This is a genomic window from Dehalobacter sp. DCM (assembly GCF_024972775.1).
Lineage (GTDB): Bacteria > Bacillota > Desulfitobacteriia > Desulfitobacteriales > Syntrophobotulaceae > Dehalobacter.
In genome coordinates, this window is the sequence record NZ_CP092282.1 from 3,911,862 (window position 1) to 4,373,234 (window position 461,373).

Below are 461,373 nucleotides of genomic sequence, written 5' to 3' on the forward strand. Positions count from 1 at the left end.
GTTGCTTTTTTATAATCCTGGTGAGAACATCTTCATAAGCCTCAGCTTTCAGCGATTCCTCCTCAATGGATACAGCCCGTCCGGTGGGGACAAGGAAGAAAATGTGATGGGCGACCGCTCCTTCCTCTACGGCAAAATCGGTGAGTGTTTCTAATTCCGCTGAATTCCAATCCATGACAGTTGTGTGGATCTGAAAAGGCAGACCAACCCGGCGGCAATTCCTCATTCCCTGAACCGCTTGCTCCCAAGCACCTTGATAACGGCGAAAGTGATCATGCTTTTCGCTGTCCAGGGAATCAAGGGAAATTCCCATGCCCAGGGCACCGGCTTCTTTAAGTTTTTGGGCCAGTTCAACCGTAATTAAAGTTCCATTGGTTCCAAAAACAGGCCGCAGTCCCAGATTGCTCGCATAAGCAACTAAATCGATTATATCCGGTCGCATTAATGGTTCGCCGCCGCTGAAAATCATGATTTTAAATCCGGCTTTGACGATCTGATCCAGCATCGTCTTGGCTTCATCTGTGCTTAATTCTTCTTCCAGCTTCGCGCCGGCATCCCGATAACAGTGCTCACAGTACATGTTACAGGCATTGGTTGTATTCCACGATACGATCATTGGCTTGTCCTACTTTCACTTTGGCTGGCTATACCGATCTCGTCGTCGGTCAGATAACAGGCAGGGTCGGATGCCCAGAAATCTCCGGCCACCGCGCCAGCCCGCGTACGGAAATTTCCGTTGCAGAAGCTTAAAAACCGACACTGGGCACAACGTCCCTTTAAATGAGTCTTCCGATCCTTCAACGCAGCCAGGAGCGGATGGTTCATATCCGTCCAGATCTCCCCAAACTTTCTTTCACGGACGTTTCCAAAAGAAATATACTGGGTGAATTGATCGGGATGAACATCACCGTAAGGATCAATTTCCCCGAACGCAATCCCTGAACGGTTTCCGCCATTGATTTCGAGGAGGGTTTTGATCTTTTCCGCCCGCTCAGGGTTTTCTTGAAGGGCTAAAAGATACAGGTAAACGCCGTCACAGTGATTATCTACAGTCAGGATTTCTTTATTCAGACCTTTTTCCTGAAAGTCTTTCGTTCTGCGGATGATGGTATCCATCGCTTGCCGGGACTCCTCCGGGGATATGTCTTCGGATACCATTTTTTGTCCACGGCCGGAATAAACTAAATGATAAAAACAGACGCGGTCAATATTTTCCGCTTCAATAAAATCAAAGATGTGATCCAATTCTTCGAAATTATGACGGTTGATTGTAAACCGCAGCCCCACACGCTGCCCTGCCGCGACACAATTCCGGATTCCTGACATCGCTGCCTGAAAAGCACCTTGTTTCCCTCGGAACAGATCGTTGACTTCCCGCAGACCGTCTAAGGAAATCCCCACATAACCAACACCGATCTTTTTTATCCGTAAGGCAAGTTCCGGAGTAATCAACGTACCATTTGTCGACAAGGTGGGCCTTATGCCTTTGCCGGCAGCATACTCGGCCAACTCAAAAAAATCGGGCCTTATTAACGGCTCTCCGCCGGAAAAAAGGAGTACCGGCACTTTAAAATCCGCTAAATCATCAATCAGTTTTTTGGCCTCTTCCGTCGATAGCTCGCCTTCATATTGTCTGGCGTTGGAGTCCATGTAGCAATGCACGCAATGAAGATTACACGTCTTAGTCGAATTCCAAACCACTACCGGACCGGACCCACTTGTGGTTCCATGTTTGTTGCCTTGACTGTCTTTGCTGTACCGCAAGGAATCCCCAAAGTTCTCCGTATCGAATAAAAGTTTCGTTATACTGATCAATGCTAACTCCTTTCATCCTACAACGATATAGCATCAATGTATGACAATTGTTACTTAATTCTTGAGTCATTTTAAATCATCGATAATTTTCTTTTTATTTCATTTTAAGACCTATATTCCCTCTTGCTTAATTGAACCAGCAAATCCGATGAGGATACTATCTCCTGCAGGGACGCCGTAATTTCTTCTGTGGCGGCAGCCTGAGTATGGCCCGCTATGGATAAATTCTGAATGTGCTTGGCTAAATCTTCTTCAGCTATTCGCATTTCCGATAAGATTTTTGATACTTTTTGGGTGGATTCACTACTTATTTGAGCCAGTTTTCGCATTTCCTCCGCAACAACAGAGAAACCTCTGCCTGAAGCTCCTGCTCTAGCAGCCTCAATTGCTGCATTTAATGCTAACAAATTGGATTGTGTAGAAATACTCTGTATCAATGAAACAATATTATCCGTTTCCTTAATTTTTTGATTATTGATCTCAGTGATTTTAATAATTTCTTCAATGGTATTAGCCAATTTTTGTGAACCAGCGGCAATCTCCTCTATGCTTGCACTGGTTTGCTGCAAAGAGGATGCCATATTTTCTGACGCTTGCTCTAAGTTTAGCTGCCTATCTAGATTTTTAGCTATGGTGACTGCCCCAATGACTCTATTCATTTCATCACGGAGGGGAAAACCCCCTCCAAGTATATGAACCCCAAAGACCTCCTTTGGAATTACCGCCATAAAGGCTTTGCCGGAATCAAATAGTTGATACAGTGGATCTCCGGATGGTATTTCATCACCTATAGAGATATTCATATGAAAACTATTTGCTTGAACAAAACCAACAAATTTATTTCTGTCGGTCAGTCCGAAAGCGGCATCTTCATGAATGATCTCCTTCATGATAGGGAGTACTTCCATCAACGAATTCAATATCGTCATTATACCCTCCAAATGATTAATACTGTTTATGCATAACTATGCATTCCGGACATTAGAAAGTTCACACCAAAAAAAGTGAAGAGCACCAAAATAAAACCGGCTAACACGATGATATTTGCTCTCTTTCCTTGCCAATTCCGGTTCCGGTGCAAGTGCAAATACAACGCATAGATAATCCACGTTATCAAAGCCCAGGTTTCTTTGGGATCCCAGCTCCAATAGCTGCCCCAGATTTGTTCTGCCCAGATCGCCCCAAGGACGATTGATAAAGAAAGCATGGCAAATCCCCAGGCAACAATATGATAGATTTTTTCTCCATTAGTCGTATCGTTCTTTTTGATGATATTTCTAGCTGAAAATCCTGCAGCCAGAGCGAATGCCGCATAGGCCAAAACAGCTGTCATAACATGTACTGTTAGCCAGGGACTCTTAAGGGCAGGCATAACCGGCCCTGCATTATTCAATTGATTGGCCATTAGCACGAAGATACTTAGGATAAAGAGGAAGGCAAAAACCATAATCACTCCGCCTGCCTTTTTATCCTTACTTTTCAATTCATATACCATGTACATCACGATGGTAACGAATGAAAAACACAGCAGAAAATCACTCCCGCTTGACAGCGGTGGTCTACCGGTAAGATTCCAGCGATAAAGCAATAGCAACAGATTGAACACTCCGCCGATTGCCACTGCAATTGACGCAAATTTCAGAACCTGTGTATTCTCGGTCTTATTTCCCACAAAGTATAGTATTGCTCCTGCAACGTAAGCAATGAGGATACCGAATAATAATTGCTGCATCATATGTTTTCACCTGATTCCTTAAAAATTTTAAAATTGGGATTGATCTGCAACAACTCTGGGGCGCCGGTTAAAAGGCAAAGCCATGAATGAGCCAAGCATAAGTAAAATTCCGCCAGCTGCAGTGACAGGCAATGCGGGATCAGATTTTATTTTTAATACTGTATAAGTCTCAACTCCGGTAAAAACTATATTAATCCCGTTATTGAGGTTGATGCTCTCACCCAGTTTTGCAACGCCTATGCCAAGTAACTTATCCTTTTTATAAACGGAAAACATGACGCGGGGATTGTCCGGCCTTAGGGTTTTCGATTCCATGCCATAATTCTCATCGAAATTGGGAACATAACGATAGAGCTTGACGGTTTTATCTGTTTCCGGAATAGAAAGAGAGTCCCCTTCGTTCAAAAAACCCTGAATATCCGTCTTACTGAGACCGTTAATTTTGTAGCTTATTTTGTTTCCGAAACTCTCCTGATACACTTTTACTTTTTCGTAGACAAAAGGATGATTGACACTGATCCAAATGTTTTCCTGTTTCTTGTCCCCTTCTACGATTCGGACTTTGGAATCAAATTGAGAGGCTGATCCATCATTGTTGTATTCAATTCGGAATTGTTCCAATTGAATGGAAAAAGGCTTATTCACCTTAATAAGTTTAGAAACATCCGTTGTTTCACCTTCTGAAAGCTTCGATAGTACGCTTTGTCCATAATGCAGGTATACTCCTCCGCCAACAACAATAAGAATAATTCCGATGTGAAGCAGCAGAGTTCCTATTTGTCTGACCCTCTCTAAAAAATTAAGTTTATTTTTGAATAGGTTCTTAAGCCGAATGATTCTGTTAATTGTGCAAAAGAACAGATTTAAGGTGATAAGGGCTAGTAAAATCTTAAACAATGGGCTGTGATAGAACACTTCCGGCATAATCAAACTGCCCAACATCGATACCAGCCCGATTAAGGCCAGCAGGGCAAGTCCGGTCTTCATGCCGGTAACTTTGTGATAAATCTTTTTAAATTGATTCATTCGATTTCACATCCAAGAAAGTATTCGATTCATATCTTAATTTGTTATTTCTTTTCAAAATAGGAAGGTAAGTTATTAAACCATTCAAAATCGTGGCACTGATAACAGAATACTGTTGATTTTTGATGCATACTATGGCACTCATAGCAATTTAAATCTCCGTTGTGCGAATCATGTGGATTTGACTCTGCGAAATTTGTTTTTGCTTTGACACTTGTCATGTCATGACATTCCGTACAAAATTCGGTTGTCGCAAATTGCCTCTTCTCCAAGGGTGTTTGATAATCACCGGTAATATACTTTAATCCTTCCTCAGCCTGAATGGAGAGGGAACTTTCATGGCAATCGTGACATCTTACGCCAGCTGCGGCATGCTTATTGGCTAAAAGATCGCTATTATTCCACGAATCGTAATACGACTGCATATTATGGCAGAGCGTGCAAAAGGCTGGATTGTCGCTTGCTTTATGAACTCCCGCGAATCCTCCGCATACAAGTACGACCAAAGTAATAACGACGATGATTAATAACTTTGTCTTTTTCGACAATTTCAGTATGCTTTCTTTACTTTTATTTTTTATCTTTTGCTGTGCTTTCTCCATTTTTTCGCCTCCATTTTTTTAATTGCATTTCTATTGGTGATATTTTTTAAAATTATATTACGCAATATAATTTTTGTCTTTGTTCACCAATACAATATTCTTCAGTGATTGGCACAGTCCAAAATTCTACACGGAGACGCTTCTGTCTAAAGTCTTGCCATAAATAGACGAAGCGTTCACTTTTTAGATTATCTGTTTTTAGGAAGGTCTTCATAAGTCAATACTTTGAAGAATCTACAATGTGGCACATTATTTGCAATATAAATACATTGTAAGGGAAATAATGAAAGCGGTGTATGATGAAATGTCGATCTCATTAGAAGGTTCTTTTGATTTATTGGACGGCATATATAAAGAAGGTTTGCCGTTTGTAGCCTCTTATCTGGAAAAACATATTCACTCCCCCATTATCATCACGAATGATACAGGCAATATACATTATTCAACCTTGCCTGAGATAACTAATGGAAAGTGTATTCCACTAAAATTATCTTCCAATCAAAATTATAGTTATCTCCAATCAGAACGGTCTTTGTATTATCCTATTGTTCATAACAGGATTCTCGGTTTTATCATCGTAAAAGGGCTCCATCCCAATCATGTCGCAGAAACGATATCGATACTGTCCGATGCCCAGACACCTTTAACTTGGTATTTTTTAAGAATTACACAAGTGAATGAAAGCACAAAAGCTCTCGACAAGAGTATGTCGAAATATTTCTTTCAAAAAGCAGACACCGATTTTAAAAATAACTTCCAAGAATCCTATAGAACAATCGATTTGAAAATCCCTTATTTTGTCTCAGTAGTCAAGATTGACAACACAGGCCTTACTGATGATATTAAAAAATTCTTAAATCCTTTTACAAAGCAGTACTTTCAAACAAAACAACCGGAAATCATTATTATGACCTGCTCAGATTGTTATGTGCTTTTTATCCCCGCAAATATGGAAGGCCAAGCTTCACGTGTGGGCTCAAGTGATATAAAACTACTAAATATAAAAAAATACAAAGAAATAGTTGAAAATAACTATAACGTAACTTTATCTATTGGCGTTGGCCAAACCTATCCATTGCCATTATTGCGTCAAAGTTTTCAGGAAGCTCAAATTGTGCTGACACTAAACCGACTTATGGAGAAAAAAGGTTTAGTTCAGGAGTTTGAAAAGCTTGGGATTTACTATTTTATTTTTTCCAGCGGCGTCCAATCGATTAAGGATTATTGTCTTAAAAATCTAGGACCGCTAATCCAATATGATAATGTAACGGGCAGTGATCTTCTTTCTACGCTAAGAACGGTCTTGGATTGCAATTATAATTTGAAGTCAGCGTCTGATCATCTTTTTATTCATATCAATACAGTCCATTATCGCTTGAAAAAAATCGAACAACTATTAAATATTGATCTTTCAGCATTCAATAACAGACTCGAGTTATATACCGTAATAAAGGTATGGGATACATTAAAAATTCATTCGTATGCTGATGTCGATCCTGAAAGTTATGATACCCTCTATTTTAACGAAAATTCGTTTGTATGAAACAACAATCTATTTCGTTATCCGCGCCAATGTGCTTGGTTTATACCCAGTGATATAATAGGTTCTGCTTAAATTAGGTAAAAGCTGCTTGTACAATATGCCAATATAAAATGCAGCCCAAACTAAGAACAGGAGGAAACCATATGGAGGTGAAATAAGGGGTTAAATAAGGAGTAAAATACCGGGTTATGAACAAATTCAAATTATCTTTGTCAAAGAAAAGGAGGAAAAGTGAATTGAAAGTGGTAAAAAGATTTACGGTATTAATCTTAGCATTACTAATGGTATTCAGTTTAGCTGGTTGCGGCTCAAACGGTAATGAGAAAAAATCCGGGTCTACCGGCGCTGCCGAGACCAAACAAGCCGACGTCGTAGTTGTCGGCAGTGGTATGTCCGGTATGTCTGCGGCCATCGAAGCAGCAAGTCAAGGAGCAAAAGTCATTTTATTAGAAAAACAAAGTATTTTGGGTGGGAGCACAAATTTTGCTGAAGGTATGTTTGCCAGCGAAAGTTCCATTCAGAAGCAAATGGGCATTAAGGTCAATACACAAGAGTTGCTTAGTGAAGAGTTTGCTTTTTCCAATTATCGCGTTGACGGCAATCTATGGAAAGACGTGATGAAGAATTCGGGCGATAATATCAACTGGCTGCTGGGCATGGGGGTCAAGTTTGAAACGGTTACCAGCACTGGCGCCGGTGCCAAAACATGGCATGTTTACGAGGGATTCGGAAAAACAGTTATTGATAAGCATATGAAACCCCAAGCTGAAAAGTTGGGCGTGGAAATCATGACCAGTACTCCGGCCAAAGAACTAATTATGACCAACGGACAGGTTACTGGTGTAAAAGCAACCACAGCAGATGGAAAAGAACTGGACATTACTGCTAAAGCCGTTATCTTAGCAACTGGCGGTTTTGGTAACAATCCGGAAATGATCAAACAGCTTACCCATCTTGACAGTTCGAAATATGCGATGAGAGGCGCTGCAGGACATGATGGTGATGGTATTAACATGGCGAAAGCGGCAGGTGCTCTGACCGGCGAACGTGCTATTGTTATGACTCTGGGCAATACAGTAGACGGTACCAGCCTTCAATCACAGCTTAGTGTAGCAGCCGGTCAGGAACCAGATCTCTGGGTTAATCAAGACGGAAAACGTTTCTGTAATGAAGATGTAATCTGGTATTATACCCGCGGTTGCAATGCGGTGACAACGCAATACAAAGCGTTTAGTGTTTTTGACAGCGATTATGTAAAGAAGCTAGCCACTGAAGGTGCAACGGTTGGCTGGGGCATGTATTGTATGCCCGGCACAAAATTAGACAAACTCAGTGCTGAGCTTCAGAGAGCAATAGATAACAAAAACGCTTCTGTATTTAAAGCAGATACGCTGGAAGAACTTGCTGCCAAAATGGGGATCGATCCGGCCACATTTAAAGAAACAGTCAATAGTTACAACACTATGTGTGCCGGTGGTAAAGACACCGATTACGGCAAGGATTCCAAATATCTTCAGCCAGTGAAAACCGGTCCGTTCTATGCTTTCAACATGAAAGCCATTAACCTCACAACCTGCGGCGGTATTAGAGTAAATGAGAAAATGGAAGCGGTTAATAATGACTATCAGCCGGTCAAAGGACTCTATGCTGCCGGATTGGATTGTGACGGTTTTACCGGGGACACTTACGGTTTAACTCTTCCTGGTTCAGCCCAAGGACTTGCTTGTTATACAGGCAGAAACGCAGCAGAAAGTGCTGTTGCGTATGCGAAGTCACTTTAAGACAAGTTCGTTCATTGTACTTCGGGTTATAAGTTGAAATAAGCATAATGTATCGCTAAAGCAAAAACATGCAGGAAACCTTTTATTTACGGTTTCCTGCATGTTATATCCGGCAATCATTCTGTTGGTCTTAAAGGATAGAATTATCTGGAGGAAATTATTACAATGAAAAAAAAAGGCAATATCATCCTGATCGGGATTATATGCACAACAGCTATCATAGGTTTTACCGGTCTTTATATTTGGAAAAACGCACATTCAGATGGTCACCTGGTTGCAGTCATCACCCATAATGAGAAGGTTATCGAACGTATTGACCTCAATAAGGTAGAACAGCCAAGAAACATCACGATTTCAGGCGATTATCACAATACTATTCGTGTGGAAAAAGGCAGAATAAGATTTGAGGAATCCGATTGCCCTAACAAAATCTGTGTTCTCACAGGTTGGCTCAAAAAATACGGGGATATCGCGGTCTGTCTTCCTAATAAAACAATAATAGAAATTGAAAATCAGTAAATAATCGAATATTAAATGCTTCTAATCTCCTTTAATAAATCAGTTTTCTTTATTTTCTTATACAATGATGATTTGCTCATTCCCAGTAAACGCGCTGCTTCGGCGATATTATTGTTGGTTTTTACGATTGCCTGAATGATCATCATTTTCTCTACATCTTTAATCGAGTTACGACTCTTCGTATCGTTCATAGTCGGATCAGATACAGACGGATGTTGGGTAGAATAAGGAGATTTATTGATTGTTGGTGGAAGATCCTCCGGTCTGATCATATTGTTATTTGAAGCGTTAACGGCATAAACCATCGCATTTTGTAGCTGTCTGACATTACCAGGCCAACTATATTGCATTAATCGATAGATTGTTGCCTCACTTAAGGACGGTCTAGCTATCTGTTGTTTTTCGGCAATATTGGCGATAAAATATTCTGCCAGTTCAAGGATATCCTGCTCTCTCTCCCGCAAAGGAGGAATGGCTACCTGTAATGCTTCTAAGCGGTAGTATAAGTCCTCGCGAAATACTTTCTTATCGACCAGATCAGAAAGTACTTGGTTCGTGGCGGCAATAAGTCTAAAATTGACAGGCTTGTAACTTGAACCGCCTATGCGCATGACTTGCTTTTCTTCCAATACTCTAAGCAGCGCCGGTTGCAGTTCGAGAGACATATCACCGATTTCATCAAGAAATAACGTTCCGCCATCAGCCAGTTCAATCTTTCCTTTACGGCCCTGGCGATCTGCCCCGGTAAATGCGCCAGCTTCATAGCCGAAAAGCTCACTTTCGATTAAGTTTTTGGGTATCGCGGCACAATTGATAGCAACAAAAGGACCATTCGGGCAATGCTCATTGTGAATCGCTTGGGCAAATAATTCTTTGCCGGTTCCACTTTCACCTTGAATTAATATGTTGTAATCCAGTTTAGCGAATTTTTTTGCTAAGCTGATAGCTTGTAAAAACTGTGATGAGTTTCCCACAATCTTATCAAAGCGATATTTGGTTTCTAAGGTAGACCCCGCGAGAACCTTTTTAGTAAATGTTGCGGCATTTTTGAATACTAATGAATATCCAATCCGATTGCCATAATGGTCATCCAGTGGCTTTGCCGAACTTAAATATGTGTTTTGATTTATTTCTTTGAGTTTAATTTCGAAATCATTGACTTCGTTCCCTGTCTCCAATAGCGATTTAATTCTTGGCTGATCACCAATAATATCATAAATTGTCATCCCAGCTATTTCCGGTATTTTGCGATTAAGTATTTTACAGACTTGGGGATTGGCGTGAGTAATTCTTCCGTCTCGGTTTAAGAGCACAATGCCTTGATCGGTCGTTTCAATAAAACGACCAAACAATTCTTGATTCGAGATAAGGTGTAATTCCTTTTCAATCCCTTTGGCTATAGAAACGATTAATGGCAAGGTATGCGTATTTTGAAAAATCAAATCGTTTGTTACAAGAGTAATTGTTCCGGCTAAATTGTTATTGATATCCATTATCGGCGCTGCCGATGCTGTGTATTGGTAATAGGTTTCGTGATATTGCTCAGGACCGGATAATTGTATCGGAATTTGATAAATTAGACTGATTGAGTGTGAAAGAGTTCCAACCGTTTCTTCAGACCAAACAACTCCGGGAAATAAATGCAAGTCCTCGATCGTTTTATAGAAGACACCATTTTTATCTACTTCTACATGAAGCATGACTCCCTGCTCATCAGATAGTAAAATCATAGACTTTTTGCACATATCGGCAAGTTTGCGGATATAGGGAATAGATGCTTTGACTAAGAGGCTTTTCTTATGCAGCAAGTTTTCAAATTCAGGTTTATCGACGATCGGGCCATAATTAAAATCATAGAGTTTTAGACCACGATGATAAGACCTGAGCCAAGACTCTCTAATAATCGGACGTATATGACCGACTTCTGAGTTGTTTTCATTTCTAACGATACTCTCTTTTGCTTTCGCGATTTGGTTTGCGATTTTCAACGTTAGATTTGAATTCTTTGTTATGGTATTTCTTTCGGCGCTGATAATAATAGGGCTTACCTTTTCTTCAATTAACGTGTTATCAGAAGAATTCGCATCATACATAATAATCCTCCTATTAGTTGGTTAGAAGGGAATTGTAACTTGTTTCTATGCTTGCAAGTAAATTCATATATATTATAAACCTGCCTGTAATAATGGACAAGGCTCCGAACAGTTATACAATAATTTCCAGGATGCTGCTTATTTATATTATATCAGTGCAAAATTGCGCACACACTAGCTTGTATTACAAAATATCTTGTAGCATAATACAAATGCTATTCAATCACGTTTGGCAAGGAGAATCATTTCAATTAAAAAAACACCCTTCTAAATAAAAGGGTGTTATTTTTAGATATTACCGTTTAATGAAGATAACCAACATGATGTTATCAATTACCTGAATACTTTGGTGGGCCCACTTGGGATCGAACCAAGGACAATACGAAAATAAGTATTTCCCATTATGATAAGAATACTTATCATTCAAGGGTCCGGCGGCATTTTATATAGTTGTTACAGAACATAAATTTGCTTTAGTATTCGCACAATAGAGGGTCAATAGAGGGTCAATTTAACTCACTTGCATGTCTGTTGTACCGTATGCAGTCCATCTCTTCTCCTGGATATATTAACTCTAAAGGAATGTTATTGTAAAGTTTTTTTATTTTAACCATTATATCCGCGGTTAATAAGCTTGCGTCGTTTTCAATTAATTCATATTCATCTGCACTTAAGTCGCAATGCAGTGCAGCTTCAATAATGCTATACCCGCATGATTCCCTTACGCATCTCAACATAATCTGAAACATGATTTATGTCCTCCAATTTAATCGAACGTATGTTCGTATTGTTATAGTACCCCTTTTCCTTTCTCCTTTCAAGGTGAAATTTGTCGAGATAAAAATTTACTTATTTATTAAATTTTCTGAAATTGTATCTTAAATATACTAATAAGTCCTAGTCGAAGTAAGAGAAAAAAAGTCGAATCTACAAATATTACACCTATTTAAGTGTAAATTAAATGATAAAATATGATTTACCAAAATTTAGCTATGGCTTATAATAAATAAAAAACATATTGCAAGGTGTAAAATGACGGTAAAAAATCGTCTGCGCAAGATCAGGCTCACGATGGATATTACCCAGACCGAAATGGCGCAATTACTTGAAGTTACTCAACAACAGTACAACAGGTATGAAAGGCAAAAAACTCAACCATCGTTAGAAATAGCACTGCGCATTGAGAAAAAACTAAATCAACGAGATATTTTTTATCTAGCAGATTAAAAAAAGATAAAACCCGACAAGGGTTATTTTTATTTCTTTTTACATATGTACAGGCATAATTATTGCTTACTTAAGCGTATAAATTACTGAACAAATCAACGAACAGGAGGGATATTATGGACTATCTAGGTTTTTGCGTCCATCAAGGCATTAAAATCTACGAATGGTTACGACCTGACACAATGCGCACCAGGATACAATCTGTTATCAATGCCACTAAACTACAGAACAAACAGGAACAAACACCGGATTTCCGCAAAGAGACTAAAACAGAAAAAGGATGGTCGTTGCTTTACGTTTTACCGCCTGGAATTGTCCAGAAAGACTTTGAGGATCGGCGCCAATATTTTGAGTCATACGTCAACGGGAATGTCGATTTTGAACAGTCCGGACGCAGGTTAATCATGAATATTTATCAAGCCAAATTCCCAGCCAAGGTTCCGTATCAATTCGACTCCGGGGAATACTCTGAAATGCTCGCTCCATTGCCTCTTGGTGTCGCTATGGACTCCACACCGCTTGTGGTTGACCTCTCCACTCTGCCGCATATGTTAGTCGGAGGAATGACCGGATACGGCAAAACAACGGCTTTAATCGGCTTTACCGTTGCTTTGCTTATGTCCGGTGTCGAGGTATCAATTATTGACCGCAAGCGGTTAGACTTTCCTCAGTTTTCTAAGTGGGTTGATGTTGCCATGACTGAAAAAGAGACAGAGAACCTACTTAAAAAGTCATGCGAACAAATGGACGAACGGATTGACGAACTACAGTTGGCCGGTGTCCAGAAGTTCCAGCAGTACAAAGGTGATATGAAATATAAAGTCATTATTATTGACGAACTCACGGCTATAGAAAGCAAAAAGAGCCAAGAATATATTGATTCCCTTGTTCACCTGGGCCGGGCAGCAGGAATCAGTTTAATCTTAGCCACTCAGAAACCGTCACATAAGGTATGGGATGGATTTACGGAAGCAAGGGCCATGTTAGGAGGGCGTTTATGTTATTACGTGGCAGACAGCACAGAAAGTCAAGTTGTGCTAGGAAGGGGCAATACACGCGGTGCAGAGCTTCCAATGAAACCAGGCAGGGCAATATTTAATAATGACCGGGATCAGATGATACAAGGCTATTATATTGATGCTGAAAAGGCTATCGCTATTCTTGATAAACTGCCAAGAAGGGAGAATAAGAATGAACAACAGGTTATACGCAAAGCAACGAGATAAAAAAGCATTAGAATATATTGAAATGCTAGGAGCATTGACAACACCGCAGATAAAAGAATTATGTTTTCCAAAAAGCATGAGGAAAGCACAACAACGTCTAAAAGTGCTCTCCCCAAAACTCAATAGGGTTAGGCCATCCATAGATTCACCCTATATTTACTTTTATGATAAACCTGTCCATAGTATAAGCGAATATAAATCTAGCATATATGAGGATTTGGACAAGGTAATCAATTCGTAATAGCGAACGAATTACTGCTTAATCAAAGTACGAATTAACGAATGGAGGTGTGGGCATGGCTGGGTTAATTATATTGATTATAATTGCGACTTTGTTAATGTAAAGGAAACCTGAATATTGTGGATAAGTTAGAAGGAAATTCCACGTTTGAAAAGAAATATAATATAAAATTAGTTGGAGGAATAAATTATGTACGATCCTATATATCTTCTAAAAGACATGAACGATTCCCAAAGAATGATGTTTCAATCAGAGTATAGCCGAGTGGTTAAGAACCGGAATACGGCGCTTATCTTGACCCTGTTCCTTGGCGGGCTTGGTGCTCAAAGATATTACTTAGGGCAAATTGCGCTCGGCGTTGTTTCAACTTTATTTTGCTGGACGTTTATACCTTTAATCATCTCCATAATTGATCTATTCTTAATAAGAGGACGCGTTGATCATTATAACGAGAAAAAAGCGCATGAAATTGCCGGTAAATTAAGATCATTTACCGCCGCATAAAAACGCCATAAATAAGCGAAAAAAACGCCTTCGAGAATGCCCTACAATCGCTTAAAAACTTGTCCTAGGGGTATTAGTACCCTTGGAAAATAAGAAAAACCCCCGCGTTAAGCAGGGGTAATTTTTTATTCACTTATCTCTGGTTTTACTTCTTCATCAGACAGCAGATTCTTTAATTTTTCCAAGAATGAATCAATATCAATTTGAGTAACGGCGGAAGCATCAATTTTCCCCTCTGTAAAGATATATACGATACCCGGAACAAGAATTAATAGAATACTCGACACCATCTCAATTGTATTATCAGCGACACCAAACACACCGAGGATCCCGGTTATTATCGTAATAATGGCGATCCAGAATTTCCGTGATGTTAATTTCTCTTTCATGCTATTTCATTCCTTTCAAAATTCCCTGTGCTATGGCATTGGCAAACATCGTGTCACCTTCGCCGCTCATCATTAGCCTTTCCTCTGTTGGATTTGTGACAAAGGCCATTTCAACGAGCACAGCCGGTGCATCGGTTTTCCTAAGCACAAAAAAGTTAGCGTATTTTACGCCTCTATCTGTCAGACCGGTTGCTTTAACTAATTCAGATTGGATTGACTGAGCAAGTTTTTCGCCTTTGCCACCTTTGCAGTAAGCGTATGTTTCTACACCATGAGCCGAGGGATCCGCTGCAGCGTTGCAATGAATCGATACAAAGAAATCGGCATCAAAGAAATTTGCGGCCTTGATAATGTCAACCAAATCGCCATCTTGAATCAAGAGAACGGTGTGCCCTGACTTTTCCAGAATTACCTTAACCTTATTAGCGACTTCTTTGTTCTGCCATGCTTCTTTAACCTGGACTTTCTTTCCGTCGATAGTTAACACCGGCCCGACAGCACCCGGATCATAACTGCCATCTGACTTCGCCCCATGCCCGGCATTTAATACGATTCGCATTTATTTACACCCTCTCTCGACAACTTGATTTTAGTAACATTTTCAGCTTTTGCTTTCCAAGAATAAAAACCGATAGCAACGGCTACCGGAGTACCAATATAGGCGAGATATTCAGGTAGTATGATGTGATCTTGATAGACAATGTACGCCCCAAATATCACGCCCCAATAATAAGTAGCCATGACTAATGCCATGACCACCTTAGAAAATGTCCATTTTTTATCCATACATGCCCCCTTTACTCTTTTACACCGGAACCGGCTAGAGATACGGGATCACCTCCTATCACTTATAAGCGGCAATAAGTACACCAATCACACCGGCAATAATAGTACCGGCCACTGTCCTCCATAACCATTTATTATTATCCTCGATCGAATCAATACGTTTTGTATTTGACTTTGATCTAGCCTCTGTCTCTTTTAAACACACCCCTAAATCGCTGACGTTTTCCTGCAGCGTGTTATAAGTATTAAGCTGGCCCTTTATCTCTGCTACATCAGATTTGACCTCTAAGAGTATGTCATAGACTTTATCGTTTTCCACCCTGCCGCCTCCCTTATGTAAAAATAACGCCATCGGCTGGCGTTTCATTTCCCTGTGACTAATTCTTGATATATTTCCGTTAAGCTGTAATGCTCTCCTTCCCGATAAAGTTTTAACCGCAGCCAATCGTCCAGCCAAATATTAAATGGCATCAGGCAAAACCATATTAAAGCAAATTTAGGACATATCTGGCCATAGATATTCCCCCACTGACTTGAGTAGTCCCAAATACCAAGTCCAAGCCACGCGTTAAGAACCATTCCGGAGATAAACTCTATGACCAGGACGATTCCAGTTCCGATTAAGCACTGTTGCCAGATTTTTAGGCTATAATACTTAGGATATTGGTTAAGCTGGCCGACCAACGCCGCAGCGGTACCACCAACAAAAAGCATAGAGATATTTGCCCATCCCCTGAAAAATCCCTCCAAGGTAAAATACATCATCCCCATGATAAAAAATAAAGATAACCACTTTACCATGTTATCCCTTCTAACTCTTGTATTGTTGTTGCTGTCATTACTCTGCCTGCTAGTGTTCGAATTTTTCCGATTAAGCCCCACTCAAAAGCATTTGCATCTGAACAAAGTTGTTTATACTGTGATTCGTTCAGCGATACAATTTGACTGTTCTTAGTACCCCACATAATTGGATAAAATGCTATTCCTGCGTTTACGGCATTAAGTTGCTTTGTAAAATTAAATTGGTCTGATTGGTTATATCCGTAAAGCAAAGATTCACCACTTGCATTTGATACAAAACCGCTTGTGAGTTCTGTTTGATATGCTAATTGCATTTCTTGTACTTTCATTTGTTTTAGTTCATCAAATGTCAGTGGGGGAGGTTCTGGAGTGATAAATGTACCATCAGACTGCATTACTTGACCTAGCTCTCCAATGTCTGATTGTATTTCTCCCTCGGCTATTGAAGGCCCTTCCCTCGTTGCAATTACCTTATTTGCGCTGTCCAAAATGATATATCTCATATTACCTCCTTATTTTAACTCGATAATATAATACGTTATTGTGCAGTTTGAATAATCCCTTCGTTTTAGTTTTAAGGTTGTGCTATCTGACATATAGCCATATACCCAATAATCCAAATAATAATAACCTGAATCATACGTTTTTTCAGATATAAATACTAACGTTTTATTAATATCAACAGGAGACACGGTAACTGCTTTTTCCGTAGCATATGCCGCCGTATTTGTTGTCCAGGAATAATCGCCATATTGTAGTGACTTCACGTTATTAAATTCAATTACTACCCAGTGGATTGACTGTACAACTGCCGTAGCGGCAGACGATTCTAAACGTAAATTTGTACCACTTGTCAACTTTCCCTTAATATTTCCAAATTCATCCGTAAGGGTTGAACCTGAAAATGGTTTAACAGCAAATACTACCGCTTTAGTCAAATCAACGGGAGAAATAGGTATATCTAAGGATGTTTTATTCGTGTATGTCGCTAAACCGGATTGAATGTTTTTTATTGTCTTTCCACCACTATCCGGAATAGGCCTAGGAAAACTATTAAACATATTGGGCATTAATAATCACCACCAACTACAGCCACATGCCAACCTATAGCCATTGTTGTTCCAACACACGCATATAATTTATATCCGGCTGGTAAAGTAATAGGCTTGTTATCATCCGGCTTCAATACTTGTACCGATGATTGACCAGTATTCTCGGCTATTGTAATAGCTGGTAATGCAGCGTCTGAATATAGAGCGTTATTTGCAGCCGTAGTATTTGCAGACCCATTATTAATAAAGATACGAAGGGCGCTTGCTACGTTTGTACCCAATGGAGTTGCCTTAATCTCGTTTACAATAGACCCATTAGCTCCAGCAGTAAATAATAACACTGCGCCTGCGGCTGTTCCATCATGATTTTTTGTTGCTGTCCCATCTGCTGTCAGTACTGTTCCCCATGATATTTTTGGAGTTAAAGGGAAAATTGGTGTTGTATTTGCTGGCATTATAAACTACCTCCTATATTTTTGTATAAGTAGATATCCCGGGCCGCGTTTGCTTTTACAATACCTTGCTCAATATTGTTCATTCTGGCAGCCGTTACGTTAACACCGGCGTCCGTCACTGTCCCCGGGGATGGCATGAGTGTTTTTACATTTGACAGTTCGTCTGTGTAACGGTTTGGATATTGGACGTTCCGATCAGTCCAAGTTGTTGGTGTATAACTCAAAGCTCAGTTCCCTCCCCGCATATAAAATTACCGCACTGGAGATAGGCGTCCACAATGTTTTCGGCCATCGCCTTAATCCTTGCGAGATTGTTTTCAAGCCGGTTTGCATCGATATGGTCAAACTTATCAAGGCTTTTCCATGACGTTTTCGGCGTTTCCCACCCGAGCGGATCACCAGCAAAAATGTTCCGACAGGCTTGAATATTGCCTTCGATTTTGTTCAGGTCGTTATAAAATGAAATATCAGTATTAACCCATGAAGTTTTTATCCCGGTTATTGTGGGGTTAAAACCAATGTTACCAAGGATATAACCGACGAGATAATCCGTATTATTCTCGACCCTGTTCAAGTCGCCGTAATTGTAATAATCTTGATCGTCCCAGTCTGTTTTTGGAGTAATCCAGGCCATTACGTTCCAGCCCCCCTTGCATTGGTCTTTCCCGCGAGATATCCTTCATAGGTAAATTCCTGCTTTGTCAGTCTGGCGGTCTTATCTTCCGAAAAATCATCCTCAATTGTCAGAATGTCGCCTACTTCATAGGCCGGATTCATTCGCCAGTTTATCTCATACAGGAACCGTTTTTTAAGCTCTGCCAGAACCCATATAGATACGTTCTGTGCCATTGTAGCGTCAGAGATAACCGTATTTTCTATCTCAATTGTTACAACTTGATCGTCGGAATCTTTAAGCGGATCCGTATAAGTATAGGTTGATTCTCCTGAAGTTATTTTTATCGTATTGACCAGTTTATCCAGGCTTATTTTTGGCGAACTGTACATATTGTCAAAATCTATAGTTTCAGTTAGTGACAAACTTCCAAGCTGCTTAATAATGATCTTACCCTGCCGATTGCAGTACAAAGCGGCCATTCCTGCGATAGCAATATTTTGAAGGGCTTCCCGGTAATTCATTTTTGCGAGTGAGCCAGAAGTCGTGATACTTTGAAGGGCCGTGTCAACTTCGTAATAATCCGCAGCCAAACCGGCAGCTGTTAGAATTTCGACGGCGATATTATAAAGCGTTTCAGTGACGTAAGTATCACCGGCATATTCGCTTTGCGCAAGGACATAAAGAAGGTCGTGGGCCGTGAATGTTGCCGTTAATGCCCCTTCGTCTGATTGCCATTCATCAAGGTAATACACGCCCATTTGAGCGTATTCTGAGGATGTTCCGCCAGTTATGACTCCAAGGTAAGGAAAGACTTTCTGAAGCTTCTGGAGGGCAGGATAAACGCCTGTAGGGTTGAGTAGGTTGAAACGCTTATCCGCATTCTCAATCGTGAACTTGATTTCATTTCCAGTAACTTCAGTATTTACTGGATCAAGTTCTTCAAGGATGTTAGCCTTGATCAGAGTGTCGCCATCGTACTCATAGATGACGCCAAGACCGACCTCTGCAACCCGAGCCCTTCGGTTTGCTGACTTCCATTTTGTTATTGTGATAACCACTTTGCGGAAGTTTGAAATAGTATGCTCGATTATATATTTTGCCGTCGTATTTCCGGTTATTGTTTGGGTGTCTATAACCGCATTTAGGCTGTCATAGGCTACAATCGTAAAGTCAGAGGCATATTCATCCGCTAGTACATCAAAATATATTGAAAAGCCAATAACACTGTGATCCTTGGAAAACTGCAGCGTTAGAACTTGTGGCGTTGAAAATGCCCCACCAACACCACTTAACTCTGAACTCCACCACCCAACCTCATAGCCTGTCTCCGTTGATTCCGGCGGCAATACAAAGGATCCGTCTAGGGACCAGTAATCATTCTCTAATGTTGCCAGTTTCGCGGTCATGTCTGTCAATGAATTCGTGAGCTGCTCCTTTTTACTGATGCTAGCCTCGCCAGTTACCGTGATTGTGGCATCTGGTGCAGCATCGACATCGACCAAGTGAAACAAGACTTTTGCGGTAGTCTGCCGGGAGGCGGCAGCGATTGCGGTCATAAATTGAGTTGATACGGTCTGCATTTAACCGCCTCCTAACATTCAATTAAGCTAAATTTCACATCTTTATAGCGGGGTATTCCGCCCCTGTAATCAATCATGCCAGCCGACCTGTCCCCACAGTAAAACGTTCCGGATCTATTCGCCCCCGTTTGCGCATCGGGGTAAACTACTGTAAAAGTAACCGGCGACACAGCAGTAAGCAATGCCGCCAAATCTGTTTTTGAGAGATATGACCATCCGAGTTCAAGTTTCCGTTTTGTCGTGATCCGCTCGATGATCATTGTCCCTCTGGCATTACGTTCAGCCTTGCTGATGTCCTGTATCCCGATACCGAATGATGAGGGTATAGGAATTGCGTTGCCGTTAATTGTGATCATTCCCTACACCCCCTGTATGGCCATATTGCCGCGCCGTGCATTTTCCTTATCAAGCAGCGGAGCAATTGCCCTGGCAAACTGCGATCCCTCAAGGTTAAATACGGCCTGGACTTGTTGTGGTGTATTGCTGCCCTGACTAAACTGCATAGCGTTTAATACCGCGGTGCCGATTGCGCTCGCCAAGGTATCAACAAATGATGTGTTTTCTAATGGCACGACAGCCTCTTTGCCTGATTCCCCAATCATAGCGAGTGTCGGGCTGTTTACGATACCGCCATTAGCTAACAATGGTATTTTATTTATTTGCGGGAACCCAAGCGAAGCCCCTTCAAAGAGCGTTTTTCCCGCTACCTTCAGCGGAGGAATACTTATCTTTATGCTATTTATTGTGTCGATCAGGTAATTTATTTTATCAATTACCCAATTTATGCCTCCCTTGATAGTGTTCTTAATTCCTTCCCAAACATTTGTCACGACATTCCCTGCGGCTATCATGGCGTTGGAAATACCGGCTTTGATCCCATTGAAAATCTCCGACGCTTTTGTGCTTAGCCAACCCCATACGCCGCTTGCTGTTGTTTTTACTCCGCCCCACAATGCATCCCAAGTTGTTTTAATTGCGTATGCTAATTCCAAGACTATCTGTCGCATAAAAGTAGCTATAAGTTTCATGCCGCCGTATATCGCTTCCCAAGCGCCTTTTAGGATGTCTTTTATACCATCCCATATCATTGACCAATCGCCTTTTATAATCCCGCCAAAGACTTTAATTATGCCCTGAATAATATCAATGGAACCTTTTATTACATCTTTGATAAATTCAAATACGGCAACAATAACAAATTTGATTGTTTCCCATATTGGAATAAACATTTGTTTTAGAAATGCAATGATAGGTTGAAGCGCTGGCTGAATGTTCGTCCAGAACTGTTTAAAATACCCGCCAATCTCGCGGAAATATTCGCCGACCGGGGCGAGCGCCGATTTCGCCTTATTTGCAAAATCAAGTATGCCTTGCGATATTTTTGTCTCCGATCCCTCGGCCCCTGTTGTGCTTCCGGCAGATGCTCCGCTACTCAATGCGCCCGATGCACTATCAGCGCTGTTGGCAGTAGCTTCTTGTAATTGGTTGATTTCATCAAATCCCGCGACGCCGCGCTTTGCCGCTGCACTTGCCGCCTTTGTGGCTTTTGCTAAATTATTCTGCGCTGTCGCTGCTTTAGTGGCTACCTGAACATTTTTTGCTTGTTCAGTATTCGTCCCGAACAGAGCTTGCATGAATTGAGAGAAAACACCAGTAACATATTTCAGGTTATTAGCAAATGAAACCAATATCGGTATTACCGAATTCACAATAGGCAGAAACGCTTGTCCAAGGTTCAATTGAGCGTCTTTCAGTAACGCGGTGAACTGCATCAATCCGGATGCCGTATTGTTATATACCGAAGTGCCAAATTTTGAAGATGATTGTTCAAAAATGGCGAATAACCTTATTTGCTGCTGTGTTTGAAAATCTAATTGATCCCATGATTTACCGTTTGCGAACCGTTGAAATGCTTGTGTGCTTTCCAACATGGCCACGTTGACATTGATACCAAGATCCTCGATAGCTTCTGTGTTACCTAGTAAACCTGACCGAATTCTTTCCATGACATCATCCATCGTTCTTCCAGTCGCTGAAGCTACGACAGCAGATGATTTCAAAAGGTCAGTAGTATATTGCATGGCCTGTGCTTGATCTGATGTTATACTGCTCATCAGATTGCCGTATACTGCCCCATATTGCATAGCATCTGCCCGAGACATATTGAAGGATGCTGCTTGCGTATTAGCCCAATTCTCGAAAGCCTGTGCGCTATTGCCCATAATCCGATTAACTTGCTGCAGGGAAGATTCATATGTCATGGCCATCTTTACGCCGCCGACAGATACTGCGGCAAATGCCGCTGTCGCTGCAGCGCCTAAAGCAACAAATCCAACAGCGCCCATTGATAAAGCGCCGGCTACACCAGCCATACTCATAGTAGTTGAACGGCTTGCCAATTGCATTGTTTTTTGAAACCCATTCATGGAGGTGTTAGCTTTATTGGAGAATCGGCCAATTGTACTCTGAGCACTTGACATTTTCTTTTGTAACGGGTTGATGTCAGCCCCGACACGAACAAGGATATTTTTTACTATCGCCAAATCTAATCACCTCCACCGAAGTTAGCCGCAAACCTTTTGGCAGCGTTAAACATCTCTTCATCTGTCATTTCATCTTTTGGCGGATTGTCTATTGCGTCATATATCTTTTGCAAATCAGAACCAGACAGCTTTTTAAGTCCTGAAAAATAGGCAGAATAAAAAGCGGCCATTATATCCGCTTTGCGTTCTTCTTTTGCTTTTTCGTTGTATCCATTGATCATTAGATTTAATTCATGAATGGTCAATAGATCCACTTCATACGGTTTTATTCCGATACGGATAGCGGTCTTTAAAGACTCTTCCCAGTCATACTCAAAGTCGCTATCCGTTTCTAGTTTTTTGTTTCTTCACCGGAAATCCTGGGGCCGCCCATTGAAATACTGAACGCATCCATGACGGCTTTGGTTAATTCGCCGAATGACATATCGGATGAATCAATAAGTTCCTCGGCTTTTTCAAGAGTTAGACTCTCATCTTCATGCAATAATCCAGCGTGAATCATCTTTGTAATTCCATCAATATCAATGTCCTCAAAGTTAATTTGAGATATCTTTTTACCGAAAATATTTTCAAGACGCTTTAGTTCTTTACGGCGGAATTTGAGCGTTCTTTCTTTGTCTAATTTGATTGCGACTATATCGTTATTCATAAAAATCCCCATTCTGTTTTAAAAATTAAGGGCCACCGCTAGGCAGCCCTATTCATTAAGAGGCTTTGTTCACAATGATGTCGTAGACAATGGGTGTCTTTGCGGCTTCGTAACAAATGAGAGTAAGTTTCTTTGGTGCGTTCAGCGTCAAAGAGATTGCCGTTGATGCCTGTCCGGATGTGATATCCTGAGAATATACACCATCCACAAACAGTTTGATCGTATGGCTTGCCGCTGTCGGTGTGACTGTGACGCTGGTCGCAGAAACCCCACCGAAATAGTAGGAACGAAGCGCCGCGCCAAATGTCGGGGTCAATGTGCCGCCGGTGCCTGTTAGCACCAATGCTGTTAATCCGCCGGATGCTGTTGTTCCGAGAACTGGTTTACCAAGCACCTTGATTGTTGCGTTGAATCCTAGCGGATCGTTAATATTTGCTTCCCCGGGGCCCGCTAATTTAGTGACAATACCCGAAAAAGTAAACGTCCCCATGCTGTTCGGGAACGTGATGATGTAAGTGTCCGTCGTGCCGCTTTCATAGGCTGTATCAATATTACTTTGACCGGTATAGGTTGTGTCATAATATCCGGTCAGTTCCACCTCTCCGCCATCCTTAAACCCCTGTATAAAGTCCCTGTAACCGGAAGATGAATCCAGGGTTGTGCATTCGATTGTGTCAGCGGATTTTTCTGGCGGCTTGATGTTTGTGAGCCCGCCAATCATTACCGAGTTTATACTAATTGTTGTCCCGAGTCCTCTTTTTGCCAAGACTATCCCTCCTTATTCTTCGTAATCTGCGCTTAGACTGATTGTTCCTTTATAGAAATTAACTTGATCTTCAAAGACTTTGCCATCGTCGGTTATTTCCGACTGCTGAATGTATGGGCCAGAACCGCCGATCTGTCTAAAATCCAAAGTTTCCAGCTTGTCTGTAACGGCCTTTTTTAAGGTTCTAAGGCTTGATACCTCGGTGTGAAATACGTCAACTTGATACTGCGCGTGCACTAGCCCGGCATAGCCGTCTAGGGTCTTAACTCGTTCTATGGCTCCGAGTGTGTAAATTAAATAAGGAACCGAAGTCCCTTTAGGTGCTGCTATTTCAAAGACTTTGTTATCAAGCCCAGTGATTGATGATAATTCAGTTTTTAATCCCTGTTCAAAGTCCATAGCATCACCTCAGTTTCTCTAATTCTTCGGCCATGACACGAATCATTAAACCTTTTGCTCTTTCGCTGTTACTGTCTGCAGCTTTTTTCATGTATCTGTATCCAGGATGGTAATGTCCGTATTGGTCTGTCCATCCGTATTCCTGGGATGCTGGATAAAAAGCTCTCTTTCCTGTTTTGCTTATTTTTACAAACCGAGGATCGCTTTTCATAAATATCTGATAAACTTTTTTGCCCTTGCGGTATTTCTCAGCCTTTATGGTTATGCCTGATTTTAAGGCTCCTGTTTCGCCAACCGGCGCATTATTCTTCGCTGTGGTTTTAATAAGGTTTGCTCCTGCTTTTGTAGCTTTTGTCATAACCTTTGCTGGAGCTTTCCCAACCCGTTCAAACAGCACCCGGACTTCTTTTACGCCTATCACATTGTTCATAGCAGTTCCTTACACATCAGGTTTAGTTCGATATGGCGCTCCCCTGGATCAATCAGATACAAAATTTCATAAGCGCGTTCTCCGTAAAGAATCCGCATATTCGCTTTAATTGAACCGTTATACCTGATATTTACCTTGTGAGATACTTCGGAATTGGCTTGCTGTGCAGCAAAATATTCTCTACCGGATAATGGGTTGATTGAAGCCCATAATTCAGATACCGTCGGCCATGTGTTGATTGGTTTATCTGAATCATCTTGGCTTACCGGCTGTTGTTTTATGATGATTTTTTTATTTAATGTTCCAGGGTTCATAGCATCACCTACAATAAATTAACAGAGTGCATTCCGAGAATCGAATCAACAACTCTGTTAATATTGTTTTTATCCACATAGAAAGATCGGTTATCGTACATGTCCTGACACAGAACGTACACAGCAATAACAAAATCCTCATAGGCATCAAGCCCAGTAGTATAATCTCCCGTGAGTTCTGCGCTATCCGCAAGCACTTCAACAAGGTTTATTCTTCCGGTTGCATCATCAAGCAAGTAGTCGGTTGTTTCTGTTATTTCAACACCATCGATATATACTGACTCTGTGCCTGGAATTACCGGATAATCCGTGTAGTACTCCTTAGTTTCGCCATCACCTATGGCTATTTCTTCGCCGGTTATCGTTCTTTCTGATATGCCGGTATAACCTCTGATAAAAGACTTTGCAACTCCGGTTAAGGTTGTTAATTCCGTCTTTTCGGCGGTTGTCATGCTTGCAAAGTCAAGCCGTAGGTAACTGGCAAGTAATTCGTTTGTTATTTCACTGACTTTCAAGGGTTATCCCCTCCTTATGATGCGGCAAGCACAACCCCACCAATGTTCAAGGCTACTTCCCAAGTGTTAGTTGCTTTGTAAACAAGCACTAGGGCCTCTCCTACTGCATCGAATGTTGCCTTGATATTTAGTCCTGATAGCTTTACGTTAGTGCCACCGGTCACAACGACACTGCCGCTTGTGAGCGTATCAATGCGTATGATAGCAACCTCTCCAGGAGAAGGAGCCGCCAAAGACATATCTGCAATGCCTGTGCCTCCAGTGATGACGCTTAACCCATTTGTGAGGCATGCTTTTTTCCCGGTTGTTCCATCGAGCGCGGCAACTGTAAGGCCAGTTAGCTTTGCCAGAATTGCCGCTTTATCCACGCCTGCAAGTGAAAATTTGCCACCGGACGCAATATCAATTTCACCGCCGATGACGGTTTTTGCACCGCCTTGCTCGGTGTAGTTTGGTACATTACTCATGATCTTCCCTCACTTTCATAAAATAAGGGCGGCTTTTACACCGCCCTATCGTTTATTTATACGGACATTACTAAAGTGGCTAGTTTTTGATTGTCGATTACATCGGAATCAAATTCAAACCAGGAAACAATACCTACCGCGTGCATCGTAGCATACTTTTCATTCAGTATCTGCATTTCGATGTTTTGACGCATGTTCACAGCAAGGCCTGAATAATCACCGTAAAGAACTGCTTTTGCCGCGCTTCCAATCGCCGGCATATTGTCGGAAAGATAAACAGGTTTTCCCAACAAAGTAAAAGGAGTTTGCCCAGTAAAGCTGTCCTGGATAAGATATTTTCCATCTCCATATTTTAGCTTACGGATTGCGGTAAATGTAGCCGGAGCCATTGTCCAACACGCGTTAGCCTGATGAACCGTGGGAATTTTTGCCTGTAAATCAATGAGGTTATCGGCGGTAATTGCTGAAATAGAACCAGCGTTCATAGTATTTGTGGTCGATAAAGCACCTTCTGCTTTGTCTGTAGTTCCATTGAGCAATTCATCTTCAAGGAATAAGGCAATTTTGGTTCCCATTTCCTTGATAATGAAGCTTACAACATCAATATCAGAGTTGTTGATAACAGATTTTCCGATAAGTGTCAGCGCCCCGGCAAGGAATCCAGAAAGATCAACCGACGTGAACGCACCGGCATCGGCTGTAATATCCGTGAATTCATCCTGATAGCCTACTGTAATGTCATGCGTGGTGTTTGCAAGTCCGTAAACAGGGACTTTCAGTGTTCCTTTCACGCTGAACATAGTAGCCCTGGCAAATATCGGGGACATTTCTTTTACAGTAGAAATGACGCGGTTTACAATGCTTGTCGGGATTACCGCTCCGTTGTTTGCAATCGTGAAATTCTGCTCACCAGAACGAACTTCAACCGGCATTCCGCATTCTTTACGGATGAAATTAGCAAAAGCTCTTTCTTCCAGAACTTCTGCCCTTTCTTCGGTTTTTTCTTCTTTGAATTCTTTCTTTTCTGTTGCACGCGCTCTTTCTTCCCTGGCGATAGTCGCGTCAATGTCCTTGATGGCCTGTTCTGCGGCATCAAATTTGGTGATTTCTTCCGCTGTCATTGCTCTTTGTTCGGTGTCGGCTTTGGTTACATAGCTGTCCATTTCAGTCTGCAGCTCTGCTCTTTTCTCGATAAGTGCTTTAAGATTTTTCATATCTTTTTGATCCTCCTATTTTTTAATTTCATTGATTCTGGCTTTATAAGCCGAATTATCAAAAAGTGGAGTTGCGCTTTTTGTTTCGCACTCCACAATTTTCACGGGATCTTCAAATGCCCGGCTCTCTATTTCATCTGTTTGATCATCAGCTCGCATCTCAATCGATGTGGCTGCATAGAACGGCGTTTTGTTTACGACCAGAGTTATATGATCTAGGTCTAAGCCGCTTATTCGTCTTAACGGAATAGAATCAGCTCGTTCTTCGATGTTGTCAACGATGTTTTTCATACCGAAAGACCAGCCTTTTAATTTACCCGCTCTGGCTTCTTCAATTGTTTGCTCATCCGTTACCATTGCATCAGCATGTAAGCCAATTGCGTCCTCATATAGCGTTAGACTTCCTGATCTCGTTTCTGCCAAGATAAAACTCTCATGATCCTTTGTCATCGTCACGTTATCAACGCGCTCTAAAGCTTTTTCAAATGCTCTAGGCTCAATGACTTCGATAACTTTTTTGCCCTTGCCGGTGATTACCGGTCTGCTCATTTTTTCGGTAACGTTGACGTACCCGGAAATATGAAGCCCATCAGCTCTGATTTCAACTTTCATCCTTATTCACCACCTCCCCTCCGCCTGATGTATCAGTTATTTGCTTAGTATTTGGCGTAAAATATGTCTTTGCCTTAATGTCATAGATTACATCAGCTAGATTCATTGAGATGACATCCATGCCCTCAATCTTTTCGTCATCCTCCTGGAATCTGATCTCATTACGGGTTTTCCAGCCGTTTTTTACGGCAATTTCATAGGCCTGATAACGCTCTAGTAGGCCGCCTTTAAGCAATTCTTTAGTATCAAACGCCCAATAAAAAACGCCCTTCTCTTTTTCGAGCAGGAAGTCTTTATTTAATGCGCATTGGATTGTGATCATCAAAGGTATCGCGGCCAACTTAGCAAGACTTGACATGTCTAATTCTGTTGCTGTGCCGCTTATTAGCGCGGGCGAAACATGGAATATTTTGCTCAATTCGCTTGAATTTGTCGTTTTGTTCTCGTTAAGCTGCATCTCTACCGATGTATTAGATGATTCCTGAAAGTCAATGCCGTCATTGAGAACCACGACATTTTCTTCATTGTTGCCATAAAGTTTCTTATATGCTGCTTTTAAAGCGTCCATTGCCGGATCGGTTAATTTCTTAGCAGACTTCAAGAACCCCTTTTTATTGCCGCCTTTTTTGACTAAGTTGCTTTCAAAAACCAATGATTCATAAGCAACCTCAATAATTTTACTGTGATCTGCGGTTATTGGTGTGCCACTTGCTCCATCCTTTGTATTGCGGAGTATCTTGATAAAATCAAATGGCTTGTACGACTTACCATTAACCATAATGTCATAGTCTTTGAATATTGGATCTGTGTTTTTCTGGATTGTCACATATGTTTCATCAACATAATGCAGGCTTTTATATTTGCCTTTCGCTTTGTTAATATAGGCATATCCGCCTTTACCAAGAAAATAATCTCTGACTATGGCTTTCCAGAACTCGTTTGCATTGAGCGTATCGCCGGTATCGTCATTAAGCAGTACGGTTCTGACATCGCCTTTTACTTCTTCCGCTTGTCCATCGCCCTCTTTATAGAGTTTTAATGGCGTACTAGCGATTGTTTCGGCTATTAAGCTAATGGCCCCGGCCACTGTAGGTATCTGCATCGCAGTCGATTTTGTCACGCTTGTTGTGCCTAACAATGCTTGCAATAATGGATCTTCAAATGATACTTCCTCGGCTCGTTCCTCTTTCTTTTTTCTGCTGAATAACCCCACGTTTTCACCTCCTTTACGTTTGCGCCACAAATACATCTGAACCAAACAGCATATCTTGTTGCAATAAATAAGTCGCGTTAATTAACGCGACCACCATATCAACCTTACCGGCTGATTTTTTCTTATTTACGTATTTGTTCAGGTTCGTGTCCTCGGTACATCGTGCATTTTGAAAGTTTATTTCAAGCATTAGGTTTTCGTCATACCTAAACATTTTTTTAAGAATATATTCTTTCAAAAGCTTTGTCGGCATGTGTAAAACACTTGAATGTTGCTTAATTTCAACGCACTCTAATGTCTGTTCTTCGAGTTTTTGAACGGTGCTTATAGCGTTGTACCGGTCATATCCAACCTGAATAATTTCCACACCGTAAACAGCTTCTAACGATAAAATAAAGTTCTCTACAAAGCTATAATCAATAACCTCATCCCCGCATTCAAAGCACGCGCCCTGCCTAATTAACCGGTTATAATCGACATTTTCTTTTTTGCTTTTGAGATCCTTTTTGTCTTTTGGGATGAATCCCCATACTTTACCAAAGATTTTCCCTTTATGCTCTGTTACCATAGCTACAGAGGTATTATCATCCGTCTGTGATAAATCAAGGCCAAGATAAACGCGTTTCCCTTTCCAAAACGCCAAATCTTCTTTAATTTTGCACTCTCTTACTTTTGTTATTTCAATGTATCCCTCAACACCAAGCCCTTTATACTTGATGTTGTTGTGCTTACAAAGGTAATTCTCGCGCTTATTTTCATACAAAATAGCCATAGTTCGCATGTCTTTGATGGCATCAAAAATGTAGTCATGCGCCGCGGCTACTGGGTTTGACTGATAAATAACCAGGTCATCAGTCTGCCATTTGTCATCTTTTAAAAACTCATCGTCCGGTTCATACAAAAGGGAGAATCGGCGCTTGTTGTCTGCAAGTCCATCAAGAATTTTTTTAGATATATCAATCTCATCAATCATCCCGTTATCGTCGTTAGGGTATTGGGTGCTGATGATGATACCAAGTTTATTAAATAGGGTGATCTGAGATGACCTCATGGCTTCTATGGGGTAACTGTCCATCGCCCCGGCTTCATCAGCTAAGAAAGCATTGGCTAACTTACCGTCCATCTTATCCTCAGAGTAAGCAAGTGGCGTGTACTCACTGTCTGTAAGCAAGCACCGGATTTCACTTCTTAACAGCTTGAATACTCCGTCATCAGCCAGCGCAGGGCTTACTTTGATGATCTTTTTAATGGCGATTTGTAATTCCTTTGATAACTTTAAGTCTGGAGCTACAGAAAAGAACCGCGAGAACTGCGGATCGGTCAGCATGAGCAATATGAAAATAACCGCTGCATTGAAGGTCTTGAAGTTCTTTCGGCTGATCTCCAACAAAGCAGTTATATAATACCGGATATCTATGTTCTTATCGTTGCGTAGCTTTGTGCAAAGTGTTGCGGTAATCAATAGCCATGCATAATCTTCTAGCCCGTCATACATCGAGCATTTTAAGTCCGGGTGAACCATTAGCTTGAGTATCTTACAGATACGTTTGAATGTATTTTCATCAACGTATGCTTCTTGATCGTTACCGTCAACTATATCGAGCCATGATTGCGCCTGCAGTTTAACATATCTGCCGACCTTGCGATTATCCGTTGGTAAGCACCATTGAGCATAAGTATAAGCACGGGATTCTCTTATGGAATCAACCATCTTTTAACGCTTCCAGTAAGGCGTTTGATGACTTTTCTTCTTTCTTTGGTATGCTCCGGAGTGCTGCAGCGATTGTCATCACGTTTTCTTTTTCGATATCTAATAGCATTTTGCGCTTGGCCTGGACTTGCCTATCCAAGTTGATGATAGTTGTCTGCATATTGTGTTTCATTTTATAGTAAGCACTCAGCGACATCTCTTCGTTTTCAATTAGCCGCTCTTTATCTCTGGTCAATTCTTCGATGTCTCTATAAAACGATTCCCTCTTTTCCTCAAAGTCAACGCATTCAGCACACATCAGGCAATATCTATTTATGACGTTTTCGTGAATCGCATCGTTCTTACCAATAGTGGCAAGCAATTCATTCAGCCGCTTAAATTCTTTATAGGCTACCGGATTATTTTTTATTTCAGGGCGGGCCTTTATTGTTGTGCCGGTTGAGAGTGCCTCTTCGCCTTTTTTGCGCTGCTTCAGTTCCTTTTTTGTGCGGTGCGACTTTTTCTCTGATGTCAAAACCGTAAAAGGCTTTGGCGGTGTTGGCATTATTCTCAACTCCTTTCAAAATCTGATGTGGGAACATTTTATCTTCAAGCCTGCACAGTCGGTGTACAGCGTTTCAAATTATTCAATTCATAGGGTAGGGGGGTATATTATTCTTTCTTGTTCAGCAATAATTTTCAATATCTCATCCTTTGGTATCTCTCCGCGCTCTGCCATCTCATGATGTCTTTCGCATATCGTTATTAGATTGTCGTTGTCTAAACGCTTATCAAAGTCCTGCTCTAATGGTATAGCATGATGTACTTCGAGATCGTCATATGTGTATTGTGTATGAGTGTCATATAACTTACGGATGCATACCTGACATAAATACTTATCCCTTTGTCTTATCTCTTCTCTTTTGTTCTGCCATACTTTTGTTGATCTGAATTTATCTTTGTCGTTCCCTTGTTTCTTACGTTGTGGTTTCTTACCGCAATCATGTTTGGTATCATGGATACGGTTACAATATTTGCAGGATTTCAGCATTACCTCACCTGCCTCCACCGTCTCCCTACGCGCCTGTATGCTGAGTGCGTCATCATCTTAGCTATCTCTCTTGTACTTATCTTTTCACCGCACATCGCCATTAACTTAGCGTATACGATTGGTTGATGCTCTTTTATATATTGGCCTATTGTCATATGGCAATGTACTCCTTTGCAAATTTATTTTAAAATTATCTATTTACCCTATTGACATGTACTGTATATTGCAGTACAATATAATCAAGAATTAAAACATTGGAGGTATAATTCAATGACTAAAAAAGAAGCTGTTCAAATCGCTGCACAACATCTTTTTAACTTCGTAGATTCTGCCGATGTATGGGAAGATGACGTTTACCAAGATTATGTTGAGGCATTAAATAAACTTGGATATACAAAGGATGGTGATTAAATGCCATCATCTAAGCCCGGTAAAGCCTCTATAACTGTCCGCTGCTCCCAATCCGAATATCTAGCCATCAAACATAAAGCTCAATCCCTCGGTATGGAACTATCCGAATACGTCCGCTTTGTCTGTCTTAATGCTCAAATAGAAGTTAAAGTTAAGGAGGAAAAATAGAATGTTGGTTGTATGCGAAAATAAGGATTGCGAGTATAATAATTTAGGCTATTGCAACACAGATAAAATAAAGATTGATAAAAACGGTAATTGCCGCACTGCCGAAGATGGAAAAATCATACGATAAATCATTCCAACCGCCTAGCGCGGTTTTTCTTTTGCAAAAGATAAAGCCGATAGATTAACTACCGGCTTTTATGGAGAGGAGAATGTCAAACCTTCACACCTAAACTATATCACAGGTCAAGTATGACATAATATGACCTATTTGCTTAACATAACCAATGCTTTACTATGGATTCTGTTTGTGTGCCGCCAAGTATAGTTCATTTCAACACATATTTGCTCTATTGTTTTACCTTCGATATATCGGGCTCTTATTAAATATTTCTCACGCTCGGGCAATGTCTTAATTGCTTTTTCAATGGCTGCCTGCAACCGATATGCTTCTTCTAGTTGTTCTTGTAGTTCCGTCTTTAAATCAGCAATTGCCGCTAATATATCCCCAGTTCTATCCTGATAGCCTGTACCATGAATCGAGTCGGCATCGTTCTTGAGTATAGATGTCTGTTTCGTTGCTACTGCATATAATTCCGTTATTCTGTTTTCGAGTTTTTCTATATTTTTGTGCGCCCAGAAATATTTCCAAAGCTCATCTTTTGTCATCTTAACCCTCCCCTATTCTTTAGGCTGCCAGTAAGGTTTATCTTTTAACGAGTAACATTCACTTGAATTAGGGCAATCCATTGTATGCTGTTTTTTACAAGTTTCACAATCTTCCCCTCCAATCCCCTCAAGTACTGCTTCTGCTTCCGGATCGTAACAATCAATCAATCCCATCCAACTATTTCTAACACAACATATCGCATCACAGGGTTTTCCGTCTTTGGAGTATTTGCACCCTTCGCATGTCAACCGTTTATACTCACTCATCCCCTGCATCCCCCTCTCTTGATAACTTCTTCTCTTAATTTCAATAATTCATCCATTGTCATTTTTTGCAACTGGGAATTTGTTGGAGCGTAACCGAGATAATCTTTGATATAAGAGAATTTATGACCTTGGATAGACTTAATTATCGATATTTTTGATTCACTCATCCCCTGCACCATCCTCTTGATCTTCTAATCCAACCTGCCCAGATTCTTCAAGCCACGCCTCGATGCACGGTAGACATGTGTAACAACTTACAGGCTTCCCATCCGAAAAACCAGTTTCTAAAAGAGCATAATCCCCGGTTTTTATCTCGTTTCCACATCCACCCATGCATTCATGCGGTTTGCGGCATTTTACGATCTTTTCCTTGTGATTTTCAATTTCTTCGTCACCGCTATAAAATCCGCTGTCGATATAATCTTCCGGCTTATATTTCATCCCCATTACCCCCTATTCCTCGCCATTGCCAACAATCAAGATGTCCTTCGCATTTCGGATAACCTTCGACGCATACATCCTCGCCGTAATATCTGTTTCAAAGTTAACACATCCTAGACAACTGCCGTTTTCTTTCGCAAGTTCTTTCATGGCTTTAAGTGCCGCATCCCTTTCGGCTGTCAGACGGTCTATTTCGCCTTTCATAGTCGAAACCCGTTTAGATAATCCTTCGTTTCTTAAAATCTGCTTATCAAGTAGTTCTTTAGCATAATCATTTCCTTGTTGCAATTTGTCTATTCCGGCAAGGAGTAAAGGTATATCGGTTCGGGCATGGGCGATAAATTCGGCATTTCTCGTTTTTGGACTTATTGAAGCACATATTTTCTCCTGTATGCCACATTCTCCCGTATCTGTAGTTATCGCATGAGATTGTACAGTATTACCGTTAATTATCCATTTCCACGGCCCAGGAGTTGCCTTCTCGCATCTATCCCGTATCGCATCCAGTTCTTCTTTATTCATGGTTGTTACCTCCCAACGCTTCTATAGCGGTTAAGGCTTCTAATAACCCAGAATACGGGCCGTAAACCTTAATATGCTTTAATATCGCTTCTCTCGCCTGTTTCAACACCTTTTTGAGTTCGGCGATTTCGGATTGTTGAGATTCGACAACCTCAAATATTTCTTTAATTGCATCCATTATGTCACCAAGAAATTCCTCTTCAAAACCTTCCAAAAGATCTTGTTTCATTTTGCCTGACTCAAGTCTTTCTTTTGCCTTTTGAATATCTTCATTTGTAATCACAATCTATCCCTCCATTCTTGCCAGTAATTGTCCAATCTGCTCTGACATTCCTCTTGCGAGTGTCATTACCCCTTTTGCTGTTGTCCTTGTCTGTTGACGGTCAAACACTATCTTGGCATCTTGTAGCATCTCATACAGGGTTAGGGCGGTTTTGGCTGCTTGTTGTCGCTCTCCGCACGTGTCAGTATCATAAACCATTGCCATTCCTTTCAACTGCCGTATCGTTAATACCTCACGCATCTATATCACCTTCCCAATTCCACAATCTTTGACCACCTTTTGCCGGTATTGGTTCAAGCAACACTTGCATGTTTGTAAATTCCCAGGCATAGCGCCCAGGCGTCCAGTTACCGAACATTATTTCCTGTTCAGTCGGTACAATGTATTTATCAAAATCCGGATGATGTTTCGGGACATCGAGTTCTGCACCTATTGGAATATGCCTTGCCACATCTATGTTTGTTCCTGGATGGGAAACGATGTGCCAACAGTTTACAAGTTCTGCTGTGGCAATAATGGCCCCCCGTGGAAACTCATATAGTGGTTCAAGTGTCGCAAATCCGCAAGCATTTAAAAATTTTGCTCTTGCCGCATGGCTTGGATGATACTCATAGTCTGCGCACGGAAAACACTCTTTCAAAATACTTTGTATACTTCTCGCTGCCGCATGGATCGCTATCGGCCCACGGTATGACGTATCCCATGACCTGGTTTCGTATTTTTTTGCACCGCAAGCCAGCAATGAGGCCCACGGTTGCCATAATGTGATTGCCTTCATACTAAAAATCCCCCTTCAATCCCCAAACATACTCATTTCCCCTTACATTCCGGGCAGAAGTGCTGCCACTCGTCGTTATCCTCGTCCAGTTCGGATTGCCAGCCGTTGTTCCTCATGTACTGAGTCACTTCATCAAATTTGGAAAACTTATCTTCTGCTTGTTCTCCGCAGCAACTGCAGGATAAAACGAACTTCCCGTAAAATCTTTCAAGCATTGGTGCTCACCCCTTCACTCAATAAAAGGCTTCCGTTCTCGCAAAATACCTCATATAATCGTCTGCCCTTATCATCTAATAAATAAGGCATGAACATTTCAGGAACCTCGGCTTGATCCGTTTCTAACATTGCCATTTGAGCAATGATCAAGCTTCTTATATTCCGCCAAGCAACACGACAAGCTTGTTGAAAATCATCATTGATGCCTTTCTTGACTCTATTCTGTTTGGCTTTCTGAAGAATTCTCTGCACGTTTTTAGGCTTAGCAGGAATATCAAGATTCAAGACATTTCCTTTCATATTTAGGCTGAACTTTAAGGAAACAGGGCACTTATTTTCGTATTCGATCATTATTCTCTCTGCCCCATTTTTAACAAGAACCTCTTGAATCTCTCCAATGGATTTAAAATAGTCAATCTCAGTTGTATAGTTGACAATAACTTCGCTGGCTGCACTCAAAATTTCTCCTCCTTCATCAGCTTAAAATAGGCTTCAACAATCTTTTTCTCAGCTTTCTTTGATAGAAAGGATTCCGGTTGGCACCCATATGGGCATTTCATCTTTCTGACCGCTCCGTATAATCTGCATATCAGCGGCCGCTTTTCGTATATATTGCAACGTCCCTTTATTGCATACGGGCAATTCAACTCTGTGGCCTTGCGTTTATCCTCAATTCGTTCCCATTCCCACTTGGTAAAAGGGATCGGTCCGCAGCAACCAACACATCCTTCTTTGCATTCAAACTTAGGAATCTTTTCATAAAGTTCAAGATGCCTTTGTTCAATAGTTTTCATCGTGCAAACTCCCATCTGCAAACGCCGGATTAAAGTTAGTCCTCGGTTCGCTGGCATAATGCATTTCTTCACCCACATACTTAAGCCCGGCATCCGTCGGGATTGCTCCAAGCTTATGTGCCTCAATGTCTGCATTTACCGCATCTATATCGGTTATTTTGTAGTTCTTCACGATTGACGGCTGCCGCTCAAAGAGTTTCTTCTCCGGTTTATTGGTCTGCTCTGGCTCTGGTTTTATCTTTGGTTTCGACACTGGAGTCTTTGTGGGTGTTTTATGCATGTGAAATATTTGTGCTTTTTCTTTTTTGCTCAATCCAGCGACTAATTCATCATTGAGCTTTTTTACATCGACAAGCTGAACGTTATATTTGTCTGCAATGAGCCTCATTCTTTCTGCAAATACCCCGTATTCTGCCAATTTTTCCGGAGTATCGATTTCTTTCTTCATCTGATCGATTCGGGCTTGTCTGGCTTCGGAGATTTCAAGATTGGTCTGCCCTTTGCGATATTCATTTTGGTATAACTGTTTTGCCTTCTTCCGGCAGTCCTTTGCCCAACATGTCGGGTATTTTGCATTTTCTGTTCTTTTTGTGACTTTCGTGATCGGCTTATTACATATACAGCAGCGCATTATCTCTTCTGCCTCCTGTCCGTGAGGTTCTTCGTCAGGGTCCGAATCGTCTGATTCTTCGGATTCTCCTGACTGCTTGTCCTCGATTTCCTCAATGAGGTTTACGTTATCGAAATTAAGGATTACTGCACTTCCATTCCCCTTTTGAACGCTCATCATATTTCCTTTGGATTCGATACTTACAACATCATTTATGTTTCGCGATGTCATGCTCTGGCTGAACCAGATTTTCAGGTTGGCGTGATCGAGTTTTGTTTTCATATCGATACCTCACTCTTTCTGATCACCGATAATCTTTTTGAGCACTATTTCCCGCAACTTGGTATGGCATATACCATCCCAACAACCGTCACTAGCCCGGCCGACTTGTGCTAGCCAGAACGCGTCGCATTCGTCGCTGCATTCAAACTCAATCCCGGATTCTTTGTATGCCTGTAAGATCATGGCTGATTTTTCGACGTTTCCTTTCCCGGTTGCGAACTGTTTTAGGGATGCAGGAGGGACGATGATCAATCCATAATCTGGTCCGTAGTGATATCTAAACAACTCGTATTTTATGATTCCTGCCAACTCTGCCAGGTTCAAGAATCCTTTTCCCCGGGATCCAAATGACAAACCTTCGATTATTATTTTTTTAGGCTTTTCATCGGTCATGATGTATCCAGTGATTATTTCGTTCAAGATTTCTGTTATCCGGTAAGGCCCCTTTTCCTTCGTTTTAATATTCTTTGACCGGATATACGGCCTTTGTTCATCGGCCAAACAGAATCCGGGTGATGTTAAGGAAGCGTCGATACCAAGGTAATAACTCATATTGAACACCTCTTTATTCTTTGATCATCTTTGTCTTCAATTGGAGTAACCCATATAGTTTCATTTGTTAGTTCGAATTCGATCTTTGCGTCTGCTTTTGCCAGCGCCATCAGTGTACATTCACAAGTAGCTTCTGCCGCATCCGGCGGATATGCGTTCCCGATATATTCCCGCGCTTTGGAATCACTGCACCCATCCAACTGGAACGGACGGCCATCTGGAAGGAACATCGGGAATGATTGCAACATGCCCAATTCAAATGTTGTTAGTGGCCGGTGCCAAGTACCATCCTCAGAAATGATCATCCAGACTCCGTTTTCTGTTTCGTTAGGGATCCTTGGATCAGCGATAGCCGCGCTGCCTGAATGTAGGTCTGCACTGGTTACGGTGCTGGCCGATTCTTCCCAATGTTGGACTTTATATGAACCTGCCCGGGGTGAACAGTTTAACCGCGGATCTGCTATAGCTGCTACTCCGTTTGAACTACTTACACTTGATGATCCTGTTACGGTCTTTGCTGGCTCATTCCAATCTGCTACACCGAACAGATTGGGTCTTGAGTTATGGTTTATTCTCATATCAGAGATCAAAACAGCTCCACTACCGATCCTGCTGCCGGTTACAACAGGTGCCGACTCATCCCACCCGACAATATGATATTTATTCCCGTAACCTTGAACGTTTTCGAGTCTTGGATCCGCAACCCCGGATATTCCATTACTCCGTCCTGCCCCGGTGCTTCCGGTTATCGTCGGCCCGGGCTCGTCCCATTTCTGTATCCTAAAAGCTCCGCCTCTTGGTTCATATCCTAACCGGGGATCTGCCAGCGATATTGCCCCGTTATTTGGCCGGTGTGATCCGGTGACTGTCGGCGCGGGATTATCAAAAGGTACTACCTGATAAATATTTGCATAACAATCTCTTTGAAGATCCCGCCAGTCCCCGCCAGCGGGGATAAGTGCCAATCTCACCCATGTTTTCCACTGCAGTTTCGGCACCCGGTGCATCCATCCGCAGGCTTTTACATCCCCAGGTAATGGTAGGTGGCCAATAACTTCTCCTATTGATTTCAGTCTCTTCTTCTGTGGCAGATAAATCGGATTTGGGATCTTTTTCTCTTGTCTGGCCATAATTAAGAACCTTACTCTGTTTTGGCCAAGGCCGCCGATCTCACCGAGATTATGCTTTGGGTTCATATCAATCGCGTAACCGTATTTAATGAGCAGATTCCTAATTTGCTTCAAAAGATGTTTACCCCGGCTAGTGATACGCGGGACATTTTCAAAGTGGATAATATCCGGAACGCTGCCGCCGTACAGATCGCAGGCCCGCAATGTCAATTCGATTCCCCGCACTGTCAACTCGTTAAGTGCCTGGTACTTTTCGGATTTTGCAGACTGCTCCGGCAGTAGTCCGGAAAGGCCCTTACATGGTGGGCTTAAGAATACGGTGTTTGGTACCTGATATCCGAAGGCCACCCATAAATCCCAGGGAGTAACTTCCTCCCAGTCTGCCGGTGGTTCTTGTCCGTGAAAGGCGATATACTGTTTCCGGCTAAACAGATCCATTACAACTGCTTTTTTCTCGCCGATAATATTGTCATGATTTAGACAGGCGACTGGATCACAGTCGATAGAAGCCAATAACCTGTATTTATATACTTGGCCGCTATATTCAACCGTTGCACTTAATGCGCCGTAGTCATAGCCACCCAATCCACAGAAAAGGGAAACCAATGTTTTCTCTTTCAATTCGCTACCTCCCATTTTGGAAACTTGCACGTGCAGCATTGTCCCGATCCGTTTCCATCATTCCATCCCGGGCACCCTTCAAAGAATTGATCCGGCTTTCTTGGGCAGCTGACGAATTTCTCTTTGACTTCTGTTCGGCTAATCTCTGTATCATCCGAAAGAATTATGGTTATTTTTGTTCGTATCATTTCACTACCTCCGTATCAAATAAACTCGGTTCTATCTGCTTAATTCTCTGCTCTGCCATTTCAATAAATTCGTTCCTTAGCTCAATTCCGATATATTTTCTCGAAAGTTTTCGAGCTACAACCGCTGTTGTTCCACTACCAAGGAAAGGATCTAGAACAACCCCCCGTTCTGGTGATCCGGCCAATATGCATGGTTCAATAAGTTCAGGAGGAAATACCGCAAAATGCGCTCCTTTAAATGGTTTTGTTGATATCGTCCAGACATCCCTTTTGTTTCTCTTTTCGCGAAATTCATAGGCATTTCCGGATTTAGTTCTATGAAATTCTTTTGGGTGCTCTGAATACTTTTTACCTCCATATCTCGGCGGTACCGCTTTCATTGACCCATTCGACTTCCCAGGCACCCGGTAACTTCCGTCCTGATTTTCAATATCTTGAGACAATCTTTTTATTGTGCTACTTGCCACAGGCTCGGCAATCGCTTCGGCATCATAGTAATAACTTGAGCTTTTACTCATTAGGAAAATGTATTCGTGGCTCTTTGTCGGACGATCTGTTACGCTTTCTGGCATAGGATTCGGTTTTGACCAAATTATGTCACTGCGTAAGTACCATCCGTCTGCCTGAAGAGCAAGGGCCACCCGCCAGGGAATTCCAAGAAGATTTTTAGGCGGAAGTTCCGATAGTAATTTGCACTGTTTATTTGACCAATTTAATGAACCTTGTGTGTCGATCTAATTATCTTGGTTTGGTTTTGATTTTGTAAAAGAATAACTGTCCCCGAGATTAAGCCATAAAGTTCCATCATCCCTTAACACTCTCCTAACTTCCCGAAATACCTCTACCATCTTCGCGATATATTCTTCAGGGGTTGCCTCTAATCCAATCTGGCCTTGTACGCCGTAATCCCGCAACCAAAAGTAAGGAGGCGATGTCACGCAACAATTTACGATACCCGATGGAAGCTTTCGTAATTCAGTTAAGGCGTCACCTTTAAAAATCTCGTTCATTTACACCTCCATATTTGTCTGTTAGATATCCTTTATCGATTCTTTAACCAGCCCTTCAATTACCGGAGCAACAGGCTCTAACATGTTGGCAATTCCTCTTAGAGTATCAATAACTTTTCTTAATTCAGGTTGTTTACGCTCAAGAGTGTAAAGTTGCCGGTACATATTGCTGATATTTATTTCATCCCCTGGATTTACTTTTGCTTTTTGATCATATTTGCTGTAGTAACCTATAAGATTTGCTAATTCATCCTTACTAGCTTCCAAGATAAAGCTATTTTCCGATTGTCCAATTATTTTCATTTCACACCTCCATATTTGCCCTTAAACTTCTTTTTCCCATCTGAGTTTGTTTTGTGTCGGGTGCATATCAACTCTTGGTCTACTCGGACAATTCCATGAATGACCTTTTGTTTCACCTATACAAGTCCATCCGACAGCTCGCATTGTGGCCCCGCTTTCTGATGGCAAAGTATAGGTTATGAGTTTACGGTATCCAAGCGCTTTCGCAACCTTCCAACATGCCCCATAAAGAATTGAATTAGCATTTTTTGTTCCATCTGTGCAAGTCCTTCTAACTTCCAGTGTCCAACCATCCATAAGGTGCCTAGCGATTGGAAGTCCTACGATTGCAACCCCGATTATTTCATCATCTTTTGCAGCACCAACACAGAATTTATATCCTGCTTTTATCGGTTGATGGTGTCTGTGATATCTGCGCACAAATTCATTTGCTTCTTGAAAATCTATTGGAACAATTTTTAACATATCCACCTCGCTCATATTTGCCCTAGAATTTTATTTATACCCTCTCACGTGTATTTCTTCACTTTCGCTATTTACTCTTAACCTGTGACCAATTAGAGGCCCTAGCTGTCAAAATTCTTTAATGGTTTAAAGTGTTAAAGCGTTGTGGGTATGATGGGGTTGGGAATAAGGTTAGGGCTAGTTATTGAATCATCTTTTGCCCTATCTGCCCGATCATGTCTTTTAACCCCTGCGGCAATCTCGCGACCTCTGCGTCTCTTGTTGCCATCGTCTCAAATGCCATCCGGAACTGTCCGCGCAAAACTCCTTCATCCTCATTCGTACAGAATGACTTCCACCCGATACTTTGTACTGCTTTTCTCGTTGCCGGGCTTAAAGAGTCTAATCCTTCTTGCTCCTTGTAGTATCCGTATTTTCTGATCGCCCGTGTCGCTTCTTCCCATGCTTCCGGCGCGCTTAATCTGTTCGGCTGTGAATTACTGACTGCTGCTTCCCGGATTTCAGCGACCGTCGGAAAGAACTTGGCAGTTGCTAAGACTCTCATTAAGGCGGCTTTTGCTACGTCATACGGCATGTCGGATAACATCTGCTGCCAAAGTGCCATTGTCGGCCCCATGTCCTTTTCCTGCATGTTCGGAAAATTAGCAAGGGCCATAGCAACCAATTTACCTATTTCCTCTTTGTTCATGGCTGACCTCCGTTAACATATCGTTTAATACTTTCAAATCCTTTTGGTATGTGTTTTGTCTGTGATCTTGAATTCATCTGCATAAAGAGTGTGTCATATTTTTCTCTTAGCTTACTTGGTGATAAGATATTCGATTTCCAGAAGTTATCTTGTTTCGCCCAGGTCATAACCCCGATTACTTCATCCGGATCCCGTTTATCAATTCTGATTATTTTATCAAAGTCACTCGCCCATTTTTGGACATTTGGCTTTTTGAAGTTTGGATTATTGGCTGTGATAAGAAAGATAAGCTGATTCGTCAAGTTTATTTCAAGGGAGTCATCGGCGAAGATTTTCGACGATGTATTAATAACATTCTTTTCTTTCTTTACATTCTTTACATTCTTATTATTGTTCTCACTCTGTTCTCGCTCCGTTCTCACTCTGTTCTTATGTCGTTCTTGGTTATCTTTTTCAAATCGCTCAAAGCCTTGGTATTCCTCGTAATTTAGTACAGTAAAGAGTGTTCCCAGTCGGGTACTTTCGATTTCGATTCGTTTTTCTTTCGTTAATTCATCAATTAGCTTTTTTACATACGAAATTGAGTACCTTTTTACTGAACGATTTTTCAGATATTCAAGATCATCAATAAGGTTACGGTATGATCGTAAGAACTGACCTCTGCCAACGTGTATTTCCTCAATGTCAATTCCATCCTTAGCAAATACAGCGTTTCCGTAGATGTAAAAAAACAGCCGGAACTTTGCGGGGTGCTTCCATATTTGGTTGTGAAAGATCAATCTATCCGTTTGAAATACCCCTTCTGCCATTTAGGAGATCACTCCTTCAAACCCTCAATACTGATAATGTCATCGTATCTTATTGTTAATTCGCCATCGATATAATCATTGAAGGTAAGAGTTATCTCTTTGTGGCCTATTTCTGCTATTTCAGCATTAATAATGCTCCCGTTGGTTGTTGTAACCTTTACATTGTTGCCCTCATGAAACTCATCGCCACTATCTACAAGGTGAAGTTCAGAAATTAAATAAAAGCTATCCACTCTCTCATCACTCCTTTGATTCAAAAACATTACCAACAACTTCAAACGTCGTATTACTAAAGTCACATAGCCCGGTAAATTCCTGCGCATTACCAAACTTAACGCCGAATCTGTCACCTTTGAACATAACTTCACATGTCTCTGACGCTATGATTTTGCCGGTGTTAAAGTCGTGGATTTCGATGAGTAGGAGATCGCCTTCGTAGATTTCTTTGGCGTATTCGTCTTTTTTGTTGGTGTATTGACCTATAGACTCGGGATATACCTTATGTTGGTGCGCACCGCCTACATTAGTTTGAGTCGTGATATAGCAGTTTCCGCTCTTATCGCAGCGAGTAAAAAATCCATATACCCATTGGTTGATATACAACTCATTTGGTTCCAATCTTTTGCCGCGAAATATAATATCTCTCATACTCTTACTCCTTTTATTCTAATAGCTCTGAATTAGAGTGGATATTGTTATCTTATAGAAAACCGTTTACTACAATAAGGGCATACAACCCCACCTAAATGTACTTTTTGAGTCACTAATTCAAGGTTTTCAAGCCTATTGTCGGACTTAATACCGTTTCTATGATGGACATATTCGTAAGATTCAAGCGGCCTACCTAAATGTTCCGACATTACAAGGCGGTGTTCATGGATATATCCACCGATTTTTGCATTTGCGTGTTCCGGCTTCCAAATTAAAACATACCCTGATCGATCTTTGATTCTACCACCCTTCCACGCCATACTTCTTTTACCCTTATGGGCTTTAATGCTATTCAACCTAGCTTGAATTGAAATTTCGCTTTTTAAAGGCTCAAATCCGCAAGATTTAACAAAGTTTGTCCAATTGCCAAAATTCATACGTATTGGCATATCGCTGGGTGTTTTTGTATCATCTAGCCACTGTCTTTTAGTCGGCTGTTTTCCAATTCTTATTGCTAAATCTTTATATAAACAAATCAGCATTTCTTTAGTAAATATCATTGATGCTCCTTTTTATGAGTACCGGAGCCGTAGCCCCGATACTCCGAATATATCCCCTGTACAGTCAAACTGCTTTTTCGTGTTAGGCAGGGAGGAAAGCCGGGGTGAAAACTAATTAACAGCAACCTACATTTATTCCCATATCGATTAGTAAGGCGTGAATAAAGTAATTACCAAAAGTACTAAACGTATATACGCATTCCTGGTCTTCCTCGGCTAAATCTACCCATACACAATCATTATCTATAACAACTTTATATTTTTCTGGAGTTTCTTGAATTCTTTTCCACCAGTCGTGATCTTCTTGGGTGAAATTATCCATCTCTTATTCCATCCTTTCATTTACCCCATTCTTGGAGTAGTAAATTCTTTTCTTCCTCGGTCATAACGTCAATCCCGAGTGACTTGGCTTCGGATATTACACCGTCCAGCAGTACAGAAAATTCCTTGCTGTCGTATGTCGATGATCCGAAAAAACACATTAGCTGGATTCCTGTCTGACCGTTTACCGTGACTTCGCCCAATTCCCGAACGGTACGCCATTCCTGCTTTACCTTTTCTACGACATGCGGCTTAACAATGATGTGAGTAAACACGCCGTACAGTTCAAGCATTTGTAGATATACTTCGTCTTTTGTGCTGTGTATGACTTCTGCTATTTGTTGCAAAATCGACCACAGGCAGGCATTCGCGTCCAGGCTTCTCTTATGCCGATATTGTTTGATCTCTACCGCAAGGATTTTTCCTTTGGCTATTATCTGTTTTAGTTCTGATATGTCGCATTTTTCTGTTGATAAGACTATTTCCTGTTGGCCTGATTCGGTATATTGGGATCGTATGTTATTGGCTTTGAGGTTCATTCAACCCATCCGTCCAAATCAACATAATTATCGTTTTCTTCAGCTTGTTTTACGATAAATGTTACATCCCTTGCTTCACCATCAATATCTGGTAACTCACTTAATTCCTTAACCATTTTTATTCTTACTTCTGCACCAGCAGACATGATAGATAATTTGTTCATTAACTCATAAACCTTCATCTATTCCCCTTCTTCCTCAATTCGTTTTAAGGCTAAAGCCCTGAGATAATCCTTGTCTAACTTCCCGGCGTGGGCCATGGGGTGATATACCCATTTTGAAAGTCTGACTAAGTTTTCGGATATATCATCCCCGCCGGCCCCTTTTGAATCAATGTGATGAACCTCGCTTGGTATTTCTCCGCATATTTGGCAGCGGTTATATCCGTTATGTCTTATACGGTCTAAAAGTTTGGGGTTTTTGATGCGTTTACGTTTAGAAAGGGACATTGTCATCTAAACTTACCTCGCTTGCATATCCCTCAAATGCGCCGTTATCTCCCTTATCCTTTGGCGATAAAAAGCGTACATTCTCGGCCAATACTTCCGTTACCCATCTTTTTTGTCCGTCCTGCCCGTCAAATGACCGCACCTGAATACGTCCGTCAACTGCTGCCAGTTTGCCTTTAGTGAGATAGTTTGCACATAACTCGGCAAGCTGCCGAAATACTACGCAAGGGATGAAGTCAACTTCTTTTTCGCCCTGGCTGTTCTTATAGTTTCGGTCAACAGCCAGCGTAAACGAAGCAACTGCTACGCCGTTTGGTGTATATCTGAGTTCTGGATCCTTGGTTAAGCGTCCGATTAAAACTACTCTATTTAGCATTTATTTCCCCTCCGCTTGAATTTCGTCGCAGATATCGTTGTAATGCTCGGTTGTTATGTCCTTAGAGTTCTTATATCCGTACCGTGTGAGGATTTCTTTTGCCCTGTCCTCTTTGCCCTTAGAAAGAGCAAATAGGCGTTTCTGTTGTGCATCCGTGATTGTCTTAGGCGTTGCCTTTTTGTCATTGCCGGTTGTATGGTTTCCATCATCGTCATCCTCGGACGCTATTCCAAGTACAGCCGATATTGCATAGCGTCTGGCGTAAGTGATTGCCGATCCTGCTCCCTGCGCTGTGGTTTTATCTGCTTTCAAGACAAGCGGTTCAGTCTCAATCCACTCGCCGCTAGAATGAAGCAACATGGTTGTGACGATGATGTTCGCTCCATCCCCTGACGGGCTTTGTAAGACGCTTAATCCGTTCTTTGTAAGGATTGGTCTAACAAGGTTTAGAACATCGTTTAAAGGGGCATATTTACTCTTAAAGAAAGGATTGTCGGCGGAGTTGGGTGGATTTTTTATTTCCTCCTGAAATTTCGAGAGTGCAGCTGCTAGGTTTTTAATAGATTCTGATTTGTTCATATTTTCACCTTACCCTTAATGATTGGCTTTGCACCAACTCAGCCCCAGGAATGGTTTGTCCGGACTTTAAAAGGTCATAAAGCATGTTCTTGTCCGGTTCCCATTTATCAATATGCTTTTGATAATCCTTCGGCAACACATCAATGTCGATAATGTTTACTGATGCCTTGTTGTTCTGGATAGATATGGTATGCGTAGCAGTTTTTATCTTGTCTATGCCGCATTTTTTGAAGTTATCAAACAGATATTGTTTCAACCTATCTTTGTTGCCTTCCATAGCTTTTTTACGGGCCTGTAATCGCTTAATTTCATATTCGACACCGGATATATCCGTATCCATATCGGCAAGGATATAGGCAATATTTTGTGCCTTTTCCTCAATGGAATCCTTTAAGGTTTCAAGTGCTTTTAATAAGACTTCATCCTGGACTTCATCACTTACAAGATCAGATAAATTCTTGTAACCATCGGTTAATTCATAAAGGTGTATCAAAATTCTTCCTCCTTCAAAAAGTTTTGGCATATCAATCCTTCATTTATTGCTGATAGCTTTTTATCCTCAATAAAATCGTCAATGAAGGTTATCAGATAATCGAAATTATCATGGTCTTTACAAACTTTCCGGTGGATACAACTATTGCACATCATCAGCACCCCACTCATCCGCTAAATCCTTAAACTGCCTTTTCAAATTACGCTTAACTGAATTTCTTGTATCCTTATCCTCTAATTCTTCTATTAGCGTCCCTATTGTGGATAATTTGCCGTAAGTGGTTGGCTCTTCATCGATGATTAAATTCATAGCATCTTGTAACATTCTTTTCCCTCCGTTATAATGAATTTGAATATTTTTCTTTGAGCAGTCTCTATTTAAGAGCTGTTCTTTTTGTTTTATGATTAAGATACTGATCGCCGCAATCGTAACAGGGTTGATTATTCAAGCGCCGAAGCTTCATGACATTTTCATACTCAGATAGGTTTTGCGCTGAATATATGCATGTGTCGCATGGCGTAAGTCTCTTGTGTAATAACCTAGCGTCACATTGCGTCATAATCTTGTCACGCTCCCGTCTCGGTTATAAATTTCGATATACTTCCTTTGGCATCTGATCCGGTCAGCTTCCCTTTTGCCATACCTTTCTTCATCCTTGCCCCATTGATAGAGTCGGCCTACACCGAAAACGAACAGATATGATGCTGTAATTGTTAGAATTAGCATGGCTTGTCCTCCTTTGAGTTAAGAACGATTCCTATTTTCTCCCTGTCCGGAAGAAGTATTTCCATTACTGGGACGCCGCCAATGGTTAAAAAGGCTATCTGCGTATATTCAATATCAGCTGTGAGTTTAGTGTTATAACCCTCTCTGTGAAGTTCGTCAAATAAAGCCTTGGATAATTCGATAATTCTTTCCAAGCCATTCCCTCCTCTGTGTACTTTTTCGCAAACAAAACCTTTCAGTTCGCTTTTCGATGAATTTGACCTGGATTGCGGATAGTTCGACTTTGCCTAGCAGTTCGTCAAGGCTTTTTAGTTTGTGTTTGGACATTGGGGATCACCGCCTTACAATAATGAGGTATACCGCGAGGATAATAACCGCCAATATGGTTGGAATCCATACAGGGCTAAGTACCCATAACCAAGACCAAGTAATTACCTTTGTTAGTTTCAAAACGATAAACACAATAGCCAATAACCCGCAGAATCCTATACCCCCTGAACTTGCTGTTGAATTTGAATTACTCATTCTTCTATCCATCCTTTCTTAACTAAAAAATCCGCCCCATATTAAAATTCCGGTTGTAATTGCTGCGCTAATCACCGCATACCAAGCGTTATTATTTGATCTTGGCTTCCCGTGTTCGGCTATGTTAATGCCGAGGCTCAATGCAATTAAAACAATGTAAATGATTTGTGGCGTTCCCATTTGATTCATCCTTTCTTAACTCGCTTTTTGAAGTAACAGCCTGAACGTTTCCCGGCCTTTTGGCGTGATTAGAGTCTATCTTGTCTCCAACACTCTTCACAACGGCCGCCATCTTCTTGACAAAACGTTTGTCTGAATTCATCTTCCGGGAAATGCTCTAATACACAATGGTCATCCAGGATATCCGTTTCCGATAGGCCGGTTTCTTTTGAAATAATCTCAAGCAATGTCATGATTTCACCTCGCTTTCTTTATTTAAGCCGACTTCCGCTTATCAATAATCTTCCTGATGTAGTCCAATCCGCGCTGATAGACTAAAGTCTTAATGCTAATTTCCGTTTCGCCGCTTGGCTTTTTAAATTTCTGCTCGACTACTCGGAAATATCCCCGGTCGATGTACTCCTGATATGGCTCGTTATTATCTCGAAGTATCCCTTCTTCCCGAAGAATCTTGAATAAGGTGTTCCGGCCTTTGCCGAAGCTGAGAACCTTGGCTGCTTGGCTCATTTCGATTGCGCTTTTGCTGTCGGCTACTGCATCAAAGAAGTCTACCTTTGGTTTCTGCTGCTCAATGACTAATTGGAGATTGTGGATTCGCTTATCTGCTATTTGCAGCGCCCGGGCCATTACTTGTTCAGGTGAATTCCAAGCCCTTTCTACCTGGATGAAGTATTCCCTGAACGCATGGGCCTTTTCGCCACCGGATACCATGCAAAGATGTTTTGCTATGTCTATCGGTACGATAAAATCAACGCTTGGCCGGCCGCCGGTACTTTCCATGAAAATTGAGGTAAAGTCCTTTCCTTCTTCAAGGCTTAATTTCTGAGATTGATACTTAAACCAACTTGTATAATCGCCATTGATTCCCAACTTTTCATGAAGCTCTCTGGTGCTTACTGCTTGTCCTCCTTCATCAGTAATTTCGATTTTGATAAGATCGTTTGACATTTAACCCCTCCTTTGTAGGAATTTCCATTCCCCTGTCGAAAGTCTTTAGGTTACTTTTGACGAGGGGAGGTGTAATAATGACTATATGTCCTTTTTCTTATGCTAGTGATTCTTTAAAGCAGTGCCATCAGGGTTGTGCTTTAAGAATTGGCAATGATTGCTCGTTTAAAATAATCGCCGTGAAACTTAATCAATCTGATAATTCAAAGAAGTAAGTTGTATCATAATTTGCAGGGCCGTCAACGTATCAGGGTTGATGGCTCCTTTTTCATCTAAGCTTTCGTTTGCTTCGTCCAGAAGCTTGCCGATGATCGCTTGCATTTTTTCTTTGTTCATTTCCCTTTTCACCTCCCCCCGTTAGGTTTGACATGCTCGTCCCTCCTTTTTTTTGAATACTTGTCCACTATTTATACGGCTTTCTTTTCGGGAGCCATGGGATCTTCTTCACAATAAAACAAGTAATCCAACGTAAGCCCAGGGAAACAATCATCTCTAATCTTTTTCATTTCACTAATTATCCATGGGTATTTGTCATTGAGCTTGTCCCTAGTGGTTTTAGGTGTCGAATTGATTACTGAAGCAATATCGGCAGGGCTTAATCCTGTTCTGGCCATTTCTGCCGCTAAATTCGGATACCTAATATTTTTCATTCTCACCATCAATCACCCCCTTTTTACTATGTATCGTAATTTAGTTCCATAATATACCGATATATAGTAATAGTCAAGCATATAAAGTGCATATTTTTACGACAATAAGTAAAAAATTTATTGTATTATTTCAAATATCGGTTATAATATTTTTAGTGATAATATGTAAATTTTTGGCATGGAGTGTTAAAAAATGAATATGTTGGAAAAGATCCAGTTAATAATGGATGAAAAAGGTCTATCAAAGGCCGATGTTTCAAAAGGCGCTGACGTACCATACACTACTTTTGATAGCATGTTTAAAAAAGGATTTGAAAAAACAAAACTTCCTACAATGAAGAAGTTGGCTAATTTTTTTGATGTATCTATGGAGTATTTAATCAATGATGATATTACTGATAAAAACTATGGGAAAATGTTTAATAACTTTACTGTTTCAGCTATTGAAATACAACTAATTACTTTATGGCGAAAGCTACCAAGAGATGAGCAAATGAAGATATTAGGAAGAATAGAATCAAAGGCAGAAGATTATATGAATGGGAATTTAATGTCAGGAGATGAGTAATTTTTCATGGGAAAACAACGTAACCCAAAAGGTGCAGGGAGCTACAAAAAACGAAAAGACGGACGATATTCATGGACACAAAAAAAGGATGGAAAAGCGCGTCCGCCTATTTATGCAAAGTCTTTAGGTGCGCTAAAAAAGAAGGTTGACAAAGTTGCTGATCTTCCTATTACCAATTCAAACAAATTAACCGTAGATGCATGGTTCGCTAATTGGATTGAAGTCTATGTTAAGCCATTAAAAAGAGGTGGAACTCCAAGCTGGACTGAAGATATGTATAAAAATGCAAGCCCGATTATTGGGTATATGAAATTGCCTAATGTAATTCCAGCGGACATTCAAAGAGTTGTCGCAAAAATGAACACTAAGATACTTAAGCCGGCAGTATTAGATGATAATGGTAAAATTATTAAGCCAGCTAAGACGGGATATTCATCAAAGACAATGGAAGAGACGGTCGGAGTTTTGCGTCGAGGTTTTGAGCAAGCCAAGGAAAACGGTTTGATTGCTACAAACCCAGTAACTAAAAAAATAGAAATTCCTCAAAAACAAAAAAAGACAAGAAAGGTCTTGTCAGCTAAAGAGTTGCATGATTTATTCGAAGAAATGAAAAATAGTCGTTGGATATGGGCTATGAAACTTTTACTTGTCACCGGTATTAGGCGTGGTGAGTTACTTGCGCTGCGTAGCTCGGATATAGAAATTGAACATCACAGAATTGTTATCGATGAATCTAATGGATTAACTGGTGTTGGAGACACGAAAAATGCTAAAGTTCATTATGTTCCTTTGTCTAAGAAGGCAATGGAATACTTAGTAGAACAAAGAAAGATGCTGGAAAGAGAATTTAACCCAATTCTCTTTGATGAAGAATTAAAAAAGACTGATCTTCTATTTCCTGGGCAAGACGGAACAGTAATATTACCTAATTCATTTACAAAAATAGTCAAACGCGCTGCGTTAAAAGCTGGTATAAATGCGACTCCTCATTGTTTCCGTCATACATTTGTTTACCTTAACCGGAAAGCACTGTCATTAAAGGATCTACAATATATTTTAGGCCACGATGAAAGCACCACAACTTTGGATATATATGGAGACATAATCGATGATTCATCTGAAGATACTGCAAATGTGATTGATAATATTTTTGATAAGATGGAAGAAAAATTACAAACCATTGCCGAAGAAAAAAATAAAACTAATGGCAAGAGTAATGTAATACAATTCAGGAAAAGAGCTTAATTATTAAATAGAGGGTCAATAGAGGGTCAAAATGAAAAATAAAAAGGACTTCCAATTGCGGAAGTCCTTTATTTTCCTAGGTTGTATTTAGCTTATACTTTGGTGGGCCCACTTGGGATCGAACCAAGGACCAACCGGTTATGAGCCGGCCGCTCTACCGCTGAGCTATAGGCCCAATATAAATGGCTCCCCGAGCTGGACTCGAACCAGCAACCTACCGGTTAACAGCCGGTTGCTCCACCATTGAGCTATCGAGGAAAGCCTGCGACGTTTATTATAATGAAAATTTAAGTCACGGTCAAGCACTTAGGGCCATTTTTTTATTTTTTTTCTTAAACCAGATCCAAGGATGAACTATGCTTACGTCTAATCCAGATAATCCTTCAGCTTTTTACTGCGGCTGGGATGGCGGAGTTTGCGTAATGCTTTGGCTTCGATCTGCCGGATCCTCTCTCTGGTAACACCGAATTCCTGTCCGACCTCTTCCAAGGTTCGGGTACGGCCGTCGTCTAATCCGAAGCGCAGCCGAAGGACTTTTTCTTCTCTCGGCGTCAGTGTTTCCAGGACCTCTTCCAGTTGCTCTTTGAGCAGGATAAAGGAAGCGGCCTCTGACGGTGCCGGTGCATCATCGTCCGGAATAAAGTCCCCAAGATGTGAATCTTCTTCTTCACCAATGGGGGTTTCCAGCGATACCGGTTCCTGGGCGATCTTTAAAATCTCCCGGACACGTTCTTCCGGTATATCCATCACTTTTGCTGTCTCTTCCGGGGTTGGGTCCCGGCCGAGCTCCTGCAGCAGCTGTCGGTTGACGCGGACGAGTTTATTAATGGTTTCTACCATATGAACCGGTATACGAATCGTTCTGGCCTGATCGGCAATCGCGCGCGTAATCGCCTGACGGATCCACCAGGTGGCATAGGTACTGAATTTAAATCCTTTGCGGTAATCAAATTTTTCAACGGCTTTGATCAAACCCAGGTTGCCTTCCTGGATCAGATCAAGGAAGAGCATACCGCGGCCAACATAACGCTTGGCAATACTGACAACAAGGCGCAGGTTCGCTTCAGCGAGACGCCGTTTGGCCATTTCATCCCCGGCCTCCATTTTGAGAGCCAGCTCGATTTCGTCATCCGCAGTCAAGAGCGGTACGCGGCCGATTTCTTTCAAATACATCCTGACTGGGTCATCAATACCGACCCCCTCAGGGATCGATAGATCAATATCTGTCTCATTAGCGATCTCATCGGCCAAGTCCTTCGTCTCTTTATCGATGACCACCTCAACATTGTCGTCGACAACATCAATACCGAGGCCGTTTAACTGATCATAGATTTCCTCGATCTGGTCTTCGGATAAATCAACTTTTTGCAAAGCGTTGGCGATCTCATCATAAGTTAGGTTTCCTTTGCTTTTCCCTAACTCGATCAGACCTGAGACATTTTCTTTTTTCATTTCATCAACCGTCACGGAATTCTCCCCTTCCAGCGGATAATTCGCAACAAAATTCAGTGAATCATTTTTCGCCACGTTTCAACCGCTCTCCTATCTCCTGGAGCAAGGCAAGCGCCCCAGTCATATCCCCTGATTTCTCCAATAAAATCATGCGGGCCTGCAAATCTTCGATCGTTTCTTTCGTCTTGGTCTCCTTAATCAAAGCAATGCAGTCCTTAAGGAGCGTATCGGTCTTATCAAAATCAATGATTAATTCGTATAGTTCGGCAAGACGTTTCTGAACCTTCTCATACCAGCTGTCATTATCAATGACGTTTAAACTGTTCTCCGGAAAATTCTCGAAGATATATTTATGTTCCGGCAACCGCCAAAAGTCTTCTCCCAGCTGTTCAGCTGCCGGCTTTTTATAAGTCGGGTCCTCAAGGATAATCCTGAGGATAATTTGTTCTGCCCGGAAAACTCCTAAAGGGACATAGGATTCCAAGGCATTGTCAATATCTTTCCCTTCTATAGTATTTCTTTTTTTTACAGTATTATCCTTTTGATGCGAAAAATTTTCAGGATAACCGTGATTTTCTCTGTAATTCTTATCTAAGCTTCCGATTTCTCGTTGTACTGCCTCAAGCGTCAGCCCAAGTTCCAAGCTTAAATACCTCTCATAGCCTTCCCTTTCAGCTATGCTGGGTATTTTTATAATATCGGGAGCGAGTTTCCGGATAAGCTCTGCTTTATCCGGTATGGTCCGCGGCGGGTCGTCTCGGACCAGTAATTTATATTTAAACTCGATAAATGTGATGGTTTTTTCGAGTTTATTGCGAAATTGATTAATGGTATACTTTTTTAAATATTCATCCGGGTCTTTGGCATCATCATAGTCAAGGACTTCAATCTTAAAATGCTCATCCAGAAGGATCTCTCCGGCTCGGAGTGCCGCTTGAATACCGGCTTCGTCGGAATCATACCCGATGACGACTTTACTGGTATATCGTTTTAATAATTTGGCCTGATCTTTGGTGAGTGCCGTACCCAGTGAGGCAACAGCGTTGGTAAATCCTGCTTTTTGGACAGCAATAGTATCCATATAGCCTTCAACAAGCAACGCATACCCTGCCTCCCTGATACCTCGAGACGCTGTTTGGATCCCGTAGAGATTGCGTCCTTTATGAAAAAACTTTGTTTCCGGCGAATTGAGATATTTTGGAGTAGAATCATCCAGTACCCTGCCGCCAAAAGCAATGGGTGAACTTTTAATATCCAGAATGGTATAAATGACGCGATTACGGAACCTGTCATAGAAACTAAGGGCATCATCGCTGCCCGTTCGTTGGACCGCCAATCCGAGCTCAGCCATTTCTTCGGGTGTGACACCCTTAGCAATGAGCTCTTTAAGTAAGCCGTCCCACCTGTCCGGAGCATAACCGAGACGAAAGTCTTTGATGGTCTCCGGATCAATGCCTCTGCTTTGAAAGTAGGTAAGTCCCGGGCGCCCTTCGGGCCTGTTCAATAAGACGTCCTGAAAATAACACGCGGCCCATTCATGAATTTCCCGCCAGCGGCTGCGCTGGGCTTCATTCATTTTTTCCTGGGGTGTCAGCTCGCGCTCCGGTAATTCCATCCCGACGCGATGAGCCACCTTGCGTAAGGCTTCCACGAAGGTAAGGCTTTCTTTTTTCATCAGGAAGGAAAAAACATTCCCGCCGGCGTGACATCCGAAACAGTAGTACATCTGCCGTTCGGGATTGACATTGAAACTTGGCGTCTTTTCAGAATGAAACGGACAAATCCCTTGATAGTTTTTGCCCGAACGTTTTAATATGACATGTTCTGAAATGACTTCAACAATATCCGCTTGTCGGCGTACTTCTTCAATGAAATCCTCGGATATCTTGTGATCCACAATCGCACGCCCTTTGGTTATTATTATGACAAGTCTTTATCTTTTTCGATAAACTTTTTATTTTTCCTTCTTATTATGAAGACAATTTTTTGAAAAGGATGCTATTCTCGCGGGACAAAAAAATGTTTGAAATTGTTGATGGCATAGTTATCGGTAAGCCCTGAGACATAATCGGTGACAGCTTTGGTCAGGTCGCCGCCCGTCCAGATTAAATATTCCGGTGGCATAACTTCCGGATGCTTCAGGTAGTAGTCAAACAAGATTTCGATGATCACCCGGCCTTTACTGCGTTCATCCTTGAGATTAGCGCTTAAGTAAACCCGTTCAAACATAAAATCGCGAAATTCTTTCATCGCCGCAGCCACTTCGGCGGACTGACTGATTACGGACTTACCCTCGGAGGTGCTGATCATATCAATCACCATGGTTGTGATCATTTTACTCGGTGTTTCCCCCAACCGTTGTCTGACCCCGTTAGGGAGGTCATTCGCAGTAAGAAGTTCCGCTCGCAGAGCGTCGTCATAATCGTGGCAAAGGTAGGCAATCCGGTCTCCTATTTTTACAATTTGGCCTTCCAGCGTTTTGGGAACGCCGCTGCCCGTATGATGAAGAATGCCATCCAGCACCTCTTCGGTCAGATTAATGCCTTCGCCGTCACCCGTCAGCGCGGTATAAACACGCACAGATTGCTCGTTGTGTTCAAAATGGCCGATGATAGAGGCAATTGCTTCTTCACCGACATGGCCGAACGGTGTGTGGCCAACGTCGTGTCCCAAGGCAATCGCTTCAATCAAATCTTCATTGAGCTTCAACCCGCGACCAATGGTACGGCAGATTTGGGCGACCTCGAGACTATGTGTCATCCGTGTCCGGTAATGATCACCGAGAGGCGCAATATATACCTGTGTCTTATGTTTTAAACGACGAAAGGGCTTGCTGTGAAGAATCCGATCCCGATCTCTTTGGAACTTGGTCCGGATGGTGCATTCCACCTCATCCTGGGCCCTCTTGGCTTCAGCGCTTTTGGCCGCAAAAGGGGAAAGCCGCTGAAATTCTTCTTGTTCCGTCCGCAACCGAATCTCCAAAGTCATTAACACCACCTTTTTAGCGATACAGCTGGGATAAACTGGCTTGAGGCCACAATTCCGCCACATGGCGGAATATTAAAAATCTGTACTTAGTGATTACCTGATTCTCAAAATCTATCCTCATAACGTTAATCTTAATATGTTAATTCAACGTTGAAAGCCAAATTCCTCCTTAAAGCATTAAATTGTAACACAAAACAGAGGCATATACAAAATACATTATATGCCTCATTTTAACCGATATTACTGGATTAACCGTTTCTTGGTCTTTTAAACGGCTGTTTCTCCAGTTTTTAAGTTTTTTGCTAGTTCTTCTTCCTCTTTCAATTTAGCCATTTTCTCTTTTTGGATCCGCTTGCTTTCTTCCCGTCGCAGGCGCCAAAGCGCACGTGCCTCTTCCTTTGCTTCCGCTGTCAGCTCTGTTCCGCAAGCCCGACATTTTGAGAATTCCATGTAGGCTCTATTTCCACAACCCGGGCACGTCATCCATTTAGCTTTGCAGCGTTCACAGTTCATATTCACGCAACCGGCATAGGTACACATCTTTCACACCTCTTTATTGCTCGTTTTATTCTCCATCTTTTCTTTCATTTCAGCCGAAGCTTTCTCCAGGTGTTTTCTTTCTTCTCGCTCCGCTTTTTTCTGCCGCCACAGGACGGACGCGGTATCCCTGGCTTCTTTGGTCAGCTCCGTTTTACAGATACTGCATTGTCGTAACATGATTCCCGTCTTTTCTCCACAGACAGGGCACTTCATCCATTTCGGTCTGCATTTTTCACAGTGTGCACTGACACAGCTACCATGTGAACACACGTCATGCTCGCTCCTCTTCTCAATGGTTGGCCATACGTGAATGGATAGGATTATACAAAAATATTATAGTCTTTTTTCTTACAAAATGCGAATAATCATCATGCAGGTTTTCTTCAGTCGATTATATAAGAAAATCTTGGCTACTAAAAAACTGTGTCGCCTTACTACTTTCTCGTAGTCTTGCGACACAGCTTATAAATCCAGTATCGGTTGATCACCCAATTATTGATTTATCTTTGTCTACTTGCTTTTCACTTTGAGCGCGGCTTGGGCAGCTGCCAGACGGGCAATCGGCACCCGGAACGGCGAGCAGGAGACATAATCCAGGTTGATTTCCTGACAGAACGCAATGGAGGCCGGATCGCCACCGTGTTCGCCGCAGATTCCGATCTTAATATCGGGGTTGGCTTTTCTTCCGGCACCAACGCAGGTTTTCATGATGCGGCCGACACCGTCTCTGTCAAGAACTGCGAAAGGATTAACCTCAAGAACCTTCGCATTGATATAATCCGGCAGGAATTTGCCTTCAGCGTCGTCACGGGAGAATCCGAGAACGGTCTGAGTCAGGTCGTTGGTACCGAAGGAGAAGAAATCGGCATAGGGCGCAATTTCATCCGCGGTTAGCGCCGCACGCGGGGTTTCGATCATCGTTCCGACTTTATAATTAATGGTGACACCTTGTTCTTTCATTACTTCCTGAGCAATCTCGTCCGCTTGTTGACGCAGGATTTCCAGTTCTTTGTGATGGATAACAAGCGGTATCTTCACATACGGATAGACGTCGACACCTTCTTTGACCAATCGGGCAGCAGCCTGGAAGATAGCCCGATTCTGCATCGCGTAGATTTCCGGGAAAGTAATGGCCAACCGGCAGCCGCGATGACCCAGCATCGGGTTCATTTCCTGCAGGGCGCGTACCTTTTTCAGCAGACTTTCTTTGCTCTTTATCGCTTCTTGGACCTTGGAATCGTTCAAGTCCGCAGTCAGTTTCAGCTTCTGGATCTCCATGGCCAGTTCTTCGCCGTCCGGCAAGAATTCATGCAGCGGGGGATCGAGCAGGCGGATGGTGACTTTCAGTCCCTGCATGGCTTTGAGGATACCGTAGAAATCGCTTTCCTGCATGGGCAGCAGTTCGGCAAGAGCCGCTTCCCGTTCCGGAAGGGTCTGCGCCAGGATCATTTTTTGGACGATGGGCAGACGGGCCGGATCCATAAACATATGCTCCGTTCGGCAAAGTCCGATACCCTGTGCACCGAATTCCCGTGATTTAGCGGCATCCGGTGGGTTATCGGCATTGGCCATAACCTGCATTGTCCGAATCTCATCCGCCCATTTCAGGATGGTCTGGAATTCGTCACTCAGTTCGGGATCTTTCATCGGAACAGAACCGCGGATAACTTGGCCTGTGGCGCCGTCGATGGTGATTTCCGAACTCTCGGTGTAGACGATATCGTTAACGGTCATGGTTTTTTCAGCTAAATTAATTTTCAGGGCATCACAGCCGCAGACAGCCGGTTTTCCCATGTGTCTGGCCACAACAGCAGCATGGCTGGTCATACCGCCGCGGCTGGTCAGAATCCCTTGGGCCGCAAGCATGCCGTGAATATCGTCGGGTGTTGTTTCGGTACCGACCAAAATCACTTTTTGACCGTCTTCACCCAGTCTCTGGGCGTCATCAGCATCAAAGACAATCTTGCCGGAGGCTGCTCCGGGTGAAGCAGGCAGACCGGTGGCGATAACATCCAGCTTCGCCTGGTCATCGATCCTGCGATGCAGCAGCTTATCCAGTTGCTGCGGATCGATACGTTCCACCGCTTCTTCCTTGGTAATCAGTCCCTCTTGGCATAATTCCACAGCGATGCGGATCGCAGCGGAAGCGGTGCATTTTCCGTTACGTGTCTGGAGTATGTAAAGTCTGCCTTTTTCGATGGTAAACTCAATATCCTGCATATTACGGTAATGATTTTCCAGGAGAGCGGCAATATCACAGAACTGTTGATAGATTGCCGGATTTTCACTCTGCAGACTGTCAATGGGCTGCGGTGTACGGATACCGGCCACAACGTCTTCACCCTGAGCGTTCATCAAATATTCGCCATAGAGATGTCTTTCGCCGGTGGATGGATTTCGGGTAAAGGCAACGCCTGTTCCGGAATCATTGCCCATATTGCCGAAGACCATGGACTGGACGTTAACGGCTGTGCCGTAGCTGTCTGGGATACCGTTGGCTTTACGGTAAACGATCGCCCGGTGATTATTCCAGGATTTAAATACAGCGGTAATCGCCTGTCGGAGCTGCTCATACGGATCATCCGGGAAAGGAACGCCCGTTTCCTGTTTGACCAGTTTCTTAAATTCAAGGACCAATTCCTGAAGGCTTTCCGGTGATAGCTCAGAATCATAACGGACACCTTGTTTATCTTTCACATCTTCCAAGATATTTTCAAATTTATGGCTGGAGATACCAAGAACGACATCGCCGAACATCTGGATGAAACGACGGTAGCAGTCATGAGCAAACCGGGGATTACCAGTTGCTTCGCTGACACCGTTTGCGGTATCCGGATTTAAGCCGAGGTTAAGAATGGTGTCCATCATCCCGGGCATGGAGATCCTGGCACCGGAACGAACAGAGACTAAGAGCGGATTTTGTGGATCACCGAATTTCTTGCCGCTTTGGTCTTCAACATCGCGAATCGCAGGCAAGATTTGTTCCCATAAACCCTCCGGCAGCTGTTCACCCTCTTCATAATATTCAAGGCAAGCTTCTGTCGTTATGGTAAAACCCTGGGGGACGCTCAGACCGATATTGGTCATTTCAGCCAGGTTTGCGCCCTTGCCTCCCAAGAGGTTTTTCATACCGGCACTGCCCTCACGAAATAAATACACATACTTCTTATCAACCATTACTCTTCAACTCCCCATTAATTGTTACTTTTTGCAGAATCAGGCTGGCGGTTTCCTCAACCGCCTTATTGGTGGTGTCTATGATAGTGCAGCCAATCTTTTTCATGATCTGTTTGGCGTAATCCAGTTCTTCCATAATTCTGTCAAGATTGGCGTAGTCCGCGGAGGGGCCAAGTCCGAGTGTTTTTAAGCGTTCACTGCGGATCTGGTTTAATTTGTCCGGACTGATGATGAGTCCGAACACTTTGTTTTTTTGGACCTGATATAACTCTCTTGGCGGGGATACTTCCGGTACCAGCGGGATATTGGCTGTCTTTATCCCCCGGTGGGCTAAATACATGCTGAGCGGTGTTTTGGAAGTCCGTGAAACGCCAATAAGCACAACATCAGCAAATAACATGCCCCGCGGGTCTTTGCCGTCATCATATTTGACTGCAAATTCTACCGCCTCTACTTTGCGGAAATATTGTTCGTCCAGACGGTGGGTAATATTCGGGATGTTCTTGGGTTGAAGTCCTGTTTTATGACCCAGTGCGGATATGAGAGGACTTAGGATATCGATCGTTGTCAGGTTCTTTTCCTTGGCCCGCTTTTCAATGTAGTTTCTCAAGTTGGTCAGTACGAGAGTATAAACAAGGATCGCCTGTTCCTCCACAGCCTCTTCCAGAATCTCGTCAATATGTGTTTCATCCTGGACATAAGGCACCCGGCGGATTTTTGTTTTAATACCGTTAAACTGGGCCGCAGCTGCCCGGCTGACAAATTCAGCCGTCTCTCCAATCGCATCGGAAATCACGTAGATTACCGGGATTTGTTCTGTCACCCATCCATCCTCCTCACTGATTGTATGGTTTCCTTCAGCATTTCATACCTAGTTCCACAAACAGGTTCGTGACATTGGTTTTTGTAAATCGGCCAATGACTTCATAGCTTTCCTGTCCATTCTCGTTGATATAGTTTTCGACGACGGGCAGCGAGTCTACCTGATGGTGAACAAGCTTCTTGGCGGCCTCGAGAACGGATTCATCAGCCGTTGCCATGATGATATTCGGCATCCGCGTCATGATGACGCTGATAGGAACCTGATGCAGATCCGTATGCCCTAACGAAGCCTTAAGAATATCTTTGCGTGAAACCATACCTTTTAGTTCATGCCTGTCATTAATGACGATCAAGCTTCCCACATTATTGGTGAACATCGAAACGACAGCATCGTAAATAGAGATCGATTCTTTAACCGATGCCGCAATCGATTTGAAATCGCCGACCCGGAGCTGCTGCATTCTTAACGCGATGGGTGAAGGTCCGGTGTCTTCGTTGTAGAAATAGCCAACACGCGGCCGGGCTTCCAACACGCCGGCCATTGTTAGGATTGTCAGATCAGGGCGCAATGTGGCCCTATTGGTTCTCAGCTGGCTGGCAATCTGTTCTCCCGTCATCGGACTGGTTTTTTTCACGAGTTCGACTATTTTTTCTTGGCGTTCCGAAAGCTGCATATCTTCTCACCTTCTGATCATCGGTAATTACAGTGTACCTTGGCTGACGCCAAGTCTGGCGGCAGCTCTAGCTGAACTTAGATATACCATCTCTCAATTGTGATTACATAATTATATCGATACACCTTAATAATATATCACATTTAAATATTATAGACCATTTCTGCTAAATGTACAGCCTAAAATTTACGTTTTTTGGTCGGAATGTGTTATATTATTTGTTGCTGTTGTGATATGCATTCAATAGCATCATCCCAAGGTGTCTATAGTAAATTGGACGGACATGTTAACAGAATGGAAAAATAATTTGTTTTTCATGAAATATTTCTTGAAGTTACTGCATTGGAAATGCTACAATTATTTTACAATTTTCACTAAATTACAATTAAATTAGAGCAACGACAATAGCAAACCTGGCGAAAGCCAGGGACGCAAAGCCATGGGTCTTCCGGATATTCCGATGACTGCCAGGCCGCCGAATCCGCTCAGGTTTGTTATTTATGTCGCCATACCCTTTTGTTGGCGATTTTTTGTTAACTCCATTTCAGAAAGGAAGAATACCGTTGCGCCAGATAAGTGTTAACCGGCTTCAACAAGGTGCTGTGCTTGGACGGACGATTTTCTCACACAGTGGGCGTGTCCTTCTCGGAAAAGGTGTCATGCTGACCCATTCTTATATCGACCGTTTAAAAGAGCTGGGTATCAGTATTGTCTATGTGGACGATGAGGAATCGAAAGATGTCGTCATCGAAGACGTTATTTCCGATGAAAGCCGACGGGAGGCCATTAACACCTTGGAGCATTTTGCGGAAGCAGTTAGGATCGGCAAAGAGCTTAGTGGCTTTCAGGTGAAGAAAGCGGTCAATAACATAATAGGAGATATTCTGTTTCAAAAAGATATCTTTATCAGCCTGACGGATATGCGCAGTTATGACAATCAGATCTATACGCATTCTGTGAGTGTTTGTGTCCTTTCCATCATCATCGGTAAGGCACTGGGACTGGATAAAGAAACTTTGGAAGCGCTGGCAACCGGTGCTTTGCTCCATGATATCGGAACCGTCAAGCTACCCAAGGATTTACTTGCTAAACGGGATGTCTTTACTGCCAAAGAAACTGAGCTGTACCAAACCCACACCATCCATGGCTATGATATCCTTCGTACCAAAAACGATTTGAATTTACTCAGTGCCCATATCGCGCTGCAGCATCATGAGTGGCTGAACGGCAGCGGCTATCCCCGTAAATTATCCGGTAACCGTCTCCATACCCTGGCCCAAATCGTCGGGCTGGCAGACTTCTATGATAACCTGGTTAATGACGGTCCAGGGCATAATCGGATCGTGCCCCACGAAGCCTGTGAAATCGTAATGGGGTGTGCCAATAAGCTGTATTCGCAGCAGCTGATTGTTACATTTTTAAAGCATATTGCTGTTTATCCCACAGGCTGCACAGTCAAACTGAGTACCGGCGAAGTCGGAATTGTTGTCGACCAAAACAAAAGTCTGCCGATGCGGCCAATCATCCGGGTTCTCATGTCCGATAAGGAGATGTCGCATGTTCAAGCCAAAGAATATAACCTGATCGAGGATCTGACGACCTTCATTGTGACTATGGTTGAGTAGACTGTTTTCAGGGGACAAATAATAAGTAAAAGTAATACTTTCTGACATACGAAGAAAGGCCGCTGTCTACGAGTAATTCGTTTGGCAGCGACCTGTATTAATATTAATTTGGTGTTCAGTATATTAACTGGAATAGAAATCGATACTGAGATTAAAAAACAACCTGAACCAATGGGGAAAATCCTGACACTTAGGCCAGCAGACTGAGATCACCCAAACAGCCCAGTGTATTGACACATTCCTTAAGCAGCCCTAAACGGGCATTTCTGACCGTAACGTCATCGTCCATGATCATGACATCCTCGAATAACTTTTCGATCAATGGAACGGCTTGCGCCGCAATGTGATAAGCTTGAGTGAATTCGGCAGCACGTAGGGCATCACTGACAAGGGGTGCTTTTTCCTTTAGGAGTGCGGCTAATTCGATTTCCGAGTTTTCCTTAAGATCAGCACTGTTCCATCCATCGGTGGTGGATTTTTTACTGAGGTTCATACAGCGGGTATAGGCATTGAGATAGGGAACAAAGTCATTTTGTTCTCTGTTCTTGGCCAGCGCTTGTGCTTTTTTCATCGTTCGGTATGGGATATCGGCGCCACCGGCAATCACCGCATCGATGATATCATAGCGCAGTCCGGATTCCTGCATAAGGTAACGGATTCGCTGCCCAAAGAAATCGATCAGGGCTGGTTCGATATCCGCTAAGGGTTCTAATGGAATACCTTGTTCCACAAAAATTCGATAAGAAGCTTCGATCAACTGCCGCAATGACAGATCAAGTTCATCTTGGATCAGCAGTCCAACGATACCCAGTGCTTGGCGTCTCAGCGCATATGGGTCTTGGGAGCCTGTCGGCTGAATTCCGATACCAAAAGATCCGACAATCGCATCCAGCTTATCGGCAATACTCACGACTTTTCCGGTATACGACACCGGCAGGACATCGCCGGCAAAACGCGGGCGGTAATGTTCCAGAATCCCAGCGCATACTTCTTTCGGTTCACCGTTTCCTGCGGCATAATAAGCGCCCATGATCCCCTGCAGTTCAGGAAAATCATAGACCATATGCGATACGAGGTCCGCTTTGGCTAATAGCGCCGCACGGTCGACCAGTTCTGTTTGCTTCGGATCGAGATTCATCGCGCTGGCAACTGCTGCTGCCAGTTGACGTAACCGTTCCACACGTTTCCCGACTGTACCGAGCTTTTCCTGATAGGTCACCCGGTTCAGTTTGTCGATATTGGTATGAAGCGGCTTTTTTAAATCTTCACGGAAATAGAAGGCAGCATCCTCTAAGCGGGCCTTCAGTACCTTCTTATTACCTTCCTTAACTAGATCAAGTGATGTGCTGTCCCCGTTACGAACCGTAATGAAATAAGGAAGAAGCCTCCCATCTTCGCCTCTTACTGGGAAGTAGCGCTGATGTTCTTTCATGGGTGTTGTGATGACTTCTTCCGGAAGTACCATATAGCTGACATCCACTTCACCAAGAAGTGCTGTCGGATATTCAACCAAATGGCTGATTTCCGTAAGCAAATCATCATCCTGATCCACTTTTCCCCCGACCTTCGCCGACAGAGTCTGAATTTGGCCCCAGATATTCTGCTTCCGTTTTTCATGATCAGCAAGGACATAGACGGTTTCTAACGCATCCACGTAATCACCCGGACAGACGAGCCGGGCGAAAGTTCCCAACGTCCGATGGCCGCGGGTTGTCCTTCCGGACTGCAGCCCTGCATACGTCACCGGTACGACCTCATCCCCGAACAAAGCGACGAGCCAGCGAATCGGACGGGCAAAACGAATTTCCTGATCTCCCCAGCGCATGGGTTTAGGGAAGTTCAAGCCGGTGATCAGATTAAGAGAGACTTCCGGCAGAAGTTTCTCTGTGACGTCGCCTTTTTGCGACTTTAAAGCATAAACGTAGGGAACACCATTTAATTCTTTAATGTAAAGCGCATCCGTACCAACGCCCTGGCCGCGGGCAAATCCTTCGGCCGCTTTGGTGGGTTTACCATCTGCGTCATAGGCAGCCTTTTGCGCCGGTCCTTTGACTTCCTCACTGATATCTGCCTGCATTTCATCCAGACTGTTTATCAAGAGCGCCAAACGTCTTGGCGTGACATAGCATTTTAAGTCTTTATAACCGATCCGCAGTTCAGTAAACAGCTTACGGGCGTTATTCTCCAATTGGGCAACAGCCCCTGGTGCAAATTTTGCGGGCATTTCTTCCATCCCGATTTCCAGTAAAAAGTCCTTACTCATTTCCTTATTCCCCTTTCTGCTTCAGCAATGGGAAGCCAAGTTCTTCCCGCTGAGCAACATATGCTTGGGCACAAAGACGGGCCAGATGCCTGACCCGGGCGATATAACCGGTGCGTTCAGTCACGCTGATTGCGCCTCTGGCCTCCAGGAGATTAAAGGTATGCGAGCATTTTAATACGTAATCGTAGGCAGGTACGACTAAACCGGCTTCAACGGTTCGCCCGGCTTCTTTCTCGTACATATCGAACCACTGTCTCAGTGCATCGACATCTGCTACTTCAAAATTATAACGCGAATAGTCTTTTTCATTTTGCAGGTAAATATCTCCGTAGGTAATATCACCGACCCATTCAATATCGAATACGCTGTCCTTGCTCTGAATAAAGGTGGCCAGCCGTTCGATGCCGTAAGTGATTTCAGCACAAACCGGTCTGCAGTCGATACCGCCGCACTGCTGGAAATACGTAAACTGAGTCACTTCCATACCATCAAGCCATACTTCCCAGCCCAGTCCCCAAGCACCTAATGTAGGGGACTCCCAGTTGTCTTCGACAAACCGGATATCATGGTCAGCCGGGTTGATTCCCAAGCGTTCAAGGCTTTCCAAATACAGCTCCTGCACGTTATCCGGCGAAGGTTTCAAAATGACCTGGTATTGGAAGTAATGCTGAAGACGGTTGGGGTTTTCCCCATAACGCCCGTCGGTGGGACGCCGGGATGGTTCGACATAAGCCACATTCCATGGCTCCGGGCCCAGAGCGCGCAAAAATGTCGCCGGGTTCATGGTTCCTGCACCTTTTTCCATATCATAGGGCTGTGCAATAATGCATCCTTGTTCACCCCAAAACTGATTCAGGGCAAGAATAAGATCTTGAAATTTCATGCGGTTTCCTCCTATTTAGGGGACAAAAGGGACGTAGCACTTGTCCCCTTTTAGTCACCATTAAATATAATGATTGGTGTTAATCCATTTCCAGTCACACCAAAAAATAAAACCCCCATCCATACAGCAATAATTGCTGCAGGGACGAGAGCATCTCCCGCGGTTCCACCCTGCTTGATCCGCAAGTAATATAGTGTCTTTACCCGGGATCCTCTTCGTGAATGTTACTGTCCGCTCCGGACTGCCTAACCCGTGTTTCCCCGCCCGGTTCCCAGCATCCCGGACTCTCTTTACGGCAAATCACGCGTATCCTTCCCTTCACAGCGGTATACTTTATCAAATATTATATGCTGTCAATACCTCACTGTCAATTATCGCGAAGCGCAAGGAAAAAATAAATCACCTCGAGTAAGGTAAATACCGTTATCTTATGATTAAGCAGGAAAGGTCATGATATATTCAGTAATGACATATTTTAATACATAATAATGCTTTTGCCGGGTATCAACAGGCCTATCCGGATATCTTAACACTGAGCAGCCAAACGAATACAGCCCCTCAGATTCGCACAACCCCAGCAGTAGGGGATTCTGATGCTACACAAGACCGTCTACCAACATCTATTCCCCAAAGGCATGGGTGTCTATATTGCTCTTAGTGCCCCTTTCCGGTGTTCCCAATAGTATCGGTACGCGGTTTTCGGCGTTTTATGCTTTTGAAGTTCTTCGAATCATCAATCTGCCGAAAATATTTATTCCCGTGGTTACCATTCTTGTATATTACCTGTTTAATTGGAAGAATCAATAATTTGCCATAAAGAAAGTTAGGTAACACCACTAATAGCAACAAGCCAAAAAAGGAGACAAAATCCTACGTCCCTTTTGTCCCCTTTACCAGAATTCGCTGCCCTGACGCCAGGCAAGGAGTTTTCGCTCAAATTTTTGTTGGCAAAAAAAGCATAGACTGCTCAGAATCTCACCACGGGTTTTTTTATTCCACCGCAGACGATCCAGCTTGCCGAGGTCAACTTGGTATAGTTGCCGCATAAGCGCCACACTTCCGGGATTCAGCGTTTTGACGACACGGTTGTTCTGGCACGATGCGCACAGAAAGCCGCCCGCGTCTGCGCTCAAAAAGGCCTGCTCGCTGTTTAAGGATTTGCCGCATTCGATGCAGTTATTAATCGCCGGAAGATAACCCTGCAGCTGCAGGAGTCTCAGGGCGTACGCCGCTTGAGCCAAATAGGGGTCGAGATGTTTGATTAAGAATAGAAAGCTTAGGGTCAGAACAAACAATTGCGGATCGGGATGCTCTCGTGTTGTTGAAATATCCAGCAGTTCAACCATACCAGAAGCCGCGATCGTCCGGTCAAAATCATCCCATAGATGAATGAAGCTTTCTTTAGGATGGGCTTGATTGACAATATCCAGCGTTTTACCGCGGTACAACAGAAAATCCGCATACGTAAAGAGCTGTGTCCCACCTCTCTGGGTGCTCTTTGGTTTGCGGACACCTTTGGCAATAGCCTCTAATTTCCCTTTTTCCCTGGAAAAAAGTGTGATAAGCCTATCCGACTCACCATATTCCCTGCTGCGGATCACTATGGCATCTGCCGAATAGACCGCCATCTTCCACCAACCCCGGTTCCTTTTCAATAATCCTTTTAACAAAATATCCTTAACAAAACGTGTCAATCACTTGATTGCTTATGCCTAAAATATGCTAATTATAGGTTAAAGGCACAATATTACGTGATAATCGCTATCCCCGAGCTGGTTCCCAATCTGTCGGCACCGGCTTCAATAAGCGCCATAGCCTGCTCTTTTGTTTTTATGCCGCCGGAGGCTTTCACTTTGACACTCGGGCCAACCCACCGTTTAAGGTCTCTGACATCGTCAACGGTAGCTCCCCCATAAAAACCTGTCGATGTTTTAATATAATCCGCATCGGCATCCCGGACGATCTCCGCCGCCATTTGCTTTTCTGACTGGTTCAATAATCCTGTCTCAATAATGATTTTGATTTTCAAGCCGGCACTCTGCGCCGTGTACACCATCCATTCGATATCCCGTTTGACCGCTTTCCAGTCGCCAGATTTTGCCCTGCCGACACACATCACCGCATCGACCTCACGGGCACCGTATGCTTTAGCTGCCATGATCTCCTGGATTTTCACCTCTGTCAGCGCAGCCCCCAGCGGAAAACCGATGACAGTCGATGGGATGACTGATGTCCCGTGTAACAAGCGCGCCGCGGTACAGATGTAAAGTGGATTAATGCAGACAGAGGCAAAACCGAATTTTACTGCCTCGTGACATAAGGCGACGATATCCTTTTCAGTTGCGTCCGGTTTAAGAAGGGTATGATCGATTCTTCCGGCAATATCCATGGTGACCTCTCCTTCATGTTGCATGAGATTACGCAGTTCCTGCTATTATTCATTCAAGTCTTTTAAATTATATCCCAGATCTCTGAGCTGGGTATTCTGATTACGCCAGTCTTTTTTCACCTTGACCCAAAGCTGTAAAAAAACCTTGCTGTCTAAAAGAGTTTCGATTTCCTCTCTGGCCAGTTTACCCACTTCCTTAAGGATACAGCCGTCCTTGCCGATAACGATTCCTTTTTGGGAGTCACGCTCTACCAGGATAACGGCCTCGATTTTAATCAGTGTCTTTTTCTCCTCCATGTTTTCCACGACAACGGCAACGGCATGCGGAACTTCTTCCCGGGTAAGGTTCATCAATTTTTCACGGATGAGTTCGGCAACAACAAATTTCTCCGGCTGGTCGATGACCACATCATCAGGGAAAAACATCGGCCCCGGCTGCAGCGCCTCAAAAATAAGGTCCATCAACTTGGCTGTGTTATTGGAATGCAGCGCCGATATGGGGATAACTTCCCTAAAGTCAGCCAATTTTGAGAGTGTGGCGATTTTAACCATCAGCTCTTCCTTGGTAATGAGATCGATTTTATTTAAAGCTAAAATACACGGGATTCCGCTTTCTTTGACGATCTGAAAGACATATTCATCCCCTGTGCCAAACGGAACAGACACATCAACCACACAGACAGCCATGTCGACGCCTTGTAAAGCGCTTTTTGCTGCAGCAACCATATATTCACCCAGCCGGTGCTTCGGCTTATGGATGCCGGGTGTATCGAAGAAAATGACTTGCCCCCGTTCTTCGGTCAGGATACAGCGTATCCTGTTCCGGGTAGCCTGGGGTTTATCCGATATGATCAGCACTTTTTGGCCCAGTAACGTATTTAATAGTGTTGACTTTCCGGCGTTTGGTCGACCGATGACCGCTACAAACCCGGAGCGAAATCCTTTTTTCCCTTGCTTATCCAAATCAAATACCTTCCCTTATTCAGAAACTTTATATAAAAACTCCGGGCCGAAGGCCTCGGGCAGCAACACCTGCAATCGGGTTTGGGCCATATCGCCTTGTCCATTAAGCAGTATAACAATACAATCTGAGGCAAATTCCCGGATCACCTGTCGGCAAGCGCCGCATGGTGATGGCATGTCCAACGCCGGAACAGCGATCGCTATGGCAAAGATTTGTTTCTCCCCGGTCAAAACTCCTTGATAAACGGCGTTCCGTTCCGCGCAAACGGTTAAGCCATAAGAAGCATTTTCAATATTTGCTCCGGATGTGATACGCCCAGAGTGCCAAAGTACGGCAGCCCCAACCTTATATCCAGAGTAAGGCGCATAGGCATTTTCATACGCTTTTTTAGCTTGATTCGCTAATAACACAGCCTGCTCTTGCTCTAACAGCATGGCGTTGTGCACTTCCATCCCAGCACTCCCCCTGCGCTCACTTAAAATAACCTGATCATATTGGGCCCGAAAATAATGATTCCGATAATAACGGCTTGTAATGCGGTTACCAGCACGGCCCCCGAAGCGATATCCTTACCAATTCCCGCCAGCGAATTGTAGTTAGGCTCAGCTAAATCAATCGCCCTCTCAATGGCGGTGTTAAATAATTCGGCAACGACAACACTGCCGATGGCGTATACGAGAAAGAGCCAATGCACCGTCGACAAATGAAAAAATAATCCGGCCAGAACAACAGCAGCTGCAGCGAACACATGAAACTTCATGTGTTTTTCTGTTTTAAGCGTGTAGATGATCCCATTTCCAGCCGCTTTGAAGCTCATGGAAAAATCCGTATTTTTACGGGTATCCGCCATCGCTTTTTACCTCACTGTCACCGGGTGAGACCCAAGTTTTCCATAACCTCTTCCTCGAGTCGCCGCATTATGCTGGTGTCTTCAACATTATTATGATCAAATCCAAGCAAATGCAAGGTCCCATGCACGGCCAGATATACAATCTCTCTGTCCAGGGAATGCCTATATTCTTCGGCTTGGGCTCGTGCCCGTTCGACGGAAATAACGATATCACCTAACGTCATGTCCTTGTAAAAGACATCTTCTTCGTCATCGGAAAACAAACCTTCCCCATCATCTGCCTCTTCACCATCGCTTAGGTATTCCTTATCGATCAGGTCCTCTACCGAAAAATCTTCCGATCCATCATCCGCGACGCCGGAAAGAGAATCATAGAACACATCCGGTTCGCCTTCACCTTTTTCCTGCATGGCAAAAGACAGGACATCCGTTGGCGCATCGACCCCGCGATAGGTGCGATTCATTTCATGGATTGCTGCGTCGTCGGTTAAAAGAAGCCCCATTTCAGCATCTTCCGGCCCATTAGCACATTTCAGCGCTTGTTCGATTCCTGTCCAGAGCAGTTCTGTTAGCTTCTTCTGTTCTTCTGCACTGACCGTTCTTTCTTCCCAATTGATATCCAGTTCCATCTTTCTGGAAAGGCCCGTCTCTTACAAGCCTTTCGTTCCCTCCTCACCTAATAACACGTGATTTACCCTAATCTACTATTGCATAATACTTTAAATGTTTTTTTGCATTCGTCTTTTCCATTAGTTCTGAGCAGATTTTACTCATCTTTCAACGGCTGAGCTACAACTTCTGCCTCCGAGTCGATTTCCTGATGCACAGCTTCAAGTTCTTTAAGGAGCTTCACAGACGGGAATTCGGGATACTCGATCCTGGAATGGAAGATCCCGCTCAATACCTTAGTAAACGCTACTGCTATCTTGTCCAGATCTTTGAAGGTTAAGTCACACTGATCGAGTTGGCCTTCGTCAAACTTTTCCTTGATGATCTTTCGTACTAACCCTTCGATTTTTCCCGGATTGTTTAGTTTCTGAGAACGAACAGCCGCTTCAACATTATCGGCCAGAAGAACGAGTGCCGCCTCTTTGGTTTGCGGACGCGGTCCGTCATAACGGAATGCTTCTTCTGGCATCTCCGCATTTTCTTCCAGCGCTTTGTGATAAAAGAACGACACCGTGCTGTCGCCATGGTGCTGGGCAATGATATCCTGGATGTTCTGTGGAAGTTTATGTTCCTTAGCCATTTCTAACCCGTCTTTGACATGGGAAATAATGATCAGTGAACTGAGTGTTGGCGCAAGCTTATCATGGGGATTATCCTTGGAAAATTGATTCTCAATAAAGAAATACGGCCTCTTCAGCTTTCCGATATCATGGTAAAGGGCGCCGACACGGACTAACACAGGATCAGCTGCAACTTCTTCAGCCGCTGTTTCCGCAAGGTTGCCGACGACAACACTGTGATGGTAGGTGCCCGGAGCTTCAATCAACAAATTTTTTAGCAAAGGGGCATTTGGATTAGAGAGTTCGAGGAGCCTGACCGCAGAGGTAATATTAAAGCTTGACTCCAGCCAGGGAAGGATGCCCATGGTAAGGACAGAACACAAAAAGCCGCTGCCGATACTCAATACCATGCCAATCAGCCAAAAGGTTATACTGTACTGGAGAATCAAAACAACACCGCTTACCATAACCGCATTGATCAACGCAATGAATAATCCCGCTCTGGCCAAATCTGAGCGGTGATCCAGCTTGGCTACACTCAGGATTCCAATGATCCCGCTAAACAAGGCAAAAAAACCGGCTATGGTTCCCGTAGCTCCCATACTGTTTGGATCCGCCATGGTTGAGATCAATACAGCCAATACGGTACCGACAATGATGGCGATCCGTACACCAAGCAAAATAGTGACGGACATCGTTACCCAAGCCGCAGGAATGAGGACTGCCGTCAGCGCGTTTATTTCCGAATCGCCCAAATTAATGGCTATAAAGATCTTTCCAAGCGCCAGGGAGGCAACCATCAACATTCCGATCAATACAAGTCTTTTCCAGTTGCGATAAGTCTCCTGGCTTAATTGATGAGAAAACAAAATAACGATGGCCATGGATAAAAGGACAAGCAAAGCGACTCCGGCTGTCGGTATCCACGGCGATTTGAGTTCTACTAACCCATAGACCTGTAAGGCCCGATAGATTTCCGAATCGACGATTTCGCCCGGGCCGACGATTTTTTCGTTTTGCCGATAGATACGATAGGTGGGGGTAACCTGAGAACTCGCAATATTTTTTAGTTTGTCGGTTGCTTCTTCATCAATAGTCAGTGTGGGTTTAATGACACCTAAGTCGATATAGGCATTCATCAATGATTTCATCGAATCCGTAATACTTGATTTGCTGATTTGTACCGCCATTCTGTCTTGCAACAGGGGAACTTCCGACTGAGACCTTGCCCCGCTGTTGGTATCCCTGGCTAAACCCAGGATGATTCGGGTCGCTACTTCCTCGGCCGTATCAACCTGATTACTTGAAAGCTGCAGTAACGATGACAAGGTTCGGTCTGTTAACGCAGAATAAGGAACCAGTTTTCTCAAATTGTCCAATTTTTCTGTTGTATCGGCCTTCGAATCGATCGCGTCATTCAGCACATCAAAGGTCCGCTCCAAATCCTCCGATAAAAATGTAATTTGAGACTGATCTGCCTTGTAGACCGGCTCGATCTTATTCGCTGCGGCTTCCTGATCCTCCCGGTATTTTGTCAGATCCTCAATCTTTTTTTCATAGGGTGCCGTAATCAACTCCGTACTCGGCTCCCCCAGCTCCACATTCAATTTTGATTGAAAAAGATCAGACGCCAAAAGGGCTGTAAACAGCAGGAAAAACAGCACAAATGCCGCAACCTTCCATCTGCCGATAACACGCCCGGTTTGCATTGGTAAAAACATATTTCTTATTTTTTTGCTCAAATCCACCAATCCTACCCTAGTACCTTCGTTACCTTAAATTGATTTGTGTTTTTCTTAGTATATCAGAAAGTATCATTCCTTTCTGATATATCTAAGTGCAACTATGGCTTTCGCCAGCGCCATAAGGCTTGGGTAAGCCAAGTTTTCTAGTCTTCTTTGTCTGCTGTTTCATACGCGTGGATAATGCTTTGCACTAGCGGGTTTCGTACAATATCATCTAAAGTAAAGTAGTGGAAAGAAATATCGTCAATCCTTTTCAGGATATGCTGAACTTCAATTAATCCTGAATAATTGCCCCGGGGCAGGTCAACCTGCGTAATATCGCCGGTAACAACTGCCTTTGACCCAAAACCCAGCCGAGTCAGGAACATTTTCATCTGTTCCGGCGTGGTGTTCTGAGCCTCGTCCAGGATAATAAACGAGTCATCCAGTGTTCGTCCCCGCATATACGCCAGCGGTGCTATTTCAATGGTTCCTTTTTCCACATAACGAGCCGTCGTCTCTGAGCCAAGAAGATCATACAACGCGTCATACAGCGGTCGAAGATAGGGATTCACTTTTTCCTGAAGATCGCCGGGCAGGAAGCCAAGCTTCTCTCCTGCTTCGACGGCAGGTCGGGTCAGCACGATCCGGTTGACTTCTTTGGCCCGAAGGGCTTTGACAGCCATGACCACGGCCAAATAGGTCTTTCCGGTACCGGCCGGACCAATGCCGAATACCAGCGACTGTTTTTCAATTGCTTTAACATATTTTGCCTGACCCAGAGTCTTTGGCTTGATAGGACGTCCTCTTTGGGTTGTAGCGATGATATGCGTCAGGTTTTGGGCCATTTCCTGACCCGTTCCTTCTTCGACTTTTGAGGCGACATAGGTCACATCAGCCAGTGTCAGCGTATTGCCCTTACGGATCAAGTCAAGCAGCTGCTTGACAACCTCCTGTGCCAATCCGATTTGGTGTTCCTCGCCCACAATGGTCAATTCTTCACCGCGAAAAACCAGCTGGCATCCCAGGCGTTCTTCTAAAAACCGCAAGTTTGCGTCTTCAAGACCAAATAAATTCAGTGCCTCTTCTTTGTCCTTCAGGTAGAGTTTTGTCTCGCTGCGCAATAGAGAGTTCCTCCGAACGATTAGTATCGTGTGTTATCACTATATTATTTGCTGCTACTGTTTATAAACAGCCAGTTCTTCGAAAGTTTCAATCTCAACGCGGATTCGTGCAGCACCGCTATCAGACGGCAGGATCCGAATCGCATCATTAAGTATCTTGGCATCAGAGGGCAGCTTTAATTTCAATTCTTCCCGAGCCAGCGTTTCTGCAAGTTTTTTTGCTTCAGATTCTGTACGTACGATGTGGACTTTCTTCGTCTCATCATAATGTACCTTAATCAATTCGACAGGGAAACGCCAATTCCTCCAAATGTGCCAAGTATAAGTATACGTTTCTGCAACAGCTTCCGCATAGGGACTGCTTTCGTTCGTTATCATTATAACTCGGTTGTTCAATTTTATTCCCCATCCATCGGCATCTTTGTCTGTTTTGACGACCTGGTCCTCTTCTAACGGAACCTTCTTTTCGGCACTATACCATACTCTGCCGCGGACAAACCCCTTTGCCGCCGGTGCGTCGACGTTGCTTTTTTTAACCGTGCTGTCCCCGGAGACATCAAAGCTATATTCCGTCATACCGCCTGCCGCTTTGATCAAGACCTGCCCGGCCTTGACTGTATCACCTTCCTTGACGAGGGCATTCCCCTGGATGACGATAACGTCTTCAACGTACGCCGTCTTGGCTGCGATAAGATCACCTTGAAAAATCACCTTCTTGGGCAGTGTTTTCTCGACCACCCGGATCCGGATATTCGTTCCGCGTTTCTCCATAGTGACCCAGGCCAAGTCGGTCATGTTATCCTGGATTTGTTTACTCATACTGTCCATATCCAGTTTGCTTTTAAGAACCCACGTTTTCAATCCGGCTTTTTCAGCTTCGGCCAGAATTTGCTCGTCGGTTATTCTGCTGTTACCTTCCAGGCTAATGGAAAGGACAAACTGGGATAAGATAATTAAACCGGCCGCAATGATAAAAAAACCGGCGATCAATCCTTTTCGTCTTTGCCAACGCAAAGCCACAAAGGGAAACCCGTATTTAGCCCGGGCCGAAAATCTGACTCCTGCAGCTTTAGCTGCTTTACGTAAATTTTTGAAATCCTTTGTTTCAATTTCTGCCGTAAATCCATCCGACAGTTTTTTCCCGTTATAGAATTTTATATTCTCTTTAATAGCCTCATTGATAAAGCGGGTGGTTTCATTCCCCTGCACCTTAATATAGACGCGTCCATGAAGATAACGCGCAAACTTTCCAAACATCGTCAGCCCTCCTCGAAAAACAGTCCCGAGATCCTGCCTTTTATATGGATCTCCATATCTGCTACGGAGGAAAGAACCAGTGTTTCTCCTTGCATGGTCAGCTTGCCTAAGGAGGTTCGGACAGTAATCTCGCTGTCGGAAAATCCTGTTACTTCGAGATAATCTTCAATAATGATTTCACTTCGGCCCAATACGGTTACTTTCGGCCCGTTGTCCAGGACATCTGGCGGAAATTCCAAAATCTTACCGGCTTGCTCTTGTATTTTTTTGAACATCGGTCCCACTCCCTTCATAGCATGTCTATGCGTGGGAGCAGCAAATAAGTACAAGCATTTTCAGCCGGGAGTTATTCACTCGGTACCCAAAATTCTAAATCGCCGGACCAATTACAAAACAACAGGAAGAAATGATCATAATACCACATGCCGCCATTATATTCATACATCCCGTACCGGGTGTCGATGTCCGCTATCATACTGATAAACCACGACATATATGCCGAAGGACTATTCATGATTACCTCATCTTCAGCGTCTGAGGTATCTGTCGTGGCTGTAAAGACGATAAATATACTTCCGGCGTGGGATCCATCCAGGTCTCCTTCGTAAGGCGACACCGTCACATTATATTTGATGGTCTTTCCGTCAATAATGTTTGTGCCATATGTTGTTTGTATATATCTCCATACATCGAGATAGGTCACATCATCGCCTGGATTGGATGGGACGTTTGTAGAGCCAAACATCTCGTTTAACGTCTTATTGATGTCCAAGGACAACAACGGTTTTAACGAATTAATCGGGACTGCAAAATTTAAGTTCTGGCCGTTGTCAATGACAGCCGAAGTTATCCCGATGACATTCCCTTGTTCATTCAGCAAAACACCGCCGCTTGATCCACGCGATATTGGCGCCGAGATCTGAATATATGTTGTCCCATCCAAAACCCTCGATTTTGTACTGATCAGACCATCTGAAATTGTATTTTCCAATCCCTGAGGATTACCAATCGCATATATCTTGTCACCAGTTTCTATTGTTGATGAATCTCCCAGAGTGACCGCTTTGAGTCCAGATCCGTTAATCTTAAGCAAAGCAACATCATTCGCCACATTGTAAGCAAAAACCTTTTCTACAGTATAAACTGTTCCGGACAACGTTTTAACTCTGGCACTATAGGCGCCATCGATAATATGGTAATTAGTAGCAACCTTTCCTTTGGCAGCATCAACAATAAATCCGCTGCCATAGGCCAGGGCATTGCCGGATGAATCAAATGTTTCGATATAGACAACCGAAGGGCTTACCAACGTAAATATTTCTTTGGCAGTCAGTGTCGCCACAGCACCTAGATAATTATTTACCAGTGACGTTGATATGGCAGCCTCTCCGCCGAGAATAGTCAACTGTTCCATAGCTGATGTTTTCCCGTCAATATAGCTTATTATCCGACTATCCATCGTTTTACCTGTGAGGATTATTGGTGCGCCCAGTTTAGCCGCATAGGAGGATCCTGCCAACGCATCAGCGAAGCTTGTACCAGTCGCTAAAAATGCCGTACTGAAATTATAATCGCTGTCAAATGCCTTTAGTACAGCCAAATTTGTGCCGTATTTATCGGAACCTTGAATGCGGGTTGTGTTAGGAAATGAATTCTTGACCGCCTCGCTGATTTCGTTTGTTGTCCCGATGATATATGTCTGAGATAGCGTTAAACCGGATACAAATTGTTTAAGGTTCGTGCTAACTGTGTTCTGATTGACTAATATAATCGGTATTTGGTTTTCGCCGGCATAGGATGATACAGAGAGTGCGTTTGAAAAATCACTTCCTGGGGCAATGATCAACTTACCTGAATCGCTGCCAACTCGTTTTGCGATTTCAATAGACGTGTTGTATCGGTCACTGCCGCTAATACGGCTCACAGTAAGCCCCATCGATTTAAGCTGGGACTCAACCGTTCCGGATACCGCGCCGGTTCCGCCGATAATTATGACATTCTTTGTACCCAGTGAAATTAATGTGCTCTTGGTAACCGGAGTCAGACTAAGTTTGTCTGTAAGTAAGATCGGCGCATTATATTTTGATGCTAAAGGGGTCGATGCCAAGGCATCCGGAAAGTTTCCGCCATAGGCCAAGATGGCATAGTCTGAACCATCTGGCCACCCCTCCTTTGCAATGTTAGAGGCTGTATGGTATCTGGTTTCTCCGGAAATGCGATGTGTTGATTCAGCATAAACCACATTGGCTGACATAAAAAAGATAATAGTAACAAGCAAGGGCATGATCACCTTTTTTAAACATCTCTTCATTTTTCGAATCCCCTTTCTGACACACCAATGGTTGATTAAGCGACAATGATGCAGCGTATACTCATTGTTCTATATATGTTTATATTTGATAAATATAATATTTTACGTCGTTCCGCTCATTCTATTTCTATGTTTGCTAAAGACAATACCATATAATATTACCATCTATTTCTTATATTTACAATTATTAGCTTCTAGATAGAAGTGCTGCCTTCAAACACTATTTGTCAACTGAATCACACTGACACTGAGTTATGCCCCATTCGTGGCGCAACATCAAAAAAATATCCCAAATTCGCCACCAGTGGCGAATTTGGGATACCGTCTCCTTTCAGAGGCACAATGTAAAAAGACTGCCGCACGTTCATGCAGCAGTCTTTTAATTCTCAGTTTTTAGGAACCCAAGAGTTCTCTCACGATTTGATTCACAAGTTTCCCTTCGGCTCTGCCCTTTGTTCTCGGGGTGATGATTCCCATGACTTTTCCCAAATCCTTAGCGCCTTGAGCACCGGTTTCAGCGACGATTTCCTTAGCTATTTCGCGGATTTCCCCTTCAGTGAGCTGCTGAGGTAAGTATTCCATCAGGATGGCGACTTCCTCATTAAGCTCCTGGACTTTGTCGGGTCTGTTCGCGTTCGTAAACTGTTCTATTGCATCTCGCCGCATCTTGACTTCGCGAGCAAGAACTTCTACTACTGGCGCGTCATCGTTGAACTCTGTCTTTTTATCGATCTCAGCATATTTGATAGCAGCCCGAGCCATTCGGATAACAGAAAGTCTGACCTTCCCCTCCTCTTTGGCCTTCATAGCTGTCTTCATGTCCTCAACCAGACGATCCTTCAGGGACAATTGGAGCCAACTCCCTTATTTGAATTTACGTTTCCGCGCAGCCTCAGATTTCTTTTTTCTCTTGACGCTGGGTTTCTCGTAATGCTCATGCTTGCGAGCTTCCGAAAGTACCCCCGAACGTTGACAATTGCGCTTGAACCGGCGGAGTGCGGAATCCAGGGATTCATTTTTACCGACTCTGACTTCACTCATTTTTTTATCCCTCCCTCCACTGTTCAACTGATACGAAATAATTATAATGGATGTAAATGGACACGTCAAGCCGGATGAAGTATACCAGTACCGTGTTAATCCTAAAACAGGTTTAAGGTTGACTTGATACTAACCTGCCTAAAGTCCTGCCGCCAATAAGGTGAAAATGCAGATGAGCGACTTCCTGGCCGCTGTCAGGACCGCAGTTGGTAATTACACGATACCCTGTTTCAGAGATGCCCTTTTCCGCCGCAAGTGTTTTAATTACGGTAAACATCCTGCCGATCAGGTCAACGTCGTCCGGTGTGATGTCATTGGTGCTGACCATATGTTTCTTGGGAATAATCAGGATATGTATCGGTGCTACGGGATTAATATCGTTAAAAGCGATGATATCCTCATCCTCGTAGACGATCGTTGAAGGGATCTCATGGCGGGCGATTTTGCAAAACAGGCAGTTTTCCATGTTACTTTATTAACCTCCAGTGAGTTATTTTATATTTCATACCGTTATTCATAACCTATTATGTCTTTTCTTCGCATTAATAACACGTTTAGCTCCTATAAAAAAAGAAGTTAAGATTTTTTCGATATGACTGTCTTACTGAGAATGTCCTTATCGCATTTTTCCAACGTATCCGCATACGGCGTAAAGACATAAAGCATAATTGTACTGTTAAACTCATCGAAATATCGGGCATACACCCTGGCACGGGACGCAATCAGCGGAAAGTTCTCCAGATTGGTCTTCTTGAGGGGATTGCCATACTGGATATAGGCCCGTCGGCCGCCGTCAAATTTATGAGCAGGTCCATTGATCAGCAGAATCGTATCAATTTGCGTCCAGCCCGTGTAGCCTGCATAGTCCACATTCTGTTTCATTTCAGACGAAAGAATATCCATGCGCTGTTTATCCGCAGGGCTGCCGAAGCTTTTAAGTACCAGTTCCTTATAGTCGTACTCAGCCGGCTGAAAGAGTTCCTTGATATCCGGCTCTCCATCTTCTGTAAAGCCAAACTGATTGGTGCCGCTTTTGTCTTGGATCACATAGCCGCCGTAAAAACTGGCATAGTAAGGCGAATCATCCTGAAAGAAGAAGGATGAGCCTGTATTCCAGCTAAACGCACCAAAATTATAAAGAATCGACAATGACAGATCTTTACCCGTATACTTCGAAAACCCTTCATCGTCATTGAATATCATCATAAAGGGATACCAGTCTTTTTCTTCGGTGCTTTTACCACCCGGGATCGTAATAGCTATATTTTGTTTCGCCATCAGACTTTTGCTGTCTTCATATTTCGTGTAGATCTTCATTACGACGTAACTTCTGGCTCGGGCATACAGCGGATCCTTTAAAACAAGTACGCCGCAGGCTATGACAACGATCAACGTGATGATAAGTGCTGTTTTCCATCGTTTGGCGTTTTTCATTTCTACTCCTCAATTGCATGCTCCAGCTTGACTGGATACTGGGGTATTTGATTAATTATAATATAAAAAAAACCAAGATTAAACAGCGAACGACAAAAAAACTATTCATGGTCAAGCAGATACGTTTCCTGAAAAGGACACACGATAAGGTCTCCGGCCTGCCACTGTGACTTATCCCTAGGCTTATCCTGAGGCTTATCCTGAGGCTTATCCTGAGGCTCATCTGCCAACTGATCTGTAGGCTTATGATAAGTTATATCTACTTTTTCTTTCGCGTCCGTTTGCAGACGTACACCGAGGACTGCCGGCAGCAGCAGTTCAAGGTAATTCCGACTGTGTCCATGGGCAGATCCGTCTTCTCTGACATTTTCGATAAGGACCTCCAACGGCTGGCCATTGAATTGGGCGGCATACCGTTTGCTGCTTTGGCGGCCTAAATGGATCAGCTGTCTGACTCTTTCAGCTTTTACCGCCTTGGGAATCTGATCCGGCATATCTGCCGCCGGTGTTCCCGGACGACGGGAGTAGGGAAACACATGAATCCGGGCAAAACAACAGCTTTCAATGAACGTGAGGGCATGCTGAAATTCCTGATTCGTCTCTCCCGGGAAACCAGTCATGACATCCGCGGCGATAGCCGCATCAGGCACGACATACCGGATACGGTCGAGAAGTTCTTTGTATTCTTCGGTCGTATACGGTCTGTTCATTCGGTTTAGTATGCGATCCGAGCCGCTTTGTAAAGGAATATGAAAGTGCGGGCAGACAATCGTCGGATTGGCACCAATAACTTCTAACAGTTCGGAGGTAAATTCCATTGGCTCGATCGAACCAAGCCGCAGCCTTTTCATCCCCGGTAATCGGCACAGCTCAGAAATCAAAGCAGCCAGCGTCATCGGATTACCCGATAGATCTTTGCCATACATGCCAATATGAACACCGGTAAGTATGATTTCTTTATACCCCGCTTGAAGCAGTTCTTGGGCCTCGGTAATCACATTCCGTGGATCCCGGCTGCGGGATGGCCCACGCGCATAGGGAACAATGCAGTAAGTGCAGAACTGGCTGCAGCCGTCCTGAATTTTGAGCATGGCCCGGGTTCGGCTTTCGCTTTGAATAATCGGTAATTCTTCATATATTGGGGACCGGTCATATCGTTTGACAGCAGTATGAGCCTTTTTCGATACCTTTTTTATTTCCCCTTCAGCTTCTCTTATTGGTTGAATGCTATTTACACGTTCCGAACTAAGCATCATCGGTTTTATATTATCCGGATCGCGATTATCAGCATCATTATCATCCGATGTTTTGTGTATCGTTGTATGATTTTCCTCAGCCGCGCGATCAGCCTTCGAGCTCACCATAATCTCTTTCAGTCGGGCTGGCAGAGAACGTCGGTCTTGGGTTCCCATTACCAAGACAACGCCTTCAATCTCAGCAGCCTCTTCCGGCTTGAGTTGAGAATAACAGCCCATCACAGCCACCATGCTGTCCGGATGATCTTTGACCATTTTTCGGATCAGCTTGCGGGATTTCACACTGCCGGTGCCGGTCACCGTACACGTATTAATAATAATCACCTCGGGCGATTCCGTCTCATTGACGATCACAAAGCCCTTTTCTTTCAATAATTGAGAGAGCGCTTCACTTTCAGCCTGATTCACTTTACAGCCCAGTGTAAGTAAGCATACTTTCGCCATAGACAATCCATTCTTTATCATTTATTCTCAACGTCCATATACGCAATTACGGTCGCTATCCGTCAAACAGTTTATCCAATAAAATCGTGACCTTATGTTAACCAACTTATTTCAAACACATGTCATAATACCGTAATAATTAACCCAAATCGCCGTAATGGGCCAGCACCATGGTCAGCGCAGCCAATGCCGCCGTTTCTGTCCGCAGGATACGGTTACCTAACGAGACACTTATTGCCTGTAATTCTTGTTGAGCCCAGGTCACTTCTTCCGGCGAAAAACCGCCCTCCGCACCGATGAGGATCGCAACCGGAAAACGGGGGTTTAACTGTCCCAAACAAGAATGCAAAGAACGTGTTTTTTCATCCTCATAAGGTATGATCCACTGAGTGTCCGGCGGCAACACCTTCCCCAGATCGTTCCAGTTAGTTATTGCTGCGACTTCAGGTTCGATGACCCGCCGGGATTGTTTGACCGCCTCAGCGGCAATTTTTTGCCAGCGAACCACCCTGTCCTTTGCCTTTCCGCCTTCAAGCTGAACGACGGAACGTTTGGTCCGCAGCGGCACGAAACCAGCCATCCCCAACTCCGTTCCCTTTTGAATGACCCACTCCATTTTCTCACCCTTGGCCAGTCCCATCACGAGGTACACACGGGTCTTGGCCTCGACTACCGGGAATTCCTCTTCAATAATTCGGCAGGAAGCCGCCTCTTTGGTCAGCGTTTCGATAATGCCCAGCCATTGACCACCGGAGTTGTCAAAACCGACGACATTGGAATCGATAGTCAAACGCATAACATGGACCAGGTGATGCAATTCTTCACCGGCTATTTCAAAATGACTGTTATCTCTAGTCTGAATCTTGAAACGGTGCATAAGTATCCTTCATTTCTATTTTATCCAATAATATATCTTCAATGAATTATATACGCGTTTAATTAAACTCGGCTTTGATCAAAACCCAGCCGGCATCTTCCAGACGCCCGATGCAGCGCAGATTGTTCCTGCTCATCGCATCACGTACATCGGCTTCGCGGGTATCAATGATCCCGGAGGCCAGAAATACACCGTTCGGCTTCATCAGTTCCGGAAGGCTTGGCAGCAGTTCAATGATGACGTCCGCAATGATATTGGCGATAACAACATCCGCTTTGCCTGTGAATACCTCGCCGAGATTCCCGGCATCCACTTTGATTTTGTCTTCAATTTTGTTGAGAGCAGCATTTTGACGGGCAATACGAACCGCTAAGGGATCGATATCACCGGCTTGTACGTTGCCGCCCAGTTTCGCGGCCGCTACAGCCAGAATACCGGAACCGGTGCCGATGTCAAATACGTCTGTCCCTTCCTGGATAAGATCCTCCAGTGCTTCCAGACATAATACCGTCGTTGGATGGGTGCCGGTACCAAACGCCATTCCCGGATCGATTTCGATGATAACATCGTCGTCAAGGGGATCTGCTTCCTCCCATGTCGGCTTAATTAAAATATGCTGACCGATCCGCACCGGTTTAAAATAGCGTTTCCACTCGTTAGCCCAGTCTTCTTCCTTGACCATGACAGAATCCGCTGCAACGGTCCATTCCGGAAAAAGATCTTTTAAAATCATCAGTTCTTCTCGTAATGAAACGAGTTTGGGACTTAAATATTCATCCTCGTGGAAATATCCTTTAATGATACATTTTCCGGTCAGTTCTAAACTGTCGAAGACATGGTAGTCCCAAATGCCGGACTCTACATATTCCTGTATCAGCGCCGGTGCTTCGACAACGACGCCTTTGCTGCCGATTCGATAAAAAAGATCGGTAACAGCTTCCTCTCCTTCCGATGAAACAGTTACCGCGATTTCCATCCAATTCATAACGGGCTCCTTAAAAGCATTTTTATTAACCTCTTAGCCAATAGCATCCCGAACATTGTCTTTGACTTTATCCCAAAGGGATTTCTTTCCCATCTGCTGGTTTTCGCTCGTAATGGTCCCGAATTCTCTTAAGAGTTCTTTCTGACGCTCCGTAAGTTTCGTCGGGGTGGTCACGATCACCCTCACATGCTGGTCACCGTTGCCGCCGCCTCTACGATAAGGCACACCCATACCCTTTAAACGAATTACTTTGGATGTTTGGGTCCCTTCGGGGATCTTCATTTTTATATCACCATGAAGTGTCGGGACGTCGATCTCGTCACCGAGCGCAGCCTGCACAAAGGTAATGGGTATTTCACAGTAGATATCATTCCCCTGTCTTTTAAAGAAATCATCTTTTTCGACATTGAGTACCACATACAGGTCTCCGGAAGGACCGCCCCGCTCCCCTGCTTCACCATAACCGCCGTAACGCAGACTTAAGCCATCTTCGGTACCGGCCGGGACATTAACCTGTACATGCTTGATCTCTTTGACTTTTCCTCGGCCGCTGCATTTGCTGCACGGAGAACTGATAATCGTCCCCTGTCCACCGCAGACCGAACATGTCCGCGTCGTAGCAATTTGTCCAAACGGTGTTCGTTGGGTGGCCCGTACTTGCCCAGTGCCACCGCACTCCGAACATGTCGTCGGTTTGGTTCCGGGTGCTGCACCGCCGCCGCCGCATTCCTTACAAATGACGGAAACAGGGATTTCGATCTCCTTTTGAATGCCAAACGCAGCCTCGTGCAAGGTCAGGCTGAGATCATAACGCAGGTCTGCACCCTTAACAGGTCCTTGTCGTCGGGAGCTGCCGCCCATGCCCCCCCCACCAAAAAACATTTCAAATATATCGCCAAGACCAAAGTCGGCAAAATCTGAGAAATCACCGAATCCGCCGCCAAAGCCGCCCTGGCCGTTGAAGTCAACGCCGGCATGGCCATATTGGTCATATTTTGCCTTTTTATCCGGGTCACTTAAGACCGCATAGGCTTCCGTTGCTTCTTTAAAGCGTTCTTCTGCTTGCTTATCACCGGGTTTGACATCCGGATGGTTTTCTTTCGCAATCTTTCGGTAAGCTTTCTTGATATCATCCGCGCTGGCGGACTTGCTTACCCCAAGAACTTCATAATAATCGCGTTTCATAATTTAAGCTGAAACTCCTCCCTAAATGCAATCCGGGTATTATCCATATACCGAAGCAGGTCCAAAGATACCCCTGCACCCTCAGACCTCTCTCCAATGTTTCATTATACTCTATTCCCATGGCAATTGTTAAGTATAATCGCTTATGACTTTGAAAAACGTTATGTACCGGTATTTGACCTGTCAGCGGTGAAGGCCAAATACCGGTTGGATACACGTATGGTAAAAGTATATTCAGTTACGATTAATTTATCCTTTATTTATCCTTATCCACTTCAGTGAATTCCGCATCCACAACATTGTCATCCGCAGGACCGGATTCAGATCCCTGTTGTCCCGGATTCGGTCCGGGCTGTCCGGCACCCGGTGCACCCTGCTGCTGATACATTTTTTCAACATACGGATAGAGAATCTTCGTCAACGCTTCGGATTTCGCTTTGATGTCCTGAACATTTTCACTGGCCGCCATATCTTTAAGTTCCTGCGCCGCTTTCTGAATCTGTTCTCTTTCCGAGGGGTCGCCTTTGCCTTCAAAATCTTTCAGGGTCTTTTCTGCCTGGTAAGCAAGTGAATCGGCTTCATTTCTGGCATCGACCAGGTCTTTAGCCTGTTTGTCTTTTTCGGCATTGGCTTCAGCATCTTGACGCATCTTTTCAATTTCATCTTTGCTTAAACCGGTTGAGGCTGTAATGGTCACTTTCTGTTCATTGCCGGTGGCCATATCTTTCGCCGATACGTGAACAATACCATTGACGTCGATATCAAATTTCACTTCGATCTGAGGGATACCTCTCGGAGCAGGCGGAATTCCGGAGAGCTGGAAGCGGCCCAAGGTCTTATTATAGGCAGCCATTTCGCGTTCACCCTGAAGGACATGGATGTCTACCGATGTTTGACTATCTGCTGCTGTCGAGAAGATCTGAGATTTGGTGGTCGGAATCGTGGTATTGCGGTCAATGATCCGAGTGAATACGCCGCCCAGGGTTTCAATGCCCAAGGAAAGCGGAGCAACGTCAACGAGAACGATATCTTTCATTTCGCCGGCCAGAACACCGCCCTGGATCGCGGCGCCCATGGCTACGACTTCGTCGGGGTTTACCCCTTTGTGAGGTTCTTTGCCGCTGATACGACGGATTGCTTCCTGTACCGCCGGGATACGGGTCGAACCGCCGACCAGGATTACCTGATCGATGTCGTTAAAGGTCAGCTTTGCATCCTCCATCGCCTGGCGGGTGGGTCCCATGGTCTTCTCAACCAGATCGGAAACCAGTTCCTCGAATTTGGCGCGGGTGACGTTCATATCGAGATGGAGCGGTCCTTCCGCAGACATGGTGATAAACGGTAGGTTGATGTTGGTCTGGGTGACGCCGGATAACTCAATTTTTGCTTTTTCAGCCGCTTCTTTCAAACGCTGCAAGGCCATGCGGTCTTTAGCCAGATCGACTCCCTGGCTCTTTTTAAATTCCGAGACGATATGGTCCATTAACCGTTGGTCAAAGTCATCGCCGCCCAGGAGGTTATTTCCGTTAGTCGCTTTCACTTCGACCATCCCCTGGCTCAGTTCCAGGATCGAAACGTCAAATGTTCCGCCGCCCAGGTCATAGACCAGGACTGTCTGATCATGCTCTTTATCCAATCCATAGGCCAGCGCGGCCGCAGTCGGTTCGTTGATGATTCGAAGAACTTCGAGACCGGCAATGGTACCCGCATCTTTTGTAGCCTGCCGCTGGGCATCCGTAAAATAAGCCGGGACGGTGATAACCGCCTGCGTAACGGAAGAACCTAAATAGGCTTCAGCATCTGATTTTAATTTTTGCAGGATCATCGCCGAGACTTCCTGTGGTGTATACGCTTTATCCAAAAGAGTCACTTTATAGTCCGACCCCATATGTCTCTTAATTGAACTGACGGTATTGTCGGGATTGGAGACAGCCTGGCGTTTCGCTACTTGACCGACTAATTTTTCTCCGGTTTTTGAAAATCCGACGACGGACGGTGTAATGCGCGCGCCTTCAGGATTTGGAATAACTACTGGTTCGCCGCCCTCGAGAACAGCTACGCATGAATTAGTGGTTCCTAAGTCGATACCGATTACTTTTCCCATGATATATTTCCTCCTTAACACGTTAACATTCGTTTTATTTCCTGGTTTGTGTAAAACTCTTGTTCAGAAGTTATTGTATCCTTTAACCGGATACCTTCACTCTGCTGGGCCGGATGACCTTCTCCTTGAGGTAATATCCCCTTTGGAGCTCTTCGAGAATCATGTTTTCAGGCTGGTCCGAATCTTCCCGAAGCAGTGCTTCATGAAGGTAAGGATCAAATTCCTTGCCTACGGACGGGATGGCTTTCAGTCCTTCATCCTCCAGAACTTTCAGGAACATCCTTTCAATCATTTCCACACCCTGGGACAGGGCTTCAAAATCACTGTTTTTTCTGCTCGAGACAATCGCTCGCTCAAAATTATCCAGTACCGGAAGTAACGCTAAAATCAAGCGTTCCGACGCATACTTGGCTGTTTCTTCCTTTTCCTTCTGCGTCCGTTTGCGGAAATTGTCAAATTCCGCCATCAGTCTCTGCAGCTGGGAATAATAATCCTCCGCTTTGGCCTTCTGCTCCTCTATTTCTTCCCGCAGATGCTGCAGATGATCCGCCGGATCCTCCGCCGGGCATTCGGTACATGGTTGATCCATTTCGTTGACGTTATTCTCTTTTTGTGTGCTAACAGCCTCTTTTTTTTCTTTACCCACGCTGTCGCCTCCCTTCATTGTTATCTCCGGGGCTTTCGGTGTCTTTCAGTCAGAAGCTCCGTCAAACTTTTCGTCATATAATCGACGATAGTAATCGCTTTGCCGTAATCCATACGCGTTGGCCCAAGAACCCCGACGGAACCAATCTGTTTCCCATTAATCTGGTACGTTGCGGAAATGACGCTGCAATTTTTGAAAACCTGATCAGCGTTTTCAGCTCCAATCATCACATTAACACCTTGATGATCCGGCTTAATCAGTTCCTTCAATTTATTATTCTCATTAAATACGGCAAATAGGTTTCTTACTTTATCGATATCCCTGAATTCGGGCTGATCAAGCATATTCAAAGTTCCACCGAGATAAATGCGTTCTTCACCCGCACCCTCATTATCGTCAAACATCCTTTCCAGAATTCCCATCATACCATCGATGATTCGGCGTTTACGTGACAATTCACCGTAAATTTCTTCGATAAGGCCCTTTTTCATGTCCTGAACACGCGTCCCGCTCATCTTCTGGTTAAAGATGTTGGCCAAAAGTTGTAGTTCCTCGGGCGTAGTATCCGTCCCGATATCCACAATATTGTTTTCCACTGTTCCATTTTCTTTGACGGTAACCATAATGGCCTTGCCCTGCTCGTAAGGTAGAAAATACATGTTCTTCAGAACACTGCTCCTGCTTTTCGGGCCAAGCACGATGCTGGTTAAATTGGTAATCTGAGAAATCAGTTTCCCTGTATAGGTGATCACTTCCTGAACTTCACTCAGACGGCTTGTCATTTCCTGATTAATCGATTTTTGCTCTTCCTTATTGAGGATGAGCGGATCCATTAGGTAATCGACGTAATAGCGATACCCGGAGTCGGATGGCACCCTTCCCGCAGAGGTGTGTGGCTGCTCGATTAGCCCCATCTCTTCCAGATCGGCCATTTCATTGCGAATTGTTGCCGGGGAAACCCCTAATTCAAACTTTTTGGAAATGGTTCTGGAACCAACCGGTTCCGCGGTGGCAATATAGTCTTGCACGATCGCTTTTAATATTTTGTGTTTGCGTTCATCCATTTCCATTGGTGTGCCACCCCCGTCTTGTTTGTTAGCACTCTATCGAGGTGAGTGCTAATCATCTGAACATAATTTAGCATGACGGTAAAATATTGTCAAGAGGAATCCATGCTTTATATGAATGAATAATATTAAAAGTCGTTTAGAATACATCAATAATAAGATGTCCCATCCAAAATGCTCTCATTCAATTCGGGCTGATTAGCGAATAAAATCTACCAGAATGCCATTCAGCACAAAGAAATAAGCCGGGTCGATCATTAATCTGCCGTCGTTTATTAATAGAATTTTCTTATTCAGATAGTCTTGAAGTTTTTGACCATATACGTCGTTAACTTCCGCCCCAAACTTATCAGCAAATCCGCGGAGATCAATGCCCGCTGTTGTTCGCAGGCCCAGCATCATATATTCTGAAATACGCTGATCTTTGGTCAGAATTTCCGTCGCTGAATCATCCCACGGACGATTTCCAGCAGAGAGATGTTTTCTATAGTCAGTAATGTCCTCCATATTCTTACTGCGGACATCATTGACACACGATACAGCCCCGGGGCCGAGTCCAGTATAATCCTCGCTTCGCCAATACGTCAAATTGTGGCGACACTCAAAACCCGGCTTTGCAAAATTTGAGACTTCATAATGGATATACCCGTTGCTCTGAAGATAGCCGACCGCCCATTGATACATATCAGCGTCACTATCGTCGTCCGGAATGGTAATTTTGCCGGATGTATAATCATGATCCAAAGGGGTCCCTTCCTCGACGGTGAGCGCGTAGAGCGAAAGATGCTCTGGATTAAGGGCGACAGCCTGCTTTAGGCTATCCTGCCAGTTACGCATCCGCTGGCCGGGAAGGCCAAACATCAGATCCATGTTCAAATTATCAAATCCCGCTTTTCGGATCAGTTCAACACTGTTATATATATCCTTAACAGAGTGTATCCTACCAATGGTTTTAAGGATGTGATCATCAAAACTTTGCACCCCGACAGAAATGCGGTTGATGTCATAACCGCGCAATACAGAGAGCTTCTCCGGATCAATGGTACCGGGATTACTCTCTATGGTCTTTTCAGTGTCTTTGTCTGGGGCATAGCCATTTTCTTGCGAGCACGAACTCGAAAAACGATAACCCGTGTGCAGAAGGTTAAGGAGGCGTTCCAGATCGTGTATAGCCAGCGCAGTTGGTGTTCCTCCCCCGATAAAAAGAGAAGAAACCCCTTGCGCAGGGGCTTCATTTTCGCATAAAGCAATTTCCCGTTCCAGTCCATCCAGGTAGGAAGAGATGATTCCCGATCCGCTGTTTGCTCCTTGCAATTCCATTTTATTAAGAGGCACCGAAAAAAAAGCGCAGTAATCACATTTATTTATACAGAATGGGACATGAACATATAGAGAAGTTCTCATTTATCGTCACCCGATATAATTAATCAAAAAACCTTAATCATCCATCTTAAGAACGGCCATAAACGCATCCTGAGGAATCTCCACATTGCCAACCTGTTTCATCCGTTTTTTGCCTTCTTTTTGCTTTTCCAGAAGTTTTCGTTTACGGGAAATATCTCCGCCATAGCATTTTGCCAGAACATCTTTGCGCATAGCACGAATGTTTTCTCTGGCAATGACTTTAGCGCCAATCACAGCCTGGACAGGAATTTCAAACATTTGCCTCGGGATTAGTCCCCGCAGTTTTTCCACCAGTTTGCGGCCGCGGGTGTAGGCTTTATCCCGATGCACGATGAAGGAGAGAGCATCGACGATTTCTCCGTTCAACATAATATCCAGCTTAACAAGGTTTGCTTCCTTATAGTCAATCAGTTCGTAGTCTAACGAAGCATACCCTTTCGTCCGGGATTTAAGCTGATCAAAATAGTCGTAAACAATCTCGCTCAAGGGCAGTTCATAATAAAGGCTGACTCTGGAAGCCGTGATATAGTCCATATTGAGGAATGTACCCCTTTTTTCCTGATTAAGCTCCATGATCGTACCAACATATTCCGAAGGGACCATAATCGTCGCCTTGACCATCGGTTCCTCGATGGATACAATTTTCCCCTCCGGCGGAAGCAATGCGGGATTGTCAATCATGATCTGTTCCTGAGCTGTTGTATTCACCTTATAGACAACACTGGGTGCAGTCGTAATAATACTTAAGCCAAATTCCCTTTCCAGCCTCTCCTGGATGATTTCCATATGGAGCAAACCCAGGAAGCCGCAACGGAAACCAAAGCCCAGCGCGGCGGATGTTTCATTTTCATACATCAGGCTCGCGTCGTTGAGCTGAAGCTTTTCCAACGCATCTTTAAGCCGGTCATAATCCGAGGTTTCCACCGGATAGAGACCACAGAATACCATGGATACCGCTTTACGGTACCCCGGAAGCGGTTCGGCTGCGGGGTGGTCATTATCTGTGACGGTATCGCCAACACGGGTATCTCCAACGTTTTTAATGCTGCCGGCAATATAACCGACCTGGCCGGCCCGGAGTTCATCGACGATAGTCATTCCCGGTGTAAATACACCGACTTCGGTGATCTCAAACGTTTTGCCGGTGGACATCATTTTAATATTAGTCCCTTTGCTTACAATGCCGTCAAACAAACGGATATACGGAATAGCCCCTTTATAGGAATCAAATTTCGAATCAAAAATAAGCGCCTTCATGGGCTTCTCGTCATCCCCCTGGGGCGGTGGGATCCGGTTGACAATTGCCTCCAGGATCTCTTCCACGCCGATGCCGCTTTTTGCCGATGCCAGAATGGCGTCGCTGGCGTCTAACCCAATAACATCCTCGATTTCCTGCTTCACTCTCTCGGGCTCAGCACTGGGCAGATCGATTTTATTGATGACCGGAATGATTTCCAAGTCATTTTCTAAAGCCAGGTACACATTGGCCAAGGTTTGTGCTTCGATTCCTTGGGCAGCATCCACCACAAGCAGAGCGCCTTCACACGCTGCCAAGCTGCGGGATACCTCATAGGAAAAGTCAACATGCCCGGGAGTATCAATCAGATTGAGTTCATAGACCTCACCATCTTTAGCTTTGTAACGCAAGCGGACGGCCTGCAGTTTGATGGTAATTCCGCGTTCGCGTTCCAGATCCATCGAATCCAGAACCTGTTCTTTCAGCTCCCGGGTCGACAAGGTCCCGGTATATTCAATTAAACGATCAGCCAAGGTCGACTTGCCGTGGTCGATATGCGCGATTATAGAAAAATTGCGTATTCTGGATGAAGCTGTTGCCATCGGATATTCTCTCCCCCAAATAATGAGTACCAGCAAATAATTATAACAAATTACCATAGATGAACGCAAGGCAGGGGACAAAAGGGACGCAGGGGACAAAAGGGACGTAGGCTTTTGTCCCCTGCTATGTCCGCCTGGAGTCCATTCCAGTACCGTGTGTTAAACATAGCATGAAAAAAGGCAACCGAGACGCGGTTACCTAACAAATTCGAACCATATTTTTGTCTAACTTTTTGGGGTCATTCTTTTTTCCTATCTGTCTGCGTTTCTTAATCGAATTCTGTTTATCTAGTTACCGACTATACTATGTAGTTTTTTTTCATACCGATGCGCGTCTGTTTGCCTAACCGCCTTTTCGATGATTTTTTTACCGATTCCCAAAACTCTCCCTAACTGGCGGATACTTACTTGCGTGTCATTATATATTTCATTTATTTGCGTATTTCTTTCTTCTTTAGTCAATAACTTTGTTGAATCCATGATCGAATACTTTTCTCTAATTATTTTTCTGATTTCATCGTCTGAAAAGCGCGACGAGAAATCGTAGTCAAGATATCTATCATCTTGGCGTTGGTTCATATATGCCGTATAATCTTTGGGCGTTAGAAAGTAATCCATAATCAATTTTGAAGCAATGGCATAATTCGTGTTACTGAATGCCGTTAAATAATCCTGATAACTGCTCCATTTATATTCACCTGCATGACTAACAATTCCAGCTTTAACCGGATTTTGGATGATATACCGTGCGACACTTAAAAGATAACTCTCCGATTCAACAATTTCACTGCAGTACCTGTTATAAAACAGGTGACCCCTTCTGTCGTACTTTTCGTTATGCCAAATAGCATAACCTGAGGCCAACCGTTGGATACTTTTCCCTACATCTTCATTTTCTTTTATTAATAAATGGACATGGTTATCCATCAGGCAGTAAACAAGGATTTCAAAATTATCTTTATCCTTTGCCCGCCAAAGCTGTTCAAGGAATTTTTGGCGATCTTGATCGTCTAAAAAAATATCGCGGTCATCGATACCTTTTAGAACGACATGATATATTCCCGTACTGCTTCTTTCTCTGGCTTGTCGCGGCATATTAATGGCACCCCCAGATATCTTACCATTAATTTACATATATCAGCAATATTTTTTTATGATCAATTGATTTCTTTATAGCAGAATCAGAAAAGGAGACAAAAGCCTACGTCCCTTTTGTCCCCCTTTGTCCCCTTACATGAGCAGCTGTGGCAGAAAAGTGGCGATACTTGGAAAAGCTAGCAGTATGATTAAGCACACGGCAATGGCAAATAGAAACGGCCATATTCCTTTAAAGATGGTTTCCAACGGTACGTCGGTAACGATCCCTTTAATAACATACACATTCATACCAACCGGAGGGGTTATCACCCCCATAGCGACGACCAAAACGACTACAACACCGAACCAGATAGGATCGTATCCCAAAGTCCCAACCACCACCGGAAAAAAGATCGGTATTGTCAGCATGACCAAGGCCAGGGCATCAATAAAGCAGCCGAGTATCAAATAGATAATAAGGATCATACCCATAACAATAAAGGGTGGCATTGCCATACCGCCAACCCAATTGGCCAGCTCAAATGGCACCCTGCTAATTGCCATAAAGCGTCCAAAGATGATTGCTCCGGCGATAACCAGCATAATCATCGCGGTTGTCCGTGTCGTATCCATCAGCGATTTCTTAAAGTTTTCCCAGCTGATCCTTCTTTCTAACAAGCTGATGAGAAGTACCCCGCCTGCACCAACCGCACCGGCCTCCGTCGGTGTGAACCATCCCGCAAAAAGGCCGCCGACAGAAAGGAGAAAAATAGCCAGAGCTTCTGCCAATCCGCCTTTAAGCGCCCCTATTCTTTCTTTCCAACCCGATTTAGGACCCGCCGGCCCTAATCCGGGATTACGCTTCGTAATGACATAAATTACGCCCATATAAAGAAACATCAGCAAAATACCCGGTAGTATCCCTGCCATAAACAACGCGCCGACAGACTGTTCGGTTGACGTACCATATAGGATAAAGATAACACTCGGCGGAATCATGACTCCCAAAACGCCCCCGGCGGCTATACTGGCCGTAGACAGCGATCGGTCATAATGATACTTATCCATCTCCGGCATGGCGATGGCGGCCATTGTGGCGGCGGTCGCCGTATTGGAACCGCAAATCGCCCCAAAAATGGCGCAGGCTGCTTGGGTTGCTATTGCCAGACCACCAGGCAGATGCCCCATCAGCCTGTAGGCAAAAATATAAAGACTGGTGCCGATCCCCGAATAATAGGCTAGAAATCCCATCCAGACGAACATAGCGATTACACTTAATGAATAAGACGTAAAGGTATTATATATCTCCTTTGCTGCCATCCCAAATGCAGCCGGTACCGAAGTCAGCGCACCGAAGCCGACAAAACCGACAAGGGCCATCGCGAAGGCAATGGGCATGCGCAGAATCAACAATCCAAAGAAGGCGCCTATTCCGATTAATCCAATTAGAAATTCATTCATTACTTGCTCCCCTGCTGACTGATTGGCTGTTTTACTTGCTTACGCGCTTCTTTACTGACCTGTTCTCTGCCAACAACCTGGAGCAAAGATACTAAAAACTTATACAACAATACGATACATAGTCCAACCATGCCGGCTGCGACTAAATAGATGAAAGGATAGACGGGAATTTCAACAGATGGTGAAACTAGTCCTTTTATCTTCATAGCGTACGCAAATTTTCCAAGATACCAGGCGACAGCAGCCCAAAATACAATAGAAACGCCATTTATAACCATATTGATAGTGGATTGGACACGTTGCGGAAAGCGCCTGACAAAATAATCGACAGCAATATGACTATCCTGCAAGGCACAATACCCTAAGGCGAAACATATGCCTAAGGCTGTAAAAAAGCCGACCAGTTCATACGTGCCTAATATCGGGTGGTTAAAAACCACCCGCATGATAATATTTCCGACAATTAATAGCATAACGAACATAATACATAGTCCCGCTATTTTGTCTAAGAAAGCACTAGCGTTTGTTACAAGGCCAGTAAGTTTCTTCACCGAAATTACCTCCCTGAGCATCACTTGTATTCTTCATTATATTGATCTGCCAGTCTTTTTACCATATCCAGAATCTCCTGACCGGATTGTCCTTGTTCGTTCATTTTCGCGACATATTGATCCTGAATCGGTTGGACAAGACCAATCCACTTTTCTTGCTCAGCCTGGGTTAGCTTGATTACTTCCATACCGTTTTCTTCAACAGCGAACTTTAAAGCCGATTCATTTTGTTTATCCCATAAGCTCATGGCGACTTCTTCAAAGAATTTATTACTGACGTCTTCAATCGCCTGCTGGTCCTTTGCACTCAGTGAATTCCATTTATCCAGATTCATGGTGATGAAGAACAACGTATTATAAAGGAAGGGTGTCTCGGTCAAATAGTCGGTAACTTCAGCCTGCCTCCAGCCCTCAAGGACCTCAATCGGGCCCATATTGGCCTTAACAACACCCTTGGATAACGCTTCATAGGCTTCGGACTGAGCCATCGCCACCGGGGTAGCACCCAGAGCTTCCAAGGTAGCAGCACTCAATCCTGTTGCTCTTATCTCTAATCCTTTCAAATCAGCCAGACTGCGAACCGGGACTTTGGAATAAATGTCGCCAGGGCCTGTGGTGAATACCATTAAGAGCTTAGTATCCTGTACTTCCTCGGGGTTTAACTGCTTGATTCCTTCCCAGGCTACTTTACTTGCAGCTTTGGAATTCAAGTACGTAATACCGGGTAATTCAAATACTTCCAATACGGGAAAGCTTCCGCGGGTATAAGAAAAACAAGAGGTTCCCAGGTCGGCAACACCGCTGACAACACCTTCATAAACCCCATCCGCCTGTAAGAGTGTCTGACCGGGATAACTGGTTATTTTCACTCTGCCTTCAGTTGCCTCTTCAACTGCCTTTGCCCAAGGTTTGATCAAATCATTTTCCACCGGATGCGTCGCGGGGAAGAAGTGGGCAAGCTTTAATTCCACCGGTTCATTCGATACCTTACTTGCAGTCTGTCCGCACCCTGAGAACATGCTCAAAGCCAACGCCACAATCATGATAATAACGATGTTTCTTTTTTTCACTTTTCTCTCTCCTCTTCTTATTTGATTTAAATTTCTGGTAATATCCCAATTTTTTATCCCATAAAAAATTGGGGGAAATAAAAAAACTCCCAAATAGGAGTTAGAAATCAATACAAATCCAAAATCAGTGGCTAAATTCACTTAACCACAAAAAATAGATTTTCCGTTCTTATCCTACCTTGCTACAATCCTACTATTTTAAACGAACGAGACCTACTGTTTACTACTGTCCTGCATGACTGATATTCAACCAATGCTTAGAACATAACTACACTATAATAATACGTGAAACCACAGATAATTACCACAATTTTTTTTATTTTTTTTGTCGTTTTAAAAGCATAGCAAAAGCCGTACGGTATTCCTCCATCTTGAGGAATCGCGCGATGCCAAAAAATATAAGCATGCCAATAAGTGCTCCGCTGATAAGAACAATCGTGGATCCGATTTTACCGATTCCCACCCAAGGGGTTATTCTATTCGCCCATAGTGCAACAACACCCGCCATAACCAATGCCGCTGTAATAGATTTAACAGCCGTTGCCATGATCCTGCGCCCATCGATTCTCCCTAACTTGCGGCGGAGAACGATGAACAAGAGGGCCATCTGAATAATGGCACCCAGAGTAAACGCCAAGGCCAAGCCGCCAGACGCCAACGGTCCGACTAACACCAGCATCCACAAGACACTGGCGGCCATGGCTATTAGTCCAAGGATTACGGGTATCCACGTGTTTTGCAGGGCGTAAAATGCCCGGGGCAAGATCTGAATAATCGCTTGAGCGGTAATACCGAGTGAAAAATAGAGCAACGGCACCGCAGTAATTGCCGTATCTTTGGCACTAAATTCGCCATGTTCGAAAAGGAGCCGGATCAGCGGGTAGCGCAGGACCATCATCCCAATAGAAATGGGGATTGTGATAAATATAATCAAGCGGATCGCTTCCGACACCGTCTCTAAAAAATCATGTTTTCTTTTCAATGCTGCTTGTTCCGTGAGTGTCGGAAAAACGGCAACGCCGATAGCCAGGGCAAATATACCGACCGGCACCTGGAACAAACGGTACGAATACCAGACTGCCGTTAAACTGCCCGGCACGAGAGCAGAACCCAGGTTGGAATTGACAATGACCTGAAATTGGTTCAAGGTGTACATAATAATCATCGGGACGGATAACGCCATGATCTTCCGGACACCGGGGTGTTTCAGGTCGATGATCGGGTAATACCGATAGCCTACCTTCTTCAGAGACGGAATCTGAACGATGAAATTAGCTGCAGCGCCGATTACGACTCCAAAGGCAAAGCCGGAAATGCTCCGGGCATCGCCCGAATTAGCGAAAATCGCGCCAAACAGAATAACACACGCATTATAAAGTACCGTTCCGACCGCCGACGGCCAAAATATCTTATATGAATTAAGGATCCCCATTGTGATCCCGCTTAAAGCAAGGATAACCGGCTGCATCAGCAGGACCCGGGTCAGATAAACTGCCAGTTCCTTATTTTCCGGTGTAAACCCCGGAACCTGTAGTTCAATAAATTTGGGAGCAAGCACCATCCCGGAAATTACGAGAAGGCAAAGCATGAGAAATATGGCATTGGTTACCGAGCTGACAACTTTCCATCCCTCGTCTTCTCTCTTTTTGGCGATATATTCTGAAATAACAGGGATAAAAGCAGCACTTAAAATGCCTCCGACTAATAGCCAGTAGAGAAGATCCGGAAGGATAAAGGCCGTATTATAGGCATCCGTAGCCGCCGTTTTGCCAAATAAACCGGCCATAAGAGACTCCCGAACGAAGCCGAGAAGACGGGAGATCAGGTTGGCTGCCATCATAAAGCCTGCTGCTTTGAATAGTTTTTGGTTCGTTGTCATAAAACCGCTGCGCCTTTCGAAAATTCCTGCTCACAGCGCATTATATCACTTTCCAAGTACCTTGTAACTCCTAAAGTTATAATATAATGGGGAGCAGATTTCTTCATTTTTCTAAATACGCCTTCAGGACTTCGGCCAGCGGTGCTGCCGCCGCTTGAGCTTCTTCCGGTGTATTCAGCTGGCTTCCGATTTCCAGCAGGATGGCCCCGTCAGTCAAATACTGATTATAACGGGCGTCGGATGCGTAACGGATTTTAGAATAGAACAGACCGGGATATTTTTTTTCGCCAATAGCAATTAGACCATTCGCAATTGCCTCGTTCTTTTTCCAGTTTGGATTCTTTTGACCAATAACAATCATCACCCTGGCACTATCCTTACCGGATACCACCGCAGTGTCTTTTCCGACCTGGGTCGGCAAACCATCCCGGTGAAGGTCGATGAGCAAGCGAATCGTCGGGTTATCCTCGAGCATCTTTTTCGCTGTTTTATACGAATGATCATACGACTGAATATAAACAGCGTCGTTGACCTCCGTCGAATGGACCGTTTTTATCCCCTTTCTCTCCAACGCTTCCGCCAAAAGCTGTCCGATTTCAGCGATATCCCCGTTTTCACCCCCGGGGACACGATCCGGTCCGCCATCACCGGAATAACACTCGGCACTGTGGGTATGATAAATACCTACAAGAACATCTTCTTCGCTTGTAATGGGAGCCGGTGCATTGTAAAAAGGATCATCCAACGGTTCAAGGTTGGGTCCTTCCATCTCAGGGTCATTGGGGTAATAAGCCCAGCCGAGCCACGAGGGTCCTTCCGAAGGCGGCGCATAAAAGCTCAAAAAATAGGTGCGCGCATCCGATATATTGGCGCCTGTTACCAGATACATACCGGTGGCCATGATCGAATTCCGGATCTCATCGATGTAATCCCGCTCAGGCTGGGATAAACCCGGTACACCTTCTAATAGGACATATTTAAATGGAAAACTTTTTTCGGATAGCATTTTAACCATGTATTGTGAGCTTCCGGTCGTTATGCAGAAATAGGTAAAAATAACGAATCCCGCTATGATAACGATATTTCCGGCTATTTTCAGCCAGTCACTTTTTGTTGAACCATGATCTGAAACCAGGCTGATCACATCCTTCCTATGATTCACATTATGATGGACAACCTGATAATATGATTTTAAACTTTTTTTATTAAGAAACTTGGCATTTTGCTGCGTTATGTCATATAATAAATAATATTATTGACCCATATAAATTGAAGACATAATGGCGATGAACAGGACAGTAGCTTGATCATAATGTCCACAGAGAAGTAATCACATGCTGAGAGATTACGATCGTATATCAAGCGAAGATCACCCCGGAGCTGATCTCCTGAACACAGTACCTTAAGGTAAATATTATTGTTTCGTATTATTGCCACGTACTGATTAAGGAGTTCCGTAAGCCAGCGTTATTGGCACATTGAGAGACAGGAATCATGAATCGGTAAATGATCAAGGCTAAACAACCGACTTTCAATCCTGTAAGCAGGGTGGTACCGCGGTTCAATCGTCCCTAAGTAGTGTTACTTAGGGATTTTAATTTGGCCATGATTGGCATGAAGCGTCCCCAATTCTAAAAAAGGAGAATGATTATGGAAAAGTTCAAACCACTGGCAGAATCCCCCGTTGCTGAACGGGAAAGGCAGATAACCCAGTACTGGGATGACATTGACATCCTGCAAAAAACGATTGAGAACCGGGAGGGCGCGGAACCCTTCGTGTTTTATGAAGGTCCGCCAACGGCCAACGGGAAACCGGGGATCCATCATGTTATGGCCCGCACCCTGAAAGACTCCGTCTGCCGGTACCAGAACATGAAAGGCTTTCAGGTGAAACGCAAAGCGGGTTGGGACACGCATGGTCTGCCGGTGGAAATCGAAGTGGAAAAACAATTGAACTTATCTGACAAGCAAGGAATCGAAGCTTACGGAATTGCCCCGTTTAATGAAAAATGCCGCGAATCTGTCTTTACGTATGAAAAGCAGTGGCGGGAAATGACGATCCGTATGGGTTATTCCATCGATCTGGATCATCCGTATATCACCCTGGATAATAACTACATTGAAAGTGTCTGGTGGATCCTGGATAAATTCTTTAAAGAAGGCTTTATGTATGAAGGCCATAAGATCCTGCCCTATTGCTCACGTTGCGGGACGGGACTTGCTTCCCATGAAGTGGCTCTCGGCTATAAAGAAATTAAGACAAACACCGTTGTTGCCAAATTCAAACGCAAAGGATATGATGAATATTTTCTGGCCTGGACGACGACTCCCTGGACACTGCCCTCCAATGTCGCTCTCACTGTCAGTCCAACCGAGACGTATGTCAAAGCCCGCAGCAATGATGAAGTCTATTATTTGTCCAAAACACTGGCTCCGACCATCCTGGGTGAAGGGTATGAGGTCCTTCAGGAACTAAAAGGCACCGAGCTGGAATTCATGGAATACGAACAGCTTATGCCCTTTGTTAGCACAGATAAAAAAGCGTTCTTTATCACCACCGCGGATTATGTCACGACGGAAGACGGTACCGGTATTGTTCATACCGCCCCGGCCTTCGGTGAAGATGACTATAATACCGGAAAACGCTACAATTTACCCGTCTTCCAACCGGTAGACGAGACCGGAAAATTTATTGCGACCCCATGGGAAGGCCAGTTTGTGATGGACGCTGACCTCGACATTATCAAATGGCTGTACGCAGAAGGCAAATTGTTCAAAAAGGAAAAGATGGAACACAATTATCCTCACTGCTGGCGCTGTCAGACTCCCCTTCTTTACTATGCCAAACCCAGCTGGTATATTGCGATGACCAAACTGAAAGACCAATTGGTTGCCAATAATAAAACCGTCGAATGGTATCCCGACTTTGTCGGCGAAAAACGGTTCGGCAATTGGCTGGAAAACGTCAACGACTGGGCTCTATCCCGAAATCGATACTGGGGCACGCCGCTTAATATCTGGCGCTGCGGCTGCGGCCATACCACCTCCATCGGGTCCCGAAAAGAACTCGTGGAAAAAGCCATTGAACCCATCGACGAGACCATCGAATTGCACCGTCCGTATGTCGATGATGTGCATATCCCCTGCGAAAAATGCGGTAAACCGATGACCAGGGTCACCGAAGTCATCGACTGCTGGTTTGACAGCGGCGCCATGCCTTATGCGCAGCATCACTATCCGTTTGAAAATAAGGAAAACTTCCACGAACTTTTCCCCGCTGACTTTATCTGCGAAGGCATCGACCAGACCCGGGGCTGGTTTTATTCCTTGCTGGCCATCTCTACCTTTGTGATGGGACGCTCCCCTTACAAGCGGGTGCTCGTCAATGACCTCGTTCTGGATAAACAGGGGCAAAAGATGTCCAAATCCAAGGGAAATACAGTTGACCCATTTCAGCTGTTTGACCAATACGGTGCGGATACTCTCCGTTGGTATTTGCTCTACGTATCTCCGGCATGGACTCCCAAGCGTTTCGATGTGGAAGGATTGAAAGAGGTTCACAGCAAATTCTTCGGAACACTCCGGAATGTTTATACTTTCTTTGCGCTCTACGCCAATACCGATGATGTTGATCCCCGGGATTTCTTTATCGATTATAAAGATCGCCCTGAGCTTGACCGTTGGATCCTGTCCAAATACAACGGATTGCTCAATGATGTGGAAGCTAATCTGGCAGTCTATGATCTGACAAAAGCCGTTCGTAAAATCCAGGATTTTGTCAGTGAAGACCTATCCAACTGGTATATTCGCCGTTCCCGCCGCCGTTTCTGGGATTCCGGCCTGTCCGAGGATAAGAAAGCTGTTTACAACACCACCTATGAGATTCTGGTGGGTATCGCTAAAATTGCCGCTCCGTTCGCACCGTTCCTTGCGGAGGAAATTTACCGCAACCTAACCGGAGAAACGTCAGTCCACTTGAAAAATTATCCGGAATATGTCTCAACGCTCATCGACGACACTGTTGAAAAAAGGATGGATCTGGTCCGGAATTTGGTCACCTTGGGACGTTCCGCACGGGAACAGGTCCGGATCAAAGTCCGCCAGCCTATCCAAAAGATCCTCGTTGACGGAAAATATGAAGCGCTGATTGCCGATCTCATCCCATTGATCCAGGAGGAACTGAACGTCAAGGACGTTGTTTTTGCCAATAACCTGAGCGACTTTATGCATTTTAGTCTGAAACCGAACTTCAAAACGGCCGGTCCGGTATTCGGCTCGAAAATTAAACTTCTGGGCAAAGCGCTGGAAAGTTTAGACGCAGCGGCTGCAGCGCCTAAATTGGAAGCCGGCGACGTGTTGACGGTTACAGTGGATGGTGAACAACTGACGTTCAATAAAGAATATGTTCTTGTCACCATTTCCGCCAAGGAAGGGTTCACCGTGACCATGGAAAACAATCTCTTTGTCATCCTGGATACGACACTTACCCGGGAACTTTTGGACGAAGGTCTGGCCAGAGAGCTTGTATCGAAGGTCCAGCAAATGCGTAAGAATTATAACTTTGAAATGATGGACCGTATCCGGATTTATTTTGACGGCGATGACGAAGTCACCCAGGCGATTACAAGCTACCAGGATTATATCAAGGTAGAAACCCTGGCTGAAAGTATCCAAAAGGCACCGAACAGCGAAGGCTTAACGAAAGTTAATCTGAATGACCACGATACAGGTCTCAGGGTCGAGAAGCTTTAAGTATCTGTGGGCGTTTAGTGCTTTTCTCGGTTGCAGACAAAAGGCAGTGCCGCAACACTTCAAAAAGTGTTGGCGACGCTGCCTTTTTTATCGGTGATGATTGTCGATAATGATCGATGAAAACCTGTCCATTATTACTGCGCCTCAATTGCCACATTATGCCAATTGTGTTATAATTGTGCATATGCGTGCCTGAAGCGATTTATCGCGGTAACGTAAAGAAATGAAATTAAAATCATAAGGAGGAATAGAATTGAAGTTTCAAAAGAAATTGACTGCATTTCTGATTGTTTTTGTTCTTTTTTTAGCAAGCGCCATGCCGGTTTACGCTGCTGAAACCAACGTGGTTCCTGCTCCGGTTATCAAAATCCAATATAATGGCAAAACCCTTGTTCTTAATCCGTCGCCCAAATTAATCAATGGCGGCAGCGATTTCCTCGTGCCATTAAAACCTTTCTGCACTGCACTCAAAGCGAAACCGCAATGGGCCAATAAACAATTGATCATTGAACAAAATGGGGTAAAGACGAAAATTACCATTGGCAACAAATACAAAATTATCAATGGAACAACCTATGTTCAGTTAAGTGCCCTGTCAGATTTTCTACATTCTCAGATATACTACGACCGTGGACATAAGACCATCGTGCTCATTAATTACCAGTATTTTATGGATCAAATCAAAATAAAAGCCCCTGTCTTTTATGACTATGTCATGCATGAATACAGTCCGGTAAATACCGGCGAATTTAGGGAAACTATCAATTTTGCATTCAAATTTACCCCGCATGACAGCGCTTCTGCGTCATCCGAAACGCTTTCCAAAGCATACGATATCAAAGGAGATATCACCATAACCGGAAAAATGAGCGAGAACAGCGCCATCTGCAACGCTGTCATCAATTTGTACGGTATCGAAAATACACCTCTTTATGCCGAGTTAGGGAATAGAAATCAAATCACTTTTGATATGATTGCCAGCGATAAAAACTTTTATCTGAAATCGAACCTGTTGGAAACGGAAATTGGCACGAAATGGCTTCAAGGTGACTTCGCCATGTTGGAACAAGACGGTGTTACCACTTTCAAGGATCTTAAAAATCAACAAAACTCAGATCTGCTGAATTCGGATGTCTACTCGGATCTGAACACAATCAGTGCTGTTGATATCAACACCTTTAAAGAAATAAACTCGGCCCTCTCAGCGATGCTCTTCCTAGTTGACAATGAGCATTTTACCTGCAGCACGACAGGTGCGGAAACCATTTATACATGGAAACTCAATAAAGCTGATTTGCTTAAGTTGGTCGCCAATCTCAACCAAATCAGCGGCAGCAGCGACGACATGTCACTCACTGAAATGCTTGAAATGAAAGAATTAGTGGATGCCCTCGTCTTCGATACGACAATGACGATCACCATCAAAGATAATATCCCTAATTCAGAGACTTTTTCCTTCAATTTCCAAATGAATATCCCCGAGGCTTTCCTGGTGCAGTTGACGATCAACGGACAGGCGAGCCTATTCAATATTAACACCCCTATCCCCGATATCACCCCGCCTTCGGCTGCCGAGGTTATTAATATTAATGATGAACAAGCGTTACAAGCGCTGGATTCATTGTTAAATTAGCTTCTTACCCGCCCGAGGTATGCTTCCTGAAGCAAGGTATCAGAAACAGCATCTTTCGAGCTCGCAGCATGAACAATCTCGCCCCGTTCCATAACAAGCACACTGTCCGCCACCTTTATGGCGGACTTTGTGTTTTGTTCCACCAAAACAACCGTCACGCCGGACTCTTTCAAGCGGACGAGAATACCCATGATTTCACGTACGACCAGTGGCGCAAGACCGATGGATGGCTCGTCGAGCAAGAGGAGTGACGGTCTTGCCATTAGGGCTCTGCCTATCGCCAGCATCTGCTGAAGACCGCCGCTTAGACTTCCCGCCAGATCCTTTTCTCTGCCCTGCAATAGCGGGAATAGTTCCAGGATTTCTTGAGCATCGTGTTTGATATCTGCTTTATCCTGACGATAACGATGAAATGCCCCCAGCAACAGATTATCCTGAACACTTAAACCACTGAAAATCTCTCTCTTTTCTGGAATAAGACTGATGCCGGCCCTGACGATTTTATCAGGTGCCTGGCCGGTTATTTTTTTATTCTGAAAAATAATTTCTCCGGCTTTCGGTTTATATAACCCGGCGAGTGTCCCCAGCAGGGTGCTCTTGCCCGCACCATTCGCTCCCAGGACTGCCAATATTTCTCCTTGTTTAACATGCAAAGAAACATTTTTCAGTGCATGAACATAACCATGATAAACATCAATATGGTTCACTTTAAGCAATCTGCTCATCCTCCCCCAGATAGGCTTTGATGACTTCCGGGTGAGTCTGGATCTCGACCGGACTTCCCTCGGTGATGATTTCTCCAAAATTCAAGACAACAATTTTATCGGCTGCTTGCATGACTGTTTGCATGTCATGCTCGATCAATACCATCGTCATCCCCTGACGGCGAAGCTTTTTCAAGTAGTCTGTCAAGACCTCTGATTCGGCTGCATTAAGTCCCGCTGCCGGCTCATCGAGTAGGATAAGCTTTGGATGTGACGCCAGTGATCGGGCAATTTCCAATAGACGCTGCTGGCCAAAGGGTAGCACAGAGGCTAACATATTAGCCGATTCCGCTAATCCGACGTCCTCGAGCAGCTTCATCGCTTCTTGACGTACTCTCTTTTCTTCACGGGAGCGGTCAGGATAGGTGAAAAAGGATTGAACGAAGCCCTTTTTACCCTGCAGGTAAGCACCGGTCATCACGTTTTCCAAAACGGTCATACCAGCGAATAGCTGCAGATTCTGAAATGTTCTCGTCACCCCGGCCCGGGCGGCCAGATAAGGCTTCATCCCGGTTATCGCCTTTCCGTCGAATAGGATCTCGCCTTCATCCGGACAATAGGTTCCGGTGATCAGATTAAACAGGGTGGTTTTGCCTGCCCCATTCGGTCCGATTAACGCAGTGATTTTCCCTGCCTCGACCCCAAAACCGACATTTTTAACCGCCATGATGCCGCCGAAATGTTTTGTAATTGCACGTAACTCCAGGAGCATATGAAATCCCTTCCTCCGTTTTTCTTGGACTGATCCTTGTTTATAATCGTTCGTAATCGTTCTTAGACAAAATAGCTAAATGCATGGCATTATCGTGAAAAACCTCTCGTACTTTCTATAATACATATGCCGGTTAATGATGCTTAACGGCAGTTGCGCTTAATTTGCGCAGAATTTGACCGATGCTGCTTAATCCCTGTGGCCGGTAGATCATCAGCGTCACCAGGATGATTCCATAGATAATAATTTGATATTCCCCTCCGGCCCCCGGGATAATCAGCGGTACCAGTTCCTTGAGAATCTCACTTAAGGCGACAACAACCGCAGCGCCAAGCAAAGGACCCCAAAAGGTCCCGAGACCGCCGATCACCGCCATAAGCACGAATTGAACGGATGCGTGAAACGTAAATGGCGAAGGACTGATGAACGTCACATAGAAGGCATAGAGACCGCCTGCCAGACCCGCCAGCAACGCACTGAAGATAAAGGCTTGCCATTTCAGATGAACACAGTCGATGCCGGCGTTTTCGGCCGCATACTCACTCTCCCGGATGGCACACAACGCTCTGCCTGATCGTGACCGCACAAGATTCCGTATACCGATTAACACCAGTACCAAAATGAGCCATACCAGGATATAAAACTCCCTGTCGCCGGATAATACAAAACGCCCGATCCCCAAATGCGGGATCCCGCTGATTCCTGAAGGGCCACCGGTGATTTCGCCGCCCTCCGTAAATACAATGTGAATGAATATTCCGAAGCCAAGGGTAGCAAGGGCCAAATAGAGCTCACGCAGCTTCAGGGTTTGTCGGCCTATGATGGCCGCTACGATTCCGGGAAGAACGATAGCCACGATGAGTGCCGCTAGCGACGGCCAATGAAAACGGGTGGTCAGTATAGCGGCCGTGTAGGCACCCAAACCAAAAAATGCGGCATGCCCAAACGAGACCTGCCCGGCATACCCCATCAGGATTCCCAGCCCCTGGACAATAATGGTATATAAACCAATCACGATCATCGTACCAAAAATATAATTGCTGTTCAGCAGGAGCGGTATAATGAGCAATGCCAGCATCATAAAGGCTCCGCTGTATTTAAAGTTTAACTTACCTATTTTCAAAGCAAATCCGCTCCTTACGAAATGACGTATCCAGATTACAGGGCCTAGTGTACTGTCTCGTTGATATTTGGAATTACTGCGCCGAATAAATTTTCAGCCTGCTAGGCGAAGGATGGAGGCATAGCCGTAGCTACGGCGACTGACGACAACGACGCAGATGGAAATTTAGGCAAGCAGTAAACCGAATTGTCAGCGAGACAGTACACTAATTGTTATTGGATCAATAGTTTGCTTATCGGGTTATACCCTGCGTGTACGAATAGCACCGAGAATCCCCTCAGGGCGGATCATAAGGACTGCCAGTAGGATGATAATAGATATGGCATCATTTAAACCTGAAGAAATCAATCCGGAGCTATACGCTTCCAGCAGTCCCAAAATTAATCCGCCTATGACTGCACCGGATACGCTCCCTAACCCCCCAATCGTCGCTGCGATAAATCCCTTAACTCCCAGCATAAAACCCATGTCATACGTGATCATGGTCACCGGCCCGATACAAATGCCTGCGGCCGTGGCCAGTGCGCCGGAAAAGATAAACGCCGCCAGTGAGATCGTGCTGAGATTGATTCCCTGAAGCCGCGCTCCGGTTGGGCTAAGGACTGACGCGGTAACCGCTTTTCCCCAGTAAGTTCGCCCAAAGAAGAGATTGACGCCGATCAGAGTAATCCCAGCCAGCAATAAGACCCAAATGCTTTGCGGGTTTAAGGCAGCTCCACCGGCAATAATCGACTTGCTCGAAGTAAAGGCGGGCAGGGAATAGGTGTCTGTGCCCCAAATGAGTAATGCCAGCCCTCGAAGCGCTATGGCAATACCGATGGTTATAATCAGCATCGTTAACCCGCTGGCTCCACGCACTTTATTCACCGTCAGCCGTTCGAGAGCACCGGCGATCAGGGCGACTGCAAGCATAGCGAGAAGGGAAGCCGCAATCAGCGGCATCCCCATTGTTTTAAAGGTTACAGTTAGCAGTGCGCCAAGAACAAGAAATTCTCCAAGCGCCAGATTCAGTATGCCGGTGATTTTATAAGTGATCACCAAGACAAGGGCAATAACGGAATATATGCCTCCCAGTGTCAGCCCGCTGAATAACAGCTGCAGTAATTGTTCTCCCATACGATCACTCCGTTGTCAATAAAATAGTGCCCCGTTACTGAAGGAGTTTCCACTTGTCGTTTTCGATCTGCACCATGACAGTCGAGTCTTCGCTTAACCCATTGTGATCCTGTTCCGTCATCGTGAATATACCGGATACACCGACTAAGCCCTGGGTTTTTTCCAATTGATCCCGTAACGCCGCAGGATCAGTACCTGCCTTTTCGATGGCTGCGACTAATATGCTTAACGCGTCTGCTGCATAGCCGCCGAAGGAATTCGGCATACTCTGATATTTATTTTGATAATCGGTGATATATTGGGTGAGCACTGCTTTTTGCGGATCTGAATCGGCGATCTGGTCAGCAACAATCATTTTACCAATTGGCAGGATTACACCGTCTGCAGCACCTTGGGCCAGCTCTATGAATTTTTGATTACCTACGCCGTGACTGTGAATCAGGGGGATCGTCAATCCAAGTTCCTTGAAGTTTTTGGTCAGGATAGATGCTGACGGGGGAATCGCCCATACAACCACAGCCTGAGCGCCGCTGCTTTTTACTTTGGTCAGCTGCGGGGTCATATCATTATCGGTTGCGTCAAATTTTTCTTCCACCACAATGGAAACCCCAGATTGTGTTGCGGCCGCTTCGATCGCTTTTTTCCCGTTATCGCCATAAGCGTTATTCATATACATGAACGCGATCTTCGTCATACTATTTTTCTGCAGATACTCCATGATCTTCTTGATCATAATGATATCGCTTTGTGCCGTTTTAAATACCCACTGCCTTTCGGCAACCGGCTCAACAATACTACTGGCGGCTGCCATGGATATCAACGGGATTTTAGCATTTTGCACAGGCTTAACAATGGCCATCGTCGTACCGCTGGCACTGCAGCCTAAAATAGCCACAACGTCTTTTTCAATCAGCTTATTTGCGGCAAGAACCGCTTCAGTCTCATCACTCTTATTGTCTTCGATGAGCAACTCGATCGGGTGCCCTTGAATGCCCCCTTGGGCATTGATCTTATCGACCATCATCAGCAGCGTATCCCGTTCGGGAACGCCCAATGACGACGATGTTCCGCTGATATCAAGAATCGCTCCAATTTTGTACGATTCCGCTTGACCGCCGGTGCCGTTGCTCGGTTTATCACTGGAACTGCATCCACCCAATACCAAACTGACTACTAATAAGAGGATAACAGCCATCCCGGTGAGACCTTTGATTTTTCTTTTCATCATCTTCACTCCTGTAATTAAAATTTAAAAATAAACAAGCCACAGCCTTCGCCGGGACGAAAGCTGTGGCCTTCCGCGGTACCACCCCAGTTGGTTAGATAACCCTAACCCTCTCTTTAAGAGTACGAGAAGATATGTCCAACAAGTACATTACTGAAAAATGCGGCGGCAGCAGCTTCTACGCCTTCCATGGCATCCGCGCCATTCGGCCATCCCAGGCCGGCAATAAAAAAACACCCTTAATCCCGTGTAAGGGACGAAAAGTGTTCGCGGTACCACCCTAATTGGATCTTTAAAGATCCCTCTTTTTCAGCAGGTACGGGAAATGTCTTCCTTATACCCCCTTCCTTTTAACGGTAGAAGTCTCCGTCCCGACCTACTTTCCTCTAGGGTTCAGCCAGGAAGTTCAGAGGCGAACCTTCAACAACCGATACTTTAGAAACGCTTTCAGTCCAAGACGTTTCCTCCCTGAAAAGATCCCATTTGTTTACTTTGCCTCGTCATCACTTTTAATAAGCACTATATGATTGTTTTTTATATTATCAATTTTCCCCTGAGAGGTCAATAGTTTTTTTAAGAATTAATCATTTTTAAGATGTGATTTTTAAAATGTGTTGCATTTAATATTGTAATTCAAGTTTTTAAAATGATGTTTTAATCATGTTTTTCCCATTCTATCGTAAATTTAAGTTGCATAGTCTTGATGATATATGGTAAAATAACATTTGTCTAAAAAACGTGCGGTAGTTCTATGTTTCGAAGGGGGTGACTGTAATGCCAAATATTAAATCGCAGATCAAAAGAGTACAACTAAGCAAGTTACAGAATGCTAAGAATGCTGCTGCCAGATCTTCCTTACGAACCGCTATTCGTCGTTTTGAAGAAGCTGTAAACAATAACGCTGAAAACGCTGCCGAGGTGATGCAAAAAGCATCCCGCGCGCTTGATAAAGCGGCTGCCAAGGGTTTGATCCATCAAAACAAAGCTGCCCGCAAAAAATCCAGAATGGCTAAAAAATTTCAGGCAAATAAAGCCAGCTAAGATTACTGAATAACATCATATACTAGAAAACTTGGCTTTCCCCATGCCTTATGGCGCGGGCGAAAGCCTTAGTTATACTTAGAAATATGTTTTTCATTTTGCTTCCTGGAAAGATACAGTATCCTAAATTCGCCATCGATGGCGAATTTGGGATGTTTTTTAATTCGGATATGCGTCTATTTACTGCATAACCGAATGACCATCATCTCCAACAGAAGCTGGGGGTCGCCCCCGCTGCTTTTTAAGGCAAGTTCTGTTTGCAGGCAGTTCTCCATGGCCTTAGCCAGAATTGACGGGGAAAAAGAAGCCGCTTGCTGAAAGATCTTATTGCCCTCAAAGGGTGTCCTTATTCCGGCGGTCTCCATGAAGTCATTGACCGTTCCACGCCGGGACCGCCAGATGCTTGCCGCAAGGAGCAAGCGAATTTGCCTGACGATCATCGTATGCACTTTGAGGTAATGTTCCTGACCAAGTACCTCCTGCATTTTCCGTAATGCCTCTTTTTTATTGCCCGACGCAATCGCATCCAGCATAGCAAACACGGTGGTTTCAATCATCGGCAAACAGATCTTTTGAATATCGTCGACCCCGATCGTTTGTTTTTCCCCTGTGTATAACGCCAGCTTGGCTATTTCCTGACTGAGAATGCCGGTCTGATGCCCTGCCCAATCCAGGAGAAAAGAAGCTGTCGTTGTATTTAAACTCTTTCCGTTTTGACGAGCTTCCTTTTGCACCCAGGCAATCCATTCAGTCTGACCTTTAGGAAATGGGAATTCAATGATTTTCCCGCACTTGTTGATTTCCTTATACAATTTCCTGCCTTTGTTAACTTTTTCTGTAATCACGATGAGACACGAGGATGGATTCGGATTCTGGCAGTACGCGAGCAGCGCCTCAGAATCGCTGCCCTTATCTGACCCAGCCGACTCCAACTCCTCGTTTTCACTATCCGTGTCAATATTACCTTTGCTTCTACCGGAGTTAAAGTACTGAAAATCGTCGACAATGATTAGCTTCCCGGAAAAAAAGGCAGTCGTATTTGCGACCTGAACAATATCTTCCTGAGAGTGTTCTTTTCCGTTCAGGATCTCAATATTGCTTCCTGAAGGGTCCTCCTGCAAATAATGCCTTTTTATCGTTGTAACCGCTTCCATAAGGGAATAGCGATCTTCACCATACCACAGATAGATCATGGGAATTTTGTTATTTGCAATATCGATTTTAACTGCATCCAATGTCATCTTTCTCCCCATCCAATCAACAGCGCCCGGTAATTTTTCAACTCGCGATCACATTTGATATTTCTTTTTTTTCTACATCGTAATAAATATAGCGCATAAAAATAGCCATTTCAATAAAAAAAGTCCCCCTCACTGATGAAGGGGAAAGAAAGAGGAGGAGAAAAGAGATGTTCATTTGGTATTATTTCCATGCACTTCCTCTTTTTATTCATTTTTTTATATTTTTTATCTTTTTATTTTTAAGGACCCTAAAATTATTCGCAGTGTTATCGCAGTGATATTCAGCTGTATACGCATGCTATTACAGCCGTTAATGCCATGGGATAATGATATTAACGGAATCCTTATAGGGTTTCAGGTTCCGCGTAATCAACGCCTTTGGTATCCACTGTTATACTTTTAATAACTTGCGGCTCATTGGGCCGATCCTGGAAATTTCTATTGACGGACACAATTTTATCCACATTCTCCATGCCTTCAAACACCTTACCAAACGATGCATACTGACCATCGAGATGCGGTGCGTCATCAACCATGATAAAGAATTGTGAACCGGCAGAGTTCGGCATTCTGGAACGCGCCATGGAAAGTACGCCCCGAGAATGTTCCAGGTCATTCTTAAATCCGTTTTCGGAGAACTCCCCTTTGATACTGTACCCCGGATTACCCGTTCCTGTACCCTGTGGACATCCGCCTTGGATCATAAAGCCCGGAATGACTCTATGGAAAATCAGACCGTTATAGTAGCCTTTTTGGATCAGCGAAATAAAATTATTGACTGTGTTCGGGGCGATTTCCGGATAGAGTTCTGCTTTGATTATGTCGCCATTTTCCATTTCGATGGTAATAATAGGTTTCTCCATTAGTCAATGCTCCTTTGTTTATTCTTTGTGCTTGTGTTTTTTCTTGTTTGTTAACTAGTCAATGTTTATGTTCAGATGTTGATTATAACATAAATATACTAAAATTAAAAATTCGGGATGGCTCCACTATTGCCTGCCGCAAATAATTTGTGTGCCTTTTTTAGTAATAATTAGTTTGATTGTCCCGTTATTATCTGTTCGGTATACGGGTATACCTCTATCCTGCCAATAGGCAAGTACCTCATCGGAAGGATGTCCAAAACTATTGCGTCCAACCATGATAAAAACCGCTTGTGGACTCGTCTGATCAAACCAGGCTGTGTCAAATGAACTCTTGCCTCCGTGATGGGGGATTTTGATATAATCAGCATCCCACTCCACGCCCCGATCGCTTATTGTTTTCATTTCTTCTATCTCCATATCCCCCGTTAACAAAATCCTTTCACCAAGATGTTCCAAACATAACACCAGCGAATTGTTATTCGGATCCGCATCGGTATTTTGGATGACGGATACCGGTGCCAGGACATCGATAAGGAGTCCCGTCGAAAACCGCAGGCGGTCACCGGCATTAAGAACGTCATGTTTATTCTCATCATGCAGATACTCAGACGGCAACCCTGCTTGCCAGGCATTATTTTCTAATCTTTCTCCGACATTCGGCAGCAATACTTTTCCAACAGGTATATTAGCCAGCAGATAGTCTGCACCACCAATATGATCACCATCTTCATGTGTAATAAAAACCATGTCCAGATAATTGATCCTTTTTTCCATCAAATACGGAACAATGATTTTTTTTGCAGCATCTGAATAGGCTGTTTTCGGCCCGGTATCAATCAGCAGCGTCTCCCGCGATGTGCGGACCAAAATACAATCGCCCTGCCCCACATCAAGGAACGTGACCTCGAGCCTGTTATCGCCTGAAGGTAGGTATAGACAGGCTACTATGATGAGGAGGAATAAAATTGTTCCTGTCTTGGTCCAGAATTCCCGACCTGGGGCACAGCCTATTTTCCGTATGCTGATAAGAGCACGATGATTAATTATGACTCGAGAAATAGGCCCGTATTTCTTTAACCATGTCATACTCCCGAACTTGGCAATGAAAATATCAATCCCGTTACAGGCTAAACGGAACGCTTTTTTGATAAGTACAATGACAATGAACGCTATCTTCTTCTTTCCCACGATGACGACCGCCACTGCGCCGTACCACAGCAGATAAAAAGCGGCTCCCGGATTCAGCACCCAAAAATACGCCCCGGGAGAACCAGCACATAGGCTTAATAACTGATCGGCAAACAGCAGCAGCCAAATTGCTGCCTGATAAAATACCCCGGAGCCAAAATCGGAGATATAAGGTACAAATGAAAGAACCGTTCCGATTAGCCCGAACTGTAATACAGCGCCTAGCAAGAAAAGAATGAAGATATTTGTAATGAGCCCTATCAAAGACAACTGATGAAAACAAGCGATCAAAATGGGCAGTGTGGCAATCTGAGCACTTAAGGTAACAGCCGTAACGGGACGTAGGATCAGGGGAAGGAACGTTAACTTTGGAGATCTTTCAAGCAATGGCGCCAGTGTTAATATTCCCCAAGCAGCTGCAAAAGACAATTGAAAGCCCGTATCCCGAAGGTATAGTGGGTTCCATAAGAATAAAATGACCGCCGCTAAAAGAAGCCAGCGCAAAGCAGCGACTTTTCCTTTTCCCAGACGACCGCTTAATACAATGATGCCCAGAATCGTCGCTCTTAAAATCGGTGGACTGTAATCACATAAGGCAGCATAGAAAATGATGACACCAATCGTGCCAATTATTCTTATTCGCTTAGGGAGCCCCGCAAAAAGCCGCCACCCCAAAACGATAATAAAGGCTACATTTGAGCCGGACGCGGCAAAGACATGCATAACACCGGATGCTTTATACATTTCCAGTTTTTCTGAAGAAATACGGCTGGCATCGCCAAACAAAATCCCTTCAAGAACGCCGGCTTGGTCTGGCCATTTCTGGGCTAAAAGACGCCGCACATGCTGTTTGACCCTTCATGTGAATCCAGGGACACCGGCTTCAACAATAGCAACATCGCCTTTGGCTGTCAATGTTCCGCTTATACCTCTGACTGCATTATACAGCGGAAGGTTAAATTCTCCGTCTGTCCCGGGTGTTTTTGGCTGTTCGAGACGACAGGTGAACGTAACATGATCACCAGCCCTTACACCATCCCATCCCGCCAAATAGTTACCATGATCATCAGGATAGACCCTTAGATTATAGGTACAGCCCATGCGCGAACTGACTCTTTGCTCGCCATCTTCAACGAGGAGCATGCCGCGGCCTGCTGTCCCATCCATCGACCAATTCATAAGCCTTCCTTGGATCGCCACATTGTCAATTATTAATGGCGGAGCCACCTTTTTTTCGGCAGGTATACCGCATATAAATCCTACAAGAAGGCTGAACGCGACCAGTATGACCTCCGGTTTAACCATGCGGCCGACAAAATCGCGAGGTTTCCAAACAAAGACGATTCCTAAAAACAGCAGCATGCAAAACAAAAACAAGTAAACCCATACTTCTTTAACAGTAATGACCGAGATAAACCCGCCAACTAAAACGGCAGCCGCCAGTCGGACAAAAATATCCTTCATGCCCGGACCTCAACCCTTTATCATAAATTAATACATGATGAGTTACGGCCCAATGGTGATATAAGCCTGCATTTGCTCATACTTCTTTGGACCGATACCCGAAACACTTTGAATATCTTCCGGATCCGTAAATAGACCGTTTTGGGTTCGGTAGTCGATGATCCGCTGGGCTATAGCCGGTCCGATGCCGGGTATCGTGTCTAATTCACTGAGCCCTGCGGTATTGACATTGACCTTTCCCGATGAGGCGCTCGAACTGTTTGTGCCGCCTCCGACTGTTCCGCCGGAGACATTACCCGCTGCAGGATCAGACGCATCCTCGCTATCGGTTTTCGTCGGAATAACAATTTTCTGTCCGTCTTTAAGCTTTTGTGCCGGATTTAAACTGTCGAGATCAGCGTCTGCTGTCAGTTCAGCTTCTTTCAGTGCATCATTCAATCTGGCGTCTATAGGCAGATGCTGCAATCCGGGATGTTCGACGGCACCGGTAATATACACAACGATTTGTCTATTTTCCTCGGACTGATCGATGGTTACCGGCGATTTGACAGGCAATAGCATTCTGACTGCTGCGCTTATCAGCAAGGTACCAAGGACACACCACCAAATTATTTTGATTCTTTGATTCACCGAATCGACCCCTTACACTCCCAATATATACCATATTTCTCCACAAGCGGACAAATTCCTTTTTTTACCACAAATAATTTTTATTAGTTCCTCTTTCTGGCTTAAATTCGTATGTTCCCCTTTACGCTTCGGTACATAAACTATAATAGCCATAATATGGTAATTATGATATAAGGAGGTACTGACGTTTTATGACATTGTTTAAAGGAAATTCGGTTAATTATTCGATGCTGGCACCGTATGTTGGATCCCGCGCTACAATCAGCCTTTTTGATGGACACACGTATCACGGGGAAATTGCTGAAATCCGCAGAGACGGTATTCTTTTTCATTCCGATAACCCGGGATTCTTATTTCTCCCATTTTTGGCGATAGCCTCATTGGCTCTGGCAGTTCCCTTTGCCTACGGCGCGGGATTCGCCTCTGGTGCGCGTTATGCTTATGGCCCATACCCTTATTTGTATTAGTGCTTATCCATTTCGTTTCTCTGTCTTCTGCTCATAAATCTGGACATTGTTTAAAGCGATACCGCTGCCACTGAATAATCAGTTCGGCGGTATCGCCTTTCTATCCCCTGCAATATTCTCTGACATAGCCTTTCCGTCTATTTCACAACGATATTGACTAATTTCCCGGGAACCGTCACTACCTTCATCACGTCTTTGCCTTCCAGGTGCTGCTTCACTTTATCAGAGGACAGGATACGTTTTTCCAGCTCTTCTTTGGATATCTCTGCCGGGACTTGTACCTTATCTCGGACTTTGCCATTAACCTGCAGGACGATCGTCACTTCGTCTTCAACCAAAGCGGCGTCGTCTGCTACCGGCCAGGCTTGCTGATGAATACTGCCTGATTGGCCGATTTCCTGCCACAGTTCCTCGGCGATATGAGGCGCAAACGGTGCCAGCAGTTTAATGACCGTTTCGACGCCTTCCTTCGTTACGGCCAAATCGACTACTTTTTCTTCTTTATAGAGATACAGCGCGTTGACTAATTCCATGATCGCACTAATTGCCGTATTGAAATTGAACCGCGCGCCAATGTCATTGGTCACTTTCTTGATGGTCATGTTCGTGTTGAAACGCATCTGTTTTGCTTTCGCATCCTGTGCGTCGGAGCTGATACCGTGATTACCGGCACAACTTTGGATTCCCTCCTGCAGCTGACCAACCAAACGCCAGATACGGTTTAAAAAGCGGAAACACCCTTCAACGCCTTGATCGCTCCACTCCAAGTCGCGCTCCGGTGGGGCCGCAAAGAGAATAAACATACGGGCTGTATCCGCTCCGTACTTAGAGATGATCTCTTCCGGGCTGACGACGTTTCCTTTGGACTTGGACATTTTGGAGCCATCCATACAGACCATGCCCTGTGTAAGCAGATTTTCAAATGGTTCATCCACATGCAGATAGCCAAAATCCCTAAGCGCTTTAGTAAAAAACCGAGAGTAAAGCAGATGCAAAATAGCATGTTCAACACCGCCGACGTATTGGTTCACATTCATCCATCGGTCTGCGGCCTTTTCATCAAAGGCCTTCTCCGTGTTGCGCGGATCACAATATCGGAGATAATACCAGGAGGAACACATAAAGGTATCCATAGTGTCAGTTTCTCTGCGGGCGGGCGCACCGCATTTCGGACAAACCGTATGCACAAAGCTATCCGACGTGGTGAGCGGGTTTTCTCCGGATTTAAACACGACATCATCCGGTAGGAGCACCGGTAGCTGATTATCCGGCACCGGTACGACGCCGCATGTATCGCAATAGATCATAGGTATTGGCGCACCCCAATAACGCTGACGAGAAATGAGCCAATCTCTTAAACGATAATTCACCTTGCGCACGCCAAGCTGGAGCTTGACTAATTTCTCCGCCATGCGTTCCAACGCCGTATGATTATCGAGTCCGTCAAATTCCTGGGAGTTTACCATGATCCCATCTTCAATGAAGGCCGCCGGCATCGGTATGTCTTTATCGGAAGCAGCCATCTGAGGGTCTAAAATGACCCGTGTGATCGGCAGCTTATACTTCTGGGCGAACTCAAAGTCACGCTCGTCGTGAGCTGGAACACCCATGACAGCGCCTGTTCCATATTCAAATAAAACATAATTAGCGATCCATATCGGCACGCGTTCACCGCTTAACGGATTAATGCAGTAATGACCAATAAATAGTCCTTCTTTTTCAGCTTCAGAGGATGTCCGGGCTATTTCGGTCAAGCCTTTCATTTTTTCAATGAAGGTCAGCACGTCTCCCTCGTAAGTGGTTCCTGTAACCAATTGAGAGACTAATGGATGTTCTGGGGCTAAAACGACATAACTAACGCCATAGATCGTATCCAGTCGGGTCGTAAAGACCGTTATTTTATCATCGCTGCCCTCGACCTTGAACTGGGCTTCAGCTCCTTCGGAACGGCCAATCCAGTTGCGCTGCATTGTTTTAACCTTTTCCGGCCATCCGGCGAGCTTATCAAGATCGTTTAATAGCTGCTCCGAATAATCCGTGATTTTAAAGAACCACTGCTCCAGGTCCTTTTTGGTAACCACCGTATCACACCGTTCACAGGCACCATCAACGACCTGTTCATTTGCCAGTACAGTGGCACAGGACGGGCACCAGTTTACTGCTGCCTTCTTCTTATACACAAGGTCATGTTTGTAAAATTGATTGAATATCCATTGTGTCCAGCGATAGTACTCCGGGTGACACGTGGCCACTTCTCTATCCCAATCATAGGATATCCCCATCTCACGAAGTTGGCGCTTCATGTTGGCGATATTCTTCCAGGTCCATTCGGCTGGAGGTGTCTGGTTCTTAATGGCAGCGTTTTCTGCAGGCAAGCCAAATGCATCCCAACCAATGGGATGAAGTACATTATAACCCTGCATCCGTTTGAACCGGGCTATAACATCAACGATCGAATAATTCCGGACATGTCCCATATGTAAGTTCCCCGAAGGATACGGGAACATCGCCAGTGCATAGAATTTTTCTTTGCCTGTATCTTCGTCAGTTTTCCCCGCTTTTTCCTCCAGCCATTTTTTTTGCCATTTGGCTTCAATTTCATCAAATTGGTATCTTTCCCGCATGATACTACGCCTCCATGTTATAAATAGGCCAAGTGCAATAACGTGCTCTCTTTATCAAAGCAAAACTCTCATCCTCAAGGGACGAGAGTGACTCCCTTCATGTTGCCAATGCTTACACAGATAAATCTCAAATCAGCTTAATCGCCAAGAGACAGGTACACGTTATTAGAAAGTAACTGTACGCGCGTCGCCCCATAGCCTTTCCAAACTGTAAAATTCTCTGGTATCCGGCGTCATTATATGTATAACCAGATCGCCACAGTCAATGAGTACCCACTGGGCCTCAGGGAGGCCTTCAGTCCTTATGACTTTGATACCTGCCTCAGGCAATTTCTCAACTAAATGTTCGGTAATTGCTTTCGTCTGGGTCGTACTGTTTCCGGTGGCTATCATAAAATAATCGGCAATAATGGAAATCCCCTTTAAATCCAATATAGATATATTTTGACCTTTTTTATCCTCGATAAAACCAACGACTTTCTGCAACTGGTCCGGACTAATTTCCAAATTCATACCTCCTTAGAATCACACTCGCTTTTTAATGACGCATATGTCAACGCTGTCAGCGGATGAACCCTTTTCTTATTCATGTTAAGGTAATTCAACGTATGTTCGACACAAGCCAACGTACCTTCTCTAAGGTCATGATACAACTTCTGGCGGAGCTTGTCTACTCCGGGAAAGTCTCTCCCCGGTTCCGTCAAGTCCGCGCTGTAAATCAGCATCTCCAGGGGCGACATATTGGGTCTGCCCAACGTATGGTTAGCCACTGCCTGCAATATATCCTGGTTTCCTACCCCATAATCATGCTCCAGCATGTAGGCTGCCAATCTGCCATGCAGAACCTGAGGGTTTTCTATATCCTGAGGATACACAATCAGTTTCAATTCCTTTGCTCTGCGTATCTGTTCTTCAAGGGAATAACCCTTAGCTAAATCATGGACCAGCGCGGCAAGACGCGCATCATCCGGTACAATATTGTATTTTGGCGCAAGCTCTGCGGCTAAAGCCTCCACACCCAGTGAATGTTGGAGTCTTTCCGGTGTCAGCATTTCTTCAGCAAGCAATCTGAAATAAGCAAGTCGACTATCCACACTATCCATACTATTCACACTATATCAACCTTCCTGAGTGCTAGAAGACCATTCTCGAATTAGTTACTCAAATTGCTAACATATTTAAAGAACCGTGTACCAGGATATATGAACAAAGATACGGTACATAAGCTGTACCGTATCCCTTCGGGTCCAGGGTCTGGAGATTTAAGATAAACCAGTATTTTCAAACCGGATATGATAGATTCCAACGAATCCTCAAAATCTATTTATCTTAACATAAACCCCTAACCAAAAAATGTTAGACAGTTTGGCGAGGTCTTGCTTCGTTTACTGTCAGTGAACGGCCATTGAACTCGCTGCCATTAAGTTCTTCAGCTAAGCGCTCAGCATCATCTGCAGCCACTTCGACAAAACCGAAACCTCTTGAGCGTCCGGTTTCTCTGTCAGTAATGATTCTGCTGCCGATGACATTGCCGTATTGGGAAAAGAAATCAGTCAGATCCTCCGAAGACGTACTCCAGGGGAGATTACCCACGTACAGGGTTTTTGTCATGGAATTCACCTCTAAAATAATTTTGATAATAGTATTGAACAACTATTAATATACTATTCAATCCTGTTCGAAGTCAAATGTTATTTATCCCGGTAAATATTATTATTCATGATGAAAGAGCGTACTTCTTCCGGCAGCAGGTACCGGATTGACTTATTATTTTCAAGGCGGAAATGGATATCTGTGGATGAAATTGCCAATGCGGGAATTTCCATTTGAAATATTTTACTCTGGGCAAATGGAAATCGAACATACAGTTCCTCTAAAAAGCCACTGGCATCGTAACCCGGTCGTGTAGCCCCGATGATATTCGTCGTCCGGATAATTTCGTCGGCATCCCGCCAGGTGAGTATATCTTTTAAGGCATCCGCACCCGTAATAAAAAAAAGCTCCTGCTCCGGAAAGATATGATGCAGCTCTCTTAATGTGACGGACGTATAGGAAGGTCCCTGCCTTTTTATTTCAATGCGTGATACTTTGAAATTGGCATTATCCTTAATCGCTAATTCGACCATCGTATAACGAAGTTCTGCATCGGCAATGTGTCGGCTTACTTTATGCGGAGGTATCCCTGTTGGGATGAACAAGACATTATCCAGTCTAAATTCCGTCCGTGCTGTTTCTGCCGCAACCAAATGGCCATAATGAATTGGATCAAATGTTCCTCCCATGATCCCGAGACGACTACCGTCTGAGATCGCTGCGTGAACGCGGTCTTCCATTTCTATCCCCTCTGCAGTCCCAATTTCTATAATTTATTTTTCTTTTATGGCAGCTCAATGACCGGCTTTTCGCTTGATGGACGATACAATAGAAAATTCCGCCCAATAACTTGGACTAAGTCCGCGTGAGCAGCTTCAGCTAATGCTTCGGCAATATTCTTGGGATCATCGGCACAATTTTGCAGAACTCTTCCTTTAATTAGTTCTCTTGCTTCCAAAGCATCATGCGCCTGTTTAATGACATTATCCGTTATTTCATCCTTACCGACCATAAGGATTGGTTCCATTTCATTCCCCATCCCGCGTAAATATCTTTTTTGTTTCCCGGTCAGCATCCTATCGTCCTCCTTCAGACCATTGCAGTTCGAGGTTTCCGATCTGCACTTTGTCGCCTTCTTTAACACCGCGTTCCCTTAAAGCGTCATCAACGCCCATTACCTTCATGATATTCTGGAAGCGCATCACGCCGTCATCTGTATCCAAATAAGCCATCGCTGCATGTCGTTCGATTTCCTTGCCTGTGATGACATAAACGTTATCCTGGCGGGAGATCACAAACCGCGCATCGCTTTCTGCTTTGACAAGGCGATGTTCATCCGGACTGGCAGAAAATTCAAGAGGCGGTGTTTCCGGCAGCATTTGAATGATCCGATGCAGAAGTTTTTCGATACCTTCGCCGGTCACTGCGGAAATCGCATAGATTTCATAGGTACCGCCTAATTCCTGCTTGAGCCGTTCAAGATTTTCTTCGGAACCGGTGACATCGACCTTGTTAGGAACGACAAGCATCGGCCTTTTCGCTAAGGCCGGACTATACAGGGCCAATTCCTGGTTTATAATCCGAAAGTCTTCCAGCGGATCCCGGCCTTCTGAGCCGGAAATGTCCAGAATATGCAGTAAGAGCCGCGTTCGTTCGACATGACGCAGAAACTCATGACCAAGACCGGCGCCGGTATGCGCACCTTCAATAATGCCCGGAATATCAGCCATGACAAAATTCGTATCTTCAACTTCAACAACCCCCAGATTGGGCACTAAGGTTGTGAAGTGGTAATCTGCGATTTTGGGACGGGCTGCTGAAACACGTGAAATCAGCGTCGACTTACCGACATTTGGGAATCCTAACAGGCCAACATCGGCCAGTAGTTTAAGTTCAAACAAAAGCCAAAGCTCTTCTCCCGGTTCACCGCGTTCAGCTACTGTCGGCGCTTTATTGGTATTACTCATAAAACGGGCGTTTCCGCGGCCGCCCCTTCCGCCTTTCGCGATGATCACACTTTGACCATGCTTCGTTAAATCTGCCAGGATCTCGCCCGTTGCCTCATTTTTTATGATCGTACCGGCTGGCACGCGCAAAATCAAATTATCGGCTCCTTTGCCGTGCATGTCTTTTCCCTGGCCGTGCTCTCCGCGTTCAGCCTTATAGTGTCGGCGATAACGAAAATCGACAAGGGTCCTTAACCCTTCGTCTGCTACGAGGATAACATCCCCTCCGCGGCCGCCATCCCCGCCATTGGGACCTCCCAGCGGGACATACTTTTCCCTGCGGAAGGAAACCGCACCGGCTCCGCCGTCACCTGCTTTTACAAAAATCTTTGCACGATCGTAAAACATTGATACCCCTCAGTTTCATCTTGCATTCTTCATCTTCTATGTCATGGTTTATTTCATCAAACATATCCGTATATTAATTCAGCAGGTCATACTTTAAGCAATTGCAGCACACCCTTATGATTTACTGACCTGTGGTGTATGATTTCTGCTTGACACAAGTATCTCCCTTAAATAAACCATAGTCACAGGTAAACCCGCCCTCGAGACTCCCCAGTAGAATAACCCCTTGATATCCTTCGGGATCGAGCATTACAGACATGTCTGAACATTCTTTAGTGTATCCAAAAAAACTTTGTGCATATTCTTCACGCCAATGTTTTTCCCAAAATTCCTCATTTTTCATCTCCGGCGGAAATTCCAATCTATATTTTATGCCCTTCAAACGCAACATAAAATACCATCCCAGAAGGAGTCCAAGGAGCGTTTTATTGCCGATACGATAAATATCCTGCTGCGGACGAATGTCCTCTAATACATCATCGATATAGTTTAAGGCCTTATCCGGCATTTTTAACTGCAAATATCCTTTGATTACCTGAAAGAAATTCAGGAAATCATGCCGCTGAATCTGAAAGTTATTTAGCTGCTCGTAAAGCATCTCTTTATCAAAATCGGCCATCTTTCTTCTCCTTGGTATAGATTATTCCACATAATAACATACCCCCGGGCTAACCCAGGGGTATGACTGAAATCGGTTATTGAGCTTGATTGACCCCGTTTTCCGCATAAATACTGACTTGCTTGCGGTATTTGTCTTTACGTTCAAACTTCACATAGCCATCGGTAAGCGCGAAAAGCGTATCATCACTGCCTATGCCGCAGTTTTTGCCAGGATGGAGTTTCGTACCGCGTTGCCGTACGAGGATATTTCCAGCCAAAACGAACTGTCCATCAGAACGCTTGACGCCAAGTCGCTGCGCATTACTGTCTCTATCGTTACGGGTGCTTCCCATACCTTTTTTATGAGCCATGAAGTTCACCTCCTAAACAAAACATATCTGTGTTAATATCAATTACGCATTGATTTTTTCGATTGCAATTTTTGTGTACGGCTGACGATGACCTTTTTTTACGCGAACGTGCTTCTTTGGTTTATAGCGAAAAGCAATAACTTTGTCGCCTTTGCCATGTTCAACAACTTTGACAGCCACCGTTACACCATCGATCATAGGGGAACCTACCGTAATCGTTCCATCTTTCTCTACAAGCAGTACTTTGTTAATGTCCAGAACCTGTCCGGCAGCGACGTCAAGTTTTTCTACATTGAGGACTTCGCCTTCTTGAACTCTGTATTGTTTACCACCTGTTTCAATGATTGCATACATATTCTTACACCTCCCAATCCCAGACTCGCCTGCGTAGGTCGGTCTGCAGCCAACGGCCGAAACCAGTTAATTACCTGAAAAGCGCGGTTGTGGTGGAAGACACCACGTCTAGCTATTTTAGCATTTTACCAGCTATTTTGTCAACTGGGTGCTCTCCGCCGTAACGAGCAGCCAGCGTCTGTCCTTCCTTTTTGCGTGTCACTTCAACAAGTCCCAGTTTCGTTCGTCCCATCACCTGGCAGCGCACTTTATCCTTTAAGAACAATTGATTCAATAAACTGAGAAGCTGATCCCAGTCGGAATCGGTCTCCATGTCAACAAAGTCAATAATAATTATGCCGCTCACGTTGCGCAGCCGTATTTGTCGTGCTATTTCTGATGCCGCTTCTAGATTTAAATTCAGGAGTGTTTGCCGGAGTGTACGTTCACCCTGATATTTACCGGAATTGATATCGATGACTGTCATCGCTTCGGTTTTTTCAATGACCAAATAGCCTCCACTCTTAAGCTGAACCCGTGGTTTCATCGCCCTTTTGATTTCGTCATCAATGGTGTGGCGTTCAAACAAACCGCCTTTTGCATCGGTCCGAATCTTGCCGGCAGCCGTACAACCAACTTCACGAAGCCGCATCCTTAGTATTTCCGCAAATTCCGCATTGTCAATAATGATTTGGGTTACATCCTCATCGATCGTCTCCCGTATGAGACGAGAAAAAGGATCACTGCTGCTGTAAAGCAATCTGTCCTTGCTCCGCTTACCCATTCTCGCTTTTAAGTCCCTGTAGAGATCAAGAAGTTTTTCCGTATCCTCGATCAGATCCTTCTCGGATATACCTTCAGCCAATGTGCGGAAAATGAGGCCGGCATCTTTTAAATCAATGTTTTTTCCGACACCCAATAAACGCTCTCTTTCTTCATCCGAGAAAATTTTTTGGGATATCGCTAAATATCCGGCATTATCCGGCAGCAGGACCAGAAAACGCCCGGGCAGCGATAACTGTGTCGTGACTCTTGCGCCCTTGCTTCCAATTGGTTCCCGGGTCACTTGGACGATGACCTCCTGCCCTTCCTTTAAAACATTTTCAATTGGTTCGGGCAGAGCATTGGGCGGTATGATATCACCGACATAAAGAAATGCGTTTTTATCCAATCCGATATCGATGAAGGCCGCTTGAATACCCGAGACCACATTCTTAACGGTTCCTCGGTAAATATTCCCGGCCAGCCGCAATTCGCGCACGGGGTCATCCAGGATTTCGACCAGTTTGCCTTCTTCCAAAACAGCCGCTCTGATTTGGTTGTTTTCGGTGGTGATCAGAATTTCTTTCATGGATCATTTCCTGCCTTCCGAATCAGTGAGGCCACAGTGCCTTATCCACCTGAAACTTATATGATAATGGGACCTGACGTTACTGGCATCTGTCAATTACAATCTCAAGCGGTGTAAGCAGCTTTCCATCGGCTTGTTCAATAAACAAGCCGGTCCGGGATGTTTTGACTCCCGGGATATCTATGGGCAGCATTTCGAGTTCTCTCAGACTTTCAAGGACCTCAACCGGTCTTACCGACCCGGAATTACCGGTAACTATATCAAGACAGATCGACGTCTCCGTTAGCGGAATAATTGCTTTAACATATGGCCGAATGTCTTTTTCAATTCTTTTTCCTTGCTGGATGCGACCATAGATAACTTGTTCCCGCGAAAGCCAACGGTTGCAGATCATCTCAACCATATCCAGATTGAGACTTCCTATATATGAGACCGCTGTCTGATATCGGGCAAGATTAATCACCGCCATCAACGCCTTGGTGCCAGCAGCGCAAAATCCATAGCCGGCAATATCTATCCCCGGAGGCAGTTCCCTTTGCAGGCGATGAACAATATCCTGAATATAGCCGTCCTCGTCATTCTTGTCCCGAAATCCGTTTGCGGGTTCTTTCAGACTGATATCGACATACTCCTGTTCCCCTTCGACACCGACCGGCAAAGGAGGGCCAAACGCTATTTTGGGATGGGGATTAAACCCTTCCGAAAAAGCCACAGGGATCTCGGCTCGTCGAAGTGCCCTGTCCAATACCCGTGTCAGATCCAAATGGGCAATATACCGGGCTTCGCCCTTTTTGGTATATGCAAGTCTAATTTTCATTGTATCCGCCTCTCTGATCGTTATCCGTAGTTTATTATCATATACTCGCGCCATCATGACATGTTTCACGCGAAGGTGAATACACTTCTTATTATGATAAAGGAGGTGTATCGCGTGCAATTTTCGTATGGTGATGCTTTGCCGCTTCGATTACTCGATGAGGCTAATTTCTGGAAGCACCAGGAATATGAACATACCATTGTGATCCGTGAAATGGTCTCCAACTTAGAACGAAAATATATTGAGGAATTAAAAGACTGGGAACATGCCTTGACCGAAACACATGGCCAAGTCATCAAGCTAACCGAGACCGTCGTTCGCTACGGTAATATCCAGCCGGTGGAAGACCATGTTTTGCGTCTCATCAGTTTTTGTGTAGAACAAAGCGGCCGTTTCATCCAATTCTTATTTGAACTCTTAAGTCTCAGCCCCGCCGTCAAATCAAATCCGATTTATGTGTCCGTCATCAAACATCAGATCCGCGAATCCGAGTATTTTGTCGGTATCGCTCAAACCATCTGCGGTCAGGTCTGACTTAGCGATTAACCATGACCTTCTTGGCCAAATCTGGACATACCCCGCACTGACTGCATTTACCCCGGCAATCGGGTGTCGCCACCTCTGCCAGGGCTTTTTCGTATTCCTCCGTTAAAAATGCTTTGCTGACACCGGCACTAAGGTGATCCCATGGGAGTACTTCGTCCAAATCATACTTCCGGTCAACATAGAAATGGGGATCCAGCCCAATTTCCTCCATCCCCTGCTTCCATCGCGCATAATGGAAGTGTTCGCTCCAGCCGTCGAATTTACACCCGGCATGAACCGCCCATTCCAGAAGATCCGCTGTTTTCCGGTCTCCTCGGGCAAATACTGCTTCCAGGAAACTAGTCTCAACATCATGATAAAGGAATTTGATCCGATGATCACGCAGCCGTTGCCGAAGGTATTCCTGTTTTTCCCTTAAAACATCCATGCTATCCTGACCAACCCATTGAAAGGGTGTATGCGGTTTGGGAACAAATGAACTCGCGGAAACGGTGATCTTCGCGCCACGTCTGCCTGCCTTCCTGGACAATTCCAAGACCTTTCGGGCTTGATCCACGATCCCGTCAAGGTCTTCATAAGTTTCGGTAGGCAGTCCAATCATATAATAAAGCTTAATACTGCTCCACCCGCCACGGAAAGCGGCCTCCGTTGTTCTAAGCAGATCCTCCTGGGTCACACCCTTGTTAATGACATCTCTCAGCCGCTGGGTCCCTGCTTCCGGAGCAAAGGTCAATCCCGATTTACGCACTTTCTGGACCTGTTCGGCAATACGAACATCAAAGGAGTCCAAGCGGAGTGATGGCAGTGATACGCTGACCCCTTTGGCTTCCATTTCTGCCATTAGTTTCATCAGGAGATCCCCCACACAGGAATAATCGCTGGTGGAGAGAGATACAAGAGATATTTCTTCATAACCGGTTGCTTTGATGGCATCTCTCGCCTGCTGCAGCAAAACCTCCAGAGACCGTTCCCTAAGCGGTCTGTAGATCATGCCGGCCTGACAAAACCGACAGCCTCGGGTACATCCGCGCATAACTTCCAGCATAACCCGGTCATGGATCGCCTCGGTATAAGGAACGATCACTTTATCCGGAAAATAAGCCGTGCTGAAATCCTTAAGTACTGCTTTTTTTACACTATCCGGTACACTGTCGGGAGTCCCCTCCCTCCGACTAATTGCATGGATCGTCCCGTCCGGGTTATACTGCGGTTCGTAAAACGATGGGATATAGACCCCGGGCACAGGTGCGAGCAATGCCAATATTTGATCTTTGCCTGCGCCTTTTTCCTTAGCCTGGCGGATGATTTCCAATATCTTCGGGAACTGTTCTTCACTTTCTCCAAGAAAGAACACGTCAATAAACGGTGCCAGCGGTTCCGGATTATAGGCACAAGGACCACCGGCAAAAACCAAAGGGTCCCCTGCTTTTCTATCCGCTGCTCTTAGCGGGATATCACCCAGTTTCATCGCATTTAAGATATTGGAATAACTCAGTTCGTACTGCAGCGTAAACGCAACAATATCAAAATCTTTAATCGGATGAAACGATTCAAGGGCATAGAGCGGAATGCCTTCTTCTTTCAGTTTCTCCTCCATATCCGGCCAGGGAGAAAAAGCCCGCTCACAAAGAAAGTGCTCATATGAATTAACAAGTCCATAAATGATACGCAATGCCAGATTGGACATGCCAACTTCATATACATCAGGGAAAACAAAGACGACCCGAGTATCCGTCTTATCCCAGTCTTTTTTGATCATATTCCACTCGCCGCCAACATAACGGCCTGGCTTTATTACTTGCGGGAGAACGCGGTCCAGCCGTTCTCGTACCCATTCCTTTGTTTTTTCAGTCATTTTAATATATACCTCCTAAGCACCGATGCTTATGCTGCTATCGGGTTACTATAACATGGGTGTATCGAAAGTATATTATAGCACAGCGACTGATAAGGCACAAAAATCACGGTGTAAGATAATCTATTCATCAACAAAATTATACCTTTTGGGTGAATATTAAGCACTGATTATTTTTTCAGGTCATAAACAGGATAATCCAATCCATGATCCATCATACCCTGAACTACTTCACTCTCGCTGAATGTGCGATTGATGACATCATCCTTACCTAAGACATAGATAAGGCTATAATGATCGGTGGTTAATCCATCGATGACGCGTCTGATCTTCGTATCCCGATGGACTGTAAGTGTATTGCCGGCCAATAAGCCCTGGTTAAAGAGCCGCTCCTTCTTGCGGCACAGCTGCTTCAAAAAAACAATTCTGGCATTGGCCATTTCTTTGCTGCTGCCGATCCAGAAAAAAATTCCCAGGATGATGAAGACGGTTGGTTCATAGATATAAAGACCAAATGCCTGGAGCAATAACCCAATAAAAACAAAAAATCCCCCTGTCCATTTTCCTGCAGCTGCAAGAAAACGCGTAACGGGAATAAAGCCAAACGCGCCTGCAAATAGCCCCCGAGCAATACGTCCTCCGTCCAAAGGAAGGACAGGCAGCAAATTAAAGGACGCCAGCCAGAAATTGATCTTCGCCAATTCCAAAGCCCACTCGCCAATGAGAATGCCCTGACCGCGAAGCACCTGAATAACAATGAATAAACTGATATTGAACGCCGGCCCCGCTAACGCGATAATGGTTTCTTCCTTCTTATTTCCTTGATACCTATCATCGAGGATAGCCGTTCCGCCATAGGGATATAACTCGACACGTAAGACGTTGATCCCAAAACCTCTGGCCGTGAGTATATGACAGCATTCGTGCAGGATAACCAGTCCAAATACCAGGAGCGCCCTCGTAAACTGTCCTGCCAGAAAACATACGATCAAAAGGGCAATAAATGTCGGATGAACCTTAACCTGCATGATAACCACCTCGTCGCCCTTAGTTCTGAATCAGATAATTCAGGGGGTTTACCGGTTCTCCGTCCTTAAGCAATTCCAAATAAAACCAAGGCTTTTCCCGTGCTGAGCTGATCCCAACTGTACCTAATGTCATCCCCTTGGACACCGGCTGTCCTTGTACGACCTTGATCTCACCAAAGTTCCCCAAGAAACCCTCCCAGCCATTGCCAAAATTAATGTGTACCGCTTGTCCATATGTGCTGCTTTCCGTTACTTCCAGAACAACCCCTTCCTGAGGGCATAGTACGGCAGTCCCGATGCTACTTTCGACCTCGATGCCCCGACTGGACTTACCATCAAGACCTGTTCCCGCAAAAGCAACTTTGACTGCTCCGGCAACCGGCGGATAGAAGATCTCCTGTTTTGTCGCGTTGACCGGCAAACTTTCCGTATCTTGGATGCCAATAGCTTCTTTCGCCATAGAATTTAAAGCGGTATATAAATTTCCGCTTTCCATACCACTCTTATAAACCGAATAGACCCCTTTGGAAACACTATCGCTTCCTTGAGAACTGAACACAATTGCTAAAAATAGAAAGGCAGAAAGCAGTACTCTTTTTTGGCTACCATTAATTTTTTCTATAAAAGTCCCGTAGGGCTTTCTTTCATAGGCATACCGGTTCATATTTTTATTCCGGACATAGTCTCTGTCATGGCCATTTTGTCCAATCTCCCGGGCAGCCTTTTCGAATTCCCAATCATCCCAACGCTCAAACGGATCCATCCAGCCCACCGCCTTTAATAGGTTTATTAAAATAAGACAACCCTTATAGAAAATATGCGATACATAAAAAAAAAGAACCTCACGGCTCTTTAAGGTCAAAGTTTTCTAGGGTAAACGTTATGCATGGTCAACGTTCTTTAAGGTCAAAACATTCGTCGGTCCCCGCGTAAATTCACGCTAATCACCAAGCCCACAGCCATCATATTGGCCCACATAGAACTTCCGCCGGACGTTATGAAGGGAAGCGGGATCCCTGTCACCGGCATGATACCCGTCGTCATCCCGATATTAATAAAGACATGAAAAACGATCATGGAAACGATGCCTGCCGTAATCAAGGTGCCATAGCGGTCCCGGGATTTCATAGCAATGGTTATCATCCGCAGCAATAACATGCAAAATATAAATAACAAAATCAATGTTCCAAAAAAACCAAACTCTTCACCAACCACCGAAAAAACAAAATCGGTATGGTGTTCCGGAAGAATATTATATTGTCCCTGAGTACCCTGCTGATAACCTTTCCCCCAGAAGCCGCCTGAACCGATAGCCCAGATGGATTGGAGGACCTGGTGACCATTCCCCGACGTATCTCTGGCTGGATCGATGAAAGAGATAAACCGGTTGATCTGATAGTCCTGCAGCGGAAGAGGCAAACCCTCGAGATATTTCAGCGGTCCCGGCAGGTCTGTTGCTAAATGAAAATATACAGCCAGAATCACAATGGCGATAACCCCAAAGATAATCGCCGCAAACTTTATCGGGTGGGCGCCCGCGACAAACATCATACCAATAAAGATAGCACCGAATACCATTGCTGTTCCCAAATCCGGCTGAAGGAAAATAAGAAAGGTCGGAGGTAGAACAAACAAGAGGGGGAGGATAAAATCCTTGACATTATTCAGTTTTCCTTCCCGGGTATTGAGAAAGGATGCAAACGTCACTATTAATAATACTTTGGCAAACTCCGACGGCTGAATACTTTGTGTCGACGTAATCGGTATCCAGCGTTGTGCCCCTTTGGCCTCGGTTCCAAAGAAAAATACAGCAACCAACAAGATGATCATGAATCCATAAATCCACGGGGACAGTTTCTTATACATATCGTAGTCAAATACCGCCAAGACCACAACAATCACAATCCCAGTCACGATCCATACAATTTGCGTTTTAACATAATGAAACGGGTCATCTGCAATAACGTTGATTGAAGCTGTACTTAGGATTAAGAGGCTCAATCCTAAAAGCAATACAACAGCTGCTATCAGTCCATAATCGAGTCCTCTGAATAATTGTCTATCTGACTTTTTATACTTCGACATCAAATCAATCTCCAAGCCAAGACATGTAATAGTATAGAAAAAGCGCAATCCGTGCTATTCCAAAAATTATTATATCACAATAACTCAAGGAATACCGAATATGCGCATTTTTTCTCATTTTCTCCGGTCAGCTCAATAATTACGAAATCGATTGTGCCCGCTCCATATAATCGCGCCTGATTTTTCTAACTGGGATTTTCGCAACAAGCCAAACATCGTGATCGTCTTGATTAAGAAGAATCTCTGCCTTTGTATCATCAATGACCATATAATTCGTTATTGTTTTGAGAAGATCTTCTTTAACGCGATTCATCAAATAAGGAGATACGGTCGCACGGTCATGAACCAGGACTAAACGCAGCCGTTCTTTGGCATGAATTCGGCTGCTTGAATTATTTTTGCCCCAAATACGATTTAACAATTCCCACAAATTCATTACCCCCCCGGTCCTAGCTTATGCCGACTATTTTTTTTAGTTTTTCCATAAATGTCATCGGTACGTCGAGATTCATCAAAGGTACCTCTTCTCCCTTTATCCGCTGGGCAATTCTGCGATAAGCCTCTCCGGCAAGAGAAACGCCATCCATCACTGCCGGTTCACCTCGGTTCGTGGAAATAATGATCTTTTCGTCCTCAGGTACAACGCCTAGCAGATCGATAGCAAGAATATCAACAATATCCTCAATATCCATCATATCGCCCTGTTTCACCATTCGCTGTCTAATCCGATTGACGATTAAACTTGGATTTCTAAGCCCGGCACTTTCCAATAATCCGATGATCCGATCAGCATCACGGACTGCACTGACTTCCGGTGTTGTCACAACAATTGCTTTGTCCGCACCGGCAATAGCATTTTTAAAGCCTTGCTCTATTCCCGCTGGACAGTCGATCAGCGTAAAATCAAACTCTTCCCTAAGCTCTTCGCAGAGTTCCTCCATCTCAGCAGGACTAACGGCTGTTTTATCCTTGGTCTGTGCTGCCGGAAGGAGATAAAGGCTGCTGAAACGCTTATCTTTAATAAGCGCTTGCATCAATCGGCAGCTGCCACTGGTGACGTCAACAAGATCATATACGATTCTATTTTCCAACCCCATAACCACATCTAGGTTACGAAGCCCGATATCCGTGTCGACCAAAACGACCCTATATCCGGCAAAAGCGAGAGCTGTGCCAATATTTGCCGTCGTTGTCGTTTTTCCCACGCCACCTTTCCCTGAAGTAACAACAATCGTTTCACCCATAATTGTTCCTGCCTTTCATGTGTAATCGTATGAATTTTACAATAATAGCAATAATTTACATCAGACGAGTATACATTTTCCTTGCCCTCATTTACCACACCTATCTGCACCGCTACGATAATTCGAAACATCATTGTGGTGCTCTTTTCAAATGTAATTTATGTAAAGAATTTATGGTAAATATGATTCTACAATCCACTAACTATTTCCTTTAGCGAAAAAAGAAAACCGAGGTTCAAATTCCTCGGTTATTCTTATATATATTCCTATTTCCAGCCAAAATATTGTTTAAACGCAGCTTTGGCGACATAACCTGCTGTTTCACTGCCGTGTCCGCCGTATTCGACGACCCCGGCAAAAGCAATTTCCGGATTATCGTAAGGAGCAAACGCAACAAACATTCCGTTATAATTATCGCCGCCGGACGTTCCTTTTGAGCCGATCTGCGCCGTACCGGTCTTGCCTCCGCCTGTAAATTCGGGGACATCCCTGAATAACCAGGCTGCAGTGCCTTCTCCACTCGTGACGGCCGCCATGGCCTTCTTGATTTCATTCAAGTTTTGCTGAGATACGGAAACTTTGTTCAGCAGCTGCGGTTTATTTTGCTGCAATATCTCACCGCTAACCGGGTCGATAATTTTATCTACGACATAGGGTCTGTAATGGTTTCCGCCGTTAACAATCGTAGCGACATAATTTGCCAACTGAATCAGGGAATACGAATTATAACCCTGCCCGATAGAGTTGTTGAAACTGTCGAATAACCGCCAGTTAACATAGAAATCGATCTTACCCTGGTAGTCTTGGTCCTCTAAGGTGATTTCATTGTCTTTCTGCAGTAATAATGCGTCCTTTTCATCCTGATCCTTCGCCTTGGCCAGGAGTTCAGTATACTTGTCTTCGATTTCTTGAAGATTCTCCGTGTGCTTCCGATCATAGTATGGTTTGAAATACTCCTTTTTCCAGGAAGGTGATGGGGCTATTCCCGTACCTTCGCTAGGAATATCAATACCGGAAGCAACGCCGAGGCCAAATTCATTGGCAATTTTCTTAATCAATTCGGGATCCTTATCAAATACTCTTCTGCCGATGATTTGAAAGTAGATGTTGGAGGAGTGTGCCAGTCCGCTATAAAGGTTGACCCTGCCGAAGTTATTGCCGCCCCATTCCGCAATCCCCTGTTTTTGTACCTCAAGAGGACCCAATGAGGACATGGAATCGGCAAAATAGTCGTTGGGCGAAACAACGCCTGCTTCCAATGCCGCCATCGCTGTAATCATTTTAAAGGTCGACCCCGGCGGATATAATCCCATGATCGCGCGGTTGAACGACGCGGCATCCTCACTGCTGAAATACCGTGTTGCAGTCTCTTCGGAAATAATCCCCGTTAAATCATTAGGATCCATATAGGGGTGGGATGCCATTGCCAGCACTTGCCCGGTCTTGACATTGAGGATCACCGCTGCCCCGGCTTGGGCGTCAGGGTGTTTCTTTTGGATCGATTTGATAACTTTGTCCAGTTCGTCTTCCATAACCCGCTGCAGCTTGCTGTCAATTGTCAGCTGCAGGGTTTTACCCGGCTCAGCTTCCTTGACAATCTCTTTGTCAACAGGGCGCGCTTTGCTGTCGACATTGACGAGTTCCACACCGTGATTCCCGCGCAGCCACGTATCGTAACTTTTCTCCACGCCCATTTTCCCTACAAGATCGCCTTGGGTATATTCATAGGTATCCCCATTCGCCTCAGCCTGCTCATTAAACTGGATGATTTCATCTTCACTGATTTCCCGGACATAACCAAGAACTTGGCCGAGCAAGGTTTTTTGGGGATATACTCTCTCCGCTATCGCCTCAATACTGACACCCGGGAGCTCATTGCTGTGCTCCGCAATGACAGCCTGCAGCTGGCTTGGCGCATCTTCCAAAATAACGACGGTTTGGTAACTTTCCCATTGCTGATTTCGGATCATGACCAAAATATCTTCCGTTATCAAATCGGCCGACTGGTTGGGATACGGCCAATAAGGCTTGATATAGCCCGCAAGTGTCTTCACGACATTCTTCCAGTCCCCGTTTGTTTTTTGCAGATCCGTCCAGTCCAAGGTCAGCGCAAATTTTGGGATACTACGCGCTAAAACGACACCGTTTTTATCGACAATCTCCCCACGGACAGCAGAGGTCGTTACCGTCTTCATGACGTTACCTGCAGCGAGTTCGGAGTAATAATCTCCTTTTGCAATCTGCAAATACCATAACCGAAAACCCAATATTAAAAAAAGAAGGACGACGACAGCACTGAATCCGGCGAGTCTCTTCCGGTACGGTTGGCGCTTCCTTTCTTCCATCGATTTCAACTCCTGTTTTTGTTATTGCTGTTCTATCTTCCTTTTAGGTTGCAGGATACCTTCACTAAAGGACTTGTGGATAAACGGATAGGTCACCGGCACAAGCAACGCATTATAGAAAGAAATACCGAAAATTTCTTTAACAGCATCACCAAAGAACCAATTTAATCCTGCCGTGGTAGCAATAAGAACCATCATAGCCTGCCCCAGCAAAGTAACGATAAATACAAGAACCATTGTCAAGGGGATATTTTCTTTATACCAACGCTGCTGCAGCAGGCTGATCAAGAAAGCCACCACAGCTAAAATAATCGCGTAGAGCCCGATATACCGGCCCAAATAAAAATCAACGATTAAGCCGATGAAGAAGCCATAGACGACACCCTGGGCCGGACGATGGTGCAACGCAATATAGATGACCCAGAGCATGGTAATATCGGGTTTGATGCCGCCCCAGGAGAAATACTGAAACGTTGTTCCCGGCAGGACCAGACAGGCTATAGAGATCATCATCATGACTATATAGCGTCTCATTGACTGCCCTCCTGGTTTCTTACAATCAACACTTCTTCGAGGGAATCAAAATCAACGATGGGTACGATCGCGGCAACTTTTAGCAACCCCTTCGTGTCGATCTTAATCGCAGTAACGATGCCGATGGGTATCCCTTTCGGATATATTTCACCGTAACCGGATGTATAGACCATATCACCCGGATTGACCTCATCATCCGGGCGGAAGTTCATCTGCAGCTCACCGGAGGCGTTTAAGCGGGTTGTGTTTTTATAAGTACCTCTGACGATACCAAATATCGCTTTGCCTTCACTGGTTCGGACAAATGCACCGACTTGTCCTTCTCCATCCAGAATCAATAAGATGTCCGAGGTTTTGGCTGTGACAGAAATCACTTTTCCGACCAGACCCAAATTGGCGACCACCGGATCATCAACTTTAATGCCCTGATCACTGCCCTTATTAACTGTGACCGTTTGATACCAGGCCGAAGGGTTACGATTGACAACTGACGCGCCAACTTTGCTATAATTCGAAATGACGGGGCTTTTAAAAATACCGGCATAAAGCTCCTGATAGCGAAGCGAAGCCAAAACCTGCTGTTTCAGTTGGAGATTATCTGCCGTTAAAGCATCTACTTGTTTCCGCAGCGCTTCATTTTCAGCTTTAACTGTCCTAAAGCTGAAAATAGCGCGGAAGTTACCTCTGATCCCATCCCCGATATTCCAGACAGCGCTCTCAATTGGCGCTAGAACCCTTTGCAGGGCATTCCCAACCGGATTTGGCAGCTGACTGCCCAGGCCACTAAAATGAATCGATGTCAAGGTAATCAGCAGGATAGCAAAAACGATAACGGCAATACCCATGGGATTTAATTTTTTCCCCACCGATTTATCCTCCAGCTGTTAGTTCTTTTGCAAAGAGGCTATCTGTTTCAAAATTTCCTCATTCTCGAGCACCATTCCGGTTCCCAAGGCAACACAGGAAAGCGGATCTTCGGCTAAATTGACAGGGATTCCTGTCTGATCGGCGATCAGTCGGTCCAGATTTCTTAAGAGTGAACCGCCGCCAGCCATCATAATTCCTCTGTCCATAATATCCGCAGCCAGCTCCGGCGGCGTTTTTTCCAGACAATTCTTTACGGCATCCACAATCGCGCTGACAGGCTCGCTTAACGCGTCAACTATCTCTTCGGATGTGATTTCCACATTTTTCGGTAAGCCAGTTAAAAGGTCGCGTCCTTTAATCATGTAAGTTAAACCTTTTTCAGGCATATACGCAGCGCCTATTTCCATTTTAATATTTTCAGCAGACTGATAGCCCACTGAAAGATTGTATGTTTTCTTAATATAGGCAATGATGGCATCATCCATTTCATCGCCAGCCACACGGATCGAACCCGCCGTAACGATTCCTCCCATGGAGATAACAGCCACTTCCGTGGTTCCTCCGCCAATATCGACGATCATATTGCCGGTAGGATCGCTTACCGGCAATCCTGCACCAATAGCTGCTGCCATCGGTTCCTCCATAATGATTGGATCTTTTGCCCCTGCCGCAAGGGCAGCTTCTTTGACTGCTCTTTTTTCAACCGCTGTTACTCCTGAAGGAACACAAATGACAACGCGTGGGCGGGCAAACAAAAATTTCTGTCCTAATGCCCGATTAATAAAATATTTAAGCATTTTCTGCGTGACATTAAAATCAGAGATAACACCATCTTTTAAGGGCCGGATAGCCACAATATTCCCCGGTGTTCTGCCAATCATCTCTTTAGCCCGGTCTCCGACAGCCAAAGGTTCATTCTTCTCTATATCCATAGCAACCACGGATGGTTCTCTAACAATAATCCCTTTCCCTCTCATAAAAACAAGTGTATTCGCTGTTCCCAAGTCAATTCCTAAGTCTTTGGAAAATAACATGCTTAATAAGTCTCCCTTCTAGATTCATCTTTTAGAAATTTGCCGCTGATTTTAAAACAATGTTCAATTATTCCATTATTTTCTTAGTTTCTCACTCATACGGATTTTCATCCACAAAAATGACTTTATGGAAAATATTTGTGCTATATCATGTTATTATATCATTTTTTCGTGTCAAATCGATGACTTTTTGGTTTTTCTCGGATTATTTTTATATATTTTGATTTCATTAAATGCCCTATCCCGTCGATCGTTTAAAGAACACCTTGTTCCTTCAAGCTGACATACTTTCTATCGCCAATGACGATATGATCCAGCACGTCTATCCCCAAAATCTTTCCCCCTTCTGCCAATCGTTTAGTGATTTCCACATCTTCATAACTCGGGGTAGGATCTCCGCTGGGATGATTGTGTAAAAGGATAATCGTATTCGCATTTCGGCGAATCGCATCTTTAAAGCACTCCCTGGGATGAACGATTGATGAATTGAGTGAACCGACAGATACTGGGCAAATCCCAAGAACATGATTCCGTGTATTTAAATGCATTATCCTAAAATGTTCACGGTCAAGTTTTCGCATCTCTTCCATAACTAAATCGGCGGCGTCGGAAGGCGTATTAACCGTGGGCCGGGATACGGGGTCCGCACAGACACAGCGTTTACCTATTTCCAATGCCGCTTTGACTTGAGCCGCTTTCGCCGGCCCGATACCATGGACCTGCTTTAATTCATGGACTGTCAATCTGGATATTCCAGCCAACCCACCGGCATCCGTCAATATCCTTTCCGCCAGTTCCAGTACATTTTCCCCTTTTGAACCAGTACGCAGAAGAATTGCCAATATCTCTTTATTGGACAAACTCTCAGAACCGAGCTGATAAAGCCGCTCCCGGGGCAATAAATCTTCGGGCAAATCCTTAAGACGTCGGTAATTCATGGATTCATACCTCACACGGTACCACATCAACCTTGTATCTTCGGCTAGAGCTGAGACTGAGCATATCTCATACTGGGATCATATGATACGTACCAAAATTTATTTTTGAGGAAAAATTCCTCTCTTCGCCAGTTGGTTAGCTAATATTTCTTTAGGCAAGCCGATAACATTCGTCAATGAGCCGCTGACTTGAATGACGAATTTGCCTGCACCGCCCTGAATACCATAAGCCGCTGCTTTATCCATAGATTCCCCGGTAGCGATATACGCATTAATTTCATTATCGGTAAGAGCTCTGAATGTCACCTCTGTCATGGCAACATCCGTTTCAACCTCGGTTTGTCTTGCATCGTCCTTTGCCCTGGCTAAAGCAATAGCCGTCATTACCCGATGCGTCTTCCCGCCTAATGCCTGCAGCATTCTAAATGCCTCGGTTTCATCCACCGGCTTGCCGAGTATATTATCTTCTAATACAACGATAGTATCCGCACCTAAAACGGTATCTTCTGCCGTCCCGCCTTGTGCCTGCCAAGCTATCAAACCGGATAAAGCCTTACGCCTGGCCAGATCCTGCACACCGGTTTCCGGATTTATTCCTTCAGGCATATATTCATCAACCGGCGCAGCAATAATTTTGAAATCATATCCCCATTCGCTCAGTAACTCCCGCCTCCGCGGTGAGGCCGACGCTAAAACTAACATACTTGTCACATCCTCTATATTTCCTTGGCCAGCCCGCTTACCCTACAGCTTGCTGAGGCATTGTCACTTACTTCGTTCTTTTTCTCCGTATGACACACGCTGAATTTCCATCTTCCCACTTATTCTGTCTTTCCATCATTCCGTCTTCCTATCGTTCCGTCTCTGTCTTTCCATCTTTGCTCTTCGGACTCTTGCCTCTCTGCTCCCCTGCCCCTTAGACCATCAACGACAGCATGAATAACTCATCATTTTATGGAGCTGCTGAAAGGTCTCCTGTGTCCGTATGAGAGTCAGAAAAAGCGCAATATCTGCTAATATTTACAGACCGAATCAAGATTATCCATGAAGACAATAAGCAAATTCATGCTAATTCGAAATATTTCCTCTAACCCCAGATACCGTTGATTTTTTCATAATACGCAGCGAGGTGATGTGCCAGTGGTGTTAAGCGAGCGAAAAACGCAGCGTCAAGAAATACCAAGGTTTCTGTCCACGGATGCATAAAGGCGTAAGTAAAGCCTTTATGCTGTCGCGGAGCCATGGACGGCTAGGAGCGACGGCTAGCAGAAAGCAGCTGGGTTTTGGCATTTTAGCGAGGCTTAGAGAGAGTAGCCACGAAAACATGCGAGTGGCGTATTATGAAAGCCGGGTCATATAATGCCCCGGCTAACTTGCTGCCCTTTTATCTTATCATTTTCGCCAATTATTGGCAAGTAAATACCATATTATACCTAATGTGCTTTAAAACGCCTTTCCCTGGGAGCTGAGAATGATCAAATACAATGCATCCAAGAGTGCCATTGCACTCGCGCGAAGGATATTGGATGAGACACCCACCGTCCCCCACGTTTTTGAACCATGCTTTGTTTCGACAACCACTCTGACAATAGAACCCGTTCCCTGTGATCCGTCCAGCACCCGCACTTTATAGTCTGTCAGTAAACTCTCTTCAATGACCGGGAAGAACGTACTCAGCGTACTTCTTAAGGCTTGGTCCAGAGCATGAACCGGGCCGTCGCCCTCAGCGGCGATGTGCACTGATTTATCTCCGACACGCACTTTGACAACAGCCACGGAGTCAAGTTCTCCCCGCAGCGGATCACTCCATACATGATAGTCTTCTAAATTAAACGGTGCTTCATATTGGCCGAGGATCTCCATCAAAAGCAGATCCAGACTGCCTTCTGCCGTCTCATATTGGAACCCTTCGTTTTCAGCTTTTTTTATCCTCTCCATCGCCAATTCAACTAATGGATCGTCTTTTTCAATTTGGGGGCGGAACCGACGCATTTTCAAACAAAGATTGGCTTTTCCCGACTGATCGGAAATCAGTATGCGCCGCTCATTACCGACTAAGGCCGGGTCGATATGTTCAAACGTTTTATTATCCTTCATGACGGCATCGACGTGCATACCCGCTTTATGGGCAAAAGCACTCCTGCCGACATACGGTTGTTTTTCATCAAATGGATAGTTGGCAAGCTCTGCCACATAACGGCTTAAATGCGTAATATTATGCAGTGCTTCCGGTTCGATCAACTGATAATTAAGTTTCAGCTGCAGCCATGGGATAAGTGTACTGAGATTAGCATTCCCGCAGCGCTCTCCAAATCCATTCCAGGTGCCCTGGATTTGATTTGCACCAGCTCTGACTGCTGCAAGTGTATTTGCTATAGCTAGCCCGCCGTCGTTATGGACATGAATACCCAAGACTCCCGGTGAACAATGTTGTCTGACTGCATCTACCCCGCCAACAATCTCTTCGGTATATGTCCCGCCATTGGTATCACAGAGCACAACTCCCTTGGCGCCTCCAAGCAGAGCCGCTTCGACGCACTGAAGAGCAAAATCAGCGTCGTCCAGCCAGCCGTCAAAAAAATGCTCCGCATCGAAAAAAACATCTTTTCCCGCACTGACCAAATAAGCAACCGAATCCCGAATGAGTCTCAGATTCTCTTGGGCATTTGTCCTAAGAACAGATTCCACATGCAACTTCCATGTTTTCCCAAATATAGTCAATGTATCTGCACCCGACGCGAGGAGTCCTGCCAGGGAATCACTCTTTTCCGGCGATTCGCCGACCCGGCATGTACTACCAAACGCGACCAATTTCGTACGGCTGCGCCAGCCGGGATCACCATTGGGCCCAGCCCATTCGGATACCGCACGATAAAATTCATCATCTTTGGGATTAGCACCCGGCCAGCCTGCTTCAACATAATCAATCCCGGCCTCAACCATCTTTTGCAGATAATACAACTTATCCTTCGCAGAGAAATGCACCCCTTCACCTTGGGCTCCATCCCGCAGCGTCGTATCATATACTGTAATCTTTTTACCGGACATGCTCTTCCCCTCCTCAATCAGCCGGTATATTATAATACAGGCTTATTTTTTTATATCTATACTAGTATATTGTACCGATAAACTCGGAAGAAATAAAGTATAAATATCCTGTTAAAATGAAAATACTGTACCCTACACGGCCAAAATATTGAAACTGGCATGGCCTTCCGGGTACAGTATATACGAACACATCATTCTATGCGGGGTACCTTAAGCCATTCTGCCGCCAAGGTTAAATGTCAGTACTTCTAAATTCACGGACAAGTCAACATTTCTGAGTTCAACTGTCGGTGGCACATTCAAAACAACGGGGGCAAAGTTAAGTATGGCTTTAATGCCGCCTTGAACCAATTTATCTGCTACATCTTGCGCTACTGAAGCCGGTACCGTAATCGCGCCGATTTGGATCTGATTCTGCGCGATGACTTCTTCGATCCGGTCAATCGGTAATACTTCAATATCATTGATCTTCATGCCGATTTTTTTCGGATCATTTTCAAATATAGCAACAATCGAAAATCCGCGATCTTTAAACCCTTTATACGTACTTAAGGCCAGCCCAAGATTCCCCAAACCAACGAGGCAAACGCTCCATTCGGAACTGAGTCCCATAATTCTTAGGATATGCCGGTGAAGATCCTTGACGTTATAACCAACCCCGCGAATCCCGAATTCGCCGAAATAAGCTAAATCCTTACGTACTTGAGCCGGACTGACACCAACTCCTTCGGCAATGTCACCGGAAGAAATAGTAATGATCCCTTTTCGGTCTATCTCCGACAAGAATCGGGAGTATACAGAAAGTCGTATTATCGTTGCTTCAGGAATTTTTAATGTTTTCAATGTGATCCCCCATTTCGCAATAGCTAAAGTTAATTATATCACTACTAAGAGTAAATACAAGTAAATCGGTCCAAGTGCAAGATATTACCGATTAAGTTGTAAAAATAAGACGCCAACGGCTTTTATTCAAATGCATCAGATAGTCCTCGTTAATATTATAGCAAATAGTTTGAATAGTTTAACTATATTTCGCTGTGACAATCATGTAATCTGCGTATACTTGCAACAGCTGTTGTGACTGTGTATCTGTTCCGGCACTGAAAAGCATTTCCACGCTCTTTTTTAGATCTTGAAAGTCGGTGGGACATTTATCGTCGGACACTGACTGGATTTCTTTCTGCATTTGTGGAATATCCCAGTCTTCCTCAGGTTGTGTTAATACGGTATTGGCCGTTTCTAAAATTAACGAAGCCGTTGTTATGTCTTTTCCGGTGATTTTGTAATGCCGCTGCGGGTACTCAGCTGCTTTAACCCAATTCTGCACCGTCTGTGTGATTGTTCCGCTGTACTGCAAGGCGTTCTCTCTCGATAAGAAGGCACCTATGGCCGTCGTATACGAATCATTTGCAGTAAAAATGACAGCCATTAAACCCTGACTTTTTAATAACTGCTGTATTTTCTCAGCATTGGTCTTTTCCTTATACACGCCTATTTGGCAAATCCAAAGTTTTACTTCGGGAAGGTGAAGAACATTGCTTTCAATGACCTCTTGGTCTTTAACTGAAGCCGACGGCTCCGCAGCAACCAAGCTGACAAATAACCTGCCGATATTCCATGTAAAGCAACTGATCCCGCCTGCTATTAGTATGACCAATATCAGGGAAATCAAAACGCCTTGTCTTATATTTTTTTTCATCGGAATACCCCTTCATGCTTATCCTATCCCAATACTATGAAAAAGTTTAAAATAATATACGCAGATAACAAGCGCTATGGTATAATATCCGTGTCATTTACTGTCAATTATAGATATATCAGGTAGAATGGAAGGGAAAGTGTCTATGTTTACGATTTTGGCAATAGACGACCAGGAATTCAATCTTGCTTTTATGAAAGAAATTTTAAGTGATTACATTTTTTTAAAAGCCAAGAGCGGCAAAGAAGCCTTACATGTTCTTAGTGAATCTAAACCTGATCTTATTCTATTAGACGTCTTGATGCCAGACATGGATGGTTACGATCTTATCCGTATTTTAAAAGCCGATAATTCAACCCGTGATATTCCCGTTATTTTTATTACCGGATGCGACTCGGAAGCAGAAGAAGAAAAAGGACTTACCCTCGGCGCGGTGGATTATATTACAAAGCCGTTTCGACCGTCAATCATCCAAGCCAGGGTAAAAAATACGTTAAAGCTGATTCACCAGCAACGATTATTAGAAAAAATGGCCCGCATTGACGGTCTTACTGAAATTCCCAATCGGCGGTACTTTCAGGAAAAGCTCGATTACGAGTTCCATTCGGCGGTACAAAATAATCATTTCCTGTCTCTGATCATGATCGATGTCGACAAATTCAAGAAGTTCAACGATTATTGCGGTCATGCCAAAGGTGATGAGGCTTTAGCCATTATCGCCAAGACGATGCAATCCTGCTTATCTCAACCTCATGAATTCCTGGCCCGTTACGGTGGGGAGGAGTTCGTTGTGCTTTTGCCGCAGACAAACAAGACCGAAGGCCTTCATATTGCAGAGTGCCTCCGGGTTCAAGTTTATAATACACAGCTCACCTATGGGCCGTTAGACGCCAAAGCCTTTTTAACAGTCAGTTTAGGCGGCTATAGTCTATTGCCGAAAAAAGACCAACAACCGCACTTTCTTTTGGAAAAAGCCGATGCGTGTTTGTATCAGGCGAAAAACACAGGCCGCAATCGCGTCATTTGGGACTCTCAACCATCCCTTAAGCAAGTATGATGGTTAGCAAATATTCGTATATGGGGCTGGGCCGCCTGCACAATACCACTTTCGGCTCTTGTGCCCTCCATGAATTTGCATTAAGGAAGTTAAAATTCTTATGCCCTCCTTGGCGAATTTTAACTTAGGTCCATCCATGGACCGTTGCGCTACGCAATCCATGCTCCGCTTGTCGCCGGAACTGTGGCACGCAGACCTGATTTGAGGTATAAAATAAATTCAAAAAGTGATGTACTAGGTTATATTCGTATATCAGAAAAACTCTAAGTAACTTTCTGTTCCAGAAAGTTTGATTCACGTTCTGAATTACATAAGTGCAGCTATAGCTGCCACCTTCGTCTAAGGACTTGGCGCCAGCCAAGTTTTACTTAATTTACGCGTGATTTGCATTATAGGCGTTGATCAGGTACTGCCGTACTCCTGAGATCATATACAGGGACCCGGTTACGCACAGAAGGTCATCCTCACCGGTAAGCCTTAGTCCTTCCTGGACTGCCGCTGTAGTATCTTCGATCACCCGGACTTTCTCAGCAGGAAGATATTTTTCCGCAAGCCGGGCGACATTTTTCCAGTCGCCGGCCCTCGGGGAATCCGGCTTCGTGACGATGATTTCATCGGCCATCGGTCCAATGATTGCCACAGCCTTTTCCACCTCTTTATCCGCTAACATTCCCATACAAAGTATCAGTCTGTTCCGTTTTAAAGGCCCATCGGCATAACCTTTTAAGGCCTTTGCCAAGGACATCATCCCGTCGACATTATGGGCACCGTCAATCAGCACCCTTGGATCCCGAAGGATCAATTCCAAGCGGCCCGGCCATGTGACTGTTTTCAGTCCTTCGCGAACAGCGCTCTCAGGAATGTCATAGGTGTAAGTGTCTGTCAATACATCACAGACAGCCAGCGCTGCTGCCGCATTGATAAATTGGTGCTCTCCAAGCAGTGCGATCTCCAGTTCATGATAGGATCGATGGATACCCTGATAGCTGAAACGTCTGCCTCCTGCTTCGGGCTGCCAGTTCACTGTTTCTCCGATAACCGTCAATCGTGCATTCTTGCGGGCAGCACGTTTCTTAATAACGTCAAGCACCTCCGGCCGATCCGAAGAAGTCACCACAGGGACGCATTCTTTAATGATGCCGGCCTTTACTTCCGTGATTTTTTCCAGTGTATCGCCAAGGTAATCCATATGATCCATACCGATACTCGTAAGGACCGAGATAATCGGGTGAACGACATTCGTCGAGTCAATTTCGCCGCCCAAGCCCACTTCAAGCAGAACCAGATCCGGCTGTTTGAGAGCAAAATAGTAAAAGGCTAACGCCGTACAGACCTCAAATTCTGTCGGATGCTCGATTCCGGCCTGAACCATATCCTCCAGATAAGGTTTTATCGTAGCGATTCCTGTGACGACATCTTCCGGCGAAATCATCTCTCCGTTAATCGTAATTCTTTCACGGAAATCATGCAGATGCGGCGAGGTAAACATCCCAACCGTGTAACCGGCTTGTTTCAAAATTGACTGAAGCATAGCCGTTGTGGATCCTTTTCCGTTTGTTCCGCCGATATGAATGACGTTGATTTTTTTCTCCGGGTGATCCAGTCTTTTCAGCAATGCTTGGATACGTTCCAACCCCAGATTGATCCCGAATTTTGTTAATTTCTTGATATATTCCAGCGTCTGTTCGTACTCATTCATTTCACTCACACTATCCATCACCCTATTCAAGCTCTTCGCTCAAATCGGAGAGTCTCAGCTTAAGAGAACGCAGCCGGACCATAACGTCATCCAGTTTCTCTTTTTCCTTATTAACAACATCTTGCGGCGCTTTGCCCACAAAGCCGGGATTTGCCAGTTTATCTTCCAGCCGTTTTTGTTCTTTTAACGTATTTTCAATTTCTTTACGTATTTTAGAGATCTCCTTGTCGAGATCCAAGAGTCCTTTTAATGGAACATAAACGGAAATACCGGTCAGGACTGCGCTCGCGGACTGCGCCGGCTTTTTGTCCATCTGTTGAACAATCGTTATTTTTTCTGCACCGGCCAGCTGCTTGATATCTTCAATGCCGCTTGTCAGGATATCCATTGTTTCTTGCTCAGGTGCTACCAGCAGGATATCCGCTTTGCGTCCGGGCGCGACACCCATATCCGCTCGGATGTTTCGAACAGCGCGAATAACATCCATCAATAGGATCATCTCGTTTTCAATCCGGACATTTTTATAGCCTTTGGCTTCCGGCCACGCACTGAGCATAATAGTCGTCCCGTGTCCGGGCAAATGCTGCCAGATCTCCTCCGTGAGGAACGGGATAAGCGGATGCGCAAGCCGCATCGTCCCCTCCAGGACCTCCAGCAGGATACGCTGCGCAGTCCGACGATCATCTTCATTTTCTTTTGCATACAGCCGTTTCTTTGTCAGTTCGATATACCAATCGCAGTAATCGCTCCAAATAAATTCATAAAGCAATCTACCGGCCTCACCAAGATCATAGCGATCCAATGCGGCTGTTACATTGAGTACGGTATCTTCATAGCGCGAGAGAATCCATCGGTCAGCTAAAGTGAGGGCAGTGGGCAGATCCAAGTAGTTACCGGAGTCGTAATCTTCCAAGTTCATCAGAACAAAACGAGAGGCGTTCCAAATCTTATTCAGGAAGTTACGTGTGGATTCCAATTTCTCGAAGTGAAAGCGCAGATCATTTCCCGGTGTGTTCCCTGTAATCAGCATAAAGCGCAGCGTATCGGCTCCGTACTCGTTGATGACCTCGATCGGGTCAATCCCATTGCCCAGCGATTTACTCATCTTGCGCCCCTGCGCATCGAGAATCAGACCATGGATCATCACCTTGTGAAAAGGTACATCCTTTTGGAATTCCAGTCCCATAAATATCATCCGAGCAACCCAGAAGAAAATAATATCCCTTCCGGTCACCAGTACACTGGTCGGATAATACGTTTGCAGCTCGGCTGTCTTTTCCGGCCAGCCCATAGTTGAAAATGGCCAAAGAGCTGAAGAGAACCAGGTGTCCAATACATCCGGATCCTGTTCAAGATGATGGCTGCCGCATTGGGGACAAACCTCAGGATCCTCTTTGACACAGATTTCTGCCCCGCAATTCTGGCAATACCAAACCGGGATGCGGTGGCCCCACCAGAGTTGTCTGGAGATACACCAATCTCGGATGTTTTCCAGCCAGCCAGTATAGATCCGGGCAAACCGTTCCGGCACAAATTGCAGATCGCCATCGTGAACGACCTGAATGGCAGGTTCAGCCAAGGGTTTCATTTTGACAAACCACTGCTGACTGACGCGGGGTTCAACAACCGTCGAACAACGATAGCATTCGCCGACAGCGTGGGTATGAGGCTCAATTTTCTCAAGCAGCCCGAGCGCTTCCAAGTCTTTGACAATTTCCCGGCGGGCTTCGTACCGGTCCATGCCCTGATATTTGCCGCCGTTCTCATTGATTTTGGCATCACTGCTTAAAACAGTGATTTGTTCGAGATGATGGCGGAGCCCCATTTCAAAATCATTCGGGTCATGCGCCGGGGTTATTTTTACCGCTCCTGTCCCGAATTCTTTCTCGACGTACTCATCGGTTATAACAGGAATTTCTCGGTTCATCAGCGGCAGGATCACGGTCTTTCCGGCTAAATGACGGTAGCGCTCATCCTCAGGATGAACAGCAACGGCCACGTCACCGAGCATCGTTTCCGGACGGGTTGTAGCTACAACAACACCGTCACCGCCATCGGCAGCCGGATAACGGATATGCCACAAATGACCTTCCCGTTCATTATGTTCAACTTCAATATCGGATATGGTCGTATGGCACTTGGAGCACCAATTGACAATATAGTTGCCGCGGTAAATCAATCCTTTTTGATATAAGTTGACAAACACTTCGCGAACAGCCTTGGAACAGCCTGCATTCATTGTAAACCTTTCACGTGACCAGTCGCAGGAAGCCCCGAGCTTACGCAGCTGACGGGTAATCGTTCCGCCATACTGCTCTTTCCATGCCCAGACTCTTTCCAAAAATTTTTCACGTCCAAGTTCGTGTCGGTTTGTCCCTTCCTTAGCTAACTGCTCTTCGACCTTCGCCTGGGTGGCGATGCCGGCATGGTCCGTGCCGGGGATCCACAGCGTATTAAATCCCTGCATCCGTTTAAACCGTGTCAGGATATCCTGCAGGGTGTTATCCATCGCATGACCCAAATGCAGCGATCCTGTTACATTTGGCGGCGGCATAACAATACTGAAAGGTTCCTGTTCTCCACTGACCTCGGGTGTAAAGAAACCATTCTTTTCCCAGTATTCATACCACTTGTCTTCTACCTGGCCAGGATCGTATATTTTGGCCATTTGCTGTTCCTCATTCATAAAAAGGCTCCTTTCGAACCAAACTCAAAAAAATCTTTCAGCCCAAAGGACGAAAGATTAATGCACTAGTGCCTTGTCAGCCAATTCTAATTTTTTATTATAATGAGGACAGAAGAAAAAGTCAAAATAATTATCGGTTACAGAACATTTAGGACCACAACACCGCTGACAATAAGTCCGGTACCAATAAGCTTTTGGATATCGATCTGCTCTTGGAGAAAAAAGAATGATAATAGCATAACAAAAATATAACCCATGCTGACCATCGGATAAGCGATACTCAATTCCAACTTTCTTAAGACAAAAATCCAGAGGACCATACTGATAACAAAGCAGGAAATCGATAAGACCATTTTGGTATTGATCGCCGTTAAGATCAGATTCCAAATGCCGCTGCCTGTTTCCAGCTCTTCCGAAGCTAATTTCAGACCAAATTGTCCGACGGATCCCAACGCAATTGAAATAAGGGCTAATAGATAGATCATTTTCTTGTATGCTCCTATTCATCTAGCTTTTGCTCATGGAATGATTATCGCTACCGTTATCTTACCCTTCCCAGCAGGGAAAAATACCCTTTAACGGTCTTTGAAACGTTCATTTTACTGCTGCCTTCTTTTTGTTGATAATTGAGGACCAGCGGGACCTCAGCTGCTTTTATCTCCATCCTGCTAAATTTGGCAGCGATTTCAGCCATACAGTCGAAACCATTGGTTGTAATCAAATCGCGCCAGCGCGTCTGCGCTTGTTTGATTGTTTTTACCCGATAGGCGCGATAACCGGAAGAATAATCGTTCATGTTCCGGATAGGAAAAAATACCTTAAAGAAAATCATCGCACCGCGACTGAATAATTTTCGGAGGGTTTTTAATCCGAGTTCGTATCCACCGGGGGTAAAACGGGAAGCAACAACAAGATCGAGATCACGCTTATCCAATGTGGTAACCATGCTTTCGATCAAGAGCGGATTATGCGTATTATCCGCGTCCATGGTAACAAGAACGTCATTATCTTTTAAGTGCGTTATGGCATAGTGCATGATCGTTTTGACTGCTTCTCCAAGTCCTTTGTTTCCAGAATGTCGGACAAGCGTCACATGGTCATGCTCCCGAGAATAGGTCTCAACGATTTGTGCCGTAGAATCCTTGCTGCCGTCATCGACAACAACGACCTGGATCTCGTATTGGCTGATACTCCGAAAGGCTGTAATGCTTTTCAGAAGATTTAAAATGCCGCCGGCTTCATTATAGGCCGGTAATCCGATCATCACTTTAAACTCATTTGAATTGGAATTATTGTCCATTCTTTTTCCTCCTTGCTTTGAGGCATTGAATCATTGATTATGGCAACATACAAACACCCTCATTGGAGGATATACATGGGGTACCCTGGGACGTTTTCTATTTTGGGATATTTCTTTTGAATAAACGTCAGTAATTGGTTATTCTCATCACCATATATTTTCCCCAAAACCGGTACAAAATATTTTGCACCGCGCTGGATATAATAATTCAATTCATTAATTGGATCTTGAGGTACCTCGGAATAGATTCGGATATGATAACGCCAGCCTCTGCGATCAGCCAGGCTTAAAAGACAAGGATCAATAGACCCTACAACCAGAAGGTCATTGGGTTGGGTTATTTGCCTGACGACAGCAACCTGCTCCGCCATGGCGGTATTCACTGTATACATTGGTTTGACCGCATGATAACTCTCAGCCATTAGGATGAAGAGAAGTGTACACGCGATAAGCATACTCCCCTTAGCCTTACCCCTTCCGACTCCCGGACTATGTCTAGTACAACGTTCTCTAAATACCATGACAGATGGATGTAATAATCTGGGCTGGTCTGCATGCCACATTCCGCTTTCGGCTCTTGCGCCATCCTTGGCGCAAAGAGCCGCGCTGCGCAATCCATGCTCCGCTTGTCGCCGGAACTGTGGCACGCAGACCTGATTTGAGGTGTAAAGAGAATTTAAGAATGATGTACTAGTACAATGGCCGTCACAGCAGCCGCGCTTCGCTTTCCTTGCTTCGCTTGACGCCGGAACGTGTGGCACCCAGACTGATTTGGGGTGTAAAAAATGTGTCAGGGAATTGGACAAAGATTTTAAGAACGTTGTACTCGTTTTTGGGTTTGCAGAGCTGATCTGAGCAATAAAATTTCCGATGAGGAGCGAACAGGGAACGGTTAGAAAAATAAGATAATAGCTCAACCTGATGGGACTGACGATTAGCACAACTTCGAGAACCATCGCCAAAAACCAAACCATAAAAATTTTCTGATTGGACGATAGCGTGAAAAGACCGGCCAATGTCAGGATTATTCCGGTAAACCCCAGCGTCACCGGGAGTGTTCCTGCGAAAAACTTCAAAGCTTCCGTACTGTAAAAAGCAGTCAAGGCATGCTTGAAAACCAGATCTCTGCTAATACCAACAGTGAATAGATAATCAGCCACTCCGGCACTGTGGTAATAGTATCCTGCCGCAATTCCCAACGTAACAAAGGCATAGAGCCATAGTATCCCGTTCTTCAGCCATTGCCTGCCATCGTAGTGAAAACAAAGGTACATCATAGGCAGTGCTGCAAATATAACGGGGGGTTTGGTCATGATGGCCAGAGCCATGAGTATAGCACTCAAGGCAAGAACCTTCTTTTTTGACTGGCGTAATCCCAGATCGAACAAGTAAATACCGCCAATCCAAAACATAAGCGCGGCAGATTCCGGCATGACGGCGCGTGAATAATACACATTGACCGGCAAGATCCCATAAATCAGCGCGGAAAAAGCCGCTCCTCGTTTATCCATATGAAGGCGCGCAAATAAATAAAGGAAGGCGGCGGATACCAGAAAGAAAATGATTGGAACTAAACGTGCCAAAAAGTAATGCTGCCCGAAGATACGATAAAGGATAGCAATAAGATAGGGCGTTATTTGTATTTCCAAGGCAGGGATGTTGGGAAACGGGCCATCATAATTTAAATTAGGATGAAAAAGATGAGGATCATATTGCAGGAAATTACGGGCCATGGATTCTGTGTCAGCTTGCCGCCAACTATCTGCCATTTCCAACGGAGGGGTATTAATATGGTAGAGACGGATAACAAAAAGGAAAACAAGCAAAAAAAACAGGATGGCCATTTCTCTTTTTCTCACGTCAGTGCCCTCCTGTTATTCTTCCCTTTGCCGGTCTTTTTCTTTGTCCGGAACTGCGATGGTCTTAAAATGACGAACAAGCCGATCGAGATGAGCCGTTAGTTCTTTCCCTTTCAAAGGTAGTCCGTGACTGGGTATTGCCAGCTCAGGCTCCAGTGCCCTAAGCTTAGCCACAGATTTTTCAGCAGTCTCCCAGTCTGAAGTGAAATATGCCGGTGGTCCTTTGACTTGCTCTGCTTGCGTCAGAACAGACAGCGCGGATTCCTGTTTGGTCGTCGTAAAGGCATCGCCCACAAGAAGCGTTTTATCCTTTTTTCTGAAAAAAGATACATGACCTTCCGTATGACCGGGCGTATGGATCCAACGCCACTCAGGAAAACCGGGAATTCGCCCGTCACGCGGCAGGGCTACAGCCCGATAATCCAGGTTAATACTGCGGTGGGGAAAGGACGGTGACAATTTGGCAATAAGTCCCTCATCTGCAGAAGGATCAGGTAGGGGATAATCCTTTTTCCCAGTGAGGTACGGAATTTCCCGTTCATGAGCAAATACGGGAACATCCCAGGTCTCCGCCAAATCAAGAACAGAACCAATATGATCAAAGTGTCCATGGGTTAATAAAATCAATTGCGGCGGATTATCCTTTCCAAAATATTCCGCAGCAGTGTTAATGATAAAATCAGCAGAATGATGGAGTGCGGTATCAACAAGCATCCAGGAGTCTGAAGAACCAACAAGACAGACGTTGACCACGGTAAATTGCAGCAGGCAGATATCCGGTGCGACCTCTACGGAAGACTCCGTTAATTTGGAAATACTGCCAAGCAGCTTGTTGATCATATAACCAAACCTCCCGTTGAGTATCATAACGGTACTGATGTGCCATCGTTACGGTTCAGAACCACCTTGATGCAGCTATCCTGTTTCTGATCGAAAATTATAATTGATTACCAGGATTAGCTTCTCCAACAATCGGATTGCTATACCAAAAAAAGCCCGGAATAACCGGGCTTTGGATAAGTGGAGCAGGATAACCTGCTATTTTAGTTTTTGTACCATTTCTTCGGCGGAAGGAACCGTCAAAAATCTTCTTTTTATCGGTCCGAGATTAAGGATAACCTTGATTTCTAAATTTTTACTTTCCTCTTAATTGGGATTTGCGATTAATCTCCCACCAATCGAATGCCTCTTCTTCTTCCGTTAGTTCTGATTTCTTATTACATAGATCATAGATCTTTGCCCGAACTAACTCGGAATCAGCATGATTGGGTTGCACCGATTCTCTTTTGGAATAGATATGACTCTCTGGACGACTTGCGGGATAAACCCCCGGCCGTTCATAGTCCTGGGGTTTCGGATTCAGCACACCGGCTCCCAATATACCCGCCAGGAGTCCCAAGCCGATTCCTTCGGAAATCGTCTTCAGGGCCCCAAGGCTATCGATTGGAAAGTATAGCGCCAACAACCCGATTCCGACAATGGCATATCCTCCGGATGCTAAACCAGCTGCAAGGATCCTTTCTGACACTTGACTGGCTCTAAAGCCTGCTGCCAGACAACTCAGTAAGAGTCCAAAGTCCACAACATATGCAATGATACTATTCTCAACACCGATCAGATTGCAAACAAGAACGGTCACCAGCGTCAGAACAGTGACCAACAATCCAATGGTTACTCCCTTAAGGATGCTTGTTCCCATAAAATCACCCCGGTTTCGCAATATCTTTATAAAATATATTAGAACCGAAGGTCAGTTTATTCATAGAATCAGGAAATATTTACAAAATATTCTAAAGCGTGGTTTTATAACCGGCAAAATTCTCTCAATCTATGGTGTTATCCCTTTAATAGCAAAGAACAGGAATATTGTGTAGAATACCCCGCCCAGGAGAAGGATCCCGGGATACAATGTTTTGGTCCTGCGAATAACCACATACTGAAGGCCGGCTGATAACAGAGCAAGTATCGCGCTGGCCAATGCCAGGGGTTCCAGCACCCAAGAAGTCAGTGAAATACCAATGGCGGGTATCACTGAGCTTTGAAACACCATCGCACCGGTGATATTTCCCATAGCCAATGTATCTTTACCACGACGGACCCAAAGCACACTGTTGAATTTTTCCGGCAGCTCCGTAGCAATCGGCGTGATGATAATAGCCAGGATAAATACAGGGATACCCAGCGCCGCCGAGACTGCCTGAACTGAGCGAATAAATAATTCAGCTCCGCCGACAATGATAAGGAGTGCGGCGACAACCTGAACCAGCACAATGAATAACCCCGGTTCACCTCTCTTATGAAAATAACAGCAGGGTATTTCTTCTTCCAGGTTAGCTTCACCATGACTGCTTTTAATTGTCTGGTAAACATAGATGGCGTACGCGGCTAGAAGAATGATCACAACAATCATTTTTAACGAATGTGTCGGTAAAAATGAGGCGACAATGGCAAGAGCATATACAGCCAAAAAGAATTTCAAATCCCGTTCAATGACCTCCGGGTGGATATACATCGGACGATTATTTCGTCTGAATATAAACGCGGCAATCCCAGTAATACAAAAAGCCAGGGTTCCTAACATAAACGGCGCGCCCAGAATGGCACCAATACCAATCTCATGGCCTCCCGCGCCTGTGGCAGTAAGGATAGCAATTATCGGAATCAGCGTCTCCGGCAAAGCCGTTCCAACCGCGGCAAAAATGCTTCCGACAGCACCTTCGCCCAAATTGAGCTTTCTGCCAAGCCATTCAATACCGTTAGTAAATACTTCCGCGCCAAGCAGTATGATACCTAAACTAATAATCAATAAAATAATATCCACCATGTCTTTGTCTTACTCCCCTGCTTCTTTTTCATAAATAATGTCATCAATCGCTTGGTTCAACTCTTCACTACCGGTTCCATCCTCTGTCGAAAAAGGGATGATTGCCCGCCAATCCGGAATATTTAAGGCATCGGCAATAACCTTTAAATGTTTTGGTCGCTGTCCCCTGGAGATTTTATCCGCTTTTGTGGCTATTACCAATACGGGTATCGCATTAACCCGAAGCATTTCCATCATTGTCTTATCATCCTCCGTCGGCTGATGACGAATATCAACCAGTTGGATGACTCCGCGCAGACTTTCACGTGTTCGAAAGTAGGTCTGCATCATCTTTCCCCATTGTGCCCGTGTCTCCATCGATACTTTTGCATAGCCGTATCCCGGCAAATCGACCAGATACCATTCGTCGTTGATGTTAAAAAAGTTGATCGTTTGTGTTTTGCCGGGTTTCCCGCCTACCTTCGCCAATGCTTTGCGGTTAACCAGCTTATTAATGAGTGAAGATTTCCCCACATTGGACCGTCCGGCAACCGCAAGTTCTGGTCGGGTACCCTCCGGATATTGCAGCGGCTTCACTGCGGATATAACAAATTCAGTTTTTCGAAAAATCAAAACGTTCTCACCTACCGATACGTTCTTGGCACAGGTACTATTTTACTCTATAATGACGGGGATTCCAAACCAAGAAACCAAATATATTTTAGGACAACTAACTGAAAATAGACTTAAGATACCATATTAGTATATGCTGAGATAGTTGGATAATACTACCACTTCCTTCCCATACGTATAGAAAGAGGCAGTGCCGCAAAACGACTTTTTCGTCTATTTGCAGCACCGCCGCTCATCTGTATAACATCACCAGTCGATCGACTGTTCCTAAACTTTGTCGTTAAATTACACCGGCCGGCTTGGCTGAGAAAAATCCGCATTGTAGAGGGGAAGCTGGGGCAGGACACGTTCTGACCCGCTAACCGGCAACAAAGCAATTTCCAGAACTTCTTCCATGCGTTTTACAAATCGAAACTCCATATCCTTACGGATTTCTTCGGGAATCTCCTCCACGTCCTTCTGATTCTTCTCGGGGAGGATAACTGTCCTGACTCCGGCACGGTGCGCGGCCAAAACCTTCTCCTTCACACCGCCGATCGGAAGAACATTCCCACGCAAGGTAATTTCACCTGTCATTGCAACATCCTGGCGAACCGCCCGTATCGAAAGGGCTGACGCCATCGCTGTCGCCATAGTAATCCCTGCTGAGGGGCCGTCCTTCGGCACAGCACCCTCGGGCACATGGATATGCAAATCGATTTGATCGTAAAAATCTTTATCAATACCCAAGGCCTCAGCTTGGGAGCGAACAAAGGTCAACCCAGCCTGAGCAGACTCCTTCATCACATCGCCTAATTTACCGGTAAGCGTCAGCCGTCCCTTTCCAGGTAGCGGTGTCGCTTCGATGGTCAGCACATCCCCGCCGACTTCCGTATAGGCCAAACCAACCGCGGCTCCGACTTCCGGATCAAATGTCAGCGTATGATAAGAATAGCGCGGATTCCCTAGAAGAGCTTCAATATCTTCGGGAGTCAGCGTCTGCGACTGCCATTCCTTTTTGACAACCTTAACGGCTACTTTGCGTAAAACATTAGCAATCTCACGCTCCAGGTTCCGCACCCCGGATTCCCGAGTATATCCGCGAATGATTTTCAGAACACTTTCACGGTCAAGTTTAACGACCGTTTCTTTTAGTCCATGGGCTTTCATCTGCTTGGGAACAAGGTGCCTCATGGCGATATTCGCTTTCTCGTCCTCAGTATATCCGCTTAAATGAATGATTTCCATACGGTCAAGGAGCGGCCTCGGAATATTCTCAATGTAATTGGCTGTCATAATGAAAAGGACTTTGGTGAGATCAAACGGAATCTCCATGTAATGGTCCATATAGGTATGGTTCTGTTCGGGATCCAGAACTTCCAGCATTGCCGACGCGGGGTCTCCCCGAAAATCCGATGACATCTTGTCGATTTCGTCAAACAGGAAAACAGGGTTCCTCGTTTCTGCTTTGCGTATACTCTGAATAACCCGACCGGGCAATGCCCCAATATACGTCCGGCGATGTCCTCTGATCTCCGCTTCATCACGGACACCACCGAGTGACATCCTGACGAACTTTCGATCCATCGATCGGGCAATGGATTTAGCCAGCGATGTTTTGCCTACTCCCGGAGGTCCGATAAAGCAGAGGATGGGGCTGCGCATATTCGGCGTCAGTTTACGGATGGAAAGAAATTCGAGAATCCGTTCCTTGACTTTTTCCAATCCATAATGATCTTCTTCCAATACCTTTTGTGCCCGATGCATATCGGTTTTATCCTTGCTCATCTTATTCCAAGGAAGTGCCAATACCCAATCGAGGTAAGTCCTAACAACCGTTCCCTCGGCTGAAGATGCGGGCATTTTATCCAAGCGGTCCAATTCTTTTAAGGCTTTTTCTTTTGCTTCTTCGCTTAAGTCTGCCTTATTGATTTTTTCCTTGTATTCTTCTATTTCAGCTTGTTTTTCATCCTTTTCGCCCAGCTCTTTTTGAATCGCTTTAATCTGTTCACGCAGATAATACTCCTTCTGGGCTTTCTCCATCTGTTTGCGTACTCGGAGACCGATCCTTCTTTCAAGTTCGAGGATCTCGATTTCGCGCATGATCAGTTCGGTTATTTTCTCCATGCGCTCATTTAAGTCGATCGTCCCAAGAATGGTCTGCTTATCCTCTATTTTTAAATCAAGGTGAGAAGCAACCAGGTCGGTCATGCGATCAGGCTCTTTTACGGACAGTACGGTTCCGATGGCCTCTGGCGATACCTTTTTGCTTAAGCGTGCATACTCTTCGAATTGGTGAATCAGGCTTCTTGTCATATTCTCCAATTCCAACGTCATCCGTTGATTAGGCTGAATCCTTTCTACCCGGGCTTTAAAGTAAGGTTCCTCAGCTAGAAATTCGATAAGCCGTGCACGGCAAATGCCCTCGACTAACACTCTGAGTGTGCCGCCGGGCAGTCTTAACAGTTGTTTAATATCAACGATTGTTCCAATCGTATATAAATCATCGGTCGTCGGGCTGTCTATATCCATTTCCTTTTGTGATAGCAGAAGGATCTGACGATCCTGGAGCATCGCTTCCTCTACGGCAGCCATCGATCTTTCCCTGCCAACATCGAGATGTATGACCATGTAGGGAAAGACAAGGATTCCTCTTAAAGGAAGGATCGGTATTTCGTGTTCATGCATAGTATTATCTCCCCTATAAAAAAGTCAGTGTCATATTTTAACACGTTTTACCTTGTTCATGCAAATTGCCCTCAGGCATCTTAATTCTTTTTAATACCCTATGCAGTGACACCTCCTTTTCAGATACATTGACTTCAACTGTATTGGGATATTGGTGCATCACCATAACAGCGCTTAATACTTCATCCAATGTTTCCACTGATACGATTTGGATATCCTTTTCCCAATGAGTAAATCGCTCCTGCCAGTTTTCCTTAGGAATGTATATTCTTTTGCATCCGGATTGTATCGCAGCCTCAATCTTGGCGGCAATACCACCCACCGGTTTTACTCTCCCTCTAATCGATAATTCGCCTGTCATCGCCACCGTATGATCCACAGGGCATTTTCTGATTGCCGAATAAATTGCCGTCGCCATGGCAATACCTGCTGAAGGGCCGTCCATGGGAATACCCCCCGGAAAATTGACATGAATATCAAATTGCCGCGGTTCGATCATATGCTCCCTTCGGAGTACCGTCAGCACATTTTCCAGGGATGAACGGGCCATGCTCTTACGCCGTGTTTTCTTGCCACCCGAGCCCGATTCTTCTTCTTCAACAATCCCAGTAACGTAGAGTTCGCCTTTTCTATTTTTGACGGGATAAGCCGTGACTTCAATTTCCAAGAGCAGCCCCATATTGGCTCCATATACGGCAAGACCATTGACCAACCCGATCTGGGAACAGGGCGGTATCTTTTTCTCAGGTCTTGGCGCGTATTGGCCGGTGGTTACGACCCATTCAATGACTTCGCCGCTGATATTGGCCTGTCCCTCATTCTGAACCACACCCGCGGCTAACTGTACCATATTGACCGCTTCCCTGCCGTTAGTTGCATATTTTTTGATTACCTCAATGGCACCGTCGGTAATTTCCAAATCGATCTTTTCTGCCGCATTTCTCGCGATAACAGCTATTTCGTCAGGCTGCAGCGCCCGAAAAAATATTTCCATACAGCGCGATCTTACCGCCGGCGGAATATCCTCCGGTCTGCGGGTCGTCGCCCCGATTAGCCTGAAATCTGCCGGCAGGCCATTTTGAAAAATATCGTGGATATGCTCGGGTATATTGGTATCCTCGGAACTATAATAGGAGCTTTCCAAGATGACTTTGCGGTCCTCCATCACTTTGAGAAGTTTATTGATCTGAATGGAATGCAGTTCGCCGATTTCATCAATAAATAAAATACCGCCATGGGCTTTGGTCACTGCACCCATCTTGGGCTGAGGAATACCGGCCATTCCCATAGCCCCGGCTCCCTGATAAATCGGATCATGCACTGAGCCTATGAGGGGGTCGGCAATACCTCGCTCATCAAAGCGGGCTGTGGTTCCATCCAGTTCGATAAATTTTGCATCGTTTTTAAACGGAGAATGAGGATTATTCAATGCCTCGTTTAACACAAGCCGTGCAGCGGCAGTTTTTCCCACTCCCGGCGGCCCGTATAATAAAACATGCTGGGGATTTGGCCCGCATATAGCGGCTCTTAATGCTTTCACTCCTTCTTTTTGGCCGATAATCTCCGCAAAAATTTCCGGCCGGGTCTTTTCAGAAAGCGGGACGGTCAGAGATATCTGTCTCATCGCTTGAAGCTTTTCCTTTTGCTTTTCGGATTCCTTTTCTACGGATACGCGGGACGAAAACTGCTGTTTGAGCAACATAAAGAAATACATGCCGATAACAACGCTGAACATCAGCTGGACGATTATCAGCATTGGCGTAAGTCCATCCATTCTGGTACCCCCTGATTAATCATAATTCGTGAGAGCGCGTCTATCAGATCAAGAATATTTAAGTAGTATTTGCCAGAAGTAGTATTTACCAGCGGTACTAATTCTAAACAGCGATTATCACAATTACCTTTGCTTTTCTTGACAGAATATATATCAACGTGATATCATATCAATATCAAAATTGTATCCTGTAATAACTAACTATTTCTTTTTAAGGAAGGAAGATCACAATGAAGGAAAAGAATGCTTGGAAATTTAACGGGTTTATCGCATTAATTATTTCATTCGCCATCCTTGCAGCCACTGTCTATAATATTGTTAACACTGTAAAAACCGGTAATGTATCGTCCCTTGTATTGGCAATCATCGGTGTCATTTTGTGGGTCATTATCCAGAGCAGTATGACAGTTGTCCAGCCCAACCAGGCCAAAGTTCTGACCTTTTTCGGCAGTTATATCGGAAGTATTCGTCAACCGGGGATTTGGATGACCGTCCCATTTGTAGCCAGTAAGAAAATTTCACTTAAAGTCCGCAACTTTAACAGTGAGCGTCTGAAGGTCAATGATGTCGAAGGAAATCCAATCGAGATCGCCGCCGTTGTGGTTATCAAAGTCATTGACTCTGCCAAAGCTGTTTTTGACGTCGATAATTACGAACAATTTGTAGAAATTCAAAGCGAAACGGCGCTGCGTCATGTGGCCACCAAGTATCCCTATGATAACTACGCCGAAGATGATGTCTCACTTCGGGGCAATACCGAAGAAGTCGCTGCTGAGATCACCAAAGAGCTTCAAGAACGTTTGACCATTGCCGGGGTGGAAGTCATCGAAGCACGCTTGACCCATCTGGCTTATGCCACAGAAATCGCCAGTGCCATGCTGCAACGGCAACAAGCTAACGCGATTCTGGCTGCGCGTCAGAAGATTGTCGAAGGCGCTGTCGGTATGGCTCAGATGGCAATTCAACAACTTGAAAGTAGCGGAACCATTGAGTTGGACGATGAGCGCAAAATGGCGATGATCAACAATCTGCTTGTCGCCATCGTATCGGACCGATCCGCCCAGCCCGTACTGAATACCGGAACTCTGTATTAAGAGATACTGCACAGGAGTACGACATGGCAGTCAAAAAAAATTACCCACTGCGTATCGATCCCAAATTATTTGAAATTCTTGAAGAATGGGCCGCTGATGAATTCAGGAGCGTCAACGCCCACATCGAGTATCTCCTGCGTGAAAGCATACGCAAGGCAGGTCGGCTGCCGAAAGACAGAACACCGGAATCCGAGCAATAATTGAGCTTATAGTTAGACGTCACACACAGTGTATTGACAAAAAACGCTCTGTGTGGTAATTGTAAACGGTAGGGTTGTAAAATTTAATCACAGATCTTAGGTGCCTCATTGAGGAGAATAGGGAAGACCGTAAATCGGCGCGGCCCCACCACTGTACACGGCGACGAATCCCAACTGCCACTGGATATTATCTGGGAAGGCTGGGAGGAGAGCGACCCGTTAGCCAGGAGACCTGCCTTGGATTAAAGAAGCTGTTAGGGATAAACACTTCATTCAGTTAATAAGCCGACTTAAGATGGGAAAGTCTCTTAGCTCTAACTAAGAGACTTTTTTATATCAGAAATACAAATCTTTCTTGTATCTAAGATAATTATTCTTAATAGCTCATGGTTTGATCCGATCTGCTTTGACTAAACCCTATCTATATATTTAAAAGGAGAAATGATTATGAAAAAGAAGTCTCTTTCACTGCTGCTCATTGTTACCCTTATTTTGACTTTTTCGTTATCCTTGCTGGCCGGTTGCTCCGCTCAAAGCAAGGGACCTGAAGGGAAAACATTTACAGACACCCTCGGCAGGGAAATCAAATTTGACGCTTACCCGCAAAAAATTGTATCGGTTGCCCCTGCTATTACGGAAATTCTTTTTGCCATTGGCCTTGACAGCCAAATCGTAGGCGTTTCCGATTATTGTGATTACCCGGAACAAGCACAGACCAAGGAGAAAATGGGCGGTTTTTCTACACCGAATGTTGAGAAGATCGCTTCTCTCGAGCCAAATATGGTCTTTATTTCAGCCGGCGTTCAGGAAGACACGATTAAAAAGCTGGAGGACCTCGGTATAACAGTCGTCGTTTTGGATGCGGATACTGTCGAGCAAGTGATGAGCAACATTGATCTTGCCGGTGAGCTTACCGGTAAACAAAAAGAAGCCGCAGCTATCGTCAAGGATATGCAAACCCGACTGGACAAGGTTGAAGAAGCAATCAAAGATCAGCCCAAACCCACCGTATTTATTGAGATTTGGGATGATCCGCTCATGTCGGCCGGTTCCACCAGTTTCGTTAACAATATCATCGAAGTCGCCGGCGGCGTTAATATTGCAGCCGATAACACAGAGAGATATTACAATTTTAGTTCGGAGAAACTGTTTGAAGCAGACCCCGATTACTACATCATCAATACCCACAGCCACGCTCCTGCCGATGTTAAAAAGAGAACCGGCTATGATGCTTTAAGCGCTGTTCAGAACGATAAAGTCATTGCTGTTGATGACAATCTGATCAGCCGTGCCGGCCCGAGGGTCATATCTGGAGTAGAAGAGATGGCTAAAGTGCTTCATCCGGATGCTTTCAGTAAATAAAATATAATGGCAATTCGTGCTCCGCTTGTCGCCGGAACTGTGGCACGCAGACCTGATTTGAGGTGTAATGTTAATTCAAGAATGATGTATTAGCATTTACGTGAAGTGTAACAATAACTTGTGGAGGGTTGTCCCAAATTCGTCACTGGTGACGAATTTGGGACAACCCTCCACTCGCTGTTTTTCTTTACACATGAAACGTTTAGTCTTAAAATAAACCAGTGATCATCTGTGATTCGAGAAGATTTACTGTAAGATTTACATAAAGATGTTCTGCTCAAAAATACCATAGGTTACTCGATTAATGATACGATGCGGGTTAATTATACAAGTGGATTACAAATACTATTCGGAGTTAAGTTAATGGAAAATTTAAGAAACAGGAAAAACTGGAAATATCTTATAATTGGCTTTACACTCTTATTAATTATCGTTGGTATCTTTGCCACTACCTTGGGTGCGGCCAATATTGCTTTCAAAGAAAGCGCTGGGATTATCATGAGCCGTTTACCGCTGTTTAATCATTGGTTTCAGGCTGAAGATTATTCCCGCATCCATATCAACATCATCTGGTCTCTGCGTTTCCCCCGGATCGTATTAGCTATCCTGGTTGGAGGGGCGCTCAGCGTCGTCGGGGCGACGTTACAGGGTTTCTTTCGGAATCCAATGGCTGACCCCTATGTGATGGGGGTATCCTCCGGCGCCGCTTTGGGTGCAACCGTAGCTATTGTTACCGGAGCCAGCGGAATCATTGGTACTTTCAAAATTCCGGCCTTTAGTTTTCTTGGTGCTTTTCTGACTACATGGATCGTTTATTCCCTGGCGCGGGCAGGTAAGAAAGTCGTTGTCTCCACTTTATTGCTAGCGGGCGTTGCCATGAGCTCTTTCCTGCTGTCTGTCATATCGTTCCTCATGGTCTTAAATGCTGAAGATATTGATAAGATCTATATGTGGCTCATGGGAAATTTTGCGAATAAAGACTGGGAGAATATCCTGCTGGCAGCGCCATTTATATTTATTGGTGTGATCATTCTGTTCGCTCTGGCTAAAGAAATGAATGCCATGGTTTTTGGAGACAGCACCGCACAGCACCTGGGTATTAATTTGGGGAAAATGCAGCTTATTCTGCTGATTGCAACCTCTCTGGCTACCGCCGGTGCTGTGGCTGTGTGTGGGGCTATCGGATTTGTTGGATTAATTATCCCGCATGTTGTCCGGATTTTTGTTGGTCCGGATCACCGCATTCTGCTTCCGCTTTCCTTTTTGACCGGCGGCATTTTTATGATTGTCACTGATACAATCGCCCGAACATTGATGGGATCACAGGAAATTCCCGTCGGCGTCATTACCGCTTTGTTTGGCGGTCCTTTCTTCCTATATCTGCTGAAGAAAAAGAAAGAAGGCATATAATGGATTCATCGATTAAAGCAAGCAATCTGACATTTTCTTATGGTGATAAAAATATCCTGGATACACTCAGCTTGGAAATCAGCAAGGGGAGCTTTGTTACCATTATTGGCCCTAACGGCTCCGGTAAATCGACCCTGCTGAAGAATATTACCGCTGAGTATTCCCCCCAACAAGGGGTTATCCTGCTGGAAAACCAGGACATTTTTAAGATCAGCAAGAAAAATTTAGCGCGGACTATCGCCGTTGTTCCTCAGGATACCGGCGGGGATTTTGCTTTCTCCGTTATGGAAACCGTTCTCATGGGCAGGATGCCGCACCAAAAACGGTTCGAGTCTGATTCACCAAAAGATCTGGAAATTGCCCGCTGGGCGATGGAATTAACCAATGTCTGGCATTTGCGGGATCGCTCGGTTAACGAACTCAGCGGGGGTGAACGTCAACGGGTCATTGTGGCTCGGGCACTGACCCAGGAACCCCGGGTGTTGCTTCTGGATGAACCCACATCGCACCTGGATATCCAACATCAGTATGAGTTACTGGAGCTATTGGATAGTTTGAATAAAACAAAAGGCCTGACCATTATCGCTGTACTGCACGACCTTAATTTAGCGGCGCAATTCAGTCATAAAATCATCTTATTGGATAAAGGGTCGATTGTTGCTTACGGCGACCCGGCCGAGGTCCTGACGGTCCAGAATATTCGGGACAGCTACCACATTGAGGTGGCCCTGACGACCAATGAAATTACCGGCCGCTTTAATATCATTCCCTTAAGCAAAAAAAAGCAGCGGAACCAAGACGCAAAAAACACACATGTTCACCTGGTCTGCGGTGGAGGCAGCGGTGTCTTTCTGATGGAGCAGTTATTTCAGGCCGGATACCCTACGAGCTGCGGCGTCTTAAACATCGGAGATTCCGACTGGAAGAAAGCCAAAGACCTTGGCTTGGACGTTTCGGAAGAAGCGCCTTTTGCACCCATATCTGACGAAGCCCTGGCCTTGAATTACGACTTTATTCATCGCGCCGACGTGATTATTGTACTGCCGGTTGCTTTTGGTTACGGTAATCTGGCTAATTTGCGACAGGTATCCGATGCTCTTCTCCAAGAGAACAAGACGGTCTTAATTGTGGAACAATCCGAGGCGGAAAAACGCGAACACAACCGGGACTTCACCGGAGGGCAAGCCGACGAGCTTATCGCTTACATGGTCCACCACGGAGCGGTAAAAATTGGAAGTATTCGAATGCTTCTTGATATGATCGGAGGGGATAATTTTGCGTCTCTGGACTTTTGAGACAGGGGATACCGCCGAACGGTATAGAGACAGTATTGTTATTTTCTTTAATGATGAGCGTAAAGCACTCAGTACCTCCCATCTCAACGGCGGATATCGTGACGATTTGAAATATGTCTTCAACCATAACATCAATTCCGGAATGGGAATGAAACAAGACATAACCTGCGATAACTATGAAGAACACATGAGACTTCTGGCCAACGAATTGGGGCTGGACCCCAATGCCTCAGCGGGGCTTCTGACGGCAGCCTCAATGGAAAACGCAGCCATCCGCAGTGAAACATATGAGGATCTAACCGTGACCGCCATCGTCACCGGCGGTGTCGTCATGAACGGCGGCCGGGTGGGTGATCCTGCGTTCTTTCATGAACGACAGGGGGAAACCGTTGAAATTAAACACGGGACAATCAATATTCTCTTGTATATTGACGCCAATTTACCAGCAGAAACCATGACCCGAGCCTTAATGACCTGTACGGAAGCAAAAACCGCCGCGCTGCAGGAACTCCTTGCCGGGAGCTGTTACTCCCGTGGACTGGCCACCGGGTCCGGTACGGATGGCGCCGTTATTATCTGTAACAGCAAATCACCTTCACGACTGATTTACGCCGGTAAGCACAGCAAGCTAGGCGAACTGATCGGACGGACGGTCAAGGAGGCTGTGAAAGAAGCACTTCGTCTCGAAACTAACCTGTGTCCCGAAAGCCAGTTCAGCATGCTGAAACGTCTTTGTCGTTTCGGAGTGACCGCAGAAACCATTTGGCAAAAATACGCAGCATCCCCGGGAAGCGAAATTTCCCAGGGATGTCGATCTTTGAGCGATAACAATACTCTCGATAAACCGATATTTCTTAAGACATTAAGTCATCTGGACCGCCAAGAAGAACTGGTCTTGCTGACCAGTTTCTACGTCCACCTGATTGATCAGATGGACTGGCAACTACTGCCGCCGCATTTGGCAGTAACTGAAGGGAAAAACATAATTCGCCGCATAGAAGACCGCTATGCATTAGCACATGACTCCCTCGATCAATTAAGCGGCTCCAGCCTCGCTGGCTCGATTGCTAATACTGTGACAGCGATGATTGCCTGCTTTGTATTAACAATAGCCAAGCTCATTCGCACAGTTGAAACATCAGATTAATGATACACCCACTGGCCGTTCACTCTCAAGGCTTTCATTCCTCTACATCCTGATAGGCGATCCGGCTGTACTCGTATACGTAATTGACGAATTTCTGGAACGCCAGGTGGCCATAATTGGGGTCAAAGCCAAACATCGAACCGACGCGGCAATCCTTGTAGCGTTCCACCCAATCCTTGGCAATCCTTTGAAGTTCGTTATCCGTAGCGTCGAGAGGAATTGGAGGATTCCCTACGCCGATAACAATTGGCTGATCTTTATACTTTTGAGCCAGCATATCCTGGTTATTAATCGCCGGTTGACCGCACCAGATATCAACACCCGCTTCAATAAAGACGGGAACAAGCAACTCCGCTTTGCCGCAACTATGATGTTCATAATACAGGCCGCGCTTATGTGCAGACTCCACGAGACGCTTCAAATATGGCAACAGCATTTCCCTCGCAGTATCTGCCGAAAAGAAGGGCCCGTTCTGATGCGCCCAATCATCATGCACATATACACAGTCAAAATCGAAACGGTCAGCCATTCTTCCAATATAGTCATCATAAAAATTGCAGAGCTTATCAAAGAATCGATGAACGCCTTCTTTCTGGTCGTCATCAATAAGGGCCATGGCCGCGTTATCGACATCCATCAGACACATCAGCCGTTCCCAAAGGCTCATCTGAATCCCCAATTCAGTTAATTTATCTATTTTAAGATAACTTTGGTTTTCTTCTTTATAGAGCTCCCAATCTAAGTCGTCTAGGTTTGGCAGAGAAACGTAATCCTCCCATCGGTTGATATCTTTAATTTTTGGATTTCCCGGTCTTACGGTCGCACCGGAAATATCATATTCCCACTCCCAGTCCAGATCGAACCAGCTGCTATGCATGACTTTGGGGAAGGTGTCATAATCAACACTCGGACCGCCGTCAAAAATTTGGTGATTGGCCACATTATCCGGATTAATTCTCGGTCTGAACTGACACTGATCGCAGAAAACCCACCCTGTTGAGGGAATCCAATAGGGTTTCTTCCCCTCAAACAATAGCCTCCAGTTCTCCTTTACTGATATGGGGCGGTTGAATTTCGGGCTTTCCGGTATGGTGATTTGCTTTCCAACAACCGCAAATCTTTCTATACCTGGATACATCCCAACAACTTCAAACTCCGTTGGACTAAACGCCAGTCTTGCCATAATCATATCCTCCTCGAAATATAATTTTATAGTTTTGTTATTTTCTACAAAGATTTAACCAGCTCAACCGCTTTGACAGCAGCACTGCCGGCATCGGGAGCAAATCCATCGGCACCGATTTCAACGGCGTATTCCTGGGTCACCGGCGCGCCACCGACGATCACTTTGAAACCGGTCAGGCTGCTGCCTTTGATGGTCTGGACCGCTTCTTTCAGGGCTGGCATCGTCGTGGTCAGAAGACCGGAACAGGCGACTAAGGTCACATTCTGGTTTTCTTTGATCGCTTCGATCCATCTTTTTGCCGGAACGTCAACACCCAGATCGACCATGGTGAAGCCGGCGCTTTCGATCATCATGGAAACCAGGTTCTTGCCGATATCATGCAGGTCGCCTGCAACGGTTCCGATAATGCAGGTGCCTAAAGAGTTGGAACTGTCCCCAGCCATTAACGGTTTTAAAACGTCAACGCCTTTAGCCATGGCTTTAGCAGCCATCAGCATTTCCGGAACAAAGATTTCGCCGGTGGAGAATTTGTCGCCGACAACGCTCATGGAATCAACCATGCCTTGGAGAATGTCTTTCGCCGCGCTGCCTTCATCCAAAGCTTCCTGTACCAGTCCTGGTACCAGTTTCGTTTTTCCTGCTTTTACCATTGACTTGACTTCATTGATTTTTGCCATTTTCTTTAAGTCCTCCTCTTTCAATAAATTAATATATTAAATTTCTATTGGAATCCGTGATATATACTTTTATATTGGCACTTAAGTTCGGGATCGTGTATTCGCGTTTATATTTTCTGACCGAATTTGCCTTCTCTGAAAACGTCATTGAGCAGCATAAACACCGCCAAGCTTTTTAATCAAAGACTTTCATGTATTGCTTTTGCTCTTTTTGCTGTCACCAGCTTCAAGACAATAGACGCAGCGACGCCAACCAGTGCAATTACCAGCATAAACAAACTGAGTTTGCTCCAATCGCCGCCGAAAGATTGCACCATCGGGCCGGTAAACGTATTACCGACGATACCCCCGAGATTTGCTCCCAAGTTAATGATTCCCATTGTCGCCGCGACCGTTTCCGGCCGGGTCGCTGTTCCAGGAGCCATTGTGAATAGGGCCGGCGGCACAAATTGATTGACGATACCGAAGATCAGGATGAAAGGCACAATTGCGGACACGGATGAGAACCGAAACAGGAAGAAGAAGAAAACGGTGGAAAGAGCCATGATCGTGATCAGGAAGGTGCTATGGTTTTTGTTTTTAATCCGATTCAAGACCAAACCAACAAGAACACCACCGACGATCATCCCCCATGTGCCAAAGCTTGTGACCTTATTGGCTGTCACCAAATCCAAACCCAGAAATGTTGTCAGATAAGTCGGGTAAAAACCGGAATATCCGACGGAAGGCCATGAATAGGCAAAGAAGATAAGCCCCAGCAGCCAGGCCCCAGGCGATTTAAAGCCTTCCCAGACAGAAAACTTTTCCAAAGGCTGCAACGATTTCGGTTCATTCGCGCCCTCGCCTTCTTTCGGAACCCGAATAACCAGCGCAAAGATAATCCCCATAAGCACAAGCAAAGCAGTGATCAGCCAGAAGGAGCCACGCCAGCCATAGCCCGGAACAATAATATTGGTTAAATTTAGGATGATTAACATCCCAATGGAGACCCAAAGGGTAAAAATTCCCATCGGGAACCCACGCTTCTCAGCTGGAAACCACATCGCGATTATGGCGGGTATGACAATACTAATCAACCCGTAACCGAGACCTTCAATCAAACGGCTGATGACCAGCATGGTGAAGCTACCGGAGATCACCCCGAGAATATTTCCAACCAGAGCAAAAGCTACGGAAAGCAAACCGGCATTCTTCACCCCCACTTTTTGAATAATTGCACCGCCAGGAAGGGCAATAATTGTACTAGAAAGCGCGAACGCCGTCATAACCAAACCGATGACTGCAATGCCCACTTTATAATCCTGCATGAGCAGAACCATAATTGGCGGGATTTTAAATAATCCCATCGTGAAAACAAGTCCGGTTAAAATCGCAATGACCACCATTAACCATGCCTTTTTCATTCTTTCACTCCTATTTTTAAATTTTCTTTCATTATAGAAATAAAATAATTTTCTGATAATCCGTTAGAATGCTTGTTTTTTAAGCTTAAATCACTACAATATGTATTGTATGACTCAATGTATAGGAGGCCTTTGTTTTGTTATTGGACGGCGCATTGCTGAAATACCAATTATCCAAGGAATTCGACTTTGTTTATCATGAACATACGCCGGATATAAAGGTTGATCGTCCTATCTTTTTTGAAAATGCCAAAACGATTTCCGGCCATATTGTGCTGATCAGCGAAAGCGATGATATACAAATTGTACAAACATTTCCAGATGTGGTTTTCATCTGCCTTCATTCCATTGATTCTGTGATCTGCAATAAAAAAAACAATTATATTGTTATCAATAACGCAACGACTAACGCCAAAGTCTTTAACGCCTTATTGGACATCTTTGAGAAGTTCAATACCTGGGAAAAGAAAATGAACCATGCCATTAATCAATTTGCAGGGTTCACTGTGCTGATCGATTCCTGCGACGATATCCTGGATGATCCGCTCGCTCTGATCGATAATCATTTCAATTATGTGGGCTATTCGAGAAAATTAGCTCGGGAAAATGGCTTTGAAACAAAATATGTCGATCAAAATTTCTGTCTGCCTTTGGATAGTGTCAATCAATTTAATGCCATGTCGGACTTCAAAGAACTAGAAAAGATAAAAAATGTCTTTCAGTATACGTGTATTGAGCACATGCTCCACAAAAATATTTACTTCAACAATACTTATGTGGGAAGGCTAGCTCTTCCCTGCACATCCAACGAGGAGAAAAACGCGTATTACCGCTCTATCCTCAATCATATTTCCGAATATATTGAACTTCTTTATTCCCGATACGGTTCATTTAAAAAGGACCGGCTATCCCAGAATCTGATCAATGAGCTGTTAGCCCAAATTATTGAAGGAAAAAATATCGACCTGAATAGATTAATCAAGCTATTCACAATGAGCAGTCACCAAGTCGGTGATGAGTATTATTTGATTCAATTAAAGACAAATTTCACCAAAGACGCTCAAATCCAAAGCGAGTATATGGCTCAACAATTCGAGCTTCATTGGCCAGGAATCTGCTGTATCATCAAGGATTCTTATCTCTTACTCTTAGTTAATATCACGCTTTACAATAAACTCATGCGTAAAGAATTTTTTCAGGAACTTGCCTGCTTTTTGAGGGAAAGCTTGCTGATCGCCGGAATTAGCAGAAAGTTTACTAATTTTGAACATCTCAAATCCGCCCTTGCCCAGACTGCAATTGCGATCAAGTTGGGCGGGATCAAGGATCCGACTTACTGGTATTTTAAATTTGATGATTATTCTTTTGACTACCTGCTGCGCTACGGCCAAGGGGACTTTATCCCTGATCAAATCTGTTGCAGGCCACTGGTGACCCTCAAGAACTATGATGAGAAAGAAAATACACCCTATTTTAACACCCTGTATGTGTTTGTTAAGAACAGGTATAATGCCGTAGCAGCGGCGAAAAAACTCTATATTGCCCGAAGTTCCTTTTTGAACAGGCTGGAAAGAATTATAGCTCTGACCCATTTTGATCTGGATAACTGGGAAGAACGTCTCTATCTTGAACTTTCCTATTTGATCTATTTTAAATATGAGAAAGAAACCCAAATCACAGTGAGTGAAAAATAGTTAAGGCGCCAAATTGGCGCCTTTCATTTTGGGATTCAATATCCTGATAGCTTATGCTGATTCTTCTTTTTTGTTATTAACGGTCACCAATTCCGGCTCGATTCGTTGGAGAATCGTATCCTTAGTGACAATACATTTGCTGACATCGGAGCGCGTGGGAATGTCATACATCACATTGAGCATGACTTCCTCCATGATTGCCCGAAGTCCCCTGGCACCCGTATTTCGACGAATGGCTTCTTCCGCTATGGCTCTGAGCGCATCGTCCTTGAACTCCAAAGCAACGCCATCCATCTCCAGAAGCTTTTCATACTGTTTCACCAACGCATTTTTCGGCTGGGTGAGGATGTTGACCAAGGCATCCTGATCCAGCGCATCCAGCGTGACGATGACTGGGAGTCTTCCAACAAATTCTGGAATAAGCCCAAATTTCAGAAGGTCAACAGGCAGAATCTGCCTGAGGGTTTCCCCAACGTTTTTCTCCGTTTTCTTCTGAACGTCCGCTCCAAAACCCATCACTTTCTTACCGATGCGATTCTGAATGATTTTGTCGATGCCATCAAATGCGCCGCCGACAATAAACAAAATATTGGTGGTATCAAGCTGTATAAATTCTTGATGTGGATGTTTGCGTCCCCCCTGAGGCGGCACACTGGCAACTGTTCCCTCCAATATTTTCAAGAGAGCTTGCTGCACCCCTTCACCGGAAACATCTCTGGTGATTGAGGGGTTCTCCGATTTTCGAGCAATCTTATCGATCTCGTCAATATAGATAATCCCTCTCTCCGCCCGCTCGATATCATAATCTGCTGCTTGAATCAGCTTTAAGAGGATATTTTCTACATCTTCGCCGACATAACCGGCTTCAGTGAGTGAGGTCGCATCCGCGATGGCGAAAGGTACATTGAGCACCTTGGCTAAGGTCGACGCTAAGAGCGTTTTTCCCGAACCGGTAGGTCCCAGCATAACGATGTTTGACTTTTGAAGTTCAACATCATCGACTTTCATGCCAATGCTAATCCGTTTATAATGATTGTAAACGGCTACCGACAATGCTTTCTTTGCTTCATCCTGACCAACAACATATTGATCAAGGATACTTCTGATTTCTTTCGGTTTGGGGATTTCTCCAATTTCTGATCCCGAATCATCCTGGAGTTCCTCTTCGATGATTTCATTACAGAGTTCGATGCATTCGTCACAGATGTAGACACCCGGACCTGCAACCAATTTTTTGACCTGCTCCTGAGTTTTACCGCAAAATGAACACTTCAGCTGGTTCTTCTCATCATTAAATTTAGCCATTCATGCTCACCCCTTTACCTGAGAATTCCTCTGCGTTTTAAATTAAGTTCTTTCATTTTCCTCCATGTCGGTATTCTCTGTATCGGTGTTAGTAATACCGTCTCCGGGTATAATGTTTTCCTCTAATATTCTACGCTTACTCGGCAGTCTCCTGCCCATCGCCGTTGTTTTTAATTAAGAAATCGACAGTCTTTTCGGAGATCAATCCGGCTTTGAAATAATTCAGTTCACCGCGTGCCTCCAGCGCCGCTTTCAGTTCTTCCGGCGTGCGTCCGTACTGCTCGGCAAGTTTTACAATTTCAGCTTCTACCTCTTCATCACTGACGTCAATACCTTCTTTTTTGCTGATTGCTTCAATAACAAGCTCTGTTTTCAAGCCATCTCTAGCCTGTAGATCAAAGTTTGCTCTCATTGCTTCCTTGTTGCTGTTGAGATATTGCATATACTGTTCTAATGATATCCCTTGATAAGAAAGGTTTTGTTGAAGGTCTTGTAAAAGCCCGTCAATACGTTCCTGAACCATGCCTTCCGGAAGTTCACACACCGCTTTTTCAACAACCGCTTTAATGATTTCTGCCTTGTATTCATTATCGCGTTTACCTTGAGCCGCCAGTGCCATTTTTTCCTTAATATCCTGCTTTAATTCATCAAGAGTTTCAAATTCACTGATATCCTTGGCAAACTCATCGTCAAGGGTCGCAATCAATTTACGCTTGATCCCGTTGATTTTGACTTTAAACATGGCATCTTTTCCGGCCAGTTCTTGACTGTGATATTCCTCCGGAAACTTAACGTTGATTTCTAGTTCCTGGCCATTCTTCGCACCAATTAATTGTTCTTCAAAACCGGGGATAAATGTACCGGAACCAATGGTTAATTCATGATTCTCGCCTTTACCGCCTTCAAAAGGTACATCGCCTAAAAATCCTTCGAAATCAATAATGGCAATATCCTTGTCGATAACTTCACCGTCTTCGACCGGCATCAGTGTCGCATGTCTATTCTGACGGCGTTCCAGTTCTTCGGCCACTTGCTCTTCGGTAATTTCAACCGGTTGTTTTTTGACTTCAAGACCGGTATATTGTCCCAACTCAACGTCGGGCTTCGTTTCAACAGTAACCTTAAAGATCAAGTCCTTATCTTCCTCAAACTGAACGATCTGCAAAGACGGACGAGAGACCGGTGTGATCGAATTTTCCTGATAGGCTTCAAACATAGCAGGATAGGATAATTTCTCAAGAACATCGTTTTTGATTTGTTCCTTATCAACATACCTTTCTATTATATGCTTGGGGGCTTTTCCTTTGCGAAAACCAGGTATGTTCATTCCCTGCCCGGCCCTTCTTATTGTCCGGTCGAAGGCGGCTGAAACTTCTTCAACGCCAATCGTGATTTCCAATTCATACGCATTTTTACTCTTCTTTTCAACTGTAACTGACATGTCGCTCCTCCTTGGAATTTACGTAAACTCTTATATTATATTTATTATTATCAGCATTTGCGTTCCAAGATATTCTAACCTATTTTGCTGAATGCCAAACTTGACCTAATCAATAATTTGCAAATAAATCCAACCCATGATTCTGATTAATACGGCTAGAAAGGGGAAACATCTGTCTCCCCTTTTTCAGTAAACCCGATATTTGACTTAATAATATTATCAGAACTTGGATAAAGAATCAAGAAAAACAAATGTTTTTAGCTAATCGCTTCTGCATGGATACCCTTTGCTTTTTGCGTCTTCCTTTGCTGCAGAATAAAATTAACCGCATTTTCCGTCGGATTTGCCGGCAAGACCCTTCGCGCCGCCAGACTCATTTGTACCAGCTGCTCCGGATGGTTAACCCATTCTACTACAGAAGCAATCAATTCATCAGTGGTTTCAACCATTTTCCCAGCTCCCCCGGCTTCAATGAATAATGCATTGCCTTTTTCATGACCGGGTATGGGCTTATACATCAGCATCGGCAAGCCCATGGCGATCGCCTCTGAAATCGTTAATGCGCCGCCTTTAGTAATCAATAGATCCGACGCCGCCATTAACTCCTGGACGTTTTCCACATGGCCGAAAAGCTTGACTCCCAATTTATCTTCGACGATATTTTTCTTTAATTCACTGTATAACTCTTTATTCGATCCACACACCACTAAGAACTGGGCGGATATTTCCGCAGATAGGGTATAGAGGATGTCCCTGATTTCTTCAACACTGCTGACAGGTTTGCCATTAAGTCCCATGACCAGTATTGTTTTGCCATCGGCTTTGAGCGCCAGTTTCTGTCTTGCCGCCGTTTTGGATACCGATTGGCTGAAGCTAGGTCGGATAGGAATCCCTGTGGGCATGATTTTTTCCGTTGCAACACCGGCATCCATCAAACGTTTACCGACATTTTTGTCACCCACGATATATTTATCCGTTCCGGAGTGGATCCATAAGCCGTGAACAAGATAATCCGTAACGACGGTGACCAGCGGTACATTGATCAAGCCCTTTAATTTCAGTTCACCCATGATCGCTGCAGGAATGAAATGCGTACTGACAATGACTTCCGGCTCATATCGCCAAATTTGATCCAATACTTTCTTCTTTTCCATTCCCTTGGCTATTTTACGGCAATCTTCCGCGGTGATACTGGATGTCTTTTCGAAAATCACACGCCATAGCTTTGGTGTTTTTTTAATCATTGTCGAATAGGCTTTTCTAAGAACATAATCTTTAATGAAGAAGAAGGAACCAAAATCAAGATGTTTAGCTTCGATAGAAGCAGAATTCATGCGCAGTGTTTCCGTAAGCGCTTCCCCGGCTTGAAAATGTCCCTCGCCGTATTGCGATGAAAAAATCAGGATACCTGACACTTCATTTCCCCTCCGTTATGTAACGGTATGTATGTCTCTTTTTGTCTATCTTATTATAAACAAGATTTCTTTATTCTATATTAAAGAATCATAAGTTCTTATTTAAATCACAGTGAAAGAACTGTTAATCTTAAAAACAAAAACGTTATCCTCATTATAATAGGCACCTACGGTCCCGTAAAGAGAAGAAATTTTATATTCATAAAAACATCCCAAATTCGCCACCGATGGCGAATTTGGGATACCGTCTCTTTCCATTGGTAAAAATAAGTAAAACTTGGCTGGCGCCAAGTCCTTAGACGAAGGCGGCAGCCATAGCTGCACTTATGTAATTCAGAACGTAAATCGAACTTCCTGGAACAGAAAGTCACTTATACTTTCTGATATACGAAAAAAGCAAACCCGCATAGACAGCGGATTTTCAGTCAAATGTGGTGCGGAAGACAGGACTTGAACCTGCACGGAATTACCCGCTGGAACCTAAATCCAGTGCGTCTGCCAGTTCCGCCACTTCCGCAATAAAGCAAAAAACTTATTAATTTGATGGCTGGGGTAGATGGATTCGAACCACCGATGTCGGAGTCAGAGTCCGATGCCTTACCGCTTGGCGATACCCCATCGTCGGAACAGTCATGCTTCACTTTATATATTCTAACGAGAAATTCTGTTTTGTCAATGCTTTCACAACATAAAATAGTATCTCTGCGTTTTCCAGAATCAATACCCGGGAAATAATAGAAATTAAAAAATGACCGTTGCATCTATTTCATGAAACGGCCATCTTATTTCTCAATAGAATATAACATTGCATCGCCTGCCTTACTCGTTGCAGCTATTTCATCGGGCATTGGAAGTTTTTACAGAAGGAATTGAACCCAAAAAGATAGAGGGCCGCTTTTTCGATGCGCATATTTTGCCATTGCGTCGTATCAATTTTTTCTCCAAAACGATTCTCTGCAATTCCATTAAGTTTGATCCATCCCGCCGTGCCTTCACTTAGTCGCAGCACCCATTCACCTTCGGTACTGCCTATTTCGATCCGCAAATTACAGCGAGCATGGAATATTTCAATCAGCTTAACAAAAAGACTGAATAAGTAGTCATTCGCATGCACAGCTTCCTCAGAACGGATCATTAAGTCATTGCAAATATCTTCGACCAATACAGATATACCTTTGGCTGGATTATACCGATGGTAAAAGGTCGTCGAGAGCGATCCATAATTGATAATGCCTGCGCTATAATCAATGGAGAGAGGGTTTTCTAATTCCTCGCAGGTTAAAACAAGATGATCCCGGGAAATCTGCCAATTGCCCTTAAGCCTCTTTAATAACAAATCAGCGATTTGAAATGACAATATATAGGTAGAAATCTGCTTTTCGTCCCTGAATGTACATCCTGTGCAATCACAGTCCTTATCCTGATTATACGCTATAGATGATATCCTCATCATAAAAACCACTCCTTAGTTTCATTATTTAGAACGCAATTTTATTATTACTGTATTTTTGCAGGTTTTGTTTTATTCTTTAAAACTTTGTTCCATTATTATTTTAAAAAAATTTAATTTGTATCATTATATGAAACATCGTTTTATTTATTGACTAAAAAATGTATTCTGAATTTTTAAATTATATCTGTTTCTCCTGGTTGCAAACCCGCAGATCGAAAATTCAGAATATTTCATGTTCGGGGTATATTATATTATGTACTTATTTCTTTTTCGAGTCAAGTACCTTTACGCGACGAATTCAAATACTTTATTTCACAACTTTATTCACCGACTTCGGATATTCATCGGCATTAAACACTAACGATTTACGCATAAGGACTGGCTGGTTTGTTATACCCTAAACGGGAAGATATACTTTGCCCCGCGCGTTTAATTTCCAATCCGATCCGTTCCAACCCTTTCTCTTTCATCCGGTTGATTGGACCGGAAACACTGATTGCGCCTATCGGTCTGCCAGTATAATCAAAAATGGCTGTTCCAATATTAATAACCCCAAAATCATTCTCTTCAGCAGCTATGGCAATGCCGGTCTTTCTAATTTCGCCAAGCTGGGCGATCAATAAATCGGGGTCGGTCAGCGTAGCCTGGGTAAATCGTGGCATCCCTTTGAGTTTTAGAAGGTAACGTACTTCTTCCTCCGGCAATGCCGAAAGAATGGCCTTGCCAACGGCTGTACTGTGCATATACCCTCTGCTCCCCTCTTTGGAATGCATTCCAATAAGTTGGGAACTTTCCTTATGGTCAATAAACACAACCTCGCCATTATCGTGAAGAACTAAGTGCACCACTTCATCAAAGGATTTCGCTAGGCTAAGCAAATAGCTTTCGGCCACACGACGTATTTCCAGCTTTTGAATATAGACGATACCCAAATCTACTACCTTTATTCCGAGATGATAGTGTTCTGTGTCCTTCTCCTTTTCAACATACCCCCGAAGGCAGAGTGTCTGAAGGATACGATGAACGGTACTTTTATGAAGACCAACCCGGTTACCAATCTCTGTAACCCCAAGGGATTTTTCGGAGCTTGCCAATACCTCCAGTATATCCAGAGCTCTATCCACGGTCTGAACATGTCCTTCGATCAAGCCGTTATACCTCCATTTCCATCGTTCTTCATTAATACCAATATTATTATCCGTTAAAACTTAGGCTAATACAATAAGTATATGTTTAAAGATAAATTTCACAAAAAAACTTTTCATTTTTAGGAAAATTGTGCCAGTTTATCCATTTATACGTTATAATACTTTTAGAGAATAAAATAGACGTATCTATTAGGAGGTTGCACTCATGACGACGTCAACAATCAAATTAAAATCACTGCTGGTCAGCTTATGTTTACTTATGTATACCTTTGTAGCTCCCCTCGCTTCTGAGGCTGCGGTATCACTCTCGGCTCCTGCAAACGTAACCGCTTCAGTCCTGAGCCCGACTGAGATCATTCTGACCTGGAATACCGTAACCGGAGCGGATACCTACTCCATCTATCGGGCCACATCATATTCCGGCAGTTATTCCGCGGTAGTGTCCACGTCTTCGCTGTACTATAAAGACACAGGATTAACACCAAGTCAGACCTATTACTATAAAATCATCGCGTCAAATACATCCGACTCCAGTAATTACTCATCGGCTGTCTATGCAACGACATTTGCCGGTTTTACCAACGTCTCCGCAGTTTCAGCCAGTCTGGGACAAATTTACCTGTCATGGTATGCTGTCAGCGATGCCTCTTCCTATGCGATTTACCGTTCGAGTACATATTCAGGGAATTATACGGAAATAGGTACTACTGCGTATAGCAACTTTACCGACAGTGGTTTGTCTTCCGGGAGTACCTATTATTATAAAATCTATACTGTGGGAGGTGCTTCTTCGGGTGTATCTTCCTCTATTGTCTATGCAACAGCAGGCAGCAGCACGGTGTCAGGACCAACACCGACACGTCTGTCCGGAGGCGACCGTTATGATACCTCCGCGCTCATTTCTCAACATGGCTGGACTTCCTCCACCTACGCTGTCGTTACCAGCGGTGAAAATTATCCTGATGCGTTGTGCAGTTCACCGTTAGCCGCCAAATACAACGCGCCGATTTTGCTTACGAACCGAAATTATTTAAACTCAAAGACACGCTCCGAGCTCTCCCGTCTGCGCGTCTCTTATGTTTTTCTTATCGGCGGGACCTCTGCAATAACTACGGGTGTCGAGCAGGAAATCCGAAATATGGGGATATCGGTATCTCGGATAGCAGGAGTCAACCGCTATGATACTTCCGCCAAAATTGCCCTGAATCTGGGGGGCTATAATCAGGCCGTTATCGCCACAGGCGAGAATTTCCCGGATGCGTTATCGATAGCCCCTATCGCCGCCAAGAAAGCTATCCCGATCCTTCTCGTTTCCAGATATGATTTGCCGGATGCAATTAAATCGGCTTTAAACAGCACTTACAGCACGTATGTCATCGGGGACACGACGGTCATCGGTACCAATGTCTTTAGCCAATTACCTTCAGCCAAGCGCCTTAGCGGAACAAATCGCTATGAGACCAACCTGAAGGTTGTCAAAGAGTTTTCCGGCGAACTAAATTTTTCTTCCACGTATGTGGCGACGGGGCAGACTTTCCCGGATGCCCTGGCCGGTTCTGCTCTGGCTGCCAAGACCCAATCCCCGATCCTCCTTGTGGGCAGTCAGCTCAGCACATCGACCGCCTCTTACTTAAGTGATAACAAGAGCAAAATCAGCAAGATCGTGACCCTAGGCAGTACTGGTGCTGTATCCGCTTCCGTCCAAAATGCAATCATGAGCTCATTTATTTCAGCACCTTCAAGCCCAGCCAACCTTACTGCCAAAGCGATCAGTACCAATCAAATTGCTTTATCCTGGCCTTCTTCCAGCGGTGCTTCATCTTATGCGGTCTATCGCTCGACATCGTATAACGGGGCTTACACGCAGATTGCTACCGCCGCGTCTACGGCGTATGTAAACAGCGGTCTATCTGCAAATACGACGTATTACTATCGCGTGAAAGCTGTCAACAGCACCGGCGCCAGTATATATTCATCCACTGCCAGTGCCAAGACCACAATCACGGTACCGAACGCTCCCACCAATCTTAAAGCTGTTCCGGTCAGCTCCAGCCAGATAACCTTATTCTGGTCTCCGTCAAGCAACACGACTTCGTATTTAATATACCGCGCAACATCCAGCACCGGTTCCTATACGCTGGTGGCGTCAGAAACACTGACCACATATACCAATAGCAGCCTTTCAGCGAATACGCCCTATTATTATAAGATTCAGGCTGTCAACAGCGCCGGGTATAGCAGCTATTCCACTGTTGCCAGCGCCACCACGTTAGCGGCTACCCCTTCCGCCCCGTCTAACCTGACAGCCACAGCCTCATCCACCGTTTCCACCCAGATCGGATTATCGTGGTCCGCCGTCAGTGGTGCAACGTCTTATTCCGTTTATCGCGCCACGTCAATCAATGGCACGTATAACCTGGTTACCACAACGACAGCAACCGCCTACACCGATACAGGACTTACCGCCAATACTACGTATTACTATAAATTGAAAGCGACGAACAGTGCCGGCAGCAGCGGCTATTCCAATACCGCCAGCGCGACGACCATCGCATCCACCAAGCCAAATGCGCCAACGGATCTCACCGCCTCAGCAATCAGTACAACTCAAATCCAGCTCGACTGGACTGCCTCAACGGGTGCCGCGACGTATACCGTCTATCGTTCAGATTCGTTAAATGGAACGTACACCGCGATAACAACCGTTGCTGCAACGACCTACACCAATACCGGACTGACTCCCACCACAAAATACTACTATAAATTGATTGCCACAAACACTGCCGGCAGCAGCGGCTACTCCGCTGCAGCTGACGCAACGACACTTACAACGAATACAGCTCCGACAGCCCCCACGAATCTAGAGGCTTCAGCCTCGAGCGCTACACAGATCAGCTTATCCTGGTCCGCTGCGACCGGCGCAAGCACCTATACCGTATACAGATCAAGTTCTGAGCCGGGCAGCTATACAGCGGTTACGACCCTCTCCGGTACAGTGTATACCGACAGTTCACTGACCCCAAGCACAACCTATTATTACAAGGTACTGGCGACAAATGCCTTTGGTAACGGGCCATTCACGAATCCCGTTTCCGCCACCACATTGCCTTCGGCCCCTGCTGCTCCCACTGATTTACAAGCGACAGCCGATAGTTCGAGTCAAATCAGTCTGACCTGGACACCGGTTGCCGGCGCAACTTCCTACACCATTTACCGTTCATCCTCTTCCGAAGGGACATATACGCCCATTGCTCCGCCAGTCCCTGCCGGACCTTACGCGGATACCGGTTTAACGGCAAATACCACCTACTATTATAAAGTCAGTGCCAATAACGCGGGTGGATCCAGCAATTTATCTGCCACGGCTAATGCTACGACCGCTCCCTGAGCCATATGGTCTGATCTGGTCTCATATCGAACAGTTAGTGCGGTAATATTTTAGGTATAACAAAAGCCGTTACACATGGATTCTATAACTCATGATATGCTCCCTTCTAGGTAGACAAGTGAAATAATAAAAACTTGTTGCTTAGAGGGGAGTATATTTTATGTCAAAGAGAAAGATATCTGGCAACGAGAAGTTAACTGCTGTATTACGGTATCTAGATGGAAAAACTAGCCAAAATCAGATTGCCCGTGATCTTAATGTAAGTTTAGCATCTGTTCAACAATGGATTTTTAATTATGAGTCCATGGGAGCCGATGTTTTCTTAATGAAAGGAACTAAAAAATACACAAAAGTACTTAAGATACAAGCTGTTGAAGATTATTTAGCTGGTTTGGGCTCTCAAACTGATATTTGTAAAAAGTATGGAATTCGATCAAAAGGTAAGTTACAACGCTGGATAAAACAGTATAATGGTCATGAAGAACTAAGGTCTTCTGGAACAGGAGGAAGTACCATCATGACCAAAGGAAGAAAAACCACTTTCGATGAACGCGTTGAAATCGTGCGGTATTGCATTGCACATGATCATAATTACGCAGAAACATCTGAAAAACATCAAGTATCCTATCAGCAGGTGCGTAACTATACTGTTAAATATGAAGTCTATGGGGTTGAAGCATTAAGAGACAATCGGGGGAAGCGAAAGTCTCAGGATAAGATGAGTGAATTAGAAAAGCTGAGAGCTGAAAATAAGATTTTAAGAGCAGAAAAAGAACAGGCCGAAATGGAGGCATCTTTCTTAAAAAAACTCGAGGGGATAGAGAGGAGGCGGGACTAAGCCTGGTTCGCCATGAATTTATATATCAGGCTATAAAAGAAGAAAACCAAGAACATAATTATCCGATCAGCACCCTATGTAAGTTTGGAAAGGTATCACGAGCAGCATATTATAAGTGGCTGCATAGAGAAATACCTGAAAGCGAAGCAGAAAATCTTCGTATCGCTGATGAGATTGAAAGAATTCATGAGGAAAGCCCAGATAAAGGGTATAGAAGAATCAAGGATGATCTTGAGCGGTATCATAATATAAAAGCGAATGACAAGCGAGTTTTACGCATTTGTCGTAAGTTAGATATAAAATCCACCATTAAGTATTCAAACAATGGGTGTACACGACAGGCAGCCAATCCACAGTATATAGCAGAAAACATACTAAATAGAGAATTCACCTCTGGAGCTCCAAATGAAAAATGGCTTACAGATGTAACAGAATTCAAGTATTACGTTGGAATAATAAAGCACAAACTATATCTTAGTGCAATATTAGATTTATACGATAGACGAATAGTTTCATATATTATACGTGATTCTAATAATAACGCGCTGGTATTCGATACATTTGATGCTGCCATTGAAGCTAATCCGGACGCACATCCAATCTTTCATAGTGACAGGGGATTCCAATATACGAACAGAGCATTTCATGCGAAGCTTGAAGCAGCTGGAATGACCCAAAGTATGTCAAGAATAGCCAAATGTATTGATAATGGCCCAATGGAAGGCTTTTGGGGGATTATTAAACGAGAACGCTATTACGGAAAAAGATTTACCAGCAGAGACTCTGTAGTAGAAATGATTGAGGAATATATCGATTACTATAACAACAAACGATTACAGAGGAATCTTGGTGTATTAACACCTTTGGAGAAACACGAAAGTTATTTACAAGCAGCATAAAACTGCCAGCAGGTTATACCTACTGGCAGCAGAGTTTTATTTTTTTAATTGTCTACTTGACGGGGAGCGGTTCATCATGTGTAACGGCTTTATCTTTTGCCAATAATTAAGCTGTCACTTCAATCATAATGGAACGATTAAATGTCTCGAGGGCATCATAGAAAGCTTGAATATTGTCTTGCGGGCTGCCTAAGGGCACGTCACAGCCTGTTGACAGGACAAAATTCTTATAGATAGCTGCTTTCCACAGTAGCTCTTCTGTCGCTTTTTTAACATCATCCGTACTGCCGAATCGCATCACCTTCACTGGATCGATATTTCCCATGGCAAGTCTCCCCCAGGGTACTTGCGGCATTATTTTCATCATGTCGACGGCATTGCCGAAATGCAATCCCATGGCTCCGGTCGATACCATTGACGCTACCAATTTTTCTGCATTACCGCAGTTATGGAGAATAACCATGAAATAATCATCCTGGATCGCGTCGACGATCTCTTTGACATAGTTGGACGAAAACTCTTGGCACAGTCCGGGCGAAAGCAAACCGGCGGCCGGCTCAGCAATAATAATCCCGTTAGCACCTGCGACTTTGAAAGCCAGCGCGTATTCGATCAGGAACTTGGTGCATTTCTGCAGCAACTCATGAATTTCATCCGGATCTTCCATGATTGCCGTCATAATCTCCGTCATGTCATATAAGCGTCCGGCTAAGGAATATGGTCCAATCATCCCGGCAAAGGTCGGCCGATCTTTTATCTGAGCGGCTGCAAGTTCAGCTGCTTTGATGTATTCTCCTGTCCGGCCATCGCCAACTTTAGGAATACTTAGTTTGGCAACATCTTGAACGTTATCGATAACTCCGTTTATAACAGTAGGTACTTCAATCTCCGTAAAACGGATTTCCGCCCCAAAGGCCTCGGCTTCTACCGACAGATCCATGCAAGTCACATTGGCGATAGACGGATATTTCTCGGACAGCACTTTAATGCTTTCATATTGATTCTTCCCATTGCTGGCAACATCCAATACGTTCATCGACTTGAGCTCGGCACCCGGGAAAGAAATGATCGGCATTGCTTTGGTATCCTGCGAACGAAGTAAGTTGTACATCCAATTCTTCATATTTCTTTTCATTTTTAATTCCCTCCAGTCTGTAATAGACGCCTGATATGTAAATGCAAATTCATCATGTATCTACTTGTATAACCTTGTATATACTAGATGTTATTGATAGTATATCCTATATTTATCATCAGGTCAATAACTTTTTGTGAAAATATTCTTTTTCACTTATTATAAATTTACCCTTTGAAACAATTTATCTATCCGAATATATTGCTTCATAATCTGATCCGCCCAGGGTGATGGCTTCCGGAATGGACAACAATTCACGCATACCACGGATACGGTCAATTAAGCGTTGTTTCACTTCCTGATCTGTCGCTTTTCAACCGGAATATGTAATTGTTCCGCTATTTTTCGATAGCGCTGGGGATGAAAAACAATCATAGCTGGCGAAAAACGATTTCCTTAATGAACGCATCGATGATTCTGACGGCCTCACTCTGCTGCTCATCCGCAGTTATTTGGGCTATGCCATCGCCCTTTTGCAGACCGTAATTTCCAAACTGCGCATGATTTCCGCCTTTGATCTCGTACACATTTTCTTTATAAGTTATCTTTGAATGATCGAGCACTGTATCATTACTTCCATATAGGGTGAGCGACCTGTCATATGGATATTCGCCGTAGACATAGGCAGCGCACACTTAATCTACATATGGGGTGAATGATGGGATTTGCTCCGCTTCGCCTTCGGCTCCGCTATCACGCCGCGGCGGGAAAATGCTCCCATGGGTCGCATTTTCTTTTTCCGCCGGTTCAAATCCCATCATTCTTAATTATAAAAGCTTCATCTTACGATGAAGCTTCTTGTTTACATATGGGGTGAATGATGGGATTTGAACCCACGCGTGCCGGAGCCACAATCCGGTGTGTTAACCGCTTCACCACATCCACCATGTTTAATTACTTTGTTTCAGATTTAATATTTTAGCAAATTCGATGGATAAAATCAATTGTTTTTTTATGGCGCGCCTGGAGAGATTCGAACTCCCGACAACCTGCTTAGAAGGCAGATGCTCTATCCGGCTGAGCTACAGGCGCATCGCTGCAAAAACGTCATTTAATCACGCAGAGGGTTCTGTTTAAATCCCTCTGCTCAGTAATAACTTTTTTGGTCGGGGCAGAGGGATTTGCTCCGCCGCTTCGCGGCTATCACGCCAGGTCGGGGAAATGCTTCCATAGGGCGCATTTCTTATTCCCTCCCGTTCAAATCCCTCTGCTCAGTAATAACTTTTTTGGTCGGGGCAGAGGGATTTGAACCCCCGGCCTCCTGCTCCCAAGGCAGGCGCGCTACCAAACTGCGCTATACCCCGTCGCTTTTTGTGACATTGTCTAGTATATCCCATGAAAAAAAACTAGTCAAGAAGCATTATAATAAAATCTAAATGATTATTTCATAAAAATCACTTACTGAAACACTGTCAAACAAATTCAAGATTCAAAATTCAAGATTCACGCTTACAGCCTTAAACCTTCCAAAATGGGAACAGCTTTAGCGAACGCTTGCGCTCGGTGGCTCAGCGCATTTTTTTGATCCAGGCTGAGCTCTGCCATCGTTTTGCCCAAATCCGGAAGATAAAATATCGGATCATAGCCAAAGCCATCGTTACCCTTTTCCTCAAATAGAATCCTTCCGTCAACCGATCCTTCGGTCAAATATTCCCGACCGTCAGGGCAAACAATCGCCAGGCAGCAGCGAAAACGTGCCGTCCGTTTTTCTTCGGGGACTCCTTCCAAATCGTTCAGCAGCTTATCGATATTGCGCTGATCGTTCTTGGGTTCTCCGGCATAGCGGGCAGAATAGACACCCGGCGCTCCGTTAAGCGCATCAACTTCCAGACCGGAATCATCCGCTAAAGTGACCGTTCGCGACAGTGCACAGACGGCTCTTGCCTTGATAAACGCGTTTTCTGCAAAGGTGCTGCCGGTCTCCTCAACCTCTGTATATTCCGGCAAATCACTCAAGGACAAGATTTTCATATCTGTGTTTTTTAGTAGATCTCCGAGTTCTCTGATCTTACCTTTATTCGTTGTTGCCAGCAGGATATCCATGCCTTCTTGCCTCCGTACAGCTCTTTAAATTGCATAAAGCGAATTGCATATTTAAACCCATGTTTAATCTAGTAGACCATTCTCGAATAAGTTATTCAAATTACTCCTGAGTAAAGTCGCCTACACAATGCCGGCGTCAAGCGGAGCATGGATTGCGTAGCGCAACGGTCCATGGCTGGACCTAAGTTAAAATTCGCCAAGGAGGGCAAAAGAATTTTAACTTCCTTAATGCAAATTCATGGAGGGCACAAGAGCCGAAAGCGGTATTGTGCAGGCGACCAGCCCCAAATATGAATAATTGCTAACGTATTAAAAAACGGTATACTAGTGCCCGTTAAATCAGCGCATGGGATCAATAATATCTTCTGCCAGTGCCTGTTTCTGCAATTCCAACAACTTCGTTATTCCTAATTCACCTAGTTTTAAAAACTCGTTAAGATCATTTCGGTCAAATGGCTGTCCTTCTGCTGTCCCCTGAAGTTCCACGAACTTTCCGGATCCTGTCATGACAATATTCATGTCGACTTCCGCCTTGGAATCCTCTTCATATGCCAGATCCACCACCGCCTCGCCATTGACTTTCCCGACAGAGATGGCCGCGATGCTGTCGATCAGCGGATTTTGTCTCACGAATTGATTTTTTATCAGGTAGTTTACTGCATCCGCAAGCGCCACATACGCCCCGGTGATCGATGCGGTCCGCGTTCCGCCATCGGCCTGAAGTACATCGCAGTCCAGCCAGATCGTTCTTTCTCCCAGCTTATTCATATCCACGATCGAGCGCAGTGCCCTGCCAATCAACCGTTGGATTTCCATCGTCCGGCCGCCGAGTTTTCCTTTGGCGGCTTCACGCGGATTACGGATGGACGTTGCTCTGGGAAGCATAGAATATTCAGCCGTAACCCACCCGCTGTTAGTGCCCTTCTTAAACGGGGGAACTTTCTCCTCCACAGTCGCCGTGCAAAGCACCCTGGTTTTTCCCACCTCGATCAGCACAGAACCCTCCGGAACTTCTGTATAGCCTCTCGTTATTTTTACGCTGCGGATTTCATCCGCCTGTCTTCCGTCAAATCGCGTCATAATATCAAACTTCCTTTCTACTCCATGAAGATTGTAGATAAAATTCTTTAGTGTCTATACCTCATTATTTCACACTACGCCGGGTCATTATTCCTGCCGCCGGGATAATGAACGCGATAATCGCGCCGGCAAACAGGGTCAGGATACGTACAACGAGATCATAAAAAAACTGCTCCGGAACCATTTGGATCAGAATATCGGTGGCGGGATCCAATAGCCATAGATCATTCGTGAAAATCACGGCATGAAATTGATTCCAAAATGCCAAAAAGTCACGGGAAATCACAAAGCCGATGATTCCGAATACACAAATAAACAGTGCTGCCCCCAGCAGATATCCGCGTGCCCAAAAACGCCAGTATTCTTTCCTCGTCAGCAGGCGCAATAGGATCAGCAAAAGCAGCAAGCCGGCCATACCCAGATTACGAACAGTCTGGCTCACGGTATACAACCGCTGTACATCCACCATATGGGTCATTTCCTTTTGGTTAAAAACCGGTCGTTCCTGACCGTTAATAACTGCCCGGATATTTAAATCGGCACGTTCTCCCTGAATATAGGCCAGCAATTCTACCGTCGTCTGCTGCAGTTCCTGTTCGGACATGCCAATTTCCTTGGCCGTGTCTAGTTTCGCGTATTCGGACTGATAGAAATCCAAATCCATGGCAGATTGCTCGATAACAGTAAGCAATAACACCACCATTAACACAGCGGCACTTATTATGGAAATAAACCACGCAGCTAACTTTGATACGGTCATTTTCTCCCCTTTATGCTTCCTTATGCTCGGATGTTTTACGCGCCAGCGCAATGCCATCGCCGAAGGGAAGGATACTGATTTCAAAATCAGGCAACCCGCTAAGCTTCTTTAGAAAATCACGCATTTTCCCGACCATCCGATCGTATTTCCGGTGGAAAACGGAATCCGGCACCACCCAGCCTCTGAATAGGACATTATCCACCACAAGAAGTCCGCCCGACACAAGGTGCGGCGTGATCAGATCAAGATATTCCGGATATTCCCCCTTGGCGGCGTCCAGAAAGACGAAATCCATGGGATCCGTTAGTTTGGGAAGGAATGTCAGCGCATTTTCGCAACTGAATGTCACGACAGAATCAAGCCCCGCCGCATGGATATATTCCTTGGCTCTCTCCAGACGATGCTTATTCATATCCAGAGTATGTACTTTTCCGCCGGTTTCCATAGCTCCTCTGGCCAGATAGATCGTTGAGTAGCCAATGGCTGTGCCGATCTCCAGTATGGTCTTGGCGCCGGCTGTTTTGACCAAAAGCTGCAGAAAATGCCCCACTGCCGGAGTTACCACCGGGATCGTTTCCGCTAAAGCTGTCTGCTCCATTTGGCTTAAGAGTTCATCTCGCTGCGGAAGCAGCTCTTCTAAGTATTTTTCCAATTCAAAGGGATAGAACAAAATATCATCTCCGGTATTCTTTCTTGCCGATCTCATAGAGATCCTGACCATGACTATCGATCAGCACAACAGCAGGTAAATCTTCAACGACAAGCCGGCGTACAGCCTCCGTGCCCAATTCCGGATAGGCGATGACTTCCGCTTCTTTGATACAGGAAGCTAACAAGGCTCCCGCTCCGCCGATCGCGCCAAAATAGACAGCGCCGTTAGCTTTGATCGCTGTTTTGACTTCTTCCGAACGCAGACCTTTGCCGATCATCCCTTTAAGGCCTCTAGCCAGAAGCCGGGGTGAATAGGCGTCCATTCGCCCGCTGGTGGTCGGACCGGCTGAGCCGATCACCTTGCCGGGCTTCGCCGGTGCAGGTCCGACAAAATACAAGACCTGTCCCGTGGGGTCAAACGGCAAATCTTCCCCTTTTTCCAGCGCTTCAATCATGCGTTTATGTGCTGCGTCTCTTCCCGTATAAACAACGCCGCTGATCAGAACGTTATCGCCGCAGCGCAGGCTTGCTGCCGCCGTGGCCTCGAGAGGGGCGGTTATTCTGATAACATTACGCATTGGAGGGCTCCCTCCCTTCCAAAATGACTTGACTGTGCCGGGTCACGTGGCAGTTGATATTCACCGCAGCCGGCAATCCGGCGATGTGGGTCGGAAAGACCTCCATGTTCACGGCGAGTGCCGTTGTCCGTCCCCCGAATCCTTGGGGCCCAATCCCCAGATCATTGATGCGGGTAAGCAGTTCATTCTCCAGCTGGGCATATGTGTGATCCGGATTCGCTTCCCCGATTGGCCGAAGAAGCGCCTTTTTGGCTAAATAGGCCGCTTTCTCCATGGTGCCGCCGATCCCTACCCCAACAACGATGGGCGGGCAGGGATTAGGGCCTGCTTTGTCCACCGTGTCTACAATAAAATCCAGCACGGCCGGCAGTCCATCGGAGGGTTTAAACATCTTCAGGGCACCCATATTTTCGCTGCCAAAGCCTTTCGGAGCTATGGTTATACTCAGGTTTGACCCCGGTACGATGTCATAATGGATCACAGCAGGGGTGTTATCGCCGGTATTCACTCTGTCGAACGGATCCTTGACTACGGACTTGCGTAAATAGCCTTTTTCGTAACCTCTGCGCACCCCTTCATTCAGGGCTTCTGTCAAATCACCGCCAACAACGCGGACATCCTGACCGACCTCAACAAAGAGCACCGCCATTCCGGTATCCTGGCAAATCGGCACCCTGTCTGACGCAGCAATTTCAGCGTTTTCCAGCAGCAGCCGAAGCACTTCTCTGCCTTGAGGCGATTCTTCTGTCCTAAGTCCGGCCCGTATGGCATCAATCACATCCTGATTAAGAATGCAATTTGCTTCAATACATAGTTTTTCCACTGCAGCATGGATTTCTTCAATATTAATGACTTTCATTTTGCCCTCCGGTTGATTGCGAAGTAAGTTTTAGGTCTTACAAATACGCGTTGGATTATGTTGCTAAAAATCTATGATTAAGTATAACGCAAATTAAATAAACACGAAAGGGTTCCGGAAAGTCTTAGCTAACGCCAAGCCCAACCAACAAGAAAAAGATGCCAATTAAATTGACATCTTCGCTGTAATACATTCTGTCATAATCAAACTTCCTGTAGGAATCAAACTTCGACACATTCCTCTTTGATGCATTCTTCTTTGACGCTTTCCTCTTTTTTTGAAAGCCGATCCAGTTTATCTGTGAGCGTTTCCATGATACTGATCAACCGCACCCGATCTTCGTGATCATAGGAAGACAATATACTGACGATATGATTCGTCCGCGCATCGATGACTGAACGGATCAACTTCTCCCCTGCCGGCAGAATATTCAGCCTGACGATCCGGCGATCCCGCTTTTCGCGGATTCGTTCCACATATCCCGCCTTTTCCAGTTTATCCGCTAAATCGGTTGCCGTACTGCATGCGGACGAAATCTCTCGGCAAAGTTCACCCATGGTGATCTGCCCTTTTTCATAGATAATCGATAATACGTCAAATTGTTGTCGGGAAATCCCCAGCTTTTCTGCAAAGTCATTCTTTTGCTTGTGGGTCGAAACGCACAGCCTTTGCATTAAAGTATCAAAATGACCCGCTAACTCTTTACTTTCCAACATCAAACACCCCACCTCAAAATCGATACACATTTGCTGGTTAAAACATCATTTGTTATTAATACCAGTTCCCATCTATATTACCATAATCCGGAAATAGTTACTAGCAAATTTAGCATTTTTATGACTAATTTTAAGTAAATTTCCGTTATTTTTATCTTTTTCTGGATGTGAACCTGTAATATAATTAACCATAGGTGAAATATCAATTATAATAGTCGTAATTAACCGTTACTTTATGATGCGGTTTGGCAAAAAAATCAGCTGCCAAAGAGATTAATCGCGCTTGGCGATGCTGTCGCACTATCGGCCGTGCTGCTGTCATTATGTGAATCCGCGTTATCAACTGAACTCTCATCCGCTGCCTCGATCGGTTTATTGGTCTTGTCCACGGAGGAACCAGCGGAATACCCAACGATGTCAGCACGGTAACGCAAATTATCCGTACTCAAGCTGCGATACGTTTTAATTTCCTGGCCCTCGACACGAATGGTGACGATTTCAACCGTGGCGAACTGAGTCAGTGTGTTGACTAGACCATAGAGAGCCGTTTCGGCAGCAACATTACTGTATGGCTGTAAGAATTCCTTACTGAGATCAACGATGGCAATACCGTTCTTGATCGCGATATCTTTTAGTGTTGTCTGCGGATTGACTACCGGATAGGAATCCGTCGCCCCACTGGGACCTAACAGCCATTGATTGACGGTTTCCCTGGCCAAGCTCAACGTCTTAGGGATCGTCCTGCTTTCCTCTATCAATAATTCGCCATTTTTATCGGCAAAATACAACTTCACTGTCTGTTCTCCCTGCTCAGGATTGGTGATAACAGCGACCGTATCATCCGATGATGTATTCCGGTTCAAAATTTGACTTAACGGCGTTTCACCTCCGTTATCTTTGACAAGGCCATCAAGAATATTACAGCCAACCAAGAAAAAAATGGACACGATTGCCAGGGTAAAAGTAAGCAACAGCTTTACTTTCCGCATAGTTATATCTCCTTTCAAATATTTTACGATCTGATAACAATCACCCGAAGCAATTTCGGGAAAAGAAAATATTCTTAAAATAGAATATGCTTTGTCCAATTCAATTAGAATAATGGGGGGCGAATAATATGAAAATCAAAGCGTTGATCGTTGACGACGAATCCCCGGCGCGTAAAGAATTACGTTATCTTCTGAAGCCTATCGAGGATGTACTGATCGTTGGTGAAGCCGAGAATGCACTGGAAGCGATGGAACTGATTGAGAATGTTGATTATTCCGTCATCTTCCTCGATATCAACATGCCCGGATTAAATGGTATAGAGCTTGCCCGGAAGCTATCCAACAGCCCCGACCCACCGGCAGTTATATTCACAACAGCGCATGAAGAATTTGCCTTTGACGCTTTCAGTGTGCATGCCTACGACTATCTGCTTAAACCTGTGCACCCCAAACGATTGGATGAAGCCCTCAATACCGTCCGAAAACGGCTGAAGCCTGTTTCCCAAGCTCCTAAAGTTTCTAAACCTCCTCTCCCTCCGATCCCTTCCCCATCTCCGACCGTAATACCGGATTCAAAAGTGGAATCCGATAAAGACGATGCCACCGAGGTAAGACCGCTTGAGGTGATCGCTGCGGAAAATAACGGTAAAACCATCTTGATCAGACCCGAAGAAATCATCTATATCTCGACGGATAAAGATAATGTCTATGTAAAAACAGAAGGGGAATTCCTGCTTACGCGGTATACACTGCGTGAATTGGAATCCCGCCTTGACCAGAAAACGTTTTTTCGAACGCATCGCTGCTATCTCGTCAATATCAAAAAAATGCGCGAACTTATCCCTTACTTTAACGGAACGTATACGGTGGTTGTCCAGGACAAAGAAAAAAGCGAAGTGCCTGTCAGCCGGACTCAAGCCCGTAAGCTGAAGGATATACTTGGGATCTAGTCGAATAAACGCCCCAGCAGGAAGCCGACTTTTTTAGTCGGTTTTTTATTTTTGGACGTCGAATCTAACGGCACGGCCGCTTTCCCGTCCACCGGAACTTCCGTCGATTCCTCAACATTTACAAAGCACAGCGGCGGATAAAGAACACACCACCAATTGGCCCCCTCCGCCTTTCCGATTTTGATTTCAACGGCTTCATACTCACCGCCGGGCAGAACAATATTGCCATACGACTTGGTCGGGAACGTAAAAACGCCATAGTCAAAGGAAACGGTATTTGTTTTGCCCCACTCCCAAATTACCTGTTGCGAAATCCGGAGCAATTCATCTTCCATGTCTAAGATCATTTCTCTGGATTCCGCCAGAGAGCCGGACTTCGCAAGCCGGGGGGCGACTTCTTTCAGAATGGCATCCCGGACGGCGTATTTTAAACGTTGATCGTCCTCACTGTCAGAATTGGCAATGACGTGGAAACGGATAAGTTCCTGTTTATTCATGTCGGGATTAATGGCTGATGTGGCTGCCGGATTTAAAAATAGAATCCCTGCGCACAGGCTAATGCATAGGATAAGACGATAAATGCTTTTATTCACAATGCCTTTGTTCATAATGTCTTTCTTTACAATTCTCTGCTCGTTGTATTTTTGGTTTTTTCTATAGATATTGAACATAATTCTCTCCTTATGTTATAGCGATAATCCATGGCCCCATGGCAATACAGCCATAGATAAAAATACTCCTCTTGTGGTAATTATTACCACAAGAGGAGTGCCTTATTCATCGCGTTATATTTTATTCAATAGAACAATATGATTCAAGTGGTATAGTTGATCTGCCATTACAGCAGGAAAAGAGTTGATCCAATGCTGCTTGATTTTCAGTCACCGCTTTATCTCGTCTATATCAGTACCATTGCCGGTTTGGCCACAACCGCAGGGTGTCTGCTCGTATTATTGTTAGGAAAACCGCCGGAATTCCTTCTGTCTGTTCTTTTAGCCGGCGCAGGAGGCGTGATGCTGGCGGTGGTCGTTTTTGACCTGTTACCCCTCGCACTGAGCTTCAAACAGCCGCAGATGGTGCTCTATGGCTTTCTGTCCGGTAATGTTCTTATGTTGATAGCCGACAAGATGTTGAAACGCCGCCATGATGGGAATATACTCAGTCGGCAAAGCCGTTTGCAGCGAACGGGTATCCTGATCGCCTCAGGAATCGCTCTTCATGATATTCCCGAGGGCATGGCGATAGCAGCCGGACATGAATCCACCGGCCAGTTAGGTATGCTGATCGCGATTGGCATTGCCCTGCACAATCTTCCGGAAGGAATGGCCACGGCGACGCCCCTGCTGATGGGAGGAACCCCGCGTTTCAAAATCCTGGCCCTCACGTTTGCGATTGCCTTTTTTACCCCATTCGGTGCGATCATCGGTCGTTTGGCAATGGAAGCGGTACAGACATCCTTGTGTTTCTTTATTGCGCTGGCCGCCGGTGCGATGATTTTTCTCGTCTTTGCCGAGTTACTGCCGCTCTCCCGGGAAAACCATCCGGTTTGGGCCTTTCTCGGCGGTACAGTGGGGTTTATAGCTTTTGGGTTAATCTCATCCCTATTACCGCATTGACAGCTATTTCAGTACGGTAGCCGCATAATCCCCCATCGCCTGGTAACCGGCTTTATTCGGATAGGTGCCATTATCCGTGTACTGACTAAGCATATGGTCTTCACTGTCAAAAAGTACGTTTTTAAAGTCCAGAACCGTGATCTTATTTTCCTGGGCATAGGCAACTTCCCATTCTCTGTATTGCTTATACAGCACGTCCGTATCTTTATAGGGTATAGGCAATGCCAATACCGGTACCATATCATTCGCTTTGGCTTTTTCAACCAGAGCCTTGATGCTATTCTGGTAATCCGCTAAGGATGTCCCTCTGATCGCATCCCCGACGCCGGCAAAAATGACGACTTTTCCAGGCTTTTGGGCGGTGACATCCTGATCGAAACGGTTCAACAGATCGGATGCATTCTGGTACGTTTTACCGGCATTGATGACCTCAATTTTAAGCACATCGCCTACGCGCTGGGGCCATGAAGCACTGGGTTCACCCGGATAGCCATAGGTGAAGGAATCTCCGAGGCAGACAATTTTGGTATTGGTTCCATCATTATTGGCAGCCGTGCCATCATCGGGATTAGTCGATGGTTTTTCTGCCGTATTATCCGAATCGGTTCCCGGATTGGTTATATTGCCGTCATTGTTCTGCACGTGCAAATAATTTTCGAACGAAAAGCTGAGTTGTCCAACATGCAAAATATCAAAATACCCCATGACGATGACAATGGCGGTCATCACAATGGAGAGTTGAATAATCCGGATCATCAAACGATATGTACGCAAAGTCAATACCTCCTTACCAATAATTTTCTACATATTTCGTCCAAATCCTCCCAAAGAAAAACATTTTTGGCGCCTCGGATGCGGTGCACTTCATTATTTGCCGCTGCATAACCTGATACATAAGGAGGTGCCTAAAACATGGACTACATTCTTAAAGCGCGCGAGCTCGGTGAAGCCCTGCTCAGTACACCCGAAGTGATCAAACTGAAAGAAGCTGAAGCACAAATCCAAAGTGATCCCGAGTGCGCCAAAGCATTTGCCACGTATCAGGAAAAAGAGCAGCAGATCCTGACAGCCCAAATGTTCGGCAAGGTTGTATCGGAAAAGGACAGTATTGCCCTGATCGATTTGAAAATGCGCTTGGCCAAGCAATATCCCGCCATCCGCAGTTTTTTCAGTGTTCAGCAGGAATTGGAAAAAATAATGGCTTCTGTCAATCTCACCATAACGACTACGATCTATGGGATGCCAAGCGCCGATCAGCTGCCAATACCCGAAGGATTAAAAGGGCTGGCCCAACAGCTCTTAAGCAGTATCGGCGGTGACAGCAATTCACCGACCATGAACATTCCCGAGGGGTTTAAGCTTCCGGACGGATTGAACATGGGAGATATTCTGAATCGTATCAATTCGAAAAGTTAGTACTACTAATCGGAACATGTTTTATTGGAAATTAACCGGCATCTATGAAAAGAGCCTGAAGCAATTCACTTCAGGCTCTTTTCAGTATTTAAATGATATCAGCGACTTATTCAGCGGTATTGACTTCCATTGACGGCGGCTTCATTACATTTTGCTCTTGTTCAGGGTGTCCCATGGTATCATGTGCTGCTGCCGGCGTGTCAGCCTGGGCCGCTATCGGCTGAGTTTGGGGTGTCGTTGGCTGCTGATAATTTCCGGGCATGTAATTAGGCTGTGCTTGCGGGGTATAACCGCCTTGCCTTTGACGCAGTCCCTGCGGCTGTTGTGCATAGCCGCCTTGTGGATATCCGCCCTGGGGATACCCGCCGGGATTCACGCCGCCGGCCGGTCGGGGGTACGGCTGCTGAACATAACCTCCCTGATATACTCCCGGCTGAAAGCCTCTTCGCGAAAAGCCCTGACCCCCATAAGCAGGCTGCTGATATGCTCCGCCCGGATAAGGTCCAGCGGCCGGCCGCGCATAGGGTTGCGCATAAGGCTGTACCGGTGGCGAAGGCGGGATCTGCGTCTGCGGGATGGCCGCTTGTTCGCCGCTTTCAGCTTTTCCCCCGAAACGACTGCCGACAAATCCTTTTACTCTGCCCCACATATCACCGCCTACTTTTTTAACAGGGCCTAAACCGCCAAAGAAGCCTTCTTTGACCTTCATGACGATTGGACCCTGCGGTGCCTGCATGATTCCCTGGGGTCTTTCCAATGAAATAACGACTTTGTCGTAATGCGCTAACGGAACAGTACTCCTGAAATTTGCCTGATACATTCCGTTTCCTGCAGGTTTTAAAGCGCCTGCATAAAATCCATTCTTGCCTTTGTTGTCCACTAAGTAGGCCGCGTACAGTGCCGGCGCATAAGGGCTTACCGTATGCGTAGGCGGCAGGTGGGCTATGACTGAAAAAGTGTTATCACCGCCGATGGTTGCCATTCCACTCCCTGAAAACCCCTCTGACGCAACCAGATTCAGCTGTCGGGATGGCATTAATCCCGGATCTTCAGGAATTCCTCCTCCCATCCCTTGAGAGAACAATCCCAATCCTCTGTTATGTCCGAACATCGCTTTCCCTCCTATGTTTGATATGCATTAATACGCTCATGTATCCATGCTATGACATAATATGTAGGCAATGAGGCAGCGGTTACTTAATTAAAGAAGTGAGCAGCCAAGAATTTACAAAAAAATTGTGTGAAGGCGCAATAAAATGGACTGTTACCAACGTACGATTACGTTGGCAACAGCCCTGTCATAGTTTACGCGTCAGCAATTATACGCAAAATGTGTGATTGCCAATATGCTTGACCACATCCCGTGTTTTGATCCAATTGTCGGTGGCGGTCATTGGATTATAGTAAAATACAGCGCCGTTCGTTGGATCCTGACCCTCTAAGGCTGCCAATGCCGCCTCATACGCTTGATCATCCGGTGTGAGCTCGATTTGTTTGTCATTCACAGCCGAAAACTGTCCCGGTTGATATATGACATCCTTGATCGTGTCCGGAAAATGAGAACTTTCTACGCGGTTTAAGACGACCGCTCCGACAGCAACCTGACCTTCAAAGCTTTCTCCCCGGGCTTCTGCATAGATGATTTTAGCTAAGAGCCGGATATCTTCCTCATCGCACACAATTCCTTGTCCGCGGGAAGGCTCGGATTGACGTTCCTGATCGCAAGCTTCATTATTTAAAGGTTCAGCGTTCAAAGCTATTTGCGAGTCGGCGGAGTCGGCTTCAGTATTGTTTAACTGGGGCATAGTGATAACCGAAAAGGATATGCTGTCATCATCGTTAGATATCATATCTTCAATTCTGGATGTCAGCCGATCGAATATACGTAAGAAATCTGTTTCCCTGGCTTTTTCGATAATGGTTTCGTTTATTTCCCATACCTTCGAAAAGACACTTTCTGATGGTTTTTCCGTAAGAGCATAGGCATGTTGAGTGGAAGCGCTGAGGAATAGCACGGTAGTCAGGACTATCGCTAAACCTCTGCGACATCGTCGGTCTACCAAAAAAAATCACCTCTTAGCAATTTACTATTTCTAGTGTTTCCCATAAAAGGTGATTTTTATACATTACTTGTACTAACGGACACAAGCCCTTGCTTTTGGTAGTCAGTGCAGGCACACGTGTGTTATTTTATCACGTGTTATGTTGTGACGTTATTATGCGATTAAAAAACTGACATTATACGCATGACTTTACATCATGCATTATTTTACTTTGTTGTCGTAGCCAGTGCGACTCCGCCTGTACTGGCGTTACCTGCACTGTCTTTGAGCGAATGGATGACCAGCCAGTAACGAGTGTTAGCCTTCAGCGGTGTTGCCGGAGTCACGGACATCCGGGTGCTGTCCAGGAATTTCGGAGTACAGACCGTTCTTTCTCCGGTTGCCACATTGATCAGCTCAATCCTGTCTGAAGTAACGGACTGCCAATCCATCGACTGGTTAAACGTGACCGTAAAAACTTTGTTCAGCGGAATATTGCTCATATCACCGGCTTTGACATAGCCGGGATAATAAATAGCATACCGGTCAGTTAAATCGTCTTCATGGAAGGGCTCCCACCCGTTAATACCTCCCGACTTGAATGTGGTGGTAACATAAGCTGAGTCAAGAATTTTCTTGCCAATCAGCCAGTTCTCTTGCTTACGGATATCTTGCAGGGAAAGCGGATAACTGTAGGGTCCGGCTTCAAGCAGAAGATAATCCGATTTATCCGTCGCGCTGTTCAGCTGAGCGGCATTATAATCCTTGAGCATCAAAACAGCTGTTTTCATGGCATTGACCCCAGTCAGATCCAGGTGGGGTTTGACCCCAATGAAGTCAATGGGCAAATAGTTCGGAGAGAAGAACCGGTATACGGACATTTTTAAATAGTCGCCATTGGATAACGGCATGAGCGCTTTCACCCGACCGGAACCATACGTCGTTTCCCCGATCAGTGTCGCCTTTTCGTGATCCCTGACGGCTGCGCTGACTATTTCCGATGCGCTGCCGGTATATTTGTTTGTCAGGAACACGATGGGCCCCTCCAGAAGATAATCTTGTTTTTCGGCGTTGGTCACAACGCCCAAACCGCGGCTTCCCGTAACAACCGCCGTCTTATCGCCGATAAAATAACCAAGAAGTTCGATAGCGGACTGGGTATAACCGCCGCCGTTATTCCGAAGATCGATGATCCAGCAATCCGCTCCTTTTCCCATCATGGTGCGGGCCGTTTGATTAAATTGAGAAACAGTGTCCTCACCAAAAGAATAGATGGCGATATAGCCGATGTGGTTCTCCAAAAGTGAACCTTCCACCAACGGCATTTCAATCGTCATACGCATGAGGGTAAAGCTGAGTGTTTGGGTCCCTCTGAGCACGTTGACTTTGACCGTAGTTCCTGCAGCACCTCGGAGCTTTCCGGCACAATATTCCAATGTCTTGCCGGCTAAAGCATAACCGCCGGCTTCGATAAAAATATCTCCCGGCCGGACCCCGGCCTTATCCGCGCCGTAGTCTTTCAAGACCCGGGTGACTTTGACTCCCTTAGTTACCCGCTCCATCTCCACACCGACACCCGAGAAACTCATATTAAGGGTATCCATGAATTGATCATATTCGGATGCCGTCATATATTCGGTGTTCCTTTCCCCCAAGCGTTTCAGGATTTCTTCCACCGTCGGGGCACTCAGGACGTCATCGGAAACGACGTCGACATACTTATATTTAAGCAGGTCCCGGACCTCGTCAATCATATCGTTTTCTGCGCCCAGCACGGCAAGCGGTGCTCCCAGCGTCAGACAAACTGCGATTAACAACGCCAAAACGTAACGAAGGTGCTTTTTCGTATTCATCCTTTTCCTCCTGGTGTAAGTGCTTAGTCTACTTGTTGATTTATTCAAGATTTAATTCGACAAAATCAATGATAACCCTTTCTAAGATGTTTGCATAATCAAAGCTTTTCCGATAATATATTCTAGTAGGTCGTTTTAGAAGCCCATTTTTTCGAACCACAGGGTGTGTCGGACATAACCCGTCATCAGGCGGTTGAATTGACACATTGGTTATTTTTTTCATATGGAAGGTTAAATAATGGCTAATATGCTTGATTATTCCAAAAAAGTATTTCTTGCTCTCGTCATCATTGCAGCAACAATCTTCATCCCCTATGGCCTTTATAAGATATTTCCGCACTTTGTTCCGTTTATTCTGGCCTATTTTACCGCCCTTCTGCTTGAGCCGGTTATTAATTGGCTGGACAAAATACTGCGACGCAAACGGAAAACAGCAGCGATCACCATTACCTATATCGGCTTTATGATTGTCGTTGCCCTCTTGAGTTTTTTAATCGTCTATAAATTGTACGGGCAGTTCTTAAGTGTTCTTGATACGATACAGTCCAACGGCCCCGGTATCCAGGTATGGGTCTTGAATGTCGTCGATCAGATTCAGATCTATGTCGGGCAACTGCCTCCGCAGCTCTACGAAATGGTCATGAATTGGGTCAATGACCTTTCTCAGATCAATTTTGTTTCGCTGATAGGGTCATGGACGATCAGTATCTCGACGGCGATTCCCAATATGTTCTTTTTGTCTATCATCTACTTCGTGTCCGTTGCACTCTTCTGTTCTCAATTAGGCAATATCCACCGCTTTTTCTATTCTTTCTTTAAGGACTCATCCAAGCTTAAAGTTGTCTATATATTAGGTGACTTGCGTAACGCAACTTTCGGTTTTCTCAAAGCACAAATTATCTTAAGCTTTATTACTTACTTTATCAGCTTCTTTGGTATGCTGATCCTCGGGGTAAAATATGCTGCCATCATGGCCTTTATCATCATCATCGTCGATATCCTTCCGATCCTCGGAACCGGGTCTGTTTTGGTTCCCTGGGCACTAATCGCATTATTTATGGATAATTACTTCCTGGCAGCCGGCCTGATCGTGCTTTACATTATCATCATTGTGGTTCGGCGATCAATCGAACCGAAGATCCTTGGTGAACGTATCGGTCTGGGCGCACTGGCTACCTTGATCAGTATATGGATTGGTTTCAAGGTCATGGGACTTTTGGGTGTATTCCTTTTCCCGCTAGCGTGTATCTTTTACAAAGCGCTGGTTAAAGTCGGCGTGATCAAGATGAACTTTAAGATATAGCTATTTGCCCTTGATTTTATTCGCCAGGTCATCCGCCAGGGAGTACATCACCGGGATCAGAACGAGGGTCACCAGTGTGGAAAATATCAGTCCAAAGACAACAACAATGGCCATCGGTGTCTGAAATTCGGAACCTTCACCGATACCTAAGGAAAGCGGCAGCATGGCCAAAACCGTGGTTAAGGTCGTCATGACAATCGGTCTTAACCGGATCGGTCCCGCTTTAATAATCGCCGTATGGACATCTTCATGGTAAATCTTGCGCCGGGTATTGACATAGTCCACTAGAACGATGGCATTGGAGACGACGATCCCCGAGAGCATGATGATACCGATAATCGACATGACGCTTAGGGGCTTGCCGGTAATGAAAAGACCCAAGAAGGCCCCGGCGAAACCTAACGGCATGGAGAACATAATCACAAACGGATAAATGAGGGACTCAAACTGGGAGGCCATGACCATATAGACCAATACCACCGCTAATCCCAGTGCCAAGAAGAGGTTGCTGAAGGCGTCGGTCATTTCTTTTTGCTGCCCGCCTAACTCGAAGGAATAATTATTGGGCAGATGATAATCTCGCAAGGCGTTTTGGATATCCTGGGATACGCTTCCCACATCCCTGCCGCTGATCTGCCCGGAAATCGTCAGTGTGCGCACCTGGTTATCTCTGTTGATACGTACGGGGCCGCGGGTCACCGTAATATCAGCGACCTCTCCCAACGTGACCGTATATCCCAGATTGGTGCTGATGGGAATCTGCTCAAGGGCCTGTAAATTCCGGCTGAAGGTTTCATCCCCTTTGATTTTGACATCGATCTGCGTCCCCTGATATTTATACTGTGTCGCGGTAACACCTGAAATGGTGGATTTTACAGCGGCAGCAATCGTTCCCGCATTCAGCCCATATTGGCTGGCTGCCTGCCGGTCCACTTGAATTGCCACTTCGGGGATGCCGTCTTCATAACTGGATTTCACTTCCCGCGTACCGGGAATTTTTTTGATTGCCGTTAAAAAATCATCGCTGATTCGTTTCAGTTCGTCCAGGTCATCTCCTTTGATGGTAATGCTGATCGGGTCACCGGCGCTCATCATGGACTGAGCCGCGGTGACACTGATCTTGGCTCCCGGCACATCGACGAGCCGATTCCTTATCTCGTCAGATATCTCGGTTACGCCGCGCTTCCTCTCGGCAAGGGGCAGCAGTTTGACGGTAAAGGAGCCGACATTGCCGTTCCCGCCGGAGAAGCTCATCTGGCCGCCGGACCCCGCATCCATAAAGATCGTATCAATTTCGGGGATATCCGCAATTTTGTCTTCGATCTGGGTCATGATCGCGACGGTATCCTGAACTTTCGCCCCATCCGGCAGTTTCACACTAACCGAAACCATCCCCTCATCCGTGGTCGGAAAAAACTCCGCCCCGACAGCCGCCACAGAGGCCAGCGATACCACGAAAATCAAACTGGTAATGACCAGAACCCGTTTACGATGCGTCAAAGACCATTCCAGCAGCCGCTTGTAAGAACGCAGCAAGGCCTCATACCCCGCATCAAATTGATCATGTGCTTTATTCAGGAAAGCCGGTGTCCGGAATAAACCTTTGTTTATCCTTTCATCCGAAGGCATTTTTTCAGATAATGTGCTTTCCGATGTATCTCGGGTTTCTTCATACATTAAACTATTGCCCTGCGGGCCCTTCTTCCTGTCCACTTTTAACAGCTTGGAAGCCAGCATCGGAACCACAGTCATGGACACGATCAGGGAAGCCCCCAACGAAAAAGCGATGGTCATGGCAAACTGCCTGAATATCGTCGAGACCAACCCTTGGACAAAAACGATGGGCAAAAATACCGCGACGGTGGTCAGCGTCGACGCCATAACCGCGACAATGACTTCGGAAGATCCCTTCACTGCGGCATCGACGCGGGAATAGCCATTCTGCCTGAACCGGTATATATTTTCGAGAACAACGACAGAATCATCCACCAGACGCCCGATACCGAGCATCAGTCCACCTAGGGTCATCAAGTTCAAGGTAATATTGGAGAAATAGAGCAGACAGAACGTGGCGATAATCGAAATCGGGATGGACGATGCAATAATGAGTGTCGAACGCACATTCCGCAAAAAGATATACAGGACAAGGACCGCCAGCAATGCCCCGACGACGCCATGCTCAGCCACCGAATACAGCGAAGCCTTGATATACGCGGCATTATCCTGAACAACGGTGATGGTGACCCCTTTCAGTTCGTCCTGAATCCCAGCGATTTCGGCCTGAGCCGCTTCAGATACCTGTACCGTATTGGCATCCGAACGTTTCTGGATGGAAATATTGATGCCCGGATTGCCGTTGGCTTTGGCTATCGTTGTTTGTTGATCCTGTTTCAGTTCAATATCGGCAATATCCCGGAGCTGTATGGTTGAACCGGTGGGCAACGGGATTAGCAGCTGTTCAATTTCCGCCACAGACTTAAATTCCCCGCTTGTTTTTATGGTCAGTTGCTGACTGCCCTTCTTAACCGTTCCTCCCGGCAGATTGATATTTTCCGCAGCCAGGATTCCCTGAAGGTAGGATAAACTGATGCCATAACCCGACAGTTTTTCATGATTGGTACGAATCTCAATAATATCCTTTGCCCCGCCGCTCACGGAAACAGACGCAACCCCTTCTGCTCTTTCCAGCCTGGGCTGAACCGTATCCTCAGCTAAGGTCTGCAGTTCGGACATGGACATGGTGGCTGACGAAAGCGAAAGCGTAAGTACCGGTGTGGAATTCATATTGAGTTTCAGGACCATGGGGTTGCTGACCCCATCCGGGAAGTAATCTTTAATCAAATCGGTTTTTTCACGGATATCCAAGGCGACCTGGTCCATATCGACACCGTAATTGAACTCCAGGATAACCAGGGAGCTTCCCTCCGAGGAAATCGAGCTCATGTTCTTCAGATTCTGTGTCGTCGATACGGCCTGCTCGATGGGCTTGGTAACAATGTTCTCAATTTCCTGCGGTCCGGCCCCATTATAGGAGGTACTGACAATGGCATACGGTAATTCCATTTCTGGCAGCAGATCCAGCGGGATGCGTGTAAACGAAACAAAGCCAAGGATAATCACGATAAAAACAAGCATCAGAACGGTAACGGGACGTTTTACCGATGTTTCAGATAATTTCACTTTTGGGAGCCCTCCTCTGTTGAGGTAACATCCTTCCCGTCCATGGTGACAACCTTAATTTCCGAGCCATCCTGGACAAAGCTTTGCCCGGTGACAATAATAACGTCTCCCTCGGATAAGCCGCTGATGATCTCCGTTTCGGTGCCGCTCTCCAGTCCGGTTGTCACTGCTTTCTCCGCTGCGGTTTGTCCGTTGACGATATAGACAACATTTTTGCCGCCGTGGAAAATGACGGCATCGGTGGGTACGGCCAAGACATTATCTTTACTGGCAATACTTAACGACACATTGGCGAACATCCCCGGTTTAATCACACCCGACGCATTATCGATATAGGTCTTCAATGTGTATTTCCCCTGGGCATTGGCGGCAGGGCTCAAGCTGTCGATGATACCAGTCACTTTCAGTGAAGCGGATGGAACATCGATCGCGACCTTCTGGCCCCGGGTGACCTGATTGATCTCATTTTGCGTTATGCTGACGGTAACAATAGCCCGTGCATAATCCACTATCTTTGCCGGGGGCATGGCACTGGTGACGGTTGCCCCGATTTTCACATCAAGCGCACTGAGAATTCCGTCCATGGGTGCTTTAACATCCATATCCGCCAGCGCTTTCTGCGCCGATTCGTAGGACGCCGTAGCTTGGGCAAACTGTCCCTTATACGTCTGCAGTGTAGCGTCGGATGCCATTAGTGCAGCCTGGTCCAGCTCGGCTTGACTCACTGCGCCCAGTTCAAACAACGCTTGCATATGCTCATAATTTTTCTTGGCTGTTTCATAGTTCTTTAAATTGGTTTCATATCCGGCTTTGGCGATCTGGTAGACCGCCGCCGCCTGGTTATAGCTTGTCATCAAATCGGTTTTATCCAGGCTGAACAGGACCTGTCCTTTCTTGACGGTATCCCCGGCCTTGACATAAATGGCAGTGACTTTCGCCGGTGTTGTGACGACCACAGCGGCTTCCTTATCCGCCTCGATCTTTCCGCTGAGAGTGATGGAAGCCGAAATATTATGTTTTTCCAAGGTCATTGTTTCTACCGGAACATAGCTTTGTCGGTTTGCCTCAGCGGCCTGTTTCTCCGCCGCGCTTTTTACCGATCCGTAAATCCTGAGACCAACAAACAACACGATGATAACCGCAATGATTGTCAGAATAAATTTCCTGGATTTCAATTTGTCTTTAAACGCCACTTTCAGAACCATTTTTCTCCCCCGATTGCCTGCATATTTCTGCCGACATAAAAAATTTATCTCTACTATAGGCACTTTATTACCTATGTTACCTTTATTTTTTCATCGGGTCAATCATTAACATTTTAAATCAAACCGGCAAGAAATGACAAGCAGCCGGCTTACCTGTGGTAAGCCGGCTGCCCATGTTATAGGAGCTTAGAAGCTGGTGTGTCAATGATTCCGTATTTTAATATATTACTTATTGTTGCCCTTGCCGTTACCCGCTCCGTGTTTAGGGGTGTCTGGCGCCGGCCTCTTCTGCGGTTGTATCTTTATTAGGAACAAGAACCGAAGTATCCCCTGTGGGCTCGGTTGTCTCGGATTGCGTCACCGCGGGATCCCCGGAAATGGTCTCTGCAAAAATAGAACCCGGCGCCACAAACAACATTAACAGGACACATAGGATCGGAACGAGAATCATTTTGGCTTGCATTTCTTTCTCTCCCCTTTCGCATAATCGCCGCTTCAGCCAATCAGGCTTGCGGCAGTGAGCCGTCAGGGTAGCCGCTCTGTCCCATGCAGGGACAGCGACCAATAAAAAATACCTGTTTCCCGATTACAGAAACAGGTATTTGATCATCACAAAATTAATCATGATAACTACCCAGTTCGGCAACCCGGCTGTCATAATCTTTCGATCTTAGACCCGTGGCTTTGCGTCTCCGCCTTTCGACGAATTTGCCTTTTTCGTTGTGATGCCATTATTATAATACAGCTATGGACAATAATCAACCATTGATATGACTTAAACCATTTTTCAGCTATTTTAGGAGAAATAGGACTTTGGTCACAATGACAGAGTATCGGCGCTCGTCGGTTCTGAATAGGCGCTGAAGCTGCTGCCATTATAGGCTCGGATCTTATAGAAGTACGTCTTTCCTGCTTCCAGACCCGTATTCGTATATTCCAAACCGACCGATGCCGCAATCACGCTATACGGTCCGTCAGCCTGATCGGCACGGTATATCGAGTAGGAATCCGCGTCCCTGACCGTATTCCATGTCAGCTTGATCTCATTGCTGCTCAAGGCCGACGCGGTTAAATTTGACGGGATCCCCACCGATGCCGTTTGGGCAAAAACACTATCCGACAAGTCACTCATTCCGGCACTACCTGATGCCTGAATCTTGTAATAATAGGTTTTTTCCGCAAAAAGTCCGGTATCAAGATAACTCGTGGTAAGAACCACCTTGATTCGGGCATAGGTTCCTGTCTCGGAAACCGCCCGGTAAATCGCATAGGATTCGGCATCGGGGACGGGGGCCCAGCTCAGATTGATATCTTTGGAATTGATGGCAACCGCCATTGGATTCGCCGGCTTAGTCAAAGCATAGCTTTGGGCCGACAAGCTGTTTAATACATCGGACGGTATGACCTCGATACCGCCAAAAGCCGTGATCGATGTCACTTCCCGGTCCTGAATGAAAGTCAAAAGCGGGGCTGGAGCCGGATTACCGGTCAAAAAGACCGGTGCCGACGTCATTGCCGCTAAAGCAGAGCCGCTGAGCGCATCCGGGTAATTCTCCCCGGTCGCGGTATAACAGTGAGTAAAATTCAGACTGTCGGCATAATGCTGAATGACAGCTAAGTTGGTATCGTAGCGATTATCCCCATCCAGGCGCGTTGGTGCAGGCAGCGTGTCAAGAACTGTGTCGCTGATCACGCCTGTCCCTCCGACAACCATCACAGAAGCCGCCTTGTCTTTCAGATAAGCCAGGATATTGGGATCAATGCTATCTTTGCCTGTCAGCAGAATCGGATAACCCTTCAATGCGGCTATAGGAGCAATGGACAACGCGTCCGGAAAATTACTTCCGGTGGCCACCACAGCCTTGTCGAAAGTCCCCAGCTGCATCGCTACAAACAGAGAGGTTTCAAAACGGTTGCTGCCCGCAATTCGCGTCACGGTGATCCCACTGTCTTCGATGGTCTGTTCCACGGCAGTGGAGATAACATCCGGCCCCCCGACGATAAATACTTCCTTCACACCGAGGGCAGCAAAAACAGCGCGGGTGCTGTCATTCAGCTTATCCTTGGAGGTCAGCAGGATCGGCGCGTCATATTTGCCGGCCAAGGGTGAACCGCAGAGCGCATCCGGAAAGTTATCTCCGCTGGCCAGTACCGCATAATCCGATACCTTCCAGCCATGCAGCGCTATTTCCGCAGCGGTTGCATAGCGGTCCGTTCCGGCCAAACGATATGTATTCTCTGCATCCCCGGGGACGCTGACCGGATTCGGTGTGATTTCTCCCCAAGCATCAGCAGGTAATCCCCCCAGCAACAACAAACAAAAAATGGTGATGCCGGCTGATAAACGAACCATCCATTTCTTCATCGCTATCTCTTCCTCTTTCATTCTGCCGTTCTGATTACTTTTTTTTTAAATAAAAATGCAATCCATGCTCCGCTTGTCGCCGGAACTGTGGCACGCAGACCTAATTTGAAGTAAATGTTGGAGATAATCTTTTGTGTAGTTATTTCAAATACGTTGTACTAGTAAACTAGGCTTACGCCATGCCTTATAGCGCCGGCGATATGTATCCCTATACCCCGATAAATATCTCCACGTAGATATACCCGTACTTCGGACTGGACACGATGCCGATCCCGATCTCATCATAGGTTGTGTTCAGGATATTGGCGCGGTGTCCTTCGGAATGCATAAACGCGGTATGGGCGCTGTCCACCGAACTGTTTCCGGCCAGATTCTCTCCGGCAGAGCGATACGTAACACCATACTTTTTGAGCATATCAAAGGGCGTCCCATAGGTCGGTGACGTATGGGAAAAGTAATTATTACTCACCATATCGTTGGCTTTAAGTAAGGCCAGTTCCACCAGCTTGGCATTGATCTTCAACGGCGCGAGGCCCAGTTTTTCCCGTTCCCCATTAACCAGCGCCAACATGCGCTGTTGGGCCGAACTGAGAGAGACTTTCGTACTTGCCGGTGGTGGTGTTGCTGGGGTTGGGGTCGTCGATCCTGAAGTTGCTGGCGGTTCCTCATTTCCCGAAGTCACATCCGCCGTGGGTGTCTTGGGTTGGGTCGTTGTCGGCTGTTTGGCGGGTGTCGATTCTGGTGCTGTTGCTGAGGGCTGCGAAGCCGTCTGATTGGATGGTTTCACCGTGGTTTTCTTTGTTATTGAATCAGAAGATTTACTTTGAGTTTGGGACGGTGCCTGAGAGTCTGCAGACGGCTGACTTTGAGACGGCGCCGAAGGAACGTTTTCAGGTGTATTGGCTGACGCCTGCTCCGTCTGGGTATCGGTTGAGCCGAATAAGCCCGCGATGTGCTTAACTACCCCATCAGAAGACGGAATAAACGTGAAAAAGACGAAGGCAAACAGGACAATGGTAATCGTTAATGTGCCAATTAATTTCTTCATCGTTTCTTATATCCTCCTTCGTACATACCATCTTGAGAAATAAATAATTTAATGCCAAAAATCTAATCTCAACTTTAATCCAGAATAAATCTAATCAAATAGATAAGGATTTTACTTATATTCGCAAAATTTTTCTTATTAAATTTATAAACAAACAAGAATTATGTATTTGAATTAATATCATTTTCAAAATGACTTCTGATAATGACCTTTTATAACAACTTTAATAATGAATTCAAATATTAAACTTGAAATAAAGTCTTCAAGCAATGAACTTAAAATAATTATCATAATTGTACAGACCTATTCTATTATACAACGAATATAGTTAATTTTAAATGCCATTTTTGCCCATTACGTTGTACATTCCTGCATTACGCTTTCCATTCTATATTTGTTGTACGATAAAAATAGGGCCATTGCCTACGAATTTTTCAGTTGGCAACGGCCCTTTGTCTTATTGACAGCGGAAACCCCTTATAACGTCATCAAATTCTTGATTTGCTTCTCCAGACTGGTGCTGACAGCTGAGCTGTTGCCAACAATGCTGGCACTGGCAATATAGCCACGATTGTACGTCAGGAAATACTGCAGGGATGTGGGCAGGTAATTTTGCGGGACAGCAACGATGATCGCTCCTTTTTTGGCGGCAAGCGCCGCGGCCAGAAGAGCATCACCCCGTGGTTTGCTGGAAGTAATGTCTTTGCTCGAAGTTAGTGCCGAGCAGAAGTAGATGTGTGATTCATCCGTAAAAAGGTTCCTCAGAATGGCCCATTCGGTGGCGTAACGGTCAGATCCGCCCAGGCGCTCCACCACATAACTCGTGGTGAGAGTTGTTCCCACAGCGGTTCCGATTACACTCTCCCCGCCCAGAAGGATAACTTTGGCAGGATCAAGCCGGGATAGCTGTGCTTGGGTTACCGCCGGAATCTTGTCCTTGTCTGTCAATAAGATCGGGCAGCCGCTCGCGGCGGCAAAGGAACTGGCGGCCAAAGCATCCGGTTCACCCTGTCCATAGGCGAGATAGACCGTATCGGCACTACTGAAATAAGCCGCGATCTTGGCGGAGGTGGCGTAACGGTTTTCTCCGCTGATTCGCTCCACCGTATAGCCCGCGCCTTGCAGGGCTGTTTCAATTCTCTGTGAGATAGCGCCATATCCGCCGATAATAAGCACTTTTGTTGCTCCCAATGCGGATATTTCAGCCGAAATACGGCTGTCCAGCTGAGATGACGGATTCATTAAAATCGGGGCGTCATAGAGTCTCGACAAGGGAACTGCCGTCAGGGCATCAGCCATGCTGTCATCCCGGGTGAGGATAACGGTGGAGGCGGACGTCCAGCCCTCTTCGGCAACGCTAATGGCGAGCTCCAGATTACTGCCAGCCGATCCCCCGATCCGCGCATCCTGGGTATAGGATGCCCCCACCGCCAGTGTCCCTATCTCATAGTCAGCATAGAGAAAGCGAATGGTACCTTCCTTCGTCGGTGTGATGGAAAACGAATAGTAGCCTGTATAGGATGTGGTACAGCTCAGGGTACTGTCAATACCGGCATCACTGGCGTCAATCGTAATTGTTTTGCGGGAAAGGGCAATCCCGCTTGTATTATATAAATAACCGCTGATCACGGATTTTTTAAATTTGGCTGCTTCACCGCTGATCGTCAGTGATGGCTTATAAACAGTAATTCCGCCTGAGGCAGTGTTATTGCTGCTGTCATGAAGATAGAGATAATAGGTTCCGGGGGTATCCACCACAACATTGTTAACAGAATAACTTCCGTTGCTGCCGGTAACAGAATAATATTTGACACGGCTATAGGCATCCACCGTGTAAGCGGACACACTGCCGGTAAATGCCGCACCGCTTTGATCGTATAACAGGAGCTCGATGTTGGTCGTTTCTCCAACTAAGACAAGTACGTCCTCGGTTGATTGAAAAACCATTGAGCCCAGACCTGTCGTGGCAGCACTTGCTTTTCCGTTGATTGCCAAGACCATGGTGACGACCATCAGCAGTACCACTGCGTTGCGTACAATCGCATAGTCGAATATGCTTTGTTTCTTATTAGGCGTTTTCCATTGTTTCATATTTATTTACCTGCTCCTCTCCGGTTTACAATTGGACCATTTCTCATCGTGCTTATTCATATCTGAGAGCCTCGATCGGATTCAGTGAGGCGGCCTTTTTCGCCGGAAAGACACCAAATACGATCCCAATCAAGGCGGAGAAGGTAAACGCCATGATCACGGAAGAAAGAGAGACCTTGGTGGTCATACTGGCAATCTTTGCAATGATCAGCGAACCTCCCCACCCCATGATGATTCCGATGATGCCGCCCATGACGCTTAAGATTACCGCTTCAATCAGAAATTGAATCAGGATATCCGATTCCTGTGCTCCGATTGCTTTCCGTATCCCTATTTCCCGGGTGCGCTCCGTAACGGAAACAAGCATGATGTTCATGATTCCTATCCCGCCAACCACCAGAGAAATTGCCGCGATGCCGCCGAGGAGCATGGATAAGGTTTTAGTGACCGATTCCATCGTTTCCAGCACTTCTTCCTGATTGGCTACGGAGAAATCATCCTCATCGTCTGCACTCAAATTATGGGCTGACCGCAGCAGTGTCGTGATTTCATTTTGGGCATCCGTCATTTTCTCCGCAGAAACCGCCTGAACAAAGATCTGTCTGACAGAGTTACTGCCGGTCAGCCGAAGCTGCGCTGTGGTGATGGGCATCAATATCATGTCGTCGTTATTGGAAAACCCGGAAGATCCTTCACTCTCGGTAATGCCAATCACCTGGAATGGAATGTTATTAATTTTGATACTCTTGCCGATCATGCTGTAGTCTAATGTCCCCAACAGATTCTCTACCACCGAAGGGCCGAGGACGACGACCCGTTTATACGCCGACATTTCTTGTTCAGTAAAAAACCTTCCGGCACTTAAAGACGTGCTGCGGACATCGAGATAGGCGTCCGTCGTGCCATAAATCGTTGTTTGTGTATTTCCGCTGCCATAAACAACCTGGGAATTGGTCGAGGCTACAGGCGCAACTGCTTTGATACACGTCCCCTCTGCCAGCAGTTCAGCGTCACTTATGGTCAAGGTGTTGGCACTGCCCATCCCGCCGCGCACTCCCCCGGAATTCGACTGCCCGGCGGTAATGGTCAGCAGGTTGGAGCCTAGTCCCTGGATCTGAGAGGTCACGGAGGCGGAAGCCCCGTTTCCGATCGCCACCATGGCGATAACGGCACCAACCCCGATAATGATCCCCAGCATCGTCAGCATCGACCGCACTTTATTTACTCGTATCGCTCTTAGCGCTATTCGGATACTTTCAAACAAGTTCATCTGAGGTCCTCCTTCGCCATTTCCTTCCGGTTGGCTGAAGCCAGCTTCGGATTGATAACGGCTTCATCCCTTTCGATCCGGCCATCCTTGAAGCGAACGATTCTGCGGGTATATTCGGCAATATCCGGTTCATGGGTGACGATGATAATCGTATTTCCTTTCTTATGCAGCTCCTGAAAGATAGCCATGACTTCCTCACTGGAGCGGCTGTCCAAATTACCCGTCGGTTCGTCAGCTAGAATGACCGATGGGTTTGTTACCAGGGCCCTGGCTATAGCCACCCGCTGCTGCTGCCCGCCGGAAAGCTCCTGGGGTTTGTGATGAATCCTGTCCCCTAATCCCACTGACTTTAACGCCTCAATCGATCGAAGCTGGCGCTCATCTTTGCCCACCCCCGCATAAATCAAAGGCAGTTCGACATTCTCCAAAGCAGAGGTTCGGGCCAGAAGGTTAAAACCCTGAAAAATAAACCCCAGCTTTTTATTGCGTATCGTGGCCAGTTCCCGCGTCGATGCATGGGAGACATCGATGCCATCGAGGAAATATTCTCCTGCGGTGGGCATATCCAAACACCCCAATACATTCATGGTGGTGGACTTACCGGAACCGGACGGGCCCATGATGGAGACGAACTCACCTTGGGATACATGCAGGTCAATGCCCCCGAGAGCAATAACCCGGACTTCCCCCGTTTGATAGATTTTTTTAATCCCTTTAAGTGTAATCACTGTCTGTGACCCTGCCTCTCCGTTTCATCTTATTGTCCCGGACCTCCGGAAGGCATGCCGCCAGACGGCGGGCCGCCTGTTCCGCCTCCCGTCAGGCTGCGCAGGCTGTTATTATTGGAATTGGTATTTCTCGAAGACGAACCGCTCGTGGAGGACGCGATCACTGTTTGGATGATAACGCTCTGACCTTCGGTCAACCCGCTGATAACCTCAACATTCGTTCCGTCATCCAAGCCGATCTCTATCTCAACAAATTGGTAATTTTCTCTAGTCCCTTCGGATTGATTTCCGGTGTTGCTCCCCGTCGTATTGGAAGGCCTTGTTGGTCGTGTACCACTGGTACTGTTATCGGTTCCTGATCCTGACGGCAATGGGCTGCTGCCCTGACCAGTGCTCGCGTTTCCCTTAGAAGCGCTATCCTGTGTCCCTGTTGACGCGGGCTGCGACGCATCCGTTGACTGGGCCTGGCCGGACGTTACTAATACGCCGGTTACCCCGCCCCGGGTAATCACCGCTGCACTGGGTATCGTTAATACATCCTTGGCTTCATTCGTGACAATAGATACATTGACACTCATCTGATCCCGCAAAAGATCCGTTGGTTCATCCACTTTTATCGTGATGGCATAGGTCACCACGTTCTGATTATTAGTCCCGGCAAGAGAGACGGTTTCGACTGTCCCCATCAGTACGGTGTCTGCAACGGTATCCATGGTCAGGTTCGCCTTTTGCCCTGCCTTCAGCTCGGTTATCTCCGTCTGGTCCACCGACGCTGTTACCGAAAAATCTTTCGGATTGGCCACCAGCGTCATGACGGTACTTTGACCGGCGACATTCTGGTACAGTTCTGCCGAGCAGGATACGATGGTCCCGTCCTGGGGCGCCTTTAAAATAGCGTCAGCCAGATCCTGCTGCGCCGTCATCAGTTCAGTCTCGCTTTTCGTCAGTGCCTCTTTGGCTGAAAGATAGTCGCTCCCGGCACCTTGTTCAAAATCACTTAAAGCCGCTTTGGCCGCATCATACTGATCCTGCGCCACTTCTAAATCCTTGGCTGCTCCGCCGTTTTTCGCATTCTGAGCGTCCTTCAGATTAAGCTGGGCCTGACTTAATGCCGCCTGCAGCTGATATGTATCCGTTTCACCGGAGCCTTGGGCTTCGGCTAATTTCTGACTGGCTGCTTTTAAATTCATTTCCGCCAGGTAAACCTGGTTTTCCAGATAATCAGGATCCGCTTTCTGCTGAGCCGTAAGCAGGCTCTTCTCGGCTGAAACCAAACTTGATTTCAGTTTGCGTCCCAAATCACCCAGGGTCTGGTTATAATTGGCTTGGGCCGAAGCATAATTTTGCTGCGCTTCTTTGAGCTGCTGTTCTAAGGTGGTCGTATCCAGGCTGGCTAAGGGATCTCCTTTTTTCACTACATCACCGGTCGTGACATAGATTTCCTGTAGCGTACCGCTGACTTCAAATGAGAGCGGCATCGTTTGGGAAAATTTCGTTGTCCCGGTAGCGGTGATGTTTTTTTGCACGGTCCCTTTCGTTACTTGCGCTGTTGTTGTCTGAACGTTGGCTGCTGTCTGGGTATCCGATTTGAAAACGAATACTTTCAACGCAATCAAGGTAATCACGATAATGCCGATGATAAGCCACGTCTTCTTTTTCATCTTTTTCAGATTTCCCAGACTCAGTGGACTTTTCTTTTTGTTGAATTGACTTTCCGGCATGGGATTATTTGGGTCTTTTTTAAATGGTCGAATATTGAATTGCATTTTCCGGTCTCCTTCTTTGCCGATTCATCACCCTGTCATACCTCTAATGACAGTGCCATTATAGCAATCCCGCGAGCCGGAGATTTTAAGAAGTTGTCAAGAATTCATGTTATTTTTGAGACAAAGCCAGACGGTAAAACAGCTGCCTTCGCCGACGCGGCTGGTAACCGTCAGTTCCCCGCCATGCGCCCGGATAAATTCCCGGGCTATTGCCAGACCGAGTCCGGTGCCGCCGGAAATTCGGCCCCTTGAAGGATCTACCCGGTAAAATCGGTCAAAAACCTTCGGCAGGTCTTCCGTCGGTATGCCTTCCCCGTCATCGGCGATAGTGATAAATAAGCCCTTTTCACCGGGATGGTTATTCCGAGAATCGGAAGTATGGGATATATTCCTCTCCCCTGTATAGAAATTGATATGCAGCGAACCGCCTGCTTGGCAGTGCCGGATCGCATTATCGATCAGATTAACGAAAACCTGAGTTAACCGGTCGGGATCGCCGTCTATCGGAAGCGATTCCCCGGCGATCTCCACGGTAAGCTTCTTTTCTTCGATGGCGATGGTGAAGTGATCCACGATCCGCCAGACCATCTTGTCCAGATCTACCTCATGCAGACACAGCGGCAATTTTCCGGCTTCAGCCAAGGTCAGTTGCTGCAAATCCCGAACCAGCCGGGTCAGACGGATAACCTCATCCTGAATGGGCAAAATTGTTTCCGGCGACGCCGGAATCACGCCTTCCTGAATCGACTCCAATTTACCGGAAATCACAGTCAGCGGTGTGCGCAGTTCATGAGCAATATCCGCCACCATGGTGCTCCGTATTTCCTCATATTGCGCCAGTCGCGCTGTCATCTCATTGAAGGCCTCACTCAATGCCTTGATATCCGCCCCGCCCTTGTTATCAGGTTCGATCCGCGTGGTTAAACAGCCTTGCCCCACATCGGTGACGGCCTGGGTCAGCTGCTTTAAGGGCTCGGTCATGCGGCGGGTCAGAACAATCCCCAGCAGAAGGGCCACCAGCAGCGTCAACGCCATGCTGATCAGCATCGCCCGGGAAATCGAATTGACCAGTGTCCTGGACAGAAAATCACTGCGCGTGGTTAGATTATCCTCCAAGTGAAAATACCCGACAATCTGATTATTGAATTGCAGAGGCACTAAATCTGCTTTCATTTGCAGACCGTTGGGGATGTCGGTGATGGTTTTGCCGATATCCTGTTCCGCACCGGCTACGGCACGATAATCGGCAGCAAAGACCCAAATCCGCATATTATCCCGGGGAGGCCCGTCATTCAAGCGGGGGGGATCGTGCAGCCTGGCTTGGACCTCCGACTGAATCCCTTCCCAGGAACCGTTTTCTTCATAATAAGTGACCAACGCGCTCTCCCACTGGGTTTCTAATCCCTGTTGAATATAACTCACCGAGCGGTTCAGCATCTGATTAAAAGAGAATAACGAAATCGCCCCTGCGATGACCGCCATAAATACGACCATTCCCGCCAAGGCGAAAATAAATTGACGACGCAGTGTCATTTTCCGTCCCCCATCCGGTAACCGATTCCAAAGACCGTCTGTATGTAACTGGGCTCACTGACCACGTCCTCGATTTTCTTGCGCAAATTAAAAATATGGGTGTCCACCGAACGCTCATAGTAGAGATATTCTTCACCCATGGCCTGGTTCAGCAGCTGTAAGCGGCTGTAAGGAACGCCGGGGTGCGAAGCCAGAAGGCACAGGATCTTATATTCCGTGGGTGTCAAAACGACTTCCGTATCGCGCTTCCAGACTCGGTGCGCTTTCATATCGATTTTAAGGTCGCGGTGATCAATGGTCCCCGCCGTCTGCTGCTGGGGAGACACGCGCCGAAGTACCGTTTTTATGCGCGCTACCAGTTCCCTCAGTCCAAACGGCTTGACAATATAATCGTCCGCGCCGTATTCCAATCCAAGAACGCGATTCGTCTCTTCGGATTTTGCTGTCAGCATGATAACCGGAAGCGAACCCCCTCGCCGGATCTCCCGGCACAGCTCCAATCCGCTCATTCCCGGCAGCATCCAGTCCAGGATAATCAAGTCGGGTTTTTCCGTCTCGATCATCTTCCGGGCCGTATAACCTTCAAACGCGATGCTGGTGCGAAAACCTTCACTTTGGAGATAGTTCTCAATAACACTGACGATCGCCGCCTCATCATCGACGATAAGGATCTTGGGTTCCATGCGTTTAATCACCGTCCTATTGACCATAACTCCTTTAACTATAGCGTAAATTTTGGTGCATGCCTATCCGCGTATGTCAAGATTTTATCAAGATTGCCGCCCATCCCAAATTCGCCATCGATGGCGAATTTGGATACCGTCTCTCTCCAGGAGGCAAAATGAATAATAGAAAACGGGCAGCATCCGAGCTGTCCGTTTTAAACATTCTAATCAAGTGAATATTAGGCCTTATATCCTTTTTTCAGCCAGTTATAGGTCGTAACCGACTGGAGCACGTCCCGCTCCGCTGCTTTGACTTCGTCCTGTTGAGCGAGATAGGCATAACGTTCCGAATCCAAAGTCATTTTTGACACCATGCCCAATTTATATTTTAACGTCATCACATCATAACTCTTTTTGGCCACAACGAGTTTATCCTGCTGCAAAGACAGCGCCTCCCGTTTCGTCTGAATATCCTTAAACGCATTTTGGAAAGCCAGGGTGAAGCTGCGTTTCGCATCTTCATACTGTATATAATCTCCTGAGGCCAATCGCACATCAAAGCTCTGAGCGACCGCGCTCGTCAAATCCGATTCGTAATTGATGCCGTTCAGTACGGATGCCTCAACCGGGGTAATCTCCGTGAGTGTGATCGCTGTATTCATATCCTGCCCCAGCAGGATATTGATTTGTTGTTTACACGCTGTCAGCTGACTGCTTAAACCGGTTACTGTCGCGGTTAATTCCTTGACCTGGACCTCCAAGGGGGCAACTTTTGACTTGGCGACCATCCCATAGGATTCTTGGAGCCGCATCACTTTCAGATTCGCCTGGAGCATGGCCAGGTTATTTTCATATTTATTCTTATTTTTCAGGATAGTGAAATAGCCAAGGTAGGCGCTTTCGGCCATAGTGATCACGCGGTCCGTGTTCTGTTCCAACTGGATCGCTGTTTTCCACAAATCATTTTTCTGGGTCGTCAGCGAGGATATGCTGGACGAAATCGTCGCCAGTTGGGATTGATAATTCATCGCCAGTAAATAATTCTGGTAGTCCATATTCCGGCTGGCATCATCCGCCGCGATCCCCGTCAGCTGAGGGGCTGTGATAACAGTTGTCGGGTTAATGACTGTCCAGCCGGCGCCGGATTGGTAAAGGTAGCACTTATTTGCTGCGTCGTATACAACATAACGGCTGCGTACAGCAGTTACCGTATACGGTGTTGCGGTATAATCGATGGTTGCATCATCGAGGGTATCATTCACCTGGGCGATCTGACCGCCCAACACCGTCTGCATATTCTTAAGCTGGGTATCATCCATGGCATTACTGGCTTTACTATAGCTTGAGCTCAACGCTATGACGGTAGGGTTATACGACCGCATGGCCGATTCGATTTTGCTGAATTCAAGTGTTGTGATGTTCGGCGTTGTTTCTGCCAAAACACCAAAGGGAAATACCAGCAAAATGGCCAACAGTGCGGAGAGAATTCTATATTTCATAACGCGTTACGCTCCTGTCTTTCGTTATATTCTATAACCACTATATTCTATAACCACTATATCCCATATCATTAATTTGTCAATGGATAATTGGTGACATAGACATCCAAATTGGGCGATGAAAAGTCGCTTATCTCAATGATGTTTCACATGTTATCCCCTTATGTTTTCTCTCAGTATAGTATAGTCAACCTTGTCGAGGTAATCGCACTAAGATGCTTTAGTTATATTTTTTAGTTTCTTCGATTAAATCACTAATAAATTGTTCATTTTCTTTTATGCCCAGAATTATTGAATTAATCAACTTATCGGAGGATTTAGAAATATCCATATTTTCTATTTTAAATGGAGGTCTAAAATTTATTATTACCCTATTTTTCTTCACCTCTTTTGGCATCCATACAATTGAAATGGGCTGAATCCATGCGTTATTTTTTTTAGCAAAGTGCAGTATTTCTAATTTAAACGGCAATATATCTCGTTCTCGGGGGTTTTTATTAGTGGTTCCCTCGGGAAAAATTCCAATGGAGCTACCCATTTTTAGATAGGTATTTAATTTTTTAACTGAACTAATATTACATCTGTCTCGATCAATAGAAACAGCACCTATACTCTTAAGAATTAAAGTTGTAAATTTACATAAGAAGTAATTCTTATTATTATTAAATATGCTATCTTCTCCTGTGAAAAATCTCTTTAGCGCAGCCCAATGAATTGGTTTTTCGGTTGCGGAAATAATTATAATTGGATCTAAAGTTTCTCTATGATTAGGAGTAAAAATGATTGGACCTCCAGGTGGTATTAGATTAGCATTTAAAATTATAGGATTAAATTTAGCGAATACAAATGGCTTTCCAATTAATCTTATAAATTTATAAACCATTTCTGTGATAATAATATTCCAATAAGTACTATCCTTCATTTGCAAATCCTCTCTATATTTGAGTTTAATATAAAACATTTATTTATTAAGTGTTTTATTTATTATTTGCAAGATATTACCATCTATAAAATCATTAATTCTATGAACCTCTGGCCGAATACTACAGTTTTGATTATAATTAGTGTTTATACAAAATACATTAGTAAATTTACTAACTTCTTCTATTAACTTAGGTTTGTCGTCTATCATTAAGTTTATATTGTTATTCCTTATTGCAGCAATTTTTTCTTCGTCATTTGGGAATAAAAATAGCTTATGAAATATAATCCCATTTATAAGTAATTGTAATTTTGTAGTATTTCTAACAAACTTGCCCAATAGACTATTATCGCAAGTATTTTTTCTTGAAGAAAAAATATATATCTCATGACCTTCGTTATATAATTTTTTTATTGTTTCTTTAGCTCCATTTCTAAATGGCGTAAATATACAATATTTTAAATAGTATTTCTTCCAGAAATCAGATAAAATTTCTTTATTTTTCCTAGAGGCTAATTCATTGTAACAACCTCTTTTAATTAACTCATTTTCTATATCAAAAACTTCATCAACGTCATATCCATTAATATTTATTATATCTAAATCATGTTTATTTTTCATATATTTAGAAGAATTATCTAATATAAACTTCTCAAAATCTGTAAGAGTGCCATCAATATCTAACCCTATCCTCATAAAAATCTCCCCTGTTATAAAAATCGTTCCCGCAGCGTCCTAACATGCATCAATGTTAAGTTGTCCTTCGAACAAAAATAAGTAATTCTGTAGGTAAAGAGATCCCCAAGAATTTATGGGATAGAATCTTGCCCAAGCAACTTCAGATAAACGATAGCGACTTCTGGAAAGGCCTTTGAAAAAAGGTCTTTTTCTTTTTCATAGCCTGTAAAATCATCTCCGATAGCGACATTTCACTAACGTCTCGCAGATTCCCGCCGCGTCATACTACTTTCATATACTAACTCGAAGGCAAGCTTACTCAAAAACTTATCAAGTAAATGGCTTTTCTCTTTAAATTTCCTCTTAAAAATCTCATGAAGTTCTTCAATGATATATGAAGGAGTTTTTCAAAGCTCCTTTTTTATTTTACTCTTTATTGCTTGAAATGGAAACATAATACAAAACATCTGCCATGGATGGAAGATACGGCCACATGAATTTTTGCGATATCCTTTTTACTGACGTGTATATCTATTTATGTTGTCTTGGAGCTTTATGTCCCTTAAAGCTCCTGTATGTATCTTAAATCAGTGCCGCCTTCCAGTAAATGAATTGCAAAAGAATTGATGTACTAGAAAAATAGCGTGTGTTTCATACGAATTAATAAAAAACCCGTCTATAATAAATTGCATTATACTATAGACGGGCATTTGTTCACATTTTACTTATACTGTCTGTTAAGGGTGTAAATGATGGCTCATATAACTCCCTCACCGCCAAAGAGGGTGAGTTTCATAAGATTCATCGCGTTCAGATAGGCTTGGGTTTCTGCGCTCATGCCTTGTTTCTTGGCCAGCAAGAGCGGCATGTTCTGCTTGGCTGCCAGCGCTGCGCCGGCGAGGGCATCGGGGAAATTCTCCCCTGTCGCCAGACTGGCTTCATCATACCGCGCTGTTCCTGTACTGGCTGTGTCCTGACCGTATTGCTCAAAGTAGCGCGTGACCGCCAGACTCGTCAGATACCTGTCCGTACCGGATAACCGGGTTACCGTCAGGTTCATTTCCTCTTTGAGGATGTCTTCCACTTTTACCGAGATCACGCGTTGACCGCCGATGAGGATAACTTGTTTCGTCTGCCATTCTTTTAATGCACTCACTGTTTCGTCACTAAGTGCTTGACCATCGGTAAACAGTATGGGAATGTGGTGATATCCGGCGTAAGCCGCAACGGACAAAGCATCCGGATAATTCATCCCGGCAGCGAGTACAACCGTATCCGCCGTCGTCGTTCCTGCTTCTTGGAGTATGCGATTGCCAAGATGAACTGCGGTCTCATAGCGGTTTACTCCGGAAATCCTTATCACCGCATAGTCCTTGGCCAGCTTGTCTTCAATTTGCTGCGATATGACCGAGGTTCCGCCCAGAATAACAATCTGTTTAGCTTGCAGACGGGTGATTTCCGCTTGGGTTTCTTTATTAAGAAAGTCACGTGAGGTCAGAAGAACCGGTGCGCTTTTAACGGATGCTAATACTGTACCGGCCAGCGCATCCGGGAAATTCTCCCCACTGGTCAGAATCACACAGTCGGATGTGCGCCATCCTTTTTGACTGATGGCCACTGCCGTAGCATAGCGGTTGGCTCCGGCCAGCCGCTCTGTGGGCGTGCCTTCTTTGCCCATGATAAAGAATTGACAGAGATGCGAGGTCCGGGCACTTAACGTTCCGGTTTGCCAGTCATAAACCCCATCCAATTTGGTAACGCTGCCATCGTCCCCCCGTTTGTAAACCGCGAGGGTACTGGGGTTAATGCCATTAATATCTTCCGCAGAAAGCTTAAAGCGCAAGGTAATCTCGTCGTTCAGCTGACTAATGGGCTTGGTTTGATCATTTTCCTCTCCGGTGATCACGAGCTGATAGGCCCGCATCACGCCCTTTTGTTGGGGGTAAGACAGAAAGAATGTATTGATCGCAGTCACATCAGTTATCGCATTCATCTGAATAGCAATGGTCTGTCCGTTTGTCTGCGGGATATCTCCAGGTGTCATGCTCGCTATGAACGATCCACATTCGATCTGAATAGTCTGACCGGTGCGGGTCATTTCGGCCATCTGAGCGGGAGTATATTGCTGTGATGAACTTTGTGCAGCCGATGGATAGGTTCCTGTACCCTTTATCGCAAAGTCATAAGCGGCTTCGTCAGGATCATCACTTTCAATATGGACTGTTGCGTTTCGGATTCCACCGCCGCTCGGATCAAAGAGGATCTTAAAGGTTGTACTGCCGCCGGCTGGAATGGAATTGGCCGGTAAGGCAATCACGCTGAAGTCAGCCGCATCGTCTCCGCTGAGGGTGACCACAGGCAATCCGCTCAGGGTTAATTCCCCGTCTCCGGTATTTTTTAGTGTAAAGGTTCTTTCGACCGTACCATTGGCCACATCGCTGCTGCCGAAATCCGTGTGGTCACTGCTGGATGGGCTTGTGTCCCCATCGGTGATACTGATTCCATTACCTTGGATATCGATCTCCGGTTTGACTGTGCCTGTTCCCTGTATGTCAAAGATATACGGATTTTCATTACTGTCATCATTGGCTATACTGATCGTTGCGGTTCTCAGTCCTTCCGCACCGGGATCAAAGGTTACCTCAAAGGTGGTGGTACCCGACGGATCGACCAAGTTTGCGGGTTGTGCCGTCACAGAAAAATCTCCCGCATGAGCTCCCGACACCGTCACCGCAGGTATCCCTGTCAGTGTCAACGATCCTGATCCGCTGTTTTCAATGGTAAAAGTCCTGGTGACGCTGCCGCTGGTCAGGTTGGCACTGCCAAATTCCGTATGATCCAAAGCATTCGGGACACTATCCCCATCTGCGATGCTGATGCTGTTTCCCTTAATGTTTATTTCCGGTGCTGTCGTTCCGGTGCCCTGAATAGTGAAGGTATAGGGATTCTCATCACTGTCATCGTTGGCAATCCGGATACTGGCTGTTCGCAAACCGGCTGCACTCGGATCAAAGGTTACCTGGAACGTGGTACTATCCGCCGGGGTTATGGTTGCTGACGATGGTTGTACGGTTACAACAAAGTCTGAGGCATGGGTTCCCTCGACAATAACTTTAGGAATCCCGTTCAGCGTCAAGTCAGCAGAACCGCTGTTGATGACGGTAAAAGTCCGTGTTACCACGCTGCCTTGAATATCGCTGCTGCCAAAGTCGGTGTGGTCTTCGATGGACGGGCTTGTGTCGCCATCGGCTATGCTGATCCCATTCCCTGTGATATCCATCTCCGGTGAAACCGTACCTGTCCCCTGAATCGTAAAATCAAACGGGTTCTCATCACTGTCGTCGTTGGCGATACGAATAGTAGCCGTTCTCACCCCGACTGCGCTGGGGTCAAAGGTTATCTGAAATGTTGTACTTCCCGCTACCTCCACGGTGGCTGACGGTTCTGCAGTCACTATAAAGTCTGCCGCATTAAATCCCTCAACACTGACCTTCGGTATACCGGTCAGTGCCAGTGTCGCGGAGCCGGTGTTCTTAATGGTAAATGTCCGGGTTACTGTACCGATGATCAGGTCTGTACTGCCAAAGTCGGTGTGATCGCTGCTTGACGGTATGACGTCCCCATCCGCAATAGTTGTACTATTGCCTTCGAGAGCGATCTCCGGCGCTGCCGTACCCGTTCCCTGTATCGTGAAATTATACGGATTACTGAAGGGATCATCATTGGCAATGGTAATATCTGCTGTCCTCAAACCGGTAGTATTCGGGTCGAAGGTAATCTTAAACGTCGTGCTGCTATTAACCGCTACGGTATCAGCCGGCAGTGCGGTGACCGTGAATTCCGAGGCATTTGCTCCCGTCACAGCGACCTTCGGTGTCCCGCTAAGTGTCAAAGGCGCCGAACCGAAGTTTCTAATAGTAAACGTTTTGGTCACGGAACCAATCAAAATATCTGCACTGCCAAAGTCCGTATCATCCGTGCTGGAAGGGGTTACGTCATCATCGTAAATGGTGGACCCGTTCCCGTAGATATACATTCGTGGAGCTATGATTGTTATTTGATAAGTGGTAAACTTGTTTTCCACTTGAACCTTCAGCGTCTGAGTTCCCGGGAAGCTACTGTCAAACCAATACACATTAGCCGTCGTAATAGGGACTACCTGAGTTGATCCGTCGGTATACGTTCCCGTGACCACCAATCCGGTAATATCCAGGCTTTCACCTACTCTATATGTCAGCTTCGTTGCCGGTGTGGTAATCGCTAGACTGCTCAATGCCGGAATAATCGTAATCGTGTACGTGGTTGTTCGGCCTTCAAGAGTCACTGTGAGCGTCTGACTATCCACTTCAGTGCTGCTGTTAAATCCCGTGACATTGGCTGCAGACACCGGTATGCTTTGCTGATAGCCGTTATATGAGCCGGTTACTACCATCCCTGTAACGCTCAGACTCTCCCCTACTTTGTAGGTCAGCTTGTTGGCAGGGGCAGTAATCGCAATGCTGTCCGCTAAAGGCGCTGTCCTTAGCGCCGCAGCATTATTGCTGCCGCTTTGGGCTGCCGGTAAAACATAGGCATACGCCGCCCCGTTGGCCTGAAAATGAATATTCGTATCCGCATTGTTTTGCGGAAGATACATATAAAGCTTGCCCTGGCTGTCTGCAGTCATGCCATTGCCACCAAAAGCGTATGCTACCTCTCCGTGTTGAATAACCATGTCGCTGGTCAGCGTGTTTATCTCTCTACCCAACAACGTAAGCGTCGTCTTATACACCGGCTGATTGCTGGCATTAACCGGCGTACCGCTGATATAGCTTGCTTTAATCGAACCGCCGTTGAACACAATCGTACCCGCAGCACCATTAAATCCCGGACCAATGCTGCAGTTACCTCCCTCAGCCGTAACTGTCCCCCCGTTAATCGTAATATTGCCGCAGCCACCATACGTGACATACGGTGGAAGGTCAGGCTCACCACCCCCGATACCGGCTCCTCCACTATAGCTACCAATCGCATTCACCGTACCGCCATTAATAATGACCGTACCATTGGATCCGCCTTTGCCGCCGCCGATCCCCGCGCCGTCGCTGCCGATGGCATTGACCGTACCGCCGTTAATAATGATCGTACCGCTGGTACCGGCACCCCAATTGCCGCCGATCCCCGCCCCGGCCATATTGCCATATGAACTCAGGCTGCCGGTGCTTTCCGATGTGATCGTTAATCCTGCCCCGGAAATGACCGAAAGCCCCGCACGGTAATACCCGCTTCTAAGTAAATTCTCCCCTTGCAGGGTAAGGTTAACATTGGCGCCGCTTTGGATAAAGAACGCAAAGCAGCTGGATATGGCACTGACGTCCACCGTCAGATCGCTTATCGTCATATTATGAGTCCCGCTGGATACCTGGATAAAGTTCGTTGTGGAGGTTCCGGTGATGACATAATCGCCTGTGTACGGAACGGTTACACCATTTTGGGAGTAGTCTGTCGCGTTAATCGTGATCGTACCATCCGCAATATTGATTTCGCCTGGCACCGCATACACCCGCGATGGGTTGTCTAAATCAGGCAGGATCCCCAGTGCTGCAAACAACACCACGAACAAGATCAACAACCCGCTTTTCAGTCTCTTTATCTCCAGTAATTTCATCGGCGCTTCTCCTCTAACTCTATCTATCATGAATTATTTCTCTCTTAATAGAAAAACCAATACATCTTACGGTATTGGTTAATTAATGAAAATTATAAATTTCAATTAATGATTTATTTCATTATGTCGGATTCAGAATTTATTGTCAATATATGAAGAATTATGTAAGAATATGCATTGAGAATTAGGGCAACCGAGGGGCGGGCAACCGAGCAACCGAGGGGAGCAACCGAGGGGAGAGCAACCGAGGGGACAGAGCAACCGAGGGGACGGACACAACCGAGGACACAACCGAGGGGACAGGTACCGCGGTTGCTCCGGATATTTCTATCATGACACCAGCCTAAAGGGTACATCCATAAATCAACACGAAAATACTCCAATTATATAGTATTTATGGTATAATATGGTATATTGTGTATTTTTGTCTTAGAGGGGGGTTGCCAATGCCGAGAGCAGCGAGAATAAAAAGCAAGACCGGGATATACCATGTCATGCTGCGCGGTATTAATCGCCAAGATCTCTTTGAGGATGATGCCGATCGTCAACGATTTGTTGAAACACTTGAAACATGCCAAGAGAAAAGCAGGCACACCCTTTTCGGATATTGCCTCATGAGCAACCATGTCCATTTATTATTACGCGAGAATAATGAACCTCTTGCCGTCACTATTAAGCGATTAAGTTCCAGTTACGTCTATTATTTTAACTGGAAGTACTCCCGCTGCGGACACTTATTCCAAGAAAGATTTAAAAGTGAAGCTGTTGATACAGATGCCTATTTTCTTACCGTTTTACGGTACATTCATCAAAATCCTGTAAAAGCCAAGATAGTCACTGATATTATTCACTATGCCTGGTGCAGTTATCGGGCGTATCTCCAAGGGAGTATCCTTATAAATGCGGACTTTGGTTTAAAAATGTTTTCAGAGAACCACCAGCAAGCAATTCAGGCATATATTGAGTTTCATAAAAGGATAACCCGTGAGCAATGCTTAGATTTAGAACACAGCCTAAAGATTAGTGATGATGAGGCCAGGGAAATTATTAAGAAATACGCAAAGGTCAAAAATATGCATGAGATATTACGCTTGGAAAAAGGAAAACGAGATGAGTTGGTAACCAGGCTCAAATCCAGCGAAGGTTTAGCCCTACGGCAAATTGCGCGCATCACCGGATTGAGCTATTATCTCATTCAGAAATTATAGGTCCCGGCTGTATAGATAATGTCAAGGCGGAGGAGATTTATCCATGGCAAATGTCATTAACTCGTTTTCAGTTTCCGGTGTTAATGCTTACCCAGTCCAAGTAGAAGTCATGACGATGAACGGACTGCCTTCCACCACTATCGTTGGTCTAGGTGATACGGCCGTGAAAGAGGCTCGACAACGAATTGAAGCGGGCATAACAAGTTCCGGCTTTACCTATCCTGAGAAAAGGGTCGTTATTAATTTAGCACCGGGAGAAATGAAAAAAAGCGGATCACATTATGATTTATCTATGGCTATCGGTGTCCTTATCGAAACCAAGCAGCTGTTCCCAAAGACAGAAGAGCTTTCTCAAATTGGATTTATCGGGGAATTATCCTTAAACGGCGACATTCGTCCTGTGAGTGGTGTGTTGCCTATGGTAATTGCCGCCAGGGAAAAGGGGCTAACGCGATTATATCTCCCCGCAGGCAATCTAAGCGAAGCTTCCCTGGTCAGTGGAATAGAACTCTTAGCTTTTTCCAGCTTGCATGAGATAGTAGGCTATTTACACGGATTAAGCTTCTATATTCCTCCAAGTGACGATAATCAACCAGATGAAGAAAACCTTCAAAGCAGCTTGGACTTTTCTGACATTCTTGGTCAGGATGTTCTAATCGAGTATGTCGTTGCTGCAGCAGCCGGCGGGCATAATATGCTTATGATTGGCTCCCCTGGCTGCGGCAAATCCATGATTGCCAAACGCATTCCCACGATTCTTCCGGCCCTTACTGAGAAGGAAGCTTTAGAAATCACCAAAATCTACAGTGTGGCAGGATTTCTTAGGAATTCAAGTCTAATTAAAGAACGACCGTTACGTTCTCCACATCACAACGCGTCTACCAATGCGCTTGTCGGCGGCGGAAGCCCGATTGTTCCGGGAGAGATCTCCCTTGCTCACACAGGAGTTCTGTTTCTGGATGAGATTGCCGAGTTTGAGAAAAAAGCCTTGGATGCTTTAAGACAACCAATGGAAGACGGCATGGTTACCGTCTCCCGGGTAAAAAGCACTCACACCTTTCCTTGTCAATTCATGCTGGTTGCGGCGATGAACCCGTGTTCCTGCGGCTATTATGGTCAGTCTCGCTGTCGCTGTACTGATTATGAGGTTCTAAAGTACAGACGAAAAATCTCCGGGCCCATTCTTGATCGCATCGATGTCCAGAAGTATGTTCACCCTGTTAACTTTTTAAGCTTATCTTCCCCTAAGACAGGAAAATCCTCTGCAGAACTTAGAGAACAAGTACAGAAAGCCAGGGAAATACAATCGAATCGCTTCAAAAGCAGCCCCAAAGTCAATTCCAATGCCCAGATGAATGAGGCTCTGATCAAAGAACACTGCGAACTGGAAGCAGGTGCAAGGAGTCTTATCCATCACGCCTTTGAGAAGTATGAGTTCTCTGCCCGTACCTATAATAAATTCTTAAAGCTAGCCAGAACCTTCGCTGATCTCAATGAATCGAAGATGATTCGTCGACAAGATATCACTGCTGCACTGATGTCGCGGGATCTGGATAAAGATCGCGCAGGAATGCTTGTAACTTGAGAGGTTAGCATGGATGTATTTTGGATTTGGTTAACACTGATTAACGGCTTGGGGCCAATCACACAAAAAAGGCTGCTGGATTGTTTCCATACGCCTGAGAATATTTTTCATGCATTTAACAGTCGTTCAGAGTGCCTTCCTAGATTATCCCAGAATATTTTGAAACAATTAGAAGATAAATCTTATCTGGAAAAAGCAAGCCGGATAGAAGAACAAATGTACAAAAAGGATATAAAGCTTCTGACAATCCATCATCCGCACTATCCTTCCCTTGTTAAAAATGTCCGAGATTTTCCTGTGCTTCTATATTATCGATCAAAACTGCCCCTCCGGCCTAGTGGAATCGGAATCGTCGGCAGTCGTCGTTGCACTTCGTATGGCAAAGAAATCACGATGGCTGTGGGCGATTTCCTGGCCAAAGAAAATATTCCTGTGGTAAGCGGCATGGCTAAGGGTATAGATGGATATGCCCACACAGCGTGCATCCAAGCAGGGGGATATACAACAGCCTTCCTTGCCCATGGGGTTGATATGTGTTACCCGTCTGAGCAGAATAGCCTGATGGATAGGATTATTGACCATGGTGCCGTCATCTCTGAGTACGCTCCCGGAGTCAGACCGAAGCAAAAATACTTCCCCAGACGTAATTATTTACTCAGCGTCTGGATTGACAAACTCTTAGTTGTGGAAGCCACTGAGCGCAGCGGTGCCCTCATTACAGCCAGTATGGCAAAAAAGCTTGGCAAAGAAGTTTTAGCTGTCCCGAACAACATCTATCAAGATGAAAGCAAGGGAACAAATCGCTTAATCAAAGATGGCGCAACCATATTCTTAACCAACGACCAGCTACTTTTAAAACAAAACGACGATAGCATTCTTTCTAAAGCAGAGCCGGAAGGCGCATTAAATCGGAATAAGCGTGTTGGGGATAAACGTAATCGCGCTCTTAGTGTGATCGAAAAAAGCATCTATGACGCCCTTACAACACCAAAACCTCCCGAAGAACTCCTCGATCTGCTTGAAGGAGATTTCGTGAGGCTTAACGACATATTATTTTCCATGGAAATGGACGGAATTGTACGCGTATTACCCGGCAACTTAATCGCCAAGGTGCAATCAGGCTCCGTTGTATAACTATCAGACTTCGGAGCTCGCCAAAGAATCAGGCGAACCAATCGTTATAACCAATAAAGGAGAAGCGGATCTCGTTGTTTTGAGTATAGAAGCCTTTGAGGAAAGAGAAAAAATGTTCCGCCACAGAGATAAGGTATACGCGGCAGAACTCTCGCGCCTGAACAGCATGCCGACTTACTCTCCGGAGCAGATCCACGAGGAATTGGAGGCTCTTTATGCAGCCGCCGAGAAGTAAGCTGGTTTATCTCGCACCAGCAAGAGATTGGGTTGGGTTGTGGTCTACTCGGTTGTGCGCGGTTGCCCTAAAAAAAGAAAAAAGTGCTAAATCACTTTCTTTTCTAGTTCTGTTATTCGATTCTTTATTTTGCAGCATCCTCATCAAAATATTTAACTATACTTTTTATGTCTTTTTGTATTTTTCTTTGTTCTGATCTCAAGTCCTTAATATCCTTTTTCATTTCTTCTTGTCCAGTTTCGAGCTTGTTTAATTTTTCTAAAATCATGTCAAGCTTATCCATTTGGTAAACATCTCCTTGTTTATTATGTTAGCATAACATAATACAAAATTAAAGGATGTAATCATTAATTTTATGAATATCATGTGTTCCAACGCTTACCAATTATTGAATCGAAATGGGAAGAGAGTCGATCCTTCCGCATTGAATCGGCTCTCTTTTTTACTGGTATATTCAAATACCAATCAAATTGTTAGGATGTGCAGAACATTCAACCGCGGTACCTGTCCCCTCGGTTGCCCTAGTGTTTCAAAGTACTTGAAAAACTCGAAAACTTTAACTTGAAAAACTCTGATAACTAAAGTGTGCAAACTTTTTCAACTTTTTCAACCATATTCATTGTGATTGTACTATCTTCAAGGCTGCTATTCTATTGATGATGTCTTTGACGGTTACAAGCAACTTGTTAGGATGTGAAGAAAAACACTCAACCGAGGTACCTATCCCCTCGGTTGGTCCGGTTGGTCAAGTCAGGAAATGTCAGATTCGTCACTGGTGACGAATCTGACATTTCCTGACTTTTGGATGAGGAACGGGATGAATTTTATCGCTTAATAACTCGAAAAACTTTAACTTGAAAAACTCTGAAAACTTTGAAGTTTATTATCACATGGATCAGCTTTTTATATAAGGCACTCTGTTTTATCAAGCGCTTACGTACTATCCGGAAATCCAAGCAACATGTAAATAGAGCAAAGATTTTGGATAGGCTAGTTTGCTCTATTGCTATACACTTTCTTATTTTGCGGTTACCTTACGATGACAACCGTGGTACCTGTCCCCTCGGTTGCCCTGTCCCCTCGGTTGCCTAAGATTTTGGATAGGCTAGTTTGCTCTATTGCTATACACTTTCTTATTTTGCGGTTACCTTACGATGACAACCGCGGTACCTGTCCCCTCGGTTGCCTTACCAATTATTGAATCGAAATGGGAAGAGAGTCGATCCTTCCGCATTGAATCGGCTCTCTTTTTTACTGGTATATTCAAATACCAATCAAATTGTTAGGATGTGCAGAACATTCAACCGCGGTACCTGTCCCCTCGGTTGCTCCTTAAAGTCAGGAAATGTCAGATTCGTCACTGGTGACGAATCTGACATTTCCTGACTTTGGGATGAGGAACAGGATGAATTTTATCGCTGAATAACTCGAAAAACTTTAACTTGAATGGATCAGCTTTTTATATAAGGCACTCTGTTTTATCAAGCGCTTACGTACTATCCGGAAATCCAAGCAACATAAATAGAGCAAAGATTTTGGATAGGCTAGTTTTGCTCTATTGCTATACACTTTCTTATTTTGCGGTTACCTTACGATGACAACCGTGGTACCTGTCCCCTGTCCCCGCGGTTGCTCCCGCGGTTGAGCTCCTCGGTTGGTCCCCCTCGGTTGGTCCGGTTGCTCTATGTCAGAAAGAAGCCGCTAGTTAATATCTAGCGGCTTCCTCTTAAGAACATTTCTCTCTTTTTGCAACCTGTTAAAGTACGCTCAATGAGAGATTATTAAACTATAGAGTTACAGATACACCAGCGACAGGAACTGACAGCAGGTTAGTAGCATTGTCAACAATATTCATTGTAGGTAATGCTTTCAGAACTAAACCAGAGGTCAGATTAGCAGCTGTAACATCTGCTTCAAGAGTGAACACTAACGTTGTTGTGTCATTCTTGGAATCAGCAACCAACAGAGATACAGCATCGTTTGTAGCTACAGCAACTCCACCGATGTAGAGCTGGAAGTCAGTAGCATCGATTGCAACAACTGTCTGATCTACTTGTTCAGAGAAAGTTACAGTTACTTTATTTGCCGCAGTCAATTTAGCAGAAACGATTGTCGGAACAACGTTCTCTTTAATATCTACAGTGCCATAATACGTTGTCATCGGAACAGACGATCCATTAGCTTTGACATTAGCAACAGTTACGTTACGAAGACCTGTGAACAGGTTGGAATTAGCAGCGAGGTTCAGTACAACAGTCTGAGTAAGGTCGCCAGCTACAGGCAGCAAGGTTACAGAGCTAACAACAGCTCCTGCTACAGAGTAGTTTGCTGCGGTTGTAGCGGAAGCGCCATCAACAGCTTTGTCAAATTTTACAGTAACTTTGTTGTTATCAGCACCAGCTGCAACAGCTGTTACAGTTACAACATTTGCATTGGAAGCAACACCATCTTCGCCACGTGTAAAGGTGGTTGCTGTAGTGCTATTAGCTTCAATACCAGCAGCCGTCTTAACATCAGCACTGAAATCAAGAGCTAATGTATAAACAGCAGCTTTGTTAGCTCCAACTAAAGAAGCAAGAGCAACACGGATAACTTTTTTGCTTACTGCGGAATTTTTGTAAGCAACAGCAACTGCGCCAGTGTTAACACCAGTGGTGGTTACATAGTTCAGAACATATGAACCTGTGCCAGTAACTGTCGGAGCAACACCGAGATCTAAGTCTTTGTCAAAAGTAATTTCGAGGTATTCTTTTTTGTCAACACTGTCAACGACTACAGCTGTCGATACAACCGACGGAGCTGCAACGTCTTTTGTGAGGACTACAACAGAACTTACAGCAAGTCCAGCTTCTCCGCTTAAATCAGTAAAGGCAGAGACTGAAACAGTTGTAAGACCATCAAGAGCATTAGTAAATGTTACAATATATTTAGTAGCATCTGTAGCATCTACTTCTGTGGTTACTGTGGCATTGCCAGCAATAGCAACAGCCGGAGCTGCAACTAATTGCTCGGAGAATTTAACTGCAAGTGTTTTAGCGCCTGTTTGAGTAATGGAAGCAACTGTCGGCTTAACACCATCGAGAGCACCCTTTGTAAAGGTAGCAGTAGCCGGGTTCGGTGTCAAGATATTGCCAGCCATATCTTGTGCGCCGATAAATGTAGCGGTAACAACTTTACCAGCAACGATACCAGCATCAAGTGTAAATACAACTTCAGCTTTAGCACCAGCACCAAAATCAGTCGTAACTACAGCAGCAGTGCCGTCAGCTAAGGTGTAGGTAACAGTTCCCAGAGTCTGAATAGGCTCGGAGAAAACAACTTTATAGGTACTTGCGGAAGTAGCTGTTGTGGAAACGATTGATGGAGCAGTAGTATCTGCAGCGATGGTGATCATCTGTGCATATTTAACAACTGCTTCGCCAGTCGTAGCTTTAATACCATCAACAACAACGTCATAACGTTTTGAAAGGGCATTAGCAGCTGTAACGGTAAGAGTCTTACCATCAGCACTTAATACACCGGTCAGAGCGCCGGAAAGTTTAGCGTCTAAAGTGGTAAAGGTAATAGTAGCTGTAGCAGCAAATGCACCACTCTTGCCATCGGCAAATAAAGTAGCTTTGTCAACAGCTTTGTTAAATACAACGCTTACCTGAGTAGCATTGATAGCACTTACCGACTGAACAGCTAAACCAGCATAAGTGAGCTGGGCCGCAACAGCGGTGGTTACAGCAGAGGTTCCGCCAACAGCAACAACCAAGCTGGTGGAAGCTAATTTAGCGTTTACAACGCTTGCAGCAGCAACACTGCTGCCATTGGTCAAAGCAACGAATGCATTGTATTTAGCAGCCAGCGGAGCAACGCTCAAAGCGTCAACGCCAGTTGTGCCATTAGCAACATAAACTCTGTCATAAGCATAGGTCAGGGTGTTAGCAACAGCACTGTTTGTTGCATAGCGGTCAGCACCGGCGATGCGGGTGTAACCCGTGATGTCAGCAACTTTAGCTGTTCCGCCAACGATGTACTTGGTTGCGCCAACAGCTGTACCGGAGAATGTTCCGTCAGCATTGGCCAGCATGATGGCATATTTGTTTTTAGCGGCATAGGATGCAATCGACAGAGCGTCGGGAACTGCATTGAAGCCAACTACAAATGTACCTGCAGGGCTGGTCAGTAACGCGTTGACTTTGTCAGCAGTAGCCTGACGGCCAGCGCCTTTCAGGACAACGATGTCAACACCGGTCATGGCGTCAACTTCAGCAGCGACTGCATCGGAAATTGCACCGACGATATAAACCTTGGTAGCACCCAGAGCTGCAATTTTAGCTTTAACAGCAGCATTTAAGGAAGCTTTGGAGGTAATAAGGATCGGGGCGTTTTCCTGAGCTGCCAGCGGAGCTGCAGCCAGTGCGTCAACGAGGTTAGCATTGTCGGAAGCAGCAAGAACTACAGTAGTCCCCCATGTGCTTGCACTTGCGATATCGAGAGCGGTTTCAATACGGTTTGCGCCGGAAAGTCTGGTGCTGTCGGCAGTAGCGCCGAACATGGCAGCAGGCATCAGGGTCAGAACCATAGCTATGATAGCTAATACGGCTATCTTCTTCGTTCTACTCATTTAGTCAAATCTCCTCTCTTTCTTTAAAGGGTCTTTTTTGTCTCGGGATACTGATTCAATTCACTTTTATGTTTATACTATTGAATCAATCTCCCTTTACCTGGGTGCGGATACTCTTTTTCACCCCCCTTAACAGTGTCGCAAAGATTATCCTTAGACATTGCGCAATATCTAAAGGCACCACCCACTCGGGGGCGTCCCCCCTCTGAGCCTCGTTCCTCAGGGGCGGTCATCCCTTTAGACGTTTTATAGGTAAAGAGAAGCCAAAGAAGCTCCTCGCACCTTCCTAATACTATTCTTTAAAGATAGCAATATTCCTGCTTTTGTCTGTAACTTTTTTCACAGTAAATACTGGTTATCCCTAAAAAATGACAAAATCATCCTGGAATCGCACTTAGTAATTCTACCTTATTTCGCCGTAAATTTCCACATATTTTTGAGATTAAACCTGCTTATAAAGACGTATTTGGCATTATTTATCTGATGCAGGGCGCTTTTTTTCTGCAAAATCTCTTAATTTTGTTATTTTTCTTCATTTATTACTCATTTAATAATCCCCTTAGATCAGCCCTAAAGCTTTTACTTCGGATAATACAGAGGGTGGCAAGGCTTTCGTGCCGCCGATAGCGATAACTTTTCTTCCTTTATAGTTTAATAACAGCGTTCGCTGCTCCGTCGTCAGTCCGTTCGGCGCTACCAGCAGAATCGTGGTATTTCCCCCGGCAGCCAGGATTCCTCCCGTTAATGCGTCCGGATAATTCATCCCTGTGGCGATATACAGATTGTTCCCTTCCGGCTCATTGTCCCTGAGCACCGCCGCCGAGGTGGCATACCGGTTGCTGCCGCTGATCCGAACTGCTCCCGGAAGCGCGGCCAGCACACTGCTGCTCACAGCGGCTGTACCTCCGATGACCTCGGTAGCGGTGACTGCATCTATTCTTAACCTATTTTCTGTCTGACTGTTTAAACTCGCTGCATTGGTGAGCAGAATCGGTTTACCCTCTATAGCGGCATTGGCCGCTGTCGAGATCGCATCGGGGAAATTGGCGCCGTTAACAACGACAGCGGAGCCTTTCGTCCCTAATAAATCGGCGACGGCGGCGGCTGTTCCGTACCGGTCACTGCCTTCGATCCGCGTCACGGAGGTGAGGGTTTCCAGCTTAGCCTCGACAGCGGCGGATACTGCGCCGGTGCCGCCAAGGATATAGACCTTGGACGCGCCAAAATCAGCGATGGCCTTATAGACATTGTCCGGGAGATTATCCCGATTCGTCAGCAGGATCGGCGCGTGGTATTTATAGGCCAGGGGTGCCCCAGCCAACGCATCCGGAAAGGCATCGGCACGGGCGATAATCACCGTATCCGCGCCGGTCGGGAAAGCTGTCCGGGCGATCTGCAGGGCTGTTGTTATCCTGTCTGTTCCGGCGATACGGTCTCCCGCGGATATCGCACTCCAGCCAACCCGGTAGGTTCCCGGCTCGTAAATAGCCGCCTTCACAGTGGTTCCGTTACCGGTGAATCCTCCGCCGATCCGAATCCAGCGTGAACCGCTCCATCGGTATATATATGCCATATAACCTGATTCTGCTCCTGCGCCTATTGAATTAGGAAGTACGGCATCAATACTTAAATCGAGAACCTTTTGCGGCTGGGCTTCGCCCCAGTTAATCGCGAAGGTCTCACCGCCGGTTATCCCCGTGGGGAATTCACCGGGGGTATCGGTTTTGGCCAGTGATAGGCTTATCTTTCTATCCCTGTGCATACTGTCCACCCCTAAGGCGAAGGCACCGGCAGAAACCGTCAATGTCGCCCCCGTCTCCTCCCCGGTACTTCCGGCGGAGACGATACCGCCATCCCAGCCCAGAGAAGCTGGCGAAGTAACTGTTTGCGGAGAGGACAGTGTTTTCAGAGCACGGTAACAATCCAAGCGTCCATAGCCATAGCTGTCATCGCGGCCTTCCGCGCCGAGATCATAAGCCGAACTAAACAGGGCTTTCTTCACTTCCTGTGCGGTCAGCTGAGGATATTTGCTCCAGATCAGCGCCGCTGCGCCGGAAACAAACGGGGTCGCAATCGACGTTCCGGTAACATAGGCGTAACCCGATTCCTTCGTCGTCCAATAGGTGGTAAGGATCTTATCGCCGGGAGCCGACATCGCCATTTCCGGGCCAACCAGTGAAAAATCCGTAATCTGATCGTTAATATCCACAGCCGACACCGCCAGAACCTCCGGATGTGCCGCCGGATAAGAAACCAAACTGCTGCGTACCGCCGCTTGCTGGGCAATGCTCTGTGGCATCCCCTCTTGATTATTGCCGGAGGATGCGATAAGCAGACACCCTTTAGCCGCTGCATAATCCAAGGCATCATCCAATATGTCATTTTCAGAGTCTGCGCCGATACTCATATTAATAATGTCAGCGCCATGATCAGCTGCCCAGACAATGCCGTCAGCAATAATATCATCTTCCCCCTGGCCGGTTTCATCCATGACCTTAACCGGCATAATTTTCGCTTTATACGCTACCCCGATGATCCCACGGCTGTTATTCAGTGCCGCAATCAGCCCGGCTACGGATGTGCCATGACCATGATCATCCTGAATCGCTTGGGTAGAGGTACTTCCGGTATAGGCATTGTACCCGCCGACAAGGTTACTGACCGAACCGTCCTGCAATTCCGTGCTGTTGAGGTCGACACCGGTATCAATAACGGCAATGACAATGCCTTCCCCCGTAGCCCCTTCATCCCAGGCTTGATCCGCACGCACCTTGCGCAGGCTCCACTGGTCACTGTATTCCGGATCGCTGATGGCAGCCGTAACCGCCATCTCATCCATGGTATAGGTCTTACTCCATTCAGCACAGATGACAATCGGCGATTGAAGCACCTTCCGGACAATCCCTTCCCTGTTCGCCTCGTTAAGGCCACGGTACTGAAACGTGGCATAATTCAACGGCCCCGTCCGGATTAGCTCTCCGCCCGTAGCCGTTGCTAATACGTTTAAATCTTGGGGATTCGCATCTGCAGCAACCTGTACAATTAAACGTACTGCGTCAGGATCATATTCGCCGGTTAAAACCGACGTGTATCCGCCTTCTTGGCTTGGTGCCGCCAAGGCATAACACGGCGGAACATTTCCTATTAATAGAATCAGCGTCAGTAACACGATAAGTTTTTTCATTTTACTGCGTACCCTTCTTAAGTAATTAGCTCAGTTTATTAACGTCACTTTCCATATTCATTTTGCATTCAAAACCAATTCATTAATTTCCAGCTGTAATCTTACCAATTTAACATCCATTACCGTAAAAAGATGATATCATATATAAGAATATTATCACATAAGGACATCAATAGGCATCCTAAACTCCAGCAAAAGCATTCACACAAATCATCAACAAATCTTCCATATATCTTCCATTCTCTTAAGAGCAGTCTGTATGTCACATACCGGCGTCAAGCGGAGCATGGATTGCGCAGCGCAACGGTCCATGGATGACGGACCATGGATGGTCCTAAGTTCAAATTCACCACGGATGGTAATAGAATTTGAACTTCCTGTTAACGATTGCAATTCGCCAAGGAAGGCAAAAGAATTTTAACTTCCGTAATGCAAATTCATGGATGGCGCTATCTGCCGAAAGCGGCATGTGACATACAGACCTACCCCAAATTAGCGATTAGTTATCAGCAAATGAACGGATAGTTCTTTATGATTCGCCAAAATAAAACATTTTCCTTTTTTTACAAACAGGATTTAAGCCCCTTTCGGAGAATTAGTATAAAATGGAACTCCATGTTCCAAAAAATAGAATAGAAAACCCAAACAGACAACATTCAGATGGAGGAAAGCATATGTTCATTAAACTGAATAGGCACGAAACAGCAATGAAGCGGCTGGTGAAAAAAGGAATTACCACTTTGACCCTGGCTTCTTTTATTGCTTCGAATATTTTACTGGGGACCATCAGTCCCATCCCCCAGGCATACGCTGAAGACGGTATCTCTCAGACTTATACGCGTTTCGCCGGTGACAGCCGGGCCGAAACGGCGGTGGAGATATCCTCTAATAACTGGTCGGATGCATACAATGTAGTGTTGACACGTGAGGATGCTTTTCCTGACGCACTGGCCGGAGCAGTCCTGGCCAACAGCGCGGTGGTCGGTGGCGGGCCTCTGCTGCTGACTCATTCCAAAACCCTGCGTCCGGAGGTTTTGCAGGAAATGAAACGCCTGAATACCTCCAAGGTGTTTATTCTGGGCGGGACCGGTGCAATCTCAGCGGATGTGGAAAGCGCGCTCAAAGCCAATGGCATTTCCACTGTGCGCATTAAGGGAAGCAATCGTTACGAGACTGCCGCCAATATCGCCATCACTTCCGTGGAAAACAGTTCGCGGGCTTTTCTGGCTTCCGGTCAGGTGTTCGCGGATGCACTCAGCATTTCTTCCTACGCGGCCGCCAATGGTATTCCGCTCCTGCTGACGGACACCAAAAAAGTCCCGACAGAAACCCTGAATGCCTTAAAGAAAATGGGTGTCACCGAAATCACCCTAATCGGCGGTGAGAGCGCCATCAGCAAAGACATAGCGACTCAACTGCAAGCAGCCTCTTATAACGTAACCCGGATCAGCGACCTGGATCGCTATAAGACCAATGTGGCCATCTTAAACACTCTTCCTTTTAATAAAGATAAGATCATCGTAGCCACCGGCGATAACTTCCCGGATGCCCTGGCCGGATCCGTCCTGGCAGCCCGGAATAATAATCCGATCCTGCTGGTACCCAAAGACGAAAATAAACTGCTCAATACGCCAACCGCATCCTATATTAATACGAACCGCAGCAGCGTCAGCAGTTTCTATCTGCTCGGCGGCTGGGATGTGATTAATCCGAAAGTGCAAAATATAATACGAACAGGAAAAATTACTTCCCGTATCTCCCTGCAGTTCTGGGATGGCTATGCCAGCACGTCAACTTACGAAACACAGCTTTCTTATGTGCCCGGCTACGTCGGGGATTATATCGATATATTAGTTCCCAATTTTTTGGGAGCTAGACAGAGTGACGGCAGTATTACCTCTATTAACCCGGATGGCAGTTTTGCCTATCGTTTCAGTAGTTCTGATATACCCAAATACCTTGTTTCCTTGGGGCAGAGCAACGGTGCCCGTGTGGTTCCGATGGCCATGGCCAGCGGCAGTACCGCTGACAAAATGCTGCAGGACCCCGTGAAACGCAGTACATTTGCCGCCAGTGCCTTAAAGGTAGTAAAAGAAACCAATGCGGATGGTATTTTAATTGATATGGAAGCGTTATCGGAAAAATCCGAAGCAGGGCTTACCAGTTTAATGCAGGAGCTCTATGCCAGCCTCCACCCCATTGGCAAGCTGGTGATGGTCTCTGTCATGTCCAAAACAGATCCTGCCGTGGAATGGTGGTATGACGAGTATAATTACGCGGACCTGGCTCAGTACACCGACTATATCCAAATCATGACTTATGATTACTCGACCTCCCAACCCGGACCCATCGCACCGCCGGATTGGATGAAGAAGGTCATATCCTATGCCGTGACCGAGATCCCTTCGGAAAAGATTCTGATGGGCGTTCCTTATTACGGCAGAGCTTGGCGCAAGGATACCACCGATCCGACAAAATGGCTCTATAAAACGTTTGGCTGGGCAATGGCCACGCAAACGGCAGAACAATGCGGTGCAACGATCACCCGTTACACAACCCTGACAGACCCGGTGGGCATCCCCACTTTCAAGTATACCGATGAGAACGGCTATAACCGGACCTGTTATTTTGATGACCGTCTCAGTTGGAGCGTGAAACTGGATATCATGGATCAATACAATCTGGGCGGAATCGGCGGCTGGTCCATGGGATGGATCAACACGGTCAGCTCGCCGGAGCTCTATCCGCTGTTAAAGGAAAGAGTCTAAGCAGTAATATATCAATAGGTTATGGCAAATTATTGAAAATATTTTAAGAAAATGATTGCATTCACTCAAAATATGGATTATAATGACTTTACAAAGCGATAATAGCAAACTTGTCGAAAGGCAAGGACGCAAAGCTACGGGCCTAAATCCTTCGGGATATGGTCGCCGGGTTGCCGAAAGTGGAGTTAATAGGTAAAGATAACACCTGATTCGGCATCCGAGTCAGGTGTTTTTTCTGTTCATGAAACAACACCATCAAACTAAATAACAGCAAAACGATACTGGCAAACCCGTCGAAAGGCGGGGACGCAAAGCTACGGGCCTAAATCCTTTGGGGTATGGTCGCCGGGTTACCGAAAGTGCAGGACAGCAGTCTATGCTGTTTAAACGCCCGCTTTAGGTGACCCCCGAAGCGGGCGTTTATATTTTCAAGATTTGACGAGCAAGTAGAAGGAGGATACATATGTTTAAGAAAAATATCACCGTAAAAGTAATCGCCGTTATTCTGACCGCCTTGTTTTTCCTGCCGCTGGGCAGTGCCAAAGCAGAGGCAGCATACAGTATCGGTTTTCAGACTGAAACGGTACAAGTGACTTCTCCTTCAGCCAATAATCTCCAATATGACCGGTCCTTTACCATTGCCGGAACAAGCTCCTTGCGCTCTGTCTGGGTATGCCTGCGCGGTCCGGCCGGTGAGATCACCACCTATCCGATCACCGTTTATAATGGCTCATTTTCCAAAGAAATCTGGCTGCGCTTCGGTGCAGGTACTTATACCGTCTGGGTTGGCGACAATAACAAGCAATTTGACGGACGCATCCGTTTTGAAGTGCAAAATACATCCACAGACGATTATTTCAATCTGACGCCATCCGGTCTGGTCAACAGCGATAATAAAGCCGTTATCAATCTTGCCAATTCTCTGACCACCGATAGCATGACCGAAATGCAGAAAGTCAAAGCGATCCATTCCTGGGTTACCAAGAATATCAAGTACGACACCCAAGCCTACTACGCCGGGAAAATCGGCAATTACTCCGCCACGGATGTTATCAACAGAAAACTGGGTACCTGCCGTGACTATTCCTTCGCTTTCGCAGCCTTATGCAGAGCCTCCGGCATCGAGACCCGGGTCGTATACGGAAATGCCTGGAGCAGTTCCCAAAAGAAATATGAATTGCATGCCTGGAATGAAGTTAACGTTGACGGCGAATGGCTCAGTGTCGACACCACTTGGGATGCCGGCTATATCAAAAACAGCAAATTCGTTGTCGCCAGCACATCAAAATATATCGGTATGAACCCCGCAACATTCAATAAGACACACCAGCTGACGAAAGTAACGCTTTACTAATAAATCATTGACTATCCGGAAGATATCATAATAACATAACAATTAACATTGACCATAGACTACTCATATACATTTCCACTGAAAGAAGCCGCTGCAAACGCAGCGGCTTTCTTTTAACTCTTAAAACAAATCATACAAATCAAACATACAAAACCAACATTCAAAAACATAAGATCAGGCAAAGCAATGTATGCCAGCGTCAGCGGAGCAGGATAGTTTTTTATTCCTTATTAAAATAATCACTGATATTCTGGTTCGCCACAATCGGCTGATACCGCGCACGCAAAACAACTTCATTCTGCCGGGTCAGTTCACGGAAGGCCATCTCGATACGACCCACAACCATCTTCGTATTCTCCGCATTGATTCCCTGAAGGATCAGAATGTACTGCAGTTCGCCCCACATCGCACAGACGTCACCTTTACGCAGGCTTCTGGCTAAGATATCTTTTAAGATCGCAAACGCTTTGTCGGCGCGGCTCCGATCCAATTCCGCCCTGCCGCTCAGCTGGAGAGATAAAAGCACGGTAAACACGGATTGCCCGTTACGTTCCACACGGCGTCTTTCCAGATCATAGATAGACTTAAAGGTCTCTTTATCGCAGAAGAACGGTCCGCTGTCGTCATTGCTGCTGGTCATTTCCTCCTGCACGGAGTCAATATCCGCCCGGGCAGATTTATCCTTGGCGGTGATCCGGTTGTACAGATTCTTCAGTTCGGCCGACGGCCGGACACCAAGCTCCTGATACAGCTTACTGGTTATGTATTCATAGTTCTGGCGGGCATCCTTTACTTTTCCCTCTTTCAGCAGGGCTTCCATCAGCAGAATGTGAAATTCCTCTTCCAGAGGCTCGTTTAAAATAACTTTTTCACACACTTCAATAATTGCTTTGACCTGGCCCCGATCATTCAGCAGGGCGCAGTAATCTTCCATCGCCTGGAGATATAAGCGGCGATAGTGATTTCGGAGCGGGATCGTCCATTCGGTATACATGGACTCCGACAGGTAACACCCTTGATACATGGCGAGTATGCTCTGGTAGCAGCTCAGGGCTTTTTCGAGATCGGACCCATTGCTCATTTTGGCTGTGGCATAATTCTTCTCGAATTCGTCGATATCCAGCTGGAAATTGGCATCCGGATTCCAGCCATAACAGCCATGGGAGTAAATAATCAATTGGCTGTCATTGTCTTTGGCATCGGCTTCATCCGGTTCCCCTTTGTTTAATTCTTTACGCAGCCGATAAATCATCGTCCGAAACGCTTTATTGGAATACTCGTAGTCTTGATCCGGCCACAGCGTTTCCTGGATGGTTTCCGGCATGATATTTTTACCGCGATTGGTTATAAAGTACTTAAAAAGATCCCACATCTTCTGCGATTTATGGGATTCTGCAGACAAAACAGTACCGCCTCGTTTGACAGAAAACTGCCCAAAGGTACGGATGATGATCCGATCATCTTTATATGGTTTTTGGTCGGTTTCAATTGCATGTATCATTTTTTTCTTCCATACCCATAATTTTACTATTTGTGTTAATTTATTATATATTAACTCATTTGTTTCTACAATACAGCTTTTAATCCAAGCAAACAAAATTTAATCCGATTAAACCAACTGGTTTCGACATTATTTTTTGTCGGTTATCTTCTCCAGTTCGGCCCTGACTGCAAGCCGTTCTGTCTTGGTGTGGCACGTCGTCAGCGTCAATACGTTTTCCTCGGTAGGTTCGATCAGACTCCAGTCATTGATCGCGATGGGTTTGACGGTTTCCACCAGATACGTATACACTTTCGTTTTATAGGTAATGTAGATAGGGTCGCCAGCCTGTAATTTGTAGAGATTGCGGAACCACGAGCCATACATGTTCTTATGGCCGGCAACGGCTGTGTTTCCCTTACCCGGCAATGCCGACTCGACGTACCATCCGGGTCCGTCAGCCAGTGACGCTTGGGTCGTACCCCGGACGACAACCGCGGAGATATTGATATCCGGAATATCAATAAACATCATGGCATCGATTTTTCTGGGAGGCGCCTGGACTTTAACCGGTGCGGTATTTTCGACTACAGGCGATTCCGTGGTGGCCGCTTCGGTGTCGGTCTGATCAACCGCCGCGATCTGCGCATTAAGTTCTTTTTCCAGCTGCGCCTGCAAGTAATATGCTTTCACGTTCGTATACAGCGGATAAAGGCACACAAGAATCCCGATAATGATTAGCGCAATCGATATCCTGTTGATGCTTTTTTTACTTCGCAATCCCATTCCTACCCCTCCGGATTCTTAAAAGCTCGCTCCATTCACTTTATGACACACGCACCATTCTCATTACGTCATACTCATTACGTCATAGCAAGGATCCTGGGTAAGAAAAGTCCGGGATGGATAAAGTACCCCGGACTTATGATCTTACTTTGATTATCGGTGTTTATTGCATTTTCATCAAGACTTTTTTTCATTTGTCAATGTCATTTTTATCATTTATTGTTATTGAATTCTCTAGGGCGTCTCTTCAAGACTTTTATCTATTTCTGAAACTTCCGCAGCAGGGCGCCTGCGCCTGCTATTACTGACCCTGTCAACAGATAGGCCACAGTATTTCCGCCGGTTTTCGGCAATTCTTCGGTTTCAGGGACGAAGACATCGTCTTCTGTTGGCACGACAATGACTTCATCAGCCGGTGCCGCCGGTGTCTCTTCTGTAGGTGCTGTCTGTGTTTGATCAGTACCCTGACACTAAGGGGTATTTTCCCCGGCTACATTGTCTGTCCTACAATAATTTGGTATGATTAGAGAAGAATTCGGCATATTATCGCGCTTCGAATTCGCATACGTCCCATTGAAAGGTCGGTTACAGTGAACATCTGGGTTTTTAATCATTACGCGACCACTCCCTCTAATGTGGGGGGCACCCGCCATTATGACCTGGCATCCGCACTGCTTAAAGAAGGTCATCGTGTGACTATCTTCGCCTCATCGTTTAATCACTTTGAAAAGCGAGAAACCCGTGCTTATGACCAGGGTGCTTCTTTCTGCAAAGAGACGATCAACGGCATTGATTTCATCTGGATAAAGACTGCGAATTACCATGGTACGGTCAAGCGGCTGCACAACATTTTGAATTATACCTTTCGCGGGTATCGCGCCGCTAAAAAGGAATTAATGGCCACCATTCCGGATATAGTTATTGGTTCCAGCGTGCATCCGTTGGCTGCTTACATAGCCTATCGCATAGCGAAGCGCGCCAAGAAACCGTTTTATTTTGAAGAACGGGATCTCTGGCCCCAGACCTTCGTTGATTTTGGCAAGTTGAGCCGGAATAATCCGATTGCCCGGCTGTTATATTTTTTTGAAAGGCACTTGTATCTTCAAGCGACAAAGATTATTGTCCTCTTCGATAAAGCCATCGACTATGTGGTTTCCAGAAACATCGACAGAAATAAAGTTATCCATATCCCCAACGGCGTCGTTTTAGACAACTACAACACCATGGTTGCAGATACCGTGGTGGCCCAAGCTATTCAGTCTTATCCCTACACGGTTATTTATACCGGATCCCATGGGATTGCCAATCACCTGGAACCCTTAATTGAAACCGCAAAATTGCTCCGGGATCACACCGATATTCACTTTCTCCTTGTCGGCGACGGTTTAGAAAAGAATAATCTGATCCGGCTGGCACAAGGGTATCAATTACAGAATGTCACATTCCTCCATCCGATTCCCAAGGAAAAGATACCTTACCTCTTAAGCCTAGCTGATCTGTCATTTATTTCTATGAAAAAATCCCCCTTGTATCAATGGGGATTTAGCATGAACAAGCTCTATGATTATATGGCTTCCGGTTTGCCGATCATGATGCATGCCAGTAAAGAAATCGTGGGTGATTTCAGTGATATTGACGGCGTCACTCTGGCCGAGACACCGGCACAGTTGGCCCAGCAGATCCTCCAACGAATCTATGATGACGATTATAAGCTGAACGCCGGAAATTCGCTGAAAGACTATGTAGAAAAGAATTATTCCTGGGAAAAACTAGCGTTAAGACTGGAATCTCATATGCAAGCTGACTGCAACCAAGGAGTAACGCATGCTTAAACGGTTATTTGATATTGTCCTTTCGATTATCGGATTAATCATCGCCTCCCCTTTTCTCCTGATTACGGCACTGGTGATTAATAGAAAGTTAGGATCTCCGGTAATATTTACCCAGCTTCGTCCCGGTTTACACGGCAGACCCTTTCATGTTTACAAATTCAGAACCATGACCGATGAACGTGACGAAAACGGCGAGCTCCTGCCCGATGCCATGCGTTTGCCTAAAACGGGGAAAATCATCCGTAAGCTTAGTCTGGATGAACTGCCCCAACTGGTTAATGTCTTAAAAGGCGATCTGAGCCTCGTCGGCCCCCGTCCTTTACTGATGGAGTATCTGCCTTTATATACGCCGGAACAGGCGCGGCGTCACGAGGTAAGACCCGGGATCACCGGTTGGGCGCAGGTAAACGGCCGCAATGCCATCAGTTGGGAAGATAAATTTACCTTGGATGTCTGGTATGTCGATCATCAATCCCTATTACTCGACCTTAAAATTCTTTTCATGACCGTCTTCAAGGTATTCCGTTCCGAGGGGATCAGTCAGGACGGACAGGCTACCATGGAGAAGTTTAAAGGAACGAAGAAAGAGGAAGGAACTGCCCATGACTAAACTCATCCTAATCGGGGCCGGAGGTCACAGCAAGGTGATCAAGGATATCGCCGATGCGGGCAATTCGTATCACGTGCATGCCGTCCTCGATGATTTCCGCGAAGACACAACGATTGTTAATGATGTTATTTATGCCAATACATCATTTATGGAGACCCTTGATTGGACGCAGTCGGACGGCTATCACTTCTGTATCGCCATTGGCAATAACGCGGCACGCAAAAAAATAGTCGAAAGGTTATCGATCCCTCTCGAACATTACGCTGTACTTATTCATCCCAGTGCTGTCGTCAGTCTATCCGCCAGAATCGGCTTTGGTACTGTCGTCATGCCTCAAGCTGTGATCAATGCCGATGCTATTCTTGGGAACCATTGTATTGTCAATACCGGGGCAGTGGTAGAGCATGATAACCGCTTGGGAGATTACGTGCATATCTCGCCGAATGCCAGCTTATCGGGAACCGTGAGCGTCGGTGAAGGGACACATATTGGGTCAGGTGCTGTGATTATCCCCGGCAAAAAAGTCGGAAACTGGAGCACGGTGGGCGCCGGAGCCGTCGTGACCAAGGATGTAGCCGATGCGAAAACCGTGGTCGGTGTTCCCGCAAAAGTGATAAAGTAGTTATTGTATGTCATAATCTGGGGTTGGTCTGCATGCCACATTCCGCTTTCGGCAGATAGCGCCCTCCTTGGCGCTAACAGCCGCGCTACGCAATCCGTGCTCCGCTGGTCGCCGGAACTGTGGCACGCAGACCTAATTTGAAGTTAAATAGAATTCAAGAATGATTTTTTCGAGTGCCTAGACATGATGCTAAGCTCGCAGTATTTCTAGCAAGCACCGGATCACGCGATCTTGATCTTCCGCGCTCATATTTGTTCCTGACGGCAGACAGATACCGTTATTAAATAAATAATCGGAAACACTGGCCGTGTCCTTGTGAGTATAATAGGCGCAATCTTTAAATACCGGCTGCAGATGCAGCGGTTTCCACACCGGCCTGGCTTCAATGTTTTCTGCTTCCAATCGATCCAGGATATCATTGGGTGTGACTTTGATCTTCTGCGGGTCTAAGGTCAATGTTGTCAGCCAGCGGTTGCAGCGGCCCCCGTGAGCTTCCGGCATAAAGTCGATGCCGTCGATGGCGTTAAGCGCCTGATAGTAGGCATCAAAGACCTGCCGTTTGGCCCGTACCCTGTCTTCCAGAACCTTAAGCTGTCCTCTTCCGATACCGGCAAGAATATTGCTCATCCGGTAATTATAGCCGATTTCGCTGTGTTGATAGTGTCTGGCCTTGTCTCTGGCTTGAGTAGCCCAGAAACGGGCTTTTTCTATGGCCTCGAGATCATCTGACAAGAGCATGCCGCCGCCGGATGTTGTAATAATTTTGTTGCCGTTAAAGGATAAAACGGAAAGTTTCGCTAATTTACCGCACGCCTTTCCTTGATAGGCGGACCCCATCGCCTCGGCCGCATCCTCGATGACCGGCACATGATAGGCATCACAGATTTCCAGCAGCGGCTGCATATCCGCACTTTGTCCGTATAAATCAACGATAATTGCCGCCTTGGGCATTTTACCTGCTTTCTTCGCGGCGTCAAATGCTTTTTCCAGGGCGCGGGGAGACATATTCCAGCTGACCGGCTCCGAATCAATAAACACGGGTTCCCCACCCTCATAAACAATCGGATTGGCACTGGCAGAAAAGGTCAGCGAGGAGCAGAACACGCGATCCCCTCGGGTAATCCCTAAGTATTTCAAACCCAAATGAATGGCGGCAGTACCGGAGGATAGCGCCAAGGCGCCCTGTATTCCCATATAATCCGCAACTTCTTTTTCAAACGCATCCACATTGGGGCCCAGCGGTGCGATCCAATTTGTCGCGAAGGCACTGTCGATATATTCTTGTTCATACCCGCTCATATGCGGTGCGGATAGATAAATCCGGCTGTTTGATGATGACATGATGATCCCTCCCATTAATCGCTATAGATATTTCTTTTTCCGCTCATTCGGAGCATCACAAGACAGGCGCAGCTCAACCAGAGCATAGGGTCTTCAAAAAAGCGGCCTTCTGCCTGGGAACTGATGAACACCGTTACGATCCAGAGCAGATAGCCGGCGCCGGCTTCATAAATACTGTTATAGTTATTATAGATTGTCAGGTAATTGCCTTCAAAGCGATAAAAGCGATAGAGTCTCCCCATTATGGTGACCCATAAAACGGCTAAAACCAGCAGCCCGATGATACCCAATTCTGCCGCTATGGTAAGTACCGTGGTATGGGACAGCGTCACACCGTCAGCAACCGTTTTCAGATGAGCATAATCAGACAAAAATACCGTCTGAAACGTGCCTAATCCGGTGCCGATAATCGGGTGATCCGTAAAAATGGCAATAGCGGCTTTCCAAAGATACAGTCGGGTAGGGTCGGATACCCCAAGCCCTTTCGTCAACACCATCAGTCTCTCGGCAATATCGGGACGGATAAAGAGAATGATCCCGCCGCACAGAATGCCCAGACCGATGACACTGAGTACAACTTTTTTATTGGGAAGCAGGATCAATGCCGCGATTAGGACAACGGCTAAGGTAACGAATCCGCCGCGGGACCCGGTGAGTACCAGTTCCGCAAGCATCACAGCCAGCCCGATGAAACACAGATACCGTATTCGTTTTTCCCGGGTATACAGCTGAATAATAAAATTAGCGCTGATACCCAAGATGATATAACGGGCGAAAATATTGGGATCCACAAAAGTCGCATTGGCGCGTAGGGTGTGGGCGGCTAGTTCAGTGCTCTGCCAGATGTGATTGCCGCTGAAGGCTTCGTACAGGGCAAATACCACCAGAAATAAGGCCGTGATGTGTACGGCGTGAAAAGGCAGCAAGAAGTGTTTCTTATCTAATAACAACGCGATAGAAACAAACACGGCAAAGAGAATCACGAGTCTCACCGTCTCAATCAGTGTCCGTCCGATATCGGCGGAATAGACGGTGCTTATCGCCCCTAAAACCAGATACACTAAAAGGATAATGGTCAGCGGGTCTTTGATAACGTCAAGCAGTTTCCGTCGCATATTCGGAATCACAATCACACGAAAGGCAGCGGCCAAGATCAAGGCGATGCAGGTAAAGCGCGTTAACGTCACTTCCCCGATCAAATTCCCGATGATCCCCAGGTCAGGATAAAAGGTCTTGGATACTTCCAACGCCACTGCGACGGCTAATAACGGAACCAACCACAGCGGTTTCTTGATCATTAGTATAATAAGTATGATGAGTGTAATCACCAATGCAGCCCACTGAAGCATAGCTTATCCTCCTTAATATTTCTCATTAATATAACGATGCTTCGCAATCCTGCTCCGCTCGTCACTGGAACTTGTGACACCCAGTCCTTATTTTGAGGAATTGTTCAGATTGCAAAAGAACCAATAATAGTACATACATTACCTTGTCTCTTAAGTCTTTTTATGGGCAATCTGGCGTAAGAGTCTTCGCATCATTCCCCAAACATATTGGCCTATCTTTCGAAATTCTTTATCGAGAATTAACAGGACAGTACAAAAAACAATCCCGGCCGTTGCCGCTGAAATCAGCGGATGCAAATCCTTCATCATCCAGGCGGTGCCTGCCATCAGTAACGCAGCGATGAACGTCCGGTAGAGCTGCCGCCACAACCGCAGTTTATATACTCCTCTGCGGACAAGAAGGTAGTATCCGGCAAAAATAAATGCTTCGACGGCAATTACCGTGTAGGCTGCCCCGTATACACCCAAGCGGGGATAAAGGATCAAAATCATCGCAATGAGAATGACCAGGGCAGAACCCTGTAGAATTGTTCGCTGCCATTGCCTGTTGGTGGTCGTTAAGACATCTCCGAGGGAAAAACTCATGCATTCAAAAGCCAGTAGCCAGGTGACGATCATCAATATCGGCGCCGAGCCGTTAAACTTCCCATCATACAGCCACGCAACAAGCGGCTCCGCTAACACAAAGATCAGCGTGCTGCCGGCAATACCGACTGCGGACAAGACCTTAAATATTTTCTCGGTCAAATTTTGGTGTTTATCCGCATCCGTTTCACCCAACTGATAAAGCACCGGGTAAAGGGCGCTGGTCATCAGACTCGGAATGAATATGAGCACCAGCATCAGCTTATAGGCGGCAGAAAAGATACCCAGCTCGACACTGGTGGTGATCAGAGACAGAATGATAATACTGATTTGGGCAAATAAATAATAGAAAATCCGATGGATTCCAAAAGGCATTCCGCGCTTCACCATATCAGGAAGGCTGTTAAGCTGAACCACCGGCCGGATTTCTTTTCTCAACGCCAAAAACAACAGAATACTAATAATGATATAGCTGAACAGATAACCGAAAGTGAAGGCCACAATGCCCATGCCTCGCAGAATAACGATAACTGAAAAAACAGCGATCAGCATTGTCGTCAGAAACTGAAACCAAGCCGACAGGTAGTTCTTCTGTACCGCTTGATAGTAATTGTACACCGATTGATTCAAGGCATTAAAGCAGACCGCCAGCCCGATAACCAGAATCAGCGTCTTTATAGTCTGGTTATAGCCTGCCGGGAACATAAAAACCAGCATCAAAAAATAACAAAGAATCGCCAAGAGCGATTTAAACAATAAGGTATTACCAAAATACCGCGGCAATACTAAAGGGTTACGTGATCCCTCCTGCACCATTAACTGGCTGATGCCCCACTCCGCAAAAAGAATGAAAGCCCCGGCAAAAGCATACGCCGCCGAATAGTCCCCATAAGGTCCCGGTCCCAAATAACGCGTAATAAAAATACCCACCACAGCGGTAATCGCTTTCGCCATAAACCCCGATACCCCAAGGGCAGTCGCATTTTTAATAATCAATCGGTTATCCATTGGTTTTCTCCAGCTGCTGATATATTTTAAGCAGCTTCTCTTCCATCCGCCCCCAGTTATACTCTTTCCTTACCGCCTTCATTCCATTATCCCCCATCTCCTTGCTCAGGCGGGGATCGGAAAGCAAGATGGTGATTGCCTTAGCGATCTCTTCCGGCTTGGTCGGGTCGACAATGATACCGCTATGGTAGCTTTCAACAAAGGGTTTGATCGTCGGAAGATTACTGCCGACAATCGGAATACCGCAGCTCATATATTCGAACTGCTTGATGGGAATGTTCTTAAAATATTTCGGTAACGGCAGGAGGGTGACCACACCGACCTTTGATTTTCGCATATAGTTTTCAACCTCAATATGGGGTACGCGGCCGGTAAACAGAATATTCTCCTGCAGCTGATTTTCCTCAATATAATCGTTAACAATCTTTTGGCCCCGGGAATCATTAAATGGCCCCACAAAGATCATTCTGATATCCGGATATTTTTCTTTCAAAATCTTTATCGCCTGAACCACATGATACACACCGCGTTCCAAGGTGATTCCGCCCTGGTAGATCACATCATACTCTTTAGGCGGAGAGACATCCTCTTCCGGCTGGGCAACCGGCTGAAATTCTGTAAAATTATAAATTACATCCGTTCGGGGATTAAACGTCTTCATTCTTGCCATGACGGCATCATCCGCCGTAATGATGTGATCAAATTTCCGGGCGTAATGCGCCTCCGTGCGGTCCACAATAAACGCTGCCAGCGGTCGGAGTACCGTCGGAACCTTGCGTGACATACGCATCATGTCCGGATAATGCTCATGCACATCATAGACCAGCTTACAATTCGGTATGGCTTTCTTGATTTTTAGAACTTTGTAGATCAGCTCAAAATCATGAAAATGATAGACATCAGCCTTAACCTCAATGGCCTTGGCCACCACGGTATCCCCTAATTGAAACCGGCCCATCAGTGAACTGGATCGGGGTACGCCAATGATCTCAATTCCCTCGTGGTTGTACCTGCTCTGCTGATCAGGCGCGATCAGTGTGATCTCATCATACTGTTTTTTTAACGATAAGGCTTGCTTATAAAAAATGCGATTGTCGAGTGCCGGATGGCCTGTAGTCAAAATACAAATTTTCAAGGCACGATCCTCCTATCAGCATTTTCATCTGCTGTTGTCAGTAACTGCTCATAAACTGCGATTGTTTTGCGGGCGCAATGTTCCCAGGTAAAGCTATGTAGAACGGTCTGCCTGCCCGCATCGGCCAGTGCACGCGCGCGATCAGGGCGAAACAGCAATAGGTTCAGCGCATCGACTATATCATTGACATTTTGCGGCCTTACTAAAAGGCCGTTTTGCCCATGGCTGATCGCATCCTCTATCCCTTCTCCCCTGACACCAATGGTCGGGACACCTTGGGACATAGCTTCAATATAAACTGCGCCGAATCCTTCCTGCCAGCTCGGCAGACAAAAGATATCGGCAGCGGCGATTTGCTTCATGGTTTCAGCATGGGGCAGTTTCCCCAGAAATACCACGTGCTCTTGCAGGTTTAGACGGTTTACCAGGTCCTCCAGGCTTTGCCTTTCTTCCCCGTCACCGACAATGTGATAGATAAGATTCGGGTAGTCTTGGATAATCCTGGCCACTGCCTCAATGTTTAAGTCAATGCCCTTCGTCTTTTTCAGATTGGACACGCTGACCACCATCTTGGTAGTTCTTGCTTTATCCGTGGAACTTTCGTCTCCTCCGAGGTTATCTGCCGTGGTCAGACGATTATCCAGTGTCCCCTTCGCTTCCGGGGATACCGCGACCACATCTTCCAGATCAATCCCATTATTAATAACGGTGATTTTACCCGCAAACGGTTGATCCTGAACCAGTCTTTGGAGTTTGGTGCTGACAGTAATGATCCGGTCGGCCTTATTCAGGATCGCGAAAACCTTTTGCCTTAAGGATTGGCGGATATGGATCGTTGACTGAAAATCCTGTCCGTGAATGGTGACCACGACGGGCACCTTGACGCTTTCTTTGAGTACAACAGCGGCGCCGCCATCAGGAAGCGCCACATGCGCATGAATCACATCAAACGAAAATTCCTGCCGGATTTCACGGACTAACCGTTGGATTCCTCGCGCCATCATTGTTCCCGAATGCTCTCTTAAGAAGGAACGCGGGAATTCCAGATAGCGGGGATAATAAACGTCTACGTCTGCGATTCTGTCTCTTTTCGGGATCGCTGCATAGCTCCGCCACTTGCTTTTCAACACGCTCAGCGGCCAGGGGGCTAACGGCACGGGCGCAATCACCCGCACCTCATGGCCCAACTGAATCAGCGCCTCAACCTGTTTTTGGATAAAGATCCCATAGACCGGATTGACTGCTGAAGGGTACATATGGGATAGTACCAATATCTTCATAAAGAATCTCCCTAGGCCTTAAGAGCACAGTTGTCCTGTTTCTCGTCTCTGAAGGCATTATATACCAAGCCCATGGCAATGACAAAAATGGTCATAATCTGCAGATTATAAAAGGTTGTTGCCATGATATTGAAGACAAAGATACACGGCAGCAAGGCAATATAGGCCCCGATAAACTGTGATTTCTCACTGAAAACAGCTCCCCGTCCCCTTAGCCGTGATCTCAGAAGCAAATAGCGGATACCCTTAATCAGCGGGAGCAGATAAAAACTGAGATAGACAGCGAGTCCCACAAAACCATAACGCCGGGTAAGCAGGATGAATTCATCATCGACCACCGTCGTCATGGCCTCTTTTTGAGTTCCCCAGCCCAGGACAGGCGATTCCCAAATCGAACCGACGGCATTTCCCCACTGCTGTACACGCACCTGCATGGAGGTGCTCGTTGAGAAATCCAGTCCCTCATTGAACCGATAAAAGAAATCCGCTGAGGCCGTGAAGAAGAGCAGCACCGTCAAAAGAAATAGCGCCGCTACTTTGATGATGACATTTTTATTACGCCCATGATAGAAAAAGGCCCATACACTGATGATCAAAAATAGCAGGCCAATCCCCAGGAAGGCTGTCCGTGATATGGTCAGCATTTCCAATTTAATGACAAGCCCAATCAAAATAAACAACAGCCACGGGAACTTGTCCCGATGATCTCCAAAGTAATAGCGCATCGTCAAAAAGGATAGGCAAATCACGGTTAAAACACCAAAATAATTGGGATTATCCAGTGTCCCAAGTACCCTGACCGGGTTCCCGACAATGAGCGTATCCCAATGTGACTGGTTAAAATACGGAGAAAGCCATGTGTTTAAATTCAAGGGATTAATGTGTTGGAGCCAACCGAACACAATCAGGAAAAGAAGTCCGCTGACAAACGCCTTGGAGAAAAAACCAAGCTCATCTTTATTCAATTTAACGGACAGCGTTAAGGTTATAACCAGGAAATATTTGAAGTAAGTTATGAGCTCCATGACATCCCGAAGACCATAGTACCCGGCTCTACGGATGTAAACACCGTAGAAATTCGATATGGCATAGGAGATCACCAGCAATCCAAAAATCACGAAAATTATTTTGAGTTCTTTCTTCTGCTCGCGTAACGCCTGTTTGTTTTGTTCATCGAACCTGAATTTATGAAATATAAATGACAAGACATTCAGGCCAAAGATGAAAAATAACAATAATTCGTCCAGCCGTATGTTGGGTAAGGACGGATGAATCGGAAATGAAGGCAAAATCATCGCCGAGAGCATAACGGTGACAAGCAGGAACAGCCTGGACTCATTCTTTTGTGTAATTCCGATATTCCAGAACATTTTTCCTCCTAGACTAATTAATGATTGGGACTAGCATACTGTTCGTTTAATACTAGCAATTATTCGTATTTGGGGCTGGGCCGCCTGCACAACACCACTTTCGGCTCTTGTGCCCTCCATGAATTTGCATTAAGGATGTTAAAATTCTTTTGCCCTCCTTGGCGAATTTTAACTTAGGTCCATCCATGGACCGTTGCGCTACGCAATCCATGCTCCGCTTGACGCCGGAACTGTGGCACGCAGACCTAATTTGAAGTAAATGATTGAGATATTCTTTTGTGTAGTTATTTCAAATACGTTGTACTAGTGATGATTAACGATTAAATTCATTGTGATCCATTGTGAGAATACCTTACTTAAGTGCTTCGCACACGGCAGCGGCGATATATTCCTGCTGTTCCATGGACAGCTCCGGATAGCAAGGCAAGGCCAGTGCCTGCTCGCAAGCCAGCTCAGCGGCCGGCATATCCCCGGCAGAATAACCTAAATAAGCAAAAGCGTTTTGCAAATGGAGCGGTACAGGATAGTATACCCCGGTGGCAATCCCTTTTTCCTTCAGGATATTGGCCAGGTGATCGCGATTGTCTGTCCGCAGGATGTATAAATGATAAACCGGCGTGGCCTTGGGATCATTCTGCGGAAGAATAAGCTTGCCTTGAGCAGCCAAGGGAGCCAGGAGTTCATTGTATTTTTCCGCTTTCTCTCTTCTTAATTGATTCCACTGATCAAGATAATTGAATTTCACCCGAAGGATTGCCGCCTGCATCTCATCCAGCCTGCTGTTATAGCCGATCTCGTCATGATAATATTTTATCTTGGAGCCATGGAAACGCAATTTCCGGATTCTTGCCGCGATTTCCTCACTCTGGGTAACGACCATACCGCCGTCACCATACCCGCCAAGATTCTTTGTGGGGAAAAAGCTGAATGTCCCGGTGGTGCCGTAAGATCCGGCTCTTTTACCGTTGTATTCGGCGCCAATTGCTTGCGCGCAATCCTCAATGACCTTCAGATCATATTTTGCTGCCAGTTCCATCACCCGTTCCATATTGAGCATTTGACCAAAAATATGCACAGGGATAATGGCCTTTGTTTTCACGGTGATTTTGCTTTCCAGCTGGTCGATATCCATATTCAAAGTGACCGGATCGATATCGACAAAAACGGGTGTTGCCCCCAGATTGGCAATGGCTTCGGCTGAAGCAAAAAAGGTAAACGGTGTTGTGATGACTTCATCTCCGGGCTCTACGCCACAGGCTCTGATCGCCAGCACCAGTGCATCCGTTCCATTGGCCACGGCAACCGCATGCTTTGTCCCGCAATAATCAGCCATTTTTTCTTCCATTGCCTTGACGTTAGGCCCGAGAATAAATTGGCATGAGTCCAGCACACCCAAAACCGCTTGATCAATCTCCTCTTTTATTGATAAGTACTGTGCCTTCAAATCCAAAAGCGGAATAGACACACGCATCATTCCTTTCCAAATAGACATTTAATATTTGGGGTAGGTCTGTACGTCACATACAGCCCTATTTTAAGAGAATTGTTCATCATTGTTTAATCAGATAAGTTCATCCTCCGGAACATCCCGGAATACCTTTGCCGGAAGCCCTTTAACCATTTTCCTGGGTTCCGTATTCTTCGTGACGAGGGCTCCCGCTGCCACAAACGTCTCCTCGGCAATATCCACTCCCGGCAGGAGGACAGCACCGCCGCCGATCCGTGCCCCACGACGAATCGTGGCACCTTTGATGCTTTTGAAGCGTTTCTCCGTCCGGCCCATGTAATTATCGTTGGTCGTTGTGACCATGGGAGCAATGAATACATGATCCTCGATTTCCATATAAGCCGTAATATAGGATCCGGTTTGAATTTTAGTATAGCCGCCGATACGCGTATTGTTTTCCACCGCGCTGCCGCTGCCCACAACCACTTTCTCACCCAGAACACAGCGTTCCCGGATCAGTGTCCTGTCACCGATAAAAACGCCGTCGCCAAGCGCCGTCCCTGCATAGATAACAGAGGAACAGCCCACGATGCAGTTCTTACCCAAGCGGAGCGGCGTCAGATCATCGGAATTTTTGACCGTACTCGTCGCAGCCGCACGGGGCAGTCGTCCAATGGACGAATTGCTGCCGATGGTGGTCCCTTCTCTGATTACCGTATCCGCGTAGATAGCGGTATGGTCCAAGACGGTCACGCCGGCATCCAATACCGCATGCTCCGCGATGGTGACATGACAGCCTAAACGAACATCGGGTCCGATCTTAACCCCCTCGGCCAGGATGCACCCGGGCGCTAAGGATGACCCCTTTTCAATGACTACATTTTCACCAATGACACAAAAAGGAGCAATTCGGACATCCGCTCCAATAACAGCACTGTCGGCAACGATGGCGCCGGTATGATTGTTTGTTGTCATATTAATGCCTTCTTTCCGTTTCCCTTAGGCTTCCACAAGTACCTTGTCTACCTTAAAACTGTAATATAATGACGAGCAGATTTCTTTTAAGACAAGGCGAAGGATTGAGTCATACCGAGTGTATGGCGATTGAAGTCTACGGATGGACAAATGTCGCGGATGCCATGGAGGGCATAGGAGCGACAAGACAACGAAGTATTAAAAGAAATCTGCCGTCAGAATATACAGGATTAGGGTTGACATGGTACTAATGGCAGTTTCACCGGCTGCCCGGTCTCCTGACATTGATAAATGGCCAAGATGATTTCAAGGGCTTTACGGCCTTCTTCACCGGGTACGGCCGGTATCCCGTCTGTTTGGATGGCTTTCATCATATCCTCGATAATTTCGCGATGGCCAAAACCGTAAACATTCGGCGGGTCGTTTTCCTGCGCAGCGAAGATCTGTTTCTGTTCCTCAGCGCTTTCCGGGAATTCCCAAACCTCAACCCGATTAACGGCAATTCCGCCCACAATAACCGATCCCGACTCGCCAAAAACATTGAGTGTTTCTTCAATATTTTTGGGGTAAATTGTTGAAGCCGCTTCAATCAGACCAATCGCGCCATTTTTAAAGCGCAGGACAGCGCCGGCGACATCTTCCATTTCGATTTGGCGCAGAGCGGTCTGGGTGTAGCCGAAAACGGAGTCCACCGGGCCAAACATCCATTGCAGCAAATCGATATTATGAATCGATTGATTCATCAATACACCGCCGTCCTGAAGCTTGGTTCCCCGCCACGATGCCTGCTGATAATAATCCATACCCCGATTCCAACGTACGGTCGCTTGGCCATGGGTCAGTTTGCCAAAACGGCCTTCTACCAAAGCATTTCGTAACGTCTTGATCGACTGATTAAAACGGTTTTGGTGGATAACTGCCAGCTTGACACCGTTTTCCCTGCAGGCTTGGATCAAGCGATCCGCATCACGCAGGGTCATGGCCATGGGTTTCTCCACCATGACGTGTTTGCCGGCTTGGGCCGCTGCGATGCCGATTTCGGCATGGTCGCCGCTGGGTGTGGCAATGGTGACTATATCAATATTCTCGCGTTTTAACAGTTCGTGATAGTCATAATAGGGCTGGGCATTATATTTGCGTGCAAAATCGTCAGCCCTCTCGGGAAGGATATCGCATACTGCGGCCAATTCCGCATCCGGAATAGCCATGATCGATTCCGTATGTTTGGGTGCAATCCTGCCGCATCCGATGACACCGAATACAAGTTTTTCTTTGGACGACATATTGTTTTTCTCCTCTAACTTTTTTGAGAATACGAATAATTGCAAACGTTTAAATCTTATAGATTTTTTCTCTCATTGCTTTAACGTCTTTCGTCGCATTGCGAGTATCCACTACGAGGGGCGCATACTTCACCACTTCTTCGTAATCGATGTCACTGTGATCGGTGATGATCAGAACACAATCCGCTGCGGACAACGCTTCCGGCGTCAGAGCGATGCTTTCCAGCTGAACCGTACTTCCGCCATGGGGTTCAATAATCGAAACATACGGATCGTGGTAGGACAAGACAGCACCTTCCTTGCGCAAATGCTCCATGATAATCAGGGCCGGAGACTCTCTGAGGTCCTCAATATCTTTTTTATAGGCGACACCAAGAACGAATATTTTAGCGTCTTTAACACTCTTGTTCTGAGCGTTAAGTGCCCGGTAAACCTTATTAACAACGTAATAAGAGACTTCAACATTGATTTCACCGGCTAATTCTATAAAACGGGTATGAAAATCGTATTCTCTGGCTTTCCAGGTCAGGTAGAACGGATCAATCGGGATACAATGGCCGCCAACCCCGGGACCGGGATAAAAGGTATGAATGCCAAAAGGCTTGGTCGAGGCTGCCTCGACAACTTCCCAGACATCCAGTCCCATCCGGTCGCATAAAAGCATCATCTCGTTGACGAGAGCGATGTTAACCGCGCGGTATGTGTTTTCAAAAACCTTGGTTAGTTCGGCTGCGGCCGGAGAACTGACCGGTACGACATTCACGATCGTCTGTATATAAAGAGTATAGGCAATCTCCAGACAGTACGGGGTGACGCCGCCAACTACCTTGGAGGTATTTTTCGTAGAGAAGCGTTTATTGCCGGGGTCGACTCTTTCCGGTGAAAATGCGAGGAAAAAGTCTTTACCCACCACAAGTCCCGACTTTTCCAGAATCGGCAGGATCACTTCCTGGGTTGTTCCGGGATAAGTCGTACTTTCCAGGGTGATGATCTGACCCGGACGAATATTGCGGGCGATCTCATCCGCAGCGGACTTCATATAGGAAACATCCGGATCCCGCGTCACGGTGAGCGGGGTCGGTACACAAATAATCACAACATCACAATCAGCCAGTTTGGAAAAGTCCGTCGTCGCCTTCAGGATCTTTTTCTCAGCAAGCTCTTTTAGCTCTTCGTCCTTGACATCGCCGATATAATTTTCTCCGGCATTGACCTTTTCCACTTTGTATGGATCGATATCAAAGCCAAGAACGGGGAAACCTACCTTCCCTTTTTCAACTGCCAAGGGCAATCCGACATAACCCAGTCCGATCACACCGACTTGCGCCGTATGGCTTTCTATTTTATTTTTCAGTTCCAGGGCAATCGGATTGTCATTCGAAATTACTTTTTTGATTTCCAACATTGAAGTTCCTCCTTAAATATCTGTTACGCCTGCTATATACCGTTACGCATTAAACTATATAATGACATCAACCGTTTGTTCGCCGGTTGATCGATCATATTCCGGCTTCTGTTTGCTTTCTCTTCATCGCAGCCTCTGCGGGTTCTGTACCCTCTGTTGGCTGAACCGCCAGAGTTTTCTGTGGCACCGCTTCTTTTCTGAAGTTCGGAAGCAGCATCCGAATTGCCGCCTTGATCTCTTCTTTTTCCAGATAGCTGCCGCGTTCACGAATAATCGCGAGCAGACTGTCGATGGCCTCTCTGTCGATCAGATTCGGCCTGGCAACAAAAATACGTTTGTGCCGGGTTGCTGTGGTTCCCTCCTCGGATGTCAGGATCTCCTCATAGAGTTTCTCACCCGGGCGAATCCCGGAAAAGATGATGTCAATTTCTTTACCCGGCTCAAATCCCGATAGACGAATGAGATCTTTCGCCAGATCGACGATCTTCACCGGTTTTCCCATATCAAGGATAAATATTTCTCCGCCTGAAGCCATAGCCCCCGCTTGAATAACCAGCTGGCTGGCCTCAGGTATCGTCATAAAAAAGCGTGTCATTCTGGGGTCGGTAACCGTCACGGGTCCCCCGGCAGCAATCTGTCTTTTAAACGTCGGAATAACGCTTCCCCGGCTGCCCAGAACATTCCCGAAGCGGACGGCGACATATTTTGTGTTGGACTGGGTATCGTAATCCTGGATGATCATCTCCGCCAAACGCTTCGTCGCTCCCATAATGCTGGTCGGGTTCACCGCCTTATCTGTGGAAATGAGCACGAAGGTTTTTACGCCGTGTTCATCAGCGGCGGCGGCCAGATTGGATGTGCCTAAAACATTATTTTTCAGTGCTTCCTCCGGATTTGCTTCCATTAACGGCACATGTTTGTGGGCCGCAGCATGAAAGACGACATTCGGTTTGTATTTGGCAAATACCAAGTCAACTTTGCCCGTATCTTTGATATCCATTATCTCCGTACATACCGGATAATCTTTCAACTCCTGTTCGATATCAAAAATGCTGTTCTCCCCATGGCCCACTAGGATCAGCCGTGCAGGATTAAATTTGACGATTTGCCGGCATAGTTCAGAACCGATAGAGCCGCCTGCTCCGGTCACCAATACGACCTGATTTTTCAGGTAGCCGGCTACTTCATCCAAATCCATCGTTACCGGATCACGTCCCAAAAGGTCTTCGACTTGGACATCACGAATCGGGCTGACCGAAATTTTTCCGCTCAGGATATCGTAGACGCCGGGCATAATTTTCAAGGATACCCTGGTTTCTTTGCATATCTCCACGACTTCGCGGATGACTTCGCCTTCAGCCGAGGGTATGGCAATGATGATTTCGTCCACATCGTATCGATTGACGATTTCCGGAATATCCTCACGCGGTCCCAGAACCGGGAATCCTTGAATATGCAGGTTAATTTTATCTTTGCTGTCATCAATAAATCCAACCGGCAGTCCTTCCTGAAAATCTCTTTTTTTAAGCTCACGCAGAGCCAGGACACCGGCCTCACCTGCGCCGATGATCAGCACTTTCCGCTGGGATTTGCTGGATACGGCAAAAATGGAATTCTCCCGGCGCATTCGCTGGCTGAAGCGAAGCCCGCCAATCAATAATACGGCCAGCAGCCAAAAATAAACGCTGACGGAATGCGGCAGCCGAAGGGGTGAAATAAAGAAGGTAACGATAAAGGTGCCGGCGGCACCAACCGTTACCGCATAGACGATCGACAAGAGTTCTCTGACACTGGCATAACGCCAGATATTTTTGTACATACCAAAAAGATGGAAAGCCATAAGGAATACAATCGTCCCAACAATTGCCGCTTGCCATATGGTATCGCTATATTTATTAAAGTAATATGTGATATTCTCTTCAGCAAAACGCAGATAAAAGCTGGCAAATAACGCCAGATTGATCAATATGGCATCTGTCAGCATAAAGAGAATTGTCCGTTTAGGATGTGCCACGCTATCTAAAACGACCTTTCCGATTATGTATTATTCTGTCCCGCGATTCATTTTACCGTTTATCAGTTTACTACAGTTTACGCCATTTTACAATTCATTTGGCGATACCCGAGAAACCCCGGGAGGAAGAACGCTAAGGCAAAGAAGACAATGAGAACGGGAAATACAGTGCCGCCAGGGGGACAACAGGGACGGGGACAACGGGGACGTAGCACTTGTCTCCAAGCCACGCAAAAAAAAAGGGGACAAAGTGCTACGTCCCCGTTGTCCCCTCCGTCCCCGTGTCTGTTCTATTGATTTGTCATCTGGTATCGGATACGTATGATAGCGTTATCGGTTATCACTGTTCTGCCTCCGAACACGCTCAGTTCCGTCGTTGGTGAAATTGTCTGGAAGTATTTCTCGGTCTTTGAACCGGTAACCGGTCCATCCGTTGGAATGAGCAGCAGTGGCGTATCCGTGTTTGCTGCAAGTGCTGCTCCGGCTAAAGCATCGGGAAAACCGGCTCCTGTCGCCAGATAAAGCTTCACTGCATCCGGATAAAGTGTTTGTACTACGGCCAGCGAGGTCGCATAACGGTCACTGCCGGCAAAGCGCTGGATCTGTTCTTGCCCTAATCCGGTCAGAATGGTGACGGCATTGGCCTGATCGGCAGGAACTGCCCTTATCCCACCGGCTATATACACGGCAGAAGGCTTATGCTTAGTCAGGCTTTCGATGGTCGCTTGTGGGAAGTTGTTCTCGGAGGTCAGCAGCAGCGGATATCCTTTGACCGCCGCAGCAGAAGCGATAGCTAACGCATCGGCAAAATTTACGCCATTGGCAATGGCTACCCCTGAGCCTTCGGGGAATTGAGCAGCAATCTGGGCTGCTGTGTCGTAACGGTCTGTCCCTGCGATCCGCACAATGTCTTCGGTCCAGCTAACGGTATCCTTCAGAGCGCTTTCTACTTGGGCGGACAGCGCGTTCTCACCGCCCAGAATAATGACCTTCAGCGGCTTAAGCACGGTGATTGCCTCCGCCACCCTTGAGTCAAGCTCATCGTGGTAGGTCAAAAGGATTGGCGCATTATTGAGCTTCGCGAGAGAGACCCCGGCCAGAGCATCCGCAAACGCATCCGAGCGTGCAATAAGGACGGCATCGCAGCCTGCGGACCAGCCGTTATATGCGATTTGAACAGCGGTGTCGATGCGGTCAATCCCGGAAATACGATCGACCGATGACAGCAGGGATGTTTTTTCTCCCCGGGAAAGCAGCGATAGCATACCGAGAGTGAAGCCTGCCGTATGGACCGGCTGCGGGGTCAACCAGACAGAGTCCTTCGACGGTAGTGTCCCAGCCGGCAGCAGTGATTTGGAAATCGGTGTCACCTTGACCGGTTGAACGATACCGTAATAGTAGTCTTTGGCCATCAACGCCAATATCTTATCCTGGTAAGCGATTCTGCCGGCAGCCGCTGCATTATTGGGATTATTGCGTGTAGACCAACTGTTATAAGCCCATATGGCAAAGTACCAATTCTCGAGTTTGCCCGGATCACCGTCACCGATAACCGGTGTCATATTCCACTTTGATTTCAGGACCTGGGCACCATAGGCGATATTAAACGCAATGTCTGTTTTAAGCCGATTAATTGTTGCCGTATCCGACGGATCATAAACACCGACTTGCATAATGCCGATGTAAGGCCTGCTGCCGGATCCGCCTATAACCACCTTCCCATTACTGTCCCATTGACGCCAGCCGGATTCTCCGTAGGCAATGGCTTTAAGGATTTCTGCAGGTACTTGTTCCTGAATAGCGACCCTATCAAAAATAGCGCTAATTTCCTGAGGGGATGGATTCTGACTGACTGCCTGCACCGGCAGAGGGCAAAGGGGCATAAGAAGCAAAGAACAAAGGAATACAACTAAAAAGAGACGGGCATTTTTTTCAAAACGCATTAATTACCTCCTGTTTGAAACAAAGAAACCAGAAACAACGAACAAAAACAAATACCGAGAAACGAAAGATGAGACAGTAAAAGTTAACCTATTGGGTTAACCTTATGTAATAAGTTCTTCCTTAAAGCAATTTTTCCTGCTTTCATTATTTTCCAAATGGCCGAAGACCGCTTCAATCCTGGAAATAAAAATTCCGACAGATTATTATTGCTGCCGGATTAATGGTAAAAATATCCTTTTTAATGACGATGTATTGATAAACTTGTGTTATATTCTAACTTCGTGTCCTTTTATCCACTTAGGTCCAATAACGTGACAGCTCTATCCCGTTGTTGCCTCTTTAAAGCTGTCTAAGCAAATATTTAACACGGGTGACCGTGCTCTCGGAAATCGTGCTTACGCTGCCAACAACCTTGACGTTAGTCGTGCTGGCTAATTTCCCGAGGTACGTTTCTGTCGGTCCATTCACGGTGAATCCCTGAGGCGACACGAGCAATAAGCAGCCATAGCGACTGGCAGCCAGCGCGCCTGCTGCCAGCGGATCCGCATAATCCTGGCCGGTAGCTATCACGACTTCGTTCGCTGCCGGGAAAAATGTATTAGCAATCATAATCGACGTTTCATACCGGTTAGCGCCTGCAAATCGAATAATACTCTCTGCAGAAATCGGGATCGTACTCAATAACTGAGAAACAACGCCGGGTACAATCGCCTTTTCACCGCCGGCCAGATAGACTTTACCGGGCGAGAGCTCTTTTAGCTTCAATTGGGTGACTTGCGGCAATGCCTGAGTCTTGGTCAGAAGCAGCGGCAGACCGTTGGCGGCAGCCGCGGCAGCCAGACTCAATGCATCTGGAAAATCCTCCCCGGTGGCGATGACAACGTCTGTCCCCACCGAAAAATTCTGGGCAATGAGTACCGCTGTCTGGTAGCGATCGGCCCCTGCAATGCGCGTGATATCCTGCGTCCAGGTCAGAACCGTTTTCAGCGACGATTCCACTGCGGGACTGATTGCTTGCACACCGCCTAGGATGATTACTTTGGACGGCCGAAGTGTATTTAAAACAGAGATAATGCCTGAATCCAATTGATTGGGATCTGTCAATAATATGGGCGCATTATATTTTTTAGCCAGGGGGACCCCCGCTAACCCGTCCGGAAAGGCATCGGACCGGGTGATGATCACCGTCTGCGCACCGCTGGCCCAGCCGCTCATGGCCACTTGATTGACCGTATCAATCCTGCTAACGCCGGCGATGCGGGTGGTGGTTCCCAATGTCACTGACTCCAGATCGCCAAGATGATAGGGCTCGGGAGTACTCCACGTCTGAATGCTATTCGGCAGCGTATCCACGGGAATCAGAGATGCCGGTATCGGTGTGATTTCAACCGGTGTTGTCAAGCCGGGGAAATAGGCTGTCGCCGCCTTACGAATGATCGCCTCCTGGTAAGAGACCTCACCCCGTGCCGCGGCATTATTGGGATTATTATAAGTCGACCAGCCATTATATGCCCAAAGGGCAAAATACCAATTCTCCAGCTTATTGCGGTCACCGTCACCGATCTGCGGTGTGCTCTGCCATTTTAGATTCAGCAGGTCGGCACCGCGTGAAATATTATAATCAATGTCGAATTTCAGTTTATCGACTTCCGCCGTATTGGACGGATCATAGCTAGTGATCTGCATGATGCCTAATGCTGGGTTTGTCACACTGCCTCCGCCGGTCACCACATTGCCGTTGGCATCAAACTGCCGCCATCCTGTTTCACAGTAGGCGATGGTTTTGAGGATAATGCTGGGAATTCCTTTACTTTTAGCTATTGTTTCCAGTTTCAGAGCAATAACTTCCCGCGATGGATTCTGATTGGCCGGAATCACCTCAGCATATGACGGGTAATTCCAAAAAAGAAATGTCAATAAAACGGCGAGAAACCCTGCGGTAACCGCATGATGTGTTTTTTTAAGCATCGTATCCTCCTCCGCCAATCCGGTTAGCCCAATAAACAAAATAACAACTTAAGATCGCTCCTAAGCTGTTATATATTTCGCCATATTCCGCCTAAATCCTGCTATATTGTCGTTTCTCCGGTTATCATCCATTGCGTAGCAATTTTGACCAGGTTGGCTCTGACATGAACCTCATGTACCTGTTCCAAGCCAACAGGTTTTTGAGTATTAAGATCGTAGTCTCTGGCCGTATACCGGTAGATGGCATCGACAGTGGCTGTGTAGTTGTCTGTGGATTCCACTTTAACCTCATCAAATACGATATTGCTGATATCCAGTCCGATACCTTCCGGAATATAACCTTCTGCTTTCGCAATGTGCTTCTCCATTAACTCGCCGGTATACGCCCCTTCAATCGCTGACCGGAAAGTCGCCATGTCTTTGGCTTTCCACGCATCAAACAGTATTCCCAAGGCTTGTTTGTATTGTGCAACGATTTCCAGCTGCACGTCATCCGTCGGCAGATTTGTCCCCAAGTCGGAGTCAGACTGATCGGCTGTGTCAGCCGGGTCAGTAATATTTGCCGAATCTGCAGGGTCTGATGGATCCGTTGAATCGGTATTATCAGGAAGTGTAAACGGCAGTGTTGTTTCCTCTCCCACGGTGTCTACTTTCGATGCGTTATCTTTATCCGCGGTGGAATCCGCATTTGGACCAAGTGTTGTCCCCCAAAGGATATGACCGCCGACACCGACCCCAATTCCCAAGACAAAAATCATAACGGTCAATAACCAATACTTTTTACCCATAAAATCACAATCCCCTTATAAAAGAAATCACATTCCAATTGTTTCCTTTATAAGAGGATTTTAAACATCCTGCTTCAATTTATAATTATTGCGCGGGGTTACTATTTTCTTTTCTGTTTTTTCTTGTTATGCTTCATTGATTCGGGTATTTTGCCAGCTTTCATCTTTCTGGCAATTCTCTTGGGATCGGCCTTCTTGCCAGGGGCATGTGTTTCTCCGATATATTTGTTCATGCCAAACGAGATCCGGAAAGAAAGAAAAAATACAACCACTAAACTTACGTAAAAAATATACTGCTTAGTAAAGAAATAGATAACATTGTCAATGATCGCAATGGCAAGTCCAGCGATGATTAAATTCTTACCGATGAATTCTGACAGACCTTTTTTGTCTACTTTCTGGCCCGGCCTGTTACCAAATCCAAAAGAAAATTTGAAATAATAGACAAGGATCCCGATGACAACCAGAATTCCACCTGAAATGAGTGATGTGTATAACATGAATAATCCCCTTTCCTGCAAGTCTTATTTATTTCGTCAAGAAGCGGAAATCTTCCTGCTGTTCAACTGTTATTTCCAAAGTTTCGTTGACTAGTACATCATTCTTTAAATACGTTAGCAAATATTCGTATATGGGGCTGGGCCGCGTACACAATACCACTTTCGGCTCTTGTGCCCTCCATGGCACAAAGAGCCGCGCTTCGCAATCCATGCTCCGCTTGACGTCGGTATTGTGCACGCGTCCTTACTCTGGAGCAATTTGAGCAACTAATTTCAGAATGATGTACTAGTGCCTTGTAAACTCTAAAACTGTAATATAATTGTGAGCAGATTTCTTGTAAGACAAGGCGGAGGATTGAGACATACCGAGCGTATGCCGATTGACGACAACGCAGTATTACATGAAATCTGCCGCAAGGATGTACAGGAATTAGAGTTTACAAGGCACTAGGTTCATTTAGTTAATGGAAAAGCTAATCCTGTCCATCAGGGAGGTACTGAGGCAGGATTAGCTTTCAACGTTGAAAAATACCTATTTACAATAACGCTCTATTTTCGAATAGCGTTCTATATAAGCATAGACTCCGATTCTCAAATCGCATTCTACTCCGAGCGTTGAGTGGCAAACGGTGTCGCTCCGTATACCTTTGAACTCATATCATCTCTTAATAGGTGCGCATCAAGATCGTGCATTTCCTGATGAAATTGTTCTATCCGTATTTTATCTTTGCTGTCAAACGCATCAATCCCCCTGTTTAAAAGGTTCGTGAAGTACACAACAAACGTGGAGGCCTTACTTTCATTAACCTCATTTTCCATTTGTTTTTCCCACAATGTCTTATGGAAAACAATATACTTCTTAATATCCTGCTCATTCATTTGCGGTCCTGCAGTCGCACCAAAAAGGTAGCCATCCGTATACTGATGGATGTTCCATGCTGCTCCGAATGCAATCGTCCTGGCCGCATCGCTCAGGGCATCTTCACCGAAATATTCTTCGACTGAAGGAGCCGTATTTAACAAACTGAGATCCGGTTCCCTGTATTTTTTTGGTTCTGTAGAGTTGGTTGCCGGGTTTTCTTCGACAGGAGGCACCGTCGTTATTTGAGTATCCTCGGCAACATCTTCGCCTGATATCACAGGCAGTTGAGAATCGCTTTGGTCAGTAGTCTGATCCGAGGTTTGCCCTTCATCGGCGTAGTTTACCACCGGGGTCTGAACCACCACTTGCTCCTCGGGTACGTCCGCCTGACCGCGGAAGACTTTCCAGGCCGTAGGCCCATAAATACCGCCAACAATAATTACCGCTGCCAGTACAACCGCCCCGGTCAGTGTTATGATGCTTCTGCGGTTGAAATTCATCTTAATTCCTCCTAACTATAGGTATTTCCTGTATAAGATTACCAATAATTAAGAGAAAAGCTTGTCACAATGGGTATTTTTGGCAACCTTTTTTCTTTGAAAGTACACCTTTCTTCGGCAATTATTCCATTCTGCAACGAATTGTTTCCGTAATCTAACAATAATTCTTCATAATATCATAAACTTTGTCCATATCATTATTTAACGCTTTTTGGTGCAGTTCCTTACCCTCGGCTTGGTATCTGCTTACAAGCTCCGTTAAATACCCCATCAGCTTTGTCCCAATATCCTGATGCCGCAAAGCAAACTCGACGGTCGCACGGACAAAGCCAAGTTTATCCCCGACATCGTAACGCTTGCCCTCAAAGTTATAGGCAAATATCTCTTGTGTGTTTCCTAATTTGGCTATAGCATCCGTCAATTGGATTTCTCCATTCCTTCCGGGGGGCTGCTCCGCCAGAATATCAAAGATATCCGGGTCCAGAATATAGCGCCCCATAATTGCCAGGGGGCACTCCGGTGCCTCTTCCTGTGGTGGTTTTTCTATTAGCTGTTCGGCTTTGTAAAGCCTTGGAGATATTCTGCTGCCACTGATGATACCGTATTTCGACACCTCTGCAGGCAAAACTTCCTGAACACCAATAATGTTGTTCCCATAGAGTTCATAAAAACGAATCATTTGTTTCAAACAGGGTTCTGCGGAATAAATGACATCATCTCCCAATAAGACGGCAAAAGGTTCATTGCCTATGAACCGTCTGGCACTGTAGACCGCATGTCCCAATCCAAGTGCCTCTTTCTGGCGTACATAGTGGATATCAACCATGTCTCCAATATTCCTGACCATATCCAATAGTTCCGGTTTATCCCCTTTTTCCAGGAACATCTCCAATTCGAGAGACCGGTCAAAGTGATCTTCGATGGCTCGTTTATTTCTCCCGGTCACAATAATAACGTCTTCGACTCCGGATTGAACGGCTTCTTCAATAATATATTGGATAGTTGGTTTATCAACGATCGGGAGCATCTCTTTTGGCTGCGCTTTTGTCGCCGGAAGAAATCGTGTTCCTAATCCGGCAGCAGGTATAACTGCCTTACGTATCCTTTGCACGAATTTTTCCCCCTTATGGTATTGAACTTTAATAAACAAACACCTGTAGTATATGGAATTTTATATAAATTATTATGCTCATCGTAAACATGTTGAAAAGAGACTACATCTTCAAATGCAGTCTCTTTGTTACCTGGGTCGCTCCCGAACATCGTGTCCTCCTCGCCACTAGGCCATCCTTGGCCGTCGCAACACATATCTTTTCTTGCAGTATTTTTAGCCCTGGCTGTTCCTTAAACTCCCTACAGGAGCACGGTCATAAGTAAAACTTGGCTGGCACCAAGTCCTTAGACGAAGGCGACAGCCATAGCTGCACTTATGTAATTCAGAACGTGAATCAAACTTTCTGGATCAGAAAGTCACTTAGAGTTTTTCTGATATACTAAATAAGAAGCAGAGCATCAAATCAGATGCTCTGCCCTTTACACCATTTACTTCTACGTGATCGTTGCATAAAAGCAATTGATTGTCTGGTTACTTTAAGTTATTTTAAAAGGTTTTTCTTCTTCGTGTCCAGCGTAGGTACTTTCTCCAAAACTTGATCAATAATACCGTACTCTTTTGCTTCCTCTGCACTCATGTAGTAATCACGGTCTGTGTCCTGTTCGACTTTTTCCAGAGGCTGGCCTGTTCTTTCTGCCAGAATCTTGTTTAACTTGCTCTTCGTTTTCAGCAATTGCTTTGCATGGATCTCAATCTCGGTGGCTTGGCCGGACAGACCGCCTCCGCCGATCAATGGCTGATGGATCAATACTTCTGCATTAGGTAACGCTGTCCGTTTTCCCTTCGTACCCGCAGCAAGGAGGAATGCACCCATACTGGCAGCCATGCCGATGCAGATCGTTTGAACATCGGAACGGGTATATTGCATGGTGTCATAAATAGCCATCCCTGCGGTTATTGACCCCCCCGGGCTGTTAATATAAAGGAAGATATCTTTCTCAGGATCTTCCGCATCAAGGAAGAGCATCTGTGCAACAACAAGATTTGCTACGTCATCCGTTATCGGACCGCCAATAAAGATAATACGGTCTTTTAAAAGACGAGAATAGATGTCATAAGAACGTTCTCCACGGTTTGTCTGTTCAACGACCATTGGGATTAGATAACTCATATTTATTCCTCCTGTCACTGTTATACTCATTTTGTTATTATTTTATCTCAAAGGTCAATAAAGGTCAAATTATTTATATGGTATTTATGAATTTTTTCTATTCTCTAAGACTATGTTTTACCAAATCAACTCTAGTTTAAACCCCAATTAGAATATTCTGAGTCAAGCAGGATAAAATATTTATAAAAATGTTGTCATAGGGAGGACATAATGATGAATATGATACCTTTCAATCCATTACGGAATGTGGACTATATCCGCCGTGAAATTAACAAGCTTTACAGTTTTCCATTTACATTATTCGATGACGATTATGAGCCAAGATTAGGTGTTCCTTATACCGACGTCTATGAAACCGATAAAGAAATTATTGTGACATGTGATCTTCCCGGTCTGCAGAAGAGAGAAGATGTCGATATCCACGTTGAAAACAACGTCGTTACAATCAGTGGCACCCTGAATCGAGAACAGCATGTCATCCAGGAAGACCGAATGCATCGCAAAGAACGGTTTACCGGGCAATTCCGCCGCAGTGTTGCGCTCCCTGCCAACGTATCAATCGACAATGTCAGAGCGATCTATAAAAATGGTGTGCTCAACGTATTCTTGCCCAAAGTCAGTGCTGCTGAAAAGAAAGCCATTAATATTGAGTTTGAGCATTGATCTTATAAAAGCGACATAACGGGCTGGTCTGTGGGTCCAGCCTCAGGGAGACAGGAAACAGTGGACAGGGAGACAGTGGGCCCTGGGAGACAGCTTGGCTTGGGGGCCTGGGAGACAGTGGGGACGTAGACCTTTGTCTCCTTTGGAAAAGGAGACAAAGGTCTACGTCCCCACTGTCTCCCCACATCCCCACTGTGTCTCTTGTCCCACTATTCTGTTAAATTTTTTTGGTCCATATTACGCTGTCTTGCTCTTATTAAAAAGTGAGGGTATCGCCGACTACTTTTTTGGTAGTTTGGTGACACCCTCTTTTCTTATACCATTCTATTGTATTGCAGGGGACAAAGTCTACGTCCCCACTGTCTCCTTCGTCCCCACTGTCTCCTTCTGCGCTTACCGTTGGGCCAGCGGGATGTAATCGCGGCGGGGGGCAACGCTTTTGTAGGCGGGGCGGATGATTTTACTGCCGCTGACGATTTCTTCGATGCGGTGAGCACTCCAACCTGACATGCGGGATATTGCAAAAATAGGTGTAAAGAGTTCCAGCGGCAACCCGAGCATGCGATAAACAAAGCCCGAATAAAAGTCCACATTGGCACTAATGACTTTATACATATGATTGCGGCCGCAGACGATTGCCGGAGAATACTGCTCGACCTTCCGATAAAGATTAAATTCATCTTCCAAGTCTTTTTCCTTGGCTAACTGACCCGCATACTCCTTCAAGATAACTTCCCTGGGGTCAGAAATGGAATAGACGGCATGACCGATCCCATAAATAAGGCCGCTGCGATCGAACGCGTCTTTATTCACAATTTTGGTCAGGTAATGTTGAATTTCTTCGTCATCCTTCCAATCTTTGACATTTTGTTTAATATCTTCAAACATATAGTAGGTTTTGATATTGGCCCCGCCATGCTTGGGTCCTTTCAGCGCGCCGATCGCTGCCGCCATGACCGAATAGGTATCAGAACCGGTTGACGTGATTACATGGGTAACAAATGTGGAGTTGTTCCCCCCACCATGTTCGGCATGAAGTACTAACGATATATCCAGAAGCGCCGCTTCCAGTTGGGTGTATTTACTATCCGGTCTCAGCATGTGGAGGATATTTTCGGCTGTGCTCAAATGAGGCTTCGGGCTATGCAGAAAAAGACTTTGATTGCCGTGGATATGCGAGTACGCTTGATAGCCGTAGACGGCGAGCGAAGGCATCCAAGCAATGAGTTTCATACATTGTTTAAGCACATTCTCAATTGAATTATCATCGGGGTTGTCGTCGTAGGAATATAAATTCAAAATGCTTCTTGCCAGCATATTCATGACGTCTTTGCCAGGAGACTTTAAGATCACACCCCGGACAAAGTCATCCGGTAATTTCTGATATAAATCCAAGACCGCGCAGAAATTTTCCAGCTCTTGCGCATTGGGGAGATGACCGAAAAGCAGCAGATACGTCGTCTCTTCAAAGCCATATCTTTTTTCAGAGATAAAGCCATCAACGATATCAACAATGTCGATGCCGCGGTAGGTCAATCTTCCCGGCACAGGAATTTTTTCACCTTCGTCAATAATGTACGAGTGCACTTCACCGATCTCGGTCAGTCCGACCAGGACGCCTCGGCCATCAAAATCGCGCAGCCCTCTCTTGACTTGGTATTTACCGTACAATTCGGGATTGATATTGCAGCTGTCAATGGCTTTACAGCTAAGTTCCTTGACCATGGTTGCTTCAAATACATTGTATTCCTTTTGTTCCATCTGAGTACCTCCCCTATATATCACCCGTAGGTCGTTGTGATCATGGATACCAACATGATAACGGATATCATTTTCTGCTCTTGATATATCCTGCTATCATTTGTTATGATTTCATCGTGTCACTCTTTAAATACTGTGACCAAAAATAATGTATCTCTATAATTATATAATTGATTAGGCAAAAAACAAAACAAAATATTTTAAATTTAATAGGTTTAAATATAGAAAGGTGATCATATGAAAAAAGCTGTTGGACTTCTTAGTGCCCTCGTACTCGTTTTGACACTTTTTGGCTGCGGAACCGGTGGAAATCAAAACAAAGTGCCTGAGAACGGCACTCCTGGAAACGGACAGCCTGAAACAAATAATCAAACAAACAGTGCGCCCTACGTCGATATCTCAATTTCTTCCGTCGGAGATATCCTTATACATAATACACTCTATATGGCAGCTTACGATTCGGCTAGCAACAGCTATGACTTTCGAAGTCAGTATCGCTATGTCACGCCCTATTTGGAAACGGCTGATATCACCATTGCCAACCTGGAGACAACTCTTGCCGGTCCGGAGAAAGGCTACTCCGGTTATCCCCGCTTCAACTCCCCTGATTCCCTGGTGGACGCGCTCAAAGATGCCGGTATTGATATTCTGACCGGAGCGAATAACCATCGCCTGGATGAGGGGGTCTCCGGTTTTTACCGCACCATAGATACTGTCAGAAATGAGGGTTTGGATATCATCGGAGTTAAATCGGAACAAAAAGACAAGACCTATGTGATCAAAGAGATTAAAGGCATCCCGGTCGCATTTCTTAATTTCGGTTATGGTTTTAAACATAGTGACGGCAGTCTGGATATTAACGGCCTGCTCCTGCCTATGGATATGAGCGGCCTCATGGATACTTTCGATCCGAATGATCCGGAACAGTCCGTAACCGCCATTAAGAACCGGGTCGACGAGGTCCGCCGGGAGGGAGCACAATTGGTTATACTCTGCCTGCACTGGGGAAACGAATACCAGCGGACGCCCGATCAGTTTCAACAGGATTTGGCTTCGGAGCTGGCCACTTATGGCGTTGATGCCATCTTCGGCGGACATCCCCATGTCCTCCAGCCTGTTGTTTATCTCTCAAATGCCAATGGCGGCAAGGTTCCTGTATTTTACTCACAAGGAAATTTCATATCCGACCAGCGCCTTGAAACCGTAGATGATATCCACACGGAACGCGGTATGATCGCTAATGTCACGTTCAGAGTCTACCCGGATAAAACAAAAAAAGTGATGAATACCCAAACAGTTCCGACATGGGTTAATAAAAAACGTATTAATGGCAAGCTTGTTTATGAAGTCATCCCTGCCAATGACGCTTTAGCGTCACCGGATAAGTTCCCGCTCATCACCAATGCGGATTTGGATAGGATACGTTCCTGCGTAGAAGGCGTAAGGAGTTTAGTCCTGATTGATGAACCCATTGACCCTACAACCTAAGAATTTTTTCTGCGGTTGGTCTGCATGCCACATTCCGCTTTCGGCTCTTGTGCCCTCCATAAATTGCATTAGGGATGTTAAAATTCTTTTGCCCTCCTTGGCGAATTGCAATCGTTAACAGGAAGTTCAAATTCTATTACCATCCGTGGTGAATTTGAACTTAGGACCATCCATGGTCCGTCATCCATGGACCGTTGCGCTACGCAATCCATGCTCCGCTTGTCGCCGGAACTGTGGCACGCAGACCTAATTTGAAGTAAATGATTGAGATATTCTTTTGTGTAGTTATTAAAAATACCACGTATGCGCACATGTTCATACGTAGTATTTTCAGTTTAGTATATCAGAAAAACTCTAAGTGTCTTTCTGTCCAGAAAGTTTGATTCTCGTTCTGAACAACATAAGTGCAGCAATGGCTGACGCCTTCGTCTAAAGACTTGGCGCCAGCCAAGTTTTACTTAATTTCGTGTTAACGCTTCCCGCAACGATCCATAAACTATAGGCAGAAAGAAGATTTCTAAGGAGGTTCTGTCATGCTTGCCTATTCGTTTCCCTATGGCCGTTATGCAGCAATCTTTGCTGCCATTATCCTGATTTTGATTATACTTGATGTTCTCTTTTAGTACTTTTCCATAGGAACTATCGCTTTAGCAGCAGCAGCCCCGACCAACGATTTTAATACATCACCGAGAATGAAAGGGATATATCCCATCCAAAGAACGCCTGTCAACGTGACAGGCTGACCATTCGCTGCCAGCCACAGGGCCAGCGTAACTAATCCCGGAATATAAACCAATACGAGCTGAGCAAACAGGATAACCGCGGTCAACGGCAGTGCTTTCCGATTTTCGATCTGGGAATCGATCATGCTGCCAATAAACCATGCAGCCAGAATGAATCCCAGCACATAACCGGCATTCGCACCCAACAGCGTCGCTGCACCGCCTTTAAAACCTGCAAACCATGGAATACCTGCAAACCCGCCAACAGCATAGATCGCCATGCTGATGCCGCCCCAACGCCCACCAAGCAGAATGGCGGCCAGAATGACCCCGAATTGCGAAGCAACCAACGGCACGGGAGTAAATGGCAGTACGACTTTGACCTGGGCAAGCAGGCCGGTCAGGCAAGCCAGACTGAGGGCCAGCGTGATCTTGGCGATAACCGATGACTGACTGCGCCATTGGTAGTAAGATAATCGTTTTTGACGATATATATCCAGTGCTTTTAGATTCTGATACATATACTTTTCCTCCGTTTTCATGCGTATTTGTGTGTGAGCTTTCCCCTGTCAAAAAAGCTATTGTCTTATTGTAATTTATTTTAGGCCCAAGGACAATATGAAATATTTATTATGAGAATCTGAGAGACACTTCGCCGGAAATGACGGTTTGAATCGTTCCGTTTTCCAGTTCGGCAATCAGCTCGCCTTGCGCGCCCAGGTCTAAAATGCGTGCCGTATGCCGGCTTTGGTTTCTTTCCAACCACACCTCTTTGCCGATCACTTCGGATCGCGCACGGCAAATCGTTAGTGTCCTGCCTAAGTCACCGCTTTTAAGATAGTCGAGATACAATGACTCATAGGCATTAAGTATCTCTGCGGTAATTTTTTGTCTGTTTTGGACAGCGCCTGTTTCAATTTGAAAAGAAGTCGCGGTATTTCTCAATGTGTCCGGAAAGTCAGCTTCATGGCTATTGACATTGAGACCGATCCCGACGATAACCTCCGACGGACGGTGGTCACGCAGCTGCATCTCCGTCAGGATTCCGCCGGCCTTTTTCCCGTTTAGGAAAACATCGTTAGGCCATTTGATGGTCAACCCTATGCCCGGAAGGTGAATACCTGCTTCTTCAATTGCCAGATATACGGCTGCAGCACCGATCAGCGTTAACTGAGGTATCTTCTCCGTGGTCAGCTCCGGCTTGAGGATAAAAGACATCCAGATGCCCAACCCTTTCGGTGACAGCCATTCTCTGCCCAAACGCCCTCGACCGGCGGTCTGCTGTTCACTGATGAGTACAGTTCCCTGTTCCTCGTGTGCCGCTAGCCGCCGCGCTTCGCTATTTGTTGAATCCAGTGTCTCATAATAGATGATTTTTCTTCCTAAGAACGCTGTTCGAAGGTACCCGGATATGTTCTCCGGACGCAAGGAGTCGGAGTCATCTGCGTTGTTCACTCGGCATAAACTCCTATCCCGCGGTATTTTTTGTAACGGGTGTCAACCACGTCTTGAATGTTTTCCACCATGGCTGTAAACGGTATCTGTAAAAGAGCATCCTTGATCACAGCCGCCATGGCATCAACATCATGATGAGCACCGCCGAGAGGTTCCGGCAGAATGCGATCAATCAGCTTCAATTGATGTAAATCCTGGGCTGTTATCTTCATCACTTGGGCAGCTTCCTTAGCTCGGGAAGAATCCTTCCAGAGGATACTGGCGAATCCTTCCGGTGATAGGATGGAGAATATCGCATGCTCCAACATCCAGATCTCGTCCGCAACCGATAGCGCCAGCGCCCCGCCGCTGCCGCCCTCTCCGAGAACAATGGCGATGATCGGTGTCCGCAGACCGGCCATTTCCATGAGATTTCGGGCAATGGCCTCACCCTGGCCCCGTTCTTCCGATCCTGCCGTGGGGTCAGCCCCGGGTGTATCAATAAAGCAAATGACCGGGCGCCCAAATTTCTCCGCTTGCTTCATTAAGCGCAATGCTTTACGGAAGCCTTCCGGGCTCGTCATCCCAAAATTTCTTTTCACATTTTCTTTGGTGTTTCTGCCCTTTTGCTGCCCAATCACGGTGACAGGTAAATCGCCTAATCTAGCGATACCGCCGACAATGACCGGATCATCACGGTATAATCGATCCCCATGCAGCTCGATAAAAAAGTCAAATATCCTCTCAATATAATCCAAAGCAGTGGGCCTTTCAACCATGCGAGAGAGCGTCAGTTTATCCATGGCCGTTAAATTGGTGAAGGCCTCCGTTTTCATCTTGTTCAGCTTTTCCTCAAGCACGGTAATCTCCGAAGAGAAGTCAGCATTTTTTACTTCTGCCATTCGCTTGAGGTCATCCAGTTCTTTATTCAGTTCCGCGATATCCTTTTCGCGCTCAAGCATGGTTTGAGCCCCCATTTTTTCTGTTTGATGCCGGGTGAAGCTTAATAAGTCGTGCTAAAGTTAATTTTAAGGCGTCTCTGGGCACAATTTTATCGATAAAACCATGTTCCAGCAGAAACTCCGCACTCTGGAAACCTTCCGGCAAATCCTGCTTGATTGTCTGCTGGATGACACGTTTGCCTGCGAAGCCGATCAAAGCGCCTGGTTCAGCCAGAATGATATCGGCTATAGACGGAAAGCTGGCTGTAACACCGCCGGTTGTCGGATCTGTCATTACGGCAACGTACAATCCGCCCTGTTCAGCGTATTTTCCGACTGCCGCCGACGTTTTCGCCATCTGCATCAGGGAAAACATCCCTTCCTGCATGCGCGCTCCCCCCGAAGCGGCAAAAATAACAATCGGCATTTTGCGGGAAGCTGCAAATTCAAAAGCACGGGTTATTTTCTCACCAACAACCGATCCCATACTGGCCATTAAAAATTGGCTGTCCATCACAGCAATCACTGCGTCATGTCCGTATATCTTCCCATATCCGGTCACAACCGCTTCATTAAGCTCAGTTTTTTCCCTGCTGCTCTTTAATTTTTCCTCATAGCCCTCAAATTCAAGGGGATTACCGCTGGACAACTCCGGCTCAAGCTCCTTGAAGGTCCCCGTATCCATAATCAGATCGATTCTCTCCCAAGCGCTCATCCTGCTATGATGGCCGCATTTGACGCAAACCTTGTGATTAGCGTCCAGGTCTTTCGCATAAACGATTTCGCCGCAGTTCGGACACTTGATCCACAATCCGCCTGGAATCACAGGTGGTTCACTCTTTGCCCCTTGGCTTTCCTTCTGCGTCGGCGCCAATTGCTGTGTATTCTGTTGTACAGTAAGATAACGCGGTTTTTTAAAAACCTTGTTTAGTTTAAACATGAGCACCAACCGTCATCACATAATATATTTATATAACCTGTTACTTATAATCAAATTCCTTGGCAATAAACCCCGTATCGATATCAGCCTGAATGAACCGCTCATTATTCAGGATCTGAAACAGAAACTCAATGTTCGTGTCGATACCTTCAATGATAAACTCATCAAGCGCTCGCCGCATCCTGCACAGCGCTTCATTCCTGTCCCGACCGTGCGTAATCAGCTTGGCAATCATGGAGTCATAAATAGGTGGAATATCGTAACCGCTGTAGAGCGCACTGTCAACCCGTACGCCGTTGCCGCCAGGCCATAGCAGGATATTGACCTTTCCGGGAGAAGGCCTGAAGTTGAGAGCAGGATTTTCTGCATTGATCCGGCACTCGATGGCGTGACCGCCGATCACCACATCCTCTTGATTCACACTTAACGTTTCACCTGCTGCTATCCGGATCTGTTCCCTGACAATATCCACCCCGGTGACAAACTCGGAGACAGGATGTTCGACCTGGATACGGGTATTCATCTCCATAAAATAGAAACTGCCATCCTTGTCGACCAAAAACTCGATTGTGCCCGCACTCTTATAACCCACTGCTTTTGCAGCCCGGACTGCTGTTTCGCCCATCGCTTTTCGCATTTCTCCGGTTAGGAACGTGGAAGGGGCTTCCTCAATAATTTTTTGGTTGCGGCGCTGAATGGAGCAATCACGCTCACCAAGGTGAATCACATTGCCATACGCGTCGGCCAATATTTGTACTTCAATATGTCGTGGTCCCTCAATCAGTTTCTCCATATACATGGTGTCATCGCCAAAAAAAGCCTTGGCTTCGGACTTGGCGATGTCATACGCGTTGCGTAATTCTTCCGGTTTCCTAACGACACGGATCCCCTTACCCCCGCCGCCGGCTGAAGCTTTAAGCATGATCGGATAGCCGATGATCTCTGCCGCTTGAAGCGCATGGTCATAGCTCTCCAATATACCTTCAATGCCCGGTACCAAGGGTACACCGGCCTCGGCCATGACTTGGCGGGCTTTCGCTTTATTTCCCATCATTTCCATGACTTCGGCGTCGGGACCAATAAAGGCAATATTACACGCTTTACACTTTTCAGCAAATTTACTGTTCTCCGCCAAGAAGCCGAATCCCGGATGAATCGCTTCCGCACCGGTCAGAACAGTCGCACTGATAATGTTCTCCGCGTTGAGATAGCTGTCCTGCGCTCTCGGCGGACCAATACAAACAGCTTCATCCGCCAAATCGACGTGAAGTGCATTTCGATCGGTATTCGAATAGACCGCCACTGTTTCAATGCCCATCTCACGGCAGGCCCGAATAATGCGGACAGCAATTTCCCCTCTGTTGGCGATTAATATTCTCTTGAACAAAGCTGTATTCACCTACTTTATTATGATATAAAAAACATCAGCTCTGCCTCGGCAGCTTTTTGACCGTCGACAGTGGCTAGTGCCTTTCCTATCCCCGCGTGCCCTTTCATTTTCACAATTTCGACTTCTAAACGGAGAATGTCACCGGGAAATACTTTGCGTCTGAACTTGGCTTTATCGATACCCGTAAAGAAAGCAATTTTCCCGCGGTATTGTTCCATGCTGAGTATGGCCACTGCTCCCGCCTGAGCCAAGGCCTCAATGATTAAGACTCCCGGCATGACCGGTTCCTGCGGGAAGTGACCTTGGAAAAAATATTCATTGATAGTAACATTTTTATACGCAACAACACGTTTTCCTTCCTCCAGTTCATCGACCCTGTCGATGAGAAGAAAGGGGTAGCGGTGTGGAATGATTTCTTGAATAGCTTTTGTATCGAGCATGTTTTCCTCCTATCCCCGTTTGATTTCAAATAGCGGCTGGCCGAACTCAACCATTTGTCCATCCTGAACCAGCACGTTGACAATTAGGAGGTCTTCCTCAGCCTCGATTTCATTCATCAACTTCATTGCCTCGATAATGCAAAGCGTTGTTCCTTTGCTCACTTTCGTTCCGGCTTGGACAAAAGGTTCTCCGCCAGGCGACGATGCAGCATAATAGGTTCCGACGATCGGAGAATTGATCGTTTCCGCTAAACTAACCGAAGGTGCAGTTTTTTCCGTCGGTGCCCCCTGTTCCCAATCCCCGGGCGAGGCGTTATGTGTTCCTCTCAGGAAATTCTGTTCCGCGTAAACTCCCGGATAGGGTATTGCATTATCCCGGCAAAGGACTTTTTCCGTCTCTTTTTTTAAGACGATCTTAAAGTCCTCTTTTTCCAGTTCAAACACCGTTAAGTTTGATTCGTCGATCATTTTTATCAGTTCTTTTATCTCATTCAAGTCCATGGCATTATTCCTCTGACCATTTCTTTAAGATGATGGTTCCATTGTGACCACCGAATCCAAGTGAATTAGATAACGCATACTTTAAATCCTGTAAGCGCCCGCTATTTGGAACATAATCCAGGTCACATTCCTCGTCTTGAATCTGATAGCCGATTGTCGGCGGCACGAAACCTTCCTGAAGTGCTTTAACACAAATGACAGCTTCGATGCCTCCTGCTGCTCCCAGCAGATGACCGGTCATTGACTTTGTCGAGCTGACAGGAATCTGATAGGCAACCTGCTGAAATACCGATTTGATGGCTTCCGTTTCAAATTTATCATTGTACGGTGTCCCGGTTCCGTGCGCATTAATATACGAGATATCCTCCGGACTTATACCTGCATCAGCTAAAGCAAGCGTCATCGCTCTCGCCCCGCCTTCTCCGCCGGGTGAAGGGGACGTCATATGGTAGGCATCACATGTTGAACCATAACCAACTATTTCGCCATAGATCCGCGCATTCCTCTTTTTTGCATGTTCCAGAGACTCCAGAACAAGGATCCCGGCACCCTCCCCGATAACAAACCCGTCACGCTCCTTGTCAAACGGGATTGAGGCCCGGGTAACATCCGGATTGTTACTCAGCGCGGTCATCGAAGTAAATCCGGCCACCGCCAGCGGTGTAATCGGCGCTTCGGCTCCGCCGGTGATAATGACATCGGCTTCCCCATTGCGGATTTTCCAATAGGATTCTCCGATTGAGTGTGTGGCTGAGGCACAGGCGGTAACGATACTCAAACAAGGCCCCTTCGCGCCGAGCTTAATGGCAATGTTCCCTGAGGCCATATTGCTGATGGCCATGGGGATAAAGAAAGGAGAAACCCTGCCCGGCCCCTTTTCAACAAGCCGGCTATGCTGTTCTTCAATGGTAGCCAGACCGCCGATGCCTGATCCGACCATGACGCCGAATCGTTCGCTGTTGAGCAGCGTGCTATCCAATCCGGAATCGCGATAGGCTTCTTCCGCAGCTACCATCGCTAATTGACAATAGCGATCCATGCGTTTTGCTTCTTTTTTATCCAGAAGAACTTCCGGCTCGAAATCTTTGACTTCGGCACCGACCTTCACTTTGAACTCTGTGGTATCAAAAGCAGTCAACGGTGCAATTCCGGATTTTCCCACCTTTATACCTTCCCAAAAAGTTGCTGCATCATTCCCGATCGGGGTAATAGCACCGATTCCCGTTATAACAACCCTTGTTTTCATATATCTCCTCCTAAAATACCATTCCGCCGTCAACACAAATAACCTGACCGGTGATATACTCACCGGTATCGGAGGCCAGGAAAATAACCGTATCGGCAATATTTTCAGGCTTTCCAAAGTGTTTAAGAGCAATGCTTTCTTTGAGCGTATCCTTAACTTTATCTGTTAAAACCGCTGTCATATCTGTTTCGATAAACCCGGGGGCAATCGCATTAACGGTGATGCCTCTGCTCCCTACTTCTTTAGCCAGCGACTTGGTAAGTCCCACAATCCCAGCCTTCGCCGCCGCATAGTTCACCTGTCCGGCATTGCCAACCATACCGGCGACGGAAGTAATATTAATAACCCTGCCGCTCCGCTGTTTAACCATGAGAGGAACCGCATGACGGGAGCAGTTAAAGACACCGTTTAAATTGACCTGTACGACGCGATTAAAATCTTCTTCCGACATTCGCATGATCAAGCCGTCGCGTGTTATCCCAGCATTGTTGACCAAGATATCCACAGAACCAAATTCTTCTTTGGCACATGCGATCAATTGTGCGGCCTCGTCAAAGATACTGACATCCGCTTTCACCGCCAAAGCACGAACGCCTAAACCGATCATTTCTTCAACAAGCTTCTGCCCTTCTGTTTCACTGTGAACGTAATTGACAACTACATTCGCACCTTGCTCCGCAAGTTTTAGGGCGATTGCTCTGCCGATTCCCCGGCTTGCACCGGTCACAACAGCTGTTTTTCCTTTTAGCATATAAACCTCCACGAAAGTACGATAATCAGGACTAATTATTTTTTATATAGTCGATGGCCGCTTCCAGCGACGCCTTATTTTCCGCACTGAGCACTTTTATGTCCCGGTCTATTTTTCTGGCAAAACCTTTAAGTACCGTGCCGGGTCCCAACTCGACAAAGGTTTCGACCCCGTCAGCTAGCATTTTACGAAATACTGTCTCCCACCGGACAGGATTCATCACTTGCTTGGGCATTAGATCCTTTATAACCATTTTATCCGACATATAATCTGCCGTCACATTGGACAGCACAGGAATCGCCGGATCGTTAAAAGGGATAGCCGCCAGTTCCTCCGCTAATTTATCCGCTGCCGGCTTTAGCAGAACCGTATGGAAAGGGCCACTCACCTCAAGCGGCAAGACCCGCTTAGCTCCAAGCTCAGTGGCTTTTGCCGAAGCTGCTTCCAAGGCTTGTTTTTGTCCGGAAATAACAACTTGCCCTGGACAGTTATAATTGGCTATTTGGACAACCCCAACTGCTTCGGCCGCATGACAGGCCTCTTCGACCTTATCCGTATCCAACCCCAGGACGGCAGCCATTCCACCGAGACCTTGCGGCACCGCTTCCTGCATAAACAATCCTCTTTTTCTGACAAGCTGCACCCCGTCATCAAATGTCAGCACCTGACTGCAGACCAATGCCGAGTATTCACCCAGACTGAATCCCGCCACAACGTCAGGATATATGCCGTAATCCGCAAGTGTCTTGACAGCTGCCACACTGACCGCCAATATGGCCGGCTGTGTATTTTCTGTTCGATCCAATTCTTCCTTAGGACCGGAGAAGCAGAGTTCACTTAGATTATACCCTAATTTCCTGTCCGCTAGTTCAAAAACCGTCCGGGCAGCCGGATAGTACTCATATAGTTCTTTCCCCATACCGACATATTGCGAACCTTGGCCCGCAAAAATAAACGCTGTTTTTTTTCTGGTCATAATTCCTCCGCTGGCAACGTATCAATTTCTTTCTTATATAACTTTCTGTTTCATCCAGCCGTTAGGCGTCCATCTTAACGACACTGCTAAAACTGACAGCCCCAAGTCTTTCTTCCGCTTGAGCAAATATTTCTTCAATTATTTCTTTAGCCGTCTGTTCTTTTTTAATCAGACCGGCGATCTGTCCTGCCATGACAGACCCATATTCCGTATCCCCGTCTTTGACCGCTTTGCGTAAGGCGCCTGCGCCGAGTTCTTCATATTTTTCCAACGGAGCTGCCGTTCTTTCTAATTCTTCGAATTGCCGCGTCAGCTTATTCCTCAAAACTCTGACCGGATGGCCGGTCGGACGGCCGGTGACGACGGATTCAATATCTTTTGCTTTGATAATGCGTTCTTTATAATTCGGATGGACCGTACATTCTTTAGCCACCAGGAAGCGTGTACCAATTTGAACCCCACTGGCTCCCATCACAAATGCCGCGGCTATTCCTCTGCCATCACCGATCCCCCCGGCAGCGATCACCGGAATACTGACAGCATCAATTACCTGTGGCAGCAACGCCATCGTCGTCAGCTCACCCACATGGCCGCCTGATTCGCCGCCCTCCGCAATCACCGCATCAGCACCCTCCTTTTCCATCCGCCGCGCCAAGGCTACGGAAGGAACCACCGGGATAACCGTGATACCATGTTCTTTCCACATTTTGATATATTTGCCCGGACTGCCAGCCCCTGTGGTAATGACCTTTATCCCTTCTTCGCAAACCAAACGGGCAACTTCCTGGGCATTTTCGCTTAACAGCATGATATTGACCCCGAATGGTCTATCCGTCAATGCTTTTGCCTTTCGTATTTCATTTTTCACATAGTCTACAGGTGCATTGGCCGCAGCGATGATACCGATTCCGCCGGCATTGGATACGGCAGCAGCAAGGGAGCTGTCTGAGATCCATGCCATGCCGCCCTGGATCAACGGGTATTTAACACCGAGTTGATGAAAAAATTTAAAATTATTCATTGTTTCTCCTTCGACTTTCGATATACCCGACCAAATCGGATACATGCGTTATTTCATCCAGATCTTCCGTCGGAATTTCCAACTGAAAGGTATCTTCCAGCTCCATGACGATTTCAAAAATTTGTAATGAATCCACTCCGAGATCTTGCTTTATTTTCGAGTCCATCGTAATAGTATGGGCTTCACGGCTGGTCTGGGCAGCGATGATACCGCGGATCATATCGAAGATCATCGTTATTCTCCCATCGTCCATTTTATCAGCATAGCGCCATAGGTCAGTCCCCCGCCGAACCCAACAAGGATAATCAAATCACCTTTTTTAAACCTGTTGGCTTTCGCCATTTCATCCAAGGCGATCGGGATGCTTGCTCCGGATGTATTCCCAAAGCGGGGTAGGTTGACATAGAACTTGGACGCATCAAGGTTCAGCTTTTTAGCGGCTGCATCAATGATTCGCAAGTTTGCCTGGTGGGGGATAATATGATCAATATCACTAAGTGAAATTCCTGTTCCCTCCAGCGTTTTTAAAATACATTCGGGCATGACCGTAACAGCGAATTTATATACTTCTCTGCCGTTCATATAAACATACTCAGATCTTGATTCTTTGGTGCTGTCATCACGAATAAAATAATTTCTTGGCGGTAATGCCGGGCACGTCAAGCAATCCCCCTTGTTTCCGTCAGAGCCGATAATTTCCGAAATGATTCCTTGTTGTTCACCTCTTTGGAGTACCGCTGCACCGGCACCATCCGCAAATAAAACGCAGGTCGTGCGATCGGTCCAGTCCGTGATCTTCGATAGCTCTTCCGCCCCAATAACCAGAGCGGTTTTATACATTCCCGTACGAATAAATTGGGATGCTACCGTGAGCCCGTATATAAAACCTGTGCACGCTGCGTTTAAATCAAAACAGGCGGCGTTGTCAGCCCCGATATGCTTTTGCACTTGACAGGCCGTCGACGGCAAATAATCATCGGGCGTTAATGTGGCAACGATAATCAAATCCAAATCCTCGGCTGAAATGCGTGCCGATTCCAAGGCGCTGCGCGCAGCACCTACAGCAAGTTCCGTTGTCGTTTCTCCGGTCGATATCCGGCGTTCCTTGATCCCTGTTCGCGAAGTGATCCATTCGTCGCTGGTATCAACAATCTTAGCTAAATCGTCATTAGTAACTACTTTTTCCGGTATACAACTCCCCGTACCGATAAGTTCGACATTAAACATCTTTGGCTATTCCTCTCGCAATTATTTCTGACTAATAATTATTATCGTGTCTCAATGGCTGATGGTCAAATTTAACCATTTCAGTGATCGTAGGAATACTTCGTATTGAAGTAATCAGTGAGCTTCTGCAGGGATTTAATCAGAACGTCGTTCTGGTCATTCAGATCCGTAACCGTATGTTTTACCATATCCAAGTGAAATTGTTCATGGATCCGGTAGGCCAACTTTCCTTTTCGGGTCAGGCTGATATTGACAATCCGCCGGTCCCTATCATCTCTTTGTCTGGTAACATAGCCCTTTCGTACCAGATTCTTGATAAACAAAGTGAGCGCACCCATTGTAATGCCCAAATCCGCTGCAACCTGTGACATGGTTTTTTGCTGATACATCCCAATAGCCTCTATGGCATGGATTTCTGAGATGGAAAGATTATTAAACGGTCCCTTTTTGATTTCATGTTGTTCTACATCCAGTATCTGCTTAAAGGTTTTCAGCAGTAATTCGTTAAGAACATCGCTTATACTCTTTTCCATGACATCACTTCCTTCCAGACATAATCAAATATTACCTATTTTTAATTTGGTTGTCAAACAGTTTAGTAGTCAAACAAAATACGATTTCTCTCTTATTTCAACAAAATACATAAATTCCTCCGTGAATAATCGCCGCTCCTTGCCGTCCATGGCACCGCGGCATAAATTCCTCCGTGAATAAATATTTCTTGGTGAAATTGTCCACTACGTCAGACAGACAGGCTGACGCGAATAGAATAAGAAGAAAACACTGTACGGGAGTGATTTTAATGACATGTCCGAAAGGTACAATACCTTACCATATCAAACAAGGCGATACATTCTATACCTTAGCCCGAAGATTTAACACCACGGTACAGGCGATCGCATCCGTCAATATCGGGGTTGATGCCAATAACCTAATCCCCGGCAGCACCATTTGTATTCCTATCCGGAGAAGCGTTGTCCCTTGTCCGCCCGAAAACCGATATGTTATCAAAGCCGGTGACACCTTTTCTAAACTCGCAGCCCGTTATCGGATTTCTGCCGCGTCAATCCTATCCCTCAATTCCGGCGTAGACCCCACCAACCTGCAAGTTGGTCAAATCATTTGTCTTCCGATTCGACGCCGCAGGAAATCATAATAATCCTATACAATCAAGGATATCAGAAGTGACAAAACAAATAAGTTCCAGAATGATTCCAGCGCAGCCAGAATCTGTGTTCCCGGCTTTTCAGGTGTGACATTAAATGTTTCACCAACAGAAATACTGCCAATACTCAATGATAGAAAGGACATGAACTGAGTTACAGGGGTTTTCCCGATCGTTCCGGAAAAAGTATCGGGGTAGAGTGAATAGATCATATTATACGTCAGAGCAAATAAAAGAATCACCGATACCAGCGGCAAAATAATATCCTTCAACTTCGCATCTTTGCTTTCATCTAACTCTAACAACTGGAAAATATAGGCACCTGCTCCCAGTGAGGCCAAGATGGTATAGATATCCGTAAAAAAAATGAATTTCCGGTACCCAAAAGATAGGCTGCGGCCATAAAATCCAAAGCTGGTAACCCATGCAGCTGCCGTTCCCAGGATCGCCGGCGTCAGCAGGATGATATTCGCTGTAGCTTCATTTCTTTGGTTCATCGTGGATATTGTGCCGTAATGTTGTGGTGTGTACGGCTGGTTATAGTACAAATTATGATGATAAGGATACCGCATATTACACATGGTCATACTCCCGTAAATATATTGGATGTATTAATATATGCGGAGAAATTTACCATTGATTTCCACCACAGTTAGTTACACATAGAAATTTATATTTAATCCATAATAACTAATGAATCTTAAGTTATTCAGCAATAGGAGGTGGAAATCCATGCCAACCATTAAATGCACGGTTACCGAATGTCAATACAATCACGATGTTATGTGCGACGCCCCTATGATTCAGATCAATCACAACAGCGGCGTTAAAGTATCTCAGGGCTCGGAAGAAACGCAGTGTGATACCTTCAAACCATGAAATCAAATTCACTGAAGGCATAAAATTAATCCCTGAATAAAAACGCGATCCGTGAAAGAGGTCAATAAAACCCTCAGTGGATCGCGTATTTCGTCATAATGGGAGAATTTTAATTGTAAATATCGGTAATCTCATTAATAACCGGTACGATTCTCAGAAAGTGGTCTACAAGATAGGGGTCGAAGTGAGTTCCTCTTCCTCTCTCTATTTCAGCTACAGCATCTTCCTTATGCCACGCTTTTTTATAGGGCCGCTCTGAGATAAGGGCATCAAAAACATCACAAATCGCTGTTATTCGGCCTACCAAAGGAATTTCCTGCCCTTTTAGGCCAAATGGGTAACCGCTGCCATCCCACTTCTCATGATGATAAAGCGATATTTGTTCTGCAAGTCTGAGCATCTCCGCTGTGCTGCCCGTCAGGATCTGTGCCCCTTTAACGGTGTGGGTTTTCATCTTTTCCCATTCGTCCGGACTAAGCTTTGAGGGCGTAAGTAATATTTCATCCGGTATACCTATTTTCCCAATATCATGCAGCGTGCTGGCATGATAGATTAATTCGCAGTCGTTTTCCGGTAGTCCGTATGCTTTTCCTAACTCATATGTATATTTGCTCATCCGCGTAATGTGATTACCTGTTTGACAATCCCGAAACTCCGCAGCCCGTGCCAAACGGTTGATCAGTTCCACCTGTAACCCTTGAAGTTCTTTGGTTCGCTCTTCTACCTTATCCAGCAGCCTGCGGTTGTTTTCTCGAATATCGTTATGCATTATCCTGATTTCCAATACATTTTTTATACGGATCAGGACTTCTGCATAATCAAAGGGCTTTCCTATAAAGTCTCTCGCACCTGCCATAAAAGCCCTTAGTCTGTATTCTGATTCATCATAAGCCGTCATTGCAATGATGGGAATGATATCTTCTTCCTTGATATTCTTCAATTGCTCCATAACTTCAAATCCGTCGAGATAAGGCATTTTTAAATCCAGCAAAATCAAGTCTGGATGGTATTGCAGATATAAATCCAGGGTTGTTCTGGAATCCGTTGTCGAGATGATCTGTGTATAGCCAGACATTTTGAGTAACTTTTCTAGCAAAAGGATATTGACAGAATTATCATCAACGATGAGTATTCTTGATTTTGAAATAAAACTGTCCATATTAATCGTTTTCAACCTCCAAAATGTCGATATCTCGGAGCAAAATTCACGAAGTGTTTGTCACCTTTAATAATATACAACAACATGGCGGATAATTCTACATAATATGTAATATTACGATAAATATTTCGACGTTTATGGCTCATTGACTGTATTCTCTTTTCAATTTGGAATTTTCTTCATTATACATCATTTTGCCATTAATTTACACCCATAAAATACCTTAATTTTGAAAATTTTTTCATTTTTATCGAAATATGTTTATATTGTTTGCAGCAGGTAAATCAAACATAGGACATTCAGAACAATGATCAGGGGGATTCCTATGACAAATTTTCTATGCTGCGTTTTATGTCGAAGTACATGCATCGCCGCATAAATGCCTGAGGCTCCCATAATCAAACCGATCAAGAAGATACGAACCTCCGGTACACGCCACCCGCCTTGTTTTGCTTTAAGCTTATCATAAGCCATCATAAAAAATCCGATGAGATTGACAACTGAGAAATAAATCCAAATAATGTTTCCGGCGTCCATTTTCTAAACCTCTCTTATGATTACTTCAATAACAATTATGATTAGTAAAACCCCCAGGTGTCAATCTTGGGGCATCCTTGTCTTTCCAAAAAATAGTACAGCACAATTATTTCCAGATTTGAAAGATAATTTTGACTTTTCTTTGACAATTTGCATATTTTTGGTTATACTAATAATTGCTCGTTCATATTTAGAGGAATAAGAAGACCTTCTCGATTGCCGCTGGCTCTGGGAAGTCGTCGAATCAACTTCCAAAAAAGCGGGTAATAAATCTAGGAGGTCATTTATGTATAATGACAAGACTCTAAGTTGTAAAGACTGTGGCCGTGAATTCGTTTTCTCTGCTTCAGAACAGGAATTCTACGCAGAAAAAGGATTCACCAATGAACCAGGTCGTTGCCCCGAGTGCCGTTCTGCCAGAAAAGCTCAGAACAGAAATGGTGGCTATTCACGCCCCCAGCGTGAAATGTTCCCTGCTGTATGCTCATCTTGCGGCAAAGAAACCACAGTACCTTTCCAACCGACCGGTGACAAACCTGTTTATTGCCGTGACTGTTACCAACCCCGTTCCAGAAACAACTGGTAATCTTAGGATTTAACAAACCCTCTTGGATGCAATTCATCCAAGAGGGTTTTTTATGTTTGATCAGAATATTTTTGGGAAATTGTGTCACATTAAGAAAAATTAAAAGAAACAGCATAACCTCATCACTAATAATGGATAATGCACCCTGAAGCCCCAGACTGGCCGTTGACTACTAGATATAGTGCTGATATTATTAATAGGTACTATTTGTAGTAACCATACATAAGCATGGCCACGGAACCCTTTAAGAGCAAATAGCCAGACATTATATAAGAAACTGGAGGTACAGATATTGGAAGAGATCAGGGAAAATTGGAACGACTGGGAAAAAACAAACCTTATGCCTAACGCCAGAGTCGTCCTGGAAAAGAGATATTTAAAGAAGGAAGACGACGGAACATACGAAACGCCGGAAGCCATGTTTTATCGGGTTGCTTCGGTTGTGGCCGGTGCAGAAAAAAACTATGGCATCAATGAAAAGGCGATCAAAGATCTGACTCGGGAGTTCTATACGGCTATGGCTAATTTGGAATTCATGCCGAATTCTCCTACCTTGATGAATGCCGGGCGTGATTTAGGTCAGCTCAGCGCGTGTTTTGTTCTTCCTGTTGAAGACAGCATGGAGGATATTTTTGATGCCCTGAAAAATGCTGCCATTATTCACAAATCCGGCGGCGGTACCGGTTTTAATTTTTCCAGGCTTCGCCAAAAAAACAGCATGGTTCGTTCAACTGGCGGTGTGGCCTCAGGCCCTGTTTCTTTTATGAAAGTCTTTAATGCCGCAACTGAAGCTGTAAAACAGGGCGGAACACGGCGCGGCGCTAATATGGGGATCCTTCGGGTCGATCATCCGGATATCCTGGAATTTATCCGCTGTAAAGAGGACAATAAAGATATTAATAATTTCAATATTTCCGTCGCTGTTACCGAGACCTTTATGCGGGCGGTAGAAGCGAATTCGCATTATGACCTGATCGATCCGCATTCCGGGAAAGAAGTTGGTCAGCTCCCGGCAAAAGACGTATTTGCGAAGATTGTCGATCACGCCTGGCGAAACGGAGAACCAGGCATCATCTTCGTTGACCGGATGAACCGAGATAATCCCACCCCAAAAGTGGGTGAAATTGAAGCAACCAACCCCTGCGGTGAACAGCCTTTGCTTCCCAATGAAGCCTGTAATCTGGGTTCGATCAATCTAAAGCTGATGATAACCGAAAAGGATGGTCAGCCGGCTATCGACTGGGAACGTCTTGGCTATATTACCCGACTGGCCACCCGATTCCTGGACGACGTGATCGATGTGAATCAGTATCCGCTGCCAGTCATAGAAAAAATGGTAAAAGGCAACCGCAAGATCGGACTTGGCGTTATGGGTTTCGCCGATTTGTTAATTTTGCTGAAAATCCCTTATACCTCGGATGAGGGTGCCGCCTATGCCGAGAAGATCATGGAGTTTATTCGCACAGAATCGCGCATCGAATCACAACGATTGGCAAAGGAACGCAGCGTTTTCCCCAATTTTAAAGGTTCGATGTATGATGGCAAAATCAAACTGCGTAATGCCACGTTGACGACAATTGCCCCGACCGGAACCATCTCCATGATTTGCAGTGCCTCCAGCGGCGTTGAACCTCTGTTTGCTGTCGCTTATACCAAGACAGTAATGGATGGCACAGCACTGATCGAGGTCAATCCGCTTTTTGAAGAATACGCTCGTAAATATGGGTTTTACTCCCACGAACTCATGGCTAAAACTGCTGAACGTGGAACTGTATCCGGCTTGACGGAAGTTCCCCAGTGGGTACAGGATATCTTTGTCACCGCTCAGGAAATTAAACCGGAATGGCATATTAAGATCCAGGCTGCGTTTCAGCAGTATACCGATAATGCCGTATCCAAGACAATCAATTTCGCCAATTCCGCGACGCGAGATGATGTTGCCGAAGCCTTTCGTTTAGCTTTTGAATTGGGGTGTAAAGGTATTACGGTCTATAGGGACGGCAGCCGGGAACAGCAGGTTCTCTCTGCCGGTACAAAGGACTGCGAAAAATCAAAAGAAACCACTACCCCTCCACTTTCTTCTTGTCAGGAAGCGGAGGAAATCTCCAAAAAGAAACCGCAAGAGACAATTGTGCCTCGTCCTCGTCCGCCGGTAACCGTTGGCGTCACGGAAAAAATAAAAATCGGCTGCGGCAATCTTTACGTTAGTGTCAACGCCGACGAAAAAAGTATTTGTGAAGTGTTCACCAATACCGGAAGAGCAGGCGGCTGCTCTTCCCAGTCAGAAGCTACTTCCCGTTTGATTTCGATTGCTATGCGTTCCGGTATTTCCGTGGATGCGATTATCGAACAGATTCGGGGGATCCGCTGTCCGGCATGTATCCGCAAAGAAGGTGTGAACGTCACCTCGTGTCCGGATGCCATTGCCCGTGTTATCCGCAAGTATAAGGATATTGGTGCCAACGGCAATACCGCCATTATTCGCCGTAATCAGGCCGAAGAGCATGTATCTCCCGGTTTGGAAAAAACGGAAAAAGCGGTTATAAAAAAAGCTCAGGTCGCTGTGGCTATCGATAATGCCTGCCCGGACTGCGGAATGCCAGTGAACCACGAAAGCGGCTGTGTTGTCTGTATCCACTGCGGCTACTCCAAATGCGGTTAAACCACACAGACTTTTTATCTAAGATCACTATGGGAGTCTTGTGTCGCTCTTTCTTAATAACGAGGAAATGACATTTCTCCCGGGTAAGATTAAATCTACAACTCTTCTATTCGCGGCGATATCGTTCGGCTAAATACAGCTGGCCGATATCGCTTTCTTATATTTTAGACAAGCCCGTTGAACCTTATTCCAGAAAAAATTATTCAATGCTATAATACAATTAACGAAAATACTGTTGTTTAGGAGCTAATATGGAAGAATTATTAATTAAAGCCGTAGAAGAACTAAACGAGGATTTGGTTATCCAACACGTCAACACACTCCTGGCACAGGGCGTGGATGTATATAACATATATGATTACCTGAGCAAGGGACTTCAGCGTGTTGGCGAAAAATACAAAATAGGTGACTACTATATTGCTGACCTTATCGTATCCGGGGAGTTAATTAAAAAGGTTATGAAGCTCAAAGGGATGTCATTTCCTAAAAAGGCCAATGGTTCCGCGCTGGGAACGGTTGTTGTCGGAACCATTTATGAGGACATTCATGATGTAGGGAAAGATGTTTTTATTAGCGTGCTTAAATCGGCAGGCTTTAAGACGGTCGATCTGGGTGTAGACGTCTCCAGTGAAAAATTCATAGAAGCAATAAAAAAGAAAAAACCGGATATCGTTGGCATAAGCGGTGTCCTTACAATGACCGGCGGCAACATAAAGAAAGTCATCAACAATATTGCTGCTGCCGGCTTACGGGAGGATTTATTTATTATTGTGGGCGGTGCCTCCATCAATGATAAGCTCTTTAAACAATTGGGGGCGGACGCTTATTCCCTGGATGCTGTTGAAGGAGCTAAGCTTTGCGTGGAATGGATGAAATCGAAGGGGCAGGCATGATTCAATGGGGAATATTTTATATATCGATATTGTTAATGACATAAAAAATAAAATACGCAACGGGGACTTGAAACCCGGCGATATCATGCAGCCGGAATATGAACTATCTGCTCAGTATGGGGTGAGTAGGACAACGCTGCGAAAAAGTCTTGCTCTGTTATTAAATGAAGGCTTTATTTATAGTATTCCCGGCAAAGGCAATTTTGTGTGCAAACCTTCAGGCAAAACATACCAGCTTGTTTTTGACGAGATTGAGAACCTCAACGTCCAAATAGACAGTATTCAACTCATTGATGTTAAACTTATCCCCGTGTCGAAAAAACTCATAGAAAAACTGCAGATTGTATCGGATGAAAAAGTTATTCGGGTGCGAAAAGTTTATCGTTCCAAAGAGAAAAGAGTTGAATATACGCTCATCTATATGCCCTATAAAAAAGGAAACCCTATCGTCGAAGATATCATTAATTTTGCAAATTTTCATAACGTTATGGAGAAACAACAACTTCATTTTCAAATAGCGAAAAAGCTGAATATCCATGTCGTCAGAGCCAATAACCAATTAACCAAACATCTTGATACCCATTCCGGGGATCCGGTTTTTCTCATCACACAGGAGATCGTATCCTCCGAAGACAATTCCTTGCTGAGCTATAGTGAATACTATATTCTCAGCGATGCTCTGAAGCTCCAAGCCGAGGCTGTACTATAAACGGGAGAATGGCATATGAGTTTTTTTGAACAAGATTTTGATAAAAAATCCGTTTCAGGAATCCCGACATTCTTGCTTGCTAATCATTTCTGGATAAAAGCCTATTATGAAAATCAAATGGGTAAATTTGCATTGCCTGGGAACGATGTCAATTCTCGGATAGAAGCTGCTTATCAGTCAGCTTATGATGATTTTCAATGCACCTTTGGTATGGGTATACATTCTGGGGATAACCCGCTTTATACGAAGCTTGGTAATAAGGCTTGGTGCGAGATCAAGAAAAACGTTTATGTCAGAAAAAGCATCACCATCATGGAACGCACAGAGTACCCGGCCTTAATCCGTGAACCTTTACAATATTTATACTCAACATGCCTCCAACGGTTATATACGCGTAAGCTCAATACACAGGTTTTTATTGAAAGTCTTGAATTTATAGATAAGTTATTGTCTGATGAAAACAAGATCTTTACGAACCTTACTTTGAGCGGCAGAATGCACTTTAATATGCTGATTATCGAAAGCCCCTTAGATTTTCTTGCTGATTTTCTTCGAGGGACTAAGGAACTGCTCCTGGATCTCCATAGTGTTCCTGAGCTTGTAAAAGAGGCTTGCCTCGTATTGAATAACCTTATACTGGATCAGGCGGAAATGCATCGAAAAACGTATAATACAAACCATTTGCTGCTGCCGCTTCATCTTCCAGGCTTACTTAACAGGCGGGATTTTGAAGAATTCTATTATCCTACATACAACGCCCTGGTGGAGACGCTGATACGCAAAGGATATAATATCATGATCCTGTTCGAAGGCAACGTTGACCGCTTCATAGACATTATCGCGACAACAGATTCCAGCCAGGTCATTGCGCATTTTGAGTCGACAAGCATTGAGGAGTATCAAGCTTATTTTCGGGGAAAGAGTACCTATATTAGCGGTTTCTATCCTACGTATTTGTTAAAAGACGGAACTGAGAGAGAATGTCTGGACGCAGCACAAAAACTCAAAGATATAACCGCAGGTAATGACCGCTTTATATTTTCCACGAACAAGGTTTTATTTACGCACGAAGATGCCAGCTATCAAAATCTAAAAAATGTGTATGATTTCTTTCGATTGTAGCTTTGCACTTTAAATTGTCAAAAAATTATCAATAGTACCAAAAATGATGGTTTAACCCCCTTGACAAATGGCTTCGGATTAATTAGGATTTAAGTGTACATGTACACACATGTACACTTACTTTATTAACCAAATATATGTTTGATCTGATTTAATCCAACACGGAACACTCACTGCTGTTAACATCCACTGCTGCACGTATATCGCATCATTGCCGGTATTAATGTATTGGAGAAAAATCATTACACTTAATGATTTAATTAATAAAAGGGGGACAAAAAGATGGCAAAAGTAGATGAAGTCAAAGCTGCAGTCGAGGCGGGGAAAACAAAATTGGTGCCCATTCTCGCTCAGGAAGCACTTGGTGCCGGATGTTCTGCAAAAGACATTCTGCAGGCAATGGTAGACTCCATGAGTGTCGTTGGCGACAAATTCTCGACAGGAGAAATCTTTGTACCTGAAATGTTGATGGCTGCCAAAGCAATGGCTAAAGGTGTCGATGTGTTAAAACCACTTTTAGCTGGTGACGGTGCCAATTCTTTAGGTACATGCGTCATCGGTACTGTAGCAGGAGATTTACATGATATTGGGAAAAACCTTGTTTCTATGATGATTGAAAGCGCGGGTTTTACTATGGTCGATCTCGGCGTTGATGTACCGGCAGCCAAATGGATTGAAGCTATCAAGGAAAATAAGAACGTGACTTTAGTCGCTTGTTCCGGTCTGCTGACCACCACGATGCCTGCTTTGAAAGAAGCAGTCCAGACGATCAAAGGGAGTGGTCTCACCGGCTTCAAAGTCATCGTCGGCGGCGCACCCGTGACACAAGAATATGCTGATGAAATTGGGGCCGACGGCTTTGCACCCGATGCAGGCAGCGCGGCTGTCAAAGCAAAAGAATTAGTAACTGCTTAAACCCATAATTATTGAGATCATAATAAATAAGATTAGATATTAATTAGATCAGATTTATAAAGGGAGGTTTAAGATATGTTAACAAAGAGACAAAACCTGATGGAAGTAATCAAAGGCGGCAATCCTGACCGCTTCGTCAATCAATATGAATTCATGGAATTGATGATGGACGCGCCGATGGATCTTCCTCTAGCCCCTGGCCCTGGTACGACCATTAAGAATAAATGGGGTATTACCTTTTCCTGGCCGGCAGACCAAATCGGTTCTTTTCCTGTGCATGACGATGAACATAAGGTAGTAAAGGATATTACGAAATGGAAAGACGTCGTTAAAGCACCTTCTGTTTTCTATACCGAAGAAGAGTGGGCGCCTGCTGTCGCCCATGCGAATTCCGTTGACCGGACGGACAAATTTGTTACTGCTGTCTGCGCTCCGGGTATCTTTGAGATGACACATCACCTGATGGGTATGGAAGATGCATTAATGGCTTTATACGAAGAACCTGAAGCAATGAAAGAACTTATTGATTATGTGGTCGAGTATGAGCTGGCTTATGCCAAAGAATATATTAAGCACATCCATCCCGATGCCCTTTTCCATCACGATGACTGGGGCAGCCAGATTCAAACACTGATTTCTCCCGAAATGTTTAGAGAGTTCTTCCTTCCGGCATATAAAAAAGTATATGGTTACTGGAAACAAAACGGGGTTGAATTGATTGTTCATCATAGCGACAGCTACGCTGCAACACTCGTTCCGCAAATGATCGAGATGGGTATTGATATCTGGCAGGGTTGTATGACAACCAACAATGTTCCTGAACTTATTAAAACCTATGGCGGTAAAATTTCTTTTATGGGGGATATCGACAGCGGCGTTGTCGACCATCCGGGCTGGTCACGGGAAGAAATTGCTAAATATGTTGAAATTGCTTGTAAGCGATGCGGAAAATTATACTTTATTCCAAATTTATCCCAAGGTTTAAATTTTTCTTCTTTCCCCGGCGTATACGATACAACCAGTGAAGAAATTGACAAAATCAGCAAACGGATGTTTTAACTCCAAGATAACAACCACGAATTGAAGTATATAACAATGTCTTTTAACGGCATTAGCGGATCAATACCTTTCGGTCTTGGTCCGTTTTTTTATTTATATCGTTGTATTGTCATTTGTTTAACACTATCTAAGAAGTAAAAAATGATGATGAAGTAATAACATTACTTACCTAACCAATTTATGAATTTTTTTTGAATTAATGTGAAATATATGCTATGAGGTGATTTTTATATGACTAAAGACAGACGCAAAGATAATGACGTTATCACTACGAATAATTCTCTGACAAAAAGATTCCCCAGTAAAACGCTCGCACCGTATATGACAGCAGGTGGTTTATATGGTGCTTCGATTGGAATGCCATTTCTTGGCAGCATGGATTCAGAATCAGATGATAAAAAGTAGTCGGAGGAACGTTGCTGTGGCTGAAAATAAAAAGAAGGAAACCCATTGGACTATACCGGTGGAAAAGCACGAAACTGCAGCCTGGACAAGCAAATTCGAATCGAAGAAATCCTTGTCCAATGTCGGAATCCCCGGAGAGCTTGAAGTACGTAATGCCAAGGAATATGTTGACTCCAATGAAAAATAACACGTATTTCATGTGAATCAAATTATCGTATATCATTTATTAATGAAAAGGATTGCTTTGATGGGTTCTGGCAATCTTTTTCATTTGTTATAATTATTTTTGGCACATGTATTATTCCATTATCTATTGCTGTTTTACAAGTGACTTATTCACGGGTGTAATTCTAATAAATAAATTTGAAGGAACATATACATCATGAAACCTGATTCAGCCAAAAAAGTAATCCTGCTTATGATTGGTTCTTTGTCTCTGATTATTGGTGTGATCGGAATCATCCTACCGGTAATGCCGACCACACCATTTCTTTTGCTCTCTGCGTTTTGTTATATGCGAAGTTCAGAAAAACTCTACGGTTTCTTAATCAATCACCCGCTGTTCGGAAAGTATATCGATAGCTACATGACCTATCGGGCGGTTCCTAAAACCGCTAAAATCAGCGCCCTGATCTTCTTATGGCTGTCAATGTCTATCTCCATTTTCTTCATTTCGATCCTGCATGTGAGGATCATTCTAGGTATTGTTGGCATCGCAGTCAGCATTCATCTTATTTTGCTGAAAACGATGGATCAGGTTGAAATTAACCTCGGTGAATCCGATGGGGATCATTGTCCAAAGGATAGTCTCGATGATAAGCGCGCAGAGGAGACCGCCGAATAAAGGCAAAAAGAAATCTGCACGTCATTATATTATAGTTTTAAGGTAGACAAGGTACTAGTCTGCTGCTAATTTCCGGTAATTTTCATAGCGGATACGTGCATGCTCTTCTGCCTGGTTAAACATATCTCCCGCGATCTCCGGAAAAACATTCTTCAGTGAAGAATAACGGATCTCACTTTCCAGAAATTCTTTAAAATCACCTTTGGGTTCTTTGGAATCGAGGATAAACGGATTTTTACCCTGTTGCTTCAGGAGGGGATTATAGCGGTAGAGGTGCCAATAGCCGGCTTCTACCGCTTTTTTCTGCTGCGTCAAGCTTGTTCCCATACCCTGTTTGATTCCGTGGTTAAAACAGGTGGAATAAGCGATGACCAACGAGGGTCCCGGGTAACGCTCGGCTTCAGTAATCGCTTTGATGGTTTGGATCATATTGGCACCCATAGCGATTTGGGCAACGTAGACATAGCCATAGGACATCGCCATCATGCCCAGATCCTTCTTACGTATTTTCTTTCCGGCAGCGGCGAATTTAGCGACTGCTGCCGTCGGAGTTGCTTTAGACGACTGTCCGCCGGTATTGGAATATACTTCTGTATCCATGACAAAAAGATTGATATCATCACCACTGGCGAGAACATGGTCAACACCGTTATAGCCGATATCATAAGCCCACCCGTCTCCGCCGATGGCCCATACCGATCGTTTCACCAAGTAATCTTTGCGTTGTATAATCTCGTCGATAACTGAATTATTCGGTACAGGGTTCTGGTCTAATAATCGGACAATTTTATCGGACACCAGCCGCGACCGATCGCCATCGGCATACGCGTCCAGCCATTCTCTGAATAAAATTTTCAAATCTTCCGGGATATCCATATTTAACGCTTCCTGTATAAGGACTGCTATCTTCTCCCTGATCTGATTTGTACCGAGGACCATGCCATAACCATACTCGGCATTGTTTTCAAAGAGTGAATTGGCCCAAGCCGGACCTCTTCCTTCGGCATTGGTCGTATACGGTATGGAAGGATAACTTCCTCCCCAAATCGACGAGCAGCCGGTGGCATTGGCAATCATCATCCGTTCGCCAAAGAGCTGGGTCATCAGCTTGATATACGGGGTTTCCCCACAGCCCGGGCAAGCGCCGTTAAATTCCAGCAGCGGCCGAATGAACTGACTTCCTTTTAAGGTATACCGGTCAGCCCGATCCTCTTTTGGCGTCACACTGACAGCGTATTCCCAGTTCTCCAACTCCATCTCAATTTCTTGCTCTGCCGGTTTCATGATCAGGGCTTTGCCGGGTGCAGGACAAATATCGGCGCAGTTCATACAGCCTGTGCAATCCAGCGGCGCGACCTGGATACGGTAATGATAGCCTTCCAATCCTTTCCCCGCAGCTTCCTTTGTCTTAAACGTATCTGGAGCCTTGGCTTTTTCCTCCTCGTTTAATAAGAATGGCCGGATTGTTGCGTGGGGGCAAATATAGGAACATTGATTGCATTGGATACACTTGTCAATCTGCCATTCCGGGATATTGACAGCGATACCCCGTTTTTCATAGGCGGTTGTTCCCAGCGGCGTGCGGCCGTCTTCCATACCGACAAACGTGCTGACAGGAAGTTCATCTCCCTCGAGGCGGGCACTCGGCCGATGGATTTTTTTGATGAATTCGGGTTCATCCTTCACATCAATTGCGAAAAAGCTCTGATTGTTTGTATCCTTGCTCTCTGCATGAAGCCAGGTCTCTGGCACTTCTATCTTAATGAGCTGACGTATGCCCTGATCCACAGCGTCATTATTCATAGCCACAATCTTCTGTCCTTTGCGGCCATATGTCTTTTCGATTGAATTTTTCAAATAGGCAACCGCATCTTCAATGGGAATCACTTTCGTCAGCTGAAAGAAAGCAGCCTGCATGACCATGTTGATCCTGCCGCCGAGACCGATTTGTGTGGCAATCTCGATAGCATCAATGACATAGAATTGGATGTTGTTTTGGGCAATAATCTGTTTTAAATAAACCGGCAGGTTCTGATCGAGTTCCTCCGTGGTTTTCCACGGGCAGTTCAGAACAAAAATACCGTTTTTCTTTAATCCCTTTAAGAGATCATAATGGTAGATAAACGATTTATTGTGACACGCGATATAGTCCGCCTTAATAACCAAATACCGCGACTTAATCGGCTTTTTACCAAAGCGGAGATGGGATACTGTGGTTCCTCCGGACTTTTTGCTGTCATAAGAAAAGTATGCTTGGACATTAAGATCGGTATTATCCCCGATAATCTTTACCGCGGACTTATTCGCTCCGACAGTTCCGTCGGAACCTAACCCCCAAAACTTACAGCTGATCGTTCCTTCCGGGGTAGTATCAATGGCTTCTTCCTCCGGCAGCGACTGGTGGGAAACATCATCGGCAATGCCGATGGTAAAATGGTTTTTGGGATTGTCCTGCTTCAAGTTATTATAGACTGCGAGAATTTGTGACGGTGTCGTATCCTTGGAACCTAATCCGTAACGGCCGCCTATGATGACCGGCCTTTCCGTTAGGGGCCCATCCATCCTATGATTAAATAACTCAATAACATCTAAATAGAGCGGTTCTCCCAAAGACCCGGGCTCTTTTGTCCTGTCAAGTATCGCTATCTTTTTTACGGTTTTGGGGAGTACCCGGAAGAAGTATTTCGCCGAAAATGGCCGGTAGAGATGAACGATCAAGACACCCGCTTTTTCACCCTTACTCTGAAGATAATCGATTGTCTCTTCAATCGTATCACAAACAGATCCCATGGCCACAATCACGTATTCCGCATCGGAAGCGCCATAGTAATCAAACGGATGATAGGCTCGGCCTGATATTTTTTCTATCTCACGCATATACCCGTCGACAATGTCCGGAACCTGTTCATAAAACGGGTTGGATGCCTCTCTGAACTGGAAATAGACATCGGGATTCTGCGTTGAGCCTTTGACCAGCGGATGTTCCGGGTTCAGAGAATCATATCGGAAAGTCTCCAAAGCCTGATGATCAACAAGCGGTTCGATTTGCTCCTGCCCGATTTCATTGATTTTCTGGTATTCATGCGATGTCCGGAAACCATCAAAGAAATGAAGAAAGGGCACTCTGGATTTTATTGCTGCCAAATGGGCAGTGTAACCCAAATCCATTGCCTCCTGAACATTCGTTGAGGAAAGCAAGGCAAATCCCGTTTGGCGGCAAGCCATGACATCCTGGTGATCGCCAAAAATGGATAACGCATGGGTTGCAATGGCGCGGGCACTGACATGAAATACAGCGGGCAGCAGCTCCCCGGCGAGCTTATACATGTTTGGGATCATCAATAACAAGCCTTGGGAAGCCGTGTATGTCGTTGTTAAAGCTCCCGCCGCAAGCGAGCCATGGAGCGCTCCGGCTGCACCCGCTTCGGACTCCATTTCCACAACCTTCACCGGCTGGCCAAAAATATTCTTTTTTCCGTGGGCAGACCACTCATCAACACCCTCGGCCATAGGTGATGACGGGGTAATCGGAAAGATAGCTGCTACTTCCGTCAAAGCATATGACGCCCTAGCCGCAGCTTCATTGCCGTCCATGGTAGCGGTCTTGTTTGGCATATAATTCCTCCTTTACAGGGTATGGGCTTATATAGTTATTAAAGCGTGTTAAGAGACAAGTTTATTATTAAGAATTTCAGATAAAATAATACACACGCCATTTCAGATCAATATATAAAAGCACCCTCGACTCCCTATATTAAAGGAGGCAAGGGTGCTGTCTATGCGATAGATATGCGTTATCCGTGCTTTCTATTCGTTGTCGTTGTCATTACCGGTTTCGTTATCGTTGTCTTCATTCATAGAAGTGGGAACCAATACGGATGATGATTGACCTAAAAAGCTTTTCATTCCATCCACGACACTCCGCAGACTTGCAATCCGATCATTCTGACTCTTGATGACATCATCCAGAGCCTTAATTGCCGCTTGTCGGTCGGAACTGCTTCGGGCACCTTTTAATCTATTTACAGCGCCGTGGATCTTCCCTAATTCATTTTTCAACTTCGCATAATCGCCTTTAAGCTGTTGAAGCTGTGCTTTGAGTGCCGCTACCTCAGTTTCATCGATCATTTCTTTATTCTCTTTCAGGGCATTAATTTTAGCTATGACCTCGCTGCGCATATGGATCAGCTCCAGTCGGAGTTTGTTGATCTCGGCTTTATTCGCCCGAATCTCTGCGTATTTTGCTTTGATTTGTTCATTCCATGTCTTGATATTCTGGGCTTTCTCCGCAATCTGCGCAGTTACGCCATTGGCGTTAGCGTTCGGACCGTTACTCCCTGTTGTATCTTCTGTAGCAAAAGCCAGTGTACTGTTTAGAATTAAGCATAACGCCAGAATCACCAATGTCATCAGTTTTTTCTTCTTCATAAACTCTTCCTCCTCAAGCCATTTTTTTACTGTTTCATATCCTTTTCTGCGATATCATCCAGCTTATTGGCCTCGTTGATTATTTCATTCAGCTGCGAATTAATATCATCGAGTATTTGCTCTTTTTCAGCATTGCTGGTCGGGGTATCTGATTTAACAATAACCGAAATATCGTCTCCGTCTTTCTCTGTGCCGCTTCCCTGGGCAGTTTGACCTTCCTGGGTAGTTTGACCTTCCTGGGCAGTGTTTTGGTCCTTCGCATTTTCCTTACTGGAACAGCCGCTCCCGGCCAGGAGAAGGAATGAGATAAGCAGCACCGAGATGATCACTTTTTTCACATTTAAGCCCTCCATTTCCATTTTTTGGCGTGCCTTATCAATCCACTTACAATGATAATAGCAAAGGGTTAATAGAAAACAGATAAAATGTAAACAAAATGTAAAATATGATTGCTGAACTGTTTACGCCGGAAAGACCATCACGATTTCGGTGCCTTCCCCCGGTGTGCTCTTCGCACTTATTTTCCCATTATGCAATTCAACTAACCGTTTGGCTATATTGAGGCCGAGTCCGGTTCCGCCAGTCAATCCCCGACGAGCCTTATCGCCGCGATAAAATTTTTCAAAGATTAATGGCAGGTCTTTGGGTTCAATGCCAATACCGTTATCCTTGACCCGAAAAACAATTTCTCTCTGATCCGATGTTGCACTGATCCGGATAAGACCGTTTTTGTCTGTAAAATTCAGGGCATTGGTCAGGATGTTAACAAATACTTGCTGCAATCTCTCCGCATCGGCATAGATTTCTAACGAATCCGAACATTCAATTGCTATGTGAATCTGCTTGTCGTTATTAATCATGCCGGCATTCTCAATCGTTCGGTCCAAAAAGGCTTTGACCGAAAAATATCGCTTGCATAAGGTTATGCCGCCGGACTGTAGTTTTGCTGCTTCCAGAATATCACCGGTTAATGTCCTCAAACGCTGGGTTTCCTGATGGATGATACTCATATATTTCGGATAATCTTCTTGTTTGACTAAGCCATCCATCATCCCCTGGACGAAACCGTTGATCGTCGTCAGGGGTGTCCTTAAATCGTGTGAAATACTGGCAATAAAATCTTCCCGCATGGATTCTGCCATAACCAGCTTATTTTTCATATCATTGAACGCGTGGGTAAGTTCAGCCAGCTCATCTGTACCGCTCACTGCCAAATCTTCTATGCGTTCACCTGCCGCAACCTTTTCTGCTCCCTCCGCTATTGTTTTCAGCGGCTTTGATATTCTCCGGGAAATCACATAGATAACACCGCCGCTGACAATAACCGCTACAAGCGCTGAAAGCCAAATCGTCACATTGATTTTCATAATATACGCATAGCTGTCCTCAAGTGGCGCAAAGAGCAGGATAGCCCCTGTTACTTTACCCTGTTCCTTCAGCGGCGTTCCGAAAAAAGCAACATCCGACGCCAATTGATCGGAGTATTGTTTTTTCCGGGTTACGTCCTGCCCCTTCATGATCTGTTTTAAGTCTTCAATTAAATAGCTGTCCAGCAGCGTATTATCCATAACCAATTCTTCATAATCAAGTGTCTCCAAATTCAACCGAATCGCATAGATCCTTGACCCGGTCATTTGACTTAAGATATTCAGAGAATCATGCAATTCTTGATAATCAACCTGACCCTGAGCATAAGCAGTGATAACTTGACGTGTCTGGGCGGCAGCGGTTTGTAAATCGTTTTGTTTTTCATTAAAGACATAATTCCTGAAACCCACAGAAAAAAACACAGCAAGAACTGCCATTACTAACACCACCAACGTGAAGTAGGTCAGTATTAATTTGATAAAGATGTGTTTCTTAATCCAATGTTTCAAACTTATAACCTACCCCCCAAACGGTGTTTATTCGGCATCGCGCACCCGCCTTGGCCAATTTATCTCTTAATTTATTAATATGGACGTCGACTGTGCGTGTATCTCCTTCATAAGAGTAGTCCCACACCTTGCTCAACAGCTGCTCACGATTAAATACGATATTCCTGTTGCGCAGCAAAAAATAAAGAAGCTGAATTTCCTTCGGTTTTAATTCCATTCTTTTCTTGTTGACCCTTACCTCATAACGCGTCATATCCACTTCCATATTGCCTGCTGTTAATACGTCCGCCGCTGGCTCTCCAGCCGTATCCTTTGCATCACTTTTTTCATCCGATACGTTTCTGAGCCTTGCTTTCACCCGGGCAACGACCTCTCTCGGATCAAAGGGCTTTACCATATAATCATCCGCACCTAAATCAAATCCATGAATTTTATCCTCTACCAAATCACGGGCCGTGAGCATAATGATCGGCACCATAATTGTCTGCCGGATCAGTTTACAGACTTCCCAGCCATTGATGACCGGAAGCATAACATCTAAGATAACAAGATCGATTTTAGTGTCTCTCACAATATCAAGAGCACGACTGCCATCATGGGCAAAATGAAGCTCATAACCCTCATTTGCCAGATAGAGCTCCAGGAGCTGGCAGATATTATGATCATCGTCCACAATGAGCACACTCGCCATCCGTGGTCTTCCCTTCTATACCGTATTCACGTCCTGTAAATGATTCACGTCTAGTCCATTAAAATTATAACAAACGAAGCAATATATGGATATGGAAAATAAAAGGCGATGTTGCAAACTACTTTAGTTGTTTGACAACACCGCCTAAAATTTATGTTCAGACTGCACCTACTCTACAGGATCAAAATCATCTTTTCCCGCACCGCACAAAGGGCAAACCCAATCATTCGGCAGATCTTCAAAAGCAGTTCCCGGAGCAATACCTGAATCCGGATCTCCGACAGCGGGATCATAAACATAGCCGCACAGAGTGCATTCATAACTTTGCATTTTGATTCCCTCCTTGTATTTGCGTTTTAGCGGAATACTTTTCGTATTCCAATTTTTTTCATTATAACCGGACGCCATCATGAATACAAGTTGATGGTATGCATTATATCAAAATTATCCATTCGGCGAGTTCATATGCTATAATTCTTCTATTACAAGAAAAAGGTGGATGGACGATGGACGAAAAACTACTGACTGCACTTAATAACTGCTCTCTTTTCGACGGGATCAGCCAAGAGGAAATGCGGGGTATTTTACACTGCATGGATATCAAGATGCTGGATTATCGGAAAAACGATTTTATTACCATCGCCGGAGAACCCTTTTCTGAAATTGGAATTGTCGTCAACGGCAACATCGCTGCGACAAAAGAAACTGCGTCCGGAAATCGTGTTCTCATCAGCATTCTCGGAATCGGGGACATGTTCGGTGAAATGGCCGCCTATTCAGGGCAACTTGTTTGGCCGATGACCGTCATTGCCCAGACGAATTGTACCGTCATCTATTTCCCGCAGGATAAAATAATTGGTTGCTGCGAAAGAGTCTGTGTTAGTCATAAGCGGCTTATTTTAAATATGTTAAAAGTTGTTTCTCTTCGGGCTTTGACGCTTAACAGAAAGGTCCAATATCTTTCCATCAAAAGCCTCCGGGGAAAAATCAGCACTTATTTGTTTGAAGAATACAATAAAAAAGGCAGCAAGACTTTTCAATTAAATCTTAATCGCAACGATTTGGCAGATTTTATCAATGTCTCCCGCCCTTCTCTTTCGCGTGAACTGGGGAAAATGCGCGACGATGGGATCATTGATTTTCACGGATCAGCCATAAAAATAATGGATTTTGACACATTGAAAGCACATTGCGATTAATCGGACGTCAGCAGACGGATCGCATTGAATACAACGATCAATCAAAGAGTATACTAGTACAGCGTATTCTAAATAACTAGTGCAGCATTCTATAATTTTCTTTACACCTCAAATCAGGTCTGCGTGCCACAGTTCCGGCGACAAGCGGAGCACGGATTGCGTAGCGCAACGGTCCATGGATGACGGACCATGGATGGTCCTAAGTTCAAATTCACCACGGATGGTAATAGAATTTGAACTTCCTGTTAACGATTGCAATTCGCCAAGGAGGGCAAAAGAATTTTAACTTCCTTAATGCAAATTCAAGGATGGCGCAAGAGCCGAAAGCGGAATGTGGCATGCATACCAGCCCAGATTATTACATCCTTCTGTCATGGTATTTAGAAAACGTTGTACTAGGTAAAACGTGTACGAGTCGTAAACAGCATGCTGAATAAACGTATGGCAATATTTCTCCAAAAGTAGGTGTTTGTGATGGATCGAGACCATTTTGCCAGGATCTTTGGGTATGAGGATTATGATGCGATGCAGGAAAACACGACCACGGTCTATAAAGACGGTCAGATCTGCTGGAATATAACGTCGCTTCCGGATAACCGCTTTATCACCTGGGATAATGCTGAAATAGCGGATGACAGAGTGGAAGTTTTCCTTACCAGAGAGAGCGCTCTAAATTATTTGAAGCAGCTTCGAGAAAATATCTTACATTAATTCGTATTGATTTACCATTTTATCGCCTATCTCCAGTATTTCTTTGGATGATTTTATTGGGAAACTCGAGACCGTTGCACATGCGTTTTATAAACCACGTGCAACGGTCTCTTCTGCTTATTTTTCTTTATGTATGACAAATATACCATGTCTTATTGACATCTTTACCCATAAATTATACGATTTAAGATGAATTTAATCTTACAACGGCTTTGTTGATTATTTATGGGGGGATATCATAACATGAAAGTCAAACGAATCTTGTCGCTTACCACAGCTATCATGATCTGTCTATTTTTAGCTGTGGGCTGCAGCGCAAAGCCGACGGCAACAATCAAAATCGGCGGTAATTTTGAACTGACAGGCGGTTATGCAATTTATGGCAAAAGCGGAGAAAACGGTGTTAAGCTTGCTATAAAACAAATAAACGAAAAAGGCGGGATTTTGAAAAAGCAGCTGGAGTATTTTGGAGCTGATAACCATTCCAAAGACGCCGAATCAACCCTTGCCGCGACACAGCTAATAACACAGAATAAAGTAGCAGGAATCATTGGTCCAATGACAAGTCCGAATACCATCGCGGCGATTCCTATCGCCACTGAAAACAATGTTCCGTTGATCACTCCGACAGCAATAGACGATAATATCACCATGGGAAATAACGGATTGAATAACTGGGTATTTCGGGCCTGTTTCTCCAATGCTTATGAAGGTGAAGCCGCTGCCAATTTTGCGGCCGATACATTGAAAGTCTCCCGGGCTGCAGTCATCGTCGATAAGGGTATGCTCTATTCCAACACGATTGCGGCTAGTTTCATCCGGACTTTTGAAAACTCCGGCGGAAAAATAGTCTCTACCAAGCAGTATAATTCTATTGATACTGATTTTCGTTTAATCCTGTCACAAATTAATTCAACCGGCGCGGATCTGATATTTATTCCCGGCAATTATAATCAGGCAGGTGAAATTATTAAACAAGCCCGCCAAATGAAAATAGATGTCGTTTTTTTAGGCGGTGATGGCTGGGGGACCGGTCCGATTGCTGAAGTTGCGGGAAAAGAAGCGCTGAACAAAGCCTATTATCTTGATCAAGTTGCCATGAACGATCCTGCCTTAGCTGATTTTGCTGCGGCATATAAAGCAGAATATGGCGAAGATGCCCCTATGTTTGCCGCCCTTGCCTATGATGCTGCCAATATGTTGATTACGGCTATTGAAAAAACTGGAAGCACCGATACGGATAAAGTACGGGAAGCTTTAGAAAACATGACAGATTTTCAGGGAATCACCGGCAACATAACAGTTGACCCTACAACCCATAATCCGAAGAAAAGTGTTACGGTGATTAAGTTTGTCGATGGCGTCAAGACATTTGAGACGCGTATCGAACCGAAATAATAGTCATGATACGTAGAATAGTTTATTATAATCGGCCATAAATCATAAAAAGTCGTATTTCGGAGGATAAATAGTGGGGAAACCAAATTTATCCTTCGATTTATTTTATTTCATTGCTTTTATGTGTTAAAATATTTAAACAGGTTTAATAGAGCATAACGTGCTGAAATCCGTATAAGATTAATGCTCATAAGCACAAAATATATATTGAATGAAATGTAATAAACTTATACGGGGAGAACTTGTTCAAATGAGATTGAACAAGAATAATTGTTAACAAGGAGAATCTGAAAAAGTATGTCAAATTTTTTTGAAATAGGCCTCAGTAAACCACTGATCAAAGCTATTTCTGAAATGGGTTTCGAGGAAACCACACCCATTCAAGAGAGGACCATCCCATTAGCCCTCGAAGGCAAAGATATCATCGGCCAAGCCCAGACAGGAACCGGTAAAACTGCGGCTTTTGGTATACCTATGATTGAACGGATCAAGGCTGATAGAGAAAGCATTAAAGCGTTAGTCGTAACTCCCACCCGCGAGTTAGCTATTCAGGTGGCTGAAGAATTGAACCGTATCGGACAATTCAAAGGTGTTCGTGCTCTGCCCATATACGGTGGCCAGGATATTGACCGCCAAATCCGTTCCCTGAAAAACAGGCCGCAAATCATTGTTGGTACACCGGGAAGACTGATGGACCATATGCGGCGCAAAACGATCCGCCTGCAGCAAATAGAGGCCGTAGTATTGGACGAAGCCGATGAAATGCTGAGTATGGGATTTGTTGAGGATATCGAGAATATTCTTAAAGAGGTTCCTACAGACAGACAGACACTGCTCTTTTCAGCGACCATGCCAAAATCTATTCTGGATCTGGCGCAACGATTCATGAAAGATCCAGAATTGATCACGATGAAGGCTAAAGAGATAACTGTACCGCAGATTGAACAATATTATGTCGAGGTATCAGAGAAGATTAAGTTTGATGTTCTTTGCCGCCTTCTCGATATACAGTCACCGGATCTGGCCATTGTATTTGGCAGAACAAAACGGAGAGTCGACGAATTATTTGAAGCTTTAACCAAGAGAGGTTACTCTGCAGAAGGAATCCACGGCGATCTGACGCAAGCCCGACGCGATACGGTCATGCGGCATTTCAAAGAAGGCTTTACCGAAATTCTTGTGGCTACGGATGTCGCGGCCAGAGGTTTAGATATCAGCGGAGTTACCCATGTGTATAACTTCGATGTTCCTCAAGATCCTGAAAGTTATGTTCATCGTATCGGCCGTACAGGAAGAGCAGGCAAAGGCGGACAGGCTATTACTTTTGTAACACCGCGCGAAATTGGTCATTTGAGACTGATAGAACAAGTCGCCAAACGGAGAATCACCCGTAAACCGCTGCCAACCTTCAACGATGTCCTGGTTGGTCAGCAGCGTCTGACCATGGATAGAATCCTGAAAGCCATTGAGGATGAGGATATTCTCAAATATAAAGAGATGTCCGAAGAGCTTCTCGAAGATAATGACTCCATAACACTATTGTCAGCCGCTTTAAAACTGCTGACCAAGGAGCCAAGCACGGCACCTGTCGTCTTGACCGAGGAAGCTCCGCTCCGGAGCAGACAGACCAGAAGGGATCGTTATGATCAAGGATTCAATCGGAACCGCGATCACAGTACACACCCTTCACGGGACGGCAATAAATATCCGTCGCGGTATCCGAAACGGAAATCCCCTTCCGACTTTAGAGAAAGCCGCTAATAACATTACAAATTCGGAATTGATTCCGAATTCGGGATACCGTCTCTTTCCAGAGGCCAAAATAAAAACGCCCTTTCCGCATGAACTTGCTGAAAGGGCTTGTTTTTTTATCTCTGCAATTGTGCGTATCTCTTTTTTAATGTGGATGGTTTTCTTATCAGCACAGAGACAAGAGTCTGAATCGTTACAAATGTCCATTTCTTGCTAAATGTTCTTCTGAGTAAGCCACCATGCGTTTCACCATATTGCCACCGATCTTTCCTCCCAAGCGGCCGCCGATCCTGCCCGCATCCCTGGAAGAAAGATGCCCGTTATCACCATCGATATCGAATGTAATCCCGAGCTCCTGGGCGATTTGTACCTTTGATTCCATTAAATATTTCGCATAATCCTGCGGATTCATTTGTGGCATCTTCTTCACTCCAAACTCTGTTTTATTGATTTTATTATGTGCGGAGCAAAGAATGTCATACGATGAAAATTCTTCAAAACTCAATGATCTCCATTAATCAACTCAATTTGAAACAGCGACTCATTCGGCAAAAAGCGCAGTTCTTCCTTGGTATACGATGAAGATTTAGGAAGAAGGAAAAGCTCCTGATTTTCTTTCTTCCAGCTGACAAGCGTCATATGATCATTTTCCCTATAAAAAAACCGTGACGGATTAGCTATTCTTGCCCGTGTCAAGCCCTGAATCGTATCAGCCAGACAGGGCGAACCGATTACCGAGACTAAAAGGTCTGCTGAATGCAAATTGCCCAGTTCTTCTTCAGCAACGATGGCCATTCGCAGGGCGAGCAGCAAATCATGGCATTCTTCCTGATGATGCTGAAGCGCCGCTTTTTGCATCATTTCCCTACGTAGTTCTTTCTGCTTTGGCCGGATATATGGATACCGGGGCGAGAAAATAATATCCTGATCATAATAAGGTTTTATATCCAAAACAGGGGAACCGTCGATGGCATCCAAATTTTGAACAATAATTTTATTTCCTTGAACCTGATCCAATTTAACAAGAGATAACCCGATCGGATTCGGTCTGCCAGGAGTTCGTATGCCAAATACACCATATAACGGCGCATCGGGATTGACCTTTCGTGGTGTTGTTTCCCTGGTATTTCGATTAGCCTGATGAAACCACGACAGTATCCACAGATAGGAATGCTCTTCGATTCTTTTGAGTCCTTGAGCATATTCAGGGTATACTTCAATACACGCCTGTTCTCCTGTTAGGGACATTCCTGATGTGTCTCGCTGTGGCGAATGAACAATACCAATGGGTCTGATATCAATTGAATCGGTAATCGGTGAAACCATTCCCGCTTTTTCTCCCCTCATTAATAACAATTATCGATTTTAAGTCAGTACAGGTGCGCATGCTTTCGCCAAGCGACCGTCACCTGCAGGCATGCTGGCTATCTTTACCTTCACGCCATAGACCTCGCATAGACTATCCTCTGTTACGATTTCATCCGGCTCGCCAATTTTGAAGCCGCCATCGTGCAGCAGAACCACACGCGTACTGCATAGAAATGCATGATCCGGGCAATGCGTGGTCATAACAACACCAAGGCCGTTTTCTGCTAATTTCTTTATTTTACCCAAAACGCGCATTTGGTTGCCAAAATCCAAATTGGATGTAGGTTCATCCATAACGAGTATTTTCGGCTGTTGGGCGAGAGCTCGGGCAATAAGTACCATCTGACGCTCCCCCCCGCTGATTTCCGTATATACCCTGTTTTGAAGGAATCCAATGCCGATGGTCTCCATAGACTCAATGGCTAAACGTTTATCTTCCTTCGATGGCGTAGAAAACGTACCAAGATGCGCTGTACGTCCCATTGTCACAACATCAAGCGCTGTAAATGGAAATGGCGGGGTGTGATTCTGTGGCACATAACCGATGACTTGGGCGAAACGTTTACGTGTCCACCGACTTACGTCCTCACCGCCTACCTGAATGGAGCCGCCCAGGAGCTTTAGAAATCCCAGAATGCTTTTGAATAGTGTTGTTTTTCCCACACCATTCGGTCCAAGCAAACACAGAATCTCATGGGGGGATACGGAAAAAGATATTCCGTCAATGACCTTTCTGTCTTGATAGCCGCAAACAGCTGAACATACTTCCAGTTGCATTACCATGCGCTCCTTCCCTTCATCAGCAGATACAGAAAAAATGGTGCTCCAATAATGGCAGTAAGTATGCCTAGAGGAACCTCAGTAACAAAGGCTGTTCTCGCCACATTATCAACCATCAAAAGAAACGTTCCGCCAATTAAAACCGATGCCGGCATGAGTACTTTATAATCCGGTCCTACAATCAGGCGGGCTAAATGCGGAATGATAAGACCGACCCAACCTACCATACCGGCAACCGAGATGGCCGATGAGGTCAATAGCGTTGATGCCAGGATTAGTATGAGTCTTACCCTGGATGTATCCACTCCCATTGCTTTGGCTTCCTCTTCACCAAATGACAGAACATTGATCTTCCAGCGGAAAAGAAAAAGCGGAATTAATCCGATCACAAAGGGAACCAGCATCATCAGCACTTCCCTGTTTGTGATCGAGTTCAGTCCCCCCATCAGCCAAAATGTAATTTCCTGCAGCTTATTATTTGGGTCCGCTACAAACTTTGTAATAGAGGTAAACGCAGAAAAAAGACTCTGGACCACCATCCCCGTGAGTACCAACACGAGAACCGCGGTTGAATTGCGCCCAATGATGCTGCTAAGCCCGTATGTCAAACCCACTGCAGCCAGGCCAAAGATAAACGCTGTAATCTCAATGGATAGAATGTTAAAGGAATTCAGGATAGCAAAAGCAGCACCAAAACCGGCTCCGGCAGAAGCACCAAGGATATCGGGGGAAACCATAGGATTTCGAAAAATGCCCTGGTAAGCTGCCCCCGAACCGGCTAAAGCAGCGCCAATCATAATCGCGCATAAAATACGGGGAATACGTACATTGAACAGGACGGTTCCCACTGTCCCCAATTCTGCTGTTCCGAATATCTTTTCAAAGAAAATGCGCATTAATTGATCCAACGGAATCCCATACCTGCCGATCGTCAAGGAAAATATAAAAGCAGCGATAAGCAGTAATATAAGTGCCGTCATCACGGGGATGGACGGCCGCCGATTCCCCCAGCTCAAAGCGCAGGGAGCATCGGCTGCCGTTTTATGAGTATCCCGCATTATTTTTCTCCGCCTCCGTTAATCAGTGCGGTAGCTTGTACATCGGTAATATCGACTTGATAAAAGGTCTTATAAAACGCTTTGACATCACTCTTCAGATCCACTTGAACATATTCGGGATATAATACACTGGCCAGCCATTCTGCGCCAATGACCCTTGCCATACACGGCGGCCGGTCAAACCAACCAAAAGGAAGCGCTGCCGGTTTGTAGATTCTATTGTTTTTAACGGCTGAGATACTGGACCACTTGGAATCGGTATTAACTGTTTTCAGGAAATCGTCTCCACCCATCATCGAATTGACGATAATGACTTCGGGATTCCAGTTCAGGATCTGTTCCATGGAGACTTCTGTACCCATGCTTTGCGCTGAGGTTTCCAACGTAACCACGTTCGCTGCATTGACGAAGTTCAGCACTTCCGTATGCATAGAATCGGATCCATCGGTACTCAGTCCGTCTGCACTTTCCGCATAGTATACCTTTACTTTTTTATCGTCGGGAACCTTGGAAACCATGGATTTTGTTCTGTCTAAGGATTCTTTAACATAGTCTGCGAGCATATTCGCACGTTCCGATTGGCCAAGGATCTCACCAAGCAGTCGGTAAGCCTGTTCCGTAGCCGTAAGAGAGTAATCGAGATTGACAACGGGGATTCCTGTTTGTTCTGATAGCTTTTGAATACTGGCTATGTTCTGTCCTTTTTGACCAATACTCAAAATAATATCCGGTTTAAGACTGATAATATATTCCGTATTGTACGTGTTTTTACCACCCATGTTCCCGCCGAGTACCGGGAGGTCTCTGTATTTTTCATTGATATACTGTAAGGCATCTTCCGTCATTTTAGAGTTCCAGCCAATCAGCTTATCCGGATCGACCGTATAAACCATATAGGTCCCGATAGGACTGGTGCAGTATACTTTCTTAACTTCCGCCGGGATGCTGCACTGATTCCCCATCATGTCTGTAAACTCGCGCTTTCCATCAACGATTTTCGTTAATTGGACCGCTGCTGTTTGTTTCGACGAGTTGTCAGTCGAGGCGGATTTAGCCGAGCACCCCACCAGCGAAAGCAGCCCGAGGACTAAACAGATGCTCAGAGCAAGGAATTGCGTAAACTTCTTTGACTTCATTTTCTCTAATTTCTCCTTTAAATATTAATTATTATGTGGTGTATATAAAAGAAGCGTTCTGCTCCTGTATACATTTGTTCTGCCGGCGCATTATCTATGCTAATTATCGTTGCTGATTTGGAAAAATGAAAAAACCATTCGCACCTGTCAGAGAAAGAAAATTGGCATAAACACCGGCGTTCTCAGTGGCGACAAGATTGGTTCTCTCGTCGGTATATAACCGCGTGACGGCCATTGCTCTTGCCCATTGATACGGATTAGTCGGATTTTCATTCTGTAAATCAGTGTAAGGGTAAGGAACAAATGGCTGAATGGCGATCCAATCCGCATCAATACTCTTCAGATACTTCAGACCCTCCACAAACGCTTGCTCAGATAGACCAAAACTCAGAAGAAAACCGCTCGACAGTTTCAGTCCTGCCTCCTTTGCGCTTTCCAAAGTCTTTTTACGATCACATAATGTATAATCCCTCAACAACCAATGTAACTGTTTTAAAGCTGTAAGCCAGGCATATCCGAACCTACTTGAGTGGCCCTATGATATCAATGTTATAATTTCCGGTAATAAGCCTCTTCGGCACAAGACAGACATAATGTCATGCCATCTTTCTCTACATCCCTGGCATCCATCACTTTTTCTCCGCATTGGCTGCATTGGATAGACCGCAGCGGCTTCCCGGGTAAATCCCGCGGCAGGATATCCACGGTCACTTTCTCTACTTTGAAAAGATCTCGGTCATCAAACCCCTCCCAAAACTGATAGGGATCAGCATCATCCGGCATTTGAATATTTGCTGCAGAACTCAAACGGACCGCTTCGTTCGTTTGGAGATTTAGAAAAGTCGCAGCCATTTTTCCATAGTTAACGAGTTTCAGCCGTTTACGCCCTAATGTACAGCCTGTTACGACACAGATCGCATCGGAAGCACATCGATCGATTTCCACGTAGACGATCAAATCCTTAAATGTTAGCGGATCTTCAATACCCAATAGTTTTGATCCAAAGCGGGCCATCCGGACGCCGATGAACATTCCTGCACATAAATGTCCGTGATAAGCTGAAGCAGCCTCTAAATCTTCTTTAAATGTACGCATTTCAATCCCTCTTCCCATTATTCTAATTCTCAAATCGATTATTAGAATATCGGTTTGCATGATGGCTGATTTAGGTGTCACACCAAATCGATACGCATTTCTCATTCTCCGATATGACCACGTATAAAAAATGCTCCGCGTAATCACAGAGCATTAGGGTATCAAGTCAGATCATGCTGTGCTCCTTTTCAAGCGTGAAGGCAAGTCCGTTTCCAGACGCACCCTGTGGGTGTTAACCCAGTCTGTTTCCCATAGAAATATCTTTAGGCAAACAGCTCGGAGAATATTTATTTTTTTCACTTGCGACATCGTATAAGCCAACACAAACAAACAATAACTAATATAAACATTATAATTTTGCGGCAACACAATGTCAATACACTATATAAACTAACAACAACTAAATACAATTCAAAAACATATTCTTTCGATTCAAGCAAATTGTTTTGCCAACTCTTTTTCGATTGTCTTAGTGATGGTTGCCAAACCATGGCTCCTGGAATAGCATACATTTTTTTTGTACTTTTTAACGGATTCTTTTGCTTCCCACATACTCAAATGCGAACATGCATCTTGAACAATGATGACATAATCAGAATCTCTGATTAAATTATTCAGGACTTTCTTATTTCGTTTTTTGGGATAACCGTCATGACATCGTATCTGATTATTAGCCATCAGCTCACTCTCTCTACTGAAGGCTCCTATGTTAAAACCGCCAATTATTGCAATCTTCATTCCGTTTACCTCCTAATTTGTACATTATCAACTGAACTCTATATCCCAAAACAAAAAAACAAATTTCTGCTGCTTTGCCCTGTAATACTGAATTAAAGGTTAAAAAATATTGATTGCAGAATAAGAAGGCATCTTCCTGACCCGTGCCAAATAATGAATGGCATTTTCCGTCAATACCTCTATCTGTCTAATCCCAACGGCTTTTAGGAGTGCCACTTCTAATTGGCCTAAAGGTGCCAATGCCGGAGCAATTAACTGATTCTTCTGCAGAAGCGAACCTGCCAGAATAATATTTTGTCCGGGCTGGGGTATTTTAACTATTTTAAGTTTATCGTCAGCGTCAATTTCATACTCATCTAATGGAACGACGGCATCAAATCCATATGGAATCTCCATGCCGGCCTTCCTGTAAATATATTCGTAACCTTCACTCCATTCTTCAGCATCTAATAAATTGAAATAAATTGTTTTGACAGCAATTCCATCCACCATACTCACCGAGTTTTTAGGCAGATCTTTTTCTGAGACGATTTTTCGGTAATTCAATCTTCCCATGGCGTCTTGAATTGCAATGGTTTCTATTTTATTTTCAGTATTAGCTTGTTCATCTTTTAACTTCGGTTGAATCTGATAAGGTTCGTTGTTATATGGATCCATTTTCATGATGATTCCACCTTTCAATCAAATTAAATGAAATAACCTATTCTCCAGAGAAGTGATAAAAAATTACCGCTTTAGCTCATTCATAACCTCGTGGGAATAAGTTCATCCGTAAACAAAATGGCTCCACTTGAAAGAAGTGGAGCCATTAATCAACAGCTTCAATGTCACCGACATCGCGCACTCCTTTACTATGTGAAGGCATATCCGTTTCCAGACATACCCCGAGGGCTCTTGGCCCTGGCCGGAAACCATCGATGATTCATTAGGTATTCCGGCTTGGAGATATTTAGTTTTGGTACTTAGTATTACATAAACTAACATCAACTAAGATAAGCTAATAAGTATATTTTATATCATTTTCATTATATTTCAATAGGGCAGCGCAAAAAACTTTTTTTTATATCAAATTCCCAAGCAGATACATATCAGGTCTGCGCAATTAACATTGATCATGTATGCGCCATGTCTATACTCATCTTCTTACCTTCCTGAAGCGGACTACGTCTTTATCACCGGGACAGCATTTACAAACAAGAACAATGCCGAGATTGCTAGAGCTGTCTAGAAAGGCAAAACGATTCTTGTTGGTCCGAGTGTGCCAATATCACGCACACTGTTTAACTATGGTGTTGATCAGATTGCCGGTCTGGTGGCATCGGATCCAGCTCAAATATTGGAAGCTGTAAAGTTGTCACATTTTTATAGCCTCTCATTTCATACATATTTCTTTGTCATACCACCCGCTACGCCCATTAAATTGTTTGTATTTCTGTTATGACAGCGAAAGTGATTTCAGCCACTTTTTTCCTTCTGATTTTTCAAGTCCAATGGTACATGGATATATCTAACATTACACAATAAATAACAATTAAAATCAGGACTTTATTTACTTATGTTGGATAATATTTTTATATTGCCTGATCCAATTTTAAGCAAGATAAATGTTGCTTTGAAAATATAGTAAATTAATTTGTAAAAAAAAATATAATTTTACTATTTACCAATTGCCATTAATTCGCTATAATTTGCGTAAGACGATTTCATATAGTTTACTGGTATTACCTTGATCTGCAAAGACATTACACGGTATGACAATTATGGAAGGAGAAGGTCAATGTCTAGTCAGCTTCGGTCAGTAACGATTAAATTCGATCAGGAATTATTTGAACAGATTCGTTTGATTGCGGATAAACGGGGTGAGACCACGTCAGATACTGTCCGCTATCTGCTTGCGCGGGGTTTAGAAGAACGCATCTACGAACAGAATGCTGAACTCATTGCCAGAATTGTTCGCGAAGAAGTCGAGAAGGCCATGCTCCCGTACACCGGCTTTGTTCCGCAAACCGTACCCCAACGCGCCAAACCAAAGCTTGTTCCGGCCCAAGACCCCAGAAGCCTTGCGTTATTCCGTCGAACAAGCTGAGGAATTTTTGTAAGACTCCATATTAATCAAGAAAGGTTATTGATCAACTATGAAAAGAAGACTATCCATACTACTTGTACTTATGCTTTCACTGACTCTGGTACTTACAGGCTGCAGCAGCTCTAAGAAATTTGATGAAAATGCATCCTTTGACACCCTTGTTTCCCAAGCCAAAGGCTCAACGGTGACCTTTTATGGCTGGGGTGGAGACGACCTGCGTAATAACTGGCTGGATAATGTTGTCGCTCCCGCCCTCAAAGAGAAATATAATATTACATTAAATAGAGTCCCGATGGACATCGATCAAATTTTAAGCAAGCTGTCCGGTGAAAAACAAGCCGGTACCACAGACGGAACGATCGATCTGATTTGGATCAATGGCGAGAATTTCTACTCAGCAAAAGATAAAGGCTATCTGTATGGTCCGTTTACACAGAAGTTGCCCAATTATGCCAAATATATTGACCAAACTGCCGCTGAGAATCTAAGAGATTTTGGCTACACAATTGATGGCTACGAGGCTCCCTATGGTAAAGCCCAGATGGTGATGATCAATGATAGTGCGGCAACGCCTGAAACTCCTAAAAACACTGCTGAACTGCTAGCTTACTGCAAAGCAAATAAGGGGAAAGTGACTTATCCGGCTCTTCCTGATTTTACCGGCAGTGCTTTTGTCCGCAGCATCATTTGTGACATTGTCGGATATGAACAATTTGCGGATATGCCCGCAGACAAAGCTACCGTCAAAAATGCCATTCAGCCTGCTATCGATTACCTGACGGAATTAAATCCGTATCTGTGGCGCGAAGGCAAGACCTTCCCTGCAACGATCGCCCAGGTCGATAACATGTTTGCTGATAACGAATTGGTCATGACCATGAGCTATGAGCCCTATTCCGCAGCGACCAAAATCGCTAACGGCACATATAAAGCCACGGCTACATCGTTCCTTTTTGATAAGGGTATGGTCGGCAACACCAACTATATCGCCATTGCTCAAAACAGTCCCAATAAAGCGGGTGCTCTGGTCGTCGTCAATGAAATGATTTCGGCTGAAATACAGGCTTCCCAGTTCAGCAAGCTGAGATCGCTGCCCGTCGTCGACTATAATAAACTTTCTGACGACGAGAAGAAACTCTTTGACAGTGTCGATCTCGGCCAGGGTTCGATTCCCCAAGACATCCTATTAAGCAAACGCGTTCCTGAGATGCCGGCGAAACTCATTCCGATTATTGAAGAAATCTGGCTGGAAGAAGTTGTGGGCAAGTGATTAAAAAACCCTTTCTCCTTCTGCTGCCAGTCATTGTACTCAGTCTGTTGTTTGTGATCGGTATCTTAAATGGACTTATTCAAAGTTTTGGCATCATGCCTTCACTTGGATTAACTGTACCGACTTTAAAATACTATAGTGAAATATTCAGCCGTCCCGATTTGCTTTCTGCAATCGGGATGAGCCTATATATTACACTCTTATCGTCTATAGGCGCGGTGGTGCTCGGTGTCTTTATTTGCGCTTTGCTGGTAATGAGCGGCAAAGCCAAAGGAAGAACACTGCAGCTGATCAAAATACCTATAGCTATTCCGCATACTGTGGTTGCCTTATTCGTAATTTTGATTTTTGCTCAAAGCGGGTTGCTCGCCAGAGTTTTCTATCACCTCGACATCATTGCTTCCCAGGACGCATTTCCGGCACTGCTTTATGCGCGTAATGGCCTCGGGATCATTCTGGCTTACATTTGGAAAGAAGTTCCTTTCGTTGTCTTTTTCGTTGTTTCGATCATGGCCAACATCAATACCTCTCTCGGCGAAGCCGCTCAAAACCTGGGTGCTTCCCGCTGGCGTACTTTTATCGATATTACCCTGCCTCTATGTATGCCATCAATCAAAAACGCCTTCTTGATCATCTTTGCTTTCAGTCTGGGTGCTTATGAACTTCCATTCCTCCTAGGCTCAACTGTTCCGCGGGCTCTTCCTGTCCAGGCTTATATTGAGTATACCCACCCGGATTTGCTGCATCGCCCTTATGCCATGGCCTTAAATGGCATTCTGTTTATTATTTCTTTTATTATTGCTTTCCTGTATTATCGACTTTTACAGCACAATGTTGTCAAAGTCAATAAGTCTTAACTGAAAGAAGCCGCTCTTAAGATGCCAAAACGATTTCATTACAAGGAATGAACATATGAACAACCGTAAGTATGTGTTGTCGAAAGTCATAATTTATAGTTTTGTTATCTCCATTCTTTTACCACTGGCGATTGTTGCACTATGGAGCTTTGTTGGGCGATGGTCGTGGCCGCATTTACTCCCGGAGACGATTTCGCTGCGGGGTATGGAAGAGCTTTTCGGCGGATATTCCAGCGCCCTAAAGACTCTGGGATCAAGTGTCCTCCTCTCCATTACCGTAGCGGTATTCGCTGTGATCATTGGGACAATGACAGCCCGGGCACTCGTCTTTTATGATTTTCCAGGAAAGTCAATCATCCAGTTCGGTACCATCCTGCCAATCATTATACCCAGTATCGTCTTTGCGATGGGAACCCATGTGTTGTTTATTAAAATGGGTCTCGCGGATTCGGTGCCCGGGGTGATTATTGTCCATTTGATTTGCGCTCTGCCCTACTCTATTAAAATAATGACAGATATTACAGCTGCTTTCGGCCAAAGGTTGGAGGAGCAAGCAGCTGTATTGGGGGCAGCACCTTCGCAAATAATGACTGCCGTCACGCTGCCGGCCTTAACACCCGGTTTGGTATCATCAGCCTGTATGGCTTACATTATCTCTTACAGCCAATATTTTCTGACTCTGCTTATCGGCGGAGGCAATGTCAAAACGTTTTCTTTGATCATGGTTCCGTATCTGCAGAACGGTGACCGTACTATTGCCTCAGCCTACAGTATGATCTATGTTATTTCAACTTTACTTGTATTTGTCATCTTTGAACTTGCAGTCAAACGCTTCAGCAATGATGAAAGCGGCTACTTTTTTGCTTGATACGGCATGGGATATGCTGTATGTTAACATTCAACCCCCATAGCTCGGTCTGCATGTCACACTTTCGGCGGCAAGCGGAGTAGGATTTTATAGCATATTACTAGTAGGAGTGTTTTTGCTTTGTCTTTAAAATTAGTCGATATCTCTGTTACACTCAGCGCGAAACCAATTATTAAAAAACTTAATCTGGAAGTAAGTCAAGGAGAACTGATCTCACTCCTGGGACCCTCCGGCTGCGGAAAAAGCACCTTGCTTAAAACAATAGCCGGCCTCTTGCCGCAGCAGGAGGGCGATATTGTAATCCGCGGGGAAATAGTTAATAGCGTTTCAGCCGACAAGCGCGGTGCGGTTATTGTCTTTCAGGATTTGCGTTTGTTCCCGAATATGACGATAGAAGAAAACATTGCTTTTCCTTTAAAACTCCAGGGAATAGATAAAGCAAAACGGTTGGCCAAAGCAAAATCGCTGCTGAAAAGTGTTCAATTAGAAGGATATGAAAAACGAAGAACAAATGAAATGTCAGGCGGCCAGCTTCAGCGCGTCGCTCTGGCCAGGGCACTGGCAGCGAATCCACGAATTCTGCTTCTGGACGAGCCCTTTTCCAGCTTGGATGAGAGCCTTCGCCAGGATATGCGCCGTCTTGTCCTGGACTTGCATAGAGACTACGGTACTACAACAATATTAGTAACGCATGACCAACAGGAAGCATTGATGCTCTCCGACAGGATTGCCGTTATGCTACAGGGCCAAATTATTCAGTATGATACACCCCAGATGATTTATAACCACCCGGCTAACATTGCTGTCGCCGATTATTTTGGCGGCGGCAATTACATTGAGGGGACCGTGCGGAACAATCACTTTTCTAACCGCAGAATAACCTTTACGATTAATGTGCCGGACGGTGACTACACGGCCTTATTTCGTTCCTCAGCACTTGCTTTGTCCAATGAAAACAATGATTACGAGATTACCGAAATAAACTATTGGGGTGACCGTTGGGATATTACCGTTAAAGGGCAAGACGGGGTTTTTATCATATCCGAAGCGGCCGATTACCGGCGTCAAACAGGAGATAAAATCGGACTAGACTGGAATATTGATAAAGTAATTATGCTGCCATCCGCTTGTCGCCAGAACTACGAGACACAGACCTCCATATAAGCCATGGTACTAGTGTTTTGTTAAATCTAAAAGTTGCATAAAATATTTTCTGAGGTATACTGTTATTGAGGGAGGTGGCAGTATGCCTAAGAAAAGATACAGTATCGTTTTGACTGATCAAGAACGGCAGCAATTAATGAAAACCATTAAATGTGGCGCTTCTCCTGCTAAGGCTATTCTTCGCGCTAATATCATTTTGCTTCTGGATGAATCCACCGATAAACATATGAGTGTCCACGAGATTGCCGATGTATTGAATACTTCTCCTACTACAGTAATAAAAGTCAAAAAAGCTTTCTGTGAAAAAGGGGCCGGCGACACTATCAGTCGTAAAAAGAGGTCTAAACCACCGGTAGAAGCCAAAATTACAGGTGATGTAGAAGCGAAGATTATCGCCCTCAGCTGCGGTGAACCACCAGCCGGTTTTTCCCGCTGGACTTTGAGGTTACTGGCTGATAAGAGTGTTGAACTTGATATTATTGATCAGATTAGTTATGTCAGCGTGGGCAGTATTTTAAAAAAACGAATTGAAACCACATCTCCGTAAATGTTGGTGTATCCCTAAAAATGGCAGTGCGGCGTTTGTCGCTAATATGGAAGATGTACTCGATGTTTATCAGCGTGGCTATGATCCAGCTATTCCTGTGGTTTGCATGGATGAAAAACCGTATCAGTTACTTGGAGAAATAAGAGATCCTATACCGGCTAGCCCTGGTTCCGTTGAAAAGTTTGATTCTGAATACCAAAGGAATGGAACATGCAGCATCTTTCTGTTTACTGAGCCATTGGGCGGGTGGAGACATGTCTTCGCCAGAGAACACCGGAAGAAAAATGATTGGGCGACTGAAATCAAAAAAATGCTGACTGTTTATTATCCAGATGCTGAAAAGGTCTGTCTGGTGGCAGACAACTTGAACACTCACAGAATATCTTCGCTTTATGAAGCATTTCCGGCAGAGGAGGCTCATACTTTAGCTAAAAGATTGGAGATCCATTACACTCCTAAGCATGGCAGCTGGCTCAATATTGCAGAAATAGAATTATCCGCGTTGACTAAACAGTGTCTTAACAGGAGAATCAATGCTTTGGATATACTGAATGATCAATTGTTATTCTGGGAGATCGATCGTAACGATAAACAAAAAGGTGTTGACTGGCAGTTTACTACTGAAGATGCACGAGTGAAACTGCGGCACCTGTACCCGAAGATATTATAGTTTTAGATTTAACACTGTACTAGTATTATGATCTTTCAATAATTAGACAAATATATTCTTTTAGGGTCCGGTCCGCGCACCACATTCCGCTTTCGGCTCTTGCGCCATCCGTGAATTTGCGTTAAGGAAGTTAAAATTCTTTTGCCCTCCCTGGCGAATTTTAACTTAGGTCCATCCATGGACCGTTGCGCTCCGCAATCCTACTCCGCTTGCCGCCGGAAATGTGGTACGCAGACCGAGCTATGGGGGTTGAATGTCCAGTTATTTAGCGAACGTTGTACTAGGTAAAAGAAAGACCGATGCAACTCAACGAATTCATGGTGATCGTTAAGTTACAACGGTCCTTTTTTATAGAATGATCATACATTCAACTATTAATTCTTACTAAGCCTGGTTAACAGCTGCCATCTTTATGTCTGATACTTGTGATTTCTTCAGCATGCTCAGCTTACCGCTATCAATACGGATAATTTGATCCCCCAGCAACTCAGCTTCAGCAGGATCGTGGGTGACCATCACAAATGGAATATCCCATTGTCTCTGTATCTTTTTTAATTCAAGTTGTAATTCGCTTCTTGTTTCCGGATCAAGCGCGGATAACGGCTCGTCAAGGAGCATGATCTCCGGTTCAGTCATCAACGCTCTGGCCAGCGCCACCCGTTGTTTCTCACCCCCGGATATGTGTTGGGGATGGCGGTCCTTCAAATGCAGTATGCCCAACAACCGCATCATTTCCTCAGCCGCGTATGGGGAGACATGGCGTTTTTGTTTGCTAACGCCATACGTTATATTCTTCTTAACCGTCATATGCGGAAAAAGAGCGTATTCCTGAAAAACATAGCCTACTTTACGTTCTTTCGTCGCCAAATTGATTTTTTTATCCGACGCATAGACTGTCCTATCGCCGATTTGAATCAGTCCCTCTGACGGGCTTTTCAGTCCTGCCAGGCACTTGAGAATCGTCGTTTTTCCCGCTCCGGAAGGACCTACCAACACCAGGATCTCATTGCCGGCTTGAATTTTTGCTTTCAGTTCAAAATGATGCAATTGCAGTGTAAAATCAGCCTTTAGCATACCTGCTCACTCCCTGCCTGCCGGATCATTGGTCATTCCTTGCTGCCGGCGTTTTGACCAACGGTTAAGTCCGAATATCACTAAAAAGCTAAATACGGTCATCATGATGACAAGGACCATGGCCGTTTGTGAGTCGCCGCCTTCATTGGCCATATAGATGGCAATGGGCATCGTCTGCGTCCTACCCGGAATATTTCCGGCAATCATCAATGTGGCTCCGAACTCGCCGAGCGAACGCGCAAATGAAAGGATAAAACCCGAAACAATTCCCGGCCAGGATAATGGCAGGGTTATTGTGAAAAATACGCGGAATTCATTGGAACCCAAGGTTCGGGCAGCATTTTCCAATGTTCGGTCCACACTTTCCATTGCAGCCTTGGCCGACTGATACATTAAAGGGAATGAAACAACCGCAGCGGCAATGACTGCACCGGAAAGACTGAAAACAACGCTGACATGAAAGAGATTTTCTAAGAGCTGCCCGAGTGGCCCATTCTTGCCAAAAAGCCACAACAGGATAAAACCAACGACGGAAGGCGGAAGGACTAATGGCATCGTGATAATCGCTTCCGCGATGTCCTTACCGGGGAAGTTTCGTCTGGCCATATGTCCTGCTACAGGAATTCCGATGAGAACGACGATGATTACTGCAGCAACGGCTACCTTGAGGGATAATATGACCGGCGTATAATCAAAATTCATGAGAATGGCTCCTGACTAAGTATATGCTAATATAACGCTATAAGAAATAATACTATTGAAACCTACCCTTAGTCAAGATTGGTTTATATTATGGGATATCGGTCTTGGTTTTTTACTTAAATCCATATGCCTTGAAGATCGTTTTTGCTTCGCTGCTGCTCAGGTAATCCAGAAAAGCTTTAGCCTCTGTTTGATTTTTTGATGCAGCAATCACGGCCCCGGGGTAGGTGATGGCGCTGTGACTTTCAGCCGGCGCCGTTGCTACTGTTTTGACTTTATCTGAGCTCATGGCATCGGAGGTATAAACGAAACCGGCATCAACATTGCCGCTCTCGACATACGTCAAAACCTGATTAACATCCTTAGCAAGCACCAATTTGGACTGAAGCTGGTCATAGAGGCCCATATGGGTTAATGATTCCTTGGCATACTTCCCTGCCGGTACACTCTCAGGCGTACCCATACCGATCTTCGAGGCTTTACTCAGATCCTCAAATCGGGTTATTGTCGTGTTATCCTTGCCAACGATCAAGACGAGATCATTGCCAAGTAGATCAAGCCGTGTACCGCTCACTAATAAATTACCGTCTTCGAGCGCATCCATCTGTTTCTTCCCAGCAGAAACAAATACATCCGCCGGAGCACCTTGTTCAATTTGTTGTTGCAGTGTCCCTGATGAAGCGAAGCTAAATGTCAGATCAATTCCGCTGTTTTTGCTTTCATAGTCCGTTTCAATTTCTGTCAAGGCACCTTTCAGGCTCGCCGCAGCCATAATAATGATTTCCTTTTTCTGACCCGAGTCCGAATTATTTGCTTGCGCGCCGCTTGGTGTTTTGCCGGAATTACTGCACCCACTCAGCACTAAACAAAGAATGAGCCCCACGGACAATAGGCTAAGAAGTCTTTTTGTTTGCGTTTTCATAATCTGTCTCCTCGATAATTATTTTTCTCACTTAAACCATCTTTAACAAATGTAAACTAATTATAACTCGCATCAATATTATACATCAGCAAATATTATCTTTCAATAAGCAATTTAACTCCATCTAACAATATCCAATATAAGCTTCACCCGCTTCAAAACTGTTAAATCTTAATCATAAATGACTACGGCTCACATAAATTGTGGTTCTAACTATTTCTCTGTAATTATCTTTTGAGTCAGGCTACGTCTTGTGGTATAATGAATGCAGCATGTTTATAGAAGAGGTGACTTGTTTGCCTAACAATACATCCTACACCCCCGAAGAAGTCGCTCATATTTTAAAAATATCTAAATATACCGTATATGAACTGATTAAGCGCGGTGAGCTCGCTGCCTACCGTGTCGGCCGTAAGGTTCGGGTAGAAGAGCCGGATATCGAGAGATATAAACAACGGAGTAAAGCAGCTTCAAGTCCATCCGATACCTACGCTTCTCAGGATCAAACATCCGCACTAACTATCGATCAACCGCTTGAACTGTCACGACCTTTAGCCAGGACTGAAGACAGTCTGGTTATCTGCGGCCAGGATGTCATGCTGGATATTCTTACCCGCCATTTGTTAAAACAGTATCCTAATCTTAAGTTTTTTAGAAATTATATGGGAAGCATTGACGGTTTACTGGCACTCTACCGGGGGGAAGCTAATCTGGCGACTGTCCATCTCTGGGACAGTGATACTGGTGACTATAATCTACCCTATATTCGGCGGCTTATGCCCGGTCATCAGACGGTCGTTATCAACTTAGCTTTTCGCATGGAAGGGTTTTACGTCCGCCGCGGCAACCCAAAGAAAATAATGACCTGGAAGGATCTCGCCAGGCCGGATATTCGTTTTATTAATCGGGAACGCGGATCAGGCGCCCGTGTTCTGCTCGATGAGAAGCTACGACTGGAAAGCATTCCGCACCACCTGATCAACGGCTACTTTGATGAAGAACATAGTCACATGGCCATAGCCAGCAAAGTCGCTCGGGGTGAGGCCGATGTTGGCTTGGGTATAGAAAAAGCTGCCTTACAGGTTCCCGAACTGGATTTTATCTCGCTGCATAAAGAAAGATACGATTTGGTCCTGCGCGAAGAAGACCTGAATAAACCTATTTTTCAAGCCCTGCTTACGACTATTCGGTCTCCCGAATATCGCAAAGAAGTCGAGGGGCTTGGCGGATATGATGTATCTCGGATGGGTGAGATAATGGAATAACACTGGTGATTTATTGGCCGTTAACAATGACGTAATCATTACGAAACCCGAAGAATTTCCAAGCGCTTGGAAATTCTTCGGGTTTCGTAATGATTTTATATATCGAAGATTATTTAATCACATTTTCCATTCATTTTTAAATAAACTATTTATTGTACCAGGTCAACCTCAAACCAAAATTCAACGCCGTTATCACTATTCTGTGCCCCATAAGCATTACCGTGCATTTCCTGTATAGCTCTGACAATCGACAGACCTAGCCCTGTCCCGCCGTAGGAACGCGTTCTGGCTTTATCCACTTTATAAAAGCTGGTCCATATCTTTTCTATGGCGTCCTCCGGAATTGGATTTCCGGAGTTAAATATGCTCACCCTGGCTTTCTGTCCATTTCTCACAACGTTCACTCGGAATTGTTTCTGCTGATCAACGTGGTTGATCGCATTAACAATATAGTTCACAAAAACTTGTTCGATCCGGTCTATATCTGCGTTTACAATGATATTGTCTTCTATTTCTTGTGTCAGCTGAATATTGTTTTCCTTTAGCAACAACGTGTTTTTCTTTAAAATAAACGCGATTAGCTCATTTAGGTTAAAATCGCTGCGGTCCAAGCGGGAATATCCGGCATCGATCTGGGATAAATCCAGTAATTGTTTGACAAGTTTATTCATTTTTGTGCTTTCATCGATGATCACATGGCAATAAAAGTCCTTGTCTTCTTCACTTTCATTGACATTGAGTTTCAGGCCTTCAGCATATCCCTGAATCAGGGCAATCGGCGTCTTCAGCTCATGAGAGACATTAGAAATAAACTCTTTCCGCATTTCGTCAATTTTTCTTTCTTTTTCGATATCGGCCATCAATTTCTCATTTGCCTGCCGAAGTTCTGTTATTGATTTCTCAAGCTGGGTAGAAAGTGAGTTAATACTTGAACCAAGTTCTCCTACTTCATCATAAGTTATTACCGGATACTTTTTGCTAAAGTCCAATTGAGACATGCCCATGGCAATATCTTTTAAGATAACAATGGGTTTAGTAAATCGACTGGAATAGATAAAAACAAAAATCAAACCTACGATCATAATAAACAAGCCTGTAAACAGCGAAAACTTATTGGCGATCGCCGCACTCTCCTGTATGGCCACAACCGGAGTGCTGAGAAAGATATAATCCCCATTGTTGAGCATCCCCACAAGGTTGATAAATTCCGAATTCAACCTGCGATCATTAGAACGCGTAATGACCGGTTGCCCATCCGACTGCACTTTTTCGAGAATCATACTGTCCGGTATATATAAGTATTCCGGTCGATGGTTGTCTGAACCATAGAAGATATCATCCTTTAAGGACGAGATGTACTTTATGCGCAACGAAGAATCCAGAATAGTCACATTTAAGTTTTCGGTCCGTTCATATTTCTCCAGACTCAAGAGGATGCCAAATGGCTCCCCCCCATAAAGACCATTGATTTCTTTATAATTCTCCTTAAGCGTGCTCTCTTTATTCAAATAATAATATCGGACTAAAAACTGGTCATTTAAAAACCAGGAAAGCAGAACATATAGAATCGTTAAACTGCCGATTGCTGCGAATAATTTAAGTTTGATCGATGATTTCATCGGATTACCTCAAACCGATACCCTAACCCCCTGACGGTCTGAATAAAGTCCCCTTTTGATCCCAATTTATACCGCAGTCGTTTAATGTGGGTATCTACTGTTCTGGCATCACCGTAATAATCATAATCCCACACCGAATTCAGGATCTGTTCCCTGGAAATTGCCAAGCTCTCGTTTTCAATCAAATATACCAGGAGTTCATATTCTTTGGGGCTTAACTCAATTCGCTCGCTGTCAACGCTGACGACTCGCCTGTTTTTATCGATTTCCAACCCATTAAAGTCCTTCGCTGCGGACTTGGTATCGCTTGTTCTTCTTAAGAGCGCCTGGACTCGGGCAACTAATATCATCGGACTGAATGGTTTTGTGATATATTCGTCCGCTCCGAGATCAAAGCCAAATAATTCATCCGACTCTTCAGAGCGTGCTGTTAACATGATGATCGGGACGCGTGCGGCATTTTTTCGGATCTCCCGGCACACGGTCCATCCATCCATCTCCGGCATCATAACATCTAAGATTGCCAGGCAAATATTCTTTTCTGAATGAAATATTTCTAAAGCCTTTTTGCCGTCTTCTGCCTCGATGACGTTGAAGCCCTCTTTTTTTAGAAAATCTGCTACCAGTTTTCGCATTCTTGCTTCATCATCTGCAATAAGTATATTTCCTGTCACCTTGATACCCCTCCTTACTCTATCATAGTGAGGCGATGTGTCCGTTTTGTGAAGAAACGATTAACTTTTCGTGTTTTTGTCTATACCCTTGACCGCAACGAATTATTTACCCGATGTCCGGATATGACTGACGGCATTTTTACCCCTCTTCTTGGATAAGTAAAGTCCGGCATCAGCAGCTTTGAGGAGTTCCTCGACAGTTGTCCCGTCTTCCGGGAAGGAAGCAAGTCCGATGGAAACGCTGATATTGGGTTCTTGATTGATCTTTGCCCGAAATCTTTCAGCAACAATCGACACATCAGCCAGGTTCGTATTGGGTAGGATGACAAGGAATTCATCGCCGCCATACCGCCCAAAGAAATCGATATCACGAATACTTTCTCTCGCGATCTTGGCGACTTGCTTTAGGTAAAAATCCCCGCTGATATGCCCTTTGGTATCATTGATTGCTTTAAAGTCATCAATATCAAACAGCATAATCGCGAATTCCTTGGTCTTTGGATTTTCAATCAAATCCTTGAAATAGGCGAGTATCCCTTTTTTATTCAGTGCATTAACCAATGGATCGCGCTGCGCAAGATTGAGAAGATGCTCATTATGCATTTCTATTTCGAATATTCTCTTCTTGACTTCGTAGTTGATTGTCTTGTTTACATCGGCGAGTTTTTTCTCCGCGGCTATTAATTTAGATAGATACTCTTCACGTACCATTTTAAACACAAATACGGAAAAGAGCAAAAATGCAGTGAGCTGACAAAATACACTAAAAAATCCGCCTTTTACTGGAAATGTATATTCTACGATCTGTCCCAGAGCAAGAAGTGATATTCCCCAGTCGATATGAGACGGTATTAACCGTATGGTTTTTCGTTGGAGAACTACCGTGCCAATACATAGAATAAGAACAATCCCCTCTAATAAGAGAGGCCGCGATAGATATACCTCATAATTCTTGAGATAGACAAAGCCTAAGAGAAGCATAAACGGATAGGCCAAGGATATGAGAACCGTTGATGTGATACTTTTCCACCGCCAAATCAGAAATACCATGAAGAACAACCCTAAACACACGGTGCCCATATGGCGGATAATTTGCAGCCGCAGGACGGAATCAGGATAAAAGATACTGATTAAAGCTAATATGAATACGCCAATAAAACTAAGGCCGAACGCCCTTGAAAAGCTGTTGTTTTCATTATTCATTGCAATAACAACAGAGGCAATCAGAAATGAGAAGCAAAGCATAAGAATCGCTGTGATTTGGTCACTGACATAGACGAAAAACATTGGCATCATTATCATTCCTATCGAGTAATATTCCTAAGGCAAGTATTATTCACTATTAATAATATCGAAATTTGCCAGCGAAAGATAGTGTCAAAGGGCTTTTGCGAACTAAGAATATGAGTTAAAATAATATTTATGGATTAAAATAGCAAAGTATTGGTAAATGAAATAGACAAAGGGGTAATAAGCAGTGTTTTCAACGAAAGTAACCCACAATTTGCAAAATTCATCCTGGATCCGGGCGATGTTTGAGGAAGGCGAACGGCTTGCTGAAATCCATGGCCGTGAAAATGTTTATGATTTCAGCCTGGGCAATCCGTTTTCCGAGCCGCCGGAGGAAGTTGCTGCAACGCTTAAGAAATATGTTTCCGGAGAAGTTCAAGGTATTCATAAATACATGAATAATGCGGGTTATCCGGATGTCAGAGAGAAAATTGCGACTGTATTGCAAACGGAGAGTCACATCGATCTCACCCATGATAATATTGTAATGACAGTAGGTGCCGCCGGCGGTTTGAATGTTGTCCTAAAAGCCTTACTGGATCCGGGTGATGAGGTCATTATTTTTGCACCCTATTTTGTGGAATACATCTTTTACACGGATAATCACGGCGGCAAAACCGTCGCTGTCCCTCCTGATCCGAAGACCTTAGAACCGGATTTGTCGGCTTTGGAGAATACTATCACGCCCCATACAAAAGCGATCATAATTAATACCCCCAATAACCCCTCCGGTGTTGTTTATACTGAAGAAATGCTTTGGGCTATCAAAAAGATACTCACTGATAAGGAAAAGTTGTTTGGAACAACGATTTATGTTATTTCCGACCAACCCTATGACCGGATCGTATACGACGGGACACGCGTACCCAGTATTTTGGCCATCTTTGAAAACAGTATCCTCGTTAATTCCTTCAGTAAATCCCTTGGCCTTGCCGGAGAACGGATCGGCTATATTGCTACCAGCAGCCGGATTGAGGATGTTGATACGTTGAATAACGCCTTGGCATTTTGTAACAGGACCTTGGGCTTTGTTAACGCGCCGGGATTATTCCAGAAAGTGGTCGGCGAGAATCTGAATGTAAAAACAGCTACAGACGATTACCAAAAGAAAAGAGATTACCTATACCATCATTTGACCCGTCTGGGATTTGAATGCGTAAAACCACAAGGAGCGTTCTACCTTTTTCCTAAAACTCTGATCCCGGATGATATCGCTTTTATCAAGAGCGCAGTAAAATATAATCTCTTGTTGGTTCCAGGTACCGGATTTGGCTGCCCCGGCCACACCCGTATTTCATATTGCGTGAGTATGGATACCATCGTCAATTCCATTCCGGCCTTTGAGAAACTGGCGGCAGAATATAAATAACACAATTGAAGCGAAGAGTAATAACAAAATAATATACTAACCAATAGTTTTTGAAAATAAGTCAACCTCACATGGGTACAGGAACGAGGCCGTATCCCCAGTGAGGTTTTATTTTATCGCGAAAGTACCCGTTGGCGTCTTGATTATGACTTCAACTCGGCCAGTGTTACCTTCACGTCCTTAGTCGTATCGTCGCGGTAATAGGTTACTGTGACAACATCACCGACGTTATGCTTAAATAACTCGTGACTCAGTTCCAGTGAACTGGAAACTGCGGTGCCATCGATTTTGGTGATGATATCGCCTTCACGGATTCCGGCTTTATAGGCAGGTCCGTTGACAGAAACAGCGTTAATATAGGCTCCCTCAGGCCATCCCTGCTGAGAAGCATATTCAGCCGTATAGCGATCATCAATCGAAACCAATATCCCGGGGTGAACAGCATATCCTTTGTCAATGAGCTGTTGAATCGTCGGGATTGCGTCCGATATTGGAATTGCAAAGCCCATTCCTTCATACCCTGTCTCCGAGTTTTTCGCGGCATTGATACCGATTACCTTCCCTGAATAATCGACCAGCGGTCCGCCGCTATTACCTGGATTGATCGCCGCATCCGTTTGAATCAAGTTAAAACTGGATTCACCTTGAAGCTCCAGATAACGGTTTGTTGCCGAAATAACTCCCGCAGTCACTGAGCGTGCAAAATCCTCTCCTCCCGGATTGCCGATGGCCACGACGGGTTGTCCTACCTGCAGTGTGGTTGAGTCGCCAAGTGCCACATCCGTCAAGTTATCCGCGGTTATTTTTACTACCGCCAGATCTGTACGTTCATCCGTTCCGACGATCTCACCCGTGACTTCGCGTCCGTCCGCGAGGCTAACTACAATTTTCTCCGCGCCGGCGACGACATGATTATTCGTCACCACCAGCCCTTTATCGGCATCAATAATAAAACCGGAGCCGCTTGCCGCTTCCGCGAGTTCCCCTTTCGTCCCAAATCGATAACCATACGCACTGTATTGGAAATTAACGATACCGACGACTGCCGGTCCGACGGTTTTAGAAATGGCAACCACCGGATAGGAATATGTATCTGTTGTTAACCCGGTTGTATTCACGGTGGATGTTGTGGTTATAGCGTTTTGATCAGCTGTCGTCGTATATTGCCCCGATTGAATGCGTGTGATCTCCGGGTAAAAAAACGGCACAAGCGCCAACGAAGCAGTTCCGCCCAAGAGCGCGCTGATTATGGCAACAATCGCAATGATCATTGTCCCCGGTCGGTTCCTTCTTGTTTTATCTGCTGCGTTCTCAGCAGCCGGTGTATCTCCGCTGTCGTAATTACTGACGCGATCCCATGTATTATGACTGTCTTGCCTATCTGCCGCATGCTGGTTAGCTATAGCGTTTATATTTTCCGTATTGCAGCTATCATTATCACTAACATCGACGCGGTTGTGTAAATAGTCGTTCTCCATTTGTGTTCCCACCTTCAACAATATTCACCGTATCCAATGCTTTTAATCTTACTTTAGGCTCATGATCCTATTTTAAACAGCATGTATGACAATTTTGTGAACATTTGTTTACAAGATAATGAAAAAAACATGAAATTCCATAAACAAACAAACCAAACCCAGCGTAGGATAAGATGAGGTGATCATAATGTATACCATCGTTATTTCACTGCAAAAACATCAGCTCTATCTGTATAAAGACAACCGACAGATCAGGACTTATCCCGTAGCGGTCGGGAAACCCGCCACACCAACCCCAAAAGGATCGTTTAAAATAATAAATAAAGCACCAAATCCCGGTGGTGTCTTTGGTGCCATGTGGCTTGGCTTAAGCATCAGCGGTTACGGTATTCACGGCACCAATAATCCGCAATCTATCGGCCGCTCAGTATCTAACGGATGTATCCGGATGGCTAACAAGGATGTCCTGGAACTTGCCGGCATGATTCCTATCGGCACACCGGTGACGATCCGGGCATAATGCCTTTATCTACCTGAGCCGCATTTGGGGCATTTCTGTAACGAGAGCGGCATCTCCAGCCCGCACTGATCGAGCAGTTCTGCGTCAGCAAGAATTTCATCTGTTTTGCCATCGGCAGCAACTTGTCCATCTCTGAGCACAATGACACGGTCGCTGATTTCCAGTATCATATCCAAATCATGGCTCGTAATCAATTTGGTATGTTCGAAACTTTTAAGCAAACTCATTACTCTGCGTCGGGCTTTCGGATCAAGAGAAGCCGTCGGTTCATCCATAATTAAAATATCCGGCTGCATCGAAAGTACCGATGCTATCGCCGCAGAACGTTTTTCGCCGCCGGAAAGCTTAAAAGGCGGGCGGTCTTTTAGATGGGTGATCCCCACCATTTCCATTGCTTGCGTTACCCTGTTTTCAACTTCTTTCTCGTCAAAACCGTAATTACGCGGCCCGAAGGCAACATCGTCATAAACGGTCGGCATAAAAAGTTGATCATCCGGATCCTGAAAGACCATCCCCATTCTCTGTCGAATCAACGGAAGGGTCTTTTTCGTCACATGGATATCCCCAATCAATATCTCCCCGCTGGTTGGAAACAGGACTCCCATCAGAAGCATCAAGAGTGTTGATTTTCCTGCACCGTTTACCCCTACAATTCCGACCGATTCACCATGATGTATGGTAAAGGACATATCCTTGACAGCCCTGTTGCCGTCCGGATATACATAATTTACAGCGCGTGTTTCCAGTTTATGATGACTCATCGTATAAATCACTCCATGCTAATATATGACTCAATTAAACAGTGATCCCATTAAAAGCGGCAAATTATATATCCTGGCCACTAGAAAAAAGCATATCCAGCCGGCTAAAAAATAGAAATCCTTTGCTTTGAATTTGGGATCCTCTCCCGTATGATATTCTCCTGTAAATCCCCTTACGCACATTGCCTGGTAGATTCTCTCTGCCCGGTCCAGAGTACGGATCAGCAATTGGCCGACAAGGGGTCCCCATACATTGCGCTGAATACCTTTCTGTCCTGGAGCCCTTAACTTATAGGCCCTGACGGTTCTAGCCACTTCCTCAATCAACACGGTGATATAGCGGTAAGTCAGCAATAACTGCATGACAAAGAGCCTCGGAACCTTCAGCATACGCAACCCGGCGGCAAGTTTGTTCATTCCCGTCGTAGATATCAAAATCAACGCGGCGGTCACCGTAAACAGGCTTTTGAGAAGGATAGAGGCAAATGTTACCCAACCCCGTGATATCGCCAAATCGCCAAACATAATTACCTGCGAGTCGAAGAGCGGATTTAATATACCAATACCGATGATCAGTGGTTCAATGATCAGCAAACGCAGCAACACCTGTTTTATCGGCAGTTCTGCGAGCATGAATATCACCACAGGGTACAAAGCAAGAGGAAAAAGCGCTATGATGTCGTAGCGGCTATAGGACACGACAATGATAAGATAAACTAACGTTGTCACTATCTTTGTCAGTGGATGCAGCCGATGGACAAATGTATCCTTTCGGGACAATTCATCCAGGAGCCGCATATTGTATAGCGCATTTGTAAAGTCAGCCATTCTGATTTCTCACTTCCAGCCGGTTTTATGCATCGCCATGCTGCGCAAAACATTTATAATAAACAAAAAGCGGGAACATACTTCGGGTATGGTTCCCCGCCGAGGTGATTATCATACTGTCGCTTTGCTTCCCCTTCTTTTAATAAAACGAACGATGCTTTTTTTTAAGGCATTCAATTTCTATTCATATCGCTTTCTTCTTTGTCACATCTATAGAACGGATAATAATGATGCTATAAATAATTAGTTACTTTGATACTTAAAATACTTTAGCAAAATAAAGCACCTTACAGTATTTATTATAAAATAGATATCATTTATTTTACAATCCTGGTGGGGGGGATCTTTCCAGAGGCAAAAGAATAAAAAAACGTTTGAACTTACAAATGTTTTTTTAGTAATTGAATATTAATTATTCAATTATTATTCAATTCTATTTTACGTATGTAACAAATACACGGAAAGTTGGAATCGATGTATTTGTTATCCAGACGACTTCCCCTGAGGGATTCAATGTCAATGACTAATGACTGGAGATCTTCCGGTCACTTCTAAATACAAAATTACGCTGACACCAATAACTAAAAATAAAAAGTGTAACTTCGGTCATGATTTTAGCGAAAAATAAGGGGACGCCAATAAGAATATTTAAGCTGTATAGAAGTCCGTAATTGCACGACATAATCACAGCGACAAGGGAAAAATACTTTAATGCAGAAAGCTGAACTTCATGCTTTCTGCCCCGGGCAAATACAAAATTGCTGTTAAGGGTGTAATTCACAATAGAACTGCATACCCTGGCAGCGATGACGGAAAACAGAAGGTTAGATGTGATGGTCTGCAAAAGAAGGAGCAATGCAAAATCCATTACGCCAGCGATCAGGGATGAAGCGCAAAACTTGAAAATCGGAACATAAACTCGAATCGAATCCGAAAATGTTCGAAAGTGTGTAGAATGATTTTTTACCTCATAGACCGTGCTGATATAAACTTCGTAAAATGAAAACCCGGCTGATTTAGCTTCAAGCAGAATATTCATCTCGTATTCAAATCGCTTTCCCGGAATCCCGCATAACCATTCCAGCATATCGGACGAATAACCGCGAAGTCCCGTCTGGGTATCCGATAAATTTGAGCCGGCAGAAATCGAAAAAACCGTCCGTGTCACCGTATTGCCAAAGCGGCTGCGCAGCGGTACTTTCCCTGTAAACTTTCGTGATCCAAGTATGATATGACCTTTTCTATCCCGGGTAATCCTGGCGACCCGCATGATATCTCTGGCCAGGTGCTGTCCGTCACTGTCAGCACAGACCACACCATCAGCCTCACCTATCTGCAAAAGATACTGGAATCCCGTTTTTAAGGCCGCACCTTTCCCTTGATTTGTCTCGTGCCGGAGAACAACGCACCCTTGCTCTTCGGCCATTAGAAAAATATGCTTATATTTTTTCCCGCTCCCGTCATCCACAATAACCAATTGGAAGCTGCCTTTGCTTTCTATTTCTTTAATTAATTGTATCAGTCTTAAATCGGGTTCATATGCCGGTATAAGTATCGTCATGTGGCGTACCCCCAAAAATTCTCATTTTTATTCATTGACCTTACATTATCCTATAGTGTATTGTACCGGCTCATTATGGCAGGATTGTGAAGTTTGGATTACGGTTTAATGAAATATTGATGAGATAACAATGAGAATATCTCGATAATAATAGACTGGCAATATCCATGCTTATACTTCAACTTTTTGAAGATTTTATGGCATTCGGTTGAAAAACGTATATCATAAAAAAAAGGGTTCTCAAGGTGTAGCTTCCTTCAAGAACCCGTCCTAATATCTTTGTAGCCCTTTATTCAAACGTATGTGCAACATCCATAACCATTTGAGGAAATTCCGATAGCCTTGCAACAAATTTTCCAACAACATCCTCATCAAATTGCGTTCCCGCCCCTTGAATCAGCTGGGATTTGGCCTCTTCAAACTTCAACTTGGAACGATACCGACGGTCAGAAATCATCGCATCAAACGCATCCGCTACCGAGATGATTCTGGCCATAAATGGAATTTCATCCCGCTTTAATCCTTCCGGATAACCTTTCCCGTCAACGCGTTCATGATGGCATTTAACAATCGGAACAACTTCCTTAAACATGGACACAGCCGATAAAATTCGTGCGCCTTTTAGCGGATGCTTTTTAATCTCATCATATTCTTTTTCATTCAATTTCTGGGATTTAAACAGAATATCGTCTGATGTGCCAATTTTCCCAACATCATGGAAAATACCGCTCACCCTAAGCAACTCAAGCTCTTCTTTAGATAGATTGAATGCTTCACCAATTTTTACAGCGAAATACGCTACGCGATCGGAGTGACCGCGGGTATAGATATCCTTGGCATCGACGACCAACCGTAATGCTTCAACCGTATCCATGTAAGTTTCTCTTAACTGGTCATAGGTCCGATTAAGCTCATCATTTTTGATATTAACTAACGAATGGAGGAACGCATTATTGATTGAGGATGCTGCTTGGCTGGAATAGATTTCGAGCAGCTTAGATCCCTCTTCCAAATCATCGCCTTCGACGTAAATAATCCCAATATCCTGCTGGAATTCGTTGATCAGCGGAATAATAATACTTTTCTCCAGCTTAAGGACTTTGTTGTTGATCCTTGCATTACCGATTGCTTCCATCAGCTCCGGATCAAGCATATCCATCAAGTCGCCAACTTTTTTCTTGTATTTGCCGATCCCTTTAAAAATACTGGTATTGCCAGAGCTAATATTCGTGATATCATCAATCAGAATAAATGCATTCTTGCTGTCAACAAGAGGCAATATCTCCGTAAGAATGTCCTCCAGAATATTATCTATCGGCTGCAGCTGGTATATCTTAGGGACAGCCTGGAGGATTTTGTTCAACCCTTCCTGAAACTTCTTGATCGTCCTCATCTGCGATATCGATTTGATGCCGGATTCGACGAGCAGTAACAGTTGGTCAAAGCGGTCTCCTTTTTCACAATATCCCTGAATATCCAGAGCTTTAATGGTCTCCAGCGGCGGCGCGAGGTCTTTATGACCTGTAAGCAGGAGAATATATAACTCCCGGTTAAATTCTCTTATTCGTTCAACAACGGCATCGCCATGAATCGGGTACATTAAATAATCCAAAATCAGAAGGTCATAATTTTCATTGCGAATTTTTTCGATTGCAGCCAAAGGGTCAGTTACGCCAGTAAATTGATAGCCGCTTCTTTTAAGAACAACAGACAATGAATCGATAATGCCCTGTTCATCGTCAACTATTAAGATGTTGTAGTCTAAATTAACCCGTTTAGACGACCGCCTCATAGTCAGCCTCCTGTGTTACTGCATTGATATAAGGTATAGTGATGTAGAATGCTGTTCCAAATCCTTCTTTCGATATAAACCGCATATTTCCAGAGAATCTGCCTTTAATTGTAGAATACGACATATATAAGCCAAGTCCTGTTCCATTTTTGCCTTTTGTGGTAAACATTTCTTTAAAAAGTTTATTTTGCACTTCTGTGGGTATCCCCTTGCCATGATCGCTGATCATTATTTCCACATTACTATTATCTTTGGATATTCTGAGTCCGATCTTTCCGCTTTCTCCTTCATAGGATTGTATCGCATTGATAATGAGATTGTCTATAATTTGAATCATGCTGTTGATTTCGCCTTTTACTTCCGTGGTTAAATCTATATCGAACTCCGTCTCCAGGGTGCAATGATATTTCTTTAATTCGAGCTTCATTAATACATCGACTCTTTTAACTAGTTCCTGAAGCGTAAATTTCTCCGAACCGGAATAATTCATTTGGACAGCCTGTCCTTTTACCGCACTGATGATATCCGTCATATACGAACAGTATGGCTTCATTTTCTCCAGCCACTCCTGCATCTCTTTGGCAATCTCGTAATGGTCCTCCGGTGTAACGTTTTCATCTTCAACCGATTCAATATACTCATCGGTTAAATCTTTCAAAGCCTCAATCCCTCCGGCAATCGACATGATCGGTGTCTTTAGATTATGGGCAATACTTCCGATCATTTGCCCGAGTGATGCCATTCTTTCCTGCTCCAATAAAATTTCCTGGTTCCGTTTGATGATCTCGATATTTTTTTTGTGCTCGGTGATATCCTTGAACAAAATGATGGAGCCGATAAAATTATTGCCTGAGTAGATGGGGGTAATTTCGATATCGAAATACTTGTTAAAATTTCCACCAATCAGCTGTTCCTCATAGGCAATGCTTGATTTTTGTTCTTTGGCGAATGTCGTGTTCAATTCTAATTGTTTAATATTCATTTGGATACCCGAATTGGATATCAGCTCAATAAGATTCTGTTTTCTTTTAATATTTATTACATTAGAAAAAGTATTGATTAATGTTTGATTGTAATCAATAATCTCATTTTCTTCATTAATGACAATATAGCTGTCAGAGATTAAGTCAACAATCCTTTGTAAAGCAATTGGAACAACATTAAGAAAATCAAACTTAAATATGGCTATCGCAAAACAAATAATACCTATAGTAAATGCTACTGGGAATGGATCATATATTGAATAAAACTTAAGCAAATCATTATTCGTATTATTTCCTATAAGCCACAGAACATTTACAATTAAAGGAATTATACTAGCAATGATGATAAGTATTGCCTGCTTTGAGAAAAAACCCGCATTTTTTATCGAAAAACGTATAAAACAATATAATCCTACTGCTATACATCCATACGTAAAGGGTAAGTGAACATAATAAAAATAATTTCCCCAAATACTATTAGCAAACAATGTGAACTCTTTATAGAATAGCTCATGATAACTATTGGTCCATAACAATATGTTTGAAAGGATTGGTATCACAAATAGTAATGAATATATACCAAAAATATTGATTCTATTTTTCGCGAATACTAATCCAACAAAAAGGAATGCAACAGGTAATAGCGTTTGTCCTAGAAATGGAATATAAGATAAAACAATACTATTAAAGTTAAGAAAGTTTTCAGAAATTATTGCAATAGCATAACCGATATTACAAATGATCATAGATATAACTGAAGTTTCGCACCCATAAAACAGCCGAAAATTCGGCTTAGAATAAGACGAAAAAACGATAAAAATCCGCATGAACACTAGGTTTTTGGTATAATAAGATGCTACTCCAAATCAACCAAAAATGAGGTGTTATCATGCGGAAACCTGTCAAAGAAATTGAAAACGTACTCCAAAATCACGGCTATTCGATTAACAATATTATATGTGAAGTTATGAAGACGTTCAAGCTTAAAACGCTTTGCCGCAAAGTTGGTTTTCTGAAACAGGATGGTTACAGTTCCGCGGAAATCCTCTCACTAATGTTGATGTTGCCCCTAATGTTACTGAAAAGTGTCCACGCGTTATATAAAAGCGATTTCCAAAAGGTTACTACTATGAAGAAAGATTCCATATATCGACTGAAGAACAATGAAAAAATGCCTTGGAGAGCATTGCTGATCGGTATATCCAAACAGTTTCAACGATTGGTTAATCCTACGAACGAAGTGGATGAAAAGTCCGCTTTCATTCTAGATGATACAACTCTTGCTAAGACAGGTCGAAGAATTGAACAAATGACCCAGGTGTTTGACCATGTTGCAGGGAAGAAAGGTAGCAAATTAGGCTTTAAAAATTTAACCCTTGGTTTCTTCGATGGTAAAAGCCTCACGCCTATAGACTTCACTTTACAAGTGGAAAAGCCCTTAAAAAAGGCAAGGCACCGTAAAGAACGGTTCAAAAAGCAACGAGACCCCAAATCTGCTGGGGCTAAACGGATCAGAGAATGCCATGTTAGCAAAATTTCGAACGGTCTGGATATGATAAAACGGGCGGTAAAACAGGGGTTTAAGGCTAAATATGTCCTGGTTGACAGCTGGTTCAGCAGTTACGAGTTCATTCAAACGATTCGAGGATTAGACAAAAAATCGATGCATTTGGTCTGTGGTGTTCGGCAAGATACGAGGAAGTATCGCTACAAAGAGACTTCCCTTAATGCCAGCCAATTAAAATCGGTCCTCAAAAGTGAGGGAAACGAAAAACGCTGTAGGAAACGGAATATCCGTTATTTCGAAGTCCTTGTTGATTATGAAGGAATCGGACAAATCAAACTGTATTTTTGCCGGTTTCCCTATCAAAAGAAATTTAGACTGTTCCTCTCGACGGATATATCTCTTAGTTTATTGAGTATGTTGGAGATTTACAGTATCCGTTGGACCATCGAAGTCTTTTTTAAGGAAGCCAAGCAGCATTTGAAGCTCGGGACTTGTCAATCGAGGGATTTCGATGCGCAGATTGCCCATATCACGACCTGCTATCTCCTCTATACACTCCTAGCCTATTTTCGACGAGTAAACGCCTACGAATCCTTAGAAGGATTATTTGCGGAAATCAAGGACGAACTCATAGAGAAGAATGTAGCGGAGCGGCTCTGGGAATTATTTGATGATTTGCTGCAAGTGGTGATCACCAGCATCGCCAAGTCTGGTTTAGTGGACATTTTGGAATTTAGGAATTCCAGTGAATATGAACATTTGAAAGAACTATTTGAGAATTCTTTTCTTAGTAATCAGCTTATAGCCCTTAAAAATGCCAGTTAATCGGTAATAATCAGAAGGAACCACTGGCATTAGGATACCTTTAAATTAGAGATACAAGGGTTTTGAGGGGTGCGAAACTTCAGGATATAACTAGCCAAACAAATAAATAATTAATTTGTTTTTTTATTTTCATGGACACAATGTAAAATCCTAAGAATCCAAGAAATACTGTAGTAAAACATAATAATATAAGGTAAATTTTAATTCCCATAATTTTATCTCACTCCAGAGTCATTTGTTGCTTTTATAAGATTTAAAACCTTCATCAAATAAATATCATCAATTTCAGGCCATTGAAAGTTAATTTGCTTAATATAGTTTTGTGTCAACTCACTTGACATATTTACTCTATAAAAATCATTTAATAACATTCTTTCAAAATTAAAGTTATTTGCGATAAAAGAAATTGCATTGGCATTTAAATTCTTTTTCTTCAATAATTCAAGATAAGCTTCGAATCCCAATTGTTTAGTGACGTAAATATTTTTATCCAATACTGTATTCATCATAGAGAGCAAACTCCCAATTTGGATGCTATTTGGGTTATAAAAATGCAGTACATTTCCATATGCTGCTTCTCGCAAGACTAACTTAGTAATCCCATTTGCACAATAATCAACCGGAGAAAATTCAATGTATTCCTTCAGTATTTCTCCTGGTATGGCTCCTACCTCAATAATAGCTCTGATAATATTATAAAAGTTGTTATCCTTGATATTCTTTTGAAATATACCATCTGAATATCTTGAAGTGATAAAACCCACTCGGAAAATGATAGCGTCAATATTTGATTGCATTGCCTTTATGACTACACTTTCAGCCTCAAATTTACTTCTAATGTATACATTTTCAGTATAATTCTGTCCAATATAAAAGTCATTTTCTGTAAAACTAGGTCTAGGGTATTTCTGTTTCGTCACATAATCACCGGACACACTTTCGGTTGACATATATCCAAGTTTAGCATTAAAATCTATACAAAAATTTACAACTTGTTTCGTTCCAAATACATTGTCTTTTTCAAATTCCGAATAAAAACCCTGATGTTTTACATTAGCTGCGGTGTGGATAACCAAGTTAATCTTTTGACCCAAGTTATAATAGTCATAATTTGGTAATCCAAAATTTTTAAGTGTAACATCACCATTAATGCAGAAAATTCTCTTATCAATATAACCATCATATAGACTTCCAAAATAGTAATGAAGTAACTCTACCAGTCTATTTCTTACTTCTTCACCTCGTATTAAGCAGTAAATATTTGCCTTGGTTTGTTCCAGTAGCTCTGCAAGAATATGTATTCCTAAATATCCTGTTGCTCCAGTTAGCAAAACATTTTCGCAAAGAACAATATTGTTATTAATTTGTTTAAACTTGTTGAAAATAACCGGAAATTGTTCATTTTTTATATCAACTATGTCGCTATTATTAACTAAAATTCTATTAGCCATTTTTCTAACAGTAGGAAAGTCGTAGAAAGTTTGGATATTTAAAGCCCAATTATGACTCATAAGTTCAGAAATGATACTAATTATTGATAAGGAGTCACCCCCAACATCGAAAAAGTTGTCATTTACGCCAATAGCATCATTGTTGAGTTTTTTCTTCCAACAATTTAAAATTATTTCTTCGATATTATTAATCGGCGTACTATTTTCTATATTTTTCGAGAAATTAATTCCATCCATCAATGCCTTTTTATCCAATTTACCGTTGGGTGTCGTAGGGAAATCATCAATTCTAAAAATAAAATGAGGAATCATATAACTTGGAAGCTTATCATTCAGGTAAACTTTAATCTGGTTATCACTTATCATTTTGTCTGAGATAAAGAACAAGTATAATACGAAATTTGAATCAAATGATCCCTTATTAGCCAATATAACAACGTCTTTTATACCTTCGTATTCTAATAAAGTATTCTTTATTTCAGATAATTCAATACGAAATCCCCGAATTTTTATTTGATCATCCATTCGATCAATATATACTATATCTCCATTTGGTAACCTTTTCACCAAATCTCCAGTTTTATATATTCTGCTATTAGCTATAAATGGATTTTGTACAAATCTTTCTTCTGTAAGTTCTGGTTTATTCCAGTAACCCCTGGCAACACCATTTCCGGTTATACATAACTCTCCCGGTATATTTATAGGCTGAACTTGAAGATCATTATTAACCACATATAGCTGGGTGTTTATAATGGGTTCGCCTAAAGTAATTATTTCCTCACTAGTTAATTCTTTAATTGATGACCAAACGGCAGTTTCTGTTGGGCCATACATATTATATATTCTTGCTTTTGTATTATTCTTTAAATTACTTAAAACCTTTGAGGTTAGCGCCTCTCCACCAATCATAATCGTTTTCAAATTAGATAAGGTTTGGTGAAAATCCGGATAATCTAGAAGAGCTTTCATTCTGGACGGAGTCATCTGGATTACAGAAACTTTGTGCTCTATAATTACTCTATTCAATGCATCTACATCAATTTGTTGTTCTCTATTGGCAAAGATTATTTTAATACCCTTAGTTAAAGGTAACCATGTTTCTAAAACAAAAATATCGAATGAAATAGTAGTAAGACATAAAATTATATCATTAGTATCAATATTTACTTTATTTATTACACCCTGAATAAAGTTAGTTATATTATTATGTTGAATCATTACTCCCTTCGGTCTACCTGTTGAACCCGAAGTATAAATAACATACATCAAATCACTTGGCTTATTTATGTTTAATAAATATTTTGTATTTCCACTATAGATATTTGCATCGTCTATCGTAATAATTTTGCTAGAAAGTCTAACTTTTTTAGTTAATTTTTCTTGTGTCAGTAAGACCTCTGCAGCACTATCTTTTAACATATATTCAATTCGCTCTTCAGGGTATTCTGGATCGATTGGCAAATACGCTCCACCTGCCTTCAATATTGCTAATATCCCAATTATCATCTCTATTGAGCGTTCTACCATAATTCCAACAATTGTATTCGGTTTCACTTCTTTAGCGCGTAGTAAAATTGCAAGCTGATTAGCTTTCTGATTAAGTTCTCTATATGTCAACTGCTTATCTTCAAAAACAACAGCAACATTATCAGGTGTTTTTTCTACCTGCTCATAAAAAAGTTCATGTATAGTCTTGTCCTTAGGATATTCAGCAAATGTATTATTAAATCCGAAAATTAGGCTGTACTTTTCTTGATCACTTAATATTTCTATGTCGGCAATTTTCTTATTCGGATTATCAGTTACGTCTTTAAATATATTATTCAAGTGATTTATTAGCCTTTTTATTGTGTCACTTTCAAATAGTGCAGTACAATACTCTATGACGAATTCTATTTCACCATCTTTTTCAACAGCAATTAATGATAAGTCCAACTTCGATTTTCCATTATCCATTTTTAATTGGCTGATTTTGAGGCCGTCTGTCCTCATTTCCGGTAGTTCCATGTTTTGCAGAACAAAGAGCATGTCGAAGATTGGATTCCTGCTCAAATCTCTTGGTATGTTAAGCTTTTCTATTAGCTGTTCGTACTGATAATCCTGATTCTCCAAACTTTTTAGTATTGTCTCTTTTACGTTTTGAAGATAATCTGTAAATATACTTTCTGCTATTGGTTGAGTTCTTACTGGCAAGGTATTTATATATAGTCCCATTGTATTTTTAATGTCCGAATGTGTTCTTCCCGCTACCGGCATTCCTATTACGATGTCTTCCTGCCCAGTATATTTTTGCAGGAGAACATTAAATATAGAAAAGACGAGCATAAACATGGTTGTTTCTGTTTTTTCGCATAACTCTTTCAATTTTACTGCTATGGTTTTATCGAGCACAAAATATTCTTTACTACCATCAAAACTCTGTAAAGAAGGCCTAGCATGGTCTGAAGGCATACTTAATACAGGAATTTCACCCTTGAATTGTTCCACCCAGTATTCTTCCTGTTTCTTCATTTTCTGTGATTGGAATAACCTATTTTGCCAGTAGGCAAAGTCCTTATATTGTATCTTTACCGGTTCAAGTTTTCTGCCTTGATATAATGACAAAACTTCTTTTATGAGTATTCCAAACGATGTCCCATCGATTATTATATGATGAATATCAAGTAGAAGAATATGTTTTTTTTCTTCTATCTCGATCAATTTCACTCTTATTAATGGGGGCTTTTTCAAGTTAAAAGGCTTGATAAATTTATTTTTAATTATTTCAACTTCATCTTCGTTTGCTTTAATGTTAGCTATATAGAAATTCACATTTTCATAAATTTTCTGCACTGGCTTTCCTTCAATTAATTCAAAGCCTGTGCGCAATACTTCATGTCTGTCAATAAATTCACAAAAGGCATTTTCGAGTCTAGCTTTATCAAGATTTCCTTCAATCAATAATTGTTGACATTCATTATAAACTATTGGATCATCTTCCATTTGGTGAAGTATGAACATCCTTTTTTGAGCTGAAGAAAGATTATAATACTCTTCCTTTTCAACAGGAAGTATATGTTCATATTCACCCTTGTTGGAATTAATGATTCTAGCGGCAAGTTCAGTTATCGTGCTAGCTTGAAAAATATCTATCAGCGTTAATTCAACATTAAATTCCTTATATATTTCAGCGATGATGTTTATCGCACTGAGGGAGTCTCCTCCAAGTTCAAAAAAATCATTAATTGTTCCTATTCTCTCCGCTCGCAAAACCTTTTCCCATATCCTCACAAGACGCTCTTCTATTTCATTGGTTGGGTATTGATATGCAGCAATTTCACGATTGATTTCATTAAATATAGGAAGCTGAAGAAGTCTTTTCCCAGTAAAATTCATAATTGGCAATAAGTGTTCTTGATGTTTTGTCCTCTTAATAATTTCAATATCACAAAAATCACAATCAATATATTCAGTTTCTCCCTTTTCTTCCGTTTTATAAATGTCAATGTATTTCCTGTTATAAGCAAGTTTTTTGTAATTTTCTGGCATGGCCGTTCCATATAATATTTGATATACCCCAGAACCATTTCGCCTAAAAAAATCGTATTCAGGTATATCAATTTTTAATGGAGAAATCAGTTCAATCTTTTCACCACTATAACCGATTATATTGGCGGTTAGAATATTTCTTTTATTGTCTATAATCTGCTTTTCTTTTATATAGCCAAGTATTGTATAAAAGTTCAGCGCGCTATCAATGTCACTTACGATAATTCTTATAATATTATCATAGTATTTTTTAATGTTTTGTTGTTTATCAATACTATTTTGGGTTTCAACAATCTCAATAAGCCCGACATTTTTAACCATAATAAATGCAACCTTTTGTAGGTTAAATAATAATGCAGGCTTTGGATCACTAATTAAAACATATTCAATATTTTTAATTTTTTCAAGAAAACTATCTATGCTGGATACGCGATAACACAAATGATAAGGGACTTCACCCTGTATTTGAAGTTTATTAAACGAAGGTGATTCTTCATTTACCGGAGCAACCAGTTCAACAGGTATATATTTGCCACTTTTACACATGCTCAAATATGAATTTTGCATAGGATCAAAGATAGAATCCGTTATACTGTACTCAAATAATTTATAATATTCTTCTGTCTCCTTTATTTCAGAAACGGCGATAGCAATATGGTCAAATTCAAAATTCTCTTTTGAATTTCGTGCTATATCTTCTATTGATATTTTTTCAAATTCTTCATTATAATAGAAATCAATGTGCGTAATATTTTCTGGTAAATCGCTTACGAGAATTTTATATCTAATACTCTCTCCATTATTTTCAATCGAATTCCATTTTAGGTGATCAAAGAACTTCATAATTGGTTGATTTTTTTCTGTTTTAATCAACACGGCTTCAATTACAGCCATCCCCTGTTTCTCAGCGTATCTTCTGATACCTGCCAATACAACCTCTTCGACTTTTCTTCCAAGAATTCTACAACTAAGCAAAAAGGTATCAAGGTATAAGCTATTCTTTTTTTCATCTAGAATTACAAGTCCTATAATCCCGTATTCTCCGAATCTGTCAGAAGCTTCGACAACAAAGCATTTTATTTTACTATCATTAATTAGTTCCCTAATTTCTTTTTCGGATCTTCTTCGAGTACTTAAATTAAATTGGTTTGTCCGGTGTGTTAATTGGGACGCTCTTGAAATTTCGTTATCATTTATTTCTCTCATGCTTATTCTTAGACCGAGATTTAACAAATAATCATCGAGTGACATTTCTGTGTTCTGGAGTTCTTTTCTTTTCTGCTCATCACTATACATTATACTTCTTAGCATGTCTTCATTGGTTATGTTTACCCGGTCAAACGCCCAGACATGTTTTAGAAATAAAGGTATCCGATCTTCATCAGCAGGGAGTAATAGTGTAAGAACTTCCGGACAATTGGCGACCATTTTTGAACATTCTATCGGGTTATCATCCATAAAAATAAAACTGTCTAACCCCAAATTTAGCTCTTCGGCAATTGCTCGTATGTTTTCACTTTTTTCCTGCCAGTTCACCTTCCAATTGGATATATGTTCTGTACTTAATACCATACCAGAGTTGTTATTAAATACCTGTATTACGTCTTGCTCATTGTTTTTAGAACAGATCGCCAAAATCATGCCTTCATTATATTTTCTAAGCATAAACTCCTGCAATTCTCTGTATGCTCTATTAATTTTTATGCCTGAGACGCCCTGTTCCCCACAAACTCCTTTCCAAAGAGTATTATCACAATCGAGAACAATTACCTTGAACTGCTGTTTTTTTAGTGCACATATTTTCCTTGCTAACTGAGTACCTAATGCAGCATAGTATGCCTCTGTAAATGGCATATGGGCCTCTTTGTCTTTTACTGAATCAAAAACCTCGCCATCTTCGATCCCATACATTTCAGCAGTTCCATCAAGGTCTAAAATATAAATATTTTGAAAACTTGAGAATTCCTCTTTTATTTTCAGGCTAAAATCCTTAATTTTATTTTGAATAGCATTATCCATATCGGACGATAGCGGAAATACGGGTAAAATCAACGGTGAATGATTTTTGAAATTGATAATTGCTTGTTTCAATTCCTCAAATACACGTTCAAGCTTATCAATTTTTGTTTTTACCGGTTCATCGCCATTTCTTATAAAGTCATCAAATCGAATCAGAATAATATTGAAACCATCCTGATTTTTAGAAAATTGGCTTTCTGGATCTAAGAGCTCTTGAAAAATCTGGTTGTATCCCGCAAATTTAAGGCTAAGATTATATCCAAATTGATTTCCCCACCATGAAATATAATCTCCAATTGGCTCCGCTGTAAAAGTTCCCATAACGTTTACCAGTATTTCGCTCGATTTTTTGTCTTCTATAGCTGCTTCTGGATTTGTTTTACCCAACATCGCAATATCCCCATTTGGATACCATCTGGCAAGATAGCCTGTTCTAAACATAACTTCACCAGGAACAAAGGGGTTTATTATGGGCTCCTGAATCACTATACTTTCATCCACGTCCATAAACATCGAGCAATAATCCGAAAGATACAACTCTCCTGCAATACTGATTGGTACAGGGTTTAAGTCATTATCAAGGATATAGAGTTTCGTCTTTTCAGGAACCTTACCTAGCTGGTCTCCCAAAATGTCATATATTATTTTTCGTTTTACATTTTCTGAACTAAAGTCATTGAATTTATATAGAACCTTATGCCTTTCTATTTCAGAAAGCATATTGAGTTTACATATCTCTTTTTTAGGATTATCAAGTGCATGCCAAAGAATGTTAATGATATGTTGATTTAAAAATTCAATTTCCTTAACGTTAAATAGATCCACCAAATAACTATAATCAATAATTAATTGTCCATCATTTTCTCTGTCATTAATGCTTATATTTAAGGCTTCGGGCTGATATCCATTAAAATGCCACCGGGATAAAAACTGCTCTGAATATTGACCCTTAGCTAATTTTGCATTTTGGTATATTAGGACAATATCAAATATACTATCCGTTCTTCTATGCTTTTTTCTAACTTCTTTTAAAATGAGATCATAGGGATATCTCTGATGTTTTAACATCGTTATTGTTTCTTTTGTTACAATCTTGACAAAAGTATTGAAATCCATATGGCGATTGATATTAACCCTTATTGGCACGATATTAGAGAACATACCAACAATTTCTTTTTCTCTCTTATTTGCTCTATTTAATGTTGTTGTCCCCAAATTGATGTCTTCTGTGAAAGTGACACGATTGATATACATGGCCAAAGCTGCTAAGAATAATACATAAGGAGATGTTTTATACTCTTCACAGTATTGATATATTTTTTCTGTTAATTTTTTTGGTGCTTGTATGGTCTTTCTTCTTGCTTTTGTACTTATTTGCATCGGATTATAGTTCTTTATTACTGTTTTTCCAGGAAACGATTCAAATACTTTATTCCAGTATGCTTTATCTTTAGCAAATCTATCCGAATTAAGATATTCCTCTTCATAAGCGATATATTCAATATATGATAAGTTCTTCTCTTCGGAGATATTTTCTCCATTTTTTAATTTATAGTAATACTCCAAAATCTGATTACCAATTATGCTCATTGTCCAGGCATCAGCAATCAGATGATGGATTCTTACAAACAGGCCCCCATCATTTTCACTTATTTTTATCATATCAAAATGAATTAATTCTCCATCAAGCAGTTGGAATGGAATTTTTGCTTGCTCTTCATCCCATTTATATAATTCAGAAATGTCTTTATTAATAAAATCAAAAAAATTTAGCTCGTGATACTTATAATCAGAGATATACTGCATAGGATGTCCTTCTATCTCTATTATTCTGATTCGAGTCGCATCATTTTTTTTGATAAATAGATTAATTGCGCTTTGCAGTATATCGTAATCAACATTCCCTTTAATTCTCAAGGTTGCTGCAATGTTTCTAATGCTGGTGCCAGGATAGGCCTTTTCCGTATTCCAAATTGCCTTTTGGGAATAGCTTAAAGGATAACATTTGATTCCGTTCCAAAATATGCCTTGTTGGTTAGCCGACGGATAACATTTGATTTCGACACTCATAATAGACTCCATTCCCAATAAAGATATTTGTTTGTTTCCACATTCTATTAGTCACCATACGATAATATAATTGGCAGCCAATAACCAATCAGATCACAAAATCTGCTATTTGAATATGAACACACCTAATTTCTGGATCAAACTCCCTCTCAAAACCACATACGGTAACCCAGTAGTTTCGATCCAACTCATAATTTTTAAAATAGGCAGTTTCTTCGGTGCTGGTCGTGATAATGCCGCTTTCAATCTGAGGTGTAATCGATTTTAGATCGCCGTTCAGGCCAACTCCCAATGCTTTGAGGTAGCTTTCCTTGATAGTCCAGAGCCTGAAAAAGTAATCTGGCCTCTCACTTTCATCCAACTTGAGATACGTGCTGTATTCCTCCGGTGAAAAGACGTATTTCACAGTATCCAAATCAACTTGCCGGATCCATTCTATATCCGCACCAACCGGTCTCGTCCCTGTCGCGCAAATAACCCACTCATTGGAATGCGAAATATTAAAATAAAAACCATTCAAAGCAGGAATAAATGGTTTTCTGTTCTTATCCAAACGGATATCTATTGCGTTGTTGGGAATACCGTATTGCATAACAATATTTCGTAATAATATTTCTCCTAAAAGTGATCGTTTGACATCCTCCTTTTTTACAAAGCGGCGCAATCGCTCTTTCTTTTCCTGGGAAACATATTCTAGATAAAAATGTATATCCTTGTCTTCGACACTGTTGATTTGATTCGCGAATAATGTGATCATAAATCCACTATTTCTTTATTTTCTTCAAAATTCCTTCTTCTTTTGGCAGTTTTTTATATAAAAAACAAGAAACTGATGCGTTAATTCATCAGTTTCTTATTTATATTATTATTTTTATAATCGGGTGTTCAATTTAAAAGATAAAATTGGCCGGATAGCTTAGAATACGATACCCATAGCAATTAAGAGAAGAATGATCACCACTACGATCGCGATGCCACAGAAGCAACCGCCGCCGCCAAATGTTCCACCGAAAGTACCTGCTGCAACTGCCATTATATTTTCACCCCCTGCTTTTTAATGAAATCAGTGATTTAGAAAATTGATTTAGAAAATAACGCCCAAAGCAATTAAAATAAGAATCGCAATCGCGATGATAGCTGCACCTGCACCCATACCTGTGCCGTAACCATAACCTTTTGCTGCACATCCACAACCGTACATGTTTTTCCCTCCTTGATTTCATTATTGGAACTGTTTACATCCCTATCATATTCAATTGCGCATCAGGTGTTACCATAATTTTCCTTCACTGCCTGTATTTTATTCAGTCCTTGGCGATGATCAAATGACTGATTTTTCTGCGAAGGAATATACGGTGCGCACCGTTACTGCAGGTATCATTACAGCAAAAAAGCTTCCTCCAGGAAAATAACAATTTGCCTGGAGGAAGCTTTCGATTTACTTATTGCGAACGTTATAACCAGGTAAAGGCATTGCTTATAGGAGTATAATAAATTCGGACCCTTCACCCGCCTTACTTCTGACTTTGATCTTTCCATTATGTCCGAGGATAATGATCTTGGCAATAGACAGACCGAGTCCATATCCCCCCGTTGCTTTTGTCCGTGACTGATCAGACCGATAGAACCTATCGAATATTCGTCTGAGCTCCTCTTGGGTCATACCGATCCCATTATCTTTAAAGCTCACCTCTGTCCATGCACTGTCTTTTTGAGCTTTAACAGTTATTTCTCCATTGACAGGTGTATATTTTAATGCATTATCCAAAAAGATCCGAAAGGCTTGTTTCAGTCTCGCCCGGTCGGCATGAACCGAGATTTCCTGATGGATATCCAGTGCTATTTTGTGTCCTTTGTCTATGATTTCTGTTTCCCTGACAATTTCCTGGAGCAATTCTGTCAGGCTGAACTCTTCTTTCAGAAATTCCAGCGTACTGTTATCATGCCGCGCTAAAAATAACAACTTATCAATCAGTTCCTGCATATTCACGGCTTCATTCCGAATTGCCGTCACGGATTCCTGTAAGACTTCGGTATCATTCTTTCCCCAGCGGTCAAGCATATCAGCATACCCCTGGATGACAGCAATCGGCGTCCGCAGCTCGTGTGATGCATCAGAGACAAATTGTTTCTGTCTATTATATTGATCTTCGAGCCTGTTCATCATTTCATTGAAGGTCAGCGCCAGTTCCTTTAGTTCATTTTTTGATCCGCTAACGTTGATCCTCAAATTTAAATTTTGCTCAGATATATCTCTGACCGTCCGGGTCATATCTTTAATTGGCTGAAAAATGCCCTTACCCGATAAACCAATCGCGATGAGTGCAAGAAAAAGAAAGACCAGATATACCATACCCATAATTGCCGCAAGAGAACGCAGTGTCCATAACTCATCCTGAATATCCGTATAGATGACCATCTTTACAGCGTTACTGCCCACAGAAAAATTCTTCTGCATTGAAAAGTATATATGCTGGCCGTTAAGCGCAATACCATATGCACTTTTGGAACCGTATTCCCTAAACCCGTGATCCATTGTAAGATCAATTTTCAGTTGAGGGTCATCGGCATAGAGCAGGACATTGTTTTCTTGGCAATAATCTTGTATTAAAGCATAAAGTTCACCGTTTAATTCACCGTCTGTTAAAGGGGGTGCCACAAGATCCCTGTGGAGTATCTCCTGAATACCCGCTTGATTCTGCTGTACCGCGGCGTGTATCCTGATGCCGCCGAATAGCAGGATAACCGCAAGACCGGCACCAAACATCGTAATAAGTAATATTCCGATATAACGAAATGAAAGGGTCAGCCGAATAGAATACTGAATCTTCTCCCGAATCCATTGATACATAAAAATGACCATGTAGACCGGGAAAAACACGATCTTTCGAATATTTACCGGCTTCTTAGTTGTATTTGTATTCCTGTCCGAATTCGTACTCTTATCCATACAAGACTCTCAACCATGCCTTTTCCCAGTCTCTAGTATTATGATCTTTCAATAATTAGACAAATATATTCTTTTTGGGTCCGGTCCACGCACCACATTCCGCTTTCGGCTCTTGCGCCATCCGTGAATTTGCATTAAGGAAGTTAAAATTCTTTTGCCCTCCTTGGCGAATTTTAACTTAGGTCCATCCATGGACCGTTGCGCTTCGCAATCCTACTCCGCTTATCGCCGGAAGTGTGGCACGCAGACCGAGCTATGGGGGTTGAATGAGCCTTTAACTCATGAAGAAAGCGGTTGTTCGCCGTTATTATCTGGTTGTTTAAATAAATATCCAACGCCTCTTACCGTGTGAATAAATTGTAGTCCATATTTCTGATCAATTTTGTTGCGTAAATACTTGATATAGACGTCGGTAACATTCGTATCTCCAAAATAGTCATATCCCCATACATGGTCAAGTATTTTCTCCCGGGACAGAACAATACCCCGGTTCTCCATCAAATAGGCGAGAAGCTCGAATTCCTTTTTGGACAAAGCGATATCTGACTCCTTGAACGATACGCGATATTCATCTTTATACAACCTAAGGGGTCCAGCCTCCAGAATATTATGCTGATCCTCCTTTTTCCCTCTGCGTTTCAAGATGACCCGGATCCGTGCGAGTAATTCCTCAATGGCAAACGATTTTGTCATGTAGTCGTCTGCTCCGCTATCAAGTCCCATGACCTTGTCGGAGACATCATCTTTTGCTGTCAGCATAATTATCGGAATGTCGGATTCCTTTCGGACACGTCGACATATTTCTATACCGCTTAATCCCGGCAGCATGAGATCCAAAATAATCAAATCCGCCTTCCCGGCAAGCGCCTTTTCGTAACCCGCTCTTCCATCGTGTGCCAGCTCGACGTCATAGCCCTCATGTGTCAGTTCAAGTTCCAGGAAACGGGCAATCTTTACTTCATCCTCAATAACCAAGATTTTGGTTTTCATTATGCCCTCCCCATTGATTCGTAGTATTGAGGCAATTAATGATTATGCCATTTCATTATACGAGTAAATGAACCTGCAAACAACAGAGTTTCACAGGTTCATTTTTCGCTCACACCTCATACCATCGCCGTATATTACTATCCGATTGTAATTTCATTATATCCGTCTTCTTTTTTCTCTTCCTTAGTGTTGGGTTGGTTAGATTCAGGTTGATCCTCTTGATGTTGTGTTTCGCAGGTAACCGGTTTTTCACGCATCTTGTCCGCAGCATCCCTTACTTTGCTGCTAATTTCGTCTACAAATTCATTGACATTGACATCCTCGCCTTGTTCCTTTCTGACACGGATGCGGTATCCCATGAGATAAAGGACGACGAATGCTGCGATATCAATCCATATGATCGGCAACGTGATCAACACGGCAATGATCAAGATGTTCAACGGAATATTCAGAAAAGTACTTCCAGCCTTTTCAATTATGATCCGGGTTGCAAAACCTTTACGGATAAGCTCCCTGACCTTTTTGCCAAAACTCTTCGTATCTTTCTCTGCTTTTTTTTGATGTGCATTAGACTTAAATCCATGTTTCTTTTCAAATTCAACAATCGCACTGATGAGATCGCCATTATTTTTTTCGAGAAGATCCTTAGCCTCAGAATAACTGCAATTGGTTCTTTTTCTCATCTCATCGATTTGTTCCAAACTGATAGTCATGTAGTATCAACTCCATTTCTTTATTATGGCCTTATTCTAAACCCCCGCGATTAAACCGTACTAAGCAAATAATTAGAATTTAATTAAAATTACCTTAATAGAAGCTTATAGTGGCTATTCATAGCACAAAAACGAGAAATATGACTATTTATTATAAATGCTTCTGGCGAATTGACATAGCCAAAATTAATAATTATAATTATTTTCGATGCGAAATATTTGCACAAGAAATATCAATGGTAATAGTGTCGTTGTAAGGAGGGATAATCTAAAATTGGATAAAAAGTACAGCGAGGTGGATTTAGTCAAGCTTTTTTTCGAAATATTTAAGAGTTTCAAGCGAAACATGAGTAAGTGTTTTGTGGATAATGGTGTGACAATGCCGCAAGGAATGGTACTTACTGTCCTTACGCATCATGGCGAGATGAAAATCTCAGAATTAAGCAATGCCGTCAATTTATCGAACAGCACAATTTCCGGTATTGTCGATCGATTGGAAAAACAGGAGCTTGTTATCCGAACTCGGAGTGAGGATGATCGACGGATCGTCTATGTTAAAGCAAGTCCAAAAGCGGAATCATTCCATAAACAACACCATGACATGATACGCCAAAACATGGAGAAGATGCTAAGCAAAGCAACCCCGGAGGAAATTGAGAAAATATATGATGGGCTGACCGTATTAAAAAAAGTATTAAATCAAGATACATGATTCTCTGCTTCCGCGCATATTAATATCGTTGCTTTACGTCTTCCAAAGTATAATCTTAGAAAGGATACCCTATATGCTGAAATTATTTCGGTTTTTAAAGCCGTATCGATTAATGATTATCGGTGTCGTCATCATGGTTTTCCTTCAATCCATGGGCGACCTTTATCTGCCGACACTGATGGCGGATATTATCAACGAAGGCGTTATGAACGGAGATACTCAGAAAATCCTGCATATCGGCGGAATTATGCTTCTGGTCGCCGGTGCGGCTACCTTCTGTTCCATAATCGCCAGTTACTTAGCCTCAAAATCAGCCGTGGGATTAGGCACGATTCTGCGCAGTAAGATTTTTAATCGCGTAGAAAGTTTTTCTCTTCATGAATTTGACAAGATTGGCACGTCAACCCTGATTACGCGAACGACGAATGATATTACCCAGATTCAGATGGTGACCATCCTGATTCTGCGTATGATGATCAGCGCACCCATTATGGCCGTCGGCGGCATTATTCTGGCATTGCGTCAGGATAAGGAGTTGACTTGGGTTCTTGCCGTTTCGATTCCCCTTCTGGCAATTATTGTCGCCTTCATCGCGTCGAAAATGATCCCGCTGTTTCGGAAGATCCAATTCAAAATTGACAAAATCAACTTGGTACTGCGGGAAAAGCTGACCGGTGTACGTGTTATTCGAGCTTTTAATACCATCGAGTTTGAAAGAAAACGTTTTGAAGCCGCTAATGTTGATTTAACTAACACCTTTATTAAGGTCAATAAAATTATGGCCTTTATGATGCCGTCCATCATGCTGATTATGAACCTGACCTCACTGGCGATCCTCTGGTTCGGCGGCATCCGCATCAGTGTCGGTGATATGAGCCTTGGTGCCCTGACTGCATTTACACAGTATGCCATGCAGATTATGTTTTCGATGCTGATGCTGGCGATGATGTTTATCATGGTACCCCGCTCCCAGGCTGCGGCTATTCGTATCAATGAAGTACTTGATACCCAACCTGAAATACTTGATGCCAGGGAGCTTAAAGATTCCTTCTTAGGCAAAGGCTATGTCGAATTTAAAGATGTTACCTTCAGTTATCACGGGGCCGAGGAGCCAGCGATTCGGAACATTACATTTGCTGCCAGACCCGGCGAAATTACGGCGATCATCGGCAGTACCGGCGCAGGCAAATCCACGCTTATCAATCTTATTCCTCGTTTTTATGATGTCGACAGCGGCAGTATCCTGATTGACGGAGTGGACATCAGAGAAATTTCCCAGGAAAACCTGCGGCGGAAAATCGGGCTTGTCCCCCAGAAAGCGATTCTTTTTTCTGGGACGATCGCGGACAATATCCGCTTCGGATATGAGCAGGCAACAGATGAAGAAGTCAGCCATGCTGCTGAAGTAGCACAAGCATCCGAATTTATCGACAAAATGGACGGCCGGTATGATCATAAAATCGCTCAAGGCGGTTTAAATGTATCCGGCGGACAGAAACAGCGTCTGGCTATTGCCCGAGCCCTGGTCCGCAAACCGGAAATCTATATTTTCGATGATAGTTTCTCCGCTCTGGACTTTAAAACCGATGCTCGCTTGCGGGCAGCACTGAAAAAAGAAATTGCTGAATCTACCGTTCTAATTGTTGCACAGCGGGTGGGGACTGTTATGGACGCTGATCGGATCATCGTCCTGGATAACGGTCGGATAGCCGGTATCGGCACACACAAAGATTTGCTGAAAAGCTGTGACGTCTATCATGAAATTGTTTCATCCCAGCTGTCTGAGGAGGAAATAGCATGAGCGAAGTAAATAACACCCAGCAATCACGGCCGAACAGCAATCAGCGCAGACCTTTCGGTCCGGGCAGTGGCCCCGGCGGCGGTCCCGGCGGACATTTCGGAGCGCCGACTGAAAAAGCCAAGAATTTCAAAGGCAGTCTCCGCAGGCTGATTCGATATTTAAAACCACATAAACGCAATCTGATCATTGTCCTGATCTTTGCCGTAGCCAGTACATCTTTTACGATTGCCGCACCGAAAATCAGCAGTAAAGCGATCAATAATCTTCAGGAATCCTATATGGCCCGTACGATGCTGAATAAAATGTCCGATGCGCAGACACAGGCTGTCGACAGTATCACCACCCAACTCACCGATGCCCAAAGCAAAGCCGTCGATCAGATCAGCCAAAATATGACCGAAGCCCAGACCACGGCGGTGGATGCCATCGAACAAAAAATAGGGGATGCCCAGAGTAAGGCAGTATCTGGAATTGTCATGCAGATGTCTGCCGTCCAGAAATCGATGCTAGCTCAGTTTAAAGCGATGACGGCCGCCCCGATCTCCGCTTCAACTGCAATTCCTCCTGCGCAGCAGACTCAGATGACTCCGGAAACCCTAAAAGCAATTCAGGAGTTCGTGAAACTGCCGCTAATTGACACCATCAAAGATTCTTCAACTAGAAATGCTACAATCATCAAGATGCTCGACCTGCTGCAGAGTATGCCCGCCACAGGACAGCCTTCCCAACAGTTTGATGCTGACTCCGTCGCCGCAATGAAGACACTGCTTAATCTTCCGATGATCAATTCTATTTCAAATCCCGAGAAAAAAGCACAGATTACGATCCGGGTTATGAACGCGTTTCAGGCTATGCCAAGTACCAGCAGTATCTCTTCCGCATCAATGGACGCTGCTACGGTAAAAGCGGTAAAAGATCTCTTGCAGTTGCCGCTCTTGGCCAATACGGAAGATCCTCAGGCTAAATCCGCCCTGCTTTTGCAAGTGATCGCGGTCTTTAAAATCATGCCATCCTCGGCACTGACCGGTGACAATACATCAGAAACTACTGATAAGATCGATCCTGAAACGCTGGATACAATCGAAGAATTAACCGCGCTGCCTTCTTTGGATTCATTGACAGATGCTCAGACGAAAGCGGCTACCGCAATCAACATGCTGGATTTATTGAATCAGATGCCAAAACCGGCGGATACTACTTCCGACACCGCTACTAGCACTGACACCGACAGTCCCGAGACCATTACGGAGATCGATCCGGAGATGCTCAGTACACTCAAAGCGTTTCTGCAGTTACCGATGCTGAATACGCTTACTGACGCCCAGCAAAAAGCAGATGTCTCCCGGCAGATTATTGAACTTGGCAAGAAGATGTCCGCCAATACCGATTCGGGTATGACACTGTCGGATACGAAAGAGAATGTATCTTTTACAGATGACCAGATTAACAACGCTATCGATGCCATTGCTAAGACCAATGGCGAATATAACTTCCATTATATCGGTATGATCGCCTTGATCCTGATTGCGATATACCTAATCAGTGCCTTGTTCAGTCTGATCATGGGACTCGTGATGTCAGGCGTTTCTCAGCGTACAGTGTACGACTTACGGCGGGAAGTCGATAACAAGCTGCCCAAACTGCCCTTGAAATATTATGATATGCACCCGTATGGCGATATCCTCAGCCGCGTGACCAATGACATCGATACAATTGCCAATACCTTGCAGCAAAGTTTGACCCAAATCATTACCTCTGTCATCACCATTATCGGGTATATCATCATGATGCTGACAATCAGTCCGGCACTCACCCTCATCGTCATTTTTTCCCTGCCGCTCTATGCCATTGCCACCATGGCAATAGCGAAGAAGTCCCAGAAATATTTCGCTGCCCAGCAAAAAGAGCTCGGTGATCTCAGCGGCCATGTTGAGGAAATGTTTAACGGGCATAAGATTGTCAAAGCGTTTGGTAAGGAGAACGATGCCATTGAACAATTTGAAGCGATGAACAGCAGGCTTTTCACGGCCGGCTGGAAAGCCCAATTTGTATCAGGCATCATGTTTCCACTGATGAACTTTATCAGTAATCTGGCTTATGTCGGCATTTGCGTCCTCGGTGGCATCTGGATCACCCGAAGTCTGCTGGGATTGGGTGATATCATTGCCTTCATTCAGTATTCCAGATCCTTTACCATGCCGATCATCCAGACCGCCAATATCGCCAACATTATTCAGTCGACGGTCGCCTGTGCCGAACGTGTTTTTGAAATTTTGGATGAACAGGAAGAGATCCCCGACAGCCCGGAAGCGGTTACCCTCAGTGCGCCTAAAGGCGATATTCAGATCGAACATGTCAGTTTCCGCTATAAAGACAATGTCCCTTTGATCGAGGATATGAATCTGAACGTGAAGTCAGGCGATACCATTGCCATCGTTGGTCCCACCGGCGCCGGGAAAACGACGCTGGTCAACCTCTTGATGCGTTTCTATGAGATCAATTCAGGAAAAATCAGCATTGACGGTGTCGACATTAAGGATATGAAACGCAGCGAGCTGCGTAAGCTGTTCGGAATGGTACTTCAGGACACATGGCTGTTTAACGGGTCTATCCGAGACAATATTGCCTATTCCAAAGAAGATGCAACAATGGATCAAATTGTTCAGGCTGCCAAAGCGGCGTACGCCGACCACTTTATTCGGACTCTTCCAGAAGGGTATCATACGATTCTGAATGAAGAAGCGACGAATATATCCCAAGGACAAAAACAGCTTCTGACAATTGCCCGGGCAATCCTGGCCGATCCGGCGATTCTAATCTTAGACGAAGCGACCAGCAGTGTGGATACCCGTACAGAAGTACTGATCCAAAAAGCGATGGTCAATCTAATGCGAGGCCGTACCAGCTTTGTTATCGCTCATCGTCTTTCTACCATCCGAGAAGCCGAAATGATCCTGGTGATGAATAATGGCAGTATCATTGAGGTGGGCAATCACAAGGAACTTCTGGCTAAGGGCGGTTTTTACAGTGATCTCTACACCAGTCAGTTTGCCGGGGAAGACGAGACTGCTGTTTAAAACTTTAATAGTACCCTTAATTATTTACCGATTAGTTTTAGTGACGACTTAAGCACTTAAAACTCGTACCAGCTTATTTTTGATTGCTGATACGAGTTTTTTCTTTTGTATATCTCAATTTTTCTTCGGTATATATCTATTGTTAATAATGACGAAGTTTTAAAGATTAGTTCACCGTCTCATAACTTTCAACCTTATTCCGGCCTTTCCTTTTGACATGGTACAGGGCCTTGTCGGCCTGCGCAATCAGCTCATCCATGTCGCATGATAAATCAGGAAAAGAAGATATGCCAATGGATAACGTCAAGCATTCATTGGAATTAGCTTCACTGAAGCGAAATTCGTGATTACTAAATGCTTTTCTTAAACGCTCCATGACCCCACTGGCTTCATGGGCATTGATATCCGGCATAATGACTAAGAACTCGTCTCCCCCGTAACGAAAAACGATATCGGACTTCCTGAGTGTTGAATTGAGAAGCTGCGCCGTCTTTTTTAACACCTCGTCGCCGCTATAATGCCCATACGAATCGTTGTACTGCTTAAAGTAATCGATATCAATAATACAGAGGGCCAGAGGCTTTTGACTCCTTACGGCTCTGCTCATCTCCTGATCTAGTCTTTGCTTAAAATACCGGAAATTATACAGTTCCGTAAGACCATCCGTGATGGATAGCTTTTTAAGCAGTTGCTGTGTTTTCCAATTGTGCTCGACGACGACGGCGATAATAGTTGAAGCAAAAAAGTTCGTTGCGGTTAAAATCAATTCTCGAAGAAAAAAAGGGTTATCATGTCTGATCCAGATATTCAAGGGATCCGCCACGGCCAAAACGCTGCAGACGAAAGCGACAAAAAGGCCAATATATCCAAAAAGAAGCGGTGCTATTAAGGTGATAATCAAGATTATACTACCGGCTATGGTCCCCGGCATGACCTTAAGATGACCAAAAACAAACACCCCAATGAGAATGCCAATGATGATACAGCTGGCAGCTAATTTTCGATTATTGGACATCCGCTCTTTGAGCAATGCCTCCAAATCCCGACTGATTTTATTTATTTCACGAATCATTTGAGTATATACCCCTTTTTAAGTAAAACTTGGCTGGCGCCAAGTCCTCAGACGAAGACGGCAGCTATAGCTGCACTTAAGTATTCAGAACGTGAATCAAACTTTCTGGGACAGAAAGTCACTTAGAGTTTTTCTGATATACTAAGAAAAAACAACCGGTTCCGGTTGTGATAAAGCCTAATATCAATATCGACAAAATACAACATTTCTTTAGTAAATTTCACAAATAATAACTTATCGCAACCAATGTTTTTTCCAGAAAAGAATAAGAACGGCGCCGATGATCATAACCGATATAAGATAAAATACCGGCAAGGCATAGGTCGAGTGGGCCAATGGCATATGCTGAAAGTTCATCCCGAAAAATGACGTTAACAGATTGATGGGCAGAAGGATCGTGGCCAAAAGAGTGAGTACTTTCATAATATCATTGGCGCGATTGTCATTAGCCTGTTGATATGTCTCTAAAAGCACTTCGATCAATTCATGCGTCTGACGGGCATTTTCGAGTTTCTGCTGAGTTTCGGCGACAAGGTCCTGCCACGATGGGGTGCCGTTATCATACCTGTCCATTGCTGAAAGCCTGCGGAAAATAGTACCATGCGCATTGAGCGATTTCTTGAACCCAAGTATTTTTTTATGCAGCTGGATGATTTGGCTTCTTTGTCGCCGGTGAGGATTTTCCATGATATCTTCTTCGATCTGGTTCATTTCCTCTTCCAGCATTTCTAATTGTTCTTGATGGTGGTCAAGTATTGTCATGCCTAAAAGCTGGGCCAGATCGGAAGGTGTTCGCAACAAATCCCTTCGCGCCCAGTCCGCTATCCGTTCTATGTCGATCCAGTCGTTCTTCAGCATCGTGATGTTATGCCGCGTTAAAAAAAGTTGTATATCCTCTTCTTTATTATTGGAGTCAAAATCACTGTAGCGGACTAAAAACAGGGATGGATTTAGTCGTTCAAAGCGATAGTCCGTACATTGCAGCAAAGAAGGCAGCCCATCCAGGGTGTGGTTAATGTCATCAGTATCTGGTAAGCGCGCTAAGTGTTCGGCTAAATTGCTCCATTCCGCACTATTGAACAATGATAGGGTAAAACGGGGTAGTCCTCCCTCTATCAGCTTATCCGTAAGCGAGTCTATTTTATCTATCCCGTTTATGGAAATAACATAGTGTTCCATAGACCCTTCACCTCAATATCACTATATCATATTTATCGCATCAGGTCATCGACAGCAGAAAATATCTGTGCCTTGACCCTTTCTTTCATCGCTTCGGCTTCCACCATGGTTTGTCCCTTAAGGCAGAAATAGAACCGTATCTTAGGCTCCGTTCCGGATGGACGCACCATTACGTACCCGCCTCCTTCAAAGGAAAATCTAAGAACGTTTGCCTGAGGAAGACCAATCATTTCTCTTCTGCCCGTTGCCAGCCATAATCGCGTATCAATCTGATAGTCTTCAATTTTTTCCAAGCGCAGGCCGCCCAGTGTATTCGGCTTCATCACTCGCAGACGGTCCATGATCCGATCGATAGACTCTTTTCCCTGCTTACCCGATAACGTCACTGCAACCTGTTCATCAAGATAGGTGCCGTAGCGTTTGAAAATATGCTCCAGAACCTCCGGTAACGTCTTATTCTGGATCCGGCTGAAATAGAGCGCGGCTTCGGCCAGCAGCGCCGCTGCCTGAACTGCATCTTTATCCCGTGCGTACGTTCCGGCGAGGTAGCCATGGCTCTCTTCAAAGCCAAATAAAAACGTTCCCCATCCTTCTTCCATCTTCCTAATTTGTTCACCGATATATTTGAACCCCACATGCACATTGATCGCTTTCATCCCGAAATCCATGGCGATAGCATCACCCAGATCTGTCGAGGCTACCGTTTTAACCACCACACCGTTCTCCGGCAGCGTTCCCTGTGCATTTTTCTGTGAGAGCACGTAGTATTCTAAAATAACGCCAATTTGATTACCGGTAAATCGAATCCACGCGCCCTGTCTATCTCGCGCATAGATACCTACTCTGTCAGCATCCGGATCAGTAGCCAGTACTAAATCCGCCTCCTTTTCCTTCGCCAAATTCAGAGCCATGATAAAGGCAGAAGGATCTTCGGGATTAGGCGAATTTACGGTCGCAAACTCCGGATCAGGCTGTTCTTGTTCTGGAACAGTCCATAGTGAGGTGAATCCCATATTTTGCAGCGCCCGTTGCACAGGTATTCCGCCTGTTCCATGTAGTGGTGTAAATACAATCTTTAAATTCTTTCCCTCTGTGCGGGTAAGATTGGGAGAAAGCAGTGTCTTTTGAATTTCAGATTCGTAAGCAGCGTCAACCTCAGGTCCGACGATTGTAAGCAGCCCTGCTTCACGGGCTGCATTCTCGTCCATAGGGTATACTTCCCAACACGTGGTTTCGGCCATTTTCAAGGCAATCTGCTCAGCCTGCAAAGGGGGAATCTGGCCGCCATCTTCCCAATACACCTTATAACCGTTGTATTCTTTGGGATTGTGGCTGGCGGTAATATTGACACCGGCAATTGTTCCTAAATATCTGACGGCGAAGGAAAGTTCCGGCGTTGGCCGGAGGCTCTCAAAAAGAAAGGCTTTTACCTTATTTGTTGCAAGGACCAACGCGGTTTCCAGCGCGAATTCCCGCGAGAAACGCCTGTTATCGTATGCGATAACGACACCCCTAAGACAGGCTTGCTGTCCATAGGCCAGGATCATATCCGCAAGCCCCTGAGTAACCTTGCGGATAACATAGCGATTCATGCGATTCGTTCCCGCTCCAAGTACACCGCGCAACCCTGCCGTACCAAATTCAAGATCCATATAAAACCGGTCTTCTAACTCTTTCGGATCGGTGATCGCCAATAATTCCTGCCGGGTCAGTGCGTCAAAATAATTATCTTCCGTCCATAAACGCAGGGTATTTCTATATGATTTTTCAGAATCCATTTCTCTTGGTCTCCTCTTATCTATTCTCTGTGGGAGCAGAAGTACACTGCAGAGAATTCATCTCTCGCGAATACTTTTTTTATTTTGTTTTCTTTATTTGCTGCAAGATGCTGTAATATCTTATACACCATTTCTTTATCAACTATTTGGAATGTGTTCTGTATTTCATCGGCAATGTCATCAAGCGTAAGACCGTCTGGTGTATTATTTGCAAGTATCTGCTTTATGTAATTCTTAAGTTCAATGACTTCCTGAGCACCTTTTTTAGCAATTTCCACTGCCGGCTGATTATACGCATTTACATTGACAAGGTAGGCATAGTGGCTTACTGCCCGTTCAAATAGCGCGATGAGTACGCCGATGCTTTCCGCTGTAACCGACGGGATCGTAATCGTGATTGATTGTCTGCCCTTCTGGGTCAGTGCTTTCCGGGTACCAAGCAGGAATGCATGTAAAAAATCGCCGCTTGTACTGTTTTCAGCTAAGATCGGAGAATATTCTTCCCGATCTTTCAGTACCTCAATAAAGGTAACAAAAGCGTTATCCGGGCCGTCCAATAGCTGCTGTAAATAAGAATGCTGATCTGTCGTTCCTTTGTTGCCTAATACAGTAATACCCTGATGCACGACGTTACCGTCAAGGTCTGTCTCTTTTCCCAATGATTCCATAATCAGCTGCTGAAGATATCGGGGAAAAAGCTCCAACCGGTCTTTATAGGGGAGGATAACCATTTGCTTGCCGCCTTCTCCCCTTGTTAAGAAAAACCAGGTCAAGGCCAACAATGCGGCAGGATTTTGCATCGTCTCTGGTTTTCGCGTCAGTGCATTGCACGTTGCCGCCCCCAGCAGCAATTGATCGATTCCAATTCCCTGTAATGCTAACGGCAAAAGCCCCACAGCAGATAATACCGATGTTCGTCCGCCTACCCAATCCCACATCGGAAATGAGTCTAACCAATTTTCCTTGGTTCGTATCTGGTCCAGCTGACTCCCGCTTTGGGTTACACTAATGGCATGTTTGACAAAATCCAATCTATTGTGCTGGTAAAGACGGCGGACTTCTTCCATTCCATTACGGGTTTCGACTGTACTGCCGCTTTTCGAGATGATGATCGTCAGGGTGGCATCAAGAACGCGGCTTAGCCGTTCAAATATTCTGTCCATGCCGTCGGGATCCGTATTGTCAATAAAATACAATTTGCAGGGATCATCAACTTTTTCTAACGCATCGGAGACAAAATGGGTCCCCAGACTTGATCCTCCAATTCCAATTACCAGAACATGCTTGAATAATTGCCCTCTCTCTCCCTTAAGTGTGCCATCATGCACCATTTGAGCAAATTTTTTGACATGAAAAATCATTTCCGATATCTTCGACGCGATTTCTTGGTCAGGGCATATCTCCGGGGTACTCAGCCAGTAATGCCCTACCCTGCGGTTTTCATCAGGATTTGCGATGGAACCGTTCTCTAAGTCCTGTATTTGGGTATATACACCCTGGATTATTGTTTCCATATCATCAAAATAACGATCGGGAAAATGGACACGGCTAATATCTAATTGGAGATTAGTTAACGAATTGCAGAAAAAATATTTACGAAACCTCTGCCATTGATTATCCAAATACGCTTCACCTCAGTCTGCGTGATTCTTTGATACTTTCCCCAGGAAACGATGCTTCTATACGAAAACATCAGAAATTCACCAGATAATTCCAACGCCTTCTGTATCTATTCTATTATTTCATTGCAAAAAAATAAACTAAAAATTAAAATTTATAATACAAAGTCCGGCACATAGTATATGCCGGACTGAATATTTTTTGGATAGCTCTCACGAGTAATGCTGGGCTTCGTATCTAGCCGTTAAAGTTGCCGCATGGTTTTGAAGCTATCTTTGAGGTTTCTTCCAGCTTGCAGTCTTCACAAACCAATTGCCCTTTGACTTCAAACAGATCTTCTTCTCTTTCTTCAGCACCGCATTTTGCACATTTTGCCATAGCAGCCACTTCCTTTTTATTTATTAGTATAGCTTATTTAAGTTAAATTACAAGATAGGGCGAAGATAAGAATATTTTTGTAACAAGCCGGCTGGATATAACCTATACTAAGCACAGCATAAGCTTAAAATTAGCTGCCACTAACCCAGAATAAACGGATTACCTTTCTCTGTTCTTTGCTTCATAAAATCAGCAAAAGCCCTGCCCCATGCCGGATCATCTCTAAGAAAGGCCACCAGGTACTGAATTGCTTCGATCGTCTCTTTTGAAAGATAGTGTTCCATGGCTTCAGCTTCAGCTGCATAATTGCATTTACTGCCAATCAACGCTAAAAATTCCTGAAGAAGCTGATTTCTGGATACTAAGTAACAGCCATAGTCATTACCTTGTTCGGTAAGATGGATCTCCCCATACCGTTCATACTTAATATAGTGTTGGTCACGCAATTTATAGAGGGCTTTCGTTACTGACGGCAGTGCGACCTGCAGTTTATTACTTATATCTGTGACCCGTACTGTACCCGGCGACAAGGTAAGCCGGTAAATTTGCTCTAAATAATCTTCAAGACTGGGTGACAGCATAGCATCACTTCCCTTGCAATATGCTGACTATCAATTCATTATATGACAGGAGGACCACGACGATGAGCCCTCAACTCATTCCTGACTATTTTATACAGTCTGAGGGTAGAATGATGATGTGTTATTTTCTGGACGGCAATTAAAATCCTTGATATATTTAATATAACTACTGATATAAAAATTACCAACGGAGAATGTTCGAGGTGATATCGTGCCGAAATATCAACATTTTAAAGGCGGTATCTATGAATATCTTTTTACCGCTATCCATTCCGAAACCGATGAAAAGCTGGTTATATACAAAAATGCCAAAGGTATCATCTTTGCCAGACCTTATACGATGTTTTTTGAGAATGTCATGCACGAAGGCAGGATCGTACCACGATTTAGAGCAATGAATACAGATGAATAAACATGTAAAGGAGAGAATTCTGCCATGGAAGAGAGTAAACACATCTTTCTAAAATCCTTCGCGGCCATCTCGTTTATCATCATGGTTGCTGTAAATGCATTAGCTAATATGCTTCCGATCAACGGCGTTACTACAGGTGAAGTATCTGATTCCTACCCTAATTTATTCGCACCTGCCGGCTTGACCTTTTCCATATGGGGTTTGATTTATCTCCTATTGGCCCTATTCACGCTATACCAGGTTGGGCTTTTTCAGAGCAGTTGGAAATTTATTAATGAAGGTCTTCTGCATAAGATCCGCGTTATCTTCACTATCAATGCACTGGCCAATGCAACCTGGATACTTACCTGGCACTACAAGGTAATTATGCTTTCAATGGCCTTGATGATCGTTATCTTGATCACACTCATATTAATTGTCGACGCTTTAAAGAAAGAAAAAATGACCCGACGAGAAGCTTTCTTTTTGAGGCTGCCTTTCAGTATTTATTTTGGATGGATCACCGTAGCGACTATCGCCAATATGACAACACTCTTGGTAAGTCTGGGCTGGCAAGGAGGCTTTGGACTTTCCGCCAGTGGCTGGACCATCGTTATACTTCTGGCAGGCATGGTCATTGCATCAGCTACTATGATTGTTAACAAGGATATCGCCTACGGCCTTGTCCCGATTTGGGCCTATATTGGCATCGTGATGAAGCATTTATCTGCGACAGGCTTTGCAGGCAAATACCCTGCAATCATCACCACCGCCGAGATCAGTATTGTCGTCTTTGTTATTTCCTTAATCATTGTTATTGTTCAAAAAAGGCGGGACACACGACAGGTATTCCGATCATAACATCGCCCTATGATTGGCGGCGAGGTAATCACAGACCGAATTACGGCCGCTCACCGGATTATGCCAAATAGGGATAGTTCCGGTTGTATATACACTTATACACAGATTGCCCACATTTGTGGATAATTTCGTTTGTGGATAATTTCGTTATTATTTTAATTCCCAAAAAGAAGTAAGTACTTTCTCCATATTTCGGATGTCCTTTACATTTCGAAGCGGAAACCAATGCTTGGGAAAAAGATTCCTATAGCTCCTTCGGCTGTAGCGTTCATCGATCAGCAAAACAGCACCGATATCACTTTCGCAGCGAATGACCCGTCCTGCAGCCTGCAGGACTTTATTCATTCCCGGATACATATAAGCATATTCAAAACCCATACCATTTTTATGATCAAAATAATCCCTGATAATATTCTGCTGAACATTGAACTGGGGAAGCCCGACACTGACTATTGCTGTTCCGATTAGCCGGTTGCCTACCATGTCAATGCCCTCGGAAAATAGGCCCCCGAGTACACAGAATGCTACGTAGGTATGCACAGGGTTCTCAACAAATTGCGTCAGAAAACTTTCCCGCTCCTCTTCCGTCATCGCCGGTGCTTGTTCTGCCGCATTAATAGCAGGATAAGCAGCGGTGAAATCCGCAAAAACGTCATGCATATATTTATAGGATGGGAAATAGATGATATAATTCCCTTTTTTGCACCCGACAAAGGTATTAATCAGGTGAGCTATTTGTTCCCGGCTGTTTTCCCGCTCCTTATACTTCGTCGAGATATGCTCTGCCGTGATAACACATAGATTTTGTTCATCAAACGGCGAATTCAGTGCAAGCAGTTTATCTTTCTCATCCCCGCCCAGAATGCCGCGGAAATACTGAAGCGGTGACAGCGTGGCTGAAAACATGACCGCCGAGCGGCCGCGCTGCAACGCTTCACCCAATAAATATGATGGATCCAAACAAAACAATTTGACAACGACTTCGTTCTGCTGTGCTTCAGCATAAGTCACGTAGCGCTCATCATAGAAATCCGCAATCGTGCCGAAATGCAGCCCGTCAAAGTAGACCTGCAGAAAATCACTGTCTTCACTTAAGTCGCGGTTTTCTTTAAGCATGCGTTCACAAACAGCTGTATATTTATTGACAAGTGCGATAAACTCCTTTTGTTTATCCGCTGTTACGTAATAGCCCTGTTGACCGCATTGGTGACGCAGGTCAATCAAATAGCGATTGATGCTGTTCAGGATTTTATCCAGCGTTTTATCTCTGCCTTTATAGGCCTTTTTGATTTGATAAAATGCTGTTTTTCGAAGCTCAACCGAAAACATTTCCCGCGAGCGATCCACCAAATTATGCGCTTCATCGATAAGAAAAACATAATCACTTGTTCCCTCTGCAAAAAAACGTCTGAGAAAGGCTTTCGGGTCAAAAACATAGTTATAGTCACAGATCACGCAGTCAGCAAGGAGGGATAAATCAAGCGAAAATTCAAACGGGCAAACGGTGTACTTCCGGGCAAAAGCCTCGATGGCACTCCGCGAGAGGTCATCGCCTGTTTGTACAGCATCGAGTATAGCTTCATTGACACGATCATAATGTCCTTTGGCATATCGGCAATATTCCGGGTGGCAGTTGGGTTTCTCACAAAAGCATATTTTCTCTTTAGCAGTCAAAGTCAGCGTTTTCATTTTAAGGCCGCCGTGACGCATTTTCCCAAAGGCCTCTTCTGCAACCTGCCGTGTGATCGTTTTGGCAGTCAGGTAAAATATTTTCGAGGTCTTCTCCTCGGCCATTGCTTTGATTGCAGGAAAGAGAACGGAAATGGTCTTCCCAGTTCCTGTCGGTGCCTGCACAAAAAGCTTCTCTCCGCCGACGATGGTTTTATAAACGTGGACGGCAAGTTCTCTTTGTCCCTTGCGATAGAAAGGAAAAGGAAAATACAATGCTTTAATGGATCGGTCCCGCAACTCCTTCCATTGTTCAGAAAAACTAGCCCATGCGGCATATTTTTCGATTAATTCACTAACAAAACAGTCCAGGTCGTCAGCAGTGAACATCCGAACAAATTGCTTTGTATCATAGGTCTCGAGATGATAATACGTCATCTGAATGGATACTTCCTGCAATTCGTTCTGCACAGCCAGAATACAGGCATAGCATTTGGCCTGGGCCCAATGCACTGCATTCCCTTCTTCGACACTTTCCAACGGCAGAACAGTTGTTTTAATTTCTTCGATTACGTATTGCCCATCATGGCTGAATACACCATCGGCACGACCTTCCAAGGCATAATCAATCCCGTTATAATGATACGTCTGAGCTAGAAACACTTCACTTCGATAATCAGCATAACGTTCTCTGTTAATTTTCTGCAGCGCGCGATGTGCCCGGGCTCCTTCAAGCATTCGGTCTTTCGGAGCATATCGATTGTCGATGTCTCCGGAGCGCATGATCAATTCAACACATTGTCTGATGGGAAGTCTGACCATTGGTACTACCTCCCAAATATCCCAAATTTAATGCGGATTCCCTGTCCGATAAACTTCTCCTCGTACTCCGTTGTAATATTATTTTCAAAATCACTGCGTGTCAGATCATCTGTACGGTATAATTCGGCAAAGCCCGCTTCGCGAAAATATTTAAGACTATCAGCAAAGAGTTCATCATCATCGGTTTTAAACCATATCTCCGCTTTTTCCTTTATAAATGTCTTATATTTCTTCAAGAAGACGGGATGTGTCAGTCTCCGCCTGTGATGCCGGTTACTTGGCCAAGGCGTACAAAAATTTATATAAATTTTGTCGATTTCATCCTGGTCAAAACACGCTTCTATATTCTCAATGTTCATTAGCACGACACGGACATTTTCAATGTCATTGTCATTCAGCTTTCTTATGACCATGACAAGTAGTTCGTTATAAGTATCGATAGCGATATAATTAATTTTAGGGTTCATTCCGGCTAGTTTAGTGATAAAACTCCCTCTTCCACAGCCTAATTCAAGATGGATAGGGTAATCATTCCCAAAAACCTCGTGCCATTTTCCTTTTTTCTCAGACGGTATAAATATCACTTTCGGATCTTTTTCCAGTTCCGGCCGTGCCCATTTCTTTTTACGCAGCCGCAAAGCGAGTGGTCTCCTTCCTTATGCCCCAGTTGATAATAGCGATGAAGGTCTGTTTATACCGATTATTATACTATAAGCTTTACCGTTTAAGCCATCATTTTAATGACGACAACTTTTGTCCGACATTTAACATTGGCACCTATCAACTTGGGATATTTATTTTACTTTGAAGTTATATCGTATCATGATATAAATGATTTGTTGTGTCAGACATGTCCTAATGCCTTGAAATAGAACATAAGTTTATTGACGTTATGAAACAAGTGTATATATTGGTAATAAGTCGATTTTTCCAGATTAATCATTGAACATTTTTCTTGATAGAATTAGAATATATATTTAGAAGATTATTTTGTTTTGGAGGCAATAAATAATGACCAATATCACTGTAACAAAAGTTGAAAAGCTGGGAGTGCTGCCCACCGATGCCTCACTCGGCTTTGGCAAGATTTTTACTGACCACATGTTTGTCATGGATTATGAGACAGAAAAAGGCTGGCACTCACCGCGGATCGTCCCCTATGGTGAGTTTGGCTTTGTTCCTGCCACCATTGTTTTTCATTATGGACAAGCGATTTTTGAAGGCATGAAAGCTTTTCGTTCCGCTGACAATACGGTTGCTGTTTTCAGAACTCGCGAATATCTGAATCGTTTTAACCGTTCTGCCGATCATCTCTGTATTCCCCGCATCGATGTTGAAGAAGTTCGCACCGGTTTATTCAAACTACTGGAAATTGAAAAAAACTGGGTACCGAGCAGCCCAGGCACATCATTATATATCCGTCCATTTATAATCGCAACGGATAAAAACATCGGCGTAAAAGTATCCAATACCTATAAACTTTTCATAATCCTTTCCCCTGTCGGTGCTTACTACGAGCACGGATTCAATCCTGTCAGCATTAAAGTCGAAGACCATTATGTAAGGGCGACAAAAGGCGGTCTTGGCATGGCCAAAACGCCGGCTAATTATGCTATGAGCCTGGCTGCCCAAAACGAAGCCCACGCAGATGGCTTCGATCAAGTCCTTTGGCTGGATGCTGTTCACCGTAAATATGTTGAAGAAGTCGGTACGATGAATATTTTATTTAAAATTAACGGCGAAATCGTTACACCGGAACTCAGCGGGAGTATTCTTGGCGGAATAACCCGTCAGACGGTAATGGAATTGACCCGAAGCTGGGGATTGAATGCCATTGAACGTCAGATTTCTATCGAAGAGGTATTTGAAGCCCAAGCCAAGGGACAGCTGGAAGAAGTCTTTGGTTCCGGTACCGCCGCTGTCATATCTCCAGTCGGCGAACTGTCTTGGAAAAACGAGAAGCTTATCATCAGCAATAACAAGACCGGTGAGTATGCCCAGAAGCTCTTTGACTTTATCACGGGTGTACAATACGGTCGCCTACTGGATGAATTTGGTTGGATGGACGAGGTAAAATAACATCTGGTAATATGTAGGATCTCGGACTGTTCACAACTTAGCGCTAAACAAAAGACGTCAAAATGATATCTCCCCGTCTACTTGACAGGGAGCAGTTCAAAACGACGTCTTTTTTTTGGAGAGATGCAAAAGTTGCTGCTTTCTGAATGTTGGACATTAGCATAGGGTAAAGATCACTTGTGCCTTTGCGATCATGGGCTGAAGATATGGGCGGGTAATCTTATATAATGAAATAGGCCCTGGACCATGATTAGGAGGTTAAGGAGATTCGTATTATAAGAAACTTTATGTCCTCGTTTTTCCTAATTTACTAAATAATTTATTTTCTTCCATTTTTATTATTAAAATTTATTGCGTATTAAATCTAAATAAGATAATATTATATATATTTTTATTGTCAAACGTGAAACTGTATTCAAACCATTTATAAACTATTTTAGGCATTGGTCGCTTGGTTTTCGGCTGCTGGCCGTTTAATATTTCGAAGGATCTCAAGCCTTATACGCAATAATCATACTAACAGATACATAAAGGAGGATGAAACGGTGTTTCGCTTATTCAACAATATGAAGGTTGCCCGCAAAATTTTATCTCTTGTGGCTATATTTGTAGTCATTAGTTTACTCGTAGGCTTTATTAGTTATCAAAGTCTGACAAAGGCTAATCAGGATCTGAACAAAATATACTCGGAAAGTCTGTTATCCATCGCGTACTTAGGCGATTGTCAAAAATACGGGGATATTGTCTACACCAATGTCGTACTCATATTGGCCACAACAGACACAGCTGAAATCCCAGCGATATCTGAAGAAATCCAAAGAAACGGTAAATCTTTTACCGTTTCTTTGGATAAGTATAAAAGTCTTAATCCGAACTCTTTTGAAAAAAATAAGCTAGCCGAAACAGAGAAAGCCTTATCCCAGATTCAGCCTATCCTTGAAAAAATTATATCGCTACGGTTACAAAATAAGAATACAGAGGCTTATGCATTATTCAAAGAAAGTTATGAACCTTTACAGCAGGTATTTACTAACGATATGGGAGCTTTGATTAGCTATAATGAAAAAGAAGCGCAAGAACTTCGCAGCCAGACCGACCAACATGCCAAAAACGCCAATAATACCGTTTTCATTCTAACAATCGCGACGATTTTAATTACAATCGCTTATGGATTGTTCATCAGCAGACGAATTTCCTCAGATTTTGGCTCCATCACTGCCTATGCCGGATTAATAGCCGAGGGAAATTTGAGCCAGGATGTTGGACATAAATTCCTGATCCGTAAAGACGAAGTTGGCCAGGCTGCTCAAGCTTTTGCCAAGATGCATCAATATCTTCGCGATATGGTTCAGCAATTGGCAGCAGGTGCTCAGGATATGGCCGCATCCAGTCAGGAACTTTCCGCGACCACGGAGAATGTATCTGCGACAATGGAAGAAATCACGGCTTCTATTGAGGAAATTTCAGCCGGATTAGAAACCGTAGCCTCCTCGACAGAGGAGGTAAATGCCTCAGGTGAAGAAATGACAGCTTTCCTAACCCAATTGGCCAGTGAATCCAAGGATAGTTCAGATACTGCCCAGAAAATTGAATTACGGGCCGGGGAAATAATGACCGAATCTCTCAAAGCTCAGCAGGAGGCCACGGCCTTGTATGGCGATATTCAAGAAAAAATGGGAAAAGCATTGGAAGACGCGAAGATCGTTCACGAAATATCCGCCTTGGCCGATACGATTTCAGCCATCGCCGATCAGACCAACCTTTTAGCGCTTAATGCTGCGATTGAAGCCGCCAGAGCAGGTGAACAAGGAAAAGGATTTGCGGTCGTCGCCGAAGAGGTCCGTAAATTAGCGGAAGAATCGTCTTTAACTGTCAGCAATATTAAGAGGCTAACGGATGATGTTCAAAATTCTTTTGGCAATTTGGTTGTGAACAGCAATGCCGTCTTGCAATTTCTCAATAATAAGGTTGTAAAAGATTATGATTCTATGGTTGCTATTGGTCAGGACTATTCCGATAATGCCAAGACCTTCTACCAAGCGACAAGTAAAATAACTGATATGAGCAGCCGGATATTGAATGGCGTTAATGACGTAACAAAGGCGATAGAGGCTGTTGCCCTGAACATGAGCGAAAGCAGCCGTGGTGCACAAGAAATTACCAGAGGGGTAGAGGAAACCAGCAGCTCGGTCTCTCAAATTGCAGATTCTTCAGGTAAATTGGCTGAAAATGCCCAAATGTTAAATCAACTCGTTTCTCGATTTACAATTTAAGTCTTTTCCTGTTCCCCTGCCCCTGAAGCTTCGATCAGTGGCGCTAAATAGGTATTTAGATTATTCTATCGTTCGTCTATTTCCATATAATCCTTATCAGACAGAGGACTTTCGTAGGCCGGTCTGATTATTTTGTCCGCATTGATCAATTCTTCCAGTCGATGAGCGCTCCAGCCGACGATGCGTGCCATTGCAAACAGCGGTGTATAAAGCTCCAAGGGAATATCCAACATACTGTAAACGAAACCACTGTAAAAGTCTACATTCGCACTGACGCCTTTGTAGATTTTTCGTTCTTCGGCAATAACCTCGGGCGCCATCCGTTCAACCATGGAATATAATTCAAAATCGTTTCGTCGTCCTCTGTCCTCAGCTAATTTTTCTACAAAGCCCTTAAATATCTGAGCTCTCGGATCTGAAATCGAATAGACAGCATGTCCCATGCCATAAATCAAACCACGGCGGTCAAAGACTTCCTTGTTAAGAATCTTGGTCAGATAGTGTCTTACTGCGGACTCGTTTGTAATATCCTGCACATGTAATTTAATATCTTTTATCATTTCAACAACTTTAATATTCGCACCGCCGTGTTTAGGTCCCTTCAGTGAGGAAAGAGCCGCCGCGATAACTGAATACGTATCAGACCCCGAAGAAGAAACAACGCGCGTCGTAAAGGTGGAATTATTGCCGCCCCCATGTTCCATGTGCAATACCAACGCAATATCCAATACTCTTGCCTCAAGTTCCGTATAGGTCTTATCCGGTCTCAGCATTCTGAGAATATTTTCTGCCGTCGAGAGTTTTTCGTCCGGACGATGGATATAAAAGCTGTCATCACATTCATAATGATTGTAAGCATGATATCCGTAAACAGATAACATAGGAAAAATACTGATGAGCATGAGACACTGCCTTAAGACGTTATTCAACGATCCATCTTCAATGCGATCATCATAGGATGCCAGCGTCAGAACACTCTTGGTCAAGGAATTCATAATATCCTTACTCGGCGCTTTCATAATGACATCTCGTACAAAATTTTTGGGCAGATTGCGGCATTGAACTAAGATCCCTTTAAATTCAGCCAACTGTTCTTCGGTAGGTAGAGAACCAAACAATAAAAGGTAAGCTGACTCTTCAAATCCATACCGTTTTTTATTTACAAACCCATTAACTAGGTCAACAATATTATACCCTCGGTAAAGCAGTTTCCCTTCACAGGGGATTCTCTTCCCATCCATTTCTTCATGAGATTTAATTAAAGAGATATTGGTTAGTCCGGCCAGGACGCCTTCTCCGCTTTTATCCCTCAGACCACGTTTAACACCATATATATCATAAAGTCCGGCATCTATCTTGGTATTTTCTTGGCATATCTTGCTGTACCTATCGCTATAGCGGTCAATGTTATCTTTATGGTTGGGTGTCACTATTTTTCCTCCTTCTGATTTTTAACCATTTTATAGAAAATGCACATTGTATCCAATACAAACAACTTTATTATACCATTTAGGTTGTTTGCAGTAAATGCAAAATAAAAAAGCATATCTTCTTCCGAATGGAATTAATATGCTTATGAGTATTTGGAATGAAAAATAATGGTCCATTATACTGCGCGATAATTGTCCCTATTGAAGTCCTCCGGCACACATATTCCGTTTTCAATGCTCGTTCTTTTAAGATCGTTATAGAAATTGGCTATCGTTATCTCAACATATGGAATCAGCCATATAAATCCAATCCCTGCGGTGAGTATCGAGAGTACAGCCCAGCCAATAAAGCTCAAATATAACAGAAATAACTTGCCGCGATATCCGTAACTGATTCGTTTACTGAGGTCAAGGGCATTCCTAATTCCAATCTGCCGGTTATCCGCAAGGATATAAAAACTCATGAGATAGCCGTAACTTTTAACGATTCCTGGAATAATCAGCAGCAATGACCATAGGATTACCCATAAAAGTACCCATAAATACATACCGAGGCTGGTCAGAAAGGATTTAAAGCCATCAAATATTACTCCGACCCCCGGATCCTCCTGACGGCTAAATGCCAGGGAAAATACAGATGCTCCTACCATAAACGGCCCGGTGATCAGCAACGAAATCAGACTGGCGGCAGCATTTTCATCATTGCTGATCCAGGCGAAGATTGCCGTAATCGCTGAATAAATCAGAAATGCCAGAATCGGTTTTGCCCAGTTTCCCTTGAGCTGTGATCGCGCTAGCGCTCTTAACTCGCTATTCTCTAACATCAACAATTCCCCCTGGATTTTTATTCGATCTATGTTTGTAGTATGGGGAATTACTGGATTTTCATGTATTCCGGAAGAGAGTCAATAACGCGAATGGGTTGATCTTCATGCAGAATTGCTTTGCTAATAATATAATCCGTGGCTTTATCCAAACGAATAAGATGTTTGATCTGGTCAAGCGCTCCAGGTGTTTCCTCGATACGTTTGCGGCGTGTTTCATAATCCAATGCGAGTTCATTAAATGAACCTGGCTGTTCGGAGATTTTCTTTTTGATATCCTCCTCGGTTATTTCAACACAAACTTTATCTGCCACAGCCGTGAGCAACAAGCTTTTCTTGACATTCATCTCGGCTTGGGGCCGAACTTCTTTCTTTAGATCATCAAGAGAACGCCCGGAGGATCGCATATAGTTTTGCAGGAATTGTTTACCCATTTGCTGAGTAACGCGATTCATTTCGACATTGATCTGCTGTTGAATTACTTCCTCTGCAAGCTCCACAGGATTGGCCACAATCAATTGCTTAATAATTGCCTCTTGTTTATTAAGTGTTGTCTTTTCTTCTGCCATGGACGTCATTGAATTCCGTACCTCTGCCTGTAGTTCTTCGATGGTTTTAAACGGAAGTTTCTCCAGCAGTTTAGCATCATCGGTTTCGGCATTATGTTGTTTGCGCAGTCCGGTGATATTCTCGTTAATATCCTCTTCAGTCACAACGACAGGTGTATAATGAGCTTCTAAACCCTCATATTTTTCCAGTTCAATTTGAGGTTCCAGCGATACGCGAATTTCAATAATACAGGGTTCACCGAGTTTGTTGCTTCGCGGCATAATATTGGGGAACGTCATCGGTTGAATTCCCAGTTCCTTAATCGCACTCATGTAATAGGCCGGCAAAAGCTTTTCCAGTGCTTTGTTTGCAATTTTCTCCAAATCAGGGTATTGTGCTAAAAGTGCTTCATTACTCAGAAAAGCAGAAGCCGCTTTTTTTCCTTCCGTTGCAGTCGCCTTGTGGTACTCTTCCATGAGGGCTTTTTCAAACGTCTTCGCATCGATCTGAATCAAAAATGTGGCTTCATCTTTCGTTGCATTGATCAGGGTTGCAGACATACTATTCCTCCTAATTTCTTGGGTATCCCTCGAAATTTCAGTAATATATTATCATCGAGTAGAAACCGCTTTATTAATATTCAATTGAACTGTATTTAAATCAGGGCACTTCTAAATTATATACGAAATTCCTATTTATTCAAATGATCATTTTTTTAATTCAAATTTCCCAATAACGATATTAAGAAAGCTATTAAAAGAATAGCTCCGGTATCTGTCTGACTGCAGTGAAGTTTTCTATCAGCAGCTGCCGAATCTTATTGATAAATTCATGATCAATAGATTTGGCCCGAACAGAACATCGTTTAATACAACTGCAGCAGACAATACATTTTTCATTATCAATGTCCCTGTAATTTATCAATGATATTGCCTCCATCGGACAAAATTGGGCACATAACCCGCATAAATTGCATTCACTGCCGGTTACAGGAACAGCTGTTAATTTTGGCATACCGTTTCTGTAGGGAAAATTGCCTTTCACCTCAAGCTCTCGGTTCCCCGCTATCTCCATGGCAGATAGTTTTTCAATTATTATATTCCCAAATTCAGCCGCCAGCTGCAGGTCTTCACTATCCGGTCGACCTGTGGCTACTTTCTCACTATAGGAGTGTTCTCCAATAAATGCGCCTGCTGCGATTCCAATAAATCCGTTGTCTTCAAAGATATTCTTCAATTCCAACAGGGCATCATCGTAATGCCGATTGCCGTAAACGACGACGAAAACAGCCGGTGTATTATTTCCTTTTACTCTTGTAAAATAATCTGATAAAAAACTGGGCACTCGCCCAGCGTAAACTGGTACGCCGACAATGACGATGTCCTTATCGCCAAATATAATATCCTTCACTCTACTGGCTGGTAGGCTAACAGTATATTCTTTACAGTTAACCCCCATGCCGTGTGCAATGGTTTTAACAACTTTTTCTGTGTTGCCTGTCGCGCTGAAATAAAGGATGTTCAATTTATATTCCATTATTCGCTCCCCCTTGATACCGTCTTTTCTTTTTTCCGTTTATGCTTGTTTTGTGTTTGCATGTTACAAATATATCCTAATATTTTCTATAATTAAACATTCGACAATTTCTCATTGATTCAATAAAAAATAATCTATGCACATGCCTAAATTTTAATACGCAGCGATTTATTACGCAAGCATAAAACCGATTACGATTATGACAAGATCCCAATCTTATCTGTATAATCAGTCATTATAAAATCAATAATAGAACTGCAGGATAACTGCTGAAATCGAATAATAACAGGGTGTGGAAACAAATTGGACAGACGCGGGATCATTGCTAAACTGAATTGGTTTTACAGCCTTGAGCTGAACCAGGTGGATCTTTATATGGCGCAGAGTAAGCTTGTGAAAGACATTTATATTAGCAAAGTATTGGAAAGATCCTCATTTATCGAGCAGCAGCACGTCGATAATATCGCGGCTCAAATCAAAAAATTCGGGGGAGAACCAACCATGCTTGGCGATATCATATCGCCTATCCTTGGCAAAACAGCGGGGAATATCACAGCCGCGTTTGGGGTCACCTCACTGCTTAAGGCGGATATTATGCTGGAAAAAAAGGCCATGAGCGATTATAAAGACCTCATTATAAAAATCGGCAAAGACGATGAGTTGTTTTCGCTCTTGTGGTCCAATTTGATTGACGAAGACCTGCATACATCGTGGTTTGCGAGTAAAGTAGAGGAATTGGAGTCGTTACATTAGAATATCGAGAACCAAGAACATTCCAATAAAAAGACCTTGATGCACGTTGCTTAAGTGTATCAAGGTCTTACCGTTATATTCTTATCAAGTCAAATAAGCACCATTATTATTACTTAGGTTTAATGTCATGATTAGGTGGATTGGGTGGATTGTCTGGATTTTTAATTTTCTCTTCACCAACCTTAAGTGAATCTTCAGCTTCTTTTTCACCGTCTATTTTATTTTGAACGATTTCCTTTAATTCTTGAATTGCTTCCTTCGTTCGCTCCTGGATTTGCTCAGCCTTTTCCTCCAGTTTTTCTTTTGCTTCTTCTGCTTTCACTTTGGCTTCTTCCAGCGCTTCCTTCGCCTGATCTTTTAGTGCTTCTGCTTTCTCCTGGATTTGTTCTGCCTTTTCTTCCAGTTTTTCTTTTGCCTCTTCCGCTTTCGCTTTGGCTTCTTCCAGCGCTTCCTTCGCCTGATCTTTTAGTGCTTCTGCTTTCTCCTGGATTTGTTCTGCCTTTTCTTCCAGTTTTTCTTTTGCCTCTTCCGCCTTGGCCTTCGCTTCTCCGAGAGCTTCCTTAGCCTGTTCTTTCAAGGCATCTGCTTTCTCTTGGATCTCCTCCGCTTTTACTTCTAATTTTTCCTTTGTTTCTTCAACTTTAGCTTTCGCTTCCAGAACACTGTCCGCTGCTTTTTCTTTGAAGTCATCTGCTTTTTCCTTCGTTCCACCAAAAAAAGCTTTGATCTTATCTATTACCCCACTCAAATGAAATCCCCCTTTAGGTTTTGAATTTCAAATATTCTATCAATATTCTATTATAGATATTGCGATTCCTTCTTTATTTATTACTACCTGTACAAAATTATCTATAACAAGACTACCGATGTATCTTGAACCGTAAAAGTCTAAAAAATTGCTACGATTGAGTAAGCGCTTCAATACGATGACTAATTGGGGGATGAGAATAAGTCAGTCTTACCACGAGTGGATGTGGCGTGAGATTTGAAAAATTTTCTCTGGCCAGAACCTTCAAGGCACTGATCATCGCCTTCTTATAACCGACTTGTAAGGCAAATTCATCTGCTTTGTACTCGGCCTTTCGTGAATATGCAGAGAGCGGAATACCCAATGCAATCCCGATGGGCTCTATGAGAATACCGAAAAGCACGATGGAAAACCCTAAATGAACGTGGGAAAAGCCAAAAGCATTTGCCAGGTTAACGGATGACAGGAAGAAAGTCATAAGGACAAGGTAAACAGCAATCTGCACCAGAGAAATGAGTACATTTCGCAGAACATCCCGGTGTTTGGCATGACCAATCTCATGAGCCAAGATGCTGACGATTTCATCCGAAGTGCATTTTTGTAAAAGAGTATCGTAAAGGACGATATGCTTAAATTTACCAAATCCGCTAAAGAAGGCATTAAGCTTTCCGGAACGTTTCGACGCGTCCATGACACTGATTTTTTTGATTTCAAAGCCGGTATTCTTAGCAAGTTCTTCAATTTTCTGTTTCAGCTCGCCATCCGGCAGCGGACTAAGTTTGTTGAAAATACGGATGAATAATTGAGTGTAAAGCAAATTCACTGCTAACATGATGCTGGCGACAACCAGCCAGGCATATATCAAATATCCGTTGCCCATGTTCAGATAAAGCGCAAGGAGAATATACAGAATAATACTACCCAAGACCAGCGTCAGTAAGATGGATTTCAACTGGTCCAGAATAAAGGTTTTTATCGTCGATTTGTTAAATCCATAACGCTCTTCAATACTAAAGTTATGGTACCAGCTAAAACCAATATTTAAGATATAGCTGATAAAGAAGTAAACCCCAAGAAAAAGAAGCGTCTGGAGAATCGGATCGTCTGTCAAGCGGTTTACTGCATTCGCCAGCGCCGGGAAGATCCCTAATGTGAGGAATAGCAGCAGCATACCCGTATTAACAATTTTTTCTAAAATCGACAGTCTGTGATTCTCCATGGTATAATTCAGCCATTTTTTATAGCCTATCTCATCATAAACATCCGATACATTCTCGGGTATGGGCTGGTTACGATACGAGTAGCTCAATATTGAGAGAGATATATTGAGAATAAAGACTATGGAAATGACAAAAAGCGTTAACAGAAACATCGTTCTCCTCCTTGATGCCAAAATATATGCTTGGCTTGTCAAGATCAGTATAATTCGATATCATCCCGTGGACAAGGACTGATTTATTCTAAGGGTTTAAATATGCCCAAATTAGCCTATAATGCTCAGGAATTTTTCATTATATAATTTATATTATGAAATAATTTTATGAAATTGCGGAAAACTACCAATAAATAGCACAAGAGCGCATTCATATAGGGAGGATTTTTTATGTTTAATATCAATGATTATGTTGTATATAACGCTACAGGTGTATTTAAAATTATTGACATTCGAAGAGAACACGATATTCTGGATAAGGAGACGGAGTATTACGTTCTTCAACCTGCGTATAACAATAATTTAACCATAAAGATTCCCGTAAATGCACCAAGAGTCTCCATGCGCCTCATCATGACTAAAGACGAAGTTCTTTCACTCATTGCTTCAATGCCGGATATTGAAGCACTCTGGATAAACGATGACCGCGAACGAAATGAGCGGTTCAAAACAGCTCTGAAAACAGCCAATAGTGAAGAATGGGCAAAGCTGATCAAAACGATCTATCTGCAGAAACAAGAAAAAATAGACATCGGTAAAAAACTGGCGCAGACAGATGAAAATATTATGAAAGCAGCTGAGAAAAATCTCTATGAGGAATTTGCCATTGCCTTAAATATCACACCGGATGAAGTTGTATCTTATATTACTGAACGCGTTCCTTCCTAATACAGGCCGCAGCATGCAACAATGCATAATCAGAAATTCTCAGGGCCAATTATCTGTCAAGTATTCACTATGAAGGAGGTCCTGCCCACAACTTATTTGTAGGCAGGACCTCCTTCCTCTTTGAAACTAATTCTATTCTATTCAGCAACACGTCGTCATTAAATATCTAAGGCAGCATGATATCCCTGATAGATGGCTGTCGTTATTGTGGATGGTCTCACACAATCACCAATCTGCGCAACAATAGGTGCACTGTCAAGCAATTCGTCGACGACGGCTCTTCTTGCCTGCTGGCCTAGTGCACAAATCACAGTGTAACCGGGAACAAGATGCTCTACACCCGCCGCATCGATGCAATAAACGCCCTCTTTGGTCACACGTTGTCCTGTACAACCAGTATGGACTTGAACATTATTCTTTTCAATCTCCTTCAATAGGATAGGACGATGCCTGATGTTTGCATCGGGAGCTAATTCTGTTCTCATCTCTACCAGATGTACAGCCTTCCCTTCCTGAGCAAGATGAACTGCCGCTTCACAACCGGCCTGTCCGCCTCCCAACACGACGACCTGATCGCTGACCTTATCCTTTTCCAGATAATAATTATTGACCACAATAACATTATCGTCCTTTAAACCTGGAATTGACGGAATAAGCGGTTCCGATCCAACAGCAATAATCAAGGCATCCACGTTTTCATTTTCAATATACTCTTTCGTAACCGGCGTATTTAAACGAATATCGACACCGGCCTTTTCTGCCAAATTGCCGAGAGTAACACCTAATTCATACATTTCATATTTGAAAGGAATAGCCTGTTCACCCTTCAGAATACCGCCCAGCTGATCTGATTTTTCACAAAGGATTACCTTGTGGCCCCGTTTTGCCGCCGTTATTGCTGCCTCTAACCCACTGGGTCCACCTCCTGCGACAAGCACCTTGCAGGGATTAGGTGACGGAATAATCTCAACGCCGTCTATTTCCCGACCAATTAATGGATTCACCGCGCATCGGCGCGTAGAGGTTACAGCACGTTCCGCCATACAAACAAAGCATCTTAGACATTTTACAATGTCCTCGTCGCGATTCGTCATTACTTTCTTAGGCAGCTCATGGTCTGCCAGTAATGCCCTGGCCATTTCTACCACATCCGCTTTTCCGGATGCAATGATTTCTTCCATCATTGCCGGATCATTTAATCCGCCAACTGTGGCCACCGGGACACTCACATGCTTTTTGATTTCTGCCGCAAGATAAACATTACTGCCATGGGGTAAAAACATCGAAGGATGTGTAACGCTAAAGCCTTTTTGGTATGTCCCTGCGGAGACATGCAGTAGATCGATCCTGGACTGAAGCAGTTTTGCTATTTCTACACCTTCCGTCAAGTCATAACCGCCTTCGATCAATTCGGATCCGCTCATTCTAAACTCGATTGGAAAGCCAGGACCTACCGCTTGCCGAACACTGTCGATGACCTCTTGAGCAAAACGCACTCTGTTCTCTAATGAGCCTCCGTACTTATCTGTTCTGTGGTTAAAATACGGAGATAAAAACTGATTGATCAGCCAGCCATGTCCGCCGTGAATCATCACCATTTCAAAGCCTGCAATCTTTGCCAAGCCTGCGCACTTTCCATAAGCAGCGACAATGTCCGCAATGAGTTCTTCAGTGAGCTCCTTTACTTCCAGCCCATCCGGTCGAACCCCTGCACTAGGCCCCCATTGCGCCAGTCCGTGTTTTTTATCTTTATCTGTCAGATACGTTCCGGCATACTGACCGGAATGAGACAATTCCACACTGGCAATCGCCCCATGGCGACGGATAGCGTCAGCCGTATAGGTGAAGCTCGAAAGTGACCCAACTGTCTTTAGGTCCAAATGAAACATATGGGATCCCTCAGTTTCCGGATGGACGACCAACTCACTAACGGTTACTGAAGCGGCGCCTCCCTTGGCCTTCAATTCATAAAATGCGGTTGTCTTGGGGCCAATTGTGCAGTCAGCCGTTATGTCCGTTCCGCCGACGGGGGCAGCAAACATCCTATTTCGAAAATTAACGTTCCCGATCTTGATTGGTTTACACAGATTTGGATATTTTCGTTGCATTGATATTTCTCCTCATTAATAATAATTAACTACCTCATCTTATTTCGCTATTGTGCATGAATTAAGCCCAGATACAAGATACAAGATGCCAGATGCAAAGCCTAATGCCCAGTGTCTCTTTGCATACGCACTTGAATTATTGGTATCTTTCAATTATATTAGTAATTGTATTCACAAACTATTAACATGTCAATAGTTACATATTTAAAACTATTTACTCATTTTCGAAAGGCACGGTAAAAAAATGCACACATTAAAATATGCCATATTAGGATTAATTAATCGGCAGGCAATGACTGGTTATGATTTAATGAAAACCTTCAACATGGAACTGGTAAATTTCTGGCATGCAAAGCACAGCCAACTCTATCCGGAGTTAAAGAGGCTTACGGACGAAGGTCTGATCACTTACGAAACGATCCTCCAGGGAGAAAAAATGGAGAAAAAGCTCTATTCTATAACTGAATCAGGAAAAAAGTCTTTCAAGAATTGGCTTACAAAAAAAGATCCCCTGGAACAAACGCCGAAGGATATTTTTAGACTTAAAGCCTATTTTATTGAATCTATGCCAAAAGAAGAAATTTTAAAGCATTTTAGCTATCAGCTTAAACTACGGCGTGAAAAACTGATTAAACTCGAGGCAACAATGGCGAAACACCCCTATGCGCAAACAATCACCGAAGTCCTTTCTCCTCTGTACGGCGACTATATCGTGTTAAAAGGTGCCATCATGCGTGAGCGCACCTATATCGATTGGTTGGAAGAATGCATCGAAGAAATTAATCTTAACCAATCTTAGAACCAGCCCTATTCAATAATTCTTCGATATCCTCAGCAGGCATCGGCTCGTAATAATAATAACCTTGAACCTCTTTGCACATCTCACGGGTTAAGAAGTGGACTTGCTTCTCAGTTTCTACCCCTTCGGCAATAATCTGCAAACCAAGATTTTTTGCCAGATTGATAATGACCCGAATGATTGCTCTGTCTTTTTCATCACCTTCAATGCCCTGAACAAATTGCATATCCAATTTCAACCGGTCGATAGGCAAATTCTTTAGCCTGTTTAAGGACGAATATTCAGTGCCAAAGTCATCAATCGAAAGGGTAATCCCTAATTTCTTAATTTCATTTAATACTCTGACGATATGAGTTGACCCTTTTAAAAGAGATCCTTCCGTAATTTCTAATTCAAGATACTCTGCTTGAAGCCCGGTTTCCACCAGCGTATTTGCTATCTGGTCAATAATATACGGGTTGCGCAGCTGTTTAACTGAAATATTAACAGCCATTCGCAGTCTGGGATATCCTTTATTCTGCCAGATTTTATTTTGTTCACAAGCTTTTCTGAGCACCCATTCGCCGATGGTGTTGATCATCCCGCCTTGCTCTGCGATCGGTATGAAAACATCCGGTGAAATTACTCCCATATCGGGATGCGACCACCGCAGCAGGGCTTCCAGCCCAATAATTTCCCCTTCCGGCAAACGTACTTGCGGTTGGTAATGCAGATACAATTCATTGCGTTCTATTGCCCGATATAAACTATTCGTCAGCATGATGTTCGTGCGGACTTCTTCTTTCATATCATCAGAACAAAGAGCATACTGGTTTTTGCCTTTCTCTTTGGCCTTATACATTGCAATATCCGAATTCTTAATCAAGGTTTCTGTGTCCAGACCATCGTTAGGGTATAACGCAATTCCTACACTCGCCGTAACAAAGAATTCCTGATCTCTTAGCACGATCGGTTCTGCTAATAAAGCGAGAATACTATCGGCAATTTTCCTAACATCTTTATAATCTGAAATATCATTGAGCAAGATGAGGAATTCATCACCGCCAAAACGGGATACCGTATCCGTTTTACGAATACATGCCAATAATTTAAGCCCTACTTTTCTTATCAACTCGTCTCCGCCTTCATGGCCAATAGTATCATTCACTGTCTTAAATGAATCCAGATCCAGAAAAATGACCGCGATCATCGAATTGGTCAGGTCTGCTTGACGTATAGCTTCGTTAGCCCGCTTCCGAAATAATGCCCGATTGGGCAGCTTTGTTAAATGATCATAATAAGCTAATTGTTCAATTTCTTTTTCCGCTCTCACTTTGGCCAGAGCGTCCCCTAAAATATTTGAAATAACCTCGAGCAAATCGATCTGGTCTTCACGCCATTTTTTCATTGTTCTGGCGGATTCAAGCCCAAATAAGCCCAACACCTCACCGTTTTCAACGATCGGCAGACAAATCATTGATTTTGTGCTTCCAGTAATTAGCCCGGAAAATGTATTCTTTTCACTTGTCGAGAGTTGTTCTGCGTCGGGTATATGAATTATTTTACCACTTGATAACAGGTTTGACGGTATAGAGGCTTGCTTCAGTGAATATTCTTTCCCTTCCTCCGAAGGCTTTTTTGTTTGATACCATACGAATGGCATGATGCCGCATTGTTCATCCTGATACTGCAAATATATCCAGACTCTGTCCATTTCGAAAACCTGGCCGCATTTCTCAAGTGCCCGATTAATTTTATACTCTAAATTCATTTGTTTTGCAGCGATTAAATCGGAAGATATATTCGATATCAGTTTTTGCAGTTTCACTTGTTCAACGTTTTCTTTTAAACGTCGAACATACAGTTTGTTGACGTAAAATGCCACCCAAAGAAAGACAAGGACACAAAAAATTCGCGTAAGATATACTTGCGCATTAATTTCTACCTTTACCTGCGGGGCCATGAGCCAGATCATAATCTGTGTCGAAATAATGGAAATTCCTAATGCCACTAAAACAATACGTTTATTAAAGATAAGAGCAAAAACGGCAAAGATAATAGGAAACACCCAAACCGTAATACCTCCGGTAGTTACAAACCGTAATGTTAAGAGCGGTATAGCCAGCACGCAAACTATAATGTAGAAAATCCCTTTATTTTTTTCCTGGATATCCACTTTTTTAACAATCAAAACTCCGATTCCTAATAAAAGGATGGCCATGCTTGACCATAGAACAACCGTCGAATCGTCCTTCACGTTAAAAAGGAAAAACGATACGGTGTTGACTATGCTGCAGGCAAATAAGATAAAAGCCAAGTAATTAACCAGGTTTCCGCGTGTGGATTCCTTTAAAATATTTTCTTCATCGGCGACAGCTTTCTCCGGCTTCATCAAACCGTATTTTTTTATCGCATAGTAAATAACGATCATGGACATCGCGCTAACAAATGGTGCCATTTGAGGAATCAGGATGTTAAAGAATGTACTGGCAACAATATCTGTAAATGTGGCTAGAATCAAAGTGCCAACAATATAAAAAAATATGAGCCAGGCTTTTTTCTTGTCATTCAAGGAAGTCGCTTTTCTTCCCCATAACCAAATCATACCGATGGTTAGAATAGAAAAAGTAATATAATAATAATTATAGAAAGTATTAAAACCGGTGTCCGGAACATTGATCCAACCGTTAACGGATTGGATCAATTCATATTTTGATTCGGCTGCATCGGAGATACCGTAGATATAGATGGTCAGAAACGAGGGAATATAGAGTGGAGGATAGAGCCACCATTGGTTTAACAAGCTCTTTTTTTCCGTGAGAAATAATGCAAAATGAAGCAAGACGCTAAAAAAAGACCCCCAGCCTATAACGGAGATTCTGCGCCACAATAAGCTGGCAGTTTGATTGTCAGCCGAAACAGATATGGAAAATCCAAGCGCCCATATACTCAAAGAAACACACAGTGCAAAAAAAGACCGGTTCAAACCCGCTTTTGGATCAAGATAAAGCGTATAAGCTCCAAGAAAGCCACTTATTACACTGGCAAAGAAAAATAAGACAGAAAAATAGTATGCTGGTTCCATGGTACCCTTCTTTGATCACTTGATAAAAAATATTACAATTAATTCTATTTCTATATGCATTTTCCTTTTTTACAATACAGCATTTTTAATAAAATTATTTCTTTATTCAATTAACGGGGATATATCTATTTATTATTTAATTCACGCTAATTGCCAAGTACAACGCCACCTGACCAATAAAGCTATCTAAGCTGAAATTGACGACTCCTCCTTAGGCCGGGAACGCAATTCCCGTTTCCAGTTTAGACGGCTTAATCGTTTTCTCAGAGCGAAAACATAAATCATCAGAGCTGTGAAGCAGCATATGGCAGCAGCGATATAAATAGCAGGGTATCCAAAATGCTGTGCTATGATTCCCCAAATAACAGCACTCAATCCCATGGCCATATCCATCGCACAATAATATACGGAAAGTGCGGTTCCTTTACGGTCTGGGGAAGCAAGCATAATTACGACTGTATTAATGATGGGGACGACACACCCCATTCCGGTACCAAAAAAAACTGCAGATAGTAAGAACTGCCATAATTGAGCAGCAGTTCCCAGGATCAGTTGTGAAATGATGACTAAAATGATAGATACGAACAGGATGCTCCCCAGATTGAAGCGTTTGGAAAGTCTGCCGAAAATAAGCCGAGCTATCATTGTCCCTATGGAAGAAACAGTAAAAAACATACCAATTTCTTTGATTTCCAGACTCATCGCATAGCTGGCTACAAAAGTCAGTACCGCGCCATTAGAAGTCACTGTCAATAGCAACAAAATTGAAGGCCAGATAAGAGGTGCTTCTAAAAAACCAAAGCCCTTCTGTTTTGGCACGCTTCCAACCTGACTGCCCAACTTAGGTTCTTTTTTTCGTGTGTACTTAATCGGCAAAGCACAGATCATACTGGCGACAGACACCCCAACAGCGGCTATAAACAGCGCGGGATACCCGTAGACTTGTATCATATATAAGCCAAGCAGCGGTCCAATGGCCTGTGCCAAGGTATTGGACAATCCGAAATAGCCTATCCCTTCGGCCAATCGGTTCATCGGCAGAATGTCTGCGACTACAGTGGCAATAGCGGTGGAACCGGCACTGAAACCAATGCCGTTAATCGTCCTGAAAATCAATAATACTGATATAGACTGGGTAAAAACGTAGGCAACGGTTGATAGCGTAATCAATGACAGTCCCAGGATAACCACGGTTTTCCTGCTGTGTTTATCTAACATCTGTCCAAAGACCGGCCTGAAAACCAAGGCGGAAAATGAATAAATCCCTGTCAGCAAACCGGCTTGGCTGTTACTGCCGCCTATTTTCAATGCATATAGTGATAACAGTGCCAAGGAACTCGAATGCACCATAGAGGTTAAAAAATTAGCAAGCATCATTAACAGATATTTTAAACTCCATAATTGATTGGGCATTGTGTGTTCCAATGAATGTTCTCGATCTCTCATTCTAATTCTATACACTCCATATTATTTCATAAGCAACTCACGCCTTATGATTTCAAAAACATATTATTAAAAGTGAACAAAAATAAAACGGCTCAAAACTAGTGCCTTGTAAACTCTAATTCCTGTACACCCTTGCGGCAGATTTCATGTAATACTGCGTTGTCGTCAATCGGCATACGCTCGGTATGCCTCAATCCTCCGCCTTGTCTTACAAGAAATCTGCTCACAATTATATTACAGTTTTAGAGTTTACAAGGCACTAGTAATATATCTAATATTCTAACACCACTTCGATATCATTTCTATTTAATAATATGTTAATTCGCCGAAAGACTTAGCAATTTTCTTACGGAAAACCCATTTTTTATTTAAATATAAAAGGGACTATTGACATGAACAAAAAGTTCATTATTCAATAGTCCCTTTCACTAATATCCTCATAAGCGCATTATTTTCTTGATCCATTTCCTGCTATTTTAGGTTTCATCTTTAGGTGTAACCTTAGGCTGATCGGACTTCAGCTCCAATCCCGTTCCCTCGACGATAGCTGCGTCCGTAGATGTGTCTACAAGCCGTATACCCACGCGGTCACCCACGTTTACCAGTACAATATTCCTGCTCTCCGCAGCTGATATAGCAAAGTAGGAGTTGTCGGAATCAAGCAGCAGATAATAAACACTGGTCCCATTAACAACTGCCACTCGGATGTCCTTCACAACGCCCTCAATATCGCTTGTCACCGCAGGCACTTCGTCAATCAGTCCATTCTGTTTAAGCAAGCGTATATAAGCCATCTCGCACTCCGCCACCGTAGTGCCTGTTGCTACGATATTGTATTTTTGGACATTGACCATGGCGTACATCTTAACAAGAGCAGCATTGTCCTTCAGGGCCACAAAGTAAGTAGGTTGGTCAGAAATGTTAAGTAGCAGCGGAAAAGTGGCAACGTACCCAAGGTGCTGCACAACACCCTGTGCAGAATTCATAGCAGAGAATTCCTCCGCGCCTGCGCAGGAGTAGTAGCGTGCTTCCTTGGTGCGCTGGTTACAGAGGATGAACCCGATATTACTTTGGTCACCTGTTACCGATGTGATGCCGGTGTAGACATACACATCGTCATTCTGAGCAATATAATTGTAGCCATCCGTGGTTACTGTAACACCCTTCTGTCCAAATATCGAGTTGATTAAGCCGCTGGCATAACGACCGTGATAATCATATTGTTGAATAATAAGCTCTGCGGAGTAGACTTGGTCTACCCAGCTCGGTACATTTTCATAATAGGTGCTCTCGCCGGTTACCGCATCAACCATTACCGCGCCTTTGATGTCAGTGCCTCCGAACAGTCCGATAGTCTTAACCATTCTGGGGCATATCCAGTAAGGATGCCCATTATCATCAATTTCAAAGTGGGGCGTATCAAACATATAGGTCGGAAAGTTGAACCGCAAATGGCGGTAGAGATAGCGAGAGAAATGCTCGGCATTCGTGTATTTAATTCCCTCCTGAAGTCTTACGACATTCACATTCTGGGTCACCATGTCGATAATGATGTAGGCGGGAATACCTTCGGCACGGTTACCCAGCCACTTGAAGATATCACCGTAAGCAAGCGTGGCGATCCGCACCGGGCGATCTTTATAATTGATCTGGGTGTAGTCGTTGACTACCTCGAACTGGCTGACCATGTCTGAAAGTTCCCCCAGTTTACGATCACCCAGGCGTTGGGCGGAAGTTTTATCGAGCATGGGTATCTGATCATAGGAGATTTGTTCCACTTCGGCAGCAAAATCGCCGGGTGTGACGGGCAGGATCTCAGAATAGGAACGGGCGTGCAAAATAACACTGGAATAAATGCTTCCCAATAATACCACGAGGGCTAATCCGATGCAGATAAGACCGGGAATAGCACAGTATTTTTTGATCACCCGTAAGATCGACTTGATGTCGGTCAATTCGTTGGCCATGCCCCTGGTTATCAGGGTAACAAAGCAAAAGAGGGCTAAACATAGACACAAGAACAGATAGAACTCAGTATTTTGCAGATTGATTGCAGGCAAGACAACGTAGAAGTAGATCACCGCAAACACAAGAGTGATAAGCAATGCGGTGAGCAAGGGCGGGCGTCGTTTGCGTGGCGTCTTCTTCCTATTAAATCCATGTAGCATGTCATATTCCTCCATCAACTGATTTCATTGATTTAATACACATCATTTCACGATAAGTATGTGGAAAGCAACCCATTATTATCAATTAGGTTGTTGATTATATTAAACCAGAATTTCCATTAAATGAAAAGGGCAGTAGGTCTGCTTTTTCAAAACACCCCTTAGATTAAAACCATTGACCTTCCTTAGTGGAAGGATTATTCTTTTATTAGTGTTTTATAGGTATATGAAATAAGGGGCGTTATGCAAATGAAAGATAGCTTCTCGAAATTCGGAGTGAGAGATCGCGATTTTACCTTTTTTCTGATTATGGTGGTTCTGATTGGCTTAGGCCAAAGTGTAGACAATTCTGTCTTTAATAATTTTCTTAAAGACCAGTTCGATTTTGGCGTTATGCAGAGAACGTTATTGGAATTACCCAGAGAATTACCGGGTTTATTGGTCTTTATCTTCACTGGATTGTTGTTTGTTTTAGGCGATGTCCGAATGGCGGCTCTCGCCAACCTGGCAGCCGCTGTGGGAATGTTTTTGCTTGGAATTATCCCGAATAACATTTTCGCCATGCTCTTGGTTGTTTTTATCTATAGCAGCGGTCAGCATCTCTTTATGCCGCTGTTTAGTACGATTAGCATGAGTTTTGCACAGGAAGGCCAACTTGGTCGCAGATTAGGACAAATGAATGCGGTTATGAATTTATCCTTAGTGTTGAGCAGTGCGGGACTCTGGGCTTTATTCCATATACTGCAGATCAATTATATGGTCTCGTTTACAATCGGTGCCATCGCTTTTGCCGGCGCTGCGGTCTTTCTTATCCTTATGAATAAAAAGCGAATGCCTCTTCAGACAAACCGTTTTGTTTTTCGCAAAGAGTACGGCCTTTATTATTGGCTGAATGTTTTGCACGGCGCAAGAAAACAAATATTTATAACGTTTGCCCCTTGGGTCTTGGTCGATGTCTTTAAACAGAAAGTGGCAACGATGGTACTTCTGTTCTTTATCATCGCTTGCCTTGGTATTATCGTGAAACCGCTGATCGGACGATTGATCGATCATATCGGTGAAAAGCTGATCTTGACGGGAGAAGCGGTGATTCTGTTTGTCCTCTGCCTGGGGTATGCTTTCGCCGCGGATTTATTTCCGGGAACCGTGGCCGTCGTGGTAGTTGCCGTTTGTTATATTTTAGATATGAGCCTTGATGCTGTAAGCATGGCTCGAACGACGTATGTGAAAAAAATTGCAGTCTGTGACGATGATGTTTCACCGACACTTTCCATGGGTGTAAGCCTTGATCATGTCGTCTCCATGATTATCCCACTGCTTGGAGGCTCCATTTGGATCATGGCCGGATCAGGAGGGTACAAATACGTTTTTCTCGGCGGTGCAGTCATCGCCTTACTTAATTTCTTCTCCGCCCGCAGAATTTTCATCAACGTGCGAAAATAACTGACGAGAGAGTCCTTCGACACTTTGATAGACTGTATGTTATACAGTTATATTCAGAAAATTCAGCATAACCATTGTATTTTTGCCTTGGTCTATGTTTGCCAATGCCTTTAATAATCAAAAGCGCCCCACGGGATTCTCCCGTGGGGCTTCACTTACGATTACGTATCGCTGAATTACTTTCTTTGGGTTCTCCTTTCCTTTAATAGGTTATACTTTAATTCCGCCTCTCTGAGCTTAACAATAATCATTGATTTATCTTGAATCGTATTGTCAGCCAACTGCTCACGCAGATCTCCGATTTCCTTTAACAAATGCACTTCATCCGGTACGCACCCCGAATTGATCAGCACCATATATCCGGCACGCACATCCTCCGGGAGACTGGCCCAATAATCTAGATTAATGGATTTACCGAACGGAAGGTTATCAAATTCGCCGTTTCTGATCGCTTCCTGGATCTTTGCTTCCGCCAATCTTTCGAACATAAACCGTTTCAGCCTCCTAATAATAAATCAAATCTACCGTCATTATAAACCCCGCCTTTAGGGTCGAGTCAACAACATTGGATTATAGATTCAGTTATATACTGAAAAAGCAAAAAGCCCAGAATTACTGGACTTTTCTTGTATTCGTATCTCCGAGTTAATTATTGCGCGCTGCAATTGTTTTCAAATGGACAGTTCCAGCATTCTTTCATCTTGTCGATACACTGGGTATTAACGACGCCAAATCGTTGGCAGATATTTTTGCTTGCGCATTGGGGACAACCTTGCTGAAACGGATCGCCGCTGCTAACAGGTACCGTGTATTCATAATCACAATCGGCACAAACCATAAAATAATGAGACATAATAAATACTCCTTATGCGTATGATTGTTCCTTATGAGTATATCATCGCTTGTTTCGTACTTCAAGTGTGCGCTCACTCGATTTGTGACTCACAATAAAGCACACCCTCCAAACACGCAGCAGCAAAATGAGTGTAAACGGAGCCGCTGTCCACCACATTTCAAATGCGGTTGTCAAGACGACAATCGAGCCCAGAAGTATGATGTGCAAGATTTTACGAAATACCTCCGTGGGCACCGCGACAAACCGGCGCATCGCAAGCGCGCCCGACGCGCCGGCTGCAGATATAATCAATTTTATTCTGAAACCGCAACAGTGTCATAGGGCCAGTTGTTTATTCCGCCGAAATCATAAACCTTTGTATACCCTAATTGGGCAAGCTTGCTCGCCGCTTGCGCACTTCGATTCCCCGACCGGCAATATATTAGTATTTCCACATCAAGATCCGGAAGAAGTTCCGGTTGGGCGTCTGTTATTGTTTCGTTTGGTATGAGGACAGCCCCGGGTATATGTTTCGCATTAAATTCTTCTTGCGTGCGTACATCGACAACAAGAACGCTGTCGCCACTGTCGATTCGTGCTTTTGCTTCTTCAGCAGTTAGTTTGTGATATTCAGCACGAGCCAAGTGGGACGCTTCTGGTGTTTTCGTTGTACATGAAGCTGAAATAACGATCCCAAGTAATAGTAACAGAAACATATATTTATTTTTCACGCTAATCACCGCCTAAAGAATCACTTTAGATTATGGGCATGATGACTTACGGTACAATCATAACGGGGCAAGTCGTTTCGTGAAGGACATGGGATGCGACACTTCCCAATATCGTGCGCCGGACCGGGCCCAGTCCTCGATAGCCCATCACAATGAAATCAACGGCACTTTCCTTGGCTTCCTTACAAATTTCGTTGCCGGGATCGCCTATGCGCACTTTTGTGTGAACCGGAAACGAAAATTTGTCCATAATCTTTTTCTCATGTTCAAATATACTATTACTCATCTCTTCCTGATAGGCCTGAATTTCGTCATGACTAAAAAAACGTTTGACATGGGGGGTATTATAACTGGGTTGAACATTCAACAATATTAATTCATACGACTCTTTTTCGATAAGAGATAAAGCAAATTGGAGAGCTTTGTCGGACCCCTCTGATCCATCTACCGGTATTAAAATTTTTTTCATTCTATCGCACTCCTTGTATAAGTAATAACCCTTACATCAACATCACACATTATTGTCGGAAGACTGTCTTTGCTTCTTCGTTTTTTTCATTCTCCCTAACAGGATTACCGCCGCAATGATAACGAGACTTAGAGTCCATTTCACTATGATATTCGCCTCGAAGAAGCCTTTAATCAACGGTTCATCCGTGATCATTTTTGATGCGGTCCACGCCAATACGCCAGCACCGATATAAATTATTATCGGGAATCGTTCCACCCATTTAAGAATAATCGTACTGCCCCAGACGACGATGGGAATACTAATCAACAACCCCAGAACAACCATAAAGAAACTGCCATGGGCAGCACCTGCGACCGCTAAGACATTGTCCACACCCATGACGGCATCGGCGATAATTATCGTTTTAATTGCGCCCCATAAACCATCTCCTGATTTCATTTTACCATGATCTTTGTCTTCAACAAGCAGCTTATACGCAATCCAGATCAGAAATAGTCCTCCTATTAATAACAAACCCGGAATTTTCAAGACCCATACCACGGCAAGGGTCAATACAGCCCGCACGGCAATAGCACCAATGGTTCCCCAAATAATTGCTTTTTTTTGCTTATCCTGAGGTAAATTTCTGGCAGCCAAACCAATGACAATCGCATTATCCCCAGCCAAAACCAAATCAGTAATAATGATGGCTACTAATACGGACCAAAATTCGGGTGTAAAAAAATCCATTCGTTTCACTCCTTCAGTTTTATTATTTGTATCTTCTTGTTAAAATATCAATCTACGCTTTCGGAACGGGACAGTGTGCGGATATATATAAAGACCTTTAACATGCTACACTGAAATAATGTAGAATGTTAAAGGTCTTGCTTCCCATTTAGGAGTATAAAGCCAGGTTATTATCACCGGTTGTTGACTTTATAACTCAACAGCTACTCCCCTTTAATTAAATGAAATATATCATATCGCTATTATCGTGTCAATTACAAAGAAACTAGTTATTAATTTACTTTAATTCCCAGTATATCCACTGCCTTTTTCATTACTTTTTCATCCAGGACGTGAAGAACCACTTGCGCTTCTTCATCGGCCTTTTCAACAAAGGCATACATATATTCGACAACAACCCCTTGTTTGACCAGGTCACTCATGATATCCGACAGCCCACCCGATCTGTCAGGCACCTTCAGTACCCATACTGGTGTGGTCGTAGCGACAATCTCCCGCAGTTTCAATTGTTCCGCCACTTTTTCCGGGTCCGCGACCATAATGCGCAGGACTCCAAAATCTTTGGTTTCTGCCAAAGACAATGCCCGGATATTCACGTTCAATTCTTTGAGGACTTCCAACACCGCTGCTAAACGGCCAATTGAATTCTCCAGAAAAATAGAAAGCTGCAACATAACGTCTTACCCCTTTCTCTTATCAATCACTCTTTTCGCCTTGCCTTCGCTGCGCGGTATACTCTTGGGTTCTACCAGTTTAACTCGAACAGCAATATTGATAATGTTTTGGATGCGGTTCTGCAGTCGTTCTTTTAAACTCTCCAGTTCACGGATATCTTCAAGGAAACTCTGGTCATTGACTTCAACCCATACTTCCAGTACGTCCAGGGACTCAACCCTTTCAACATTGATCAGATAATGCGGTATTACCCCTTCCACCGAGAGTATCGCTTCTTCAATCTGGCTGGGGAAGACATTCACGCCGCGAATAATCAGCATATCGTCGACCCGAGCACTGACTTTATCCATCGTCCAGCCTTCAAAACCACAGGAGCAGCGTCCATAGCGCAATCGGGTCAAGTCTTTGGTGTGATAACGAAGCCCTGGGAATCCCTCTTTATCGATACTGGTCAGAACCAGTGAACCCTTTTCTCCCAGGGGAAGTATATTCCCATTGTCATCCAAGATTTCCGGATAAAAATGTTCATCAATATGCAGCCCACTATGCTCATGGCAGTCGAGAGCCACACCCGGTCCCATTGACTCCGTCAATCCATAGATATCAAAGGCTTCAATACCTAATCGTTCTTCTATTTCTTTCCTCATTTGCGGTGTCCATGGTTCTGCCCCGAAGACACCTTTGCGCAGCTTTATATCAGAAAGTTTGATGCCCGCTTCAGCTAAACTATCCCCTAAATAAAGTGCATATGAAGGTGTACAGGCCAGAACAGTTGCGCCAAAATCTTGCATTAGCATCAGCTGCCGCTGGGTGTTGCCGCCAGACATGGGAACTGTGACGGCTCCAAGCTCCAGGCCGCCATAATGCAGCCCTATACCGCCGGTAAAAAGACCGTACCCGTAAGATACCTGAATAACATCATCCTTGGTTACCCCGATGCGCTGTAACCCCTTGGCGACAATCTTCCCCCACAGTGCAACATCGTTTTTAGTATAGCCAGCAACAATGGGCTTGCCTGTGGTTCCAGAAGAAGCATGCAGTTCTACAATTTCCTCCATCGGTACGGCAATCAAGCCGAAAGGATAATTCTGCCGCAAATCCTCTTTGCTTGTTAACGGGATCCGGGCAAAATCTTCTAACGTTTGAACATCTTCAGCGGAAGTGATTCCAACGTTCTTTAAACGTTCCCGGTGATAGGATACATTCAGCGCCAGTTTCACTGTTTTTTGCAATCGTGGTAACAGCTTTTCCTCACCAATCATTATTTCTCCTCCTTAAACATTTTATTAACAGCCGACTTACCTTAAAACTAAAAGATATATCGTTTTTGCAATCAATGCTGAGTCTGTCATCGACATTACAAAAGTTTCTATACCATAACGCTAACTTCCCAAGTGAATTAAAAAAACACCTTTCATCCTCTATGGGACGAAAAGTGTTCGTGGTACCACCCAATTTGAGTCAACTAAGACTCCACTCATACAGGTACGAGAATACAGAATATTCCTTATACCCCTTCCTTTTAACGGTGAAAGTCTCCGTCCGGACCTACTTTCCACTTCGGTTTCAGCCAGGCAGTTCAGAGGTGAACTTCAACGGTCGAACATTTAGCAGCGCTTACAGTCCATGACGCTGCCTCCCTGAAAATTCCTTGCGTTTACTTTACCCCGTCATTACTTTGTTATTAATATTGGTAAGTAGCTTACATGTGTCTATTCTACCAACTATTTTTTTTGTGGTCAACAATAAAGTGTAATTTTCATACTGTAGCTACAATCCTGCAAAATATCCCCGTAAAGCTTATTAGGCAAATTCTAGCTATATAAAATTAAAGTAAGCTCACGGTCATGTCTATCATGCATGCAACAAGACCATAAATTAACCTTGATTTACTTAACTATTTGTTTTTAACTTCTCAATTTCCTCTTCTACTTCCTTAGCACCTTCGGCATAGAACTTTTCCTCTTCAGGATCAAGTTCCTTCAGTAATCTCAAAAACTCACCGGCATGAACTCTTTCTTCGTCGGCAATATCCTTCAGTACTTCTTTCGCCAATTTGTTATCTGTCGATTCTGCCAATTGCATATACATCTGGATTGCCTCATATTCTGCTGATACCATGAATCGAATTGCTCTGATTAGTTCGGCGTCGGTAAGCTTTTTATCTTTAGCAAGTCCTGAAAACGGATGTCCAAAATCTGGCATAGTATTTGCCTCCTCATATTTTCTTTAATTGAGTATAATCAACGATATTAATATTTTACAAAAGATTTATTAACTTTTCTATAGTCGTTTTTGGGAATCCTCCGGGTGTTTATTGTCATTGCATTTAAATTCGAGATTCCTTTACATGTCAATAGTTAATTGATCTCCAGCGGAGATGTAGTCTATATGATCACCCATAACAGCTTTCAAACAATTATAGGACTCAATGCCAGTACAGTGGCAGGTGTAATACTGCGCTTGTGTCTCCAGCAATAATTTACCGAGCTCCTCCACAATACCCGGTGCTTCATTTTGTTTATTTCCGTGGTTATAAAGATGAAAGCCTCCGATCACATAGTCTGGCAGGTTACCCTTATCTGCTTTAAATTGATCGATAATATTTATTATTCCGTTGTGCGCGCAACCGGCAATCAGCAGTGTCTTGCCATTGTTGCTTATTATCAGATTCTGCTCATGAGCAAAATCATCGTTAATAAAAGCCTCGCCGATTTTCATAAACAAGTCTGTATTGCCAGAGGGAACTAGCCTTTTTGACTTAACACCGGAAAATAGTTCAAGTTCCTCATCAAGCTTAAGATGGTCACCACAGAGTATGAACCGATCATTAGGCAGTAGCTCCTTACCTAGGCCGATGTACGCTTTCACACCACCGGACCTGTTTGCGTAATGCTGTTCAAACGCCTTTTGATGCAAGTAGATCCTTGCTTTGCTGTTAATACTAAGAAATGTTTTTAAGCCGCCGCCATGGTCATAATGGCCATGAGAAACAACAGACACATCAACCTTTGTTAAATCAACGCCCAGCTTCTCAGCATTTTCAGCAAAAAGCCCGCTTGCGCCTGTATCAAACAAAAGCCTGTGTTTTTGGGTTTCAATATAGAGGCTAAGACCGTGTTCATTGCCAAATTTTGCTGACGCTGATGTGTTTTCTGATAACACCTTCACAATCATTTGATAGGTCCTTCGCTTTCTTTGGTATTAGTTTTTTTCATCTACTGGTATTGCTATCTTCATTTGAATCCTCTGTTCTAATCGTATCCCGATTGTTTTTGGCTTCGTCGGTATCTACCTCAAAGCCCCGTCCGTATCGATGCCTCCGGCAGCCGCCTCCGCCACATCGGTTACCTCGGCCATCGCATAACTGATAGTCGCCGCCCTCAATCCAGAGTACTTTTCCGTTGACTAATGACTCGGCAAGCACTCTCCTCGCTTCATCGTAAATTCCTTGAACCGTAGTCCGCGAAATGTTCATTTGATTGGCGCACGCCTCTTGCGTGAAACCATCCAAATCAATCAGCCTAATCGTTTCATACTCGTCAACGGTCATAATGACTGCGTCCACCGCATCTGCAGGGGAATCAAGCGGCCCGAAGCGGCTGCTGTCAGGTAAGCAGCAAACCCTTCTCCATTTTCTTGGTCTTGGCATAAAATTCTCACCTCGCTGAACTACAGAAATAACCAGAGCGTCCTCCGGTTATTTCTAACTGCTTCATAGATTTTCTAATTGTTTATCAATGGTGTCGAGCCGGCTTTTCAGCACATTTCTTTGCTCTTGGAGCAGCTCCTTTTGTGTCTTTGAAGATGCTTGGTTTACAGCAATTCCTCTTCCCATGCCGCACCCAAAACCACGCCTGTGGGTAAGTCCTAATCCTAGTCCTAAACCAGCTTCATCTTTAATCGCATACCCACCTGTGCATGAGCCCATACCTCTTCCGGTCTTTGCCCCTGCGCCCAGTGGTCCAGTTCTATCTCTTCTTGGCATAACATTCACCTCCTTATAGTTTCCGGCATATGTCGCTTTCGATTTTTATTATACGCCTTTTTGGGCATATGTCAATAACTACTTTTTCAAAAAATTCAATCTAAAACTGCCGTAATGTGAATAAGCATTCACATTACGGCAGCGAAAATAACGGGGGCTTTGAAATAACTCACTATATCTTTCTAGGATAGATTAGTAAGTATCTCATCATATTATGTCAGATAAGAAACCACGTGAAAAAAACTGGCTTAATTATAAGGCTAATATATCGTTTACAAATAAATTCACGTCTTCTTTTATTAGAGATAAACTTTTCTTTGCTTCAGCAATTGAAGATCCTTGACACAAAAATAAAACCGGATTTTAGGTTCTGTGCCTGATGGCCTTACCATTACATAACCTGTTGATAGTACAAAGCAGCTTCAGCTAAAAGTGCCGCAGCTTGAACGCCATCCTTGTCTCTGGCATATGTCCCGGCTAAATAACCATGACTTTCCTCAAAGCCAAACACAAAAGTGCCACGTCCGGACCTCTCCATGTCCTTTATCTGTTCGGCAATGTACTTAAACCCTACCAAACCGGCGGAAGCTGCCCTCCATCCTCCCAGTAAACCTTATAGCCGTTGTATTCTTTTGGATTGTGACTAGCGGTAATGTTTACCCCAGCTATGGCGTGCAGATATCGCACCGCAAAAGAAAGCTCCGGTGTAGGTCTAAGGCTTCCAAAAAGATATACCGGGATTTCATTAGCTGCAAGTACCAAAGCTGTTTCAGTGGCAAAGTCTCTGGAAAAACAACGACTGTCATAAGGCCCCGCTGACAGACCTCCTGCCCATGATCGCGGATAGCATCGGCAAGGGCCTGGGTTACTTTACGAAGTACATATTTATTCATTCGTTTTGTACCCGCTCCCAAAAGGCCTCTCATTCCTCCAGTTCCAAATTCAAGATTCTTATAGAATCGATCCTCCACCTCTTTCGGATCGGTAATTTTCAATAACTCCTGTCTAGTTTCGGTATCAAAGTATTCCTTTTTAGTCCATAATTCGAGTGTTTTTAAAGACATTTGTTTTAATTTCATTCTTTTGTCTCCTTATTTAAACTTATATAAAGACCTGAATTCATTGGAATCAATAATTTTTTCAATTCCATAACTCCGATTAGCTGCGAGGTGCTGTAGAACCTTGTAGATTATTTCTTGATTTATTTTAGAATTTTCTATCCCGTTATTTTGCCTGATAGCCTGAGCTATTTCTTCAATCGTCAGGCCTTGGCCCTTGCAGGAAGAAAGAATACTTACGATGAGATTCTTGATTCTGATTACCTCATGGGCTCCTTTTTTGGACATTTCAACTGCCGGTTGGTGGTAGGCATTGATATTCACGAGCAGTGCATAAATACTCACTATTCGCTCAAATAAAGCGATTAGGCATCCTATACTTTTAGCATTAATCTCTTTTACTGTGATGGTAATGGAACTTTTCCCTTTTTGAGTGATTGCATTTCTTGTCCCTAAAAGGAAAGCGTGTAAATAGTCACCGCTTGTACTCTCTTCTGCTATTTTTAACGAATTCCCTTCCCTGTCTTTAAGTACTTCGATAAATATTAAAAAGAAATTGTCCGGACCTTCTAATAATTGCTGGAGATAGGAATGCTGATCACTGGATCCTTTATTGCCATATACGGTTAGCCCCTGATGGACTGTTTTTCCGTCTAAATCCTTTTCCTTGCCAAGAGATTCCATAACCAGTTGCTGAAGATATTTTGCGAATAGCTCCAAACGGTCTTTATAAGGTAATACCACCATTTGTTTACCGCCTTTTCCACCAGTTAGATAGTCCCAGGCCAAGGCCAATAAAGCAGCCGGATTGCTGCGGACCTCTGTTTTCCGCGTTAAACTGTTGCATATTCTTGCACCTTCAAGTAAACCATCGATATCAATCCCCTGCAAAGCCAGCGGCAGTAGTCCAACAGCCGACAGAACCGAGGTCCGGCCGCCAACCCATTCCCACATAGGAAAAGAATCAAGCCATCCCTCTTTTATGCAGATTTTGTCTAACTTGCTGCCAGCTTGTGTAATACTGACCGTATGCCGACTGAAATCGAGTTCTTGTTTTTCGTAGAAATAACGTACTTCTTCCATACCGTTCCGGGTTTCAACAGTTCCTCCGCTTTTAGATATAACGATGGTTAAAGTTTCATCCATTTTCCCCCTAAGCTCGTCAAAAATCCGGTCCATAGCATCCGGATCAGTATTATCAATAAAATAGAGCTTACACGGCTGCCCTGTCTCCCTCAGTGCGTCGGAAACAAACCGCGTCCCCAAACTGGATCCTCCAATCCCAACTACAAGTATATTTCTGAAGGTTCGTCCTGTTTGCCCGGATATAACTCCCTGGTGAACCTTGCGTGTAAAATCTTTAATCCGATCCAAAGTCAGTTTTATTTGATTTCCGATTTCCGCAGTAGGTGAAATATCCGGATCACTGAGCCAATAATGTCCAACCATCCTCTGCTCGTCCTGATTAGCAATCCCTCCCCGTTCCATTTCTCTAATTTGTAAAAACACCCGCTGTATCCGGGATTTCATTTCTTCCAAATAGTTTTCCGGTAAATTTACCCGGCTTATATCTATTTGCAAGTTAAGCTCATTGTTACTATAAAGATATTCCTGAAAATTGCCCCATTCTGTCTTCATTCAATCACCTCATATATAATTTTATAAAGTAATAGAAAGCTTAATCATAGATATTTGATATCGACCCCGTATTTTATGAGTATAATAATTTATAGTAATGACCAGTTTCTTGGGAGGTGGCACTATTGTTATTGGCCTGTGACATAGGGGGAACCCATTCGCGATTTGCTCTATGTGAAGTCTATAAAGGTAAGCCTGTTATTATTGAAGAAAGGGAGTATTTTAGCAAAGACTTTGATACTGTCGAAGAATCCACAAAGGCCTTTCTTGATGAAAGTAAAGCAGGTCAAACTACTAAAATAATTAATTCTGCCTGTTTTAGCCTGGCCGGTCCTATCCAAAACGGACAATGTAAACTGGTAAACCTTGATTTAACAGTTAGTTTAGATAAGCTTGCGATTGCTTTGGCACCCCTTACTAAAATCACTTTTTGCAATGACTTGGTTGCAGTCGGCCATGGACTTTCAGTACTTTGCCCTCAAGAACTCTTGACTTTAACTGAAGGTAATAAACAAACTATTTCGGTGAACCGGGATTTATTTCCCAAAGTAATACTCGCGCCGGGAACAGGTTTAGGCGAGGCGCTAATGATTGAGGGAAGTGTCTATCCTTCAGAAGGTTCTCATTGCGATTTTGGCCCTCAGTCTGAGGAAGAAGTAATGCTGTGGAATTTTTTACATCGTAAATACGGCCATGTCAGTTATGATCGTATTTTATCAGGACCAGGCCTGACCAATATTTACGACTGTCTAAGAAAAGAAAATACAATCTCATACCTTCCCGGACTAAGTCCTGAAGAGATAAGTAAGAAGGCTGCGGCTAATCTATGCCCTATCTGTGAAAAAACACTTCACTTGTTTGTCAAAATACTCGGGGCAGAAGCAGGAAACTTTGTACTGAAAACGTTGGCTTTTGGGGGAGTATATCTTGGCGGAGGAATTCTGCCTCACATTTTACCAAAGCTCCAAGACGGAACATTGCTGGAATCTTTTAAGGCCAAAGGCAGGTTCAATAACTTCATGGAACAAATTCCTATCTATATAATATTAAACAGCAAAACTGCTCTATTAGGTGCGGCTTTGCTGGCTCAACGCCTTTAGCCACTTAGTCATAGATTTTGTTGATTTCCAATCTCCTATTTTCCACCTCCAGTTGCCTTCTGCCGTTCCAGGAACATTCATCCGGGCATTACTGTCCAACATCAGAACATCCTGAAGTGGTATTATGACCCAGGGAGCTTTGCTTCGGTACAGTTCTTCAATAATTTGACAACATTGTTCTTTGTTTTCATCAGTTGTTAATGCCTTCCCCGGTCCTTTGCTATACCATCCTAAGAGGGTATCGGTGTCATGAGTACCCGAATATAAAATACTATTATCCCAATTCATATCTGATTTATCAGACGTAGATGTATTCAATTCATTAGGGCTGAATTGATAAACAGTCATTCCCGGAAATCCCAAAATGGTTTTTAAATTCCTCACCTCCGGGGTGATCAGCCCCAAGTCTTCTGCAATAAAAGGCAAAGCTCCAAATTCCTGCTCAAGAGAATGAAAAAATTTCTTGCCGGGGCCTTTTAACCAACGACCATTAACAGCGGTGCTTTCGCCGTGAGGAACTTTCCAATAGGCTTCAAACCCGCGAAAATGATCTAAGCGAACGTAATGGAACATTTTTAAAGTTGTTTTAATTCTTTGTTTCCACCAAGAATAATTATCTTTTTCCATTTCTGGCCATTGGTAAAGGGGATTACCCCATAACTGACCTGTTTTGCTGAAATAATCGGGAGGTACTCCAGCCATGGCCGATGTCATTCCCCTTGAATCCAAAGAAAAATATTTAGGATTTACCCAGGTATCACAACTATCCGCGTTTACATAAATAGGCAGATCTCCTATTATTTTAATTCCTTTATCCTCGGCATACCGCCTCAATTCTTCCCATTGAAAATAGAAAGTGTATTGCAAAAATCTATGGTATTCCAACTCGTCATGGTATTCTTTCTTTAATGAAGCCAAAACCTCTTTATTTCTGAAAGCAATCTCTGATTCCCACTCGTACCAGGGGGATTGGCCTTTCCGATCTTTCAGGACACAATAGAGACAATAGTCCTCAAGCCAGTCATTATTATTCTCGTTAAATGCTTGATAGGTATTCCAGCTGAGAAAACCACTATCTCCGGCATTATTATTTATCAACTTCCGAATTCTGGACTTAAAGCGGGTAAAGGCTCTTCGTAAAAGATGTTCTTTAACATCCCGGGCAAACTGATAATCCACTTTGTTTCCTTTTTCAGTATTGGCCTTTTTGTATTTAACACTGGCTTTTGCCCGTTCCAAGATATTATTTACTTCCACTTCAGTGAGAAGCTCATGCTTCAATAAATCTTCAATACATATTAAAAGTGTATTGCCGGCGAAGACTGAAATACTCTGATAAGGCGAATCCCCATTTCCTGGTGGACTTAACGGCAGAATCTGCCAAAGCCTTTGCCCGGATTCATTTAGAAAATCTATAAATTTTTTGGCCTCTTCTCCAATATCCCCAATTCCAAACGGAGATGGAAGAGAAGTTATATGCATTAGAAGTCCACATGACCGATCTAATTTTAATAGAGGCGTCTTTTTAATATATCTGTAAATTACTTTTCCTTCCCAAGGATTAAGAATATCCTTTTTTGATTTGATTTCCGTTCCGTGCAGGAGATCTAAGGTGATCAAGTTTTCTGGCTCATCCCGACTCGGCCTATTTGAAAAGTCATAGTCTATTTCCACAGATCTAACTTGATGCCGGTTAATATAAACAATAAGCTCCTCATCTTCAGAAGCAATCCGAAAGCCAAAAACATCTGGATTGGGACAAAAAGGGGTAAATATCCCTCTGTTGATTACTTCATATTCTCTCCGCAAACGAATAATCCGTTTATACCATGAAATTAACTCCTGATCCTCACTTCCCCAAGGAAAAGTACGCCGGTTATACGGATCGTCATACCCTTCTAGTCCTGTCTCATCTCCATAATAGATACAGGGAACACCAGGGAACGTCATCTGTAAAAGTACAAAAAGCTTTAAACGCCCGATGGCTTTCTCTCGAGATTCCGGAGTAAGCCTATACATTGCCCTCGCCTGTTCTGAAAGGTTTTCTTGAGGTTCCGCTTCCCCCAACAATGTAAGAATTCTGACCGTATCATGGCTTCCGGTCATATTCATTGCTGCGCTAAAATTTTCTGGCGGATAGTTCTCATAAAGACTCATAACCCTCCGATACGTATAACCGGAACAGGCTTTCCCCAGTAAAAACTCAAGCAGGATTGATCTTAGAGTATAGTTCGTTACCGAATCCAGTTCTTCACCCCAAAAATACTCTCTTAATTTGCCATAGCTGATTTTGCGGGAAGCATCCTCCCAAACTTCACCAATCAGAACAGAATCCGGGTAGAATTTTTTTACTGTCTTCTTAAGAAGTTTAATAAATTCATCTGGTAGTTCATCAGCTACGTCAAGACGCCAACCCTTAACTCCTTTGTTCATCCAGGTCTTGATCACGCTGTTTTCACCCAGAATAATATAATCAATATAAGATGTATCCATCTCGTTGACATTCGGCAAATCGTCTATCCCCCACCAGCATTCATAATTGCCTATATTATCCTTAAATCGGTACCATTTATAATAAGGTGATTCAGCGGACTGGAACGCTCCGACCCCGGGATAGTTGCCATATTTATTGAAATATATGCTGTCACTCCCAGTATGGCTAAATACGCCATCAAGAATAACGGATATTCCAAACTTTACTGCTTCGCTAACCAGCTGATCAAATGTATTACTTTCACCATACATAGGATCAATTTTTAAATAGTTTCCTACATCGTATTTATGATTACTTGCCGATTCAAATATCGGATTAAGATAAATAACGGAAACACCTAATTCTTCAAGGTAGGGAAGCTTTGCTATTACACCGCGGATATTGCCTCCAAAAAAAGTCCAGCGAATAACCCTGCCATTTTTATCTTTTATATATAAAGGAGTATCGGACCAATTTCCGTGTAGTAAGCTTTCGGATTTAGGAGAACAAATTTGTTTATTTTCGTTTCCATTAAAAAAACGATCAACAAATATTTGATAGATCAGACCTTGCTTGAACCATTCCGGAACTGGTGAAGGGTTATAAATTGTAATTTGGTAGGCTGGGGGAATATTTATAGAGAGTTCCCCTTCTCCTCCCAAAGACTCTGAATTATTTCCGTAGTAGTATACCCGGTCAGCCCTAATGATGAAATAGTACCAAACCAGTCCTGGTACTTGCGAAACACAATACTCAACCTCAAAAAGCAGTCTCCTCATGTTGTTTTCTACTTTTATTTCTTGAATACTCCTCATGGCTATATACTTATAGTTTTCATTCTCCGAAACCCATAATATACATTCTTCAATAGGTAATACATTTATAATTTCAAGCCTTAATAATACCTTTTGGCCACACTTTAAAGCCCCAAAGGGCTGCCTATAATACGTTTGGTAAGTATTATGACAGGCTTTTATAGCATGCAATGAACCCCACCTCTTTGTAGTCATTTTTTAGTTAATCAGACAACTTTCATACAATAGAACATATTTCTCTGCCGAGTTATCCCAGCTAAAATCGCTTCGGAATGCATTATCAACCAATTTTTTCCAAACGTTTTTTTCCTCATAAAATAACTTGGTAGCCTTCTGAACAGTAAAGAGAAGTTCGTGTGCATTATAGTTAGCAAAGCTGAAACCATTTCCTTCCCCTGTAAATTCATTGAAAGGAAGGACACTATCTCTTAATCCGCCTGTTTCCCTAACAACAGGAAGAGTACCATAGCGCATAGCAATCATCTGGGATAAACCGCATGGTTCAAATAGAGAAGGCATTAAAAGCAAATCCGATGCCCCATAGATTTTCGAGGCCAGCGTATTATCAAATGTGAGGATAGCTTTTAGCTTTTCCGGATATCGGAAAGCATAATAAGAAAACATGTCTTCATACCGCTTTTCCCCAGTTCCCAAAATGACCATCTGCAAGTTAAGGCTTACCATTTCTTCTAGAACACAAGCTAAAAGATCAATTCCTTTTTGATTTACCAGACGCGATACCATCGAAACCAAAAGCACTTCGCTATTATGAGATAGACCTAAAATGTTTTGAAGATCCAGTTTATTTTCAGTTTTCCAAAAAATTGAACTGCTAGAATTGATGAACAGGTTAGGATCATTCCGGGGATCATACTTTTCAGTATCAATTCCATTTAGAATTCCATTAAGGTCTGCCTGGCGATGTCTTAAAATTTCATCAAGGTTTTCCCCATAAAAAGGATTCTTAATTTCCTCGGCATAAGTAGGACTGACAGTACTTAAAAGATCTGCAGCCAGGAGACCGGCTTTTAAAAAATTTAGACTTCCGTGATACTCCAATTGTTCCCAGGCGTCAGTACTTCCGGCAAAACCCAACACATCTTCAAAATAGCTAACAGGTGCAATGCCCTGGTAACCAAGATTGTGAACAGTTAAAATTGTTTTTATCCCTTGATAGTACATGACCTCCCGATAATTTTCTTTAAGAAATAATGGCACTAATGCGGTATGCCAGTCATGACAATGTAAAATATCAGGCCTGTAACCAAGGAAAGGAAGAGCTTCAAGTACAGCTTTACTGAAAAAACTAAAACACTCAGCATCATCGCTATATCCATATATTCTTTCCTTACCAAAATAATAGGGGTTATCTATAAAATAATAATGAATTCCTTCATATTGGGTTTCTTCGAGTGAGAATTGAATTTTTCTCCAGGAAAGTGACATTGTAATTGTTGTTAAAAACTTATTACCTCTAAGAAGTTCTTCCTGAATACAGGCGAATTTTGGGATAATTACCCTTACATCGGCTCCAAATTTCTTAATAGCGGCCGGCAGAGACCCGCAAACATCACCTAAGCCTCCAGATTTGCTAAATGGAAAAGCCTCTGATGAAATAAATAAAACATTCATTTCTTTCTCCCCGATTTTTATATGATTCTTGATTTGTCAATAAAGACCGGTAACCCGCTTTTTCCTATAACCACAGTTTTTTCTGTGACGTGAACCGATTTATCTAAGATAACATTTTGAAGAACAACCCCTTTTCCAATATAGCATTCTTGCATAATAATGCTGTTGCTGATACTTGACCCGGGCTCAATTTTAACTCCACGAAATATGAAGCTCTGGGTTATTTTTCCGTCAATTTGACATCCGCTGGAAATAAAAGAATCATTAACTGTTACTTTAAAACTGTATTTTGTAGGCGGATTATCTTTAATTCTTGTACGAATTTTGTTCTCGCTTAGGAACAGTTCCTCTTGAATTGACGGAGTGAGCAGTTCCATATTTCGCTCGTAATAGCTTCTATTGGAGTAAATTCTGCCAAAATACCCATGAATGGGGTAGCTTACAACTTTTAACGACTTAATATTGTCGTTAATGACATTTAATAAATCTATCTCTTCGAAACCCTTATGACCATGAATAATATCTATAAGCAGCTTTTTTGAGATAACAATAACATCGGCAAAATATTTTACTCGTTCCTTATCATGAAGATTTTCTAATTTAATAACATTTCCGTATAGGTCAGTATTTAATATTACGCCTTGTTCGTCTTCCTCCGACTCTGGTTGCAACTCTTTATAAGCCAAGGTAATATCCGCTTTCTTTTCCTGATGGCTTGTAAAAATGGGTTTAAAGTCTATATTGAATACTGCATTGCAACCGCTCAGAATGACATATTCAGCTCGATCCCTTATAAGAAAATCTATATTTTTCTCCAAATCTTTAAGTGAAAATTTATTATTTCTGGAATAAATTCCATAAGTAGATCCTGGAAGAATAAAAAGGCCCCCGGCTTTTCGGTCTAGATACCACTCTCTCCCTGAACCCAGGTTATCTAATATTGGTCGGTAAAAATATGGTGTAATAATTCCTACCGTTTTTAATCCGGAATTTACCATACTCGAGAGAGCAAAATCCAACAAATTGTACCTTCCCCCAAAAGGAATAGCAGCAATCGGCCTGTTTTTCGTCATATTAGACAGCTGTTCCAATTGATAATTACATGATATTAAACCGATAAGATTATTCATCAACATGCACTCCATTTATCCCATTTTAGTTAAGCTATTGAATTTTGATTTACATCTCTTTCCACATCGCAACCGGAATCCGCGCCTCCACAATAACTGTCTATTACTTCAATGCTCTCCTCCAGAAGATTGCCCGAATTCCTAATATCAAGGGAGCAATATGCGTCTATATAGGCCCCCTCGTTAACAATAACTTTTTGTAGCCGTGATCCATTTAATATCTTGGCATGAGGAAGAATAATAGAATCCTCTATTTTAGTATCCTTACCTACAAATACTCCCGAATGAATAATAGAATTTGTTACCTCCCCTAGAATGGTACATCCATTACTGATAATACAATTTGTAATTTTTGCCATACTCCCGATGTAATGCGGAGGGAGTATATCGTTATTTGAAAAGATCGGAAAATTACGATCGAATATATTTAGTTTTGGATTATTACTCAAAAGATCCATATTTGCTTGATAATAACTTTCAATTGTGCCAACATCCTTCCAGTAACCTTGAAAACCGTATACATACATTCTTTTATTCTGTTCAAGAAGCATTGGCAGCACATTTTTCCCAAAATCGTTGTCTGATTCACGATTAGTTTCATCTTCAATCAAGGCCTTTTTTAAAACTGACCAATTAAAGATGTATATTCCCATGGAAGCAAGATCACTGTCCGGATTCGGAGGTTTTTCCCTAAACTTTAATATTTTGTATTCTTCATCTACCGATATGATTCCAAACCGTGATGCTTCTTCCAAAGGTACTTTTATACAAGAAATTGTCACGTCAGCCTTTTTTTGTTTATGAAAAGATAGCATTGAATCATAATTCATTTTGTAAATGTGATCTCCGGAAATTATCAACACATACTCAGGATTATAAAAGTCAATAAAATCCATGTTTTGATAGATTGCACTAGCCGTACCCTTATACCAGTTTCCTCCCTTCTCACCAACATAGGGAGGTAGAATATGAACGCCGCCTCCCTGTGAACAATCCAGATCCCAGTCCGATCCCATCCCAATATAAGAATTTAATAAGAAAGGTTTGTACTGTGTTAAGACACCTACTATATCAATATCAGAATTTGTGCAGTTACTTAAGCTAAAATCAATTATCCGGTACTTACCCCCAAAGGATACTGCCGGTTTTGCTATTTTACGAGTCAGACTTCCCAGTCTATTTCCCTGTCCCCCGGCTAATAACATTGCAATACATTCTTTTTTTACCATTAACTCTCTGCACCTTTCACTTTAGCCAATTATATTATCTTGTATTATCAACCCGCCAAATGTCCTGATTGTACTCCTTTATACTACGATCACTGGAAAAGTAGCCTGCTTTTGCGATATTAGTAAGGCAAGTCTTTTGCCAGCTCTCTGTTTTTTTAAAATGGAGGCTTAGTTTATTAAATCCTTCGATATATGGGTTAAAATCTTTTAATACAAAAAACTGGTCATTTTCTTCTAAGAGAGAATTGTAGATTATTTGATATTCTTTTTCTATATCCGGGAAAAAACCATTTACCAGTTGATCAATAACTATTTTGAGACGTGGATTATTTTCATACTCATTTAAAGCATTATAACCACCTAAACGATAGTAATTAATCACCTCATCAGATGTTAAACCAAAAATTTCTATATTTTCATCCCCCACTTTGTTTCTTATTTCAACATTGGCTCCGTCGGGAGTCCCTAATGTTACTGCGCCATTGAACATAAATTTCATATTACCTGTCCCCGAAGCTTCTCTACTAGCTGTTGAAATCTGTTCGCTAATATCTGCTGCTGGGTATATCAATTCGGCTATTGAAACATTAAAGTTTTCTACAAACACAACCTTAAGCTGATCATTCAGGTCCTGGTCTTTATTTATTTTTTGGGCAAGGGCATTAATTAGTTTTATTATAGTTTTGGCATAATGATAACCAGGTGCTGCTTTACCACCAAAAATAAATACATGTTGTACGTCAGTAAAATGCGAATGATCCTTTATTAAGTTATAAATATCCATGATTTTTAATGTATTTAACAACTGACGCTTATAAGCATGAATACGCTTAACCTGGACATCAAATATGGCGTTGGGATTTATTTTAATTCCCTGAGTCTTAAAGAGGTATTCTTGCAAACGGCATTTATTTCTGAACTTTACTTCTGAAAGCCTTGTAAGAAAGCTTGAATCCTCTTTATAAGCAACAAGATTATTAAGTTCAAAGGAATTCTTTTTCCAGCCTTCACCGATTGCTTGTGTAATAAGCTCCGCGAGTCCGGGATTTGCTTCCATCAGAAATCTTCGATGGCTGATGCCGTTAGTCTTGTTATTATATTTATGTGGATAAATGGTATTAAACTCAGGTTGAACATTATTTTTTAAAATTTCCGAATGCAGTTTTGAGACACCATTAACAGAATGACTGCCTATCACTGCTAAATTTGCCATCCTGATTTCATCATCCCAAATGATCGCCGTATTACGCATCAATTCGCTATTTGCAAGGTTTTTGCTACTAATATCTTGCTTAAATCTTTTATCAATCTCCTCAATAATCATGCTAATCCTAGGAAGAAGATAGCGGACCAGATGAAGCTGCCATTTTTCGAGAGCTTCCGGCATAATCGTGTGATTTGTATAGGATATGGTATTAACCGTAATATCCCAAGCATCTTCCCAGTCAATTCCTTCCTCATCAATGAGTATTCTCATTAATTCGGGAACACAAAGAGCCGGGTGAGTATCATTAATATGAACAGCAACCTTATTCGGCAAATCAAAAATAGAATTATTATGCTTCTTAAAATGCTGGATAATTGACGATAGCCCGGCAGCAACAAAAAAATATTCTTGTTCGAGCCTTAGCTGTTTACCTGACTGGCTAAAATCATCAGGATATAGGACATGAGAGATGGCAGATTGGTGACAAGAAGGTTCATAGTCCTGTCTATCTGCCGGCGGCTCAGCACACCAAAGTCTTAGAGTATTAATATTTTCATTGCTATCGTAGCTAACAATAGGAACATCGTAGGGAACAGCGAGAACTGATTCATAGTTCTCATGGATAAAAGTTAATTTTCCGTTATTATTGACTGTGTCTACATTGCCGAAATATTTGATGATTACCGATTTTTCAGGCTTTTTTATTTCCCAAGGATAACCTTCCTTCAGCCATTCCTCCTGAGCTTCAACCTGAAAACCGTTAACAATCTTTTGTTCAAATAATCCAAATTGATAGCGAATTCCATTACCGTGCCCGGGAATTCCCATAAAGGCCATGGAATCCAGAAAACAAGCGGCTAATCTTCCAAGTCCCCCGTTGCCCAAACCGGCATCTTTCTCTTGATCAATTAGTATATCCAGATCGATTCCTAGTACTTTTAGTCCTTTTTGGACAACTTCCCCTATTCCAAGGTTGGTCAAGTAATAGGGTAATAGCTTACCTATTAAAAATTCCATTGAAAAGTAATATACTTGTTTTTTCTTGTTCACGGCATTATTACAATTTGTCTGGTTCCAATTAAGCTTAATTTGCTCCATAATTAACATTACTAGGGTTTGATATTGTTCCCAGGCTGTTCCATCCTCGTATTTTTTCCCTGCAATTTCTGAGAACTTTTTTTTGTATGCATTTTGGAAAATTGCTTGACTCTTAAACATCGGTAACTCCTACCTTCGTATACTTCTTAACACGCATGCATTATTCTATCACTTGCTCAAAGTCTTTTGATGTAAGATAAATTCGAAATATAACAAGTTTTGTATGAAAAAAAAATAGACCGCCACAATATTTGTTGACGGCTAAACATTTAGCTTGGACAAAAAAATATAAGAATATTTTTGGTATTTAATCTTCACCAATGGTAGAAATCTTTTCTAATACCATTGCTGTCCGGGACGGCAAATAGATGGTAATCCCCTCAAACTTTTTATGAGTATTGAGCTTATTGGTTTTATAGATAACATCATGGGAAATTCGACCTTGCCCTCCGAACCTAGGTTCATCTGTATCGAGGATTACTTGAAAATTTCCATCTTCTGTGACAGGGAGCTCGAAGCCGGAGTAAGAGTTTTCAGGATGAAAATTAAAGATAAATAAATATTTACTTTTCCTATACGCTATAGTTTTTCTATTATTATCTATGGACGGGTAATGTATCAAATTCCCCATCAAATTCTCTTCTGACATAAAATGAATGAGTACCCGGTCAAAAAGATTCAGCCCGTGGTAACGAAGATCTTTGTTGTCCGCCAGGGACCATTGTCTCCGGCAATATTTGTAGCTCCAGCCGTTTCCTTCTCTTGGAAAGTCTATCCACTCGGGATGACCGAACTCATTTCCCATGAAATTGAGATAACCGTCCGGACCAATGGAGATAGTGATCAACCGAGCCATCTTATGTAGGGCAATGGCCCGTTCTACCGACAAATTCGGGCTTCCATTATTCATGTGCCAGTACATTTCCTTGTCAGCCATCCTGAAAATAAAGGTCTTCTCACCAACCAAGGCCTGGTCATGTGATTCTACATACCCTATGCGTTTTTCCAGATCGCGCCGAGTTGACAACTCATAATATAGCCGCACCATATCCCAGTATTTATCTTCCAGCTTGAGGGTATTTACCCAAAAATCCGGTATTCCCATAGCGAGCCTGTAATCAAAGCCTATTCCTCCAAATTCAACCGGTAAACACATTCCCGGCATGCCGCTCATATCCTCCGCAATGGAAAGTGCATCCGGCCTTAACTCATGGATTAAATCGTTGGCAAACTGCAGATATGTCAGAGCTTCAATATCCGTATTGACACTGAAGTACTTTTTGTAGTTATCAAATACTGTTCCTAGTGCATGGTCATGGTAGATCATCGAAGTTACACCATCAAACCTAAACCCGTCAAAATGGTATTCTTCCATCCAAAATTTAATATTAGATAATAAAAAGTGTATAACTTCATGTTTTTCATAATTAAACAATTTTGAATCCCAGGCACAATGGGTTCCCCTTGCCCCGGAATGGAAGAATTGGGTGGCGGTACCGTCAAATTCATTAATTCCCTCTGCTACATTCTTGACCGCATGAGAATGTATAATATCCAAGATTACGGCCATACCCATATTATGAGCTTTATTAATCAATGATTTTAGATCGTCTGGTGTACCAAACCTGGAAGAAGGCGCGAAATAGTTAGAAACATGGTAACCAAAAGAAGCATAATAAGGATGTTCCAAAATAGCCATAATCTGTACGGTATTGTAACCAAGATCCTTTATTCTTGGCAGAATAGTATCCTCAAACTCTTTATAAGTACCTATTCTTTCCTTTTCCTGGGCCATACCGATATGACTCTCATAAATAAATGGAGCTTTAGACTTATCTACCTTGAATTTTGAATCCGTCCACTTAAAGGGCTCTTCGGGTTCCCAAATCTGCCCGCAAAAATCGTTGTTTTCAGGGTTTTGTACTACTCTTCTGATATATAATGGAATACGATCCAGCTTCTTACCCTTACTTTTTATATGAACTTTCACAAGAGATTTGTGCAAAAGAGCATTTTTATAGGGTAGAAATATCTCCCAAACCCCGTTTTCCTTTTTCGAAAGGGGATGTGAGACCCGGTTCCATGAGTTAAAATCTCCAATAAGAAATAAAGCTTCTGCTGCCGGTGCCCATTCACGGTAATACCAGCCTTCATTCCTTTGATGAAAGCCAAAATAATGATGCCCGTTCGCAAAATCACGAAAACTTATGCGATTGCCGAGGAGAACTTGCTTCACTTCATGATAATGATTTATCCTAAGCTCCAGGTCCTTGCGGAAAGGTTTAAGACTTGGGTCTATTTCTAATATCTTAAGCTCAACCTTAGCGCTTGATTTTTTTTTTATCATAACTACCCTTTCTAACTGATTAATTGCCTCGTACGTTTATTTCTATTTAAGCTTTTATCTAGCATTATAAAATTTATACATATATTGTTAGTATTCCTTCATTTTAGTTACATTAATTTATCTATTTGTTTTGAATTCACCCCGAACATTCCGCTTCTGTCATCCTCGCGGGAATTCTGGGTTACTGCAGCCCGTCGGAATCGCTATTACAAACCAAAACATGCATATAGCTTACAATCACCAATCATTATCCGGACAAACCGAAGCATTCATTATCGCTCTCAAAATCATCACTCAATGAGGTGACACGCTTTATCAGTTTAAGCTTATTTGGTGCAAAAACATTCATCGGGCCCCGGCAAAACTGATACATGTATATTTCCTGGATCTTTTAGCAAACGTCCCGTTATCATCATTTGTTCCTTGTGATACCCCATTTGAATTGACACTATATTTACAACCGGAAAGAGTAAAACAGTAAGAATCAATGTTAATCCAATGAAAGATACTATCTTCTTGAACATAATGTCTCTCTTTATTCGCGCCAGGACGGCGCGGTCTTTGCGACTAATTTCAGTTAACACTTTGCGTGTTCTCGAAGTCTGGTTATTGCCTTCATATCTTCTCAGATTTTGCGAACAAGCTTACTGTTATGTGATGTCCGCTCCCCTAATACCATCTCTTTTCTGTTATTTAAAAGCATGAGCTACTTCCAAAAAATGCACCGGCTGGTGCAAACATTTTCGCGTAAGGGTGTGCATAAGGCCTGGAAACATGCGGTTTCCGGCTTAATTAACCCCTAAAAAGACGAAAACTCCTTGCTATCAAGGAGTTTAGATTGTATTAATATTTGAGTTTACATTTGGTCAGACTGTCCGAAAACCCCTTAGATGTATTCCATTTTTTTACATTTTATGCTATAATACTCCTATAAACACCTTATTTCCGTTTATTTGGAGGTCACTATGGGATACATCTCCGGCGAAGATCGAAGCCAGCAACAACTCTTCCCCTCAACCCTGGAGGAACTAATCGATGAAAATAACCCGGTGCGTGTTATTGATGCCTTTATCGACCACCTCAACCTCTCTGAACTCGGAATTACCCATGCCCACCCGGCTGCCACCGGCAGGCCTCCCTATGATCCCAAAGCCCTCCTTAAACTCTACGTCTACGGTTACTTTAACCGTATCCGCTCCAGCCGGAAACTGATGACCGAATGCGGACGCAATATCGAACTCTTCTATCTTCTAAACCGCCTCACACCCGATTTCCGTACCATCGCCGACTTTCGCAAAGACAATGCTAAAGCGCTCAAACACGTCTTTAAAGCGTTTGTTAAAATATGCTTGGATCTTAAACTCTATGAACGGGAACTTATTGCCATCGACGGCTCCAAATTCAGAGCCGTCAACGGTCGCAAGAAAATGTATAATGAAGAAATTTTAAAGAAAAAACTCTTGCGTATCGAAGAAAACATCACCAACTATCTTAACGCTCTGGATCAAGCTGATCAGGATGATCCGGGAACCGCAAAATACGCTTCCGGCGAAATTAAAGAAAAATTGGCCGAACTAAAAAAGCGTCAGGAACTGTATGAAACCTATTTACAGGAATTAAAGGAATCCGAAGAAACGCAGCTCTTAACCACGGATCCCGAAGCCCGAATGATGCGGACCAAAGACGGTTATGCCTGTTGCTACAACGTGCAAACGGCGGTCGATCAAACCAGTCATCTGATCGCCGAATATGAAGTGACTAATTCCTGCAACGATTACAACTACCTGACGAAAGTTGCCCAGAATACCAAGGAGACCTTTGGTGTAGAAACCATTCATGCCGCCGCAGATAAAGGGTATGACGACAAAGAGGAGATCAGGCAATGCGTGATGAACGGGATTATTCCCCATGTCGGGCTTAAAACCGATAAGGATGAGCGTCTGTTGGTTTTGGAGCATGAAGAAGCCACCATCTCTGAAGACGATCGAAATTCGACCAAACCCGAAGACATTCAGCGCTGTCTTAAAGCCGGCGTTCTGCCTCAATGTTACGAAAACACCATCATGGAGATTGAAGTCCAAGAACAAGACCAGCTCAGTTGTTTTATCCGCCATGAAAACGATACGGTGACCTGCCCTATGGGCTGTGTTTTAACTCGGGTACGAACTCACAGAGGCGGCAATGCCCGTTACCAGAACCGCCATGCTTGCCGGGTTTGCACCAACCGCTGCACCTCGGGAAAGAATTACAAGGTGGTTCAATTTGGACCGGATTCGAAATATATTCCTGTTCTGATGTACGGCTCATCCCATCATCCTTTACAGGTGTATCCGGTGTCGGAGACCCCTTACAATGCGTTCAAGCTTCTCAAACGCAATACGAAAAAGAAAGTGATTCTACATATTCGCGATGACATTCCAATGCAAAAATTACGGTTATGTCTGTCGGAGCATCCTTTTGGTACGGTCAAGTGGTACCATGGAGCACATTACCTGTTATGTAAGGGCATAGAAAAAACCACAGGCGAGCTGGGGCTTAGTTTCCTTGCCTACAATTTACGACGAGCCATCAATATGGTAGGAACCAAACGGTTAGTGGCGGCGTTGAGGGGGTGATCCCCTCTTTTTTTGTTATTTTTGTTCCCCAGATAAACAAAAAAACAGGAATTTCCTGTTTTTGAAAAACCGCAAACCCGCATGGTTAGCGGGTTTTCAGACGAATTATGGTGGAGGCGAGGGGACTTGCACCCCTGTATCGAAAGACAATACCAAAAGCCTCTACGTGTGTATCTTTCATTTTATTTCTCGCTTCGCGGGACTCCTGAAAGCGGGATTCCGTTGAAGCCAGTCTGATTATTCCTTGTTTTAGCCTCAGACGGTGGCCGCACAAGTTTTCCTGCTAATTTGACACCCTGGCCCTTCCCCGCAGGTTAAGAAGGCAGGATGTAGCAGCTTAAGCTGCTAAAGCGTAATTTGTTTTGTCAGTTATTTTTTTCCGCCTGTTTTACGAGGTCAAGCGGTATCTCGACACGCCACTTTTGCCATTGCTCCCCCGAGCGAGTCTAAAACGCCCCCGAGAAAGTTTAGGCTTAATATCATTATATCACAAGAAATATTTTTTTCTAGTGGGTCATTAAATTATTTCATATTTTTATAACTAAAACAATACATTTATTACTTTTATATTGAATACTTTCATTTAATATAAAATCAAAGTCGATAATACATGCGATAGCCAACATATAATTTAAAGATTTAGCAATATTACCAGATGAAAATAAGCGCAAAAGATATAGTTTCAATCAATCGTTACATTATCATATGATCTACCCCATTTTAACTTATAATTTATTATCTATTTCTATTTAACCGCATGTTATATTCGATTTTATAAGCCCATTATTAATTAAATAGCGTGATTTAAATGAGTTTATTTATCTAACATGATTTATATATTATGATCTATTTAACTCTCGTTCAATACTCATTTAAACGATCCATTAACGATAATCTTTTATCTATGCTCTGTATTTGAATGGCCTTATTGACACTTTTAACAAAAAATCCTATCGACTTCTGAGGTTTAGACTTATATAATATACCTGTCTGATAATGATAATCAATCACATGACGTTTTATGCGAGGTTTTATGAAAAGAAACTCCAAGCGAAGGCTGATTCTTAGTATGGTTACTGTCATGATCGGACTGGCGTTTATCTTGACACTATCCGGTGAAGTTGTCGCCAATTATTCGGTTAGTGCGATGATGCAGCCAATGAACACTCCGGGGCCGGATTCCCGTCTTCTGATTATCGCGCCGCATCCCGACGATGAAACATTAGGGGCAGGTATGCTGATCAAGAAGACACTGGCCAACGGCGGGCAAGTGAAAGTTATCCTTATGACCAATGGTGATGCCTATTCAGTTGCTGCCCATCTTGATTTGCCTAAAGTCAAGCTGACATCGAAAGATTATATTGATTTTGGGTATCAACGTCAAAAAGAGTCGCTAAATGCGCTGAAAATGTTAGGTGTATCCGAAGTCAATGTAATCTTTCTTGGCTATCCTGACGGCGGACTAGCCCCTTTATGGTCTGCCAATTGGGAAACGGCAAAACCTAATACAAGTGCTCATACCTTAATGGATCAATCCCCGTATTCGAATAGTTTTCAGCGCAGCACGCTTTATTGCGGGCAAAGTGTCGTCAATGATCTTACTAAAATTATCACGGATTACCGGCCGACAGATATCATCATGCCACATCCGAATGACCGGCACCCGGATCATTGGGCAACCAATGCCTTTGTTAAATATACCCTGACGGTCATGAATTATGATTCACGCAATGTCTGGCTTTATCTCGTTCACCGCGGCTTATGGCCTGCTCCTGAAGCAAGCCATACAACAAGCAGGGAGCTGACGCCGCCGGCTAAATTACTCGAAACCGGCACGCAATGGTATACTTTTACTTTGACAGCATCGGAAGCCAATTGGAAGAGGGAAACTCTCAAGAAATATACATCCCAGCTTAAAACATTAGGTTACCAGATGTCCTGTTTTGCCAAACGAAGTGAACTTTTTGGACAATATGCTGACACAACACTGGTCCGAGGGCTCCATGCGGATTCAGAAATCACGCCCAATGCGGTCAATGAAATAATCCGCGATCCGGCTCAGGATAAAATTGTTTTGAACTTGGATAAAGGTGCTGATCTCCTCACTGTCCATGCTGAGATTTCCAAGGAAGGTCATTTGCATCTCATCTTACAAACCGATAAACCCATCGACCCCCTGAGCGAATATCACTTTAATCTTGTCGTTATTAAGAACGAAACGTCTGCGCACTTTACCTTTATGGTGAAAGGAAATAAAGTCCGCGTACTGAAACCCTCGAATACGGATATCATACTTTCAGGCTTCCGCACTCACAGTATGGGCAATGATCTTGAGCTGACTTTGCCCTCTTCTTCTCTGGGGCAATTCAATCACCTTTTTATCGATGCGGAGTCCTTTTTTAACCACGTCCGAACAGATAAAACAGCCTGGCGGATGCTTGATTAACTTCCCGTCGCTGCCGTCGTGGCTGCGCAAGCCGCTCCAAGCATCGCCGCATCCTGCGCGGCGATCAACGCTTCAAATGTAACAAACGTATTCATACTTACAGCATCTCTGTTTTCTTTCATATGCTCGAGCATGGTATACGAGACCAGCGACGCCGACGTCAGAAAAACAGTTTCTTTCCCAAGCCAGCGGATGCTGCGGTCTTCTCTGAGATAGTCGCTTAGTTGTAGTACACTGCGGACAGCGTGCTGACTGCTATCCTCAAGCAGGGTCAGAAGTCCAAGTGAACCATAGTTATTCGAATAGATCTTGAGTTTATTTTGTCCAAAAAAGTCGTAAATCTTACGGCTGCGAGATGCTTTCGTTTTATAGTTTTCCTCGCTCAAACTCAGGATATGGGACAGATATTGAAGGCCGTTTCCGCGCGAAAAGCCAACGGCGTGCAGTTCGGTGTACAGTGCTTCAATTTGAGTTAAAATGCTCTCTACCGGTTTTTCCGAAGCAGCCAGCAATATCGAAATCGGATAATCATCCCCCGATGTCAGCCAGGGATGGTTTTTCTTCATTTCTGTAAATATATCAAAGGCTTTAGCCATTCTCATCTCCGATTTACGCGGTTCACAGCTCAACAAAAGCGTAAAGGCAGTGAGAGGGCGGTAGTTATAACTGCGGAATCCAACCTCTTTGAGTTTATTCTCATAGGATAGAAGCGTATCGAACTTAGCCTCCGGATCAGGAAAGTTAAGCAGAAGCAACGCCGAAAAAAGGACCGATTTCTGCCGATAGCAGGAAAAGGTGCCTGTATTTTTCTTAATATAGTCATTGACAGCTTCCAATTCTTCTTTAGAATAAGTCCTGTCTTTCATAACATAGGTTATCGCAATCAAATCGTTCATCATGCTGGAGTTTTTCCAGCGATAATCTTTTGAAACCTGCTGATAAACCGAAATGAGTTTATCGGCCTTCTGCCTGAGATAGCTATCCATTGTCCATCCCTCATTTATCCTCAGTTATACACGATAGCAGAGTTCTTAATATACTTTCGCATGCGAAAATGTGATAGATCGATTGCTGCGTTAGGTCTTTCCCTATTATTATCTCGCAATACACGTCATATTATCAGTATTTGCTCCGTTCCCTCAGATCCCGCTCCATTTGCCTCTTGGCATCCCTTTCAGCTAAGTCGTCGCGCTTATCGTAGGTCTTCTTCCCTTTGCACAGGCCCAACTCAATTTTAGCCATTCCGTGTTTCAAATATATTTTCAATGGCACGAGGGCCATGCCCTGCAGCTTTACTTTTTCTCCAATTCGAATGATTTCCATTCGGTTTAGGAGCAGCTTCCGTTTTCGCAGCGGATCATGATTAAAGCGGTTTCCCTGTTCATAGGGACTGATATGCATTTGGTTCAGCCAAACCTCGCCTTTGATGACTTCGGCATAGCTATCCTTCAGATTGACCCGTCCGGCACGAATCGATTTGATTTCGGTGCCTGTTAAGATAATTCCGGCTTCGTAGGTGTCTTCCACAAAGTAATCGTGCCGCGCTTTTCTATTTTCAGCTATCACTTTTATTCCTTCAGCCAATTGATTTCACCTCGTTTCTTAACCATCAACTTAAACCAATGGAGATTTGCTTATTGTTAATTATCCATGGATTAATTTAAAATTTGCTGATAATTAGGATAAGTTACATTTACTATATTACGCGTTGTATCCAGTCCAGGCAACGTTTATTTGTCAGAAATAAGAATTAAAACTTGGCTGGCGCAAATCTTTAAACGAAGGCGGACGCTATAGCTGCACTCATGTAATTCAGAACGTGAATCTAACTTTCTGAAACAGAAAGTCACTTATATTTTAAGATATACTGGAACATATTCCAAATTCGGAACCGGTTCCGAATTTGAGATACCGTCTCTCAGGAGGCAAAAAAATATACGGAGATGCCTCTTGGCACCTCCGCTATTATATCTCGATATTAAAATGCTGATGATGTTCGTTGACTTATCTGCACATTATTACCGCAGGAAAGGTGCGATAATCAGCGAAATCGTTCCCATAACTTTGATCAAAGCATTCAGAGATGGACCGGCAGTATCTTTGAACGGATCACCAACGGTATCGCCGATAACAGCTGCGGCGTGTGCGGGTGTTCCTTTTCCGCCATGTTTTCCGGATTCAATGTACTTCTTGGCATTGTCCCAGGCACCGCCGGCATTGGCCATGAAGATAGCCATCAGGAAGCCGGAGAAGGTGCAACCGGCGAGCATTCCGCCCATGGCATCTTTACCAAGCAGGAAGCCGATGACAATCGGAGTAAGAACGGCAAGGAGTCCTGGAGCAATCATCTGACGAATAGCAGCTTTGGTTGAAATGTCAACACAAGCGGCATAATCGGGTTTTGCTTTACCTTCCATCAGACCAGGGATTTCTCTGAACTGACGACGCACTTCAGCAATCATATCAAAAGCGGCTTTACCGACAGCCTGCATCGCCAGGGATGAGAACAGGAACGGTACGGCAGCGCCGATGAACAGGCCGATAATCGTCTTCGGAACAAGAATGTCAATCGCTTCCAGGTCAGCTAAATCAGCAAATGCATTGAACAGAACCAACGCCGTAATAGCTGCAGAACCAATAGCAAAGCCTTTAGCAATAGCGGCTGTCGTATTACCGACGGCATCAAGTCTGTCAGTCGTTTTACGCACACTAGGATCGAGTTCTGCCATTTCAGCAATACCGCCTGCATTGTCGGCAACCGGTCCGAAGGAGTCGATCGCTACGATAATGCCTGCCGTAGAGAGCATGGCCATAGCAGCCATAGCGATACCAAATACGCCTGCGAAATGGAAAGAAGCCCAAGTCGCTGCGCAAATGGTGAGAACAGGAAGCGCCGTACTCTTCATCCCAACAGCCAGACCAGTGATCAAGTTGGTTGCAGCGCCTGTCTCAGAGGCTGCAGCAATGGCTTGCGCCGGTTTTTTCTCGTTGGACGTATAGTACTCAGTGATAATTCCAATGATAATATTTACGGCGAGTCCGCAGAGAATTGCAATGAATACGCCGTTCGGAGTCAGAACGGTCCCATCTGCAGTTGTGTAAGAAGCAGGCAGGAGCAAACGAACTGCTATATAAGAAGCAATTGCCGTAATGATATTCGTACCATAGAGCCCCAGGTTCAAAGCCATCTGTGGATTGGCGTTTTCGCCTGTGCGTACAAAGAAGCAGGAAATAATAGAAGCGATGATGCCAATAGCACCAATGATAATAAAGATAGCTTCACCAATACCATGTTGGCTACCGAAGGTCGTATAACCGATCAACATACCGGCAATAGCTGTGGCAGCATAAGATTCGAACAAGTCTGCACCCATACCGGCAGTGTCGCCGACATTGTCACCAACGTTATCAGCAATAACGGCCGGGTTACGCGGATCGTCTTCCGGGATACCGGCTTCGACTTTACCGACCAGGTCGGCACCAACATCAGCTGCTTTCGTAAATATACCGCCTCCCACACGCGCAAAGAGCGCAATGGCGCTTGCGCCGAAGGCGAAGGAGTTGATCGTTTCAGAATCACCGAAGATCAGGAACAAAGCAGCAACACCGAGAAGTCCCAGTCCGGCAACGGCTAAACCCATAACAGCCCCTGCACGGAAGGAGACTCCCAACGCTTTATTCAAGCTAGTGCGCGCAGCTTCCGTGGTGCGGGCATTAGCTCTGGTTGTAATTGCCATGCCAACATAGCCTGCAACAGCGGAAGAAACAGCACCGACCAGGAAAGATAATGCTGCGGGATAGCCTTTTAACACGAACAAAGCAATAAATATAACAAGAGCGATAGGTATGAGTGTTCTATATTGGCGGTTAAGATAAGCCATCGCGCCAACTTGGATAGCTCTGGAAATTTCTTTCATCTTATCGTTTCCAGCGTTTTCCTTAAGTACATTTTTGGCAAATATAACTGCCATAAGTAGCCCGATAATACCAGCTACTACGCCCCATATGGGCATTGTTGAGAAATCCATTTTTGATATACCTCCTAAAAAAATAACCAAGCGGAGTGTGTACCACACCGCCGGGTGTGTTGACTTAAGCGTTCAACAACTGATCCCGGGCAAAGGACCCATGCTAAAAAATATTATTTCATAAATATAGTAAGCCCAAGAGAACTTAATAAAAACAATACGGCAAAGGCGACGCCAAACTTGGCAAATAAGGCATCCTTTCCTTTTGCGGCTTTGCCAAAAAATTGCTCACCTGCACCGGTAATCGAACCGGACAGACCAGCACTCTTTCCTGACTGCAAAAGAACGGTGGCGATCAACCCGAGAGAACTGATTATTAATACTATTACAATAGCGATTGTCATACTTTCACCTCCCTCAAAGTCATAAACACGATTCTAATCATTCTACAAGTATTGCCCCATAGAATGGATAAGATGTATCGTATACCCGTATTCTACCCGGCTTTGCCTGTTGCCGCTTACTTTTGCCTGTCGGCATAAAATAGTAGGTTTTGCTGATTTTGGTCAGCATTGCTATTTTAGCACAGCACCACTGATGACGCAAGAAATTTGCGTCATCAGCAGAAAACTTACAGTCAATATCCCTATTAAGCCGGTGAAAGGTTATTTCAAGACGGCTTTACCTTTGTATATCGCGGTTAATCCAAGCTCTTCCTCAATCCGGAGAAGCTCGTTGTATTTAACCAGACGGTCTGTCCGTGCCGGTGCACCGGTTTTCAGTTGACCGGCGTTGACGGCGACGGCAATATGAGCTAGAGAGACGTCTTCCGTTTCCCCGGAGCGATGCGAAATGACCGTGGTATAGCCAGCTCTCTTGGCTAATTCGATCGTATCCAACGTTTCAGTCAGGGTTCCAATCTGGTTTAGCTTGATCAAAATAGAATTGCCGCACTTTTCCTGGATTCCGCGACTGAGCCGCGTCGGATTCGTTACGAATAAATCATCGCCGACAAGTTGAATCTTCTTGCCGAGACGCTGGGTCAGTTTAGCCCAGCCTTCCCAGTCTTCTTCCGATAAACCGTCTTCGATGGATACAACCGGGTACTTACTGCATAAATCTTCATAATAGGCGATCATTTCATCTGCATTTTTTGTCAGTCCTTCGCCTTCCATGACATAGAGACCGTTCTTGTACATCTCCGTAGCCGCGGCGTCCAAAGCTAGGGTCACTTCTTCGCCGGGTTTGTAACCGGCTTTTGTAATGGCATCGACAATAACTTCAAGTGCTTCCGCATTAGATCGAAGATTCGGAGCAAACCCGCCTTCATCGCCGATAGCAGTGACCAACCCTTTCGCTTTGAGCACTGCCTTTAACGTATGGTATATTTCAGCGCCCATCCGCATAGCTTCGACAAAACTGGAGGCACCAACCGGCATAATCATAAATTCCTGGATATCCACGTTATTGTCGGCATGTTTACCGCCATTTAAGATGTTCATCATCGGTACGGGCAGCTCTTTAGCATTGATACCACCTATATATTGATAGAAAGGCAGTCCGATGTAGAGGGAAGCCGCTCTGGCTGCGGCAAGAGATACACCCAAAATCGCATTCGCACCCAGTTTGCTTTTTGTTTCCGTGCCATCAATCTCATTCAATATCCGGTCGATTCCCGGCTGGTCGAAGACATTCAGTCCTTCCATCTCGGGTCCAATGATATCATTGACGTTGTCAACCGCTGTAAGCACACCTTTTCCTTTATAACGCGCTTGATCACCATCACGCAGCTCTAATGCTTCAAAAGCTCCGGTGGAGGCACCGGATGGCACAGCCGCACGCCCCATGGTTCCATCTTCTAAAATAACATCGACTTCTACGGTGGGGAAACCTCTGGAATCGAGGATTTCTCTGGCAATTACCTGATCAATAAAACTCACGGTTTTTTCACTCCTTATTATAGTTTAGTCGGAATTTTCATTACTTATGTAGTCTGCTCAGAGCAGCCCGAAAGTTCTCCATGATAACCATTATATAGTGTTTCAAGTGTTTAACAAAGAAATACCCGTCATTTCTTTTGGAATTTCTATATCAAGCAGGTCGAGCATGGTCGGCGCAATATCGCAGAGTCGCCCGTCTTCCCTGAGCCGAGTCCCTTTATAAGCATCATTGACCAGGATAAACGGAACTTTATTCGTGGTATGCGCGGTAAAGGGAGAGTTCATTTTTTCGTCGACCATTGTTTCCGCATTGCCATGATCCGCCGTGATCAGGACTGTTCCTGCTGCGGCCTGAACCGCGTCGACGATCTTCCCGACACAGTTATCGACTGCCTCCAACGCCTTGACTGCTGCGTTAAAATAACCCGTATGCCCTACCATGTCGGCATTGGCAAAATTCAAAACAATCACATCGTATTTTTCTTTTTGCATTTTTACCAGCAGGGTATCTGTGACCGTATAGGCACTCATCTCAGGTTGTAGGTTATATGTCGCCACCGATGGTGAAGGAATCAGACACCGTTCTTCCCCATTATCCGGTTCTTCAATGCCGCCGTTGAAGAAGAAGGTCACATGCGCATATTTTTCAGTCTCCGCGATGCGCAGCTGCTTTAAATCATGTTCAGCAAGAACTTCACCCAACGTGTTTTCCAGATTCTGTGGCGGAAAGGCAACCGGACAGTCAAATGTCGCATCATATTCAGTTAGACACACATACTGTACTTTAGGACGATTAGATCTGGCGAATCCGTCAAAATCCTCCTGGATAAACGCACGGGTAATTTCCCGCGCCCGGTCAGCTCGGAAATTAAAAAATATCACACTGTCGCCGTCTTCAATCATACTGATAGGCTTTCCTGTTTCATCAATAATTACCGTTGGGTCGACGAATTCATCAATGATTTTTTTATCATATGAATTTTCTACAGCAGCAATCGCGTTACAGGCCATGGGGCCTTGTCCATGTACCAGCGCGTTATAGGCTCTTTCTACGCGATCCCAGCGTTTGTCGCGATCCATCACATAATACCGTCCGCTGACAGTGGCTATCTTTCCTTTTCCCAATTCTTTCAGCTTTGATTCCAACTGCGTCAGAAAAACTTTGGCACTTTGAGGAAGAACATCTCTTCCATCCAGAACCGGATGAACAAAGATTTTTCCCACACCATTTTGAACGGCCATATCTAAAAGGGCATACAAGTGACTGGCATGAGAATGGACACCGCCATCGGACAGAAGCCCCAGAAAATGGACAGCTCTTCCGCTGTCCCGGGCTTGTTCCATAGCCTTCAACAGCACATCATTCTTATAAAGTTCACCGTCCCTGATGGCTTTAGATATTCGAGTAAATTCTTGATAGACGATTCGTCCTGCGCCGATATTTAAGTGACCGACTTCGGAATTTCCCATTTGACCTTCCGGAAGTCCCACTGCCGAACCCGACGCGTCAAGCTGGGTATGAGGATAGGTTTCCAACAAACGGCAAAAATTCGGCGTCCGCGCCGTTAAGATAGCATTTCCATTTTCTTCCTCGCTGCAGCCCCACCCGTCCAGGATCATCAGCAAGAGCGGTTTTCCCGTTTTACTGACCATAATCGGTCACCTCACGCCATGGATCATTTTCGCAAATTCCTGAACATCCAGGCTGGCACCGCCGACTAATGCCCCGTCAATGTCGGGCTGACTCATTAGTTCTGCGATATTCCCAGACTTGACACTCCCGCCATAAAGGATCCGAACCTGCGAGGATACAGCACCGACAAGACTAGTCAGGGTACCCCGGATAGCCGCGCACATATCCTGCGCATCTTGCGGTGATGCTGTCCGACCTGTTCCGATGGCCCAAATCGGTTCATAGGCAACGACAATTTTCTTGACTTCTTCAGGACTCAAACCATGAATATCCTGTTCCACCTGTTCCCGTACATAAGCTGCCGCTTGGCCGCTTTCTCTTAAGGTTAAATTCTCACCAACACAAAGAATGGGAGTAAGACCATGGTCCAACGCTGTCTTTACTTTCTTGGCAATCAGGACGTCGTCTTCCTTGAAGTATTCCCTGCGTTCCGAGTGGCCGAGGATCACAAACGTACAGGCGAGGTCTTTTAGCATCAGCGGTGAGATTTCTCCTGTAAACGCGCCCTGGGTTTCAAAGTACATATTCTGAGCGCCGATATGAACGATGCTTTCTTCCAATTCATCCTTTAAGACCGGTAACGCGGTAAATGGAGCACAAATCGCTACATCCACATCCGTTACATTATCCACCAGCTCCAGTATCTCGGCTGCAAAATCCCTTGCTTCTTGAACGGTTTTATACATTTTCCAGTTGCCGGCTATCAATGGCCTTCTTGCTGTCATCATAACCCCTCCCATTTTCTCTCATCGTTCATCACATCAAAGCGAATGCGGCTTATAGCCTCCTATTTTTAATAATCCAACCCGTATAGTCTATTCGTTTTTGTCTTTCAATATTGCCACCCCGGGGAGCGTTTTTCCTTCCAGAAATTCCAGGGAGGCACCCCCGCCCGTCGAAATATGCGTCATTTTTTCAGCGACACCTACTTTTTCTACCGCGGCGACAGAATCACCGCCGCCGATGATCGTTGTCCCTGTGCATTCAGCCATAGCCTGGGCAATCTGTTCAGTCCCACGTGCGAAATTATCCATTTCGAATACACCCATTGGACCGTTCCAAATAACGGTTTGAGCCGCAAGCACTGTGTCAGCAAAGCTCTTGGCGCTTGCCGGGCCGATGTCGAGCGCCATCTCATCTGCCTGAATAGCATTGACTTCTGCAACTCTAAAGGGTGCATCCGCTTTAAACTCCCGGGTCACAACAACATCAGCGGGAAGCATCAGCTTAACACCACGTTGCTCAGCTTGTCGGATAAGTTCAGCCGCTAAGTCGATTTTATCCGGTTCAATCAATGATTTACCCACCTCAAAGCCCTGCGCTTTGAGAAAGGTATTGGCCATACCGCCGCCAATGATCAGCGCATCCACTTTTTTCAGCAAATTGTCGATGACCCCGATTTTATCGCTGACTTTGGCTCCGCCAATGATTGCCGCAAACGGTCTATTTGGATTGCTCAGCGCCTGACCTAATATATCGAGTTCCTTCTTCATCAGGAATCCGGCGTAAGCCGGTATATATTTAGCGATTCCCTCCGTTGATGCATGCGCGCGATGTGCGGCCCCGAAGGCATCGTTGACATAAATGTCAGCCAAATCAGCCAGACTGCGGGCAAAATCAGGATCATTTTTTTCTTCCTCAGCATGATACCTGACATTCTCCAAGATCAGAATCTGCCCATCTCTGAGTCCGTCCGCCAGGACTTTGACTTCAGTGCCAACGCAATCCGGAGCCATCTGCACGTCCTGCTGAAGCAGTTGACTTAAATGTCCAGCCACCGGTGCCAGAGAATATCTGGGATCGACCTTGCCTTTCGGACGCCCCAGATGAGAAGCCAGAATCACTCTGGCCCCGTTATCAACAAGGTGCTTTACTGTCGGTAAAGCGGCACGAATCCGCGTGTCATCCGTAATAACCTGCTGATCATCCATGGGAACATTGAAGTCAACGCGAACAAAGACGCGTTCTCCTTTGACTGCTATCTCATCGATACCCATTTTGTCCATTTGATTTCCTCCTAAATACCCCTTAACTTCGAGGAATAGTTTAGTTTACCTTAGCACCCGCTATCTTATTCCGGACGCCAAACATGTTCATTCGAACACACATAAGTCCTTTTGTGTTCTAATTTTAACATATTTTTGTTTATTTGAGCATATTTTTTTAATTCAAATCTCGTTACTTATCGTCATTGAAGGATAAATTAGAGATATATCCGAAAGGATTACTTCTTTCTGATACGAAGAAAACCGGCTGCTTTGCCGGTTTTTGGTTTATAATTATATCTCTATTTCATTTTATTTGTCCTTTTCACCCGCCAAAAATCCGGCTGTAAAAATACGAGTAATGTAAACAGTTCCAGTCTTCCCAACAACATGAGAACGGTTAATACCCCTTTAGCAAATGGATGCAACGAAGCATAAGTATACATTGGACCGACAACCCCAAATCCCGGACCAATACTGCTCAATGTGGCAATCGATGCCGACATGGCGTCAAACGGTTCAAGTCCGGTGCCGGCCACAAGAAGCGAGCCCAGCGCAAAGGTCAAAAAATAGACAAAGAAAAAACGTCCGACGTTGGTCAGAACGGAACTATCCACGACACGATCCTGCACAACGATATTGACGACAAGACGAGGGTGAATGGCCTGTTTAAGCTGGGCCAGGCCCATTTTAACCAGCAACAGGATCCTGGACACTTTAATCCCACCGGCTGTGGACCCGGCAGACGCCCCAATGAACATCAGAAAAAACAAGACCATCTTAGCAATCCCCGGCCACTGATCGAAGTCTGTCGAGGCAAAACCGGTGGTGGTCATGATCGATGCCGTCTGAAAAACAGAATCCCTTAGTGCAGGCCCCGAGCTTACCCCCTGCTGAATGACCAGCGATGCAGCAATGATGACGATAGAGATCGAAACTATCAATAAGTAACACTTCAATTCTGCATCGCGCAAGGGCTTAAGGGATCGCTGCTTCCAAACCTGAATAAATAGACTGAAGTTTGATCCGGCAATTAACATAAACCCTGCTGTAATCAACTCGATCGGAATTGAATTATACGCCTCGATACTTGCTGTACGCGTAGAGAAACCACCGGTAGCCATTGTCGCAAACGCATGGTTGATAGCATCAAATAAAGACATCCCTGCCGCTAATAATAGCAAGACATTGATAACGGTCAGCCCAAAGTATATGCGCCAAAGAATTGTCGCCGTATCCTTAATTCTTGGAACAATTTTATCATCGATGGGTCCCGGCGTTTCCGAATAAAAGATGCGGGCATTTCCAATCCCCAAGTTTGGCAGCAGGACAATAAACATGACAATGATACCCATCCCGCCGATCCAGTGGAGCAGGCTTCGCCAAAGGAGAATACTGCGCGGCAGTAATTCCAAATCGGTTAAAACACTGGCTCCGGTCGTTGTCAGCCCGGAAACCGTTTCAAACAGGGCATCGATATACGTGGGAACCACCCCGGAAATAATAAATGGCAATGCACCGAACAAAGAGGCAAATATCCAGGCTCCGCCGACAACGGCAAAGCTGTCCCGCACCCCGATCTTGCCATCAATTTTGCCATGAAAAAACATTATGGCACCGACAAGGGCAGTAATCAGCAAAGAAATAAGAAAAGACCACATAGCTGTTTCTCTATAAAACAGTGCAACCATAAGCGGGATGGCTATCGTTACACTGAACGCCATCAAAAGCCTTCCCAAGATATTTTCCAGCAGTGTCACGTTCATTTGATGTGAATCTCCGTTAAAAGAATTTATTGATTTTATTCATCATATCGGGAAGTGAGAAAACAACAATGTTATCACCCGGTTCCAATATGGAATCGCCTTTGGGGATATAGACCTGTCCCTTATGTAATACAGCCCCAATCAGACATTCACGCGGAAACTTGATTTCCTTCAACTTGCGATTGGCTGCTTTTGATGTTGGAGTGACTAGAATTTCCATAGCCTGAGCTTTAGCACCTTCCAATAAGGCAACAGAAATAAACTTGCCCCTGCGTACCTGACTCAGAATAAACCCGGCTGTAATAATTCGCGGCGACAAGACCGAATCGACACCCACCTTCTCCATGAGCGGGATATACTCGGTCCGTCCTACCCGGCAAATTGTCTTTTGAGCACCCATATCCTTGGCCATCAATGCCAGCAGAAGATTCAGCTTGTCGTCATCTGTTAGGCAGACGACAGCGTCAGAATCGCCAACTCCCTCATCCACCAGGAGCTCCAAGTCGGTTCCTTCTCCACAATAGACACTGCCTTTTTTCAGATGCTTCGCCAGGGATTGACAGCGTTCCGGGTTTTTATCGATGACTTTAACAACCATCCCTGCTTTTTCCAGAAGCGTTGCGAGACTTCGGCCTATTCGCCCTGCTCCGATGATCATGACCTTTTTGACCGGACCCATTTTTTGCGTAAAGTCATTCTGTACTGCTTCCAAAGAAAGCGGATCACCTACCAAAAATACATTGTCATTTGGCATAAGCACATCCGACCCATGAGGAATAATCATCTTATTCCTGCGTAGTATGCCTGCAATCAACATATTTGGCGGAAGATCCAATTGCGAAATCGGCATATGGGTATGCGGTGATTCTGGGTGAATCCGGATTTCCAACAGACGGATTCTGCCATTAGCAAACTCTTCAACTTCCAACGCTGTTGGTATGAATAAAATTCTGCTGATTTCCACCGCGGTGATTTGTTCCGGATTAATGGTTAAATCAATGCCCAATGACCGGTGAAATTCCGATTCTTCTTTCCCTATATATTCAATATTACGAATACGGGCAATTGTTTGTTCGATCCCTGCCTGTTTGGCAGCCATACAGGCTACCATATTGACCTCATCGCTGTCCGTCACCGCAATCATCAAATCCGCTGCGCGAACATACGGATTCATCAGCACCCGGGGACTCGCACCGTTACCTTGGATCGTCATGACATCGAGATTACTCTGAATGATATGGCGTCGCGCTTCATCTTCTTCGATCACAACGACATCATGGTCTTCTTCAACAAGGTATTGCGCAAGGGTAAAACCAACCTTGCCAGCCCCGACAATGACAACTTTCACTTCAATGTTCCTCCGGTTATGATCGTTAAACCTACTGCCATCTATAGCGAATGAAATATTGAATATCATACCATATAGAGTGAAAATAGCAAGAAAATAATTGAAATAGGCTACCCATTCTGCAAGGTCTTGGCGATCCGGACAATATGTTCATTGATCTTATAAAACCAGTTATCAAGGTCGAGGATTGCCTTTTGAACCTCGTCAGCGTCTACTGATACGGAATTCCCGGCGCCCTTCTGCATACCGCAGACAACACCGTTTTGGATGAGATTATAACTCTCTATAATCCGCTCCTGATTAGCAAAGATTTTCTCTGCCAAGTCCTTTTCACCTCGGTTTAACAGAGGAAGGAGCGTCAAAAAATTCTCGGAAACAAGAATATACAATTCCCCCATCCGGTCGATATCATCATCGTGTATGGTCATTTTTTCGGAATGGATCCGCCCTCCTAATCTGGCCATAACCACCAAGCTGTCGGCCAGATATTCCAATTCTTTTATAATAAGTTGGTAACTATGACTGGCTACAATTTGCTCCCGCGTCAGATCACGCCGATATAGATCCTTAATAAATTTGGACAGCTCTTCATAATGCCAGTCTACTTCCCGTTCTGTACGCTCCAGCTCAGCGATGACTTTCGTATCTCCGGTAAAAATCAATCGGGGCAAAAGCTGAAACATATTTTCCAAAATCCGGTTGCCTAGCCACCGGATTTCCTGCCTGACCTGATTAAGTGCAACTTCCGGTAATTCCAAAGCAGACCGTGACAGATAAATGAGCTGCTGTCTTTCTTCCCGTTTCCGCTGGGGTACCCACTTAAGCAACGCTCGCGTTAAATATTTGTTTAACGGCAAAAATAAAACGACCATAAAAATGGCTGAGAAAAGATGGGTATTAGCGACTTGCCTTGGGAAATCGGCTGTTGTCCACTGAACAAAGAGAGCGACGTATTTGAAAAAGGGCAGCAGGATAATGGCAGCAGCGATACGGTAGATGCTATTGGCAACGGCAACCCGAACCGCATCGGTTCTCTCGGAACTCAACGAGGAAAAGAGCGTTGTCATCGTTCCCCCGATGTGTGCGCCCATAACCAGCGGAATGATAGCTTCAATTGTCAAAAGCCCATTCGTTGACAGAGAAATCAGGATAGCAAGAAACGCAGCGCTGCTTTGCAGCAGTGTCGTTATTAAAATACTGACGATAATACCCAACAGCGGAATAACTCCCAGCTGAGTAAGAAAGTCGCCGACCAGCGGCGACGTCTTAAGTCCAGCGAAAGCGCCGGATAAAAAAGACATGCCAACAAAAATACAGCCAAAACCGATAAACGCCTGGCCAATGCTTTTCGTGAGCGGTGTCCGCACGATGAGCAATAAAATAAAGCCGATAAACAAGAGAAACAGAGAGAAGTTTAAAATTGGAAATGAAATCAACTGGATAACGATCGATGTCCCAACGGCGGATCCTAAAACGACGCCAAGTGCTTGCGTCAATGACATGAAACCGGAATTGACGAACTCGACAATCATAACGGTAGTGGCTGTACTGCTCTGTAAAGCAACCGTCATAACAATTCCAAATAAGGAGGCCGCCCACGGTTTTTTTGTCAGTGAAGCTAATATGCTTTTTAATCGATTTGCCGCAATTTTCTGGAGTCCATCGGACGTGACATTAACACCATACAAGAAAAGGCCCAGTCCTCCCAGAAAATGCATTGCCATAGTAATATACGACATGAACCCTCCGCTACGTTGACTAAACATAAGCAGATATAAAAGAACGCTATACTTAGTTTTACACCTATTATATACCTATAATGTTTTTTTATCGGTAATTATCTTCTCGGCGATTTCCTCAATTTTACGCAAGCGGTGATTGACCCCCGACTTCCCGACCTTTGGGCTTAAGCTCTCGCCCAGCTCTTTAAGTGTATAGTCCGGATATTCAAGACGCATCCGAGCAATATCCTGTAGGTTTTCCGGCAGCGCTTTCAGTCCGATCGTCCTGTCAATCAGCCGGATCTTCTCCAACTGTCGGACTGCGGCATCCACGGTTTTATTCAGGTTGGCCGTTTCACAATTGACGATGCGGTTGACTTGATTACGCATACCTTTGATGATGCGAATATTTTCAAACTCAAATAAGGCCTGATGCGCACCGATCAAAGCCAAAAACTCCACAATATGCTCGCTTTCTTTTAAATAAACAACGTGAAAGTTCTTCCGGGTACTGACCTTTGCTTTAAGATTAAACTTATTAAGCAAGTCGCTCAAATCAGCGGCCAAAACAGAATCATTGGTGATGATCTCAAGATGGTAATTGCCTTCCGGGTTGCTGATTGAACCTCCTGCCAGAAAAGCTCCTCTTAAATAGGCTTTTTGGTCACATTTTCTTTTAATCAAATTTTTATCAATCCCGGCTTGTATCTCCCCGTTTTCATTAAACAGACCGAGCCGCTGCAAATCACTGATTTCTCTCGGGTAGATTTTGACCAGATAAGAATTGTTCTTTTTCAGCCGTAATTTACGCCTAACAACAATATCTGCAGGAAGTTTCAGCAACCCCTTCGTCAAGTTGTATATTTTTCTGGCTACCGGTGCACTTTCTGTAATTACATTCAGTGAATGCTTTTGATTCGTGCTGATTTGCAATGTCCCATCCATGCGGATGAGCGAAGCTAATTCTGCCAGTTCACAGCAGGGTTTTTGTCCCCCCAGCCGGGCAAGTTCCTCTTTCGTTGCGGCACTAAACGACATACGATCAACTCCGATTTCCTTACAGCTTGACGTTACATGTTAATGTTCTTTAATTTTCGGTTTAAGAGATAAGAATCGACCATCGCGACACGTTCGTTGACAGGTTTTAAGAAGAAAAGGATACGCAGCAGTTCCTTAGCTAACTTCTCTGGGTCATGCCGAACAACATCCCCACCGGTATAAAAGTCGTTCTCAAAATACCGGACTCCCAGCTTGGCAACGGCGGACGCGTCATTGCGTACTTGTTCTGCACCTTCAGCCAAATAACGGGACAATACTGGCTGTGAAATACTTTCCTTAGCAGCGAGTACAGCATCTATCAGACCTGTTCCGCCATGTTCGATGATCGCTCTCAAATGATCAGCTACGGAGTAATGATCCGTTTCCCCAGGTTCGGTCATGATATTGCATATATATAAGCAAGGTGCCTTGGCTGCGACAATCTTGTCGCGCAGCCCTTTAATCAAAAGATTCGGGATGACGCTGGTATATAAGCTACCCGGTCCTAAGATGATCAGGTCGGCATCGCCAATAGCGTTTAATGCTCCGGGCAGCGGCTCACAGTCCGGTGGTGATATGTTTAAATACTTGATCTTGCCCGGTGTCGTTCGAATCGCTGTCTCCCCGTTGATTGACCGTCCATCCTCAAAATAAGCGTTTAATGTTACCGGAGACAATGTTGATGGATATACCTCTCCTTTTAAGGCAAAAACCTTGCCAACTTGTTCGATCCCCTTTTGAAAATCGCCATACCGTCCGGCCAAACCGGCTAAAAAAAGGTTCCCTAAACTATGCCCTTCCAACGTTCCGCTGTTAAAACGATACGAGAAAAGGTCTTCCATAACATCTTCTTTTTCAGCCAAGGCAACTAAGCAGCTGCGTATATCGCCGGGAGGCAAGACCCCTAACTCCCGGCGCAGCCGTCCGGAGCTTCCGCCATCATCTCCTACGGTCACTATGGCGGTCAAATTACTGGTATATTCCTTTAGCCCTTGAAGCAGTGCGGATAACCCTGTACCTCCGCCAATTACAACGACCCGCGGACCCCGTTTAAGCTGCCGTCGCGAATAAATGACATCCAAGATCCGTTCCTCATTATCGGGAATAAGTACCGATATGATGGAGCCAATCATCCTTTTAAGTCCGATAAATATGAATACCGCGCCAATCAGGACAATTACAATCCCCGCAGGTATGACCGACGCTGTCCTATCCCCTGCCAGGTTAGTAATACTTTGCCTCAGCGCATGCTCCAAGAATCCCAGGGCATTACCCGAGCTAATAACGGCAAAACCGCTGGCTACCAAAAATATTCCCAGGGCAGCAAGCATAAAATACCTTTTTACACCGAGATTGGGATAGAACCATTTGCACATCTCAAAAAGCTTTTCTTTTACTTTCATAATCTACCTTCCTGGCGCCAGTCCAAGATCCTCTATCAATAGATATGATTCAAAACTGCCAAATACGACCTATTGGATATCCCGATGGTTAACGACGCAGGAATAATGATGGGTTCTTAAAAATTCAGCTGTCTTTTCAGTAACAGCAACGGATCGATGCTGTCCCCCGGTACACCCAATTCCAATGACCAGGTGGCTTTTTCCTTCCTTGAGATACAAGGGCAATATATATTCAAGCATGGCAAAAAACCGTTTAATAAACTCTTCGGTGGTTGGATTGGAAAGAACGAAATCACGTACGGGTGTATCCTTGCCGTTCATTGGTTTTAGCTCCTCCAGATAGTACGGATTTGGCAGAAAACGGACATCAATAATCGTATCCGCATCTAAAGGAATGCCGTATTTAAAGCCGAAGGAGACAACAGAAACCGACATTCTGGCCGGATCGTAGTCCTTGCCAAAAAGATTCCTGATTTTTTCTTTCATTTGCGACACGGTTAGATCAGAGCTGTCAATTATTTTATTGGCTTTGCCTCTCAAATCGGCGAGGAATTCTCTTTCTTTATGAATACCTTCCAACACATTGCCCTTTGGTGAAACAGGGTGTCTGCGCCGAGATTCCTTGTAGCGATTCACCAGTACATCATCCGACGCTTCCAAAAAGAGGATCTCATACTTGTACCCGGCTGATTCCAAATCGTTGAGTGCCTGGTTCAATGACGAGAAGAAATCGCCGACCCGCAAATCGCAGACAATGGCCGCTTTGTCGATTTTGCCTTGGGATTGGGCACACAGATCAACAAATTTTTCGATGAGGGTTGGCGGAAGGTTATCCACACAGAAAAAACCCAGGTCCTCCATACTCTGCAACGCCTGTGTCTTTCCGGCCCCCGAAAAGCCTGTTATGATAACCAGATTCAATGATATTCCTTTCATCGCCTTACCCTCCATTATGACAAAAATCATGCTGACAATCGCGTTTTGTTTAAACCTACTTTTGGATCTGATCGTTTACTTTAACAGCTGCTTCCTGGACACGTCGCAATTCATTGGCAGTATTTGCTCCACTGTTGATATTTGTCCAGGCATCGGCTAACAGCTGATAATATTTCCAGTCATAGCGGCTGCCTTCCAGGTAAAACGCATTTTGCAGTGATACCCCCACTTCCGCTTGAAACCGTGATGGCTGTGCCGCCGCGGTATAGTAGTCACTGGCGGCCGGCAACCCTGCGACCGCCGAAAAAGCCTCTTGTTCCGAAGTTGATGTGATCAATTCTTCTTCCACTAAGCGAATCGCGCTTTCCATCTCAGGCACTGTTTTGATCAAAGAATTCGCTATCCCGATAGTATTGCTTAGTAGTGGTTGTCCCTTATCTCCAAGCAGCGTGTATAAAGCAATACAGTCTGTATTTTTACTGAGAGCGGAAATTTTCTCCATATCACTGCCCAAGGCGAGTAAGTATGGAATCTCGCCTTCTTTAAACTTATCCCATGCCGTATTATCGACCACCAGTCGTCCCTCTTTTTTCAATCCGTTTATTTTATTAAAGAAGGTCAGATTAGCCGCGGAATCCAAAGCGGGAACGCCATTTGCAGAGAGCATTCCGCCCTCTGCGATCCACCAGGGACTAAGGAGATCCAAGCTGGCAGTGGACGCGGCGATAATACCCTTCTTTTCAATAATATCCGTAATGCTTGCCGGAGCTGTTTTTATTCTATCCGTACGATAATATAACAGCGGTACATCAGTCAGCCATGATGCGGCAAAGGCCTGTTTATTAAAGATAAACACCGCTTTGGCTGAAGGATATAGTGATTCCGTATCCGCCAATACCGGGGATATCATTCCTTTTTCATAGATTGAGAACAGGATCTGGCGCCGGGCAATGATGATTTCCGGTCCCTCTCCCCCTGCCTGATAATTATAGACACGTTGAACGAATCCGGACTCTGAGAATTTTTCGCTCTTGACCCGGACTTCAGGAAATTCGTTATTGATACGTGCAAATTGTTTAAGCAGTGCTTGTTCTTGCTGGCCTTGCAGCGAATACCATACGGTCACCGTGACTGGCGCATCCCCACCGGGTTCTCCTGGCGACGGCCCCCCGGAACAGCCTGTAAGAACCGTCACAGCGAGCACGATACAAAGCAGGCAAACATTGATTTTTTTCCTATACTGCGTTTTCATTTAAGGCGTATCCCTTCTCTGTCGGCGGATATGCCGCTGGTCAAACGGTCATATCATTTCCTCTATTCTAATCGTTTAGCGGTAAAGTTTCAAATAGTGTTCAATGAGCGTTATGGGGTTATCGATCTTATAGAAATATGTTTGCTTCCCAGGATAGACAAACAGGTACCAGCAACCGGTTTCTGTTGTATTCAGCGTTTCAACAGCAGACGGCACCTCCCAACGGAAATAGGCCACCGCTGTCGCCCGGGCCCACTGGCGCTTATCCATTGCCTCGATCTCAGGGATCACTGTCCGCCATAATGGATCATTCCGTATGGCTTCCTTCAATTGGTTGGATTCAATAAGCTCTTTTGTCATTGCTGCCTCTTCCTCACGAAGAAGGTAATCCGGTAATTGTCCCGGTCGACCATCCCGATAGTAATCAAAGCGCAGTGCATCCTTCCAAATTAACTGTCCGTCGTGATCGTTTGACTGAAATCGCCGATAGGTACCGGGATATTTCAGCATAAAATCCCAGAGCTTTTCGAAGAGGGCTTTGGAACTCCATTCTTGCCTGAACCAACCTTTACAGCTCCAATACCGGGAAAAGTCGTGATAAAAACTAAACGGATCCGCAGCTCGTTTTTCATCTTTTAATATCAATTCGAGAACGTATTTAAATCTTCCCGAATTATAATACTTCTCTAGGATATCCTCCAGTTTGCTGAGATCAAGCATTTCCTGATGGGTCATATGCGCGGTTTCCAAAATAGTGTAAGGCGGTTCCGGGCAGAACTTCAGGCGATAGACCGCACTCTTCTCCCGGATCTCCGACCCCTTCAGCACTTTCAGGAAACCGAGCTGGAGATGGTTCGGTTTCGCCTCATATACCGAATTAAAAGAGTCCCGAAATTTTTCCCAAGCCTCATAAGGGAGACCGGCAATCAAATCCAGATGAACCGGAATGCCGCATTTTTCTTGTAAATAGCGAACGCGATGCTTCCAGTCTTCAAATCGCTGGGCTCGCCTTACCGCTTTTAACGTCGGAGGATAAGTAGACTGTACTCCGATTTCTAATTGGATCATCCCTGCCGGATAATCAGCGAGATAAGCCAGCCACTCCTCATCCAGCAAATCACCGTCCATCTCGCAGTGCGCACGGGGAATAGATATTCCCTTGATCTTTTCCGCTTCCTGCCTGAAAATATTCAAAATGGCAAACGCATGCGGTTTATCGGCATTAAACGTCCTGTCAACGAATTTAATTGTCGAAGCACCTCCGGCCAATAACTGACGCAAAACAGGCCTTAAATGCTCAGGCTCCATATAGCGCACCCCTTGAAAGGTTGAAGACAGGCAGAACGCGCAATTATTTGGGCAGCCTCTGCTTGACTCCACATAGACCAGCCTTCCGCGGAAATCCGACTCACCCCCATAGGGATTCGGCAGACAAAGAGAATAATTGGCAGGCCCTGTTGCACCTTGCTTCCTGCCAGAATGAGCTGCTTCCCCATTGTGTAAGCGCCATACAATGCCCTGTATCGCATCGGACGGTGCTTCATCTACCCATGACTTGATTAAATTCGGCAGAGTGATTTCACCCTCTCCGATCACGATGGCATCCAATTCAGGGTATCGATCTAAAATATTCGCAGCGTCAAAGGAAACCTCAGGCCCTCCGGCAACGAAGCGAACATCGGGCATAACCGGCCGCAGCCGTCTCACTAAAGCCAAAATCGACGTAATGTTCCAGATATAGCAGGAAAAACCGAGGATATCCGGCTTTTCTTCAAATATTTCCCCTGCTATCTTTTCCAGCTGATCATTGATGGAAAACTCACGGATTTGAACATCCCAATCCGCTCTGCCCTCTCCCCTTAATACTTCTCTTAAGTATCGAACAGCTAGATTGGTATGGACATAGCGGGCATTTAACGCCACCAACAATATCTTCACTTACCTTACCCTCTTGCTTTCCCAGTAGTTTTTTTTGGCGTCAGTGTTACTTTAATGCAAACCTCTCAATCGCATGAGCTACCCCATTTTCTTGATTGGACAGGGTAACATAATCGGCAATTTCCTTCAGTTCTTCAAGCGCGTTGCCCATGGCGACGCCGGTACCGGCATAACAGATCATTTCCATATCATTATGGTTATCCCCAATCGCCATCACTTCTTCCGGAAGGATGCCGAGCTGTTCAGCCAAAACCTTCAACGCGTTACCTTTATTAACAGATTTTTCGATAATATCCATATAATGCGCCCGAGACGTCGTAAAATGCAGACGATCAGCATAGAGCCTGCTGACTTCTTCCGTTGCGGTCATTAAAGCGTGTTCTTCACCAATGCATTGGATTTTATCCGCACCCTCCGGTTCGTTTTCCAACAAGGCCACCAGATCGGTGGTGATGATTCTAATACCCGTCATCTTTTCATACGCTTCGGAATGCTGATTAGCCCTATACGTATACACATTATCTTTTATAAAAACCTGGGTATGGATCTCCTTTGGATATAGGCGGCGGACAATCTCTGCTCCCAGGGCCGGGGGAATCACTTTACGGTATATGATCTCCGCATTGCCGGCTTGTTCGATTAAAGCCCCGTTATACGTGATGATCGGTACATCCAAACACAGTTCCCGGGCATGCTTCCTTGCGGAAAAAGCCATCCTCCCCGTAGCCAGCGTCACTTTGACCCCTTGAGCGACGGCCCGGCGAACCGCCTCTTTATTCTCTTCAGAAATGCAGCCTTCATCGTTAAGCAATGTATCATCAAGATCCATAGCAATGAGCTTGATCATGATTTTCAACTCCTTTTGACATCGCAGTCTCACTCTTTACCCCTCTCATTATACCATAGACGAAAGCGAATTAATTTCGTGATATCTCCTCTGTTGACATCCATTTATTTAAATTGATAGTATAATTTAAAGGATAGATAATGGAGCAGAGGTTACGCTTGTGACGAATTGGCTGTTAGGTACGAAATTACTCTTGATTGCTTATATGATCATGTGCTTTGTCCTCAGAGGAACAGCCCAAATCGCACTGGTCGTGTTATGTCTTCTCCTCTATATTATCTTCAGTATGTTATTCTTGTTCCCTAAGAAAGTCTGGCAGAAGAGAGCTTCTCTGTCAGCAGGTATTTTAACGCTCATAATAGCCGCCATTTGGGTAAATGATCTCTTCATCTTTTTACTGCCGTTAACGATTTTGGAGCTTTTTGACCAGTTTTATCAGCATGCCCGGTTCACATTGATCCCTGACGGCCTCGTTGTTTTTTTTCTGCCCGCTGATCTCGTTCCGGAGTATCTGCTGATTAGCGTGATGAGCATTCTTATTTTTACCTTAGCGCTGGGATCATACAGCCGGATTAATACGCTCTCCACCGATAATGACAGCTTAAGAGAAAAAAACGATCGTCTCTATCATCGACTTCAAAGCAGTACGGAATATGAAAATCAGGTCAAGTATATGACGCAGTTGGAAGAGAGGAATGCACTGGCTCAAAATATCCATGACAAGCTTGGACATGTTCTTGCCGGCAGCCTTATCCAGCTGGAAGCGGCTGCCGTGCTGATGGATAAAGATATACCGACATCTCAACACATGGTTAGAAATATTGTTCAGGTTCTGAAAGACGGTATGTCCGACATACGCTCCACGTTACGAGCAATCAAACCGGCTCCTGAGCAGTTGGGGATCAACCGTTTAAAAACAGTGGTAGATGAATTCGCGCACAACAGCCCGATTCAGGTACACTTGAACTATTCCGGGAATTTGGATCGTATCACCCATTGGCAGTGGAAAATAATCCTTGACAATGTGACCGAGAGTTTGACCAATGCCCTTAAATATTCTTCCGCGAACGATGTGAAAATCACCGTTGACGTCATGAACAAACTGATCAAGCTCGAAATAAAGGATAACGGCATTGGCTCAGTGTCTATTAAAAAAGGACTGGGCATTAAAGGCATGGAAGAAAGAAGTGAAAACAACGGCGGCAAGCTCTTAGTTGACGGTTCCAACGGGTTTTCCGTCATCACATTATTACCGGTTAAAGGAGATTAGAAAACGTATGGCAATTCGAATTCTCATCGCCGACGATGACGCATTGATACGCGAGGGTCTGAAAATCATCCTTCAGAATGATGAACGTTTTGAGGTCATCGCCTGCGTCGAAACCGGCTTACAAGCTGTGCAGTGCTGCGAAAAGGAGTCTGTTGATGTCGTTTTGCTCGATGTCCGGATGCCCATTATGGACGGACTTCAAGCATCAAAAGAAATATCTTTAAAGACCTCGGCTAAACCATTAATCCTGACCACATTTGACGATGATGATTTTATTTTTTCAGCCGTCAAAAATGGCTCCCGGGGCTACCTCCTCAAAAACAATGACCCGAGCAAGCTGATGGATGCCATTAAAACAGTTTATGACGGCGGAATCGTGATGCAGGACGTAGCGATGGAAAAAATACGGGAGGGATTAACTCTCAGCCAGGATTCTCGGCCAAAGATAGCCGAGCATGTATTTACCGACCGCGAATGGGATATCGTCAAACTCATTTCCAAGGGCTTAAGCAACCGGGATATTGCCGGTGAGCTTTTCATGTCCGAAGGCACTATTAAGAATTATATCAGCGCTATTCTGGCTAAAACAGGGCTTAAACACAGGACACAAATCGCCATATACTACCTGACCGGCCTGAAGCAAGACTCCTGACCCAAAACAGCCGGAATTACTCCCGTTGAAATAAATGACTTTCGTCATATCACGCAGTGACCTTTTGTACTAACACGAGGTCGCTTTTTTGATTACAATAAAATCAATTCATGATGTTGCCCATGATGAAAGCCAACGCATCGTGACGTACGTGATTATAGACCGTGGATGAAGGAGTGTTGTGTTATGAATATCCTGAAAATGGATCACATTACCAAGAAGTTCGGAGATGTTATTGCTGTCGATAATATGACCCTGAACCTTCCCGCAGGGGAAATATTCGGCTTATTAGGACCTAACGGCGCCGGGAAAAGCACGGCAATCAATCTGATCATCGGCTTATTGACCCCCAACAAGGGCAGTATTGAGATACTTGGCCAGAATAGCCGGGAAAATAAAGTTTTTGCTAAGAAAAACATCGGGATTGTTCCTCAGGACATTGCCATCTATGAAGACCTGACCTGTATGGAAAATGTTAAATTTTTTGCCGGCTTATACGGTTTGCGGGGTGCCTCCCTGACCAAAGCTGCTAAGGAAGCACTTGAATTTACCGGGTTAAGCGATAATGCCAAAGGTTACCCTAAAAGCTTTTCCGGCGGCATGAAACGGCGTCTGAATATTGCCTGCGCTATCGCCCATCACCCGAAACTCCTTATTATGGACGAACCAACGGTAGGCATCGATCCCCAGTCTCGCAATCATATCTTGCAATCCGTCAAACGATTGAATGCCATGGGCTGTTCCATCATCTATACGAGCCACTATATGGAGGAAGTAGAAGAAGTGTGTTCGTCAATTGCTATTATGGATCACGGAAAAGTGATCGCCATGGGAACGAAGGATGAGCTTAAAGCCCTCATCAGTGACTCAAATACGATTTGGATCACAGTCAATGACGACCTCTTCCGTGTGAAAGAAGATGCGCTTAAAACCATCCCCGGCGTCCGTCAGATAGATGTTGAAGAGAATACGATCAAAATAAGTTCTGCGAGAGAGGTGAATAACCTCGATAAGATCATCTGCTATTTTACCGAAAACAGCATCCCGATCAAAAGTGTTGAAAGCAAGGTCCCTGACCTTGAAACCGTTTTCTTATCTCTGACCGGCCGCAGTCTTCGAGACTAGGGGGGAGTGGAACAATGAGGTTATTATCAATTATCCGAAAAGAATTCATCCAAAATATCAGAAATACGAAAGCCAATATTATGATGATCCTATTTCCGATCGTTTTGATTACCATACTGGGAGCTGCTTTTTCCACTGCATTTTCTAACGATATCGCGCTGGACAATGTCAAGGTTCTTTATACCATCAACGGTGACCAGGAACTTTCCTCAAGCTTCAAAGGTTTTCTGGATGATTTGCACAACGAGGTCGGAATCACCTTTACTGAAGCAAAGAATAAAGATGCAGCGATCAGCAGTATCAAGAACACGGAATTCTCCTGTTATATTAACTTGACAGAGGATCCACAGAAAATAGAAATTATTAAGAACGCACGCTTTAACTTTGAGGCGAATTTGGTAGAGTCTCTTGTTAAGTCCTTTGCTTCCCGATACGAAGCCATCAGTCAAATTGCCCAAAATAATCCCTCTGTTCTGCCCTCCGTTTTGAGCAACCCCGCCATGGACTTTGTGAAGATACAATCATTGGATAAGAAACGACAGCCCGGTGCTCTTGACTATTATGCCGTCACCATGCTGACACTCATCTTGATGTACGCATCGCAATCGGGATTTTGGTCTATTAAAACAGAAAAAAGCTATAAAACTGGCAACAGAATGCTCTGCGCACCGGTCAACCGCATGGAGATATTGGCAGGCAAAACATTGGGCTCTATCTTTGTGACTGTTCTTCAGGGAACAATCGTCCTCCTGTTTAGTACGTATGCGCTGAAAGCGTATTGGGGAACAGATATTCCAACCATCTTCCTAATCATCATCTCTGAGGCTATTCTTGCCGTGAGCTTGGGTACCGGTATTGCTTATCTCATACACAATGACGGTGCAGGCAATGCCATTCTGAATATTATTGTCCCCGTTCTGGTCTTCCTTGGCGGCGGATATTTCCAATTACCCGAGTCCAGCTCGGTTTTACAAAAAATCACCGCAATATCACCGATAAAATGGACCAATGATGCGCTCTTCCGAGTCATCTATGATAAGGACTATACTTATGTTATCGCGGCGATTGCGGTCAATCTCTTGGCGGCAGCACTATTCTTGGGTATCGCTGCTCTGTTTTCCAAAAAGGAGGCGGTATAATTGAAAAACCTATGGTTAATCATGCAAAATACACTTAAAATTACCTTTCGAAAAAAGGGGAATATCATTGTTTATCTGCTTCTTCCCCTACTGGGAATCATGGTTTCCCAAGGCCTATATGCCGGCGCAAAATCCGGTTCTATGCCTATTGCTCTCAATGATCAGGATCAGAGTGTTTTGTCACAATACCTCCTGAGTGAAACGGAAAAGACCGGCAACTATCACATCGTCCAACTCGATAACAACGCAATCAAGGATCACCTCTTAGATCAACGCATTCGTGCCGAAATCATCATCCCTGCCGGTTATGCGCAAAGCATCTTGGCCATGTCTCCCCAAAAAATTGAAATTGTTTCTCTCAAGGGACAGGATACGACCATCTGGCTGGAGCAGTTCTATAATTTGCAGACACGCAATCTTGCCGATCTGGCGGTTGCGTCAGGCGGAGATCCCGCAGGTTTCAATACGATTTTTGAAGCATACAAGGATAATGCGTTAGCCGTACAGGATGTGGCGGTTCAAGACGAAAGTATCAGCAAAAGTATTACTTTAGAAAGTATGGGCTTCCTCCTATTGTTTGTTATGCTGGGTAGCGGATTTACCTCCATGCTGATTCTCAATGAAAAGAAATCACGCACGTATTACCGAATTTGCTCCAGCCCGGTTACTGCGAAAGCCTATCTAGGAGCAAACACACTGAGCAGCATGATCATCATCTCCATCCAGGCACTTATCATTATCCTGGCGTTAGCCTATGCTTTTCACGTCGAAACCTTTGTTCCGGGTTATATCCTCTTTATCATCCTCTTCTTATTTGGCTTGGTTTCGATTGGGATTGGCCTGGTCACAACTGTCTTCTCCTCTTCATCGTACATGGCGGGAACGCTTTCGACCTTGATCGTCACCCCGACGTGCCTCATCGGCGGCTGTTTCTGGCCTGTTTATCTGATGCCGGATATCATGCAGAAAATTGCCCATTTTACCCCGCAATGGTGGGCACTCGATGCGATTCAGCGCATTCAGTCCGGCAAGGAGCTGACAGATATCCTGATCAATATCGCCATATTACTTGGTTTTGCTGCGGCCTTGTTCTTAATTGCCGTCTTCCGATTTGCCCGGGAAGAAAATATTCAGAAGTTCGTTTAGATGGGCTAAGCTTACCACGCTGTTTTTATCTGGTGGAGTTTTTTTCGATGCGCTCATGGTTTATTTTGTGTTTTATCTCCCGTTGCCAAAACAGCACGCGCCACTCCCGGCACCCACGCCGCGACCGGAAAATCCTTTTCCTCCGGAGCCAAGTCCTGTACCCTTGCCGACACCTGTCCCGTCACAATAGGCTGCGTTTGCTTCGATTCGTTGGATCAACGCATCCGCTTCCTGCTGGGTCAACAATCCTGCAGTCACTTTTTTCTGGATGGCGGCCTTTTTGTTTATCAACATCTGTTCTTTGAATTCTTCCAGCAAACCGGCGTCAGCTGCAAGCTGGCCAAAGCTTTTCCCTGACTCTCTCTGGTCATAAGCCTGATCCACTGTAATCCCTTTCAATCCGGCATATATCTCCGCGGGAGACTTGTAAGTTGCTGCTAGCGCTGTCCCAGCTCCTACCAAGATAAGCCCTGCTGTTATAACACCAATAATCACTTTCTTCATTGCTGTTCCTCCTATCTAATCCTATTAGAGCATCGCTCTCTTTACTATGTACAGTTTATCGCGACATTATGAAGAAGTAATGGAGAACTCGTGTGAGTTTAGAGAACGACACGTATAGGCCCCCTAAATAAGTGCCTATCGAATGACCTTATATTTCGTAATAATCGAGTGGCAGATATATGCTGACCGTTGTTCCGTTTCCTGCTCTACTGGCCACTTCAATCCGTCCATGATGTGCCTCGATCAATGCTTTTGTTATGGTCAGACCAATCCCGGCTCCACCCGTTTTTCTGTCTCTGGATACATCTCCCCTGTAAAACCGTTCAAATATATGCGGGAGATCTCCTGCCGGAATGCCGCAGCCGGTATCTCTGATTTCGATAACTGCCTCTTTACCGTCTATATTCAGAGAAACACTGATACTGCCCTGTTCATCAGTATATTTATAGGCATTGAATAAAATATTGACAACGATCTGATTCAGTCGGTCGACATCCCCTTGTAACATGATTCCGGGCTGAATATGTGTGCTGAATTCGATTCTCTTTTCTCTGAATAGGGATGTAAAGTTCGCACTGGCCTTTTCCAGTAAATGGGATAAATCCAAAGGAGTCACATTTAAGACAATGGCCTCATTTTCCACCACCGACAATTCGTTCAGATCAGTGATCAAGCGCGTTATTCGGATGATTTCATCATAGCAGTTGCTCAATCGTTGCGGTGTGACTTCCCATACACCGTCGATCATCGCTTCGATATGGCTTTGCAGCGTTGCCAAAGGGGTTCTTAATTCATGGGCGATATCGGACGTCAGCCTTTTGCGCAGCTTTTCTTGATTTTTTAGAGAACGGGCAAGTCCCTCCGTGGCCTTTGCTAATTCATCGATTTCGATGGTCTGTGAGAGGACCTGCACTGTATCCTCTCTATTTTCGGCAATCGTCTCTAAGTTGCGCTTAACCCGCATCAACGGCTGCAAAAACTTACCGGCGACATTTTTGCTGATGATCCGTGCTAGCCATACTGAAAGAATCAGTGCCACCAGAAAAACAAAATTGATTGCCAAGATAAATCCGCGATCTTCCGTTGTGGCGATGATTGAGGTACGACGCCCGATTGCTACTTTCCCGATGCCCTTTTCTTCGCCTTGGAGACGATATTCCCTATACGTCAGCTTCGACTCAGAAATCACAGGGGTATCCCTCATCATCATTCCCTGTCCGCGGCCCATCATATTTCGACCATTGCCGAAGGTGAGCGAATTAAACAACAATGTTCCCGAAGCATCATAGAGCTTGATCTCTGCGTTCTCGCTGTTGGCGTATTGTACAAGCCGCATCCACTCGACCTGAACAAACCCATTATCTGTAGCGTACCGATCTTCTAGGTACATAACGATTTTTCGATCGCTCTTCAGACTGACCTGTTCAACGTAATGATGAAAAAAGTAAAGGATTCCGATATTGCTTAGGGTAAATATAACCAGAACAGAGACAACGGTCACCAGAATAAAATATCGGCGCAACTGTCTATCAATCGTAATCATAGCCGCTCACCGGTGAATTTATAACCAATACCATATACAGTAGTAACATATAAGGGTTCTTTATAGTCATCCTCGATCTTTTGTCGGATATTTTTAACATGCGTGTCAATTGTCCTCTCATACCCGGCAAAATCAAAACCAAGCGCGCTATCGATTAATTGTGTTCTGGAAAACGTCCGGTTAGTATTCTTCGCCAGGGTAAGCAGGATACTGAATTCATTGGGTGTAAGCCTTACTTCTTGTCCCTTTTTCCGGACCGTATGTTCCTCTTCATTGATTTCCAAATCACCGCTGTTAAAGGAGAGAACGGGACCTGCCAAGTTGTTTCTCGCTGTGCGCCGTAAGATCGCTTTCACCCGCATGACCAATTCCCGGGGGCTGAAAGGCTTGACTAAATAATCATCTGCACCTAAGGCCAGTCCGTTGATTCGATCTTCTTCAGCGTTCTTTGCTGTGAGCATCAGCACCGGAACATTGGATTCCCGTCGGATAAGCCGGCATATCTCTTCCCCGGACAATCCTGGAAGCATGAGGTCTAATATGAGGAAGTCGGGCTTAAGCAAAGGAAATAAGCGGTAAGCTTCTTCCCCGTTGACAGATGTAAAAACATCGTAACCTTCCTTTTGTAAATAATCTTTAATTACTTCCAACAAATTGACTTCATCGTCCACGACCAGAATCTTTGTCATACTCCCACTCCTTATCCGTCAGGATGGTCATAAGCAATCACTGCTACTTATTCAATTTTACCTTGTTTAATGAATATTCTGCAAGCTTCGTATTCTTTTGCACAAAAAGTCCCTTTGACGTCAGTGTGAAACATCTTAAATATCTCCGAAATAAGAAAAGCTTGGCTGGAGCCAAGCCCTTGGCGCAGGCTCCAGCCCTAGCAGCACTATATGCATTAGAAAGTCTTTTAGAGTTTTTCTGATATGTAAGCAAAAAACACTGCTCCCAGCTTGGCTGCGCAGTGTTTTTATCTATTGTATATGATGCCAGGTTATACAGTGACGTGTCGATTGGATTCTAACGCTTATTGCTTGTTCTCGATTTTTTCTAACAGTTTTTCGCGCTCGCCATTAATAAAGTTGTAATGGTGGCAGGTATCCGGATACTGTTGTCCGACGACATCGTCTTTATAGCCATTCAATGCCTCAAGAATGATCGAATTCAGGTCAACATATTTCTTAACAAATTTCGGGGTAAACGCATCGAAGAATCCCAGCATGTCATGAACTATCATGAGCTGACCATGGACATGGGGACCTGCCCCAATCCCAATAACCGGGATATTGGCACGTTCAGCAACTATTTTGCCGACTTCCGGCGGAATCGCTTCCAGAAGCAGCAGGCTGATACCGGCTTCTTCCAGGATCTTGGCGTCTTCAATGATCCGCAGCGCCCCGGCGCAATCTCTGCCTTGAGACTTCAAGCCACCGAGTTGAGCCATGGACTGCGGTGTCAGGCCAAGATGTCCCATGACTGGTATAGTCGCCTTCACCATGGCTTCGACGGTATCCGCCATATTGGCTCCACCCTCAATTTTGACTGCATCACAACCTGCTTCAGCCATAAAACGGCTGGCGTTGCGAATGGCTTCCTTTTTGCTGATCTGATAGGTCATGTAGGGCATATCCCCCACCAGAAATGATGACGGCGAGCCTTTACGTACAGCCTTAGCGTGAGTAACCATCGTATCCAAATCCATACCAAGAGTCGTTTCTTCTCCCATGACCGTCATCGCCATTGAATCCCCGACAAGAACGATATCTATACCAGCCTTCTCTTCGAGAAGTGCCATTGGATAGTCATAGCAGGTCAGCATGGTAATTTTTTCACCAGCGTTAATCTTTGTGTGCAGTGTGTTAATGTTTACTTTCGGACGCATTGTCTCTTTCCCTCCAAATTACATTAAAATGATTATGTAAAATCATTAAATAATAATATATACTAAACGCGGCGGATTGTCTACCCCCTGCCGACACTTTTCCACGCTGGGAGTACACCAATTTTTGTCACCAGACACGTCATTTTACACGGCTGCACTATTGCACGCTTAAAAACGGGCAGCATCGCGCTTTTGACCCAAATAAATTAATTTAAGGGTTAACAAGGTACTAGTGCCATGTAAACCCTAATTCCTGTACATCCTTGCGGCAGATTTCATGTAATACTGCGTTGTCTTGCCGCTCCTACACCCTCCATGGTGTCCGCGGCATTAGTCCATCCGTGGACGTTAATCGGCATACGCTAGGTATGCCTTGCCTCCGACGGCCAAGGATGGCCTAGTGTCGCGATGCCATGGATGGCAAGGAGCGACCGCCTTGTCTTACAAGAAATCTGCTCGCAATTATATTACAGTTTTAGAGTTTACAAGGCACTAGAGCATAAAAATGACACCAATCATTAAGGTTGGTGTCGGAGATTTTCATTATTTCCAAAAGCTAATTGCTTTTTGGACTCCTCATGTCGTCAAATAGTGAGTTAAAAATTGTCCGGTATACGACGCCGCCACAGCGGCAACTTCCTCCGGTGTCCCTGCCGCAACAATCTCGCCGCCGCGATTTCCTCCTTCCGGCCCGAGATCAATAATATAATCTGCGGTTTTGATCACATCCAGATTGTGTTCAATAATCAAAACACTATCGCCAGCATCGACTAAGCGCTGCAGAACCGTCAGCAGTTTATCGACATCGGCGACATGAAGACCTGTCGTCGGTTCATCTAAAATATACAGTGTCTTACCTGTGCTGCGGCGCGATAGCTCCGTGGCTAATTTGACACGCTGCGCTTCGCCGCCGGAAAGTGTCGTGGCTGGTTGGCCCAGTTTGATATAACCCAAACCGACATCCTGAAGTGTTTGCATCTTTCGTGAAATCCGCGGGATGGCCTCAAAGAATTCCACGGCCTCATCCACCGTCATATCGAGTACTTCCGCAATGCTTTTCCCTTTGAAACCAACTTCCAGTGTTTCACGATTATACCTCTGACCGCGGCAGATTTCACAGGGAACGTAGACGTCAGGCAGGAAATGCATCTCGATTTTGATTATGCCGTCTCCTTTGCAGGCTTCACAGCGCCCCCCCTTAACATTAAAACTGAAACGTCCGGGCTTATACCCTCTGATCTTTGCTTCCGGTGTCTGGGAATACAAATCCCGGATAAAGTCAAATACGCCGGTATATGTGGCCGGATTAGATCTTGGTGTTCGTCCTATTGGCGATTGGTCAATGTCAATGACCTTATCGACATACTCAAGTCCTTTAATCTCCTGATATTGTCCGGGACGGACTTTGCTGCTGATTTTCAGCTCCTGCTGCAGTCCCTTGAATAAGATCTCATTGATCAGCGTACTTTTACCTGAACCGGAAACACCGGTGACACAGGTCATAACACCAAGCGGGAACTTCACATGGAGCTTTTTTAAATTATTCTGCTCGGCGCCAATGACCTCCAGCCATTTCCCATTCGGCTTGCGTCGCTCCGCCGGCACATGTATTTTTCTGCGGCCGCTCTGATACTGGCCGGTTATAGAGACCTCACAGGCTTTTATCGCTGCGAGATCTCCCTGAGCGACGATATGCCCACCATGCGCCCCGGCACCCGGACCGATATCGATAATATGATCTGCAGCTAGAAGCGTATCTTCATCATGTTCAACCACAATCAGTGTATTTCCTAGGTCGCATAATTTTCTCAATGTCTCCAGCAATTTGGCGTTATCACGTTGATGAAGACCGATACTGGGTTCATCAAGGACATATAATACCCCGGTCAAACTTGATCCGATCTGTGTCGCCAGACGTATACGCTGCGCTTCTCCGCCTGATAATGTGCCCGCCGCTCGGTCAAGGGTCATATAATCCAATCCGACATTGACCAAAAACCCGAGTCTTTCCTTAATTTCTTTCAATACCTGGCGCCCAATCAGCTGTTCCTTTTCGCTTAAGACGAGATGATTAAAAAAATCCAGGGATTCAGCAACGGTTTGTTTCGTTAGTTCATAGATAGATAATGTATTGATTTTCACAGCCAGTGCTTCCGGCTTTAATCGTTTCCCCTGGCAAGACGGACATGACTTTTCCGTCATATATCCTTCGATCTCGTTACGGACATAGTCCGATGACGATTCTTTATAGCGGCGGTTAAAATACGGAATTAACCCTTCAAACGGTGCCTTCCAGTATTTTTGCTCATCAAATACATTATAGTAACTGAACTTTATGGGAATATCTGATCCGTTGACCAGGGCTTCCCATTGTTCCGGTGTGAAATCCCGGATGGGTGTATCCAGACTGAAACCAAATTTTTCAGATAGCCCTTGCAGCAGCGCCGGGTAATAACTGGAGCTGGATTTTGCCCAGGGAACGATAGCCCCTTCATTGATCGAAAGACTTCGATCAGGAATGATTAAATCAATATCTGTTTCGAGATTGGCCCCAAGCCCGGTACATACCGGGCAAGCCCCAAAGGGGCTGTTGAAAGAAAACAGCCGCGGTGAGATTTCCTCGATTGCAATACCGCAATCAGGGCAAGCAAAATTTTCACTAAACAGGATTTCTTCCTGTCCTATGATGTCAACAATGACGGTCCCTTCGGCGAGTTTCAAGGCTGTCTCTAATGAGTCGGCAAGACGCGCCGCGCTTTCCGGCTTCACGGCAATACGGTCAACAACGACATCCAGTGTGTGTTTTTTATTCTTATCCAAGACAATTTCCTCGTTAAGATCGCGAACTTCGCCATCCACCCGTACACGAACATAGCCACTTTTCCGAACGTGTTCCAATGTGCGCTGGTGCTCTCCTTTTTTCCCTCGGATAATCGGCGCCAGCACTTGCAGACGTGTCTTTTCAGGGTAGATCATGATCTGATCTACCATCTGCTGAATTGTCTGCTGTGTGATCTTTTTGCCGCACTGCGGACAATGCGGATGACCGATACGGGCATACAACAGACGGAGATAATCGTAAATCTCCGTAATCGTACCGACAGTCGAACGCGGGTTACGGCTCGTTGTTTTCTGATCAATGGATATGGCGGGGGAAAGTCCTTCAATATAATCCACATCCGGTTTGTCCATCTGTCCTAAAAACTGTCTGGCATAAGCGGAGAGTGATTCAACGTAGCGCCGCTGTCCTTCTGCATAAATTGTATCAAAAGCCAGCGACGACTTCCCCGATCCGGACAGCCCGGTAATGACAACCAGCTTGTCCCTGGGGATGTCAACATTAATGTTTTTCAAATTATGGACACGAGCCCCCCGCACCTTGATGTAGTCCTGGGTCATAGTCCCTCCATGAATACGCGTAATTTATTACTATGTGTTCCTTCTAATTATACAATATAACGCCAGAAAAAGGAACACATGTTCGTCTGTCGGTGCTACTTTCTACGGAGTCGATTTTTTTCTTTCTTCTCTTCTCTTCGCTTCGCTTTGCTTTGCTTTGCTTCTATTCCACTTCTTCACGTATTAGTTGGCCAATTTTCCCTAATGTAAAAACGGATTACCGTCGTCTCTTCTTGGATCGGTAAGCTTTTTCCGCAGGATAATTTTTATTTTTACCTCCGGCACTCTTGCTGCCGGAAGATTCGCCCTTAAGCTCGATAATGGCGTCTCTCAAGTCGGCCGCCCGCTCGAAGTCTAACTCCTTCGCCGCCTTAAGCATTTCTGCTTCCAGAACCTTGATCAGTTTTTCCTTTTCTTCCGGCGATATTTTACTCCCTTGCTCCCCATATGCCGTCATTTTCTCTGCTACCTTTGTCGCTTCCGGCACCTCATAAATCTGCTTACGAATGGTTTGCGGAATAATTCCGTGCGCCGTATTAAAGTCCGTCTGAATCTGCCTGCGGCGGTTGGTTTCGCTGATAGCCGCTTGCATTGAATCCGTCATATGGTCTG

Annotated in this window: 427 protein-coding genes, 7 tRNA genes, 1 other RNA gene, 3 pseudogenes, 7 riboswitches and 3 other annotated features (2 of these 448 running past the window's edge); of the genes and pseudogenes, 93 read left to right on the top strand and 345 right to left on the bottom strand. The window is 44.3% G+C overall.

Features of this window, described 5'->3' with window-relative positions; genetic code table 11:
- The 6 genes from nirJ2 to LPY66_RS18155 form a co-directional block, all read right to left on the bottom strand.
- Positions 1-616, bottom strand: partial view of a putative heme d1 biosynthesis radical SAM protein NirJ2 gene (nirJ2, locus tag LPY66_RS18130; protein WP_337985647.1) — the 5' portion only. 398 nt of this gene lie to the left of the window's left edge; 616 of the gene's 1,014 nt are visible here — the first part of the coding sequence; the start codon lies at positions 614-616; the stop codon falls past the left edge of the window.
- On the bottom strand, positions 613-1,815 hold the full coding sequence (gene nirJ1, locus LPY66_RS18135) for a putative heme d1 biosynthesis radical SAM protein NirJ1 (RefSeq protein WP_337985648.1): 1,203 nt from the start codon (positions 1,813-1,815) through the stop codon (positions 613-615). The genes nirJ2 and nirJ1 overlap by 4 nt, the downstream gene beginning before the upstream one ends.
- A gap of 104 nt (positions 1,816-1,919) precedes the next feature.
- On the bottom strand, positions 1,920-2,705 hold the full coding sequence (locus LPY66_RS18140; RefSeq protein ID WP_337985649.1) for a methyl-accepting chemotaxis protein: 786 nt from the start codon (positions 2,703-2,705) through the stop codon (positions 1,920-1,922).
- Positions 2,706-2,770: 65 nt separating this feature from the next.
- Positions 2,771-3,550 (bottom strand): cytochrome c biogenesis protein CcsA, encoded by a 780-nt coding sequence (gene ccsA, locus LPY66_RS18145; protein WP_337985650.1) that lies wholly within the window; start codon positions 3,548-3,550, stop codon positions 2,771-2,773.
- 27 nt (positions 3,551-3,577) lie between these two features.
- A complete protein-coding gene (locus LPY66_RS18150) occupies positions 3,578-4,576 on the bottom strand; it encodes a cytochrome c biogenesis protein ResB (protein WP_337985651.1) in 999 nt (332 codons plus the stop codon).
- A 44-nt stretch (positions 4,577-4,620) separates the two neighbouring features.
- Positions 4,621-5,178, bottom strand: a complete 558-nt coding sequence (locus LPY66_RS18155) for a cytochrome c3 family protein (protein WP_337985652.1) — start codon at positions 5,176-5,178, stop codon at positions 4,621-4,623.
- A gap of 241 nt (positions 5,179-5,419) precedes the next feature.
- Here LPY66_RS18155 and LPY66_RS18160 point away from each other — a divergent pair, with 241 nt between their 5' ends.
- From LPY66_RS18160 to LPY66_RS18170, 3 genes are all read left to right on the top strand, one after another.
- Entirely contained in the window at positions 5,420-6,721 is a 1,302-nt protein-coding gene (locus LPY66_RS18160; protein WP_337985653.1) for a PucR family transcriptional regulator, read from the top strand.
- 242 nt (positions 6,722-6,963) lie between these two features.
- Entirely contained in the window at positions 6,964-8,502 is a 1,539-nt protein-coding gene (locus tag LPY66_RS18165) for an FAD-dependent oxidoreductase (RefSeq protein ID WP_337988136.1), read from the top strand.
- Positions 8,503-8,667: 165 nt separating this feature from the next.
- Entirely contained in the window at positions 8,668-9,021 is a 354-nt protein-coding gene (locus LPY66_RS18170; RefSeq protein ID WP_337985654.1) for a NusG domain II-containing protein, read from the top strand.
- Positions 9,022-9,032: 11 nt separating this feature from the next.
- Here the strand turns inward: LPY66_RS18170 and LPY66_RS18175 are convergent, their stop codons facing one another.
- Both LPY66_RS18175 and LPY66_RS18180 read right to left on the bottom strand, forming a co-directional pair.
- Positions 9,033-11,114, bottom strand: coding sequence for a sigma-54-dependent Fis family transcriptional regulator (locus LPY66_RS18175; RefSeq protein WP_337985655.1), 2,082 nt, complete (start codon positions 11,112-11,114; stop codon positions 9,033-9,035).
- A 506-nt stretch (positions 11,115-11,620) separates the two neighbouring features.
- Positions 11,621-11,863 (bottom strand): hypothetical protein, encoded by a 243-nt coding sequence (locus LPY66_RS18180; RefSeq protein ID WP_337985656.1) that lies wholly within the window; start codon positions 11,861-11,863, stop codon positions 11,621-11,623.
- Positions 11,864-12,146: 283 nt separating this feature from the next.
- Between LPY66_RS18180 and LPY66_RS18185 the strand changes: the two genes are divergently transcribed.
- The 3 genes from LPY66_RS18185 to LPY66_RS18195 all read left to right on the top strand — a co-directional run bounded on the left by LPY66_RS18185 (position 12,147) and on the right by LPY66_RS18195 (position 14,312).
- Positions 12,147-12,341, top strand: a complete 195-nt coding sequence (locus LPY66_RS18185) for a helix-turn-helix transcriptional regulator (RefSeq protein WP_337985657.1) — start codon at positions 12,147-12,149, stop codon at positions 12,339-12,341.
- 116 nt (positions 12,342-12,457) lie between these two features.
- The gene (locus LPY66_RS18190) at positions 12,458-13,567 is read left to right on the top strand and encodes an FtsK/SpoIIIE domain-containing protein (RefSeq protein WP_337985658.1); all 1,110 of its coding nucleotides are present in this window, start codon (positions 12,458-12,460) and stop codon (positions 13,565-13,567) included.
- A gap of 430 nt (positions 13,568-13,997) precedes the next feature.
- Positions 13,998-14,312: a TM2 domain-containing protein gene (locus LPY66_RS18195; RefSeq protein WP_337985659.1), complete on the top strand. Its 315-nt coding sequence runs from the start codon at positions 13,998-14,000 to the stop codon at positions 14,310-14,312.
- A 125-nt stretch (positions 14,313-14,437) separates the two neighbouring features.
- On the opposite strand, the gene LPY66_RS18200 is transcribed toward LPY66_RS18195, so the two are convergent.
- From LPY66_RS18200 to LPY66_RS18260, 13 genes are read right to left on the bottom strand one after another with little or no spacing between them, the layout of a single operon-like run.
- Positions 14,438-14,701, bottom strand: a complete 264-nt coding sequence (locus LPY66_RS18200) for a hypothetical protein (protein WP_337985660.1) — start codon at positions 14,699-14,701, stop codon at positions 14,438-14,440.
- A 1-nt stretch (position 14,702) separates the two neighbouring features.
- Positions 14,703-15,260 (bottom strand): N-acetylmuramoyl-L-alanine amidase family protein, encoded by a 558-nt coding sequence (locus LPY66_RS18205; RefSeq protein ID WP_337985661.1) that lies wholly within the window; start codon positions 15,258-15,260, stop codon positions 14,703-14,705.
- Positions 15,245-15,487 (bottom strand): hypothetical protein, encoded by a 243-nt coding sequence (locus LPY66_RS18210; protein WP_337985662.1) that lies wholly within the window; start codon positions 15,485-15,487, stop codon positions 15,245-15,247. The genes LPY66_RS18205 and LPY66_RS18210 overlap by 16 nt, the downstream gene beginning before the upstream one ends.
- Before the next feature lie 58 nt (positions 15,488-15,545).
- Entirely contained in the window at positions 15,546-15,806 is a 261-nt protein-coding gene (locus LPY66_RS18215; RefSeq protein WP_337985663.1) for a hemolysin XhlA family protein, read from the bottom strand.
- 44 nt (positions 15,807-15,850) lie between these two features.
- A complete protein-coding gene (locus tag LPY66_RS18220) occupies positions 15,851-16,288 on the bottom strand; it encodes a putative ABC transporter permease (RefSeq protein ID WP_337985664.1) in 438 nt (145 codons plus the stop codon).
- A complete protein-coding gene (locus LPY66_RS18225) occupies positions 16,282-16,791 on the bottom strand; it encodes a hypothetical protein (protein ID WP_337985665.1) in 510 nt (169 codons plus the stop codon). The genes LPY66_RS18220 and LPY66_RS18225 overlap by 7 nt, the downstream gene beginning before the upstream one ends.
- 9 nt (positions 16,792-16,800) lie before the next feature.
- A complete protein-coding gene (locus tag LPY66_RS18230; RefSeq protein ID WP_337985666.1) occupies positions 16,801-17,358 on the bottom strand; it encodes a hypothetical protein in 558 nt (185 codons plus the stop codon).
- Positions 17,358-17,795 (bottom strand): hypothetical protein, encoded by a 438-nt coding sequence (locus tag LPY66_RS18235; protein ID WP_337985667.1) that lies wholly within the window; start codon positions 17,793-17,795, stop codon positions 17,358-17,360. Before LPY66_RS18235 ends, LPY66_RS18230 begins: the two co-directional genes overlap by 1 nt.
- Positions 17,795-18,019 carry a hypothetical protein gene (locus LPY66_RS18240; RefSeq protein WP_337985668.1) on the bottom strand — a complete coding sequence of 75 codons (225 nt, stop codon included), beginning with the start codon at positions 18,017-18,019 and terminating at the stop codon, positions 17,795-17,797. Before LPY66_RS18240 ends, LPY66_RS18235 begins: the two co-directional genes overlap by 1 nt.
- The gene (locus LPY66_RS18245) at positions 18,016-18,429 is read right to left on the bottom strand and encodes a hypothetical protein (protein ID WP_337985669.1); all 414 of its coding nucleotides are present in this window, start codon (positions 18,427-18,429) and stop codon (positions 18,016-18,018) included. The genes LPY66_RS18240 and LPY66_RS18245 overlap by 4 nt, the downstream gene beginning before the upstream one ends.
- Positions 18,429-19,991, bottom strand: coding sequence for a hypothetical protein (locus LPY66_RS18250; protein WP_337985670.1), 1,563 nt, complete (start codon positions 19,989-19,991; stop codon positions 18,429-18,431). The genes LPY66_RS18245 and LPY66_RS18250 overlap by 1 nt, the downstream gene beginning before the upstream one ends.
- An 11-nt stretch (positions 19,992-20,002) precedes the next feature.
- Complete coding sequence (locus LPY66_RS18255) at positions 20,003-20,347, bottom strand: DUF6711 family protein (RefSeq protein ID WP_337985671.1); 345 nt, start codon at positions 20,345-20,347, stop codon at positions 20,003-20,005.
- 3 nt (positions 20,348-20,350) lie between these two features.
- Entirely contained in the window at positions 20,351-22,258 is a 1,908-nt protein-coding gene (locus LPY66_RS18260) for a phage tail protein (RefSeq protein ID WP_337985672.1), read from the bottom strand.
- On the opposite strand from LPY66_RS18260, the gene LPY66_RS18265 reads away from it, so the two are divergent.
- Positions 22,251-22,406: a hypothetical protein gene (locus LPY66_RS18265; protein ID WP_337985673.1), complete on the top strand. Its 156-nt coding sequence runs from the start codon at positions 22,251-22,253 to the stop codon at positions 22,404-22,406. The two genes, LPY66_RS18260 and LPY66_RS18265, sit on opposite strands and share 8 nt — an antisense overlap.
- A gap of 130 nt (positions 22,407-22,536) precedes the next feature.
- Here the strand turns inward: LPY66_RS18265 and LPY66_RS18270 are convergent, their stop codons facing one another.
- From LPY66_RS18270 to LPY66_RS18335, 14 genes are all read right to left on the bottom strand, one after another.
- The gene (locus LPY66_RS18270) at positions 22,537-22,779 is read right to left on the bottom strand and encodes a hypothetical protein (RefSeq protein WP_337985674.1); all 243 of its coding nucleotides are present in this window, start codon (positions 22,777-22,779) and stop codon (positions 22,537-22,539) included.
- A gap of 86 nt (positions 22,780-22,865) precedes the next feature.
- Positions 22,866-23,183, bottom strand: a complete 318-nt coding sequence (locus tag LPY66_RS18275) for a hypothetical protein (RefSeq protein WP_337985675.1) — start codon at positions 23,181-23,183, stop codon at positions 22,866-22,868.
- A 55-nt stretch (positions 23,184-23,238) separates the two neighbouring features.
- Positions 23,239-23,949 carry a phage tail tube protein gene (locus LPY66_RS18280; protein ID WP_337985676.1) on the bottom strand — a complete coding sequence of 237 codons (711 nt, stop codon included), beginning with the start codon at positions 23,947-23,949 and terminating at the stop codon, positions 23,239-23,241.
- A 12-nt stretch (positions 23,950-23,961) separates the two neighbouring features.
- A complete protein-coding gene (locus LPY66_RS18285) occupies positions 23,962-24,348 on the bottom strand; it encodes a hypothetical protein (protein WP_337985677.1) in 387 nt (128 codons plus the stop codon).
- Between the two features lie 4 nt (positions 24,349-24,352).
- The gene (locus LPY66_RS18290; RefSeq protein WP_337985678.1) at positions 24,353-24,778 is read right to left on the bottom strand and encodes an HK97-gp10 family putative phage morphogenesis protein; all 426 of its coding nucleotides are present in this window, start codon (positions 24,776-24,778) and stop codon (positions 24,353-24,355) included.
- Positions 24,775-25,092, bottom strand: a complete 318-nt coding sequence (locus LPY66_RS18295) for a phage head closure protein (RefSeq protein WP_337985679.1) — start codon at positions 25,090-25,092, stop codon at positions 24,775-24,777. Before LPY66_RS18295 ends, LPY66_RS18290 begins: the two co-directional genes overlap by 4 nt.
- Before the next feature lie 8 nt (positions 25,093-25,100).
- Positions 25,101-25,607, bottom strand: coding sequence for a hypothetical protein (locus LPY66_RS18300; protein WP_337985680.1), 507 nt, complete (start codon positions 25,605-25,607; stop codon positions 25,101-25,103).
- A 14-nt stretch (positions 25,608-25,621) separates the two neighbouring features.
- A complete protein-coding gene (locus LPY66_RS18305) occupies positions 25,622-26,074 on the bottom strand; it encodes a hypothetical protein (protein ID WP_337985681.1) in 453 nt (150 codons plus the stop codon).
- Between the two features lie 56 nt (positions 26,075-26,130).
- Positions 26,131-27,288 carry a phage major capsid protein gene (locus LPY66_RS18310; protein WP_337985682.1) on the bottom strand — a complete coding sequence of 386 codons (1,158 nt, stop codon included), beginning with the start codon at positions 27,286-27,288 and terminating at the stop codon, positions 26,131-26,133.
- 15 nt (positions 27,289-27,303) lie between these two features.
- On the bottom strand, positions 27,304-27,900 hold the full coding sequence (locus LPY66_RS18315) for an HK97 family phage prohead protease (protein WP_337985683.1): 597 nt from the start codon (positions 27,898-27,900) through the stop codon (positions 27,304-27,306).
- The gene (locus tag LPY66_RS18320) at positions 27,890-29,113 is read right to left on the bottom strand and encodes a phage portal protein (protein WP_337985684.1); all 1,224 of its coding nucleotides are present in this window, start codon (positions 29,111-29,113) and stop codon (positions 27,890-27,892) included. Before LPY66_RS18320 ends, LPY66_RS18315 begins: the two co-directional genes overlap by 11 nt.
- 13 nt (positions 29,114-29,126) lie before the next feature.
- The gene (locus tag LPY66_RS18325) at positions 29,127-30,824 is read right to left on the bottom strand and encodes a terminase TerL endonuclease subunit (RefSeq protein ID WP_337985685.1); all 1,698 of its coding nucleotides are present in this window, start codon (positions 30,822-30,824) and stop codon (positions 29,127-29,129) included.
- The gene (locus tag LPY66_RS18330) at positions 30,817-31,368 is read right to left on the bottom strand and encodes a hypothetical protein (RefSeq protein ID WP_337985686.1); all 552 of its coding nucleotides are present in this window, start codon (positions 31,366-31,368) and stop codon (positions 30,817-30,819) included. The genes LPY66_RS18325 and LPY66_RS18330 overlap by 8 nt, the downstream gene beginning before the upstream one ends.
- Positions 31,369-31,455: 87 nt before the next feature.
- On the bottom strand, positions 31,456-31,854 hold the full coding sequence (locus LPY66_RS18335) for an HNH endonuclease (protein WP_337985687.1): 399 nt from the start codon (positions 31,852-31,854) through the stop codon (positions 31,456-31,458).
- 270 nt (positions 31,855-32,124) lie between these two features.
- Between LPY66_RS18335 and LPY66_RS18340 the strand changes: the two genes are divergently transcribed.
- The 3 genes from LPY66_RS18340 to LPY66_RS18350 are packed head-to-tail and all read left to right on the top strand — an operon-like array spanning position 32,125 to position 32,560.
- Positions 32,125-32,265 (top strand): hypothetical protein, encoded by a 141-nt coding sequence (locus LPY66_RS18340; protein ID WP_337985688.1) that lies wholly within the window; start codon positions 32,125-32,127, stop codon positions 32,263-32,265.
- Positions 32,266-32,433, top strand: coding sequence for a plasmid mobilization protein (locus tag LPY66_RS18345; RefSeq protein WP_337985689.1), 168 nt, complete (start codon positions 32,266-32,268; stop codon positions 32,431-32,433).
- Position 32,434: 1 nt separating this feature from the next.
- The gene (locus tag LPY66_RS18350; RefSeq protein WP_337985690.1) at positions 32,435-32,560 is read left to right on the top strand and encodes a hypothetical protein; all 126 of its coding nucleotides are present in this window, start codon (positions 32,435-32,437) and stop codon (positions 32,558-32,560) included.
- A gap of 137 nt (positions 32,561-32,697) precedes the next feature.
- On the opposite strand, the gene LPY66_RS18355 is transcribed toward LPY66_RS18350, so the two are convergent.
- The 38 genes and pseudogenes from LPY66_RS18355 to LPY66_RS18540 form a co-directional block, all read right to left on the bottom strand.
- Entirely contained in the window at positions 32,698-33,099 is a 402-nt protein-coding gene (locus tag LPY66_RS18355; protein WP_337985691.1) for a sigma factor-like helix-turn-helix DNA-binding protein, read from the bottom strand.
- A gap of 12 nt (positions 33,100-33,111) precedes the next feature.
- Positions 33,112-33,366, bottom strand: coding sequence for a hypothetical protein (locus tag LPY66_RS18360; RefSeq protein WP_337985692.1), 255 nt, complete (start codon positions 33,364-33,366; stop codon positions 33,112-33,114).
- Positions 33,363-33,533 carry a hypothetical protein gene (locus LPY66_RS18365; RefSeq protein WP_337985693.1) on the bottom strand — a complete coding sequence of 57 codons (171 nt, stop codon included), beginning with the start codon at positions 33,531-33,533 and terminating at the stop codon, positions 33,363-33,365. The genes LPY66_RS18360 and LPY66_RS18365 overlap by 4 nt, the downstream gene beginning before the upstream one ends.
- Entirely contained in the window at positions 33,526-33,807 is a 282-nt protein-coding gene (locus LPY66_RS18370; RefSeq protein WP_337985694.1) for a hypothetical protein, read from the bottom strand. Before LPY66_RS18370 ends, LPY66_RS18365 begins: the two co-directional genes overlap by 8 nt.
- Before the next feature lie 12 nt (positions 33,808-33,819).
- Entirely contained in the window at positions 33,820-34,329 is a 510-nt protein-coding gene (locus LPY66_RS18375) for a hypothetical protein (protein ID WP_337985695.1), read from the bottom strand.
- Complete coding sequence (locus tag LPY66_RS18380; RefSeq protein WP_337985696.1) at positions 34,322-34,612, bottom strand: hypothetical protein; 291 nt, start codon at positions 34,610-34,612, stop codon at positions 34,322-34,324. The genes LPY66_RS18375 and LPY66_RS18380 overlap by 8 nt, the downstream gene beginning before the upstream one ends.
- 3 nt (positions 34,613-34,615) lie before the next feature.
- Positions 34,616-34,852: a hypothetical protein gene (locus LPY66_RS18385; RefSeq protein WP_337985697.1), complete on the bottom strand. Its 237-nt coding sequence runs from the start codon at positions 34,850-34,852 to the stop codon at positions 34,616-34,618.
- The gene (locus LPY66_RS18390) at positions 34,845-35,390 is read right to left on the bottom strand and encodes an ASCH domain-containing protein (protein ID WP_337985698.1); all 546 of its coding nucleotides are present in this window, start codon (positions 35,388-35,390) and stop codon (positions 34,845-34,847) included. Before LPY66_RS18390 ends, LPY66_RS18385 begins: the two co-directional genes overlap by 8 nt.
- A 32-nt stretch (positions 35,391-35,422) precedes the next feature.
- A complete protein-coding gene (locus LPY66_RS18395) occupies positions 35,423-35,605 on the bottom strand; it encodes a hypothetical protein (protein WP_337985699.1) in 183 nt (60 codons plus the stop codon).
- Positions 35,598-36,065, bottom strand: a complete 468-nt coding sequence (locus tag LPY66_RS18400; protein ID WP_337985700.1) for a hypothetical protein — start codon at positions 36,063-36,065, stop codon at positions 35,598-35,600. The genes LPY66_RS18395 and LPY66_RS18400 overlap by 8 nt, the downstream gene beginning before the upstream one ends.
- Entirely contained in the window at positions 36,062-36,400 is a 339-nt protein-coding gene (locus LPY66_RS18405; RefSeq protein ID WP_337985701.1) for a YkgJ family cysteine cluster protein, read from the bottom strand. The genes LPY66_RS18400 and LPY66_RS18405 overlap by 4 nt, the downstream gene beginning before the upstream one ends.
- Positions 36,387-37,292, bottom strand: a complete 906-nt coding sequence (locus LPY66_RS18410; protein WP_337985702.1) for a hypothetical protein — start codon at positions 37,290-37,292, stop codon at positions 36,387-36,389. Before LPY66_RS18410 ends, LPY66_RS18405 begins: the two co-directional genes overlap by 14 nt.
- Before the next feature lie 9 nt (positions 37,293-37,301).
- Complete coding sequence (locus tag LPY66_RS18415; RefSeq protein WP_337985703.1) at positions 37,302-37,844, bottom strand: Holliday junction endonuclease; 543 nt, start codon at positions 37,842-37,844, stop codon at positions 37,302-37,304.
- Entirely contained in the window at positions 37,841-39,595 is a 1,755-nt protein-coding gene (locus LPY66_RS18420; RefSeq protein ID WP_337985704.1) for a DNA cytosine methyltransferase, read from the bottom strand. Before LPY66_RS18420 ends, LPY66_RS18415 begins: the two co-directional genes overlap by 4 nt.
- The gene (locus tag LPY66_RS18425; protein ID WP_337985705.1) at positions 39,592-39,783 is read right to left on the bottom strand and encodes a hypothetical protein; all 192 of its coding nucleotides are present in this window, start codon (positions 39,781-39,783) and stop codon (positions 39,592-39,594) included. The genes LPY66_RS18420 and LPY66_RS18425 overlap by 4 nt, the downstream gene beginning before the upstream one ends.
- A pseudogene (locus LPY66_RS18430) lies at positions 39,780-40,793 on the bottom strand (DNA-methyltransferase). The gene LPY66_RS18425 and the pseudogene LPY66_RS18430 overlap by 4 nt, the downstream one beginning before the upstream one ends.
- A 21-nt stretch (positions 40,794-40,814) precedes the next feature.
- Positions 40,815-41,096: a hypothetical protein gene (locus LPY66_RS18435; RefSeq protein ID WP_337985706.1), complete on the bottom strand. Its 282-nt coding sequence runs from the start codon at positions 41,094-41,096 to the stop codon at positions 40,815-40,817.
- Positions 41,097-41,117: 21 nt separating this feature from the next.
- Positions 41,118-41,576 carry an XF1762 family protein gene (locus tag LPY66_RS18440; RefSeq protein WP_337985707.1) on the bottom strand — a complete coding sequence of 153 codons (459 nt, stop codon included), beginning with the start codon at positions 41,574-41,576 and terminating at the stop codon, positions 41,118-41,120.
- 166 nt (positions 41,577-41,742) lie between these two features.
- Positions 41,743-42,249, bottom strand: coding sequence for a replicative helicase loader/inhibitor (locus LPY66_RS18445; RefSeq protein ID WP_337985708.1), 507 nt, complete (start codon positions 42,247-42,249; stop codon positions 41,743-41,745).
- Positions 42,246-43,058, bottom strand: a complete 813-nt coding sequence (locus tag LPY66_RS18450; protein ID WP_337985709.1) for a hypothetical protein — start codon at positions 43,056-43,058, stop codon at positions 42,246-42,248. The genes LPY66_RS18445 and LPY66_RS18450 overlap by 4 nt, the downstream gene beginning before the upstream one ends.
- 8 nt (positions 43,059-43,066) lie before the next feature.
- Positions 43,067-43,291 (bottom strand): hypothetical protein, encoded by a 225-nt coding sequence (locus tag LPY66_RS18455; RefSeq protein WP_337985710.1) that lies wholly within the window; start codon positions 43,289-43,291, stop codon positions 43,067-43,069.
- Between the two features lie 7 nt (positions 43,292-43,298).
- On the bottom strand, positions 43,299-43,706 hold the full coding sequence (locus tag LPY66_RS18460; RefSeq protein ID WP_337985711.1) for a YopX family protein: 408 nt from the start codon (positions 43,704-43,706) through the stop codon (positions 43,299-43,301).
- 47 nt (positions 43,707-43,753) lie between these two features.
- Entirely contained in the window at positions 43,754-44,269 is a 516-nt protein-coding gene (locus LPY66_RS18465) for an HNH endonuclease (protein ID WP_337985712.1), read from the bottom strand.
- A 115-nt stretch (positions 44,270-44,384) separates the two neighbouring features.
- A complete protein-coding gene (locus LPY66_RS18470) occupies positions 44,385-44,591 on the bottom strand; it encodes a hypothetical protein (protein ID WP_337985713.1) in 207 nt (68 codons plus the stop codon).
- 16 nt (positions 44,592-44,607) lie between these two features.
- The gene (locus LPY66_RS18475; RefSeq protein ID WP_337985714.1) at positions 44,608-45,129 is read right to left on the bottom strand and encodes a hypothetical protein; all 522 of its coding nucleotides are present in this window, start codon (positions 45,127-45,129) and stop codon (positions 44,608-44,610) included.
- Positions 45,126-45,311: a hypothetical protein gene (locus LPY66_RS18480; protein ID WP_337985715.1), complete on the bottom strand. Its 186-nt coding sequence runs from the start codon at positions 45,309-45,311 to the stop codon at positions 45,126-45,128. The genes LPY66_RS18475 and LPY66_RS18480 overlap by 4 nt, the downstream gene beginning before the upstream one ends.
- Entirely contained in the window at positions 45,312-45,584 is a 273-nt protein-coding gene (locus LPY66_RS18485) for an HNH endonuclease signature motif containing protein (RefSeq protein ID WP_337985716.1), read from the bottom strand.
- On the bottom strand, positions 45,565-45,954 hold the full coding sequence (locus LPY66_RS18490; protein WP_337985717.1) for a single-stranded DNA-binding protein: 390 nt from the start codon (positions 45,952-45,954) through the stop codon (positions 45,565-45,567). The genes LPY66_RS18485 and LPY66_RS18490 overlap by 20 nt, the downstream gene beginning before the upstream one ends.
- On the bottom strand, positions 45,955-46,533 hold the full coding sequence (locus tag LPY66_RS18495; protein ID WP_337985718.1) for an ERF family protein: 579 nt from the start codon (positions 46,531-46,533) through the stop codon (positions 45,955-45,957).
- Positions 46,534-46,537: 4 nt separating this feature from the next.
- Positions 46,538-47,026, bottom strand: a complete 489-nt coding sequence (locus LPY66_RS18500; protein ID WP_337985719.1) for a siphovirus Gp157 family protein — start codon at positions 47,024-47,026, stop codon at positions 46,538-46,540.
- 141 nt (positions 47,027-47,167) lie between these two features.
- The gene (locus tag LPY66_RS18505; RefSeq protein ID WP_337985720.1) at positions 47,168-47,350 is read right to left on the bottom strand and encodes a hypothetical protein; all 183 of its coding nucleotides are present in this window, start codon (positions 47,348-47,350) and stop codon (positions 47,168-47,170) included.
- Between the two features lie 231 nt (positions 47,351-47,581).
- Positions 47,582-47,752: a hypothetical protein gene (locus LPY66_RS18510; RefSeq protein WP_337985721.1), complete on the bottom strand. Its 171-nt coding sequence runs from the start codon at positions 47,750-47,752 to the stop codon at positions 47,582-47,584.
- Entirely contained in the window at positions 47,746-47,946 is a 201-nt protein-coding gene (locus LPY66_RS18515) for a hypothetical protein (RefSeq protein WP_337985722.1), read from the bottom strand. The genes LPY66_RS18510 and LPY66_RS18515 overlap by 7 nt, the downstream gene beginning before the upstream one ends.
- Before the next feature lie 349 nt (positions 47,947-48,295).
- The gene (locus LPY66_RS18520) at positions 48,296-48,466 is read right to left on the bottom strand and encodes a hypothetical protein (RefSeq protein WP_337985723.1); all 171 of its coding nucleotides are present in this window, start codon (positions 48,464-48,466) and stop codon (positions 48,296-48,298) included.
- A 59-nt stretch (positions 48,467-48,525) separates the two neighbouring features.
- Positions 48,526-48,690 (bottom strand): hypothetical protein, encoded by a 165-nt coding sequence (locus LPY66_RS18525; RefSeq protein ID WP_337985724.1) that lies wholly within the window; start codon positions 48,688-48,690, stop codon positions 48,526-48,528.
- Between the two features lie 22 nt (positions 48,691-48,712).
- Positions 48,713-49,405 (bottom strand): phage antirepressor KilAC domain-containing protein, encoded by a 693-nt coding sequence (locus LPY66_RS18530; RefSeq protein WP_337985725.1) that lies wholly within the window; start codon positions 49,403-49,405, stop codon positions 48,713-48,715.
- Positions 49,406-49,591: 186 nt separating this feature from the next.
- On the bottom strand, positions 49,592-49,741 hold the full coding sequence (locus LPY66_RS18535) for a hypothetical protein (RefSeq protein ID WP_337985726.1): 150 nt from the start codon (positions 49,739-49,741) through the stop codon (positions 49,592-49,594).
- Between the two features lie 71 nt (positions 49,742-49,812).
- A complete protein-coding gene (locus LPY66_RS18540; RefSeq protein ID WP_337985727.1) occupies positions 49,813-50,064 on the bottom strand; it encodes a hypothetical protein in 252 nt (83 codons plus the stop codon).
- 184 nt (positions 50,065-50,248) lie between these two features.
- Here LPY66_RS18540 and LPY66_RS18545 point away from each other — a divergent pair, with 184 nt between their 5' ends.
- Both LPY66_RS18545 and LPY66_RS18550 read left to right on the top strand, forming a co-directional pair.
- Positions 50,249-50,623, top strand: a complete 375-nt coding sequence (locus LPY66_RS18545; protein WP_337985728.1) for a helix-turn-helix domain-containing protein — start codon at positions 50,249-50,251, stop codon at positions 50,621-50,623.
- Positions 50,624-50,629: 6 nt separating this feature from the next.
- Positions 50,630-51,868: a tyrosine-type recombinase/integrase gene (locus LPY66_RS18550; protein ID WP_337985729.1), complete on the top strand. Its 1,239-nt coding sequence runs from the start codon at positions 50,630-50,632 to the stop codon at positions 51,866-51,868.
- A gap of 100 nt (positions 51,869-51,968) precedes the next feature.
- Here the strand turns inward: LPY66_RS18550 and LPY66_RS18555 are convergent.
- From LPY66_RS18555 to LPY66_RS18600, 10 genes are all read right to left on the bottom strand, one after another.
- Positions 51,969-52,043: transfer RNA gene (locus LPY66_RS18555), tRNA-Ile, on the bottom strand.
- An 8-nt stretch (positions 52,044-52,051) separates the two neighbouring features.
- Positions 52,052-52,126 (bottom strand) — tRNA-Asn (locus tag LPY66_RS18560).
- 108 nt (positions 52,127-52,234) lie between these two features.
- Positions 52,235-53,320 (bottom strand): RNA polymerase sigma factor RpoD, encoded by a 1,086-nt coding sequence (rpoD, locus tag LPY66_RS18565; RefSeq protein ID WP_443112500.1) that lies wholly within the window; start codon positions 53,318-53,320, stop codon positions 52,235-52,237.
- Positions 53,321-53,381: 61 nt separating this feature from the next.
- Complete coding sequence (gene dnaG, locus LPY66_RS18570; protein ID WP_337985731.1) at positions 53,382-55,217, bottom strand: DNA primase; 1,836 nt, start codon at positions 55,215-55,217, stop codon at positions 53,382-53,384.
- A gap of 101 nt (positions 55,218-55,318) precedes the next feature.
- Positions 55,319-56,308, bottom strand: coding sequence for a deoxyguanosinetriphosphate triphosphohydrolase (locus tag LPY66_RS18575; protein ID WP_337985732.1), 990 nt, complete (start codon positions 56,306-56,308; stop codon positions 55,319-55,321).
- Positions 56,309-56,575: 267 nt separating this feature from the next.
- Positions 56,576-56,848 (bottom strand): hypothetical protein, encoded by a 273-nt coding sequence (locus tag LPY66_RS18580; RefSeq protein WP_337985733.1) that lies wholly within the window; start codon positions 56,846-56,848, stop codon positions 56,576-56,578.
- A gap of 3 nt (positions 56,849-56,851) precedes the next feature.
- Positions 56,852-57,118: a hypothetical protein gene (locus LPY66_RS18585; protein ID WP_337985734.1), complete on the bottom strand. Its 267-nt coding sequence runs from the start codon at positions 57,116-57,118 to the stop codon at positions 56,852-56,854.
- A gap of 240 nt (positions 57,119-57,358) precedes the next feature.
- Positions 57,359-60,025 (bottom strand): pyruvate, phosphate dikinase, encoded by a 2,667-nt coding sequence (gene ppdK, locus LPY66_RS18590; protein ID WP_337985735.1) that lies wholly within the window; start codon positions 60,023-60,025, stop codon positions 57,359-57,361.
- Positions 60,018-60,848 (bottom strand): pyruvate, water dikinase regulatory protein, encoded by an 831-nt coding sequence (locus LPY66_RS18595; RefSeq protein ID WP_337985736.1) that lies wholly within the window; start codon positions 60,846-60,848, stop codon positions 60,018-60,020. The genes ppdK and LPY66_RS18595 overlap by 8 nt, the downstream gene beginning before the upstream one ends.
- Positions 60,849-60,882: 34 nt before the next feature.
- Positions 60,883-61,521, bottom strand: coding sequence for a helix-turn-helix transcriptional regulator (locus LPY66_RS18600; RefSeq protein WP_337985737.1), 639 nt, complete (start codon positions 61,519-61,521; stop codon positions 60,883-60,885).
- A gap of 396 nt (positions 61,522-61,917) precedes the next feature.
- A riboswitch (cyclic di-GMP riboswitch) is annotated at positions 61,918-62,001 on the top strand.
- An 83-nt stretch (positions 62,002-62,084) separates the two neighbouring features.
- Here LPY66_RS18600 and LPY66_RS18605 point away from each other — a divergent pair.
- Positions 62,085-63,146: an HD-GYP domain-containing protein gene (locus tag LPY66_RS18605; protein ID WP_337985738.1), complete on the top strand. Its 1,062-nt coding sequence runs from the start codon at positions 62,085-62,087 to the stop codon at positions 63,144-63,146.
- 190 nt (positions 63,147-63,336) lie between these two features.
- On the opposite strand, the gene glyS is transcribed toward LPY66_RS18605, so the two are convergent.
- The 33 genes from glyS to spoIIP form a co-directional block, all read right to left on the bottom strand.
- On the bottom strand, positions 63,337-65,409 hold the full coding sequence (gene glyS / locus LPY66_RS18610; RefSeq protein WP_337985739.1) for a glycine--tRNA ligase subunit beta: 2,073 nt from the start codon (positions 65,407-65,409) through the stop codon (positions 63,337-63,339).
- A gap of 4 nt (positions 65,410-65,413) precedes the next feature.
- Positions 65,414-66,292 (bottom strand): glycine--tRNA ligase subunit alpha, encoded by an 879-nt coding sequence (gene glyQ / locus LPY66_RS18615; RefSeq protein WP_337985740.1) that lies wholly within the window; start codon positions 66,290-66,292, stop codon positions 65,414-65,416.
- Positions 66,293-66,491: 199 nt separating this feature from the next.
- Complete coding sequence (locus tag LPY66_RS18620) at positions 66,492-66,614, bottom strand: hypothetical protein (RefSeq protein WP_337985741.1); 123 nt, start codon at positions 66,612-66,614, stop codon at positions 66,492-66,494.
- Positions 66,615-67,182: 568 nt separating this feature from the next.
- The gene (gene recO, locus LPY66_RS18625) at positions 67,183-67,920 is read right to left on the bottom strand and encodes a DNA repair protein RecO (RefSeq protein ID WP_337988137.1); all 738 of its coding nucleotides are present in this window, start codon (positions 67,918-67,920) and stop codon (positions 67,183-67,185) included.
- A gap of 119 nt (positions 67,921-68,039) precedes the next feature.
- Entirely contained in the window at positions 68,040-68,681 is a 642-nt protein-coding gene (gene deoC / locus LPY66_RS18630) for a deoxyribose-phosphate aldolase (RefSeq protein WP_337988138.1), read from the bottom strand.
- Positions 68,682-68,726: 45 nt separating this feature from the next.
- A complete protein-coding gene (gene era, locus LPY66_RS18635; protein ID WP_337985742.1) occupies positions 68,727-69,644 on the bottom strand; it encodes a GTPase Era in 918 nt (305 codons plus the stop codon).
- A gap of 15 nt (positions 69,645-69,659) precedes the next feature.
- Positions 69,660-70,097, bottom strand: a complete 438-nt coding sequence (gene cdd / locus LPY66_RS18640) for a cytidine deaminase (RefSeq protein ID WP_337985743.1) — start codon at positions 70,095-70,097, stop codon at positions 69,660-69,662.
- Positions 70,098-70,120: 23 nt separating this feature from the next.
- Complete coding sequence (locus tag LPY66_RS18645; RefSeq protein ID WP_337985744.1) at positions 70,121-70,495, bottom strand: diacylglycerol kinase family protein; 375 nt, start codon at positions 70,493-70,495, stop codon at positions 70,121-70,123.
- Between the two features lie 17 nt (positions 70,496-70,512).
- Positions 70,513-71,124, bottom strand: a complete 612-nt coding sequence (ybeY, locus tag LPY66_RS18650; protein ID WP_337985745.1) for an rRNA maturation RNase YbeY — start codon at positions 71,122-71,124, stop codon at positions 70,513-70,515.
- A gap of 137 nt (positions 71,125-71,261) precedes the next feature.
- Positions 71,262-73,466 carry an HD family phosphohydrolase gene (locus LPY66_RS18655; protein ID WP_337985746.1) on the bottom strand — a complete coding sequence of 735 codons (2,205 nt, stop codon included), beginning with the start codon at positions 73,464-73,466 and terminating at the stop codon, positions 71,262-71,264.
- A gap of 146 nt (positions 73,467-73,612) precedes the next feature.
- Positions 73,613-74,572, bottom strand: a complete 960-nt coding sequence (locus LPY66_RS18660) for a PhoH family protein (protein ID WP_337985747.1) — start codon at positions 74,570-74,572, stop codon at positions 73,613-73,615.
- Between the two features lie 54 nt (positions 74,573-74,626).
- A complete protein-coding gene (gene yqfD / locus LPY66_RS18665) occupies positions 74,627-75,829 on the bottom strand; it encodes a sporulation protein YqfD (RefSeq protein ID WP_337985748.1) in 1,203 nt (400 codons plus the stop codon).
- A 2-nt stretch (positions 75,830-75,831) separates the two neighbouring features.
- The gene (locus tag LPY66_RS18670; protein WP_337985749.1) at positions 75,832-76,104 is read right to left on the bottom strand and encodes a YabP/YqfC family sporulation protein; all 273 of its coding nucleotides are present in this window, start codon (positions 76,102-76,104) and stop codon (positions 75,832-75,834) included.
- Positions 76,105-76,175: 71 nt separating this feature from the next.
- Complete coding sequence (locus tag LPY66_RS18675) at positions 76,176-78,140, bottom strand: cell wall-binding repeat-containing protein (protein ID WP_337985750.1); 1,965 nt, start codon at positions 78,138-78,140, stop codon at positions 76,176-76,178.
- A gap of 393 nt (positions 78,141-78,533) precedes the next feature.
- Positions 78,534-78,989: a GatB/YqeY domain-containing protein gene (locus LPY66_RS18680; RefSeq protein ID WP_337985751.1), complete on the bottom strand. Its 456-nt coding sequence runs from the start codon at positions 78,987-78,989 to the stop codon at positions 78,534-78,536.
- A 15-nt stretch (positions 78,990-79,004) separates the two neighbouring features.
- Positions 79,005-79,181 carry a 30S ribosomal protein S21 gene (rpsU, locus tag LPY66_RS18685; protein WP_015044591.1) on the bottom strand — a complete coding sequence of 59 codons (177 nt, stop codon included), beginning with the start codon at positions 79,179-79,181 and terminating at the stop codon, positions 79,005-79,007.
- Positions 79,182-79,293: 112 nt separating this feature from the next.
- Positions 79,294-79,647 carry a histidine triad nucleotide-binding protein gene (locus tag LPY66_RS18690; RefSeq protein WP_337985752.1) on the bottom strand — a complete coding sequence of 118 codons (354 nt, stop codon included), beginning with the start codon at positions 79,645-79,647 and terminating at the stop codon, positions 79,294-79,296.
- A gap of 110 nt (positions 79,648-79,757) precedes the next feature.
- The gene (locus tag LPY66_RS18695) at positions 79,758-80,615 is read right to left on the bottom strand and encodes a hypothetical protein (protein WP_337985753.1); all 858 of its coding nucleotides are present in this window, start codon (positions 80,613-80,615) and stop codon (positions 79,758-79,760) included.
- Positions 80,616-80,716: 101 nt separating this feature from the next.
- On the bottom strand, positions 80,717-82,315 hold the full coding sequence (mtaB, locus tag LPY66_RS18700; protein ID WP_337985754.1) for a tRNA (N(6)-L-threonylcarbamoyladenosine(37)-C(2))-methylthiotransferase MtaB: 1,599 nt from the start codon (positions 82,313-82,315) through the stop codon (positions 80,717-80,719).
- A gap of 139 nt (positions 82,316-82,454) precedes the next feature.
- On the bottom strand, positions 82,455-83,192 hold the full coding sequence (locus LPY66_RS18705) for an RsmE family RNA methyltransferase (RefSeq protein WP_337985755.1): 738 nt from the start codon (positions 83,190-83,192) through the stop codon (positions 82,455-82,457).
- A gap of 58 nt (positions 83,193-83,250) precedes the next feature.
- Positions 83,251-84,177 carry a 50S ribosomal protein L11 methyltransferase gene (prmA, locus tag LPY66_RS18710; protein ID WP_337985756.1) on the bottom strand — a complete coding sequence of 309 codons (927 nt, stop codon included), beginning with the start codon at positions 84,175-84,177 and terminating at the stop codon, positions 83,251-83,253.
- Positions 84,178-84,210: 33 nt separating this feature from the next.
- Positions 84,211-85,362, bottom strand: coding sequence for a molecular chaperone DnaJ (dnaJ, locus tag LPY66_RS18715; RefSeq protein ID WP_337985757.1), 1,152 nt, complete (start codon positions 85,360-85,362; stop codon positions 84,211-84,213).
- Positions 85,363-85,618: 256 nt separating this feature from the next.
- Complete coding sequence (gene dnaK, locus LPY66_RS18720) at positions 85,619-87,466, bottom strand: molecular chaperone DnaK (protein WP_337985758.1); 1,848 nt, start codon at positions 87,464-87,466, stop codon at positions 85,619-85,621.
- Positions 87,467-87,548: 82 nt separating this feature from the next.
- Positions 87,549-88,112, bottom strand: a complete 564-nt coding sequence (grpE, locus tag LPY66_RS18725) for a nucleotide exchange factor GrpE (protein WP_337985759.1) — start codon at positions 88,110-88,112, stop codon at positions 87,549-87,551.
- A gap of 20 nt (positions 88,113-88,132) precedes the next feature.
- The gene (gene hrcA / locus LPY66_RS18730) at positions 88,133-89,182 is read right to left on the bottom strand and encodes a heat-inducible transcriptional repressor HrcA (RefSeq protein ID WP_337985760.1); all 1,050 of its coding nucleotides are present in this window, start codon (positions 89,180-89,182) and stop codon (positions 88,133-88,135) included.
- A 195-nt stretch (positions 89,183-89,377) separates the two neighbouring features.
- Positions 89,378-90,583: a radical SAM family heme chaperone HemW gene (hemW, locus tag LPY66_RS18735; protein WP_337985761.1), complete on the bottom strand. Its 1,206-nt coding sequence runs from the start codon at positions 90,581-90,583 to the stop codon at positions 89,378-89,380.
- A gap of 33 nt (positions 90,584-90,616) precedes the next feature.
- Positions 90,617-92,422 carry a translation elongation factor 4 gene (gene lepA, locus LPY66_RS18740; RefSeq protein WP_337985762.1) on the bottom strand — a complete coding sequence of 602 codons (1,806 nt, stop codon included), beginning with the start codon at positions 92,420-92,422 and terminating at the stop codon, positions 90,617-90,619.
- A 288-nt stretch (positions 92,423-92,710) separates the two neighbouring features.
- Positions 92,711-93,517: a transposase gene (locus LPY66_RS18745; RefSeq protein WP_337985763.1), complete on the bottom strand. Its 807-nt coding sequence runs from the start codon at positions 93,515-93,517 to the stop codon at positions 92,711-92,713.
- A 135-nt stretch (positions 93,518-93,652) separates the two neighbouring features.
- A complete protein-coding gene (locus LPY66_RS18750) occupies positions 93,653-94,960 on the bottom strand; it encodes a TRAP transporter large permease (RefSeq protein WP_337985764.1) in 1,308 nt (435 codons plus the stop codon).
- A complete protein-coding gene (locus tag LPY66_RS18755; RefSeq protein WP_337985765.1) occupies positions 94,960-95,511 on the bottom strand; it encodes a TRAP transporter small permease in 552 nt (183 codons plus the stop codon). Before LPY66_RS18755 ends, LPY66_RS18750 begins: the two co-directional genes overlap by 1 nt.
- 20 nt (positions 95,512-95,531) lie before the next feature.
- Positions 95,532-96,581 (bottom strand): TRAP transporter substrate-binding protein, encoded by a 1,050-nt coding sequence (locus LPY66_RS18760; protein WP_337985766.1) that lies wholly within the window; start codon positions 96,579-96,581, stop codon positions 95,532-95,534.
- Positions 96,582-96,897: 316 nt separating this feature from the next.
- On the bottom strand, positions 96,898-98,460 hold the full coding sequence (murJ, locus tag LPY66_RS18765) for a murein biosynthesis integral membrane protein MurJ (RefSeq protein WP_337985767.1): 1,563 nt from the start codon (positions 98,458-98,460) through the stop codon (positions 96,898-96,900).
- Between the two features lie 103 nt (positions 98,461-98,563).
- Positions 98,564-99,622 carry a stage II sporulation protein P gene (gene spoIIP, locus LPY66_RS18770; RefSeq protein ID WP_337985768.1) on the bottom strand — a complete coding sequence of 353 codons (1,059 nt, stop codon included), beginning with the start codon at positions 99,620-99,622 and terminating at the stop codon, positions 98,564-98,566.
- A gap of 115 nt (positions 99,623-99,737) precedes the next feature.
- Positions 99,738-100,036, top strand: a binding site (T-box leader).
- A gap of 74 nt (positions 100,037-100,110) precedes the next feature.
- Here spoIIP and ileS point away from each other — a divergent pair.
- Positions 100,111-103,212, top strand: coding sequence for an isoleucine--tRNA ligase (gene ileS / locus LPY66_RS18775; RefSeq protein ID WP_337985769.1), 3,102 nt, complete (start codon positions 100,111-100,113; stop codon positions 103,210-103,212).
- A gap of 253 nt (positions 103,213-103,465) precedes the next feature.
- Positions 103,466-104,845: a stalk domain-containing protein gene (locus LPY66_RS18780; RefSeq protein ID WP_337985770.1), complete on the top strand. Its 1,380-nt coding sequence runs from the start codon at positions 103,466-103,468 to the stop codon at positions 104,843-104,845.
- On the opposite strand, the gene LPY66_RS18785 is transcribed toward LPY66_RS18780, so the two are convergent.
- The 5 genes from LPY66_RS18785 to LPY66_RS18805 form a co-directional block, all read right to left on the bottom strand.
- Positions 104,842-105,561 (bottom strand): ABC transporter ATP-binding protein, encoded by a 720-nt coding sequence (locus LPY66_RS18785; RefSeq protein WP_337985771.1) that lies wholly within the window; start codon positions 105,559-105,561, stop codon positions 104,842-104,844. The genes LPY66_RS18780 and LPY66_RS18785 overlap by 4 nt on opposite strands.
- Positions 105,554-106,321 (bottom strand): ABC transporter ATP-binding protein, encoded by a 768-nt coding sequence (locus LPY66_RS18790; protein WP_337985772.1) that lies wholly within the window; start codon positions 106,319-106,321, stop codon positions 105,554-105,556. The genes LPY66_RS18785 and LPY66_RS18790 overlap by 8 nt, the downstream gene beginning before the upstream one ends.
- A 133-nt stretch (positions 106,322-106,454) precedes the next feature.
- On the bottom strand, positions 106,455-107,438 hold the full coding sequence (locus LPY66_RS18795) for a branched-chain amino acid ABC transporter permease (RefSeq protein WP_337988139.1): 984 nt from the start codon (positions 107,436-107,438) through the stop codon (positions 106,455-106,457).
- Between the two features lie 246 nt (positions 107,439-107,684).
- Entirely contained in the window at positions 107,685-108,560 is an 876-nt protein-coding gene (locus LPY66_RS18800) for a branched-chain amino acid ABC transporter permease (RefSeq protein ID WP_337985773.1), read from the bottom strand.
- Between the two features lie 34 nt (positions 108,561-108,594).
- Positions 108,595-109,785 (bottom strand): ABC transporter substrate-binding protein, encoded by a 1,191-nt coding sequence (locus tag LPY66_RS18805; RefSeq protein ID WP_443112501.1) that lies wholly within the window; start codon positions 109,783-109,785, stop codon positions 108,595-108,597.
- 134 nt (positions 109,786-109,919) lie between these two features.
- Between LPY66_RS18805 and LPY66_RS18810 the strand changes: the two genes are divergently transcribed.
- Positions 109,920-110,069 (top strand): hypothetical protein, encoded by a 150-nt coding sequence (locus LPY66_RS18810; protein ID WP_337985775.1) that lies wholly within the window; start codon positions 109,920-109,922, stop codon positions 110,067-110,069.
- Positions 110,035-110,298, bottom strand: a binding site (T-box leader). It overlaps the preceding gene by 35 nt.
- A gap of 261 nt (positions 110,299-110,559) precedes the next feature.
- Entirely contained in the window at positions 110,560-110,826 is a 267-nt protein-coding gene (gene rpsT / locus LPY66_RS18815) for a 30S ribosomal protein S20 (protein WP_337985776.1), read from the top strand.
- Between the two features lie 176 nt (positions 110,827-111,002).
- Here rpsT and holA read toward each other — a convergent pair whose 3' ends face one another.
- The 5 genes from holA to LPY66_RS18840 form a co-directional block, all read right to left on the bottom strand.
- Positions 111,003-112,067 carry a DNA polymerase III subunit delta gene (holA, locus tag LPY66_RS18820; protein WP_337985777.1) on the bottom strand — a complete coding sequence of 355 codons (1,065 nt, stop codon included), beginning with the start codon at positions 112,065-112,067 and terminating at the stop codon, positions 111,003-111,005.
- 344 nt (positions 112,068-112,411) lie between these two features.
- Positions 112,412-112,930 (bottom strand): peptidylprolyl isomerase, encoded by a 519-nt coding sequence (locus LPY66_RS18825; protein ID WP_337985778.1) that lies wholly within the window; start codon positions 112,928-112,930, stop codon positions 112,412-112,414.
- A gap of 126 nt (positions 112,931-113,056) precedes the next feature.
- Positions 113,057-114,964 (bottom strand): ComEC/Rec2 family competence protein, encoded by a 1,908-nt coding sequence (locus LPY66_RS18830; RefSeq protein ID WP_337985779.1) that lies wholly within the window; start codon positions 114,962-114,964, stop codon positions 113,057-113,059.
- A 15-nt stretch (positions 114,965-114,979) separates the two neighbouring features.
- Positions 114,980-115,585 carry a DUF4131 domain-containing protein gene (locus LPY66_RS18835; RefSeq protein WP_337985780.1) on the bottom strand — a complete coding sequence of 202 codons (606 nt, stop codon included), beginning with the start codon at positions 115,583-115,585 and terminating at the stop codon, positions 114,980-114,982.
- Positions 115,586-115,627: 42 nt separating this feature from the next.
- The gene (locus LPY66_RS18840) at positions 115,628-116,215 is read right to left on the bottom strand and encodes a helix-hairpin-helix domain-containing protein (protein WP_337985781.1); all 588 of its coding nucleotides are present in this window, start codon (positions 116,213-116,215) and stop codon (positions 115,628-115,630) included.
- Positions 116,216-116,406: 191 nt separating this feature from the next.
- Here LPY66_RS18840 and LPY66_RS18845 point away from each other — a divergent pair, with 191 nt between their 5' ends.
- Positions 116,407-116,682: a hypothetical protein gene (locus LPY66_RS18845; RefSeq protein ID WP_337985782.1), complete on the top strand. Its 276-nt coding sequence runs from the start codon at positions 116,407-116,409 to the stop codon at positions 116,680-116,682.
- Positions 116,683-116,819: 137 nt separating this feature from the next.
- Here the strand turns inward: LPY66_RS18845 and leuS are convergent, their stop codons facing one another.
- The 12 genes from leuS to LPY66_RS18905 form a co-directional block, all read right to left on the bottom strand.
- Complete coding sequence (gene leuS / locus LPY66_RS18850) at positions 116,820-119,306, bottom strand: leucine--tRNA ligase (protein WP_337985783.1); 2,487 nt, start codon at positions 119,304-119,306, stop codon at positions 116,820-116,822.
- 165 nt (positions 119,307-119,471) lie between these two features.
- Positions 119,472-119,813 (bottom strand): ribosome silencing factor, encoded by a 342-nt coding sequence (rsfS, locus tag LPY66_RS18855; protein ID WP_337985784.1) that lies wholly within the window; start codon positions 119,811-119,813, stop codon positions 119,472-119,474.
- 2 nt (positions 119,814-119,815) lie between these two features.
- Positions 119,816-120,400 (bottom strand): bis(5'-nucleosyl)-tetraphosphatase (symmetrical) YqeK, encoded by a 585-nt coding sequence (gene yqeK, locus LPY66_RS18860; protein WP_443112502.1) that lies wholly within the window; start codon positions 120,398-120,400, stop codon positions 119,816-119,818.
- A gap of 262 nt (positions 120,401-120,662) precedes the next feature.
- Positions 120,663-120,917, bottom strand: a complete 255-nt coding sequence (locus LPY66_RS18865) for an RNA recognition motif domain-containing protein (protein ID WP_337985785.1) — start codon at positions 120,915-120,917, stop codon at positions 120,663-120,665.
- 80 nt (positions 120,918-120,997) lie between these two features.
- Positions 120,998-121,639, bottom strand: coding sequence for a nicotinate-nucleotide adenylyltransferase (gene nadD, locus LPY66_RS18870; RefSeq protein ID WP_337985786.1), 642 nt, complete (start codon positions 121,637-121,639; stop codon positions 120,998-121,000).
- Positions 121,640-121,683: 44 nt separating this feature from the next.
- The gene (gene yhbY / locus LPY66_RS18875) at positions 121,684-121,974 is read right to left on the bottom strand and encodes a ribosome assembly RNA-binding protein YhbY (RefSeq protein ID WP_337985787.1); all 291 of its coding nucleotides are present in this window, start codon (positions 121,972-121,974) and stop codon (positions 121,684-121,686) included.
- Between the two features lies 1 nt (position 121,975).
- Positions 121,976-123,253 carry a GTPase ObgE gene (gene obgE / locus LPY66_RS18880; protein WP_337985788.1) on the bottom strand — a complete coding sequence of 426 codons (1,278 nt, stop codon included), beginning with the start codon at positions 123,251-123,253 and terminating at the stop codon, positions 121,976-121,978.
- A 121-nt stretch (positions 123,254-123,374) separates the two neighbouring features.
- Positions 123,375-123,872, bottom strand: coding sequence for a Spo0B domain-containing protein (locus LPY66_RS18885; RefSeq protein WP_337985789.1), 498 nt, complete (start codon positions 123,870-123,872; stop codon positions 123,375-123,377).
- 76 nt (positions 123,873-123,948) lie between these two features.
- Positions 123,949-124,224 (bottom strand): 50S ribosomal protein L27, encoded by a 276-nt coding sequence (rpmA, locus tag LPY66_RS18890; protein WP_337985790.1) that lies wholly within the window; start codon positions 124,222-124,224, stop codon positions 123,949-123,951.
- A gap of 42 nt (positions 124,225-124,266) precedes the next feature.
- Positions 124,267-124,578 (bottom strand): 50S ribosomal protein L21, encoded by a 312-nt coding sequence (gene rplU, locus LPY66_RS18895; RefSeq protein ID WP_337985791.1) that lies wholly within the window; start codon positions 124,576-124,578, stop codon positions 124,267-124,269.
- Positions 124,579-124,690: 112 nt separating this feature from the next.
- Positions 124,691-125,908: an Rne/Rng family ribonuclease gene (locus tag LPY66_RS18900; RefSeq protein WP_337985792.1), complete on the bottom strand. Its 1,218-nt coding sequence runs from the start codon at positions 125,906-125,908 to the stop codon at positions 124,691-124,693.
- A 79-nt stretch (positions 125,909-125,987) separates the two neighbouring features.
- The gene (locus LPY66_RS18905) at positions 125,988-126,725 is read right to left on the bottom strand and encodes a TIGR03936 family radical SAM-associated protein (protein ID WP_337985793.1); all 738 of its coding nucleotides are present in this window, start codon (positions 126,723-126,725) and stop codon (positions 125,988-125,990) included.
- Positions 126,726-126,839: 114 nt separating this feature from the next.
- Between LPY66_RS18905 and LPY66_RS18910 the strand changes: the two genes are divergently transcribed.
- Positions 126,840-127,259, top strand: a complete 420-nt coding sequence (locus tag LPY66_RS18910; protein WP_337985794.1) for a DUF2935 domain-containing protein — start codon at positions 126,840-126,842, stop codon at positions 127,257-127,259.
- 1 nt (position 127,260) lies between these two features.
- On the opposite strand, the gene LPY66_RS18915 is transcribed toward LPY66_RS18910, so the two are convergent.
- From LPY66_RS18915 to LPY66_RS18985, 15 genes are all read right to left on the bottom strand, one after another.
- Complete coding sequence (locus tag LPY66_RS18915) at positions 127,261-129,126, bottom strand: TIGR03960 family B12-binding radical SAM protein (RefSeq protein ID WP_337985795.1); 1,866 nt, start codon at positions 129,124-129,126, stop codon at positions 127,261-127,263.
- Positions 129,127-129,296: 170 nt separating this feature from the next.
- On the bottom strand, positions 129,297-130,154 hold the full coding sequence (locus LPY66_RS18920; RefSeq protein ID WP_337985796.1) for a M50 family metallopeptidase: 858 nt from the start codon (positions 130,152-130,154) through the stop codon (positions 129,297-129,299).
- Between the two features lie 19 nt (positions 130,155-130,173).
- Entirely contained in the window at positions 130,174-130,917 is a 744-nt protein-coding gene (locus LPY66_RS18925; protein WP_337985797.1) for a murein hydrolase activator EnvC family protein, read from the bottom strand.
- A 143-nt stretch (positions 130,918-131,060) separates the two neighbouring features.
- Positions 131,061-132,239: a rod shape-determining protein RodA gene (rodA, locus tag LPY66_RS18930; protein ID WP_337985798.1), complete on the bottom strand. Its 1,179-nt coding sequence runs from the start codon at positions 132,237-132,239 to the stop codon at positions 131,061-131,063.
- Between the two features lie 139 nt (positions 132,240-132,378).
- Positions 132,379-132,669, bottom strand: a complete 291-nt coding sequence (minE, locus tag LPY66_RS18935; RefSeq protein WP_337985799.1) for a cell division topological specificity factor MinE — start codon at positions 132,667-132,669, stop codon at positions 132,379-132,381.
- Positions 132,670-132,688: 19 nt separating this feature from the next.
- Positions 132,689-133,483, bottom strand: a complete 795-nt coding sequence (minD, locus tag LPY66_RS18940) for a septum site-determining protein MinD (protein WP_337985800.1) — start codon at positions 133,481-133,483, stop codon at positions 132,689-132,691.
- A 266-nt stretch (positions 133,484-133,749) separates the two neighbouring features.
- Positions 133,750-135,828 carry a penicillin-binding protein 2 gene (mrdA, locus tag LPY66_RS18945; RefSeq protein WP_337985801.1) on the bottom strand — a complete coding sequence of 693 codons (2,079 nt, stop codon included), beginning with the start codon at positions 135,826-135,828 and terminating at the stop codon, positions 133,750-133,752.
- 21 nt (positions 135,829-135,849) lie between these two features.
- Positions 135,850-136,362 (bottom strand): rod shape-determining protein MreD, encoded by a 513-nt coding sequence (gene mreD, locus LPY66_RS18950; RefSeq protein ID WP_337985802.1) that lies wholly within the window; start codon positions 136,360-136,362, stop codon positions 135,850-135,852.
- Positions 136,359-137,228 carry a rod shape-determining protein MreC gene (mreC, locus tag LPY66_RS18955; RefSeq protein WP_337985803.1) on the bottom strand — a complete coding sequence of 290 codons (870 nt, stop codon included), beginning with the start codon at positions 137,226-137,228 and terminating at the stop codon, positions 136,359-136,361. Before mreC ends, mreD begins: the two co-directional genes overlap by 4 nt.
- 18 nt (positions 137,229-137,246) lie before the next feature.
- Entirely contained in the window at positions 137,247-138,263 is a 1,017-nt protein-coding gene (locus LPY66_RS18960; RefSeq protein WP_337985804.1) for a rod shape-determining protein, read from the bottom strand.
- 254 nt (positions 138,264-138,517) lie between these two features.
- Positions 138,518-139,201 (bottom strand): RadC family protein, encoded by a 684-nt coding sequence (radC, locus tag LPY66_RS18965; protein WP_337985805.1) that lies wholly within the window; start codon positions 139,199-139,201, stop codon positions 138,518-138,520.
- A gap of 99 nt (positions 139,202-139,300) precedes the next feature.
- Positions 139,301-139,903, bottom strand: coding sequence for a Maf family protein (locus tag LPY66_RS18970; RefSeq protein WP_337985806.1), 603 nt, complete (start codon positions 139,901-139,903; stop codon positions 139,301-139,303).
- Positions 139,904-140,644: 741 nt separating this feature from the next.
- Positions 140,645-142,249, bottom strand: a complete 1,605-nt coding sequence (gene cimA, locus LPY66_RS18975) for a citramalate synthase (protein ID WP_337985807.1) — start codon at positions 142,247-142,249, stop codon at positions 140,645-140,647.
- Positions 142,250-142,459: 210 nt separating this feature from the next.
- Complete coding sequence (locus tag LPY66_RS18980; RefSeq protein WP_337985808.1) at positions 142,460-143,092, bottom strand: redox-sensing transcriptional repressor Rex; 633 nt, start codon at positions 143,090-143,092, stop codon at positions 142,460-142,462.
- A gap of 178 nt (positions 143,093-143,270) precedes the next feature.
- Positions 143,271-143,948, bottom strand: a complete 678-nt coding sequence (locus LPY66_RS18985; RefSeq protein WP_337985809.1) for an SPOR domain-containing protein — start codon at positions 143,946-143,948, stop codon at positions 143,271-143,273.
- Between the two features lie 145 nt (positions 143,949-144,093).
- On the opposite strand from LPY66_RS18985, the gene LPY66_RS18990 reads away from it, so the two are divergent.
- On the top strand, positions 144,094-145,005 hold the full coding sequence (locus LPY66_RS18990; protein ID WP_337985810.1) for a GGDEF domain-containing response regulator: 912 nt from the start codon (positions 144,094-144,096) through the stop codon (positions 145,003-145,005).
- A gap of 373 nt (positions 145,006-145,378) precedes the next feature.
- Here LPY66_RS18990 and LPY66_RS18995 read toward each other — a convergent pair whose 3' ends face one another.
- The 11 genes from LPY66_RS18995 to lonB all read right to left on the bottom strand — a co-directional run bounded on the left by LPY66_RS18995 (position 145,379) and on the right by lonB (position 160,426).
- Complete coding sequence (locus LPY66_RS18995) at positions 145,379-146,704, bottom strand: bifunctional folylpolyglutamate synthase/dihydrofolate synthase (RefSeq protein WP_337988141.1); 1,326 nt, start codon at positions 146,702-146,704, stop codon at positions 145,379-145,381.
- Between the two features lie 22 nt (positions 146,705-146,726).
- Positions 146,727-149,390 (bottom strand): valine--tRNA ligase, encoded by a 2,664-nt coding sequence (locus LPY66_RS19000; protein ID WP_337985811.1) that lies wholly within the window; start codon positions 149,388-149,390, stop codon positions 146,727-146,729.
- Positions 149,391-149,527: 137 nt separating this feature from the next.
- Positions 149,528-149,875, bottom strand: coding sequence for an SMR family transporter (locus LPY66_RS19005; RefSeq protein WP_337985812.1), 348 nt, complete (start codon positions 149,873-149,875; stop codon positions 149,528-149,530).
- Positions 149,876-149,931: 56 nt separating this feature from the next.
- The gene (locus tag LPY66_RS19010) at positions 149,932-150,690 is read right to left on the bottom strand and encodes a glycosyltransferase family 2 protein (protein WP_337985813.1); all 759 of its coding nucleotides are present in this window, start codon (positions 150,688-150,690) and stop codon (positions 149,932-149,934) included.
- A gap of 59 nt (positions 150,691-150,749) precedes the next feature.
- On the bottom strand, positions 150,750-152,549 hold the full coding sequence (locus LPY66_RS19015) for an ArnT family glycosyltransferase (protein ID WP_337985814.1): 1,800 nt from the start codon (positions 152,547-152,549) through the stop codon (positions 150,750-150,752).
- A 15-nt stretch (positions 152,550-152,564) separates the two neighbouring features.
- Positions 152,565-153,389: an MBL fold metallo-hydrolase gene (locus LPY66_RS19020; RefSeq protein WP_337985815.1), complete on the bottom strand. Its 825-nt coding sequence runs from the start codon at positions 153,387-153,389 to the stop codon at positions 152,565-152,567.
- Between the two features lie 295 nt (positions 153,390-153,684).
- A complete protein-coding gene (locus LPY66_RS19025) occupies positions 153,685-154,248 on the bottom strand; it encodes a hypothetical protein (RefSeq protein ID WP_337985816.1) in 564 nt (187 codons plus the stop codon).
- Positions 154,249-154,377: 129 nt separating this feature from the next.
- A complete protein-coding gene (locus LPY66_RS19030) occupies positions 154,378-155,373 on the bottom strand; it encodes a sodium:calcium antiporter (protein ID WP_337985817.1) in 996 nt (331 codons plus the stop codon).
- Positions 155,374-155,382: 9 nt separating this feature from the next.
- Complete coding sequence (gene yihA / locus LPY66_RS19035) at positions 155,383-155,985, bottom strand: ribosome biogenesis GTP-binding protein YihA/YsxC (RefSeq protein ID WP_337985818.1); 603 nt, start codon at positions 155,983-155,985, stop codon at positions 155,383-155,385.
- A gap of 285 nt (positions 155,986-156,270) precedes the next feature.
- Complete coding sequence (lon, locus tag LPY66_RS19040; RefSeq protein ID WP_337985819.1) at positions 156,271-158,652, bottom strand: endopeptidase La; 2,382 nt, start codon at positions 158,650-158,652, stop codon at positions 156,271-156,273.
- A 37-nt stretch (positions 158,653-158,689) separates the two neighbouring features.
- On the bottom strand, positions 158,690-160,426 hold the full coding sequence (gene lonB / locus LPY66_RS19045) for an ATP-dependent protease LonB (protein WP_337985820.1): 1,737 nt from the start codon (positions 160,424-160,426) through the stop codon (positions 158,690-158,692).
- Between the two features lie 230 nt (positions 160,427-160,656).
- Between lonB and LPY66_RS19050 the strand changes: the two genes are divergently transcribed.
- The 6 genes from LPY66_RS19050 (at position 160,657) to LPY66_RS19075 (ending at position 166,934) form a co-directional block, all read left to right on the top strand.
- On the top strand, positions 160,657-161,520 hold the full coding sequence (locus tag LPY66_RS19050) for an SPFH domain-containing protein (protein WP_337985821.1): 864 nt from the start codon (positions 160,657-160,659) through the stop codon (positions 161,518-161,520).
- 23 nt (positions 161,521-161,543) lie between these two features.
- The gene (locus tag LPY66_RS19055; protein ID WP_337985822.1) at positions 161,544-161,720 is read left to right on the top strand and encodes a toxin-antitoxin system HicB family antitoxin; all 177 of its coding nucleotides are present in this window, start codon (positions 161,544-161,546) and stop codon (positions 161,718-161,720) included.
- Positions 161,721-161,801: 81 nt separating this feature from the next.
- Positions 161,802-161,974, top strand: a riboswitch (cobalamin riboswitch).
- 193 nt (positions 161,975-162,167) lie between these two features.
- Complete coding sequence (locus LPY66_RS19060) at positions 162,168-163,082, top strand: ABC transporter substrate-binding protein (RefSeq protein ID WP_337985823.1); 915 nt, start codon at positions 162,168-162,170, stop codon at positions 163,080-163,082.
- 363 nt (positions 163,083-163,445) lie between these two features.
- Positions 163,446-164,492, top strand: a complete 1,047-nt coding sequence (locus tag LPY66_RS19065) for a FecCD family ABC transporter permease (protein ID WP_337985824.1) — start codon at positions 163,446-163,448, stop codon at positions 164,490-164,492.
- Positions 164,492-165,787, top strand: coding sequence for a heme ABC transporter ATP-binding protein (locus LPY66_RS19070; protein WP_337985825.1), 1,296 nt, complete (start codon positions 164,492-164,494; stop codon positions 165,785-165,787). Before LPY66_RS19065 ends, LPY66_RS19070 begins: the two co-directional genes overlap by 1 nt.
- Positions 165,768-166,934, top strand: coding sequence for an adenosylcobinamide amidohydrolase (locus tag LPY66_RS19075; protein WP_337985826.1), 1,167 nt, complete (start codon positions 165,768-165,770; stop codon positions 166,932-166,934). The genes LPY66_RS19070 and LPY66_RS19075 overlap by 20 nt, the downstream gene beginning before the upstream one ends.
- Before the next feature lie 34 nt (positions 166,935-166,968).
- On the opposite strand, the gene LPY66_RS19080 is transcribed toward LPY66_RS19075, so the two are convergent.
- The 3 genes from LPY66_RS19080 to LPY66_RS19090 all read right to left on the bottom strand — a co-directional run bounded on the left by LPY66_RS19080 (position 166,969) and on the right by LPY66_RS19090 (position 170,200).
- A complete protein-coding gene (locus tag LPY66_RS19080; RefSeq protein ID WP_337985827.1) occupies positions 166,969-168,117 on the bottom strand; it encodes a uroporphyrinogen decarboxylase family protein in 1,149 nt (382 codons plus the stop codon).
- Positions 168,118-168,161: 44 nt separating this feature from the next.
- Positions 168,162-168,797 carry a corrinoid protein gene (locus tag LPY66_RS19085; protein WP_337985828.1) on the bottom strand — a complete coding sequence of 212 codons (636 nt, stop codon included), beginning with the start codon at positions 168,795-168,797 and terminating at the stop codon, positions 168,162-168,164.
- 179 nt (positions 168,798-168,976) lie between these two features.
- Positions 168,977-170,200 (bottom strand): MFS transporter, encoded by a 1,224-nt coding sequence (locus tag LPY66_RS19090; RefSeq protein WP_337985829.1) that lies wholly within the window; start codon positions 170,198-170,200, stop codon positions 168,977-168,979.
- A 137-nt stretch (positions 170,201-170,337) separates the two neighbouring features.
- Here LPY66_RS19090 and LPY66_RS19095 point away from each other — a divergent pair, with 137 nt between their 5' ends.
- Positions 170,338-171,894, top strand: coding sequence for a PucR family transcriptional regulator (locus tag LPY66_RS19095; RefSeq protein ID WP_337985830.1), 1,557 nt, complete (start codon positions 170,338-170,340; stop codon positions 171,892-171,894).
- A gap of 51 nt (positions 171,895-171,945) precedes the next feature.
- Here LPY66_RS19095 and clpX read toward each other — a convergent pair whose 3' ends face one another.
- The 7 genes from clpX to LPY66_RS19130 all read right to left on the bottom strand — a co-directional run bounded on the left by clpX (position 171,946) and on the right by LPY66_RS19130 (position 178,656).
- Complete coding sequence (gene clpX, locus LPY66_RS19100) at positions 171,946-173,199, bottom strand: ATP-dependent Clp protease ATP-binding subunit ClpX (RefSeq protein WP_337985831.1); 1,254 nt, start codon at positions 173,197-173,199, stop codon at positions 171,946-171,948.
- 136 nt (positions 173,200-173,335) lie between these two features.
- A complete protein-coding gene (gene tig, locus LPY66_RS19105) occupies positions 173,336-174,640 on the bottom strand; it encodes a trigger factor (protein ID WP_337985832.1) in 1,305 nt (434 codons plus the stop codon).
- A 257-nt stretch (positions 174,641-174,897) separates the two neighbouring features.
- On the bottom strand, positions 174,898-176,055 hold the full coding sequence (locus tag LPY66_RS19110) for an MGDG synthase family glycosyltransferase (RefSeq protein ID WP_337985833.1): 1,158 nt from the start codon (positions 176,053-176,055) through the stop codon (positions 174,898-174,900).
- Positions 176,056-176,487: 432 nt separating this feature from the next.
- Positions 176,488-176,572: transfer RNA gene (locus tag LPY66_RS19115), tRNA-Leu, on the bottom strand.
- Between the two features lie 27 nt (positions 176,573-176,599).
- Positions 176,600-176,673, bottom strand: a tRNA-Gln gene (locus tag LPY66_RS19120).
- A 214-nt stretch (positions 176,674-176,887) separates the two neighbouring features.
- Positions 176,888-177,508, bottom strand: coding sequence for a hypothetical protein (locus tag LPY66_RS19125; protein ID WP_337985834.1), 621 nt, complete (start codon positions 177,506-177,508; stop codon positions 176,888-176,890).
- Between the two features lie 365 nt (positions 177,509-177,873).
- Entirely contained in the window at positions 177,874-178,656 is a 783-nt protein-coding gene (locus LPY66_RS19130) for an IclR family transcriptional regulator (protein WP_337985835.1), read from the bottom strand.
- Positions 178,657-178,861: 205 nt separating this feature from the next.
- Here LPY66_RS19130 and LPY66_RS19135 point away from each other — a divergent pair, with 205 nt between their 5' ends.
- From LPY66_RS19135 to LPY66_RS19145, 3 genes are all read left to right on the top strand, one after another.
- Positions 178,862-182,044 (top strand): cell wall-binding repeat-containing protein, encoded by a 3,183-nt coding sequence (locus tag LPY66_RS19135; RefSeq protein WP_337985836.1) that lies wholly within the window; start codon positions 178,862-178,864, stop codon positions 182,042-182,044.
- A 160-nt stretch (positions 182,045-182,204) separates the two neighbouring features.
- Entirely contained in the window at positions 182,205-182,882 is a 678-nt protein-coding gene (locus LPY66_RS19140; RefSeq protein WP_337984414.1) for a helix-turn-helix domain-containing protein, read from the top strand.
- A gap of 20 nt (positions 182,883-182,902) precedes the next feature.
- Positions 182,903-183,781, top strand: a complete 879-nt coding sequence (locus tag LPY66_RS19145) for an IS3 family transposase (RefSeq protein ID WP_337988035.1) — start codon at positions 182,903-182,905, stop codon at positions 183,779-183,781.
- Positions 183,782-183,887: 106 nt separating this feature from the next.
- On the opposite strand, the gene LPY66_RS19150 is transcribed toward LPY66_RS19145, so the two are convergent.
- The 13 genes from LPY66_RS19150 to LPY66_RS19210 all read right to left on the bottom strand — a co-directional run bounded on the left by LPY66_RS19150 (position 183,888) and on the right by LPY66_RS19210 (position 192,592).
- Positions 183,888-184,916 carry a uroporphyrinogen decarboxylase family protein gene (locus tag LPY66_RS19150; protein ID WP_337985837.1) on the bottom strand — a complete coding sequence of 343 codons (1,029 nt, stop codon included), beginning with the start codon at positions 184,914-184,916 and terminating at the stop codon, positions 183,888-183,890.
- Positions 184,917-185,287: 371 nt separating this feature from the next.
- Entirely contained in the window at positions 185,288-185,551 is a 264-nt protein-coding gene (locus LPY66_RS19155) for an alpha/beta hydrolase (protein ID WP_337985838.1), read from the bottom strand.
- 174 nt (positions 185,552-185,725) lie between these two features.
- Positions 185,726-185,801, bottom strand: a tRNA-His gene (locus tag LPY66_RS19160).
- A gap of 70 nt (positions 185,802-185,871) precedes the next feature.
- A tRNA-Arg gene (locus LPY66_RS19165) sits at positions 185,872-185,948 on the bottom strand.
- A gap of 195 nt (positions 185,949-186,143) precedes the next feature.
- Positions 186,144-186,220 (bottom strand) — tRNA-Pro (locus LPY66_RS19170).
- Between the two features lie 145 nt (positions 186,221-186,365).
- Entirely contained in the window at positions 186,366-186,959 is a 594-nt protein-coding gene (locus LPY66_RS19175; RefSeq protein WP_337985839.1) for an XTP/dITP diphosphatase, read from the bottom strand.
- 339 nt (positions 186,960-187,298) lie between these two features.
- Positions 187,299-188,039: a ribonuclease PH gene (gene rph / locus LPY66_RS19180; protein ID WP_337985840.1), complete on the bottom strand. Its 741-nt coding sequence runs from the start codon at positions 188,037-188,039 to the stop codon at positions 187,299-187,301.
- Positions 188,040-188,103: 64 nt separating this feature from the next.
- The gene (locus LPY66_RS19185; protein WP_337985841.1) at positions 188,104-188,799 is read right to left on the bottom strand and encodes a TIGR01906 family membrane protein; all 696 of its coding nucleotides are present in this window, start codon (positions 188,797-188,799) and stop codon (positions 188,104-188,106) included.
- Between the two features lie 10 nt (positions 188,800-188,809).
- Positions 188,810-189,469, bottom strand: coding sequence for an O-methyltransferase (locus LPY66_RS19190; protein ID WP_337988142.1), 660 nt, complete (start codon positions 189,467-189,469; stop codon positions 188,810-188,812).
- A gap of 4 nt (positions 189,470-189,473) precedes the next feature.
- Positions 189,474-190,028 carry a Fe-S-containing hydro-lyase gene (locus tag LPY66_RS19195; protein WP_337985842.1) on the bottom strand — a complete coding sequence of 185 codons (555 nt, stop codon included), beginning with the start codon at positions 190,026-190,028 and terminating at the stop codon, positions 189,474-189,476.
- Entirely contained in the window at positions 190,021-190,887 is an 867-nt protein-coding gene (locus LPY66_RS19200) for a fumarate hydratase (RefSeq protein WP_337985843.1), read from the bottom strand. Before LPY66_RS19200 ends, LPY66_RS19195 begins: the two co-directional genes overlap by 8 nt.
- 221 nt (positions 190,888-191,108) lie before the next feature.
- Positions 191,109-191,603 carry a MarR family winged helix-turn-helix transcriptional regulator gene (locus LPY66_RS19205; protein WP_337985844.1) on the bottom strand — a complete coding sequence of 165 codons (495 nt, stop codon included), beginning with the start codon at positions 191,601-191,603 and terminating at the stop codon, positions 191,109-191,111.
- Positions 191,604-191,860: 257 nt separating this feature from the next.
- Positions 191,861-192,592 (bottom strand): GerMN domain-containing protein, encoded by a 732-nt coding sequence (locus LPY66_RS19210; protein ID WP_337985845.1) that lies wholly within the window; start codon positions 192,590-192,592, stop codon positions 191,861-191,863.
- A 128-nt stretch (positions 192,593-192,720) separates the two neighbouring features.
- Here LPY66_RS19210 and LPY66_RS19215 point away from each other — a divergent pair, with 128 nt between their 5' ends.
- Complete coding sequence (locus LPY66_RS19215) at positions 192,721-193,542, top strand: LytR/AlgR family response regulator transcription factor (protein ID WP_337985846.1); 822 nt, start codon at positions 192,721-192,723, stop codon at positions 193,540-193,542.
- On the opposite strand, the gene spoIIR is transcribed toward LPY66_RS19215, so the two are convergent.
- Positions 193,539-194,150 carry a stage II sporulation protein R gene (gene spoIIR / locus LPY66_RS19220; protein WP_443112503.1) on the bottom strand — a complete coding sequence of 204 codons (612 nt, stop codon included), beginning with the start codon at positions 194,148-194,150 and terminating at the stop codon, positions 193,539-193,541. The genes LPY66_RS19215 and spoIIR overlap by 4 nt on opposite strands.
- Before the next feature lie 255 nt (positions 194,151-194,405).
- Here spoIIR and LPY66_RS19225 point away from each other — a divergent pair, with 255 nt between their 5' ends.
- Positions 194,406-195,158, top strand: coding sequence for a ZIP family metal transporter (locus tag LPY66_RS19225; protein ID WP_337985848.1), 753 nt, complete (start codon positions 194,406-194,408; stop codon positions 195,156-195,158).
- Between the two features lie 3 nt (positions 195,159-195,161).
- On the opposite strand, the gene LPY66_RS19230 is transcribed toward LPY66_RS19225, so the two are convergent.
- A complete protein-coding gene (locus tag LPY66_RS19230; RefSeq protein ID WP_337985849.1) occupies positions 195,162-195,932 on the bottom strand; it encodes a GDSL-type esterase/lipase family protein in 771 nt (256 codons plus the stop codon).
- A 138-nt stretch (positions 195,933-196,070) separates the two neighbouring features.
- Here LPY66_RS19230 and LPY66_RS19235 point away from each other — a divergent pair, with 138 nt between their 5' ends.
- Positions 196,071-196,574, top strand: a complete 504-nt coding sequence (locus tag LPY66_RS19235) for a YlbF family regulator (RefSeq protein WP_337985850.1) — start codon at positions 196,071-196,073, stop codon at positions 196,572-196,574.
- Between the two features lie 106 nt (positions 196,575-196,680).
- Here LPY66_RS19235 and LPY66_RS19240 read toward each other — a convergent pair whose 3' ends face one another.
- From LPY66_RS19240 to LPY66_RS19250, 3 genes are all read right to left on the bottom strand, one after another.
- The gene (locus LPY66_RS19240; protein WP_337985851.1) at positions 196,681-197,685 is read right to left on the bottom strand and encodes a hypothetical protein; all 1,005 of its coding nucleotides are present in this window, start codon (positions 197,683-197,685) and stop codon (positions 196,681-196,683) included.
- 208 nt (positions 197,686-197,893) lie between these two features.
- Positions 197,894-198,637 carry a cell wall hydrolase gene (locus LPY66_RS19245; protein ID WP_337985852.1) on the bottom strand — a complete coding sequence of 248 codons (744 nt, stop codon included), beginning with the start codon at positions 198,635-198,637 and terminating at the stop codon, positions 197,894-197,896.
- A gap of 206 nt (positions 198,638-198,843) precedes the next feature.
- Positions 198,844-200,469, bottom strand: a complete 1,626-nt coding sequence (locus tag LPY66_RS19250) for a S41 family peptidase (RefSeq protein WP_337985853.1) — start codon at positions 200,467-200,469, stop codon at positions 198,844-198,846.
- A gap of 238 nt (positions 200,470-200,707) precedes the next feature.
- On the opposite strand from LPY66_RS19250, the gene ytvI reads away from it, so the two are divergent.
- Positions 200,708-201,772: a sporulation integral membrane protein YtvI gene (gene ytvI, locus LPY66_RS19255; RefSeq protein ID WP_337985854.1), complete on the top strand. Its 1,065-nt coding sequence runs from the start codon at positions 200,708-200,710 to the stop codon at positions 201,770-201,772.
- On the opposite strand, the gene LPY66_RS19260 is transcribed toward ytvI, so the two are convergent.
- The 11 genes from LPY66_RS19260 to LPY66_RS19310 all read right to left on the bottom strand — a co-directional run bounded on the left by LPY66_RS19260 (position 201,773) and on the right by LPY66_RS19310 (position 217,668).
- Positions 201,773-204,952, bottom strand: coding sequence for an efflux RND transporter permease subunit (locus LPY66_RS19260; RefSeq protein WP_337985855.1), 3,180 nt, complete (start codon positions 204,950-204,952; stop codon positions 201,773-201,775). It abuts the gene before it with no gap.
- The gene (locus LPY66_RS19265) at positions 204,949-206,157 is read right to left on the bottom strand and encodes an efflux RND transporter periplasmic adaptor subunit (protein ID WP_337985856.1); all 1,209 of its coding nucleotides are present in this window, start codon (positions 206,155-206,157) and stop codon (positions 204,949-204,951) included. Before LPY66_RS19265 ends, LPY66_RS19260 begins: the two co-directional genes overlap by 4 nt.
- 262 nt (positions 206,158-206,419) lie before the next feature.
- Positions 206,420-206,620, bottom strand: a complete 201-nt coding sequence (locus tag LPY66_RS19270) for a hypothetical protein (RefSeq protein ID WP_337985857.1) — start codon at positions 206,618-206,620, stop codon at positions 206,420-206,422.
- 175 nt (positions 206,621-206,795) lie between these two features.
- Positions 206,796-206,880, bottom strand: a riboswitch (cyclic di-GMP riboswitch).
- A 94-nt stretch (positions 206,881-206,974) separates the two neighbouring features.
- A complete protein-coding gene (locus LPY66_RS19275) occupies positions 206,975-208,522 on the bottom strand; it encodes a cell wall-binding repeat-containing protein (protein ID WP_337985858.1) in 1,548 nt (515 codons plus the stop codon).
- A gap of 208 nt (positions 208,523-208,730) precedes the next feature.
- The gene (locus LPY66_RS19280; RefSeq protein WP_337985859.1) at positions 208,731-209,570 is read right to left on the bottom strand and encodes a CAP domain-containing protein; all 840 of its coding nucleotides are present in this window, start codon (positions 209,568-209,570) and stop codon (positions 208,731-208,733) included.
- A gap of 477 nt (positions 209,571-210,047) precedes the next feature.
- Positions 210,048-211,661: a cell wall-binding repeat-containing protein gene (locus LPY66_RS19285; protein ID WP_337985860.1), complete on the bottom strand. Its 1,614-nt coding sequence runs from the start codon at positions 211,659-211,661 to the stop codon at positions 210,048-210,050.
- A gap of 52 nt (positions 211,662-211,713) precedes the next feature.
- Positions 211,714-212,931, bottom strand: coding sequence for an ABC transporter permease (locus tag LPY66_RS19290; RefSeq protein WP_337985861.1), 1,218 nt, complete (start codon positions 212,929-212,931; stop codon positions 211,714-211,716).
- Entirely contained in the window at positions 212,928-213,659 is a 732-nt protein-coding gene (locus LPY66_RS19295; protein ID WP_337985862.1) for an ABC transporter ATP-binding protein, read from the bottom strand. Before LPY66_RS19295 ends, LPY66_RS19290 begins: the two co-directional genes overlap by 4 nt.
- 29 nt (positions 213,660-213,688) lie before the next feature.
- Complete coding sequence (locus tag LPY66_RS19300; protein ID WP_337985863.1) at positions 213,689-215,425, bottom strand: HlyD family efflux transporter periplasmic adaptor subunit; 1,737 nt, start codon at positions 215,423-215,425, stop codon at positions 213,689-213,691.
- 96 nt (positions 215,426-215,521) lie between these two features.
- Positions 215,522-216,958 (bottom strand): ATP-binding protein, encoded by a 1,437-nt coding sequence (locus tag LPY66_RS19305; RefSeq protein ID WP_337985864.1) that lies wholly within the window; start codon positions 216,956-216,958, stop codon positions 215,522-215,524.
- Positions 216,955-217,668 (bottom strand): response regulator, encoded by a 714-nt coding sequence (locus LPY66_RS19310; RefSeq protein WP_337985865.1) that lies wholly within the window; start codon positions 217,666-217,668, stop codon positions 216,955-216,957. The genes LPY66_RS19305 and LPY66_RS19310 overlap by 4 nt, the downstream gene beginning before the upstream one ends.
- 32 nt (positions 217,669-217,700) lie before the next feature.
- Here LPY66_RS19310 and LPY66_RS19315 point away from each other — a divergent pair, with 32 nt between their 5' ends.
- Positions 217,701-217,859 (top strand): hypothetical protein, encoded by a 159-nt coding sequence (locus tag LPY66_RS19315; protein ID WP_337985866.1) that lies wholly within the window; start codon positions 217,701-217,703, stop codon positions 217,857-217,859.
- 3 nt (positions 217,860-217,862) lie between these two features.
- Here the strand turns inward: LPY66_RS19315 and LPY66_RS19320 are convergent, their stop codons facing one another.
- From LPY66_RS19320 to LPY66_RS19335, 4 genes are all read right to left on the bottom strand, one after another.
- Positions 217,863-219,122, bottom strand: a complete 1,260-nt coding sequence (locus tag LPY66_RS19320; RefSeq protein ID WP_337985867.1) for a TolC family protein — start codon at positions 219,120-219,122, stop codon at positions 217,863-217,865.
- 220 nt (positions 219,123-219,342) lie between these two features.
- Positions 219,343-220,044, bottom strand: coding sequence for a lysophospholipid acyltransferase family protein (locus LPY66_RS19325; protein ID WP_337985868.1), 702 nt, complete (start codon positions 220,042-220,044; stop codon positions 219,343-219,345).
- Positions 220,045-220,083: 39 nt separating this feature from the next.
- Positions 220,084-220,740, bottom strand: a complete 657-nt coding sequence (locus tag LPY66_RS19330) for a hypothetical protein (RefSeq protein WP_337985869.1) — start codon at positions 220,738-220,740, stop codon at positions 220,084-220,086.
- Positions 220,741-221,479: 739 nt separating this feature from the next.
- On the bottom strand, positions 221,480-226,399 hold the full coding sequence (locus LPY66_RS19335) for a choice-of-anchor D domain-containing protein (RefSeq protein ID WP_337985870.1): 4,920 nt from the start codon (positions 226,397-226,399) through the stop codon (positions 221,480-221,482).
- A gap of 416 nt (positions 226,400-226,815) precedes the next feature.
- On the opposite strand from LPY66_RS19335, the gene LPY66_RS19340 reads away from it, so the two are divergent.
- Genes LPY66_RS19340 through LPY66_RS19355 form a run of 4 tightly spaced genes read left to right on the top strand, consistent with a single transcriptional unit; the run spans position 226,816 to position 230,531 of the window.
- Complete coding sequence (locus LPY66_RS19340; RefSeq protein ID WP_337985871.1) at positions 226,816-227,577, top strand: transposase; 762 nt, start codon at positions 226,816-226,818, stop codon at positions 227,575-227,577.
- A 43-nt stretch (positions 227,578-227,620) separates the two neighbouring features.
- Complete coding sequence (locus LPY66_RS19345) at positions 227,621-229,162, top strand: YifB family Mg chelatase-like AAA ATPase (RefSeq protein WP_337985872.1); 1,542 nt, start codon at positions 227,621-227,623, stop codon at positions 229,160-229,162.
- Positions 229,163-229,171: 9 nt separating this feature from the next.
- Positions 229,172-230,296: a DNA-processing protein DprA gene (gene dprA, locus LPY66_RS19350; RefSeq protein ID WP_337985873.1), complete on the top strand. Its 1,125-nt coding sequence runs from the start codon at positions 229,172-229,174 to the stop codon at positions 230,294-230,296.
- Positions 230,289-230,531 (top strand): type II toxin-antitoxin system prevent-host-death family antitoxin, encoded by a 243-nt coding sequence (locus tag LPY66_RS19355; protein WP_337985874.1) that lies wholly within the window; start codon positions 230,289-230,291, stop codon positions 230,529-230,531. The genes dprA and LPY66_RS19355 overlap by 8 nt, the downstream gene beginning before the upstream one ends.
- A gap of 124 nt (positions 230,532-230,655) precedes the next feature.
- On the opposite strand, the gene LPY66_RS19360 is transcribed toward LPY66_RS19355, so the two are convergent.
- The 3 genes from LPY66_RS19360 to LPY66_RS19370 all read right to left on the bottom strand — a co-directional run bounded on the left by LPY66_RS19360 (position 230,656) and on the right by LPY66_RS19370 (position 238,327).
- A complete protein-coding gene (locus tag LPY66_RS19360) occupies positions 230,656-230,814 on the bottom strand; it encodes a hypothetical protein (protein ID WP_337985875.1) in 159 nt (52 codons plus the stop codon).
- A 1,503-nt stretch (positions 230,815-232,317) separates the two neighbouring features.
- Positions 232,318-235,143 carry a cell wall-binding repeat-containing protein gene (locus LPY66_RS19365; protein ID WP_337985876.1) on the bottom strand — a complete coding sequence of 942 codons (2,826 nt, stop codon included), beginning with the start codon at positions 235,141-235,143 and terminating at the stop codon, positions 232,318-232,320.
- Between the two features lie 559 nt (positions 235,144-235,702).
- On the bottom strand, positions 235,703-238,327 hold the full coding sequence (locus LPY66_RS19370) for a S8 family serine peptidase (protein WP_337985877.1): 2,625 nt from the start codon (positions 238,325-238,327) through the stop codon (positions 235,703-235,705).
- Positions 238,328-239,001: 674 nt separating this feature from the next.
- Between LPY66_RS19370 and LPY66_RS19375 the strand changes: the two genes are divergently transcribed.
- Both LPY66_RS19375 and LPY66_RS19380 read left to right on the top strand, forming a co-directional pair.
- The gene (locus tag LPY66_RS19375; protein WP_337985878.1) at positions 239,002-241,095 is read left to right on the top strand and encodes a cell wall-binding repeat-containing protein; all 2,094 of its coding nucleotides are present in this window, start codon (positions 239,002-239,004) and stop codon (positions 241,093-241,095) included.
- Between the two features lie 93 nt (positions 241,096-241,188).
- A riboswitch (cyclic di-GMP riboswitch) is annotated at positions 241,189-241,273 on the top strand.
- A 95-nt stretch (positions 241,274-241,368) separates the two neighbouring features.
- A riboswitch (cyclic di-GMP riboswitch) is annotated at positions 241,369-241,453 on the top strand.
- A 105-nt stretch (positions 241,454-241,558) separates the two neighbouring features.
- Positions 241,559-242,449: a transglutaminase domain-containing protein gene (locus tag LPY66_RS19380; protein WP_337985879.1), complete on the top strand. Its 891-nt coding sequence runs from the start codon at positions 241,559-241,561 to the stop codon at positions 242,447-242,449.
- Positions 242,450-242,669: 220 nt separating this feature from the next.
- Here LPY66_RS19380 and LPY66_RS19385 read toward each other — a convergent pair whose 3' ends face one another.
- The 3 genes from LPY66_RS19385 to LPY66_RS19395 all read right to left on the bottom strand — a co-directional run bounded on the left by LPY66_RS19385 (position 242,670) and on the right by LPY66_RS19395 (position 245,110).
- Positions 242,670-243,950 carry a BTAD domain-containing putative transcriptional regulator gene (locus tag LPY66_RS19385; protein WP_337985880.1) on the bottom strand — a complete coding sequence of 427 codons (1,281 nt, stop codon included), beginning with the start codon at positions 243,948-243,950 and terminating at the stop codon, positions 242,670-242,672.
- A gap of 129 nt (positions 243,951-244,079) precedes the next feature.
- A complete protein-coding gene (locus tag LPY66_RS19390) occupies positions 244,080-244,715 on the bottom strand; it encodes a sortase (RefSeq protein ID WP_337985881.1) in 636 nt (211 codons plus the stop codon).
- Positions 244,716-244,975: 260 nt separating this feature from the next.
- On the bottom strand, positions 244,976-245,110 hold the full coding sequence (locus LPY66_RS19395) for an LPXTG cell wall anchor domain-containing protein (RefSeq protein ID WP_337985882.1): 135 nt from the start codon (positions 245,108-245,110) through the stop codon (positions 244,976-244,978).
- Positions 245,111-245,305: 195 nt separating this feature from the next.
- Here LPY66_RS19395 and LPY66_RS19400 point away from each other — a divergent pair, with 195 nt between their 5' ends.
- The 3 genes from LPY66_RS19400 to LPY66_RS19410 are packed head-to-tail and all read left to right on the top strand — an operon-like array spanning position 245,306 to position 247,779.
- Positions 245,306-246,547: a glycosyltransferase family 4 protein gene (locus tag LPY66_RS19400; protein ID WP_337985883.1), complete on the top strand. Its 1,242-nt coding sequence runs from the start codon at positions 245,306-245,308 to the stop codon at positions 246,545-246,547.
- A complete protein-coding gene (locus LPY66_RS19405) occupies positions 246,540-247,157 on the top strand; it encodes a sugar transferase (protein WP_337985884.1) in 618 nt (205 codons plus the stop codon). Before LPY66_RS19400 ends, LPY66_RS19405 begins: the two co-directional genes overlap by 8 nt.
- The gene (locus LPY66_RS19410) at positions 247,150-247,779 is read left to right on the top strand and encodes an acetyltransferase (RefSeq protein WP_337985885.1); all 630 of its coding nucleotides are present in this window, start codon (positions 247,150-247,152) and stop codon (positions 247,777-247,779) included. The genes LPY66_RS19405 and LPY66_RS19410 overlap by 8 nt, the downstream gene beginning before the upstream one ends.
- 189 nt (positions 247,780-247,968) lie before the next feature.
- Here LPY66_RS19410 and LPY66_RS19415 read toward each other — a convergent pair whose 3' ends face one another.
- The 18 genes from LPY66_RS19415 to clpP form a co-directional block, all read right to left on the bottom strand.
- Entirely contained in the window at positions 247,969-249,120 is a 1,152-nt protein-coding gene (locus tag LPY66_RS19415) for a DegT/DnrJ/EryC1/StrS family aminotransferase (RefSeq protein WP_337985886.1), read from the bottom strand.
- A gap of 14 nt (positions 249,121-249,134) precedes the next feature.
- Positions 249,135-250,469, bottom strand: coding sequence for an O-antigen ligase family protein (locus LPY66_RS19420; RefSeq protein WP_337985887.1), 1,335 nt, complete (start codon positions 250,467-250,469; stop codon positions 249,135-249,137).
- Positions 250,470-250,619: 150 nt separating this feature from the next.
- Positions 250,620-252,062 (bottom strand): flippase, encoded by a 1,443-nt coding sequence (locus tag LPY66_RS19425; protein ID WP_337985888.1) that lies wholly within the window; start codon positions 252,060-252,062, stop codon positions 250,620-250,622.
- On the bottom strand, positions 252,055-253,197 hold the full coding sequence (locus LPY66_RS19430; RefSeq protein ID WP_337985889.1) for a glycosyltransferase family 4 protein: 1,143 nt from the start codon (positions 253,195-253,197) through the stop codon (positions 252,055-252,057). The genes LPY66_RS19425 and LPY66_RS19430 overlap by 8 nt, the downstream gene beginning before the upstream one ends.
- Positions 253,194-254,477 carry a glycosyltransferase family 4 protein gene (locus LPY66_RS19435; RefSeq protein ID WP_337985890.1) on the bottom strand — a complete coding sequence of 428 codons (1,284 nt, stop codon included), beginning with the start codon at positions 254,475-254,477 and terminating at the stop codon, positions 253,194-253,196. The genes LPY66_RS19430 and LPY66_RS19435 overlap by 4 nt, the downstream gene beginning before the upstream one ends.
- 11 nt (positions 254,478-254,488) lie before the next feature.
- Complete coding sequence (locus tag LPY66_RS19440; protein ID WP_337985891.1) at positions 254,489-255,847, bottom strand: O-antigen ligase family protein; 1,359 nt, start codon at positions 255,845-255,847, stop codon at positions 254,489-254,491.
- Between the two features lie 352 nt (positions 255,848-256,199).
- On the bottom strand, positions 256,200-257,312 hold the full coding sequence (locus LPY66_RS19445; protein ID WP_337988143.1) for a DegT/DnrJ/EryC1/StrS family aminotransferase: 1,113 nt from the start codon (positions 257,310-257,312) through the stop codon (positions 256,200-256,202).
- 96 nt (positions 257,313-257,408) lie between these two features.
- Positions 257,409-258,269 carry an N-acetyltransferase gene (locus LPY66_RS19450; RefSeq protein ID WP_337985892.1) on the bottom strand — a complete coding sequence of 287 codons (861 nt, stop codon included), beginning with the start codon at positions 258,267-258,269 and terminating at the stop codon, positions 257,409-257,411.
- Positions 258,270-258,499: 230 nt separating this feature from the next.
- Complete coding sequence (locus tag LPY66_RS19455; RefSeq protein WP_337985893.1) at positions 258,500-259,552, bottom strand: Gfo/Idh/MocA family protein; 1,053 nt, start codon at positions 259,550-259,552, stop codon at positions 258,500-258,502.
- Between the two features lie 49 nt (positions 259,553-259,601).
- A complete protein-coding gene (locus LPY66_RS19460) occupies positions 259,602-260,957 on the bottom strand; it encodes a nucleotide sugar dehydrogenase (RefSeq protein WP_337985894.1) in 1,356 nt (451 codons plus the stop codon).
- Positions 260,958-261,051: 94 nt separating this feature from the next.
- A complete protein-coding gene (locus LPY66_RS19465; protein WP_443112504.1) occupies positions 261,052-262,941 on the bottom strand; it encodes a polysaccharide biosynthesis protein in 1,890 nt (629 codons plus the stop codon).
- 320 nt (positions 262,942-263,261) lie between these two features.
- The gene (locus tag LPY66_RS19470) at positions 263,262-264,914 is read right to left on the bottom strand and encodes a cell wall-binding repeat-containing protein (protein WP_337985896.1); all 1,653 of its coding nucleotides are present in this window, start codon (positions 264,912-264,914) and stop codon (positions 263,262-263,264) included.
- A 340-nt stretch (positions 264,915-265,254) separates the two neighbouring features.
- Complete coding sequence (locus LPY66_RS19475) at positions 265,255-266,883, bottom strand: cell wall-binding repeat-containing protein (protein WP_337985897.1); 1,629 nt, start codon at positions 266,881-266,883, stop codon at positions 265,255-265,257.
- Positions 266,884-266,984: 101 nt separating this feature from the next.
- The gene (locus tag LPY66_RS19480) at positions 266,985-267,671 is read right to left on the bottom strand and encodes a hypothetical protein (protein WP_337985898.1); all 687 of its coding nucleotides are present in this window, start codon (positions 267,669-267,671) and stop codon (positions 266,985-266,987) included.
- A gap of 101 nt (positions 267,672-267,772) precedes the next feature.
- Positions 267,773-268,171: a hypothetical protein gene (locus LPY66_RS19485; RefSeq protein ID WP_337985899.1), complete on the bottom strand. Its 399-nt coding sequence runs from the start codon at positions 268,169-268,171 to the stop codon at positions 267,773-267,775.
- 603 nt (positions 268,172-268,774) lie between these two features.
- A complete protein-coding gene (locus LPY66_RS19490) occupies positions 268,775-269,533 on the bottom strand; it encodes a hypothetical protein (RefSeq protein WP_337985900.1) in 759 nt (252 codons plus the stop codon).
- Positions 269,534-269,687: 154 nt separating this feature from the next.
- The gene (galU, locus tag LPY66_RS19495; protein ID WP_337985901.1) at positions 269,688-270,644 is read right to left on the bottom strand and encodes a UTP--glucose-1-phosphate uridylyltransferase GalU; all 957 of its coding nucleotides are present in this window, start codon (positions 270,642-270,644) and stop codon (positions 269,688-269,690) included.
- Positions 270,645-271,128: 484 nt separating this feature from the next.
- Positions 271,129-271,758 (bottom strand): ATP-dependent Clp endopeptidase proteolytic subunit ClpP, encoded by a 630-nt coding sequence (gene clpP, locus LPY66_RS19500; RefSeq protein ID WP_337985902.1) that lies wholly within the window; start codon positions 271,756-271,758, stop codon positions 271,129-271,131.
- A 210-nt stretch (positions 271,759-271,968) separates the two neighbouring features.
- Between clpP and LPY66_RS19505 the strand changes: the two genes are divergently transcribed.
- Positions 271,969-272,421, top strand: a complete 453-nt coding sequence (locus LPY66_RS19505) for an Hsp20/alpha crystallin family protein (RefSeq protein WP_337985903.1) — start codon at positions 271,969-271,971, stop codon at positions 272,419-272,421.
- 393 nt (positions 272,422-272,814) lie between these two features.
- Here the strand turns inward: LPY66_RS19505 and LPY66_RS19510 are convergent, their stop codons facing one another.
- Positions 272,815-274,182, bottom strand: a complete 1,368-nt coding sequence (locus LPY66_RS19510; protein WP_337985904.1) for a citrate/2-methylcitrate synthase — start codon at positions 274,180-274,182, stop codon at positions 272,815-272,817.
- Between the two features lie 237 nt (positions 274,183-274,419).
- Between LPY66_RS19510 and LPY66_RS19515 the strand changes: the two genes are divergently transcribed.
- The gene (locus tag LPY66_RS19515) at positions 274,420-275,670 is read left to right on the top strand and encodes a CapA family protein (protein WP_337985905.1); all 1,251 of its coding nucleotides are present in this window, start codon (positions 274,420-274,422) and stop codon (positions 275,668-275,670) included.
- A 619-nt stretch (positions 275,671-276,289) separates the two neighbouring features.
- Here LPY66_RS19515 and LPY66_RS19520 read toward each other — a convergent pair.
- From LPY66_RS19520 to LPY66_RS19585, 14 genes are all read right to left on the bottom strand, one after another.
- Complete coding sequence (locus LPY66_RS19520; RefSeq protein ID WP_337985906.1) at positions 276,290-276,913, bottom strand: biotin transporter BioY; 624 nt, start codon at positions 276,911-276,913, stop codon at positions 276,290-276,292.
- A gap of 109 nt (positions 276,914-277,022) precedes the next feature.
- Positions 277,023-277,847 (bottom strand): biotin--[acetyl-CoA-carboxylase] ligase, encoded by an 825-nt coding sequence (locus tag LPY66_RS19525; protein ID WP_337985907.1) that lies wholly within the window; start codon positions 277,845-277,847, stop codon positions 277,023-277,025.
- Positions 277,844-278,788: an acetyl-CoA carboxylase carboxyltransferase subunit alpha gene (locus LPY66_RS19530; RefSeq protein ID WP_337985908.1), complete on the bottom strand. Its 945-nt coding sequence runs from the start codon at positions 278,786-278,788 to the stop codon at positions 277,844-277,846. Before LPY66_RS19530 ends, LPY66_RS19525 begins: the two co-directional genes overlap by 4 nt.
- On the bottom strand, positions 278,781-279,707 hold the full coding sequence (gene accD / locus LPY66_RS19535; RefSeq protein WP_337985909.1) for an acetyl-CoA carboxylase, carboxyltransferase subunit beta: 927 nt from the start codon (positions 279,705-279,707) through the stop codon (positions 278,781-278,783). The genes LPY66_RS19530 and accD overlap by 8 nt, the downstream gene beginning before the upstream one ends.
- 40 nt (positions 279,708-279,747) lie before the next feature.
- Positions 279,748-281,094 carry an acetyl-CoA carboxylase biotin carboxylase subunit gene (locus tag LPY66_RS19540; protein WP_337985910.1) on the bottom strand — a complete coding sequence of 449 codons (1,347 nt, stop codon included), beginning with the start codon at positions 281,092-281,094 and terminating at the stop codon, positions 279,748-279,750.
- A 20-nt stretch (positions 281,095-281,114) separates the two neighbouring features.
- Positions 281,115-281,537, bottom strand: a complete 423-nt coding sequence (gene fabZ / locus LPY66_RS19545) for a 3-hydroxyacyl-ACP dehydratase FabZ (RefSeq protein ID WP_337985911.1) — start codon at positions 281,535-281,537, stop codon at positions 281,115-281,117.
- A gap of 9 nt (positions 281,538-281,546) precedes the next feature.
- Positions 281,547-282,038, bottom strand: coding sequence for an acetyl-CoA carboxylase biotin carboxyl carrier protein (gene accB / locus LPY66_RS19550; RefSeq protein WP_337985912.1), 492 nt, complete (start codon positions 282,036-282,038; stop codon positions 281,547-281,549).
- Positions 282,039-282,042: 4 nt separating this feature from the next.
- A complete protein-coding gene (gene fabF, locus LPY66_RS19555) occupies positions 282,043-283,284 on the bottom strand; it encodes a beta-ketoacyl-ACP synthase II (RefSeq protein ID WP_337985913.1) in 1,242 nt (413 codons plus the stop codon).
- Between the two features lie 10 nt (positions 283,285-283,294).
- A complete protein-coding gene (fabG, locus tag LPY66_RS19560) occupies positions 283,295-284,035 on the bottom strand; it encodes a 3-oxoacyl-[acyl-carrier-protein] reductase (RefSeq protein ID WP_337985914.1) in 741 nt (246 codons plus the stop codon).
- 31 nt (positions 284,036-284,066) lie between these two features.
- Positions 284,067-285,011: an ACP S-malonyltransferase gene (fabD, locus tag LPY66_RS19565; protein WP_337985915.1), complete on the bottom strand. Its 945-nt coding sequence runs from the start codon at positions 285,009-285,011 to the stop codon at positions 284,067-284,069.
- Positions 285,012-285,072: 61 nt separating this feature from the next.
- Positions 285,073-286,032: an enoyl-[acyl-carrier-protein] reductase FabK gene (fabK, locus tag LPY66_RS19570; protein WP_337985916.1), complete on the bottom strand. Its 960-nt coding sequence runs from the start codon at positions 286,030-286,032 to the stop codon at positions 285,073-285,075.
- Positions 286,025-286,264, bottom strand: coding sequence for an acyl carrier protein (gene acpP / locus LPY66_RS19575; RefSeq protein ID WP_337985917.1), 240 nt, complete (start codon positions 286,262-286,264; stop codon positions 286,025-286,027). The genes fabK and acpP overlap by 8 nt, the downstream gene beginning before the upstream one ends.
- Positions 286,265-286,266: 2 nt before the next feature.
- Complete coding sequence (locus tag LPY66_RS19580; protein ID WP_337985918.1) at positions 286,267-287,259, bottom strand: beta-ketoacyl-ACP synthase III; 993 nt, start codon at positions 287,257-287,259, stop codon at positions 286,267-286,269.
- Between the two features lie 80 nt (positions 287,260-287,339).
- Positions 287,340-287,792: a MarR family winged helix-turn-helix transcriptional regulator gene (locus LPY66_RS19585; protein ID WP_337985919.1), complete on the bottom strand. Its 453-nt coding sequence runs from the start codon at positions 287,790-287,792 to the stop codon at positions 287,340-287,342.
- Positions 287,793-288,061: 269 nt separating this feature from the next.
- Between LPY66_RS19585 and LPY66_RS19590 the strand changes: the two genes are divergently transcribed.
- Positions 288,062-288,415, top strand: coding sequence for a LysM peptidoglycan-binding domain-containing protein (locus LPY66_RS19590; protein ID WP_337985920.1), 354 nt, complete (start codon positions 288,062-288,064; stop codon positions 288,413-288,415).
- A gap of 5 nt (positions 288,416-288,420) precedes the next feature.
- On the opposite strand, the gene LPY66_RS19595 is transcribed toward LPY66_RS19590, so the two are convergent.
- Positions 288,421-288,921, bottom strand: coding sequence for a hypothetical protein (locus LPY66_RS19595; protein ID WP_337985921.1), 501 nt, complete (start codon positions 288,919-288,921; stop codon positions 288,421-288,423).
- A 235-nt stretch (positions 288,922-289,156) separates the two neighbouring features.
- On the opposite strand from LPY66_RS19595, the gene LPY66_RS19600 reads away from it, so the two are divergent.
- Entirely contained in the window at positions 289,157-289,303 is a 147-nt protein-coding gene (locus LPY66_RS19600) for a DUF1540 domain-containing protein (RefSeq protein WP_337985922.1), read from the top strand.
- Between the two features lie 109 nt (positions 289,304-289,412).
- On the opposite strand, the gene LPY66_RS19605 is transcribed toward LPY66_RS19600, so the two are convergent.
- Both LPY66_RS19605 and LPY66_RS19610 read right to left on the bottom strand, forming a co-directional pair.
- Positions 289,413-290,462, bottom strand: coding sequence for an HD domain-containing phosphohydrolase (locus tag LPY66_RS19605; protein WP_337985923.1), 1,050 nt, complete (start codon positions 290,460-290,462; stop codon positions 289,413-289,415).
- 261 nt (positions 290,463-290,723) lie between these two features.
- The gene (locus LPY66_RS19610; protein WP_337985924.1) at positions 290,724-290,999 is read right to left on the bottom strand and encodes a DUF1294 domain-containing protein; all 276 of its coding nucleotides are present in this window, start codon (positions 290,997-290,999) and stop codon (positions 290,724-290,726) included.
- Between the two features lie 286 nt (positions 291,000-291,285).
- Here LPY66_RS19610 and LPY66_RS19615 point away from each other — a divergent pair, with 286 nt between their 5' ends.
- From LPY66_RS19615 to LPY66_RS19660, 10 genes are all read left to right on the top strand, one after another.
- Positions 291,286-291,585, top strand: coding sequence for a zinc-ribbon domain containing protein (locus LPY66_RS19615; RefSeq protein WP_337985925.1), 300 nt, complete (start codon positions 291,286-291,288; stop codon positions 291,583-291,585).
- A gap of 340 nt (positions 291,586-291,925) precedes the next feature.
- On the top strand, positions 291,926-294,247 hold the full coding sequence (locus LPY66_RS19620; RefSeq protein ID WP_443112505.1) for a vitamin B12-dependent ribonucleotide reductase: 2,322 nt from the start codon (positions 291,926-291,928) through the stop codon (positions 294,245-294,247).
- A gap of 251 nt (positions 294,248-294,498) precedes the next feature.
- A complete protein-coding gene (locus tag LPY66_RS19625) occupies positions 294,499-295,140 on the top strand; it encodes a cobalamin B12-binding domain-containing protein (RefSeq protein ID WP_337985927.1) in 642 nt (213 codons plus the stop codon).
- A 4-nt stretch (positions 295,141-295,144) separates the two neighbouring features.
- Positions 295,145-295,849, top strand: a complete 705-nt coding sequence (locus tag LPY66_RS19630) for a GntR family transcriptional regulator (protein WP_337985928.1) — start codon at positions 295,145-295,147, stop codon at positions 295,847-295,849.
- A 15-nt stretch (positions 295,850-295,864) separates the two neighbouring features.
- On the top strand, positions 295,865-296,971 hold the full coding sequence (locus tag LPY66_RS19635; RefSeq protein ID WP_337985929.1) for a uroporphyrinogen decarboxylase family protein: 1,107 nt from the start codon (positions 295,865-295,867) through the stop codon (positions 296,969-296,971).
- Between the two features lie 282 nt (positions 296,972-297,253).
- Positions 297,254-297,886 (top strand): corrinoid protein, encoded by a 633-nt coding sequence (locus tag LPY66_RS19640; protein WP_337985930.1) that lies wholly within the window; start codon positions 297,254-297,256, stop codon positions 297,884-297,886.
- A 75-nt stretch (positions 297,887-297,961) separates the two neighbouring features.
- Positions 297,962-298,945 (top strand): uroporphyrinogen decarboxylase family protein, encoded by a 984-nt coding sequence (locus LPY66_RS19645; RefSeq protein ID WP_337985931.1) that lies wholly within the window; start codon positions 297,962-297,964, stop codon positions 298,943-298,945.
- A gap of 231 nt (positions 298,946-299,176) precedes the next feature.
- A complete protein-coding gene (locus tag LPY66_RS19650) occupies positions 299,177-299,350 on the top strand; it encodes a hypothetical protein (protein ID WP_337985932.1) in 174 nt (57 codons plus the stop codon).
- Positions 299,351-299,366: 16 nt separating this feature from the next.
- Positions 299,367-299,537, top strand: coding sequence for a DUF3787 domain-containing protein (locus LPY66_RS19655; protein WP_337985933.1), 171 nt, complete (start codon positions 299,367-299,369; stop codon positions 299,535-299,537).
- A gap of 195 nt (positions 299,538-299,732) precedes the next feature.
- Complete coding sequence (locus LPY66_RS19660) at positions 299,733-300,194, top strand: YbaN family protein (RefSeq protein WP_337985934.1); 462 nt, start codon at positions 299,733-299,735, stop codon at positions 300,192-300,194.
- 54 nt (positions 300,195-300,248) lie between these two features.
- On the opposite strand, the gene nifJ is transcribed toward LPY66_RS19660, so the two are convergent.
- The 6 genes from nifJ to rd all read right to left on the bottom strand — a co-directional run bounded on the left by nifJ (position 300,249) and on the right by rd (position 307,520).
- Positions 300,249-303,809, bottom strand: coding sequence for a pyruvate:ferredoxin (flavodoxin) oxidoreductase (nifJ, locus tag LPY66_RS19665; RefSeq protein WP_337985935.1), 3,561 nt, complete (start codon positions 303,807-303,809; stop codon positions 300,249-300,251).
- Between the two features lie 192 nt (positions 303,810-304,001).
- On the bottom strand, positions 304,002-304,622 hold the full coding sequence (locus LPY66_RS19670) for a hypothetical protein (protein ID WP_337985936.1): 621 nt from the start codon (positions 304,620-304,622) through the stop codon (positions 304,002-304,004).
- Between the two features lie 26 nt (positions 304,623-304,648).
- Positions 304,649-304,960: a hypothetical protein gene (locus LPY66_RS19675; RefSeq protein ID WP_337985937.1), complete on the bottom strand. Its 312-nt coding sequence runs from the start codon at positions 304,958-304,960 to the stop codon at positions 304,649-304,651.
- Positions 304,961-305,083: 123 nt separating this feature from the next.
- Positions 305,084-306,427 carry a sensor histidine kinase gene (locus tag LPY66_RS19680; RefSeq protein WP_337985938.1) on the bottom strand — a complete coding sequence of 448 codons (1,344 nt, stop codon included), beginning with the start codon at positions 306,425-306,427 and terminating at the stop codon, positions 305,084-305,086.
- A gap of 55 nt (positions 306,428-306,482) precedes the next feature.
- Positions 306,483-307,190, bottom strand: coding sequence for a response regulator transcription factor (locus LPY66_RS19685; RefSeq protein ID WP_337985939.1), 708 nt, complete (start codon positions 307,188-307,190; stop codon positions 306,483-306,485).
- A 168-nt stretch (positions 307,191-307,358) separates the two neighbouring features.
- Positions 307,359-307,520 carry a rubredoxin gene (gene rd / locus LPY66_RS19690; RefSeq protein WP_337985940.1) on the bottom strand — a complete coding sequence of 54 codons (162 nt, stop codon included), beginning with the start codon at positions 307,518-307,520 and terminating at the stop codon, positions 307,359-307,361.
- A 176-nt stretch (positions 307,521-307,696) separates the two neighbouring features.
- Here rd and LPY66_RS19695 point away from each other — a divergent pair, with 176 nt between their 5' ends.
- From LPY66_RS19695 to LPY66_RS19710, 4 genes are all read left to right on the top strand, one after another.
- On the top strand, positions 307,697-308,389 hold the full coding sequence (locus LPY66_RS19695) for a Crp/Fnr family transcriptional regulator (protein ID WP_337985941.1): 693 nt from the start codon (positions 307,697-307,699) through the stop codon (positions 308,387-308,389).
- A gap of 474 nt (positions 308,390-308,863) precedes the next feature.
- On the top strand, positions 308,864-309,100 hold the full coding sequence (locus LPY66_RS19700; RefSeq protein ID WP_337988144.1) for a hypothetical protein: 237 nt from the start codon (positions 308,864-308,866) through the stop codon (positions 309,098-309,100).
- Positions 309,101-309,343: 243 nt separating this feature from the next.
- A complete protein-coding gene (locus LPY66_RS19705) occupies positions 309,344-310,498 on the top strand; it encodes an ABC transporter substrate-binding protein (RefSeq protein ID WP_337985942.1) in 1,155 nt (384 codons plus the stop codon).
- A gap of 297 nt (positions 310,499-310,795) precedes the next feature.
- Positions 310,796-312,259: a DEAD/DEAH box helicase gene (locus tag LPY66_RS19710; RefSeq protein ID WP_337985943.1), complete on the top strand. Its 1,464-nt coding sequence runs from the start codon at positions 310,796-310,798 to the stop codon at positions 312,257-312,259.
- Between the two features lie 184 nt (positions 312,260-312,443).
- On the opposite strand, the gene LPY66_RS19715 is transcribed toward LPY66_RS19710, so the two are convergent.
- From LPY66_RS19715 to LPY66_RS19755, 9 genes are all read right to left on the bottom strand, one after another.
- Positions 312,444-312,671 carry an alpha/beta-type small acid-soluble spore protein gene (locus LPY66_RS19715; RefSeq protein WP_337985944.1) on the bottom strand — a complete coding sequence of 76 codons (228 nt, stop codon included), beginning with the start codon at positions 312,669-312,671 and terminating at the stop codon, positions 312,444-312,446.
- 80 nt (positions 312,672-312,751) lie between these two features.
- On the bottom strand, positions 312,752-313,597 hold the full coding sequence (gene tsaA / locus LPY66_RS19720; RefSeq protein ID WP_337985945.1) for a tRNA (N6-threonylcarbamoyladenosine(37)-N6)-methyltransferase TrmO: 846 nt from the start codon (positions 313,595-313,597) through the stop codon (positions 312,752-312,754).
- Positions 313,598-313,615: 18 nt separating this feature from the next.
- A complete protein-coding gene (locus LPY66_RS19725; protein ID WP_337985946.1) occupies positions 313,616-314,395 on the bottom strand; it encodes an ABC transporter ATP-binding protein in 780 nt (259 codons plus the stop codon).
- Positions 314,395-315,456, bottom strand: coding sequence for a FecCD family ABC transporter permease (locus LPY66_RS19730; protein WP_337985947.1), 1,062 nt, complete (start codon positions 315,454-315,456; stop codon positions 314,395-314,397). The genes LPY66_RS19725 and LPY66_RS19730 overlap by 1 nt, the downstream gene beginning before the upstream one ends.
- A complete protein-coding gene (locus tag LPY66_RS19735) occupies positions 315,456-316,592 on the bottom strand; it encodes an ABC transporter substrate-binding protein (protein ID WP_337985948.1) in 1,137 nt (378 codons plus the stop codon). The genes LPY66_RS19730 and LPY66_RS19735 overlap by 1 nt, the downstream gene beginning before the upstream one ends.
- A 103-nt stretch (positions 316,593-316,695) precedes the next feature.
- Positions 316,696-317,031, bottom strand: a complete 336-nt coding sequence (locus LPY66_RS19740) for a hypothetical protein (RefSeq protein WP_337985949.1) — start codon at positions 317,029-317,031, stop codon at positions 316,696-316,698.
- Positions 317,032-317,141: 110 nt separating this feature from the next.
- On the bottom strand, positions 317,142-317,687 hold the full coding sequence (locus LPY66_RS19745) for an FmdE family protein (protein WP_337985950.1): 546 nt from the start codon (positions 317,685-317,687) through the stop codon (positions 317,142-317,144).
- A 165-nt stretch (positions 317,688-317,852) separates the two neighbouring features.
- A riboswitch (molybdenum cofactor riboswitch) is annotated at positions 317,853-317,981 on the bottom strand.
- Between the two features lie 138 nt (positions 317,982-318,119).
- Positions 318,120-318,425: a DUF2325 domain-containing protein gene (locus tag LPY66_RS19750; protein WP_337985951.1), complete on the bottom strand. Its 306-nt coding sequence runs from the start codon at positions 318,423-318,425 to the stop codon at positions 318,120-318,122.
- Positions 318,426-318,524: 99 nt separating this feature from the next.
- Positions 318,525-319,088, bottom strand: coding sequence for a hypothetical protein (locus tag LPY66_RS19755; protein WP_337985952.1), 564 nt, complete (start codon positions 319,086-319,088; stop codon positions 318,525-318,527).
- A 164-nt stretch (positions 319,089-319,252) separates the two neighbouring features.
- Positions 319,253-319,382: riboswitch (molybdenum cofactor riboswitch) on the bottom strand.
- Positions 319,383-319,665: 283 nt separating this feature from the next.
- Between LPY66_RS19755 and LPY66_RS21050 the strand changes: the two genes are divergently transcribed.
- The 8 genes from LPY66_RS21050 (at position 319,666) to LPY66_RS19790 (ending at position 325,887) form a co-directional block, all read left to right on the top strand.
- On the top strand, positions 319,666-319,866 hold the full coding sequence (locus tag LPY66_RS21050; RefSeq protein ID WP_443112506.1) for a Rossmann-like domain-containing protein: 201 nt from the start codon (positions 319,666-319,668) through the stop codon (positions 319,864-319,866).
- Between the two features lie 336 nt (positions 319,867-320,202).
- Positions 320,203-320,511 (top strand): hypothetical protein, encoded by a 309-nt coding sequence (locus LPY66_RS19760; RefSeq protein ID WP_337985953.1) that lies wholly within the window; start codon positions 320,203-320,205, stop codon positions 320,509-320,511.
- Between the two features lie 49 nt (positions 320,512-320,560).
- On the top strand, positions 320,561-321,781 hold the full coding sequence (locus tag LPY66_RS19765; RefSeq protein WP_337985954.1) for an ABC transporter substrate-binding protein: 1,221 nt from the start codon (positions 320,561-320,563) through the stop codon (positions 321,779-321,781).
- Positions 321,778-322,638: an ABC transporter permease gene (locus LPY66_RS19770; protein ID WP_337985955.1), complete on the top strand. Its 861-nt coding sequence runs from the start codon at positions 321,778-321,780 to the stop codon at positions 322,636-322,638. Before LPY66_RS19765 ends, LPY66_RS19770 begins: the two co-directional genes overlap by 4 nt.
- A 55-nt stretch (positions 322,639-322,693) precedes the next feature.
- On the top strand, positions 322,694-323,506 hold the full coding sequence (locus tag LPY66_RS19775) for an ABC transporter permease (RefSeq protein WP_337985956.1): 813 nt from the start codon (positions 322,694-322,696) through the stop codon (positions 323,504-323,506).
- Positions 323,507-323,626: 120 nt separating this feature from the next.
- The gene (locus LPY66_RS19780; RefSeq protein WP_337985957.1) at positions 323,627-324,670 is read left to right on the top strand and encodes an ABC transporter ATP-binding protein; all 1,044 of its coding nucleotides are present in this window, start codon (positions 323,627-323,629) and stop codon (positions 324,668-324,670) included.
- An 82-nt stretch (positions 324,671-324,752) separates the two neighbouring features.
- Positions 324,753-325,217 carry a helix-turn-helix domain-containing protein gene (locus LPY66_RS19785; protein ID WP_337984879.1) on the top strand — a complete coding sequence of 155 codons (465 nt, stop codon included), beginning with the start codon at positions 324,753-324,755 and terminating at the stop codon, positions 325,215-325,217.
- Positions 325,198-325,887, top strand: a complete 690-nt coding sequence (locus LPY66_RS19790) for an IS630 family transposase (protein ID WP_337984878.1) — start codon at positions 325,198-325,200, stop codon at positions 325,885-325,887. The genes LPY66_RS19785 and LPY66_RS19790 overlap by 20 nt, the downstream gene beginning before the upstream one ends.
- A 384-nt stretch (positions 325,888-326,271) precedes the next feature.
- On the opposite strand, the gene LPY66_RS19795 is transcribed toward LPY66_RS19790, so the two are convergent.
- From LPY66_RS19795 to modA, 3 genes are all read right to left on the bottom strand, one after another.
- A complete protein-coding gene (locus LPY66_RS19795; protein WP_337985958.1) occupies positions 326,272-326,961 on the bottom strand; it encodes an ATP-binding cassette domain-containing protein in 690 nt (229 codons plus the stop codon).
- A gap of 6 nt (positions 326,962-326,967) precedes the next feature.
- Positions 326,968-327,663: a molybdate ABC transporter permease subunit gene (gene modB / locus LPY66_RS19800; protein WP_337985959.1), complete on the bottom strand. Its 696-nt coding sequence runs from the start codon at positions 327,661-327,663 to the stop codon at positions 326,968-326,970.
- A 112-nt stretch (positions 327,664-327,775) separates the two neighbouring features.
- On the bottom strand, positions 327,776-328,585 hold the full coding sequence (gene modA, locus LPY66_RS19805; protein WP_337985960.1) for a molybdate ABC transporter substrate-binding protein: 810 nt from the start codon (positions 328,583-328,585) through the stop codon (positions 327,776-327,778).
- A gap of 296 nt (positions 328,586-328,881) precedes the next feature.
- Here modA and LPY66_RS19810 point away from each other — a divergent pair, with 296 nt between their 5' ends.
- The gene (locus LPY66_RS19810) at positions 328,882-329,850 is read left to right on the top strand and encodes a helix-turn-helix transcriptional regulator (protein ID WP_337985961.1); all 969 of its coding nucleotides are present in this window, start codon (positions 328,882-328,884) and stop codon (positions 329,848-329,850) included.
- 149 nt (positions 329,851-329,999) lie between these two features.
- Here LPY66_RS19810 and LPY66_RS19815 read toward each other — a convergent pair whose 3' ends face one another.
- The 3 genes from LPY66_RS19815 to LPY66_RS19825 form a co-directional block, all read right to left on the bottom strand.
- Positions 330,000-331,469: a sensor histidine kinase gene (locus LPY66_RS19815; protein WP_337985962.1), complete on the bottom strand. Its 1,470-nt coding sequence runs from the start codon at positions 331,467-331,469 to the stop codon at positions 330,000-330,002.
- Positions 331,466-332,104: a response regulator transcription factor gene (locus LPY66_RS19820; RefSeq protein ID WP_443112507.1), complete on the bottom strand. Its 639-nt coding sequence runs from the start codon at positions 332,102-332,104 to the stop codon at positions 331,466-331,468. The genes LPY66_RS19815 and LPY66_RS19820 overlap by 4 nt, the downstream gene beginning before the upstream one ends.
- Positions 332,105-332,245: 141 nt before the next feature.
- Positions 332,246-333,445, bottom strand: coding sequence for a GGDEF domain-containing protein (locus LPY66_RS19825; protein ID WP_337985964.1), 1,200 nt, complete (start codon positions 333,443-333,445; stop codon positions 332,246-332,248).
- Between the two features lie 175 nt (positions 333,446-333,620).
- Here LPY66_RS19825 and LPY66_RS19830 point away from each other — a divergent pair, with 175 nt between their 5' ends.
- A complete protein-coding gene (locus tag LPY66_RS19830) occupies positions 333,621-334,802 on the top strand; it encodes a pyridoxal phosphate-dependent aminotransferase (protein WP_337985965.1) in 1,182 nt (393 codons plus the stop codon).
- Positions 334,803-334,945: 143 nt separating this feature from the next.
- Here LPY66_RS19830 and LPY66_RS19835 read toward each other — a convergent pair whose 3' ends face one another.
- Complete coding sequence (locus tag LPY66_RS19835; RefSeq protein ID WP_337988145.1) at positions 334,946-336,073, bottom strand: S1C family serine protease; 1,128 nt, start codon at positions 336,071-336,073, stop codon at positions 334,946-334,948.
- A 394-nt stretch (positions 336,074-336,467) separates the two neighbouring features.
- On the opposite strand from LPY66_RS19835, the gene LPY66_RS19840 reads away from it, so the two are divergent.
- Positions 336,468-336,800, top strand: a complete 333-nt coding sequence (locus tag LPY66_RS19840; RefSeq protein ID WP_337985966.1) for a L,D-transpeptidase — start codon at positions 336,468-336,470, stop codon at positions 336,798-336,800.
- Positions 336,801-336,805: 5 nt separating this feature from the next.
- Here LPY66_RS19840 and LPY66_RS19845 read toward each other — a convergent pair whose 3' ends face one another.
- The 6 genes and pseudogenes from LPY66_RS19845 to LPY66_RS21055 all read right to left on the bottom strand — a co-directional run.
- Complete coding sequence (locus LPY66_RS19845; RefSeq protein WP_337985967.1) at positions 336,806-337,561, bottom strand: energy-coupling factor ABC transporter ATP-binding protein; 756 nt, start codon at positions 337,559-337,561, stop codon at positions 336,806-336,808.
- A gap of 30 nt (positions 337,562-337,591) precedes the next feature.
- Positions 337,592-338,389, bottom strand: coding sequence for a cobalt ECF transporter T component CbiQ (gene cbiQ, locus LPY66_RS19850; protein WP_337985968.1), 798 nt, complete (start codon positions 338,387-338,389; stop codon positions 337,592-337,594).
- 523 nt (positions 338,390-338,912) lie between these two features.
- A complete protein-coding gene (locus LPY66_RS19855; RefSeq protein WP_337985969.1) occupies positions 338,913-339,950 on the bottom strand; it encodes a bifunctional glycosyltransferase family 2/GtrA family protein in 1,038 nt (345 codons plus the stop codon).
- Between the two features lie 289 nt (positions 339,951-340,239).
- Positions 340,240-341,742 (bottom strand): DUF3369 domain-containing protein, encoded by a 1,503-nt coding sequence (locus LPY66_RS19860; RefSeq protein ID WP_337985970.1) that lies wholly within the window; start codon positions 341,740-341,742, stop codon positions 340,240-340,242.
- Entirely contained in the window at positions 341,726-342,724 is a 999-nt protein-coding gene (locus LPY66_RS19865; RefSeq protein WP_337985971.1) for a sensor histidine kinase, read from the bottom strand. Before LPY66_RS19865 ends, LPY66_RS19860 begins: the two co-directional genes overlap by 17 nt.
- A 180-nt stretch (positions 342,725-342,904) precedes the next feature.
- Positions 342,905-343,552 (bottom strand): annotated as a pseudogene (locus LPY66_RS21055) (histidine kinase N-terminal 7TM domain-containing protein); the annotation flags it as partial.
- Between the two features lie 62 nt (positions 343,553-343,614).
- On the opposite strand from LPY66_RS21055, the gene LPY66_RS19870 reads away from it, so the two are divergent.
- Positions 343,615-345,057, top strand: coding sequence for an IS4 family transposase (locus LPY66_RS19870; protein ID WP_015042633.1), 1,443 nt, complete (start codon positions 343,615-343,617; stop codon positions 345,055-345,057).
- Between the two features lie 215 nt (positions 345,058-345,272).
- Here the strand turns inward: LPY66_RS19870 and LPY66_RS19875 are convergent, their stop codons facing one another.
- The 5 genes from LPY66_RS19875 to LPY66_RS19895 form a co-directional block, all read right to left on the bottom strand.
- Positions 345,273-354,128 (bottom strand): amino acid adenylation domain-containing protein, encoded by an 8,856-nt coding sequence (locus LPY66_RS19875; RefSeq protein ID WP_337985972.1) that lies wholly within the window; start codon positions 354,126-354,128, stop codon positions 345,273-345,275.
- 88 nt (positions 354,129-354,216) lie between these two features.
- On the bottom strand, positions 354,217-354,885 hold the full coding sequence (locus LPY66_RS19880; RefSeq protein ID WP_337985973.1) for a 4'-phosphopantetheinyl transferase family protein: 669 nt from the start codon (positions 354,883-354,885) through the stop codon (positions 354,217-354,219).
- Between the two features lie 720 nt (positions 354,886-355,605).
- The gene (locus LPY66_RS19885; RefSeq protein WP_337985974.1) at positions 355,606-357,078 is read right to left on the bottom strand and encodes a sensor histidine kinase; all 1,473 of its coding nucleotides are present in this window, start codon (positions 357,076-357,078) and stop codon (positions 355,606-355,608) included.
- A 279-nt stretch (positions 357,079-357,357) separates the two neighbouring features.
- Positions 357,358-358,068 (bottom strand): response regulator transcription factor, encoded by a 711-nt coding sequence (locus LPY66_RS19890; protein ID WP_337985975.1) that lies wholly within the window; start codon positions 358,066-358,068, stop codon positions 357,358-357,360.
- A gap of 137 nt (positions 358,069-358,205) precedes the next feature.
- On the bottom strand, positions 358,206-358,781 hold the full coding sequence (locus tag LPY66_RS19895) for a DUF4342 domain-containing protein (protein ID WP_337985976.1): 576 nt from the start codon (positions 358,779-358,781) through the stop codon (positions 358,206-358,208).
- A 274-nt stretch (positions 358,782-359,055) separates the two neighbouring features.
- Here LPY66_RS19895 and LPY66_RS19900 point away from each other — a divergent pair, with 274 nt between their 5' ends.
- The 3 genes from LPY66_RS19900 to LPY66_RS19910 all read left to right on the top strand — a co-directional run bounded on the left by LPY66_RS19900 (position 359,056) and on the right by LPY66_RS19910 (position 364,371).
- Positions 359,056-359,493, top strand: a complete 438-nt coding sequence (locus tag LPY66_RS19900; RefSeq protein WP_337985977.1) for a MarR family winged helix-turn-helix transcriptional regulator — start codon at positions 359,056-359,058, stop codon at positions 359,491-359,493.
- A 73-nt stretch (positions 359,494-359,566) separates the two neighbouring features.
- Positions 359,567-361,294 (top strand): ABC transporter ATP-binding protein, encoded by a 1,728-nt coding sequence (locus LPY66_RS19905; RefSeq protein WP_337985978.1) that lies wholly within the window; start codon positions 359,567-359,569, stop codon positions 361,292-361,294.
- 1,175 nt (positions 361,295-362,469) lie between these two features.
- Entirely contained in the window at positions 362,470-364,371 is a 1,902-nt protein-coding gene (locus LPY66_RS19910) for an ABC transporter ATP-binding protein (RefSeq protein WP_443112508.1), read from the top strand.
- A gap of 166 nt (positions 364,372-364,537) precedes the next feature.
- On the opposite strand, the gene LPY66_RS19915 is transcribed toward LPY66_RS19910, so the two are convergent.
- The 6 genes from LPY66_RS19915 to LPY66_RS19940 all read right to left on the bottom strand — a co-directional run bounded on the left by LPY66_RS19915 (position 364,538) and on the right by LPY66_RS19940 (position 370,979).
- Positions 364,538-365,443, bottom strand: a complete 906-nt coding sequence (locus LPY66_RS19915; RefSeq protein ID WP_337985979.1) for a GGDEF domain-containing protein — start codon at positions 365,441-365,443, stop codon at positions 364,538-364,540.
- A gap of 234 nt (positions 365,444-365,677) precedes the next feature.
- Positions 365,678-366,622, bottom strand: a complete 945-nt coding sequence (locus tag LPY66_RS19920; RefSeq protein ID WP_337985980.1) for a magnesium transporter CorA family protein — start codon at positions 366,620-366,622, stop codon at positions 365,678-365,680.
- Between the two features lie 32 nt (positions 366,623-366,654).
- Positions 366,655-368,400 (bottom strand): phospho-sugar mutase, encoded by a 1,746-nt coding sequence (locus LPY66_RS19925; protein WP_337985981.1) that lies wholly within the window; start codon positions 368,398-368,400, stop codon positions 366,655-366,657.
- Between the two features lie 20 nt (positions 368,401-368,420).
- Complete coding sequence (locus LPY66_RS19930) at positions 368,421-370,022, bottom strand: glucose-6-phosphate isomerase (RefSeq protein WP_337985982.1); 1,602 nt, start codon at positions 370,020-370,022, stop codon at positions 368,421-368,423.
- A 235-nt stretch (positions 370,023-370,257) separates the two neighbouring features.
- Positions 370,258-370,398 carry a hypothetical protein gene (locus LPY66_RS19935; RefSeq protein ID WP_337985983.1) on the bottom strand — a complete coding sequence of 47 codons (141 nt, stop codon included), beginning with the start codon at positions 370,396-370,398 and terminating at the stop codon, positions 370,258-370,260.
- A 140-nt stretch (positions 370,399-370,538) separates the two neighbouring features.
- Positions 370,539-370,979: a metal-dependent transcriptional regulator gene (locus tag LPY66_RS19940; RefSeq protein ID WP_337985984.1), complete on the bottom strand. Its 441-nt coding sequence runs from the start codon at positions 370,977-370,979 to the stop codon at positions 370,539-370,541.
- A 211-nt stretch (positions 370,980-371,190) separates the two neighbouring features.
- Between LPY66_RS19940 and LPY66_RS19945 the strand changes: the two genes are divergently transcribed.
- Together LPY66_RS19945 and LPY66_RS19950 are read left to right on the top strand one after the other, a co-directional pair.
- Entirely contained in the window at positions 371,191-371,391 is a 201-nt protein-coding gene (locus tag LPY66_RS19945) for a DUF1653 domain-containing protein (protein ID WP_337985985.1), read from the top strand.
- 24 nt (positions 371,392-371,415) lie between these two features.
- Positions 371,416-372,231 carry a tryptophan-rich sensory protein gene (locus LPY66_RS19950; RefSeq protein ID WP_337985986.1) on the top strand — a complete coding sequence of 272 codons (816 nt, stop codon included), beginning with the start codon at positions 371,416-371,418 and terminating at the stop codon, positions 372,229-372,231.
- A 150-nt stretch (positions 372,232-372,381) separates the two neighbouring features.
- On the opposite strand, the gene LPY66_RS19955 is transcribed toward LPY66_RS19950, so the two are convergent.
- Positions 372,382-374,721, bottom strand: a complete 2,340-nt coding sequence (locus LPY66_RS19955) for an ATP-dependent DNA helicase (protein WP_337985987.1) — start codon at positions 374,719-374,721, stop codon at positions 372,382-372,384.
- A gap of 5 nt (positions 374,722-374,726) precedes the next feature.
- Positions 374,727-375,359 (bottom strand): tRNA (guanosine(46)-N7)-methyltransferase TrmB, encoded by a 633-nt coding sequence (gene trmB / locus LPY66_RS19960; RefSeq protein ID WP_337985988.1) that lies wholly within the window; start codon positions 375,357-375,359, stop codon positions 374,727-374,729.
- Between the two features lie 373 nt (positions 375,360-375,732).
- Here trmB and LPY66_RS19965 point away from each other — a divergent pair, with 373 nt between their 5' ends.
- Together LPY66_RS19965 and LPY66_RS19970 are read left to right on the top strand one after the other, a co-directional pair.
- Positions 375,733-376,800: a branched-chain amino acid aminotransferase gene (locus LPY66_RS19965; RefSeq protein ID WP_337985989.1), complete on the top strand. Its 1,068-nt coding sequence runs from the start codon at positions 375,733-375,735 to the stop codon at positions 376,798-376,800.
- A gap of 545 nt (positions 376,801-377,345) precedes the next feature.
- Entirely contained in the window at positions 377,346-379,073 is a 1,728-nt protein-coding gene (locus LPY66_RS19970; protein ID WP_337985990.1) for a methyl-accepting chemotaxis protein, read from the top strand.
- Positions 379,074-379,138: 65 nt separating this feature from the next.
- Here LPY66_RS19970 and LPY66_RS19975 read toward each other — a convergent pair whose 3' ends face one another.
- From LPY66_RS19975 to LPY66_RS19990, 4 genes are all read right to left on the bottom strand, one after another.
- The gene (locus LPY66_RS19975) at positions 379,139-380,503 is read right to left on the bottom strand and encodes a citrate/2-methylcitrate synthase (protein ID WP_337985991.1); all 1,365 of its coding nucleotides are present in this window, start codon (positions 380,501-380,503) and stop codon (positions 379,139-379,141) included.
- Positions 380,504-380,679: 176 nt separating this feature from the next.
- Complete coding sequence (locus LPY66_RS19980; RefSeq protein WP_337985992.1) at positions 380,680-381,327, bottom strand: DUF975 family protein; 648 nt, start codon at positions 381,325-381,327, stop codon at positions 380,680-380,682.
- A gap of 50 nt (positions 381,328-381,377) precedes the next feature.
- Positions 381,378-382,436, bottom strand: a complete 1,059-nt coding sequence (locus LPY66_RS19985) for a trigger factor (protein ID WP_337985993.1) — start codon at positions 382,434-382,436, stop codon at positions 381,378-381,380.
- Between the two features lie 193 nt (positions 382,437-382,629).
- Entirely contained in the window at positions 382,630-383,412 is a 783-nt protein-coding gene (locus LPY66_RS19990) for an EFR1 family ferrodoxin (RefSeq protein WP_337985994.1), read from the bottom strand.
- A gap of 330 nt (positions 383,413-383,742) precedes the next feature.
- Between LPY66_RS19990 and LPY66_RS19995 the strand changes: the two genes are divergently transcribed.
- Positions 383,743-384,165 carry a ferritin-like domain-containing protein gene (locus tag LPY66_RS19995; protein WP_337988147.1) on the top strand — a complete coding sequence of 141 codons (423 nt, stop codon included), beginning with the start codon at positions 383,743-383,745 and terminating at the stop codon, positions 384,163-384,165.
- Positions 384,166-384,274: 109 nt separating this feature from the next.
- Here LPY66_RS19995 and LPY66_RS20000 read toward each other — a convergent pair whose 3' ends face one another.
- Together LPY66_RS20000 and LPY66_RS20005 are read right to left on the bottom strand one after the other, a co-directional pair.
- Complete coding sequence (locus tag LPY66_RS20000) at positions 384,275-384,913, bottom strand: hypothetical protein (protein ID WP_337985995.1); 639 nt, start codon at positions 384,911-384,913, stop codon at positions 384,275-384,277.
- 151 nt (positions 384,914-385,064) lie between these two features.
- Positions 385,065-386,285, bottom strand: a complete 1,221-nt coding sequence (locus LPY66_RS20005; RefSeq protein ID WP_337985996.1) for a M48 family metallopeptidase — start codon at positions 386,283-386,285, stop codon at positions 385,065-385,067.
- Between the two features lie 231 nt (positions 386,286-386,516).
- Here LPY66_RS20005 and LPY66_RS20010 point away from each other — a divergent pair, with 231 nt between their 5' ends.
- Positions 386,517-387,014, top strand: a complete 498-nt coding sequence (locus LPY66_RS20010) for a CarD family transcriptional regulator (protein ID WP_337985997.1) — start codon at positions 386,517-386,519, stop codon at positions 387,012-387,014.
- A gap of 158 nt (positions 387,015-387,172) precedes the next feature.
- Here the strand turns inward: LPY66_RS20010 and LPY66_RS20015 are convergent, their stop codons facing one another.
- Positions 387,173-389,122: an oxidoreductase gene (locus tag LPY66_RS20015; RefSeq protein WP_337985998.1), complete on the bottom strand. Its 1,950-nt coding sequence runs from the start codon at positions 389,120-389,122 to the stop codon at positions 387,173-387,175.
- Positions 389,123-389,366: 244 nt separating this feature from the next.
- On the opposite strand from LPY66_RS20015, the gene LPY66_RS20020 reads away from it, so the two are divergent.
- Positions 389,367-389,921, top strand: a complete 555-nt coding sequence (locus LPY66_RS20020) for a PadR family transcriptional regulator (RefSeq protein ID WP_337985999.1) — start codon at positions 389,367-389,369, stop codon at positions 389,919-389,921.
- On the opposite strand, the gene LPY66_RS20025 is transcribed toward LPY66_RS20020, so the two are convergent.
- From LPY66_RS20025 to LPY66_RS20035, 3 genes are all read right to left on the bottom strand, one after another.
- Positions 389,908-392,985 (bottom strand): EAL domain-containing protein, encoded by a 3,078-nt coding sequence (locus LPY66_RS20025; protein WP_337986000.1) that lies wholly within the window; start codon positions 392,983-392,985, stop codon positions 389,908-389,910. The genes LPY66_RS20020 and LPY66_RS20025 overlap by 14 nt on opposite strands.
- A gap of 186 nt (positions 392,986-393,171) precedes the next feature.
- Positions 393,172-394,431 carry an MFS transporter gene (locus tag LPY66_RS20030; protein ID WP_337986001.1) on the bottom strand — a complete coding sequence of 420 codons (1,260 nt, stop codon included), beginning with the start codon at positions 394,429-394,431 and terminating at the stop codon, positions 393,172-393,174.
- 476 nt (positions 394,432-394,907) lie between these two features.
- On the bottom strand, positions 394,908-396,599 hold the full coding sequence (locus LPY66_RS20035; RefSeq protein WP_337986002.1) for a CvpA family protein: 1,692 nt from the start codon (positions 396,597-396,599) through the stop codon (positions 394,908-394,910).
- A 249-nt stretch (positions 396,600-396,848) separates the two neighbouring features.
- Between LPY66_RS20035 and LPY66_RS20040 the strand changes: the two genes are divergently transcribed.
- Positions 396,849-398,042, top strand: coding sequence for an MFS transporter (locus LPY66_RS20040; protein ID WP_337986003.1), 1,194 nt, complete (start codon positions 396,849-396,851; stop codon positions 398,040-398,042).
- Positions 398,043-398,218: 176 nt separating this feature from the next.
- On the opposite strand, the gene LPY66_RS20045 is transcribed toward LPY66_RS20040, so the two are convergent.
- From LPY66_RS20045 to LPY66_RS20115, 15 genes and pseudogenes are all read right to left on the bottom strand, one after another.
- On the bottom strand, positions 398,219-398,530 hold the full coding sequence (locus tag LPY66_RS20045; protein WP_337986004.1) for a J-domain-containing protein: 312 nt from the start codon (positions 398,528-398,530) through the stop codon (positions 398,219-398,221).
- Between the two features lie 161 nt (positions 398,531-398,691).
- Positions 398,692-398,895: a hypothetical protein gene (locus LPY66_RS20050; RefSeq protein ID WP_337986005.1), complete on the bottom strand. Its 204-nt coding sequence runs from the start codon at positions 398,893-398,895 to the stop codon at positions 398,692-398,694.
- Positions 398,896-399,191: 296 nt separating this feature from the next.
- Positions 399,192-399,593, bottom strand: a complete 402-nt coding sequence (locus LPY66_RS20055; RefSeq protein ID WP_337986006.1) for a rhodanese-like domain-containing protein — start codon at positions 399,591-399,593, stop codon at positions 399,192-399,194.
- Positions 399,594-399,654: 61 nt separating this feature from the next.
- Positions 399,655-400,077, bottom strand: coding sequence for a universal stress protein (locus LPY66_RS20060; RefSeq protein WP_337986007.1), 423 nt, complete (start codon positions 400,075-400,077; stop codon positions 399,655-399,657).
- Positions 400,078-400,119: 42 nt separating this feature from the next.
- Positions 400,120-400,809 carry a TerC family protein gene (locus LPY66_RS20065; protein ID WP_337986008.1) on the bottom strand — a complete coding sequence of 230 codons (690 nt, stop codon included), beginning with the start codon at positions 400,807-400,809 and terminating at the stop codon, positions 400,120-400,122.
- Positions 400,810-401,081: 272 nt separating this feature from the next.
- On the bottom strand, positions 401,082-401,483 hold the full coding sequence (locus LPY66_RS20070; RefSeq protein ID WP_337986009.1) for an ACT domain-containing protein: 402 nt from the start codon (positions 401,481-401,483) through the stop codon (positions 401,082-401,084).
- Positions 401,484-401,489: 6 nt separating this feature from the next.
- Positions 401,490-402,746 (bottom strand): phenylacetate--CoA ligase family protein, encoded by a 1,257-nt coding sequence (locus tag LPY66_RS20075; RefSeq protein WP_443112444.1) that lies wholly within the window; start codon positions 402,744-402,746, stop codon positions 401,490-401,492.
- Positions 402,747-402,905: 159 nt separating this feature from the next.
- Positions 402,906-403,167, bottom strand: a binding site (T-box leader).
- A gap of 210 nt (positions 403,168-403,377) precedes the next feature.
- The gene (locus tag LPY66_RS20080; RefSeq protein ID WP_337986010.1) at positions 403,378-403,689 is read right to left on the bottom strand and encodes a ferritin family protein; all 312 of its coding nucleotides are present in this window, start codon (positions 403,687-403,689) and stop codon (positions 403,378-403,380) included.
- A gap of 141 nt (positions 403,690-403,830) precedes the next feature.
- Positions 403,831-404,661: an MBL fold metallo-hydrolase gene (locus LPY66_RS20085; protein ID WP_337986011.1), complete on the bottom strand. Its 831-nt coding sequence runs from the start codon at positions 404,659-404,661 to the stop codon at positions 403,831-403,833.
- A 37-nt stretch (positions 404,662-404,698) separates the two neighbouring features.
- The gene (locus LPY66_RS20090; protein ID WP_337986012.1) at positions 404,699-405,136 is read right to left on the bottom strand and encodes a DUF134 domain-containing protein; all 438 of its coding nucleotides are present in this window, start codon (positions 405,134-405,136) and stop codon (positions 404,699-404,701) included.
- 63 nt (positions 405,137-405,199) lie between these two features.
- Complete coding sequence (locus LPY66_RS20095; protein WP_337986013.1) at positions 405,200-405,472, bottom strand: DUF5320 domain-containing protein; 273 nt, start codon at positions 405,470-405,472, stop codon at positions 405,200-405,202.
- Between the two features lie 299 nt (positions 405,473-405,771).
- Positions 405,772-405,864, bottom strand: coding sequence for a hypothetical protein (locus LPY66_RS20100; RefSeq protein ID WP_337986014.1), 93 nt, complete (start codon positions 405,862-405,864; stop codon positions 405,772-405,774).
- The gene (locus tag LPY66_RS20105; RefSeq protein ID WP_337986015.1) at positions 405,864-406,049 is read right to left on the bottom strand and encodes a hypothetical protein; all 186 of its coding nucleotides are present in this window, start codon (positions 406,047-406,049) and stop codon (positions 405,864-405,866) included. The genes LPY66_RS20100 and LPY66_RS20105 overlap by 1 nt, the downstream gene beginning before the upstream one ends.
- Positions 406,050-406,051: 2 nt before the next feature.
- Positions 406,052-406,536 (bottom strand): annotated as a pseudogene (locus tag LPY66_RS20110) (phospho-sugar mutase); the annotation flags it as partial.
- A gap of 27 nt (positions 406,537-406,563) precedes the next feature.
- Positions 406,564-408,168, bottom strand: a complete 1,605-nt coding sequence (locus tag LPY66_RS20115) for a glucose-6-phosphate isomerase (protein ID WP_337986016.1) — start codon at positions 408,166-408,168, stop codon at positions 406,564-406,566.
- 125 nt (positions 408,169-408,293) lie between these two features.
- On the opposite strand from LPY66_RS20115, the gene glk reads away from it, so the two are divergent.
- The gene (gene glk, locus LPY66_RS20120) at positions 408,294-409,268 is read left to right on the top strand and encodes a glucokinase (RefSeq protein WP_337986017.1); all 975 of its coding nucleotides are present in this window, start codon (positions 408,294-408,296) and stop codon (positions 409,266-409,268) included.
- Here glk and LPY66_RS20125 read toward each other — a convergent pair.
- The 6 genes from LPY66_RS20125 to LPY66_RS20150 form a co-directional block, all read right to left on the bottom strand.
- Positions 409,236-412,727 (bottom strand): bifunctional glycogen debranching protein GlgX/4-alpha-glucanotransferase, encoded by a 3,492-nt coding sequence (locus LPY66_RS20125; RefSeq protein ID WP_337986018.1) that lies wholly within the window; start codon positions 412,725-412,727, stop codon positions 409,236-409,238. The genes glk and LPY66_RS20125 overlap by 33 nt on opposite strands.
- A 27-nt stretch (positions 412,728-412,754) precedes the next feature.
- The gene (gene glgA, locus LPY66_RS20130) at positions 412,755-414,188 is read right to left on the bottom strand and encodes a glycogen synthase GlgA (protein WP_337986019.1); all 1,434 of its coding nucleotides are present in this window, start codon (positions 414,186-414,188) and stop codon (positions 412,755-412,757) included.
- A 17-nt stretch (positions 414,189-414,205) separates the two neighbouring features.
- Entirely contained in the window at positions 414,206-415,318 is a 1,113-nt protein-coding gene (gene glgD / locus LPY66_RS20135; protein WP_337986020.1) for a glucose-1-phosphate adenylyltransferase subunit GlgD, read from the bottom strand.
- Between the two features lie 29 nt (positions 415,319-415,347).
- Positions 415,348-416,547 carry a glucose-1-phosphate adenylyltransferase gene (locus LPY66_RS20140; RefSeq protein WP_337986021.1) on the bottom strand — a complete coding sequence of 400 codons (1,200 nt, stop codon included), beginning with the start codon at positions 416,545-416,547 and terminating at the stop codon, positions 415,348-415,350.
- Positions 416,548-416,581: 34 nt separating this feature from the next.
- Positions 416,582-418,972, bottom strand: coding sequence for a glycogen/starch/alpha-glucan phosphorylase (locus tag LPY66_RS20145; protein ID WP_337986022.1), 2,391 nt, complete (start codon positions 418,970-418,972; stop codon positions 416,582-416,584).
- A gap of 187 nt (positions 418,973-419,159) precedes the next feature.
- Positions 419,160-421,199, bottom strand: coding sequence for an alpha-amylase family glycosyl hydrolase (locus tag LPY66_RS20150; protein WP_337986023.1), 2,040 nt, complete (start codon positions 421,197-421,199; stop codon positions 419,160-419,162).
- 965 nt (positions 421,200-422,164) lie between these two features.
- Here LPY66_RS20150 and LPY66_RS20155 point away from each other — a divergent pair.
- Positions 422,165-423,814: an IS1182 family transposase gene (locus tag LPY66_RS20155; RefSeq protein WP_337986024.1), complete on the top strand. Its 1,650-nt coding sequence runs from the start codon at positions 422,165-422,167 to the stop codon at positions 423,812-423,814.
- A gap of 108 nt (positions 423,815-423,922) precedes the next feature.
- On the opposite strand, the gene ssrA is transcribed toward LPY66_RS20155, so the two are convergent.
- Positions 423,923-424,273, bottom strand: a transfer-messenger RNA (tmRNA) gene (gene ssrA / locus LPY66_RS20160).
- A gap of 574 nt (positions 424,274-424,847) precedes the next feature.
- Here ssrA and LPY66_RS20165 point away from each other — a divergent pair.
- Positions 424,848-426,260 (top strand): PIG-L deacetylase family protein, encoded by a 1,413-nt coding sequence (locus tag LPY66_RS20165; protein WP_337986025.1) that lies wholly within the window; start codon positions 424,848-424,850, stop codon positions 426,258-426,260.
- Here the strand turns inward: LPY66_RS20165 and LPY66_RS20170 are convergent.
- From LPY66_RS20170 to LPY66_RS20250, 17 genes are all read right to left on the bottom strand, one after another.
- A complete protein-coding gene (locus LPY66_RS20170; RefSeq protein ID WP_337986026.1) occupies positions 426,257-427,246 on the bottom strand; it encodes a DUF4003 domain-containing protein in 990 nt (329 codons plus the stop codon). The two genes, LPY66_RS20165 and LPY66_RS20170, sit on opposite strands and share 4 nt — an antisense overlap.
- 133 nt (positions 427,247-427,379) lie before the next feature.
- Positions 427,380-427,844 (bottom strand): SsrA-binding protein SmpB, encoded by a 465-nt coding sequence (smpB, locus tag LPY66_RS20175; RefSeq protein ID WP_337986027.1) that lies wholly within the window; start codon positions 427,842-427,844, stop codon positions 427,380-427,382.
- A 434-nt stretch (positions 427,845-428,278) separates the two neighbouring features.
- Positions 428,279-430,288: a sodium-translocating pyrophosphatase gene (locus LPY66_RS20180; RefSeq protein WP_337986028.1), complete on the bottom strand. Its 2,010-nt coding sequence runs from the start codon at positions 430,286-430,288 to the stop codon at positions 428,279-428,281.
- A gap of 113 nt (positions 430,289-430,401) precedes the next feature.
- On the bottom strand, positions 430,402-430,632 hold the full coding sequence (gene secG / locus LPY66_RS20185; RefSeq protein ID WP_337986029.1) for a preprotein translocase subunit SecG: 231 nt from the start codon (positions 430,630-430,632) through the stop codon (positions 430,402-430,404).
- Positions 430,633-430,893: 261 nt separating this feature from the next.
- The gene (gene eno, locus LPY66_RS20190; RefSeq protein ID WP_337986030.1) at positions 430,894-432,168 is read right to left on the bottom strand and encodes a phosphopyruvate hydratase; all 1,275 of its coding nucleotides are present in this window, start codon (positions 432,166-432,168) and stop codon (positions 430,894-430,896) included.
- A 102-nt stretch (positions 432,169-432,270) separates the two neighbouring features.
- Positions 432,271-433,821, bottom strand: a complete 1,551-nt coding sequence (gene gpmI / locus LPY66_RS20195) for a 2,3-bisphosphoglycerate-independent phosphoglycerate mutase (protein ID WP_337986031.1) — start codon at positions 433,819-433,821, stop codon at positions 432,271-432,273.
- A 6-nt stretch (positions 433,822-433,827) separates the two neighbouring features.
- Complete coding sequence (gene tpiA / locus LPY66_RS20200) at positions 433,828-434,586, bottom strand: triose-phosphate isomerase (protein ID WP_337988149.1); 759 nt, start codon at positions 434,584-434,586, stop codon at positions 433,828-433,830.
- 90 nt (positions 434,587-434,676) lie between these two features.
- On the bottom strand, positions 434,677-435,867 hold the full coding sequence (locus LPY66_RS20205; protein WP_337986032.1) for a phosphoglycerate kinase: 1,191 nt from the start codon (positions 435,865-435,867) through the stop codon (positions 434,677-434,679).
- A gap of 281 nt (positions 435,868-436,148) precedes the next feature.
- A complete protein-coding gene (locus tag LPY66_RS20210; RefSeq protein ID WP_337986033.1) occupies positions 436,149-437,612 on the bottom strand; it encodes a TrkH family potassium uptake protein in 1,464 nt (487 codons plus the stop codon).
- Between the two features lie 16 nt (positions 437,613-437,628).
- A complete protein-coding gene (gene trkA / locus LPY66_RS20215; protein ID WP_337986034.1) occupies positions 437,629-438,960 on the bottom strand; it encodes a Trk system potassium transporter TrkA in 1,332 nt (443 codons plus the stop codon).
- Between the two features lie 110 nt (positions 438,961-439,070).
- Entirely contained in the window at positions 439,071-440,699 is a 1,629-nt protein-coding gene (locus LPY66_RS20220; RefSeq protein ID WP_337986035.1) for a Na/Pi cotransporter family protein, read from the bottom strand.
- Between the two features lie 75 nt (positions 440,700-440,774).
- Positions 440,775-441,719 (bottom strand): DNA-binding protein WhiA, encoded by a 945-nt coding sequence (gene whiA, locus LPY66_RS20225; protein WP_337986036.1) that lies wholly within the window; start codon positions 441,717-441,719, stop codon positions 440,775-440,777.
- A gap of 32 nt (positions 441,720-441,751) precedes the next feature.
- Entirely contained in the window at positions 441,752-443,122 is a 1,371-nt protein-coding gene (locus tag LPY66_RS20230; protein WP_337986037.1) for a gluconeogenesis factor YvcK family protein, read from the bottom strand.
- Positions 443,123-443,191: 69 nt separating this feature from the next.
- Entirely contained in the window at positions 443,192-444,058 is an 867-nt protein-coding gene (gene rapZ, locus LPY66_RS20235; protein WP_337986038.1) for an RNase adapter RapZ, read from the bottom strand.
- A 55-nt stretch (positions 444,059-444,113) separates the two neighbouring features.
- Positions 444,114-445,310 carry a carbohydrate ABC transporter substrate-binding protein gene (locus tag LPY66_RS20240; RefSeq protein ID WP_337986039.1) on the bottom strand — a complete coding sequence of 399 codons (1,197 nt, stop codon included), beginning with the start codon at positions 445,308-445,310 and terminating at the stop codon, positions 444,114-444,116.
- A gap of 75 nt (positions 445,311-445,385) precedes the next feature.
- Positions 445,386-447,248, bottom strand: a complete 1,863-nt coding sequence (locus LPY66_RS20245; protein ID WP_337986040.1) for a B12-binding domain-containing radical SAM protein — start codon at positions 447,246-447,248, stop codon at positions 445,386-445,388.
- 46 nt (positions 447,249-447,294) lie between these two features.
- A complete protein-coding gene (locus LPY66_RS20250) occupies positions 447,295-448,095 on the bottom strand; it encodes a Cof-type HAD-IIB family hydrolase (protein WP_337986041.1) in 801 nt (266 codons plus the stop codon).
- A 160-nt stretch (positions 448,096-448,255) separates the two neighbouring features.
- Between LPY66_RS20250 and LPY66_RS20255 the strand changes: the two genes are divergently transcribed.
- The 5 genes from LPY66_RS20255 (at position 448,256) to LPY66_RS20275 (ending at position 453,427) form a co-directional block, all read left to right on the top strand.
- The gene (locus LPY66_RS20255) at positions 448,256-449,365 is read left to right on the top strand and encodes a sensor histidine kinase (protein ID WP_337986042.1); all 1,110 of its coding nucleotides are present in this window, start codon (positions 448,256-448,258) and stop codon (positions 449,363-449,365) included.
- Positions 449,366-449,372: 7 nt separating this feature from the next.
- Positions 449,373-450,017, top strand: coding sequence for a response regulator transcription factor (locus LPY66_RS20260; RefSeq protein WP_337986043.1), 645 nt, complete (start codon positions 449,373-449,375; stop codon positions 450,015-450,017).
- Between the two features lie 186 nt (positions 450,018-450,203).
- A complete protein-coding gene (locus LPY66_RS20265; protein ID WP_337986044.1) occupies positions 450,204-451,142 on the top strand; it encodes an ABC transporter ATP-binding protein in 939 nt (312 codons plus the stop codon).
- Between the two features lie 14 nt (positions 451,143-451,156).
- Entirely contained in the window at positions 451,157-452,281 is a 1,125-nt protein-coding gene (locus LPY66_RS20270) for an ABC transporter permease (RefSeq protein ID WP_337986045.1), read from the top strand.
- Complete coding sequence (locus LPY66_RS20275; RefSeq protein ID WP_337986046.1) at positions 452,282-453,427, top strand: ABC transporter permease; 1,146 nt, start codon at positions 452,282-452,284, stop codon at positions 453,425-453,427.
- Between the two features lie 72 nt (positions 453,428-453,499).
- Here the strand turns inward: LPY66_RS20275 and LPY66_RS20280 are convergent, their stop codons facing one another.
- The 6 genes from LPY66_RS20280 to uvrB form a co-directional block, all read right to left on the bottom strand.
- Positions 453,500-453,931 carry a DUF2680 domain-containing protein gene (locus LPY66_RS20280; RefSeq protein ID WP_337986047.1) on the bottom strand — a complete coding sequence of 144 codons (432 nt, stop codon included), beginning with the start codon at positions 453,929-453,931 and terminating at the stop codon, positions 453,500-453,502.
- Positions 453,932-454,079: 148 nt separating this feature from the next.
- Positions 454,080-455,474, bottom strand: a complete 1,395-nt coding sequence (locus tag LPY66_RS20285; protein ID WP_337986048.1) for a sensor histidine kinase — start codon at positions 455,472-455,474, stop codon at positions 454,080-454,082.
- Entirely contained in the window at positions 455,471-456,163 is a 693-nt protein-coding gene (locus LPY66_RS20290) for a response regulator transcription factor (RefSeq protein WP_337986049.1), read from the bottom strand. The genes LPY66_RS20285 and LPY66_RS20290 overlap by 4 nt, the downstream gene beginning before the upstream one ends.
- A 344-nt stretch (positions 456,164-456,507) precedes the next feature.
- A complete protein-coding gene (gene panB / locus LPY66_RS20295) occupies positions 456,508-457,362 on the bottom strand; it encodes a 3-methyl-2-oxobutanoate hydroxymethyltransferase (protein ID WP_337986050.1) in 855 nt (284 codons plus the stop codon).
- A 576-nt stretch (positions 457,363-457,938) separates the two neighbouring features.
- The gene (gene uvrA, locus LPY66_RS20300) at positions 457,939-460,761 is read right to left on the bottom strand and encodes an excinuclease ABC subunit UvrA (RefSeq protein WP_337986051.1); all 2,823 of its coding nucleotides are present in this window, start codon (positions 460,759-460,761) and stop codon (positions 457,939-457,941) included.
- A gap of 217 nt (positions 460,762-460,978) precedes the next feature.
- Positions 460,979-461,373, bottom strand: the final stretch of a protein-coding gene (gene uvrB / locus LPY66_RS20305; protein ID WP_337986052.1) for an excinuclease ABC subunit UvrB. Its footprint extends 1,651 nt past the window's final position; the window shows 395 of its 2,046 coding nt (coding positions 1,652-2,046); its start codon lies off the right edge, out of view; its stop codon occupies positions 460,979-460,981.

Bases quoted from the DNA above. Each gene is read 5' to 3' on its own strand.
- LPY66_RS18140 (WP_337985649.1), bottom strand. From the start codon at position 2,705: ATGAAGGAGATCATTCATGAAGATGCCGCTTTCGGACTGACCGACAGA.
- ccsA (WP_337985650.1), bottom strand. From the start codon at position 3,550: ATGATGCAGCAATTATTATTCGGTATCCTCATTGCTTACGTTGCAGGA.
- LPY66_RS18150 (WP_337985651.1), bottom strand. From the start codon at position 4,576: ATGAATCAATTTAAAAAGATTTATCACAAAGTTACCGGCATGAAGACC.
- LPY66_RS18155 (WP_337985652.1), bottom strand. From the start codon at position 5,178: ATGGAGAAAGCACAGCAAAAGATAAAAAATAAAAGTAAAGAAAGCATA.
- LPY66_RS18170 (WP_337985654.1), top strand. From the start codon at position 8,668: ATGAAAAAAAAAGGCAATATCATCCTGATCGGGATTATATGCACAACA.
- LPY66_RS18175 (WP_337985655.1), bottom strand. From the start codon at position 11,114: ATGTATGATGCGAATTCTTCTGATAACACGTTAATTGAAGAAAAGGTA.
- LPY66_RS18180 (WP_337985656.1), bottom strand. From the start codon at position 11,863: ATGTTTCAGATTATGTTGAGATGCGTAAGGGAATCATGCGGGTATAGC.
- LPY66_RS18185 (WP_337985657.1), top strand. From the start codon at position 12,147: ATGACGGTAAAAAATCGTCTGCGCAAGATCAGGCTCACGATGGATATT.
- LPY66_RS18190 (WP_337985658.1), top strand. From the start codon at position 12,458: ATGGACTATCTAGGTTTTTGCGTCCATCAAGGCATTAAAATCTACGAA.
- LPY66_RS18195 (WP_337985659.1), top strand. From the start codon at position 13,998: ATGTACGATCCTATATATCTTCTAAAAGACATGAACGATTCCCAAAGA.
- LPY66_RS18200 (WP_337985660.1), bottom strand. From the start codon at position 14,701: ATGAAAGAGAAATTAACATCACGGAAATTCTGGATCGCCATTATTACG.
- LPY66_RS18205 (WP_337985661.1), bottom strand. From the start codon at position 15,260: ATGCGAATCGTATTAAATGCCGGGCATGGGGCGAAGTCAGATGGCAGT.
- LPY66_RS18210 (WP_337985662.1), bottom strand. From the start codon at position 15,487: ATGGATAAAAAATGGACATTTTCTAAGGTGGTCATGGCATTAGTCATG.
- LPY66_RS18220 (WP_337985664.1), bottom strand. From the start codon at position 16,288: ATGGTAAAGTGGTTATCTTTATTTTTTATCATGGGGATGATGTATTTT.
- LPY66_RS18225 (WP_337985665.1), bottom strand. From the start codon at position 16,791: ATGAGATATATCATTTTGGACAGCGCAAATAAGGTAATTGCAACGAGG.
- LPY66_RS18230 (WP_337985666.1), bottom strand. From the start codon at position 17,358: ATGCCCAATATGTTTAATAGTTTTCCTAGGCCTATTCCGGATAGTGGT.
- LPY66_RS18235 (WP_337985667.1), bottom strand. From the start codon at position 17,795: ATGCCAGCAAATACAACACCAATTTTCCCTTTAACTCCAAAAATATCA.
- LPY66_RS18245 (WP_337985669.1), bottom strand. From the start codon at position 18,429: ATGGCCTGGATTACTCCAAAAACAGACTGGGACGATCAAGATTATTAC.
- LPY66_RS18250 (WP_337985670.1), bottom strand. From the start codon at position 19,991: ATGCAGACCGTATCAACTCAATTTATGACCGCAATCGCTGCCGCCTCC.
- LPY66_RS18255 (WP_337985671.1), bottom strand. From the start codon at position 20,347: ATGATCACAATTAACGGCAACGCAATTCCTATACCCTCATCATTCGGT.
- LPY66_RS18265 (WP_337985673.1), top strand. From the start codon at position 22,251: ATGGCCATCTTTACGCCGCCGACAGATACTGCGGCAAATGCCGCTGTC.
- LPY66_RS18260 (WP_337985672.1), bottom strand. From the start codon at position 22,258: ATGGCCATGACATATGAATCTTCCCTGCAGCAAGTTAATCGGATTATG.
- LPY66_RS18275 (WP_337985675.1), bottom strand. From the start codon at position 23,183: ATGAATAACGATATAGTCGCAATCAAATTAGACAAAGAAAGAACGCTC.
- LPY66_RS18285 (WP_337985677.1), bottom strand. From the start codon at position 24,348: ATGGACTTTGAACAGGGATTAAAAACTGAATTATCATCAATCACTGGG.
- LPY66_RS18290 (WP_337985678.1), bottom strand. From the start codon at position 24,778: ATGAACAATGTGATAGGCGTAAAAGAAGTCCGGGTGCTGTTTGAACGG.
- LPY66_RS18295 (WP_337985679.1), bottom strand. From the start codon at position 25,092: ATGAACCCTGGAACATTAAATAAAAAAATCATCATAAAACAACAGCCG.
- LPY66_RS18305 (WP_337985681.1), bottom strand. From the start codon at position 26,074: ATGAGTAATGTACCAAACTACACCGAGCAAGGCGGTGCAAAAACCGTC.
- LPY66_RS18310 (WP_337985682.1), bottom strand. From the start codon at position 27,288: ATGAAAAATCTTAAAGCACTTATCGAGAAAAGAGCAGAGCTGCAGACT.
- LPY66_RS18315 (WP_337985683.1), bottom strand. From the start codon at position 27,900: ATGAAAGTTGAAATCAGAGCTGATGGGCTTCATATTTCCGGGTACGTC.
- LPY66_RS18325 (WP_337985685.1), bottom strand. From the start codon at position 30,824: ATGGTTGATTCCATAAGAGAATCCCGTGCTTATACTTATGCTCAATGG.
- LPY66_RS18330 (WP_337985686.1), bottom strand. From the start codon at position 31,368: ATGCCAACACCGCCAAAGCCTTTTACGGTTTTGACATCAGAGAAAAAG.
- LPY66_RS18335 (WP_337985687.1), bottom strand. From the start codon at position 31,854: ATGCTGAAATCCTGCAAATATTGTAACCGTATCCATGATACCAAACAT.
- LPY66_RS18340 (WP_337985688.1), top strand. From the start codon at position 32,125: ATGACTAAAAAAGAAGCTGTTCAAATCGCTGCACAACATCTTTTTAAC.
- LPY66_RS18345 (WP_337985689.1), top strand. From the start codon at position 32,266: ATGCCATCATCTAAGCCCGGTAAAGCCTCTATAACTGTCCGCTGCTCC.
- LPY66_RS18350 (WP_337985690.1), top strand. From the start codon at position 32,435: ATGTTGGTTGTATGCGAAAATAAGGATTGCGAGTATAATAATTTAGGC.
- LPY66_RS18355 (WP_337985691.1), bottom strand. From the start codon at position 33,099: ATGACAAAAGATGAGCTTTGGAAATATTTCTGGGCGCACAAAAATATA.
- LPY66_RS18360 (WP_337985692.1), bottom strand. From the start codon at position 33,366: ATGAGTGAGTATAAACGGTTGACATGCGAAGGGTGCAAATACTCCAAA.
- LPY66_RS18365 (WP_337985693.1), bottom strand. From the start codon at position 33,533: ATGAGTGAATCAAAAATATCGATAATTAAGTCTATCCAAGGTCATAAA.
- LPY66_RS18370 (WP_337985694.1), bottom strand. From the start codon at position 33,807: ATGAAATATAAGCCGGAAGATTATATCGACAGCGGATTTTATAGCGGT.
- LPY66_RS18375 (WP_337985695.1), bottom strand. From the start codon at position 34,329: ATGAATAAAGAAGAACTGGATGCGATACGGGATAGATGCGAGAAGGCA.
- LPY66_RS18385 (WP_337985697.1), bottom strand. From the start codon at position 34,852: ATGCGTGAGGTATTAACGATACGGCAGTTGAAAGGAATGGCAATGGTT.
- LPY66_RS18390 (WP_337985698.1), bottom strand. From the start codon at position 35,390: ATGAAGGCAATCACATTATGGCAACCGTGGGCCTCATTGCTGGCTTGC.
- LPY66_RS18395 (WP_337985699.1), bottom strand. From the start codon at position 35,605: ATGCTTGAAAGATTTTACGGGAAGTTCGTTTTATCCTGCAGTTGCTGC.
- LPY66_RS18405 (WP_337985701.1), bottom strand. From the start codon at position 36,400: ATGAAAACTATTGAACAAAGGCATCTTGAACTTTATGAAAAGATTCCT.
- LPY66_RS18410 (WP_337985702.1), bottom strand. From the start codon at position 37,292: ATGAAAACAAAACTCGATCACGCCAACCTGAAAATCTGGTTCAGCCAG.
- LPY66_RS18415 (WP_337985703.1), bottom strand. From the start codon at position 37,844: ATGAGTTATTACCTTGGTATCGACGCTTCCTTAACATCACCCGGATTC.
- LPY66_RS18425 (WP_337985705.1), bottom strand. From the start codon at position 39,783: ATGATACGAACAAAAATAACCATAATTCTTTCGGATGATACAGAGATT.
- LPY66_RS18435 (WP_337985706.1), bottom strand. From the start codon at position 41,096: ATGAAAATAATTGGACAATCGGAAAATAGCTTTATCTTGGAAGCTAGT.
- LPY66_RS18440 (WP_337985707.1), bottom strand. From the start codon at position 41,576: ATGAGCGAGGTGGATATGTTAAAAATTGTTCCAATAGATTTTCAAGAA.
- LPY66_RS18445 (WP_337985708.1), bottom strand. From the start codon at position 42,249: ATGAACAAAGAGGAAATAGGTAAATTGGTTGCTATGGCCCTTGCTAAT.
- LPY66_RS18450 (WP_337985709.1), bottom strand. From the start codon at position 43,058: ATGGCAGAAGGGGTATTTCAAACGGATAGATTGATCTTTCACAACCAA.
- LPY66_RS18460 (WP_337985711.1), bottom strand. From the start codon at position 43,706: ATGAGAGATATTATATTTCGCGGCAAAAGATTGGAACCAAATGAGTTG.
- LPY66_RS18465 (WP_337985712.1), bottom strand. From the start codon at position 44,269: ATGATATTTACTAAAGAAATGCTGATTTGTTTATATAAAGATTTAGCA.
- LPY66_RS18470 (WP_337985713.1), bottom strand. From the start codon at position 44,591: ATGGATAATTTCACCCAAGAAGATCACGACTGGTGGAAAAGAATTCAA.
- LPY66_RS18475 (WP_337985714.1), bottom strand. From the start codon at position 45,129: ATGAACCTCAAAGCCAATAACATACGATCCCAATATACCGAATCAGGC.
- LPY66_RS18480 (WP_337985715.1), bottom strand. From the start codon at position 45,311: ATGAAGGTTTATGAGTTAATGAACAAATTATCTATCATGTCTGCTGGT.
- LPY66_RS18485 (WP_337985716.1), bottom strand. From the start codon at position 45,584: ATGACAATGTCCCTTTCTAAACGTAAACGCATCAAAAACCCCAAACTT.
- LPY66_RS18490 (WP_337985717.1), bottom strand. From the start codon at position 45,954: ATGCTAAATAGAGTAGTTTTAATCGGACGCTTAACCAAGGATCCAGAA.
- LPY66_RS18495 (WP_337985718.1), bottom strand. From the start codon at position 46,533: ATGAACAAATCAGAATCTATTAAAAACCTAGCAGCTGCACTCTCGAAA.
- LPY66_RS18505 (WP_337985720.1), bottom strand. From the start codon at position 47,350: ATGTTACAAGATGCTATGAATTTAATCATCGATGAAGAGCCAACCACT.
- LPY66_RS18510 (WP_337985721.1), bottom strand. From the start codon at position 47,752: ATGCTAATTCTAACAATTACAGCATCATATCTGTTCGTTTTCGGTGTA.
- LPY66_RS18520 (WP_337985723.1), bottom strand. From the start codon at position 48,466: ATGAATCAAATGGGAACGCCACAAATCATTTACATTGTTTTAATTGCA.
- LPY66_RS18525 (WP_337985724.1), bottom strand. From the start codon at position 48,690: ATGACATTGCTTGAGATTATTTCAAAAGAAACCGGCCTATCGGAAACG.
- LPY66_RS18530 (WP_337985725.1), bottom strand. From the start codon at position 49,405: ATGTCAAACGATCTTATCAAAATCGAAATTACTGATGAAGGAGGACAA.
- LPY66_RS18535 (WP_337985726.1), bottom strand. From the start codon at position 49,741: ATGAACAAAGAAAAAATGCAAGCGATCATCGGCAAGCTTCTGGACGAA.
- LPY66_RS18540 (WP_337985727.1), bottom strand. From the start codon at position 50,064: ATGGTGAGAATGAAAAATATTAGGTATCCGAATTTAGCGGCAGAAATG.
- LPY66_RS18545 (WP_337985728.1), top strand. From the start codon at position 50,249: ATGAATATGTTGGAAAAGATCCAGTTAATAATGGATGAAAAAGGTCTA.
- LPY66_RS18550 (WP_337985729.1), top strand. From the start codon at position 50,630: ATGGGAAAACAACGTAACCCAAAAGGTGCAGGGAGCTACAAAAAACGA.
- rpoD (WP_443112500.1), bottom strand. From the start codon at position 53,320: ATGAAAAAAGAAAATGTCTCAGGTCTGATCGAGTTAGGGAAAAGCAAA.
- LPY66_RS18575 (WP_337985732.1), bottom strand. From the start codon at position 56,308: ATGACTTTGGAGATTCGGTTGCGGACGGAACAAGAAGAATTTCAGCGG.
- LPY66_RS18580 (WP_337985733.1), bottom strand. From the start codon at position 56,848: ATGTGTACCTATGCCGGTTGCGTGAATATGAACTGTGAACGCTGCAAA.
- ppdK (WP_337985735.1), bottom strand. From the start codon at position 60,025: ATGGTTGATAAGAAGTATGTGTATTTATTTCGTGAGGGCAGTGCCGGT.
- LPY66_RS18600 (WP_337985737.1), bottom strand. From the start codon at position 61,521: ATGCAGCTTTCGGAACGCCAAGAAAAAATAGTCGAACTCGTGAAAAAA.
- glyS (WP_337985739.1), bottom strand. From the start codon at position 65,409: ATGAGTAAGGACTTTTTACTGGAAATCGGGATGGAAGAAATGCCCGCA.
- glyQ (WP_337985740.1), bottom strand. From the start codon at position 66,292: ATGAAATTTCAAGATCTTATTCTTGCCCTGAATCAGTTTTGGGGTGAA.
- recO (WP_337988137.1), bottom strand. From the start codon at position 67,920: ATGGCGGTCTATTCGGCAGATGCCATAGTGATCCGCAGCAGGGAATAT.
- deoC (WP_337988138.1), bottom strand. From the start codon at position 68,681: ATGGATATTGCCGGAAGAATCGATCATACCCTTCTTAAACCGGACGCA.
- cdd (WP_337985743.1), bottom strand. From the start codon at position 70,097: ATGGAAGTGCACAACGCCATGCTGTTAGAGCAAGAGCAGGCTGTGTTA.
- LPY66_RS18645 (WP_337985744.1), bottom strand. From the start codon at position 70,495: ATGGCGGATACCCGTAAAAATACGGATTTTTCCATGAGCTTCAAAGCG.
- ybeY (WP_337985745.1), bottom strand. From the start codon at position 71,124: ATGGAACTGGATATCAATTGGGAAGAAAGAACGGTCAGTGCAGAAGAA.
- yqfD (WP_337985748.1), bottom strand. From the start codon at position 75,829: ATGTTTGGAAAGTTTGCGCGTTATCTTCATGGACGCGTCTATATTAAG.
- LPY66_RS18670 (WP_337985749.1), bottom strand. From the start codon at position 76,104: ATGTTCAAAAAAATACAAGAGCAAGCCGGTAAGATTTTGGAATTTCCG.
- LPY66_RS18675 (WP_337985750.1), bottom strand. From the start codon at position 78,140: ATGAAGAGATGTTTAAAAAAGGTGATCATGCCCTTGCTTGTTACTATT.
- rpsU (WP_015044591.1), bottom strand. From the start codon at position 79,181: ATGAGTGAAGTCAGAGTCGGTAAAAATGAATCCCTGGATTCCGCACTC.
- LPY66_RS18690 (WP_337985752.1), bottom strand. From the start codon at position 79,647: ATGGAAAACTGCCTGTTTTGCAAAATCGCCCGCCATGAGATCCCTTCA.
- LPY66_RS18695 (WP_337985753.1), bottom strand. From the start codon at position 80,615: ATGAAAAACGCCAAACGATGGAAAACAGCACTTATCATCACGTTGATC.
- mtaB (WP_337985754.1), bottom strand. From the start codon at position 82,315: ATGGCGAAAGTATGCTTACTTACACTGGGCTGTAAAGTGAATCAGGCT.
- LPY66_RS18705 (WP_337985755.1), bottom strand. From the start codon at position 83,192: ATGCACCGTTTCAAGATTCAGACTAGAGATAACAGTCATTTTGAAATA.
- prmA (WP_337985756.1), bottom strand. From the start codon at position 84,177: ATGAATTGGATGGAAATCGCGGTAACTGTTTCATCGGAAGGAGAGGAA.
- dnaJ (WP_337985757.1), bottom strand. From the start codon at position 85,362: ATGAAACGCGATTATTATGAAGTTCTTGGGGTAAGCAAGTCCGCCAGC.
- dnaK (WP_337985758.1), bottom strand. From the start codon at position 87,466: ATGGGAAAAGTAATCGGTATCGACTTAGGAACCACTAATTCATGCGTA.
- hrcA (WP_337985760.1), bottom strand. From the start codon at position 89,182: ATGGAAATGGATGAACGCAAACACAAAATATTAAAAGCGATCGTGCAA.
- hemW (WP_337985761.1), bottom strand. From the start codon at position 90,583: ATGAGAACTTCTCTATATGTTCATGTCCCATTCTGTATAAATAAATGT.
- lepA (WP_337985762.1), bottom strand. From the start codon at position 92,422: ATGGCAACAGCTTCATCCAGAATACGCAATTTTTCTATAATCGCGCAT.
- LPY66_RS18745 (WP_337985763.1), bottom strand. From the start codon at position 93,517: ATGCCGCGACAAGCCAGAGAAAGAAGCAGTACGGGAATATATCATGTC.
- LPY66_RS18750 (WP_337985764.1), bottom strand. From the start codon at position 94,960: ATGAATGAATTTCTAATTGGATTAATCGGAATAGGCGCCTTCTTTGGA.
- murJ (WP_337985767.1), bottom strand. From the start codon at position 98,460: ATGACAACGAACCAAAAACTATTCAAAGCAGCAGGCTTTATGATGGCA.
- ileS (WP_337985769.1), top strand. From the start codon at position 100,111: ATGGAAAAGTTCAAACCACTGGCAGAATCCCCCGTTGCTGAACGGGAA.
- LPY66_RS18790 (WP_337985772.1), bottom strand. From the start codon at position 106,321: ATGCTCCTGGAGTTACGTGCAATTACAAAACATTTCGGCGGCATCATG.
- LPY66_RS18800 (WP_337985773.1), bottom strand. From the start codon at position 108,560: ATGGGAGAACAATTACTGCAGCTGTTATTCAGCGGGCTGACACTGGGA.
- LPY66_RS18805 (WP_443112501.1), bottom strand. From the start codon at position 109,785: ATGAAAAGAAAAATCAAAGGTCTCACCGGGATGGCTGTTATCCTCTTA.
- LPY66_RS18810 (WP_337985775.1), top strand. From the start codon at position 109,920: ATGTCCAACAAGTACATTACTGAAAAATGCGGCGGCAGCAGCTTCTAC.
- rpsT (WP_337985776.1), top strand. From the start codon at position 110,560: ATGCCAAATATTAAATCGCAGATCAAAAGAGTACAACTAAGCAAGTTA.
- holA (WP_337985777.1), bottom strand. From the start codon at position 112,067: ATGACATTGGATGCAGTTAAAATCGATATTGCAAATAACAAAATTCCC.
- LPY66_RS18825 (WP_337985778.1), bottom strand. From the start codon at position 112,930: ATGGAGAAACCTATTATTACCATCGAAATGGAAAATGGCGACATAATC.
- LPY66_RS18835 (WP_337985780.1), bottom strand. From the start codon at position 115,585: ATGAAGGATATTTTTGTCCGACTGGCGGCTGCCGTTTTAGTTGGCGGG.
- LPY66_RS18845 (WP_337985782.1), top strand. From the start codon at position 116,407: ATGACATTGTTTAAAGGAAATTCGGTTAATTATTCGATGCTGGCACCG.
- leuS (WP_337985783.1), bottom strand. From the start codon at position 119,306: ATGCGGGAAAGATACCAATTTGATGAAATTGAAGCCAAATGGCAAAAA.
- LPY66_RS18865 (WP_337985785.1), bottom strand. From the start codon at position 120,917: ATGACAAAAACCCTGTACGTGGGTAATCTCCCCTGGAGTACGTCTTCG.
- nadD (WP_337985786.1), bottom strand. From the start codon at position 121,639: ATGGAAGACCGCGTTCACGCAGCGATCTCAGACGGTAGTCGTCTCGGG.
- yhbY (WP_337985787.1), bottom strand. From the start codon at position 121,974: ATGCTGACCGGGAAACAAAAAAGATATTTACGCGGGATGGGGAATGAA.
- obgE (WP_337985788.1), bottom strand. From the start codon at position 123,253: ATGTTTTACGATCGTGCAAAGATTTTTGTAAAAGCAGGTGACGGCGGA.
- LPY66_RS18885 (WP_337985789.1), bottom strand. From the start codon at position 123,872: ATGGCCGATTTTGATAAAGAGATGCTTTACGAGCAGCTAAATAACTTT.
- rpmA (WP_337985790.1), bottom strand. From the start codon at position 124,224: ATGGCTCATAAAAAAGGTATGGGAAGCACCCGTAACGATAGAGACAGT.
- rplU (WP_337985791.1), bottom strand. From the start codon at position 124,578: ATGTATGCAATCATTGAAACAGGTGGTAAACAATACAGAGTTCAAGAA.
- LPY66_RS18900 (WP_337985792.1), bottom strand. From the start codon at position 125,908: ATGAAAGAAATTCTGATCACCACCGAAAACAACCAAATCAGAGCGGCT.
- LPY66_RS18905 (WP_337985793.1), bottom strand. From the start codon at position 126,725: ATGAAAATTAGACTTGCATATACCAAAAAGGGCGAAGCCCGGTATATT.
- LPY66_RS18915 (WP_337985795.1), bottom strand. From the start codon at position 129,126: ATGACTGAAAAAACAAAGGAATGGGTACGAGAACGGCTGGACCGCGTT.
- LPY66_RS18920 (WP_337985796.1), bottom strand. From the start codon at position 130,154: ATGCAGGTTAAGGTTCATCCGACATTTATTGCCCTTTTGATCGTATGT.
- LPY66_RS18925 (WP_337985797.1), bottom strand. From the start codon at position 130,917: ATGGATCCGTTTGAGCGTTGGGATGATTGGGAATTCGAAAAGGCTGCC.
- rodA (WP_337985798.1), bottom strand. From the start codon at position 132,239: ATGTCGAAGTATAAAAAGTCAGATAGACAATTATTCAGAGGACTCGAT.
- minD (WP_337985800.1), bottom strand. From the start codon at position 133,483: ATGGGTGAAACGATTGTTGTTACTTCAGGGAAAGGTGGCGTGGGAAAA.
- mrdA (WP_337985801.1), bottom strand. From the start codon at position 135,828: ATGGAAGAAAGGAAGCGCCAACCGTACCGGAAGAGACTCGCCGGATTC.
- mreD (WP_337985802.1), bottom strand. From the start codon at position 136,362: ATGAGACGCTATATAGTCATGATGATGATCTCTATAGCCTGTCTGGTC.
- LPY66_RS18960 (WP_337985804.1), bottom strand. From the start codon at position 138,263: ATGTTATTTTCCAAAGACTTAGGAATTGACTTGGGAACAGCGAATACA.
- radC (WP_337985805.1), bottom strand. From the start codon at position 139,201: ATGAATTACCGACGTCTTAAGGATTTGCCCGAAGATTTATTGCCCCGG.
- LPY66_RS18970 (WP_337985806.1), bottom strand. From the start codon at position 139,903: ATGTTAGTTTTAGCGTCGGCCTCACCGCGGAGGCGGGAGTTACTGAGC.
- cimA (WP_337985807.1), bottom strand. From the start codon at position 142,249: ATGTCCGGTAAAAAGATTACAGTATATGATACGACGCTGCGGGATGGA.
- LPY66_RS18985 (WP_337985809.1), bottom strand. From the start codon at position 143,948: ATGAAAAAAAATATAAGACAAGGCGTTTTGATTTCCCTGATATTGGTC.
- LPY66_RS18990 (WP_337985810.1), top strand. From the start codon at position 144,094: ATGTTTACGATTTTGGCAATAGACGACCAGGAATTCAATCTTGCTTTT.
- LPY66_RS18995 (WP_337988141.1), bottom strand. From the start codon at position 146,704: ATGAATGAGTACGAACAGACGCTGGAATATATCAAGAAATTAACAAAA.
- LPY66_RS19000 (WP_337985811.1), bottom strand. From the start codon at position 149,390: ATGAATGAGGAACAGCAAATGGCCAAAATATACGATCCTGGCCAGGTA.
- LPY66_RS19005 (WP_337985812.1), bottom strand. From the start codon at position 149,875: ATGATCTATCTATTAGCCCTTATTTCAATTGCGTTGGGATCCGTCGGA.
- LPY66_RS19010 (WP_337985813.1), bottom strand. From the start codon at position 150,690: ATGGACAATAATTCCAATTCAAATGAGTTTAAAGTGATGATCGGATTA.
- LPY66_RS19020 (WP_337985815.1), bottom strand. From the start codon at position 153,389: ATGATCAACAAGCTGCTTGGCAGTATTTCCAAATTAACGGAGTCTTCC.
- LPY66_RS19025 (WP_337985816.1), bottom strand. From the start codon at position 154,248: ATGGGAACAAGCATCCTTAAGGGAGTAACCATTGGATTGTTGGTCACT.
- LPY66_RS19030 (WP_337985817.1), bottom strand. From the start codon at position 155,373: ATGGTGGATATTATTTTATTGATTATTAGTTTAGGTATCATACTGCTT.
- lon (WP_337985819.1), bottom strand. From the start codon at position 158,652: ATGCATGAACACGAAATACCGATCCTTCCTTTAAGAGGAATCCTTGTC.
- lonB (WP_337985820.1), bottom strand. From the start codon at position 160,426: ATGGATGGACTTACGCCAATGCTGATAATCGTCCAGCTGATGTTCAGC.
- LPY66_RS19050 (WP_337985821.1), top strand. From the start codon at position 160,657: ATGAAGGAAAAGAATGCTTGGAAATTTAACGGGTTTATCGCATTAATT.
- LPY66_RS19055 (WP_337985822.1), top strand. From the start codon at position 161,544: ATGGCAGTCAAAAAAAATTACCCACTGCGTATCGATCCCAAATTATTT.
- LPY66_RS19060 (WP_337985823.1), top strand. From the start codon at position 162,168: ATGAAAAAGAAGTCTCTTTCACTGCTGCTCATTGTTACCCTTATTTTG.
- LPY66_RS19065 (WP_337985824.1), top strand. From the start codon at position 163,446: ATGGAAAATTTAAGAAACAGGAAAAACTGGAAATATCTTATAATTGGC.
- LPY66_RS19070 (WP_337985825.1), top strand. From the start codon at position 164,492: ATGGATTCATCGATTAAAGCAAGCAATCTGACATTTTCTTATGGTGAT.
- LPY66_RS19080 (WP_337985827.1), bottom strand. From the start codon at position 168,117: ATGGCAAGACTGGCGTTTAGTCCAACGGAGTTTGAAGTTGTTGGGATG.
- LPY66_RS19085 (WP_337985828.1), bottom strand. From the start codon at position 168,797: ATGGCAAAAATCAATGAAGTCAAGTCAATGGTAAAAGCAGGAAAAACG.
- LPY66_RS19090 (WP_337985829.1), bottom strand. From the start codon at position 170,200: ATGAAAAAGGCATGGTTAATGGTGGTCATTGCGATTTTAACCGGACTT.
- clpX (WP_337985831.1), bottom strand. From the start codon at position 173,199: ATGGCTAAATTTAATGATGAGAAGAACCAGCTGAAGTGTTCATTTTGC.
- tig (WP_337985832.1), bottom strand. From the start codon at position 174,640: ATGTCAGTTACAGTTGAAAAGAAGAGTAAAAATGCGTATGAATTGGAA.
- LPY66_RS19125 (WP_337985834.1), bottom strand. From the start codon at position 177,508: ATGATGAGGATATCATCTATAGCGTATAATCAGGATAAGGACTGTGAT.
- LPY66_RS19135 (WP_337985836.1), top strand. From the start codon at position 178,862: ATGACGACGTCAACAATCAAATTAAAATCACTGCTGGTCAGCTTATGT.
- LPY66_RS19140 (WP_337984414.1), top strand. From the start codon at position 182,205: ATGTCAAAGAGAAAGATATCTGGCAACGAGAAGTTAACTGCTGTATTA.
- LPY66_RS19150 (WP_337985837.1), bottom strand. From the start codon at position 184,916: ATGAAAAGAAATATGAAGAATTGGATGTACAACTTACTTCGTTCGCAG.
- LPY66_RS19175 (WP_337985839.1), bottom strand. From the start codon at position 186,959: ATGGATATCCTGCTGGCAACAACGAATAAAGGTAAGATCAGAGAACTC.
- rph (WP_337985840.1), bottom strand. From the start codon at position 188,039: ATGACGCGATTTGACGGAAGACAGGCGGATGAAATCCGCAGCGTAAAA.
- LPY66_RS19185 (WP_337985841.1), bottom strand. From the start codon at position 188,799: ATGACCGTATCAAAGTTAGCTGCGTGGTTTATTTCCATAATAAGTGCC.
- LPY66_RS19195 (WP_337985842.1), bottom strand. From the start codon at position 190,028: ATGCGTAATGTTATCAGAATAACCGCCCCTCTCGAGGCCACGGCGGCA.
- LPY66_RS19200 (WP_337985843.1), bottom strand. From the start codon at position 190,887: ATGAAAGTCATTAATATTGAAGAAATCCATGCTGCAGTGGAAAAACTA.
- LPY66_RS19205 (WP_337985844.1), bottom strand. From the start codon at position 191,603: ATGTTGGAAAGTAAAGAGTTAGCGGGTCATTTTGATACTTTAATGCAA.
- LPY66_RS19210 (WP_337985845.1), bottom strand. From the start codon at position 192,592: ATGCGGAAAGTAAAGCTGTTGCTTACTTTTACCCTGGCAATCGTGTCC.
- LPY66_RS19215 (WP_337985846.1), top strand. From the start codon at position 192,721: ATGAAAATCAAAGCGTTGATCGTTGACGACGAATCCCCGGCGCGTAAA.
- spoIIR (WP_443112503.1), bottom strand. From the start codon at position 194,150: ATGAACAAAGGCATTGTGAATAAAAGCATTTATCGTCTTATCCTATGC.
- LPY66_RS19225 (WP_337985848.1), top strand. From the start codon at position 194,406: ATGCTGCTTGATTTTCAGTCACCGCTTTATCTCGTCTATATCAGTACC.
- LPY66_RS19235 (WP_337985850.1), top strand. From the start codon at position 196,071: ATGGACTACATTCTTAAAGCGCGCGAGCTCGGTGAAGCCCTGCTCAGT.
- LPY66_RS19240 (WP_337985851.1), bottom strand. From the start codon at position 197,685: ATGTTCGGACATAACAGAGGATTGGGATTGTTCTCTCAAGGGATGGGA.
- LPY66_RS19250 (WP_337985853.1), bottom strand. From the start codon at position 200,469: ATGAATACGAAAAAGCACCTTCGTTACGTTTTGGCGTTGTTAATCGCA.
- ytvI (WP_337985854.1), top strand. From the start codon at position 200,708: ATGGCTAATATGCTTGATTATTCCAAAAAAGTATTTCTTGCTCTCGTC.
- LPY66_RS19265 (WP_337985856.1), bottom strand. From the start codon at position 206,157: ATGGTTCTGAAAGTGGCGTTTAAAGACAAATTGAAATCCAGGAAATTT.
- LPY66_RS19270 (WP_337985857.1), bottom strand. From the start codon at position 206,620: ATGCAAGCCAAAATGATTCTCGTTCCGATCCTATGTGTCCTGTTAATG.
- LPY66_RS19275 (WP_337985858.1), bottom strand. From the start codon at position 208,522: ATGAAGAAATGGATGGTTCGTTTATCAGCCGGCATCACCATTTTTTGT.
- LPY66_RS19280 (WP_337985859.1), bottom strand. From the start codon at position 209,570: ATGAAGAAATTAATTGGCACATTAACGATTACCATTGTCCTGTTTGCC.
- LPY66_RS19285 (WP_337985860.1), bottom strand. From the start codon at position 211,661: ATGAAACAATGGAAAACGCCTAATAAGAAACAAAGCATATTCGACTAT.
- LPY66_RS19290 (WP_337985861.1), bottom strand. From the start codon at position 212,931: ATGAACTTGTTTGAAAGTATCCGAATAGCGCTAAGAGCGATACGAGTA.
- LPY66_RS19300 (WP_337985863.1), bottom strand. From the start codon at position 215,425: ATGCAATTCAATATTCGACCATTTAAAAAAGACCCAAATAATCCCATG.
- LPY66_RS19305 (WP_337985864.1), bottom strand. From the start codon at position 216,958: ATGACACTGCGTCGTCAATTTATTTTCGCCTTGGCGGGAATGGTCGTA.
- LPY66_RS19310 (WP_337985865.1), bottom strand. From the start codon at position 217,668: ATGGTCAATAGGACGGTGATTAAACGCATGGAACCCAAGATCCTTATC.
- LPY66_RS19315 (WP_337985866.1), top strand. From the start codon at position 217,701: ATGCCTATCCGCGTATGTCAAGATTTTATCAAGATTGCCGCCCATCCC.
- LPY66_RS19320 (WP_337985867.1), bottom strand. From the start codon at position 219,122: ATGAAATATAGAATTCTCTCCGCACTGTTGGCCATTTTGCTGGTATTT.
- LPY66_RS19325 (WP_337985868.1), bottom strand. From the start codon at position 220,044: ATGAAGGATAGTACTTATTGGAATATTATTATCACAGAAATGGTTTAT.
- LPY66_RS19330 (WP_337985869.1), bottom strand. From the start codon at position 220,740: ATGAGGATAGGGTTAGATATTGATGGCACTCTTACAGATTTTGAGAAG.
- LPY66_RS19335 (WP_337985870.1), bottom strand. From the start codon at position 226,399: ATGATAGATAGAGTTAGAGGAGAAGCGCCGATGAAATTACTGGAGATA.
- LPY66_RS19340 (WP_337985871.1), top strand. From the start codon at position 226,816: ATGCCGAGAGCAGCGAGAATAAAAAGCAAGACCGGGATATACCATGTC.
- LPY66_RS19345 (WP_337985872.1), top strand. From the start codon at position 227,621: ATGGCAAATGTCATTAACTCGTTTTCAGTTTCCGGTGTTAATGCTTAC.
- dprA (WP_337985873.1), top strand. From the start codon at position 229,172: ATGGATGTATTTTGGATTTGGTTAACACTGATTAACGGCTTGGGGCCA.
- LPY66_RS19360 (WP_337985875.1), bottom strand. From the start codon at position 230,814: ATGGATAAGCTTGACATGATTTTAGAAAAATTAAACAAGCTCGAAACT.
- LPY66_RS19365 (WP_337985876.1), bottom strand. From the start codon at position 235,143: ATGAGTAGAACGAAGAAGATAGCCGTATTAGCTATCATAGCTATGGTT.
- LPY66_RS19370 (WP_337985877.1), bottom strand. From the start codon at position 238,327: ATGAAAAAACTTATCGTGTTACTGACGCTGATTCTATTAATAGGAAAT.
- LPY66_RS19375 (WP_337985878.1), top strand. From the start codon at position 239,002: ATGTTCATTAAACTGAATAGGCACGAAACAGCAATGAAGCGGCTGGTG.
- LPY66_RS19380 (WP_337985879.1), top strand. From the start codon at position 241,559: ATGTTTAAGAAAAATATCACCGTAAAAGTAATCGCCGTTATTCTGACC.
- LPY66_RS19385 (WP_337985880.1), bottom strand. From the start codon at position 243,950: ATGATACATGCAATTGAAACCGACCAAAAACCATATAAAGATGATCGG.
- LPY66_RS19390 (WP_337985881.1), bottom strand. From the start codon at position 244,715: ATGGGATTGCGAAGTAAAAAAAGCATCAACAGGATATCGATTGCGCTA.
- LPY66_RS19405 (WP_337985884.1), top strand. From the start codon at position 246,540: ATGCTTAAACGGTTATTTGATATTGTCCTTTCGATTATCGGATTAATC.
- LPY66_RS19410 (WP_337985885.1), top strand. From the start codon at position 247,150: ATGACTAAACTCATCCTAATCGGGGCCGGAGGTCACAGCAAGGTGATC.
- LPY66_RS19415 (WP_337985886.1), bottom strand. From the start codon at position 249,120: ATGTCATCATCAAACAGCCGGATTTATCTATCCGCACCGCATATGAGC.
- LPY66_RS19420 (WP_337985887.1), bottom strand. From the start codon at position 250,469: ATGCTTCAGTGGGCTGCATTGGTGATTACACTCATCATACTTATTATA.
- LPY66_RS19425 (WP_337985888.1), bottom strand. From the start codon at position 252,062: ATGGATAACCGATTGATTATTAAAAATGCGACTGCCCTTGGGGTATCG.
- LPY66_RS19435 (WP_337985890.1), bottom strand. From the start codon at position 254,477: ATGAAGATATTGGTACTATCCCATATGTACCCTTCAGCAGTCAATCCG.
- LPY66_RS19440 (WP_337985891.1), bottom strand. From the start codon at position 255,847: ATGTTCTGGAATATCGGAATTACACAAAAGAATGAGTCCAGGCTGTTC.
- LPY66_RS19450 (WP_337985892.1), bottom strand. From the start codon at position 258,269: ATGACAACAAACAATCATACCGGCGCCATCGTTGCCGACAGTGCTGTT.
- LPY66_RS19455 (WP_337985893.1), bottom strand. From the start codon at position 259,552: ATGTCGTCCAAAGAAAAACTTGTATTCGGTGTCATCGGATGCGGCAGG.
- LPY66_RS19460 (WP_337985894.1), bottom strand. From the start codon at position 260,957: ATGTTGGAAATCAAAAAAGTAATTTCGAATGACAATCCGATTGCCCTG.
- LPY66_RS19465 (WP_443112504.1), bottom strand. From the start codon at position 262,941: ATGCTGACAGATGCCATATTGATCAATCTGGCGTTATTTGCCAGCTTT.
- LPY66_RS19470 (WP_337985896.1), bottom strand. From the start codon at position 264,914: ATGCGTTTTGAAAAAAATGCCCGTCTCTTTTTAGTTGTATTCCTTTGT.
- LPY66_RS19475 (WP_337985897.1), bottom strand. From the start codon at position 266,883: ATGCTTAAAAAAACACATCATGCGGTTACCGCAGGGTTTCTCGCCGTT.
- LPY66_RS19480 (WP_337985898.1), bottom strand. From the start codon at position 267,671: ATGGGTAAAAAGTATTGGTTATTGACCGTTATGATTTTTGTCTTGGGA.
- LPY66_RS19485 (WP_337985899.1), bottom strand. From the start codon at position 268,171: ATGTTATACACATCACTCATTTCAGGTGGAATTCTGGTTGTCATCGGG.
- LPY66_RS19490 (WP_337985900.1), bottom strand. From the start codon at position 269,533: ATGAATTTCAACCGCAGAAGCATCATAACACTGACCGGGGCGGTTGTA.
- clpP (WP_337985902.1), bottom strand. From the start codon at position 271,758: ATGAGTTATCTAATCCCAATGGTCGTTGAACAGACAAACCGTGGAGAA.
- LPY66_RS19505 (WP_337985903.1), top strand. From the start codon at position 271,969: ATGATGAATATGATACCTTTCAATCCATTACGGAATGTGGACTATATC.
- LPY66_RS19510 (WP_337985904.1), bottom strand. From the start codon at position 274,182: ATGGAACAAAAGGAATACAATGTATTTGAAGCAACCATGGTCAAGGAA.
- LPY66_RS19515 (WP_337985905.1), top strand. From the start codon at position 274,420: ATGAAAAAAGCTGTTGGACTTCTTAGTGCCCTCGTACTCGTTTTGACA.
- LPY66_RS19520 (WP_337985906.1), bottom strand. From the start codon at position 276,913: ATGTATCAGAATCTAAAAGCACTGGATATATATCGTCAAAAACGATTA.
- LPY66_RS19530 (WP_337985908.1), bottom strand. From the start codon at position 278,788: ATGCTTGAGCGCGAAAAGGATATCGCGGAACTGAATAAAGAACTGGAT.
- accD (WP_337985909.1), bottom strand. From the start codon at position 279,707: ATGTTTAAACTAAACAAGGTTTTTAAAAAACCGCGTTATCTTACTGTA.
- fabZ (WP_337985911.1), bottom strand. From the start codon at position 281,537: ATGCTCGATACAAAAGCTATTCAAGAAATCATTCCACACCGCTACCCC.
- accB (WP_337985912.1), bottom strand. From the start codon at position 282,038: ATGGACTTGAATGAGATAAAAGAACTGATAAAAATGATCGACGAATCA.
- fabF (WP_337985913.1), bottom strand. From the start codon at position 283,284: ATGAAAACAAGGGTTGTTATAACGGGAATCGGTGCTATTACCCCGATC.
- fabG (WP_337985914.1), bottom strand. From the start codon at position 284,035: ATGCTAAAAGGAAAAACAGCTGTTGTGACCGGTGCAAGCCGGGGAATC.
- fabD (WP_337985915.1), bottom strand. From the start codon at position 285,011: ATGACCAGAAAAAAAACAGCGTTTATTTTTGCGGGCCAAGGTTCGCAA.
- fabK (WP_337985916.1), bottom strand. From the start codon at position 286,032: ATGAATAATTTTAAATTTTTTCATCAACTCGGTGTTAAATACCCGTTG.
- acpP (WP_337985917.1), bottom strand. From the start codon at position 286,264: ATGATCTTCGATATGATCCGCGGTATCATCGCTGCCCAGACCAGCCGT.
- LPY66_RS19580 (WP_337985918.1), bottom strand. From the start codon at position 287,259: ATGTTTAATGTCGAACTTATCGGTACGGGGAGTTGTATACCGGAAAAA.
- LPY66_RS19585 (WP_337985919.1), bottom strand. From the start codon at position 287,792: ATGGAAAAGAGTATAAGCGATGTTCTTAACGAATTACTGCTGAAAACC.
- LPY66_RS19590 (WP_337985920.1), top strand. From the start codon at position 288,062: ATGACATGTCCGAAAGGTACAATACCTTACCATATCAAACAAGGCGAT.
- LPY66_RS19595 (WP_337985921.1), bottom strand. From the start codon at position 288,921: ATGAACCAAAGAAATGAAGCTACAGCGAATATCATCCTGCTGACGCCG.
- LPY66_RS19600 (WP_337985922.1), top strand. From the start codon at position 289,157: ATGCCAACCATTAAATGCACGGTTACCGAATGTCAATACAATCACGAT.
- LPY66_RS19605 (WP_337985923.1), bottom strand. From the start codon at position 290,462: ATGGACAGTTTTATTTCAAAATCAAGAATACTCATCGTTGATGATAAT.
- LPY66_RS19610 (WP_337985924.1), bottom strand. From the start codon at position 290,999: ATGGACGCCGGAAACATTATTTGGATTTATTTCTCAGTTGTCAATCTC.
- LPY66_RS19615 (WP_337985925.1), top strand. From the start codon at position 291,286: ATGTATAATGACAAGACTCTAAGTTGTAAAGACTGTGGCCGTGAATTC.
- LPY66_RS19620 (WP_443112505.1), top strand. From the start codon at position 291,926: ATGCCTAACGCCAGAGTCGTCCTGGAAAAGAGATATTTAAAGAAGGAA.
- LPY66_RS19625 (WP_337985927.1), top strand. From the start codon at position 294,499: ATGGAAGAATTATTAATTAAAGCCGTAGAAGAACTAAACGAGGATTTG.
- LPY66_RS19630 (WP_337985928.1), top strand. From the start codon at position 295,145: ATGGGGAATATTTTATATATCGATATTGTTAATGACATAAAAAATAAA.
- LPY66_RS19635 (WP_337985929.1), top strand. From the start codon at position 295,865: ATGAGTTTTTTTGAACAAGATTTTGATAAAAAATCCGTTTCAGGAATC.
- LPY66_RS19640 (WP_337985930.1), top strand. From the start codon at position 297,254: ATGGCAAAAGTAGATGAAGTCAAAGCTGCAGTCGAGGCGGGGAAAACA.
- LPY66_RS19645 (WP_337985931.1), top strand. From the start codon at position 297,962: ATGTTAACAAAGAGACAAAACCTGATGGAAGTAATCAAAGGCGGCAAT.
- LPY66_RS19650 (WP_337985932.1), top strand. From the start codon at position 299,177: ATGACTAAAGACAGACGCAAAGATAATGACGTTATCACTACGAATAAT.
- LPY66_RS19660 (WP_337985934.1), top strand. From the start codon at position 299,733: ATGAAACCTGATTCAGCCAAAAAAGTAATCCTGCTTATGATTGGTTCT.
- nifJ (WP_337985935.1), bottom strand. From the start codon at position 303,809: ATGCCAAACAAGACCGCTACCATGGACGGCAATGAAGCTGCGGCTAGG.
- LPY66_RS19670 (WP_337985936.1), bottom strand. From the start codon at position 304,622: ATGAAGAAGAAAAAACTGATGACATTGGTGATTCTGGCGTTATGCTTA.
- LPY66_RS19680 (WP_337985938.1), bottom strand. From the start codon at position 306,427: ATGGCAGTTCTTGCTGTGTTTTTTTCTGTGGGTTTCAGGAATTATGTC.
- LPY66_RS19685 (WP_337985939.1), bottom strand. From the start codon at position 307,190: ATGGCGAGTGTGCTCATTGTGGACGATGATCATAATATCTGCCAGCTC.
- rd (WP_337985940.1), bottom strand. From the start codon at position 307,520: ATGCAAAGTTATGAATGCACTCTGTGCGGCTATGTTTATGATCCCGCT.
- LPY66_RS19695 (WP_337985941.1), top strand. From the start codon at position 307,697: ATGGACGAAAAACTACTGACTGCACTTAATAACTGCTCTCTTTTCGAC.
- LPY66_RS19700 (WP_337988144.1), top strand. From the start codon at position 308,864: ATGGATCGAGACCATTTTGCCAGGATCTTTGGGTATGAGGATTATGAT.
- LPY66_RS19705 (WP_337985942.1), top strand. From the start codon at position 309,344: ATGAAAGTCAAACGAATCTTGTCGCTTACCACAGCTATCATGATCTGT.
- LPY66_RS19710 (WP_337985943.1), top strand. From the start codon at position 310,796: ATGTCAAATTTTTTTGAAATAGGCCTCAGTAAACCACTGATCAAAGCT.
- LPY66_RS19715 (WP_337985944.1), bottom strand. From the start codon at position 312,671: ATGCCACAAATGAATCCGCAGGATTATGCGAAATATTTAATGGAATCA.
- tsaA (WP_337985945.1), bottom strand. From the start codon at position 313,597: ATGAGGGGAGAAAAAGCGGGAATGGTTTCACCGATTACCGATTCAATT.
- LPY66_RS19725 (WP_337985946.1), bottom strand. From the start codon at position 314,395: ATGCAACTGGAAGTATGTTCAGCTGTTTGCGGCTATCAAGACAGAAAG.
- LPY66_RS19730 (WP_337985947.1), bottom strand. From the start codon at position 315,456: ATGCGGGATACTCATAAAACGGCAGCCGATGCTCCCTGCGCTTTGAGC.
- LPY66_RS19735 (WP_337985948.1), bottom strand. From the start codon at position 316,592: ATGAAGTCAAAGAAGTTTACGCAATTCCTTGCTCTGAGCATCTGTTTA.
- LPY66_RS19745 (WP_337985950.1), bottom strand. From the start codon at position 317,687: ATGCGTACATTTAAAGAAGATTTAGAGGCTGCTTCAGCTTATCACGGA.
- LPY66_RS19750 (WP_337985951.1), bottom strand. From the start codon at position 318,425: ATGAAGATTGCAATAATTGGCGGTTTTAACATAGGAGCCTTCAGTAGA.
- LPY66_RS19755 (WP_337985952.1), bottom strand. From the start codon at position 319,088: ATGAAAATGGATCCATATAACAACGAACCTTATCAGATTCAACCGAAG.
- LPY66_RS19760 (WP_337985953.1), top strand. From the start codon at position 320,203: ATGTCTAGTCAGCTTCGGTCAGTAACGATTAAATTCGATCAGGAATTA.
- LPY66_RS19765 (WP_337985954.1), top strand. From the start codon at position 320,561: ATGAAAAGAAGACTATCCATACTACTTGTACTTATGCTTTCACTGACT.
- LPY66_RS19775 (WP_337985956.1), top strand. From the start codon at position 322,694: ATGAACAACCGTAAGTATGTGTTGTCGAAAGTCATAATTTATAGTTTT.
- LPY66_RS19785 (WP_337984879.1), top strand. From the start codon at position 324,753: ATGCCTAAGAAAAGATACAGTATCGTTTTGACTGATCAAGAACGGCAG.
- LPY66_RS19795 (WP_337985958.1), bottom strand. From the start codon at position 326,961: ATGCTAAAGGCTGATTTTACACTGCAATTGCATCATTTTGAACTGAAA.
- modB (WP_337985959.1), bottom strand. From the start codon at position 327,663: ATGAATTTTGATTATACGCCGGTCATATTATCCCTCAAGGTAGCCGTT.
- modA (WP_337985960.1), bottom strand. From the start codon at position 328,585: ATGAAAACGCAAACAAAAAGACTTCTTAGCCTATTGTCCGTGGGGCTC.
- LPY66_RS19815 (WP_337985962.1), bottom strand. From the start codon at position 331,469: ATGAAATCATCGATCAAACTTAAATTATTCGCAGCAATCGGCAGTTTA.
- LPY66_RS19820 (WP_443112507.1), bottom strand. From the start codon at position 332,104: ATGCGAAAACTGGTAGCAGATTTTCTAAAAAAAGAGGGCTTCAACGTC.
- LPY66_RS19825 (WP_337985964.1), bottom strand. From the start codon at position 333,445: ATGATAATGATGCCAATGTTTTTCGTCTATGTCAGTGACCAAATCACA.
- LPY66_RS19835 (WP_337988145.1), bottom strand. From the start codon at position 336,073: ATGATCATTGCGATTGTTGCCATAATCAGCGCGCTCTTGGGCGGAACT.
- LPY66_RS19840 (WP_337985966.1), top strand. From the start codon at position 336,468: ATGTATACCATCGTTATTTCACTGCAAAAACATCAGCTCTATCTGTAT.
- LPY66_RS19845 (WP_337985967.1), bottom strand. From the start codon at position 337,561: ATGAGTCATCATAAACTGGAAACACGCGCTGTAAATTATGTATATCCG.
- cbiQ (WP_337985968.1), bottom strand. From the start codon at position 338,389: ATGGCTGACTTTACAAATGCGCTATACAATATGCGGCTCCTGGATGAA.
- LPY66_RS19855 (WP_337985969.1), bottom strand. From the start codon at position 339,950: ATGACGATACTTATACCGGCATATGAACCCGATTTAAGACTGATACAA.
- LPY66_RS19860 (WP_337985970.1), bottom strand. From the start codon at position 341,742: ATGAGGCGGTCGTCTAAACGGGTTAATTTAGACTACAACATCTTAATA.
- LPY66_RS19865 (WP_337985971.1), bottom strand. From the start codon at position 342,724: ATGAATATTAAACAATTAGAATTGAACACGACATTCGCCAAAGAACAA.
- LPY66_RS19870 (WP_015042633.1), top strand. From the start codon at position 343,615: ATGCGGAAACCTGTCAAAGAAATTGAAAACGTACTCCAAAATCACGGC.
- LPY66_RS19875 (WP_337985972.1), bottom strand. From the start codon at position 354,128: ATGAGTGTCGAAATCAAATGTTATCCGTCGGCTAACCAACAAGGCATA.
- LPY66_RS19880 (WP_337985973.1), bottom strand. From the start codon at position 354,885: ATGATCACATTATTCGCGAATCAAATCAACAGTGTCGAAGACAAGGAT.
- LPY66_RS19885 (WP_337985974.1), bottom strand. From the start codon at position 357,078: ATGGATAAGAGTACGAATTCGGACAGGAATACAAATACAACTAAGAAG.
- LPY66_RS19890 (WP_337985975.1), bottom strand. From the start codon at position 358,068: ATGAAAACCAAAATCTTGGTTATTGAGGATGAAGTAAAGATTGCCCGT.
- LPY66_RS19895 (WP_337985976.1), bottom strand. From the start codon at position 358,781: ATGACTATCAGTTTGGAACAAATCGATGAGATGAGAAAAAGAACCAAT.
- LPY66_RS19905 (WP_337985978.1), top strand. From the start codon at position 359,567: ATGCTGAAATTATTTCGGTTTTTAAAGCCGTATCGATTAATGATTATC.
- LPY66_RS19910 (WP_443112508.1), top strand. From the start codon at position 362,470: ATGCCAAAACCGGCGGATACTACTTCCGACACCGCTACTAGCACTGAC.
- LPY66_RS19915 (WP_337985979.1), bottom strand. From the start codon at position 365,443: ATGATTCGTGAAATAAATAAAATCAGTCGGGATTTGGAGGCATTGCTC.
- LPY66_RS19920 (WP_337985980.1), bottom strand. From the start codon at position 366,622: ATGGAACACTATGTTATTTCCATAAACGGGATAGATAAAATAGACTCG.
- LPY66_RS19925 (WP_337985981.1), bottom strand. From the start codon at position 368,400: ATGGATTCTGAAAAATCATATAGAAATACCCTGCGTTTATGGACGGAA.
- LPY66_RS19935 (WP_337985983.1), bottom strand. From the start codon at position 370,398: ATGGCAAAATGTGCAAAATGCGGTGCTGAAGAAAGAGAAGAAGATCTG.
- LPY66_RS19940 (WP_337985984.1), bottom strand. From the start codon at position 370,979: ATGCTGTCACCCAGTCTTGAAGATTATTTAGAGCAAATTTACCGGCTT.
- LPY66_RS19950 (WP_337985986.1), top strand. From the start codon at position 371,416: ATGGAAGAGAGTAAACACATCTTTCTAAAATCCTTCGCGGCCATCTCG.
- LPY66_RS19955 (WP_337985987.1), bottom strand. From the start codon at position 374,721: ATGGTCAGACTTCCCATCAGACAATGTGTTGAATTGATCATGCGCTCC.
- LPY66_RS19965 (WP_337985989.1), top strand. From the start codon at position 375,733: ATGACCAATATCACTGTAACAAAAGTTGAAAAGCTGGGAGTGCTGCCC.
- LPY66_RS19980 (WP_337985992.1), bottom strand. From the start codon at position 381,327: ATGTTAGAGAATAGCGAGTTAAGAGCGCTAGCGCGATCACAGCTCAAG.
- LPY66_RS19985 (WP_337985993.1), bottom strand. From the start codon at position 382,436: ATGTCTGCAACCCTGATCAATGCAACGAAAGATGAAGCCACATTTTTG.
- LPY66_RS19990 (WP_337985994.1), bottom strand. From the start codon at position 383,412: ATGGAATATAAATTGAACATCCTTTATTTCAGCGCGACAGGCAACACA.
- LPY66_RS20005 (WP_337985996.1), bottom strand. From the start codon at position 386,285: ATGTTTCTGTTAACGCTTTTTGTCATTTCCATAGTCTTTATTCTCAAT.
- LPY66_RS20010 (WP_337985997.1), top strand. From the start codon at position 386,517: ATGTTTAATATCAATGATTATGTTGTATATAACGCTACAGGTGTATTT.
- LPY66_RS20015 (WP_337985998.1), bottom strand. From the start codon at position 389,122: ATGCAACGAAAATATCCAAATCTGTGTAAACCAATCAAGATCGGGAAC.
- LPY66_RS20020 (WP_337985999.1), top strand. From the start codon at position 389,367: ATGCACACATTAAAATATGCCATATTAGGATTAATTAATCGGCAGGCA.
- LPY66_RS20025 (WP_337986000.1), bottom strand. From the start codon at position 392,985: ATGGAACCAGCATACTATTTTTCTGTCTTATTTTTCTTTGCCAGTGTA.
- LPY66_RS20030 (WP_337986001.1), bottom strand. From the start codon at position 394,431: ATGAGAGATCGAGAACATTCATTGGAACACACAATGCCCAATCAATTA.
- LPY66_RS20035 (WP_337986002.1), bottom strand. From the start codon at position 396,599: ATGCTACATGGATTTAATAGGAAGAAGACGCCACGCAAACGACGCCCG.
- LPY66_RS20040 (WP_337986003.1), top strand. From the start codon at position 396,849: ATGAAAGATAGCTTCTCGAAATTCGGAGTGAGAGATCGCGATTTTACC.
- LPY66_RS20045 (WP_337986004.1), bottom strand. From the start codon at position 398,530: ATGTTCGAAAGATTGGCGGAAGCAAAGATCCAGGAAGCGATCAGAAAC.
- LPY66_RS20050 (WP_337986005.1), bottom strand. From the start codon at position 398,895: ATGTCTCATTATTTTATGGTTTGTGCCGATTGTGATTATGAATACACG.
- LPY66_RS20055 (WP_337986006.1), bottom strand. From the start codon at position 399,593: ATGTTTCTGTTACTATTACTTGGGATCGTTATTTCAGCTTCATGTACA.
- LPY66_RS20060 (WP_337986007.1), bottom strand. From the start codon at position 400,077: ATGAAAAAAATTTTAATACCGGTAGATGGATCAGAGGGGTCCGACAAA.
- LPY66_RS20065 (WP_337986008.1), bottom strand. From the start codon at position 400,809: ATGGATTTTTTTACACCCGAATTTTGGTCCGTATTAGTAGCCATCATT.
- LPY66_RS20070 (WP_337986009.1), bottom strand. From the start codon at position 401,483: ATGTTGCAGCTTTCTATTTTTCTGGAGAATTCAATTGGCCGTTTAGCA.
- LPY66_RS20075 (WP_443112444.1), bottom strand. From the start codon at position 402,746: ATGATTGGTGAGGAAAAGCTGTTACCACGATTGCAAAAAACAGTGAAA.
- LPY66_RS20080 (WP_337986010.1), bottom strand. From the start codon at position 403,689: ATGCCAGATTTTGGACATCCGTTTTCAGGACTTGCTAAAGATAAAAAG.
- LPY66_RS20085 (WP_337986011.1), bottom strand. From the start codon at position 404,661: ATGATTGTGAAGGTGTTATCAGAAAACACATCAGCGTCAGCAAAATTT.
- LPY66_RS20090 (WP_337986012.1), bottom strand. From the start codon at position 405,136: ATGCCAAGACCAAGAAAATGGAGAAGGGTTTGCTGCTTACCTGACAGC.
- LPY66_RS20095 (WP_337986013.1), bottom strand. From the start codon at position 405,472: ATGCCAAGAAGAGATAGAACTGGACCACTGGGCGCAGGGGCAAAGACC.
- LPY66_RS20100 (WP_337986014.1), bottom strand. From the start codon at position 405,864: ATGGTAAGGCCATCAGGCACAGAACCTAAAATCCGGTTTTATTTTTGT.
- LPY66_RS20115 (WP_337986016.1), bottom strand. From the start codon at position 408,168: ATGAAGACAGAATGGGGCAATTTTCAGGAATATCTTTATAGTAACAAT.
- glgA (WP_337986019.1), bottom strand. From the start codon at position 414,188: ATGAATGTTTTATTTATTTCATCAGAGGCTTTTCCATTTAGCAAATCT.
- glgD (WP_337986020.1), bottom strand. From the start codon at position 415,318: ATGAATAATCTTATCGGTTTAATATCATGTAATTATCAATTGGAACAG.
- LPY66_RS20140 (WP_337986021.1), bottom strand. From the start codon at position 416,547: ATGGTAAAAAAAGAATGTATTGCAATGTTATTAGCCGGGGGACAGGGA.
- LPY66_RS20145 (WP_337986022.1), bottom strand. From the start codon at position 418,972: ATGTTTAAGAGTCAAGCAATTTTCCAAAATGCATACAAAAAAAAGTTC.
- LPY66_RS20150 (WP_337986023.1), bottom strand. From the start codon at position 421,199: ATGATAAAAAAAAAATCAAGCGCTAAGGTTGAGCTTAAGATATTAGAA.
- LPY66_RS20155 (WP_337986024.1), top strand. From the start codon at position 422,165: ATGGGATACATCTCCGGCGAAGATCGAAGCCAGCAACAACTCTTCCCC.
- LPY66_RS20165 (WP_337986025.1), top strand. From the start codon at position 424,848: ATGAAAAGAAACTCCAAGCGAAGGCTGATTCTTAGTATGGTTACTGTC.
- LPY66_RS20170 (WP_337986026.1), bottom strand. From the start codon at position 427,246: ATGGATAGCTATCTCAGGCAGAAGGCCGATAAACTCATTTCGGTTTAT.
- LPY66_RS20180 (WP_337986028.1), bottom strand. From the start codon at position 430,288: ATGGATTTCTCAACAATGCCCATATGGGGCGTAGTAGCTGGTATTATC.
- secG (WP_337986029.1), bottom strand. From the start codon at position 430,632: ATGACAATCGCTATTGTAATAGTATTAATAATCAGTTCTCTCGGGTTG.
- gpmI (WP_337986031.1), bottom strand. From the start codon at position 433,821: ATGGTCAGTAAAACGGGAAAACCGCTCTTGCTGATGATCCTGGACGGG.
- tpiA (WP_337988149.1), bottom strand. From the start codon at position 434,586: ATGACAGCAAGAAGGCCATTGATAGCCGGCAACTGGAAAATGTATAAA.
- LPY66_RS20205 (WP_337986032.1), bottom strand. From the start codon at position 435,867: ATGGACAAAATGGGTATCGATGAGATAGCAGTCAAAGGAGAACGCGTC.
- LPY66_RS20210 (WP_337986033.1), bottom strand. From the start codon at position 437,612: ATGAACGTGACACTGCTGGAAAATATCTTGGGAAGGCTTTTGATGGCG.
- LPY66_RS20220 (WP_337986035.1), bottom strand. From the start codon at position 440,699: ATGTCGTATATTACTATGGCAATGCATTTTCTGGGAGGACTGGGCCTT.
- whiA (WP_337986036.1), bottom strand. From the start codon at position 441,719: ATGTCGTTTAGTGCCGCAACGAAAGAGGAACTTGCCCGGCTGGGGGGA.
- LPY66_RS20230 (WP_337986037.1), bottom strand. From the start codon at position 443,122: ATGAAAGTAAAAGAAAAGCTTTTTGAGATGTGCAAATGGTTCTATCCC.
- rapZ (WP_337986038.1), bottom strand. From the start codon at position 444,058: ATGAAAGGAATATCATTGAATCTGGTTATCATAACAGGCTTTTCGGGG.
- LPY66_RS20240 (WP_337986039.1), bottom strand. From the start codon at position 445,310: ATGAAAACGCAGTATAGGAAAAAAATCAATGTTTGCCTGCTTTGTATC.
- LPY66_RS20250 (WP_337986041.1), bottom strand. From the start codon at position 448,095: ATGATCAAGCTCATTGCTATGGATCTTGATGATACATTGCTTAACGAT.
- LPY66_RS20260 (WP_337986043.1), top strand. From the start codon at position 449,373: ATGGCAATTCGAATTCTCATCGCCGACGATGACGCATTGATACGCGAG.
- LPY66_RS20265 (WP_337986044.1), top strand. From the start codon at position 450,204: ATGAATATCCTGAAAATGGATCACATTACCAAGAAGTTCGGAGATGTT.
- LPY66_RS20270 (WP_337986045.1), top strand. From the start codon at position 451,157: ATGAGGTTATTATCAATTATCCGAAAAGAATTCATCCAAAATATCAGA.
- LPY66_RS20280 (WP_337986047.1), bottom strand. From the start codon at position 453,931: ATGAAGAAAGTGATTATTGGTGTTATAACAGCAGGGCTTATCTTGGTA.
- LPY66_RS20285 (WP_337986048.1), bottom strand. From the start codon at position 455,474: ATGATTACGATTGATAGACAGTTGCGCCGATATTTTATTCTGGTGACC.
- LPY66_RS20290 (WP_337986049.1), bottom strand. From the start codon at position 456,163: ATGACAAAGATTCTGGTCGTGGACGATGAAGTCAATTTGTTGGAAGTA.
- panB (WP_337986050.1), bottom strand. From the start codon at position 457,362: ATGCGTCCGAAAGTAAACATTAACACACTGCACACAAAGATTAACGCT.
- uvrA (WP_337986051.1), bottom strand. From the start codon at position 460,761: ATGACCCAGGACTACATCAAGGTGCGGGGGGCTCGTGTCCATAATTTG.